Origin of the sequence: Sphingopyxis macrogoltabida (genome assembly GCF_001307295.1) — a bacterium.
GTDB classification, from domain to species: Bacteria; Pseudomonadota; Alphaproteobacteria; order Sphingomonadales; family Sphingomonadaceae; genus Sphingopyxis; species Sphingopyxis macrogoltabida_B.
Genome location: NZ_CP012700.1, coordinates 4375380 through 4757879, shown reverse-complemented (window position 1 = coordinate 4757879; position 382500 = coordinate 4375380). Strand labels below are relative to the sequence as shown.

Below are 382500 nucleotides of genomic sequence, written 5' to 3'. Positions count from 1 at the left end.
CAGGATCAGGCGATGGCGTTGACGCTCTTGGTCAGACGCGAATATTTGCGCGCCACGGTGTTCTTGTGGAGAACGCCCTTGGCCACGCCGCGCGCCATTTCGGGCTGCGCAGCCTTCAGCGCCGCAGCGGCGGCATCCTTGTCGCCCGCGGCGACGGCGTTTTCGACCTTCTTCACCAGCGTGCGAATGCGCGAAACGCGATTCTTGTTCACTACGGTGCGCGCGGTGTTGCGGCGGATGCGCTTTTTTGCCTGCGGCGTATTGGCCATAAATTCCTCGGTTTCCAAACGGTCTAAGTCAGTCGGAGCACAGCGTCACCGGAGCAGCCGAATCGCGCGAAACGAGCGAATCAATGTCCGGATACGGCCGGTTCCGGTACGACCGGACCCTGCTCGAAGGGTGCGCCCATAGCCAGCAAGGCGCCGAAGGTCAACGCTTTTGATGGGAAATTGCCCATATCAACGCTGGCATTTGGGACAATAGAAGGTCGACCGGCCGCTCTGGACGATCCGCGCGATCGTACCGCCGCATTCGCATGCCTCGCCCTCACGCCCATAGACACGCCAGTCCTTGGCGAAATAGCCGAGCTCGCCGTCGGGTTGCTTGTAATCGCGCAGGGTCGATCCTCCCGCCGCGATCGATGCTTCGAGCACCGCCTTGATCGCGGGGACGAGCAGCGCGATCCTGGCCTTCGGAACGTCGGCAGCGGCGCGCGTCGGCGCGATGCGCGCCATGTTGAGCGCCTCGCACACATAGATATTGCCGAGCCCCGCGACGACCGTCTGGTCGAGCAGCATCGCCTTGATCGGCGCGCGCCGCCCGGCGAGCGCCCTTGCGAGATAAGCGGCGTCGAAGGCTTCGGACAAGGGCTCGGGACCGAGCGTCACAAAGGCGGGAAAGGCGAGCAGCGGGTCGCCTGCGACGAGGTCGACCGAGCCGAAGCGGCGCGGGTCGTGGAGCATCAGCCGCTGCCCCGCCGCGGTGTCGATTACGAGATGGTCGTGCTTGCCAGGCTCCCCGGCCCCGATCCGCCAGCTTCCCGACATGCCGAGGTGGAAGATCATATGATCGTCGCGGTCGGTGCTGACGATGCCATATTTGGCGCGGCGCGACAGGCCGGTGACGGTCGCGCCGGTCAGCCGCTGCGCGAGGTCGACGGGAAAGGGGCGGCGGAGGTCGGGCCGCATCGTCGAAACGCGCAGCAGGCGCTGGCCGGTGAGGTGCGGGGTCAGGCCGCGGACGGTGGTTTCGACTTCGGGAAGCTCGGGCATATCGCCCATCGGGCTACGCGCCATTTGCTTGCACGACAAGGCCCCGCTAAAGGCCGGTCGAACGCAGCATCTCCCCGCAAAGGCGCAATATCATGGCCACCCCCGATACCGTCAGCTTCGGTTATGAAGAGGTCCCGGCGACCGCCAAGACCGCGATGGTCGGCGAAGTGTTCAGCCGCGTCGCGCGCAAATACGACATCATGAACGACGCAATGTCGGGCGGCATGCACCGGTTGTGGAAGGACCGTTTCGTGCGGCGGGTGAAGCCGCGTGCGGGCGAGGCGATCCTCGACATGGCGGGCGGCACCGGCGACATCGCCTTTCGCATGGAAAAGTCGGGCGCGAGCATCACCGTCGCCGACATCAACCCCGACATGCTGGGCGTCGGCATGGAACGCGCCGCCGAGCGCGGCATCGACACGCTCGTCTGGTCGGAGCAGAATGCCGAGAAGCTGAGCTTCCCGGGCCAGTTCTTCGACGCCTATACGATCGCGTTCGGCATCCGCAACGTCACCGACATTCCGGCGGCGCTCAGCGAAGCGCACCGCGTTCTCCGCTATGGCGGGCGATTCTTCTGCCTCGAATTCTCGACCAACGAATGGCCGGGCTTCGCGCAGGCCTATGATGCTTACTCGCACCATCTCGTCCCCAAGCTCGGCAAGCTGATCGCCGACGACGAGGATAGCTATCGTTACCTGATCGAATCGATCCGCCGCTTTCCGCCAATGCCGAAATTCGCGGCCATGATCCGCGAAGCGGGCTTCACGTCGGTGAAGGTCGAACCGATCCTCGGCGGGCTGGTCGCGATTCACAGCGGGTGGAAAGCGTGACGATCCGCACCGATTTCTCCCCTCCCGCTTGCGGGAGGGGGTGGTCAGAGTCACGTGCCTCTGACCACGGGAGGGCCTGCTTCGACAGCGCCAGCCTCGACATGCCCTCCCCTTACCCCTCCCGCCTGCGGGAGGGGAACTTCGAATGACCCGACCCGTCACCCATATCGTCCGCCTGCTGAAGTGGGGGCGCATCCTGGCGCGCCACGGCGCGCTGCGCGGGATCGAGTCGGCGCCGCAGACCCCGCCGGGGGTCAAACGCCTCTGCCGCATCGCGCGGTTGGGCACGATCCAGCCGAAGATCCCCGACTATGCCGCGGCCTTCCAGGCGATCGGCCCCGCCGCGGTCAAGCTCGGCCAGACGCTCGCGACGCGCCCCGACCTCGTCGGCGAGGAGGCGGCGCGCAACCTCTTGACCCTGCAGGACGCGCTGGCGCCGGTCGGCTTCGCGCGCATCAAACAGGAAATCGAGGCGACGTTCGAAGTGCCACTCGAGCGCCTCTATAGCGAATTCGATCCCGAGCCCGTCGGATCGGCGTCGATCGCGCAGGTCCACCGCGCGGTCACCACCGACGGGCGCCAGGTCGCGGTTAAGGTCCGCCGCCCGGGCATCGACAAGCAGTTCGCGCGCGACATCGAAACCTATGAGTGGGCAGCGGCGCATCTCGAAGCGCTCGGCGGCGAGGCGTCGCGGCTGCGGCCGCGGCAGGTGATCGCCAATTTCCGCCGCTGGACGCTGCGCGAGCTCGACCTGCGCCGCGAGGCCGCATCGGCGTCCGAGCTGCGCGACGCGATGGTCGGGGTGCCGACATACGAGGTTCCGGCGATCGACTGGGACCGCACTGCGAGCCGCGTGATGACGCTCGACTGGATCGACGGTATCAAGATTTCGCACCGCGACGCGCTGGTCGCCGCGGGGCACGACATGGAGGCGCTGTCGGCGAACCTCGTCAACGCCTTCCTGCGCCAGGCGATTGCCGAGGGCTTCTTCCACGCCGACATGCATCAGGGCAATCTGTTCGTGAAGGCCGACGGCACGATCGCCGCGGTCGATTTCGGCATCATGGGGCGGATCAACCGGCAGGCGCGCTACTGGCTCGCCGAGATCCTCTATGGCCTGACCACGGGCAATTACCGCCGCGTCGCCGAGATTCATTTCGAGGCGCAATATGTTCCCGATTATCACAGCGTCGAGGAATTCGCGACGGCGCTGCGCGCGGTCGGCGAACCGATGCGCGGCAAGCCGGTGAGCGAGCTCAGCGTCGGCCAGATGCTCGACGGGCTGTTCGCGATCACCCGCGACTTCGACATGCAGACGCAGCCGCACCTGCTGCTGCTCCAGAAGACGATGGTGATGGTCGAGGGCGTCGCGACGATGCTCAACCCGAAGATCAACATGTGGGACGTTTCGGGGCCCTTCGTCGGCGAATGGATCCGCGACGAACTCGGCCCCGAAGCCGCACTCGCCGATGGCCTGCGCGAACAGGGCAAGACGCTGGCGCTGATCCCCGACATCATCCGCCGTCTCGATGCGCAATTGCCCAAACCCGGCGGCGCCCCGCCCGCGCCGCCGCTCCCCGAGATTCCGCTGATGTGGGACCGGGGCGAGCGCCGCCGCTGGTGGCGCTATGCGCTGACCGCGCTGCTGGGTGCAGCGGCGGGCGCGGCGGCGCTGAACTGGTTGGGTTGAACGCAGAGCAACATGCGCATATCTTGTGCGCAAGGAGAATGGCGATGAACAGGCCGGCGGCGCGAGTCGATAGGGGCGGGAAGGCGGCACTCAAGAGGCCGACGAATGTGTCGCTGAGCGTTCCGCTAGTCGACGAAGCCAAGCGGCTGGGCCTCAATGTGAGCGAGGCCTGTCAAGCCGGTCTCGCCGCCGAGGTCAAAAAGGCACGCGAGAAAGCGTGGTTGGAAGAGAATCGCGCCGCGATCGAGTCCTCCAACGAATATGTTCGCAAGCACGGACTGCCACTGGCCAAATACCGGCTGTTCTGATGACACAGTTCGATGTCCGACGCACGTCGGAGGGCGCACTCGTCATCGATTGCCAGTCGAACCTGCTGAGGCATCTGAACACCCGGCTGGTCGTACCGCTGCTGCCCGTGGATCAATTCGAGGTGGTAGCTCGGCGGCTCAATCCGCTCTTCACCATCGGAGAAACGGATTATGTCATGTACACGCAATTCGCAGCCACCCTTACGGTGAATCAACTCGGTGAAGTGGTAATGAATCTGGATGACGACAGCTTGGCCATCATCGGCGCGCTCGACGTGCTGGTGACGGGGGTTTGACGATGGCCGCGAAACGCATCCTGCTCATCATCGGCGGCGGTATCGCCGCGTATAAGAGCATCGAGCTCGTCCGGCTGCTGCGCAAGGCGGGCTATGTCGTGCGTTGCGTGCTCACGCGCGCGGGCGAGCAGTTCGTGACGCCACTGACCCTCGCCGCGCTGAGCGAGAACAAGGTCTATACCAGCCTGTTCGACCTGAAGGACGAGGTCGAGATGGGGCATATCCAGCTCAGCCGCGAGGCCGACCTGGTCGTCGTCGCGCCGGCGACCGCCGACCTGCTCGCGAAGATGGCGGGGGGGCAGGCCGACGACCTCGCGACGACATTGCTGCTCGCGACCGACAAGCCCGTGCTTGCTGCGCCCGCGATGAATGTGCGGATGTGGCTGCACGCCGCAACGCAGCGCAATGTCGCTACCCTGCGCGGCGACGGGGTGACGGTGCTGGAGCCCGACGAGGGCGAGATGGCATGCGGCGAATATGGGCCGGGCCGGCTGCCCGAGCCCGAGGCGATTTTCGCGGCGATCGAGAAAGCGCTCACCGGCGCACCCGCCGCGTCGCTGCTCGATGGCCAGCCCGATTTTTCGGAAGCGAATCATCGCCCGCTGCACGGCCGCCGCATCCTGATCACCGCAGGCCCGACGCACGAGCCGATCGACCCGGTGCGCTATATCGCCAACCGGTCGAGCGGGAAGCAGGGCTTTGCGATCGCCGCGGCCGCCGCCGAAGCGGGTGCCGAGGTGCTGCTGATCGCGGGGCCCGTGCCGCTGCCGACACCGCCCGGCGTGATCCGCGTCGATGTCGAAACCGCACGCGAGATGGCGGCGGAGGTCGAGCAGGGCCTGCCCGTCGATGCCGCGATCATGGTCGCCGCGGTCGCCGACTGGCGCGCCGCCGACACCGCAGCGCAAAAGATCAAGAAGGACGGCAGCGGCGCCGTCCCGCCGCTCGCGCTAGCCGAGAATCCCGACATCCTCGCCGCCGTCGCCAGGAGCCCGCAGCGCCCGGCGCTGCTGATCGGCTTTGCCGCCGAGACCAATGACGTCATCGCGCATGCCGAGGCGAAGCTGGCGCGCAAGGGATGCGACTGGATCGTCGCCAACGACGTGTCCGCCGACCCGATGGGCGGCGAAACGAACCGCGTGCATATCGTGACGCCAGCGGGCGTCGATAGCTGGGACCGGCTGTCCAAGGACGCCGTCGCCCACAAATTGATGGAAAAGATTGCCGATGAACTCGACACCCGCGCACCATTTGACGCCGATTGAAATCGCCATCCAGCGGCTGCCCAACGGCGGCGGCCTGCCGCTGCCCGCCTATGCCTCCGACGGCGCCGCGGGGATGGACGTCGTCGCGGCCGAGACGCTGACCATCCGCCCCGGCACCCGCCACGCGGTCGCGACCGGCTTCGCGATGGCGATTCCGGCGGGTTACGAGGTGCAGGTGCGCCCGCGCTCGGGCCTCGCGCTCAAGCACGGCATCACCTGCCTCAACACGCCGGGGACGATCGACAGCGACTATCGCGGCGAGGTGAAGGTGATCCTCGCCAATTTGGGCGACGAGAATTTCGAGATCAGGCGCGGCGACCGCATCGCGCAACTGGTACCCGCTCCGGTACAGCGCGCCGCCTTCGCCGAAGTCGCGAGCCTCGACGAAACCGCGCGCGGTGCGGGCGGTTTCGGCTCGACCGGGGTGGCGAGCGATGCCGCCGAACCGGTCGAGGACGAGGCGGAGCCGGCGGGGGTCGCCTCGCTCTCTGCGATGCCGCTGCGGCGCGCGGGCGAGTAGGCTTGCTCAGCGACGCCGAACTCGACCGTTACGCGCGCCAGATCGTCCTGCCCGCCTTTGGCGGCGCCGGACAGGCGAAGCTGAAGGCAAGCCATGTCGCGATCATCGGGGCGGGCGGCATCGGTTGCCCGGCGATCACCTATCTCGCGGCAGCCGGGGTCGGGCGGCTGACGATCATCGACCACGATCATATCGAGCTCAGCAACCTGCAGCGCCAGCCGCTATTTACCGACGCCGATATCGGCAAGTCCAAAGCGGAGGTCGCGGCGGCAGCAGCGAAGCGGATCAACCCGCATGTCGATGCCGTCGCCGTGGTCCGGCGCCTCGACGACGGCAATGCCGAAACATTGCTCGCGAACGCCGGCCTGATCCTCGACGGCTGCGACAATTTTGCGACCCGGCTGGCCGTCAATCGCGCCGCCGTTTCCCTCGAAATCCCGCTGCTCTCGGCCGCGATCGGCGCGTTTGAGGGGCAGGTCGCGCTTTACGAAGGCTGGCGCGCGGACGCCCCCTGCTACGCCTGCCTTGTCGGCAACGACCCGGCGCAGGAAGGCGTCAATTGCGCCGAGACCGGCGTGATGGGCGCGCTGGCGGGGATGGTCGGAACGATGGCGGCGCTCGAGGCGGTGCGTGCGCTGAGCGGCTGGGGGCAACCGCTCGCCGGGCGGCTGGCGATCGTCGACATGCTCGAGCGGCGCTGGCGCGAGGTCGGCGTCGGCAAGGATCCCGAGTGCCCGATATGCCGCCGCTGAACATCATCGTCGCCTGCGCCGAGGGCGCGCGACTCTATGCCGCGCTCGAAACCGCGATGGCGGCAGCGGCGCTCGGCGCGCCGACCCGCCTCTTCCTGCAGGGCGAAGCGGTCGCATTGCTCCGGCCGCCGATCGGCTTTGCCGGCGACGCCGCACGAAATGCCGCCGGGCAACCCGACCTCGCCTCGATGATCGAAGAGGCGGCCGCGATGGACGTCGGCCTGTTCGCCTGCCAGTCGGGCATGGCGCTCGCCGGCCTCACCGCGCCCGAAATACCGCCGCATGTCCGCGCCGCGGGGCTTGTCGGCTTTCTGGCGGCGGTGGAGGCCAGCGACCGGTTGGTCGTCTATTAAAGGCCGTCGCCCCCGCGCAGGCGGGGGCCGCAGTCGGCCTTACTCTTCGTGGCTGCGTAAACCTCCAACGGCCCCCGCCTGCGCGGGGGCGACGATTGTCCAGATCGGAATCATTCTTCATTGGATCGTCATCCCGGCGAAAGCCGGGATCTCGCCGGGGCGTCAGGTCGTGAGGGTGAGATCGTGTTCAGAGTCACGTGCCTCTGAACACCCTTCGCCGGGATGACAATCATGAGAAGGCGGTGTTTCAGTCTATCCCCGCTCATCCTCTAAGGATTGGCGCAAACCGTGATCGCGTCGGGCGCCGGGCGTTTGCCGCTCGGCACGAAGCGCGCGAGATAACCGCCGGCATGTTGCTTGTCGTCGTACGACACCAGCTTATAACCCACCGCCTCGAACTCGCAGACGAGCAGGCGGAACGGGGTGCCGTGCTGGGCAATCGGGCGGTCGCCGTCGACGACGATCACCTGCCCGCCCTTGCGCAGCGCCGGCCGCAACCGCCACAGGAAGGCATAGGGTTCGCCGATCTCGTGATACATATGGACCATGAAGACGCGGTCGAAGCTGGCGGCGGGAAGCCGTGGGTCATCGACAGCGCCGAGCTTGATCGAGACATTGTCGAGCCGTTCGCGCGCGACGCGGTCGGCGAGCCGTTCGATCACTTCGGGCATGATGTCCTGCGCCAGCACGCGGCCGCCGACGCCGACCCGCTGCGCGAGTCGCACCGTGTAATAGCCGTCGCCCGCGCCGATGTCGGCGACGGTCATGTCGGGGCGGACGTCGGCCGAATCCATGACATCCTCGGCCTCGTTGACGCGGTCGCGCGCTTCCTCGGTCGACCATTTGGTCGACACGGTCGGCGCGACGGGCCGGTCGGCGGGCGGAAATTCGCGCGAGGTTTCGAGGCGGTCGCTGCCCGAATCCCACGGGGCATCACAGCCGCCGGCCAGCAGCAGGAGCGCGGCAAGTAGGGCCGCGCGCCGCATCAGTCGATGTCCTCGACGTCGACCTTTTCGCCGGTCACCTTCTGCGACAGCGCCGCCGCCATAAACGGGTCGAGCGCGCCGTCGAGCACGTCGCCCGGCGCCGTCGAGGTGACCCCGGTGCGCAGATCCTTCACGAGCTGATAGGGCTGGAGGACATAGGAGCGGATCTGGTGGCCCCAGCCGATTTCGGTCTTCGCCTGATATTCGCCCGACGCCGCGGCCTCGCGCTTCTGCAACTCGGCCTCGTACATCCGTGCCTTCAGCATCCCCATCGCGGTCGCGCGGTTCTTGTGCTGCGAACGGTCGTTCTGCGACGCGACGACAATGCCGGTCGGGATGTGCGTGATGCGGACCGCCGAATCGGTGGTGTTGACGTGCTGGCCGCCCGCGCCCGAGGCGCGATAGGTGTCGATCTTGAGGTCGCCTTCGTTGATTTCGATATCGATATTGTCGTCGATCACCGGATAAACCCAGACCGACGAAAAGCTCGTGTGGCGGCGCGCCGAGCTGTCGTAGGGCGAGATGCGGACAAGGCGGTGGACGCCGCTTTCGGTCTTCGCATAACCATAGGCGTTTTCGCCCTTCACCAGCATCGTCGCCGATTTGATGCCCGCCTGTTCGCCCGCCTGATATTCGACCAGTTCGACCTTGAACCCGCGCTTTTCGGCCCAGCGGCTGTACATGCGCTGGAGCATTTCGGCCCAGTCCTGGCTTTCGGTGCCGCCGGCACCGGCATGGACTTCGATATAGGCGTCGTTGGCGTCGGCCTCGCCCGCGAGCAGCGCCTTGATCTTGTCTTCCTCGGCGCGCGCGGCGAGCGTCGCCAGCGATGCGACTGCCTCGTCAACCATCGCCTCGTCGCCTTCCATTTCGGCGAGTTCGATCAGCTCGGCGGTGTCGGCGCATTCGGTCTCGATCGCGCGCGTCGCGGTGATCGCCTCGTCGAGCCGGCGGCGTTCGCGCATCACTTCCTGCGCGGCCTTGGCGTCGTTCCACAGCGTCGGGTCTTCGACCTTCGCGTTGAGTTCGTCGAGCCGCCGCACCGCGCGGTCCCAGTCGAGAAAGCGGCGCAGCAGCGCCAGCGCGGCGCCAATCTTGTCGATATGATCCTGCGCTTCGGCGCGCATGGTCTTGCTCCTGAAATAATAACGGTCACGCCCTTAGGACCTGCCGGCCCAAAGGGGAAGGCACGCGCGCGGGTCAGATGATGCCGCCGCGATCCTCCAGAAAATCGCTGTCGCTGCGCCGGCCATTGCCCTGCTGGACGGGGACGTCCTGCCGTTTGGGGGTCTTGACCGGCTTGATCTCTTCCTCGCGGATCGTCCGCCGCGGTTCGCTTTCGGGCTTGAACGCTTCCCAGATGATCGCCGCCTTGGGATCGCTGCCCGGCCAGCTGCCATAGACGCGGCGGCCCGACTGGCGGTCGATGCGCACCATGCGGACACCCTTCGGCGCGGTGAACGGCACCGGCTGGCGGTCGGCGAGCGATTCCTCGAAGAACTGCTTGAAGATCGGCGCGGCCATACTGCCGCCCTGGACATAGCCGCCCATGTTCCGCGGCTGGTCGAAGCCGATATAGACGCCAGCGACGACATCGGGCGTCCCGCCGACGAACCAGGCGTCCTTCGGGCCCGACGTCGTCCCGGTCTTGCCGAACAGCGGCACGCCGAGGTCGCGCAGCCGCACCGCGGTGCCGCGCTGGACGACGCCTTCGAGCATATGGACGACCTGATAGGAAGTCATCGGGTCCATCAGCTGCTTGCCCGACTTGGCGAAGCGCGGCATCGGCCGGCCGTCCCAGTCCCTCTTGTTGCAGCCTTCGCACGGCTTCCACTTTGCCGGGAACACCACCTTGCCGCGGCGATCCTGCGCATAGTCGATCACACGCGGTTTCAGCTCGCGGCCATGGTTTGCCAGCATCGCAAAGGCGTTGGTCATCTTCTCGACCGTCGTCGATCCGGCGCCGAGCGCGGTCGAAAGATAGGGTTCGTGGGTGCCGATGCCCATCGTCTTGATCGTGTCGACGATCGGCTCCATCCCGACTTGGCTCGCGGTGCGCACCGTCATCAGGTTGCGCGACTGTTCGAGGCCCCAGCGCATCGTATGTTCGCCCGACCCGCCACCGCCGCCGAAGTTGCGGAAGCATTTGTTGCCGAGGCTGGCGCCCTGATAGACGCAGAAGGGACCGTCGACGATCATCGTCGCGGGGGTCATGCCGTTGTCGAGCGCGGTGGCATAGACGAAGGGTTTGATCGTCGAGCCCGGCTGGCGTTCGGCCTGCGTCGCGCGGTTGAACGGCGACAGGCGGACATCGAAGCCGCCCTGCATCGCATAGATACGCCCCGAATGCGGGCTTTCGGCGACGAAGCCGCCCGACACTTCGGGAATGTTGCGGAGGGCATAGACGCCGCCGCCCGTCGCCTTGACCGCGATCAGGTCGCCGGGGCGCATCGCCGAAAAGGCGCTGCCGCCGGTCTTGCGATAGCCGAGCGTCGCGGCGCTCGCGGGCAGGCGCCCGGTGTCGCCATTGGCAAAGCCGATCTGCGCCTCGCCGCCCGATTTGGACAGCACCGCGGCGATCCGCCAATTGTCGTAATCGATGCCGATGAAGCTCGACGCAAGGCGGCTCTGCCACTGGTCGTCGGCCTCGATCGTCGCGATCGGCCCCGACCAGCCCTTGCCGGCATCATAGCGCATCAAGCCGCGGCGCAGCGCATTTGCGGCCGCGGCCTGCATCTTGCCGTCATAGGCGGTGCGGACCCAGAGGCCGCCGGCATAGACGCTGTGCGGGCCGTCGGCCGCGGTTTCGCCGAATTCGGCGATGAGCTGGCGCCGCACCTCTTCCATATAATAGCCGCCGACCTGCGCGATCGCCGTGTTGCCGCTGTTCGTGAGGCCGAGCGACATCGCCTGCGCGGCGTCGCGCTGCGCCGCGGTGATCCAGCCGTTGCGATACATTTCGCCGAGGACGAAATTGCGCCGCGCGATCGCCTTGTCGGCGTTGCGCGCCCGGCCATAGGTTTCGGGCGCCTTGGGCAGGATGGCGAGAAACGCCATTTCATGGAGCTTGAGCTGGTCGACGTCCTTGTCGAAATAGGCGCGGCTCGCCGCCTGCACGCCGAAGCTCCGCCGCCCGAGCGGGATTTCGTTGAGGTAGAGCTCGAGAATCTGTTCCTTGCTGAGCGCCCCCTCGATGCGGCGGGCGAGAATTAGCTCGCGGATCTTGCGGGTATAGCTGAGCTCGTTGGTCAGCAGCAGGTTTTTCGCGACCTGCTGGGTGATCGTCGAGGCGCCGACCGGGCGGCCGTCGTTGCTGATGTTGGTCAGGATCGCGCTGGCGATACCCGGATAGTCGATACCGCCATGTTCGAAGAAGGTGCGGTCCTCGGCGGCGAGATAGGCGCGAACAAGGAGCTGCGGATATTCGCTATATTCGAGCTGGACGCGCCGTTCGCGGGCATAGGTGTGAACCGGCTTGCCCTCGGCATCGCGGACCATCGTCGGCAGCGGCGGCTCATAATCGCGAAGCTGGTCGACCGACGGCAGATTGCGCGCGAAAATCAGCCAGATCAGCAAGATGCCGAGCAAGCCGGCGAGCGCGAGATAGCCGAGCCAGCGAAACCAGCGCCGCATCCACATGTCGCTAAACCACCCGATGACGGCGTTGCTGTCGCGGCGCAGGCGCAGGCGGAAATCGGGCGGACTGTCGGCGACCATATGGCCAGCCTCTATCGCCTGCTTCGCCGAAAGGGAAGCATGCTTGCGGCGATCGGCTATCCTAACTCGCGCAACACCCCTCTCAGCATCGCCGCGGCATCGGCGAGCACGGCGTCGGGCGCGACGCGCGTCTCTTCATAGAGCATTTCGTCGGCGGCAAAGCCGAGTTCGACCGCGAGCCGCAGCCGTCGCCAGAGCGTTTCGGGATCGGCGCCGGGGAGGTGGCGCGCGCAGGCGTCGGCAAGCCGCGCGGTGACATAGCGGTGCGATTCGAGCCGGACATGGACCAGCCGCGGCGTCGCGTGCAGCGCGCGCAAGATCCACACCGCGCCCGGTTCGGCGCGCGTCACCGCGGCGTTTTCGGCGAGAAGGTCGCCGATATGGTCCGCCATCGCGTCGAGGCCGCCGCCGGCATGGCGCGCGATCCACGCTTCGAGCACCGCATTCTGCCGCGCCATCAGCCGCCGCCCGAGCGCTTCGAGCACCGCATATTTGTCGCCGAAATAGCGATAGAGGGCGGGCGGGGTCAGCCCGGCGCGCGCCGCGATGAGGTTCGTCGACACGCGTTCGATCCCGACCTCGGCGAGCAGGCCGCCCGCGACGTCGAGCAGTCGTTCGCGGGTCTGCCGGGCGCGCGCCTGTTGCGGCGAGCGGCGGGCGCCCCCCATCATCGTGCGTGTCATCGCGCCCGCCCGCGCGCGCTCACCGGCCAGATATCGACCAAGGTCTCGCCGGCAACGACATGATAGCTGTCGTAGAGATTCACCGTCGGGTCGCAGTGCGGCACGGTCAGGCTGACCGGGTCGCCGGGCTGCATCGCGGTGCCGATGCCGGGGGCGATCAGCGCCGCATGCTCGTCGCCCATGAAGGCGAAGAAGGCGCCAGCCGGCGCGCCGCGTTGGACCACCGCGACGCCGCCGTCGGTCGACAGCGACTTGAACCCCGCGTCGATCGTCACCAGCCCCGAATGATTCGCGCTGACGACGCGCGCGTCGACGCCTAGCGCGGTCTCGAACGGCGGCTCGCCATCGCCGGTCAGGTCGCAATCGAGATATTGCTTGTCCATGAAGACATAGGAGCCGGTCTGGAGTTCGGTGAGGACGTCGAGGTCGAGATCGATGCGGTGCGTCCCAGTGCCGCCGCCGGTGACGATTTCAGGCGCGAAACCGGCGTCGCCGAGCGCCGCGATCACCTCCTGCAGATAGGCGGTGCGCTCGACGATCGCCGCGCGGCGCTCCTCATAATTTTCGATATGCTGCTGCGACCCGCAATAATATTGCACCCCCCGATAACGAAGGGTGGGCAGCCCGGCGATCGCCTGCGCCAGCGTCACGGCCGCCGCGGCCGAAGCGACGCCGGTGCGCGCGATGCCCGGGTCGATGTCGATGATCATATCGAGCGTCGCGCCGTTCGCCGCCAGCGCCGCGTCGATCCGCGCCGCGACGTCGGGATGGTCGACGACCGCCATCAGTCCCTCGGCCTGCCCCGCAAGCGCGGCCAGCCGGGCAATCGCGGCGGGCGCGGCGACCGGCGAGGTGATCAGCACGCCGGTTACCCCGCCGGCGGCAAGCACCTCGGCCTCGCCGATCTTGGCGCAGCAGACGCCCGCCGCGCCGGCGCCGATCTGGCGCATCGCGATATCGACGCTCTTGTGCGTCTTGGCATGCGGGCGCAGCGCGACGCCGTGCTGTGCCGCGAGCCCGGCCATGGCGGCGATATTGCGGTCGAGCGCCTCGACGTCGAGAACGAGCACCGGGGTGTTGAGGTCGGCGCGGCTCCCCTGCCGGCCGATCAGATGGGCGTGGAGGTCGCGGTCGGTGGTCATGCGAACAGGCTTTCGAGGTGCGGGTTGAGGAATTTTCCCGAGGGGTCGGCGGCGCGGCGGACGGCGCCGAAGCGGCCTGCCATCGGATAGAGCGCCTCGACATCGGCGCGGTTCAGCGTGTGGCGCTTCGCCCAGTGCGGACGCCCGCCGGCGCCGCGAAAGATCGCCTCGGCCTCGGCGAACAGCCGCTGCCAGGGTATTTTCGCATATTGGTGCATCGAAATCGCGGCGACCGGCCCGGCGTTCATCGGGCTCATCCAGATATCGTCGGCGGCGACGGTGCGATATTCGAACGGGAAGGTGACCGGCAGCCGCTTGCGGCGAATCCAGCCCACGACCTCGTCGAGCGCCGCCAGCCCGACGCCGCGCGGCAGTTCATATTCCATCTCCTCGAACCGCAAGGTCCGGTCGGACGGGAAGATATTGTGCGCCGGGCCGCGGCGGTGGCCGTCGAAGCGCGTCCGCATCATCGCGCGCTGGAGCCACGGGGTGAGGAAGGGAAAACGCGCCGCGATGTCGAGCACGCGGCGAAAGGCGCTTTCGTCCATGTCGGTCGTCGTCGGCGGCGGGTCGCACGGATCGCAGGGGGTGAGCGTCTTCAGGATCACATCGTCGCTGTGCGGAAAGAACCAGAATTCGATGTGCCGCTGCGCGCCCGCCCATTCGTCATAGGCCTCGCGCACCTCGGCCCAGCGGCGCTTCTCGATCCGCTCGGCGAGGTGATAGGCGGGCACCACCGCGACGTCGATTTCGGTCGCGATGCCGAACAGGCCGAGCGACAGCCGCTGCGCCTCGAACAGGTCGGGGTTGGCCGCGCGGTCGCACCAGCGCGCTTCGCCGTCGGCGCCGATCAGGCGGAAACCGCGCGCCATCGTCGATAGCGAACCCAGCGTGGCCCCGGTGCCGTGGGTGCCGGTCGCTATCGCGCCGGCGAGCGACTGCGGATTGACGTCGCCTTGGTTGGCAAGCGACAGCCCCTCCTCCCACAGTGCCGCGGTCAGGCGCCTGATAGACCAGCCGGCAGGAACGCGCGCGCTCAGCCGGTCGGCAGCGATGCGGATTTGGCCCGGCAGTTCTTCCAGGCTGACAATCAGCTCATCCGATTCGCAGAGCGGCATGAAACTGTGCCCCGCACCCACCGCGCGCACCTTGCGCGCGCTGCGGACCAGCGATGCGAGTTCATCGTCGCTTTGCGGACGCACCACCGCCGCGGGCGCCGAAACGCTGCCCGACCAGTTGCTCCAGCCCATGCGATCCTCCTCCAGTCCGTTTGGAGAGGCTGTCGGGCGGAATAAAGATAGTCAAGACTATATTTTATCGCTGATGTCGGGTTTTCGGCCGGAAGCTGCCGTCTCTTTCATCGTCATCCTGAACTTGTTTCAGGATCCATGGTCTGTCGTTTGCTTCGACGCTGCGCCAAATTCGAGTTCAGGCCATGGATGCTGAAACAAGTTCAGCATGACGAGATTTGAAGGGCAGCTCTCACCCAACCCAGACGTCAGCGCCCCAGCGACGCGATCTGGCGGGCGAAATGGATTTGCACCGCGTCGCGCACGCCGCGCGCGACCTTTTTCTGGCCCGCCGACGATGCCAGAAATTCCGAATCGTCCTTGTTCGAGATGAACCCCGTCTCGAACAGCACCGACGGCGTGTCGGGCGCCTTCAGCACCACGAAGGAGGCGAAGCGATGCGCGGTCGAGCGGAATTTGACGTCGTCCGCCGCCTCGCGCTGGAGCAGGCGGGCGAAGTCGGAGGCGACATTCATCGTCTCGCGCTGCGTCAGGTCGAGGAGGATCGACGACACGTCGCTGCTGTGCGCGCCGAGATCGACGCCGTTGATGATATTCGCCTTGTTCTCGCGCGCCGCAAGCCGCGCCGCCTCGCGGTCGGAGGCAACTTCGGACAAAGTATAGACCGACGCGCCGCGCGCTTCCTGATTCTCGGCCGCGTCGGCGTGGACCGAAATGAACAGATCGGCCTTCAGCCGCCGCGCGATGCCGTAACGTTCCTCGAGCACCAGATAACGGTCGTCCGAGCGTGTCAGCGCGACGCGGACGCGCCCGCTGGCGATCAGATCGTCGCGGATCGCACGCGCGAGCGCGAGAGTGATGTCCTTCTCGCGCTTGCCGCTGTGCGGGCTGATCGCACCCGGATCGTGCCCGCCGTGCCCGGCATCGATGACGACGAGCGGCAGGCGGCTGTTGTCGGGGCCCTGAATCGCGGGCAGCGGCAGCGCCGGCTTCGGCTGGCCGATCGGGACGGTGACGCTGTAGCGCTTTTCGGGCGGTTTGGCGCGGAACTGCGCGGGCGGTTGCAACTCGGTCCGCGGACCGCGCGCCGCGCGCTCGAACTCGCTCGCCGACACCGGGCGGAGATGAAAGGTCAGGCTGCGCCCGTCGGCGGCGAAGCGCGCGCCCGAAACAATTGCCGGCTGCGCGAGGTCGAGCACGACGCGCGTTCCCGCATCCTGCCGGCCCTGCCGCACCGCGCGGACAAGACCCGCGCCATCGCCGGCGCGGCCCGGTTGGGCGCCCGCGATATCAAGCGCGATGCGGTCGGGTCCGGCGAGGATGAAGGTCGATGCACCGGCGACAAGGTCGTCGAAACGCACCGTCACGTCCGAATCTCCGATCTCGACCGCGCCGATCGTTCCCGCAAGCGCGCTCGCGGGGTTCAGCAGCATGGTCAGAAGGACAATCGCGACGCCCATGGCACGGTTATGCCGCCGCGGGCGAGCTATGGTCCAGCGCTTATTAAACATAACGGGTCAGGCCCCTGGCCGCACAACAAGATGAAGCCTGCGTTAGCCAAGGCGCGTCAAACCGGCGTCAACCGGCAGGGTTAACAGCCAATTCAGCATGATCTGCCGCATGGGCATTATTGCAACAGTCGTCGGCGATACCATCTTTGTCGGGTGGTGGTGGTTGCGGCGCGGTGATGCCGATGCTAGCACGGCCACCACTGACGGTGCCCTTTCCGGTTCCGTCCGGCCTTTTGAGGGGAAAGGCGCCGATCCTGCGAACGTGCGGGAACGCTGCAGCCCTGGTGCCGGACAGACGGGGAATGGCAACCTGCCGCCAGTTCACCCGGGTGACCGGTCGGTGAAACGACAGATTCGCTTCGCTGCCTGCTCATCCCGCTAACCAGGTTGATGCCGCATGAGGCTTGCCATGCCCTCTTCATATCCCGACGCGGGCGCTTTCGCCCCGGCCGTCGCCGGATTTGAAGACCGCATGCGCGTCCAGGACCGGACGCAGGCTCCTTTCGGCAATAACGTCTTTTTTCTTTTCACCCGTATCCGCCGCGGCCTTCCCTCGGGGAGGTTTGCGGGATTTTTTGATGGCGCGCTGAAGCGCGCTTGGAGTGTTTATAATGACCACGCGCATGTTGATCGACGCGCGGCACCGGGAAGAAACCCGGGTCGCCGTCACCAAGGGAAACCGCATCGAGGAGTTTGATTTCGAGTCCGCCGAGCACAAGCAGCTCAAGGGCAATATCTATCTGGCCAAGGTCACCCGTGTCGAACCGTCGCTGCAGGCGGCGTTCGTCGAATATGGCGGCAATCGCCACGGCTTCCTCGCGTTCAGCGAAATCCACCCCGATTATTACCAGATTCCGAAGGAAGACCGCGACGCGCTGCTCCGCGAAGAGGCCGAGCACGCCGCCGCCGCCGCGCAGCGCGCCGAGGAAGACCTCGACGAGCTCGAAGGCGATGTCGCCGACGTCGAATATCATGACGACGACAATGGCGACAACCGCGCCGATCGCGATGACGACCGTGACGATCACGACGATGGGCACGACGACCATGATGATCGCGACGACAATGGCGATGCCGCAGAAGGCTCGGAAGAGGGCCGGGAAGGAAATGGCGAAGGCCGCAGCGACCGTCGGGGCCGTGGACGTGGCCGGGGTAACAACCGCAAGGGTGGCCGCGGACGCGGGCGCCGGGGCGACGACGAAGACGGCGAAAACCGCATGTCGCTGCGCCGCCGCTACAAGATCCAGGACGTCATCCGTCGCCGTCAGGTGATGCTGGTCCAGGTCGTCAAGGAAGAACGCGGCAACAAGGGCGCCGCGCTCACCACCTATCTGTCGCTCGCCGGCCGCTATTGCGTGCTGATGCCGAACACGATGCACGGCGGCGGGATCAGCCGCAAGATTTCGAACGGCGCCGATCGCCGCAAATTGAAGGCGATGATCGACGAACTCGCGCTGCCGCCGACAATGGGCTGCATCGTCCGCACCGCGGGGATGAGCCGCACCAAGGTCGAGATCAAGCGCGACTTCGACTATCTTGCCCGCCTGTGGGACGAGATTCGCGAGAATACGTTGGGCAGCTCGGCGCCGGCGCTGATCCATTCGGACAGCGACCTCGTCAAGCGCGCGATCCGCGATATCTATCACAAGGATATCGAAGAAGTGCTCGTCGAGGGCGACGAGGGCTATAAGGCCGCGAAGCAATTCATGAAATTGCTGATGCCGAGTCACGCGCGGCGCGTGAAGCAATATGCCGATCCGGTGTCGCTCTATCAGCGCTATGGCGTCGAGGACCAGCTCGCGGGGATGCTCAATCCCGTCGTCCAATTGAAATCGGGCGGTTATCTGGTAATCAACCCGACCGAGGCTTTGGTGTCGATCGACATCAACTCGGGCCGGTCGACGCGCGAGCATAATATCGAGCAGACCGCGCTCAGCACCAACCTTGAGGCGGCGCACGAAATCGCCCGCCAGCTTCGCCTCCGCGACATGGCCGGGCTCGTTGTGATCGACTTCATCGACATGGATCATGGCTCAAACGTCCGCAAGGTCGAGCGCGCGATGAAGGATGCGCTGAAGAACGACCGCGCGCGCATCCAGGTCGGCCGCATCTCGGGCTTCGGCCTGATGGAGATGAGCCGCCAGCGCCTGCGCACCGGCGTGCTCGAAGCTTCGACGCGTCCCTGCCCGCATTGCGAAGGCACCGGCCTCGTCCGCACCGCCTCGTCGGCGGGCCTCAGCGCGCTGCGCCTGATCGAGGAAGAAGCCGCGCGCGGCAAGGGCAGCAAGATCACCCTGCGCGCGAGCCAGGAAGCGACCTTCTACCTCCTCAACGAAAAGCGCCGCGAGCTGCGCGAGATCGAGGAACTTTACGGCGTCGACGTCGAAATCCTGCCCGACGGCGAGACCGAAGGCGCGCGGATGGCGATCGAGGTCGGCGGCCCGCCGCCGGTCGCCCGCCGCAGTTTCGCCCCGATCGCCCCGATCGAGGAAGAGGAAGACGAAGAGTTCGTCGAAGAGGACGAGGAAGACGAAGCCAGCGAGGAGCAGGCCGAGGCCCGTCCGGCGCGCCGCGAACGCCCCGAAGGCCAGGACGGCGACGAAGGCGATGGCCGCAAGCGCCGCCGCCGCCGCCGCCGTGGCCGTCGCGGCCGCCGCGACGACGAGGGCAGCGAAGCCGGTGAGCAAGGCGAGCAGGCTGACGAGGACGACGGCGAGACGCAGGACGACGCGGCCGACACCGATGCGCCGGCCGAGACCGAGGCAGAACCGGTCGCCGCCGAGGCCGAAGAGGCCGAGGCCAAGCCACGCCGGCGCCGTGGCGGACGCGGACGCAAGCCCAAGGGCGACGAGGCCGAGGCTGCCGAACCGGCCGCCGAAGCCGAGACGGCCGAGACGGTAGCCGAAATCGTCGAGCCGGTCGTCGAAGCGGCGCCGGCGCCCGAGGAAAAGCCGAAGCGCAAGCGCGCGCCGCGCAAGACCAAGGCCGAAACCGAGGCCACCAAGGCTGCGGCCGAAGCCGAAGCCGCCGCCCCGGCCCCTGAGGTGACGGCGGAAGCCGCCCCCGAGGCGGAAGCCGAAGCCGCCAAGCCCGCGCCGAAGAAGCGCGCCAGCCGCGCCAAGAAGGCGGTGGCCGCGGAGGCCGCACCCGAAGCGGCAGTGGAAGCGCCCGCGGCGCGCGAAGCCGAGCCGGTCGCCGCCAATGGCGACGAGCAAGGCGAAGGCAGCGACGGCGAACCGCGTCGCGGCTGGTGGCAACGCACCTTCGGCAACTAAGCATTAAAGAGCGCCGATTTCCGTTCTAATATAGTCATCCCGGCGTAGGCCGGGATCTCGACCTGGCGTTTAACGCACCGTTGAGATCCCGGCCTGCGCCGGGATGACTTCATATTGTTGGCCTTGCGCCCGCGCCCGCCCGCCGCCAATAATAGCGGCATGGCTTCAGTCGAGGTTCAGGCGCGCAGCGCAAGACAGGCGGGGATGACCGCTTTCCCGCCGCCCCTCGCGTATCGGGCGGACGCATGGCGTCCGCTTTTTCGTATCCTCCTGACCCTGCTCGCGATGTTCGCCGTCGCGATGCGCCCGGCGGCGGCGCAGTCGATCCTCCGCGACGCCGAGACCGAGGCGCTGTTCCAGGACATGATGGACCCGCTGCTGCTCGCCGCGGGATTGCAGCGCGGACAGGTGCGCGTCCACCTGCTCGGCGACCGCAGCATCAACGCCTTCGTCGCCGGCAGCCAGGACATCTATGTCTTCAGCGGCCTGATCGAAGCCGCCGACAGCGCCGAAGAGGTGCAAGGCGTGCTGGCGCACGAGCTCGGCCATGTGATGGGCGGCCACGCGATCCGGGTCAACGACGGCGCCAAGACGGCAACCGGCATCTCGCTCGTCAGCCTGTTGCTCGGCGCCGCCGCGATTGCCGCGGGCGCCGGCGAAGCGGGTATGGGGGTGATGATGGCGGGGCAGCAGGCCGCGCTCGGCAAGTTCCTCGCCTTCACCCGCGTCCAGGAATCGACCGCCGATGCGGCGGGCGCGCAATATCTGTCGAAAGCCGGGATCAGCGGGCGCGGCAGCCTCGCCTTTTTCAAGAAGCTCCAGAATCTCGAATTCCGTTACGGGGTCAAACAGGACGACGATCAGGCCTATGGCCGCACCCACCCGATGTCGGGCGACCGCATCCAGACGCTGCGCGAAGTCTATGTGATCGACCCCGCATGGGAGAAGCCCGCAGACCCGCGGATCGAGGCGCGCTTCCAGCGGATCAAAGCGAAGCTTTCGGGCTATATCGCCGACCCCGACCGGACGCTGCGCAAATTCCCCGAAACCAACACCAGCATCCCGGCGCGCTATGCCCGCGCCTATGCCTGGCACAAGAGCGCCTATCCGCAAAAGGCGCTCGGCGAGGTCGAGGGATTGCTCGCGACGAACCCCGAAGACCCCTATTTCCTCGAACTCGAAGGGCAGGTGCTGCTCGAATCGGGGCATCCCAAGGAAGCGATCCCGGCGCTGCGCAAGGCGGTCAAGAATTCGCGCTCGCAGCCGCTGATCAGCGCGACGCTCGGCCACGCGCTGATCGCGACCGAAGACCCCGCCAACTATGCCGAGGCCGAACAGGTGCTGAGGACCGCGGTCGCTCTCGACAACCAGAATCCCTTTGCCTGGTACCAACTCGGCATCGTCTATGCGAACAAGGGCGATCAGGCGCGCGCCGCGCTCGCCTCGGCGGAACGCTATCAGCTCGAGGGTGGACAGGCGGCGCTTGCGCTGCGTAATGCCGAGACCGCGTTGCAGGGCCTGCCCGAGGGTTCGTCCGACTGGATTCGTGCACAGGATATTTCGCTGGTCGCTCGCGCCGAGGTGGAACGCGAGCGCAAACGGCGTTAGATTCGCGTGAAGAATATGGGGAAGCATCGCGGATATCGATGCATAAGGGCGACAAGTGACTGACAAGAAGGACGATTATTACCAGCCGTGGCTGCGCGACCCGGCGCCGGGTGCCGCGCCGCACGGCGCGCCGCCCGAGCCCGACGCCGGCCTCGCGAAGCCGAAGGACGTGCCGCCGGTCGGCATCGACCTGACCCAATATCCGGCCCGCGAGCGTCCGGCGCGCGAGGCCGCGACCGCCGATCATCTGAAAGCCGGCGCCGCGAGCCTGTGGCAGGCGATCCGCACCGGCGCCGGCGCCTTTGCCGACTGGACGATCCGCGTCGGCGACCGCGCCGACATCCCGGCGCGCGTCGAGGCGATGGAAATCCCGCGACGCTCGCGCGAACTCGCCGAACGCAGCGGCCGCGCCGCCGGCCGCACCGCCCGCGCGATCGGCAAAGGCTCGGCGCGCGCCGCGCGGGCGACTGCCGATACCGGCAGCCAAGCGTGGCAGAAGATGGCGCTCGGCGAAAAGGTCGCCAAAATTTCGAGCGACGCCGGCCGCGGACTCGGCGAGGTCGCCGGGAAGACCAAGGCCGGGATCGAGCAGGCCGCGAAAGCGGGCAGCGAAAGCCTCATCGGCAGCATCGGCGAAGCCGCGACCAAGCTGCGCCCCGCCCCGCGCGAAGAGCCCGCGCCGCCGCCGTCGGGGCTCGAACAATTGCTCGCCCGCGAAGAAGCTGCGGCGCGCGCCGCCGAGCCTGCGGCGCCGGCCGCCCCCGACCTGCCGCTGTTCGCCAGCGAACCGGCGCTGGCGCCCGCGCCTGCACCGGCGAAGGACGTCAAAAGCGCGGCCGCGGCGCCCGACGCCGACGACCGCACGCCGCATGTGCGCCCCGCCGCGAAACCGGCCGCCAGCAAGGCGATGGCGGCATCGAAATTGCCGCAAGTCAGGGGGACGGGAATGGATGGAGTGTCCGGACGGACGGGGCTTGTCGCGCTGGCGGGCATCGTCCTCCTCGCCTTCGCCTTCTGGCTCGGCGGCCGCTTCGGCGGCGGACTGGGCAAGAGCGAGGTCGAAACGATCGTTGCCGACTATATCAAGGCGAACCCGCAGATCATTCCCGAAGCGCTCGAAGCGCAGCGCGGCCGCGAAGTGGCCAAGGCAGTCGACGCGATCCGCCCGGCGCTCGAAAAGCCTTATGCCGGCGCATGGGCGGGGAATGCCAATGGCGACGTCACCCTCGTCGTGTTCACCGACTATGCCTGCGGCTTCTGCCGCGCGAGTGTGCCCGACGTCGACCGGCTGATCCGCGAGGACAAGCGGCTGAAGGTCGTTTTCCGCGAACTGCCGATCATCGCCCCGCAAAGCCGCGATGCGGCGCTGATGGCGCTCGCCGCGGCGCGGCAGGGCAAATATGATGCCTTCCACCACGCGATGTTCGCCAGCCCGTCGCTCGACAAGGCGGCGATCGCGGCGGCCGCCGAAAAGGTCGGCGTGGTCACCGACGGCAGCGCCGACGCGACCGCGAACGAGGCGCTGTTCCAGCGCGAACTCGACAGCAACCTCGCGATCGCGACGCAGCTCCAGCTCAACGCCACCCCGACCTGGGTCGTCGGCGACCAGCTTTTCCAGGGCCAGGTCGGCTATGACGCGCTGCGGCAGGCGATCGCCAAGGCGCGCAAGGCGAAGGGCTGAGCTTGGCGACGCTCGATCCGGCGCAGCAAGCGATCGCGCGGGGGCAGGCCGATCCCGAGATGCTGGAGGCCGCGCTCGCGCTGTACGAGGGGCGGCTCCACGACGCCGAGCCGCTCCTGAAGGCGCGGCTGAAGCGCGACCCGTTTGACGTCGCCGCGATCCGCATGCTCGCCGAACTCGCAGGCCGGATCGAGCGCTATCGCGATGCCGAAAATCTGCTCAGGCGGGCGCTCGAAATCGCTCCCGATTTCCTCGCCGCGCGCTCGAACCTTGCTACGGTACTCCACCGCCAAGGCCGCTCCGCCGAAGCGGTCGCGGAGCTCGAGCATCTGCAACGCGTCGATCCCGGCAACCTCGGCAATGCCAATCTCAAGGCCGCGGCGCTGGGACGCGTCGGCGAATTCGACGAGGCGCTCGAGCTTTATGAGCAGATCCTCGCCACCGCGACCAGACAGCCGAAAATCTGGATGTCCTACGCGCATATGCTGAAGACGGTCGGTCGCCAAGCCGACGCGGTCGCCGCCTATCGCCGCGCGCTGTCGCTGGCGCCCGCGCTCGGCGAGGTCTGGTGGAGTCTCGCCAACCTCAAGACCGTCGCCTTCGACGATGCCGACGTCACGGCGATGCTGGCCGCGCTCGCCCGCGACGATCTCGCCGCCGAGGACCGCTTCCATCTCCATTTTGCGCTCGGCAAGGCCCATGAAGACCGCAAGCAGGCCGAGGCGGCGTTCGGCCACTATGCCGAGGGCAATGCACTCCGCAAGGCGCTGATCGACTATGACGCCGATCAGACGCGCGCCGCGGTCGACCATGCCAAGGAACTTTATTCCCTCGATTTCTTCGCGGCGCGCCGCGACTTCGGCGCCGAGGCGCCCGATCCGATCTTCATCGTCGGCATGCCGCGCGCCGGATCGACGCTGATCGAACAGATATTGGCGAGCCATTCGCTGGTCGAAGGCACGATGGAACTGCCCGACATCCCCAAGCTCGCGATGAAGGCGCGCAACGCCGGCGGGATCGCCAGGCTGTCGGCCGCCGACGCCCGCGCGCTCAGCGAGGAATATCTGCGCGACACGCAGGTCCAGCGCAAAAGCGGCAAGCCCTTCTATATCGACAAGCTGCCGAACAACTGGCTGCACATCGGCTTCATCCACCTGATCCTGCCGAACGCGAAGATCATCGACGCGCGCCGCCATCCGCTGGACTGCTGTTTTTCCAACTTCAAACAGCATTTCGCGCGCGGTCAGCTCTTCAGTTACAGCCTCACCGACATGGGGCGCTATTATGCCGACTATGTCGATCTGGCGGGTCATTTCGACGCCGTGCTGCCCGGCCGCATCCACCGCGTCATCCACGAACGGCTGATCGACGACCTTGAGGGCGAAGTGCGCGCGCTGCTCGCTTATCTCGGCCTGCCTTTCGAGGAAGCGTGCCTCGCCTTCCATACCAACGCGCGCGCGGTGCGCACCGCGAGCTCGGAACAGGTGCGGCGCCCGATCAACAGCGACGGCGTCGGCCAATGGCGAATGATGGAGCCGTGGCTCCAGCCGCTGAAAGATGCGCTGGGCCCCATTCTCGCGCAATATCCGGACGCACCCTAGCATCCTTGTGTGCGTCGGCGCGGGTATCGGCACCGATTGTGGCAATTTTGTCATAGTTGCACCGGAAACCGCCCGCGCCCTCCGTCCGAACCTTCAGCGTCGATTGACGACGGCCCGAAATAGTTGAAACCTCGCCCCTGTCGCGACGCTGGACCATCGGCGCGCGGTCAGCAGGGGGATATTATGTCGGTACGTTTTTCTTGCCGCGCTTTGCTCTTGACATCGCTGTCCAGCAGCGTCCTGTCGTCCACACCGCTCCTCGCGCAGGAAGCCGCCGATACCGGAAATGACGACGAAATCGTCGTCACCGCGCAAAAGCGCGAAGAGAATCTTCAGGATGTGCCGATCAGCATCCAGGCGCTGGGAACGCGCAAGCTCGACCAGCTCAACGTCGCCAATTTCCAGGACTTTTCGAAACTCCTGCCCAGCGTCTCCTTCCAGTCGAGCCAGCCGGGCGTCACCACCGTCTATATGCGCGGCGTCGCCAGCGGCGGCGACGGCAACCATTCGGGCTCGCTGCCCAGCGTCGGCGTCTATCTCGACGAACAGCCGGTGACGACGATCGGCGGCACGCTCGACGTCCATGTCTATGACATCGCCCGCATCGAATCGCTCGCGGGGCCGCAGGGCACGCTCTACGGCGCCTCGTCGCAGGCGGGGACGATCCGCATCATCACCAACAAGCCCGACACCTCGGGCTTCGAAGGCCGCGTCGACGGCGAACTCAACACGGTCAAGAGCGGCGGCATGGGCGGCCGGCTCGAAGGCATGATCAACGCACCGATCAGCGAGATGGCGGCGGTGCGTATCGTCGGCTGGTACCAGAAGGACGCCGGCTATATCGACAATGTCCCCGGCACCCGCTCGTTCCTGCCGAACCCCGGCGGGATCACGGTGGACAACGACGATTTCGTCAAAAAGAATTTCAACGACGCCGAAATCTATGGCGGCCGCGCCGCGCTGAAGGTCGATCTTGACGACAATTGGACCGTCACCCCGACCGTCCTCTATCAGAAGCAGAAGAGCAACGGCACCTTCTCGCAGGATCCGCGCGTCGGCGATTTGCAGACGCAGCGCTTCTATCCCGACAAGCGCACCGACAAATTCATCCAGGCGGCGCTGACGATCGAGGGCAAGATCGGCAATTTCGACCTCACCTACGCGGGCGCCTATCTCGACCGCAAAGCGTATCAGATCAACGATTACACCGACTATTCCGAAGCCTATGACGCACTCTATGCCGATTATGGCGGGCTGGCCGGCTATTTCTATATCCAGGACAATGCGGGCAACACCATCGACCCGCGCCAGTTCATCATCGGTACCGACCATTTCCGCAAGCTGAGCCAGGAATTGCGCATTTCGTCGCCGCAGGACGAGCGTTTCCGCGTCGTTGCCGGGCTGTTCTACCAGCGCCAGAGCAACCGGATTTTCCAGGATTACAAGATTCCCGGCCTTGCCGACGATCTGTCGGTCAACGGCCGCCCCGGCACGCTGTGGTTGACCCTGCAAAAGCGCGTCGACCGCGACTATGCCGCGTTCGGCGAGGCGAGTTTCGACATCACCCCGACGCTGACACTGACCGGCGGCGGCCGCTATTACAAGTTCGACAACAGTCTGATCGGTTTCTTCGGCTTCGGGCGCAATCCCGGCAACGGTTTCGAGGATTCGCCGCCCAACGCCGCGGGCAGCAACCGGACGGGCGTCGCGCAATGCTACACCACGGCAGGCGAGCGCCTCTACGACCGCGACACCGACACCTACAGCAGTTCGCGCGAGCTTTTGCCGGCCGTCGTTCCCGGCGGGCCGTGCACCAACCTTGCCGACTATGTGGATGGCAAGCTGGTCCCGAAGCGGACGAAGGACACGGGCTTCACCCACCGGCTCAATCTGACGTGGAAGCCCAACGACGACCTGATGGTCTATGGTACCTGGTCGCGCGGTTTCCGCCCCGGCGGGATCAACCGCCGCTCGACGATCGCGCCCTATGCCGCCGACTTCCTGACCAATTACGAGATCGGCTTCAAATCGACGCTCGCCGACGGGCTGGTGCGGTTCAACGCCGCCATCTATCAGCAGGAATGGAAGCGGTTCCAATTCTCCTTCCTCGGCGAAAACAGCTTCACCGAAATCCACAACGGACCGAATGCCCGCATTCGCGGCGTCGAGGCCGACGTCAACATCCGGCCGACCCAGGGCCTGACGATCACCGCTGCGGCCTCCTACACCGATGCCAAGACCAAAAATAATCTCTGCGACATCGACGATCCGACCTATCAATGTACCGATGCCGGCAATTCGATTGCCGCCCCGGCGGGTACACGATTGCCGGTGACGCCGAAATTCAACGGCAACGCAACGGTGCGCTATGCTTTCCCGGTGGGTCCGGGCGAATTGCACCTGCAATCGGTGATCGCGCATCGCAGTTCGGCGACTCCCGACATCCGCGTCGCGACGGCGAATGCGCTCGGGCGGATCAAGGGATCGACGACGGTCGACTTCGCGGTTGGCTTCGACTGGAGCATGTACAGCTTCGAGCTGTTCCTGCAGAACGCCTTCGACGAACGCGCCCAGCTGGCGCGCTATTCGAACTGCGGCCAGTGCGACGGCAGGCCGCAGGTGCTGGTGAGCACGCCCCAGACCTTCGGGGCGCGGCTGGGCGCCAAGTTCTGATCGGGTGAGTTCCACCGTCGCCAACAGCGAAAGGCCGGGCGAAAAGCTCGGCCTTTTGATGTGCGTTGCGCTGGTCATGGGCAACATGATCGGCTCGGGCGTGTTCCTCCTGCCCAGCTCGCTGGCACCGCTCGGCTGGAATGCCGCGCTCGGCTGGCTCGCGACCATCGGGGGCACGCTGTGCCTCGCGCTGGTCTTCGCACGCCTCGCGCGATATCTGCCGGGTGGCTGCGGTGCCTACACCTATGCGGCGGCGGCGTTCGGCCCCGCGACGGGTTTTGTCGTGGCCTGGAGCTTTTGGATCAGTTGTTGGGTGACCAACGCGACGCTGGCGGTCGCGGCCGTCCGCAATCTTGCGATCATCTATCCGTCGCTGAACGGCGGCGGGTCGGCAGCGGCGCTGCTCGCCATCGCCTTCGTATGGTTCTTCACCTTCGTCAACCTGCTCGGCGTCCGCAAGGCGGGCGGGATGCAAGTCGTGACGCTGATCCTGAAACTGCTGCTGCTGTTCGGCGCGATCGCCATCGCGCTGTGGTGGCTCGCGGCCGGAGACAGCGCATTGCCGTCGATGCAGGGCACCGAGCCGGTCAGTCTGGCAGGCATCGGCCATGCCGCGACCTTCACCCTGTTTGCGCTATTGGGTTTTGAAAGCGCGCTGGCAGCGGGCGACCGGGTATCGGATCCCGAGCGTACCGTGCCGCGCGCAACGATGATCGGCATGGTCGCGACGGGCCTGCTCTATCTGCTCGCCTGCACCGCGGTCACGATGCTGCTCCCGTCGGAGGTGGTCGCCGCGTCGATCGCGCCCTTCCCCACTTTTTTTAGCCATTTCATTGGCCCCGAGGCAGGCACCGCCGCAGCCGTCCTGGCGGCCGTAGCGGCGCTCGGCGCGCTCAACGGCTTTGTCCTGCTGGCCGGCGAGCTGCCGCGCGACCTCGCGCACCGCGGCCTGGTCCCACGCGCTTTCGGGACCGACAACCGGCACGGTGTCCCGCACTGGAGCCTGTTGCTCGCCGCAATGCTCGCGACGCTCATCGTCTATGCCAATTATAGCCGCGGCCTCGCCGAACTGTTCAATTTCATGATGCTGGTGACGACCTCGACGACGATCATCTTCTACCTGATCGGCGCGCTGGCGGCGCTGAAATTCCGGAACGAAGGGCGTTTCCACATGTCGCCGGCGTTCGTTCTGCTGACGCTGGCGGGGATCGCTTATGTCTGCTGGGCCTTTTACGGCGCAGGACTGGAGCCGACGCTGTACAGTCTGGCGATGACCGTCGCGGGCCTGCCGATCTATCTTGTGATGCGGCGCGCGCGGCCCGCCGCCACCTGAAACCTTGCTCCGCGAAGCAGAATCGCCTATCGGCGCGATCCCACTGGCCCGGGAGTCGGGCTTTTTTGGAGACGTGACGTGTCGGAACGCCGAATAATCCAGGGTTTGAATCCCTGCGGCATCCGTCCGCTGTCGTAGCGCGTTCGTCCTGACGCGGTGCGCGACGGGCGCTGCCGCAATTTCCAACCCGCCATCATCACTTCTGCCGCCGGGCGCCGTGCGTCCGCCGGCCGCAGGCAGGTATATATGTTGCACGACAGCCATTGGGCGCGCGCACTGGCGCGCGCCATCGCCACGGATCATCCGGGCAAGACCAAGACCGGCCGGGCGTTGCTCGGCTGGGCCCGCGCGCGAGCCGCCGCGCTCGGGTTCGACAACAAGACGATCGCGCGCGCCGCGCTGCTCGGGCCTCCGGTCCGGCCGCCCGATGCGCGCGCGGATGAAAGCCTGTTGCAGGCGAACCGGCTGGCCGACGCGCTCGACCTCGCCGCCGAAGAGCGTGCGCTGCTGTTGCTCGTCACCGCAATGGAGCGCGGGCCGCTGACGCGCAGCCTCGCCAAGCTCGTCGACGCCGAGGCGCTCGACATGGAGGCCCTCGTCGGAACGCTCACGCAGTTGGCTCCGCACGCCATTCGCACCGCCGAGGTGGTCCGGCTCGACCTCGTCGGGCGCTGGACGAGCAAGGAGGGCAAGGTCGAGTTCGGCCTCTGCTGGTCGTTCGAGCGCCTGCTCGACGCCAGGACCGGGCAGCATGAAAGCCTGATCGACGGGCTGCTCGGCCGGCGGCAGGCGGCGCGCCATGCGCTCGCCGATTTTCCGGCGCAGCGGCGCGAAGCCGACCTCGCGCTCGCGCTTCTGCGCGGGGCGCTGGATGGCGGCGCACGCGGGATCAATATCCTGATTCACGGCCCGCCGGGGACGGGCAAGACCGAACTCGCGCGGACGCTCGCCGCCGCGCTCGGCGAGCCGCTGCACGCGGTCGGCGAAGCCGACAGCGACGGGGACGAGCCGACCCGGTTCGACCGCGTCGCCGCGCTGCGGCTGGCGCTGCGCACGCTGGAGAAGCGCGGGCGCGCGCTGTTGCTGTTCGACGAAATGGAGGATCTGCTCGGCAACGCGCAGGCCGAACAGGACGGCCGCATTCGCAACCGGTCGGGATCGAAGCTGTTCGTCAACCGCTTGCTCGAGGAAAATGTCGTCCCGGTCATCTGGACCTCCAACGCCATCGTCGATGTCGATCCCGCGATCCTGCGCCGCTTCAGCCTGTCGATCCGCATGGACTTTCCCGGCGTCGCGCACAGCCCGGCGATGCTGGCACGGGTGAGCGCCGAAGAGGCGGTCGCGGTCGACCCGGCGTTGCAGGCGCTCGCGGCGCGCGCCCCCGAAGCGGCGTCGCTGTTCCGCGTCGCCGCGCGCGCGGCGGGGCTGGCGGGCGACCCGGCGAGCGCGAGCCGCTTTGCGGGATCGGTGCTTGGCGCGATGCACGGGCACGACATCGAACCGCGCGCGCCGCGCGACTTCGACGAAGGCCTGCTCACCGCCGATACCGACCTGCCGGCGCTGTTCGCCGAGCTCACGCGCGCGGGAGCCCCTGCCGACTTCTCGTTGCTGCTCACCGGCGCACCGGGGACGGGAAAGACCGAGGCGGTGCAGGCGTTGGCCCGGCGGCTGGGACGGCCGCTGCATATGAAGCGCGCGTCGGACCTGATGTCGAAATGGGTCGGCGAGACCGAAAAAGCGATCGCGCGCGCCTTTGCCGAGGCACGGCGGCAGGGGGCGATGCTGTTCTTCGACGAGGTCGATTCGCTGCTCGCCGACCGGCAGGGCGCAACGGCGAGCTGGGAGGTCAGTCAGGTCAACGAACTGCTGACCTGGATGGAGGATCATCCCCTGCCCTTCGCCGCGGCGACCAACCATGCGGCAAAGCTCGATCCCGCGTCGGCGCGGCGCTTCGTCTTCAAGGTCGAGATGCGCGCGCTCGATACCCCGCGCGCGCGGCGGGCGTTCGTCCATTTCTTCGGACGCCCGGCGCCCGCAGCGCTCGACCGGGTCGGCGGGCTGACGCTCGGCGACTTTGCGGTCGTCGCGCGGCAGGCGCGTTTTGCCCGAGCCCGCGACGATGGGACGCTCGTCGAGCGGTTGCGCCGCGAACGCGCGGCGCGCCCGGCGATGCCGCAACCGATCGGCTTCGGGTCAGACGCGCCATTTGGGGGCGAAGAGGCCCCGGTCGCGTAGGATCACCGTCGCCGCATTATGCCCCGGCGCGCCGGTCACGCCGCCGCCGGGGTGGGTGCCCGCGCCGCACATATAAAGGCCCTTCACCGGCCCGCGATAACCGCCGTTGCCGAGCACGGGGCGCGCGGCCCAGAGCTGGTCGAGGCTCATATTGCCGTGCATGATGTCGCCGCCGACGAGGCCGAACTTGCGTTCGAGACCTTTGGGCGACAGGCGCGTCTGCCCGACGATGCTGGCGCGGAAGCCCGGCGCATGTTTTTCGACGGTGTCGATGATCGCATCGGCGGCGGCTACTTCCTCATCGTCCCAGTCGCGCCCGTCCGGAAGTTCAGGTGCGAACTGCTGGCAGAAGAGACTCGCGACATGCTGCCCCGGAGGTGCGAGGCTGTCGTCGACGGTCGACGGGATCAGCATCTCGACGATCGGCGCCTTCGACCAGCCATATTGTTTCGCGTCGAGGAAAGCGCGGTCCATATAGTCGAGCGTCGGGGCGAGGATGATCCCCGACTGGTGATGCTCGCCGGGTTCGGGAAGGCAGGTGAACTTCGGCAGCTCGCTCAATGCGACGTTCATGCGGAAGGTGCCGCTGCCCGCCTTGAACCCCTTGATCCGGCGTTCGAAACCGGCGGGCAGGTCGCTTGCGTCCATCATCCGTTCGTAGAGCAATTTCGGGCCGACGTTGGCGATCACCCGCGCCGCGGCGATTTCCTCGCCGCCAACGAGCTTGACGCCGACCGCCTTGCCGCCGTCGACGAGCACCTTGGCGACCGGGCTTTCGAGGCTGATCTCGACCCCCATGTCGCGGCAGACCTTCGCCATGATCTCGGTGATCTTGCCCATGCCGCCAACGCTGTGGCCCCACGCGCCCTTCTTGCCGTTCACTTCGCCAAAGACGTGGTGAAGGAGGACATAGGCGCTGCCCGGGGTGTCGGGGCTAGCGTAATTGCCGACGACGGCGTCGAAGCCGAACGCCGCCTTGACCGCCTCGCTTTCGAACCAGCTGTCGAGCATCGTCCGCGCCGACTTGGTGAACAGGTCGAGCACGTCGCGCTGCTGTTCGAGACTGAGCGTCGCGAAACGCCGCCCCTGCCGGGCGCCGTCGAGCAGCGTCCGCATCCCCTCACCGACGTTCGGCGGCACGCGCAGCGCGAGGTCGCGGAGCAGCTCTGCAACATTTTCGAGCGCGTCATAATATTGCGGCAGCACCTCGGCGTCGCGGCTGCTGAACTTGCCGAACTCGGCCTGCGTGCGTTCGAGCCCGCCGCCTAGCTTGAGATAGCCGCCATCCTCCTGCGGCAGGAAATTGCTGATCGGCCGCTCGATGACGCGATAGCCATGATCGGCGAGCTTCATGTCGGCGATGACCTTCGGCTGGAGCAGGCTGACCGTGTAGCTGGCCACCGAATTGCGGAAGCCCGGCGCGAACTCCTCGGTCACCGCCGCGCCGCCGACGACGTCGCGCGCCTCGACGATGCGCACCTTCAGCCCCGCCCTGGCGAGATAGAAGGCACAGACGAGGCCGTTGTGGCCGGCGCCGATAATCAGGGCGTCATAGGCTTTGGTCATGAGAAGTCTTTCGCAAGCGGGGATTGGACATGCTGGCGGCCGAAACCGAGGCCGAGGACACGGCCCGGAATGCGGCGAAGCAGCGGGATGGAATCGAGGAGGCGGACGGCGAGCGGAACACGGGTGATTTCGCCGCGCAGCATCGGCTCGATCACCCGCCGGTGCGCGAAACGCTGGATCGCCTGCATGCACGTCGTCGGCGTCCAGCGGCGGTCCTGCACCTTGGCGAGCAGCGGATCGGGATCGGCGCCCGCCGCGAGCGGGGCGGCGAGAATGTTCGCGGCGGCGACGGCATCCTGCACCGCGAGGTTGATCCCGACGCCACCGACGGGCGACATCGCATGGGCGGCATCGCCGATCGCGAGCAGGCCCGGGCGCGACCAGCGGGTGAGCCGGTCGAGCGCGACCGACAGCAATTTCACATCATCGAAGCTCCGGATCGCATCGATCCCGGCGGCGAGGCCGGGCGCGATCGCGACGATCCGGTCGCGAAAGGCCACAATCCCCGCCGCCTCGATCGGCGCAAAACCGCCTTTTTCGATAATCTGCGCGCATTGCCAATAATCGCCGCGCGGGATCGCCACGACCATCCCGCCCTTGTCGATCGTGCCGAGCGCGACTTCGGACATGTCCATGCCCGCAGGCACCGGGATGCGGAACCAGAGCACGTCCATCGGCGCGCCAAGGTCCTCAAGCGGCAGTTCGGCGGCATCGCGCAGCACCGAGCGGCGCCCGTCGGCGGCGATAACCAGTCGCGCGGGCAGCGCTTCGCCGCTCGCCAGCGTCACCCCGCTGACGCGGTTCGCCGCGTCATAGGTCAGCCCGGTCGCCTCGGTCGACATGCGGAGATCGAAGGTCGGATAGCGTTTTCCCTGCCCCGCGATGAAATCGAGCAGATCCCATTGCGGCATCATCGCGACGAAGCGCGCCGCGACGGGCAGATGCTTCATCGTCGCGATGGTGTACCGCCCTCCGAGCAGGCCCAGCGTCATCGTGTCGATCGCGGCGTGCGGCTCTTTCAGCAGCTCTTCGAGCAGGCCGATCTCGTTGAACAGTTCGAGGGTCGAGGGATGCACCGTGTCGCCGCGGAAGTCGCGGAGGAAATCGGCATGCTTTTCGAGTAGCGTCACGCGCACCCCGGCGCGCGCGAGGAGCAGGCCCGCGACCATGCCGGCAGGCCCGCCGCCGACGATCACCACGGACGCGACGTCGTTCAAGCGCGGCTCCACCCCGCCTTGGGCGCGGTTTCGAGCCGCGCCTCGGGAATGATATCGCGCATCCGCGAACAGAAATGCTTGAGGCAGACTTCCTTGTCGCTGAGCGGCCCCATGGTGAAGCTTTTCGACTGCATCCCCTGCTGGACGCGGGTGATCAACTCGGTGTCCTCGGCATTGACCTGCCGGTTGATCCGCCAGTTGAGGTAGCGTGCAGCCTTCATCTCGCGGCGCGCGTCGGGCAGCACATAGGAAATTTCGCGGATCAGGCAGGTCGTCGGCCCGGTCGGCAGCCACTGCATGAAGTCGACCTGGTCGGGATAGATATCGAAGGCGACGTTCGGCCACAGCTTGAAATAGAGCCAGTGGCGCTGACGGTCCGCAGGCAGGTGCGGCACCGGCGGCAACAGCCGCTGGTACATGCGCTCGGACCAGCCCGCCGACGGGCGGTCGATCAGGTCGCCCCACATGCGGTCGACGCGGTCCTCGGCCTCGACGCCATAGCTTTTGCCGAAGAGGCGCGTGAGGCCGGGATGCGCGACGGGGATGTGGAGCCCGTCCGAATAATTGTCGCCGACATTCTTCCAGTTGACGTCGCGCGGGCGCAACGTGACGCGGCCCAGTGCGCCGAGTTCCTCGAAGCGATAGGGTTCGACCATCGCTTCATAAGGCGTCATCATCTCGGCGACCGACGGACCGCCGTCATCGTCGAGCCGCACGAACCAGAAGCCGCGCCATTGTTCGAGCCCGACCGGAACGAGCCCCGCCTTGCCCTTGTCGAGGGTCGGGTAGCTCGCCGAATCGGGCACCCCGGTCAGCCGGCCGTCGAGCTCGTAGGTCCAGGCATGATAGGGGCAGACGAGCTTCTTCGCGCAGCCGACGGCTCCGTCGACGAGCCGCGAGCCGCGGTGCCGGCAGACATTGGTGAAGGCGCGCACCGCACGGTCGGTGCCGCGCACGAGGATGACGCTTTCGCCGCAATAATCGATGCTGTGCCAGTCGCCGACGTTCGGGATATCGCTGTCGTGACAGACGACCTGCCAGCTCGGGCGGAAGATCCGTGCCATTTCGACTGCGTAAAAGTCGGGATCGCTGTATGTCCACGCGGGGAGCGACCAGCCGTCCTGCGGGTCGAAATTCGGTGCATGAAGGGGTGCAGTTGCCATGAGTCCGTCCTTGTTGTACGTACGTATAACAACATGACTGCCATTCGCCAAGCCTTTACGCGCGAAAGCGCCGACGCCCGCCGCGCCGACCTGATCGAAGCGACGGCGGCGTGCCTGGCCGAGCATGGCATTGCAGGGACGAATGTCCGCGCCATCTGCGCGAAGGCCGGCGTTTCGCCGGGACTGCTGCGCCATTATTTCGGCGGCATCGACGACCTCGTCGCCGCGACCTATCAAGCCACGAGCGACCGGATGGACGCGATTTTCATGGACGCGGTCGCCGACGCGGGCGGCGATCCGCGCGCGCGCCTCTCCGCCTATCTTACCGCCAGCTTCCGCCCGCCGGTGACCGATCCCGAACTGCTCGGCGCCTGGACCGCCTTTTGGGCGCTGGCGCGTAGCGATACGCGCATGGCGGCAATCCACACTGCAAGCTATGCGGGCTATCGCGAACGGCTGGGCGAGTTGCTCACCGCATGCGGCGCCGCCGATCCGGGACGGCTGGCGATCATGCTGACCGCGATGGTCGACGGGCTGTGGCTCGAACTGTCGCTCGACGCCGCCAGCTTCGGGGCGGAAGCGGCGGCGGCGATGGTCGAAAAGGCGGTGGCGTCGCTGCTCGACTAGCGGGCCGCCAGCCGGAAGCTTCAGAAGCTGCCCTTGACCGGGCGCACGATGATCTCGCTGACATCGACGTCATCAGGCTGCTCGACCGCGAAACGGATCGCGCGGGCGATCGCATCGGGAGTGATCGCGACGCTGCGGAATTCGGCCATGGCGGCGGCGCTGCCCGGATCGGTGATGTCATGGCCAAGCTCCGATTCGACGACGCCGGGCGAGATGATCGTCGCGCGCACGTCCCGATGCTCCTGCCGGATGCCGTCGGTGATCGCCCAGACCGCGAACTTGGTCGCGCAATAGACCGCACCGGTCGGCACGACATAATGGGCGCCGAGCGAGGCGACATTGACGAAATGACCCGAACCCTGCGTGGTAAAGCCGGGAAGCGCCGCCGCGATGCCGTTGAGGACGCCGCGGATATTGACGTCGATCATCGCGTCCCAATTCTGCGTTTCGAGCGCAGCGAGCGGCGACAGCGGCATGATGCCGGCATTGTTGACGAGCACGTCGATGCGGCCGAAACGCGCGACGGCGTGCTCGACGAACGCCTGCATGTTGTCGCGGCTGGTGACATCGAGCGCGCGATATTCGGCGGCACCACCCGCCGCGACGATTTCGGCGGCCAGCGCTTCGAGCCGGTCGGTGCGCCGGGCGCCGAGCAGCAGCTTCGCGCCGGCGGCGGCGAGCTCGCGCGCCGTTGCCGCGCCGATGCCGCTGCTGGCGCCGGTGATCAGGATGACTTTGTCGGTGGTGTTCATGATCGTCTCCATCGGGGCCGGACAGCCCAGCGCCGTCCGGTGACCTCCTTTTGCACCTGCCCGGACGGAAGGCGGTAGAACGCGCCTCCGCAATGATTATACGATCCTCCGAACATCGAACGTGGCGCTTGCGGCGGCGGTACAACGATGCGAGACCGGCATCATGACGACACTTGCTGAAATGCGTTCCATATTGCTTCGCCACCGCGCCACCGACGGGATCGACCCGTGCGCGCTACCGCGCGTATCGCTTGTCCGTAGCTCCGAACCGAGCCATCCGATGCCGGTCGTTTACGAACCGTCGCTGTGCCTCGCGGTCAGCGGCCGCAAGCGCGTGCTGCTGGGCGATGCCAGCTTCATCTATGACAGCGCGCAGTTTCTGGTCGTGTCGGTCGTCCTGCCGGTGAGCGGGATGGTCGTCGATGCGAGCACCGACGATCCCTATCTGTGCCTGAAGCTCGACCTCGACGTCGCGGTGCTCGGCGAGCTGCTGCTCGCGCACGATGCGCGGGTGCCGCGCAGCGACCATACCCCGTCGATCGCGGTCGGCGATACCGACGCGGGCCTCCTCGACGCGGCGCTCCGCCTGCTCCGCCTGCTCGATGCGCCGGACGACATTGCCGCGCTGGCGCCGCTCGCCGAGCGCGAGATCCTGTACCGGCTGCTGACCGGCCCGCAGGGCGCGATGCTCCGCCACATTGCGACCGCCGACACCCGGCTGCACCAGATCAGCCGCGCCGTGACGTGGATCAAGGACCATTATGCCGGCACGCTCAGTATCGACCATCTGGCGGGGCTAGCCGGAATGAGCCCGTCGTCCTTCCACGAGCATTTCAAGAAGGTAACGCGCTTCAGCCCGCTGCAATATCGCACGCGCCTGCGCCTGCTCGAGGCGCGACGGCTGATGGTGTCGGACGCCATGGACGCCGCGAGCGCGGGTTTCCAGGTCGGCTATGACAGCCCCTCGCAGTTCAACCGCGACTACAGCCGCGCCTTCGGCCTGCCGCCGCTGCGCGACGCCGCAAGGCTCCGCGCGGCGCCTGAGTTCGGCTTGTCGGCGTAGCGGCGCCCCCTGCTATTTCGACAGATCGCGCAGCAGGCTGTCCCAATGCGCCAGCGCCGGGGCGATCGCGTCGGCCGGCACGCGCTCGTCGAGACCGTGGGCGTAGCTGTCGGTCGCCTTCGAGAACAGGCCCGCGACGCCGTAGCTCGGCACGCCCTGCATGCGGAAATGATAACTGTCGGTCGCGCCCGCGCTCATCGACGGGATGATCGGCAGGCCGGGCGCGCGAGCATGCACCGCCTTCGTCACCGCCGCCATCACATCGGGACGCAGCGGCGACGCGTCGCTGGCGCTCGCCTCGGGATCGGGGTTCACCTTGACCGCCGGGTCGGCGATGACCTTTTCGAGCTCGGCACGCACCGCTTCGACGGGTACGCCGGGGAAGATGCGGCAGTTGATGTTCGCCGTCGCACGCTGCGGCAGCGCATTTTCGGCGTGGCCACCCTTGACCAGTGTGGGCACGCAGGTGGTGCCGATCTGGCCGATATATTCGGGGTCGGCGCGGATCGCGGCGATCGCTTTCGCATCGGCCGGATTGGCGGCAAAGGCTTTCAGTGCCGCGCCGATGTCGCCGCCGACCTGATCGGCGACGATCGGCATGCCGACCTTGGTCAACTCATTCTGCTGCGGCGTGAAGCGATAGGCGCCGACCTTAGCGAGCGCGGTCGAAAGCTGGACGATCGCATTGGTGTCCGACGGGCGCGAACTATGCCCGCCGGGGTTTGTCACTTCGAGCGTGAAGTCGGCATAGGTCTTCTCACCCGCCTGCAGCCCGTAATATTGGGGCTTGCCGTCCTCGCCGATCAGCCCGCCGCCGCCGTCGCCGTTCAAGGCAAATTCGGCATTCTTGTATTTGGCGGCGAGCGCGCGCGTCGTCAGCATCGAGGTTTCCTCGTCGCCCGACAGCAGCAGGATGATCGAGCGCTTCGGCTTGAAGCCCTCTTTCTTGAGCTGGGCCATCGCCGCGACCATCATCGACACGTCGAACTTGTTGTCCTCCGACCCGCGGCCGAAGATATAGCCCTTCTCCTCGACCGGCACGAAGGGGTCGCGCGCCCAGTCCTTGGGGTCGGCCTCGACAACGTCCATATGACCGAGCAGCACGATCGGCTTGCCTTTGCCCGTGCCCTGAAGCGTCGCGGCGAAGGTCGCGGTCTCGCCCATCGGCGTGATCTCGATATCGCTGTCGGCATAGCCCGCGGCTTTCAGCACGCTCGCATAATAGGCCGCGAGCTTGGGAACCTGACCGCGCCCCTCGACCGTCGGGATCGCGATGCTGTCCTTCAGGATCTTTTTCGCCGTCTCGGTATCGGCGGGCTTGGCATGGACGGGCGCGGCGGCCAGCAAGGCGGCGGCGAGGGCGATGGAGGCAGGAAGGTTGCGCATGGCAACGGGTTATGCCGCCTCCGCGCCGCTTCGCAAGAGGGCATCGGCGCTCAGCTTCCCCTCCCCCCGCCCGCTATTCGGGCAGGGTTTGCGCGAGGACGCTTCCGGCGAGGCGCGCGGTCGCAAGGAGCCGCGGCAAATCATGCCCGCTCCGCGCCTTTGCCGACAACCCGAGCATGATCGTGCCGACATAGTCGGTCACGCTTTCGGCCTCGCCGGGATGACGCGCGGCGACAAAGTCGCGGATCACCCTTTCCGCGGCGGCACCGCGCGCCCGCGCAGCCTCGCGCGCGCGCTCGTCGTTGCATCGGGTTCCCTCGAGCACGAGGCAGCCGCCCGCGTCCGGACCCGACGCGTAAAGACGCGCCGCTTCTTCCAGCATCGCGGCAAGCGCGCTTGCGACGGGAACATTCGGGCGCAGGATCCGATCGAGCGGGATGCCTGCCGTGACGGTCCAATGGTCGAGCACGCGCGCATAAAGTTCCGCCTTGCTGCCGAAGGCGGCATAGAAGCTCGGCGGATTGATCCCCAGCGCATCGGTGACGTCGGCGACGCTGACGGCGTCATAGCCGCGTTCGTGAAAAAGCTGCTGCGCCGTCACGACCGCCGCATCGGGATCGAAGCGGCGCGGGCGTCCGCGGGCACGGGATTTATTTGTAGTTACCATTACAAAATACCTTGACGAGAGCCTTTCCAGTTTTATGTAATCACCCCTACATTAATAAGCAAGGAATCTCCCCATGTCCGATTTCCAAGGAAAACCCGTTCTGGTCCTCGGCGGCAGCCGCGGCATCGGCGCGGCCATCGTTCGCCGCTTCGCATCCGACGGCGCCAGGGTCGTCTTTACCTATAACGGGTCGCGTGAGGCGGCGGAGCAGCTCGCAGCCGAAACCGGCAGCAGCGCGGTACCGACCGACAGCGGCGATCGCGACGCGGTGATCGCGCGCGTCCGCGACAGCGGGCCACTCGACATACTGGTCGTCAATGCAGGCTTCGCGCTGTTCGGCGACGCGCTCGACCTCGATCCCGACGAGGTCGACCGGCTGATCCGCGTCAATGTGACCGCCCCCTATCATGCGTCGGTCGAGGCGGCGCGGCAGATGCCCGAGGGCGGGCGGATCATCGTCATCGGATCGGTCAACGGCGACCGCATGCCGCTCCCCGGCATGGCGTCCTATGCGCTGAGCAAATCGGCGCTTCAGGGCATGGCGCGCGGACTGGCGCGCGATTTCGGGCCGCGCGGGATCACCATCAACATCGTCCAGCCCGGACCGATCGATACCGATGCGAATCCCGAGGACGGCCCGATGCGCGACCTGATGCACAGCTTCATGGCGATCAAGCGCCACGGCCGTCCCGAGGAAGTCGCCGGCATGGTCGCCTGGCTCGCGGGGCCCGAAGCGGGCTTCGTCACCGGCGCGATGCACACGATTGACGGCGCGTTCGGGGCGTGAGAGCGGTTGGGGGGCGGCTGTGCGGCCGTCCCCGATCGCGATGCCCGTGCTAGCAGTCGTTTGAACCCCTCACTTCGTCATCCCCGCGAAAGCGGGGACCCAGTAGCGACGCCGGCTCGCTGGGTCCCCGCTTTCGCGGGGATGACGATGATAGGGTGTCGCTCCCCACCTCAATCTCGTTGCCCCGTCAGGCCGCCTTCTTCGCTTTCGGCGCCGGCGTCTTCGGCTTGTAGCGGCAGAGGTCGTCCACGGGGCAGCGCCAGCATTCGGGCGTGCGCGCCTTGCAGATATAGCGGCCGTGCAGGATCAGCCAGTGATGCGCGCCGACGCGGAACGGCGCGGGGGTTTCCTTCTCGAGCTTCTTTTCGACCGCGAGCACCGTTTTGCCCGGCGCCAGGCCGGTGCGGTTGCCGACGCGGAAGATATGCGTGTCGACCGCGAAGGTCTCCGCCCCAAAGGCGCAGTTCATCACGACATTGGCGGTCTTGCGCCCGACGCCGGGAAGTTCGACGAGCGTGTCGCGGTCGGCGGGCACCTCGCCGCCGAAATCGCGGACGAGGATTTCGCTCAATGCGATGACGTTCTTCGCCTTGGCATTGAACAGCCCGATCGTCTTGATGTGCTGTTTGAGGCCCTCTTCGCCAAGGTCGACCATTTGCTGCGGCGTCTTCACCGCCTCGAACAGCAGCCTTGTCGCCTTGTTCACCCCGACGTCGGTCGCCTGCGCCGACAGCACCACCGCGACGAGCAATTGATAGGTGTTGCCGAACTGCAGCTCGGTCTCGGGACTCGGGTTGAGCTCGGCGAGGCGGCGGTAGAATTCGAAGATATCGGCCTTTTTCATCGCGCGGGCGTCGCCGCTCCGGCCGGATGCGCGGCTTTCCAGTCCATTCCGGCGCGCACCCGGCGCTCGACCGAGGGATGCGAATAAAAGAGAAACTCCTCGACCGCGTTCGGGCGCGGGTTACGATATTCGGCGGTCTTGACGAGCGCGCTCGCGAGCGCGTCGGGCAGGTTCACCGTCTTCAGCGAATAGGCATCGGCCGAACTCTCGTCGAGGCGCGACAGCGTGTTCTGTACGGGCTGCGCGAGGAAGGCGAAGAGCGAGAGGATGAACATCATCACCGGGAATCCGCGCGGGTCGCCGATCGCCGCATCGCTGCCGAACGCGCGCGCGATGCGCGGGAACAGCCGGTCGGCAAGGAAGAAGAGCAGGATCGCGAGCAGCGAGAAAACGATCACGATGATCCAGATGTGCCCGAGCACATAATGGCCGATCTCGTGCCCCGTCACCGCCCGCACCTCGTCGAGCGACGCGCCCTTGATCGCGACGTCCGAAATCGCGATGCGCGCCGAATGGCCAAGCCCTGACACGTTGGCGGTGAAATTGTTCGACTGGCGCGAGCCGTCGAACATATAGATGCGATCGGGCTCGATCCCGGCATCCTTCGCCTGCACGACAAGCGCGTCGCGCACCGGCCCCGCGGGCACCGGCTTGTAATCGTTGAACAGCGGCTCGATCATGATCGGCGACAGGAGCAGCATCGCCGAAATGGCGAAAGCGGCGAGACCGCCCGACCAGATCCACCAGCGTTTTCCGGCGCGGCGGATCAGCGCATAGATGCCGAGGAAGAACAGCCCCCCGAACAGCGCGGTGATTGCGATGCCGATCGCCCCTTGCCCGAGATAATCGCCGAGCGGCTGACTGGTCCGGCCATAGGCGGTTTCGCGCCACCAGCCCGTATAGATATCCCACGGCAGCGTGACGAGCGCCGAAAGCAGCATGAAGGCGGCGCAGAGCAGGAAGGTGCGCATCGCCCAGCCGCGCTTCGCGAGCCGCGCGTCGAGCCGGTCGAGAATGCGCAGGCGCACGAAGAGCAGGGTAACGAGCCCGGCAACGACGACGCCCCAGAAGCCCAGCCATTCGCTGCCGACGGTATAGGATGCGGCCTTCGCAAGCGCTTCGGGCCCGAGCCCGTCGATATAGGCCCTGGTTGCAGCGGCGGGGTCGAAACTCATGGCGGTCCTCCAACTGTATTGTTTTTATAATACACGGGGAGAGCGTGCAGGCAAGCGGGCAGTCAGAGTCCCAGCACTTCGGGCATCGTGTAGCGTCCCGATGGCTGCTGGATCAGCCACAGCGCCGCGCGCACCGCCCCGCGCGCGAAGATCATCCGGTTTTCGGCGCGGTGCGACAGGGTGATCATTTCCTCGGAGCCCGCGAAAATCACGTCATGGTCGCCCGCGACGGTGCCGCCGCGCAGGCTTGCGAAGCCGATCTTGCCATGCCCGCGCGCGCCGGTGAGACCATCGCGGCCGCGTTCGGAACATGTGTCGAGGCTGATCCCGCGCCCTTCGGCTGCCGCCTGCCCGAGCAGCAGCGCGGTGCCGCTCGGCGCGTCGACCTTCATCCGGTGATGCATTTCTAGCACTTCGATATCCCAGTCGGCGCCGAGCCGCGCCGCGGCCTCGCGCACCAGATGCGCGAGCAGGGTGACGCCGAGCGAGGTATTGCCCGTCTGAAGCACCGCGACATCCTTTGCCGCCTCGTCGATCAGCCAGTGATGGCGTTCCTCGAGCCCCGTCGTGCCGATGACGATCGGTGTCCCCGCCGCGATACACGCATCGAGCGTCGCTTCGAGCGCGGCGGGCGACGAGAAATCGACGAGCACCCCGGCGTCGGCAGCGAGCGCCGCGACGTCGCCGCCCTTGTCGATGCCCAGCCGCTGCTGCCCCGCTTCGGCGATCGCGGCGGCGAGCGCGACGCCCATCCGGCCTTCGCTGCCGATAATGCCGATGCTGGTCATGATGCGTCCCCTCTTCTGTCCGCTCCCCTTAGCCGTTCGCATCGAGCGAAGTCGAGATGTCGCGAACCCAGGCTCGTCATCCCGGACTTGATCCGGGATCCATGACGACAAACCTTGCCTGGACCCCGGATCAAGTCCGGGGTGACGAAAAAGGGGTGAAGACGGAGAGTCGGACGGATAGGGTGGGGCGATGAAGGACATCCACAATATCGTCATCCTGACCGGCGCCGGCGTGTCGGCCGAAAGCGGCATCGACACCTTCCGCGACGGCGGCGGTCTATGGGAGCAGCACCGCGTCGAGGATGTCGCGACGCCCGAGGCGTTCGCGCGCGATCCGGCGCTGGTCCAGCGCTTCTACGACATGCGGCGCGCGGCGATCCAGACGAAAGAGCCCAATGCCGCGCACGCGGCGCTCGCGCGGCTCGATGCCGAATGGCGGGGCGAATTGCTCATCGTGACGCAGAATGTCGACGACCTCCACGAGCGCGCGGGAGCAAAGCGGCTGCTCCATATGCACGGCGAGCATCTGAAGGCGTGGTGCACCGCCTGCGATGCGCGCAGCGACTGGCTGGGCCCGCTCGGCGAGGCCCCCGCCTGCCCGGCGTGCGGCACCTCCGGCCACCTCCGCCCCGACGTCGTCTGGTTCGGCGAGATGCCCTATCATATGGAGGATATCTACCGCGCCCTCAATCGCACCGACCTGTTCGTATCAATCGGCACCTCGGGCGCCGTCTATCCCGCCGCGGGCTTCGTCCGGGAAGCACGCGCGGCGGGCGCCCGGACGCTCGAACTCAATATGGAGCCGAGCCAGGGCAGCCACTGGTTCGACGAAGCCCACCACGGACCGGCGACCGCGCTGGTGCCGGGGTGGGTGGCAGAGATGCTAAGCTAATGCCGCGCGGCTGCTTTCGGCCGGTTGTGGACATAGCTGACGTACACCCCGGCGAAAGCCGGGGCCCAGAGCGCCATAGCGCAACCTTGGCTTTCCAACGCCCTGGGCCCCGGCTTTCGCCGGGGTACACTGTAAGTGGAATGTCCGCTTCCCACCCCAAAGCGGCCCTTCCCGCATCACCGCCGCGCTGCAAAAAAATCCCGCAGCAAAGTTGCTGCCTCCCCCGCGCCGAGCCCCTCATAAATCTCCGGCCGGTGATGAACCGTCGGCTGCGCAAAAATACGCGGGCCGTGGACGACCGCGCCGCCCTTCGGATCGTCGGCGCCATAATAGAGCCGCGCGATGCGGGCATGGGCGATCGCCCCGGCGCACATGGCGCAGGGTTCGAGCGTCACAAACAGATCGCAGCCGTCGAGTCGCTCGTTGCCGAGTTTTGCCGCCGCGGCACGAATCGCGACGATTTCGGCATGCGCGGTCGGATCGGCCGATTCGCGCGGGCGGTTATGCCCTTCGGCGATGATCGCGCCGTCCTTGACGATCACGGCGCCGACGGGCACTTCGCCCCAATCGGCGGCAATCCGAGCGAGATCGAGCGCGCGGCGCATCGGTTCGGGCAGCGGGAAACGGGACATGCTTCCCCGCTAATCCCTTGACGAATCCCCGGCAAGCCGATAAGCGCGCGCCTTTCCCGGCCCATCCGGACCTGTCCTTCCCCGTTTTGCGGGAAGCGCCCGGACGCCGACCCGAAATTTTTTTGACGAGGAAGAGCATCATGTCGCGCATCTGCGAACTGACCGGCAAGGGCCGCCAGGTTGGCCACAATGTCAGCCACGCCAACAACAAGACCAAGCGCACCTTCCTGCCCAACCTGCAGAATGTGACTTTGCTCTCGGACGCGCTCGGCAAGGGCGTGAAGCTGCGCGTGTCGACCCACGGCCTGCGCACGGTCGAGCATAATGGCGGTCTCGACAACTGGCTGCTCAAGGCCGGCGACGACCAGCTGTCGGCTTCGGCGCGCAAGCTGAAGAAGGAAGTTGCGAAGAAGCTGGCTGAAAAGGCCGCCTAAGCTTTTCTCGCATCGCCGATGCAATCAGGCCGCCGGATTACCGCGCGGCCTTTTTGCTGTCCGGCGTCTTTTTGGGCGGCAGGCCGACGAGTTCGAACTGCAGCAGCAGGCTGCGCTGCCACAGGTTGAAATTGTCGTCGGACACGAGCCAGAGCCAGGTGCGCCCCTGTTCGACCGCCACCGCCGCCCCTTCGTAATTTTCGGCCAGCAGCCGCGGCACGCGGCCGATCGCGCGCGCGCCGACCACGGCATCCTTGCCGATATCGGCGGGATCGAGAACCGCGAGGATCGTCGTGAACACTGGGTCGAAGCCGAGCCGGCGGTGGACGAGCAGGATTCGCCCGTCGGGCAGCGCCGCGGCATCGCTGACCAGCCCCCTGCCGCCCGAGCTATAGAAGAAGCGAACCGGTGCCGGTCCGGGCGCCGCCGGGTCGCCAATATAGAGCAAAGCTTCGCGCCCGCGCGGGTCGTCGTCGGCATCCTCTGAAAAAACCACCGTCCGCCCGTCGGCGAGCCGCGCCATCGCCTCGGGCCCGCGGTTGATCGGCCAGTTCGGCTGCCCCGGCAGTTTGCGGCGCGATTCGATTGCGCCAAGGCGGGCATCGAGACGCCAGACCTGATTGATCCCCTCGAGCGCGATCCAGCTCTTCCCGCTCGCCGGATCGAATACCATCGCCTCGGCATCGATCATCGACTTGCGGCGCGGGCGGCCGTCGGGGGTGGGGAGGGGCGCGATGCGAAACCGGCTCGGCTGCCCGCCGGGGGTCAGCGTCAGCCGCGTCCAATAGCCATTGTCGCCGACAAGCTGGAAGCGGCCGGGACCGATTCGCGCGACCGCGGAGAAGCCGCCGAAATAGCTGTGCGGGCTGGTCAGGTGCCAGCCGCGCACGAACCGCAGCGATCCATCCCCGCCTGCCGCAAAGCGCAGCGGACGCACTGCGACGCGCTCGGTAAGATCGGTTTCCGGGAAACGCAGATGCGTGCCGGGGACCGGCCCGAGCGCAAGGAAGATCAGGACGGCGGGAAGCAGGCGGCGCATCGCCGGGGGCGTAGAATGCCTGCCCGCGAAAGGGAAGCGCCGAGCCCCGCAAAGCTGAACGCCAGCCAACAGCCGTGTTCAGACTTGGCTCAAGACGAATCACCCATAACCCCTTCATCGACCACAGCCCTGAAGGGCCAAACGACGAAAGAAGGAGAACGACGATGAAAAAGATGGTGACTCTCTCGATCGCCGCCCTGATGTCCACCGCGACGCTGGGCTTGGCAACACCTGCCGCGGCGCAGAACGGCTATTACGACCGCAACGGCTATTCGAGCTATGACGTGCGCTATGACCGGAACGACCGCCGCTATGACCGTCGTTACGATCGCCGCGCCGACCGCCGCGATTATCGGAACGATCGTCGCTATTACAACAACCGCTACGACAACCGTCGCTATCGCCAGTGCGACAACGGCACCGGCGGCACGATCATCGGTGCGGTTGCGGGCGGCCTTGCCGGCCACGAAATCGCCGGCCGCGGCGACCGTACGGTCGGCACGATCATCGGCGGTGCCGTCGGCGCCCTCGCCGGCCGCGCCATCGACAAGGGCAATGACGGCTGCCGTTAAGGGCTGACCCTAGCTCCAATAACCTTATATCCTCCTTTGCCCCGTCCGGCCTGCGCCGGGCGGGGTTTTGCTTGCGCCCGCCCGAACGGGGGCCGGGCTTGCCATTAGGTGGCCGGAAGCCTAATCTCGCGCCCAAGTGCACGCCTGCGGTCTTGCAGGCGCGTGAGATTTGGACAGGTCATACTAGCCATGCGGCAAATGGCAGCGCCTTCGGGGCGATCGCCGCGGCCCGTGCCGGCGGCGAGAGGACAGAGCAAGGCAGGTGCCGAATCGCGGCCCGTGCCGATCCATCGGCCGCGCACCTATGCCGCCATCGATCTCGGGACCAACAATTGCCGGCTGCTGATCGCGCGCCCGCAGGGCGGCGAACTGGTCGTCATCGACGCCTTTTCGCGCATCGTCCGCCTTGGCGAGGGGCTGCACGGGAGCGGCCGGATCAGCCAGGCGGCGATGGACCGCACCGTCGCTGCACTGTCGGTCTGCGCCGACAAGCTGCGCCGCCGCCACGTCACCCTGTCGCGCGCGGTCGCCACCGAAGCGTGCCGCCGCGCCAGCAACGGCGAGGAACTCGCCGAACGGGTGAAGCGCGAGACCGGCATCGCGCTCGACATCATTTCCGCCGCCGAAGAAGCGAAGCTCGCGGTGCTCGGCTGCCACAATCTGATGGAGGCAGGCGACGGCCCGGCGCTGATCTTCGACATTGGCGGCGGCTCGACCGAGCTGATGCGCATCGACGCGTCGGACGACGACGTTATGATCCGCGACTGGATCAGCGTTCCGTGGGGCGTCGTGTCGCTCACCGAACATGCCCCCGCCGCCGAGGACAGCCTTGCCGCGCGGCAGGCCGCCTATGCGCAGATGCGCGAAGTGACGCGCGAGGCGTTCGCCGCCTTCGCCGGCCGCGCCGAACGTTTTGCAGGGCAACCACTGCGCCTGCTCGGCACCAGCGGCACGGTGACGACGCTCGCCAGCGTCTTCCTCGACCTGCCGCGCTACGACCGGCGCGCGGTCGACGGGCTGGTCGTGCCATCGGACGCGATGCGCGAGATCAGCCGCCGCCTCGCCGACGCGAGCATCGCCGACCGCTCCGAAATCGCCTGCATCGGCCGCGAGCGCGCCGACCTGGTGGTCGCGGGCTGCGCGATCCTCGAAAGCATCATCGACCTGTGGCCAGCGGCGCGCGTCGGCGTCGCCGACCGCGGCATCCGCGAGGGCATCCTCCGCACCCTGGCTCGGCAGGGGCGCGACGTTCCCGTCACCCGCCGCGAGTTTCGCAAATGAGCGGCGGCAGCGGACGCAGCGGCGGCGCCAAAGGATCGGGGGGCCGGGGCGGCCTGCATGTGCGCGTCAAGACCGCCCGCAAGCGCAGCGTGTCGTCGACGCGCTGGCTGCAACGCCAGCTCAACGACCCCTATGTCCGCCGCGCGCAGGCCGAAGGCTATCGCTCACGCGCCGCGTACAAGCTGATCGAGCTCGACGAGAAATTCGGCTTTTTGAAAAGAGCGCGCGCCGTCGTCGATCTCGGCATCACGCCCGGCGGCTGGTCGCAGGTGACGCGGAAGACCAACCCGCGCGCGCGCGTCGCGGGGATCGACCTGCTCGCCTGCGAGCCGATCGAAGGCGTCGCGATCCTCGAGATGGATTTCATGGACGACGCCGCCCCCGATGCGCTGATCGAGGCGCTCGGCAGCGCCCCCGACCTCGTCATTTCGGACATGGCGGCGAACACAGTCGGCCACCCGCAGACCGACCATTTGCGAACCATCGGCCTCGCCGAGACCGCCGCCGACTTTGCGGTGCAGAATCTGGTCCCCGGCGGCGCCTTTGTCGCGAAAGTCTTCGCCGGCGGCGCCGACCGCGAGCTCCTGACCCTGCTCAAGCGCCATTTCACGACGGTCAAGCACGCCAAGCCCCCCGCCAGCCGCAAGGGCTCGCCTGAGCTTTACGTCATCGCACAGGGGTTCAAGGGGCGGATGGACGGGGCAACCGGATAGGCGGCCTGCCGTCCAGGTGAAGGTCGGCTTAGGGGTGGGGAGCGGATGTTGCTTCACACATATTCGTCATCCCGGACTTGATCCGGGATCCACTGCGGCGCCGAAGTCATGGACCCCGGATCAAGTCCGGGGTGACGATATTGGTTAGGTCCGCTCCCGGCCCGTTTTCTGACGATCCTCCCTGTCGCGCAGCGATGGGGAGGTGGCAGCCCGCAGGGCTGACGGAGGGGCAAAATGCGCTAACGTCGCGGCCCCTCCGCCACCGCTTCGCGGCGGTCCCCTCCCCACGGCTTTGCCGCAGGGGGGATGTCAGCAATGCCTCAAAAACCCTGCCGCAATTCGACGCCGAAGGTCCGCGGGCGGATCGTCGAGAAGCGGTCGGCGCCGATCGACAGGTCGGTGTCGAGCTGCGGATGGACGTTGAACAGATTGTTGGCATAGAGCCTGACCGTCGTATTCTCACGGCTCAGCGACGCGAAGGCGTTGACGACCTGATAGCTTTTCCGTTCGAGGATCGGGTTCGGGATATAGTCGACCTCGCCGCCGGGGAAGGTGATCGGCACCTCGGTATCGAACGTATAGGGCGCCTTGCCCTGATACTGATATTCGCCGCGGACATCGAGTTCCCACAATCCCGACAATTCGGTCCGGTAACCGGCATATGCGGTCGCCATCCACTTCGGCACGTCGGGCAGCGCGTCGCCCTGCTTGGCCGAGGTGCCGGGTGCCGCTTCGGTGATCTTGCTGCTGGTATAGGCAGCGGTACCGCCGATCTGGAACCCGCGGAGTGGTTCGACGCGCGCCTCGAGCTCGAAGCCCTTTACCTCGGCGCTGCCGACATTGTCGGTGAAGCCGAAGCCGCAGCTCGGCAGCCCGATCGCCTGCTGGATCTCCTTCCATTCGGTGTAATATGCCGAAGCGTTGAGCATCACCTTGCCGCCGCCGAACATATTCTTGGTCCCGGCTTCATAGGTCCACAGATTGTCCGATCCGAAGCTGTCAGGCGCGTTTTCGATGCCGAGCTGATCGAGATCGGTGCGGCAGAGATCGGGGTCGATCCGGTCGCGGTTGATCCCGCCGGGGCGGAAGCCCTTGGCGGCCGAGGCGTAAAGGAGATTGTCGCGCGTCACCTTGTACGACAGGCCGAATTTGGGATTGATCCCGTCTTCCTTGTTGCGGCGGTCGGGGATCGCATTCGGGCCACCCGCGAACACCCCGTCGGTGCGCGCGTTGACGCGCTGCTCGACCTTGAACACGCGGACGCCGGCGGTGACGTCGAAGCCGTCGAACAGCGCGTAGCTCGCCTCGCCGAAGCCCGCATATTGCTTCGTGTTGGTGAAGATATTGCCGTAATAGGCCAGATCGGTGCCGAAGAAGGCGCTCATTCCGGGCGTATTGACCGCCTGGATCAGCCGGTCGTCCTGGCTCGAATAATAGCCGCCGATCACCCATTTGAATGGCGAGTCATTGTCCGATGCCAGCCGCACTTCCTGGCTGAACGTCTTGGTGAAGCTGTCGGACACGTTGGTGCTGGTGAACGGATACAGCACCGGGATCAGCCCGCCGATGTAAAAGCTGTAATCGCGGACATAGCGGAACGTGCGGTCAAAATAGGCGGTCAGCGACGTCGCCTTCACTCCGCCCAGTTCCTTTTCGACGCTGAGGCTGTAAATGCCGGCGCGGTCATAATTGGGCTGGGCGATGCGATAGGAGCCCGACCGGTCGGGGCGGCCGATGAACATGTCGCCGGTGTCGCCCTGCTTGTAATCCTGGTAGAAAAGCTGCGGCCGGATCGTCCAGCTCTCGTCGGGGCGCCATTCGAACGACAGCCGCCCGACATAGGTGTCGCCATAGTTGCGGTTCTTCTTGGTCCGGTTCGACAGGCTGTCCTGCACCACCGGCGTATAATCGGGGAAGGGCGTGCTCGACCGCAACAGGACACGGATATCGCCCGGACGGTTGTCGATGAAGCCGCCATCGTGGCGGTAATAGAAGCCCGCGCGCACCGCGAGCTTGTCCTCGACGATCGGCGCATTGACCACGACTTCGCCATTGTACGACGGCCCGCCGCCGTCGGTGATCGCGGCGCCGATCGCGGTATCGACGCTGAACCGCGTCGGATCGGGCCGTGCGCTGACATATTTGATCGCGCCGCCCATTGCGCTGCCGCCATAGAGCGTGCCCTGCGGTCCCTTCAGCACCTCGACGCGCTCCATGTCGAAGAACATCGGGTCATAGGCGCCGCTGAAGGTGGTCGACACCGTCACCAGCGAGATATCGTCGAGATAGATGCCGACCGTCGGCGACGAGGCATAGGTCGACAGGCCGCGGATGCTGTAGCGCGACAGCCCGCGTTCGGTGCCGTAATTGGCGAGCCCCGGGACGCTGCGCAGCACATCCTTGATGTCCGCCGCGCCCCGATCGCGCAGGGCGTCGGCGGTCACCGCGGTCAGCGACACCGGGACATCCTGAATGCGTTCGTCCGACTTGCGCGCCGTGACGACGATTTCGCCGTCATCCGCGCCGGCCATGGCCGCGTCCGCGCCCCGGTTCGGCGCCTGATAGGCGGCGCCCGGCTTGCGCGGCGCAGGGCGGATGACGAGCACGCCCGAACGCCCCCAGCTGGGCTCGAGACCCGAGCCGGCGAGCAGCCGCGCCACGCCGTCGCGGAGCGAGAAGGTACCGTTGAGCGCCGGCGCCCGCTTGCCCTGCAACGCCGCGCTGTCGAAGCCGATCTGCTGCCCCGAGGTCCGCGCCAGCGCGCGGAGGCTGGCCTTCATATCCTGCGCCGGGATGGCGAAGCGATAGGTGCGTTCTTCCGCCTGCGCCTGCGCGGGCGCGGCGAGCGCCGCCGCGGCCAATGCACTCGTCGCGATCGAAGCATGAAGGGCTAGTCTGAACAATTGCATGAATTATCGTCCCCCTTGGCGCCCGCTCTGCCGGGCTATCGGAAGGGAAAGACGCACAACGGCGGCCCGGGGACATCTGACCGGGCAAGAAATCTTGCAGGATTATGACGAACGGCCGCCGTCCGCTCAGTCGCGCCCGATGCCGCCGAACAAGCCCGCGGCCCGGTCGACCGCGAGGTCGGTCTCGTCGAGATGGAGATAATTGGCGTTGAACGCCGCAATGTCCGCCAGCTCGGCGAAGTCGGGAATGAACAGCCGGAGGTTGCGCAGTTCGACCGAACAGCGCCGCCGCAGTTCCTGCACCGTGCGGTTGACGTGCACCTGCGTCAGCCCGGTCGCCTCGGCGAGCTGCCATTGGGTGAGCAGGAAATCGCATTCGCCGCCGCCCGCCGCCGGGATGCCCTGCTGCCGCGCGAAGATTTCGCACATCAGTTGCGCAACGCGCTCGATCGCGTTGCGCTGCCCGATATTGATCGTCCATTCGCGCTGGATCGCCGCGGTGACGATCTCGCCCCAGCACAGCAATTGCGCGAGGTTCGGGCATTGGCGGAGCAACGCCGTCGCCTCCTGACGGCCGATTTCGGCCACGGTCAGCCGCCGCACCGCCGCCAGCGAATGGTCGGTGCGCGCGACGGTGAACAGGTCGAGATCGCACGCCTGGCCGGGCAGGACGAGCGCGAGGATCTGGCGGCGGCCGTCGGGTAGTTGCTTGTATTTCTGCGCCCAGCCCGACAGCACGATGCGTAGCGCGGCGGGACGCTCGCCCTCGCGCGCGATGTCGATGCCCTTGGCATAGTCGCGCGCATTGCGCGCGAGGCTGGCTTCCCAGACCATCCGTTCGGCGGGGCTGAGCAGTCGATTGAGAATGCGGCCGAATGTCACGCTGTACGCCCCCGTCATCGGCGCGTGATGTGCGGTATGTGACAGACTCACATTCACACAGGTTAAGTTTGCGACGGAGGCGAATTTTTTTGCCGACGGTCGGCCGCCGCCGCCCCGATCATCGCTCCGCAACCGGTGCGCCGTCGCTGCGTTCCTTTCCCATGACACAAACCGGAATATTTCGATGACACCCCGCTGGCCCTCGGTGCTCTGGGTCGTCCGCCACGGCCAGAGCGCGGGCAACGTCGCGCGCGACGCCGCCGATGCGGCCGGCGACCTGCGCATCGCGCTCGATCACCGCGACGTCGATGTGCCGCTGTCGGCGCTCGGCGAGGAGCAATCGCGCGCGCTCGGCGAATGGTTCGCGGCGGGCGAGGAAGACGGGCGCCCCGAAATCATGCTCGCCTCGCCCTATGTCCGCGCGATCCAGACCGCGGAGATTTTCCGCGCCGCCGGCGGCTGTGAGCCCGACGAGAAGATCTGCATCGACGAGCGCCTGCGCGAGAAGGAATTCGGCATTCTCGATGGCCTCACCCGGCACGGTATCGAGGCGACGCATCCCGAACAGGCCGAATTTCGCGCGACGCTCGGCAAATTCTATCATCGACCGCCGGGCGGCGAGAGCTGGTGCGACGTTATTCTGCGGCTGCGCTCGCTGCTCGACACCGTCTCGCTGCACTATGGCGGCCGCCGCGTAATGATCGTCGCGCATCAGGTCGTCGTCCTGTGCCTGCGCACCATCATCGAAAATCTCGGCGAGCGCGAAATTCTCGCCATCGACAAGGAGGGCGACGTGGCGAATTGCGCGATCACCGAATATCGCTTCGATCCGAAGATCGGTCGCGACGGCAACCTCGTCCTGTCGAGCTACAATGTGACGGCGCCGATGGCGGGCGAGGTTCCCGTCACCCGCGAACCCGATGCGATGGTCGCCGCGCGTGGCTGAGCCCGTCCCGCTCGACACCGCCTGGCTCAAGGCGAACCCGCTTCCCGATCACCACGACAATGTCGACAAGAACGGCCGCGGGCGGGTGCTCGTCATCGGCGGCTGCCGGCGCGTGCCCGGCGGCATGCTGCTGACCGCCGAGGCGGCGTTCCGGGCGGGCGCCGGCAAGGTGACGATCGCCACCATCGCCTCGGCCGCTACCCCCATCGGCGTCGCTTTTCCGGCGTGTGCCGTCGTCGCACTGCCCGAAACGCCCGGCGGCGAGATCGCGCCCGAGAGCGCCGAGCTGCTGCTCGCCGAAATCGCCAACCACGATGCGATCGTTTTCGGACCGGCGATGATCGACGAGGACGGCGTCCGGGCGCTGCTCGCTGCGCTGCTCCCCGCCCTGCCCGGCGACATGTTCCTGCTGCTCGACGCCTTTGCGCTTCGCGCCGCGACCGACCATGCCGATGCGCTCGCTGCCCGCGGTCGGCATACGGTACTGACTCCGCACGAGGGCGAACTCGCGGCGCTGCTCGACGCCGAAAGAGACGCGGTCGCGCGCGACCCGCTGGCGGCGCTCGCCCGGGCCGCCGAAATCTATCGCACCGCCGTCATGGTGAAGGGCGCGACGAGTCACCTGATGGCCGAGGGTACGTGCCTCTCCTACGCCGGAGGCGGTCTCGGCCTGGCGGTCAGCGGGTCGGGCGACGTGCTCGCGGGTCTGATCGCCGGGCTGGGCGCGCAAGGGCTCTCGCCGCTTCACGCCAGCGCCTGGGGGATATGGCTGCATGGCGAGGCGGGGCGGCGGCTGGCCGAAACCGTCGGGCCGATCGGCTATCTCGCCCGCGAACTGCTGCCGCTCGTGCCGGGGCTGATGCGCGGGGTCTGAGCGACGCTGTCGCGGCTCGCAAAAAAGGCCCCGCCTTGCGGCGGAGCCTTTCCGGCCTCGGATGCATATGGCTACGCGATCCGGCGGCGAGCCCAACAGTGTCCTTCCGCGATTGGTGACGGAAGGTCAGGTAGTGCGTGGGATGTTATCGGCGACCGGACGGGCGTCAACATGGCAAACCCCGCCGGCGCGGGCTTTTTTGCGGATATATGATCTGGATCAAGATTGTCGGTGGCCAGCGGCCGGCGACAACTGTTCGATCGCATAATGGATCGGTTTGAAGGCGCCGCCGCAGCTGTCATAGGCCGAACAGGCGGTCAGCCCGACCACCAGATCGGCGAGCGCGCGCAGGCGGATGAAATCGCCCGCGTGCGTCGCGGGGGCGATGACGCGAAGCTTCCCGTCGCCATCGACCGGCACGTTCATGAAGATGTTGAACGCGACCGGAATCGCGTCGGGGCCGATCCCGAAGGGCGCGAGCGCTGCGGCGAGATTGCCGAAGCAGCCGCGATGAACCGGCTTGTCGGGATAAAAGTGGCGAAAGGTCGCCTCGCTGCAAGGCGTCAGCAGGAAATCATGCGTCCCGGCGCTATCCTCGACGATCTCCAGCATCGGCTGCGAGCGGTTTGACCACAGCCGGTTGCCCGTCGTCAGCCGGATCGTCTCCTCACAGTCGAAGGTGCGCCCGTTAGACAGCGCCTCACCGACATCGGCCGCCATGAAGGCCAGCATGTCGCTGACCTGCCCGCCTTCGGGATCGATCACGCGCAGCACCTCGCCGGCGCGCAGGGGAAATGCGACGCCGCTGCGCGGCGGAATGACGCGAGCCGTCATGCCGACCGCGGATCGCGAAAGGGCGGCGTCCAGCCGGGACCGACCGCGCGGCCGCTATATTGCGCCGCCTCGCTCACCTCGCCGTGGCGCGCGAGCATCGGATTGACGCTCCCCGCCAGTTCGATGTCGCGCGCCAGAATGCGCTCGCGCATCCGCTCGTAGCGCCCATCGGTGCGCAACCGTTCGAACTGGTCGTGCAGGTTGAAAACGAGCGCCGGCCGGGCAAAGCGGCGCGCCGGGCGCGAGGCGCGCGGGTGCAGGCCGACGACGAAATAGGCCTCGCCGGCGAAGCTCAGCGAGAAATGGGGATTGCCGGGATCGGCGCAGACGCGCGGATCATAATCCATCCCCTTCCACGCATCCTTTTCGGCGAGCGACTGGAGGCGGTCCCAGAGCGCATCCTCGAACTGCTCCTCGTCGAGATCGTCCGGCCCTTCGAAAATGACGACAAGGCTGCGAAATCCGTCGGGATCGTGGCGATAGGCGTCCGCCCAGTCGATCAGCGCGCGATGGATTTCGAGGTCGTTCCACGCGCTCGTCAGGTCGCGCGCCGCGATCACCCGGATTCCGCCATTTGCGAGCGCCGACTTGGCGCCAAGGCATGGAAAATTTCGGTCGGCGACGAATTCCGCAAAGCAGGCGGACGGATTGTCGGTCTTTGGGTCAGGCATGTCGAACGAACGAATGGCGCATGCGTTGGCTCCCCGCAGCCGCCCGGCCGACGCCGGTATTTGCGGGAAACTTAACCCAGATTGCCTAGATTCCCAAGCTGCGCGCGCCGACGAGGGCAGGCTTCTATGTTTCCGGACGGAACGCCGCCGTTCAGGATCACGCTCGCAGCGAAATCGGTCCCTGATCCGTTCGTTGAAAAACGTCCCGGCCGAGACAGCGTTGCACAGCCCGTCGAACAGATGCTCGGGAACGTCGAAATAGAAATAGGTGCCGTTGTCCCGAAAACGGATGCACAAAATCGCAGCATCAGCATCGAACGCCGCGCCCTCGATCATCGATGAGCGCTCGATCGGGCAGTTACGCACGCCGGCAGGCCTAGTCTTCGATTGTCACCCGCACCGCGAAACAGCGGCTACCGGCTTCGTCGACCACATCGATGCGCAAACCATTATCCTGCATCACCATCTCGGGATCGTCGCTGAGCAGGCTGCCCCCATAGCGGATCGCCTCGCGCCGCGCTGCTGAGATGTCGGGAAGCTCCATACCGGCGTCGTCGATATGCGGCGATCCGTTCGACGTATTGAAGAAATATTGCGGCATCGGAAAACTCCCGGCCCGTATGAGGCTATTCGGTCAAACCCCCGAGACATTGTTTCGATGCAGGTAAGCCGACGAGAACTTGGATATTTTTGCCAACTCCGACAGATTGAGGATCGTCAGCGAGCGTGACGGCCGGCCGATCGCGCCCATTTTTTCGAGCTGGCGGACCATGCGGTTGATATGCACCGGGGTGAGCCCGAGCAGGTCGGCAAGCTGTTCCTGCGTCAGCGGTATTTCGAAATATTCGCTCGCCTCGCTCGCGATGTCGCTCACCCGGTCGTGCAACTCACACAGCAGGTGCGCGAGCCGTGCCAGCGCGTTGCGGCGGCCGATATTGAGCAGCCATTCGCGGCCGATCGACGCCTCGACCAATATGTCGATCAGGACCGCGCGCGCCACGGCAGGACGCTTGATCGTAAGCTGCTCCATCGCCGCCAGCGGCACCAGCGCCATTTCGGCAGTCGTCAGCATCCGGATGTCGTGATCGGCCTTTTCCAGATAGAGCGACTGCAGGTCGAGCGCATCGCCCGGCAATTTGAGCGCAACAATCTGCCGCCCGCCGTCCGAGGCGACCTTCTGGCGATAGGCGAAGCCGCTCAGCAGGACGGGGCAGATCTCGGCCTGGTCGCCTTCGCGCAGAATCGATTCGCCCGGCTGCAACCGCCGGAGCTTGTGCGGCAGTGCGGCGATCGCCTGCTGATCGTCAGTCGATAGCAGGCTGTGGCTGAGCAATTTCCTGATCAGTATGCTGAGCGGGCCGAGTTCCATCCGGGTGCGATGATGGTCCATCCATTGGGACAGACGCGTGACATCACTCGACATATCATCCTCGCGGTGGTCCCATATGCAGCGAACGACGACGTTCAACCGAGCGCGTGCAGTTTCCAGACATTCGCTTCGGTCTTCGTCATTCGGGCAAGCAATCGTTCGCCTTCCCACAGCGTAACGTTCACGCCGTCATTTTCGTTGCGCGCGATCTGGAACGCGTGGTCGGGGCCTTCGGCGTGAAAGTCTATGCGCCGGGTCTCGGTGTCGTCGATCAAAAGATGGAAAGCACGCATGGCGATGCTCCTCTCTGCGCGAGCAAGCGCTACCTGGCTCTCGGCTTGGGACGATCGGCTGGCCGTATGCATCGGGGACTGCGACATTAAGCCGAAACCACGAAAAGCCGATCTGGGTGGAATCGCAGTCGTTGGTCCCGTTTATACCACGCCGCGCGGCGGCGCGCTAACATGGATCATGATTATCGATGGGCGCGTCGGGTCACGGCACGCTCAAACCAGCCCCGCCATCCGCGCCCGCGCCTTCATCGCCGCGACGAACAGCCGCACTGCGGGCAGCGCGGCGCGTGACGGTTCGAACAGCAGATGGACCGGCAGTGCGGGCGGCTGTTCGGCGGGAAGCAGCGAAATCAGCCGCCCGTCGCCAAGCGCGCCGGCAAGCTGGTAGCTCAGGAGATTGGCGATCCCCAGCCCCGCCTCGGCCGCCGCGAGCGCCGCATCGACGGTATTGAGCACCAGCCGCGGCCGCGGTTCGAGCCGCCAGCGTGTCCCGGCGAACTGCCACTCGTTCACCGCGCGCGGCCCCATTGTGCCGATCAGATCGTGGTCGGCCAGATCGGCGACGCGCGCCGGCGCGCCGCGCCGCGCCAGATAGGCGGGGCTCGCCGCGAGCATCTGGCGCACCGCGCCGATCCGCACCGCCTTGAGGCTCGAATCGGCGAGCGGGCCGATCCGCACCGCGACGTCGATACCTTCTTCGACGATGCGGACGTTGCGGTCGATCAGCATCATCCGCACGCCGAGGTCGCGATGCTGTTCGAGCAGCGCACGCACCACGGGGAGCACATGGAGCCGTCCGAACATCACCGGCGCGGTCAGGTAAAGCTGCCCGCGCGGGTCGGCCTGTGCGCCGCGCACCTCGCGCTCGGCGCCCGCCAGGTCGGCCAGGATGCGCCGCGCCTCGCCCAGAAACGCCGCACCGGCGTCGGTCAGCGCGACCGCGCGCGTCGAGCGATGGAACATGCTGGTCCCCAACCGCGCTTCGAGCGCCGCGATCCCGCGTGTCACCGCCGGCGGCGAACTGCCGAGCTTGCGCGCCGCCGCAGCGAAGCCGCCTTCGCCCGCGACCGCGACGAACATTTCGAGCGTAAGCAGCCGGTCCACAGATTGTTCCATTTTATGAAATAGAGTTCTTCATTTTTCACAGATTATCGCACCAAACGCAACGACCTATCCGGTCTGGAAGGAAGGAAATCCCGCGATGGCCCGCAACTATCTCCACACGATCTTCACCGACGCGGCGCGCGCGATGCAGCAGCAGCAGGGGTCGCGCGCCGCCTATGCGCGGATGGAGCTTGGCGCCGACGGCACCCCCGATCCGATCGGGCCGCGCGAAGCGGAATTTATCACGGCGCGCGACAGCTTCTATATGGCGAGCGTCACCGCCGACGGCTGGCCCTATATGCAGCATCGCGGCGGCCCCGCTGGCTTCCTCCGCCATATCGAGGGCAATCGCATCGGCTTCGCCGATTATCGCGGCAACCGCCAATATATCAGCGCTGCCAATCTCGCGGGCGACGACCGCGTATCGCTATTCCTGATGGACTATCCGAACCGCGCGCGGCTGAAGCTGCTCGGCCATGCACGCACCGTCGAACTCGCCGACGATCCCGCGCTCGTCACCTCGCTGATGCCGGCGGGCTATCAGGCGACGCCCGAGCGCGCCTTTCTGATCGACGTGGTCGGCTGGGAATGGAATTGCTCGCAGCATATCACCCCGCGCTTCACCGAAGACCAGATTTCCGCCGCGGTGCGCCCGATGGCCGCGGAACTCAACCAGTTGCGCGCCGAAGTCGCGGCGCTGCGCGCCCAACTATCAGGAGAATGACGATGATCCGCCTTTACGGCTCGCCCTTGTCGGGGAACACGCACAAGGTCCGCATGGCGCTCGCCTTCCTCGGCCTGCCGTGGGTCGAAATTGCCACCGACGCGGCGGCGCGCCAGTCCGATGCCTTCGCCGCGCTCACCCCGATGCGGCAGATACCTTTGTTCGTCGACGGCGATCTCATCCTCCGCGACAGCCAGGCCATCCTCGCCTGCCTCGCCGCGCGTCACCGCCCCGGCGACTGGGACGGCGAAAGCCCCGAGGAACGCGGCGCAATCCATGTCTGGCTGTCGCACGCCGCCAACGAGATCGCGAACGGCCCCGCGACCCTCCGTCTCCAGCGCAAGTTCGGCGCCGCGATCGCTGAAGACCATGCCGCGGCGGTCACCGCGCGCATCCTGCCGGTGGTCGAGGCGCATCTCGAGCGCCGCGACTGGCTCACCGGCGGGCGGCTGACGATCGCCGACCTTGCGGCAAGCCCCTATCTGGCGCTTATGGGCGACGCGGGGATCGATATTGCGGGCTGGCCGGCGATCGGCGAGTGGACGCGCCGGATTGCCGCGCTGCCGGACTTTTCGGAAATGCCAGGGTGGCCCGCCGAAGGAGCTATATGATGCCATATGTGAATATCAGGATCACCCGCGAGAGGGCGACCGCCGAGCAGAAGCGCGAACTGATCGCCGGGGTCACCGACCTCCTCCAGCGCACGCTCGGCAAGAATCCGGCGACGACGGTCGTCACGATCGACGAGATCGATGTGGACAATTGGGGCATCGGCGGCCTGCCCGTCCTCGACTACCGCGCCCAGGCAGCGGGGAAAGCCAGGCCATGACCAGCAGCAACGCGCCCGCCTTCGCGACGATCATGCTGCTCACCGGGGTCGGCATCCCGATCCTCGCGGCGCTCAACGGCGGGCTCGGCGGACGCCTCGGCAGCCCGATGGCAGCGTCGGTGATCCTTTTCGGCCTCGCGCTGCTGATCGCGGGCACCGGGGCGCTCGTCACCGGATCGCTCGGCGACATCCGCTTTTCCGGCGACATCCCGTGGATATTCTATTTCGGCGGGCTGTTCGTCGCCTTCTACGTCATTTCGGTGACCTTCATCGCGCCGCGTTTTGGGGTTGGCAACGCGATCTTCTTCGTCCTCGTCGGCCAGATCGCCAGCGCCGCCGTCATCGATCATTTCGGACTGTTCGGCGCCGCGCAATTCCCCGTCGACACGAAGCGGATTGCCGGGATCGCGCTGATGGTCGCCGGCGTCTGGCTCGCACGGCGGACGGGTTAGCGCCGCCGGTAAACCCAGCTCCGCGCCTTCGACCCGTCGATCGCCGAAATCGTCGCGGTCAGCGTGTCGCCGCTCAGCACATAGCGGATGCGCTGCGGATAATCATGCGCGGCATTTTCGAAGGTCGCGCTCGCCGCGTCATGCGCCGCGAGCCGGAACGCCACCGGCCCCCCGCCGCCCGGCTGCGCGATATAGGCCGGGGCGCCCTCGACCACGACGATCCGCAGAAACTCGAACTCGCGCAGCGCCTCGCCGTGTCCCGACCGGCTGTGGCCGATCATCATCCCGCCGCGCGGGGCCGTCCAGCTTTCCTCGGTCCAGCGACCATCGACGTCGCTCGTCCATTCACCCGCGAGCCAGGCGAGATCGTCGACGCTGGCGGCCGGCGGCGTCGCGGCGAGCAGCAGCGTCGCGAGAACAGCGGCCACCCATCGCGGCCTCATCGCGCCGCGTCGTCCGCTTCGGCCAGCCGCGCTTTGTGATAGCGCGTGCGCCGGACGATGACCGCGATCCAGATAAGCCAGCCGCCGACCAGCGCGATCCAGCCCCATGTCTCGGTGCGCAGCGGCCCGAGCAGCCACGGCCCGCCGCTCTGCGGCCAGACGAACAGCGCGAACGCGATCACGACAAGGACAAAGCCCACGAGCCGCGACCAGCGTGCCACGCCGCGCAGTTCGCGGCGATAGGCGATATATTGCTCCCGGTCGCTGAGGTCGGGCGTGGCCATGCCGCAGTTTCGCACAAAATCCCGGCGCGGCCAATCCCGGCAGCAGGAACGGCGCCGCTCGGCCGGAAGCGGGCATCTCATTCTTCGTCACCCTGAACTTGTTTCAGGGTCCATGGCCTGCCGTATCCTTTGACGCGGCGTAAAATTCGAACTCTGGCCATGGATGCTGAAACAAGTTCAGCATGACGAAATTCAGGGGCAGGTCTCCACCCCGAGGCGGCCATCCCCGACAGACTTTCCCAAAAAAAAAAGCGGCGGACCGCATGGCCCGCCGCCCTTTCGCGTCATCAGCATCAAAAGCCGATCGTCACCCCGGCGCGCGCCGCGGTCTTGCCGCGGCGGTTGAAGCCCGACGCCACGCCGGCGTTCAACGCGACATGCGGGCTCAGCAACACGCCCATCTGGATCGACCCCGCCTGCGCGCCGTCGTAAGTGGCGACGTTCGCAGTGAGGTTGAACTTCATGTCGGGCAGGAAGGCGTTGCCCGACAGCGCCGACGCAACCGCGGTCGAGCTTGAGATGCGGTCGTCGAGGATCGCGATCTGCGAATCGATCTGGTCGAGCCGCGTCGACACCGCGTCGATCCGCTGCGACAGCGCATTGTCGGCGGCGATGCGCGCCGACATCTCGTTCGACAGCCCGGTGGTCAGCGCCGTGACCGACGCTTCCTGCACCGCAAGCCGCTGCGAGATCTGCAGATTGGCCTGCTGGCGCGCCGCGGTTTCGGCGCTGATCGCGGCGCCGAGTTCGACCCCCATCGTCTGCCGCGCCGCGATTTCGCTATCGAGCTGGCCCTTGTTCACCGCATCGGTCGCCGCCGTCCCCGCCGCGACATTGACGAGACGCCGTTCGGCCCCTGCCGCGCCGACCGAGACGGTGTTCGCCTCTTCCGCCACCGAACCGTTGCCGAGCGCGACGCTATTCGCGCCGCTCGCCGAGGTGCCCCCGCCGATCGCGACATTACCCACGCCCGCCGCCGCCGCGCCATCGCCCAGCGCAATCGCCGAAGCGCCGTTCGCGGTGCTGGCATTGCCCAGCGCCACCGCACCGGTGCCGGTCGCCGTGTTGTTCGCCCCGATCGCCACCGCGCCGGTACCGGTCGCGATATTCGGATCGCCGATCGCCACCGCACCATTGCCCGTCGCCCGGTTGTCGAGCCCGAACGACACCGCGCCCTCGCCCTCGGCAACCGTGCCCGAACCGCCAGCAACCGCGCCATTGCCCGTCGCACTCGGCGCCGCGCCGCGGTCGTTGTTGCCGACGACATTGCCCGCCTGTGCAATCACCTCGTCGACCCGCGCCAACGCCTGATTGGCGGTGGTGCTGGCCTGATTGGCGGTCGAGATCGCCGTCGCCGCATCGGCGAGCGCGGTGTCGGCGGTCGCCTGCGCGGCATCGGCGCTGCCCTGCGCCGAAGCCGCATCAGCCAGCGCCGTGTTAGCAGTCGATTGCGCAGTCGCGGCATTCGCCAGCGCATCGTCCGCCGTCGCCTGTGCGCTGTTCGCGACTGCCAGCGCCGCCCCGGCATCGCCCTGCGCCGAAGAGACCGCGGCCAGCGCGGCGTCTGCCGTCGACTGAGCGGCGGCCGCATCGGCCAGCGCCGTGTCGGCGGTGCCCTGTGCGGTCGCGGCATTGGCGAGCGCCGTCTCGGCGGCCCCCTGCGCCGTAGCGGCATCGGCGAGCGCGGTGTTCGCGGTCGATTGCACCGCCTTCAACTGGCCGAGGTTGACCGCATCGGTGCTCTGCGTGCCCGCTTCCACATTGGTCAACTGGCGTTGGTTGCTAGCGGAACCGAAGGACACGCTGTTTTCCCGGTCGGCAATAGCGCCGGAGCCAATGGCAACGGATCTTGAGACGCTAGCACTAGATCCGCGCCCGATAGCAATACTGAAAAAGCTAGCATCTGAAAAAGATCCAATAGCAATGCCATCATTCCCCATGACATTGGAATCGGCACCTAAAGCAATAGAATTATTCCCATTCGCACGAGACCTTGACCCGATCGATAAGGCATTGGTGCCAGTAGCCTCCGCTAGTCCACCATCCGGCATGATTGAAATAAATCGCACTAAGTTATTTGCCGGTGCGAGCGCCTCATTCAATTGGCTAACAATAACTGCGTCATCGTTATTCCTGCCTGGCGCTACGCCAACAATGCGGCGATTGCCAACAGCCACGACATTGGCTTCGAAAGCCGTTGTGCCGTAACCTAGGGCGACGGAGTTTCGTCCAATAACACGCGAGTTATAGCCTATAGCGACGCCGCGGGTTGCGTCTTCGAGGACTCCGGCAGAGGAGCCTATTGCTACCGCGCCTTCCGAACGTGCGAATGCACCCCAACCCAATGCAGTGGTATGGGGGCCGGTCGCTCCTGCTATGGTCCCGCACGCCAGCGTGTTGCCGGTCCGGTCCGACACCGCCCCGCCGTCGGTATCGGCGGCATCGACCACCCCGTCGTCATTGGTGTCGAGCAGGCATTCCGCCGCCCCCGCCGATCCCGAAAACCCCGCCACCAAAGCGGCAGCACAAAGCGAGCCGCGAAGCGCGGCGCGAATAGTCAGCTTCATAAATAAAATGCCCCCGAAACAAGCAGCTATGATTCGCCGCTACTTGGGAATTCGGCAAAGTCGCCGTCAAATATAAAATGGTCCGCGACCAGAGACTTAGCGGAGCTGATTCTTCGTCCGCCGCCCCGTATCCCCGCTCGACAGCCCGCCCCCCGCCGCCTATAACCCCGTCCATCCCCGGGGAGCCTGTCGTGCAAGCGCAGGTTGAGAGCGGAATAGACCGCGACCCGTTGAACCTGATCCGGGTAATACCGGCGGAGGGAGGGTCGGCGTTCCGCGAAACCGGACTCCCATTCTCGCTCCGAACAACTGGAGCGACTGCACATGGCCGACATCGATTCCCGCCTCGACAAGACGCAAGCCCAGCCGATCGGCGTCACCACCGGCCCGATCCGCGGCAGCCGCAAGATCCATGTCGCGGCGCAGACCGGCAGCGGCATCCGCGTCGCGATGCGCGAGATCGACCTCGACCCGCATTCGGGCGAGCCCCCCGTCCGCGTCTACGACACCAGCGGCCCCTACACCGACCCCAATGCGGTGATCGACATCGCCAGGGGCCTCCCCGAACTCCGCCGCGACTGGATCCGCGGCCGCGGCGACGTCGAGGAGGTGACCCAGCGCGAGGTCAAGCCCGAGGATAACGGCCAGCTCGGCCCGGATCGCTCGGGCGGCGTCCCCGCCTTCCCCGCCGTCCGCCGCAAGGTGCTCCGCGCCAAAGCCGGTGCGAACGTCAGCCAGATGCACTACGCCCGCCGCGGCATCATCACGCCCGAAATGGAATATGTCGCCGAGCGCGAGAACCTCGGCCGCGCCCGCCTGTCCGAATATAAGCGTGACGGCGAAAGCTGGGGCGCCAGCATCCCCGATTACGTCACCCCCGAATTCGTCCGCGACGAGGTGGCGCGCGGCCGCGCGATCATCCCCAGCAACATCAACCACCCCGAAAGCGAGCCGATGGCGATCGGCCGCAACTTCCTCGTCAAGATCAACGCCAATATCGGCAACAGCGCGGTCGCGTCGGACGTCGCGTCCGAGGTTGACAAGATGGTCTGGTCGATCCGCTGGGGCGCCGACACCGTCATGGACCTGTCGACCGGCCGCAACATCCACGACACGCGCGAATGGATCATCCGCAACGCGCCCGTCCCGATCGGCACCGTCCCCATCTATCAGGCGCTGGAGAAAGTCGGCGGCATCGCCGAGGACCTGACCTGGGAAATCTTTGCCGACACGCTGATCGAGCAGGCCGAACAGGGCGTCGACTATTTCACCATCCATGCAGGCGTCCGGCTTCCTTACGTGCCGCTCGCGGCGAAGCGGATGACCGGTATCGTGTCGCGCGGCGGCAGCATCATGGCGAAATGGTGCCTCGCGCATCACAAGGAAAGCTTCCTCTACGAACGCTTCGACGAGATTACCGAGATCATGAAGGCCTATGACGTCGCCTACAGCCTCGGCGACGGCCTCCGCCCCGGCAGCATCTATGACGCGAACGACGAGGCGCAGTTCGCCGAGCTCTACACGCTCGGCGAGCTCACCAAGCGCGCTTGGGCGCAGGATGTGCAGGTGATGATCGAGGGGCCGGGCCATGTCCCGATGCACAAGATCAAGGAGAATATGGACAAGCAGCTCGAAGCGTGCGGCGAGGCGCCCTTCTATACGCTCGGGCCGCTGACCACCGACATCGCGCCGGGTTACGACCATATCACCAGCGGCATCGGCGCGGCGCAGATCGGCTGGTACGGCACCGCCATGCTTTGCTACGTCACGCCCAAGGAGCATCTGGGCCTGCCCGACCGCGACGATGTGAAGGTCGGCGTCGTCACCTACAAGCTCGCCGCCCACGCCGCCGACCTCGCCAAGGGCCACCCCGCCGCGCAGGTCCGCGACGACGCGCTATCGAAAGCGCGCTTCGAATTCCGCTGGCGCGACCAGTTCAACCTGTCGCTCGACCCCGACACGGCGGAGCAGTACCACGACCAGACGCTTCCCGCCGAGGGCGCCAAATCGGCGCATTTCTGCAGCATGTGCGGCCCGAAATTCTGCTCGATGAAGATCAGCCAGGAAGTCCGCGACTTCGCGAAGCTGCAAAATCAGGACAGCGCCGGCTTCATCGCCGCCGAAGAGGCCGAAAAGGGCATGGCGAAAATGACCGAGGTTTATGAGAAAACCGGGCGCGAGTTGTATATGGGCGCGGGTGGGCGGGAGCATGATTGACACGCGCATAAGCTGATATTTATTTGCGGCATGTTTTCAGGGGGCAAGTGGCTTGAATCTTCGAGAACGAACTTTTGAACTGCTCAAGGCGCATCCTGACCAGCGCTTCAAAGCTCGACAAATTGCAGAGTGGATTCACGCAACTTATCGCACTGAAACGCTCGATAAGATCGAACGGAGTAGTTTCATAGATTCGGAAGCTGCTCTGCTAAATCAACTGGTTGCCGAGATCGGAGCCAATCGCCCGACTTGGCAGCTAAAATTTCCGAGCCTGAGAACGACAGAAGGCCGACCAAGAAAATATTATTGGACGGACAAGACAGAAGCAGAGGAAATCGACGAGGCGGAAGAGGCGGGAAACGATTTTGCCCAGCCTTCGACGGAGCAAACGAACGAGCAGCCTCGGGCGCTTGAGCGTGACCTTTACCCCATGCTTATAGAATTTGTCTCGTCTGAGGCAGGGGCGTCTGCGTCCCGCATAAACGAAGCTACAGCGTCAAACCGCCGTGGCCTTGGCGGGAATAAATGGCTTTATCCTGACATCGTGGCCATCGAATCTTTGACGGCAGGAATGAATAAGGAAGTTACGGGCGCTTTGCAGCATAGTGGAGAGCGTCGAGCTCGGCTTTGGTCTTTCGAAGTGAAGAGGCTGCTGAATCGTTCCAACGTCCGTGAAGCGTATTTCCAAGCCGTATCTAACTCTTCATGGGCAAGTTTCGGTTATCTAGCGGCTGCTGAAATCGAGGGGGCTGACACACTTCGAGAAATTCAGATGCTTTATGGCGTCCATGGGATTGGACTGATCGAAATTGATATGGAAAGTCCAACCGAAAGCGTGATCCGAATCCCGGCGCGCGAAAGATTGTCGGTGGAATGGTCGATGTGCAGTAGATTGGCTGATGAGAACCGCGACTTCGCAACGTTCATGAAAAAGGTTCGCCAATTTTATCAAACCGGCGATTTGTGATCATCACTCCACCCTGAGCGCCTCCAATATCTCATCAAACACGATCACCTTCGGATGGCTGCCGATCTCGCTCGCGACACCCGCCCCCACCAGCACCGCTACATTGTTCGCCGACGCCTGATAGGTCACGCCGATCTGCTGCGCGATGTCCGTGATCGTCATCGCGGGCTGCTGAAACGCCAGATCGATGATACGCGGCAGCAAGGCCGACTGCCGCGCTTGCTGGAACCGCTCGCGATACTGCGTCTGCAAATCCTGCAACCGCTCGACGACGCGGATCGTGCCGAGCGCGGATTCGGTCACCGCTTCCAGAAAGAAAGACAGCCACGGCAGCCATTCGCCCTTCCGCGATACCTCGTACATCAGGTCGATATAGCGGTCCTTATGCCGCTCCAGCCACGGCGACATATAGAGCAGCGGCTGACGTAGCGTGTCGCTCTGGATCAGGATCAGCGTGATCAGCATCCGGCCGACACGGCCGTTCCCGTCGGCGAACGGGTGGATCGTCTCGAACTGATAATGCGCCAGCGCCGCATCGATCAGCGGCGGCAGGTCGCCCCGATCCGCCCGATTGATGAACTTGGCCAGATCGTCCAGCGCATCGGCGGCCTCGCGCGGCGGCGGCGGGATGAAACGTGCCGTCTCGATCCGTCCAGTTCCGCCTATCCAGTTCTGATCCCGCTTGAGCTCGCCGGCATCGACAGCGGCGCCACGGTGCTTCGCCACGCCATCGAGCAGCAAGCGATGCGCATTGCGTAGCAGGCGACTCGATATCGGCAGTTCATCTAGCTGCTGAATGGCGGTTTCCAAGCCCCGCACATAATTATAGACCTCCCGATTATCCTCGCGCTTCCCGGCATCGCCCGCCCCGGCTTCAAACAAGAATAGATCGGACAGCGTCGTGTAGGTGCCCTCCATGCCCGACGACGAAACGGCTTCGCGCCTCTGCAGAGGGCGGATAAGAAGCATCGGGTTGGCCATGCCGCGGCCAATCCCGCGCAACTCGCCAATAGCCTGAGAGGCTGCGGAAAGCTGTGCCGCCAGCGGATTCAGGTCGAGCACAGGCGGCAGTTTGTGCGGCACAAAGGCTTTGCGCCCGCCAATCGTTGGAACGAGGGTGCCGGTAGCAGCTTCGCCAAACCCGTTCTGTTCCATTCTCGCTTCCTTGAAGATGGGTCGGGAGTTTTCTACAAAATCTTTGTTTCGTTGAAAACTACTTTCTCCTTTTCAACGAACGTTGGAAACCAAAACGGATCAGCTTCGATCCCGCTTCGTACAGTCTCGCACCACCCCCACACCATGCTACATTCCCACCCATGCGCGCCCGGAACCCCCTCTACGTCATGGCCAAGCCGCCGCCGGAGGTGCAGGCGGCGATCGCCGCGTTGCCCCGCAACGACCCCGGGCGCGGGCCCGAGCTGCTCCATGTCACGCTCATCTCGCTCTACGACCTGCACCGTGCGCCGCCCGAGTGGCTGCCCGCGACCATCGCCGCGCTGGGGAGCTTCGCCGCGGCGCCCTTCCCGCTCCGCTTCGACCGGATCGAGAATCGCAAGGCGGTGACGCTGCGCACGCGCGATCCGCTGGCGGAGGCGCGGGCGTTCCAGAAGGCGCTGGTCGACCATCTGCTGCGCGAAAAGGCACCGATCATGGACGGCACCACCCCCGAACCGCACATCACGATCAACTATCGCGGCGATCGCTTGAACGCACAGAAAATGCCGCCGATCGGCTGGACGGTCGACGAGATCATCCTGACCGAAAGCATCGTCGGCAAGACCACCCATGTCGAACATGGCCGGTGGAGGCTGCGCGGGGGGGGCGGGCTGACAGGGGCAGCTTTGGGGTGGAAAGCGGACGGCGCTTCTTTACAACGAGGCTATGTTCAAGAGAGCTAAACCAACTGGCAAAGGCACGGTGCCTAGCCACCTTAGAGATCGATTCCGGTATTTGGACGGGCTCGCGCCTGCCAGTGCTTTAGGGGTGTGGCGTAAATTGACAACAGTCGCCGTAGGCGGCCTTCAGCACATTGGGTTTGCGTCGAAATCTGACCTACTCTTGGTTGTCTCGGTTAGCGGACGTGGCGTCGTTGATTGCGCAACCGGCGGCAAAGTCGCAAGAGATGATGAAGAATATTACCCCGATTTCAGTTCTTTAGAGGCCGAAGGCATAGGCCCGTTGGTGGGGCAGCAGATTCGAGTAGCCGGGATCTCCGGCGGCGGCTTATCCCACGCCACCGAAGACGGATGGCTTATCGAACTGCATCCGCTTTCATGGCCAGAGGAAGAGTTTTTCCTGTGTCCACCGGGACAGACAATGCTGTGGAATCCTCCTGCAACCGAACCCGAGTTGTTTAAGCTAAGGCCGTTGTCGTCCTCATTGGTAGCATATGGTTTTTCCCCGACCGGTAGATCTCTGGTCATAGCTACATCTTCGGACTTGGAGATATACAGCCGCGCTTAACGTCTGCAATCGGTCGCGACCGGACGTCGAACCTGCCCCACCGCGGCCGCCCGATCCTATTTCGTATCCCCGACCCTCGCACCCCCTTTCCTACATTATCCCGCCATGCTTCATCCTGCCGGATGACAAACCAGACCCCGCCCGCTCGCCCCGCCCGGCCCGACGCTTTGCAAAGCCTCGCCGCCTCGCTCCCCTCCTTTGCGCCGGCACAGTTGCAGCGACAGCGCAGCGCCGGCTGGACGCCCGATCGCCAGCGCAAGTTCATCGAGGCGCTCGCGTCGTCGGCCTGCGTGACCGAGGCGGCGGCGAGTGTCGGGCTGTCGGCGACGTCCGCCTATAACCTCCGCCGCCGCCCCGATGCGCAGGCGTTTCGGCTGGCGTGGGATGCGGCGATCGATTTCGGGATGCGGCGCCTCGTCGATGCGGCGCTGGCGCGCGCGGTCCACGGCGTCGCCGTGCCGATCTTTTACAAAGGCGAACAGGTCGGCGAGCGGCGCGAATATCCCGAGCATCTCGCGATGTTCCTGATGCGCGCGCACGATCCCGCCCGCTTCGGGGCGCCGCACCCCGCCGCGCGCACGCGCTTGTGCAACAGCTCGGCCTGCTTCGGGTCGCGGGCGTAAATTCCGGCGAGCGTCGGCCAGCCGGTGGCGTCGGGCCTTTCCCATTCACTCTGCCACATCGCGACGAGCTCGCGGGCAAAGCTCTGCATCATCCCCGGCGGGGTCGTCACTGCGGTCTTGCTCGGTTTGTCGGGCTTGCCGTCGGTGCCGAGGCGGGTGAGCTGGATCACGCGGTCCTTGGGAAAGGCGAATTCCTCGAGCAGGTCGATCTCGCCCGCATCGAGTTTGCCGTCGCGGCGGAGATGGCGGATCACCAGCTTCGCTTCGTCTTCGCCGATATACTTGCGGTAAAGGCCGGGGTTCTTCGGGTCCTTCACCGGCGCCCATTCGGTCAGCAGCCGGAAGATCTCGGGCGCGGCGACCGCTGCATCGTCGAGCGGCTTGGCATAGGCCGCCTCCCACTCGGTCGCGGGCAGCCCCTCGACCTTAGCGGGCGTGGCGCCGGTCTGGGCGAGCAAGGGCGAGCAAAGGAAAAGCGACGCGGCAATCGCGGCGCCGGACGTCAGGGTCAATCGGAACATGCTTCCTCCCTCGACCCGCCGCCTGCCTATCACCCCCGCCGCGCCATGCAAGCGGAACCGGTGCGGTGGGAAGAGGGCAGGCGCACAGCAAGCCATTGACCGCGGCGCGCGAAAACGGCAAAGGCGGCGGCGATGCGGGTGTAGCTCAATGGTAGAGCAGAAGCTTCCCAAGCTTACGACGAGGGTTCGATTCCCTTCACCCGCTCCAGGCTTTCGCGGCGATTTAGCAGGGCTAAATCGCGACCGGCGAAAGCCCGGCCCGCCCGCGCAGCGGGACTGACGGCACGGCTTTGCCGTGCCGGCCCCTCGCTTCCGCTAAACCACTTCCACCGTCACCTGCTGCTCGATCAGCTCGATCTCGCCATAGGCGGTGAGGAAACTGATGTCGGCCGCGTCGCGGCCGACGCCGATCACGGCTATATCGCCGGCGTCGGCCATCCCGGTCGCATCGACGAGGTGCCAGCTGCCGCCCAGATACACCTCGACGACCGCATGGAAGTCCTGCGGGGCAACGTCAGGCGCATAGCCGCTCGCGACCCGCGCCGGGATCGCGGCGGCGCGCGCCAGCGTCACCATCACATGGGCATAGTCGCGACAGACCCCGCGCCGTTCGACGAAACTGTCGAGCGCGCCGGTGTCGGCATCGCTCGATCCCGCGGCATAGGTGAAATGCGTCTCGATCCAGTCGCGCATCGCCCCGATCTTTGCGCCGCCCTCGACGCCGCCGAACTCGTCGGTGACAAAGCTCAGAAACTTGTTCGACGGGCAATAGCGCGATTCGTTGAGATATTGGACGGTCTCGGCGGGCAGCCGGTGCATCGGCACCTGCGGCAGGCCGCGCCAGTCGTTCGCCGCGCGCACGATCTCGACCGTCGCCGAATATCGGGCATCGAGCCGATCGGCGCAGCTCAGCCAGATGCGTTCGCCGATCCCGTCCTGCGCCGCGATGCGCGCGAAATTGGTGCAGGTGCCGACGTCGAGCGTAGCCCCGCCTATCCGCTGGTCCGGCAGTGCCGCCGCCTCGATCTGCAGCATCAGGTCGACGGGATCGCGAAGGCGATAGGCAAGCGAGGCCGATATTTCGAGTTTCATCGCGCAACAATGCTCCACAAACGATCCGATGTCGCTAGAGGAACGCAAGAGGCCGCGCGGTGGCCGCATCCGCCCCGGCGAGAATGAAAAGATTTCCATGACCCCTGCGCGTACCATTCCGTTCATCGTCGCGACGATCTTCATGGATGCGGTCGGTTTCGGCATCATCATGCCGGTGCTGCCGCAGCTCGTGATGGAGGTCGGGCGGATCGACCTGCCGCATGCGATCGAGGTCGGGGCGTGGATCGGGCTTGTCATGGCGATCGCGACCTTCGTCGCTTCGCCGGTGCTCGGCAATCTGTCGGACCGCTTCGGGCGGCGGCGCGTGCTGCTGCTCGCGCTCGGCGGGCTTGCGGTCGACTATGCGTTGCTGACGGTGGTCGAAACCCTGCCCTGGCTGTTCATCGCGCGGGCGCTGTCGGGCATCTTCGGCGGCAGCTATGCCGCGGCGCAGGCGGCGATCGCCGACATCACCGCACCCGAACAGCGTGCGCGCAATTTCGGCTTCGTCGGCGCCGCCTTCGGCATCGGCTTCGTCGCCGGGCCGGCGCTCGGCGGCTTCCTCGGCGAGATCGGACCGCGCGCGCCGTTCGTCGCCGCCGCGATCCTCGCCGCCGCCAACATGCTCTATGGCCTCTTCATTTTTCCCGAAACGCTGCCGCCCGAGCGCCGCCGCGCCTTCGACTGGCGGCGCGCCAACCCGCTCGGCGCCTTCCGGACAATGCGCAAGCTGCCGGGGATGAACGGTGTCGCGGCGGTGCTGGTGCTGTGGCAGATCGCCAGCCTCGTCTACCCGATGACGTGGAGCTTCTATTGCATCGCCCAGCTCGGCTGGACGCCGGGGATGATCGGCGCCAGCCTCGCCGCCGTCGGGGTGATGATCGCGCTCGGGCAGGTCTTCGTCGTCGGCCCCGCGGTGGCACGCTTCGGCGAGCGCGACGCGGCGACGCTCGGCATCCTCGTCGCGACGCTCGTCTATATCGGCTATGCCTTCACCACCTCGACCGTCGGCGCCTTCCTGCTGCTGATCCCCGTCGCGCTGCAGGCACCGGTCCAGCCGGCGCTGATGGCGATGATGTCGCGCCGCGCAACCGCCGAGACGCAGGGCGAGGTACAGGGGATTTCGGCGATGGCGATGGGGCTGGGACAGCTTGTCGCGCCGCTACTGCTCACCGGGACGATGGCATATTTCACGGCCGACGCCGCGCCGGTGCATTTTCCGGGCGCAGCCTTCGTCGTAGCGGCGCTCTTCGGCTGGCTGGCGATCCTGATGCTGCGCCGCCTGCCGCGCGCGCAGGCGTCCGATCAGATGCCGCCGGCGGTCACCGGATAGCCGAGCGCCTCGAACCCGGCGGTCAGCATCGCCACGCAGGCGGCGACCGCAGCGCCATCGGTCGATCGAATGACGAAATTGGCACCGACCTTGCCCTCGCGGAAAAAGGGATAGCTGCCGATCGCGACGCCGGGGTGATCCTTTTCGCCTTGACGCAGCAGGTCGGCGACCTCGCTCTCGGGCGCCCATGCGCCGATCGTCTCCGCGACCAGCGGCGCGCCGCCCTCGAGCTCGCCGGTCAGCGCGTCGAGCATCCCCGCAGTGATGTGCGGCACCCCTGCCATCACGAACAGATTGCCGATCCGGATACCGGGCGCGCCCGACATGCGGTTCGGGATCAGCTCGGCGCCGTCGGGCGTGCGCGCCATGCGCAGCCGCGCTTCGGTCAGTTCGCCGCCCCGCGCGCTATAATAGCGTTCGAGGATCGCGCGGGCATCGGGATGGACGATCACGCCGACGCCGAGCGCTTTCGCCACCGCATCGACGGTGATGTCGTCGTGCGTCGGGCCGATGCCGCCGGTGGTGAACACATAATCATAACGGGCGCGGATGGCGTTGAGCGCATCGACGATCTCGTCCTCGACATCGGGAACGATGCGCACCTCGCGCAGCCTGATGCCCTGCACGTCGAGCCAGGTCGCGATCTGGGCGACATTCTTGTCCTGCGTGCGGCCGGAGAGGATTTCGTCGCCGATCACCAGCACGGCGGCGGTCCAGATGCGTTCGTCGCTCATGGCATCATGCTCTACCTGTCTATGGTGACAAAACAACCCCGCTGGCAGCCGGATCATGTTCCTGATATGTTCGCATCCGACTCGCAATCGGTGGGAGAAGCGCGATGGCCGAAGATTTGATTTTCTATACCAACCCTATGTCGCGCGGCCAGATCGTGCGCTGGATGCTCGAAGAGGTCGGCGCACCCTATGAGCCGCGCATTCTCGATTATGGCACGACCATGAAGGGCGCCGCCTATCTCGCGGTCAATCCGATGGGCAAGGTGCCGGCGATCGTCCACAACGGCAAGGCGATCACCGAATGCGCTGCAATCTGCGCCTATCTCGCCGACGCCTTCCCCGCTGCGGGGCTCGCGCCGGCGCCCGCCGACCGCGCCGACTATTATCGCTGGCTATTCTTCACCGCCGGGCCCGTCGAACAGGCGATCACCGCCAAGCATTTCGGGATCGAACCCGATGTCGACCAACAGCGGATGGCGGGCTTCGGCTCGCTCGCCGCGGCGCTCGACACGCTCGAAAGCGCGGTCGCGGACAAGGCCTTCGTCGCGGGCGACCGCTTCACCGCCGCCGACGTCTATGTCGGCAGCCAGATCGACTGGGGGCTGCAATTCGGCACCATCCCGTCACGCCCGGCGTTCGAGACCTATGTCGCGCCGCTGCGCGAACGCGCGGCCTACAAGCGCGCCAAGGAAATCGACAACGGCCTGATCGCCGAGATGCAGGCGGCGAACCCGGCGTGAGGCATGCGGAGGGCGGTCGCGTCGGCCGCCCGCCCCGCAACGATCAGAAAATCCCGGCCGCCAACCCTTCCGCCAGCGTGGCGCCGAGGTCGCGCGCTTCGGCGAGCCGCGCTGCCGCTATGGTCTTCGGCGCCATGATCGCCTCGGGCGTTTGCGCAGCGGTATGGACGATCACCGGGTCGGCGACGCGCCTAAGCCGCCAGCCGGTGGCGATCCGGTCGAGCTGGCGCTGGGCGTTTTCGCCGTCCGACCCCGCGCAGACGATCGTCGCATAGGGCCGCCCTTCGAGCCGGCCGAGGCACGGGTAATAGCAGCGGTCGAACATCTCCTTCATCGCTCCCGACAGTGCCGCGAGATTTTCGGGACCGACGAAGAGATAACCGGCGGCCGCCAGCAGATGCTCGGGCGTCACGTCCCCGGCCGCGATGCGCTCGGCCGTCTCCGCCCCTTCGGCGGCAGCGCGCGCGAGCGCTGCGCTGCCGCCGGTGCGGCTGTGCCAGATGACGAGCAGTTGCGGAGCGTCGGCCATGCGGCGATGCTTGCCAAGCTGGGAAGCGCGGCGCAAGCTGCTCGGAAATATGGGGGAGACATGCCATGCGCCGACTGACCGCCCTGCTGCTTGCCGGCAGCCTGCCCTTCACCGCCGCCGCACAGGACGCCGCGAGCGAGGCGACGCGCACCACGCAGGCCGAAATCGCCAAACGCCTGCCCCTCGACGACCCGCGCGACGAGGCCAATGCGACACGCGGCAAGCTCGCCGAAATCGCCGACGGCGTGATCGCCGGCAAGGACAGCAAGCCGGTGTGGGACCGGCGGCCCTATGCGTTTCTGGGCGATGCGAAGGCGCCCGACACGGTAAATCCGTCGCTGTGGCGGCAGGCGCGGCTCAACGCCGTGCACGGGTTGTTCGAGGTCGTCCCCGGCAAGATCTGGCAACTGCGCGGTTACGATATTTCGGTGATGACGATCATCCGCGGCAAAACGGGATGGATCGTCGTCGACCCCTTGCTGTCCGAAGAGGCGGCCGCCGCCGGCTGGAAACTGTTCGCCGACACCGTCGAGGCGAAATCGGGCAAGCTGCCGGTCAGGGCGGTCATCTTCAGCCACAGCCACAGCGACCATTTCGGCGGCGTCGGCGGCATCGTCACCCCCGAACAGGTCAGGAAGGAGAGGATCCGCATCATCGCCCCGCACGGCTTTTCGGAGGAAGCGACCTCCGAAAACGTCCTCGCCGGCGGCGCAATGGGACGGCGCGCGCTCTATATGTTCGGGTCGATCCTGCCGCCCGGCCCGGCGGGTCAGGTCGACACCGGGCTGGGACCGAAACTGTCGTCGGGCACGATCGGCTATATGGAGCCGACCGAGACCGTCGCCGCGACCGGCGGCACGCTGACGATCGACGGGCTCGCTTTCGAATTTCTCGATGCCGGCGGCACCGAAGCACCGTCGGAATTCGTCTTCTACATCCCCGCCTACAAGGCGCTGCATACGACCGAGGTCGTCACGCACAATCTCCACAATATCCTGACCCTGCGCGGCGCGCAGGTCCGCGACGCATTGCACTGGTCGAAGGTGATCGACGCGATGCTGCTGAGATGGGGCGGCAAAGCCGAGGTCGCGATGGCCTCGCATCACTGGCCGACGTGGGGCACGGGCGAGGTCGGCGCGCTGCTGACGAACCAGCGCGACGCCTATCGCTATGTCCACGACCGCACGCTCTTCCTCGCCAACCGCGGCGCCACCCTGCACGAGCTGGCCGACCAGACGCCCGAGGCACCGGTGCAGGCGGCCGATTTTTCGACGCGCGGCTATTATGGCACCCTCAACCACGACATGAAGGCGACCTATCAGCGCTATTTCGGCTGGTGGGACGGCAATCCCGCGAACTTCAACCCGCTGCCGCCCGAACAAAGCGCGGCGAAATATGTCGCACTCGCCGGCGGCGCCGACAAATTGCTCGCGGCGGGCAAGGCGGCGATCGCGGCGGGCGAATATCGCTGGGCGGCCGAGCTGCTGAACAAGCTCGTCTTTGCCGAACCCGACAACAAGGCGGCGCGCGGCGCGCTCGCCTCGGCCTATGACCAGCTCGGCTATCAGTCCGAATCTGGTGCGTGGCGCAACTATTATCTTGCGGCAGCAGCCAGCCTGCGCGGCACCGCGCTCGACAATCTGTCGGGCAACGGCCAGAGCCGCAGCTTCGTCAGCGCGATCCCGACCGCCGTCTTTTTCGACGCGCTCGCGACGCGCTTCGATGCCGCGAAGGGCGCGGCGCTGAAAGGAACATTCCAGTTCGTCCTGCCCGACAGCAAGGAAGCGGTGTCGGTGGTCGTCGGCGGCGGGGTCGAATTCCCGCGCTACGGCGTGACCGACGCGGCGCCGACCGCGACGATCACCATCGACCGCAAGACGCTCGACGACGTGATGCTCGGGCAAGCGCAATTTCCGGCGCTGCTCCAGTCGGGCGTGATCCGCATCGACGGCGACCGCATGGCGTTCCTGTCGTGGTTCGCGCTCCACCCGCCCGCCGATCCGCGCTTCAATGTGGTTGTGCCATAACTATTGCCCGCTCCGATCCGTTCGTGTCGAGCGAAGTCGAGACACCCATCGGGATGGCACCAAACCGAGCAGCATCTCGACTTCGCTCGATGCGAACGGGAATATTAGGTGTTTCAGTCTCCCGCGATGATTCTAAGAAAGGATCATGACCGAGCACCCCGCGCCGCCGACCGACCCCTTCGCCCCCGACGCTCTCAACGCCGCCGAAGGCCTCGACCCGGTCGACCCCGCCTATGGCCATGTCCTGCGTATCGCGACCGCGCTCAACATGGTGCCGCTGGCGATCGGCGCGAGCGTGCTCGACTATTTCGTCATGCCCGCGATCGGCGGCCCCTATGGCCTCGTCACCGCGCTCGCCTGGGTGCTGGCGGCTCTTGCGGTCGCGACCTTTCCGGCGCGGCGTGTCGCCCGCTGGGGCTTCAAGATCGGCGAGGGACAATTGCGCGTCGCGCGCGGCTGGCTGTTCCGCACCGATACGATCGTCCCCTTCGTCCGCGTCCAGCATATCGACGTCGGGCAGGGGCCGATCGAGCGCTGGTTCGGCCTGTCGCACCTTGTCGTCCATACGTCGGGCACCCACAACAGCACGGTGACGCTGCCCGGACTCCACGCCGACCTCGCCGCCGCGATGCGCGAGACGATCCGCCGCCATATCCAGACCGATTTCGCATGAGCGACGCGGCCGCCCTGCCCGCCGCCGCAGACGAGCCGCACTGGCAGCGGCTGCACCCAGCGACGCTCGCGCTGGCGATCGTCCGGCTTGGCCCGCGCAGCCTCAATTTCCTGCCCGCCGTTGCCGCACTCGGCTTCACCGGCAACTGGGTCTATATCATCCCGGCGATCCTTGCCTTCATCCTGCTGTCGCTCGTCGCCGCCTGGCTCCACTGGCTGCGCTTCCGTTTTGCCGTCGGCCCCGACGAGGTGGTGATCGAAAGCGGCGTCCTTGCGCGCCAGCACCGCACCATCCCCTTCGACCGCATCCAGGACGTCAGCATCGAACAAGGCCTCGCCGCGCGCGCGCTCGGCATCGCCAAGGTGGGGTTCGAGACCGGGGCCGGCGGCAAGGAGAATGACGCCGATCTCGACGCCATCGCCATCGACGCCGCGCAGGCGCTGCGCACGACGATCCGCGCCCACCGCAGCGACGCCGCCGCCACCGCTCCCGCCGCAGTGGGCGCCTCCGATGCGGTGCCGGCCGGCGCGGCCGAGGACCGGCTGCTCTTTGCAATGGGCCCGCGCCGGCTGCTGGTCGCCGGAACGTTCAACTTCTCGCTCGCCGCGCTCGCGGTCGTCGGCGCGGGCATGCAGCTGTTCGACAACCTCCTGCCCTTCGACTTCAACTTTTTAAACCCGCGCGACTGGATCGACATCGCCGAGGATTATGGCCTCGACCAGTGGGTCATCGCGCATCGCTGGATCGCCGGGATCGGCGCGCTGCTGTCTCTGCTGTTCATCGGCTTCGTCAGCGGCATCGCGACGATGTTTTTCGCCAACTGGGATTTCCGCCTGACGCGCGAGCCACGTGCGCTCCGCCGCACGCGCGGCCTGACGACGCGCACCGACGTCGCGGTGCCGGTGCGCCGGGTGCAGGCGGCGATCGTCACCACCGGCTGGCTGCGGCGGCGCTTCGGCTGGCGCGAACTGCGCCTGCAAAGCCTCGCTAGCGACGGCGCGACCGAAAGGGACCATCAGGTCGTCCCCTTCGGACAGTGGGACGACATCGACCCCGTCCTCGCCGAAGTCGCGATCGCACGCCCCGGCGAGGACCAGCCTTGGCAGCACAGCCACCGCGTCATCGCACTCGGCGGCCTTGTCGGCGCCGTCTTTGCCGCGACGGGCGGCGTCGTCGCGCTGTCGCTCGGCCAGCCCGCGGGCTGGCTCGGGCCGGCGGCGGGGCTGCTGATTGCCGCAGGTTCGCTGTTCGGGACGCGCTTCCACCGCTGGACCGACCTTGGCGACATGGTCGCGATCCGCCGCGGCTGGTGGAAACCTCGGATGACCCTGTTGCCGCACGCGTCGGTGCAGAGCGTCGACCTCAAGAGCGATTTCGTGCTGCGCCCGCTCGGCCTCGCGACCCTCGTGTTCGGTGTCCCCGGCGGCAGCGCGCTCGCGAGCCACGAAATCCCGGCGATCCCGCTCGACACCGCAAAGCACCTCCGCCTGCGCATCCTCGCGGCGCGCGCCCGGCAGGAGAGCCCGCGATGAGCGACGCCGCGCTCGGCATAACGCGCTCGATCACGGGGCAGCCCTGGCACTGGCGCCGGGCGAGCGCCGACATGACGTCGGAAAATCTGGCCCCCGACGACCTCGTCACGCAGCTCCTCCTCGCCCGCGGCGTGCCGCGCGACGACCTCGAGCGGCAACGCAGCCCGACGCTCCGCGGTTTCATGCCCGACCCGTCGCTGTTCCGCGACATGGACGCCGCGGCGGCACGACTGGCCGACGCGGTCGAGGCGCGCGAGGCGGTGACGATCTTCGGCGACTATGACGTCGACGGCGCGACCTCGGCGGCGTTGCTCGTGCGCCTGCTCCGCGCCCTCGACCTGCCCGTCGGCGCCTATATCCCCGACCGGCTGATGGAAGGTTATGGCCCGTCGGGCGCCGCGCTGGTCAGGATCGGCGAGGCGGGATCGAAGCTCGTCGTCACCGTCGATTGCGGCGCGCAGGCGTTCGACGCGATTTCGGAAGCGAAGGCGGCGGGGGTCGAGGTGATCGTCGTCGACCATCACCAATGCGCGACGACGCTTCCCGCAGCCCTCGCGCTGGTCAACCCGAACCGGCTCGACGAGGAACCTGACGCCGCGATCCACGGCAATCTCGCGGCGGTCGGCGTCGCTTTCCTGCTCGGCGCGGCGCTGCTCCGCACGCTGCGCGCGCGCGGCTATTTTGCGGGCCGAGACGAGCCGGCGCTCATCGACCTGCTCGACCTCGTCGCGCTCGGCACCGTCGCCGACGTCGCGCGCCTCACCGGCTTCAACCGCGCGCTGGTGACGCAGGGGCTGAAGGTGATGGCGCGCCGCGGCAATATCGGCATGGCGGCGCTGATGGACGCGGCGCGGCTCACCAAGCCGCCGACCGCCAGCGACATGGGTTTCGCGCTCGGCCCGCGCATCAACGCCGGCGGCCGCGTCGGCAAGTCCGACCTCGGCGTCCGCCTGCTCACCACCTCCGACCCACAGGAGGCGGCCGACATCGCGCAGGAACTGGGCCGCCTGAACGAGGAGCGCCGCGCGATCGAAGCCGCGGTGCTCGACGAAGCGGTCGCCGCGAGCGTCCAGTGCGGCAACGCCCCGGTCGCGATCGTCGCCGGGCAGGGCTGGCACCCCGGGGTGATCGGCATCGTCGCCGGACGGCTCAAGGAGAAATTGCACCGCCCGGCGATCGTCATTGCGATCGACGAGGATGGCGTCGGCAAAGGATCGGGACGCTCGATTTCGGGCGTCGACCTTGGCGCCGCCATATTGGCCGCGAAGGAGACGGGGCTGCTCGTCGCGGGCGGCGGCCATGCGATGGCGGCGGGACTGACCGTCGCCGCCGACCGGGTCGATGCGCTCGGTGCCTTCCTCAATGACCGGCTCGCCGCCGACGTCGAGCGCGCGAGCGGCGACAAGGTGTTGCTGATCGACGCCGTGCTCGCCCCGCGCGGCATCTCGCCGCTCTGGTGCGAAGCGATCGAAAGCGCCGGCCCCTATGGCGCCGGCTGGCCCGCGCCGCGCGTCGCGACCGGGCCGGTCCGCATCGTCGAGGCGGGAATCGTCGGGACCGACCATGTTCGCCTGATCGTGTCGGGCGAGGACGGCGCGCGATTCAAGGCGATCGCCTTCCGCAGCGCCGAAACCGAACTCGGCCAGGCGCTGCTCCATGCACGCGGGCGCAAATTGTGGCTCGCGGGGCGCGCGAAGCGCGACGATTGGGGCAGCCGCCCCGCCGCCGAACTGCATCTCGAGGATGCAGCCTGGGCGGACGGATGACAGCGTCAGAATATTTCGTGCCAAGAACGGCACCAGCGCGCTTGACCGCGCCGGAATGCCCGTCTAATGCGCCGCTTCACCGGTTGACGGCCCCTTCGTCTAGCGGTCTAGGACGTCGCCCTTTCACGGCGAAAACACGGGTTCGAGTCCCGTAGGGGTCACCACTGGCAGTTATCTGCCGATCTTCGCGCCAGCGCGAAACGATAGATCGGCGAGTTCCCCCAGCGGTTCCCCCACAAGTTCCCCCAGCGCCTCAATTGCGCCGTCCAGAAACTCTTTTGACCAAGGTCCGAAGAGCATGCCTGATCTCGGCGCCGGCATGCCCAATTCGAGGATCTGGAATTCGAAACGGTAGCGCATCCCGCGCAGGTCGTTCTCGACGATCGGGTCGCTCCGCCATAGACGGCAGCCTTCGCCGCGCTCAGCCGCCTGGCGGCACCACGCTTCAGTCTCGGCGTTAATCTGGCGCACAACGGCCGCGACAGGGTCGGCAAGGGGGCTCCTATCTCGAAACAACACTAGCTAGACCTTTACCGGCTTCGACGGGAGGGGCGCCCATCGAAACAGGAGCACGATGTGCGTGCCGTCTTTCGGCGCGGTTTTGATGGGCTGCCAACCGGCCATGATCAGCGACCCATCTTCGAGAAAGGCACCGCGTTCATCTTCGCCGCGGCGCCCTGGGCGATCGTCAGCGCGCGGGCTCGCTTGCCGTAGTGGCGCACCGTCTCGGGCGTCATGCCGAGGATCGCGCCGACGTCGGTGTCGCTAAGCCCGGTTTCGAGCAGATAACAGCAGGCGTTCTTGCGGAGGCCGTGGAAGGTGTAGAGCGCCTGCCCCTGCGAATCGACATGGCCCAGCTTCTTCATCATACGCCGGATCTGCGCCTGGATCGCTTCCTCGCTGCTAAAAGGCCGGCCGCTGCGGTCATAGAGCACCGTTACGGCCTTCTTCGGCAGCTTGTCGATCGCCTCGCGCCAGAACGGGTGCACCGGCACGCTGGCATCGACGTCGGTCTTGAACTGCGACAGCGACATGATGCCGGTCTTCAGCCAGCTGAGATGGATGCGGATGACGTCGCTGATGCGCTGGCCGCTGCAAAGGCCGGTGACGATCGCGAGCCACAGCATCGGGCTCGCCTCGACCTTCGCCTCCTCGAGGACGGTGGCCGGCCATGGTTCGTGCTCGCCGATCGGCAGCGGCGCGATGTCGGCCGCGGGATTGTCGGCGCGCCAGTCGCGCTCGGTGGCATAGGTGAGCATCAGCTTCAGGACGGTGAGCCAGACGTTCGCCTTGCCCGGCGTGCTCGCCAGCCCGTCGCGGAGCTCGTGGATATGGACCGGCCGGATGCCCTTCACGTCGAGGTCGCGAACAGCAGTGCGCTTCTTCGTCTTCTGATTCTCGTAGATGAATTCAGGATCTTCGAACATCTCAACATAACGCAGATAATTGGCGAGCGTGTTCGGCGAATAGGGCTTGATGCCCTTCTCCGGCTGGCCCTCGCGCTTCTTCCGCTTGCGCTGCTTCTTCGTCCAGCCGGCGGCGAGCGCGGTTCGGAAGGCAGTCGCCAGCGCCCAGAAGCTGCCGGGCTCGGGCGTGTCGCGCGATTCGGGTGCAGCGGCGTGCTCGGCGTTGACGCGCGCAAGCTCGACCGCAAAGCGCGGATCCGTCGGCGCCGGGAGTTTGACGTAGCGATCCTTCCGCTTCCCCGCCTCATCATAGTAGCGGAAGCGGCGATAGAAGCTGCCCTTCTTCTGGCAGACACCGGGGATATTCAAGCGTCCCATCCGTTCGAGGTGTCACCGAAACCGCTGCGGCCGTCAATATAGGCGTCGAGCAGCCGGATGTCCCACAGCTTCACATTGCCGTTCGTGTCGCTGTGCGAGGGCAGGAGGCGCTTGCCGACGTCTTCGCGGAATTTGGTCCGGCCACGGCCGACATAGGCCGCAGCCGTCTCCTCGTCGACCAGGCGGGGTGTTATTGCAGCGATGGTTGCGTGCTTACCCATCGGGCGGGCGCCCCCGCTGGATCGCGACCTTGACGCCCATCATGTCGCTTAGCGCCTTAACGACTGCCACGGCTGGGAAATAGGCGACGATATTCCACAATCCGTCATCGCGAGGTTTTCCGGTTGCTACGCGGCCAAAGGGGCCAGATTTTCCAAAGAGGCGGATGCGGTCGCCGCGGAGCGGCACTTTCCGCGGCAAGGTGAGCATGATGAAAGGTTCGGCGGCGGACACCTCGCCGCGGTTGAAGCGGTCGATCGCATCCATACAGAGGTCGAAAAGGTCGCCGGGCGTCATCAATCCCATCCCATCACGCGGTTGACCTCGGCCATGTCGAGCACGTCGATGTCGCCGGCGAGCGCGGCCTTGATCCCGCGCACGGCGCGCGACCATAGCTGCTCGTCGGCGGGGCGCCGGTTCCATGCGGCGATGGCCGCGCGGGCTCGCTCAATATGATCCTGTGCTTCCTCGCGCGAATTGACATCGTCGCCATAGCCGGGGGTGTAAAGGATATGCTGGATCAAGTCGGCGCATTCGCCAAGGATGCCGGAGAGGTCCGGTTTCATCTCACCCACGATCATTCTCCCCGATCCAGTCTTGGACCTCGCGGGCGACGGCGAGATATTCGGCGCTGGGGTCTTTCGTGATCTCCTGCCCCGGTCGATAGGTCGCCCAAATCTTGTTGCGGAGGCGAAGCGGCAGTTTGAACCAATGCCGCTTGCATCCCCACATCGCGGGCGGGACGCTCTTGTCGCAGCCAGGCCAGTGGCAATGATGATCGAACGTCGTGTTCCGTCGGGCTTCCGACCGCACATAGTCAGTCTTCGACACGATCATTCTCCCCGGTTGATTGAGCGCGGAGGGCGGCGGCGCGGAGGCGGCAACGGGCGACATCGAAGCATTTGCCGACCTCGAACGGGAAATCAGTCAGCGGTTTCGGATCGCGATCTTCGTCATTGCAAGCCGGATCGGCATCGGCGGAGGCCCAGAACCAGTCGTGCCACGCCTCGCAGTAGCTGCCGCCGACAGCGCATTGGCTTTCGACAAAGGGGGTGATCTCCCCCTCCACCCGTTCTATGAGCGCCTTCATGGCTGGGTCTCCGCGAGGGCGGCGCGGATTACTCCGAGCGCCCGGGTAACTGTTGCTTGGCAAGGCCCGGCGACAAATTCGCCGCCGACCGCTCCATACTCCACCAGCGCTTCCCTCCACGCCGCCTGAGCGCCCGACATGAGAGCGCCATATCCGATCTCATCTCCAAGCTCTGCGATGCGGTCGTGGTAATCAGGATCGGGCTCACTCGGCTTTTCAACGAGGCGCAGCACGGTTCCCGCTTCGCTAAGCGCCTCCACCAGCTTTCCGATAACATCGGAGTCGGCGGCAGACACTTTCGCCAGCATCTCATCCAACTCGGCAGGGTCGTCATATGCCTCTTGCGAGATAGCCCACTGGCGTTCGATTTCCGCGTCTGACAGCGCAAATGGAATCTTGTTACTGTTGCGGATAATCGCCTCGGCGTAACAGGCTCCGAATCCCATCTCGAAGAAAAATTGCGCAGTGCTGCGCTTCATCTCACCCACGATCATTCTCCCCGGTTGATTGAGCGCGGAGGGCGGACAGGCGGCGGAGTGCTTTTGCTGTATGGCCGGCGTAGACGCTAACGGCCTTCCAATAGGCTGCCATCGGCCCTTTATGCCGCCGCCAGCATTCCTGTGCGCGCTCGGCTGCGTCGGCTTTCAGGTCGAGCATCACGGCGATAACCGCGCCGCTCTCTTCCTCCGACAGTTCGGCCAGGCGATGCATCGCGGGCAGCGCTAGAACAGGGTTGCGGACCTCCGCGCGTGCCGACCGATCCTCCATGAGCGCCTTCATGGCCGGGTCTCCGAGAGGGCGGCGCGGAGAATATTCACCGCGTCGTCGCACTTTTCAGTCTGGCGATGCAGGTTGCGTTCAAGGATTTTCAGGGCATTGACGACCGCCTCCCGCAGCCGGTCAGTCTGTGACTGGTCGGTGAGGGCGGCGAGAGCGACAAGAGCTTTCTCCCGATAGGCCGGGTGATTGTCGGCCATCTGTTGCGTCCAGTAGAGCGGGTGTTCGACGCTTGCCGGATCGTCCCAAACCGCGCCGGGGTCTCTGACATATGCGCCTTTCTCGTGCACCCAAAGAGCCCGCGCGACACGTTCGACATCGCCCAGTTTGTGAGATGGAGCCACTTGCTCGATAGCTGCACCGGATGCAGAGAGAGAGGCGCGGGCAGGATCGCATTCGGAGAGGCGTTCTCGGTAGCAACTCTGGCACTCGGACGGCTCGCCATACTCGGCTAAATCGGCGTTGGTGTAGCAGCCGATCCAACCGCAAGAGCAGGACCAGCACCGCGCGTCGCTGTCTTCGGCGAGCGTCGCCTTGATACTCACATCCTGATTTCGCCGCTGGCACAAATCGCATAGGCAACTGGGGCAATACTCCTCCCCACTCTCCCGCTCGGCATTGCCTGAATGGGAGAGGCGGTGGCGGGTGAAGGCTTGGACGCGGCTGGCACGATCGCACTTGCCAGCACGAATCCGAAGCGTGAAATTGGTATCTTCACGCTTCGGATAGTCGGCGACATAGCTATCCGCCGCCGCGTCACGATCAGCCTGTGTCGGCTTTAGCTGGTCAGTCATTGATCGAGCCTCCGCAACGGACCCGCAGCCCATGAAGCGGGCAGGTCACAATGCCATCCGCGTCGGGCCGGAATGACGAAAGATCGACTTTGCGATGCGGACAAAGCAAACGACCGTCCGCCAAACGCCGCGGTTCCGCGACTTCACCGAAGCGTCGATCAAAGGCGTCCAGCCAGCGCGGTCGGGTAGGTGGCGAATAATTCCAACCATCTACGCGACAGCGGCGCTTCGCGAGATATGGCTTCAGAGGAACTTCTCGCCCGCGGTAGTTCAGCGGGGCGGCGGTAACGGCCGCCTCAGCGCTCCCCGGCCAATAACAGTTGCTGACTTGCTTCGCCTGCCGCGCGGTGAGGAAGCGCAGGTCGACATGAAAGTGAAGCGGCTCAAAACCGATCTCACCGCGATCGTGGTGCAGTGGCCCGAGCGTCGGCCATTGCCCTTCGCGGTTGCAATAGATGAAGTCGATGACCGGCACGATGTAGTAACGTCCGGGCACCGGCGGCTCGCGCAATGTCGACAGCAGCGGGATGGTCATGCTGCCACCTCGTCGCTCTTGATAGGCGTGACCCGGTCGAGCAGATAGCAGCCCCTCACGCCCTCCAGCCAGATCACGGCCGAGTGGCCCGACAGGATGGCGGCGCGGGCGCGCGTCCGGGTGTCGACATCGGTACCGTCGTCTTTGCGCAGGGTGACGCGCTGGCCAATCGGGTACCGGGCGTTGAAGGTGTCGACCTGATGCTGCAGGTCCTCGCGGGTCGGGCGGCCGGTCACTCTCCCGCCTCCCCGCCGCCGACCTCGGCGCGCGCGATCTCATTCAGCGCTTTCAGCCGTGCGCGCATCTGCGCGATGTGCGCCTCGATCACGGGAACAGCGAGATCATATTCTACGTGTAGCAGGCGGCGGCTATTGTCGCCGGAGGGGATCCCCATTTCGATACGCCGAACCGGGCGCCCGAATGCATCCCGAATGTCGACGGCGGCAACCTTCTCCATTGCGGCCTTGACGTCGGTGAGCAGCTGCTCACCGCTTTCGATTTCCTTATACGCGACGGCGATGCGATATGCGGTTTCACTGGTGAGCACCGGTGGCCTCCTCTTTAATTTCGGCGAATTCGGGATGCTGCCCGGCCATGTGGCGCGACAGGTTGGCGAAGTGGCGATTGCAGCACGGGCAGATGCCCGCGCCGACGCGCTTCTTGATTTTGGTAACCTGGCCTTTGTAGGCGGAGGCGCTCGCCTTGTGATGCGATGCCCTATCCTGCACCTCGGCAACCCGCTGCTCCGCGCGCTCGGCGCGCTGTCGCTGTGCTTCCAGTTCCTCGCGGAGCTTCTGCTCAGTCGACTTGCCCCGCGGATAATATTGATTATGGCCGTTCGTACAGAAGAATTGGTCGCCGTTGCGTTTGAGTTGGGCATGACGAGCAGCCTCGATCCCAAACGAAATGCGGCACTCTTTCCAACAACAGATTGCCTCGACGAATTCGGTCATGCTGCCCTCTCCTGATAAGGAAAGCTGACGCCTTCGAGCAGGGGCCCGAGAGGGGTTTCGGGGTCATACTGGCGCAGATATTTGGCGCGCTCCTGTAGCCAAGCCTGATAGGGCCAGAAACGCCGCTCGCCGAAAGGATAGCCGCGCTTGAGCGCGCTGACGCGCATGCTGAACGTCGCGTCGGCCGGAAGCGCTGCATGGATCTCGGCGATCTTGGCGCGGGCCCGCGCCGGATAGTCCATGTCGATCGTGCCGCCGTCGGGCTTGCCATCTTTGAGCGCCTGGTTGTCGGCTTGCAGGAGCGCGTTGGCCTGTCGGCTGGCGCGATAGGTCGCGGCGAGGCTGCGGATAATCTCCGCGTCGCGGTGGCGGCCTTCGCTGATCAGGCGGGCGCGCAAGTCCTCGGCCTCGCGCAGCTTCTGGTCGGCGCGGTCGGTCACGAAAGCCCCTCCGCCGCCATCTCCTTGGAGATCTGGGCGGCCCACATATTTAGGTACCCGCGGCAAAGGCGCATCTTGCGCGGGTTCTTGCCATCCTCGGGATAGGCGAAGCCATTCGCGTTCTTGATGTCGATCGGAACACCCTTGTGGCAGAAGAATTGGCCGCCCGCCTTCAGCGCGGCGATCGTCTTCTTCCACTCTTCCTTATCCTTCTGCTCGGGCGAACCGGTGCGGAAGGCGCAATTGTTGCACGGCTCGCTGAAGCTCGCGAGCCGGTCGGCCGGGTCGAACATGTCGGCCGGGTTGAACGGCTCCCATATGGTCTGGCAATTCCGACACACGCGGACATCGCGCGAATAGAAGCCCTTCGGGCTGGGCGCGTCGACGTCGATGGTCGCGCGGCTCGCGCATTTCGGGCACTGGTCGGCACCCTTCATGATGCCGGTTCCTCGGCGATCGCGTCATAGGTCACGGCGAAAATGTCAGGCTTGCACGGGTAGAGTTCGCCCTTGACGCCGCAGATGACCCAGTCGTTCGGACTCACGAGCATGATGCCTTCGAGGGTGCGGATGTGGAGCGAATTGAAGGTGTTGACCCACATCGCGCCTTCCTGCCACGACTGCTTGCACAGCGCTTCGACCAGCCAGGTCGGCCACGATGCGTCCAGGCTGTCATCCTCGGCGAAGAAGGGGTTGCCGCTCGCCGGCATGATGCGCAGGAACTGCACGGCTTCGATGCGGACGGGCTTTTTGGTGAAGAAAGGCATCAGTTCATGCTCGCTTCGAGCGCGGCCAATTGGCGGGCGGCGCGGAGCTTTCCGAAATTGATGCCGAGCGGGAAGTTCGTCTCCAGCATCTGCGACATCTGCTGATTGAGTTCGGGCGATTCGACATAGTCGCCCATCGCAATGAGGTGACCGGCCTGCATGCCGGCGAACATGATGCCCGCGGTCATGGCAATCGCGATGGTTTCGCGCGGCTCGGCCGGGTCGAGACGCGCAAAGACCGCCTGCCGGAATTCGTCACAGAGTTCCATCAGCAGCAGCATCTGGGCGTCCTCGACGGTCGCCATCGTTTCTGCATCGCGCTCGGCCGTCATCCATCAATCTCCAAAATGGCCGCCGCCCGCCGCGTGAACTGTTGCGGGGGCGGCGGCAGGTTGACCCGGCGTGGTCGGAGAGGCCGGGGGTTCGGAGTTGGGGCGGTGGCAGCCGGTGCCGATGCGTGCAGCGCACACGGCTTGCGCCGCGCTGATGCCCTCGCCGATCGGACGCTCGATCTCGGCGATCACATCGGCCTCGATGACCGGCAGGATCGAGGCGATCACGCTGATGTCGCGCGCGTCGTAGGCGGTGCCGGCGCGATGGAGCAGATCGAGGGCGTAGAGCCGGTTGTTCGGATCGATCATGGCTCGATCACCGAATGGCCGGCCACGTCGAATGTCGCGCCGCGGTTGAAATGGATCACGGTCCCGCAGCCGAAGCGCATCCGCCAGCCATCGCGATGCGGTTCGACGGCCGCGACCTCCATGCCGACAAGCAGCTTGAGATCGAGCGGGCGTTCGCCGAGCGGATCCTGTTCGGCATTCTGCTCGCGGCGCCACTCAGCTTCAAGCGCCGCCTCGGCGTCTGCGAGGCAGGCGGCGCTGGTGCGCAGCCGGGCCGGGGCAAAGCCCTCGAAGACGGAAGGGCCGGTCACCGCAACATCGCCAAGATCAGCGGCACACCGATGGTCAGAAAGGTAAAGGCAATAGCGAAATGCGCGAGCCTGATATCGACGACCGTCTGAGCGGTGTCCGGCTGCTCGTGGGCAGGCTGCATTGTTCGACCTCCGGTGCCGGGCACCTGATGTGCCCAGTCCCGGATTTAATGTGCCCTAATTGGGCATGTGTCAATGCCGAAAATGCCCTATGCGGGCATATATGTCCTACGCACCCCAATCGTCGGGATATTCCGGGTCGGGCTGGAAGTCGTCGGCGGTGCTTTGGTCGGCCGGATCCTTGGGCAGGACGGGCTTATCCCCGTCGAAGGCGATTCGGATGAACCCGCCGCGCTCGGTGCGCCCCTGAAAGATCGCCGCGGCCGAACTGCGCCGGATCTGCATCCCGACGTAGACCGCCCGGTTCGCCGGGATATAACCCATCATCATATCGCGCGAATTGCGGACCTCGATCGCATGTTCGTCATGCTTGTTGGCCGGGTCGAGGCGGAGCGTGACCTCTTCGCCTGGCTCGCACAGTTCGAGCGCGAATTGCCGCGTCGGTTCCTTTGGGTCCTTGTTCGGAAACCGGGTTCCGACGATGGGCAGAGTGATCTGGGCAGGCACGCCCTATAAATATGCCCATGCGGCAAGGAGCGCAACCAGACCTGCGATCCACAGCACCATGATCTTTTGAAAGCGCTTCTCGCGCGCGTCGTAGGACGCGACGTTAGATGATCCCGGCAGGCCTTGAGGGCGCTGCGCGGCGCCGTTGCCCATGCCCATGATCGGCAATGCGGCAAGAATATAGGCGGTAAAAATGATCCCCCAGACGGTGTCGGACATCAGTGCCTCCTCGCTGACCAGTTCACGCGGCCGATGATCTTGATCGCGCTGCGCGGAAATTTGCGGACCGGATCGGGATGGTTCCGGTTGTCCGATATCACCTGCACCATTCCTTCGCCAGCAGGCGCAAGGCGCTTGATGGCGCCCGCGCCCTCGATCGTCAAAGCGTAGATGCCATCGAACCGGCTGAGCTCGTTCTCGGCAAGATTGATCATCACGTCGTCGTGACTGCCGATCGTGGGCTCCATGCTGTCGCCGATGCCCTTTCCGATGAGCAGCATATGCGCCGGCGTCGAGGTGATCTCGCGAAGTTTGGTCGCATCGAAGTCGTAGGGCTCTTCCTCGATCCAGTCTTCAAGGACGGTGCCATTGCCCATGGCGAGTTCTAGATTGACGCGCCGCAGCTGCACCGGCCCGGCGTCGCGCCAGGCGCTTCGCGTCGGCAGCTGGTCGGGATGCGGACGGTATTCACGCTGCGGGCTCTCGACCCGGCGCTCGGTTGTTAGCGGCTTCGGCGACGTGAACAGTTCGTGAGGCTCGCATTGGAGCGCCGCCGAAATCTTGTCGATCCAATCCTGATTGAGGCGGCGCGCACCGCGCTCCAGCTTGCCGAGGTTGTTGATCGTCGTGCCGATCGCATCCGCAAGCTGCTCCTGCGTCATCCCCTTGGCTTTTCTGAGCTCAGCTATGCGGTTGTTCGCCATGCGCTTCTTGTGCCCTACGTGGGCACCTTTCGTATAGAGGACAGATTGGGCACATTTTGTGTTTGACGACGTGCCCAAATTGGGCATATTGGGCACATGACGTTGCTCGAACACATCAGGGACCGGGGGCTCACCGTGCCAGAAGCTGCGGCGGAGCTCAGCGTGTCCCATCACACGATCCACAAGCTTGCCTATCGGCAGCGCCAGCCCAGCCTCAAGCTGGCGCTCAAGATCGTGGCATGGTCGAACGGCGCTCTCACCGAGGCTGACCTCGTCCTCCCCGAGGCGGAGGTCGCGGCCTGATGTTTCAACAGTTTTGTCAGGGTGGCGCAGCGGTAGCGTGCCGGGTTCATACCCCGGAGGTCGCGGGTTCGAATCCCGCCCCTGCAACCAATCCCCGGAGTGTTTCGCCCCCCCGCCACTCCGGGCAGGCACGGCGGGGCTCCCTCCCCCCAACCCCTCGGCCCCGCCGTGCCGCTTATCGCTATCATCCCGTTCCATGGTCCATGAGATGCCGCGCGGCGGCGCCCCATCCAATGGAAATGACGCCCGAATTTTCCAACGAGGCTGTAAAAGCCCTTGTCCGCGACATCCTTCGGCACTTCGTCGGCCACGGCCGGGCGATCAGCTGGGCCGCGCTCGCTGATTCCACGTGGAACGGCGACGGCCATGTCGACACATGGGAGCGCCGGCTGCGCAGTTACGTCGAGGCCGATGGCCCGATGATGCCGCTCGACACCGCGATGCGCATCTTCTCGGCCCTGCCGCCCTCGGCGTTCCAGCGCATAGCGCGCCGGATGGGTTTCGTCACGGCGCCGCTGCGCGTCGAGCTCGGTACCACGGTGCGGCATGCCGTCGCGGCCTGCGCGCGCTTCGCAGCGAACGGCGCGGAGGCGCTCCAGGACGGGCACCTGTCGCACGTCAAGCTCGCCAGCCTTTCGCACGATGCCTTTGAGCTCGGGCCGATCATCAATTCCATCGCGGGGAGCGGTTCGGCCCTGCGCTGACAGGCCCATTTCCCCGCGATGGTCCCACGATGCTCCCGTCGAGGGGGGCGAACATTGGAGCATGAACCATGAGCGAAGCCACGGTTTCGGACCAGCAACTGCGCCTGTTCATCGAGCGCATCGAGCGGCTCGAAGAGGAAAAGAAGGGCGTCGGCGACGATATCCGCGACACCTATAACGAGGCGAAGTCGCAGGGCTATGACCCGAAGATCATGCGCCAGATCGTGCGGCTGCGCAAAATCCCGGTCCACGATCGCAAGGAAATGGAAGCGGTACTCGAAGTCTACAAGACGTCGCTGGGCATGCAGCCGAGCTTCGACTTCGACAAGGCGGCGTAACGTGACCGCCGAGAATTATCAGAGCTTCCTCGAAGCGAAGATGCCGGCCGCCCCGCTCGCGGGCCTGCCGTGCACGCTCGACGAGGTGCCGACGCACCTGATCGACGGCCGGCCGGTGAAAGACCATCAACGCCATATCGTGCGCTGGGCGGTCGAGGGCGGCCGGCGCGCGATCTTTGCCGCCTTCGGGCTCGGCAAGTCGATCATGCAGCTGCTGATCCTCCAGATCATCCTGCGCAAGGTCGGCTGCGGCGCGCTCGGGCTGATCGTGGCGCCGCTCGGCGTCCGCATGGAATTCATGAAGGATGCGGCCCTGCTCGGGCTGACACTGCATTTCGTGCGGACCGATGCGGAGATCGATGCGATCATTGCCGCGGCGGACCCCGCCGAGACGCATCTCTTCATCACCAATTACGAGAGCGTCCGCGAAGGGAAGATCAGCGTCGGCCGGTTCACCGTCGCCAGCCTGGACGAAGCATCGGTGCTGCGCAGTTACGGCAGCAAGACGTTTCAGGAGTTCCTGCCCCTGTTCGAGGCGGTGCCCTATCGCTTCGTCGCGACCGCCACGCCCTCGCCGAACCGCTACAAGGAATTGATCCATTATGCCGGGTTCCTCGGCATCATGGACACGGGACAGGCGCTGACGCGCTTTTTCCAGCGCAACAGCGAAAAGGCGAACGACCTCCAGCTCTACCCCCACAAGGAAGACGAATTCTTCCTGTGGCTCAACACATGGGGCGTGTTCGTCCAGACGCCGAGCGATCTGGGCTTCAGCGATGAGGGCTATGACCTGCCGCCGATCGAGGTGCGCTGGCATTGCGTCGAGACCGACATCAGCGACGCCGGCGCCGACACCAACGGGCAGGGCCGCCTGATCCGCGACAATGCCGTGGGCGTCGTCGAGGCAAGCCGGGAAAAGCGGCGCACCTTGGACGCCCGCATCGCCAAAGTCGCCGAGATCATGGCCGCCGACCCGGCCGATCATTTCCTGATCTGGCACGACCTCGAGGATGAGCGGCGCGCGATCGAAGCGCTCGACGTGCCCGGCCGGGACCGCATCGCGGCGGTGTACGGGTCGCAGGACCTCGACACGCGCGAGACGATTGTCGGCGATTTCAGCGACGGCCGGATCAAGGACCTCGCCGCGAAGCCGGTGATGCTCGGGTCCGGTACCAATCTGCAGCGCCACTGCCACCGCGAGATTTTCGCAGGGATAGGACACAAGTTCAACGATTTCATTCAGGCGATCTTCCGCGTCCAGCGCTTCGGGCAGACCGAACCCGTCATCGTCGACTGCATCTATGCCGAAACCGAAGAGGAGGTCCGCCGCGTCCTGCTCGAAAAATGGGCCCTGCACGAAGAGCTCACGGCAAAGATGAGCGCGATCATCCGGCGCTATGGCCTCAATCATGCCGCCGCGGCCGATCTCGCCAGCCGCAGCATTGGCGTCGAGCGCGCCGAGGCGTCGGGCGAAGGCTGGACGCTGGCGCATAACGACTGTGTCGAGGAGGCGCGGCTGCTCGCGGACGACAGTCTCGACCTGATCGTGACCTCGATCCCCTTCTCCAACCATTATGAATATACGCCGAGCTATAATGATTTCGGCCACACCGACGACGACGCGCATTTCTTTGCGCAGATGGACTATCTAACGCCGGAGCTCTTCCGCGCGCTCCGCCCCGGCCGTCTCGCCTGCATTCACGTCAAGGACCGGATCCTGTTCGGCGCCGTCACCGGCGAGGGCGTGCCGACGGTCAATCCCTTCCACGCCAAGACGCTGTTCCATTATCAGCGGCATGGCTTCCAGTTCATGGGCATGATCACCGTCATCACCGACGTCGTGCGCGAGAACAAGCAGACCTATCGCCTCAGCTATTCGGAGATGCTGAAGGACGGCACCAAGATGGGCGCCGGCAGCCCCGAATATATCCTGCTGATGCGCAAGCCGCAGACCGACCGCAGCCGCGGCTATGCCGATAATCGGGTCAACAAGGTGACGGCGGTAAAGCTCAAGGACGGCCGTCGATTCGAATTTGACGATCCGGAATTCGAGGAAGCGCTGAACGGCGCCTTTGGGGCGGTCGATACGGTCGCGTCCAACCATTACAGCCTGGCGCAGTGGCAGATCGACGCGCACGCCTTCTGGCGATCGTCGGGCAACCGGCCGCTTATGCCGTCCGAACTCGCCGATCATGCACCGCGTTTCGCCGAAATGGGTGTAGGTCCGCTGGTCAAGGCCTTCACGACCGAGAGCCGGGACATGGTCTATGACGCCGCGGCGCATGTCGCGATCGGCGAGACGATCGAAGCACGGGACAAGAATGACGGCCGGGGGCATCTGCCCCGCACGTTTATGTCGCTCGCGCCGGGCAGCCATCACCCCGATGTCTGGGACGATGTCATCCGGATGAAGACGCTCAACCAGCTTCAGGTGGCGGCGAACCGGGAAAAGCACGTCTGCCCGCTCCAGTTCGATATTGTCGACAGGCTGATCGACCGGTTCAGCATGAAGGGCGACCTCGTCTATGATCCCTTTTGCGGGCTCGGCACGGTCCCGATGCGCGCGATCCTGAAAGGGCGCCGCGGCGCGGGCAGCGAGCTCAACCCCGACTATTTCCGGGACAGCTGCTCTTATCTCAGCGCGACTGAGCGCGAGATCGGCGTGCCGTCGCTGTTCGACCTGCTCGACATGGAGCAGGCGGCGTGACGGCGGGCGCATCTCTGGCGCCCGAAAGGTTAGGTCCGTGGACCGGGGCGACTGTCGGCACGAAGTTCGACGACATCTCGATCATGGTTCAGCGCGATTATGTGCGGCGTGAGCTCGGCGAGCGTCTGCATCACATCTTCCTGGTCCGCGATGGCGGGGACCTCATTCCCTGCCGCGGCCCAGGCTTCTGCCGCGAGTGCAACAAAGGCGAGATGATGATTATCAGCCTACCCTGTTCGGCGGGAGGGCGCGCTTGAAGCTCCACCCCCTCTTCATCGACGGCTTCGCCGGCGGCGGCGGCGCCAGCACGGGCATCGGCCAGGCTCTTGGCCGCGACGTCGATATCGCCATCAACCACAGCCCGACTGCGATCGCGATCCATAAGGCGAACCATCCCGATACGGAGCATCACTGCACCGATATCCGCACGCCCTTTCTACCCCGCACTGCGACGCGCGGACGCCCGGTGGCTGGCGCCTGGTTCTCGCCGGACTGCAAGGAATACAGCAAGGCGAAGGGCGGGCCGGTCAAAGATCGGTCGATCCGCGCGCTTTGCTGGGAAGTGATCCACTGGCTGGAAGAGACGTTGCCAGACGTCGGCTACCTCGAAAACGTCGAAGAGTTCGAATATGCCGCGCCGCTCGACGGCAACGGCGTGCCGCTGCCGGATCACAAGGGCCGCGAATTCAAGAAGTTCAAGCGCAGCATCCGCCGCCTTGGCTATCGGGTGCAGCACCGCCTGCTGATTGCGTGCAAATATGGCACGCCGACCAGCCGCAAGCGGCTCTACATGATCTTTCGCCGCGACGGGAAGCCGATCGTCTGGCCGAAGCCGACGCACGCGCCGGCGAATGATCCGCGCGTCTTGGCCGGCAAGCTGCTGCCTTATCGCACCGCGGCCGAGTGCATCGACTGGTCGATCCGGTGCCCCAGCATTTTCGACAGAGCCAAAGAGCTTGTTGACGCCACGAAGCGCCGGATCGCCCACGGCGTCATGCGCTATGTCGTGGACGCGGCGCGCAACGGGCAACGCCCCTTCATCGTTCCGGTAACCCACACCGGCGACGTCCGGGTGCACGACAGCCTTGATCCTCTTCGCACCATCACGACGGCCAACGGCGGCGAACTGGCGGCGGTCGATGTCGGGCTTGCTCCCCACATCACAAAGTTTCGGCGGGGCGCCGTCGGTTCTGACGCTGCGAACCCCATGCCGACAGTTACCGCAAATGGAGAGCCTGAGCGGCCCGCCGGCGCTGTGCCCCTGGGGCTGGTTGCGGGCACTTTGGCTCGGCTTCAGAACGGCGAGCGACGACCTGGCGAAAGGCCGCGCGACCAACCGCTGAACGATACCTTCAGCACCATCGCAACGGGCGGCAAGTTCGCAGCCGTCGGAACAGAGATGGCGCCCCTGATCGACCGGCAGTTTGGCAACTCGACGCCAGATCCTGTTACGCAGCCGTTGGGAGCGACAACCGCTGGCGGCGGTGGAAAATCAGCCCAAGTCAGCGCTTTCCTGACGCGCTACTACGGCAGCGACAAGCGAGGTGCCGGCGGTGATATCGAGGGTCAAATTCCCGTTATCCGCGCTGGCGGGACGCATCACGGCGTTGTCGTCGCTCACATGGAGCAGGCGAATGGCGGGCCTCGCAATCTAAACAGCGCGGGACGTTCCGCGCTCCGCCCGTTGTCGACCGCGACGACAAAGGGTTCGCAGCAGCGCGTCGTCGAAACGACGCTGATTGAAGAAGGCTCGCTGCCTCCCGAAATGATGGAACGCGCGGTCAACGTCGCTGCTTTCCTCGTAAAATACTATGGGACCGACGGCGACGGCGAGACGGCGCAGATCCAGCCCGTCGACCGACCGATCGACACGGTCACCACGAAAGCACGCTTCGCCGTCGTGACGGTGACCATCGACGCGGTGACCTATGTCATCGTCGATATCGGCCTGCGGATGCTGAAGCCGCGCGAACTGGCCCGGGCACAGGGCTTTCCCGACACGTATGTCCTCGATCCTGTCGTGCGCAAATTCCTGCGCGGGAAATGGGTCGAGAAGCGCCTGACTATCGCCGAGCAGATCAGCGCGATCGGCAACAGCGTCTGCCCGCCCGTCGCCCGGGCGCTGGTGGCCGCCAATCAGCCCGACCTGTGCAACTGGCAGCCGGAGGCAATTGCGGCATGAAGCATCGGCCGCTCTCCGATTTGACCGTGCAGCGCATTGCACGCGGCATAGCGCTGTTGCTCGGCGTGAGGCCGACGCCGGCCGACCCTGAGCCGCGCGATGAGAGCGGCCGGTATATATCTCCTCATCGGCTCGCTGTGCGGGCCAAGTGCCGTGAACAGTGCGCGAAGATCGGCCGGGAAGTGCCGGAGGCGCTGCGATGAACCGGCCGGTCGACAATCTATTCGCGCAGGGCGCTCGCATGGTCAACGAGGAAGCAATCGAGCTCACGCTCGCGAGCCTTCGCGCCTATTGGAGCGACCATGAACATGTGGCTCTCGCATGGTCTGGCGGCAAGGACAGCACCGCAGCGCTGACGCTCATCATCCACTTGATCGAAGCGGGCGAGCTACCCCGGCCGAAAAAACTCTACGTTTTCTATGCCCAGACCCGCCAGGAGTTGTTGCCGATCGAGGTTTCGGCGCGGCTGATCATTGAAAAACTGCGTGAGCGCGAATGGATTGAATTTCAGGAGGTCATTGCGCCGCTCGACAAGCGCTTCTGGGTCTACATCCTCGGCCGCGGCGTACCTCCCCCGAACAATAACACGCTGCGCTGGTGCACGCGGCAGATCAAGGTCGACCCGATGACGGCCGCTCTGGAGGCTGCCCTCGCCGGGATTGACGGATCGGTGCTGATGATCACCGGCGTCCGCCAGGGAGAGAGTGCAGTGCGCGACGGCCGGATCGCCATGTCGTGCGGCAAGGATGGCGCGGAATGCGGACAGGGCTGGTATCAGAAGGTTCTGCCGGAGGCGAAGGGCATTCGCGGCCGGATCGCGACGCTTGCGCCGCTGCTGCACTGGCGCGTCTGTGTCGTATGGGATTGGCTCAAAATCTATGCCACGCAAGCCGCTTTTGGCGCGTGGCCGACGGCGATCCTCGCCGATGCCTATGGCGGTGATGACGCTGTCGAAAAGAACGCGCGGACAGGCTGCACCGGCTGTTCGCTCGCTGAAGACGACACTGCCCTGCAAAACATCGTCGCGATGCCTTATTGGTCATATGTCGCACCGCTGCGCGAGATCCGATCCTTGCACCGGTGGCTCCGGGAACCGGCGCAGCGCATTCGCAAGGCCGGTGCCGAAATCCTCAAGAGCGGCAAGATCGCCAAAAATCCGCAGCGCATGGGCCCGCTCACCTTCGAAGCACGCCTCCATGCGCTTCGCGTGATGCTCGACATACAGGCTCGGGTAAACTCCGAAGCCGATCGGCTCGGCCGGCCGCGTGTCGATATCATCAATGCCGAGGAAGAGGCGCGAATCCATGAACTGATCGCGGCCGAGACGTGGCCCGACGGGTGGACCGGCGATGAGCCGAGCGCGGCGGCGTGGCTCGATCGCGTCAATCAGGACGGCAGTGTCGAGCCCCTCCTGTTCCGGGATCTCGTTGGCACATGAGCAACCACCTCATCACCGAATGCTATAAGCGCAAGCTCGGCAGCGTCACGCGCCTGGCGATGATGGCCTATCTCGCGGACAAGGCGGCGGACTGCGGTGGCGGCATCTATGCGTCGAAGCAGACGATGGCCGACGAACTCGACCTGACCAAGAAGACGGTCATCACCACGATACAAGGATTGATCGCCGACGGGCTGCTGATCGCCGTCGGGACGAAGCCGTGCGCCAATGGCCACACCGTTGATTATGCGATCGTCGTCGACGCCTTGCTGTCGCTGCCGCTGGTCGGATGCTGGGAGCGGAAGGCGCGTTTCACCGGTGTAAATTCTTCACCGGTGAAACGGCCGGACCGGTCACGCTCCGACACGGGGACCGGTGTAGCAGCTACACCCAAACCCTCCTTGGAACCCTTTCCCCTATCATCAGCTGACGCTGATGATCCGCCCCACGAGGAAAAAGGCGCTCAGCATGGGAAGGAAGAGCGGCCGGCGCCGAAGCGAAAGGCACGCGAGCGCAAGCCGGGCCATCGCCTGCCGCCAGATTGGGAAGCGCCTGCCCCGGAAGACCTGCCGCCCGTCGCGGCGCGTCTCGTCGCGCAATGGCCTGACGGCGCATATGAGGCGGTCTGCGAGGCGTTCAAACTGAACTGGCTCGCGGAAACCCGCGCAATCGGGTGTAAATCGGATTGGACGGCGGCGCTCGGGAAGTGGGTCAACACCGACCATCCCCGTGTAATGCATGCAAAAATGCGCGGCGTCAGTTTCGCGCCACCGCCCGCCGCCCGCCCCGCGGTGGCGTCGGCCCTGCCGCCCGCCCCGGTCCGCGCCAAGTCCCGTGAGGATGGGCGCAGCGCGCGGGTGCATGCCGCGCTCGAACAGGAGCTCGGGCCGACGACGTACAGCAGCTGGGTCAAGGGCGCCGCGATCCTGTTCGGCGAGGATGCGGTGACCGTGGTGTGCGCGTCGCCGTTCGCCGCGGGCTGGGTCGAGAATAACCTTGCGATCCAGATCGGCGCGGCCGTCGCGGCGGCGAGCGGGTCCGTCGTCGGGCGCGTCGTCTTTCAGGCGGAGGCATCCACGCCCGCGCCGCGACAGGAAGCGGTCGGTGGATGATGCCCGCATTCCGATTGTCGTCACGCTGCACGGCATCCGGCGCTACCGCGAACGTGTTGCCAAAGTCCCGGCGCGGGTCGTTGTCGAGACGCTCAGCGGACCGGCGTTCGATGCCTGCAACAGGCTGGGCGGCGGCGCCGTCATCCTGCCGACCGGGCACCGCGCCGTCTGCGGCGATGGCGCAGTTATCACCGTTCTGCCGCGCGGCTGCAAATTCATGGGATTTATCGGGAAGCGTCGTCGATGAAAAAAGCTGAAGTGGCGGCGCTGATCTGCGACCTGCCGATCAAGGATCGTAAAATCTATGGCGCCATCGTCTCGGCCGCTGAAGCCGGGCGTCCGGCGCCGACCTGTGATGACCTGGTCGAGGTGTCGGGATATTCCGCCGTCAGCAGCACGGTTGGTGCGGTGCAGCGGCTCGAACAGCGCGGGCTGATCGAAGTGCGCCGGTACCAGCGCAGCCGGCAGATCATGATTGTCGAATCGGGGCTGTGGACGGCGCGCCCGCTCAACGAGGCGCCGCACTGGCGCGAACGGCCGCGCGAGATCCCGACGCCCTCGCCCGTCGCGGTGAAGTCGCGCGATGCCGATGTCAGCGCCGATATCCTGAAATGGGCGAGCAGCCGCGGCGTCAGCCTGTCGGAGGCGCTCGCCGACCTGGTCTATGTGGGTTGGAAGGTGGAGATGGAGCGTGGATAAGTTCGTAGCGCCCGCGCCGCTCGATGGCGAAATGCAGAACAATTACCTGCTCCGCGTCGTCGAGGCGTTCGTCGACCATGTGAACGCCCACCTACGCGAGCGCGAGGTTCAGCGGCAGGGTTGGTCCACTGATCGCGAATCGGCAATGCAGTGGCGGATAGACTTACTGGAAACCGCATTGGGCGATTTGCTGTCATGGTTCCCCGACAAGCCTTCTGACCCCGAGTGGAGGATCAAAGGCGGCAACTATGGCGCGGATGATGCGGTTGAGTTCGCGCGCGGGACGCTGTCTAAGTCCGGGGTAGCTGGTGGCTAAGGCCCCCGTCTCGAAGAAGGCTGCCCCGAAGAAAGCCAAACCGGCCGCGCCTGCCAAGAAGCGCGCGGCAACGCCGGCGCGCAAGCAGTCTGTTAACAATGAGGGCCCCGACCGTCGCCTGTTCGTCCAGGAGTATATTCGGACAAACAATGGCACGAAAGCCGCTATTTTGGCGGGTTACAGCGAAAAGACCGCCCGGCAGCAAGCGGCGCGGCTGTTAACAAATGTTGACATTAAGAATGAAATCGAAGCCGCGCGCGCGGAGCGTATTGCCGCGGCCAAGGTCGGTGCGCAGGATATTCTTTCGCGGCTGAAAGACGAGGTGGAGGCGGACGTTGCCGACATCTATGACGAGAATGGCGCGATCAAGCCGGTTCACGAATGGCCGCATATCTGGCGCTTGGGCCTCGTAGCCGGCATCGAGGTCGAAGAGCTCGTAGAGAAGGATGTCGACGGCAAGAAGATCGTCATCGGCAATGTGCGCAAGGTGAGGATATCTGATCGTCTCAAGCGCATCGAGCTCCTCGGCAAGCATATCGGCGTCCAGGCGTTCAAGGAGCGCGTCGAGGTCGATACGAGCGAGGATCTCGCGGTCCTGCTCAGTCGCGCGCGGGAGCGGGCCATTGGCGACGGCTAAGGCCGCATTGCTCAAGCAGCTGGCCGACGACATCGGCGGGTTCACGCACGATCCGCTCGGATATGCGCTGTACGCATTTCCGTGGGGCGAGGAAGGCACCGACCTCGCGAAGCATCCCGGCCCGCGCAAGTGGCAGCAAGATCGGCTGCGCGAGATCGGCGAGCATCTGCAGAATCCGACGTCGCGCTATTCGCCGTGCCGGATCGCCGTCGCCTCCGGGCATGGCATCGGCAAATCCGCGCTGATCGGCATGATCATCAAGTGGGCGCTCGATACCTGCGTCGACACGCGGATTGTCGTCACGGCCAATACCGAGGGCCAGCTGCTTACCAAGACGTCGCCCGAAATAGCGAAGTGGGCGCGCCTCGCGATCACGCGCGATTGGTTCAAGCCGAACGCGACGAGCCTGGTGAGCACGATGCCCGGCCGCGACAAGGCGTGGCGCGCCGACCTGGTTACCTGGTCGGACAATAATACTGAAGCGTTCGCCGGGCTTCACAACCAGGGCAAGCGCATCGTCGTCATCTATGACGAAGCCTCGGGCATTTCGGACAAGGTCTGGGAGGTGACGCTCGGCGCGCTCACCGACGAAGAAACCGAAATCATCTGGATCGCCTTCGGTAACCCGACGCTCAACACGGGCGCCTTCCGCGAATGCTTCGGGAAACAGCGCAACCTCTGGATCACGTCGCAAATCGATAGCCGCACGGTCGAGGGCACTAACAAGGCGTATCTCGACGAGCTCGTTGCGACGTACGGCGAGGATAGCGACATCGTAAAGGTGCGCGTGCGCGGTATGTTTCCGTCGGCGTCATCGATGCAGTTCATCTCGTCGGACGTCGTGGAAGCCGCGAAAGTGCGCGATGTTCAGGCGCTCGGCTCCGACCCGGTGATCTTCGGTCTCGATTGCGCGCGATTCGGCGACGACAAATCGGTGCTCGCCATCCGCTGCGGCCGTGATGCGAAGTCCCGGCCGTGGAAACGCTGGACGAAACAGGACGCGATGACGATCGCCTCTGAGGTCGCGCTTGAGGCGATGCGGTGGAAACCCGACGCAATATTCGTCGATGCGGGCAACATCGGCGCGGCCGTGATCGACCGGCTGCGGCAGCTGGGTGTCGAGAATGTTTATGAGGTGTGGTTCGGCGGTGAAGGCGGGATGGCCTATCTCGACAACGGCGTCACGGTCCACACCGGCAACAAGCGCACCCAGATGTGGACCAGAATGCGGGCGTGGCTGTCGGGAGGCGCCATTCCGGAAGAGCAGCAGCTGACAGACGATCTTGTCGGGCCGACCTATAGTTTCGGCGCTGATGAGGTGAGCATCGTCCTTGAACGGAAGAAGGACATGAAAAAGCGCGGCCTCGCGAGCACCGATGATGGCGACGCATTGGCCTGCACTTTCGCGGAGCCTGTACTGCCGCGCGCGGTACCCGGCTATCTCAACCCTGAAAACTACGGCCACCGGCCGGCCATGGATCGATATGATGAAATCTGACATCCCAGCGCCTGGCACCTTTGAAGACTGGTGCAAACTGTCCGGCCTCGACCGCCATTATGTACGGCGCAACTATTCGACGGTACGTCGTCGCTATGAAGCGGACCCGCTCACCCCGATGCCCGCGCTGCCGCCGCCGGAGGTCAAGGTCCGCGACCGCTATGACGAGCTATAGGCCCGATTCAAAGCCATAGGGGCGGCCCGTAACGCTCTCCCGACAAAGGAGAGCCGCTGGCATGTGCACCCCCAAAGCCCCCGATATGCCGACACAGCCGGAACGGCAGTCGATGAAGCTGCCGGATGAGGGGCTGGACCTTACCAAGGATTCGTCGAAGCGCCGCCGCGCCATCATGGCCGGCATCATCACCAGCCCGCAGGGCGCGCTCGGCAGTCCGAACGCGGCCAGCCCGACGCTCGGCTGAGATGGCATCGCTCCGTCAGGACTGCGAAACCCGCCTGGCGGGGATGAAGACCATCCGCCAGGACTATGAGGCGGAGGTCCGCGACATTGCGCGATTCGCGCAGCCCGCCCGCTCCCGCTTTCTCGCGACCGAGCGGAACAAGGGTATTCGGCGCCGGCAGGCCAATAATCGCCTGCTCGATCCGCACGGCATCATAGCGGCGCGCACCCTCACCCATGGCATGGCGTCGGGCCTGTCGTCTGCCTCAACCCCGTGGTTCACCCTCGCCGTCGCATCCGAGTTCATGGAAGCCGAGGGCGTCCGCGCGTGGCTCAGCGATGTCGAGGCGCGCATGTACGCGTTTCTTGCCTCGACCAACTTCTATGGCGCGGCAAAGACCGGTTATGGCGAAACCGGCCTGTTCGGGACCGAGGCGACGGTCATGGTCGAGCATCGCATCCATGGCGGTGTCTGCCACAGCCTGACCTTCGGCGAATATTGGATTGCGCTGTCCGACGCGATGCGGCCGGACACGCTCTATCGCCTGTGCCCGATGACGGTGCGCCAGGCGGTCACATCGTTCGGCGACGCGGTGCAGCCGTGGATACGCGAAGCGTTCGACCGCAGCGATTACGAGAAAGACGTCGAGATCTATCAGGCGATAGAGCCCGACACGGCCGGCCGCTTCAACTACCGCAGCGTCTATTGGGACGCGAGCGACGATCGCGACGCGACCTTGCGCGTCTCCGGCTATAGCGAGCAGCCGTTCTGGGCGCCGCGGTGGGACGTCGCCGGCGGCGATGTCTACGGCACCTCGCCCGGCATGGAGGCGCTGCCGGCGCTCCGCGAGCTCCAGCTACAGACGAAGCGCCGCAACGAGGCCATCGACCTCATGGTGCACCCCGAAAAGATCGTCCCGCCGCATGTCCGCCTGACCGGTCAGCCGCGCTCGATCGTCACGGGCAACGGCGTCCAGCGCGACAATATCGTGGTGCCCTATCAGATGCCGTATCAGGCGCCGGAGGCGATCCGGGCCGAGATCGACAAATGCAAGGAGCAGGTCGACACCCTGTTCTATGCCGACCTCTTCAACGCCATCACCAATATGCGCGGCATCCAGCCCCGCAACATGGAAGAGATCGCGAAGCGCAACGAAGAGAAGCTGACCCAGCTGGGTCCGGTGATCGAACGCGTCAGCGTCGAAAAGCTCACGATCGTTATCGAGCGCGTGTTCAGCCTGATGGAGCGCGGGCGCATGCTGCCGCCCGCCCCGCCCGCGCTCCGCGAGGCCGAAATCAAGGTCGAATTCGTCTCGATCCTGACGCAGATGCAGCGCCTGGTCGGCATCGGCCAGATCGAGCGCAGCGTCTCCTTCGTCGGCAATCTCTCCGGCACCTTCCCCGAAGCGGCCGACAAGATCGATATCGATCAGACGATCGACGAATATGCGCAGCGCGCCGGCACGCCGTCGAAGATCATCCGGTCGACCGCCGACGCGATGAAGCGCCGCCAGCAGCGCGCCACCGACGAAGCGCAGGCGAAAATGCTCGCGGCGGCGCCCGCCGTTAAGGACGGCGCCGATGCGGCGCGCCTGCTCAGCGAAACCGACGTCGGCGGCGACCCGCTGCTCGATACGCTGCTCGGTGCCTGATGCAGGACAAGGACCTCCAGCTTCTGCTCTCCATCCCCGAGTTCAGACAATTCCTCTTTGAAGCGATTCAACTGGCTGGCATCTGGGAGCCAGCCAATGGGCATGACAGCCGTGATCTCGCTCTGTTCGAGGGACGTCGAAGCCTGGGGCTGGATTTGCTGCAATTGGCCGATCGCGGCCAGCCGATGGCCCTGCGCACTCCCGAGGCGCTGGCAACCCTCAACGCAATCATCCTGACAGCCCTGAACCCCCCTTCGAAACCCAAGGAGACGAAACGTGCGGACCGCTACGACGATATTCCCGACTAGATCGACCGCCCTGCGCGCGGGGTTTCTCGCCTCCGCCGCGTTCATGTCGCCCGTGGAGCGCGCCATGGGCCGCTTCATGCGCTCGCCCGACGATCATGGCGGCGGCGATGGGGGTTCCGGCGGCAGCGAAGGAGACGCGGGTGCGGGCGATGCTGGTACCGGTGACGCCGGTGCAGGCGACGGAGATGCCGGGGCTGGTGATGCTGGCGATGGCGGTGACGCTGGCGCCGGTGACGATGACGGCTCGGGTGGCACTGCGCTAGGCGATGGCAGCGACGAAGACGGCGATGCCGATGATGGCGACGGATCCGGCGAGGGTGAAGGTGACGGCGACGCCAGCGAAGGCGCACCGGAAGCCTATGACCTGACGACCGAAGGTGTCGAGCTCGACGCCGAGGCGGTCGCCGAAGCCGAACCGGTGCTCCGCGAACTGGGCCTGACCAACGATCAGGCAAAGAAGTTTGTCCCGCTCGCGGCGAAGCTGATGGACCGAGCCGTCGACGCAACGGTCAGCGACATCGTCGCGAAGGGCAATGCCCAGCGCAAGGAGTGGCTCGATAGCGCGAAGGCGGCCGACGACATCGGCGGCGCGAAGTGGGACGCCACGATGCATATGGCCGCCAAGGGGCTCGACGCGCTCGGGTTCGTCAAGGCCGACAAGGAAAAGAACGTCGAGGCCCACCCCTTCCGGCTTGCGCTGGAAGCGACGGGCTTCGGCAACCATCCCGACATGATCCGTATCTGCGCCAAGCTCGGCGAGCTCGTGTCGGAGGATGGTGATTTCGTGCGAGCGGATGCTTCGGCCGCCTCGCGTGAACCTGTTTCGAAGCGCCTCTATCCCAACGACTAAAGGGGGAATTTCCCATGATCATTGGCAACACCTACCTCAACCTCATCGACGTGATGAAGCGTGACGGAACCGGCGACCCCGAGATCGTCGAAGCTCTGCACACGCTCAATCCGGTCATGCGCGATGCAAACGTCATCACTTGTAACCTCGGCACGAAGCACCTCGTCAATATCCGCACCGGCCTGCCCGAGGTCAGCTGGGGCGCGATCTATGAGGGTATCGCGCAGGGCAAATCGACCACGACGCAGGTCGAGGATGTCACTGGCTTTCTCGAAGGCCTGTCGACCGTCGACACTCGCCTTCTCAAGATCGCGAAGGATCCCGCGAAGGTCCGCCTCTCCGAAGCCGAGCCGTACTTCGAATCGATGGGGCAGGAATTCGAGGAAACCTTCTTCTATTCCGACGTTCGCGTCAGCCCGCGCAAGTTTCACGGCATTGCGCCGCGTTACAACACGCTCAACAACCCCAACGTCGTCAACGGCGGCGGAGCCGGATCGGACAATACCTCGATCTGGTTCGTCACTTGGGGCGACAACGCCACCTCGATCATCACGCCCGACGGTACCTCGGCGGGCATCGTCCGCGAGGACAAGGGTGAACAGCGCGCGACCGATGCTCAGGGCAATCCCTACTTCGTCAAGGAAGAGATGTTCACCCAGCATGCGGGCTGCTCGGTCAAAGACTGGCGCCGCAACAGCCGCGTGGCAAATCTCGACGTCTCTGAAGTCATCGCCGGTACCAAGGCCGTCAATCCTCTTATGCGCAGCGCATATTACAAGCTGCACGGCGCGCGGAAGTACACAACCAACTACGAGAATGGCGGTGAGATCATCGGTGCAACTCGCACGGTCATCTACATGAACAAGACGATCCTCGAAGCGCTCGACGCCGAAGGCTCCAATGCCGGCAGCGACGATAACTTTATCCGTCTCACGCCGAAGGAAATCCAGGGCGAAGAGGTGATGACCTGGCGCGGTATCCCGATCCGCGAATCGGACAACATCCTCAACACCGAAGGGCTGGTCCCGGCTTCGTAAGCCGGCGACCGAAAGGAGAAGCGCAATGATCTTCGACATCACCAACCTGTTCGGCGAAGCGCAGGCCATCACGGCCGACGCGGCTTCGACGAACGTCATCGACCTCGGCGCCACCGGCACCCCTGTCGGTGCTTCGACGCCGATCGTTCGCGACATCGGTCGCGGGAAGAAAATCCCGCTGTCGCTGACCGTCAACGAGACGTTCAACAATCTGACCTCGCTGACCGTATCGATCCAGTGCGACAACGACAGCGCGTTCGGTTCGCCGAAGACGGTTGCTACCGCGACCTATCTTCTCGCCGAGCTCACCGCCGGCAAGCAGCTGTCGTTCCCGGATGATATCCCGGAAGGCGTCAACGAGCGCTATCTGCGTATCTATTACGACGTCACCGGAACCAACCCGTCGACCGGCAAGATCACCGCGGGCGTCGTTGCCGGCCGCCCGAGCAACTTCGTGGGGGGCCAGTAATATGTCGGACGAATTCAAAACCTATCGCGCCCGTGAAAAGGGCTTTGACGGTGTGCGGGTCCGCAAGCCGGGCGAGGTCTTCACCACGAACATCCCCAAGGGGGAGTGGATGGAAGAGCTCGACAAGGACGGCAAGCCGATCGGGCGGCTGGATCATACGCCGTCGCCGGCCAAAGGCAGGTCGGATGCGGGGGCGATCGACAAGCTCAATAAGGTCGTGGCTGAAAAAGACGAGGTTATCTTGGAAAAGGACGCCCGCATTGCCGAGCTTGAGAAGCAGCTGGCAGCCGGCGCACTGACATCTACGGGTTCGAACCAGCAGGATCCGGGTCCGCTCGACAAGAGCATTCCCGACCTCACCACCTATCTTGAAGGCGTGAGCGACATCGGCGCGATCGATGCGCTGATCGAAGCCGAGAAAGCGGGCAATTCGCGTGTCGGAGCCCTGGCGGCGCTCGATGCGCGGAAGACGACGTTGCAGACCACCTAACGCTTACGCCTCCGGGCGGAAGGGGGAAGGGCCGGCCGAGCGATCGACCGGCCCTTTTTGCGTCCGATTCAAGCGGTGCGGGCACCGCCCTACCCACGGCGCATGACCTCCGTCGCGCTCTGCAATCAGGCGATGATCGAACTGGCGGCGCCGTCGATCGCCTCGCTCAACGAACCGTCAGCCGAAGCGCGCGCCTGCGCCGCTGTGGCCTTCGTCATCATGGAAGAGCTTGTCGATTGGACCGAATGGCATTGGACCGAAACCTATCAGGCGCTCGCACAGGTACCCAACGACCGGCCCGCCGAATGGCTTTTCGCCTATGCGCAGCCGTTCGACTGCGTCACGCCGCTTGCGATCCGCGGCGTCGAACCGGCCGCAACGGCGCTGCCGCTGGGCGGGCCATCGACGTTCCCGCGCCAGGCGGCCGTCCCGCTTGCCTTCACCATGGCAAATGGGAAAATCTATACGAACGTCGAGACCGCGACGCTTGTCTATAACCGCAAGGCGAACTTCCAGCTGCCCGCGCTCGTCTCGCGGGCTTACGTCATCGAGCTCGCCGCGAGGACCTGCTACGCGATCAAAAAGGACGCCAAGCGCGAAAATACGCTGATCCAGAAAGCAGCTTTCGCGAAGGCTGAGGCGATCAGCGACGAGCGGAACAAGGTGCCGCGCCAGTCGCCGCGCTATATCTCCGATGCCGAATATGCGCGCGCCGGCATCATGGAAGAGTTTTGATGTTCCGCGCGGGACAGCCAAACTTCAGCCGCGGCGTGCTTGCCGAGCATCTCCATGGCCGGTTCGACGTCGACGCCTATAATGCGGGCCTGAAAGAGGGGACGAACGTCATCGTCCTCAAATATGGCGGGGTCACGAAGCGGCCGGGCTGGCGGCTGGTCGCCGAGGTGATCAACGGCGAAGAGCCGACGCGGATCATCCCGTTTCAGTTTTCGCTGACCCAGACCTATGCGCTCGAAATGGGGCAGGGATATATGTCGCCCTGCGCGCTCGGCGGCCGGCTGGTCGAGGAAGAGCTGGAGATCGTCAACATCACCAATGCCGCGCAAGCGGAGATCGAGGCGGCCTTCCACGACTATGCCGTCGGCGAGAAGATCTATGTGACCGGCGTCGAAGGAGAGATCGGCGAGCTACTGAATGGCCGCTTCTGGGAGGTTGTGTCGGTTGTCGATGATGACAAGTTCATGATCGATGCCGACACGACGGGGCTTGACCCGTTCACCGCTGCCGATGGCGGCATTACCCGGGAAGAGACACCCGAACCGCCTCCCCCGCCGCCCGTCGTTCCCCCGGTCGTGCCGCCGCCCGATCCGCCGCAGACCGGCGGCGGCGGCGGCGGCCGCTTCCGCGGACAGCACGAATTCTGATGGGTGTCGCGCGCGCCTATATCGTCGGCAGCCCGTATAACGGGTCCGAACTGGTCGATGTCGATTTCGAGCAGACTGCCGATACGATGTTTCTGGCCCATATCGACCATCCGCCGCAGGAGCTTCTGCGCGCCGGGCACGTCGACTGGCTTTTCAAGCCGATCGAATTCGGTCCGTCGCTCGCAGCGCCCGCGGGCGTCGCCGCAGCCGCGACCAACCCCAATGTCGACGCGGATAATGACGGGGCCGCCTATTTCCCGCAGACCGACAGCTATGTCGTCACGGCCGTCAACGATGACACGGGGCAAGAGAGCCGCGCGAGCGCTGAGGATTCGGCGCTGAACGATTTGGGGCTGAAGAAGAATTATAACACCGTCACATGGTCCGCCGTGGCCGGCGCGACGCGGTATAAGGTCTACAAGGCGCACAACAGCCAGTTTTTCGGATATATCGGCACGACGGAAGAACTGACTTTTCGCGACGACAATATCGGCCCCGCGCTCGACCAGGCGCCGCCGCAAGGCTTCGACCCCTTCGACGGGCCCGGCAATTATCCCTCGACCGTAACGCTGTTCGAACAGCGCCTGTTGCTGGCGCGGACGAAGAATGCGCCGAACGCGGTCTGGGGAAGTCGGAGCGGGGGCAGCCAGTTCCGCAACTTCGATCGCTCGCGCCCGCTGCTCCCCGACGACAGCCTGTCGTTCAGCATCGTCGCGGGGCGGGTCAACAGCGTCGAGCAGCTGGCATCGACGACCAGCCTGCTCGCCTTGACCAGCGATGCGATCTTCAACGTCGATGGCGACGGTAACGGCGGCGTGCTGACGGCGACCAGCCAGGCGCCGCGGCGGCAGATCGGCCGCGGGTCCTCGCGACTGCCCCCGCTTGTCGTCGACAATGTCGTGTTTTACGCGCCATCGGTCGGCCGGAGCATCCGCACGATCAATTTCAGCTTCGAGATCGACGGGCTTAAGAGCGACGACGTCAGCATCTTCTGCGCCGATTTCTTCCCCAAGGACATGACGATCGTATCGTGGTGCTATTCACAGGAACCGCGATCCGTCATCTGGGCGGTGCGCAGCGACGGCAAGTTGCTGTGCTTCACATGGGAGCAGGAGCAGAATGTCTGGGGTTGGACGATCTGCGAAACCGACGGCGAGGTGCAATCGGTGTGCTCCATCACCGAGAATGGCGAGGACCGCGTCTATCTTATCGTCAAGCGCGTGATCGGGGGCGCGGACCGCTATTTCATCGAGCGCATGGCGTCGCACGATTGGACGGACCTCAAGGAATGTTGCTTCCTCGACTGCGCGGTCACCGGCGTGTTCGAGGAGGCGCGCAGCACGTTTTCGGGGTTGTGGCATCTCGACGGCCGGACCGATGTCGCTGCGCTGGTCGACGGTGTGCCGGTGACGGGCCTCACGGTGATCGACGGTACGGTCACGCTGCCGCCCGATGTTCCGCGTGGCAAGCATGTGACTTTCGGCCTGCCATACGAAGTCCATATAGAAACGCTGCCGGTGCGCGCCAATGTGCCCGGGTCTGGCTGGAATGTCGCGCGCAAGCAGCAGGCGGGCGAGATAGCGCTGACGCTCAACCGAAGCTCCGGCGTCTACGCCGGGTCTGATGTCTCCGATACCGTTTATGTGAAACAGCGCCTCGACGAAACCTATGGTAGCCCCGACAATCTGATGACGGGCGACTATTCGATCAATTCGGGGAATGTGCAGCAGGGCAAGGTCTGCGTTCACGTCCGTCAGGCCGCCCCGTTGCCGCTGACCGTGCTCGGCGTGTTCGTCGACCCCATCATCAATGAATAGCCGGATCCGGCTGGAGCTCGCCCGCACGAAGCACGTCGGATCGGTCGCCCGCCGCATGCGCGATATCGACGTGCGCGAGTGCGCCGCGTTCGGGCACACACCGAAAGCCGCGCTGCGCGAAGCGATCCTCAACAGCGACAAGGCGTGGACGGCGCTGGTCGACGACCGGCCCGAGGCGATCTTCGGCGTCGTCGTGAACAGTGCGCTCACCGGCCAGGGGGCGCCATGGTTCCTCGGCACCGATGTGGTCTGGCAGCACGCCCGGGCGCTGCTCGTGATCGGGCCTGCGATCGTCGCGCGGCTGCACGATTCAAGCGAATCGCTCGCCGGATATGTGTCTGTCGAGAATGCCGCGGCGATCCGCATGCTGAAACGCTGGGGCTTCGACGTAGGGCAGGATCGGCGCCGGATCGGCGGAGTCCCGTTCTACGGGTTTGAGCGAAGCGCATAGGAGGCGACGATTTGCGAGCCAATGACACTGGCGCTTGCCGCGACGGCGGTGACGATGGCCGGACAGGGCTATGCGGCGCTGCAAAGCGCGGCCGCGTCGCGATACGAGGCGCGCATTGCCGACCAGAATGCCAAGCTCGAAAATGAAGCGGGGTTCCGCGCGACGGAGAACACGAAGACCGAGGCGCTGGCGCACTATCGGCGCGTTGCCCAGCTGAAGGGAGAGCAGCGGGTCGCCCAGGCGGCAAACGGGGTGAGTCTGGATTTCGGTAGCGCCGCCGATGTTGCCGCCGACACCGATATGCTCGGGCGCGAAGATGTCAGCCGCATCTATGAGCAGGGAGCCGAGCGCGTGAGGGGTTTCGATATCAGTGCTTCGAATTACCGTTCAAGCGCAGCCGCTTCGCGCTTCGCGGCCAAGGGTGCGCTCATCAAGGGCGCGTTGGACATGGGGTCGACGGCGCTCAGCGGCGCGGCGCAGTATAGCAAGATGAAGAGAAACCCCCGCTGATGCCTCGGGTTCAGGTCTATCAGGCAAATCAGGTCGCGCCAGCCGAGACGACGGGCGCGCGGCATCGCGCCGCTGATATCGGCGCGGGCGGAATGGCCATCGGGGCAGGCGTCACCAATTTGGGACGCAGCGCAGCCGAGTTCGCGGATGCGCAGGAAGATATCAACCTCCGCTTCGACGACACAGAAGCTCAAAAGGCAGCCCAGCGCTACCAAGTTGCCGCCGCTAAGATCACGTCCGAGTTCCAGATGGAAACCGGCGCCAACGCTTATGGCAAGCGCACCGCGACCGAGGAGGCGCTTGCAAAGCTGCGCGAGGAAACGCTCGGCACCGCAACGAACGACCGCATGCGCCGCATGGCGTCGGACCGCATCGCCGGTCTTTACGGCGCCGACACAGTCAAGGTCGGCGAGCATGCGACGCGTCAGTTGCGTACCGAGCAGGATGCGACGCTCAAGGCCCAAATTGTGCTGTCCGGCGAGGATGCCGCCGCGAACTGGGATCGGCCGGATCTCATGACTGCCCACGTCGACACGATGAAGTCATCGGTCGAGAAGCTCGGCACGCTCAACGGCTGGTCGAATGACCGCGTCCGCCTTGAAACGTCGAGCGCGGTCAGCGCGGTCCACAAGGATGTCATCAACCGCATGCTGGCCGATGATGATATCGACACGGCACAGATCTATCTCGAGGCCAATGCCGACGAGATGAATGCCACCGACGAGCTCTCCGTGCGCGGCGCCATGAAAGAACCGCTGCTGACGCGCCAAGCGCAGGGGGATTTCGATCGCGCCGTTGGCACCATGCCGGTCCCCGAAGGCGCGGCGACCAAGGAAGCGGCGCCGGCCGGTACCAGCTTTGACGCCATGGTGGCGGTTACCGCGCAGAGCGAATCGGGCAATCGCGAGCGCGACGCCTCCGGCCGGCTGATCACCTCGCCCGCCGGCGCACAGGGCAAGATGCAGGTCATGCCCGGTACCAACCTCGATCCGGGTTTCGGCGTCAGGGCCGCCAAGGATAACAGCGACGCCGAACGCACTCGCGTCGGACGCGATTATCTCGCCGCGATGCTGAAACGCTATGGAGGCGATCCGGCAAAGGCGTGGGCCGCCTACAACGCGGGCCCAGGCCGGGTCGACGACGCGATAGCCGGGGGCGGCGACTGGCTATCCCGTCTGCCGAAGGAAACGCGCGACTATGTGAAGAAGAATGTCGCGGCGGTCGGCGGCGGCGCGGGCGCGCAGCAGTCGGCTCGCACATGGGACAAGGCCGCCGTGTATGCGCAGATCGACGCCCTCGCCGACAAGGAAGGCTGGTCGCCGGAGCGCCGCGAACGTTCGAAACTGTGGGCGGATAAGGAAATCGCGCGCGACGAGCAGTTGAAGGCGCGTGAAGAGGATGCCGCCGAGCGCGAAGCGTCGGCATGGGTGATGAAGAATTCGGGATTTACCGACCTGTCCCAGATGCCGGCGAGCATTCGCGACCGGCTGAGCCCAGAGGCGCAGCTGCGCTATATGGAGGCGGCCAAGCGGAACGCAGCGCCTAAAGAGGTGCCGGCGAACGGGCCGACCGCCTTGGCGCTTACGCTCAAGTCGATTTACGAACCCGAGGGCTTCAAGAGCGAAGCGCTCGGTGCCTATGCCGGATCGATGACGCGGGCCGAGCTCGAAAGCCTGGCCGTCCGCCAGGCGCGGATGCGCACCGAAAAGCCCAAGGATACGCGCATGCGCAGCGGCATCACCGGCGCGATCAGCTGGGGGGAGAAGTACGGCGGCCTCGGCAAGTTCAACGAAGATCAGCGCGTCGCTATTTATGGCCTCATGGAAAGCGATGCGCGACGGCTCAGCGCCGACGGCAAGAAGGAGCTCACCGAACAGGATTATCTAGCCCTGTTCAAGCGCGCGACGCGCGAGGTGCCGACGACGACCTGGTACGGCGGGAGCTCGACCCGCCCAATCTATGACATGGGAGCGAGCAACATTCCCGCCGCGACGCGCAAAAAGATCGCAGACGCTTATCGCAAAACCTATGGGACAGATCCGACCGACGAGCAGGTCGCGGACTATTGGCGCCGCGTTTACGCAAAATAAGACGCCCCCAGTGTGCGTGTCCGAGGACAGAGGCCGGGGGCGTGCGATGCCTGATCTTAAGCCGAAAATCGCCGCGATTCAAGCGCCGCGCAGCGCTCCCTAGCGTTCCGGGGCAACAGACGAGGTTTCCCCTTTGCCCCCCACCCTCCCCGGTCTTGACTATTACGACAAGCGCTATCGGCAGCGCACGCCCGCCAATCAACCGGTAGCGCGCATCGATCCCGTCGAAGTCGAGATGCGCCGCGACCGAGATCGTCAAACCCGCCTCGACCTGCTCCTGTCCGCTTCGCCCGACACCGTTGGCCGCGCTACCACGATCGGTAGGGAGATCGGGGTGCCGCCGCTCGACGTCGAGGATCGCCTCCCCGAAGCGCAGAAGGGCCGCGACGTTCGGCGCTTCATGGCGATGGCCGAGCGCTACCCCGCCATCGGCAAATGGGCCGTGGCGCAGCCGCGCGGCGCCGCGGCGGCATCCGACGATTGGGATAGCCTCTCGCTTCTCGGCAAAGCTTGGCGCAGTACGCGGGAAACCGTCACTGGCATTGGTCCGTCGCTCATTTCAGGCCTCTTTAGCATGAGCCAGAATATCGAAAGCGCGATCGGTGCGGCGTCGGATACGCTCGACGCTATCGATCCGCAGCCGGCCATTGCGGGATTTTTCAGCGACCTCATCTCCACCTACACCGGATATAATCCGCGTTGGGACAAGATGTTCGAGGAGAACCAGCGCATCCTGCGTGAAGCGCAGGCCAAGCGCCAAGCGTCCCTAGCCCGCGCCGCCGAAGACTGGCGGCCGAAGTCGTCGAGCTGGATCGCGCGCGAGCTCTTGGCCGGTACCGAATCGATCCCCATGTCGGCCGGCGCCTTGCTGACCCGCGATCCGAAAGCGGCGGCAGGCGTGTTCGGCACGCTGGTCGGCGCGGGCGAATATCAGAACGCCCGCGATGCGGGGCTCGATATCGGCTCCGCGCTCGCCTACGGCGCGCGGCAAGGCACGGTCGAGGCCCTGACCGAACGTATTCCGGCCGCGAAGTTGCTCGGCGATATTGCGGCGCGGTCCCCGCTCGGAAAAATGCTGCTCAATCAGCTGGTGACGGAAATTCCCGGGGAGCAGGTCGCGACCCTGCTGCAGGACTTCGACCAGTGGGTAACGCTCAATCCCGACAAGACGCTTTCGGAGTTCATCGCCGAACGGCCGGATGCTGCTCGTCAGACGCTGCTCGGCACGATCGGCGCCGTCGGTACCACGACGACGGTCGTCCGCACCGCACAAAAGGTGACCGAGGGCGCCGCGCTGCTTGCAGCCCAGCGCGGGGAAGCCGCGCGCGCCGCGCGCGAGGGCGCCATCCTCGCCGAGTTCGGCGACGCGGCGCAGAAATCCAAGCTGCGCGACCGCGATCCGGACGCCTTCGCTGCCCTGATGCGCGAGCTCGCCGAGGATAGCGGCGTCACCGACGTCTACATCCCGGCCGAAGCAATCCAGGAATATATGCAGTCCGGCGAATTCGACGCCGAAGCATGGTCGGAGATCGAACAGGAAGCGCTGGAGGCGATGGCGACGGGCGGCGATGTCGTCATGCCGGTCGAGCGCGTGCTCACCACCTTCCCGGGAACGCCGGCATGGGAAGCACTGCGCGATCACATGCGCCTGTCGCCGGGCGGGATGTCGCGCTTCGAAGCCGAAAGCTTCAATGCGGAGATCGCCGAACTCCGTCAGACCATGGAGGAGCAGGCAGCAGCGATCGACGAATTCGACCGCGAGATGATGGAAGCGCGCGAGCGGCTCGTCACCAATGTCGTCGAAAAGCTCCAGGCCGCTGGCTATACGCCGTCGGTCGCGCGGACGCAGGCCGAACTGGTCACCGCGCGATACGAGACGCGCGCAATGCGCAAGGGGCAAATGCTCTCCGGCCGGGAGTTCGACGACGTCGATGTCGTCCAGATCTTGCCAGAGCAGTTGGCGCTGCGCCAGAAGGACGATGGGCTGGATCGCGTTATCAACGCGATGCGGCGCGGGACGGCCGGAGCCAAGCAGGGACCGTCGCTCCTTGAATTTATAGCGCGGCGCGGCGGCGTCGATGATCCTGGCGGCGATATCGCGAGCATGGGCGGCGATGCGTGGCACCGCGGCGCGCCGTTCCGAAAGCGCCTGCTGCGCCGGGGAGATGCGGGACAGGCCAGTTTCGTCGGCGCCGAACAGCGCGAAACCGCGCCCGAAGATGTCTTGCGCGCGGCGATCGATGCCGGATATTTTCCCGAACTTGCCGGTCGCGATCTCGCGACCTCGGAAGACGCGCTCGACAACAATCTGTTGCTCGACGCGATCGGCGCCGAACTGCGCGGCGAGCTTCGCTATGCCAGCGAGGTCGACACGTCCCTCAGCGATGCTGCGCTCGAACTCGCGACGCTCATTGCCAACGAAGGGCTTGATCCGGCCACCGCCACGCGCCGCGAAATCCGCAATGCCGTGGCCGCCTTTTCCTCGCGCAACGCGGCGGAAGGGCGCGATTATCAGCAGGCGGGGCTGCGCGACGATATTCAGGCGGCATGGACCGGGACGCGCACGCGCGGATTTATTGATCTTGGACCGGTACCGAAGGCGCTGGTCGAATATGGCATTCCAGCCGGCAACTTCCAGATCGGTCGCGGCAAAATCCATGCCATCGCGAACAAGCATGACGTCGATGTCGGTATCATCACCGGCCTTGCCGCCGCGCTGGAGCGGCCATGGGCGATCTATCCGACAACGCTGAAGGATTCGAACCGTGTCGTTGTCGCCTTGCCGCTGCGCGACACGCGCGGCGATCCGATCCTTGCCGTCATCGAACCGAACGGGAAGACCGCGACGGTCACCAGCGTCTACGGCAAGAAGGGCCGCGGGAGCGTGGCAGGTGACGATACGATTCTGGCGGCGATTGCCAACGCCAAGGCGAAGGGCCTGCCGGTTTTCGAGGGTGCCCCTCCGGCACGTGATCCCGAACCAGTATCGGGCATTAGACCGGAGAAGCGGTCTCGACCTGTACTCTCGCTGGGGTCGAAAGGCAAACCTCAGGCCCTCGAACAAAGCGGCGACCCGGCGTCGCCGCGTGGCCGGATCATCTTCCCGAGCGGCGAATTCACCGGCGCCGCGCTCATCGAACTGTTCAAGTCGCGCAATCTGTCGACCTTTCTGCACGAAACGGGACACCTGTGGCTCGAAGAGCTCCGCTCCGACGCGCTGTCGGAAGATGCCACCAACCGGCTCCGCGACGATTGGGGGCAGGTGACGGACTGGTTTGCGGCCAACGGTCATCCGGTCGAGAATGGTATCATCCCGGTCGAGGCGCACGAGATGTGGGCCCGCGGCGTCGAGCAGTATCTGATGGAAGGCAAAGCGCCTGTCCCTGCCCTTCGCAGCATCTTCGAGCAGTTCCGCGCCTGGCTGGTCAGCATCTATCGCAGCGTCAAGGCGCTGCGCTCGCCGCTGACGCCGGAAATCCGGCGCGTGATGGACCGGCTCATCGCCACCGACGACGATATCGCGCTCGCAGGGCGGGAGCAGTCGGTGCATCCCCTGCTGACCGACGCATCCGATATGACGCAGGCCGAATTCGAGGCGTATCAGCGGCTTGTTGCCGACGCGCGGATCGAGGCGCGCGGGCAGCTGCTCGACCGTACCGTGCGCGACGTGCGCGCGCGCAACACGAAGCGGTACCGCGAAACCGCTGCCGAGCTTCGCGACGAGATCGATACGAGCGTCGCGGCCCGCCCTGCGTTCCGCGCGATCGACGCGATGAAGGCGCTGCCCATCGATCGGCGCTGGGTCGTATCGATGATGGGCGAAGAGGCTGCCGAGATGATGCCGCGCGGCGTGCCGCCGCTGATGCGTAACGGCGGTGTGCACCCCGACACAATTGCCGAGCAGTCCGGCTTTGCGACGGGCTATGAGATGGTCGAGGCGCTGATCGAACTGGAGATCGCGCATCGGACAGCGCGCGAGGAAGGCGACCAGCGCACGATGCGCAACCGCATCATCGAGGAAGAGCTCGATATCATGATGCGCGACCGGTATGGCGAGCCGCTCACCGACGGCAGCATCGAGCGCGAGGCCATCGCCGCTGTGCATAACGCGATGCAGGGCGAGGTCATCGCCGCTGAGGTCCGCGTGCTCGGCCGCAAGGCCGGCCAGCCGCCGACGCCCTATACCGCCGCGCAGGAATGGGCGCGTCAGAAGATCCGTTCCGGGCTGGTCAGCGTCGAAGCAATGCCCGGCGCGCTGCAACGCTATGCGCGTGCGAGCCGGAAGGCGGCGCGTACGGCCGAAGCGGCCTATCTGGATCGCGATATCGAGGGCGCCTTCCGCGCCAAACAGCAGCAGATGCTGAATAATGCCCTCTATTCCGAGGCGAAAAAGGCGCACGAAGAGGTCGATGCGGCGCGCAACCGGTTGCAGCGCATCGCCTCCAGGGCGGTCATGAAGTCGGTAGATCAGGACTATCTGGAACAGGCGCACGCTCTCCTTGAGGCGGTGGACATGCGTCGTCGGTCACAAAAGGGCATCAACCGGCAGGGGAAATGGGAGGAGTGGTCATCTCAGCGCCAGGCCGAGGGCTATGACATGGTCGTACCGGCGTCGTTCGAGGCGACGATCGGGCGGAACAACTGGACGCGGCTTACCGTCGAACAACTGCTCGGGCTCGACGAAGCGGTCCGGCAGATCATCCATCTCGGCCGGCTGAAGCGCGAGCTTCAGGATGGGCAGGAAAAGCGCGAATTCGAGGCGACGGTGACCGCGGCGGTGCAAGCGGTCGCGCAGCTGCCGCAGCGGGCGCCGAGCGACCTCATGGAACCGTCGCGCTGGGACGCGATCAAATCGAAGATGGCGGCCGCCGACGCGGCGCTGCTCAAGATGGAGACAGTATTCGACTGGCTCGACAGCGGCGACAGCAACGGCGTTTTCAACCGAATCGTCTTCCGCCCGCTCGTCGAGGCGCAGGAAAAGGAACGGATTCGCCTTGCCGAAATTCTGGGCCAGCTGAACGCCGCGCTCGCGAAGGTGCCGCGCGACACACTGCGCAACTGGTCGGACAAGATCACTGCCCCCGAACTGCTCAACATCGAGACCGGTAATCCGTTCGTGCTGACGCGCGAAATGGTCATCGCGATCGCGCTCAACACGGGTAACCGTGGGAACATTGACAAGCTGCTCGGCGGCTACCGCTGGTCCGAGGCGGGCGTGCAGGCGATGCTCGACCGCGTGATGACCGAAGCGGAATGGACCTATGTTCAAGAGGTCTGGGACATCATCAACAGCCTGTGGCCCGACATCGAGGCGATGGAAAAGCGGGTCAACGATATCGCACCCGAAAAGATCGACGCTTCGCCGGTGCAGACGAAATGGGGGGTGCTGCAGGGCGGTTATTATCCCGTCGTCTATGACCCGCGCCGCAATTACGAATCGGAAAGCTATGCAGCGCAGGCCGACAGCCTTTTCGAGACGATCTATACCCGCGCCACGACGCCGAAGGGCTTCACCAAGGAGCGGACCAACGTCGAGCGGCCGATCCACCTCAGCCTGGGCGTCATCCACCGCCATGTCGGCGAGGTGATCCATGACCTGACGCACCGCGAAGCGATCATGCAGGCCGATAAATTCCTGCAAGCCCGGCCGGTGATGAAGGCGGTCGACGACAGCCTTGGACCGGAAATCCGTAAGCAATTCCGGCCTTGGTTGCAGCGCATCGCCAACGAGTGGGCCTATGATCGCGCCGGACAGGCGGGTGTCGAAGGCTTCATCAAGAAAGCGCGCCTCAACGCGACGATCGTCGGCATGGGCTACCGTGTCACGACGATCATGCTTCAGGCGGCCGGCTATTCGAACAGCATCGAACGGGTCGGTGCGCGTTGGGTTCTTCCCCGGCTGAAGGACGTCGGCAATCCCGAGGCGTGGAATTTCGTGCTGTCGAAATCGCAGGAAGTCGCGGCGCGCATGGACACGCTGGACCGCGATATCCGCGACAATGTCCGAAAGGCGGCCGGGCAGCGTAACCTGAGCGCCGTCAAGAAATTCGCATTTCACGGCATCGGCTATCTCGATCGCATCGTCGTCATCCCGACCTGGCTCGGCGCCTATGACAAGGCCATCGCCGGCGGCATGGAAGAGGTCGATGCGATCTATGCCGCCGACAAGGCTGTGCGGCAGTCGCAGGGCGCCGGCGCCGCCAAGGACCTCGCGGCGATCCAGTCCGGCCGGGGGACCTTCGGCGAGGCGGCAAAGCTGCTGACCATGTTCTATTCCTATATGTCCGCCTTCTATCAGCGCATGCGGACTTATGGCCGCGACGTCCGGACCGCGAAGGTGCAGGACGTCCCGGGGCTGATCGCGCGCGCCTGGTGGCTCTTCGTCGTTCCGCCGCTCCTCTCCGAATTGCTCGCTGGCCGGACGCCCGACGACGACGATGACGAAAGCTGGGCGGAGTGGGCGATCACGAACATCATGTTCCAGATTTTCGGGCCGATCCCGGTCGCGCGCGACGCCGCGCCGCTGCTGTGGGCCAAGATGACCGATCGTCCGAGCTTCGGGTATCGCTTCACGCCGGCGCAGGGTAGCATCGAGAGCATGATCAACACTGGCTCCGATCTCGGTAAGATCGCGCGCGGCGAAGAAACGAAGCGTGCCACCCGCAACGCGATCGAGACGACGGGATATTTCACGGGTCTCACCACGGGTCAAATGGCGGTCGCTGCGCAGTTTCTTGTTGATGTGGGCCAAGGCGATGCCGACCCCGATGGCATCGGGGATTGGTGGCGCGGTTTGACGACGGGCAAGACCGAATAGGTCGCCCGATTCAAGCGGCATGGCCGTTCCCGTAGCCCATCCTGAACCTTCAGGATTTGGGTGCACGGGATGGCGATCGATACCACTGACAGCTTCAGCGGCCCGTTTCTGACCAACGGTGCCACGACAGTTTTTCCCTTTACCTTTACCGCACCGAGCTCGGCGGAAGTCGCGGTCGTCCTCGATGATGTCGAAGTTTCCGGCGGATTTATCGTCGCCGTGGCGCCGGGCGGCGGCGGCTCGGTCACCTTTGCCGAACCCCCAGCGACGGGGAAAACGCTGTTCGTTCTTCTGGAACCCGATTTCACACAGCCAATCCAGTTTGAAAATGGATCCCCTTGGCTGGCCGAACCGGTCAATGAGACGGCTGACAGGGCGGCGCTGCGGGACATCTGGTTGAAGGGAAGGGCTGATCGAGCCCTGTTGGTCCCATTCGGCGAAACCGGCCTCGATCTTCCCGATCTGGCCAGCCGTAAAGGCAAGCTGCTCGGCTTTGACGCCGCGACCGGCGCCCCAAGCCTGACCGTTGTTGCAGATACAATTGCTGCCGCCGTCGGTGCTGTTCAAGCTGAACTCGATGACGAGCTTGCGCAGAGCGAACAGAACAAGGAACTGAGTCAAGCCGCCGCCGCGGCGAGCGCGCTGTCCGCGGCGGCCGCCGAAGCGGCAGCCGGTCCCAGTTATCCCAACCCTGCAGCGGGTCTCGACAAGACATCGGACGGCGAGGCGTTCGCGGTCGATAACGGCGACGGAACAGTCACGGTCTACCTGAACAACGGAGGCGTTGCCGTGGCGCAGCGCACGCTTGCGACGACGGCGGCGCTGGCCTCAGCTGCAGGCGCTGACAAAGTAGGTATGCAGCAGGAAGGCAGCGGGGCCGTTCTTCGCACCGTCCGCGAGGAGTTGCGCGGCCTGTCCATAAGTCCCAAACAATTCGGCGCGCTTGCAACAGTTATCGCCAACGATCGCTTGCCGATTCAGCGCGCGGCAAATTTTGCAACGCTTACCGGGCGCCGGCTCGACCTTCAGGGTCTAACCTACCTGTGCTCCGATGCGCCGTTAGCGATCAGTTGTGATGTCGAAGGTGGCGGCGGTAAAATCATCGGCCAGTTCGACATTACTGGAAGCAATGTCGTCGTAAGAAATTTTACGGTCGAGTCGACGCAAGCCGTCTACGGGCTGTTCGTCCACGGTATGTCGAGCGGTTTCCTCTCAGACATAGTGATTGACGATGTCATCGTCGAGATGGGTAGCGGAACGACCGAAGCGTTCCGGCTGGGGTTGATCGCCACATATGTTGATCGGCTTACCATCAGGGGCGGGCTTATCCGCTACGGCGCCCAAATAACCGCCTGCGCAGACTATCAAATGGTTGGCGTTCGGTTGGACGGCGAGTGGAAAAATATGAACGAGCTGCTGCACGCCAGCGTCAAGAGCTGGGGCGTAGTGACCGGATGCACGTTCACGCGATCGAAAGATAATTTCGTCGACCTCTACTCCTCCGGTGCCAAGACCGTCATCACAGGCAACCGCTTTATTGGATGTCGCTGTGTTTTTGGCACAGCCTTCGAAATCAAGATCAGCTTCTCTGATAATCCTGACAATACGTCGGGAGACGCAAATGGTTACGCGGAACAAATAATCTTCGCTGACAACTATGTCGGCGGGGTCGAGTTCAGCAGTTCGGTTACGACATCCATTATCGCAATTTATCATAACGAGAGCCGGGCATCCCCACCGGCATTCACATGGGCGGATGCACCACGAAACATCAAGATTTCGAATAACATCTTCGATGGATTTGACGGCACCAACCAAGGCGCCGCCTTGATGCTCGGAATATATTGCTACCGGGTGACTGCGCTGGACATCCACGGCAACACCTTCCGAAACATGAGCAAAGGGGCGACTGGCGACGACTTTTCATCGTGCGTCTGGGTGCAGGATTGCAAGGATGTGACGCTGATCGGCAACCGGGGCGCGATGAAAGACGGATGCGGCGTGTCCTTCCATGGCGCCTGTGAGGACATTTCTTCGCATGCCAACCATTGGCTGACCGACCAGAGAACCGGATATTCCAACAAGTACGGCATCGTGCTCCAGAAATACGGATCGATCGCGGACCCGACCCTGACACGCGCTTCGTTTATCGGTGACAAAGTCTTCGGCACGGTCATGGCGTTCCGGCAAACTTATCATGCCGCATCGATGCTGACGGGAGTCACCTTTGCGAACTGTGATTTCCAAGAGGAAAGCCTGTTCTCGCGCTTTACGCGGTGCAAATGGTTCGGCAACGATTTTCGCGCCAGCGCCGGAAAGTCCGCTGCGGCCACCGTCGGATCGCTCAATGCGATCTCAAGCTTCGTCACCTTTTTGGGCAACACGACGCATAGCACTACCAATATCGGTGTAATATTCTACAGAACTCGGATCGGAAATATCAAGGACGGGCAGGCTTTCGGCGCATCGGCCGGTATATATCTGTTTGGGTCTGGGGTCGCCGGAGAGCTGGACTACCTGAATATCAGAGACAACTTCAGCTTTGCTCAGAGCCATGCCGATTTTCCGCGGCTGTCGAGTGTCCACGCGACCGACAGCGGCACCCATCAGTCTTCGAACAATCAAAAGGTTGCCGCGTGATGGCCCATCTTCCGTCGCGTCAGCAGTCTGACTCGTTCGCCACGGGTCACGCGCAAAATGTTCGCCGGGTTTTCGATCAGGTACCACGACAGCGCGCCCGCGATGCAGGCGGCGGGAACAGCAAGTTCCGGTCTCATATGGCCGTGCTCGATGAATGCATTGAACACCGGCATATGCCAAATATATATCCCGTAACTAAAATCCGCTTCGAGCGGGATCCTCGGCAGATCAAAGGCTACCCAAAGAATAAGGGCAGCGTAGCAGAGGAAGTAAGCCAGGCCGAGACTATTGCCCCGCGAACCGACAAACGGATCTGCGACGTTATCGATCATGGCCAGTGCAATCAGAGGGACGAGGGCCCAAGGCGCATAACGCAGCCACGGGCGCACATTGTCGAAATATTTATACGCCAGAATTCCGGCGCCGAACATCCATCCCCAAATGATTGGGGTGAGCGCCATTGCGCCATACAAGGAGCGAGTGCCCCCCAAGCTGACCCCTTCAAGCACTGGCCGAAAGGCGTAAAGAGCAAAGGAAACGGCGGTGAAAATGATCACGGCGTGGGGCAACCGTCGCTCGATGCGTGCCAGGATTGGCACGCATGCATAGAAGATAATCTCGACCGTAATAGTCCACAGCGCGCCGTTCATTTCGCCGATGCCAACGTCAGAGAAGATCGCGGGGTTGTAGGGTTGGGCTATGGTAACCTGGCTTACCAACCACGTCAGGTAGATAGAGGGGTTGAGCGCGAGATCGTCTACTCCTCTAACGCTCAGGACGAAAGCAAGCGTACCGATCGTCACTGCGGCAAGGCCCGGGAACAGGCGGAGGAAGCGGTTACGCGCATATGTCGCGGGCGACGAGCGGAGGTAGGCTGCGTAAATGAGGAAGCCGCTGACGAAGAAAAAGGCGGGGACTCCGGGGAAATTCCCGACGACGTGCGGCAGTGTCTTCCCGAAGTGGCCGAACGCGTGCGTGACCAGCACCTGCAGAGCGAAGCCGAGGCGCAGCCACTGAATATTGTTCGTGGGCAGTCGCTGGTCGCGGGGATGCATGGAAAACTTTCGTCAGCTAGGAAACGGGGCGATTGCATCAGCATAGCGACCGATCACAACGACAGCCAGTCAGTTCGCTTGCCCACCTTCAGAATCGCGATGGCGCTGCTGTGATGACCGAGCCCGTCACCTTCCTCGGCGTCGGCCTTGGCGCGATCGGCACCGGTGCCCTGACATGGCTCTGGCGCTTCTACATCCATCGCGACGCCCGCCGCGAGCGTGATGAGACGAAGGCCATCGAGGTCGAAAAGCACCGCGACGACCTGACTTTGCAGCTTCTGCGCGCGGCGAAGGATGAGGTCGCCGAAGCACGGCAGGAAGCGAAGGTCGCGCGCGAGGAGAACAACGCCCTCCGCGCGATCGAAGAGCATTTCTATCACTTCGACCAGGCGCTGAACCATCTGGAAGCCGTGCTGACGGCGACGGACGCCGACACGCGCGCAGTTGCCGAGAAGAACGCCAAGGCCTTCCTCGCCCGGATGCGCCGCCTTCAGAGGGCCAAGGGCAATATCCAGCAGGAAGTGCAGATCATCGAAAGCGCCAACCGATTGGAGGGTAAGGAATGAACCTGCGAGACCTTCAGCTATGGCTCAACGCCCACGGCGCCAGCCTCGTCGTCGACGGCCTTCCTGGTCCGGCAACGCGCTCGGCTATTCTCAACCTTTTTATCAATCGCAGCGCGCCGGCGGTCACGTCGCAAGATATTGCGCAGATTGCCGCACGCCTTGGCGGAACGCCCCGCCAGGTCGCAGCGGTCGCCAAGGTCGAAAGCGCTGGTGGTGGCTGGGACGATGCCGGGCGGTTGAAATGCCTCTACGAGCGCCACTATTTCTGGAAGCGACTGCGCATCCTGATTCCGGTCCTGTCGAACCCGACCCCGGGCGGCTATACGATCGACGCGGATCGCGACGGCATCAAAGATAGTTGGGAGAAAGTCGCGGACGCGGCTATGCGCTCGCCCATTGCCGCGTTTGAAAGCGCGAGTTGGGGCAAGTTCCAGATCATGGGCGCCCACGCCAGCGCCGATCCGAAGCGCCGCGATCAGGTCGTCTATCAGGGAAATGCGGTTGAGTTCGTCTGGTGGCTCACCCGCTCAGAGCGCAACCATTATGAGGCGCTGGCACGCTTCATCGAAGTGAACGGTCTGCGAGGGGCTTTTCAGCGCCTGTCGACGAACCCTGACGACTGCCGGGCCTTTGCGCGCGGTTACAATGGCGGGGGCTATGAGAAGGGCTATCACCGGAAACTGGCGGAGGCGATGGCATGACCAACAAGTTCGACAAGCTTCTGGAGTTCGTCGTTCTCGGCGGCTTCCTCGGCCTCTGCTTCGCGCTCATCCATTGGGTCGTTCCCGAGAAGAATGCCCAGCATTTCGGGCAGGCGCTAGGCGCCTTCACGGTTATCGCAACGCTGGTGGCTAAATCCCTATGGGAGCGCGGCTCGGCCACAGCGATCATCGACGAAAAGAAGACCGACAACACCGGCAAGGCTTTCGAGGCAATTGCGGCAGCCGCCGCTTCAACGCCTGCCGATCCGGCGCCAGCCGCCGCCGACGCCGCCGATCAGGTCGCGGATGCTGCTGCGGCCGAGGCGGACAAGATCAAGGGCAACGATTGAAGACCGGTCCGCGCGGCTCAGCGGAAAGCAGTACGAAAGGTGTAACTATGACTATCTCCATCAAGATCAGCGTGAACGGGAACTACAAGTGCCCGGTCAGTTTCAAGCAGGGCGAGCGCGAAGAATCGTTCGTCATGTCCGGGCGCGGCAAGGACGGCCCCGACGAGCGCCATATCGGCTTCTATCATGGCCCTGACGCCATGACCCTCAGCGTCGGCCCGGAAGTGCCGGACATCGGCGAGGAAGCCTGACCATGGGGGCCGAGCAGTTCGCCTATTGGCTGCAGGGCTTCGCTGAACTGAACGCGGAACCGCCGACGCCTGAGCAATGGCAGTCGATCCGCGAGCATTTAGCGGCGGTCTTCACGAAGGTGACGCCGGACGTCGGCGCTCGGCCCCTCATCCAAACCGGGCGGATCATCCGTGACCCGGCGTCCACGACACTCTGCTGACAGGAGGTCTCTGTGATCACCCTCATCGCATGGCTGAAAGCCAACAAGCTCATCGGCGTGCTGATCGTTGGCATCGCCGCCTTCGTCCTGATCGGCACGATATTTCATCTGATCGACGCGGCAACCGATGAAGCCCGCGACGCCGGTGCTGTCACCGAGCGCGCCGCAACCCAAGGAAAGGTGATCGAGAATGTCGCAAAGGCAAAAACTGCTGCTGAAACTGTGCGCCGCGATGGCGTTCCTCCTGCCGACTGCCTGCGCGACAGTCGCGTCCCCACCAATTGCTGACAGTTCCTGTCTGTCGTTCTCACCCCTAACCTATGCCAACGCCAAGTCGGGTCAGGAGATGGCAGATGACCCGGGAAACAAACTTGACACGGCAGAGACCGTGCTTGCGATAGCGGCGTTTAATCGGTCGTGGCGGGCGATTTGCGAAGTCGCTCGATAGCCGCCAGACTGATCACGCATCGGGTTTGCTCCATACCAGCCGCAGGTCGGCCGGCGGGCGGGGCGTCGTCTTCGGCTTTGCCGCCTTGCGCCTGGCGTAAGCTTCCGCAAGTCGCTGCGCCGCGCGTTCGGCTGTTGAGTCCGCCTTGCGCGCCTTCGCCGCCTCGCGAGAGCCAAAATAGATCGCTGCCACGAAATCGGTTGCCGTCATCGGGGGATAATAGGGCCGCGTCGCAGGGTAGAGGGCAACATGCGCGCTTGATCCGCATTCTCTACATCGGAATTGACGCGCCGCGGCATCCAGCCCCATCGGCCAATGCCTCTCGACGAAATGCCGCCAGACATTGCTATCGACCCGCTCTCCCCGCGCGCAGGCAAAGCACCATGCGCGCACGTCCTTGCCAGCATCGTCGAGGTCCTGAAGGGTCATGCCCTATGATGGACATGTTCTCATTCTGTTCGCAATGATTCGATCATGCCCAGCCTGTCCACGAAGTTCCCCCACCCTCTGGTAAGCGGCGGAAACCTGTGACCCTAAAACCGTGCCCTGTGGGGGAACAGTCATTGAAATCATTCATTATTGTGCTTTCACGGCGAAAACACGGGTTCGAGTCCCGTAGGGGTCACCACGGCAAACCGGCGCGCTTCGTCGCGCCGCCACGCCGAAAAACGGGTTTCGATCCATATCTGCAAATGACGCCGGTGGGACGTCGCGTCGCCCGCACATCGTCCGGCATACGGTCAGCTTTCGGGCTGGCCCACCGGGATGCTGAGCGCGCTGGGACGCGTCGAATCGTGGAACAGCCGCACCGTCACCGTCCGCGCATCGGCCATCGTCTCGTCGGCCACCGGCTTGCCGCTGTTGTAGTTCCTTTGCCAGGCGACGCTCTGGTTCGCGCGGATGACCAGCCGCAGCCGGTTACCCGCCTTGATCAGGCGCGAGACAAAGGTGAAACGGTCGAAATCATAGCGCAGCGGCGCCTTGGTATCGATCAGCTTCTCGGTCCGCAGCCCTTCGCGATAGCGCGCGCATCCTTGTGTGGGTCAGGAATATGCTGGTGCCGTCGGGCGCGATGTCGTGGATCGAAACGAGGAAGTCGGTGTCGGGCTGGTCGATCGCGATCCACGCCGCGAATTTGAACACGCCGCTGACCTCGGTGTCCTTCTCGAACGGCGCGCTCTGGTACACCAGCTTGTTCGCCGTGTCGGTGAGCAGCGCGGTCTGGTCGACGAGGTGCGACTGGGTCTGCGACAGCTCGAGCAACAGCGCACCCAGATCGCGCGCATCATGGACATAATGATCGGGTTCGTCCTTGCCCGCCGGCTTCGGCCCGAGTGTTCCGGCGCGATAGGCCCTCACCGGATTTTCGCCGGAGCCGGGATACAACACATCGTGGCGCGCGGTGACGGCGCCCAGCGTATCGGCATAGCGCCACTTGTCGGCGCCCATGACATAATAGGCGACCTTCTTCTGCAGGAATGCGGGCCGCGGGCCGTCCTCCATCGTGAAGGCGAACCACTCGGCGTGCAGCCCGAGCGCGTCGATGACGCTGCTCTCGCCGACCTTGATCCCGAAGAACTCGGTCTCGGGCTTGCGCACCTGATCGTGCCCCACGGGCCGAGCATCAGATAATGGTCAGCCTTGCCGCCAGAGAGCCGCTGATGCCGCCGATAGAATTCGAGCGCGCCGGGCTGATCGCCGTCGAAATGGCCGCACATCGTCAGCACCGGCATCGTCAGGCCGGCAAGCTGTTCGTCGGTCGGATTGCGGCGATCCCAATATTCGTCCTGCGACGGATGGCTGACCCATTCGCGGAACTGGTGCGATTCGATGCCGTAAAATTCATCCATTTTCCGGAACGGCAGGCGCGATTCGATGAAACGGAGCTGCTCGGCGACCTGAAAGGCGCCGTCCTTCATCATCGTGTTGCGCTGGGTATGCCCGTCGACATGGGTCAGCCAGGGCACGGCGAAAGCATAGAAGATGTTGTTGTCGATCGGGAAATCGAGCCCGACCCATGCCAACGACAGCGGCACGATGGTGGGGAGCTTTGCGCCGCTGTGCACCGCCGCCCATTGCGTATAGCCGACCCAGCCATGCCCATTCCCAGCGACCTTGCTGTTGCAGAAGGGCTGCTTCGCGATCCAGTCGACGATATCGTGCCCGTCGTTCACCTCGCTGCCGAATGGCGCGAACTCGCCCTCCGAATCGCCACGGCCGCGCATGTCGACCGCAAGATGGGGATAGCCCGGGTCGAGAAATAGGCGCCTTCTGGGTGATAGAGGTCGGCCGTATAGGGCATGTGCGAGAAGATCGTCGAGCGCGGCGTGTCGAGCCCGCGCGGCAAATATAGCGTCGCGCCCAGATGCACCCCGTCGCGCATCGGGATGCGGATGCGATAAATGATCTGCGGGCTGTAGACGGCCTTCCCCTCGCCCGTTACGGCGCGCGCGCCGGAGGCCGCTGCCAGCACGAGCGCCGATGCCGCGGACAGAAGATATTCACGCCGGTTCACTCTGGCTTCCCCCCAATTCCTCATTCAAGCCCGAATGCGAAATCGATCCCGCGCGCGAGCGCGGCCCAAGTCGCCAGCCGGTGGCCGACCTTGTCGAAGCGCGCATATTCGACCTTATATCCCGGCCGCCCGGGCAGTGCGCGCAGCCGCTCGGCGAGTTCGTGCGCGTTGCGGACCATGCCGACGCTGTCCCACGCCGCCTGCGCCTCGGGCGACCATTGCGGCGAAGACGGGTCCGGACCGGCTTCCTTGCTGCCGACGGTGATCAGGATGCGCGGCGCCGTCTTGCCCGCGCGCACCGCGGCGGCAAAGGCTGCCTCGTCCCGCAGCACCTGCGGTTGTTTCACCAGATCGACGGGTTCGACGCGATAAACACGTCATAGGCATCGGGATTGACGAACGCGGCATGGACAACCGCCATGCCGCCAAGCGAGTGCCCGAACAGCACTTCCTTGTCCGCATCGACCGGCACGATATCGCGCACCAGCGGCTTCACCTCCCGTTCGATGATCTGCAGCAGGTCATCGAGCCCGCCGGTATCGCCATCGCCCAGCGCCGGCAGCCCCATCGCATTCAGCGCATCGAGATCGGGCCCGGCCGCGGACCGGCAGCGAAAGGTCGTGGAGGCGCCGGTAACTTGGCGCGACGCGCCAGTCGGGGACGCCGTCATAAGTCGACGGCAGCGGACGCTTGGTCTTGAGGACGCTGTCGGTCCAGCTCTCGTCCTGCGGATAGCCGATGCCGACGACGACCACAGGCGTCGCCTCGGCGGCGGCGCGCACCGCCTCGGCGACGCTCGCGAACGAAATATGCCGTCGAAGGCATAAACCACCGCATAGCCCTTCGCGGGCCGGTCTGCGAAGGGCAGCGCAATGTCGATCGTATAGCGCCCACCGTTGATCTTCGATTTGAGCTCGATCTGACGGCTGTTGGGAACCGACACCTCTTCCGGAGGCCGATCGGAATCGCCCGGCCGGTCCTGCGCCGCGGCTACACTTGCCGGGAGTGCAGCGAGCAGGAGGGCGTGCGGGGCGGCCGCCCGAAGCAACGGCCGCCCCGCTCGCTCCAACCCGTCCGCCGCAAGCCGGACGGACGGGTGGTCGGCATCATCTCAGCTACCGGTCGCCACCGCGACGACATTGTCGTTCACGTTGCGATCGATGTAGGTCAGGTAGGAATCGACCCCGGCAAAAGCTGGCTTCTGCTTGGTGACGAACCGGACCTTCTGCTCGCCCGAACGGATCGGCACGCGCTTCATCGACAGAACATTCTCGCTTCCGAAGGCAAGGTCGGCCGGGTTCGCGCTGAACACCCCGATATCGAGCGGTTCGGCGAACGGCGCCGCCTTCTCGTTGCCCTTGCCGTCGGCATAGACTTTTCCGCCATAGACGGTGATTGTCGTTTCATACTGGCCGTTCGGCAATTTGCGAACGGTCGCGCTCTTGGCCCGGAGGTCATAGAGGGTGATGCGATAGAACAAATCCTTGACCAGTTCGCGCTCGGCCGGCGTGCGGGTGATGGCCATGATCGCATTCACATAATCGACCGACCTGGCAAACGGCGCAGGCTTGAAGCGATAGCGATCAATAACCGATCGCAGCGCAGCGTTGACGCGATCCTCGCCCAAACGATCCTGAAGCAAATACATCACCAGCGAACCCTTGTAATAGTGGATGTAATTTTGCTTCTTCACCAAGGCAAGCGGCCGCTCCTCGGCCGTTTCGCGGCGGCGACCCTGCAGATAATCGCTTTGCTCATACTGCAAGAAACGCCGCATCCCGTCTTGCCCATAGCGCTTTTTCATCACCATGATGCCGCCATATTGCGACGGTGTCTCGGTCAGCACCTCGGCGCCCTCGACATCCCCCGGCATCACTTGGTGGAACCAATACTGATGGCCGAATTCATGCGCGGTGACAAAGGCAAGATAATCGACATCCTTCGGATTGCGGAAGTCACCGGTAAAACCGAAGCGCTCCGAATAGCCGACTGTACCCGGCGCCGAGTTGGCAGTGCCTTGATAGTCAGGACGCTCGATGACCCGGAAATATTTATACTGATAAGGGCCCCAATTCTTCTGATAATATCGCAGCGTGTCTTTGGTAACGCTCAGCATGCGATCGACGTTCATCGGATGCTCGGGGTGGTAATAGACACTGAGCTTCACTCCATCGACGTCGATCGACTTGACCGCATAGCGGCCCGACTGGATCGTGATGAAGTTGAGCGTCGGGATCGGCGAGACGAAGCGCGCGATGCGGCGGTTCCCTACCACCTTGTTCGACACTTCCTCACCCGTCACGATCAGCGTCTGGTCGGCGTCGGTCGCGACCGTGACGTCGGTATTAACCCGGTCGACCCCGGCATAGCTGCGCATAACCGCGCGCTTGTCGTCGAGCGACGGCGTCGGCGTTTCGGGCGGCAGACCGTATTTCTTGCGCAGGTTGCTGCCCTGCAGGAAATTGCCGCGGCTCATCCCCAGCGCCGGCGCGAAGCCGAGGTTGGTGAGATAGGCACCGTTCTTCGCTGGCTGGACGTCGATTTCCCAATATTGCTTATTGCTCGGCAATGATTTCAGCCCGCGCTGCGCCATTACCGTACGGAAGGTCAGCGTGCCGCTCGCGCCCGGCTGCAACGGCCGGTCGAAACGGTAGATCTTGTGGAGATTGTTCACATCTTCCTTGATCAGCTTCGCACCCGGGACGTTCATCGTCTCGACGTGCGCCATCGAATCCGGCACGCCCATGCGGACATGAAGCAATTCGATCGGCTTGTCGGTTTCGTTGGCAAAGCGATACTCGCCGTCGAACTGCACCCAGCGCTTCGTCGGCCGGAGGTCGACGTTGAGCTTGACGTCCTTCAGCACAGGCTCGGGCTGGTCGAGATATTTGGCGTAATCCTTCTCATATTGCGCCGTATGCGCTTCCATCTCGTCCTCGTCGAACCGCGTGTTGACGATGTTCATGTTGTAGAAGAGCAACGCGCCGATGCCGACGGTGACGGCAAGCGCCACCGACAGATAGGCGAGCGGGGCGCCGCGCAGGCGCAGCGGCAACGTGCGCCACTGACCGCCGAGCGTCACCGCGGTGCCGCGGCGCCACATCAGATGGCCGATCACGACGAGGACCGCCGCAAACGCCGTCCAGTAGGCGCTCAGCCACCAGGCAGTCGCGCCCATATAGTCGTTGCCGTTCATTTCCGACAACGGCATCGGCGCCTCGGCATAGTTGATCAGCGGATGATCGAGTCCCAGCCCCGCGAAAACTACGGTCGAGATAAGGTAGAGGAGCATGATGCCCCAGCCGACGAACTTGTTCGGGCTGACCGCCTGCGCCACGATAGCCAGCACCGACAGGTGGACGACATAGAGCGCGCTCGGAATGACGAACCACATCAGCCATTGGCCGAGTTCAATATCGGTAACGCCGCGTACGAACTGATATGCGACCGCCTGCAACAGCACCGCCAGCACGCTGAGCGCGACCAGCACGCCGACCACGCCGGCAAGCTTGGAAACCAGGAAGACCCAGTTGGGCAGCGGCGTCGCATCGACGATCTCGCTGATCCGGCGTTCGCGTTCGCGCCACACCACTTCGCCCGAGAAATAGATCGCCATGAGGAGCGTGATCAGCGTCGAGCCGCCGCGCACCGTGTCGATGATCGCATAGGTCCGCGGCCAGATCGGCACGTCGTACATGCGGCCGGCGAGCATCAGCGTCAGCATCAGGTTGATCGACCCGACAAGCGCGAGCACCCAGAAGGCGGGGCTCTTGAACACCAGCTTCATCTCGAACCGCGTGCGCGTGACGAGCTGATGCCACGCCCCGCGCTCCGGGATATTGGCGGGCAGTCGGTCGACCAGCGCCGGCTTGACCGCGGACAGCTTCTGCTGATGCGCCGCATCGCGCTTGGCGCTGCGCTTGGAGGCGCCGCGCGCCGCGAAGCTGAAGCGCCAGACGACAAAGGCGACGATCGCGATCGAAATCGCGATCCACAGCAGCCGATGGCTGGCCAGCATGCCGGTCAGTTCAAGCGCCTGCGTATTCTGCTGGATCGGCGTCAGGTACCGCACGCCGAGACCATAAGCGACCGAACCGAACGGCTCGAAATAGGCCGCGAGCGACACGTCGGGCATTTTGCGCATCATCGCGGTGAGCGCAAAATAGGCGAACATCGAGACGATGACCGCGAGATAGCTGTAGGTCACCGACCGGGTCCAGCTCGCCACCGCGAAGAAGATCGCCGAGGTGATGAGGATGTTGGGCAGCGCGATGACGAAATAGGCGAACGCATAATCCTGAAGGCGGTTCGGCCCGATCAGTTCGGGATTGACCCACGGCATATAGGTGCCGAGCCACAGCGCCAGCGGCACCGCGAGGAAAGCGACCGCGGCGCCAAGGAAGGCGCCGGTGAAGCGGCCGAACAAATAGGGCAGCTTGCCGACCTTGGTCGACCGGATGATACTGCCGAAACCCGTCTCGTCGTCGCGCACGACGACATTGCCGACGAACGCAGTCGTCACGAACATGAAGAACATCGACATGGTCAGCATCACCTGCGCGATGCCGGTTGCTGCGTTCGTGTGGATGTTGCCGCCGACAGGACGAATCGACTCGACCGAGGTCCAACCGAGCGTCAGCAGGAAGAACATGATGGTCGCGACCCAGAAGACCGGGTTGCGAAACTGGTAGCGCAGTTCGAAGCGCGCGATCGTGGCAAACATCGGATTGGCCCCTTAAGCGGCTTGGGCGGCGGCGCGGCGCGAACGGTTGAGCGTCGAGAGATAGACATCCTCGAGCGCGCCCTCGACCGGCACGAAGCCATTGCCCGGGTCCTTGTCCGACAGGACATGGACGATGGTGCTGCCAGACAGCAGGCGCGTCGAGATAACCTCATACGCTGCCTGCACCTCGGCCAACCGGTCGCGTTCGATCGTCTTGGCCCAGATCGTGCCGCGGCTGCGTTCGATCAGGTCGAGCGGCGCACCCTCGACCTGGATGCGGCCGCCGGCGAGCACCGCCATGCGCGGGCAGAGGTCGGCGACGTCCTCGACGATATGCGTCGACAGGATGACAACGACATTCTCGCCGATCTCGACGAGCAGGTTATAGAAGCGGTTGCGCTCCTCGGGATCGAGGCCCGCGGTCGGTTCGTCGACGATGATCAGCTCGGGATTGCCGATCAGCGCCTGCGCGATGCCGAAGCGCTGGCGCATACCGCCCGAAAAGCCCGCGACCGCCTTGGTCCGGACATTCCACAAATTGGTCTGGTTGAGCAGGGTTTCGACGGTCGCCTTGCGGTCGGCGCTGTTCACCACGCCCTTCAGCGATGCCATGTGATCGAGCAGGTCATAGGCGGAGACGCGCGGGTAGACGCCGAAATCCTGCGGCAGATAACCGAGCGTCGCGCGTAGCCGGCTGGGCTCGGCGAGCACGTCGATGTCGCCGAAGCGGATCGCCCCGGCGGTCGGCGTCTGCAAGGTCGCGATCGTCCGCATCAGCGACGATTTGCCCGCACCATTGGGGCCGAGCAGTCCGAACATGCCCTTGCCGATCGACATCGTCACGCCGTCGAGCGCGCGCGTGCCATTGGGATATACATGCTCAACACCCTGTAGATTCAGCAAGGTCTGTCTCCTGAAATACGTTCAAAGACGGGTTGACGCCGCCATGGCGCCGGGCCTATCCATTATCCGACCAATATGGTCGGTTACCAACCAACTTGGACTGTTACAAGTTTTTTGTGAAACGGGACCGGGTCGGACGGCGATCGAAGATTGACCGGTGCGAACGCGGCCATGCTAGGAAGCGACCATGCGAAGACCGACCCGCGCCGAAATCGACGCCGAAATCCTGGATTGCGCCGCGGGCGTGTTCGGCCGCCACGGCTTCGCCCGCGCGTCGATCCAGCAGATTGCCGACGCGCTGAAATATTCCAAAGCCGGGCTGCTCCACCATTACCCTAGCAAGAAGGCGCTGTTCGACGCGGTCGTCGACCGCTACGAAAAGATGACGCGCGAGCGGATCGCCAAACTCGGCGATTTCGCGCCCGGCATCGACCGCGACCGCGCCCTCGTCGAGAATGTCGTCGACAGCACCTTCGAATTTCCCGGCATGTCGACCTTCGCCCAGCAACTGGCGCGCGAAGGCGAGCTGCTGGAAAGCGAAGGGGGGGAGCGCGATCCCCGCTTTACCGAGCTGGGCCTCGAAGTCGTGGCATCGCTGGGCGTCGATCTGGCCGATCCCGATCTCGATCGGCTGGCGCGCGCCTTCACCGCCTTGGCGGGTGCCAATTTCTCGGCGCGGCTTGCGGTGACGATGGGGCTGCAACGCGAATGGCGCGCGCCGATCATCGCCGCCGCCATGGCCGCGCTGGGCCACGGCAGCCACGACGCCGCGCCCTGATCGCGGCCCGGCCGGATCTGCGCGCCCCGCAGTCATTTCATTTCCGCTCCGGCATCGGCACTTCTTCGTGCGCGGGCTTGTAGATGCGGCCGTCCTGCAGCATCAGGCGGCCGTTGACGAAGGCGGTCTTGACCTTGCGCAGCGCCGCGAAATCCTCGTCGGGATTGCCGTCGACGACGATGATGTCGGCCAGCTTGCCGGGCTCGATCGTCCCCAGCCGGTCGCCCATGTGCATGATCTCGGCGCCCGTCTTGGTCGCCGCGACCAGCGCTTCGCTCTTGGTGAAACCGATACGCGTGAAGCTTTCGAGTTCGTCGATATAGGAACCGGGTAGGAAGTCCGTCCCGGCGAGGGCCACCACATCGAGGCCGATGCCCATCTTCACCCCGGCGCGGCGCATCTTGGCGACCATATTCTCGTTGACCTGCTCGTTAAGTTCGAAGCGGCGCGAGGTCGAACCGAAATAGCCGCCGCTGCCGCGCATGATGACGCGATAGGCAACCAGCGTCGGCACCGAAGCGATGCCGCGCTTCGCCATCAGCGCGACCGCCGCGTCGCTGCGCGGCAGCGGATGTTCGATCGAATCGACGCCAGCCTTGATCGCCATGTCGATGTACTGTGTTTCGCTGTCGACGGTCACCGGCAGGCCGAGCGAGTGCGCCTCGTCGACCGCAGCGGTGATTTCTTCCTGCGAATATTCGCTGGCCAGCTTGATCAGGTCGGCGCCCTTGGCGAACTGGATGCGCACCGCCTCGCGCCACTGGTCGGGACCCGACGCGACACGCACCATCGAATTGGGATTCTGGTCGTGGATTTCGGGATAGCCCGGCTGGAATGTGTGCAGCGCGCCATGACCGCCGGTCTGGGTGATGAGCTGCCCCGCCGCCATGATCCGCGGCCCGGGAAGCTCGCCGGTCGCCTGCAACCGCTTGAGCACGAATGGTGCGTCACCGTGCGACGCGACGTCGCGGACGCTGGTTACCCCCGCCTGCAGATAGACGCCCATGCGCTTGACGCCGCGCATCACCGATTCGGCGCCGCTCATGTTCGCCGACGAATAAACGCTCGCCGCGTCGGCGCCTTCCATGAAGGTCAAATGACTGTGCAGGTCGATGAGGCCAGGCATCACCGTCTTGCCGGTGACGTCGTAAACGACGGCATCGGCGGGCCAATTCTTGTCGTCGGGGCCGAGCACCGCGGTGATCGCCTTGCCCTGCACGACGATCGTCGCCGGGCGCGCCGCCTTGCCGGTGCCGTCGAACAGCCGGCCGCCGACCAGCACGAACGAACCCTTCGGCGCATTATAGTCGGCGGGGACCGGAATGCGCAGCACATCGTCCGACGTCGGCACCGATTTCGGCAGCCACTGGTCGCGGTTATAGATCGGCCGCGCTTCCGGACCATTGTCCTGCGCGATTGCGGACGGCGCGATCATGGCCGCACCCAGCAGCAACCCCGAAAGCAATGCAGCGATCTTCATCCTGGCCCCCTCTTTTCGTTCGCGTGACACCTCGCAACGCCGGCTGGCGCTTTGCGTCGATTTCAATTTGTCATCCCGGCTCTGCATGGATGTCCGCCTTTCTAAAATGAGTGACCGATGAAGCCCCAAGCAACGCAATAATGCTGGTCCAGAGGGCTAGGAAAACTAAGTGATACGCCTTGAAGAGGCGCCGCAGAGAACGCCGGGAATCGCTGTAATTAGAGGATATCCGCCAGATTTTGCAGCCTGCCCGGTCAATCGCCGACATAGACGGTCTTCATCTGCGTATAGAAGTCCACCGCCGCGAAACCCTGTTCGCGCGGGCCGTAACTCGACCCGCGCGTGCCGCCGAACGGCACATGATAATCGACCCCGGCGGTCGGCAGGTTGACCATCACCATGCCCGCCCGGACGTTGCGGCGGAAATGCCGCGCCCGCGCCAGGCTGGTGGTGACGATCCCCGCCGACAGCCCGAAGTCGCCCTGATTGGCGACCGCGAGGGCCTCGTCATAATCCTTAACCCGAACCGTCGAGACGAGCGGCCCGAATACCTCTTCGCGGTTGATCCGCATGTCGGGCGCGGTGTCGGCGATCAGCGCCGGACGCATATAATAGCCGGGGGTATCGAGGCGCAGCGCGTCGCCACCGGTGACCAGCCGGCCGCCGTCGGCCGTGGCGATGTCGACATAGCGCAGATTCTGTTCATACTGGCTCTCGTTCGATGCCGGCCCGACCTCGGTCGCCGGATCGAGCGCGGCACCGACGCGGAGCGCCGAGGCCCGTTCGGCGAGCGCCGCGACGAAGCGGTCGTGGATCGCATCCTCGACGATCACCCGGCTCGACGCAGTACAGCGCTGGCCAGTCTGGAAGAAGCCGCCGTCGAGCGCGATGGCGACGGCGCGGTCGAGATTGGCGTCGGCCAGCACGACCAACGGGTTTTTGCCGCCCATTTCGAGCTGGACGCGTGCGCCTCGGGCGACCGCCGCTTGCGCGACCTTGCCACCGACAGCCTGCGACCCGGTGAAGGATATCGCGTCGATATCGCCATGCGCTGCGATCGCCGCGCCGACTTGGCCCTGACCCAAGACGAGGTTGAAGACGCCCGCCGGGGCGCCGCACTCGGCGATGATCGCGGCGAGCGCATGTGCGACCGCCGGCGTGTGCTGCGCCGGTTTCAGGACCACCGTATTGCCGAAGGCGAGCGCCGGCGCCGCCTTCCATGCCGGGATCGCGATCGGGAAATTCCACGGCGTGATCAGCCCGACGACGCCGACCGCCTCGCGCCACACTTCGACGTCGAGCCCCGGCCGGGTCGATTCGAGCGTGCGGCCGTGGCGGCGCAGCGCCTCGCCGGCGAAATATTTGAAGATGCGCGCGGCGCGCATCACTTCGCCGGTCGCCTCGGCGCGCGTCTTGCCTTCCTCGCGCGCGAGCAGTTCGCCAAGCTCGGCGGCGCGCGCCATCACCGCCGACCCGACCCGGTCGAGCAGGTCGGAGCGCGCTTCGGGGGACGCAGCCGCCCAGCCGCCAAAGGCGCGCCGCGCCGCCGCGACCGCCGCATCGACCTCCGCAGCGCCCCCCAATGGATAATGCGCCACGACCTCTTCGGTATTCGACGGGTTGATGCTGGGCGCCGACGCATCGCCGGCTACCCATTCTCCGTCGATCAGATGCGATAGCTTCATGAAGTCTGCCCTTTCCCGATGGAAAAATTTCGTTCGCCGAGCCGCAGAAACCGGATTGGCAAGGTGTAGATTATATCGTATACGATCTTCATATGACAGGAGGTCCAGTGACAAATCAAGACAATTTGTGGCGCGGCGTTTACCCGGCCGCGACGACGCAATTTTCCGCCGACGGTTCGATCGATATCGACGCGACGCAGCGCGTGCTGACCGCGCTGGTCGACGACGGCGTCAACGGCCTCATCCTGCTCGGCACGTGCGGCGAGAATAATTCGCTCGACCCCGACGAGAAGCTTGCGGTGCTGCGCGCCGGCGTCGAGGCGGTCGGCGGACGCGTCCCGCTGGTCACCGGCGTTTCGGAATTCACGACGCACCGCGCAGTCGCCTATGCGAAAGAAGCCGAGAAGATCGGCCTCGACGCGCTGATGCTGCTTCCCGCGATGGTCTATGTCCCGACGAGCGACGAACTCGCGACCCATTTTCGCACCGTGGCCGGGGCGACCGGGCTGCCGATCATGCTCTACAACAACCCGCCCGCGTACCGGGTCAGCGTCGATTTCGCGACGCTCGACGGTCTTCGCGACGTCGAAACGATCGTCGCGATCAAGGAAAGCGCGCCCGATCCGCGCCGCTTTACCGACGTGATCAATCGCTATGGCGACCGCTACACGGTGATGGCCGGCCTCGACGATATCGCACTCGAAGGGCTGATGCTCGGCGCTTCGGGCTGGGTGTCGGGGCTGACCAGCGCCTTCCCGCAGGAATCGGTCGCGCTGATCGCTGCCGTCGACCGCGGCGACTGGGAAGAAGCGCGCCGCATCTACCGCTGGTTCATGCCGCTGCTCCACCTCGATGCCGATCACGACCTCGTCCAGTCGATCAAGCTCGCCGAAGAGATCATGGGGCGCGGTTCCGAACGCGTGCGCCTGCCGCGCCTGCCGCTGGCCGGCCAACGCCGCGCCGACGTGATCGCGATGGTCGAGGAAGCGGCCCGCACGCGTCCTGTCGCCAAGTCGTCCGTCGCGGCCTAAGCTGACGCCGATGCGGCACAGCTTCTTCTGTATCGACGGGCATACGGCCGGCAACCCGGTCCGGCTGGTCGCCGGCGGCGCGCCGCTGCTGCGCGGCGCGTCGATGGCGGAACGCCGGCTCGATTTCCTCGCCCGGTTCGACTGGATCCGGACCGGGCTGTGTTTCGAGCCGCGCGGGCACGACATGATGTCGGGCGGCTTCCTGTATCCGCCGTGCGGCGACGCCGACGCCGCAATCCTGTTCATCGAGACGAGCGGCTGCTTGCCGATGTGCGGACACGGCACCATTGGCATGATCACCTTCGGGCTCGAGCATGGGCTGATCACCCCGCGCGAACCCGGACGGCTGGTCGTCGAGGTTCCCGCGGGGACGATCGAGATCACCTACGAAGCCGAAGGCGATCGCGTCCGGTCGGTCCGCATCCGCAACGTCCCCGCCTATGTCGCGGCGCGCGGGATCGAGATCGACGTCCCGGATTTCGAGCCGCTGACCATCGATGTCGCCTATGGCGGCAACTATTATGCGATCGTCGAACCGCAGGGGGCCTATACCGGCCTCGACGACCTCGGCGCCGCACGCATCGTCGAACTCAGCCGCACGATCCGCGCGATGATCCGCGACATCTACGAACCCGTTCATCCGCTCGAGCCGAGCATCCGCGGCGTCACCCACCTGCTGTGGGCCGACCGGCCGAAAGGCGAGGGCGCCGACGGGCGCAATGCGGTCTTCTATGGCGAGCGGGCGATCGATCGCAGCCCGTGCGGCACCGGCACCTCGGCGCGGCTCGCGCATCTCGTCGCGACCGGACGGCTGAACGTCGGCGACCGCTTCGTCCACGAAAGCTATATCGGCAGCCGCTTCATCGGCCGCGTCGAGGCGGCGGCGAAGATCGGCGACATCGACGGCATCGTCCCCTCGATCGAGGGATCGGCGATCGCGACCGGCCTCAACACGATCTGGATCGACCGCGAGGACCCGTTCTGGGCCGGCTTCACCGTCGTGTGACACAGCGACCTGCCACCGCCATCGTTATCGGCAACGGCGTCGTCGGGCTCGCCAGCGCGATCGCGCTGCAGCGGCGCGGCGTCGCGACGACGCTCGTTGCGCCCAGCGGCCCCTGGCGCGGCGCGTCGTGGGGCAACGCCGGCCATATCGCGGTCGAACAGGTCGAACCGCTCGCCTCGCCCGCGACGCTGCGCAGCTTCCCGCGCCGGCTCTTTCTCAGCGGCGGTCCGGTCGGCCTGCCGCCACGCGCGATGGCAACATGGCTGCCGTTCGCGCACCGGCTCGCCCGCGCGAGCACGCCGGCCCGCTTTGCCCATGGCAAGGCGGCGCTTTCCGCCATCCTCGCCGACGCCTTGCCGGCGTGGCGGCGCTTGCTCGCCGATGCCGGGGCGCCCGCCCTGCTGCGCGAGGACGGGCATGTCGTGGTGTGGGAAAGCGCCGCGAGCGCCGCCGCCGGGCTCGCCCACTGGCAAGCGGCCGATACCGGCACCGCGCGGTTCGATAGCGTCCCGCCGCACGAGCTGGCCGAACTGCAACGGCTGACGCGTGCCCCGCTCGCCGGCGCGATCCGGTTCGCGGGCAGCGGACAGATCGCCGATCCGGCGGCGCTCGGCGAGACGCTTCATGCCCGCTTTCGCGCGCTCGGCGGACGCGAACGCCGCGCCCGCGCGGTCGGCGTTGCCGGCACTGCGGGTGCCAAAGTGACGCTCGACGACGGCACAACGCTGACCGCCAGCCTCGCGCTCGTCGCCGCCGGCGCCGCGTCCGCGCCGCTGCTCAAACCGCTCGGGTATAAGGTGCCGCTGATCGCCGAGCGCGGCTATCATATCGAAAGCGCCGCGACCGGCTGGCCGGTCGACATGCCGCCAATGGTGTTCGAGGACCGCTCGATGATCGTCACCCGCTTTGCGCACGGCCTCCGTGCCGCGAGCTTCGTCGAATTCGCACGCGAGGGCGATCCGCCCGACCCGCGCAAATGGGCACGGCTGCGCGCGCATGTCACGGCGCTCGGCCTCGATTTCGGCGAGCCCGCGAGCGAATGGATCGGCGCGCGCCCGACGCTGCCCGATTATCTTCCGGCGATCGGCCGTCTCGCCGAACAGCCTGCCGTCGCTTATGCCTTCGGTCATCAGCATCTGGGGCTGACGCTCGCGGCGGTGACCGGCGAAGCGGTTGCCGCGCTCGTCGATGGCGAACCTGCCCCTATCGATCTCGCGCCCTTCGACCTCGGACGCTTCACATGAGTTGCGCTCGCGCCCGCTGTAAGGCAGAGACTGAGGCCGTCTCATGCTGCGGGCAAGCGAAACTAAATCGATGACCAATCTTATCGTCCGCAACCTCGCCGACCAGCTCGTCGACCTCGTTCGCGACCGGATTCTCAACGGTACGATTCCGGCCGATCAGGCGATCCGGCAGGATACGCTCGCCGCCGAACTGGGGATCAGCAAGATCCCGCTGCGCGAGGCGCTGACCCGGCTCGAACAGGAAGGGCTGGTGCGCAGCCAGGCCAACCGCGGCTATTTCGTCCGCGCGCTCAGCGCTGCCGAGGCCGAGGAGGTCTATGCGCTTCGCCTCAAGCTCGAGCCCGAGCTGGTCGCACTGGCCGCGGCGCGCGCCAGCGATGCCGAACGGCAGCATGCGATCGCGGTCCACGACGAACTCGACAAGGTGACGGACGCGCATGGCGACGGCGTCGGGCGGTTCAATCGCGCCTTCCACCTCGCATTGATCCAGCCGGCGAACCAGCCGATCACCACCCACATGCTCGAACGGCTGCACGTGCTCGGCGAGCGTTATGTCCGCAAGCACCTCGAACCGCTCGGGCGCGACCAGCGGGCCAATGAGGAACATCAGGACATCCTCCGGCACTGGCTGGACCGCGACGGCGCAGCGGTCGCCAAGGCCATCGATGCCCATATCCGGGCGACGATCGACGACCTGCGGCGGCAGTTTTCCACCGACCGGATCGATTGACCGCGCGCAGCCGGCCGGCCTTTCAGGCCCCGGGTTCGAGGAGCGCCACGATATCGCGATAGAGTGCCGACGGCACCCGCACCCCCTCCTCCACGCTGATCTTCCGGTTGGCATGCCGCCGCGCGCCGGGCAATCGGGCGCCCTGCGCGGTCATCGCCTCGAACAATATTTCGGCACGCGCGAGATGCTCCGCGGCCGCCGGGCCCAGGAATCCGGCCGGATCGATCGCGACGATCAGCTCGCCGCCATAGGGCGATGCGCCGGCGCCGGCATCCCACGCCATCGACTCGGCGCTCGTCAGGTCGCCGATCAGCGGCCCGGCGATCAGTTCGACCATGATCGACAGCGCCGACCCCTTATGGCCGCCCCATGTCAGCATCGCGCCGTCGAGCGCCGCCTGCGCGTCGGTGGTCGGCTGTCCGTCGGCGTCGAGTCCCCAGCCGGCGGGGATCGGCTTGCCCGCGCGGCGATGCAGTTCGATCTCGCCGCGCGCCGCCGCGCTGGTCGCAAAGTCGAAGACGAAGGGCGACCCGCCGGGACGCGGCCAGCCAAAGGCGATCGGATTGGTCCCCAGCAGCGGACGATGACCTCCCGCGGGGGCGACCCAGGCGTGGCTCGGGGTCGTCGCCAGCGCGACCAGTCCCTCGGCGACCACCATCTCCACCTCGGGCCACAGCGCCGCGAAATGGATACAGCGATTGACCGCAAGCGCGGCAATACCGTTCGTCCGCGCGCTGTCGACCAGCACCGGCAGGGCGCGCTCGATCGCAAGCTGCGCGAAGGCGCCGCCGGCGTCGGCTTTCACGAGGGCGGGCGCCGGGCGGGTTATAACGGGCTCGATCGCCGGATCGACCTTGCCCGTGCGCAGCGTGTTCACCGCGACGAGCAGCCGGTACACGCCGTGACTGGCAGAGCCATCGCGTTCGCCCGCAACGATCGTCCGCGCCACCGCATCGACATGGTCGCCGCGCAACCCGTGCTGCGTCAGCACTCGCCGGGCCAGCCTGTCGACCTCGCCCAGCGTCATCGTCACCGTGCCGTTTTCCATCCTTGCGGTCCTTATTTTTGAACTTGCGCCATTTCGTATACTGTTTACAAGTTTGGAGGAAGCTAAGTTTTGCGCCAGTTTCCGATCGCAACCTTTGCGCCGCCCGGGCGCGAGGTCAGCCGGAAACCGCAGGAGAAGATGAATATGGCAGGGGGATGGCTGGGACCGCGCAAGCCGATCGGCGGTGCGCACGATGCGGCCCATGGATTGCGCAAGACGCTGAGTTGGCCGCATCTGGTCGCGCTCGGTGTCGGGGCGATCGTCGGCACCGGCATTTATACGCTAACCGGCGTCGGCGCCGACCGCGCGGGCCCGGCGGTGATCGTCGCTTTTGCGATCGCCGGCGCGGTATGCGCTTTTGCCGCGCTGGCCTATGCCGAAATGGCCACGCTGATCCCGACCGCCGGCGGCGCCTATGCCTATACCTATTCGGTGCTCGGCGAGACGCTGGCGTGGATCGTGGGGTGGAGCCTGATCCTCGAATATTCGCTTGCCTGCTCGACGGTGGCGGTCGGCTGGTCGGCCTATCTCGTCGGCTGGATCCAGTCGCTCGGGGTCGACCTGCCGGCGCAATTGCTAGCGGGACCGCATGCGGGCGGCATCATCAACCTGCCCGCGGTGCTCGTCGCGCTGGCGATCGCCGGCATGCTGATCGCCGGGACGCGCGAAAGCGCAACCTTCAACATCATCCTCGTCGCGATCAAGCTCACCGCGCTGACCGCTTTCGTCGTGCTGGCGTTGCCTTTCTTCGACGCGGACAAGATGACCCCGTTCATGCCCTACGGGTTCGGCAGCCAGGTCGAGGGTGGCACGACGCGCGGGGTGATGGCGGCGGCGGCCATCGTCTTCTTCGCCTTCTACGGCTTCGATGCCGTGGCGACCTCGGCCGAAGAGGCCAAGAACCCCGGGCGCGATCTCACCATCGGCATCCTCGGGTCGATGGCGATCTGCACGCTCATCTATATGCTCGTCGCGATTAGCGCGATCGGTTCGGTGTCGTACATCGATCTCGGCAAGTCGAGCGAGCCGCTCGCCTTCGTCCTCCGCACGCTCGGACATCCGGGTGCGGCCTGGGCCATCGGGCTCGCGGCGCTGATCGCGCTGCCGTCGGTGATCCTCGTGATGATGTACGGGCAAAGCCGCATCTTCTTCGTCATGGCGCGCGACGGCCTGCTGCCGCGCTTCCTCAGCAAGATTTCGCCGCGCAGCGGCGCGCCGACGACGATCACCCTCGTCACCGGCGTGTTCGTGGCGCTCGTCGCGGGCTTTTTCCGCCTCGACGAGATCGCCGAATTGGCCAATGCAGGGACGCTCGTCGCCTTCATCGCGGTCGCCGTGTGCATGATGGTGCTGCGCCGCCGCGATCCCGACCTGCCGCGCGTGTTCCGCTGTCCGAAACCCTATCTCGTCGGCACGCTCGCGGTGCTGGGCTGCCTCTACCTGCTGGCCAGCCTGCCCACCCACACGCTGACCCGCTTTGCGATGTGGAACGTCATCGGCGTGGTCTTCTACCTCGCCTACGGCCGCGCCCGCAGCGTCGCGGCGCGGAACGAGGCGGCGGCCGGGTAACGCCTCGCCCTTGCTTGCCGGGCGCAAGCGGGATAAAGGCGCTCTCCGGCCACGCCATGGCCCCTTCGTCTAGCGGTCAGGACGCGGCCCTCTCACGGCTGAAACACGGGTTCGATTCCCGTAGGGGTCACCAACACTCTTAAGAGTGTTTTCATTCTGCGGACTTAGCACGAAATCACTGATTTTCCGACCACCCGGGCGGCACATGCCGCCCTGCTCCGGCTGCAGCCGTCGGGGCCTCCACCACCGCTTCGACGGCGGCTCCGGCAGGCAGACTCCCTTCGGTAGACATCAGAGTCGCTCCGTACGATGCTGGCCGGGCACGCTGGAACCAGCATATCCGCGTGAAGGTGCGTCACGCTGTCTCTTGCAGAACCGAGCGAGTTTTCCCCACAGCAATGCGCCAGGCGGCTGAGCGAAGTGTCGTTGGGGCGGCGGGCCAGGCAGACATGCGGGAGGGCCGACCCGACCGTCGTCGCCAGATCTTCCTCGGCCACGCACCTGCGCAGGGCGCAGCCATCTGATTCAGGGCAGTCCCGTAATCAAAACTGGCTATATTTTGGCCGCATAGATCATCCGGCCGGGTCCAAGGCGTTCAAGCAGCAGCTTTATATCCGACTGCGCTACGGCGAAGCAGCCTTCGCTGCGGCCGAGCTTGCCGCGACGCGCAATCTCCGGCGAGACATAACGCCCGGCGTGAATAACGATCCGGCGAACTTCGACATTGCTGTTCTCGGGATCGAGGCCGATGAGACGCCGCGAGCGCCCGTGCCTTCCGATGTCATCCTCGCCCACCAGATACGCACCGCTTGACGAGGCAGCCGGTCCCGGCGTGTTTGACAAGCGACGCACCCAACCGCTGTGATCGGGATCCGATCCGCGGCCGTGCGCGACGAGATGGCTTTGGTGCCGCCCGGTCGTCAGATCGAGGATATGAAAGCGCGGTTCGTGCGACGCCCGGCTGAAATCGACGAAGCCGATGACGTCGCGATGACTTATCGCGCCGCGATGCTCTTCGAGTGCGCGCAATGCGAGCCGTACAAGACGCGGGTCCGGATCATCTCTCGGCGCGCGAAGCGCCGCGATTGCGCTGGAATTCGGCCCGAAGATGCTGAGGGCCAGCGCGCCGCCAACTCCGAGAAGGTGACGCCTGGAAATAGTCATGATGTTTCTGTCGACCCATCTTTTCTGGTGTTATCCACAAAATGAGCACGGACGAGGCCTAATTCCAGATAGGTACTAATCCTGATCGGGGGCGCTTCGCGGGCTGATTGGCTGTAAACCCGAAGCCAGCTACGGCTGCCCAAGGGCGGATCACTTACGCATCCGCTTGGCTCCGAGCATCATCTCGCCGATGTCACCCTGATGCTGATAGCTGAGGGTGAGCAGGTAGATCGACAGAAATAGCATTCCGCCCAACACTGCAATTAGGCCAAGCGCAAGGCCGCCGAGGCTGAAGTCGATGCGCCATGCGGTCCAGATTCCTGAGAGCAGAAGAAAGGTGAAAAAGTCGAAATTGAACTGGCCGGGCCACGCCATCGCGGCCATGTCGCCGAAGAATATCGGCAGCAGATTCCATCCATGCGCGCCGATCGTGACGCCGGTGTAGATGAGGATCGATAGCAGGCATGCCGCAAGAAAAACCCTGAACCAGATCATAGTCCCTCCCATGTTGAGCTTTGAGCTCGCCGGAAGATCATAGTCTGCTCCCGATGACAATTACCCGCAAATTCGCGCTTCTCCCAGTGGGGCAGCCTGCGATCCGCAAGCTGCTTCGCTCAGTAGGACTGGCTATGGCCGTTTGCTGCCGGGCCGCTTTTGGATCGAGATCTGCAGAAAAGGGCACAGAACACCTGCTGGCATGCCGAGCAGCTCGCCGACCGCTATTCCGAGCGCAAGGATCGAGAGGAGCCGGTCGTCACGCCGGCGCTTGCGGCACCGCAAAGCCTGTCCCAACTTTGTCAAAGGGCTCGTCGCTCAACATCAACTCCAAGCGAGGCCCGCACTCTGCCGACCTGCGCCGCGAACTGTGCCGAATATTCTGACGACGGACAGCCCCAAAATGAAGACAGTGTCCGCGTCCCACGACTACCGATGCTCGAAGCGATCGGCGGGAGGCAGGTTCGCGCCGAACCGGTCTAGGTCCGCGCGTGCAGCCGTGTCGTCGCGCAGCGTCGCGATCCAGAACAAGGTGGTTGCCGCGATCACGGTATCGCGGATGTGCGGCGTGGCGGTTGACGCGGGTCCGCGCAGTCCGTCCTGGGCGTTAGCGGCAATGGCGGCAAACGGCGACCGATTTAGGCAGCCGTTATGCTATTCCTGGCAAGGGATGGCCCGATGGCGCCGTGGATCCGGCCTACACCAACCCGCGCTGGATACCGCTCACCGCAGATGGGTCAGGCGGCCACATCGGTCTCGACCTCGATCCCTGGCCAGGGGGCCGAGTTGGGCAGATCATCCTCTTCGGGCGCGACGAGGACGTGAAAATCGTCCTCGCGGAGTCACTCGCTCATTTTTTGGAGTGGATCGCAACGCCGCTGGAGAACGGCAATTTCAGACTGGAAATCGCCGCCGACGAGGAAGCCTTGCGGCGGTTCAGATTGAAGCACCCGCCAACAAATGATTTTCACGAAGGCGCGCGTATACTGCTAGGTGCCCCCGGCCGATTTTTGTAAAGCGAGGCGTGAAACGCAATGTTCGATACCGGTCAGCCGCCCTCAAAGGCGCTCTTCCCTGAGGAGAGGGGTAAGGGTAGCTCACCATCCCAACAGCAGCCGTTTAGCAGGTTCCATTTTCACCAGGAAAGCGATCGCTGCACCTGGCCGATAGCGGTCAGGCCGCTCCTAAAAGAAATGGGGAGCAACCGACGTCGGATTCAACGATCCGCGCGTGCACTGGCCACCTCGCGCTCCGCCTGCATAAAGCCATAGGCGGGAACGATCGCCTCTTCCCGCGCGGTCACGCTTGACCATTGATCGGTCAGGCGATCTCCGGCATCGGCATCGCGTCCGATGAAGGCGCCACGAGACAGCGTGATTTCGGCACTCGCGAAATGCCCTGCCCCAGCGCAGAGGATGGCGCGCGTCGGCGCAGCATTACCGACCAAGGCCAGCAGCCCGGGACTGACGCATATCGGATCAAGCGCCGCGAGACTCTGTTCGGACAAAACCCCCTGCGTCATCTGCGTCGCGGCGGTCGGCGCGAGACTGTTGACGCGGATGCCATATTTCTCGCCCTCGATCGCCAGCGTCTGCATCAGCCCGACGAGCGCCATCTTGGCGGCGCCGTAATTCGCCTGCCCGAAATTGCCCCAGAGTCCCGACGATGAGGTCGTCATGACGATGCGGCCATATTGCTGCGCGCGCATCACCTCCCACACCGCCTTGCAGCAGATCGCGGCACCCATCAGGTGGACGTCGACGACCAGACGAAAATCGTCGATGCTCATCTTGGCGAAGCTCTTGTCGCGCAGGATGCCTGCGTTGTTGACGAGGATGTCGATGCGTCCCCACGCATCGATCGTGTGGCGAACCATCGCCTCGACCGTGGCTTCGTCGGTCACCGAAGCAGCGATCGCCAGCGCCTCTCCGCCATTCGCGACAATCTCCGACGCGACTTGCTCGGCAGCAGACAGTGCGAGGTCGTTCACCACGACACGTGCGCCCTGCCTTGCGAGGTAGAGCGCATGGGCGCGGCCCAATCCGCCACCGGCCCCGGTCACCATCGCTACCCGGTCCCGAAGCGGACGAATCTCGTCTTCCATATCAATCTCCATTCACTCTCTAGTGAGTTAATATATTGGACAGGCAAAAGACGAACGGGCGAACCAGCCCTGACGCCTAAGCCTTTTTGTTGCAGATTTGCCGGAAACCCGCCGCCATGAAGGCGGCCATGCGCGCCTTGATGGCTTCGAAATCCTCGGACTTGCAGACGCCGCCCGACAGCTTGTCGATGCGTCCGGTGCGTGCGAGCGTGACCATCAGTGCACCGGTGACGAAGTGATAGCCCCAGAAGATGTCCTCTTCAGCGCAATCGGGCATCGCCTTTTTCAGAAGTTCGATCAGGCGAAGAACCACCGGGTCAAAATGGCTGTCCATCAGCTCGGCGCCCCATTCGGGGGTGTTGGCGACCTGCGCGCCCAGCGCGCCGTAATTTTTCCAGCCGTCGCCGCCGTGGATGTAGAGATCGAGGTCGGTGTCGAGGAAGGCATGGAGCGCGCCCTCGATCGTCGGCTTGCCGCCGCTCGCGCGATCATATTCGTCGAGCGCCTGCATCCGCTTGGTGCTCGTCACAACTGCGCGCCGCGCAAAAACGGCGTCGAACAGCTTTTTCTTGTCCTCGAAATAATAGTTGAGCAGCGTGTGGTGGACGCCGACGCGCTTCGCGACATCCTTTAGCGTCACCCCGTGCAGACCGTGCCGTGAGAAGAGCAGTTCAGCCTCGTCGAGGATCTGCTCCATCGTTTCGGCGCGCTGTTCGGCCTTGGTCGATCGCCGACGCGTTTTCGCCTCTTCTGCCACTCGTCCGACTTTCAGTTCCTGTTCCGTCGCCGCCCCTGCCGCGACGCCCGCTTGCCGATCAACCCGCGCCATGGTCGTTCCGCAAGCGAATCTTATCGATTTTTCCCGTCGGCGCCAGCGGCATGGACGCGAGGCGCACGACCGCATCGGGAATCCACCAAGGTGCCACACGGCCCGCAAGCGGCGCCAGCAGATCGGCGTCGCTGATTTGGGCTCCCGAACCGAGTTCAACGAGCAGCACCGGCCGCTCGCCCCATTTGGGATCTTCGCGGCCGATGACCGCCGCAAGCGACACCTGCGGCAAGGCTCCGACGACGGCCTCGATCTCGGCGGGATTGATCCATTCGCCGCCCGATTTGATCAGATCCTTGGCGCGGCCGGTGATCGACAGATTGCCGCGCGCATCGAGCCGGGCGAGGTCGCCGGTCGCGAACCAGCCGTCATCGTCGGTGGCGGACTCCGTTTGCCCGAGATAGCGTTCGACCACTGCCGATCCGCGAACGCGCAAATGCCCCTCGACTCCGCGCTGTTCCGGCAGGGCCACGCCGGCGGCGTCGGTGAGCAGCAGGTCGACGCCGATCGCCGGACGTCCCGATACCGATGCGGTGCGCAGCGGGTCATCCGGCGGCGCAATCGTACCGAGCGGCGACAACTCGGTCATGCCCCAGCTCGTCTGCACGGTAACGCCAAGGCGCCGCTCGATGCGCTCCATCAGCGCGGGCGCCATCGGCGCGCCGCCGACGATGATGCGTTTGAGTGACGGCAGGTCGCCACCCGTCGCCTCGATATGTTCGACGACGCCGAGCCATACCGTCGGAACGCCGACGCCGACCGTAACGCCCTCGGCCGCGATCAGCCGCGCGAGGCTTGCACCGTCGGCCTGCCGACCGGGGAGCACGAGCTTTCCGCCCACCGCAGGCAGCGCGAAGGGCAAGCCCCAGGCATTGGCGTGGAACATCGGCACCACCGCGAGCACCGCATCACGGTGGGTGAAGGCCATTACGTCGGCCTGCAATGCGCGCAGCGTATGGAGGAAGCTTGCGCGGTGTGTGTAGGTTACGCCCTTCGGCGCACCCGTCGTTCCCGAAGTAAAGCAGAGCCCGGCAGGCGAGCGTTCGTCGAAACCGCCCCATAAGGTCCCACCCGGCGCGTCGGCCATCAGAGCTTCGAGTTCGTGAAGCGGCGGCGCCGCAGCCGGCCAATCTCCGGCGGGCCCGTCGATCACCAGCACCTGCGCGATCGCGGGCGCACGCTCGACGATCGACCGCGCAAGCGGCAGCAGGTCGGCGCTGACGATCAGCAGCCTGGCGCCCGACTGCACCGCCATCGCCGCGAGTTGCGGCGCGGTGAGGCGCGGATTGAGCGTATGGCAAACGGCGCCGATGCCCAGCGTCGCATACCAAGCCTCGACATGCGCCTGGCTATTCCATGCGAGCGTCGCGACGCGGTCGCTCTCGCCCACCCCCAAGCCGGCGAGCAGTGAGGAGATGGCGAGACTGCGGTCGCGGAGTGCGGCATAGCCGATCCGCGCAACGCTCCCATCTTCGCACGCAGTTACGACCTCGGCCTCGCCATGCCAGCGCGCGGCATGGTCGAGGAATTTGTCGAGGGTCAGCGGATAATCCTGCATCATGCCGTGGATCATGGACAATTTGCGTCCTTCGCAAGGACGGGCGAGACGATACCCGTGTTCCAGTTCCACGGCTGGTTGCCCGCCGCCCGGCGGCGGCAGACGGCGGCCTCGTGCAGCGCATACATGCCGGGCATCAGCCGCGCGCCGGGACGCGGCACATCGGCAAAGGCCATGAAGGCGGCGTCGGTGCCGTAAGGGCGCCATGCCGCCTGCCCCGCCGCCGCGGGCTTGCCCGTCTTCGCGAAGGAAACCCAATAGTCGCCCATCGCGGTTGCGAAGCGACGCTCGGAAACGGTATCGGGGATTTTGGGCCAATAGGGCGGCGTATCGCCGGCGGTGCCGAATATAAACGGAATTTCGGCGGCATGAAATCCGTGCAGTCCGGCTTCGCTCGCCGCGGGATAGCCATGGTCGAAGAGGTAGAGGTAGGCCGGTTGGCCGAGCGCGGTCTGTTTGATCGCGAGCCGTTCGGACGTCCAGCCATAGAGCGCGTCGCGCGGGGCCGCGAGGATCGTTTCGGCAAGATCCTTTGCCGGATAGAGTTTGAGCCAGGCATCGGCGAGGTCGCCATAGCGATCACGGATCGCGGCTTCATAGGCGGCGGCATTGGCGGGAACCGGAGGCGCAAGGATGCGCAGCGAACGAATCTCGCCGATGTTGAACCCGGCGATCATCGGCACCGGCGCCTGCTCGCCGCGGTCGAAGATGTCGACGAGCTGGTCGGGCAAAATCTTGCCGTCGACGGTGCCCCATGGGAAATAACCCGCCTTGGCCGCGCCATCGGTCAGCGCGACCGGATCGACCTTGCGCAGCGCCGCGATGTCGGCGGCGCCGAGCGCGGCGGCGACCCTTTCGCCCGTCGCTTCGGCGGCGGGCTCGCCATGGCGCACGTCCTTCAGCGACGGGGTCGAGATCATATAGGCGCTCTGCGCGATCGCCTTGTGAAACAGCCCGCGCGCCTTAGGCGAGGCCATCAGATACAGCACGCTGAGCGCGCCCGCGGACTCGCCGGCGATCGTGACATTGGCCGCATCGCCGCCGAACGCACCGATATTCGCCTTCACCCATTCGAGCGCGGCGATCTGGTCGAGCAGCCCATAATTGCCCGACACGCCGTCGGGCGATTCCGCGCTGAGCCCCGGATGCGCCATATAGCCGAGGACGCCGAGGCGGTAGTTGATCGACACAACAATGGCACCGCGCGCCGCCAGCTTCGCGCCGTCGTACATGCCCTCATGACTGTAGCCTGTGGCAAGCGCGCCACCGTGAATCCACACGATTACCGGAGCGCCCGTCACCTTTTCGGGCGCCCAGATATTGAGCGTCAGGCAATCCTCCGAAATCTTCGCGGGCGGATTGGCGTAGATGTGCACCGCGGTCGGGCGCGGCTGGATGCACGCGGCGCCGAAGCTCTGCGCCTTGCGCGCGCCCTGCCATGCCGGCAGAGGCAGTGGGGCTTTCCAGCGGAGCGGCCCGACCGGCGGCTGGGCGAAGGGGATGCCCTTGAACTCGCGGACCTTGCCGACGGTCTTGCCTTCGACGGCGCCCGCGGGAGCCTCGACCACCGGGCTCGCCGCGACGGCGGGTGTTGCCACGAGAAGCCCGGTTGCGGACAACAGGATGTGCAATTTCTTCATGCTGCCAACTCCTGACGGCCATCCTCTCGGCGGAGCCGCCGCGCGAGCCAGAGGAAGAGCCCGATCGCGATCAGATAAAAGGGCGTCAGCGTGTAGAGCGCCGTCTGCAACCCATGAAGGTCGCCCTGCGCCTTGAACCAGTCGCTGGCGAAACCGACCCATGTCGGCCCCAGCCCCAATCCGATGAAGTTCATGATGAGCAACAGCAAGGCGCCCGCCAGCACGCGCTGGTTCGGTTTCACTTCCTCCTGAACCAGCGCGACCGAGGCCGAGAGGTAGAAATAGTTGAAGATCATCACCACGGTGAGCAGCGCCAGCGCGAGCGGCCAGCCGGGCGCCCAGACGAAGGCGATATAAAAGGGCATCGCGACGACCAGCGAGAGCGCCGGAGCAATCGCATAGCCGGCGCGCGATTTGCGCACCATGCGGTCGATCACGCGGCCCGAGACGATCATTCCGCCGCCCATGCCGATGAGCAGCACCAGCGCATACCAGATCGCAACGTCGCCCAGCTCCATGCCCTTCTCGCGCATCAGGAACAGCGCCGCAAAATTGCCGAGACCATAGGTGACGAACTGCGTCGCGCCGCTGCCCAACGCCGCCAGCATCAGGATCGGATGCGACAGGAACATGCGCACTGTCGGCCAGAAGGCCGCCTTGTCGTCGGCGCCTGCGGGCGAAGCCGCGACATCGGTCGCGCCGCGCTTCGGCTCGCGCACCGTCAGCCATACCACCGCTGCGGTGACGATCCCGATCGCGCCCACCGCGATGAAGGGAATGCGCCAGCCAAAGCGCTCGGCGATCGCGGCGCCGAACGCCACGCCCGCCGCTGCGCCGATCGCCGGGCCGAGGTTGAAAATTCCGAGCGCCGCGGCGCGTTTGCCGGGCGGATAGGTGTCGGTGATGATCGCATAGGAGGGCGGTACACCGCCCGCCTCGCCGAAGCCGACGACCATGCGCGCCACGACGAGTTGGGTGTAGTTGGCGGCCATGCCGCACGCGACGGTCGCGCCGCTCCAGATCGCGCAGGCGGCGGACAGGACGCCGACGCGGCTCGTGCGATCGGCAAACCAGCCGACCGGGATCGCGATGAAGCAATAGAACATCGCGAAATAGAGCCCGCTGATCAGCCCGAGCTGGCCGTCGCTGATCCGGAGCGCATCCTGGATCGGCTTGGCGAGGATCGACAGCAGCTGCCGATCGAGGAAGTTCAGCACATAGACGAGGCAGAGCATACCCAGCACAAAGGTCGGATTGCTCCCCGGCCGCGTGCCCGAATCTTGGGACGCTGCGGCCGGGGAGAGGGCGGCTTCTGCGCCAGCCACCGCTTAGAGTCCGTAACCGAGACGAATGCCGAAGGTGCGTGGACGCATCGTCCCGAAGCGGCTGTTCAGGAAGGCCTCGGGATGGATGTAGGTGATCGAATGATCGTCGAAGAGATTTTCGACATAGAGCTGCGCCGAAATATCACCCTTCTTCAAACCGAAGCTCATGTTCACGTTGCTGTAGGCGTCGGTTTTCCCGAACGTCGCGAGCGGCACGTTCGGGGCGCCCGGCGTGTTCGGGAAGCTGCTGTTATATGCGCCGATATGCTGTGCGTTGACCGCCAGCATCGCGTCGACGTCGGTAGCGAGCTTGAAGCTGTACGACATATAGGCCGACCCCTGGATCCGCGGCGCCGACAGCCGGTGCCCGAGCACCGCGCCCGAAATCGCCGCCTCGGCGGGCGACAGCTTGGTGATCTTGCTATCATTGTAGGCGCCGTTGAAGCCGATCGATACCCCGGTCGCCGGGATCACATTGACCTCGAACTCGAACCCCTTACTGCGCGCCGCGCCGATGTTGGTCGCGAATTGCACCGAATCCGATACGCGGTTCGCCTGTGCCTGGATGTTGCTCCAGTCGATCAGGTAGAAGGCGGCATTGATGCTGACGCGCCCGCCCAGCCAGCGCCCCTTTGCGCCGACCTCATAGCTTTCGAGACTGTCGGAGGTTGCGCCGAAGGGAATGATGATGTCGTTGGCGTCGACGACGCTCGCCCGGCCGGCGAAGGCGTTGACGATCGGCGCGCGGAACCCCGTCGAGAAGGTCGCATAGGTGGTGAGCGTCTCGCTCGGCTTGAAGGTCGCGCTCGCCTTCCACGACGGCTTCGAGCCCTTTGCCTTGAGACCAGTCACGGCGGCATAGGGCGTGAAGGTGTCGAAATTGACCGGCAGATAGGCGCCCGTCGGTCCCCTCAGCCCGGCGAGCGCGGCCTGGAGATAATTCAGATTGAAGAAACCGGAGGCCGTCGCGAGATAACCGCCCGCCTCGGTAAAGCCCTGCGCCGACGTCTCGCCATAACGCAGGCCGCCCGTCAGCCAGAAATTGTCCGAGAAACGATAGGTCAGCTCGCCAAAGCCCGCGAGTTCCTTGCTGAGCGAATGGGTATATTGCTTCTGATAATATTGGTCGGGCAGCCCCGTCATGTTACGCGACGCGAGAAACGCCAGGTTCGACCGGTAGAAATAATCGACGTCGCGGCGGCGATCGAGATAGAAGCCGCCGACGACGAACTGGAACGGCCCGTTGAGCGTCGACGCGAGGCGCGTTTCCTGCACGAACACCTTGTCATAACCATCGGCGTCGAGACCGAAGGCGATCGGCGCGCCGGCGAAGGAGCCGGGCTGGAAGGTGCCGGCGAGGTCGACGTAGAAGCGCTGGTCGAAATCCGAATAGGTCGACGAACTGGTGAGTTTGGCGAAGTCGAATTCATAGTCGATCGTCGCATTGGCGATCAGCTGCTTGCCGGTGAAGCGATCGGGCTGGTCCGAGACGCGCTTGTTGCGCCCGAGCGACGGGCTGGTCAGCGACGAATCCTTGGGATTGCTATATTCGTACGAGCCGAGCAGCTTGATCGACAGGCGGTCGGTCGGGCGCCACAGCAAGGTCGCGCGGCCGCCATAATCGATCAGCGTGTTCGAATTTTTGACCCCCGTCCCGACATTGTCGAGATAGCCTTCCTCGTCGCGGTAGAAACCGACGACGCGCAGGGCCAGCTTGTCCTCGACCAGCGGCACATTGACCATCGCATTATAGCGCTGGCGGATCGAATCCGATCCGGTGAGCCCGATATCGACGAGCGCCGAAACATCGAAATCATTGAGGTCGGGGGTTTTCTGGAGGATGCGCATCGCACCCGACAGCGAGCCCGAGCCGAAGAGCGTGCCCTGCGGTCCGCGCAGGAATTCGACGCGTTCAACGTCGAACAAATTCGGGTCGACGACAGTGGTATTGCCGATCGTCGAAACGGGAAGCTCGTCGATATAGATCGCGACCGAGCTTTGCAGATTGGCGTTATAGCCGTTGGTTGCGATGCCGCGCGCGGTGAAATTACTGAAGTTCGCGGTCGGCTTATTGAGCACGACGCCGGGGGTCTCACGGCCGATGCCTTCGTAACCGACGATGCCCTTTTCGGTTAGCTCTTCCTGTGAGAAGGCCGAGATGCTGATCGGCACGTCCTGAATGCGTTCGGCGCGGCGCGTCGCGGTGACGATGATATCGTTGCCCTCGGGCGTTTCATCGGTCTGCGGTGCGGCGTCGGCGGCATCCTGTGCGGCAGCGCCCACCGGGATTGCGAAAAGTGCGCCCGCGCATACGGACGCAAACAGCTGAACCCTCATTTGCCCTCTCCCATTCATCGCCGCTCGATCGTCGGCATGACCCGTTAGTGGCAGCGTCCAGATCAAGAGTCAATATTCACTCTCTTGAGCGTGAATGAATCCATGATGCCGCGATTGCCTGGTCGATCAGGGTAAATGAAGCCGCGTCCGTTCGTGGCCGGTACGAGACGGTCCGCTTCTAGAGCCAGTTCGAAAAGCGGTCTTTACAGACCGAGCGCCATCTTTTCTATTTTATCGAATAGTCAGGATAATTTTATATGCCTGTTTCGCATAAATGCTCCAGCGTAAACCGACCTCGTCCCGAACGGATCGGGAATGCAGTTTAGCAAACAGGAGCTTCAGCCATGTCGATCAAAGCCACCCCGACCCCCGCCAAAGCGCTGCTGGATCCCAGCAACCATGCGCTGGTCCTTATCGATTTCCAATCGCAGATGGCCTTCGCCACCAAGTCGATCCCCGCCGAACTGCTTCGCAACAACGCTGCGCTCGTCGCCAATGGCGCCGCCGGCTTCAACGTCCCGACCATCCTGACCACGGTCGCCGAGAAGAGTTTCTCGGGTCCGATGTTCGACGAGATCACTGAAGCCTTCCCCAGCCAGAAGCTGCTCGATCGCACGAGCATGAATACATGGGAAGACGCCGCGGTCATCGAAGAGGTCAATCGGATCGGCAAGGAACGGCTCGTGTTCGCCGGCCTGTGGACCTCGGTCTGCATTGTTGGTCCCGTGCTCTCGGCGCTCGAACAGGGCTATGAAGCCTATGTCATCACCGATGCCAGCGGCGACATTTCGACCGAAGCGCATGAGCGCGCTGTCGAACGCATGGTGCAGGCCGGAGCGAAGCCCATCACCTCACTGCAGTATCTGCTCGAACTGCAGCGGGACTGGGCGCGCGCCGAAACCTACGACCTGACCACCGGCATCGCCCGCAAGTGGGGCGGCGCCTACGGCCTCGGCATCACCTATGCCAAGACGATGTTCGGCGCTTCCGAGGGCGGCCACTGATTTTGCCCACCAGGCCGGAGGGTATCACATCCGGCCTTTTTTCCTGCCAATCGAAAGGATTTTCATGATGAGCTATGTGACCACCAAGGACGGCGTCGAAATCTTCTACAAGGACTGGGGGCCCAAGGACGCCCAGCCGATCGTCTTCCACCACGGCTGGCCGCTGTCGTCGGACGACTGGGACATCCAGATGCTCTTCTTCCTCGCCAACGGCTACCGTGTCGTCGCACACGACCGCCGCGGCCATGGTCGTTCGGCACAGGTGAGCGGCGGCCACGACATGGACCATTATGCAGCAGACGCCGCGGCCGTCATGGAGCATCTCGACCTCAAGAATGCGATCCATATCGGTCACTCGACCGGCGGCGGCGAAGTCGCAGCCTATGTCGCCCGCTACGGCATTCCGCAGGGCCGCGTCGCCAAGGCGGTTCTCGTCTCGGCGGTGCCGCCGATCATGCTGAAGACCGACCGCTATCCCGGCGGCCTTCCGATCGAAGTGTTCGACGGCATCCGCGGCGACCTCGCCGCCAACCGCTCGAAATTCTTTCGCGACCTGCCCTCGGGCCCCTTCTACGGCTTCAATCGTGACGGAGCGAATGTCATTCCCGCAGTCATCGACAATTGGTGGCGCCAGGGCATGATGGGCAGCGCCAAGGCGCATTATGACGGGGTGAAAGCCTTTTCGGAAACCGACCAAACCGATGATTTGAAGGCGATCAGCGTGCCTACGCTCGTCCTGCACGGCGACGACGACCAGGTCGTGCCGTACAAGAATGCCGGCGTGCTGCAGGCCGAAATCCTGCCGAACGCGACGCTGAAGATCTACGAGGGCTTCAGCCATGGCATGCTGACCGTCAACGCCGACGTCATCAACCCCGACCTGCTCGCCTTCGTGCAGGCCTGAGGCATAAAGAGGGAGAACGGACCCATGAAAATCTACCTCGTCTCGCTGGGCGCCGGACTGCTCGCCGGCCTTGTCTACAGCCTGCTCGGCGTCCGTTCTCCCGCCCCTCCGGTCGTCGCGCTCGTCGGCCTCGCGGGGATCCTGCTCGGCGAGCAATTCATACCCCTCGCTAAGCGGTTTGCCGACCGCACCGAGCTTGTCCGCTTCGTCCGCGAGGATTGCGCCCCCCAAATTCTGGGCACGCCGTCCCCGCGCCAGGAGAATGACGCATGAACCCCATCACCCGCCGCCAGGCGCTTGCCGGCGCCGCCACCACCGCCCTTCTCACCGCCACGGAAAGCCTCGCCATGACCCAGCCCGATCTCGTCATCGTCAACGCCAAGGTGACCACGCTCGACAAGGCCAATCCGGTCGCGGAAGCGGTCGCGATCCGCGACGGCAAATTCCTGAGCGTCGGCAGCGAGCAGGCGGTCCGCGCCGCCGCCGGCCCCGATGCGGCGGTCATCGACGCGAAGGGCCGCCGCCTGATCCCGGGGCTGATCGACAGTCACATCCACGTTATCCGCGGCGGACTGAACTATAATATGGAGCTGCGCTGGGACGGTGTACCGAGCCTCGCCGACGCGATGGCTATGCTCAAACGCCAAGCCGCCAACACCCCTCCCCCGCAATGGGTACGCGTCGTGGGCGGCTTTACCGAGCATCAGTTCGCCGAAAAGCGCCTGCCGACGCTCGACGAGATCAACGCCGCCGCGCCCGATACGCCGGTGTTCATCCTCCACCTTTACGACCGCGCGCTGCTCAATGCCGCCGCGCTTCGCGCCGTCGGCTATACCAAGGACACGCCCAACCCGCCGGGTGGCGAAATCGTCCGCGACGCCGCGGGCAACCCGACGGGTCTGCTGCTGGCGCAGCCCAATGCGACGATCCTCTATGCGACGCTGGCCAAGGGCCCGAAGCTCCCCGAGGATTATCAGGTCAATTCGACGAAGCATTTCATGCGCGAGCTCAATTCGCTCGGCGTCACCAGCGTGATCGACGCCGGCGGCGGCTTCCAGAATTATCCCGACGATTATCAGATCATCGAGAAGCTCCATCAGGACGGCGAGATGACGCTGCGCATCGCGTACAACCTCTTTACGCAAAAACCTAAGGAGGAGCTCAAGGATTTCGCGACCTGGTCCAGCCAAGTAAAGCCCGGCGACGGCGACGACACCTATCGCCACAATGGCGCGGGCGAGATGCTCGTCTATTCGGCTGCGGACTTCGAGGATTTCCGCGTAGAACGCCCCGACATGCCGGCGAAAATGGAAAGTGACCTTGAACCCGTGGTGCGACTGCTCGCCGAACGGAAGTGGCCTTGGCGGCTCCACGCGACCTATGACCAGACGATCGGCCGCGCACTCGACGTGTTCGAGAAGGTGAACCGCGACATCCCGCTACAGGGCCTCAACTGGTTCTTCGACCATGCCGAGACGATCAGCGAGCGTAACATCGACCGCATCGCGGCATTGGGCGGCGGCATCGCGGTGCAGCACCGGATGATGTTTCAGGGCGAATATTTCATCGAACGCTATGGCGCCAAGGCCGCCGAGGCGACCCCGCCAATCAAGCAGATGATGGAGGCCGGCATCCCCGTCGGCGCGGGGACCGACGCGACGCGCGTCGCGAGCTACAACCCCTGGGTCTCCCTGTCGTGGCTCGTCACGGGCAAGACGCTGGGCGGCACGACGCTCTATCCGGTGCGCAATCGCCTCGACCGCGAAACTGCGTTGCGGCTGTGGACCGAAAAGAACACATGGTTCTCGAACGAGGTCGGCAAGAAGGGACAGATCGAGGCCGGCCAGCTTGCCGATCTGGCGTTGCTGTCGGGCGATTATTTCGGCGTTGCCGAAAGCGAGATCGTGCATCTGCGTTCGGTGCTGACCATCCTCGGCGGCAAGGTCGTATATGGCGAGGGCGATTATGGCCCCCTCGCCCCTGCACTGCCCAAGCCGATGCCCGACTGGTCGCCGGTCGCGACCTTTGGCGGCCATTATCGCCGGCCCGAAGGCGCGCAAAATATGGCGGCCGCCTGTGGCTGCGCTTCATCCTGCAACGTCCATGGCCACGACCATGCCGCGGCTCTCGGCGCCAACGTGCCGGCCGCCGACGTCCAGAGCTTCTGGGGCGCCTTCGGCTGCGGCTGCTGGGCGGTCTGAACGATGAAAACCCCTGCCCCTATCGCCCGCCTGCTCGGCAACAATGGTTTATTGACCCTCGCCGCGGCACTGCTCACTCTCCCCTATTGGAGCAGCGGCGTCGCCAAGCTGTTCGACATGGGCGGCGCGCTCGGCGAAGCGCGGCATTTCGGCCTTGAGCCCGCTGCGCTCGTCGTCACGCTGACCATCGCGGTTCAGATCGGCGGCTCGCTCCTCGTCATCCTCGGCCGTCAGGCGTGGCTCGGCGCGGGAGCGCTCGGCGTGTTCACCGCCGCGGCGACACTGGTCGCGCATCCCTTCTGGCAGGTCGCCGACCCGATGGCGCGCTTCCACGAACGCAACACTTTCCTCGAACATGTCGGGCTGATCGGCGGCCTGATGCTCGCGGCCGTACTGCAGGAGCGCAAGGCATGACCGCGTCAACCGTTGGGACCGCCGCTGCAGAACGCCCGCTCGCCAGCCCGATGTTCCGCGCCCTGTGGATCGCGACGATCGTATCGAACGTCGGCACCTGGATGCACGACGTCGGCGCGGGCTGGCTGATGACCTCGCTGTCGCCCGACCCGTTGATGGTCGCGCTGGTCCAGGCCGCGACGACCTTTCCGATGTTCGCGCTGGCGCTGCCCGCCGGTGCGCTGGCCGACATCGTCGACCGCCGCCGCCTGCTGATCGGTGCACAGCTTTTCGGCCTGATCGGCGCCGCCGGGCTGGCCGCGATCACGCTGGCCGGCCTGACAACCGCTTGGGTGCTGTTGGTCTTCACCGCGCTGATCGCGGTCGGGGCCGCCTTTTCCGCCCCCGCCTTTCAGGCGATCGTGCCCGAACTGGTACCGCCGAAAGCGCTGCAACAGGCGGTCGCGCTCAACTCGCTGGGCGTCAACATCGCCCGCGCAATCGGCCCCGCGCTGGGCGGCGTCATCATCGCCGCGTCGGGTCCGGCCGCTGTCTTCGCGGTCAACGCGCTGTCGGTAATCGGCGTCATCGCCGTGCTGGTCCGCTGGCGCCGGACCGCAACCGAACGCCATCTGCCCGCCGAGCATATGGTCGGTGCGATGCGCGCCGGGCTGCGCTATGCGATGCGCGCGCCCGAACTGCAGGTCGTGCTCATCCGCTCGGTGGGTTTCTTCCTCTTCGCCAGCGGGCTCTGGGCACTGCTGCCGATCATCGCGCGCCGCGACCTGGGACTGGGGCCGGCGGGCTATGGCGGCCTCCTGACCTTCATGGGGATCGGCGCGATCAGCGGCGCGATCCTGATGCCCCGTCTGCGCGGACGGATAAGCGCCAATATGATCACGCTCGCCGCGTCGATCCTGCTCGCCACAGCGATGGCGGCTCTTTCGCTGGCAAGCGGCTTCTGGACCGCATCCGCAGCCTTGTTCGTTGGCGGGCTTGCATGGATCGCGATGATGGCCTCGCTCAACGGCGGCGCGCAGGCGACCTCGCCCGGCTAGGTCAAGGCGCGCGCGCTCGCCATCTATCTGCTGGTCTTTCAGGGATCGATGGCCGGGGGATCGGCACTGTGGGGATCGGTCGCATCGCGCATCGGTGTTCCCTCGACGCTGCTCGCCGCCGCCGCTCTGCTCATCGTCGCCGCGATCGTCCTTGCATGGCGCTATCCGCTCGGCCGGGCGAGCACGCTCGACCTCGCCCCGTCGGCGCACTGGCCCGCCCCGCTGGTCGACGGCACGGTGGAGCATGACAGCGGGCCGGTGCTGGTGACGATCGAATATCGCATCGACCCCGCGAAGGTGCCCGACTTCTTTGCCGCAATGCAGGCGATGCGCCGCATCCGCCGCCGCGACGGCGCGATCCATTGGGGCGTCTATGAGGATACGTCGGTCCCCGGCACGGTGATTGAAAGCTTCACGGTCGAAAGCTGGCTCGAACATCTGCGTCAGCACGACCGCGTGACCAATGCGGATCGCGTGCAGCAGGAGGCGCTGCGCGCCTTCCAGACGGACGATAAGCCGCCGGTCGTGCGCCACTTCGTCACCCGCCGCTGACGATGCGTATCCTGGCCCTGCTTGCCACGCTGCTACCCCTCGCGGCGCAGGCGCAGGAGGTGGCGCAAACCAATTTGCGCTATGACGAGGATTGGTCGGTGGTGCGCGATGCGACACGCGAAGGATGGCGCCAGGCCAAATATATCCCGCTCACCAAGGACGGATCGGCCTATCTGACGCTGGGCGGCGAGGCGCGGGTGCGCTTTGAGGGGTTCGACGACAATCTCTGGGGCGATCCGCCGGCCCCCGACGACGGCTATCTGTGGCTGCGCGTCCTGCCGCACGCCGATCTGCACGCGGGTCCCGCGCGCGTCTTCGTGCAAGGCATCGCCGGCTATGCTCGCGGTGTCGGCGCGGGAAAGGGCCCCGCCGACGAAACGGGGATCGACCTGTTACAGGGCTTTGCCGATGTCCGTGTCCCGCTGAGCGGGGCCGACAGCCTGACGCTGCGCGGCGGGCGCGAACTCGTCGCGCTGGGGTCGGAGCGGCTCGTCGGCATTCGCTATGGTCCCAATATTCCGCAGGCATTCGACGGCGCGCGCGCGATCGCAGATATCGGCCCGGTGCGGGTCGACGCATTCCACCTGCGTCCCGTCGCGATCGGTACCGGCGATTTCGACGACCGCACGTCGAAGACGCGGCGGCTCGACGGGCTTTATGCGACCGTCACGCCGGTCGACGGCATCGGGATCGACGCCTATTGGCTGGGATATACGAATGAAAGGGCGCGCTTCGGCGGCCGCACCGGACATGAGGCGCGCGACACATTCGGGCTGCGCTTCTTCGGCAAGCGCGGCGACCTCGGCTGGAACTGGGAGGCGATGCTCCAGCGTGGCCATTTCCATGGCGATCCGATCCGCGCCTGGTCGCTCGCGACCGAGACCGCGTGGAGCTTCCCCGGGGCGCCGCTCAAGCCGCGCCTTCGCCTCCGTGCCAATATCGCGAGCGGCGACCGCGATCCCGGCGACAGCAAGCTCGGCACCTTCAACGCACTCTTTCCCAAGGGCAAATATTTCGGCGAACTCTCGCCGATCGGTCCGCGCAATATCGTGAACGTCCATCCCAGCGTCGATTTCGACCTCGGCAAGGGCGTGACGGTCGAACTCGTCGCCGCGCGCTTCTGGCGCGAAAGCCGCGGCGACGGCATCTACGACATCCCGGGCAGCCTCATCCGTGCCGCTGGAGGCAGCGGCGCGCGCCATATCGGCGACCAGATCGAGATTTCGGCGGGTTGGCAGGCCAGCGCGCTCCTGTCCTTCGCCGTCTCGCTCTCGGCCTTTCGTCCTGGTTCCTATATCCGCGACACCGGCCCAGCGTGCACGATCCATATGGTCGGCGCCGAGGCGATGCTCAAACTGTGATCGTCATTTGCGCGGCCGAAACAGTTGCAGCGTGACAGCAAGAGCGGCGAAGCTCGCCCCCAGGCACACGACGGCCGACCATCCCCATGGCGCCCAGAGCTGGCTGGAGAGCGCCGATCCCGCCGCGCCGCCGAAGAACATGGTCCCCATGAACAGAGTGTTGAGCCGGGCCCGCGCTTCGGGGGCGAGACCATAGACGATATGCTGGTTGGAAATCAGCGCGGCCTGCACCGCGAGGTCGAGCAGCAACACCCCTGCTACCAATCCCGCGAGCGAAGTCCACAATCCGAACACCGCCCAGGACAGGAGCACCAGAATTGCACTGACGACGATCGTTTTATGCGGCCCCTTCCGATCGGCCAGATGGCCCGCCGCTGGGGCCGCCAGAATTCCTGCCGCGCCGACGATACCGAACAGACCCGCTGCATCCGCACCGAGGCCGAATTGCGGCTGCGCCAGTCTGAACGCGAGGACCGTCCAGAATGCACTGAAGCTCGCAAACAGGAGGGCTTGCGTAATCGCCGCCTTTCGAAGCCGCGGGTGATCGCGCCAGAGATCGGCCAAGGAGGCAATCGCGCCCCTATAGTTGAGGTCCGACACGGGCTGGCTCTTTGGCAGACGTACCGCCATCCAGCCGCCAGCAGCGAGCGCGAGGGGAACTGCGAACCAGAACATGGCGCGCCAGCCACCATGGGTCGCGACCAGCCCGGCGACCGTCCGGCTCAGCAGAATACCGGACAGAAGCCCCGACATGACGGTCCCCACCATTTTCCCGCGCTGCTCGGGCGAAGCGATATGGGCGGCGAAGGGGATGATCTGCTGCGCCACCGTCGAGGCGAAGCCGAGTGCCAGCGAAGCGGCGATCAGCCAGAGCGGACCGGGCGCGATCGCCGCTGCGGCAAGCGTAACGGCGAGCCCGGCGAATTGAATCAGAATCAACCGCCGACGCTCGACCAGATCCCCGAGCGGAACAAGGAGGAACAAGCCAAGCGCGTAGCCAAGCTGCGTCGCGGTGGGCACCAAGCCGGTCAACCGATCGGGTATGTCGACCTCCATCAGGCCGAGCATGGGCTGGTTATAATAAATGTTGGCAACGGCGATGCCCGCCGCCACGGCCATGGAAAAGGCGAGGCCGCGCATCCGGGTGCCGCTAACGCCACTCGCTTCTACCTCGAGAATAGTCTGAGTCATCGATTATATCCTGCCGGGAAACGTCCGCAGGATATGGATAATGTCAAAATGGGTTATTATACCCCTGATATGATGAGGCAGTATATCGATTCGCGATATGATCAATCTTGCTGACACGCTCGTGCTCGTCGAAGCCGTCGATCACGGCAGCCTTGCTGCGGCGGGACGAAGGCTCGGCCTATCGCCCATGGCCGCGTCGCGCCGGCTCGCGACACTTGAAGCGGAGCTCGGCACGCGCCTGGCGCACCGCTCGACCCGGTCCTTTTCGCTCACGCCGGAGGGCGAAGCGTTCCTGCCCCACGCGCGCGCCATGATAGCACAGGAAGCCGAGGCGCGCGCCGCCGCCACGCCTGCCGGGCAAGGAGCAACGGGGATCCTCCGGGTCACCGCGTCACACGCCCTCGGCCGCAAGCTCGTGCTGCCGATGCTTGCGGAATTCCAGCACGCGAACCCTGACCTGCGCGTCGAGTTGATCCTCAGCGACGACCTTATCGATATCGTCGGCAACGGCATCGACCTTGCCCTGCGAACCGGGTCGCTCCGCGACAGCACCCTGATCGGCAGACGTATCGCGGACAATCCCAGATTTCTTTACGCGTCGCCGGAGTATCTTGGCCGCCATTCCGCGCCGCGCTTCCTTGCGGAGCTGGCTGGTCATGATTGCCTCGCGCACCCCGGGACGACACACTGGTTTTTCGAACGGGATAGAAAGCCGGTACAGCAGAAAGTCGCTGGGCACTTCAGCAGCAATAGCGTGGAGGCACTGCACCTCGCATGTCTCGGCGGCTTGGGAATTGCGCGCCTCTCGGAATGGAACGTGCGCGACGAAGTCAAATCGGGTCGACTCCTGCCGATCATGCTCAAAGATGCCGACATGCCGCGCGAGGCGATCTGGGCGGTCTACCCTTCCCTCGCTTTCACGCCGACAAGGGTGCGAATGTTCATCGAGGCCTTTCGCACGTACGTGCACTGACGCAGGAGGACGGGCGCCTCGCCGCCGGACGCGATCGTCAAAGGTCGATCATCCCCGCAAGTTCGGCATCATTTTGTCCTAGTTCGACAAATTGTTCGAGCAGCCAGGATGCTGCCGGCCCCGGCGGCGTGTCGCGGCGCCAGACCCCCGCGAAACGATAGGTCCCTCCCGGATGGTCGGGCATCGCAAGCTGGACGAGCGTACCCGCGACCAGATCGGGCTCGATCATCGGCAGCGGCATATTGCCCCACCCTATCCCCTCGCGCAGCAGCGCATGCTTGGCGCCCAGATCGGCGAGCCGCCAGGTCTTGGGGCTCATCACCGAATAGTCGCGCCCTTCGGTAAAGCGCGAACGGTCGGTCAGCACGAGCTGGATATGATCGCGCCCGGCGCCGGGCGGAATACGTTCCATCCGGCCGAGCGGGTGGTCGGGCGCAGCGACCGGGACCATCGGAATCGATCCCGCCGCGACGCATTCGACACCCTCGACCCCGGCCGCGAGCGGTCCCGATATGCCAAGGATCGCCTTGCCATCGAGCACCATCGCGGTGATTGCGCCAAGCGCTTCGACATGGAGCCGGAGCTGCACCGTCGGAAACTCGGCGGCGAAGGCGCGCAGCACCCGGCCCAGCCGTTCCGAAGGCAGCATCACATCGACCGCAAGATCGACCTCGGCCTCCAGACCGTCGAGCATCCCCTTCACCTTGGCACGCAGTCCATCGATACCGACGGAAATCGCGCGTGCTTCCGACAGGAGCGCCCGGCCCGCGACGGTGAGCTGCGGTTTGCGGGTGCCTTCGCGTTCGAAGAGCGTGAGGCCAAGCTGCGCCTCGAGATTCGAAATGCCGTAGCTGATAACCGACACGGCGCGATTGAGTTGGCGCCCGGCCGCCGCAAAGCTGCCAGTATCGACAATCGCGAGGAAGATGCGAAGCTGGTCCAGCGTCGGCGTGCCCGGGTTGTTCACTTTTCCATTTCATCGAACGTTTCGAAGCAATTTATCCCACTGAACCAAATGGGCTGCAATCCCTAAATTCTCTTCAGCGGCGCCCGACCCCGGGCCGCCACGGAGACAGAAAATGATCGAACTTCGCCCTTTCGACAGCCTCGGCGGCGCCAATCACGGCTGGCTCGACGCCAAGCATCACTTCTCGTTCGCTGGCTATCACGACCCCGCGCGTACCAGTTGGGGCAATCTGCGCGTCTGGAACGACGATACGATCGAGCCGCAGACCGGCTTTCCGCCGCATCCGCACCGCGACATGGAAATCATCACCTATGTCCGCGAAGGCGCGATCACGCATCAGGACAACCTCGGCAACAAGGGCCGCACCGAAGCGGGCGACGTGCAGGTCATGAGCGCCGGCACCGGAATCCGCCATTCGGAATATAATCTGGAGGACGTCACGACGAAGATCTTCCAGATCTGGATCATCCCGACCCGCGACGGCGAAGCGCCGCAGTGGGGCGCGAAACCCTTTCCCAAGGGCGAACGTTCGGGCAAGTTCGTGACCCTCGCGTCGGGTTATGACAATGACAATGACGCGCTGCCGATCCGTACCGACGCCCGCGTGGTCGGTGCGACGCTCCGTGCCGGCGAGACCGCCGAATATCCGCTGGGCAAGGACCGCAAGGCCTATCTTGTCCCGGCAAAGGGTGCGGTGCAGATCGACGACGTCCGCGTCAATGCCCGTGACGGCGCCGCGATCAGCGACATGGACGTGCTGCGCGTTACCGCGATCGAGGACAGCGAGATCGTCCTCGTCGACGCCGCGTGAAGACAGACCGGAGCGCCGCCTCAATGGCGGCGCTCCATCATGGGATAGCAGACATGATCCGGTTCAGAGACCGCGGTGCCCGCGGCCGTCATCAAGGGGCGCAGATCGACGCCCGTCACAGCTTCTCCTTCGCCGACTATAACGACCCCAAGCATATGGGCTTCCGGGCGCTCCGTGTGCTCAACGAAGACCGCGTCGTTCCCGGCGCAGGCCTGCCCGAACATGGCCATGAGGATATGGAGATCGTGACGATCGTGCTGAAGGGTGCGATCGAGCATCGCGACAATCTCGGTAACAGCGCGATCATCCGCGCGGGCGAGGTCCAGCGAATGAGTGCCGGCACCGGCATCCGTCACAGCGAGCGCAATCCGAGCGCCGACGAACGCACCCATCTGCTTCAGATATGGATCATCCCTTCAGAAACCGGTGGACCGCCCTCCTATGAGCAAAAGTCGTTCGCCAACGACGGCGCAAACAATCGCTGGATCACCATCGCCAGCGGCGATGGACGCGACGGATCGCTAACGCTTCGGCAGGACGCAGTGATGGACGTCGCGCGCGTCGACGACGGCGAAACCCTCACACGCTCGCTCGACCCGGCACGTGGCTATTGGGTCCACGTCGTCGCGGGAATCGTCAGCCTCAACGGAACCGAAATGCGCGAAGGCGACGGCGCCGCGATCACTTCGGAAGACAGGCTATGGATCGAAGCGGAAACCGACGCCGAGGTGCTGCTCATCGACCTACCCTGACGCGCGCGACGCGTCGACACCCCAAGCACAGCAAGGAGAATAGCCCTGTCCTCAAGCATCGATCCCGCCGACCAAGCGCTCCAGTCGACTTCGACCGGCTCCTCCAAGCAAATCTTCGGCGCGTATTCAACGAGCGTGACGCGGGCCTGCGGGCCGCTGCAATTGCAGAACTCTATGTCGCGGACCCGATCATGTACGAGCCCGATGCCGTTATCGAGGGGCGTGAGGCAATCTCGGCCGTCGCCGGCAAGCTGCTCGAACAGTTCGGTCCTGACTTCCGGTTTACCCCCCAAACGGACGGCGTCGGCCACCACGGCATAGGGGCACTGCGCTGGCATGCGGGCGCCCCATCCACTCCCCATATGGTCACTGGAACGGATGTCGCTGAGATTGTCGATGGCAGAATAGCTCGCCTCTGGGTGCTGCTGAACCCAACCGGCTAATTCCTCAGTCTGCCCGATGCTCCATAATCGTCGCGCTCTGGCCGACAGCGGACTGGCAGCTTTGTGGTCCCGATCTGGAAAAGCCGACAATCAGGTCGTTTGCGGCTCACGAACCGCGAGCATTCCTGCCCAGCCGGTAGCCAAGAGAGCGACCAAAGCTACGAACCCCGCCTGCTGGCTGCCCAATGTGCTTGTCGCGACGCTGATGAGGGCTGACCCCAGCCAGATCGTTACGGTGCCGGAAAGCGCATAGAGACCAAACCAGCTACCGATCGTCTCTGACGTCGCCAAGGATGTCAGCATCGAACGACTTGAGGCGTAGCAGCCACAAATTCCGACTGCGTTGATGCAGGCAACGAAGACGAAGGCCAGTTCGGGAAGGTGCGTGAACATGGGGCCGTTCCAAATCGGTGATCCGGTATAATCGAAATAGAAAAGGCGGTCCGGCGCGATACCGATCAGGGTAAGCTGCCCGATGATGACTATGGCCAATTCGATCTGGATTGCGCGGCGCGGTCCAAAAAAGCGATCGAGCCGAGCGCCAAGGAGTCCTCCGATTGCGAGGAAGCAGCTGACGACGATCGCGAGCGCGGTCAATTCCATTGCCCCCCAACGCATCACCCCAGCGGCATATATGCCGGTGAAAAGCAGGATGGCAGTCAGCCCGTCGGTATATATCATGCGCGAGACGAGAAAGATCGCCATGGGTCGATTGGAACGCAAGCTTTTCAAAGTGAGCTTCAACTGGCCAAGACTCCCGCCGATTCCGCCTCCTGTACCGCGCGGGGCGTCGCGTCCTCGAAGAAGCAGAGGAGCCGCGCCCAGTGCGAAGACGATCGCAACCAACGGCCCGACGATCCGATCTGTCTCATGTGTAGCAGCTGACAGGCCGAACAGCGGCGAAGCCGGCAGCCACGGCGCCGAAATCTTGGCCGGAAGTGCAAACGCCCAGAGCACGAAAGCCAGAAGCACCACCGATACCGCACTCCCGAGAGCAAGGCCGAGGCCCGACGTCGCCGAAGTCTGGCCCGGCGGCGCGGCGGATGGCAGCAGTGAATTATGCAGCACCTCACTATATGCGAAGAGCACGCCTGCCAGAAATATGATCGCGCAAGTAAGGCCCAGCCCGAGGCCGGTGGGCGTCGCCGTTGGTTCATTGCGCCGTCGCGGCTGCCAAGCAAAATATGATAGTCAATGAATTCCAGCTTCTCAGCTTCTCAGCTTCCGCATAGAGCTTGTGCCAGCGGTTCAACGCGATGATCTGCGGCGCGGGCTTCAAATCTGGTCTCCACGCAAATTGTCCGACCGGTGGGATCGAGCCGAGGATCGGTTTGATCCCATTCGCCTTCGCAGCGTCACCATGGCCTTGATATTATTCTTATACTGGTCGACGCTGTTGGGGCGGTGTTGCCGGCGATATCGTTGGTTCCGACGAGAATATGGACGCTCTCCGGCTGCAGCGCGACGACATCCGACTGGAAACGAAGTAATATTTGCGGGCTGGTTTGGCCGCTGATCCCGCGATTTATGACGCCGTTGCTGAAAAGACCCGCGTCGTCGAGCCCCAGAGTTCGGTGATTGAATCCCCGATAAACACGAACCGCCGGTCCAACGCCGGCCCCGCACGCAATCGTTCGTTGTTAGCGCGATACCGGCAGAGGTCGGCCCAATCACTCTTTCGCGCTTCGGCATTTGTTTGACGATAGGCCGCAAGTTCTGGCGGCGGAGCCGGCAGTGTTGCGGTTTGCGGCAGCGCCGCGAGGGTTCGGAAATAGGCCTTTACCGAATCCGGAACCGCAATGGTCAATTCTTTGCAAGGGTCGGAAACCATGCCCACGGGCAGCGTCGGCTGCGCGACAACATTCGCAGCGGCGAATGAAACGAGCAGCGCGATGGACCGGACCATAGAACCCCTTTCTATACCAACCTCAATCCGGATGGCGCACCTTCCAGCTCGCGACGCGGTCGATCGCGTTGGCGCGGATGCTCGCATAGAACAGTCCGTAATCGTTGCGGTGATAGCTGCCGTAAAGCCAGCTCAGCGTATCGCGGAACGGCGACCGCCAGGCGACGTCGACGTCGAGCAGCATGTCGTTGCACCGCGCGCCGGTCAGTCCTTTCTCGAGCGGCGCGAGCGCGGCTGCTTGCTCGGGATAGGGTGCTTCGGGAAAGGGCAGGCTGCCCTTGTTCGCAGACGCGTTTGCGGTGCCTTTTTCGGTCCATGTCAGCGGGTTGACGCAGATCGCCGGAGCGGTGCTTTTCACGCGCTTGCCCTGCCACCAGAAATCGACGTCCTTGGTTAGCATCGACGCGGCGGTGCGGTCTTCCTGACTGGCGTTCCACGACATCACACAGCCCGTCTGGCGTGCATCGTTGCAGGTCGGCAGGCCGATCGAGGCGAAGCTCGCGGGCGTATAGGCGCCGATAGTGTAGGCCGCGACGAGCCGGTCCTGCAGCGGCGTGCCGACAATGGCTTCCTGCAACAGGCGCACGGCGTGCCCCGTACCCTGGCTATGCGATGCGATGATGAACGGCCGGCCGCGATTATAATGCTCGATATAATAGCGAAATGCACGCGCCACATCGGCGTAGGCGAAGGCGACGGCATCGCCGTTGGCAAGCCCGGCGAGCGATGCCTGCCGGTAATGCGGCGCGTAAAGCAGGCAGCAGCCGTTGAAGGCCGACAACTGCGCGAGCAGCACCGGGCCGTTATAGGCGCCCTCGACGTCGTAAGGCGCGTTCCACACGTCATTCTTCAGATACATCGTCGGGTGGATGAAAAAGACGTCGGCGGGCGCCACACGCTCGTCGATCGCCGTAAAGCCCGGCGGCGCCGAGCGTTCGAGCCCGTTGGCGCCGGGCAGCGCGAACCACGCCCCCATTTGCGCATAGTCGGGCGCCGGTGGAGCTTTCGTCTGCGCGAATGGCGCATCAGGCTTGCGGCTGCTTTCGATCAGGCTCTTCGTGATCGAACATTGCGACAGCAGCGCAAGCAGGACGACGACCGTGAGCAGGATTTTCCAGCGCTTGCGGATTTTGCCGGCCTTGCTGCGCAGCCAGTCGGATTTGCGCTCGGCCGGCGAGATCACTTGCCGCCCTCACGCGCCGCGCGGCGCGCCTCGCAGGTCGCAATGAAGCCCGCCGCCATGAAGCGCGCCATACGTTCCTTCACGGCTTCGAAATCGTCGGATCGGCACAGCCCTCCCGACAGTTTGTCGATGCGACCGGTGCGGCCAAGCGTCAGCATCAGTCCCGCCGACACGAAGTGATAGCCCCAGAAAATATCTTCTTCGGGGCAGTCCGGCATCGCCTGTTTGAGGATGCCGATCAGGCGCAGCACGACGGCGTCGAAATGGGTGTCCATCAATTCGGCGCCCCATTCGGCGGTGTTGCTCATCTGCGCGCCGAGCTGGCCATAGTGACGCCAGCCGACGCCGCCTTCGCCATGCGTTTCGAGATCGGTGTCGAGATAGGCGCGCAACGCGCCCTCGACCGTCGGCCTGCCCTCGACCGCGCGCTCATAGGCGTCGAGCGCCTTCATTCGCCGTTCGATCGTCACCGGCGCACGGCGTGCGATCACGGCGTCGAACAGCTCCTTCTTGTCCTTGAAATAATAGTGAAGCAGCGACTGGTGCACGCCGACCTGCGCGGCGACTTCCTTCAAGGTCACGCCATAGAGGCCACGCTTGGAGAACAATTCTTCGGCGGCGTCGTAGATTTGCTCCATCGTCGCGGCGCGCTGGTCGGCTTTCGTCGGCCGCCTCCGGTTCGCCTGTTTCACCGTCTTGGTCATTGTCTTTCCTTCGCCCCGCGCGGCAGGAGCCCTTGTCGCAAGCGCTGTCATTGGTTCAGCCATGGTCGGCCCGCAAGCGCATTTTGTCGATCTTTCCGGTCAGCGCCAGCGGCATGGCGGCGCGCCGGACGATGGCGTCGGGGAGCCACCAGTTCGCCACCCGCCCGCGCAATGCATTTAGCAACGCCTCGTCGCTGACCTCTGCCCCGGTGCGAGGCTCGACGATCAGGACCGGCCGTTCGCCCCACTTCTCGTGCGCGCGGCCGACGACGGCGACGAGGGCAATTTCGGGCAGGTTACCGATGATCGCCTCGATCTCGGCGGGATTGATCCATTCGCCGCCCGATTTGATCAGATCCTTGGCACGCCCGGTGATCGACAGATTGCCGTCGGCGTCGATCGTCGCGAGGTCGCCGGTGTCGAACCATCCGTCCGCATCGGTCGCCTTTTCGTCATCGCCGAAATAGCGCTCGACGACGCTGCCGCCCTTGACCCACAGCCGCCCCTCGCCGCTGCGCTGATCGGGCAGCGGTGTGCCCTCGGCGTCGGTGAGCTGCAAATCGACGCCCATCGGCGGACGGCCCGATCGGGCCGCCACGCGCGTCTTGGCGGTCGCCGGCGTCATCGCGCCGAGCGGCGACAATTCGGTCATGCCCCAACTCGTCTGGACGACGACGCCCAGCCGCTGCTCTAGCCGGTCCATCAACGCCTGCGGAACCGCCGATCCGCCGAGCAGCAGGCGTTTGAGCGAAGGCAATTCGCCGCCAACCGCATCGAGATGATCGACGAGCCCAAGCCACACCGTGGCGACTCCCGCCGCAACCGTAACCTCCTCCTCGGCGATCAGTTTCGCAAGGCTCGCGCCATCCTGATCGCGGCCGGGAAGCACAAGCTTCGCGCCGACCGCGGGCGCCGCGAACGGAAAGCCCCACCCGTTGGCGTGGAACATCGGCACCGCGACGAGCACCGAATCCTCGCACGTCAGTCCCATCACATCGGCCTGAAGCAGATGCGTCGTGTGAAGATAGTTCGAACGGTGGGTGTATGTAACGCCCTTCGGATCGCCCGTCGTACCCGAAGTGAAGCAGAGCCCTGCGGGCGCATTTTCGTCGAACCCGCCCCAGAGGGCGGGCGCGCCATGTTCGGCGAGCAGGTCGGCCAGATGCCAGAGCCGCGCACCGGTCACGACCGGCACCGCGTCGCTCGCGGGACCGTCGTCGATCATCACGACATGCTCGATCGCCGGGCATTGCGCGACCAGATCCTGCACGAGCGGCGCGAGCCCGCTGCTCACGGCGAGCACGCGGTTGCCCGCGCGGTGCATCATCCTCGCCAGATGATCAGCGGTCAGCCGCGGGTTGAGTGTGTGGCAGACGATGCCGACGCCCATCGCGGCGTACCAGCATTCCATATGCGCCTGCGTATTCCATGCGAGCGTCGCCAGATGGTCGCCTTCGCGCAGCCCCAGCGCCCAGAAAGCCCCCGACAGACGATTGCTGCGCTCGGCGAGCGTGGCGTAGTCGGTGCGCGCCGGCGCAGAGCCGGTCACAACCTCGCGGCTGCCATGCCATTTCGCGGCATGGCGGAGAAACTTGTCGAGCGTCAGCGCATAGGGTTGCGGATTACCGGAAATCACAGGGCATTTCTCGTTTTCGTTTGAGCACGCGCGCGAGCGCGAGGTGCAGCGCGATCGCGATGAAGTAGAAGGGAACGAGGCTGTAGAAGGCAAGCTGGAGCGAATTGTCGGGATGCGCCGGTTTCAGCCAGTCGCTGACCGCACCCAGCCAGGTCGGGCCGAGCCCGAGGCCGATGAGGTTCATGATCAAGAGCAGCACCGCGCCGGCGAGCGTGCGCTGGCGCGCCGGCACCGCATTCTGGACCAGCGTCACCGCCGGGGTCAGATAGAAATAGTTGAGGAAGGTCGGGCCAAGCAGGAAGAGCATCGCGAGCGGCCACGCCGGCGTATGCACGAAGCCGATGAAGAAGGGCACAGCGAGCAGGAGCGCGATCGCGGGGATCAGCCCGTAAGCCTCCGGCCGTCGAGCCGCATAACGATCGACGAGGCGGCCCGAGAGATAGATGCCCGCGCTGACCCCGATGCCGAGGACGAGCGCGTACCAGATCGCGATTTCGTCGAGCGTCATGCCCTTTTCGCGCATCAGGAACAGCGTCGTGAAGCCGAGCGTCGCATAAGTGACGAATTGCGTCGCGCCCGCGGCGAGCGAGACGAGCGTGAGGTCGGATCGCGAGAAGAACATCTTCATCGTCGCGCCAAAGGTCGCCGCCTCATCGGCGGATTCGACCGCCGCTACGACATCGGTCGCGCCGCGACGCGGTTCGCGGACAAAGGCCCAGACGCCCGCGGCGGCGATCAGCCCGGCGACGCCGAGCAGCAGGAAGGCAAGCCGCCAGTCGTACGCCGCGGCGATCTTTGCCCCGAATGCGACACCGAGCGCCTGCCCGAGTGGCGGGCCGAGGTTGAATAGCCCGAGCGCCAGCCCGCGCCGTTCGGGCGGAAAATAGTCGGAGATGATCGAATAGGAGGGCGGCACGCCGCCGGCCTCGCCGATCCCCACGCCCATGCGCGCGGCGGCGAGCTGAACATAGGTCGTCGACATACCGCACGCGATCGTCGCCGCGCTCCACAGCGCGCAGGCGACCGATAGCACGCGTATACGGTTGGTGCGATCGGCGAGCCACGCGACCGGAATGCCGAGGATGCAATAGAACATCGCGAAGTAGAGCCCGCCGAGCAGCCCGAGCTCGCCATCGCTAATCCTGAGATCGTCTTGGATCGGCTTCGCGAGGATCGACAGCAGCTGGCGATCGAGGAAATTGAGGACGTAGACGAAGCAGAGCGCGGCGAGGACGAACCAGCGATAGCGATTGCTCTGCCTGTCGGAAGAAAGTGTCGGGGACGAAGCAGCCGGCATCGCGCGAATTTCCCTGAAAAGAAGCGGGCATGGCGGGACTGGCCATGCCCGCGAGGGAGGATCAGAAGTTGCGGCTGACGCGCAGTCCATATTGGCGCGGTGCCCCGGCAAGACGGCGGGCGCCATTGATCGCCGCGACATAATGCTGGTTGGTCAGGTTGGTGCCATAGGCAGCGATCGTCCAGTCGCCGCTCTCCAGCGTCAGTTGTGCATTGAGGATGTTGCGCGCCTCGAGCCGGTCGCCGAATAACGGATTCTGGAACAGACTACCCCAACTCGCGGCGATATGCGCGAAGTCGACGCGCGGTGTCAGCGTTGCTTCGTTGCCCAGCGGGATGGCATATTGCGCGCCAGCGCTGAGCGTCAGCTTCGGCGCATAGGCCTGTTCGTTGCCGGTCAGGTCAAGACAGCGGGCGGTCGCCGGCCCGCTTTCGGGGTTGCACACGGCCGGAGCGCCACCGAGCCGGGGATCGGCCGCAAAGAAGCTGCCGAGTTTCGAGTTGGAAACCGAAGCTGCAAGATCGAAAGACATGGCGTCGAAATTGCCCTGCGCCGAAAATTCAAGGCCATAGAGCTTGGTTTTGCCAGGGACGTTAAAGATCGAGGAAATGCTCGGCGAGATCGGGTCGACGATGCTGACCTGGAAATTCTTGTAGAGGTTATAGTAGCCGCCAAGCTGCGTACGCAGGTGGCCGTCGAACCAGGTCCCTTTCCAGCCCGCCTCAAAATCGGTGACGTCCTCCGCATCAAAGGCCAACGGCGTCCGGCCAAGGATGTTCGGGCCGTTAAGACCGCCCGCCTTGCTGCCGGTGGCGACGAAGGCATAGAGGAAATGGTTCGGATCGACAGTCCAGTTCAGCGCGATCTTGCCGTTGACCTTCGTGTTGACCGTCCGATCGACCTGCGGGAGCACAAGGATTGGGCCGGGAATGCCGGTGAAATAGGCGCGGGCTTCGGCGTCGTTGGCCGAAGTGGTGCGCGACCAACGGCCGCCAACCGTGATCTGCAGCCCGTCGGTCAGTTCGTATCCGAACTGACCGAAAGCGGCGAGCGCGGTCTTGGGATTGGTACCGACGATTTCGATGTCGAGCGCGGTCGGCGTGTTCGGCGTCGCATCCGAATAATAGCCGCCGTTTTCCGGGATGGTGATCTTGTCGTGCTGGTAATAGCCGCCGAGCACCCAGGTAAAGGGCCCGGTATCCGGCGAGACGATGTTGAATTCCTGCGACCAGATTTCCTCGGTGATGTTGTCGCGGAACGACAGTGCGGGGATAATCGTCGCGGTACCGTCGGAGTCATAGGATATCTGCGTCGTACCGCGCTGGAAGCCGCTGATCGAACGCAGCGTCAGGCCATTGTCGAACTTGTAGGCGACGTTGAGCACGACGCGGCCGAATTCGTCGCGGCCGCTAAGATGGGCGTCGTTGGCGACCTTGAGCGGGTCGCCGGTTTCGGTGCCACGGCTCGCGGGCAGGCCGCCATATTCGATATTGTTGTAATCGCCCTTCAGCAGGACGGTGAGTTCGGGCGTCGGCTCCCACGCGATGCTGACGCGCGCGCTGTAATCGCGGCGGTTGCCAGGATTGCCGGTCCACGGGCCCGACACGTCATAGAAAGTATCGCGGCGTTCCATATTGCCGGCAAAGCGGATCGCGAGCGTATCGCTGTGCGGAATGTTGAGCGCACCCTGCAGCTTCATATGATCGTAATTGCCATATTGGGCAAGGAAATAGCCGCCAACGCGGTCGAAGGTCGGGTTTTGCTGGGTGATGAACACCGCACCGCCGGTCGCGTTGCCACCCGCGAAGGTCCCTTGCGGACCGCGCAGCACTTCGACGCTGGCGATATCGTAATAGGGCTCGCTCTGGAAATAGCCGGGCAGGGTTGCGACACCGTCGCGATAGGTGATGACGCCGACGCCGATCGCACTCGTCTGTTCGGTCTTGCCGATACCGCGGATGTTGAAGGCATTGCCCTGCCCCGTCGTGTTAACTGTCAGTGACGGCGAGGCGAACTGAAGTCCCTCGACGCTGTTGACGCTCTTGCGCACCAGATCCTCGCCGCTGAGCACGGTCGCGGCGACACTGCTCCGCTGCAGGCTAGTCGTGCGGCGCTCGGCGGTGACGACGATCTCGTCACCCGACGGCGCGGCAGCGGCTTCATCGACCGGTGCGGTCGTCGTCTGAGCAAAAACCGGCACGGGCCCCAGCAGGGCTACGGCCGACACGGAAAGCATCAGCTTGCTCATCATATCTTCTCCCAATGGCAAAACGCTCTGCGGCGTTCTCGATGGGAGACTTGTGCCCAAAAATGCGCGTTGTCAACATACATTCATACATGATTGAACATCTTTCAATTCGAAAAAACGCTACGTAACAAAACAAATTATCGACATAATTCGCAAACTCTTTCGGAAAAACATACGCTCATTAATATTGTAGTGAATTTCCGAAATCGATGATAAGCCATCGCTCGATTCGCAAAATAGCGGGATGGGAGAGGCAGATGCCCGATCACGGCACCATGGCGTGCGGACGCTTGTGCGCGCGCCCTTCGATCCACGGCCGAATGCTGCAGGGCGGTCGCTCGACCCTTGGCAATGTCATCATGACCGCTGCGCGCTTGCCCAATGCGGCTCTGCTGCTGCCGGCTTTTCTCGCCGGCTGCGACAATGGCCCGTCCACCGACCCCGCGTCGCGTCCGGTGGTCGTCATCGTGGCCGCGCCGCAAGCGGATCGCGCTCCGTCCCGGCCGTCGCGCATTCTCGAACCCCCTGCCTCGCCGACGTTCGAAAACCGCCCCCCGCTCACAGAAATGGCGCCGCGAAAGCCATTCACCGACCCGCCGCTGCCGCCCGAGCTGCTCGACGACGGCGACCTCACACCGCTGCCCTCCCCGCCCCACAGCAGATGAAGAAGGAGAGGATATGACATATTCGCTTTTCGGGGCGCTGCGCGCTTTCATGGTCGCCCTACTCGCCGCATTGGCGGCCTCATCGGCGCCCGCCTCGGCCGCACCGTGCGCGAGCAATTGCCTCCAGCCGGGCGACCACCGTATCGCCATATGGTCGGGCGGGCTGCTCCGCTCCTTTCTCGTGCATGTTCCCGAGAGCTATAGCGGCCGCGACGACGTCCCGCTGTTACTCGACCTGCATGGTTTCAGCAGCAATGCCGCCGACGAGCGCCAATGGTCGGGACAGCTTCGCGAATCCGATCGCCGCGGCTTCATCGCGGTCTGGCCCGATGGCGTAGCGCTGAGCTGGAACGCTTACGGCTGCTGCTTTCTCGGCAACGCGTTGCTCGTCGACGATGTCGCCTTCCTGCGTTCCGTCGTGGGTGAAATGAAGCGCCGAGCGAATATCGACGACAGCCGCGTATATGTGACGGGTATCTCGAACGGCGGCGGCATGGCGCAGCGAATGGCGTGCGAGGCAGCCGACGTCGTCACCGCGGTAGTGTCGATATCCTTCCCGCTCAACACCGATCAGTGCCGCCCCGCACGGCCGATCAGCGTCACGGCGATCGCGGCGACCGACGACGGCACGATCAACTATTTCGGCAACCCCCCGCCGTGGCCGCTGCCTGCCAACCTGCTCGGTGTGCCACTAGGGATTCAAGGCGCCCGCGAAAGCCTGGCGGCGTGGAAACGCCTCGACGGGTGCAGCGACGAACTCACGCGTATCCAGCTGAAGGCCGATGTCCGCGTCGAGGAATATCGCGATTGCCGCGCCGGCACGCGCGCCGGCCTCGTGACGATCGTCGGGGGCACGCATGTCCTCTACAGCGGTTATGTCGGCCTCGGCTACTCGGGCGACTATGTGGCGCCCATCGACGTTGCCGAATATATGTGGACCAACGTTTTCGACCGATAGTGGAAGTGCGGGCCGCCCGTCAGATCCGGTTGGCCCGCGCCCGCATGCCGAGATAGCGTGCACTCGGTTTCAGCGTGCGCTTGAAGGTCTTGCGGTCGACTTCGACCAGCCCGAACTTCTTCGCATAGCCCGACGTCCATTCGAAGTTGTCGAGCAGCGACCAATAGAGATAGCCCTTCACATCGATCCCGTCGTCGATGCACTTGCTGACCTCGTCCATCGTCGCCTTGATGAAAGCGATCCGCACGGCGTCGTCGGTGGTGCCGATCCCGGTTTCGGTCAGATAGAGCGGCTTGCCGATATGTTTGGCGGCATAACGGATCGTGTGCCCGACCGCAGCCGGATAATTCTCGTACCCCATGTCGGTGAGCGGCGCGCCGGGCGCAGGCGGCAGCAGCCCCTTCGGCCCGATGCGCAGCCGCGAATAGGTCTGGACGCCGATGAAATCGGACTGGCGTGCCGCCTCGATCCAGCCGCCGTACATGGTTTGCTCGGCCTCCCTGCCGCGATGACCTTCGCCGACGCCCTGGATTTCCTGCATCGACAAGGTCACGCCGACGGGCAGGTCGGCCCGCGCCGCCTTGATCGCCGCATAGCCCTTGGCATGCGCGTCGAGCATGACCCTGTCGATCTTGTCGGGATTGCCGAACAGCATCGACGAAAAATCGGGCGAATTTGTGCGTTTCGCCGCCGCCGCGATCATCGCGCGGGCATTTTCAGCCGCGGCGTCGCTCGCGAAACGCGGGATCACCTTGCGCAGCCCCAGAATATTCGCCTCGTTGAACGTCGTCGCCATGCCGATCAGCGGCCCCAGCCGCTCGGTCGCGCGGCCACAGAAGCGCGCGAACAGGTCGGCGCCGTCGGCGACTTCGAACCCGCCGCGCATCGCGAACCACAAGGGCACGGTGAAATGATTATAGGTCACCATCGGCATCAGCCCGCGCGCGCGGCACGCCTTCAACACGCGGGCATAATGGTCGAGCGCGGCTTCGGAAAACATGCCCTCGGCGGGTTCGATCCGCGCCCATTCGATGCCGAAGCGATAGCAGTTGAGACCAAGGCTCGCCGCAATGTCGAGGTCTTCTTCATATCGATGATAGCTGTCGCAGGCGTCACCCGACGGGTCGGTAAAGGCAGTCGGCTTGTTCGTCTCGAGCAGCCAGCTATCCGACGCGGTGTTGCCGCCCTCGCTCTGATGCGCCGAGATCGCGGTGCCCCACAGAAAGCCTTCGGGCGCCTTGCGTCCGGCGGCGAGCGCCCCCGCCGGCGTCGCACCGACCGCGGCAACGAGGCCGGCCGCGCCGGCGAAGACTTCCCGCCGGGTCGGCCGGTTCGATGCGATAGTCATAATCTCTCCTGAAGATGTGCCGCGTGCCGCCTGTTCAGGGTGCGGTCGGCGCCGTCCACGTCTTGATCGCCCCCGCCATCGCGGCCGCCTTCGCCTTTTCCTCGATGGGCGTAAGCCGCGCAGCATGGGGTTTGGCACTGATGACCAGATAGTCGGTCGGCGGCGTCGTCACCGCGGGCCAGCGCACCGCGCCCTTGCCATTGGGGTCGCCCGTCGTAGCGAAGCGCACCCAATAGTCGCCCATCTGCTTCGACACCTTCACATCCTCGGCATCCCAGCGATGTTCCGCCGCCTTGTTGCCGAACAAATACTCGAGCTCGCCGCCATGGTCGGTTCCCGCGGCCGTGGCGCGCTGATCGACCGGCACCTGATCGAAATAATAGGCGAAGGCCTTGTTGCCGGTTGCCGCATGCTGGTCGGCGACCGCGATCGAGGGCAGGACGAAGCCGAGCCCCTCGGCGAGATCGACCGCGGCCGCATCGGGCTTCTTGCCCGTCAATGCGACATAGCCCGCATGGAGTTCGGGAAAGGCGCTCCCCAGCACCATCTTCGCCGTCGCCTCGGTCATGCCGCCGAGGCTCGATTCATTCGAGTTCGAGCCGATGATCAACGGAACGCGCACCTGTCTGTTCTTGTAGAAGGCCTCGCCAGGGCTCATCGTCACGACCTTGCCGTCGATGAAGGGAAACGCGCGTGCCTTGATGATCTCGGCGACCGGGATCGCGCGAAGCTGCTCGGCGGTGGGATCCTTGAGTCCAAGCTCGTCGGTGAACTTCTGGCCAAGCATCTCGGCATTGATCGCACCGCCGCGGATCGGCGCCAGCACGGTGCTTCCCGACCCCGACTGCGACGCCGCCTTGTGGAACAACCCCGCCGCTGCCGGCGATCCCATCAGTATCTGTACTGCCCCCGCGCCTGCGGATTCGCCGAATATCATCACATTGCCGGGGTCGCCGCCGAAGCCGGCGATGTTGCGCTTCACCCACTCGAGCGACGCGATCTGGTCCATCACGCCGAAATTGCCGAGCTTTCCGTCAGGATCTTCGCGGGTCAGCGCGGGATGCGCAAAATAGCCGAGCCGGCCGAGCCGATAGTTCATCGTGACAACCACCGCGCCGCGCGCGGCGAGAGCCGATCCCTCGTACAGCGGCACGCCCGCCGCGCCAAAGACAAAGCCGCCGCCGTGCATGAAGACCATCACCGGATATTTTCCGGGCTTTTTCGGCCGCCAGACGTTGAGGAAGAGGCAATCCTCGCTCTGCGCGCCTACCTGTGCCCAGGCTTCAGGGCGGACGGGCTGCGGACAGGCGTTGCCATAGGCCTTCGCCTCGCGCACGCCGGTCCAGGCAGGGGCGCGCTCGGGCGCCTTCCACCGCAGCGGCCCGATCGGCGGTGCGGCGTAGGGAATCCCCTTGAATGAAATGACCTGGGCATCCGCCGCGCCGGCCACCGTACCGGCATCGGTCGCGACCGCCGTCTGCGCCAAAGCGGGCGTCGCCAACGACGCGCCAAGCAGCAACCCGAAAAGCATGCGCCTCATCATCAATCTCCCATCGTCGGATCTGGTCCGCGCATTCTTGCGCGGCCGTCCCTTGGCCGATCTTCCGATAGATACGCTCGCTGAACGACTTCTTCCGGAAAAGCGAAGCCATCCTGCAACAGGCAACACCCTCCGTCAACATGTTCATTCATAGTTTAATGAGTGTTCAATCCGATTCCGGTATTGGGAAATCCATAACGCGCACCGGATCGTCATTAAGTTATTGATTTCATCTGGCTAAGATTTGCATGGACCCCTCCCGTAGGGGTCACCAGATATTCTCGCCGCGGCGGCGACATGCCGCCCGCTCCTTGCTCCGAACTGGCGCCGAAGCCGACCGGATCGCGCTGGGCTTGCCGCGCCCGGCGCGGCAGCAGGGCGGGGTGAGCGATCATGGGGGCCATATCCATCTCGTCCTGCCGGACCCGACCGAGCGTGCGGCCTGCTTTCGCGCGCTCGCGGCGGGCAGCCGCCGCGTCGTACGCAGCTTTGCGAATGCCGATGCCTGGCTAGAGGCCGGGGCCGAGCATGAAGGCGGCCTGTTGCTGTTCCACTGGCGTCAACCCGGCCCGACGAGCGGCGCCGCGCTGCTCGACCGGATCGCGGGGCGCGCCAACACGACGATTTTCGTCGCCGCCGACCGGCTGAGTATCGCCGAATCGCGCGCGATCCTGCGCGGCGGAGTGCAGGATCTGCTCCCCGCCCCGCTCGACCCGCGGCTTGTCCGCCGCGCCGTCGACCGCTCGCTCGGCGACTGGCACCTCCGGCAGGACGCGCTGACCCGGCATCGCGACGCGGAAATGCGGCTCGCCGCGCTGACGCCGCGCGAACGCGACATCGTCGGCGCGATCGCCGCGGGGCTCGGCAACAAGGCGATCGCCCGCCGCCTCGACCTCAGCCCGCGGACGGTCGAGGTGCACCGCGCCAACATCATGCGGCGCGCCCAGGTCGGCAGCGTCGCCGAACTGCTGCGATTGCAATTCATCGCCGAATCGGCCGGCGAACCGCCGAAGCCCATCCGTTTCGGCGCATAAGGCGGGGCCGAACCGGCCGGATCGGTCGCGAGGCGCCTATAAGGAGATTGAACGGCGTACCGCCCTTGAGTTGGTCCCCATCGGCGCAGCCGTTCGCCCGCACGTGCCAACCCCACCTGGCACGCGCAATCGAGCAGGGCTGGCGGCGGCTTCCCACCACCGCCGGCCCTGCTTCGTAAGAATCTTTTTCCACTGACGTGGAGCGGCACCGGCCCGCTCCCCCACCCAACCTCCCATAGGATACTATGTTCGAGAGGTTGGGTGGGGGAGCGGGCCGGTGCCGTCTCGTTTCGGCGTTGCCGAAACGAAAGCTAACTTCCCGCGACCAGCCCGCGCTGTTCGGCGCGGCCCATCGACAACAGGATCGGATCGGCAGCCTGCCGCGCCATGAAGTCGGCCTTGCTGCGGATGCCCTGCCATTCGATGCCGATCAGCGACTGCGCGATCGCGCCGCCAAGCGTGTCGCCCGGACCGGGCAGGATGATCACGTCAGGCGCATATTCCTTGACCGCAACCTGCACCGAGAGCGCAAAATCATAGGGCGCTAGGATCTGGTGGCCGAAGGTGTAATTCCAGACGGCGTCCGGATCGCTCGCGAAGCGGCGCCAGATATGACCGCGGCCATCGACCATCGGGATCGCGGGGGCGCCGAACAGCGAGGCGGGCAATTCGGCCTTCGCCTTGTCCGAACTGCCGAACATCAGCGGAGTGTGGAAGGGGCCATGACCGGCGAGGCGCAGCGGATCGCGTCCCGGGGTCGGCGGCCCTTCGGCGAGCAGCGCGGCAAGACCGTCTTCATTGCCCGCGAAGACCAGCATGCCGGCCAGATTGATCGACAGCGCGAGCGCGCAGCCGGGGCGCGAACCGATGTCGGCGACAAGATCGAAGAGCCTCTCGCGCAGCCCGGAGACGGGGCGCCAATCCTCGTCGACGACCTGCAGCAAAATCTGCCCGCCGGGGCCGTGCGTCTGGCTGTTGAGGCCCATGGCATTGCTGATACGGAAACCGTCCTCGACCGATACCGCGCCGCCCAAGGCGAGCGCACTGTACCAGCCCATCGAATTGCCCGCGACCGCGACGACATCATATTTGTCGCGATCGATGCTCAGATAATCGAGTGCGGTCGCGGTGTAGATCAGCGGCGCCGCGACATCGCCGCGCATATGCGTCGCGACGCTGAAACGACCGGCGCCGTCGAGTTCGGTGACCGTCGGCTGGCCGCGGTCGCGGCGCTGCGCATCGAAACCGGCAATCAACCCGGCAAAGCGCCGCCCGTGCAGCCGCGCGATGCTGCCGAGTTCGCCCTTGCCATAGGTGCCGCGGCCGGGGGCGACGACGAGCGCACTCCTGCGCGCGCTCATGCCAGCAGCTCCTTGGCGGCAGCGTAGATGCTGTCACGGCTCGGCAGGGTCAGCGTCGCCGCGCGCCCCAGCGGAATGAAGCTGTCGTCGGCGGCAATCCGCGCCAGCTTCTTATCCGGGGTGCGCTCGACGAAAGTCGCCATCAGCGCCTCGCTCTGCGATCCGGTGATGCGGCATTCGTCGACGATCAGGATCCGCTTGGCATCGCCGACCGCGGCGACGAGCTTCTCCTCGTCGACGGGGCCGAGCCAGCGCAGGTCGATCACGCGCGCCTTGACGCCATCGGCGGCGAGCAATTTCTCGGCCTGCCGAGACAAATAAGTGCCGTTGCCATAGGTAACGATCGCAAGGTCGGTACCCTGCCCGTGCACCCCGACGTCGCCAAGGCGGATCGGCGTGCCTTCGCCCGGGGCTTCATAGACGCTGGTCCACAAGCCGTCGCCTTCCGCGTGCAGGTCACGCGTCATATAGAGCGCGATCGGTTCGACGAAGACGACGACGCGCTGTTCCTCGCGCGCCAGCCTTACGCATTCGCGCAGCATCTGCACCGCATCGCGGCCGTTCGACGGCACCGCGAGGATGACCCCCGGGATGTCGCGAAACACCGCAAGGCTGTTGTCGTTGTGGAAATGGCCGCCGAAACCCTTCTGGTAACCGAGCCCGGCGATGCGGATGACCATCGGATTGGTATATTGGCCGTCCGAGAAGAAGCTGAGCGTCGCCGCCTCGCCGCGGATCTGGTCCTCGGCATTGTGGACATAGGCGAGGAACTGGATCTCGGGCATCGGGACGAACCCATTGTGGGCCATGCCGATCGCCAGCCCGAGGATCGCCTGTTCGTCGAGCAGGGTGTTGATGACGCGCGCCGAACCGAAGCGCTGGTGGAGCTTTGCGGTAACGTTATAGACGCCGCCTTTCGGCCCGACGTCCTCGCCCATCACCGCGATTTCCTTGTGCGCCAGCATCAGGTCGGCGAGCGCCCAGCTCAAGAGCCGCGCCATATGCATCGGCTTGTCCATCTGCCCGGCATCGCTGCCGAACATCGCCTTGCGATCCTCGGCCGCAGGGCTGTTGGCGCGAACAACCTCGCGCTTCGGCGGCACGAGGCTGGCCATCACATGCGCAGGGGTGGTGATCTTGGGACGCTTTATCGCGGCTTCGGCCTGCCGGGCCAGCGTCGCCCCGATCTCCTCATAGGCGTCGGCGACCTCGGCGGGCGACATCCAGCCCTGCTCCGCCATCAGCGCCGCGCCCTTGAGCAGCGGATCGCGCGCCTCGTCGGATTCGATCAGCGCCTTGGGCAGATAGGCGCCCTGCACGTCCGAACCGGCATGGCCATAGAGGCGCACCGTCGCCATGTGGAGGAACACCGGCTTGCGCGTGCGACGCGCATAATCCGCAGCTTCCTTCGCACCGGCATAGGCCGACGCCAGATCGGTGCCGTCGCACTGGATATAGTGGAGCCCGGCGCGATGGCGGAACTGCGCCTCGATCCATCCTGTGGGCGTCCGCGTCGAAATCCCGATACCATTATCCTCGCACAGGAAGATCAGCGGCATCGGCGAGCCCTGGAACGCCGTCCAGCCCGCGGTATTGAAAGCGCCCTGCGCGGTCGAATGGTTGGCCGAGGCATCGCCGAAGCTGGTCAGCACGATAGCGTCGTCGGGAAGCGGCAGGTCCTTCATACCGAGCCGCCGCGCAATCCCGATCGAAAAGGCGGCGCCGACCGCCTTCGGCAGGTGCGAGGCGATCGTCGAGGTCTGCGGCGGGATCGCGAGCGGCTTCGACCCGATCACCTTGTGCCGTCCGCCCGAAATCGGGTCTTCGGACGAGGCCGCAAAGCTCAGCAGCATGTCCCATGTCGGCGTCCCGCCGGGAAGCTGGCGCGCGCGGTGGAGCTGGAAGGCGTTCGAACGATAGTGGAGGAATGCCATATCGGTGACGCGCAGCGCTGCGGCGACCGCGGCATTGCCCTCGTGCCCCGACGATCCGATCGTATAGAAACCCTCGCCGCGCGCCTGCAGATGGCGCGACAGCCGGTCCATCTGGCGGCTGGTGAGCTGCGACAGGAAGATGTCGGTGGCGCCGCTGCGCGACAGGCCGATGGCGGCGGGATCTGGCGCATCGGGGCGACCCGGGAGATTTCTTCCTGCCAGCGCGGCCAGAAATTTCTCATGCACTGCCTGCGCCGCATCCAATGCCCGTCTCCCACCGCGTCAACATGGTTGCGCCGGCAACCACCCGTCGATCTTCGCGCGCTAGAACGGGGCCGTTCGCCGCGCAAGCCTCTCTTGCCTTCCCGCGCCGCATCGCGCTACCACTCCTCCGATGAACGACCGGGGCCGGGCCAGCATTTCAATATGATATCCTTGTGGATCGCCCAGGCTTCGGCCGCCGCCGAGTCCGCCGGCCCTGTAGACGGTCAGGGATGGCTGATCGATCCCGAACTTGTCGACCCCGGCTATGGCCAGACCGTCGCGGGGGGCGAAATCCAGACGGGCTTTCCGCCCCCGCCGCCGCAGCCCGAAACACCCGAATGGCTGAAATCGCTGTTCAATGCGATCGGCGACTTCTTCCAGTGGAGCGCGCCGGCGGTGAAGCCCATATTGTGGGTCGGCGCCGCGCTGCTTCTGCTGTTCATCCTCTATCATTTCGTTCCGGCCTTCGCCGAATGGGTCGACCGGCTGCGTTTCGGGCGGCGGCGCGCTGCGGCCGAGGAGGATCAGGTCGGACAGGCCGAAGCCGGCGCCGCGCGCGCGCTGCTCGCCGAAGCCGACGCGCTCGCCGCCGAGGGCCGCTTCGCCGAAGCAATCCATCTGCTGCTCTATCGCAGCGTCGAGGATATCGAAGGGCGGCGCCCGGGGCTTGTCCGCCCGGCGATGACTTCGCGCGAACTCGCCGAAGCGCACGACCTGCCCGGCGTCGCCCGCGACGCGTTCAGCCGCATCGCGCGCGCGGTCGAGATCAGCCTGTTCGGCGGGCGATCGATCGACGCAGGGGCGTGGGACCAGTGCCGCAGCGCCTATGCCGAACTGACGGTACCGCGTAACTGGGCGCGGACATGAGCGCCGCCGCCGCCAGCGACCATGGTTTCAACCCGCGCCTGATCGCGGGCGTCGTCGCGATCGGCGTCATCGCCTTCATCGCGCTCTGGGCGCTGATCGCGCTCGGCCCGCAATTGTCGAGCGGCAACAACGGCGGCGGCCATGCGCTGGCGAAGGGGGCGCCGGGCTATGCGGGGATCGTCGACCTGCTCGAACGCGCCGGTGCCGAGGTCGAACTGCGCCGCACGGTCGAAAGCCAAAGCTATGAAGAATATCACCCGCTGCTCATCCTGACCCCGACGCATCGCAGCCGGCCCGAGGAGATTAGCGAGCTGATCGATGCGCAAAGCGGCGGCAAAGTCCTGATCGTGCTGCCGAAATGGGAGGTGATGACCGTCCCCGGACAGGCGGCCAAACCCGGCTGGGTCGGCGCGGGCATCCCCGTGACCCCGTCCGCACGGCTGCTTCCCGAAGCGCTGTTCGGCAAGGTGACGGTCGCCGCAACGCCGGGCAAGGCCGCGGCGGTGCCGGTCGACCTCGCGAACCGCGCATTTTCGGTGACGCTGCCCGCCAATGTGCAGACGGTGAAGGGCGAGCAGCTCGACGTGCTGATCGCGGGGCCCGACGGCGGCGCGGTGCTGGCGCGGTCGCGCGAGCACGACCGCTATATCCTCGCCGACCCCGACCTCATCAACAATCTCGCCTTTGCCTCGCGCGACAAGGCGCGGGGCGCGGCGATGCTGATCGACGCGATCGGCGAAGATGCCGATGCGAACGCGCTCGCCTTCGACGTCACGCTGAACGGCCTCGGCGGCGGGCGCTCGCTGCTCCGTTTCGCCTTCGTCCCGCCGTTTATCGGCATCACCCTGTGCCTGATCGCGGCGGGGCTGCTCGCGCTGTGGCAGGCCTGGGCGCGCTTCGGCCCGGCGCTGAAGCCCGCCCGCGCGATTCCGGTCTCGAAAGCGGCGCTGATCGCCAACAGCGCCGATCTGATCAAGCAGGCACGGCGCGAACTCGACGGTGCCGACGCTTTTGTAAAAAGCCAGCGCGGTGCCATCGCGCGCCGGCTCCACGCGCCGTCGGGGCTCGACGACGACGCGACCGACGCGTGGATCGACAAGCATCTGCCGGCCGGCAGCGACCTCTTCTCCGCGCTCGCCCGGCGGCTGCCGCTGGCGCGCAACACCCACGAATTTCTGGCAGACGCGCAGGCGCTGCACGACATCAGGAAGGATTTACTCCGTGACAGCCAATAATATCGCCGAAGGGATCGCGGGCGTGCAGGCGCTCGGCGCCGCGATCGAGGGCGAAGTCGCCAAGGTCGTGTTCGGGCAGGCGCCGCTGACCCGGATGGTGACGATCGCGCTGCTCGCGGGCGGCCATGTCCTGCTCGAAGGCCCGCCGGGAACTGCCAAGACGCTGCTGGCGCAAGCCTTCGCGCGCGCCACGGGTCTCGATTTCGGGCGCATCCAGTTCACCCCCGACCTGATGCCCGGCGACATATTGGGGTCGAACCTGTTCAACTTCCAGACGTCGAGCTTCACCCTCACCAAGGGGCCGATCTTCACCGAACTGCTGCTCGCCGACGAAATCAATCGCACCCCGCCGAAGACGCAGGCCGCGCTGCTCGAGGCGATGCAGGAACGCCGCGTCACGATCAACGGCGAACCCCATACGATGAGCCCGCGCTTCACCGTGCTCGCGACGCAGAACCCGATCGAACAGCAGGGCGTCTATCCGCTGCCCGAGGCGCAGCTCGACCGCTTCCTGTTCAAGCTCGTCGTCGATTATCCCGACGCTGCGGAGGAACGCCGCATCGTCGCCGACCATGGCGGACGCTTCAAAAGCCCCGCGGTCGCCGATTTCGGCGTGACCAAGGTCGCCGATGCCAAGGCGATCGGCGCCGCGATCGACACGATCGCGACCGTCCGCCTCGCCGAGGAGATCGTCGACTATATCGTCCGCCTCGTCCGCGCGACGCGCGAGAGCGCCGATCTCGAGTGCGGCGCCAGCCCACGCGCCGCGACCCTGCTGGCGCGCGCCGCCTGCGCCGCGGCGGCGCTCGACGGCCGCGACTATGTAATCCCCGACGATATCCAGCGCCTCGCCGCCGGCGTGCTGCGCCACCGCGTCATCCTGTCGGCCGCCGCCGAGATCGAGGGTCGCAATGTCGAACAGGTCGTCGCGGCGCTGCTCGAACGCGAGGAAGTGCCCCGGTGAGCGAGCGCTTCACACAATCCTCCCTGTCGCGTAGCGATGGGGAGGTGGCAGCCCGCAGGGCTGACGGAGGGGCCGTTGGCGCACCCCCGCAGCCCCTCCACCGCCTTCGGCGGTCCCCCTCCCCACGGCTGCGCCGCAGGGAGGGATACTCAAGATGATATACCCCACCCGCCGCGCCATCTATCTGCTGCTGCTCGGCGCCCCGCTCGCGCTGGCGCTCGGGCTGGTCCGGCCCGAACTGTGGCTGATCGCGCCCGGGTGGATCGCGGTGATTCTCGCCTGCCTGCTTCTCGACACGATTGCCGGGGCCAGCCCGCGCCGCCTCGCGCTCGACACCCGCTTTCCGCATCAGGTCGGCGTCGGCGACGCGTTCGACCTGTCGGTCACCGCCAGCGGGGTCGCGGTGCCGCGGCGCGCCGAACTCGCGCTCGCGCTCGACGACCGGCTCGCCGCCGGCGGACGCCTCGCCGGCACGCTGCGCGCGGTCGACACTGGCGATGGCAGATCGCAAACGCTCGCCCAGACGCTGTCGCTCGCCGCGACCCGGCGCGGACAGGCGCTGGTCGAGGCGCTGTGGATCCGCTGGGCGGGGCCGCTCGGGCTCGTCTGGAAACAGCGCCGCTTCGCGATCGACCGCCCGATCAGCGTCGTCCCCAGCCTGCGCGCGGTGACCGAGGAGGGCAGCCGGCTGTTCCAGCGCAACAGCTGGTTCGGCCTTCGCCAGCAGCGCTTCCGCGGCGAAGGCACCGAGTATGAGGCGCTCGCCGAATATCAGCCGGGGATGGACCGGCGCGCGATCGACTGGAACGCCACGGCGCGCCACGTCAAACTGCTCGCCAAGGAATATCGCGTCGAGCGCGACAATCGCGTCGTCCTCGCCATCGACGGCGGGCGGACGATGGCCGAGCCGGTCGGCGGCATGCCGCGCGTCGACCGCGCGGTGTCGGCGGCGCTGCTCCTCGCCTATGTCGGGCTCAAACTCAACGACCGGATCAGCCTCTTTTCCTTCGCCGCCAAGCCGCACACGCTGACCCCAGCCTATATGCACACGCAGGATTTTCCGGCGCTGCAACGCGCCGCGAGCCTGATCGACTATGCGCATGTCGAAAGCAATTTCACCCTCGCGCTCACCACGCTGAGCGCCCAGCTCAACCGCCGCTCGCTGATCATATTGTTCACCGAATTCACCGACGCCACGAGCGCCGACCTGATGATCCGCGCCGCCGGGCGGCTGGTGCAGAAGCACCGCCTGCTGTTCGTCGTCATCAAGGACGAGGAGGTCGAAAGCGAGGAAAGGCGCCGCCCCGAAAGCGGCGCCGACGTCACGCGCTCGAACGTCGCGGCGGCGATGCTGCGCGACCGGCAACTCGTCATCGCGCGGCTCCAACGGCTCGGCGCCGACGTGATCGAGGTTCCCGCCGACGCGATGGGCGCGAGCGCGGTCGACGCCTATCTCGGCATCAAGCGGGCCGGCAGCCTGTGACCACGCCCGCTGCCCCCGCCATCACCGCCCCGGCCTTTTCGACCGGCCGCTTTCGCGCCGAGCGCGAGGCCGACTGGATCGCCTTCGACCTGCTGCTCACCAAGCTCGAAAAAAAGGGCGCCAAGGCGCTGACCAGCGACGAATTGCTGCAACTGCCCCTGCTCTATCGCGCCACCCTCTCCTCGCTGTCGATCGCGCGCGCGACCAGCCTCGACAAGGCGCTGCTCGATCATCTCGAGGCACTGTCGATCCGCGGCTATTTCCTGGTCTATGGCGTGCGCGAAACGCGCTGGAGCCGGGTGCGGCGTTTCTTCCTCTACGACTGGCCCGCCGCGGTGCGATCGGTGTGGAAAGAAACGATCGTCATTGCGCTGATCATCATCCTCGGCGCGCTGACCAGTTACTCGCTCGTCGCGCACCAGCCCGAATGGTATTTCAATTTCATCGACGAGGGGATGTCGGGCGGCCGCGATCCGCGCGCGACGGCCGAGTTTCTCCAGTCGACGATCGGCCATGGCAAGGCCGCGAGCGAACAGGAAAGCGGGCTCCACGTTTTCGCCACCTTCCTGTTCACCCACAACAGCCAGGTGTCGATCCTGTCCTTCGCGCTCGGCTTCGCCTTCGGCGTGCCGACGATGATGCTCGAATATTATCAGGGCATCGGGCTCGGCGCGATGCTCGCGGTGTTCGCGAACAAGGGCCTCGGTTTCGATTTCGGCGGCTGGCTGTTCATCCACGGCACGACCGAGCTGTTCGCCGCCGCGCTGTCGGGCGCCGCGGGGCTCCGGATCGGTACCGCGGTCGTCTTTCCCGGCGCGCGCGGCCGGCTGGAGGCGGCTTCGGCGGCGGGGCGCACCGCGGGCAAGGTGATGGTCGGGGTGATATTGATGCTGCTCGTCGCCGGGCTGCTCGAAGGCTTCGGGCGCCAACTCATCACCGACACGCTACTGCGCTATGGCATCGGAACGCTGATGCTGCTGTTCTGGCTCGCTTATTATTATGTCCCGCGGCGCGAGGATGTCACATGACCGCCGCGAGCAACCTCAAGCTGCGCGAGGCGCGGGCGAAGAAAATCCGCCAGTTCATCACGCCCGAGGGCGTCGACCTCGAACTGAAGATCGCGAGTGCGGGGCTGCGCCTCGGCGCGCTGGTCGTCGACCTGACGCTGATCGTCGTCGCCCTCTTCGTCTTTTCCTTCTTCATCGCGTGGGTCGGCGTCGGGTCGAAATCCGACATTGCCTATGTCGTCTGGATGCTCGGCTTCTTCGCGCTCAGGACCTTCTGGTTCATCGGCTTCGAACTCGGCCAGCGCGCCGCGACGCCGGGCAAACGGCTGATGGGCGTTCGTGTCGTCGCGCGCGACGGCGGGCGACTGACGGCCGACGCGGTGGTCGCGCGCAACCTGATCCGCGAACTCGAACTCTTCCTGCCGCTGATGATGCTCGGCAACGGCATTTCGGAGGATGCCATATCGGGCTGGACCGTGCTCGCGGGCGTGCTCTGGTCGCTGACGCTCAGCCTGTTCCTGCTGTTCAACCGCGACCGGATGCGGATGGGCGACCTGATCGCGGGGACGTGGGTGGTGATGGCGCAGCGCGTCAAGCTCGACGCCGATATCGGGGTTGCCGGCGACCAGACGGGCGCCATCGCCTTCACCGAAGCCGAACTGTCCGTCTACGGAATTTTCGAGCTGCAGGAGCTCGAACGCGTGCTGCGTGCCCGCGACGCGCGCGCGATGCGCGAGGTCGCCGACACGATCCGCGCTAAAATCGGGCGTCCCGTCGCCGAAGAGGATGACGTCTTCCTGTTGAACTACTATCGCCAGTTGAAGGCCCGGCTCGAACGCAAGCTGCTGTTCGGCAAGCGCCGCGAGGATAAATATGCCAGTGACTGATACGCTTTCCCCGCCCGCCACCACCGCTTCGGTAACCGATGCGCTGCATCGCCGCCGCTCGGTGCGCGCCTTTACCGACCGGCCGGTCGACCCCGCACTGCTCCGCGACATCTTCGCCGCCGCCCAGCGCGCGCCGTCGGGCGGCAACCTCCAGCCGTGGCAGGCGACGGTGCTGACCGGCGCGCCGTGGCAGGCGGTGCAGGACGCGGTCGCGGCGCGGATCGCGATGGGGCGCGAGGGTTATGAGCCCGAATATGACATCTATCCCAAGGGGCTGACCGATCCGTGGGAAAGCCGCCGTTACGGCGTCGGCGAGGCGCTTTATGCATCGCTCGGCATCCCGCGCGAGGACAAGCCGGCGCGGCTCGACCAGTTCCGCCACAATTACCGCGGCTTCGGCGCGCCGGTGATGCTGTTCCTCCATTGCTCGCGGATCATGGGTCCGCCGCAATGGTCCGACATGGGAATGTGGCTGCAATCGGTGATGCTGCTGCTCGTCGAACATGGCCTCGCGAGCTGCCCGCAGGAATGCTGGGCGATGTACGGCGCGACGGTGCGCCGCACGCTGGGGCTCGGCGACGACCAGATCCTGTTTTCGGGGCTCGCGATCGGCTATGCCGACGAAGATGCCGCGGTGAACCGGTGGCCGGTGCCGCGCGTAGAGCTGGAAGACGTGATCGATTGGCAAGGATTTGGCGAATGAGCTGGCAGCGCGCCTGGTTTCGGTACGGCACCGCCGTGCCGCTGATGCTCGCCGTCGCGAGCTGTACCGCCATCCCGACCCCCGAAGCCCCGCCGCCCGCCCCCGCGCCGCTGCCGGCCCCGGCCCCCGCGCCGGCGCCCGCGCCGCCGACGAGCGGGTCGTGGGAAAGCCGCGCGGTCAACAATGGCGCGTGGCGCTATGACGCAGGCAGCCGCACCGCCGCCTTTGTGCCGACCGGCAGCGCCGCGCCGTTGCTGACCATGGCATGCACCGGCAGCGCGATTCGACTGACCTCGGGCCTCGCGGGCGATGTCAGCCTGCGCACCAGCGCCGGCACCGACCAGCTCCGTTTCGAGGACGGCAACGCGACGGTCCCGAACCGCGACATCCGCCTTGACCGCATCGCCTTCAGCCGCGGCCGCTTTGCGCTGGAAACCCCCGGCGGCAGCGGGCTGACGCTGCCCGTCCAGTCCGAAATCGGCCGCGTGATCGAAGACTGCCGCTAGCCGGGATTCCGCCCCATATCAGCCTAGAGTCTGTCCTGAAGAGATTGAGGCGTCGTGATTGCCCCGGGAGTTCGCCGGCAAGGAGCGACGCGCCGCAGGGGCTGGTGGCCCCTGCCAGCGACGTGACGATGTCCGGCGGGCTTCCCGGGGCAACCCCTTCGGGGCGGGCCGATTTTGGTCCAGGGCCGCGTCGCTCGTCGGTCACTATGCTGCAGCATGGCTCCCTCCTCGCTTCTCGCCCTGAGCCAAAATCGGCTCCGTCACGACGCCTCAATCTCTTCAGGACAGACTCTAGTCGGGCCGCATCGCTTCCTCCGCCAGCGCATCGGCGAGCTCGCCGAGCAGCGCGTCGTCGATATCGGCGGCGGCGACATTCTCGCGCCCGATCAGCACCAGCACGGGGATCGCCAGCGGGCTGATCCGTTCGAGCCGCCGGTGCACCATCGTCCCCGCGGCGCGATCGAGCAGGTCGCCAAGCCGCGCAACGTCGGTCAGCCGCTCGCGCGCATCGGCCCAGGCGGCTTCGAGCAGCAGGTGGTCGGGTTCGTATTTGCGCAGCACGTCGAAGATCAGGTCGGTTGAAAAGGTCACCTGCTTGCCGGTCTTGCGTTTGCCCGGATGCTGGCGCTCGATCAGCCCGCCGATCACCGCGACCTCGCGAAACGCCCGCTTCAGCAGGTGCGACCGCTCGACCCATTCGACGAACTCGTCCTCGAGAATCGCCGCATCGAACAGCGTCGCGGGGTCGGCCACCGGCCGCAGCGACCAGATGGCGAGCGCATAGTCGGAGGCGACGAAGCCCAATGGCTGCAACCCCGCGCGCTCCATCCTTTTGGTGATCAGCATGCCGAGCGACTGGTGCGCGTTCCACCCCTCGAACGGATAGGCGACCATATAATGCGCGCCTTCGTGGGGAAAGGTCTCGACCAGCAGTTCGCCGGGACGCGGCAGAACCGAGCGCAGCGCCTGCATCTCCAGCCAGAAGCGCACATCCTCGGGAAAGCGCTGCCAGCTTGCCGGATCGGCGAGGAAGCCGCGCACCCGGTCGGCGAGCCGCGTCGAAATCGCCATGCGCGCGCCCATATAGCTCGGGATGCGCGCCGGCCGCGTCGTCGCGCGGACGATCAGGTCGGTGTCGCGGATCGATTCGACCTCGAGGCTGAGCCCGGCAAAGGCAAAGGTGTCGCCCGGCGACAGCGTGCTGGCGAAATATTCCTCGACCTTGCCAAGCCGCCGGCCGTTCTTGAAGCGCACCTCGGCCATCGGCGCCTCGACGATGATCCCCGCATTGAGCCGGTGCTGTGCGGCGAGTCGCGGGTGCGCGATCCGCCAACCACCCTGCCCGTCAGGGGCAAGCCGACGAAACCGGTCGTAGCTTTTGAGCGCATAGCCGCCGTCGCGCACGAAGCCAAGCAGGCGCGCGAACAAGTCGGCGTCGAGCCAGCGGTACGGCGCCGCGCTCCGCACCTCGGCGAGCAGTTCCTCCTCACCGAACGGTGCCGCGCAGGCGAGCGCCATCACATGCTGCGCGAGCACGTCGAGCGCGCCGGGGCGGAAGCGGTCGGCGTCGCGCTCGCCCGCCTCGACGGCGTCCAGCGCCGCGCGCGCTTCGAGATATTCGAAGCGGTTGCCCGGCACGATCAGCGCCCGGCTCGGCTCGTCGAGCCGGTGGTTGGCGCGGCCGATGCGCTGGAGCAGCCGCGACGAGCCCTTCGGCGCGCCCATCTGGATCACGCAGTCGACATCGCCCCAGTCGAGCCCGAGGTCGAGGCTGGCGGTCGCGACGAGCGCGCGCAGCCGCCCTTCGGCCATCGCCGCTTCGGCGCGCTGGCGCGCCTCGCGGTCGAGGCTGCCGTGGTGGATGGCGATCGGCAGGCTGAGGTCGTTGACCTTCCACAGCTCCTGAAAGATCAGTTCGGCGAGCCCGCGGGTGTTGCAGAAGATGATCGTCGTACGGTTCGCCGCGATCACTTCCATCACCTGATGGACCGCATAGCGCCCCGAATGCCCGGCCCAGGGCACCGCCCCTTCGGGGAGCAGGATCGCAATATCGGGCTCGGCGCCCGGCTCGCCCTCGACGATCGTCACCGTATCGCCGCGGCTGTCGGGCGCAAGCCAGGCGGCATATTGCGGCGGGTCGGCGATCGTCGCCGACAGGCCGACACGGCGCAGCGCGGGCGAGATTTGCTGCAACCGGGCGAGCGAGAGGCTGAGCAGGTCGCCGCGCTTGCCGGGAGCGAAGGCGTGGATTTCGTCGATCACCACCGTCTTGAGCTCGGCGAACATCGCGAAACTGTCGGGATAGGATAGTAGCAGCGACAGCGATTCGGGGGTGGTCAGCAGGATGTTCGGCGGCCGGCTCCGCTGCCGTGCCTTCTTGTCGGACGAGGTATCGCCGCTGCGGCTTTCGACGCTGATATCGAGCCCCATTTCGGCGATCGGGGCGGTGAGGTTGCGCTCGACGTCCGCCGCCAGCGCTTTCAGCGGCGAGACATAAAGCGTGTGCAGCCGGTCGGAAGGGTTTTCCACCAGGTCGACGAGCGTCGGCAGGAAGCCCGACAGCGTCTTGCCCGCACCGGTCGCCGCGACAAGCAGCGCATGCTCGCCGCGCGCCGCCGCCGCAAGCATGTCGGCCTGATGCCGCCTGAGCCGCCACCCGCGCGCGGCGAACCAGTCGGTGAAGGGGGCGGGGAGGAGCATGATATTGATGTGGCGTTGCGAAGAGCGGCGGGCAAGCCCTTCGCCGCGATGTCCGGTTCCGGCCGGAAGCGGACGGCTCATTCTTTCTTGTTTCGTCATCCCCGCGAAAGCGGGGACCCAAGGCGTGCGTAGGCTTACCCCACACTGGGTTCCCGCTTTCGCGGGAATGACAAAGGTTTGGAACCTCCGCTCCCCACCCCAATCCCGCCATCGGCTACGCTCGTTCCGCCATCGCCTTCAGCAACGCCCGCCAATGCTCGCCCAGCCGCCGCTGGAACAGCATCAGTTCGAAGCCGTGGCGCGCGACATGCTGCTGCGGGATCGCGCCCCAGCCGCGATGCTCGACGGTCACGCGCGTCTCCGCGCCGACCGCCTCGAAGCGGACGTCGACCTCGGTTCCTTGATCGGCGGCGAAGCTCGGCAGGCGCCAGCCGAAAGCGAGCCTTTCGCCCGGCAGCCAGTGGCGCACCGGTCCGATCTCCCACTCCTCGCCGTCGGCGAAGCGCGTGACGAGGCGGCCGCCCGGCCCGGCGGGATCGAAGCGCAGCGCGCCGTCGCCCTTGCGCGAAAGCTGGAACAACGGATGGCTTTTCCACCAGGTCCCGATGTCGCGCGTGAAGGCGGTGAACGCGGCTTGCGGAGTCGCCGCGACGCGCAGCGCGACAATCACCGCTGCGCCGTTCATTCGCCGCTCTCGACATGGGCCTTGAACGCCGCGAGCTGGTGCGTCCACAGCGCCTCGGTCTCGGCGAGCCATTGTTTGAGCCCGTCGGTCGCGCCGTGCTTGAGGCTGTAGATGCGCACGCGCGCGTCGAAATGGGGATGCCCGTCCTCGACCAGCCCGCCCTGCTTCAGCGCGCGCAAATGCCGGCTCATCGCGGGCGGCGCGAGCCCGAGGTCGCTCGCCAGCTCGCCGGCGCTGCGCGGCCGCTGGCCGAGCAGTTCGACCGCGCGGCGCCGCACGGGGTCGGCAAGCGCGGCCAGCGTGCGGTCGACCGCCGCGCTCAACCGTCGAGCCGCGTCTTCGTCGTGAAGCCGCCCTCGGCGTCCCACTCGTCGGCGCTCTTGTCCTCCACCGTCACGCCGAAGGTCCAGATATGCCCCTCGGGATCCTTCGCCCGATAGGTGCGGTCGCCATAGAATTGCGTTTCGGGTTCGGCGATGATGTCGGCGCCCGCCGCGCGCGCCGCTTCGCAATGCGCGTCGATATCCTCGCCGCGGGCAAGCTGGACATGCACCGTCTGCGTATTCTTGCCGCCGAGGTTCGCGGGGCTGCGGTGATCGTCGGACCATTCGTTGCCGATCATGATCGTCGAATTGCCATATTCCATCTCGCTGTGCGCAAGATTGCCGTCGGCATCGAGCAGCACGAACAAAGGTTCGAACCCGAAGGCCGCCTCGAGCCAGCGAAACGCCGCCTTGCTGTCGCGATAACAGATGGCGCTCGACAGCCCCTTTGCGCGATGTTCGGCCATGATAAATCTCCCGAGTCGGTGAATTAGTTTCGCTTATATATAATATTTTCGGAAAATTGAAAATACATGCAATTGCGTGTGAAGTTGCTAGGAAAAGCGCATGACTCCCGATCTCGCCCGCTGCGTCGCCGAAGCCTATCAGATCGCCCTGCCGCACCGCGGTCAGGGCAGGGTCGCCGACTATATCCCGGCGCTGGCCAAGGTCGACCCGAACCGCTTCGGCTTCGCGCTCGCGCTTCCCGACGGGACGGTGCACGCGGCCGGCGACGCCGACATCGCCTTTTCGATCCAGTCGGTGTCGAAGGTCTTCACGCTGGCGCTCGCGCTCCGCCGCGTCGGCAGTTCGCTATGGGACAGCGTCGGCCGCGAGCCGTCGGGGTCGGCGTTCAACTCTATCGTCCAGCTCGAAAGCGAACAGGGCATTCCGCGCAACCCGCTGATCAACGCCGGCGCGATCGCGACGACCGACCGGCTGATCGACGGCCGCGGCGGCGACGCGGTGGTCGACGAGATACTCGATTTCATCCGGGCCCGCGCCGGCGACGACGGCGTCGATATCGACCGCGACGTGGCCGCTTCCGAATCCGAAACCGGCGCCCGCAATCGCAGCCTCGGCTATTTCATGCAGGCGTTCGACAATCTGCGCCATCCGGTCGAGGCGGTGACGGGGGTCTATTTCCGCCAGTGCGCGATCGCGATGAGTTGCCGCCAACTCGCCAAGGCCGGGCTGTTCCTCGCGATGGAAGGGCGCGACCCGCTGACCGGCGAGCAACTGATCGACCCGCACCGCGCGCGCCGCATCAATGCGATCATGATGCTGTGCGGCCATTACGACAACAGCGGCGAATTCGCCTTTCGCGTCGGCCTGCCGGGCAAGAGCGGGGTCGGCGGCGGCATCCTGTGCATCGCGCCGGGACAGGGATCGATCGCGGTCTGGTCGCCGGGGCTCAACGAGGCGGGAACGTCGCTCGTCGGCGCGCTCGCGCTCGAACATTTTGCCTATGCGGCGGGCTGGTCGGTGTTCGACTGACGCCCGCAGCAGCCCTTCAGGCGCCGCTCAGTCGGCCGCGGCTTCGCCGTCTTCGGCCGCCGTATCCTCGAACCACGCCTCGACCTCGCCCGACAATTTGATCGTCATCGCCTGGCCGAAGCGGTCTTTCGACTTGCCTGCCGCGACGCGAATCCAGCCTTCGGAAATCGAATATTCCTCGACGTCGGTGCGCTCCTTGCCCTTGAAGCGGATGCCGATACCGCGCTGCAGCACTTCCATGTCGAAATGGGGCGAGCGCGGGTTGGTCGACAGGCGATCGGGCGGGGTGTCGGTCATCTTGAAAATCTCCAATGCTTGCCCGGGCGGCTAGGCGAGGCGGCCCCGCAAATCAAGCACCGACACCGCAGCAACACCTCCCGTCAGCGCATCGATCCGCCGCCGCAATCCTGTGCCATTACAGGACATGCCGCCCCGCCCGCCGCATAGGCCAAGCGCTCCGGCGCGAAAAAGAGGGTTAAGCGCGGCGAATCGCCGGACGGTCGTCCTGTGGCGGGATCGCTGCCGCGCGATGGCTACCAATCACAATGAACGATATTTAACCATATGAAAATTCGGAACTAAATATTCCGGCACGACGCTTTTTCGTCGGGGGGCAGACCGTGCCAAGGAGGAAGTTATGCCTTTTTCCCGACTTGCTATCCACCCGTCCCATCTTGTCCTGATCCCGGCATGCCTCGCGCTCGCCGCGTGCGAATCCTCGGGTCATTACCGCGTCGGCAGCGTCGGCCCGGCGGGTCCGGCCGGCGCCGCCGGTGCGCGCGGCCCGGCTGGTCCCGAAGGGCCTGCCGGCCCGGCCGGTCCCGCAGGCCCCGCCGGAAACGGTGTCGGGCTCGGTAACGCCGGCGCCCTCGCGGTTGGCGGCCTTGTCGGCCCCGGCGGCGTTGCCGGCACCGGACTGCTCGCCAATACCGGAGATCCGACCCACACCAACCCGGTGATCGCGGGCGTACTCGTCAAATCGGGTACGCTGGTCAATGTCGTCGCCGACAAGGGGTTGTTGCTGGCGAACGCGGTCGATGCCAAGCTGCCCGGCGGCACGCCGCTCGTCGGCACCGTCATCGGCGTCGTCAAAGCGACCGGCGTCGCGCTCGTCCAGACCGGCAATGGCAAGCAGTTCCTGGTCGATGGCCTTACCGCGGCGCCCGGACAGTTGATCACCGCGACGATCGGCAAAGCGACCGCGCTCGGCTCGCCCGGCGCATCGCCGCTGATCGGTGCCAGCATATTGTCGCCGGGGCAGAAAACCGGATCGCTGCTCACCGTCGGGGTCGGCTCGGCGGGCCAGCTCGTGACGTTGCAACCCGGCCGCGGCGGCAACCTGCTCGGCAGCGTCGCCGCGCCCGGTACGGGAAATGCCGGCAACCCGGCCGCCCTCGCCGGCGGGGTGGTCGGCACCGTCACCAATACGCTCGGCCAGGTGACCGGTGGGACGGCAAGTGGCGGCGGCACGGCGACGCCGGCCGGCGGGCTCGTCTCGGGGGTCACCGGAACGGTCGGCACGCTCCTCGGCGGGCCGAAGCCGAAGGGCGGCAACTGATACCGCCGTTGCGCAGCCTGCGCAGCTTCGGGGTCGCGGCGGCGGGAGGCTTGCTCCTGCCCGCTGCGGCCTCGGCAGCGCAGCCGGCCGCCACGCCGATCGACGGCCGGCCGCCGCTCGCCCCGACACAGGGCCGCGACAATCCGCTCCCCGACCCCGAAACGTCCAAAATTGCGCTCGGCAAGGTCGAACTCGGCGCGCGGCCCGACGTCACCATCCGCGAGATCCGCTTCATCGGCGCCGGGGTTCCGCGCAATGTCGCGCGCGCGGCGCAACGCTTCGTCGGCAAGCCCGCCTCGGCGGACAATCTGACCAGGCTCGCCGCCGCCATGACGCGCGCCTATAACCGGTCGAGCGTCGCCCTCTTCACCCTCGTCATCCCCGAACAGGATTTGTCCGACGGCGTGATCGACGTCGCATCCGCCGAAGGCCATGTTTCGAACGTGACGCTGAGCGGTGAAAGCGACGGCGGCCCGGCGCCGCTGATCGCCCGGATGGCGGCCCGCCTCCCCGGTGACCGGTCGCTGTCGCGCGCGCGTTTCGAGCGCGTGCTCGGCAATATCGGCGATGTGCCGGGGGTGACCGTCACCCCCGCACTCGCGCTCGGCGGCGAGCCCGGGGCGGTTGCGCTCGACCTCGCACTCGACGCCAAGAAGCCGACCGTCGGCCTCGGTTTCACGACCCGGACCAGCCAGTTCGTCGAGGACGGCATGGTCGAGGCGAATGCCCGCAGCAGCAGCCTGCTGCGAAGCGGCGACGAAACCCGGCTGACGGGCGCCGCGGCGCTCAATTTCAAATCGCTCCTCTATGTCGCAGCGAGCCATGCGACGCCGATCGGTGCCGACGGCACGCGCGCCGAGCTGTCGCTCGCGGCGCTCCGCACCCGGCCGCGGAATCTCGCCATCGACGGCGACGCGTGGAGCGCCGGGCTCGGCGTTTCGCACCCGCTTATCCGGGCAACGCGGCGCAACCTGACGCTAGCGGCGCGGATCGATTATCTCGATTCCGAAAATGCGCTGTTCGGATCGACGATCGCCGCCGAAACGACCTGGACGGCCAGCACCAGCCTCGCCTTTCGGCTCAGCGAGGACCGCACCGTGGTCGGCGCCCGGATCGGCGCCGCGAAGGGCCTCGATATCGCGGGCGCGCGCGTCGATCCCGGCACCGGCGAGGCGGGTTTCCTCTATGCCGACGCGGGGATCGAGGCGAACCAGGCGATCGGCAAGATCGCCGTCGCGCGGGTCGCGGCGACCGGCCGCTGGACGCGCGACCGCCTGCCCGCCGCACAGCGATTCAGCGTCGGCGGCGCCACATTCGGCCGTGCCTTCGACGACGGTCTTGTGAACGGCGACCGCGGTATCGCGACCTTCGGCGAACTCGCGCTGCGCCCGCTCGCCGCCGGCAAATTCTCGAAGAGCGAGATCTACGGCTTTATCGATTATGCCGATGTCACGTTGCTCGCGCGGCCGACAAACCCCGACACGGATTTCCGGCTTGGCAGTTGGGGCGGCGGCATTCGCCTTTCCTATGCCGAAAATGCCACCGTCGGGGTGGAAGTTGCCGACGCCTGGAAGCAGCCGGTTCCCGGCTTCGATCAGGGTTGGCGGGTCGCGTTCAGCTGGAAATTGTCGATCCGGCCCTGAACGGCGACCGCCGCGATCGCGCCGCGAGCCGGGCCGAGATTTTCGGCGAGGGGATAAAGGTCGGCTTCCTCGCGCTCGATCCGGACCGCCAGCATATCGAGCATGATCGCCGTTGCGCGGCAGAAGTCGGGCCATGCCGCCGCGACCTTCGCTTCGCTCCATTCGGCATCATAGGCGACGAAATCGTCGGCGAGGTCGCCCATTTCCAGTTCGAACTCGCGCGTGACCCGGACCAGTTCGGGATCGCCGCTGGCCTTGAGTCGCGGGTAGAGGATCCAGTCCTCGCATTTGAGATGGCGGAGCAGCGTGTCGCGGAGCAGGCCGCGCGCCGCGACCAGTTCGGTCATCCGCGGCGGCTGCGGCGCGCGAACAATCCCGGTCAGGATCCGCGAAAGCGTCACCAGCGCTGCATGCTCGTCGCGCAGTCGCTGCATTTCATGGGCCAGGGGCATAGCGGTTCCAGCGATGCGAGTGGTCCCTCAAGCCCCGCGATAATGGCCCGCCGTGAAAAGAAGGTAAAGGCCCGGCCCGCTCCCTGTTCCGCCGCTGCAAATGACGGCACCGGCGAGCGCCTTGTCGGGCGCAAGTGGTCCCCGGTGCCGTCCTCCCCACAAGCAGACGTTGAACGTCAAAGATAATTCAGGGTGATCGTGAAACTGCCGCTATAGTCGCCGGGCGCCTGATTGGCGCCGACCTCCAGCGTCGCGCCGACCGGAAAGTTGTAATTGCCGAGCACGCTGTCGATCCGGAAGCGCGTCGGCGAGGTCGACAGGATCGCGGTCGGCGTGCTGCCGATCTCGAAATCGCGCACCCGCATCCGCGTGCCCGGGCCCGTGATCCAGATCGTGTTCGACCCCAGCGAAATATTGACCTGCCGCTGCGGCGTGCCGAGCCCGGCGAAGCGCGCGGGTTCGCCGCCATTGCCCGCCAGCGTCACGCCGCCGGTCTTCGTCCGCGATCCGTCGGGATAGAGGCGCACCGTTCCAGCGCTCCCCGACGCGATGATATCGCCGAAATCGAGGTCGTTGACCTTGAAGAAGGAAAGCGGCCGCAGAACGATGGCTTCGGCTTCGGTCTGCGCATTGTTCTGCGCCAGCGCCGGCGAAGCGGCGGGCGCGAGCAAAAGCGCAAAGGCGGCTAGGCCGCGCTGCGCAGGCAGCGGGCGGATGGTGTTTCTGGTCCTCACACCCCGGCTTCTATCAGCGACCTTCCAATTTACCGTTAACGCGGCGCTGACCAGAAAATCGGGCGCGCGATGAAGCCTTTCCCCGCCGCGAGAGCGCAGCTATGGAAACGCGCATGAGTGAAGCCGCGATCCGTATCGACGCCGTCTCCAAAACCTATGCCGGCGGCAAGCGGGCGCTCGACAACGTCAGCTTCGACGTTCCGCGCGGGCAAATCTTCGGGCTCTTGGGCCCGAACGGCGCGGGCAAGTCGACGCTGATCAATATCCTCGCCGGGCTGGTCAACAAGACGGGCGGGAGCGCGAGCATCTGGGGCTTCGACATCGACGCCGATCCGCGCAACGCCAAATATTCGATCGGCATCGTTCCGCAGGAAATCGTCTTCGACCCCTTCTTCACGCCGTTCGAGACGCTCGAGAACCAGGCCGGGCTGTACGGTGTACCCAAGGGCAAGCGCATTTCGGACGAACTGCTCGCGGCAGTCCACCTGTCGGACAAGCGCGATGCCTATGCGCGCACGTTGTCGGGCGGCATGAAGCGCCGCCTGCTCGTCGCCAAGGCGATGGTCCATTCGCCGCCGATCATCGTCCTCGACGAACCGACCGCGGGGGTCGATATCGAACTGCGCCAGCAGCTCTGGTCTTATGTCCAGTCGCTCAACGACCGCGGCGTCACCGTCGTGCTGACGACGCACTATCTCGAAGAAGCCGAGGAGCTCTGCGACCGCATCGCGATCATCAACCATGGCCGGCTGATCGCCAACAAGCCGACGCGCGAGCTGGTCGACATGGCGCGCGAGAAGATCGTCGTCGTGACGCTCGATGCCGATGTCACCGACCTGCCGAGCCACCCCGCGTTCGACAAGGTCGAGCGCGAGGGCGAGCGCGGGCTCGCGATCAGCTACAACAAGGACCGCGCCAACGCCGGCGAAGTGCTCGCCGCGGTCAACGCGATGGGGCACGGCATCGTCGACGTCTCGACGCGCGAAGCCGACCTCGAAGACGTGTTCCTCAACCTGACGCGGGCCGCCAATGGCTGAGGCGCTCGCCCACGACGTCATCATCGTCGGCTCGGGCGCCGCAGGCCTCACCGCCGCGATCGCGCTCGCCGATCATTGCCGCGTCCTCGTGCTCGCCAAGGGCGAACTCACCGGCGGGTCGACTGCGTGGGCGCAAGGCGGGATCGCCGCGGTGCTCGATGCCGGCGACACGTTCGAAAATCATATCGAGGACACGATGGTTGCGGGCGCCGGATTGAACCGGCGGCAGACGGTCGAGTTCGTCGTCGAAAACGCCCCGCACGCGATCGAGCGGCTGATCGAGATGGGCGTGCCGTTCAACAAGGAAGCCGAAGCGCTCCATCTGACGCGCGAGGGCGGCCATTCGCACCGCCGCATCGTTCATGTCGACGACGCGACCGGCTGGGCGGTGCAGGCGGCGCTGCTCAAGACAGCCGAGGCGCATCCGAACGTCACGCTGCTGCCCGGTCAGGCGTGCATCGACCTGATCACCGGCCGCCACGAGGAACGCTATTCGGGCTCGGGCCGCGTCTGGGGCGTCTATGCGCTCGACGAAAAGACGGGGAAGGTTCGCGCGCATGTCGGCCGGGCGACGATCCTCGCCAGCGGCGGCGCGGGACGCGTCTATCAATTCTCCACTGCCCCCAGAGGCGCGACCGGCGACGGCATCGCGATGGCGTGGCGCGCGGGCGCGCGGGTCAGCAACATGGAAATGATGCAGTTCCATCCGACCTGCCTCTATAATCTCGACGTCAAGAATTTCCTGATCACCGAGGCGGTGCGCGGCGAGGGCGGCATCTTGAAGCATCCGGTGACCGGCCATCGCTACATGCCCGACTATGACGCACGTGCCGAACTGGCGCCACGCGACGTCGTCGCGCGCGCCAACGACGACCAGATCAAGCGCTTCGGGCTCGACTATGTCCATCTCGACATCAGCGACAAGGACCCCGATTTCGTCGCGGGTCATTTCCCGAACATCTACGAGAAACTGCTGACGCTCGGCATCGACATGACGAAGCAGCCGATCCCGGTGGTGCCCGCGCAGCATTATACCTGCGGCGGTATATTGATCGACCTCGACGGGCGCACCGACCTGCCGGGGCTCCATGCCGCGGGCGAATGCACCGAAAGCGGGCTCCATGGCGCGAACCGCCTCGCATCGAACAGCCTGCTCGAATGCTTCGTCTTCGGCGAGGCGGCGGCGAAGGACATTATCGGGCGCTGGGACGAACTCGATGCGCCGCCGGCGATCCGCCCGTGGGACGAAAGCCGCGTCACCGATTCCGATGAAGAAGTCGTGATCAAGCAGAACTGGACCGAGATCCGCCGCTTCATGTGGAACTATGTCGGCATTGTCCGCACCACCAAAAGGCTCGAACGCGCGCAACACAGGATCAAGATGCTGACCGACGAGGTCGGCGACTATTACGGCCATTTCCGCGTCACCACCGACCTGATCGAGCTCCGCAACCTGCTCCAGTGCGCCGAACTCATCGTCCGCAGCGCGCTGCACCGCAAGGAAAGCCGCGGGCTGCACTATACGCTCGATTATCCGGACCTGTTGCCGCAAGCGGTCGATACGGTGCTGGTTCCCTAACCGCCGACCCCCAGCAACCGTCCGACGAGGATCAGCACGATCGCGCCGATCACCGAGGCGAGGCAGCCCGCGCGGTGAAAGTCGCCGCGGCCGCGCGAGGTGGCAAGGCCCGCGAGCAGCGAACCGCCGACCCCGAGCAGGATCGTCGCAACCCACCCCATCTCGACCGCACCGGGATAGAAAAAGCGCGCGAGCGCGCCGATGATCAGGCCCGAGACAATCGCGCCGATGATATTGATCATGCGCCGAATCCTTCGTTCAGAAACCGCTCGGCCAGCGCCGCGTGCAGCGCCGCGCCGCGCGCCATCACGCTTTCGTCGAGCACCATATGGTTGCTGTGCAGCCCGCAGCATTGCCGCCAGTCGCTGCCCGCCTCGCTCGCCCCGAGCCAGAACATCGCGCCGGGCACCTTTTCGAGCACATAAGAAAAATCCTCGGCGCCCATCACCGGATTGTCCATGGTGAGCCAGGCTTCCTCGCCGAAGGTCTGTTCGACCACCGACTGGCCGAATGCGACCGCGCGGGCGTCGCAGGCGGTGACGGGGAAGCCTTCGTCGATCCGCACCTCGGCGGTGCAGCCATGTGCTTCGGCGATTGCGGGCGCGAGGCGCTTCAGTTCGCGCGCGACCATCGCCCGGCGTTCGGGCGACAGGGTGCGGATCGTGCCGAGCATCTCGGCACTTTCGGGGATGATATTGTTCGTCGTCCCGGCCGCGATCTTCGCGACGGTGATCACCGCCGGGTCGAAGACCGAAATGCGGCGCGTCACCATCGTCTGGATCGCGGTGACAATGGAACAAGCGACCGGGATCGGGTCAACCGCATCGTGCGGCATCGAGGCATGGCCGCCCGCGCCCTTGACGGTGATCGCCAGGACATCGGACGACGCAAGCAGCGGCCCGGCGCGCCCGGCGAAAATGCCGTGCGGCGCGTTGGGCATGATGTGGAGCGCAAAGGCGGCGTCGGGCAGCGGATCGATGATACCGTCCTCCAGCATGAAGCGTGCGCCATGATGGCCTTCCTCGCCCGGCTGGAACATGAACATCACCGTCCCGGGCAGCCGGTCGCGTGCCGCGCACAGCAGCTTCGCCGCGCCGACGAGCATCGCGACATGCGTGTCGTGCCCGCACGCATGCATCGCGCCGCTGATCTCCGAGGAAAAGTCGAGCCCGGTGTCCTCGAGCAGCGGCAACGCATCCATGTCGCCGCGCAGCAGCACGGTGCGGCCGTTCGCGGGGCCGCGCAGGATCGCGACGAGCCCGGTCGTCGACGGCCCCTCGCGAAATTCGAGCGGCAGGCCGGCAAGCGCCGCCTTGATCTTCGCCAGCGTCTTCGGATTCTGCAAACCCAGTTCGGGCTCGCGGTGGATAGCGCGGCGGAGGTCGACAAGATCGTCGAGGAGGGTTTCGGCCTCGGCGGGCCAGCTTCGGGCGATCTCGTTCACTTCTTTCCTCCAAACAACTGCCGCCCCGCGAGGTCGAGCATGATTTCTTCGCTGCCGCCGCCGATCGCGTTGACGCGGACCTCGCGGTAGATGCGTTCGACCTTGCTGCCGGTGATGTACGACGCGCCGCCGAGGACCTGTGCGGCCTCACGCGCCACGCTTTCGAGCATGCGCGTCGCCTGCACCTTGAGCATCGCGAAGTCGGCGGGGCGATCCCTGCCCTCCTTCACCTGCCAGGCGCAAAGGTCGACCCACGCCTGCGTCGCCTCGATCTGGCGTTCCATGTCGGCGAGCTTGATGCGGATCGACTGGTGGCCGACGAGCGGCTTGCCGAAGGTCTCTCGGTTCTGCGCCCATTCGGCGGCCTCGGCCAGCGCGACGCGGGCAAAAGCGCAGCAGCCCATCGCCATGCCGAGCCGCTCGCTGTTGAAATTGCGCATGATGCCGATAAAGCCGCCATTCTCCGGCCCGATCAGGTTGGTCGCGGGGACGCGGACGCCATCGAAATGGATCGCGGCGGTGTCGCTGCACCGCCAGCCCATCTTGTCGAGCCGCGTCCGCTCGATGCCGGGACTCGCCATGTCGATCAGCAGCAGCGAAATGCCTGCCGCCCCCGGCCCGCCGGTGCGCACCGCGCAGGTCAGCCAGTCGGCGCGCATGCCGCTGGTGATGAACATCTTGCCGCCGTTCACGATAAAATCGTCGCCATCCCGGACCGCGCTCGTCTTCAGATTCGCGACGTCGCTGCCGCCGCCCGCTTCGGTGATACCGAGCGCGATGATCTTTTCGCCCGCCAGCACCGGCGGTGCGACACGCTGTTTCAGCTCTTCGGATCCCAGCGCGAGGATCGGCGGCAGACCGATACCGTGCGTCATCAGCGACGCACCGAGCCCGCCCGCGCCGACCGCGGCGAGTTCCTCGGTCAGCACGAGGCTGTGGAAATTGTCGAAGCCCTCCGAATGCCCGCCATATTCTTCGGGATAACGCAGCCCGAGAATGCCCGCTTCGGCGGCTTTGCGGTGCAGGTCGCGCGGCAATTCGCCCTCGGCTTCCCAGCGGTCGATGTGCGGTGCGATCTCGCGCGCGACGAAGCGGCGGACGCTTTGCGCCAGCGCCTCGTGGGTTTCGTCATAATAGGGCGAGCGCGCGCGCCAGTCGTCGAAGGCCGTCATGACACGCAGGCTGAGCGGAGAGCGGCGCGGGGTCAAGGGGGCGCCGTCCATCTATCGCTCGCCGCGAGCAAATCTCGGGCTCGATTTTCATGCGCGAGCCCCTAAGGTTGCGCGCCATGAACAAGCCCACCCTGCTCGCCGGCTTCGCCGCCCTCGCCCTCCTGTCCTCTCCTGCCGCCGCGCAACAATCGCCCGAGGCGGTCGCCGAGGCGGCGCTCAAGCGCGCGCCGGTATTCGACGGCCACAACGACGTGCCGTGGGCGCTGCGCCTGCGCGTCGGCAATGTGATCAACGACTTCGATTTCCAGGACACCACCGACACCGCGCGGCCCGATGCGACGCCGCCCGAACTCGCGATGCACACCGACCTGGCGCGGCTGCGCAAGGGCCATGTCGGCGCGCAATTTTGGTCGGTCTATGTCCCGTCGAACGACGACGAGTCGGAAGCGGTGCAGCAGACGCTCGAACAGATCGACGTCATGAAGCGGCTGGTCGCGCGCTACCCGAACGACCTTGTGCTCGTGCCCGACGCGGCGGGGCTCGAAAAGGCGATGAAGGCCGGCAAGATCGGCGGCATGCTCGGCATGGAGGGCGGCCAGTCGATCGGCTCGTCGCTTGGCGTGCTGCGCCAGATGTACGACCTCGGCGCGCGTTACATGACGCTGACCCATGGCAAGACCACGCCGTGGGGCGACAGCGCGACCGACGCGCCGAAGCATGACGGGCTCACCGATTTCGGGCGCCAGGTGGTGCGCGAGATGAACCGCATCGGGATGATCGTCGACCTCAGCCACGTCAGCGAAGCGACGATGAAGGACGCGCTCGAAACCGCGAAAGCCCCGGTGATGTTCAGCCATTCGGGCGTGCGCGCGGTCAACGACCATCCGCGCAACGTGCCCGACAGCGTGCTGCCGGCGGTCAAGGCGAACGGCGGCGTGATCATGGTCGTCTTCTATCCGCTCTTCCTCGATCCGGCCGTGCGCGCCCGCGATCTTGCCCGCACCGCCGAAAAGGCGCGTATCGACGCGCAATATCTCGGCAATCCCGCGGGCGCCGAAGCGGCGCTGAAGGCATGGGACGACGCCAATCCGGTGCCGCCGACGCCGATCGCGAAAGCGGCCGACCATATCGACCATATCCGCAAGACGATCGGGGTCGACCATATCGGGCTCGGCAGCGACTATGACGGGATCGAGATCACCCCGACGGGCATGGAGGATGTGACGGGCTACCCCGCGCTGCTCACCGAACTCGCGCGGCGCGGCTACAGCCAGGCCGATCTCGAAAAGATCGCAAGCGGCAATATGCTGCGCGTGCTGAAGGCGGTCGAAGCCTATGCGGCGAGCCAGAAGGGCCAGCCGCCGGTCGAAACGCCGGTCGCGAAATAGGGATCAGCGGCGGCGGAACGGCCAGTCCACCGCACCGCTGGCCCACAGCGCCCACCAGATGATCAGCGGCTGCGCGGCCAGCCGCGGGCCATGATACCACCAGCCAAGCGTTTCGCCGCCGATCGCGACCTGCGCAAAGGCATGGTGGAAGTTCGCCGGCCACACGCACAGCGCATAGAGCGCAAGGCCCCACCCGGCGGCCTTGCGCACCCGCGGGATCATCAACCCGATGGCACCGGCGATTTCGGCCACGCCGGTCGCCGCGACGACGAACCCCGGCTCGGGCACCCACGGCGGGGTGATCGCGAGGAAGGGCGCCGGTCGGGCGAGATGAAGATAGCCCGCCGCGCCATAGGCCAGCGCAAGCAGCCAGCGAAGCGCGGTACGGACCCAGTCCTTCAACGCGCGCCCTTCGCCGGGCGTCACCGCCCGATGGCTTCGAGCATCGCTTCGATGGTGACGAATTTCTCGCGCGGATTGCCGTCGAGCGCCGCCTTGATCTCGGCTTCCTCGATCCGCCGCCAGTCGCGGAAGGTCACCGGCGTCACGCCGCGGCTGGCGAGCAGCGCATCGAGCCCCGGGCGCCCCGCCTTGCCCGCCCCGCGCCCGATATCACCCAATACCATCTCGCCGATCCGCGCCCCGTCGGGCTTGTTCGTGCCGATCGTCCCCGACGGGCCGCGCCGTGCCCAGCCGACGCAATAAAGGCCCGGGAGGATGCGCCCGTCGTCGTTGGCGAAGCGGCCGCGGCCGTGCTCATAGGGCACGCCGGGGATCGGCGGCGTCTGATAACCGATACAACTGATCACCAGCCCGGCGTCGATCGCATAGGTCTCGCCCGTCCCGTGGCTGCGCAGCTCGCCGTCGAGCGTCGTACGCTCGACGATGACGCGCTGCACCTTGCCGTCTCCCTCGATCGCGACCGGCATGGCGAAGAAATCGAAATCGATCGTCACCGGCTTCGCGACCGGATTGGCGGCAAAGCTGCGGAGGTGGGTGACCGACTTGCGCATCCCGGGTTCGAGCAGCGCGTCGTCGCCCTCGGGCGGCAGGTCGGCGGGGTCGACACGCGGGCTCGCGCGGTCGAGGTGGCCCAGCTCGCCCAGCTCCTTCGGCGTCATCGCGATCTGGTGCGGCCCGCGGCGGCCGAGGATATGGATATGGCGCACCGCGCTTTCCGACAGCGCCGCGCGCGCATGCGCGACGATATCGCTGCCGGCGAATTCGGCCGGCGCCTTGGCGAGGATGCGCGCGACGTCGAGCGCGACATTGCCGTTGCCGATCACCGCGACCCCGGCAGCGCCGAGCGGCGGGTTCAGGCCGGCGAAGTCGGGATGGCCGTTGTACCAGCCGACGAACGCCGCGCTGCCGATCACCCCGGGCAGATCGGCGCCGGGGATGTCGAGCGGCCGGTCGTTCGGCGCCCCCGTCGCCAGCACGACGGCGTCGTACAGGCCGACCAGCTCGTCGATCGTCACATCGCTGCCGACCGCGACATGGCCGACGAAACGGACATTGTCGGTGAGCGCGACGCCTTCGTAACGCCGCGACACCGCCTTGATCGACTGGTGATCGGGCGCGACGCCGGTGCGAATGAGGCCATAGGGCACCGGCAGCCGGTCGATGACGTCGACCGCGATATCGTCGGCCTTCTGCAAGGTTTCGGCGGTGTAATAGCCCGCGGGACCCGACCCGACGATCGCGACATGACGCATCAGCCCACTCCTTCGAGGGTGTCCGCGCGGGCGCGGCCCCGTCTCTTGTTATCGAGGGCGATGCTAGCGGCGAAATACGGCAGGGCAAGCGCACTGTTTGCCGACAGGCCACGCCCCGGCGCAGCGGCCTTGACAGGCGGCCCACGCAATCATATTGCGCCCGCCTCATTGCCCCGTCGTCTAATGGTAAGACTACGGATTCTGATTCCGTCTATTGAGGTTCGAATCCTCACGGGGCATCCATCTTCCCTTCCTGCCAGCCATTTTTTCGATGCTGCCGAGCACTTGCCCTGCTTCCGCGCCACGACCCGATTTATCTGTCCGCAATCCCCGAGCTTGCAATTGGCCGAATCGGAGGCGATCGGGCGATGCCACGACGCTTTCCTGAAAGACGGCGAGATTCAGGCCTTCACCCCTCGCCCTGATTTACGCTATTGCTAATTAGTCGCAAGATTGCGACAGGGGCCGCGATGGCGAAGGCGGCGGAAAAATTGCGAGGGGCGAATCGGCGCGACGTGATGCTGCGGATATTGGCCGCGGTGCCGCTGAACTATGCGCTGACCGCGCTGCTTACGGTTTGGCTCGCGCGCATCCTGCCCGGCGGCCCGGCGCAGGCGTCGGTCGGCGCGACCCTGATGTCCTTCGCGATCTTCGCGCTGATCGCGATGCTGTGCTTTGCGGTGCGCTCGACCGCAAAGCTGTGGCTGGTCATGGTCGGTGCGGGCGCCGCGCTCGCACTCGCCGACTGGCTGCTCATCCTGTGGGGCGGGCGGCTGTGAAGGGCGGGTTGCGGCAATCGATGGCGTGGCTCCACACCTGGACGGGGCTGGTGCTCGGCTGGCTGCTCTATGCCATTTTCGTCACCGGCACCTCGGCCTATTTCCAGGAAGAGACCACCCAGTGGATGACGCCCGAGATCGGCAGCATCGCGGTCGACAGCGACAAAAGCTATGCCGCGGCGGCCGACTGGCTCGCGCGCAAGGCGCCGGGTGCGACCGAATGGTCGATCTATCGCGCCGGCCAGCGCGCGCCGGGCCTGCAACTCTATTGGGCGAACGGCCCCGACGCCCCCGCCGACGCACCGACCGAGGCGCGGCTCGACCGGCAGGGCCGCGAAGTGACGGCGCGCGATACGCGCGGCGGCTATTTCCTGTACCGCTTCCATTACGACCTGCACTACATCAACTGGTATTGGGCGCGGTGGCTGGTCGGGATTGCCGCGATTGCGATGCTGGTGGCGATCCTTTCGGGCATCGTCACGCACAAGAAGATCATCGCCGACTATTTCATGCTGCGGCTGGGCAAGGGGCAGCGGAGCTGGCTCGACGTCCATAATGCGTCGAGCGTATTGTTCCTGCCTTTCATCCTGATGATCACCTATACCGGCCTCGTATCGCTGGCGACGCACTATATGCCATGGGGGATCGCGGCCAATTACGCCGACACCGACAAATTCTATGCCGCCGCCTTCCCCTATCCCGATCCGCCCGAAAAGAGCGGTCCCGCTCCCCTCGCGCCGATCGGACCGATGGTCGCGGCGGCCGAACACCAGTGGGGCACCGCGGCGGGCGGTGTCCGCATCCTCAACCCCGGCGACCGCAGCGCGCAGGTGATCGTATCGAGCGGCGTCGACAACAGCCTGTCGGCGCGGCCGCGTTCGCTGACTTTCGACGGCGTCACCGGGCGGGTGGTCGGCCGGCACGACCCGTCGGGTGCCGCGACGACCACCGAAGGGGTGATGATCGGCCTCCACGCCGGCCGCTATGCCCGGCCGGTGCTGCGCTGGCTTTACCTGCTGTCGGGCCTTGCCGGCTGCGTGATGGTCGCATCGGGGCTGATATTGTGGACGGTCAAGCGGCGCACCCGGCTGGCCGATCCCGACAAGCCGCATTTCGGCTTCCGGCTGGTCGAGAAACTCAACATCGGCGCGATCGTCGGACTGCCGCTCGGCATCGCCGTCTATTTCCTTGCCAACCGCCTGCTTCCCGTCGCGCTCGCCGGCCGCGCCGACCACGAGATCGACAGCCTTTTCCTCGCCTGGCTCGCCGTCTTCGTCTGGGCCGCGGTGCGCCCGCCGCAGCGCGCCTGGGCCGAAACGACGGCGGCAACCGCGGCGCTGTTCGCCGCCGTCCCCGTCGTCAACGCGCTGACCACCGACCGCGGCCTGTTCGCCAGCCTCGCGGCGGGCGAGTGGATATTCGCCGGTTTCGACCTCGCAATGCTCGTCCTCGCCGCGGGCTTCTGGGCCGCACATCGCCGCATCGTCCGGCGCGCCGCGGAAGAAACGCCACGCCGCCGCCGCCGGGACGCCGCCCCGGCATGATCCACCTCGCGCTCCTCCTGCTCACCGCGGCCAGCCTCGTCTGCCTGTGCGCCGGCATCGCGCGGCATCAATCGGCGCTGTTCGGGCGCGCGTTGCCGGCGGGGCAAAGCCGGCTGCTCAAACGGGCCGGATGGGCAATGCTGGTCATCGCGACCGTCCTCGCCTGCGCCGTCCTCGGTTCGGGCTACGGGCTGGTCGAGGCGCTCGGCTTCGCCAGCCTCGGCGGCTTCGCCGCGATGGCGCTGCTCGCGCGCGCGAACCGGCAGCGCGGACGGCGCTGACCCGCCCCGGCCGAACCGGCGAGCTCAGTGCGGCGGCAGGATATCGAAAGCCGCGCGGGCCATCGTCTCGCCATTGACGATCAGTTCGACCTCGTGCCGGCCCGGATAGTGGCGGCGGGTGCTGAAATCGCGAATGACCTGCCGGATCGCCAGCGCAGCATCGGCACCAGTGGCAAGGTCGAACGTCCTGAGCTTGAAGACCTTCGCGCCGACCTTGCCGCCGGCGCGGGCGTAATGGATGCGGTAATCGACGACCAGCCGCTGCGCCTCGCCCGCGGTCGAGCGCAGTTCGGCACCGATCGACAGCGTATCGCCAAGCCGCACCGCCTGCGGTTCGACAGCAAAGCGGCGCACCGCAACGGCGGCCCCATGCCGCACCCCGATCAGCGCCAGCGCGCGCGGATCGCCCTGCTTGATCAGCGTGCGCAGCGCGTGGCGGACGATCCAGAGCGTATGCACATTGTCCACGGGCCAGCCTGCAAGGCGGGCCAGCAGCCAGTCGGGCCGATCCTTCGCGATATCGTTGAGATGGTTCGCGACCGATTTGCGGACATAAAGGCTGGGGTCGGCCTTCAGCATCTCGAGGATCGGCGCCGCCAGCGTCGGATCGGCCTTGAGCACCGGAACGCGCGCCGCCCACGGCAGCCGCGGCCGGCAACCTTCGCTGGCAAGGCGGCGGACATGCTCGTCGTCGCTGGCCGCCCAACCGGCCATGACGGCGAGCGTCCGGCCGGCGTCTTGCGCAAGGAAGGGCCGGACCGCAAACTCGGCGGTGCCGAAACGCGTCAGGTCGGCGAGCGCTTCCATCGACGCGGCGAAATGATCGAGGCCGTATCGCCCGACATATTCGGCAAGAGCGACCGCCTGAAAACCATGCGTCAACCGCGGCGCCATCGCGCGCAGCACATCCAGCGCCGCGTCATAGTCGCCGGGAAGCGCGGCATGGAGCGCATCGGCGATATGCCGCACCCGCTCCATGATCGACAGCTCGCCCAGCCCGTCCGACGCGGCGGCAAGGAAGGCCGCGCGATCGAAAAGCGGCGAAACGTCCGCCCCCGCATCGGCGATGATCGTCAAAGCCTGCGGGCCGAGGATGTCCTTCAGCAGCGGGGCGGGGGTGTCGTCGGCCATGGCGCCTGCATGGCCGAGATATGGGTATGGCGCCAGCCATCGATGGCGTCGATGGCGGGTTTCGGCCGGTTTTTGCCGTTTGGGCCAACCTTACCCGTTCGCATCGAGCGAAGTCGAGATGCCCCTCAGGCTGGGCGTAAGGCCGACGGGTGTCTCGACTTCGCTCGACACGAACGGAAATAGAGGACGGTCAGGAATCCACCCCAAAGCCGCCTTGCCTGCGGAACGCAGCCAGCCGCACATCCGGCGCATCTTATCGCGATAGACTTGTCAATTAAATTAGTTGAATTATGTTCCGGTCCGATCGGGACGTGATCCGAGTCGACCGAGCGCGCCCGTTATCGACCGAAAGGAGCCCCATGGCCACCCAGCTTGATACCCCCGACCTGTTCGAGGCCGCCCGCTCGCTTGGCATCGCCATCCTGCCCGCGACCCCGACGATCGGCGCCGAAATCGGCGGCCTCGACCTCGACCGGCCGCTGTCGTCCGAAGAGGCCGACCTGCTGCGCGCCGCCTGGCTGCGGTTCAAAGTCGTCTTTTTCCGCGATCAGGACATCAGCCATGAAAGCCATGTCCGGCTCGGCCGGCTGTTCGGCGAACTGGAGGGGCACCCGGTGATCCCGTCGGTGGCGGGTTATCCCGAGATCCTGCGCATCGAGGGTGTCGAAGGCGTCCAGCTCACCGCCGCGACGCTGGCACCCTTTCAGGCCTATAACAAATGGCACACCGACGTGACCTTTCGCGAGCGGCCTTCGATCGCGTCGATCCTGCGTGCCCGCATCCTGCCGCCGCTGGGCGGTGATACGATGTGGGCGGACACAGTGGCCGCATATGCCGGACTGCCGCAACCGGTGAAGGACCGGATCGAGGGGCTGGAGGCCGAACACGACATCGTCCGCAGCTTCGGCGGCCGCGTCAGCGAGGAAAAACGGGCCCAGCTTGCGCAGGATTTTCCGCCGGTGCAGCATCCGGTGGTGCGCACGCATCCCGAAACCGGCGAAAAGATTCTCTACGTCAACTACACCTTCACCAGCCGCATCGTCGGCCTGCCCGAAGAGGAAAGCGACAGCCTGCTCCGCCTGCTGTTCGACCGGATCAAGGTGCCCGAATATCAGGTGCGCTTTCGCTGGACGGCGAACGCGATCGGCATCTGGGACAACCGGTCGACCCAGCATTATGCGGTCGGCGACTATTGGCCCGAGCATCGCGTGCTCGAGCGCGTGACCGTTTCCGGCGACGTGGTCACCCGGTGAATCTGGTCACCACCGAACTGCACGCGCCGCGCCCGCGTTTCCGCACCGCGACGCGCGTCGCGATCGTCGGCGCCGGTTTTTCGGGGACGATGCTCGCGCTGAACCTGCTCGAACAGGCCGATGTCGAGGTGTTGCTGATCGAACGCGACCGGCACCGGATGGGCGCCGGGGTCGCCTATAGCAGCAGCGAGAGCGCCCACCTCCTCAACGTCCGCGCCGGCAATATGAGCGCCTTTGCCGACCGGCCCGACCATTTCTGCGACTGGCTGGCCGCGCGCGGGCTGGGCTGCGACACCGCCTTCGTCACCCGCGCAACCTATGGCCGCTATTTGCGCGAGGCGCTGGCCATGGCGATGGAGCGCTATGGCCGGCGGTTGAAGCTCGTCGACGACGAGGTGCTCGATATCGAGGAGCGCGGCGGACAGGTCACGCTGGGGTTGGTCAACGGCGGGCTGATCGAAGCCGACCGCGCCGTGCTCGCGATCGGCAACCTGCCGCCGCACGACCCGCCCGCGGTCGCCGGCGCCGGACTGCCCGCGCACCGCTATATCGGCGATCCCTGGGCGGGCGATTTCACCGAGGGGCTGGCAAACGACGATCCGGTGCTGATCATCGGCACCGGGCTGACCGCGGTCGACGTCATCCTGCGCTTGACCGCGCAGGGCTTTTCCGGCCCGATCGTCGCGCTGTCGCGGCGCGGGCTGCGGCCCCATCGCCACCTCGACGGGCTGCCGCGTCCGCGGCCGGTGCTGGCAAAGCCCGCTCCCGAACTCTCCGAACTGGTGCACTGGGCGCGCGATGAAGCGGACCGGCACGACTGGCGGCTCGCCGTCGATTCGATCCGGCCGATCACCCAGATGATGTGGGCCTCGGCCGATGCCGAAAAGCGCGCGCGGTTCCTCCGCCATCTCCGCCCCTTCTGGGACGTCCATCGCCACCGCCTCGCGCCCGCGGTTGCCGACCGCATCGACGCGCTCGTCCAGTCGGGGCAGCTCGTCTTCCGCGCCGGCAAGATCGCCGCCGTGCGCGCCAACCCCGACGCGCTGGCCGTCGACTGGCGGCCGCGCGGGTCCGATGCAATCGAAACCCTTTACGCCGCGCGAATGATCAATTGCACCGGGCCGCAGGGCGACCTCCTGCGCTCGTCCGATCCGCTCGTCCGCCGCATGCTCGCCGCCGGTCGCATCCGTCCCGATGCGCTGCGGCTCGGGCTCGACATCGACCGCGACGGGCATGTCGTCGATGCGAAGGGCCACGCCTCCGAACATATCCTTGCGATCGGGCCGATGACCCGCGGCGATCTGTGGGAAGTGGTCGCCGTCCCCGATATCCGCATCCAGGTCGGCGCGCTCGCGCGCCGGCTGGTCAACGCGCACTGGGTCGCGGGCGAAGGGCTCTAAACGGCGCCGCCGCCCGGCGCGTCTTCGCCCTCCAGCCCCTGATATTTGAGCTGGAGATAGCGCTCGCGCGTCGCGAGCTTGTCGAGTTCGCCCGCCGCAAGGCTCCGCGCCGCATGGCCGATCTCGCTTTCGAGCGTCTTCAGCCCGCCGATGAGCGTCTCGTCGGGTGTCCGCCCGGCATGCGCCTCGCCGCGCAGGCCCGCCGGGATGCGCTGATAACCCGCAACGAGTTCGGGCAGGTCTTCGCCGACGAGCTTGCGAATATTCGCCGCCGCCGGGCTCGCCGCATCGAGCGTCTGGAGCTGCGGCGCAAGCAGGTCGAGCTGGACGCCGATGCCGTCGACGAGCTGGCGCGCCGGCGCCGGGAGCGCCGGCCGCTGCGCCTCGAGCCAGATTTCGGTACGCCCCGCGAGTTGCTTCAGATCGGCCTTGGGTAAATCGGCTTGGCGCGGTTCGGGAAAGGGCGGCCATTTGCCGAACAGCACCGCGACCCCGATCAACAGCACGAACAGCGCGAGCAGGCCGACGAAGCCAAGCGGCTGGATCAGCGCCCCGAACAGCGCCGCGCCGATCAGCACGATACCGCCCGCGACGAGCACCCGGCCGAGCTTCTTGTACAAATGCTGGCGGCGCAGCGCGACGCTCTTGGTGCCGATCGGGCGTCGCCGCTCGCGCGACCGCTCGATCGCCGATGCCGCCGACAACCGGACCTTGTCGACTTCGCTCATGCTCATGGTCCGCCTAGCCTTCGAGTGCGGCGAGCGGACTGTCGGCGCCGCCGACGCTCGCCTGCGCCTGGCTCGCGCCCTCGGCGCGCGCGATATAGCCCTTCGACTTCGCGACCTCGCCCTCCAGCGTCGTCACCGTCGTCTTCATGCTGTCGAGCGCCTTCAGCTTGAAGGTGTCGATCGCGTCCATCGTGTCATAGATATTCTGGAAGGCGCGCTGCAGCGTTTCCATCGGGATCGTGCTCGACGCCGCCTGCTCGTGGATGCGCGCCGTATTGTCCTTGAGCATTTTCGACGTCCCATCGATGATGTTCGCGGTCGTCGTGTTCAGCGCGGTGATCTGTTCGAGCACCAGCTTCTGGTTCGTCATCGCCTGCGCGACGGTGATCGCGGTCTTGAGCGCGCCGACGGTGGTGGTCGAGGCGCGGTCGACGCCCTTCACCAGCTCGACATTGTTCTTCTTGACGAGGTCGAGCGCCAGATAGCCCTGCACCGTCACCGCCATTTGCGTCAGCAGATCCTGCGTCCGCTGGCGGGCATAGAACAGCGCATTCTCGCGGATCACCTTGGCCTTGGCGGGGTCGACGCCGTCGAGTTCGTTCGCTTTCGCTTCCAGTTTTTCGTCAAGCGTCTGGGCGATGTGGACCATCTGCTCGAGCTTGCCCATCACTTCCCACAGCTTGCGGCGTTCGACGTCGATGGCGGCATTGTCCATCAACAGCTCGTCCTTGCCGTTGGCCAGCGCGGTCAGGATGCCGCCGATATGCGTCTGCGCGCTGCGATATTGCGCGAAATAATTGCCGACCTTGCCGCCGAAGAGCTTGTCGAAAAATCCCCGCTTGGTCAGGAACTTGCCGTTCGCCGACGGATCGAGCCGCTCGACGGTGTTCCGCAGCTCGATCAGATTCTGGCCGATGTCGGTGTCGCGGTCCATCGCCTTGATCGGGCGGTCGAGGAAACGGTTCGACTGGTTCGCCGCCTCCAGCATTTCCTTGCGGCCCATGTTGGTGATCTGGTCGACCTTTTGCCCGAAGGCGGGCGAATTGACGTCCTGCGCGACGAGGTCGTCGATGAAGCCGTCGACGCGTTCCTCGAGCTTCGATTTCTGCTCGGTCGACAGCGGGACAAGACCGGCGGCCTTTTCGGGCGCGACCACAGGCACGGGATCGGGCGGGGTCAGCTTCAGTTCGTCGGTCGCGGTGGCCGTTGCGGTCGCTTCGCTCATTCGTCTTCCTTCCAAGCACCCAAGTCTGCCAAGGCGCCGCATCCCTATATGGCACGCGGACCTGTGTTATTCAAGCACTACACCAACGATGGTCGCGGTGCCGGCCCGCTGCCCCACCCAGCCTCCCATAGCATAGTCTGTCGGGAGGCTGGGTGGGGGAGCGGGCCGGCACCGCTAATTCTGCTTCATCACCGGCGCGATCCATGCCGACAGGATCAGCTGCGCCATATGATAGACGAGGATCGGAACCAGCACCATGCCGGCGACGGCGGGCGGGAACAGCGTCGCGGCGAGCGGCGCGCCGACCGCGATGCTTTTCTGGGCGCCCGAAAAGAGCAAAGTGATGCGGTCGGCGCGCGCGAGCTTCAGCAGCCCGCCGGACAGCCAGGCGCCGCCGAAGGACAGCGCGAGCAATATGGCGACCGCGGCGCCGACGATCGCGACCTCGCGTCCGTCGAGCAATTGCCAGATCCCCGCGACGACCGCCGCCGAAAAGGCGACATAGACCGCGATCGCGATCGCGCTGCGGTCCATGAAGGTGGCCAGACCGCGATGCGCGAGCACCCGCGGCCGCAGCCAGCGCTGCACGAGCTGCCCGGCGACGAACGGCAGCAGCAGGATCGACACGATGCGCAGCACCGCCTCGCCGTGAATCTCGCCCGCGCTGCCGGCGAGCGCAGCGAAGAGCAAGGGCGACAGCGCGACGCCGGTGAGATTGAGCAGCGCCGCCGCGACGACGCTCGCCGCGACATTGCCCCCGGCAAGGCTGCTCGCTGCGGTCGCCGACTGGACGGTCGAGGGCAATATGCCGAGGAACAGGAAGCCGAGCGCGAGCGTCGCGGGGAGCAGCGGCGCGGTCGCCGCCTGCGCTGCGAGACCGAGCAAGGCCATGACGCCGAAGCAGAAAGCGAGCGCCGCGCCCTGCAATTTCCAGTTTCGGATGCCGTGCAGCACCTCCTCGCGCGGCAAGCGGACGCCGTTCAGGAAAAACAGAAAGACGATCGCCGCGGTGGAAACGCCCTGCGCGACGGGCACCGCCGCGCCGCGCACCGGCAGCAGGCTGGCGAGCAGGACCGTCGCAAACAGCACGGGGACGAAACGGTCGGGGAAGATACGCGAAATCATCGGCACGAGCGATGGCGGCGCGATGCGCGCTTGGCAAGGCCGCACGGCGCGATAGACCGGCACGATGGCTCGCATCCTGATTCTCGCCGCGCTGCCCGAAGAGGCCGACGCCCTGTTTCCCGCCAGCGGACAGCACGAAGCAGGCCCGTTTGCCATCCGCCGCCTCGTCGCGCACGGCCACGATCTTTCCATCGCCACCTGCGGGCTCGGCAAGGTCAACGCCGCGCTGGCTGCGGGCCTGCTCGGTGCCGAGGCCGATCTGCTGATGATGAGCGGCACCTGCGGCGCGCTCGGCGCGGCACCCGGCGCCTACTGGCTTGCCGAGGCGCTCCAGCATGATTATGGCGCGACGCATCCCGGGCTGTTTCACCGCTACCGCGCCGGCGAATGGCCGATGGGCGAGCCCGCAGAGGCACATTTTTCGGCGATGCCCGATCCCGGCCTCGGCCTGCCGCACGCCCGCATCGCCAGCGGCGACAGTTTCGTCGCCTGCCCCGACGCCGCCGCCGACCTCAGGTCGCTCGGCGCGACGCTCGTCGACATGGAGGTCGGCGCGGTCGCGCAGGCCGCCGCGCGGCTGGGCAAGCCCTGGGCGGCGATCAAGGCGGTCACCGACGAGGCGAACGGCGACAGCGGCGGCGATTTTCAGGCGAACCTGATCCGCGCGGCCCGACTGGCGGCGACCGAGGTCGAGCGGCTGGTCATGATGCTGTGAAGCGGGCGCTGGCCGCCGCGCTGTTGCTGATCGTCGCGGCTGCCGCAATCTGGCTGCTGCTGACCCGCTCGGGTGCCCCCATCGCGCGCACGGTGCCGCAGCAGGATGCCGACCTGTTCGCCGTCTGGCGCCTCGGCGCGGCGAAGGACGAGGTGGTCGCCATCGAGGCCTATCTGCAACGCGAAGGCGTCGCCGATATCCTCCCGCTCGCCGATATCCTGCGCAGCGACGCGCGCTGGCGGACGTGCAAGGCGGCCCAGCCTTTCGCCGTCCCGCCGCGCCGGCTTTGGCCGGCGATCGTGCCGACCTTGCGTTACATCCGCGACGAACTGGTCCCCGTCACCGGCCCGCTCCGTGTCGTCTCGGGCTACCGCGACCCCGCCGCCAATAGCTGTTTCAGGGGCGCCAGGGCGAGTCGCCACCTCCGCTTCGCCGCGCTCGACCTGATGCCGGTGCGCGCGCTTTCGCGCGCCGACCTGATCGCCAGGCTCTGCCCGCTCCATGCCCGTACCGGCGCGCGCGACAAGGTCGGGCTGGGCATCTACACGATCACGCGCTTTCATATCGACACGGCGGGCTATCGCCGCTGGGGCGCCGATTACAGCAGCGCAACCTCGCCCTGCCTCATTCGTAGCTGAGATGCGTCGCCTTGCCCCGGAAAATCCAGTGCGCGAGGATCGAATAGCCGAGGATCACCGGCAGCACGAACAGCGCGCCGATCAGGATGATGCTCAGCGATTCCGGGCTCGCGGCGGCCTGCCAGATGTCGAGCCGGTCGGCGATCAGATAGGGGTAGAAGCTGTAGGCGATGCCGACGAAGCCGAGCGCGAACAACAGGCCTGCCGCGGCGAGCGGCACCCATGACAGTTCGTCGTTGGGACGCAGCGGACGGCGAAGGAAGATCGCAAGGCCGATAAACAGCGTCGCAGCGGCAATCGGGATCGGCAGCAGCGCGATAATCTCGGGCAGGCCGAACCACCGCTCGAAAATCCGTTCCGACATCAGCGGGGTCGCGACCGAAATCACCGCCATCGCAAGCGCGGTCAGCCACAGCGTGACCTGCGCCCAGCGCACCGCACGCTGTTGCAGCTCGCCCTCGACCTTGTAGATCAGCCAGCAGGCGCCGATGAACAGATAACCGGCGACGAGACCGAGCGCCGCGAGCAGGCAGAACGCAACCGCAGCCACGCTCTGGTCGAAACCCAGCACATAGGCGCCGAGCATATAGCCCTGGCAAAGCGCGGTGAGCAGCGAGCCGCCGAAAAACGCCTTGTCCCACCAATGCTTGTGATAGGCGGGCACCTTGGCGCGGAATTCGAAGGCGACCCCGCGCAGGATCAGCCCGACGAGCATCAGGACGACCGGCAGGTAAAGCTGGGTCAGGATGAGCCCGTGCGCGACCGGAAAGGCGACGAGCAGCAGCCCGATGCCGAGCACCAGCCAGGTCTCGTTGGCGTCCCAGAAGGGGCCGATCGACGCGACCATCAGATCGCGTTCCTTGTCCTTTTCGAGCGGCGTCAGCATGCCGACGCCGAGGTCGTAACCGTCGAGGATGACATAGAGCAGGATCGAGAGGCCCATCAGCCCGGCGAAGATGATGGCCAGATAGGGGGCTGCGAGGAAGGGCGTCATGGCTTCATCTCCAGCGCTTTCGCGGCGCCTTCGCCGCCGCCCGGCATCGGGAACATCGGCTTGGCATCGGGGGCCGCATTGCCCATCCGGGCCAGACGATAGAGCACGAGGATATAGGCGGCGAGCAGCACCGCATAGACCGCGAGATAGAGCGTCAGCGAGCTCGCGACCATCGTCGATCCGACCGGCCCGACCGCGTCGGCGGTCTTCAGCACGCCCGAGACCAGCCATGGCTGGCGCCCGATCTCGGTCACATACCAGCCCGCGAGCGTCGCGCCCCACCCGGCGAAGGTCATCGCCACGAGCACCCATGCCAGCCAGCGCGGCAAGCCGTCGACGCCGCGGCGGGCGATGCGGAACGCCGCCAGCCACGAAACGGCGAGCATCAGCACGCCGATGCCGACCATGATGCGAAAGCCCCAGAACAGCGGTGCCACGGGCGGGTGATTGCCGCGGTAATCGTCGAGCCCCGGAACGACGCCGCTGCGGCTATGCTTGAGGATCAGGCTGGCGCCAGACGGAATCGCGATTTCCATATGATTGGTGCGCGCCTCGCTGTCGGGGATGGCAAAGAGGACGAGCGGAACATGGCTGCGCGTTTCCCAATTGGCCTCCATCGCCGCCACCTTCTGCGGCTGATGTTCCAGCGTGTTGAGCCCGTGCTGGTCGCCGATGAAAATCTGCACCGGGATCAACAGCGCCGCGGCATAGATGGCGGCCTTCAATGTCCGCCGCACGCCTTCGCCGCCGCCGTCCTTCAACCAGCGCCATGCGCTCATCCCCGCGATCAGGAAGGATACGGTGAGCGCCGAGGCAAGCAGCATGTGCGTGAGGCGATAGGGCATCGACGGATTGAAGACGATCGCCCACCAGTCGGTCGCGTGGACGACGCCGTCGCGGATCTCGTAACCCACCGGCGTCTGCATCCAGCTATTGAGCACGATGATCCAGAAGGCCGACAGCGTCGTGCCGCCCGCGACCAGCAGCGTCGCCATCGTGTGCACCCAATTGGGGACGCGGCTGAAACCGAACAGCATGATGCCGAGGAACACCGCCTCGAGGAAAAAGGCGGTGAGCACCTCATAAGCGAGCAGCGGCCCCGCGACATTGCCGACCTTTTCCATATAGCCCGGCCAGTTGGTGCCGAACTGGAAGCTCATCGTGATGCCCGAGACGACGCCCATCGCAAAGCTCAGCGCGAAGACCTTCACCCACAGGCGATAGGCGTTCATCCACGCGCCGTCTTTCGTGCGATTATAGGCGAGCTTGAAGCCGAGCAGCGCCCAGCCGAGCGCGATGGTGATCGTCGGGAAGAGGATGTGGAAACTGATGTTCGCGGCAAACTGGATGCGGGCGAGGATCAGCGGGTCAATCGCGTCCATCGTCGATCTCCTTCAAACCCTGGCCTTTCCCGCGGCCGAGCATCCGGTCCTTGAACTCCAGCGCCTTTACCACACGCGACCCCAACCGCAAAAGCTGCAGCAGCCGCTCGTTGTCGAGCCGCTGCATTTCGGCATACCAGTCGGTGAGCAGCTCGATCTGTTCGTGCATCGCCGCCATCCGTTCCTGCGCGAAGCGGTCGGCGGGGTCGGTCGCGGGCTCCAGCATCAGCCCGCGCAGCGTCGTCAGCGTCGGGTCGATCTCGCGCTTCTTGCGCTCCTCGACCAGCGTGCGGAAAATCGCCCAGACGTCGCGCGGCGTCTCATAATAGTCGCGCCGGTCGCCGGGCAGGTGGCGGAGCTGGACGAGCTTCCAGCTTGCGAGCTCTTTCAATCCCATCGACACGCTGCCGCGCGACAGGCTCAGCGCCTCGCTGATCTCCTCGGCATGGCGCGGCACCTCGGCGAGGAAGAGCATCGCATAGATTTGCCCCACGGTGCGGTTGATCCCCCAGCGACTCCCCATCTCGCCGAAATGCAGGACGAACGCCTGCGCTAGCGGGGAGAGCCGGCACGGCGGAGACAGAGAGTCGGGGGCGGACGACGGTTCCACGCGACTCAAATACGGGATAATTTCTGAAGTTTCAATAATTATTGAAACTTTGCTTCGCCGCGTCACGCTGTGCGGCACCTTCGCCAACTTCGGCAATTTCGTTGCGCCGCAGCATCGCTTCTGTTAGGGGCGCGGCGTTTCGCGGCGCCTCGGGCGCTGCCTCCTTCCATCAAGGCTTTTTCCGCATGTCTTTGCGCAATATTGCGATCATCGCACACGTCGATCATGGCAAGACGACCCTCGTCGACCAGCTGTTCCGCCAGTCGGGCACCTTCCGCGACAACCAGCGCGTCGAAGAGCGTGCGATGGATTCGAACGACCTCGAAAAGGAACGCGGGATCACCATTCTCGCGAAGTGCACCAGCGTCGAGTGGGGCGAAGGCGCCGACCAGACGCGCATCAACATCGTCGACACGCCGGGCCACGCCGACTTCGGCGGCGAGGTCGAGCGCATCCTCAGCATGGTCGACGGCGTGATCCTGCTCGTCGACGCGGCGGAAGGCCCGATGCCGCAGACCAAGTTCGTGACCGGCAAGGCGCTCGCGCTCGGCCTTAAGCCGATCGTCGTCGTCAACAAGATCGACCGCAGCGACGCGCGCGCCGCCGAAGTGCTCGACGAAGTGTTCGAACTCTTCCTCGCGCTCGAAGCCAATGACGAACAGCTCGACTTCCCGATCCTCTATGCCTCGGGCCGCGGCGGCTATGCCTCCGAAAGCCCCGACGCACGCGAAGGCACGCTCGAGCCGCTGTTCAAGACGATCGTGTCGCACGTGCCCACGCCTGGCCTCGACGAGGATGCGCCCTTCACCTTCCTTGCGACGCTGCTCGACCGCGACAATTTCATCGGCCGCATCCTGACCGGGCGCGTCCAGTCGGGCACGGTCAAGGTCAACCAGCCGATCCACGCGCTCGACATGGACGGCAAGGTGATCGAAACCGGCCGCGCGTCGAAGCTGCTCGCGTTCCGCGGGCTCGAGCGCGTCCCCGTCGAGGAAGCGAAAGCGGGCGACATCGTGGCGATCGCGGGCCTGACCAACGCGACCGTCGCGAACACGATCGCCGACACCAGCGTCAGCGAGCCGATCGCCGCGCAGCCGATCGATCCGCCGACGCTGTCGATGCGCTTCGCCGTCAACGACTCGCCGATGGCGGGCCGCGAGGGCAGCAAGGTCACGAGCCGCATGATCCGCGACCGCCTGCTCCGCGAAGCCGAAACCAATGTCGCGATCCGCATCACCGAAAGCGCCGACAAGGACAGCTTCGACGTCGCGGGCCGCGGCGAGCTCCAGCTCGGCGTGCTCATCGAAACGATGCGCCGCGAAGGCTTCGAACTTGGCATCAGCCGCCCGAAGGTGCTGTACGGCGAGGACGAGGCCGGCAAGCGCACCGAACCCTATGAAACCGTCGTCATCGACGTCGACGACGAACATTCGGGCACGGTCGTCGAGAAGATGCAGATCCGCAAGGCCGACCTCACCGACATGCGCCCGTCGGGCGGCGGCAAGACGCGCATCACCTTCTCGGGGCCCTCGCGCGGCCTGATCGGCTATCATGGCGAATTCCTGTCCGACACGCGCGGCACCGGGATCATGAACCGCCTGTTCGAGAAATATGGCCCGCACAAGGGCAACATCGAAGGCCGCAAGAATGGCGTCCTGATCTCGAACGGCAATGGCGAGGCCGTCGCCTACGCGCTCGGCCCGCTCGAAGAGCGCGGCATCCTGTTCGTCTCGCCCGGCGAGGCGCTCTATGAGGGCATGATCATCGGCGAGAACGCCAAGCCCGAGGATCTCGAGGTCAACCCGATGAAGTCGAAGCAGCTCACGAACTTCCGTTCGACGGGCAAGGACGACGCGATCCGCCTCACCCCGCCGAAGCGCATGACGCTCGAACAGGCGATCGCCTATATCGACGACGACGAGATGGTCGAAGTGACCCCGAAGAACATCCGCATCCGCAAGGCGCTGCTCGATCCGCACGAGCGCAAGAAAGCGTCGCGCAAGAAGGAAGCGGCATAAGGATCAGGAGGCGGTCAGCGATGGCCGCCCCTTTTCTTTTCGAACGGCGTTTCCCCCGGCCGGGTTCAGCATTACAGGCGGACGATGCTTCGCCTGACCGAACTGACCTTGCCGCTGCACCATGCGCCGGAGGATTTGCCCGCCGCGATCTGCAGGCGGCTGCGCATTTCCCCGCGCGAGCTGATCCGCCACGTCGTCGCGCGCCGCGCCAACGATGCGCGCGACAAGACGAACATCAAGCTGATCTATTCGGTCGACGTCAATGTGAAGGACGAGGGTGCGGTGCTCGCGCGCTTTCGCAAGGACCGCAACGTCCAGCAGACCCCGAACACCGCGTATAAATTCATCACGCAGGCGCCGAAGGGGATCAAGCGGCCGGTCGTCGTCGGCGCGGGGCCGTGCGGGCTGTTCGTCGGACTGATCCTCGCGCAAATGGGCTTCCGCCCGATCATCCTCGACCGCGGCAAGATCGTGCGCGAGCGCACGAAGGATACATGGGATTTGTGGCGGCGCGGCGTGCTCCACCCCGAATCGAACGTCCAGTTCGGCGAGGGCGGCGCGGGCACCTTTTCCGACGGCAAACTCTACAGCCGGATCAAGGACCCGCGGCATCTCGACCGCAAGGTGCTGACCGAGTTCGTCAAGGCGGGCGCGCCGCCCGAAATATTGACCGAGGCGCACCCGCATATCGGCACCTTCCGGCTGGTGACGATGGTCGAAAGCCTGCGCGAGACGATCGAGGGGCTGGGCGGCGAATATCGCTGGCAGCACAAGGTCGACGGGCTCGATATCGCCAGTGACGGCGCGGGCGAACGCCGCGTCCAGGGCGTGCACCTGAGCAATGGCACCCATATCGAGGCCGACCGCGTCGTCATGGCGATCGGCCACAGCGCGCGCGACACCTTCGCGATGCTGCAGGCGGCGGGGGTGCATGTCGAGGCGAAGCCCTTTTCGATCGGCGTCCGCATCGAGCATCCGCAATCGTGGATCGACGCCTCGCGCTTCGACGCCGACGCGGGCAATCCGATCCTCGGCGCCGCCGAATATCATATCTCGCACCACTGCAAGAACGGCCGCACCGTCTACAGCTTCTGCATGTGCCCCGGCGGCACCGTTGTCGCCGCGACGTCCGAGGAGCGCCGCGTCGCCACGAACGGCATGAGCCAATATTCGCGCAACGAACGCAACGCCAATTCGGGCTTCGTTGTCGCGATCGACCCCGCGCGCGACTATCCCGGCGACCCGCTCGCGGGCATCGCCTTCCAGCGGCACTGGGAATCGCTCGCCTTCGTCGCGGGCGGATCGAACTATCGCGCGCCCGCGCAGCGCGTCGGCGACTTTCTGAAGGGGCGCCCGTCGACCGCGCTCGGCAGCGTCGTCCCCTCCTATCGCCCCGGCGTCACCCCGACCGACCTCGCGCAATGCCTGCCCGCCTTCGCGGTCGAGGCGATGCGCGAGGCGATCCCGGTGTTCGGGCGCCAGATCGCGGGATACGACCATCCCGATGTGGTGATGACGGGGGTCGAGACGCGCACCTCCTCGCCCGTGCGCTTCACCCGCGGCGAGGATTTTCAGAGCCTGAACACCGCGGGGCTGTTTCCGGCGGGCGAGGGCGCGGGCTATGCCGGGGGCATATTGTCGGCGGCGGTCGACGGCATCAAGGTCGCCGAGGCGGTGGCGCGGAGCCTGATGCTGTGACGACGATCCTGTTCAACAAGCCGTGGGGCGTGCTGTCGCAATTCACCGACAAGAGCATGACCGCGAGCGCGGATGGGCCGCGCGCGACGCTGTCCGACTATATCGACGTGCCCGGCGTCTATCCGGCGGGGCGGCTCGATCGGGATAGTGAAGGCCTGCTGATCCTGACCGACGACGGCGCGCTGCAGGCGCGGATTTCGTCGCCGAAGCACAAGACGCCCAAAACCTATCTCGCGCAGGTCGAGGGCGAGCCCGACGACGCCGCGCTCGAAGCGCTGCGCCGCGGCGTCACGCTCAACGACGGCCCGACGCGCCCCGCGACCGTCCGCCGCATCGACCCGCCGATGCTGTGGGATCGCGACCCGCCGGTGCGATACCGCAAGAGCGTGCCCGATGCGTGGATCGAACTGACGATCACCGAAGGCCGCAACCGCCAGGTCCGCCGCATGACCGCCGCGGTCGGCTATCCGACGCTGCGGCTGGTGCGGTGGCGGATCGGGGCGTGGGAGATTGGGGAGCTGGCGTTGGGGGAATGGCGGGAGGTTGGATGAAAGTTTGGTCTGGCAGTGATTGGTCGTCCGGGGATGGCCTGCTTCGACGGGGCGACCCTAAGCTTCGATAGCTTGCGCTAGAGGAGTTACGAGCTTTGACACAAATTCATCCGCGTGCGTCGTATCCGGACCAATGCCACTCAAAACCTGATCGGACAGGTCAATCTTTCTTAAAGTCATATTCCCGATAGTGAGATTGTCACCGTCTATCGTCATATCCTCAATGTTACTTACGCCGCACGAGAACGCTTGGGCGACTAACTGAGGAGGATATACATATTCGATGCCGTTCTTATTCCACACTATAACGTTGGCTGCTTTCGCACCCATGGCGACAAGATCGGCTGCCGTTCCTGCTGTATGAACTGAGTCCAGCACGATAAAGGTCCGCTCTTGGAAAGGACTTTTGCGAATGTCTCCGAGCGAAGTGCACAGATTTCGAAATATGCGCTTCACGTCACCCTGCCCCTCAATGACGAGTATGCGCCTACCGGGAAATTGGTGCTGAAAAGATCGCTCAATGAACGGCCTGTCGGTCTTTCCTTCGCAAATTACGATTGCGGCCGGTAGGAACAAATCCTCTAAGCTGTTGCCGAGCATATTGAACTGAAGGCTGTGCAGCCGAGGCACCGTCGTCACCTGCTCGATGCCGATTTTGGCTCCATTTTTTGTAACAATGAAGTTGTTAGAGATGTTCCGCTTGTCGAGCATAAGATGAGAGTGGGTTGCGACGTATATCCCCTTCAAGTGAGGGAAAAACTCTTGCCGCTTGGCGGCGTCCGCAAAAAACCTAGCGAGCTCCCCTTGTAGTCTAGGCGATAGGCCAAGCTCCGGCTCGTCTATAAGAAGATATTGAAATTGCTCATCCAAGCACAGGCCCAGCAGGGTCATCAATAGGCGCGTTCCAGTGCTACCCGTTGCCAAATTTTGGCCATCCATGTCAACGTACCTAGGAGACAACTCATTGTCGGGATCACGCCGTTTCAGTGCAAAGGGAACCCCGATCATTTCAGCGCACAGCTTAAACAGCTTGGCCCGCTTTACATCCTTTAGACCGCCTATGATTCGCCCGAGATCGATGTAGTTATGTTCATAGTTATGTTCGGCGTTGTTGGCCTCATTAACAAAACTGCTGTGCCAACTGTCATAGTCGTTAGGATTAAAGCGCTGAGTTGCAATTTCAGTAACGTGATAAAAGCGATGTGGACCGGCCATGTAAGCACCCCGCCCTAATCGCATTTTTACATTTTTCAATATTAGAGACTTGCCACTATTGTTGCTGCCAGAAAATGTTGTGTAAAATGCTTCGCTTCTGGATTCAACAAATTCCGCAATCGGCGGTTCAAAAATAAGCTGATCGTTTGCTCGTATCATAAATGTCGCTCCAGATTTCCTTTTAATTGCGATCCTGTCTGAGAAAATCAATGCCCCAGTATCCCAGGAAAATTCGGGACCTAGGGTCAGGACCCATTAATTCCACGTTCGAGGCGTCGAAATGGCGAAGATATCCAGCTTGGGCGGATGCAGCGGGTAGCATCGCTACCCGCAAGGCCGCGCAGGCTGGAGATCGAAGCCATTTCGACGTCCCTTCGGGATTTGACCGATTTTGCCCATGGCTTCGTCGGAAAGGTTCGAAATATATCCATATTCCCTCACCTTTCCTCCTCGCCCTGAGCAAAATCGCCTCAAACCTCGAACGCGGAATTAATGGGTCCTGACCCTACAAACTAGATCTTCGCGCTTCTTAGAGGGTGCCCACCTTAATCAGACAGACACTGGCTAAAGTCGCGCGAAAAATCGCTAGCGATCAATGAAGAACAAACCATAAACAAACCCCTTTCCTACATTCCTCCACCCCGTCATATCCTGTCCGGTTTGACCAACAGGAGGGCGTATCATGCAGAATCGGACACCGATTGCGGCCGAAGCCCGGCCGCCGCTTCCCGAGTTCACGCCGGTGCCGCGCAAATATCGGCACGACGGGTGGACGCCCGAGCGGCAGAAGGCGTTTATCGGGGCGCTCGCCGATACCGGGTCGGTCAGCCGCGCCGCCGCGATGGTCAATATGGCGCAGACGAACTGCTATACGCTGCGGCGTGCGCCGGGCGCGGAGAGCTTTCGGCGGGCGTGGGAGGCGGCGCTCGATTTCGGGGTCGCGCGGCTGAAGGATATCGCGTTCGAACGCGCGATCGACGGCTATCTGGTGCCTGTCTTTGTCGGCGAGAAGCTGATGGGGTTCCGGCGGCGGTACAATGACGCGCTGCTGATGTTCTGCCTGCGCCATTACGGACAGGATGCAGGCGGCAAGCGGACGGTGATCAACTATTTCTCGACGCGCGCCAGTGCCGGGTCCTTCGAGACGCCGCTGCGCGGCTCCGCAGGACAAACGGAGGTTGGCGTCGGAGACGCCGCGGCGGCGGGCGCGGTGGCCGAGGCGTCGACGACGACGGTGCGGACGGTGATCCACGGGGGCGCGGCGGGGACGGGCGATCCGGCGGCGGGGCAAGATGCGGCGGCGGCGCTGCTGGACGGTTTCGGCGGGGTGGCGCTCGACGCGCAGGCGACGGCGGAGATCGACGCGGCATTGCTCGCGCTCGCCGCACGGCAGCGGGCGCTGATCGCCGCCGTCGATGCGGGCGGACCCGACGCGATCGCGATGCAGCTCGGCGATCCGGGCGTCGAACTGGTGCGGATGGATGACAAGGCCATGCCCTATTACGGGCCGTTGCAGGTGCATGAGGGGCCGGCCGATGCCGAGCCGGTGCAGCGCTTTGCGGGCGAGGCCGACTGGGTTTCGGCGGGGGGCGATATTCCCGACGCCTATCTGGCGTGGATCGAGGCGGCCGAGGCGCGCGGCGAGCGGGTGCCGGCGGTGCCGCTGACGCCGCCGGTCGCAGACGGGGTAGCCGAAGTGAAGAAGACGCCTTCGTGGCGGCAGCGGCGAAAGGCGGCGCAGGCCACGGATCGCGACCCGATTTGACGCTGGCGGCGGTAAAGCGCATGATGGCGGCGAGAGGATCGATGACCGAGGCATCCCATCAGCACGCCGAACAGGTGTTCGACACGGTGCGCTCGCCGCGCCGCGCGGCGGTGTCGCCGGTCGCGGCGTCGTGGTGCCGCTCGGCGCTGCACCACCGGCTCGACCCCGCATCCGAAGGCAAGCGCGAGCTGCTCGATGCGCGCGCGATCGCCGAGCGGCGCGAGGCGCACGAACCGCTGCTGGCGGTGGCTATCCCGGTGCTCGACCAGATGTTCCGCGCGGTCGGGCGGTCGGGCTGCGGCGTCTTTCTGAGCGACGCGAGCGGCGCGATCCTCGACCACCGGATCGGCGACGGCGACGAGGGCGGCTTTGCCGAGGCGGGGCTGGTCACCGGCGGCCGCTGGGGCGAGGCCGAGGAGGGCACCAACGGCATCGGGACCTGTCTGTTCGAGGACAAGCCGGTGATCATCCACCGCGACCAGCATTTCGCGAGCCGCAACATCGACATCAGTTGCATGGATGCGCCGGTGCACGACCCGCACGGGCGGCTGATCGCGGCGCTCGACGTGTCGAGCTGCCGCGACGACCATGGCCCGGCGATGGCCGAGGCAGTCGGCGCGCTAGTCCGCGACGCGGCGCGGCGGATCGAGCGCGACTATTTCTGCCGCCATTTCGAGGGGGCGCGGATCATCTTCCTCGGCGATGCACCCGCCGGCTGGGAATTGCTGGCCGCCGACCGCGACGACCTGGTGATCGGCGCCAGCCGCGCGGCGCGCCAGCGGCTGGGTGTCACCGACGCGATGCTCGAACGCCCGCGCCCGGTCGCGCAACTGATGGGCGGCGATGCGGCGCCGTCGTTCGAACAGGCCGACCGGACGATCCTGCGCCAGGCGCTGGCGCAGGCGGGCGGCAATGCCAGCGAGGCGGCGCGGCTGCTCGGTATCGGGCGCGCGACGCTCTATCGCCGCATGGCGCGCGCGGGGCTGCGCGGCTGACCGGCGCGACCTGTCTCGGCAGCGAGACAGGTTGGCTTGCCCCGCGATCCCGGCGGCTTTCGTTTGCGCGGCGCGGGTGAAATGCTCGCCCCCGACAACGCCGGTCCCGATTCGGCGCTGCATTTGGGAAGAGGACAGAGATATGGACGCCTTGGTTCAGGACCGCGCCGCGACGCTGCGGGCACCGTTTGCGGATCGTTACGACAATTTCATCGGCGGCAAGTTCGTCGCCCCCCGTTCGGGCCGCTATTTCGACAATATCTCGCCGGTCACCGGCAAGCCGGTCGGCCAGATCGCGCGCTCGGACGCCGCCGATATCGAGGCGGCGCTCGATGCCGCGCATGCCGCGAAGGACGCGTGGGGCCGCACCTCGGTCGCCGAACGCGCGCTGATCCTCAATCGCATCGCCGACCGCATGGAAGCGAATCTGGAGAAGCTCGCGACCGCCGAGACGTGGGACAACGGCAAGCCGATCCGCGAGACGATGGCCGCCGACCTGCCGCTGGCGATCGACCATTTCCGCTATTTCGCCGGTGCGATCCGCGCGCAGGAAGGCTCGCTGGGCGAGATCGACGACGACACCGTCGCCTATCATTTCCACGAACCGCTGGGCGTCGTCGGGCAGATCATCCCGTGGAACTTCCCGCTGCTGATGGCGTGCTGGAAGCTCGCGCCGGCGCTCGCCGCGGGCAATTGCGTCGTGCTGAAGCCCGCCGAGCAGACCCCGGCGTCGATCATGGTCTGGGCCGAGCTGGTCGCCGACCTGCTGCCGCCGGGCGTGCTCAACATCGTCAACGGCTTCGGGCTGGAGGCGGGCAAGCCGCTCGCCTCGTCGAACCGCATCGCCAAGATCGCCTTCACCGGGGAGACCACCACGGGCCGGCTGATCATGCAATATGCCAGCGAGAATCTGATTCCGGTGACGCTCGAACTCGGCGGCAAGTCGCCGAACATCTTCTTCGAGGATGTGCTGCGCGAGGACGACGATTATTTCGACAAGGCGATCGAGGGTTTCGTGATGTTCGCGCTCAACCAGGGCGAGGTCTGCACCTGCCCAAGCCGCGCGCTGATCCACGAGAAAATCTATGACCGCTTCATGGAGCGGGCGCTGAAACGCGTCGAGGCGATCGTGCAGGGCAACCCGCTCGACCCCGCGACGATGATCGGCGCGCAGGCCTCGTCCGAACAGCGCGAGAAGATCCTCTCCTATTTCGACATCGGCCGGCAGGAAGGCGCCGAAGTGCTGATCGGCGGCGCGGCGGCCGAGCTCGGCGGCGAATTTGCCGACGGCTATTATATCAAGCCGACCGTGCTCAAGGGCCACAACAAGATGCGGATCTTCCAGGAGGAGATTTTCGGGCCCGTCGTTTCGGTGACGACCTTCAGGGACGATGCCGAAGCGCTCGAAATCGCCAACGACACCCTCTATGGCCTCGGCGCCGGGGTGTGGAGCCGCGATGCCAACACCTGCTACCGTTTCGGCCGCGCGATCAAGGCCGGGCGCGTGTGGACCAACTGCTATCACGCCTATCCCGCGCATGCGGCGTTCGGCGGCTACAAGCAGTCGGGCATCGGGCGCGAGAATCACAAGATGATGCTCGACCATTATCAGCAGACGAAAAATCTGCTGGTAAGCTACAGCCCTAAAAAGCTCGGCTTTTTCTGACCTCCCCGGCCCGCGCGCAGCCGCGCGCGGGCCATCCTGTCGAAAGGCGCCGCATGACCGCCCGCGTTGTCGCCACCGATCCGGCCCTTGCCCTGATCGCCGAGCTTCAGGCCGAATATGGCGACATATTGTTCCACCAGTCGGGCGGCTGCTGCGACGGGTCGTCGCCGATGTGCTACCCGGCCGGCGATTTCCGCCTCGGCGCGGGCGATATCCATCTTGGCGATGTCGGCGGCGCGCCCGTCTATATCGGCCGCGCGCAGGGCGATGCGTGGGCGCATACCCAGCTCATCCTCGACGTCGTGCCCGGCCGCGGCGGAATGTTCAGCCTCGACAACGGCCGCGAACAGCGGTTCCTGACCCGCGGGCGGGTGTTCGACGAGGCGGAGCGGCGGGAATTGGGGATCGACCGGTAACGGCCGGTAGCGGACCTAACCATCGTGATCCCCGGCGAAAGCCGGGGCCCAGATCACGATCGCGCAAACGTCGGCTTTCTATCGCCCTGGGCCCCGGCTTTCGCCGGGGTACAGATTAGGGGTAACGACAGCTCACCACCCCAATGCCGTCCTTCCTCGCGCAGCCTGCTACAGCGCCGGCAGTTTCTGGCTCGCAAACCCCCAGCCCTTGAGTTCGGCGCTGCCCGCGCGTTCGAGCAGTGCGGCGGCATCCTTGATCGTCCACGCCCCGGCGCTTTCGATATCGGCGAGCGCATCCCAGCCGACCGGCACCGCGACCGGCGCGCCCTCGCGGGCGCGGGCCGAGTAAGGCATGATCGCGGTGCTGCCGCGCTGGTTGCGGAGGTAATCGATGAAGATCTTGCCCTTGCGCTTCGCCTTGCTCATCGTCGCGACATAGCGGTCGGGCTCGGCGAGGCTCAGCGCTTCGGCAAAGCGTTTCGAGAAATCCTTGTGCGCGTCCCAGTCATGCCCCGGATCGAGCGGCACGACGACATGCACCCCCTTGCCGCCCGAGAGCATCGCGAAGCTGACGAGGCCGATATCGGCGAGCTGGCGGCGGATGTCGGCGGCCGCCTTTTTCACATCGGCGAACGCGAGCCCTTCGTCGGGGTCGAGGTCGAAAACCATGCGGTCGGGCTTTTCGAGCGCGTCGACATGGCTGCCCCAGCCGTGGAACTCGATCGTCCCCATCTGGACGCAGGCAAGAATGCCGTCGGCGTCGTCGACATAAAGATAATCCTCGTGCCCGCCGTCCTTCTCGCGGATCGGGATGTGGTGGACATGGTCGCCGAACGAACCGCTGTCGTGTTTCTGGAAGAAGCATTTTTTCGCGCGCCCCTGCGGGCAGCGGACGAGGCTGATCGGGCGGCGCGCCATGTGCGGCAGCATCACCGGTGCGATCGCGGCGTAATAGTCCGCGAGATCGCCCTTGGTCGCCTTGGCCTCGGGAAAGATCACGCGGTCGCGGCTGCTGATCGTCACGTCGCTCGCCGGTTCGGGCGCCGGCTGCTGCTTTTCGGGGGTCACCTCTTTCGCCTCCTTGTCGCGGCGCAGGCCGAGAAAACTGGCATGGCGCACCGAGCCGCCCGCCGTGAATTCGGCAAAGGCGATTTCGGCGACCAGATCGGGCTTCAGCCAATGGACCTTGCGCGCGACCGTCGCATCGACGTCGAGCGGCGCCGTCTTGCGTTCGCGCGCCGCAAATTTCTTCGCGAGGTCGGCCATCGTCGCGGCGTCGAAACCGGTGCCGACATTGCCCTTGTAGACGAGCTTGCCTTTCTCGCGCTGGGCGAGGAGGAGCGAGGCAAAGGCGCGGCCCTTGGCCGATGACGGGTTCCAGCCGACGAGGATGAACTCCTGACGGCGGGTACATTTGACCTTCACCCAGTTTTTCGAGCGGCGGCCCGAATAAGCGGCGTCGGCGCGCTTCGAGATGATGCCCTCCTGCCCGGCGCCGCACATCGCGGCATAGAGCGTCTCGCCGGCGCCGATGACATGATCGGCGACCGCGATCGGGGGCTGCGCGTGGCGGAGTAGCGCTTCGAGCCGTTCCTTGCGTTCGAGATTGCCGAGTTTGGCAAGCGATTTGCCGCTTTCTTCGAGCAGGTCGAAGGCAAAAAAACTAAGGTCATTATCCTCACCCTGTTCGCCGTGACCGCGTTTCAGCACCGCCTGCAAGGCCGAGAAGTCGGGATTGCCGTCCTTGCCATAAGCGACGATCTCTCCATCGATCAGGCACGGCGGCAGATCGAGCGCCGCGATGTGGCGGACGAGCGGGGCGAACTTGTCGGTCCAGTCGAGGCCGTTGCGCGTGAAGACTCGGACGTCGGAGCCTGCCGCAGCGATTTCGGCGCGATAGCCGTCATATTTGATCTCGTGGAACCAGCCGTTGCCGCCGGGCACCGCGTCAACGAGCGTCGCGAGCTGGAGCGGGCGGAATTTCGGCGGCTTGCCGCGTGCCTTCGGTTTGGCGACGGGTTTGGCGACCTGTTTGTTATGTGCCGTGGCGGCGGCCATCTTCTTCGCGAAAGCCGCGCCCTTCGCGCCCTGCAGCGACTGCTCGCCGCCCTTGTCGGCGGCAATGTCGGCCATCGTCCGGTCGGTGAGGACGCTGGTGAGCTGACGCCCCACCAGGTCGTCGGCACCCCCGGCAAAAGCATCGTCGACCTTGCGCAGCAGCCAGTTCTCGCGCTTCTCGCCCGGGCGCGGCTTCATGCGGACGAGCAGCCATTCGCCCTTCATCCGTTCGCCGTCGAGGGTGAAATGGAGATGACCCTTTTCGATATCCTTGGCGCTCTTGCCCGCGATGGGCGCCCAGGTGCCGCGATCCCACAGCATCACCGTGCCGCCGCCATATTCGCCCTTGGGGATCACGCCTTCGAAATCGGCATAGCTCATCGGATGGTCTTCGGTGCGCACCGCGAGGCGCTTGTCGGCCGGATCGGCGCTCGGGCCTTTGGTGACCGCCCAGCTTTTGAGCACACCGTCGATTTCGAGGCGGAAATCATAGTGGAGCCGCGTCGCGTCATGCTTCTGGACGATGAAGCGGTTGCCGGCTCCCTTTTCGACCTTCCCTGCCGGTTCGGGGGTCAGCTTGAAGTCGCGCTTGGCATTATATCGGGCAAGGGGATCGGCGCGCGCCATGTCACGCGCGCTTGCGTTCCGGCGCCTTTCGCGCGGGTGCCTTCTTCGCCGCGGCTTTCTTCGCCGGTGCCTTCTTTTCGGCGGCGGCGGGCGGCTTTTTCTTGCCGTCGACCGACGCCTTCAGCGCCGCCATCAGGTCGATGACGTTCGAGCCGCGATCGATTGCGGCAGGCTCCTCGACATCCTCGAGGATCTTCCTGCCCTTGGCCTTCGCCTTCTTGGCGATCACGCGCTTCAGCGCGTCGACATAATGATTATGATAGTCCGACGCGTCGAACTTGCCGCTTTTCTTGCCGATCAGCGTTTCGGCGAGATCGAGCAGGTCGGCGTCGGGCTTGCCGCTGCCGACGTCGCGGAAATAATTCGCCGCCTTGTTCACCTCGTCGGCGTAGCGCAGCACTTCGAGCACCAGCCCGCGCCCGCACGGCCGGAGCGCGACGAGCTGCTCCTGCCCGCGCAGCGACAGCTGGCCAAGCCCGACCTTCTTCGTGCGTTTGAGCGCCTCGCGCAGCACGATATAGGCCTCTTCGGCGAGCTCGTCGGCGGGGACGACATAATAGGGCTTGGTATAATAGAGGACGTCGATCTCGTCGGTGCCGACAAACTGAACGAGTTCGAGCGTGCGCTTGCTTTCGAGCTTCACCGCCTCGATCTCGTCCTCTTCGAGCAGGACATAATTGCCCTTCGACATCTCGTAACCCTTGACGATGTCGTCGGTGTCGATCGGCCCAATGCCGGGAACGATCTTTTCATATTTGACCGGCTTGCCGCTCGGTTCGTGGATCTGGCGAAAGCTGATCGCCGCGCCCGATTTGGTCGCCGGATAGATTTCGACCGGGATCGACACCAGCGCGAGCCGGATCTGTCCTTTCCAATAAGCGCGTGCCGCCATGATTCACCTCTGCTTCGGGCCGGGGCTCCCACCCGAGTCCCAATGCATGGCGGCGCGCGGCGTTCCCGGCGCACCGGAATCGACTTTCAACCGATTGCGGGGGGGCGCACCGCTTGCTATGGGCGCGTTCGATGAGCAACGCCGCCCCCGCCCCCGAAACGATCCGCACGCCCAAGACCCGCATCGCCTGCGACGGGACCGGCGACGGGCTTGCCGACGCCGCGCTCGGCCACCCGCGCGTCTGGCTCGAGATCGATACCGACGAAGGCTTTGCCGACTGCGGCTATTGCGACCGGCGCTTCATCCTCATCGGCGGGATCGCCGATAAAGGTTAGGCGCCGGCGGGATCGCCGATAAGGGCTAGGCGCCGACGGGCGAATCCCGGCCCGGCTTCATCCCCCATGCTGATCGGACGGCATCTGCCGTCTCCAGCCTTGGTTTGTCGGCCGCTGGGACGGGCAAAGCCGCCACTCCTGCGAACCTGTCAAACGCCCCGTATTTTTTTGGTGGGGGTGTCTCCATGCGCCGGTGTCTTACCGCCGGAAGGAGAAATGCTTTCTCCTGCACCGATCAGAATGGAGAAAAACGTGGCATTCCTTTGTCGTCGTCTGGCTTTGTCCGCCGGAGCCTTGGCCTATATCGTGGCGTTGGTGCCGGTGAGTGCGCCGGCGGCCGCCCAGAGCTGGGAGAGCGTCCGCACCTGCCGCGGTCTCGACGGCAGAAGCCGGGTGAATTGCGAGCGCGAGCAGGAACGCGAGCGCGAACGTGAGCGCGTGCGTTGGGACAAGGACCGCTACGACCGCAAGGATCGCCACGCCCGTGACCGCGAACGCGACCGCCGCGAATGGGAGCGCAAGAAGCGGAAGGACGCCAAGAAGGACGGCGTCGTGGCGGGCGCGGTCGGCGCGGTTGTGGTCGGCGGCATCGTCGCGGCGATCGCCAGCAGCGAAAACAAGAAGAAGAAGGAACGCCAGCGCCGCGAATATTGCGAGGACCGCTATGGCACCTATGACGTCAAGAGCGACAGCTATCGCGCGTCCGATGGCCGCTGGTATCCGTGCGAGTGAGGGTAAACGCAGTTTTTACCACACCCGTGCATCCTCGATGAAGGTCGCCCTGGCATGGTCTGTGCCAGACAGGAGCAGAATCGTGGGGATTCGAGGGACCAGAAACTGTCGGGGCGCCGCGCGCGCCCTGACCATCGGCATGGCGGCGGCGGGTGCCGCGCTGTGCGGGCCGGCCAGCGCGGCCGATACCAGTGTCACGGCCAATGCGGCGATCGTCCGCCCGAACACGCTGATCAAGACCGACGATCTCGATTTCGGGACGCTGGTCAGCGGCGCGACGGGCGGCACGGTTACCGTCAATGCGCTGACCGGCGCGCGTACGACGAGCGGCGGCGTGTCGCCGGTCGGCAACGACGCGCAGCGCGCGGTCTTTCAGGGCACCGGCGGCATCCTGCTGATCACCGTTTCGGGCAGCACCTCGGTGACGCTGGCGCGCGCCGGCGGCGGCGCGCCGACGATGACCGCCAGCCTCGTCCGCGCCGCGAGCACCAGCGGCGGCGGCATCGCGCTGCTCGGCTCGACGCTGCTGCCGAGCGGCGTGCAAACCTATTATATCGGCGGCACGCTGACCGTTCCAGCGAACCAGCCCGACGGCGATTATAGCGGGACGTTCACGCTGACCGTAAACTATCTCTAGATTAGCGTCTGCTTTCAACCGAACGCGGACATTCCCCTCTTCGTCACCCCGGACTTGATCCGGGGTCCATGACTTGGTGCCGCAGTGGACCCCGGATCAAGTCCGGGATGACGAAAATGCGGGAAGCAACGTCCGCTCTCCAACCCAAGACCGACACCCCGGCTCGCGCGTGCTATCAACTCGCTGCGAACGGGCCTTTGCGTCGATGGCTCGCGCCCCTATATCGGCGTGATGACAAGCCCGACCGACCCCCGCCGCTTTCTCTACCGCGCCGACGCGCTCGACCCCGATCTGGCGCAGAAGCTGGCGCGCGAAGCGCTCGCCAAGGCGGACGACGGCGAGCTGTACCTGCAATATCGCGCGACCGAGAGCTTCGGTTTCGACGACGGGCGGCTGAAGACCGCCGATTATTCGACCGACGCCGGTTTCGGTCTGCGCGCGGTGTCGGGCGAGATGACGGGCTTTGCGCATGCGAGCGACGTCAGTGCCGGGGCGATCCGCCGCGCCGCCGAGACGCTGGCCTTGCTCGACCCGGCGACGCAGGCCCCCGCCGGCCCGCCGCCGCGCACCAACCGCCATCTTTATGACGAGGCGAACCCGCTCGACCTTATTCCCTTCGCGAAGAAGGTCGAGCTGTGCCAGCAGGTCGATGCCGCCGCGCGGGCGCGCGATCCGCGCGTCGTGCAGGTCTCGGTGGCGCTCGCGGGAAGCTGGTCGGTGGTCGAGATCGTCCGCGCCGACGGTTTCCTCGCCACCGACATCCGCCCGCTCGTCCGGCTCAACGTCTCGATCGTCGTCGAGGAGAATGGGCGGCGCGAGAGCGGCTATTTCGGCCTCGGTGGCCGGTACATGTACGATCACCTGTTCGAGGAAGCGCAGTGGAACCGCGCGATCGACGAGGCGCTGAGCCAGGCGCTCGTCAACCTTCGCGCGGTCGATGCGCCGGCGGGCGAATTCACCGTGCTGCTCGGCCCCGGCTGGCCCGGCGTGCTGCTCCACGAAGCGGTCGGCCACGGGCTCGAGGGCGATTTCAACCGCAAGGGCACCAGCGCCTTTTCGGGAAGAATTGGGGAACGTGTCGCGGCGCCCGGCGTGACGGTCGTCGACGACGGCGCAATGGAAAGCCCGGTCGGCGGCGGCCGCCGCGGCTCGCTCAGCATCGACGACGAAGGCACGCCGACCGGCGAGACGGTGCTGATCGAGGACGGCATCCTCAAGGGCTATATGCAGGACCGCCTCAACGCGCGGCTGATGGGCGTCGAGCCGACCGGCAACGGACGGCGAGAAAGCTTCGCCCACGCGCCGATGCCGCGGATGACCAACACCTTCATGCGCGGCGGAGGCGACGATCCCGCCGAACTGCTGAGCCGCGTCAAGAACGGCATTTTCGCGAAAAGCTTCGGCGGCGGACAGGTCGATATCGTGTCGGGCAAGTTCGTCTTTTCCTGCACCGAGGCGTACAAGATCGAGAACGGCAAATTGGGCGACTCGATCAAGGGGGCGACCCTGATCGGCGACGGGCCGAGCGTGCTGACCAAGGTCACCGGCATCGGCAACGACATGGCGATCGACGAGGGCATCGGCATCTGCGGCAAGGGTGGCCAGAGCGTCCCCGCCGGGGTCGGCCAGCCGACGCTGCTGGTCAGCGGGCTGACGGTGGGCGGGACGGCCTGACATGAGCGAGTGGCCCGCTGCTGCCGATTTCTATAATCGCCAGCGTGCCGCCGACCCGGCGTTCGATGTCATCGAGGATATGTACCGAAGCCGCAGGCCATGGAACGACCTGTCGGACCGGCCTGCCAGCTGGTTCGAACTGGTCAAGATCGTCCGGTCGGTCTTCGGCGTTTCGATCGATGAGGCGCATCGCCTGATCCTCGCGCACGCCGGCTTCCGTCGGCTGACCCAGGCCGCAATCGACACCGATCCGGGCTGTGCCCGCTATGTCCGCCGGGGCATCGTCCGCGGACGGATGGCAGAGATCGCCGAGCTACAGGGTGAGCGGCCTGTGATCCGCCTCACTTGGCCTTCGCCCGCGCCGCGTCTATAGCTCGTTCAAACATACCGAAGAATCGGGTCGCATCATCCGCGGGGCCATGCCCCTGCAAGAGGGGGGTTATCATGCGTTCGAGTCTGCGTTTCGTTTCCGTCGCCGCGATTGCCGCGATGCTCGCCGCCGTTCCGGGGTCGGCGCAAAAGTCGACCGGACCCAAGGAACGTTACGAGATGGACGTCGCGACGATGTCGGGGTTCGCCGCGATGGGCGGCGGCAAGGGCGGCATCGGCGGTGCGATGGGGATGATGTTCGGCGGCGATCCGGCGAGCAAGGTCGCCTATACGCTCGACCTCCGCCTCGGTTCGAACGACGCGCCGACCGCGCCGCCGCCGAAGGGCGACCATTTCTTTCAGCCGCAGGCCAAGGTCGGCAAGTCGCTGCCGCTGATCGCGCCCGAACGCGGGACGCCCGACCTGCCCGGCGATTTCGAACGGCCGAAGGGCCGCCTGCTCCTCTATTGGGGCTGCGGCGCCAAAGCGGGCCCGGGGCAGCCGGTGATCATCGACTTCGCCAAGGTCGCCGCGGGCCAGATGCCGCCGGGGCTGATGTCGACCGCGGTGCCGATCATCCGCGAAGTGTCGGCGGCGAACAGCCGTTCCTATACCCACTGGCCGAACGGCAAGGGCAAGCAGCCCTCGTCGGGATCGTCGCTGCTCGGGGCGCACCGCATCGCGAGCAATTATGGCTCCGACATCAATTTCACCCTCGCGCAGGATTATATGCCCGGCCTGCAGGCGTCGACCGCGATCCAGCCCGACGGGTCGGTGATGATCCGCTGGGGCGCGCTCCAGCCCGCCACGGGTTACGCGGCCTGGGCCTTCGGCGGCATGGACCGCGCCGGCAGCGGTGGCGACGTCGTGTGGTGGACGAGCAGCGCGACGAAGGAATTCGGCGGCGGGCTGTGGGACTGGTTGCCGCCGGCGACCGTCGCGAACCTGATCACCAAGAAGATCGTGATGCCGCCGAGCCAGACGAGCTGCCAGATCCCGGCCGAGGTCAAGAAGGCCTCGGGTGACATGCTGGTCGGCAATCTCAACGCCTTCGGGCCCGAGGCCAATTTCTCCTATCCGCCGAAGCCCTCGGGCAATGCGGTGTGGAACATCGACTGGACCGCGAAGGTGCGCTTCCGTTCGCACACGATGCTGCTGATCGGCGCCGATTTCGGCGGCATGGGTGCCATGGGCGGCGCGGCGAGCGGCGGCAGCGATGACGGCGCGCCCGCCGAAAAGCCCAAGAAGAAGAAATGCAAGGGTCCGCTCGGCATCCCGCTTCCCGACGGCGCCTGCTGAGCTCCGCGGAGGGAATGGCGGGTTTCGGCCGATAGTTGCCATCAATGCTGTGTACCCCGGCGAAAGCCGGGGCCCAGAGCGCCATAGCGCAATCTTTGCTTTCCGACGCCCTGGGCCCCGGCTTTCGCCGGGGTACACGGTAAGGGCAACGTCCGCTCCCCACCCCAAAGCCGACCTCTTGCTGGCTTTTCAGTCAGGCGCCGTTCACACGATGAGGCGTAAGAAAACCGCGGGGAGCTGAGTCATGAAGTACAGGAGTCGTATCATGCGTCCGCTCATATTCACCATCCTTGCCGCGGCTGCCATCGCGGCCGCGCCCGGCGTCGCCGCGGCGAAAGACAAGCTCGCCCCCGAAGCGAAGCTCGAGAAATTGCTCGACGGCCGCATCGCGGGCGCGCCGCAGGATTGCATCCCGCTTTCCTCGGTCAGCAGCAGCCAGATCATCGACAAGACCGCGATCGTCTATCGCGTCGGCAGCACCCTGTGGGTCAACCGCCCGAAGGGCGGCGCGCAGACGCTGAACGACGACGATATTCTTGTGACCAAGCTGACCGGCAGCCAGCTGTGCAGCATCGACACCGTCGAACTGCGCGACCGGACGAGCCATATGTACAGCGGTTTCGTCTCGCTCGGCGAGTTCGTGCCCTATCGCCGCGCCAAGGCGGAGTAGAAGCCCGCTCCAAACTATCTGCCGTCATCCCGGCGGAGGCCGGGATCTCTTCGTGGCGAAAAATCGTTAGGTTGAGATCCCGGCCTTCGCCGGGATGACGATGTATACGAAGGATCGGCCTTGCCTTACGAAAATATCGCTCCCCCCGCCGACTGGGCGCGGCAATTGCTCGCCTTCTGGTTCGACGCGCACGGCATGGACGACTGGTTCGGTGGCGGTCCCGGTTTCGATGCCGACCTCGGCGCGCTGGTACAGGACTGGCGCGCCGCGCTGCGCTCGCTGCCCGCCGCGAGTTTCCTGACCGATCCCGAGACCGCGCTCGCGGCGATCCTGCTGTTCGATCAGGTGCCGCGCAACCTGCACCGCGGCGACGCCGAAGCCTTTGCCACCGACAGCCTCGCCGTCGCGATCGCGCGCGGCGTCGTCGAGCGCGGCTGGGACCGCGACTGGCCCGACGAGCGCCGCGTCTTCGCCTATCTGCCCTTCGAACATAGCGAGGATATCGCCGACCAGCGCGAATCGCTGCGCCTCATGGCGCAGCTCGCCGATCCCTCGTTCCTCGAATATGCGCAGCAGCATTTCGATATCATCGACCGCTTCGGCCGTTTCCCGCATCGCAACGCCGCTCTCGGCCGTGCATCGCGCCCCGGCGAGGAAGCCGCGATAGAAGAGGGCAAGAATTGGTGATAGAGCCGTTGCGAACCCTTGCGGAGCCCCGACGATGGCCGAATTCACCGAGACGCTGACCGACAAGCATATCGCCTTCATCGCGAAGCAGCCGGTCTTCTTCACCGCGACCGCCGCGGCCGACGGACGCATCAACCTGTCGCCGAAAGGCTATGCCGACACGTTTCGCACGCTGTCCGAAACGCAGGTCGCCTATCTCGACTTCGGCGGATCGGGGAACGAGACGCACGCGCATCTGGCGGCGGATGGGCGGATCACGATCATGTTCTGCGCCTTCGACCGCAGCGCGCTGATCCTGCGCATCTACGGCCGCGGGCGCGCGGTGTTGCCGCAGGATGCCGATTGGGCGGCGGTCGCGGCACATTTCACGCTGCTCCCCGGCACCCGCCAGATCTTCGTCATCGATGTGACAAGCGTCCAGACGAGCTGCGGCTGGGGCGTGCCGATGATGGAACTCAGCCACGAACGCGACACGCTGCAGAAATATCACCGGCAGGCCGACCCGGTATTGTGGGTCGAAAAATTCAAGGAACGCGACCGCAGCATCGACGGGTTGCCTACGCGGCCGACCGATCGCTTCATTACGGGCGATGCCTGATGCCGCTCGTCGAGCTGGTCCGCCTGCCGAACGGTGCCGAAGCCGAATTGCTGCGCGGCCGCCTCGAAAGCGCCGGGGTGCACGCCGTATGTTTCGACGCGGGGATGAACATCGCCGAAAGCGTCGGGCTGCTCATCCCGGTGCGGCTGATGGTGCTGGACGAGGATCTGGACGAGGCGAAGGCGTTGCTCGCCGCGTTCGACGCGCGATGAACGCAACCGAATCGGCGGCCCGTTCGTCCTGATCAAGAGACAAGCCAAGGAAAGCAGCCCCTCTCCCCCATGATCAAGGTCGCCAGTTACAATATGCGCAAGGGCATCGGGCTCGACCGCCGCCGCGATCCGGGGCGCGTGCTGTCGGTGCTCGGCGAGCTCGACGCCGACATCGTCGCGCTGCAGGAAGCCGACCGGCGTTTCGGCACCCGCGCGAGCGCGATCCCGCCGCACATGTTCGCCGAGCATAGCGATTATGTCCCGGTCGACCTGCTCGATGGTCGCCCCTATGCCATCGGCTGGCACGGCAATGCGCTGCTCGTCCGCAAGGGCGCCGAAGTCGAGGAGAGCCACGCCCTCCACCTGCCGACGCTCGAACCCAGAGGGGCCGTCGCCGCGACGATCCGCCTCGGCGATACCCGATTGCGGGTGGTCGGCATGCACCTCGACATTTCGGGACTCCGCCGCCGCCAGCAGGCGCGCGCGATCCTGAACCATGTCGCCGAGGGCGAAGAATTGCCGACGATCCTGATGGGCGATTGCAACGAATGGCGCGCGTCGGGCGGCTGCCTGGCCGATTTCGGCGCCCGGCACCGGCTGGTCGATACCGGACACAGCTTTCACAGCCGCCGCCCGGTGGCGAAACTCGACCGTATCTTCGCCTCGCCCGACCTCGAGGCAATCGAGGCCGGGGTTCACCGCAGCCCGCTCGCGGCGCGCGCGTCGGACCATCTGCCGATCTGGGCCCGCTTCGCGAAGGCCGACGGATAGCCGCAAGCGGCACTATCCGGATGCCATGACCGCCATGGGTGGGGAGCGGACGTTGCCCCATCCACTCTCGTCCCGGGCTTGATCCGGGATCCACGGCGGCGCCGTGTCATGGACCCCGGATCAAGTCCGGGGTGACGGGACGAAATGTCCGCCTCCGCGGCTCCAGCTGCACAAAAAATAGGCATAGCGTTGCTCAGCCTGCCCATTTGACGACCGTTTCCATCGTGGTTGCGCCGCAAATCTTCACAAAATGTCAATTCTTCCCGCCCGTGCGCAATTTGGCACGGCTGTTGCACCGCAACATTTGGCAGCAAGCAGAAGGGGGCATCATGAAGCTGATCCTGGCTATCATCAAACCGTTCAAGCTCGACGAGGTGCGCGAAGCGCTCACCGGGCTGGGTATCGCCGGCATGACCGTGACCGAGGTCAAGGGGTTCGGCCGGCAAAAGGGGCAGACTGAAATCTATCGCGGCGCCGAATATGCGACCAATATGGTCCCGAAGGTGAAGATCGAACTCGTCTGCGACGACGCGCTCGCATCGCGGGTGGTCGAAACGCTCCAGCAAAGCGCCGGCACCGGCTCGATCGGCGACGGCAAGATCTTCGTCCTCGATGTGGGTCAGGCGGTGCGCATCCGCACCGGCGAGACCGGCGAGGCGGCTCTCTAATGACGAAGGGGGAAAATATGACGTTCGCAAAGAAGATTGCGGCCGGCGCCGGGGCCACGGGCCTCGCGCTGTTCGCCGCGCTGCCCGTATGGGCGCAGGAAGCCGCCGCCGCGGCGCCCGAACCCGTCGTCGACAAGGGCGACACCGCGTGGATGATGATGTCCACCGTGCTCGTGCTGGCGATGATCCTGCCCGGCCTCGCGCTGTTTTACGGCGGCCTGACGCGCACCAAGAACATGCTCTCGACGATGACGCAGATCGGCGCGCTCGCCTGTCTCGCGATGATCGTCTGGGTCTGCTACGGCTACGGCCTCGCTTTCGGGCCCGAAGGCAATGCCTTCATCGCGTGGGGCAAATTCTTCCTTGCCGGCGTGACCCCCGACAGCCTTGCCGACACGTTCAGCGACGGCTTCAAGCTGCCCGAATATGTGTTCATCAGCTTCCAGATGACCTTTGCCGCGATCACCCTCGCGCTCGTCATCGGCGCGACGGTCGAACGCATGAAATTCTCGGCGGCGCTCGTCTTCGGCCTGATCTGGCTGACGATCGTCTATTTCCCGATCGCGCATATGGTGTGGGCGGCCGGCGGCTTCCTCTTCGAAGGCGGAATGTTCGGCACTGAATTGCCGGCAGCGCTCGACTTCGCGGGCGGCACGGTGGTGCACATCAACGCCGGCGTCTCGGCGCTCGTCGCTTCGCTGATCCTCGGCAAGCGCATCGGCTACCAGAAGGAAATCATGGCACCGCACTCGCTGACGCTGACCATGGTCGGCACCGGCCTCCTCTGGGTGGGCTGGTTCGGCTTCAACGCCGGTTCGGCGCTCGAGGCCAACGGTTCGGCGGCGCTGGCGATGATCAACACCTTCGTCGCCACCGCATCGGCCGGCCTGTTCTGGATGATCGCCGAGAAGGTCGCCGGCCACAAGCCTTCGGCGCTCGGCTTCTGCTCGGGCATCATCGCGGGCCTCGTCGCCGTGACGCCGGCTGCGGGCAATTCGGGGCCGTTCGGCGCCATCGTCCTCGGCGCGGTCGCTTCGCTGATCTGCTTCTATGCGGTGACCGTCCTCAAGCCGAAGCTCGGCTATGACGACGCGCTCGACGCCTTCGGCATCCACGGCATCGGCGGCATCGTCGGCGCGATCGGCACCGGCATCGTCTATGCGCCGAGCCTCGGCGGCCCCGGCGGCGACGATTTCGCCATGGGTCCGCAGATCGCAACCCAGATCATCGCGGTTATCGTCGCGATCGTCTGGGCCGTCATCGGCACGACGATCGCGGTCTACATCGCCAAGGCGCTCACCGGCCTCCGGGTTTCGGAAGAGGTCGAACGCGAAGGGCTCGACCTCGGCGAACATGGCGAGCGTGCCTATAATATCTGACGAGACAGGATACCCGCCGCCGCGCTCTCTCCTCTTTCAAAAGGGCGGCGGGATCCTACCGGGGTTCCTCCTGCGAACCACTGGCCGGGGCTTGTCCCCGGCCTCTTTTTTGATCGCCAGCGGCCAGGTTCGCGATGGCTATCCCGCCTCATTTTTGCCCGGTTTTTTTGTGCACACAAAGGGCATTCGGCAAAGCGAAATTACCCCTTTCCAACATGACATTAATGTGGCATTCATTGCGTCAACAGTTTCAGGAGGGGAGAGCCTGAAAGGCTGGGCCGGGACGCAAGTCCCGGCCCTCTTTTTTTGTGCGCAGCATGTGCATCACAAAGAAACGGCGGTTTTCAGCCCTTGTTGCGGCGATAGTGCAGCACGGCAAAGACGCGCCAACCGCCGTCGGCCTGCAGGACCGAATCGCTGACGGTCAGCGTTCCGTCCGTATCGAGCGCATAGGTCGAGCGGCCGATCTCGACATCGGCGCTGCCCCAATGAGTCCACCAGACCGGCCCTTCGATGCCCCCCGAAACGGGGCGCGTACGGCCATAGCTGTCGGTCCATTTTCCACTGACCCGGCCCTTCGTATCCAGCCCGTAATCCGCCTCCGCCGAATAGTGCACCGGCGGCGTTCCATCGATGCTCAGGCGATAGGCAAGCGACGTCGCGCCGCCTTCGCCGGGTGCAATCTCCAGCGTCGCGGTCGCCGGCTTGCCGAACGCTTCGCCCGCCCCGCTCCAACTGCCGTGCCAGGCGGCGAGCGATGGCGATTCGGCAGGCGTCGCCGGCGCGATCAGGCCACCACCGCCCACCAGAGCGGCGTCACGCCGCCATCTCGGACTGCGAGAACATGAAGGCGTTGCCGTCGGGGTCGTAGAAGGTGATCAGCTTCACCAGTCCGGGGATATGCTGGATGTCGCCATCCTGCCGCACGCCTTCGGCATCGAGATGCGCCTTCGCCGCGTCGATGTCGGCCACCTCGAACACATTGGTCGCGCCGCCGCCCTGCGTCACGCTTTCGACCTCGCTGAGCCCGATGTTGACCCCCGCCATCGGCGTCGCGAGTTCGCACCAGCCGATTTCGTCGGCGCGGTAGAGCAGCTTGCACAGCATCACCCGCTCATACCATGCGATCGACGCGGTCATGTCGCGGACCCCCATCGAACAGGTGAGTTCGGATCCGATCTGAAGCGCCATGTCTGTCCTCCCGTTGTCAGAGGGAAATCGACCATCGCAGGAATCATCCGGCCCAAGTCGCTTGCCCCTATGGTCCGGTTTGTATAGTTAGTTGCAAATGCGGTCAACCACAGCCGATCCCTTGCTTGTCCAGCTTGGCAGCCATCGCTGGCTGGTGCCGCTGCTCGCCGATCTGGCGGCCCACCGCGGCGCGCGCTTCGTCGAGCTGGTGCACCGGCTGGGCCTGCCGCGCGACAGCCTGACGCGCACCCTCGACGCCGCCGCGGCGCTCGGCTGGGTGCAGCGCAACCCCGGGCACGGCCACCCGCTGCGCCCCGAATATATCCTCACCGAGGCGGGCCAGTTCGCCGCCACGCGCGCCGCGACGATTGCCGAAGCGCAACGCGCGATCGGCCTGCCCCCCGGGGCCGCGACGCGCTGGGGCCTGCCGCTCGTCGCCGGGATCGGCGCCGGGCATGGCCGCTTCAACGCGCTGTCGCGCCTGCTCGCCCCCGCGACGCCGCGCGCGCTGTCGCAGGGGTTGACCGCGCTCGGCAGGCATGGGCTGGTGACGCGCGAAATCCTCGACCTGCGCCCGCCGGCGAGCTGCTATGAACTGACGGAGAATGGGCAGCGGCTGGCCGCCGCCTGCACTTAATGTACCCCGGCGAAAGCCGGGGCCCAGAGGCTTGGCGTGAACTCTCGTGGGCCCCGGCTTTCGCCGGGGTACAGTTTAATTCAGCGCCGCCTTCACGAAATCGGCGGCGCGTTCGCCGATCATGATGCTCGGCGCGTTGGTGTTGCCGCTGACCAGTCGCGGCATGATGCTCGCGTCGGCGACCCACAGCCCCTCGATGCCGTTCAGCTTCAGCGCCGGATCGACCACCGCATCGGCGTCGCTGCCCATCCGGCACGTGCCGGCGGGGTGATAGACGGTATCGGCGCGGCTGCGGATCAGCGCGTCGAGCGCGGCATCGTCGCCCAGATCGACCGGATGGCGGTCGACCCCGGCATAGTCCGACAGCGGCGGCGCCGCAGCGATGCGGTGCATCATCCGCACCCCCGCGCGCAAGGTCGCCATGTCGCGGTCGTCGGTCAGGAAGCCCGGATCGATCAGCGGCGCCGCGGCGGCATCGGGGGAGGCAAGCGTTACCGACCCGCGGCTTTCGGGACGCAGGACGCAGGCGTGGCAGGAAAAACCATGTCCCTTCACCTTCGTCCGTCCATGGTCCTCTAGCATCGCGGGAACGAAATGATACTGGATGTCGGGCGCGGGCAGGTCGGGGTGCGATTTCCAGAAGCCGCCCGCCTCGGCGAAGCAGGTCGTCATGATCCCGGTCCGTTTCGTCCGATGCTCGAAGATCGCCTTGACCATCCGCCAGGTGCCGCCGGCGCTGTCGCCGAACGGGTCGGTCGAGCGCGTCTCCCAGCTCGACACATAGTCGATATGGTCCTGCAGGTTCGCGCCGACGCCGGCCCGGTCGAGCGCGACGTCGATGCCCTTGTCCTTCAGATGCGCGCCCGGCCCGATCCCCGACAGCATCAGGATTTGCGGGCTGTTGAACGCGCCCGCCGACAGGATCACGCCGCCCCGCGCGCGCAGCGTCTCGCGCTTCGATCCGCGGCGGATGACGACGCCGGTCGCGCGGCCATCCTCGACGACGATCCTTTCGACCAGCGCGCCGGTGCGGACCGCGAAATTGCCATGCGCGCGCAGCGGCTCGACATAGGCGCGCGCCGCCGACCAGCGCTCGCCCGCCTTCTGCGTCACCTGATAGAGGCCGAAGCCTTCCTGATGGGCGCCGTTGAAATCGGCGGTGCGCGGCAGTTGCAGCGCCGCGGCGCTTTCGACGAACCGCCGGCTGGTCACATTGGTCCAGCGCTGGTCCATGACATGGAGCGGGCCGTCGGCGCCGTGCCATTCGTCGGCGCCGCGCTCATTGCCCTCGCTGCGCTTGAAGAAGGGCAGCACGTCGGCGTAGCTCCACCCCGTCGCGCCGAGTGACGCCCACTGGTCGTAATCGAAGGCAGCCCCGCGGATATAGACCATCGCGTTGATCGCGCTCGACCCGCCGAGCCCGCGGCCGCGCGGCTGGTAGCCGACCCGGCCGTTCAGCCCGCGCTGCGGCACCGTCTCGTAGCGATAGTTGGACGCATCGGGGATGAAAGGCATGAAACCCGGCGTCTTGACCCGGATCGTGTCGTTGCGGCCGCCCGCCTCGATCAGGCAGACCGTCCGCCTCCCGTCCTCGGCGAGCCGCCCCGCCGCCGCACTCCCCGCGCTGCCGCCGCCGATAACGATGATGTCGAACTGATCCATAAGCCGCTCCCCTCGCCACCCGTGCGGTGGTCATTGGGATGCTTACATGAATGTCATTAGGGAGCGAAGCAAGAGCGAGATCGCATAGTTCAACGTCACCCCGGACTTGATCCGGGGCCTGCCTTGTTTTGAAAAAAGAAAAGGCGGGTGCCGGGTCAAGCCCGGCATGACGGCAAAGGGAGAATTACTCCGCCGGTTCCTCGACCCGCCGTCCCGCCGCCCAGCGTTCCTTGATCATCGCGCTCGTCGCGCGGCTGCCGTCGTGGCTCCAGCCGGGCTCGCGCCACATATAGCCGAGCTTGTGCCGCCACGGCGCGTGCCAGACGTCCTTCGCGATGCCGACCCATTCGTGGACCGCGGCCCACAGGATGTTGAAGCTGCCGAGCTGCTTCACGATGCCATAGCGCACCGGCTCGTCGTCGCGTTCGGCGACGAAGCTGCCGAACATTTTGTCCCAGATGATGAAAACGCCGGCATAGTTGGCGTCGAGGTAGCGCGGATTGACGCCGTGATGGACGCGGTGATGCGACGGGGTGTTCATCACCGCCTCGAACCATTTCGGCATCCGCCTGATCGCCTCGGTATGGATCCAGAACTGGTAGATCAGGTTGAGCCCGGCGCAGAAAAAGACCATCGCGGGCGGAAAGCCGATCAGGAACAAGGGCATGCGGAAGAGGAAGGTCAGGCTGAAAAAGCCGGTCCACGTCTGCCGCAGCGCGGTCGAGAGATTATAATGCTGCGAGCTGTGGTGGATGACATGGCTCGCCCAGAACCAGCGCACGCGGTGCGCGCTGCGATGGAAGGCGTAATAGGCCAGGTCGTCGAGGAAGAAGCAGAGGATCCACGCCCACCACCAGCTTTTGAATTCGATCCCGATGTCGACCAGCCGATATTGATAGACCCAGACCGACATGCCGATCACCGCCGCGCCGACGAGCGCCCCCGCGACCTGACTGACCGTTCCGAGCATCAGCGACGTCAGCGTGTCGCGCGCCTCGTAACGGCTCCTGTCGCGCCGCAGCGAGAGGATCATCTCGGCGATCAGCAGCAGGATGAAAGCGGGGACCGCATAGACGACGGGATCGGGAAGCTCAGGCACGGTTGGTTGTCCCTTCTGACGAAGGGGCAGCGGCACCGGCCCGCTCCCCCACCCGGCCTCCCATTTCAGGATACTCAGTGGGAGGCCGGGTGGGGGAGCGGGCCGGTGCCGCTGCGTTCGGCTCCGCCGAACGCCCCGAAAGCGTTCGCATCCGGCTCGCCCACATCCCCGCATCCTTTCCCAGTTGCAGCGTCACCGCGCCGAAGGTCTTCTCCGGCATCGTCAGCGTCAGGAAATCCTTGTCGAGCCGCCCCACGACGCTGGCGTCGACCGGCCGCGCCGCAAAGAAATTGCCGTGCGCGCGCACCAGCATCATCCGCCCCTCGGCATTGCGGACGATCGCCGCGAAACCGGCGCGGTCGCGCGCGACCTCGACGCCATGAAACCCGGCCTCGGCCTCTTCGGCAAGGCGGATCGCATGATCGGCATCGGCGATACGCGGGTCGGCGCCAAGCCCCATCCGCTTGACCAGCCAGGCGACGAAGATCACCGCGACGAGCGATGCGCCGAGCTGGATCAAAGCGGCCTGATTCATTTTTCCCCCGCGAGCGCGTCCAGCATCGGCCGCAGCCCCGACAGATCGTAACCCGCCTTCGCCGCCGCATCGACGATGCCGCCGACATCGTCGCCGGCGCGGGCGCGGGTCAGCGCCCAGAGGTGCGTCGAGCGTGTCCCCGAGCGGCAGTAAGCGAGGATCGGCCCCGTCGCGTGCGACAATATCTTGTCGAGCGCGTCGATCTGCGCATGGCTGAACCCCGCATGGCCGACCGGGATCGCGGCATAGGCGAGCCCCTCGGCCGCGGCCGCGTGGGCGATGTCGTCGCCCTGCGGCGCCGACGGTTCCTCGCCATCGGGACGGTTGTTGAGCACCATCGCAAAACCTTGCGCCTTGGCCTCCGCGACATCTTCGATGCCGATTTGCGGCGCGACGCTGAACTGGGCGGACAGGGGACGAAAATCGCTCATGACCGCGATCTACTCCTGCGACCCGCGTGCTGACAAGCGTGAAGGTGCGAAGCCAATCCAAGGAGGGCCGCTTCGGGGTGGGAAGCGGACGTTCCAAATCTTTGTCATTCCCGCGAAAGCGGGAACCCAGTGTGGGGTAAGCGCACGCACGCCCTGGGTCCCCGCTTTCGCGGGGATGACAAAACAGGAAAGAATGAGCCGTCCGACTTCGGCCGCAAGCCGCCAATCAATATTGCCGGATCACGTTCAGAAACGCATCGCCCCATGCCTCGAGCTTCTTGCCGCCGACGCCGGGGATATCCGCCAGCGCGCTGCGCGTCGCGGGGCGCTCGCTCGCCATCGCGCGCAGCACCGCGTCGTGGAAGATCACATAGGGCGGCACCCCCGCCTCGGCGGCGAGTTCGCGGCGCATCGCCCGCAGCGCATCGAACAGCGGATCGCCGACGGGGTTTGCCGCGGCGCGATCGGCCCGCCCCGCGCGCTGCATCCGCTTCGCGGGCGGTTCGGCGATCAGCACCGGCAGTTCGCCCTTCATCGCGGCGCGGCCGACAGGACCGAACATCAGCCCGCCATGCTCGGTGGTCGCGAGGACCTCGCGCGCGACGAGCGTCCGGACGAGCGGCTTGATCAGCCGCGCCTCCTCGCCCGCAACGATGCCGAACACCGACAGCTTGTCGTGTCCGCGCCCCACGATGCGTTCGTCGCTCTTCCCCGTCAGCACTGCCTCAACATGCCCGGCGCCGAAGCTCTGCCCGGTGCGATAGACGGCCGACAGCAATTTCTGCGCGAGCACCGTCGCATCGACCTGGCGCGGCGGATCGAGGCAATTGTCGCAATTGCCGCAACGTTCGGGCGGGGTTTCGCCGAAATGGCGAAGCAGCAGCGCGCGGCGGCATTCGACCGTCTCGACGAGCGCGCCGAGCGCATTCAGCCGGGCCCGCTCGCCCGCGATGCGCGCCTCGGGCAGCTCGCCGAGCCGCATCCGCGCGCGCGCGAAATCCTCGGCGCCCCACAGCATCAGCGCCTCGGCGGGGTCACCGTCGCGGCCGGCACGGCCGGTCTCCTGATAATAGCTTTCGATCGACTTCGGCAGGCCCGCGTGCGCGACGAAGCGCACGTCGGGCTTGTCGATCCCCATGCCGAAGGCGACCGTCGCGGTGACGATGCCGTCCTCCGACGCGACGAAATCATGCTGGACCTGCGCGCGCCGTTCGGGGTCGAGCCCGGCGTGATAGGCCGCGACGCTGCGCCCCGTCGCCGCAGCGAGCTTTGCCGCCATGCGCTCGGTCCCGTCGCGCGTCGGGCAATAGACGATCCCCGGCCCCGGATTGGCGGCGATGAAGTCGGTGAGCTGCTTTGCCGGACTGACCCGCGGGGTGACGCGATAGCGGATATTCGGCCGGTCGAACCCGGCGAGCACCAGCCCCTCGCCCGGGATGCCGAGCTGGACCAGGATATCCTCGCGCGTGTGCCGGTCCGCCGTCGCGGTCAGCGCGAGCCGCGGCACGTCGGGGAAGGCGTCGAGCAGCGGGCGAAGCAGGCGGTAATCGGGGCGGAAATCATGCCCCCATTCCGACACGCAATGCGCCTCGTCGATCGCGAACAGCGCCGGGCGCCGCGCGTCCATCAGTGACCGGAACCCCTCGCCCGTCGCGCGTTCGGGCGCAATATAAAGGAGGTCGAGCTGGCCGTCGCGATACGCCTGCCGCGTGTCGGCGAAATCGGCATCGACGCTGGTCAGCGACGCGGCGCGAATCCCCGCCGCGCGCGCGCCGCGGAGCTGGTCGTGCATCAGCGCGATCAGCGGCGACACCACGACGACGCAGCCGTCGAGCGCGACGGCGGGAAGCTGGTAGGTCAGCGACTTGCCCGCCCCGGTCGGCATCACCGCTAGCGTCCGTTCGCCGGCCATCACCCGCCCGACGACCTCCGCCTGCTTGCCGCGGAAGGCATCGAAACCGAAGGTCGATTTAAGCAGCGGGAGGAGCGCGTCGACGGGCATTGGACGGGGCGATAGGGCGGAAGCGCCAAGGGGGGAAGCCCCGATCTCGTCAATATCGGGAGCAAACACCCAACCTTGTCATCCCCGCGAAAGCGGGGACCCAGAGCAGGCATCAGCTGACCCCGCTCCTGGGTCCCCGCTTTCGCGGGGATGACGAAGGGGACGTAATAGCGTTAGCCCCGCGCCAGCAGCGCCCGTTCGGCCATTCGCGCCGCGGTTTCGCGTTCGGCCATCACGACATGGTCGGCGCCGCGGCGGACGAGGTCGTTCACCTCCTCGTCCGAATGCGCGCGCGCGACGATCACCAGCTTCGGATTGATCGCGCGCGCGCGGCGGACGATCGCGCCGGCCTCGACCCCCTCGGGGATCGCGATCAGCAAGGTCGAGGCGGTGTCGAGCCCGGCCTGGCGCAGCACGCTCTCGCTCGCGGCGTTGCCGACGATCACCGTTGCGCCCGCCGCCCCTGCGGCGGCGGCCATGTCCTTCTGGTCCTCGATCACCGTCAGCGTCTCGCCGCGCCCGCACAAAAGCTCGCCGATATGGCTGCCGACGCGGCCAAAGCCGATCAGCACGGTGCGCGCGGGTTCGGCCGCCACCGCCTCGACATCGGCGTCGCCGTCGGCCGCGGGGGCCTCCTCCGACCGGATCCGCCGCACCGCGAGCGTGAAGAAAAGCGGGTTGAACAGGATCGACAGGATCGATCCGGCAAGGATCAGGTCGCGCGCCTCGGCGGGCATCACCTTCAATCCGACGCCGAGCCCGGCGAGAATGAAGGAAAATTCGCCGATCTGGGCGAGGCTGACCGACACCGTCAGCGCGGTCTGATTGGGGTGGCCGAAGGCGCGGACGATCGCCCATGCCGCGAGCGATTTGCCGAACACGATGATCGCGACCGTCGCGATCACCGGCCCCGGCTGCTCGACGAGCACCTTGGGATCGAAGAGCATGCCGACCGAAACGAAGAACAGCACCGCAAAGGCGTCGCGCAGCGGCAGCGTCTCCTCGGCGGCGCGGCGGCTCAATTGCGTCTCGCCGAGGATCATCCCCGCGAAGAAGGCACCGAGCGCAAAGCTGACGTCGAACACCACCGCCGCGCCGAACGCGACGCCGAGCGCGATCGCAAGTACGGCAAGGCGGAACAGCTCGCGCGAACCGGTGTGCGCCACCCAGTGCAGCACCCACGGCAGGATGCGCCGCGCGACGACCAGCATGAAGGCGACGAAGCCGACGACCTTCAGCGCGACGATCCCCGCCGACTCGAGCAAGCCCGCCGAACCCCCTTCGTCCCCGCCGCCGCCGAACAGCGCGGGGAGGAGGACGAGCGCCAGCACCATCGCCAGATCCTCGACGATCAGCCAGCCGACCGCGATGCGGCCCTTTTCGGTCTCGACCATATCGCGCGCCTGCAGCGCGCGCAGCAGCACAACGGTGCTCGCGACCGACAGCGCCAGCCCGAACACCGCGCTGCCCGCGAGCGACCAGCCGAGCCACAGCCCGAGCCCGATGCCAAGGCCCGTCGCGACCGCCATCTGGACGATCGCCCCCGGCACCGCGATCTTGCGCACCGAGAGCAGGTCTTTCAGCGAAAAGTGCAGCCCGACGCCGAACATCAGCAGGATGACGCCGATCTCGGCCAGCTGCATCGCCAGCCCGGTGTCGGCGACGAAGCCGGGCGTGAACGGCCCGACCATCACCCCCGCGAGGAGATAGCCCGCGATCGGCGAAATTTTCAGCCGATGCGCGAGCGCGCCCATCAAAAAGGCGACGCCGAGGCCAGCGACCACGGTGCCGATGAGGGTGGTGTCATGCGGCATATTTCCTGCCTAGGGGGCGCAGGCGCGGGGGGTCAACCCAACCCGGCCAATTTAGCTGCGATCGATGGCGACAAAGGCGCCGCGTGCAACCGCCAGCACCGTCGCCCGTTGATCGACCGTCCCGGAAAGGCCCGCCCGATGCTCCGCTCCCTGCTCCTCGCCCCATTCGCCACCCTCCTCGCCGCCGCGGATCGCGCCCCGCTGCCTGAGGTTCCGGCGCGCGCCGAGACTGCGCCGGTCACCGACAGCAAGGGCGACCGCGCCGACGACCCCGCAATCTGGCGTAACCCCGACGATCCCACGAAAAGCCTCGTCATCTCGACCGACAAGAAGGCGGGCATCGCGATCCATGACCTCGCTGGCCGACTACTCAGCTTTCAGCCACTCGGCGACCTCAACAATGTCAACCTGCGCAACAATGTAAGGATCGCCGGCCGCAAGGCGACGCTGGTCGCAGCGTCGGACCGCAGCGACAAGGACGTGCCGCTGCTTCACCTCTTTCGTCTCGACCCCGCCGGTCCGACCCTATCCCGATCGGCACCATCGCCTCGCCCGAGGGGCAGGCCTATGGCCTCTGCCTCCATCGCCGCGGCGGCGGGATCGACGCCTTCATGGTGCATAAGGAAGGCGTGATCGAACAGATCGCGCTCGACCTGTCGGGTCCGCGGGCGACCGGCAAGGTCGTCCGCCGCTTTGATCTCAAGAGCCGCAGCGAGGGCTGCGTCGCCGACGACCGAACCGGCCTGCTCTATGTCGCCGAAGACAAGGTCGCGCTGTGGCGGTTCGACACCGCGCCCGGCCGCGCGATGACCCCAGTGAAGATCGCCGACGTCGACGGAGTGCAGCTACACAAGGACGCCGAAGGCCTCGCGATCCTGCCGCACGGTAAGGATGGCGGCCTGCTCTTCGCCTCCAGCCAAGGGGATGACAGCATCGCGGTCTTCCGCCTGCCGGGCGCCGAATATGCCGGTGCCTTCCGCATCGCTGGCGGGAGCATCGACGGCACCGAGGACACCGACGGCATCGCGCTGCACGCGGGTGATTTCGGCAAGGACTGGCCTGCCGGGCTGTTCGTCGCGCATGACGGCGAGAACCGCGATGCGACGGGCGGGAAGGCGCCGCAGAATTTCAAGCTGGTGCCGCTGGGTGAGATATTGGCGGCGCTGGGCGAAACTGCGGAGCGCGAGCCGGAATAACGGCTACGGGGGTGGAGAGCGGACGTAGTTCCGCCCATTGCGTCACCCCGGACTTGATCCGGGGTCCATGACTTCGGCGCCGCAGTGGATCCCGGATCAAGTCCGGGATGACGATGAACGAAATGTCCGCTTCGGCCGACCGCGGACCAGGCCGCCGCCGCCCTAAACCGTCCCTTCTTCCTTCTCCGCCTGCTGCCGCGCCCACATGTCGGCGTAGAGCCCGCGCATGGCGAGGAGCTGGTCGTGCGTGCCGGTTTCGGCGACGCGGCCCTTCTCGAGCACGATGATCCGATCGGCGCCTGTCACCGTCGACAGGCGGTGCGCGATCACCAAGGTCGTGCGGCGCTCGGCAATCCGTTCCAGCGTGTCCTGGATCGCCGCCTCGGTGCGGCTGTCGAGCGCGCTCGTCGCTTCGTCGAGGATCAGCAGCGGCGGATTCTTGAGCAGCGTGCGCGCGATCGCGACGCGCTGTTTCTCGCCGCCCGACAGCTTGAGCCCGCGCTCGCCGACCTCGGTGTCATAGCCCTGCGGCAACAGCGCGATGAAGCTGTCGATCGCCGCGCCCTTGGCCGCCGCCGCGATGTCGTCGGCGCTCGCGTCCTCGCGGCCATAGGCTATATTATAGCCGATGGTGTCGTTGAACAGCACCGTGTCCTGCGGGACGATGCCGATCTCGGCGCGCAGGCTCGCCTGCGTCACCTGCGAAATATCCTGGTCGTCGATCGTGATCCGCCCGCCCTGCGGATCGTAGAAGCGGAAGAGCAGCCGCGCGATCGTCGACTTGCCTGCCCCCGATGGCCCGACGATCGCCAGCGTTTCGCCGGCGCCGACCGCGAAGCTGACTCCGTTCAGGATCGTCCGGTCGGGCTCGTAACCGAAGACGACATTCTCGAACGCCACCGCGCCGCCGCCCACGAGGAGCGGCCAGGCGCCGTCGACGTCGCGGATTTCGGGCGGCGTGTCGATCAGGCGGAACATCGCCTCCATATCGATGAGGCCCTGCCGGATCACGCGATACACCATGCCGAGCATGTCGAGCGGGCGGAAGAGTTGCGCGAGCAAGGTGTTCACCAGCACCACATCGCCGACCTTATACTCGCCGGTCGACCAGCCCCACACCGTATAGCCCATCGCGCCCGCCATCGCGGCGTTGGTGATGAAGCTCTGCCCGACGTTGAGCCACGCGAGGCTGTTCTCGCTCTTCACCGCGGCGCGCGCATATTGGTCGGCGACGTCGCGATAGCGCGCCGCCTCGCGTTCCTCGGCGCCGAAATATTTGACCGTCTCGTAATTGAGCAGGCTGTCGACGCTGCGCCCGACGGTCAGCGTGTCGAGGTCGTTCATGCGGACGCGCAGGGCATTGCGCCAGTCGGTGACCTTGCGCGTGAAGATGATGTAGAGGATCACCATCAGCGCCGTCGCGCTGGCGAGGCCGAAGCTGAACTTGCTCCAGAAGATGACGAGCACCGCGACGAGTTCGATCACCGTCGGCGCGATGTTGAAGAGCAGGAAATAGAGCATCGTGTCGATGCTCTTGGTCCCGCGCTCGATCACCTTGGTCACTTCGCCGGTTCGCCGCGCGAGGTGGAAGCGCAAGGACAGCGCATGGAGGTGGGTGAAGGTCGCGATCGCGAGTTCGCGCGTCGCATCCTGCCCGACGCGTTCGAACACGACGTTGCGCAGATTGTCGAAGAGCACCCCGGCAAAGCGCGCGCCGGCATAGGCGAGGACAAGGCCGATCGCGAGCGCGACGCCCTCCTCCATCCCCGGCGCCATCCGATCGATCGCGGCGCCGTAGAGGAAACCCATCGACAGTTGCACGCCCTTCGACGCCAGCACGATGAGCGCCGCGACGACGATGCGCAGCTTGTGTTCGGTATGCCCCGCCGGCCACAGATAGGGCAGGAAACGCTTCAGCGTTGCCAGAACGGGCGGTTCGCGGCTGGCGTTGGCGCTGGTGGAGGTATCGGGCGGCATGCGCGCCCCAATGTAGGGACGCGCGGCGCTTACGCCAAGCGCCGAACGGTCAGCGCGATTCGCGGTATCCCGATCGCTGCATGATACGGTCGATCAGCCGGCGTTCGGCGGGCGTCGGACCGGGAATCACCGGCGCGCCGGAATTGTCGCGATGGCGGGGCAGGGGACGCCGCGGCGGGGCGATCGGCGGGATGCGCATGACCTTGATGCCTTTTCAGCGCGGCATCGCCCCCTTGGCACCGCGGGTGGTTGGTCCCCCGCATCCTGCCTGTCGCGGCGATGCTTTCCGCCCTGCAAAAAGGCGTGGTTACTGCTTTCTTTCCGGTACCGTGAAGGTGCCCGTCACGCGCCCGCCGGTACCACCCTGCACCGGATTGCCGTCGGGACCGCGCGCGGCGCCGCGGCCGTCGACCGTCGCGCGGCCGCTATTCAGGTCGATCACCAGCCGCCCGCCGTTCAGGCGGTTGCCGCGCTGGGTCAGCTGGACATTGCCGACCATCGTGATCAGCCGCCGGTCGAGATCGTAGATCGCGACATTGCCCGATGCGCGTTCGTCGCCCTTGACCACGGTCACCCCGCCGGTCGCGTCGAGCCGGTTGACGTCGGTGCCGCCCGAGCGCGTGTAGGCGACCGTCATCCGCGGCGCGGTGACCGTCAGCCCGGCCTGCGTTACCCGGACATCGCCCGCGAGCACGACGCGGTCGGCGCGGTCCTGCACCTCGATGCTGCCAGCGGCGAAATCGACCGGGGCGCTGCTGTTATGATTCGCGAGCGCCTGCGCCTGCGCCGTGTCACCTGATCCCGTCGATACGAGCGCGAGGGCGGTGAGCGCGAAGGAGGCGCCAGCAAGTGCCATGCTCTTCATGGTCCAGAGGCGGTTCATTTGAGCACTCCCTGATTGATCCTGAGCCGCGCATTGCCCGACAGGCGGACGATCCGCTGGTCGAGGTCGGCCGACAGCTGATTGGCCGAAAACGGCCCGATATTCAACGCCCCGCTGACCCCGCCGCGCCCGACGAGGCTGCGGCTCTTGAGGTCGATCGCGACATTGCTGGCATCGATGCGGTACCCGCCGGCGCTGCGCACCTTCACCGTTCCCGGCACGTCGACCTTTTCGGTGTCCATATTATAGGCGCCGTTCGCCGCAGCGATCGTCGCGGGGCCGTCGGCGAGCTTGATCGCGCCCGACAGCTCGTTCATCTGCACGACCGGCTCGGCGCTCGACTGCTGGACCGCGCTGCCCGCGAGCAGGGCGAAGGGCTGTCCCTTCGAATCCTGGCCGCGATATTCGGCGCGCGTCACCTTCATCCGCTCCTTCGCCACCTCGACCTTGTCCTTGGCGAGCAGGAAGCTGATCTCGGTGCGCTGGGTAAAGGGCGAGAAGATCAGGATTGCGGCGACGACGCCGATGACCAAAGGCAGGCCATAGCGCAAGATGCGCACGACCTTGTCGTGGCTCGACCCGCTGGCCGCCCACATCCGGCGCATCGTGCGATCAAGGTCGGCGCGTTCGGACATCCGCGAATCGCTTCCTTACGTGTGCGCGAAAATGTCGACCTCGGGCCAGCCCGCAAGGTCGAGCGCCGCGCGCGTCGGCAGGAAATCGAAACAGGCCTGCGCCAGCTCGGTGCGTCCCTCGCGCGCCAGCCGGGCGTCGAGCACCTCCTTCATCGCGTGCAGGAAGCGGACGTCGCTCGCCGCATAATCGCGCTGCGCCTCGCTGAGTTCGGCGGCGCCCCAGTCGCTCGACTGCTGCTGTTTCGACACGTCCTGTCCGAGCAGTTCGCGCACCAGTTCCTTGAGCCCGTGGCGGTCGGTGTAGGTGCGCACCAGCTTCGAGGCGATCTTTGTGCAATAGACGGGCGCGGTCACCACGCCGAGCGCCTGCTGCAGCGCCGCGATGTCGAACCGGGCAAAATGGAACAGTTTCAGACGGTTGGGATCGGTCAATATCGCCTTCAGCACCGGCGCGTCATAGGCGCTGCCGGGGCCGAAGCGGACCAGATGCTCGTCGCCCGTCCCGTCGCTGATCTGGACGAGGCACAGCCGGTCGCGCAGCGGGTTGAGCCCCATGGTCTCGGTATCGATGGCGACGGCGCCGGGGCCCAGCACCCCTTCGGGCAGATCTTCTTCGTGGAAATAGACGCTCATCCGCCCGCCTTAGGCCAAGCGGCCGCGCCGCTCAATGACTGGTTTGCGCCGGCCTGCGCGACCCGCCCGAAGGCCACGGCAAAGCGTGGTAATCGCGCAACAGCGGCTTGAATTTTCTGTTCGCAGGAGCCTCGCAAATAGGTTATATATTGCGTTCTTGGCGGCACGGGGCGAGTCTGTGCCCGTGGTGAACTGCGTCCCCGTCCGGCGCAAAGAGCCGGCTGAATGGGTGATGGACGAACCGAAAGCGACTATTAGACTATGAGTTTCAACAAGGATCGCCGCGGCCAGCGGGGGCGCGGCAAGCGCGATGATTTCGGCAATTTCGACAGCTTCGAACCTGCACCCTATGGCGGCGATAGCTATGGCGGTGGGCGCGGCGGCTTCGGCGACCGCGATCGCGGTGGTTTCGGCGGCGGCGACCGTGGCGGCGGCTTCGGTGGCGGCGATCGCGGCGGCTTCGGCGGCGGCGGTGGTGGCGGCTTCGGCGGCGGACGCGGCGGCGGCATGCCGGCGCAGGTCGTCGGCGAAGGCAATGGCACGGTGAAATTCTTCAACCCGTCGAAGGGCTTCGGCTTCGTCGCCCGCGACGACGGCGGCGAGGACGTGTTCGTGCACATCAGCGCGGTCGAGCAGGCGGGCCTGCAGGGTCTCGCCTCGGGCCAGCCGCTCGGCTTCACGCTCGTCGAACGCAACGGCAAGGTGTCGGCGATCGATCTCAAGATCGAAGGCGAGCCGCTGCCGGTCGAGGAATTCGCTCCGCGTCGCGACGATCGCGGCGGCCCCGGCGGCGACCGTCCGGGCGGCGCCCGCGGCCGGCGCCAGCTGACCGGCGAACGCACCTCGGGCACGGTGAAGTTCTTCAACACCACCAAGGGCTTCGGCTTTATCGCGCGCGATGACGGACAGGCCGATGCCTTCGTCCACATCAGCGCCGTCCAGCGCGCCGGCATGGCGGGCCTCGAAGAGGGCGACCGCGTCGCTTTCGACATCGAGGTCGACGATCGCGGCAAGTTCGCCGCGGTGAACCTGCAGCCGCATCAGGACTGACCGCGGCACAAGCAAAACGGAAAGGGCGGCCTCGGGCCGCCCTTTTTGTTTTAGGCGGTGAGCGGACGTTCGCCTGTTTTGTGTACCCCGGCGAAGGCCGGGGTCCAGAGCGTTGGAAAGCCAGCGCCGCATACTAACGCCCTGGACCCCGGCCTTCGCCGGGGTACATGCCAGTTACGGCAGCACCCGGCCGAAACCGGTCCCTCGCACCCTCTGCGCAATCGCTTGCCGCAAACGCCGCGGGGGCGTAGATTGGCGAAAAATACAGAGGATGCCGCCATGACCCGTCTTGCCGCGCCTTCGCCGCTTTGGGCCCTGCTGCTCGCCACGCCGCTGCTGCTGGGTTCGACCCAGCCCACCGCCGCCCCGCCGGCGTCTGCGTCGGCCCCGGTGCCGCACCCTGCCGACATGGTCGCGAACCCCGCCACGACCGGCGAGGTCGTGCCGTTCATCCAGCCTTTCGACCTCGACGCGACGCGGCGGATGGCGGTGCCGGTGATGGTCGGCGGACAGGGGCCCTTTTCCTTTCTGGTCGATACCGGCGCCGAACGGACGGTGATCGCCCGCGAACTCGCCGACCGCCTCGGCCTCGCCGAGGGCGCGAAGCTCCGCCTCGCGACGATCGGCAGCTCGGCGATCGTCCAAAGCTATCGCGTCGCGGCGCTGCAGATGACCGATCTCAGCCTGTCGCCGTTCGAGGCGCCTGCCTTCTCGGGGCGGCATATCGGGGCCGCGGGGCTGATCGGGGTCGACATGCTCGAGAAGCGCCGCGTGCTGATCGACTTTCGTGCCGAGACGATGGAGATTCTCGATTCGCGGCCGCGCGCGAAGCCGATCATCCACGACGACGACGCGATCGTCGTCACCGCGCGCAACATGGCGGGGCGGCTGATCCTGTCGGATGCGCGGATCGACGGCAAGCGCGTCGACGTGATCGTCGACACGGGGGCGCAGACCAGCGTCGGCAATCTGGCGCTCCAGCGGCTGGTCGCCGCGCGGCGCCAGAACCGCGTGCCCTTTTTCCCGACCGTGCTCAATGCGGTATCGGGCGAGGCGGTTCCGGCGATGCGGACGGCGATCAAGCGGATCACGATCAACGGCGCCGAGGTGAGCGACCTGCCGGTCAGTTTCGCCGATTCACAGGCGTTTCGCGCGCTGAACATCGAAAACCGGCCGGCGCTCCTGCTCGGCATGGACAGCCTGGCCTTGTTCGACCGGGTCGAGATCGATTTCCCGAACAAGCGCGTCGTCTTCGACCTGCCGAGCCGGGCCGACCGCCAAACGCGGCAGCGCTTTGCCGCGGCTACCCCGACGAGGATGCTTGTGGCGAGCCGGTGAGCTTGCCATAGCGGCGCCATGCCGCCGCCGCCCGTCCTCGATTTTGCCGGCCACCAGTTCGTCGCTTTCGCCGATCGCGCGCTGTTCTGGCCGCGCCACGGCGCGCTGATCGTCGCCGACCTGCATCTCGAAAAGGCGAGTTGGTACGCGGCGCACGGCCAGCCGCTGCCGCCCTATGACAGCCACGACACGCTCGACCGGCTGGCGCGGCTCGCGGCCGAGACCGGTGCACGCGCAATCTGGTGCCTCGGCGACAGCTTTCACGACCGCCACGCCGCGAGCCGGATCGTACCGGCGGTCGCCGGGCGGCTGCACGGCCAGGCGGCGACGACGCGGCTGCTGTGGATCGCGGGCAATCACGACGGGCTTTCGGGCGGCGCGTGGGGCGGCGAGGTCGCCGACGAGCTGGCGATCGACGGTATCGTCCTGCGCCATCAATGCGACCCTGCCGAAACGCGGCCTGAACTCAGCGGCCATTTCCACCCCAAGGTGCGGCTGACGATTCGCGGGCGCAGCGTCGCCCGCGCCTGCTTCGCGGGCGACGCGCGGCGGCTGATTCTGCCCGCTTTCGGCAGCCTGACCGGCGGGCTCGACGTGCAACACCCGGCGATCGCCGCAAATTTTTCTGGCAGCTACCGCGCGATGCTCGTCGCGCAGGGTCGGTTGGTCGCCTTTCCCTGCCGCGGCGGGGCGAGCGATGACGCTACGGCAAGCCGCATCGCAATCGGCGGATGAGCCGCCGGCGACCTGCGGGCGGGATGTCACCGCGTGTGACCAAAAAGCATCACCGGGGCAAAAATGACGTAAAAGCGCGGGGTTGCGCTGGATCGGCATCGGTCTTCGGTTAAGATCGCCCTCCAACAAAAATAATTAAATGTTGAGAGGAGTGCCCACCATGAAATCATCTTCCCTTCTTGCTGCCCGATTGCTGCGTAGCAGCGCGCTCGGGCTTTCGATTGCCATCGCCGCGACCGCCGTCCCCGCCTTCGCGCAGGATGCCGCACCGCAGGACGAAGCCACCGACGACAGCGGCGACGCGCCGATCGTCGTCACCGCGCAGGGCCGCTCGCAGCTCCTGTCCGACGTGCCCGTCGCGATTTCGGCGGTCAGCGCCGAAACGCTGCAGAACAGCGGCGCCAACGACATCCGCCAATTGAACCAGGTCGCGCCGTCGCTGCTCGTCTCCTCGACCGGCAGTGAAGCCAATGGCTCGGCGCGTATCCGCGGCATCGGCACCGTCGGCGACAACCCCGGCCTCGAAAGCTCGGTCCCCGTCTTCATCGACGGCGTCTATCGCTCGCGTTCGGGCATCGGGCTCAACGAACTCGGCGAAATCGACCGCGTCGAGGTTCAGCGCGGCCCGCAGGGCACGCTCGGCGGCCGCAACTCGTCGGCGGGCCTGATCAGCATCTATTCGAAAAAGCCGAGCTTCGAATTTGGCGCCTCGGGCGAAGTGACCTATGGCAATTACGACTATTGGCGCCTCGGCGGCAGCGTCACCGGCCCGATCACCGACACGATCGCCGCGCGCCTCGACGGCGTGTGGGTGAAGCGCGACGGCTTTTACAAGGACACGACGAACAACACCGACGTCAACGACCGCGACCGTTATTTCCTGCGCGGCCAGTTGCTGTTCGAACCGACCGACGCGCTGTCGATCCGGCTGATCGCCGACTATACCTATCGCAACGAGAAATGCTGCGCCGCGACCTATATCGACAACAGCGTCAATCCCTATATCGGCAACCTCAACAACCCGGGCGTTCCGGCCGATGACATGACGAACAACATCACCCAGGTGCTGATCGACCTCGGCCAGCCGGCGGGTGCGTTCAACCAGGGCTACAGCCGCAACATCTCGGTCAGCGACGGACGCAGCTTCGCCGGCAAGACCAAGGATTACGGCTTTTCGGGCCAGATCGACTGGGATCTCGGCGGCGCGACGCTGACCTCGATCACCGGTTACCGCGAATATCGCTCGGGGCAGGCCGGCGATCTCGACTATGGCGCGGTCGACATCCTCTATCGCGCGCCGAGCGACGACGCCTATCGCCAGTTCCACACCTTCACGCAGGAACTGCGCCTGCAGGGCGAAGCGTTCGACGGCAAGCTCGACTGGCTCGTCGGCGGTTTCTACGCCAACGAAAAGCTGACGGTGCGCGACAATCTCCGCTTCGGCAGCGAATATGGCAAGTTTGCGGCGTGCCGCCTCGTCACCGGCTCGACGCTGGTGCCGCTCTATGACCCGACCTCGGCCAACTGCATCAGCCCGGCGGGCCAGTTCGCGCTGACCAACAACCTGCTGCCGCTTCCCCCCGGCGTCGGCGGGCTCATCCTTGCCGGCGTCAACAATCTGGCGTCGATTTCGGACAAGGGCAGCATCGACGACGTCTATCGCCAGAACGATCGCAACTGGGCGCTGTTCACCCACAATATCTTCCACATCACCGACAAGCTCGATTTCACTTTTGGCGTCCGCTACACGAACGATCGCAAGAAATTCAACGCGAGCTTCACCAACGACAACACCGCCTGCGTCGCGAACCAAGCGCTGTTCGAACCGCTGCTCAGCGGCCCGCTGGCCGCTACCGCCGCCGGGATCCTGGGCCTGAGCTGTCAGGGCAATTCGACCTCCGAACTCGATGGCGTGTCGATCAACGACAAGCGCAGCGAGGACGAATGGACCGGCACCGCGATCCTGTCGTACAAGCCGGTCGACGACCTGATGCTCTACGCCAGCTTCTCGCGCGGCTATAAAGCGGGCGGCTTCAACCTCGACCGCTCGGCGCTGAAAAACCCGGTGATCCTCGCCGGCGCCGATTCGAGTTCGAGCTTCGCCGCGGTCGGTGGCGCGCAGGCGCTGGTCGGCAATCTCCAGTTCGATCCCGAACTGGTGAACAGCTATGAAGTCGGGGCCAAATATTCGACGGGGCCGTTCGGCGTCGGGCTGACTCTGTTCCGGTCGGACTTCAAGAATTTCCAGCTCAACACGTTCAACGGCAGCGTCTTCATCGTCCAGACGGTCAACGGCTGCTCGGCCGACCTGAACGGCGGCGACCGCGACCAGAGCAAGTTCCCCGGGGCGCCGAACTACAATCCCGGCGCGTCGGCGAGCGGCGCCTGCAACCCCGACGACGTGAGCTGGGGCGTGCGCACCGAGGGCTTCGAACTCGAAGCCTCGCTGGTTCCGGCGCGCAGCTTCCGCATGACCGCGGGCCTCACCTATGCGAACACCAAATATCGCAGCAATCTGGTGGGCAACAAGTCGGGCGCCCCGCTCGATCAGGCGCTGCGCCTGCTGCCGGGCAACAATCTGTCGAACGCGCCCGAGCTGGTCGCGACCGGCAGCATCACCTGGACCCCCGAACTGGGCGGCAGCGGGCTGACCGGGCTTGTCTATATCGATGGCCGCATGACCAGCGATTACAACACCGGGTCCGACCTGTTCCCGCAGAAGGCGCAGGACGGTTATGCGATCTTCAACGCCCGCGTCGGGCTTCGCGGTCCCGACGAGAAATGGGGCGTCGAACTCTGGGCGCAGAATATGTTCAACAAGAAATATGCCCAGGTCGCCTTCAACTCGCCGTTCCAGGAAGGCGCGACGTCGACCACCGCCGCGTTCGCCGACCCGCAATATCCGGGTGGCCGCCAGATCTTCTCGCAGTTCCTCGCCGAACCGCGGACCTATGGCGTGACGCTGCGCGGCAAGTTCTGATCGCGTAGGACGAAACAGGAGCCGCCCGCTCATTCCGGTGAGCGGGCGGTTTCTTTTTGGGCGGTGCCCTTTGGCCGCTCCCGTCGGAATGGCCGGTTTCGGCCGGAAGCTGCCGTTTGGGCCAACCTACCCGTTCGCATCGAGCGAAGTCGAGATGCCCCTCAGGCTGGGCGCAAGGCCGACGGGTGTCTCGACTTCGCTCGACACGAAGGGGAATAGAGGGCGGTCAGGAAACCACCCCAACGCCGACATTCTCACTTCCGTTCGCAATCGACATATGCGCCTTCTTTTTTGGAACCTTTCCCGCAGCATGGCATAGGCTGATCGCATGTTCGCGATCGACTCCCTGCTCGTCAAAATCGCCCTGATCGGCGTCATCGGCATCGGCGCCCAATGGGCCGCCTGGCGCACCGGCAAGCCGGCGATCGCGCTGATGCTCGTCGCCGGCATCCTCGCCGGACCGGTGCTAGGCCTGATCGATCCCGAGCGCGATTTCGGCGCCTTGCGCGAACCGATCATCAAGCTCGCGGTCGCGGTCATCCTGTTCGAGGGCGGGCTCAGCCTCAAGTTCCGCGAGCTTCGCCATGCGGGGATCGCGGTGTTCATGCTCGTCGTCGTCGGCGTGCCAGTTGGCTGGGCGCTCGGTACCGCGGCCGCTTATTATGGCGCCGGCCTGCCGTTCGAGCTGGCGGCGCTGTTCGGCGGCATCATGGTCGTCACCGGGCCGACCGTGATCATCCCGATGCTCCGCTCGCTGAACATCACGCCGCGCGTCAAGCATATGCTGAAATGGGAAGCGATCGTGAACGATCCGATCGGCGCGCTACTCGCCGTCGGCATCTTTGCCTATATCACCCATGGCGGGGCAGAGGCGAACACGATCGGCATCGCCACCGACGTGGTCGCGGCAAGCCTGCTCGCGGTGATCATCGGCAGCGCCGCCGGTTTCGCGCTGACCTTTGCCTTCCCGCGTGGCTGGGTGCCCGAATATCTGAAAGCGCCGGTGCTGCTGACGACGGTGATCGCGGTCTTCGTGCTTTCCGACCTCATCATGCACGAAACCGGCCTGATCACCGTCACCGTGATGGGGGTGGTGATGGCGAACCGCGAAACCTATTCGAGCCACATGCTGATGCGCTTCAAGGAGGACCTCACCGTCCTCCTCGTCTCAGGCGTGTTCATCATCCTGTCGGCGACCCTCGACTGGAGCGTCGTGCAGAATTTCCAGTTCCGCTTCCTGCTGTTCCTCGTCCTGCTGTTGTTCGTCGTCCGGCCGCTGACGATCATGACCGCGCTCCTGTTCACGCGCATTCCATTCAAGGAGCGGCTGTTCGTCGCGTGGATCGCGCCGCGCGGCATCGTCGCCGCGGCGGTCACCGGCCTCTTCGCGCTGCGCCTCTCCGACTATGGCGTGCCCGGGGCCGAGGCGCTGGTGCCGCTGTCCTTCGCGGTCGTCATCGCGACGATCTTTGCGCACGGTTTCACCGCCGCACCCTTTGCGCGCTGGCTGGGGCTCGATCGCGGCAAGGGCGACGGGGTGCTGCTCGTCGGCGCCAACAGTTGGACGATCGCCTTCGCCGAATTCATCAAGGCGCAGGATCGCAAGGTCCTCGTCGCCGACCCCAGCCAGCTCGCGCTCCGCCGCGCCCGGCGCGCCGATCTGCCGGTCTATCATGGCGACATATTGGACGAAGTGCGCGAGGATCATCTCGACCTCGGCGAATATCAGCAACTGATCGCGGCGACCGACAACGACGCCTATAACGCGCTGATCTGCAGCGAGCTGGCGGCGGAAATCGGCCACGACCGCGTCAGCCGGACGGTCGGAGAATCGCGCGCCGGCCATGTCCGGCGCGGGCGCGTCTTCACGCTGGCGGGAACGCCGATCGAGGAACAGCTCGACCGGCTGCAGGCGGGCTGGACGTTCAGCCGCACCCGGATCACCGAGGTGTTCACCTACGCCGATTATGCGCAGCGGATGAAGGCGTCGGGCGGCGACAGCCTCGCGGTGGTCAAGCCGTCGGGCGACCTCATGATCTTCTCGGCCGGGCATCGCCCCAGCGTCGAGGCGGGCGATACCATCTGGACCTTCGTCCCGCCCGACGCGCCGAAACGGCGCAAGGCGGAAAGCGATTCGGCCTAGGCCCCTGCCGCAGGCGGGAGGGGAAGAAAGTGCGGATCAGCGCGCCCGCGCCGCCTGGTGCGCGATGTCGGTCATCAGCTTGCGGAACAGCACCGCGCCCGCGGTCCCCGACGCTTTCAGCGCCCGCTCGCAATCGAGCAGCCGGCTCATCAACCGCGCGACGCGCACCGAATCCCAGATGTGGAGCTGCGCCGTCACCGCGTCGCGTTCTTTCCAGAAGACGCCGCTGCTCTTCGCGGCCACGACGGTCGCGGGATGCGCGCCGGCATCGACCTCTGCCCTCAGCCGGGCGAGCTCCATCGCGCGGATCGCCAGCGCGCGGATGATGCGGATTTCGGCGACGCCGACCGCCGCCGCGGTCGCCAGCATGACGGGCAGTTCGCGCACCTTGCCGCCGAGCGCGACATTGATGCACTCGCTGACATCTTCTTCGTGCGTCGCGGCGCCCAGCGCGGCGATGTCGGCGGCGGTCACCTGCCGCTGCCGGTCGCGCCCCGCGTCGAGATAGAGCGCGATCTTCTCGATCTCGCGCCGCATCAGCGCCTGATCGCCCGACACGAGGTCGACGAGCAATTGCGCCTCCGAATTGGCGATGCGCAGCCCCTGTTCCTCGGCGGCACCCATCGCGATGCCGACCAGCGCGCGCCGGTCGGGCTGGTAACAGATGGCGGCGACCGCGCTGTCCGACCCCTCGACCAGCTTGACCAGTTTCGACTTGGCGGTGACCGACGCGCCGGTCGCGACCACCGGGTTAATCGCATTGTCGGCGGCGAGCAAAGCCTCGACCGCCGCGACGCTGTCGTCGCCGCTGCCGGAGATTTCGAGCCGGATCACCCGCGCGGGGGAAAACAGCGACATCGACGCGGCTTCGGCGGCGAGCAGCGACGGATCCTGCGCGAGCTGGGTGCCCGTCAGGTCGAGCCGTTCGGCATCCTTGCCGGCGAGGCCAATCAGATGCCCGGCGACGGCCGCCATCGTTGCTTCGTCAGGGCCGGTGAGCAGCGTGAAGCGCACCGCGGGATCGAGGCGCGAGAGGCGTTCGAGTTCGGCGGGTTTGACGGTTTTCATCGCCAGCTAGGGCGATGGCGGCGTCGTTGCAGGCGCCGCAGCCGGGGCCGCGCCGCCGCGATCGGCGAAGACCGCAAGGCGCGCGACGATCTGGTCGGCAATCCCCGAGGCGAGCCGTTCGAGCGCCGAGCTTTCGGCGGCGATCGTCGCATATTCGCTGCCGACGACGTCGATCCCTGCGTCGGCGGCGGCGGTCGCATCGAGCAGCACTTCGCCGCTCGCCGCATCGACGAGCTGGTAGCGCGCGCGCAGGGTGCGGCGTTCGCGCGTCACCGCATCGTCGGCGCGGACGCCGAAGCCGGTGATCGAGTCCTCGAGCCGGACGTCGAGCCGCAGCCGTTTGCCCTGCCCGCGCCCGCCCTCGGTCGCGACGAAGCGGTCGCGCAGCGCGTTGCGGACGAGCCAGCCCGAATGTCCCTCGATCGGCGCGACGTCGATATCGGCGAGCACCGTCGCGACCGCCCCCTTGCTGCCGTTCGCGTATAAGGGACGCAGGCCGCAACCGCCGATAGTCAGCGAGGCGGCAACGAGAGAGGAGATCAGAAGGCTGCGCATCTTGGACACTATGAACCCTTATTCCCGTTCGTGTCGAGCGAAGTCGAGACACCCCGAGAGCACGCTTGAACGATGGGCATCTCGACTTCGCTCGATGCGAACGGAAGTGAAAGATGCCCTAGTTACGGTACGATATTGACCAAACGGTCGGGGACCACAATCACCTTCTTCGGCGCCGCGCCCGCGAGCAACTCGACGATGCGCGGACGCGCGAGCGCCGCGGCTTCCACCGCATCCTTGTCGAGGCCTTTGGCGAGCGTCATCGTATCGCGCAGCTTACCCGCCATCTGGATGGCGATTGTCACCTCGTCATCGACGAGCAGTGCCGGATCGGCGGCGGGCCACGCCGCATCGGCGATCATCGCCGTCGTCCGCTGACCAGCGGGCAGCGCCGCCCATGCCTCTTCGGCAAGGTGCGGCATCATCGGCGCGACGAGCAGGACGAGCGTGCGGCAGGCCTCGGCGCGGGTCGCCGACGGCTTTGCCTTTTCGATCTCGTTCGCGAGCGCATGGATTTTCGCCACCGCCTTGTTGAAGCCCAAAGCCTCGACGTCGGCGGCAACGCCGGCGATCGTCTGGTGCAGTTTGCGCGCGAGGCTCATATCCTCGCCGCCGTCGCCGCTATTGTCGGTATCGCCGAACAGCCGCCATAGCCGCTGGACGAAGCGCCACGCGCCCTCGATGCCCGCCTCGCTCCACGGCAGGTCGCGTTCGGGCGGGCTGTCGGAGAGCATGAACCAGCGCACCGCGTCGGCGCCATATTGGTCGAGGATGGCGTCGGGATCGACGACATTCTTCTTCGACTTCGACATCTTGATCACGCGGCCGACATCGACCGGCGCGCCATCGGCTTCGAGCGTCGCGCCATCGGCGGTGCGGGCGATCTCGTCGGGAGTGAAGAACAGCGGCGGCAGGCCTTCGCCCTGCGCGCGGCTGTAGGTTTCGTGCGTCACCATGCCCTGTGTGAACAAGCTGGCGAACGGCTCCTTGATGTCGATCATCCCGAGCTTGTTGAGCGCGCGCGTCCAGAAGCGCGCATAGAGCAGGTGGAGGATCGCATGTTCGATACCGCCGATATACTGGTCGACGGGCAGCCAGCGGCGGATCACCTCGAGATCGAAGGGCTTGTCCGCGGGGGCCGACGCGAAACGCAGGAAATACCAGCTCGAATCGACGAAAGTGTCGAGCGTGTCGGTCTCGCGCACCGCGTCGCCGCCGCACGACGGGCAGGCGACATGCTTCCAGGTCGGATGGCGGTCGAGCGGATTGCCGGGGACCGAGAAATCGGCGTCCTCGGGCAGCACGACGGGGAGCTGGCTCTTCGGCACCGGTACCAGCCCGCAGGCATCGCAATGGATGAACGGGATCGGCGTGCCCCAATAGCGCTGGCGTGAGACGCCCCAGTCGCGGAGGCGCCACACTGTCGTGCCCTTGCCCCAGCCCTCATGCTCGGCGCGCGCGATCACGGTGGCCTTCGCTTCGTCGATCGTCATCCCGTCGAGGAAATGGCTGTTCACCAGCTTGCCGGGGCCGACATAGGCCTCGTCGCCGTGGAAAACCTGCCCCGTCTCGTCGCCGTCGGCGATGACGCGATGGACGGGCAGGCCATATTTGCGCGAGAAATCGAGGTCGCGCTGGTCGTGCGCCGGGCAGCCGAAGATCGCGCCGGTGCCGTAATCCATCAGCACATAGTTCACGACCCAGACGGGCAGGTGCCAGTTGGGATCGAGCGGATGCTCGACCGAAATGCCGGTGTCGAAACCCAGCTTCTCGGCGGTGTCGATCTGTTCGGCCGCGGTGCCCTGACGCCGGCATTCCTCGATGAACGCCGTCAGCTCGGGCGAATCCTTCGCGAGTTTTTCAGCGAGCGGATGGTCGGGCGAGATCGCCGCGAAGCTCGCGCCATAGAGCGTGTCGGGACGCGTCGTGAACACGTCGAAACCGACCGCGCCGCCGGCCAGCTTGAAGCTGAACTCCAGCCCTTGCGACTTGCCGATCCAGTTTTCCTGCATCAGGCGGACCTTGTCGGGCCAGCTATCGAGGCCGCCCAGCCCTTCGAGCAGTTCGTCGGCAAAGTCGGTGATCTTCAAAAACCACTGCGACAATTTCTTCTTCTCGACCAGCGCCCCCGAGCGCCAGCCGCGGCCGTCGATCACCTGCTCGTTGGCGAGCACGGTCATGTCGACCGGGTCCCAGTTGACGTAGCTTTCCTTGCGCGTGACCAGTCCTGCCGCAAACAGGTCGAGGAACAGCGCCTGCTCCTGCCCGTAATAATCGGGTTCGCAGGTCGCGAGCTCGCGGCTCCAGTCGATCGCGAGGCCGAGGCGTTTCAACTGGCCGCGCATCGCCGCGATATTGTCGCGCGTCCAGCCGCCGGGATGGACGCCCTTTTCCATCGCCGCATTTTCGGCGGGCATGCCGAACGCGTCCCAGCCCATCGGGTGCAGGACGTCGTGCCCGGTCATGCGCTTGAAGCGCGCCAGCACATCGCCCATCGCATAGTTGCGGACATGCCCCATATGGATGCGCCCCGACGGATAGGGGAACATCTCGAGGATATAGGCCTTCGGCTTGTCGCCCGATTCATTGGTCGCAAAGCTGTTTGCGGCGTCCCATGCCGCCTGCCAGCGGGCATCGGCAGCCAAAGCGCCAAAGCGCGTTTCGCGGGTCATTTTTCTGCTACCCCGTTTTGTCTAGTCTGGCGCGATCCGCGCCTCTGGATCAGCCTTCGATGGCGCCGCGGCGCAGGTCGCGGGCGCGGGTGAGGATGATTTCCTCGAGCTTCTGCACCGTTGCCGCCTGCACCGGCGCATCGACCCATACGCCGCCCTGCGACACCTGACGCGACGCGGCGACGCGCAGTGCGTCGGCGCGCAGGTCGCGATCGAGGATCGACACCGTCACCTTCAGCCGCTCGCCCGGATTCTGGGGATTGGCGTACCAGTCGGTGATGATGACGCCGCCCGACGAATCGGACGAAAGCAGGGGCATGAACGACAGGGCATCGAGCGAGGCGCGCCACAGATAGGCGTTGACGCCGATCGTCGTCACCTGGCTCGCGGCCAGATCGGCACGCGGCCGTTCCTTGCCGCCGCCGCAGCCCGCAAGGCCGAGCGCCGCGACGCCGAGCAGCGCGAGCGTGGCCGGACCGCGACCGGACGTGGCAAGAACCGAAAGCTTGAACATGCCGAAATACCTTATCTTGGGCGCCGCCGGGCAGAAGAAAATCCGGCCGCGCATACGGGAATTTCCAGCGTCTCTATCGCTCTTGCCGCCGTCCGGCAAGCGCGGCAATTTTGCGCTCGCGGCCATTCATGCACCGCTCATGCGGGCGCGAAACTGTGATCATCGCGCAACAACTCGGTGAAAAGCTGGCCTTGTGCGATTAATCGGTATGGAATCACTGGAAATATCGCCGGACTCGTCCTATCTCCGACTCGATTGGGGATGGAGTCGCAGAGCAATGGCGCGGAAACCGCGACATTTTTGGAAAGCCGGTCTCGTCGCTGCGGCGGCGATTTCGCTTGCGTTGCCGCCGGCACTGGCGGCGATGACGCGTGCCGACCGCATCCGTGACACCGCCCTTTCCGAAACATTGCTCGGCCAGTTCACCCCGGCTTCGGGCGACCCGCGCCTGATCGCGCGTTATTCCAAGATGTCGGCGGAAGCGCGCCGCAGCTTCATCTTCACCCCCGCGATCACCGACGACAGCCGCAAGAACCGCGCGATCACCGTCGTGATTCGCTCGCGCGACGACAGCTCGAGCGCGGCGCGCACCGCGGCCATCGCCAGCGGCCGCACCACCCCGGTCGCGATCGCGCCGGTCGCGTATAACCTCGGCGCTTCGGTCGGGTTCGAGAAATTCGTCACGCCGCAGCTCCCGCGCGGAACCGACCTCAGGAACCTGCCGGTCGCACGCGCGCCCGAACAGGCCGAGAAGAAGTCGCGCTTCGCGACGAAGATGCTGACGCGGCCGAGCGATCCCGCCGGCGCGACCGACCGCCTCACCGCGCCGGGCAACGACCAGACGGTCGATGTCGTCAGCAGCTATCGCCTGACCAAGAATATCGATGTCACCGCCGGCGTTCGCTATCGCAGCGACGACCGCGTCGAGCCGCTGACCGATTCGCGGCGCGACAGCCAGGCGGTCTACGTCGGAACCGCGTTCCGCTTCTAAGGTAAAGCAAGGTCATTCTGATATAATTCGTCATCCCGGACTTGATCCGGGATCCACTACAGCGCCGAAGTCATGGACCCCGGATCAAGTCCGGGGTGACGATGGAGAGAGTGGCCGCTTCCGCCCGCAATCTTTCTTCGCCCCTTTTTCCACCCATGCATCGATCGCGGCCCAGCCCGGCATCCCGCCCGCGCGTTTGAGTTGGCGCGCGCGTCCCGGGGTCATTCCGCCCAACGCAACCGGCTGGGCCCCCGCCGTCCGCGCGAGCCGCAGCCACGCCGCCACGCCGAGCGCGGGGGCACCCGGATGCGAGCGTGTCGGGTGGAGCGGCGAGATGAAGACCGCATCTGCCCCGGCGCGGCGCGCGCGGCGCGCCTCGCGCGCGTCGTGGACCGGCATGGTGAGGATCAGGCCGAGCCGGCGCGCGCGCGCTGCGTCGCGGGCCAAGTGCTGGCGCAGGTGGACGCCGTCCATGCCCCAGCGCCTAGCTTCGGCAGGCGATCCGGCGAACAGCAGCACCAGCCGCCGCGCCCGCGCGAGGCGCATCAGCCGCCGTGCGAGGCGCCAGCGCGGCCCCTTCGCGAGGCCGTCGTGGCGCAGCACGATACCGCTGCCGGGCGGCAATCGCGCCGCCAGCGCCGCCATATCTTCCGCGATCCGTTCGTCGCTGAACAGCCATTGGCTCGGCAGGGGGTGGCGCCCGGTCATCGCGCTTTCTATAGGCGCGTCGCGGGCGCACGCAACGCGCCGCCGAGGCAGGATGATTTATGAGCGAAGCGGCAGACAGGCTGGCCGGTGTCGAGGCGGCCATCGCGGGCGCGGCAAGCCGCGCGCAGCGGCGCGCAGGCGACGTCACCTTGATCGCCGTGTCCAAGACCCACGACGCGGACGCGATCCGTCCGCTGATCGCGGCGGGCCAGCGCCACTTCGGTGAGAACCGGGTGCAGGAAGCCGCGGCGAAATGGCCCGCGCTGCAGCGCGAAACGCCCGGCATCGCGCTCCACCTGATCGGCCAGCTCCAGTCGAACAAGGCCGAGGAAGCGGCGCTGCTGTTCGACGCGATCCATTCGGTCGACCGCTCCTCGCTGGTACAGGCGCTCGGCAAGGCCTGTGCTAAGGTCGGGCGGCAGCCGCTATTGTTCGTCCAGGTCAATATCGGCGACGAGGAGCAGAAGGGCGGCTGCGCGGTCGCCGATCTTCCGGGGTTGCTGGCGGAAGCAACAGAAGCCGGGCTGAAGATCGAAGGGCTGATGGCGATCCCGCCCGCCGAACTCGAACCCGCGCCCTATTTCGCGCTGCTCGACGAACTCGCCGAGCGCCACGGCCTGCCGCTGCGCTCGATGGGGATGAGCGGCGATTACGAAACCGCGGTCATGCTCGGCGCGACGCATGTCCGTGTCGGGACGGCGCTGTTCGGATCGCGGGACTAGGGTCCGTACTCAATTACAGCTGCGTCGAGGCGCCCAAATGGCGAACAACTCGGGCCGAAAGACGCGCCGGGAAGGCTGGTGGCCTTTCCAAGCGGCTTTCGGACCGAGATGGAAGCCATTTGGGCGTCCCGCAGGGATTTGATCAAAATGGCCCATTGCTTCGTCGAGAAGGCTTGAAATATCGACATATTACTTCGCCCTCTCTCCTCGCACTGGGCCATTTTGCTTCAAACCTCGACGCCGCCGTAATTGAGTACGGACCCTAGACATCTACAGGAGCAGCCAGCCGGCAACGGCCCCGCCCGCGACGACAGCCGGGGTGACCCACGCCCCCTTCAACCGCCAGACGGCCGCCAGCGCCAGAGCGAAGAGCAGCACGGCAAGGAGAGTGTCGGGGACGCGCGCGCCGGTCGCCGCGCCGAGCTGGAAGAAGGTCGCGGCGATGATGCCGACGACCGCCGCCGCGACACCCGCCAATATCCGGTGGAGCGCCGGATTTTCGACCATCGCCTCCAGCCGCTCGAACAGGATCAGCGAAAAGGCGAAGGCGGGCAGGAACATCCCCGCGGTGATCGCGAGCGCGCCGCCGACCCCGCCGGCGACATAACCGACGAAGGTCGCGAAGATGACGAGCGGCGCCGGCAGCACGCCGGCCAGCGCGATCCCGTCGAGAAAGGTCGCATCGCCGATCCAGCCGCGCCCCACCGTGTCGGCGCGAACATAGGGAATCGCCGTATAGGCGCCGCCGAAGGTCAGTAGCCCGCCCTTCAGGCCAGCGACGAACAGCGCGGCGAGCGTCACCGGCGCTCCCGTCGCGATCGCGGCGTCCGCACCGGGCATGGCGATCAGGCGCGCGGCGAAGGCGACCGCGACCGCCGCAGCCAAGGTTATCGCCGCCAGCATCGGCCGATGCGAGCTGGCATAGACCAGCCCGCCGGCGACGAGCGGGATCCAGAACGGTACGCCCGCCAGCGTCGCGAGCAGGCAGGCGGCTGCGATCGCCCCGAGCAGCCAGTCCTCGACGATATGCTGGCCGATCCTGACGACGGCGCGCAGAATGATCGCCAGCACGGCGACCTGCACCCCCAGCAGCACGCCCGATAGCCCCGCGTGACCAGTGACCCATGTCGTATAGAGCCATCCCGCCAGCAGCATCAGTACGAGGCCGGGCAGCATGAAGCCCAGCCCCGCGAGCAAACCGCCGATCCGGCCCCGCGCCACCATGCCAAGGTGCACGCACAGTTCATGCGCTTCGGGTCCGGGCAGGACTTGCAGCACTGCAAGCAGGCGGTTGAAGCGTGCCGGGTCGATCCAGCGCTCCTCCTCGACCAGCGCCTGCCGGATCATCGCGATCTGCGCGACCGGGCCGCCGAAAGCGAGAGCGCCGAAGCGGAGGAATTTCAGGAACAGCGCCGCGAGGCCGAGCTGCGATGGACGAGATTCGGGAAATTGGTCGGTGGCCATAAACGCTCCGTGCGCCGCAGATGCGGCGGGATGGAGCGGACTTGGACGGACACCGTCTGAACGGGCGTCCGCGTCGGCCCGTTACGGTCCCTATCAGCGAAAATATGGGCCGGTGTCAACGCCCGGCTGGCGCGCTATTGATATTCGACCGTCACCGGAATCCGCCCGCGATAATCTCCGTCGTCGAGCGCCGCGACCTGCAGCCGGCCGCCGAAACGGAATTGCAGGCGCCCGTCGGGACCGAGCCGCGGTGCCGCCGCAAGGTCGGTGGCAAGGCCGGTGACGCGCGCGCGGCGGCCATTGCCCCCTTCGAGTTCGATCGTCGCGGGCAGGATCACGCGCACCTCGGCGCCCGGCTCGCCTCGCACCGTGACGGTGCCGGTCAGCGCAAAGCCGCCGAGGTCGACGACATCGCCGCCGAGGCGGCGCACGCCCGACACCGGATCGACCTCGATCGTACCGCCCGTCGCGCCGACCGCGACGCGGCCCATGTCGAGCTGGGTTTCGACATCGATGCGCAGCGGCGTTTCGGCCTTGCGAGTCGATGCCGCGCCCTTCGCCGCGTCCGGGGCGCAGAGCAGGCACTGCGCCGTCGCCGCGGACGGCAGGGCGAACAGGGCGAACAGGGCCAGACAAAGGAAAAGGCGCATTTTCACAGACCTGCGCCTATCATTTCATGGTTAAGCTTGCGTAAAGCCGGCGCGGCGCCAATTCGCTGGCCAGCCCCCTGCTTTTGGGTCACACCCGCGCGATGAACAGCTCCCCGCCGCCCGTCCGGCTGAACGCCCTCGCCACCGCTGTCCCGGATCACGACATCCACCGGCCGTTCATCGACTGGGCGACGCCGCGCCTTGCCGATACGCGCCTGCGCGCCCTCTTCGCGCGGATGGCGGCGCGGTCGGGGATCGAGCATCGCTGGTCGGTGCTACCGCCGACGCCCGACGGCGGCTCGCCGGTTGCGCCCGGCGGCTTTTACGACGTTCCCGGCCTGCCGCCGACCTCGGCGCGGATGGCGGCCTATGCGCGGCACGCGCCCGATCTTGCGATGCAGGCGATTGCGGCGCTCGGCGACACCTTCGATCCGGGGCGCATCACCCATATTGTCGCGGCGAGTTGCACCGGCTTCGTCGCGCCGGGGATCGACCAGATCCTTGCCCGGCGGCTCGGCCTGTCCGCCACCGTCGAGCGCGTGCTGATCGGCTTCATGGGCTGTTACGCCGGGATCACCGCGCTGCGCACCGCGCGCCATATCGTGCGATCCGACCGCGAGGCGGTCGTGCTCGTCGTCAGCGTCGAACTGTCGACGCTCCACCTCAGCCTCGCCGACCAGCCCGAACCGCTGCTCGCGATGCTGCAATTCAGCGACGGCGCCGCCGCAGGGATCGTGTCGGCCGCCCCGGGCGGCATGGAGCTCGGCGAAGGGACGAGCCTCGCGCTGGACGAGAGCGCGGATCTCATTCGCTGGGACATCGGCGACAAGGGGTTCGAAATGGTCCTGTCGGGCGAGGTGCCGGCGCGGCTGCGCGACGCGCTCGCGGCCCCCGGCGCGCAGCAGCTGCTGTTCGGCGACACGGGACCGCCGCCGCTGCTCGCGGTGCATGCCGGCGGCCGGTCGGTGCTCGACGCGGTCGAACATGCGCTTGCGGTTCGCCCCGAAGCGCTCGCCGACAGCCGTTCAGTGCTGTCGCGCTTCGGCAATATGTCGTCGGCGACGATCCTCTTCGTCCTTGCCGACATGATGGCGCGCGGCGCGACGGGGCAGGGGATTGCGATCGCTTTCGGCCCCGGCCTTGCCGCCGAAGCGATCCGTTTCGCCGCGTCATGAACCCGTTCGCGAGCCTTGGCGCGCCAATTGAACGCGAGGAGGAAATGGATGCGGTCGAACTGCCGCCCGAACGTTATGCCAGGGTTCTTGCCGACCTGTCGCGGATCAACGCGCTGACCATGGCGCCGCGCCCGACGCTGGGCTTTCTGGAGCGGGTCCGGGCGCGCGGGACCGGCGGCCGGCCGTGGCGCATCCTCGACGTCGGCTTCGGTGCCGGGGACATGCTCGCCCGCATCGCGCGTTGGGGCGATCGGCGCGGCGTCGCGCTCGAGCTTGCCGGGGTCGACCTCAACCCCAAAAGCGCGCCGGTCGCCGAGGCGCGGCTCGGCGGGCGCGCGCGGCTGGTGACCGGTGATTATCGCGATCTGGCGGGGCAGGGGTGGGACATCATCCTCTCCAGCCTCGTCACCCATCATATGACGCCGACGCAGCGCACCGGGTTTCTGCGCTTCATGGAGGCCGAAAGCGCGCGCGGCTGGCTGGTCAACGACCTCCACCGCCAGCGCCTGCCCTTCATGGGCTTTCCGCTGCTCGCGGTGCTGGCGCTCGCCGACCCGATCGTGCGGCGCGACGGGCAATTGTCGGTCGGGCGCAGCTTCCGCCGCGCCGAATGGCAGGCGATGCTCGCGGCGGCGCTGCCCGAAAGCGCCGGCGCGTGCCGGATCTTCCGCAGCTTTCCCTACCGGCTCTGCGTCGAGCGGATCCGGTGAGCGAGGCGATCGTGATCGGCGCCGGGCCCGCGGGGTCGGCGGCGGCGATCGGATTGGCGCGCGCGGGTGCAAAGCCGCTGCTGCTCGAACGGTCGCGCGAAACCGGCGATGCACTGTGCGGCGGCTTCCTGAGCTGGCAATCGCTCGCGCGCCTGGAGGGTCTCGGCATCGACCCCGCTTTGCTCGGGGGCCAGCCGGTCGCGCGGGTGCGCCTATTCGCGGGCACACGCCGCAGCGAAACGATGCTGCCCGCGCCCGCGCTCGGGGTTTCGCGCCGCCGGCTCGACACCGCGCTGCAGGCGGCGGCCGAGCGCGCCGGCGCCGGCCTCGAACGCGGCGTCCATGCCACCGCGATCGGTGACGGCGCCGTGCAGACGCGCGACGGCGCCAGCCTCGCCGCGCCGTCGCTGTTCCTCGCCGCGGGCAAGCATGGCTTTCGGGGATTCCCCCGCGATCCCGCCGCATGGCAACGCCGCGACCCGGTGATCGGCCTGCGCCTCCGGCTCCCCGCCCACCCGGCGCTCGACCGGCTGGTCGGCGACGCGGTCGAGCTTCACCTGTTCGATCGCGGCTATGCCGGGCTGGTGCGGCAGGAGGACGGCAGCGGCAATCTTTGCCTCGCCGCGCATAAATCGCGGCTCGACGCGGCGGGAGGCGATCCCGCCGCGCTGCTCCGTGCGCTCGGTGACGCGCATCCGGCGCTCGGCGCGCGGCTGGCGCACGCCGACTGGACGCACAATGTCGATGCGATCGGCCATGTCCCCTATGGCTGGCGCGCGCAGAGCGGCGAAGCCGGCCTCTTCCGCCTCGGCGATCAGGCGGGGGTCATCCCCAGCCTTGCGGGCGAGGGCATGGGCCTTGCCTTTGCCAGCGCCGCTGCGGCGGTGGCGGCATGGCGTCGCGGCGGCCCCTGTGCCGCGCCCGCTTTCCAGCGGCGGTTGGCAAGCCGCATGGCGCGCCCCTTCGCGCTCGCGAATATCGTCTGGCGCGCGGGTGAAAATCCGTATCTCGCTGGCGGTGTGATCTCGCTCGCAGCCTTGCTGCCGCGGCTCGTGCAATGGGTATCGCACGCAACGCGCATCCGGGGCGCTTGAGCGGCTTCCCCTTGCCGCCGGGCGCTTTCGGTCCGATATTATCGGCAACGACGGCGGTCCCGGGATCGGGACGCCTGAAAAGGAGTTTTTTCCGCATGACCGATCCGAACCCCGAAAAGACCCTCGACCCGATGGCGCACCATGTGCTGCGCGAGGGCGGCACCGAACGCGCCTTCACGGGCAAATATACCGACCACAAGGGTGACGGCATGTACCGCTGCGCCGGCTGCGGCGCGCCGTTGTTCGACAGCCGCACCAAATATGACAGCGGTTCGGGCTGGCCGAGCTATACCGCACCGGCCGAGGGTGCGGCGGTCAGGGAACTCAGCGATACCAGCCACGGCATGGTGCGCACCGAAGTGCGCTGCGCGACGTGCGAAGGCCATCTCGGCCACGTCTTCCCCGACGGCCCCGGGCCGACCGGGCTGCGCTATTGCATCAACAGCGCGGCGCTTGACTTCGCGGACCGCGGGCAGGATGACGCAAGCACCGGCAAGGACTGAACCCCTTCGCCGGGGGGCTGACGATGAAGGGCCGCAGACAGGGCGCGGCGAGGGAAGGAAAATAACGCTTTGCGCCGCGAACGACAGCAGGCATCGTCGGGTAAATCATCATCTGCGGGCAAAGGCAGCGGCGCGTCCCCGAATGGCGAGCCGCCGCGCTGGCGCGTCTGGCTGCGCCGCCTGTTCCGCTGGGGACTCGGCCTCGCGCTCGTCGGCGCGGTCGCGGTCGCGGTCGCGGTCGGCATCGCGGTGCAGCGTATCCCGAGCTTCGAGGAGCTCAAGAAATCGCCCGCCGGCCAGACGATCCGCATCCACGCCGCCGACGGGACGGTCTTCCTGTCGCTCGGGCCGAATTACGGCCGCTGGCTGACCCTGCGCGAGACGCCGCAGGTGATGCAGGACGCGATGGTCGCGGTCGAGGACCGGCGCTTCCGCTATCATCCCGGGGTCGATCCCGTCGGGATGGCACGCGCTGCGGCGGTCGCGGTGAAGAATCGCGGCAGCGGCCGCCGCCTGCAGGGCGCCTCGACGATCACCCAGCAGCTCGCGCGCAACATCTTCCTGTCGAACAGCTACACCTGGACGCGCAAGATGCGCGAAATGGTCCTCGCGCTGGCGCTCGAATGGAAATTCTCGAAGGACGAACTGCTCGAACTCTATCTCAACAAGGTTTATTTCGGCGGCGGCAGCTATGGCATCGACGCCGCCTCGCGGCGCTTCTTCGGGCATAGCGCGACCGAAATGTCTCTCTCGGAGGCGGCGGTGGTAGCGGGGCTGGTCAAGGCGCCGTCGCGCTATTCGCCGACCGCCGACGCGCAAGCGGCGCTGGGCCGCGCCGGGGTCGTGCTGGACGTCATGGTCGACGCGGGGGTAATCACGCAGGCACAGGCGGATAGCGCCGAACCTGCCAACGTCCAGCTGGCGGCGGAAACGGGTCAGAACAGCGCGCGCTATTTCACCGACTGGGCGCTGCCGCAGCTCGACATGCTGATCGACGAGGGCAGCGAGGCGCTCGACGTCTATACGACAATCGATTTGGGCATGCAGCGCGCGGCGACCGCGTCGATCCAAGCCAATGTGCCGAAGGGCGTGCAGGGCGCGCTGGTCGCGCTCGACCGTGACGGCGCGGTGCGCGCGATGATCGGTGGCACCGACTATGTCACCTCGAACTACAACCGCGCGACGCAGGCGCTGCGCCAGCCGGGGTCGGCGTGGAAATTGTTCGTCTATATGGCGGCGCTCGAATCGGGCTATAAGGTCGACGACGAAGTGGTCGACGAACCGGTGACGATCAACGGCTGGAGCCCACGCAACTCGTCGGGGCGCTTTTCGGGTGCGATGACGCTGCGCACCGCTTTCGCCTATTCGGTCAACACCGTCGCGGCGAAACTGGGCGACGAGGTCGGCTTTTCGGCGGTCGCCAACATGGCGCGCCGCTTCGGGATCACGACGCCGGTCAACACCCACCCGTCGATGGTGCTCGGCAGCGCCGAGGTGCGCGCGATCGACATGACCGCCGCCTTCGCCGCGGTGGCGCGCAAGGGCGTGTCGGTGCAGCCCTATGGCATCACCAAGGTCACCACTGCCGACGGCCGCCTGCTCTACCAGCGCCCGGCGGAGCGCGGGCAGGTGCTGGTCGACAATTGGGTCGCCGCGGGCATCACCGACCTCCTGCAGACCGCGGTTGCGACCGGTACCGGTAGGGCGGCGCAGATCGGGCGCCCCGTCGCGGGCAAGACCGGCACGACGTCGAGCAACAAGGACGGCTGGTTCCTCGGTTTTTCGAGCGGCATCACCACCGGCGTCTGGATGGGCCGCGACGATGCGAAACCCGTCGGCGGGCTGCAGGGCGGCCGTGCGCCGGCCAAGGCCTTTGCCGACTTCATGCGCGTCGCGGTCGCGCGGCGCCCGGTCGAGGCCTTCGATACCGAGGTCAAGCTGCCCGAATGGCAGCTCGAGGAAGAGGATGACGCCTATTTCGGCGCCCCCGAAGAAGGCGGCGGCGGACTGACCGACGAGAATGGCATGCCGATCGAGCTTCCCTATGACAGCCGCCCGCCGCAGGGCGATGCCCCGCCGGCGGCGCCGCCGCAGGACGACGGGCCGGTGCTCAACCAGCAGTGGATCGAGGAGCAGACGGGCCGGCGACCGCCCGAAAACGGCGCTGCGCCCAAGGCGCCACCGCAGACGAAAGCGCCCGCACAGCCCAAGGTCGTGGTGCCCCCCGTGGTGAAAGCACCCCCGCGCGAACCGGCGCGGACCGACGGCAACTAACGCGACCGGCCGGTATGGGGTGGGGAGCGGACCGTCCTCTATTCCCGTTCGTGTCGAGCGAAGTCGAGACACTCATCGAGGTTGCGCCTAGCCCGAGGGGCATCTCGACTTCGCTCGATGCGAACGGGTGGGGTTGGCCTAAACAGCAGCAACCAGCCGAAAGCCGCCAATTCGCAATGATCAGTTAGGCCGTAAACCGGTAGCGGTGGAGCCCGCGGCCTTCGCGGCGCAGCCAGCCGCGCGCCGCGGCGACGTCGCCGTCGTGGAGTTCGTCGACCAGCGCGTGGAAATCAGGGCCATGGTCCATGTGCCGCAGATGCGCGACTTCGTGCGCGACGGTCGCGCGGCGGACGTGCGCGGGCGCCATCACCAGCCGCCAGCTATAGCGAAGGTCGCCGGTCGCGGTGCAGCTGCCCCAGCGGCTGCGCGGATCGCCGACGCCGACGCGGCCGACCGCCAGCCCGGCGCGCGCGGCAATGTCGCGGCTTTCGCGCTCCATCAGCGCCAGCGCCTCGCCCTTCAGCCAGCGCTCGACGCGCCGCCCGACGGTTTCGCGCGGCCCGCCAAGCGTCAGCGCCTCGTCGCTCAGCCGCACCGCGCGCGGCGCCGCTGCCGACCAGTCGATGCGGCGGAGGGCACCGAAAACGGGGACCGCCGCACCGGGTCCGACAAGCACCGGCAGCGCCGCCTTGCCGACCTGTTCGGCGAGCCACTCCTGTTGCTCGCTCGCCCATTTGAGCGCGCGCGCGGCATTAGCGCGGCGCGGCAGGGTCAGGCGCAGCTCGCCGCGCGGCGCGTCGAACACCAGCCGGTAACGGCGCGACTGCGCGTGATGGACAAGCCGCACCGGCCAGGCTTCGTCGCCGACCAGGATATGTGGGCCCTCTGCCCGGAAATCAGACGATGCGTTCGACAAGGTGATTCTCGAGCGGCCCGGCCATATCCTCGCTGACCGTCCAGCCGACGATAGATTCGCCGGCGCGGTGGACGGCATCGCGGTCGCCGCAGACCAGATAATGCCAGTCGGGCAAGGGCTCGCCCTCGGCGCGCAGGCGATAGGCGCAGGTCTGGGGCAGCCATTCGATGCCGTCGACCTTGGCCTTGGTTAGCGTCAGGCAATCGGGGACGTGGAGGCGGCGATGCTTGTAATCGCCGCAGCGCGCGGTTTTGAGGTCGAGCAGCCGGCACGCGACATTGGTCGGATAGATGCGGCCGGTGTCTTCATCCTCCAGCTTGTGCAGGCAGCATTTGCCGCAGCCGTCGCACAGCGCCTCCCACTGACCCGCGTCGAGGCTGGCGAGCGGCGCTTCCCAAAAGGGGCGCTGCGATGTCGCCCCCGCCATCGTCATTTCACCCATTTCGCCAGCTCGGCGGCAACCTTGTCGGGCGCGCCCTCGTCGGGATCGGTCGACGGGTCGTCGAGCGGCACGAGCGCCAGCGGCTTGCCGTCGGGGTCCATCAGGAAGGCGAGCTGGCTGTGCGCCATCAGATAGCGGTCGGGCGCCGAGCCCTCGACCTTGTGATAGGTGACGACATAGGCCTTCGCCACCGCCGCGATCTGCTCGGGCGTGCCGGTCAGTCCGAGCAGACGCGGGTGATAGCGTGCCACGAAGGGCTTCAGCGCTTCGGGCGTGTCGCGCGCCGGATCGACGGTGATGAAGAGCGGCGCGACCTTGGCGCCGCGCGCGGCATCGGCCTTTTCGAATTGCGACAGGCCGCGCATCAGCTTTTGCAGGTCGACGGGGCAAATGTCGGGGCAGAAGCTGTAGCCGAAATAGACGAGACGATATTTTCCGGCGAAATCGCTGTCCTTGACCGTCTTGCCATTCTGATCGGTCAGCGTGAACGGGCCGCCGATCCGCGCCCCTTCGAGCGGCGGCTTTGCGGCGGGCGGCGACGCCGCGGGACCGCCGCATCCGGCAAGCGCCGCGGTAAAGAACAGCAGCAGGCTTGAACGGACAAGCTTTTGTCCCATAATTGCGATATTCATCATGCGGCCAGCCTTGGTCGGCTAGCCGCCGAAAATCAACCTTTGCGTCGCATCACGGCGCACACCGCCAGGGGTCGCCCGAATATGTTCCGACGCGTGAAATTCCGTTTCATCGCACCCTTGCTCGCCGTGGCCATCGGCGCCGGGGCGTTTACCGCGTCGCCGGCGCTCGCGCAGTTCCGCGGCGGCTTTGCGTTCCTGCAGGCGGTCGAGAACCGCGACGGCACCAAGGCGACCGACGCGCTGAAGGACGACGCCACGCTCGTCAACACCCGCCACCCCGACCGCGGCGAGACCGCGCTGGCGATCGTCACCAAACGCCGCGATACGAGCTGGCTGCGCTTCCTGATCAGCAAGGGCGCCGATCCCTCGATTGCCGACCGACAGGGGGTGACGCCGCTGATGCACGCGGCGCTGCTCAACTATGTCGATGGCGCGCAGGAATTGCTCGATGACAAGGCACCGGTCGACCAGGTCAACCGCCGCGGTGAAACCGCGCTGATCCTTGCCGTGCAGGCAAAAAATGCGGCGATGGTCCGCCTGCTCGTCAAGAACGGTGCCAACGCCGACAAGGCCGACCATATCGCCGGCATGTCGGCGCGCGACTATGCCAAGCGCGACGATCGGACCGGCCAATTGCTGGCCCTGATCGAGGCGAAGCCCGATGGCGCGCCGCGCGACAATAGCGCGGTGTTCGGACCGAAATGATAGGCCCAATGTGATTGCCTGATTGACAATCACATTTCAGTGTGAAACATCCTCGGCATGTCTACACAGCTCATCGACCGCATTCGCGGCATCGTCGACGACGGGACCATGTCCCGTTCGGGTCTCGCGCGCGCCGCCGGCCTGCACGCCAACAGCCTGCGCGACCTCGATTCGCCCGGCTGGAACCCGACCGCGGAGACGCTGCGCAAGCTCGAAAACTGGCTCGCGAACGGCAGCGACCTGTCGCCGATGGCGACCCCCGAGGAAATCATCGCCGAGGCGCGCAATGGCCGCATGTTCATCCTCGTCGACGACGAGGATCGCGAGAATGAAGGCGATCTGGTCATTCCGGCGCAGATGGCGACTCCCGATGCGGTCAATTTCATGGCGACGCACGGCCGCGGGCTGATCTGCCTGACGCTGACGAAAGCGCGCGTCGACCTGCTCGGGCTCGAACTCATGAGCCGCGCCAACGGCACGCGCCACGAAACGGCGTTCACCACCTCGATCGAGGCGCGCGAGGGCGTCACCACCGGCATTTCGGCGGCCGACCGCGCCCGCACCGTCTCGGTCGCGATCGACGGCGCCAAGGGCCGCGACGATATCGTCACCCCCGGCCATGTCTTTCCGCTGATCGCCCGCGACGGCGGCGTGCTCGTCCGCGCCGGCCATACCGAGGCGTCGGTCGACATCGCGCGGTTGGCAGGGCTCAACCCGTCGGGCGTGATCTGCGAGATCATGAACGACGACGGGTCGATGGCGCGGCTCGACGACCTCATCCCCTTCGCGCGGCGCCACGGGCTGAAGATCGGGACGATCGCCGACCTGATCGCCTATCGCCATCGCAACGACCGGCTGGTCGAATGCGTCGCCGACGAACCGTTCGAATCGGATTACGGCGGCGACTGGCGGCTCAAATCCTACCGCAACAAGATCGACGGCAGCATCAACATGGTGCTCCAGAAGGGCGCGGTCGATCCCGACAGCGTGACGCTGGTGCGCATGCACCCGGTGTCGCTGCTCGACGACCTGATGGGCCGTCCGGGCGCGCGTAAGCGCCGCCTGCAGCGCTCGATGGACGCGATCGGCGAAGCGGGATCGGGGGTCATCGTCCTGCTGATGCGCCCGCTGCCCGGGTCGGCCGAGGCCGAAGCGACACCGCCGCCGAGCGGCGGCATGGACCTCAGGACCTATGGTATCGGCGCCCAGATCCTCGCCGACCTTGGCGTCCATGCGATGGAACTGCTCACCCCCTCGCACAACAATCTCGTCGGCCTCGAAGGCTATGGCCTGTCGGTCGTCGGCGAACGCTCGATCCCCGGGGAGGCCGCATAATGGCGCATGTGCTGATCGTCGAAGCCCGCTTTTACAGCCACCTGAACGACATGCTGATCGACGGCGTCAAGAGCGCGCTCGAGGCCGAAGGGCATAGCCACGAGACGGTGACCGTCCCCGGCGCGCTCGAAGTGCCGGCCGCGATCTCGCTTGCCGCCGACAGCGGCCGCTATGATGCCTATGTCGCCCTGGGGGTCGTGATCCGCGGCGAAACCTATCATTTCGAGGTGGTCTCGAACGAAAGCGCGCGCGGCATCATGGCGCTGACCCTCGACGGCCTTGCGATCGGCAACGGCATCCTCACGGTCGAAAATGAGGAACAGGCGCTTGCGCGCGCCGACAAGACGCGCAAGGATAAGGGCGGCGAAGCGGCGAAGGCCGCGCTCGCGATGCTGTCCCTGAAGGAACAATTCGGCATTGGCTGATCGACTACCCCCCAGCCGCTATTCCGTCGTCGAGCGCGGCGGACGGCTGGTGGTCATCGACCGGGAGACGGGGCTGACCCCGCTCAGCGCCGCCGAGCGCATGGACCTCTACGATCGCAAGATGGGCATCGAGCCGATGCGGCCCGTCGCGCGCGAACCTGCTCCCGAAGCGGCGCCCGCCGCGAAAACCCCGCCGACCCGCACGCCGCCGCCGACCGCGCGCCCCGGCAACCGGATGGAGGCCGCCGTCGCGGCGATGAACCGCAAGCAGCCGTGGGAGGACAAGCCCAAAGCAGCCGCCGCTCCGCCGCCGCCCCGGATTCCGGCGCGTTCGCCCTCTTCTACCGCCGCCGCGGCTGGCGGCCGCAAGACGATCGTCACCGGCAAATGGTGGGATGCGAAGGGCCCGCGCACGATCGAGCTCGGCGAAAAGGGCCAGCAAGCGCTGACCGGCGGCTTCGTGACGATCGCCGTCGTCTTCATCATCGCGTCGATCGTCGCGCTGTTCAACGCGCCGGTGATCTTCTTCGTCGGGGTCTTTCTGTTGTTCCGCTTCGGCAGCAATATCCTCGGCCCGATCGGCGCAGGAATCATCGACAAGGCGATCGCCGAAAAGGGATAGGAAAAGGCGCCGCTCCTTTGCGGGAACGGCGCCTTTCGGAACCTCAGGCCGCGACCAGCGCGGGATAGTCAGTATAGCCCTCGGGGCCCGGCGAATACCAGGTCTGCGGGTTGTCGGCGGCCCATTCGGCGCCGGCGCGGATACGCTCGACAAGGTCGGGGTTGCCGATGAACGGCCGGCCGAACGCGATAGCATCCGCCGCACCGCTCGCCAGCGCCTCTTCGGCCAGCGCGACGTCATAGTCGCTGTTCAGGATCAGCGGCCCCTTGAACGCCTGCCGGATCGCCGGCGACTGCTTCGGCACGTCCGTGCGCCCGAAGGTGCCGTCGGGGCCGGGCTCGCGCAGCTCGAGGAAGGCGATGCCGAGCGCATCGAGCGCCGCCGCAGCGGCCGGAAACAGCTTTTCGGGCGCACTGTCGTCGACGCCCTGCGTTTCGCCATTGGGCGAGAGGCGCACCGCGACGCGGTCCTTGCCCCACACGTCGATCAGCGCTTCGCTCACCTCGCGGAGCAGCCGGATGCGGTTCTCGACCGGGCCGCCATAATCGTCGTCGCGCAGGTTCGATCCGTCGCGCAGGAACTGGTCGATCAGATAGCCGTTGGCGCCATGGAGCTGGACGCCGTCGAACCCGGCGCGCTTCGCATTCTCGGCCGCCTTCGCATAATCGCCGATCAGCCGGGGAATCTCGTCGAGGCGCAGCGGGCGCGCTTCCTCAAGGTCTCGGCGCCCGACCGGCGTGTGGGCGCGGCCGGTGCCCGTCGTGGCCGACGCCGAGACCGGCTGTTTGCCGTCGTTGAACACCGAATGGACGAGCCGCCCCATGTGCCAGAGCTGCGCGACGATACGCCCGCCCGCTTCGTGCACCGCGTCGGTCACCGGCTTCCAGCCCTCGACCTGCGCGTCGGTCCACAGCCCCGGGGCGCTGGGCCAGCCAAGGCCCTCTTGCGAAATGCCCGTTGCTTCCGAAATGATCAGGCCCGCCGAGGCCCGCTGGCGGTAATAGTCGCGCGCGAGTTCGTTCGGGACGAAACCCGGCCCCGCGCGTCCGCGTGTCAGCGGAGCCATGATGATGCGGTTTGGCGCCGCGATGGCGCCCAGCTCGATCGGATCGAACAGCGATACAGTCATAGTACCTCCCTATTTGCCACTTTTTCCGCGACGGCCCGCCGGGCTGCCGCTATGCGCCCGAAGCTATGGACGCCCGGGCGCCAAGGCAATGGTGGGTAGCAAAAGAAAATCTAAATGACAGCGAAGATCGAAGGCATCGTTGGCGCGAACGACGCGCCGCTCCGTGCAGGCCGCTGGGGTTTCGCGGCGCTGTTATTCGGCAACATTGCGCTGTCGCTTGGCGCGATGCTTGTACGGCTCGCCGATACCGGCCCCGTCGCCTCGGCCTTCTGGCGCCTGCTCCTGGCGCTGCCCCTGCTGGCGCTGTTCGCGTGGCGCGAAGCGGGCGGACGGGTGCCGCCGCGCGGCGCGGTCATCGTTGCAGCAGGCGCAGGGGTATTCTTCGCGCTCGACCTCGCCGCTTGGCACGTCGGAATAGTCCAGACCAAGGTCGCGAACGCAACGCTGTTCGGCAACAGCGCCAGCCTTTTCCTCATTCTGTGGAGCATTTTCCTGACGCGTACCCTGCCCCGCGGCTGGCAGGCGCTGGCAATCCTGCTCGCCTTTGCAGGCTCGGCGCTGCTGATGGGGCAAAGCTATGAACTGTCGCCCGACTATCTGGTCGGCGACCTGCTCAGCCTGCTCGCCGGGGTGCTCTATACCGTCTATGTCATCCTGATGCAGCGCGTGCGCGGCACGCTCGCGCCGTGGACCGCGCTTGGCATCTCCTCCTTCTTCAGCGCTCCTATCCTGCTCGGCGTTGCGCTCGCGCTCGGCGAATCGGTCATGCCGCATGACTGGACGCCGCTGATCCTGCTCGCGCTGACCAGTCAGGTCATCGGGCAGGGGCTGATCATCTGGTCGCTGCCGCGCTTCTCGCCGCTCGTCCTCGGGCTGACCCTGCTCGTCCAGCCCGCCGTCGCGGCTTTGGCCGGCTGGTGGGCGTTCGGAGAAACTCTGGGTCCGATCGACCTGTTCGGCGGGATGATGGTCGGGGCGGCGCTGGTATTGATCCGGTTGCCGAGCCGCACCGCGCGGCCTATCTGATGGTTATGGCTTCAATTCTGCCCGCCGATCCCACCCTCGACGAGATTCGCGCCACGCTCGCGCCGCTGATCGCCCGGAACGCCGCGTTCGACGGGTTCGGCGACGCCGCACTCATCGGAGCCGCCGCGCGTGCCGGCGTCGATCCCGACGTCGCACGGCTCGCCTTTCCCGGCGGCGGCCGCGATATGGTCGACGCATGGTTCGCCGATATCGACTTGGCGATGGCGGCGAAATGGCCTGCGGAAAAGCTCGCGACGCTGAAGATTCGCGAGCGCATCACGACACTCGTCGAAACGCGCATCGACCTGTTGGCTCCCGATCGCGAACCGCTGCGCCGCGCGCTGGCGCTCCTCGCGCTACCGAACAATGCGCCGCACGCCGCAAGGCTCGGCTGGCGCGCCGCCGACCTGATGTGGCGCCTCGCGGGCGATACCGCGACCGACTATAACCACTACAGCAAGCGGGCGATCCTCGGCGCCGTCTACGCCTCGACGATGGCGGTGTTCCTGAGCGACGACAGCGAGGACTTCGCCGATACGCGCGCTTTCCTTGCGCGGCGCATTGATGCGGTGATGCGCTTCGAAAGCTGGAAACACCGCCGCGCCGCGAACCGCATCGAACGACCGAGCCTCGCCCGCTTCGTCGGCCGTCTCCGCTACCCGGGACGCTGATCGGCCCACGATAAAGAACTGGCGTCGGGCGATTGTTATTGATAATCGCTCGCAATGACTGCTGCACTTGAACATCTGCTGGACCGGGCGCCGCTGGGCGTTGCGGTGCGGATCGCGCGTATCGACTGGAATGCCATGTCCGCCGACGAGGGACGCCGCCTGCGCGAATTCGGCCTGATGGAGGGCGTCGAAATCACCCCGCTGCATCGCGGCAGCATCTTTTCGCGCGACCCGCTCGCGCTCGCGGTCGGGCGGATGCGCGTCATCATTCGCGCGCGGCAGGCGGCAATGATCACCGTCGAAGCGGCCGCCGGGGACGAAAGGCGAAGCGCATGACCGGCGCCATCCCGTCGATCGCGCTCGTCGGCAATCCCAACGCCGGCAAGTCGAGCCTGTTCAACGCATTGACCGGCGCGCGGCAAAAAATCGCCAATTACCCGGGCGTCACGGTCGAACGAAAGGCGGGGCATGCCAGCTTCGCCGACGGCCGCCCGATCTCGCTGATCGACCTGCCCGGCAGCTACAGCCTGACCCCGGCGAGCCCCGACGAGGCAGTGACGCGCGACGTCATCATGGGCCGCCAGCATGGCGAGCAGCGCCCCGACGCGCTGGTCGTCGTGCTCGACGCCGCGAACCTCGACAACCATCTCTGCTTTGCGCTCGAACTGATCGCGCTCGGCCTGCCGACGGTCGTCGCGCTCAACATGCTCGACCTTGCCGAGCGCGACGGGCTGACGCTCGACCCGGCACGGCTCTCGGCCGAACTCGGCGTGCCCGTCGTCCCGACCGTCGCGGTGCGGCGGCGCGGCCTGACCGAGCTGCTCGCCGCGCTCGACGAGGCGATGCGGACGCAGGTGCCCCGCACCGACGCCGCCGCCGCGGCGCCGGCCGCCGACAAGTCGCTGCACCAGCGCGCCCGCGCGATTTCGCGCGCCGCGACGCTTGCCGAAACCCCGGTGCGCCGCTGGACGCAGCGCGTTGATGCCGTCGTCCTGCACCCGGTCGCGGGCTTCGTGATCCTGCTCGCGCTGATGTTCGTGATGTTCCAGGCGGTCTATGCCTGGGCCGGCCCGCCTGCCGACGCGCTCGAAGCCGGAGTCGGCGTGCTCCAGCAATGGGTCGTCGCCAACCTCCCCGAAAACTTCCTCCGCGACCTTGTCGTCGAGGGGCTGCTCGCGGGCGTCGGCGCGGTCGTCGTCTTCCTGCCGCAGATCCTGATCCTCTTCCTCTTCATCCTCCTCCTCGAAGCGTCGGGCTATATGACGCGCGCCGCTTTCCTGATGGACGGGCTGATGGCCAAGGTCGGATTATCGGGACGCGGTTTCATCCCGCTGCTCTCCAGCTTTGCCTGCGCCGTCCCCGGCATCATGGCGACGCGCGCGATTCCCGATGCGAAGGACCGGCTGACGACGATCCTGATCGCGCCGCTGATGACCTGTTCGGCGCGATTGCCGGTCTATGCGCTGATCATCGCCGCCTTCATCCCCGACCGCGGCGTCGGCGGCACGAGCATCGGGTTGCAGGGGCTGGTGCTGTTCGGCCTCTATCTTGCCGGCATCGTCGGCGCGCTCGCCGTCGCTTTCGCGCTCCGCCGCACGGTGGCAAAGGGCGATGCGGCGGGCTTCATGATGGAAATGCCGCGCTACCAGATGCCGCAGTGGCGCGACATCGCGATCGGGCTGTGGCAGCGTGCGTGGATCTTCCTCCGCCGCGCCGGGACGATCATCGCGATGACCACCGTCATCCTGTGGCTGCTCCTGAGCTTTCCCAAGGCGCCCGAAGGCGAAAGCCAGGTCGAATATAGCGTCGCCGGGCGCATCGCGAGCGGGCTGGAGGTCGCGGTCGCGCCGATCGGCTTCAACCACGATATCGCGCTCGCGCTGATCCCCGCGATGGCGGCGCGCGAAGTCGCTGTGTCGGCGATGGCCACAGCCAATGCCATCGACGCCGATGGCGACGAGGAGGCAATGGCCGAGTCGCTCGGCGAACGGCTACAGGGCAAATGGAGCCTCGCCACCGCGCTCGCTTTCCTCGCCTGGTTCGTCTTCGCGCCGCAATGCATTTCGACGATCGCGATTACCAGACGCGAGACCAACGGGTGGAAATGGCCCATGTTCATGGTTGGCTATTTGTTCCTGCTCGCCTATGCCGCTGCTGGTATCACTTACTGGACAGCCGTCGCCTTTGGCCTAGGCTGATCCTTCCAACTTTTGAGCGGAGCGGAGCGGCGATGGCTGGCAGCGTCAACAAGGTAATTTTGATCGGCAACCTCGGCGCCGATCCCGAAATCAAGTCGTTCCAAAACGGCGGCAAGATTGCCAATATCCGCATCGCGACCTCCGAACAGTGGAAGGATCGCATGACCGGCGAGCGCAAGGAGCGCACCGAATGGCATAATGTCGTCATCAACGGCGACGGGCTGGTCGGCGTCGTCGAGCGTTACCTCAAAAAGGGCTCGAAGGTTTACATCGAAGGCAGCTTGCGCACCCGCAAGTGGCAGGATCGCGACGGCAACGACAAATATACGACCGAGATCGTGATTGCGGGCATGGGCGGCACGCTGACCATGCTCGACGGCGCCCCCGGCGGCGGCGGCTCGCGCGGCGGCGACAGTTGGTCGCAGGGCGGCGGCTCGTCGGGCGGCTGGGATCAGGGCGGCGGATCGGGCGGAAGCGCTGGCGGCGGCAGCTCGGGTGGCGGCTGGAACCAGGGCGGCGGTGGCGGCTCGGGCGGCGGACGCCCGCCGTTCGACGACGATCTGGACGACGACGTCCCCTTCTGAGGATTTCCGGGCGATGGCGAGTGACCTGCTGACCGCCGCGGACGTCGCGCGCGGTGTATGCCGGCTGTTCGCGCAGCAGGGGCTGGTTGCGATCCCCGAGGTGCCGCTGCCCAACGGAAGGCGCACCGACCTCACCGCGATCGACGCGAGGGGCAATATCACCATCGTCGAGATCAAGGTCAGCCGCGCCGACCTGCACGGCGACGGCAAATGGCCCGACTATTGCGACTGGTGCGACCGTTTCTACTGGGCGCTCGCGGCGGGGCTCGACCCCGCGATCCTCGAAACCGAGGGCTACCGGCCCGAAAGCTCGGGGCTGATCGTCGCCGACCGCTATGGCGCCGCAGTGGTCCGCGAAGCCGCGAACTGCAACCTCGCCCCGGCGCGGCGCAAGGCCGAATTGCTCCGTATCGGCCGCCTCGCGATGCGGCGATCGATGCTCGCGGCCGATCCCGAACTGGCGGCGGGGTGGGGCGAAGGGCTTTAGAGCATGATCATCCTTGAGTGGAACCAACAGGGCTAAACCCACTCATCGTCACCCCGGACTTGATCCGGGGTCCATGACTTCGGCGCGGCTGTGGATCCCGGATCAAGTCCGGGATGACGATACATCAAAAGATGATCTTGATTTTAGGAGTTTCGCACGAAGATACGAAGGCACGAAGGTGTCGCGCTTGCCGCGAAGCGACCTTCGTCCTTACCGGTGCATTGAGGCGCAATATCGAGAAGAAGGGGCCCGTTGGCCAAAGTGATCGTCTTTGTGTCTTCGTGCGAACCCAATTATCCCCGCACTTGCTGCATCCGCGCCAGATAACGGGCAAGCACATCGATCTCCAGATTGACCGGCCGCCCCGCCGCCGCTTCGTCGAGCGTCGTCATCGCCTGCGTGTGCGGGATGATGTTGAGCGTGAAATGCGCCTCGCCGTTCGGCTGGTCGGTCACTTCGTTGACCGTCAGCGAAACGCCGTCGACGGTGATCGAGCCCTTGGGGGCGATATGCGGCGCCAGCGCGGCGGGGGCGGCGACGGTAACCGTCACGCTGTCGCCGATCGGTTCGACCGACACGATGCGGCCGATATCGTCGACATGGCCGGTGACGATATGCCCGCCGAGTTCGTCGCCGATCTTCAGCGCGCGTTCGAGGTTGAGCCGGCGCCCCTCATCCCACATGCCCGGCGCGGTGCACGCGAGCGTCTCGGCGCTCGCGTCGATCGCGAACCAGCCTGCCGGTCCGTTGCTGCCCTGATCGACGCCCTTTTCGACGACGGTCAGGCAAGCGCCCGAACAGGCGATCGACGCGCCAAGGTCGATGCTGTCCACATCATAGGCGGTTTCGATGACGAGCCGCGTGTCGCCGCGGTCCTCGCGGCTGCGGATGGTGCCGATGTCGGTGATGATTCCGGTGAACATATAGGTCCTCAAATTGTCCTGATGCGCTCGTAGACGTCGAGCCGGTCGCTGCCAAGCAGGCGGCTGTCGGCAAGCCGCCAGCGGCCGTGAGCATCGGCAAGGTCGGTCAGCCCGATGTCGCCGAGCGCCGGCCGGCCGCCGCCGATCAGCACCGGCGCGCGATAGAGGAGCAGCCGGTCGACGCGGTCGGCGGCGAGAAAGGCCGATGCCGCCCCCGCGCCGCCCTCGACGAGCAGCGAATCGACGCCCTCGACCGATTCGGGCGATGCGACGGCGGTCCACCCCGCAGGCGCGCTTCCCGACGTCAGCAGCAATTTTTGCGGGCTGCGGTGCTCGATCCCCGGCAGGCGCACGTCGAGCCTCGGCGCATCGGCGTCGAACGTCCCGCGGCCGACGAGGATCGCCTGATGCTGTGCGCGTTCGAGGTGGCCGTGCGCCCGGGCGCGGTCGCCGGTGATCCAGCGACTCGTCCCGTCGGCGAGCGCGATACAGCCGTCGAGCGAGGTCGCCAGCTTGAGCGTCACGAACGGCCGCCCTTCGGCCCGCCGCGCCCACCATGGCGCCATCGCGCGGCGTGCCTCGGCCGGCAGGACATTGAACAGGACGTCGATCCCCGCATCCTGCAGCCGCGCGATCCCGGCGCCGTCGGTGCGCGGATCGGGGTCCTGCGCCGCGATCACGACGCGCGCGACGCCCGCTGCGATCAGCAGGTCGCTGCACGCCGGACCGCGGCCGCCGGCATGGGCGCAAGGTTCGAGGCTGACATAGGCGGTTGCGCCGCATGCGGCGTCGCCCGCCGCCGCGAGCGCCACCGCCTCGGCGTGCGGGCGCCCGCCGGCCGCCGTCCAGCCGCGGCCGACGACCCGCCCCGCCTGCACCAGCACACATCCGACATTGGGGTTGGGCGCCGACTCCGGCCGGCCGCGCGACGACAGCGCGATGGCGGCCGCCATCCAGTCGGCGTCGGCGGGCGGACGCTGCATCAGCGCCGGGGTTGATCCGCGGGAGCGGGCGGCGCGCCGCGCGCGGCGCGTTCGGCCAGCGTCGAGCGCGCTTGCGACGGCGCAGGCTTTTTCTTCGCCGCCGCCGCTTCTTCCGCACCGAGCGTTTCGCGCGTCACCTTGTCGGCCTCGCTCGAATCATATTCGATCCCCATGCTGTCGGCGAAACGCTGGTATTCGGCGCGCTTTTCGGCGTTGCGGCGGGTCGTTTCCTTGGCGCGCGCGACCCAGTCGGCGCGAATTTCGGCCTCCCCGCGCGTCGCCTTCCAATTTTCGAAATAGATGATCTGCGGCTTGGGCTTTTCATACGGGATCAGATATTCGGACACGCCGTGGAACACGACCCACGTCAACGCCACCGCGACCCCCCATATCGCCCAGCGGTGCGGGCGCGGTTCGCGGATATAGCTCCAGAAATCGGCGACGCCGCCGCCGACATCCATGTTGTTGAACATTCCCATGGCGCCAATTTAGGCGATGTCGCGGCGATTTGCGAGAGGGGCCGCGATTGCACAAATCGATGGCCGCGGCGCGATACGATTGCAAAAAATGCAACTACAGATGTCTTTTTCGCAGTTGCGAAATTCATTGTGCACTGCAATATCACACTTGCCTTTTAGGCATCCTCTCCCAAAACTTTCACGGGCCACCCACGGGTGGCCCTTTTTTTTCGACTTTTTTGGTTGAGAGGGTCGATCCGGCTCGTCCGAATCAATCTTGCGACGGGGTTCGCGTTTCGAATCGCCTAACTTCGGCGATGAAGCTTCCCGGCAGCGGGGTTGGCTGGCCGCTGTCGGTATCGAGATGCGCATAGCTGATCTCAATGTCGGTCAGCCGTTCGGTCCCGCGGAAAATCCCGCAATGCAAGGTGAAGCTCGTCCTTCCGAAGCGGCTGACCCGCGCCGCGATGGTAATCAGTTCGTCGAGCCGCGCCGGCGCGTGATAGTCGATCTCGCAATGTGTCTCGCGAATATCCGTACCATATTGGTTAAAGTACGGCCCGGGCTGCCCTTCGCCGAGCGCGCGGAAATATTCGGTCACGCCGATATCGGCATAGACGAGATAATTGGCGTTGAAGACGATGCTCTGCCCGTCGATCTCGTTGAACCGCACCCGCACGCGTTCCTGCACGCGGAAGTCGGCGAGCGGTACGTCGCTGCGAAGGCCGGTCATGCCGCGCCTCAGGCCGCAAGCGCGGTCGGGGCGCGATCGATCGGCGCGCACGCGGCGGCAAGCCATTCGCGGTCGGCACCGTCCATCGCCGCGCCCAGCTTGTCGAGCACTTCGGCGTGATAGGCGTCGAGCCAGTCGGCCTCGGCCGGCGACAGCAGCGCCCCATCGACGAGGTCGCGCGCGATCGGTGCGAAGGTGATCGTCTCGAACGCCAGCATATCCTCCTCGGCCCCATCGATGCGCGCCGGGACCACGATGACGAGATTCTCGATACGGATGCCGAAGCTGCCCGCCTTATAATAGCCGGGCTCGTTCGAAAGGATCATGCCGGCGTGGAGCGCCTCCTCGGTGCCCGCCTGCCCGCCGGCGGGCTTGGCGATCCGCTGCGGCCCCTCGTGCACCGCCAGATAGGTGCCGACGCCGTGCCCGGTGCCGTGGGCATAATCGACCCCGTCGGCCCACAGATATTGCCGCGCGAGGATGTCGAGCTGGCTGCCGCGCGTCCCCTTGGGGAAACGCGCCGTCGCCAGCGCGATATGGCCTTTCAGCACCTGCGTGAAGCGGCGGCGCATTTCGGCGGTCGGCGTGCCGATCGCGATCGTGCGCGTGATGTCGGTGGTGCCGTCGTCATATTGCCCGCCCGAATCGACGAGGTAGAGCGTGCCGGTTTCGACCGCGCGGTTCGTCGTTTCGTCGACCTTGTAATGCGGCAGGGCGCCGTTGGGGCCGGCGGCCGAGATGGTGTCGAACGACAGGTCGCGGAGCGCGCCGCTCGCGTCGCGAAATTCGCGCAGCTTCGCCGCCGCGCCGAGCTCGTCGAGCCCGCCCTGCGGTGCGACCTCCGCCATCCATTTCAGGAAACGCGACACCGCGACGCCGTCGCGCACATGCGCAGCGCGGGTGCCGTCGAGCTCGACGTCGTTCTTGATCGCTTTCGGCAGCACCGCCGGGTCGCGGTGGCGTTCGATCGTCGCACCCGCGGCTTCGAGCGCAGTGAAGATCGCCGCGACCGCGCGGTCGGGATCGACCGCGACCTTCTTGCCGGCGAGATCGGCGAGCGCCGCCTCGAACGCATCGCGATCATGGATCCGCACGCTGTTGCCGAGGTGCGCACGCACCGCGTCGGTGATCTTTTCGGGGGCGATGAACAGGTCGGCGGTCGCATCGGCATGGAGCAGGGCAAAGGCGAGCCCGACCGGCGTGTGGCTGACGTCGGTCCCGCGGATGTTGAAGGTCCAGGCGACCGAATCGAGCGCGGTCATCACCGCCGTCTCGAGCCCTTTGCCCTTCAGCCAGTCGGCAATGACCGCGCGCTTGTCGGCGGCCGCCTGCCCGGCGAGTTTCGTGTCGTACACCGTGACCACCGCATCGCTCGGCGCCGGCTGGTCGTCCCACGCCGCGTCGAGCGGATTCGCGTCGACCGCGACGAGGGTCGCGCCCTTCGCCGCCAGTGCCTTTTCCAGCCCGCGCGCCCAGTCGATGCTGTGGAGCCACGGGTCGTAACCGACCTTCTGCCCCGCACTCACATTGGCGCCCAGCCATGCGGCGACGCTCGACTGCGGCACACCGACATAGTCGAACAGCGTGCCGTCGACCTGATCGCGCACCTGCACCGTGTAGCGCCCGTCGACGAACACCGCCGCCTTTTCGGGGAGCACCGCCGCGGTCCCCGCCGAGCCGCCGAAGCCGGTCAGCCACGCCATGCGCTGCGCATATTCGCCGACATATTCGCTCATATGCTCGTCGCTGATCGGCACGACGAAACCGTCGAGGCCGCGCGCTGCCAGTTCGGCGCGCAGGCGGGCGAGGCGCTCGGCGTGGATAGTGCCGGGGACGGGGCTGGACATGAGCTGTTCCTTGTTTCTACATCGCGGCAATCCCGCCCATCGGGGCGACACCGCGGGAGTTTTGTGATGCGCGCTATTTGGATGTTTCTGGCCGCAATTGCCACCCCGCTTGTCGCGGCCCCGGGCGCTTTCGCCGAAGAGAAAGAGACTGCATTGACCAGCACCACCCCTGCCCTGCCCGCCGCGCCGGTCGCGGAAAAGCGTCCGCACGAGATGACGTTGCACGGCAAGACCCTGTCCGATCCGTATCACTGGCTGCGCGACGAAAGCTATCCGACCGTCGATGACAAGGATGTCCTCGACTATGTGAAGGCCGAAAATGCCTATTTCGACGCCGCGATGAACCCGCATGCCGCGCTCGTCGAAACGCTGTTCCAGGAGATGAAGGGCCGGATCAAGGAGGCCGATTCGAGCGTGCCGCAGAAGGACGGCGACTGGGTCTATTGGGTCGAATATGAGGAAGGCGCCGAGTACAAGAAATGGTACCGGCGGCCCGTCGTCGGCGGCGAGACACAGCTGATCCTCGACGAGGTCGCGATGTCCGCGGGCAAGGACTATTTCCGCCTCGCCGAAGTGTCGATCAGCCCGAACGGCAAGCTGATGGCCTATTCGTTCGACGACAATGGTTCGGAGCGGTTCGAGGCGCGCATCCGCAATCTCGAGACGGGCGAACTGCTGCCCGATACGATTCCCGGCACGCTGTCGTCGCTCGTCTGGACTTCGGGCAACGACGCGCTGCTCTATGGCCTCGCGAACGAGAACTGGCGCACCGACAATGTCCGGCTGCACAGGCTCGGCACGCCAGTCGCCGACGACAAATTGCTCTATAAGGAGCCCGACATCGGTTTCGGGGTTGGGATCGGCAAGACCGCCGCCGACAATTATATCGTCATCGCGACGGGGGATAACGAGACGAGCGAGGTCTACCTGCTCCCCGCCGACAATCCCGAAGCGAAGATGCAGCTCGTCTCGGCGCGCCAGAAGGGCCGCGAGTACAGCGTCGACGAGCGCGACGGCACGCTCTACATCCACACCAACGACGAGCATCCGAACTTCCGCGTCGCGACCGCGAGCGTCAAGGATCCGGGCAAGTGGACGACGCTGATCCCCGGATCCGATCACAGCTACATCACCGGCGTGTCGGTGTTCCGCGACTATTTCGTCCTCGAATCGCGCGAGGACGGGCTCGACCAGGTCGATGTCCGCAAATATGATGCGCCGCTGACCCCCGGACGGATCCAGTTCCCCGAGGCCACCTATGTGGCGGGGCTCGGCGACAATCCCGAATATCATCAGGACAAGCTCCGGCTCGACTATGAATCGATGGTCACCCCCGACACCGTCTATGACTATGACCTCGCGAGCGGCAAGCTCGAGACGCTGAAGGTGCAGGAAATCCCTTCGGGTTATGATGCGACACAATATGTAACCGAACGGGTTAACCTGCCCAGCCGCGACGGTAGGACGATGATCCCCGCTTCGCTCGTCTACAAGAAGGGAACGAAGCTCGACGGCAGCGCGCCGATGCATCTTTATGCCTATGGTTCGTACGGCTATCGCGTCCCGCCGGGCTTCTCGACGACGCGGCTCAGCCTTGTCGATCGCGGGATGATCTACGCGATCGCGCATGTCCGCGGCGGCGACGACCTCGGCCGCGGCTGGTATCTCGCCGGCAAGACGACCGAGCGCAAGAACAGCTTCAACGACTTCATCGACGTCGCCAAAGGCCTGATCGCCAAGAAATATACCAGCGCGGGCAAGATTTCGGTCGAGGGCCGCTCGGCCGGCGGGCAGGTGATGGGCGTGATCTACAACGAGGCGCCCGAACTATGGGGCGCGGTGCTCGCGGGCGTGCCCTTCGTCGACGTCATCAATACCATGGTCGACGAAACGCTGCCGCTGACCCCCGGCGAATGGCCCGAATGGGGCGATCCGATCACCGACAAGGCGGCGTTCGACTATATGCTGAGCTACAGCCCCTACGACAATGTGACCGCGAAGGCCTATCCGCCGATGCTGGTGTCGGCGGGGCTCAACGACCCGCGCGTGACCTACTGGGAACCCGCCAAATGGGTCGCGAAACTCCGCGCGACGCGGACGAACGATTCGACGCTGCTGCTGCGCACCAACATGGGCGCGGGCCACGGCGGCAAGTCGGGCCGCTGGGGCGCGCTGCGCGAGGACGCCGAGGAGTTCGCCTTCGTGCTGACGCAGTTGGGGGTGGAGAAGTAGCGCGCTCAGTTCCGGGCGGGCCGGCCAATATCCTTGCCCAGTCGATCGAGCCACGCCCTCGCCTGCTTGGGCTCTCCGGGGGCGTTTGACGGAACCGATCCGCGAGACGCCTCGAACTCCTCGTGCAAGGCGAAGCGTTGCAGCTCCAGTTGATCGCGCATCCGGTCTATTTCTTCGCCCATGTCGTACAAGTCGGTTACGGCAGGCTCCCATTTGGCGCGCGCCGCGCGATCCCGATTATGACCGAACAGTCCCCAAGACCCGGCCGCAACCTTGCGCAAGGCATCGACGAGCGCGTCTTCATATTCGGCTTCCAGTTCGATGCGACGGGCGTCGAGGCGCGACAGACGATCTGCCTTGCTCATCGGGTCAAATATCCAAGCGCGAGCAACTGGTCCTCCAGCGTCGCTGCATCGACGAACCGATGCCCGGCAATCCCGACCGATTCGGCGCCCGTGATATTATGCGCAACATCGTCGATGAAGATCGCCCCCGCCGGATCGATGCCGAATCGCTCGATCGCGAGGCGGTAGATGGCGGGGTCGGGTTTCAGCAGCTTTTCGGTGCCCGAGACGATGATATCGCGGAAGCGGTCGAAGATGGGCTGGGTCGGGCGGAAGGCTTCCCAGAATTCATGGCCGAAATTGGTGATCGCGAACAAGGGTACGCCCGCCGCGTCGAGCCGCTCCACGAGTTCGAGGCTGCCGGGCACCGGCCCCGGAATCGTCTCGTTGAAGCGCGTCGCATAGGCGTCGATCAGCGCCGCATGCCCCGGAAATTCGGCCTTGAGTTCGGGCAGCATCGCGGCGAGCGGCCGCCCCGCATCGTGCTGGAAATGCCACTCGGGCGTCACGACATGCGTCACGAACCATTCGAGTTCATCGCGGTCGGCGATCAGCTTCGCGAACAGATGGCGCAGATCCCAGTCGAAGAGGACGCGGCCGACGTCGAAGATCACAGATCGGCGGATCATGGCTGCTCCGGACACGCGAAAGCGCCGCCGGAAGCATCCGACGGCGTCACGCTGGCTCGCAAATGCGCGCGGGGCGGGAAACGCCCCGGCAGGGTCATCAGCCCTGGCGCGCCTTGAAGCGGCGGTTGGTCTTGTTGATCACATAGGTGCGGCCACGACGACGGATAACGCGGTTATCCCGGTGGCGGTCCTTCAGCGACTTCAGGCTGTTGCGAATCTTCATGGTTCTTGTCCGTAAATCTTGGCGTGTTGACGCGAAGCGGCGCAACTATGGGGAAGGGCGGAAAAAGTCAACCGGCTACCGCGCCAAATTCCTCACTTTCCGTTCGCATCGAGCGAAGTCGAGATGCCCCTCAGTATGGCGCCATCCCGATGGGTGTCTCGACTTCGCTCGACACGAGCGGGATTGGGGGGATGAACTACCCCGCCAACGCTTTCTGCCGCCGCCGCTGCACCGACGAGCCATAGCCCATCGCCTCGCGATATTTGACCACGGTGCGCCGCGCGATGTCGTGGCCCTCGGCCGACAGCTTCTGGGCGATCGTCTCGTCGGAGAGAATCGCGCGCGCATCCTCGGCCTCGATCATCGCCTTGATCCGGCTCTTCACCGCCTCGGCCGACACCGCGCCGTCGCCTTGCGTGTCCGAAATCCCCGACGAGAAGAAATATTTGAGCTCGAACAGCCCGCGCGCGCACGACAGATATTTGTTGCTGGTGACGCGGCTGACGGTCGATTCGTGCATGCCGATTTCCTCGGCCACCTGGCGCAGCGTCAGCGGGCGCATATGCGCGACGCCGTGGAGAAAGAAGCCCTCCTGCTGCTTGACGATCTCGCTCGCGACCTTGACGATCGTGCGCTGGCGCTGGTCGAGCGCGCGCACCAGCCAGTTGGCGCCGGCAAGCTGTTCGGACAGCCACGCCTTGCTCTTTGCCGCCGCGCCATCAGCCAATTCGCTGTAATAGCGGCGGTTGACGAGCAGGCGCGGCAAGGTGCCGCTGTTGACCTCGACCGCCCAGCCCTTCGCGGTCTGGCGGATATAGAGGTCGGGCACGACCGCCTGCGCTGCATCGCCGCCGAAACGCAGCCCCGGTTTCGGATCATAGCTCCTCAGTTCGCGGATCATGTCGGCGAGATCCTCGTCATCGACGCCGCAAATCCGTTTCAGCTGGGGGAAGGCGCCCTTGGCGACGAGGTCGAGATGCGCGATCATCGTCGCCATCGCGGGGTCGTAACGGTCGGCCTCGCGCGCCTGGATCGCGATGCATTCGGCAAGGTCGCGGCCGCCGACCCCCGACGGGTCGAAGCCCTGTACGCCCGCCAGCACCGCCTCGACGAGCGCGAGCGGGACGCCGAGCCGCTGGGCAAGCTCGCCAAGGTCGGCGCGCAGATAGCCCGCTTCGTCGATCAGCGCGACGATCTGTTCGGCGATCATCGCCTCGATCCCGCCAAAGCGCTCGCCGACCTGCGCCAGCAGGTGGCCGTGCAGCGTCGCGTCCTCGCCCGCAAAGCTGTCGAAGTCGATGGCTTCGCTATCGGCGCCCGACAGGCCGACACTGTCGCTGGCGCTGTCGTGGTGAAAGCGTTCCTCGGCGAAATCGACGTCGAGGTCGTCGCTCGTACCGCTGTCCGACGCCAGCGCCTGATCGGCATCGAGCGCCGCTGCCTCAGTCGGGGGCGCATCTTCGCCCGGCCCCGATTCGGGATCGCCCGCGGCCCCGTCGCTATCGGCCGACGCCGTGTCGAGCAGCGGATTGCCCTCGAGCGCCTCGGCCAGATAGGCTTCGAGTTCGAGGTTCGACAGCGCCAGCAGCTTGATCGCCTGCTGGAGCTGCGGCGTCATCACCAGCGACTGCGACTGGCGGAGATCGAGGCGCGGACCCAACGCCATCGTGAATTAGCGTCCTTCGTTTCCGTTCGTGTCGAGCGAAGTCGAGACACCCATCAGGATAGCGTAATGCCGAGGGGCATCTCGACTTCGCTCGATGCGAGCGGAAAGGGAAACGAGCTTAATCTGCACGGGAATGAACCCGGAATATCACAGCGAAAAGCCCTCGCCGAGGTAGAGGCGGCGCACCTCGGGGTCGGCGACGAGCTCTTCGGGCGAGCCGGCAAGCAGCACCTTACCGTCGTAGATGATGCAGGCGCGGTCGACGAGGTCGAGCGTCTCGCGGACATTATGGTCGGTGATCAGCACCCCGATGCCGCGCGTCTTGAGGTCCGCGACGAGGTCGCGGATGTCGCTGATCGACAAGGGGTCGATGCCCGCGAAGGGTTCGTCGAGCAGCATGATTGATGGGTTGGCTGCCAGCGCGCGGGCGATTTCGGCGCGGCGCCGTTCGCCTCCCGACAGCGCCATCGCCGCCGAATCCCTGAGACGCGTCAATCCGAATTCGTCGAGCAGTTCCTCGAGCCGCCGCTCGCGCGACACCTTGTCGGGCTCGCTGAGTTCGAGCACCGCGCCGATATTCTGTTCGACCGTCATGCCGCGAAAGATCGAGGTTTCCTGCGGCAGATAACCGAGCCCGAGGATCGCGCGGCGGTACATCGGCAGCGCGGTGATGTCGGCGCCGTCGAGCATGATGCGCCCGGCATCGGGCTTCACCAGCCCCATGATCGAATAGAAGCAGGTCGTCTTGCCGGCGCCGTTCGGGCCAAGCAGGCCGACGACCTCGCCCTTGCCGACCGACAGCGACACGTCGGACAGCACGACGCGCTTGTCGTAGCTTTTGGCGATCGAGATGACTGCGAGCCCGTTGCCCGCCGCAGCATCCTCGCGGACGTGCGCGGTGTGCTCGGCAACGCCATGATCGCCTTCGGAAAGCGTCGTCGCAGCGGATTCATCGGTCATAGGCTGGTGGTTTCCATGGCTACCCTCGAGCGGGCGTTACCCCAGCGACGCCGCCAAGGTCAATCTGGCAAGATTTTTGCAGGGACGAATTGCCCCCTCCCGCGGGCGGACAGGATTCAGTGCCCGGCTTGCGGCCCGCGCGCGATCCCCGACTGCGCAAGCTGGTCGTCGATCGCCGCGAGCAACCGCGCCAGCGCCGCATCATCCTTTGCCTCGGCACGCGCAACGAGCACGTCCTGCGTGTTCGACGCGCGGAGCAGCCACCAGCCGTCGTCGGTCAGCACGCGCGCGCCGTCGGTGCGGTCGACCTTTGCTCCCGATGCCGCGAGCCGGTCCAGAACTTCGTCCACAATGGCGAATTTGCGCGCCTCGTCGACCTGAAAGCGCAGCTCGGGCGTGTTAACCATCGGCGCCATTTCGCCGCGCAGCGCCGTGACGCTCTTGCCGAGCTTGGTCGCCGCCTCGATCAGCCGCATCGCCGCGTACGGTGCATCGTCATAGCCGTAATAACGGTCGGCGAAGAAGATATGCCCGCTCATCTCGCCCGCCAGCGGGCTGCCGGTTTCCTTCATCTTGGCCTTGATCAGGCTGTGCCCGGTCTTCCACATCAACGGCGTGCCGCCGAGCTCGGCGATGCGGTCGAACAGCGCCTGACTGGCCTTCACGTCGGCGATTACCGTCGCGCCGGGCATCTCGCGCAGCACCGCCGCGGCATAGATTTGCAGCAGCTGGTCGCCCCAGATCACCCGGCCCTCGCCGTCGATCGCGCCGATGCGGTCGCCGTCTCCATCGAAAGCGACGCCGAAATCGAGGCTCTTCTCGGCGACCAGCTTGCGCAGGTCGGCCAGATTCTTCTCCTCGGTGGGATCGGGGTGGTGGTTCGGAAAATGGCCGTCGATGTCGGTAAACAGAAGGTGATGCTCGCCCGGCAGGCGCGCGGTGAGCTTTTCGATGACGGTGCCGGCGGCGCCGTTGCCGGCGTCCCAGCCGATGCGGAAGGCGCCGCCGGCGAACCCCTCGACCAGCCGGTCGACATAGGCATCGACGATGTCGATGCCTTGCGACGTGCCCTCGCCGGACTCCCAGTCGCCGGCGGCGGCCATCGCACCGATTTTCTGGATGTCGGCGCCGAAGAACGGACGCCCCTGAAACACCATCTTGAAGCCGTTATAGTCGGGGGGATTATGGCTGCCGGTTATCTGTACACCGCCATCCACCTCCTCGGTTGACGCGGCATAATAGAGCATCGGCGTCGGCCCGAGCCCGACGTTCAGCGCGTCGATCCCCGCCGCGTTGATCCCGGCGATCAGCGCATCGGCGAGCATCGGCGACGACAGCCGCCCGTCGTACCCGACCGCGATCCGCTTGCCGCCCTCGCGCGCGATCAGAGTCGCGAAGCTGCGGCCGATCGCATAGGCATCGCCGTCCGACAGCGTGTCGCCGACGACGCCGCGGATGTCATATTCGCGGAGCATCGTCGGGTGGAAGATGTGAGCCATGCGACGATGCTCCTAAAAATCAGGCGGCGGCGAACAGGTCACCGTCGGGATGCAGGCGCTCGCGCGCCGGAAGGTTCAAGCCGCCCATCGCCTCGCGCAGTTCCTGCCGCGCGACGACATGGCCGATCCCCATCCCGCCAAGATGCGCCTTGTCGAGCAGGGTCAGCCCGGCGGGGAAGAGTTCGCGATAGATGACGCGCTCGCCCAGCCCCGGGATGACGCGAAAGCCGACGCGGCGCGACAATTGGGTCAGCGCCTCGCCGACGCGGCGCATATTGTGCGCGTCGACATGCTGGAGGCGGTTGCGCAGGATGATCCAGTCGATCGTCCGCCCGTCGGTCTTGGCGCGTGTCTTGCGCGTGTCCCAGATCAATTCGGAATAAAAGCTGGGGCGGACGACCTGAAAACTTTCGGGATCGACCTGTCCGATCAGGTCGAAGTCGATGAAGCTGTCGTTGATCGGCGTCACCAGCGTGTCGGCGCTCGTCGCGAGATGGCGCGCGAAGACATCGTCGCGGCCGGGGGTATCGGCGATGACATAATCGGCGTCCTCCGAAAGCCGCGCGACCTGCGCGTCGAGTTCCTCGATCGTCGTCCCTTCGAACACCTCGAAGCGCGGGGTCGGCAGGTCGATGCCGCGGCGCTTCGCGGTCTGTTCGCGATTCTCCAGATAGCGGTGAAAGGTGCGCTGGCGCGGATCGAGGTCGAGCCCGGCGACGCGCCAGCCCTGACTCGCCAGCGCGACCGCGAAATGCACGGCGCAGGTCGACTTGCCGGTACCGCCCTTTTCATTGGCAAAGATGATGCGATGCGGGGCGGGGGGCGACACTTGGGTCGTCATGGGCGTTGCGATTTTCCTGTTGGCGGCGCATGGGAGCCGCATGGGGTGGCGTGTTCAGCGCCGCCAATATCGGAGGGCGGGCAAGGGTGCAAATCATCCGTGATATCGCCACGCTTCATCGTGCCGTAACGGCACTGAAGCAGGGCAGAAAGAGCGTCGCGCTGGTGCCGACGATGGGCGCGCTGCACGCGGGGCATCTGTCGCTGGTCCGCGCGGGCCGGCGCGTCGCCGACCATGTCGTCGTGTCGATCTTCGTCAATCCGACGCAGTTCGGGCCGAACGAGGATTATGCCTCCTACCCGCGCGACGAGGCACGCGATGCCGCGCTGCTGGTCGAGGAGGGGGTCGGCCTACTCTGGGCGCCCGAGGTCGGCACCATGTACCCTGCCGGGCATAACACGCATATCGAGGTCGCCGAACTCGGTGCCGATTATTGCGGCGCCGCGCGCCCCGGCCATTTCGACGGCGTCGCGACCGTCGTCGCCAAATTGTTCAATCAGGTGCGCCCCGACGTCGCGATCTTCGGCGAAAAGGACTGGCAGCAGCTCGCGATCATCCGCCGCATGGCGCGCGACCTCGATTTCGCGCTCGACATATTGGGGGCGCCGATCGCGCGCGATCCCGACGGGCTCGCGCTGTCGTCGCGCAACGCCTATCTGTCGACGGAACAGCGCGCGGCGGCGATCGCCTTTCCCGACGCGCTGAAGGCCGCGGCAAAGGCGATCGCCGGCGGCGCCGATGTCGCCGCGAGCCTCGCCGCGGCCGAGACCGCAATCGTCGCAGGGGGCTTCGACAGCGTCGATTATGTCGCGCTCGCCGACGCCGCCAGCCTCGAACGGCTCACGACATTTCGCGAACCCGCCCGGCTCCTCGCCGCGGCGCGGATCGGAAAAACGCGGCTGATCGACAATTACCCGGTCGGGGGTTAACGGAAGAAAACCTCAGAATTCCGACGGTTTCGGTACTTATCACCGAAAAAGTCACGCCATCGTTAACGCTTTGTTGACCATAAGCCGCAAGGTTGGACTCCGAGGTCTCCATGTGGGGTGGAGGCAAAGGGGGTTATCATGGCAAACAGTCTGAAGTCTGCCCAGTATCTGATCGAAAGCCGGCTGCTCGACGCGGCGCGCGGCGACGCCAATGCCTATTTCGATCTTGGTATCGCTTTCTCGACCGGCACCGGCGGGGTCGATGTCGACCTCATCCAGGCGCATAAATGGTTCAACCTCGCGGCGCTCGGCGGCAACAAGGAAGGCCAGCAATGCCGCGCCGACCTGTCCGACGAAATGAGCCGCGACGAAATCGCCGAAGCGCAGCGCCAGGCGCGCGCCTGGCTCGACGAGACGGCCCGCCGTCCCGCCGCCCGCCGCTTCGCGGCCTGAGATTTCAGGTCTCTTCTCCCGCTCGCATCGAGCGAAGTCGAGATGCCCATCGGGTCAACGCCTATTATCGTGGGGTGTCTCGACTTCGCTCGACACGAACGGGATTGAGCAGAGTCCCTAACCCTTCCGCCTGAAGGGCATATGCCCTTCGAGCCATTCCATCTCCGTTTCTTCGGCGCGGCGTTCCTGTTCGAGGAAATCCGCGACCGCGCGGCGAAATCCCGGGTCGGCGATAAAATGCGCCGACCAGGTCGCGACAGGGCCGTAACCGCGGGCGAGCTTGTGCCCGCCCTGCGCGCCCGCCTCGACCCGGCTGAGGCCGCGCGCGATCGCCATGTCGATCGCCCGGTAATAGCATAGCTCGAAATGCAGATAGGGGATGTCGACGAGGCAGCCCCAGTAGCGGCCGTACAGCGTGTCGGCGCCGACGAAATGCATCGCCCCCGCCACGGGTTTGGCCTCGTCATAGGCGAGGACGAGGACGATCCGGTCGGCCATGCGCGCGCCCATCAGGTCGAACGCTTCGCGCGTCAGGTAGGGATGCCCCCATTTGCGCGCGCCGGTGTCCTGATAAAATTGCCACATCGCGTCCCAATGTTCGGGGCGGAGCGCGTCGCCGGTGAGCTCCTCGACGCGCAGGCCTTCGACTGCGCGGGCGCGTTCCTTGCGAAGCTGCTTGCGCTTCGCCGAGGTCAGCGTCGCGAGAAAATCGTCGAAGCTCGCATAGCCCGCGTTGGCGAAATGAAACTGGATGTCGCGGCGGACCAGCCAGCCCGCCGTCTCGAACAGCGGCATCTGTTCGGGCGCCACGAAAGTGGCGTGCGCCGACGACAGGCCGTTCTGCCGCACCACCGCCTCGGCAGCGCGGATCAGCAGCGCCGCGTCGCCGTCGTCCGACGCCAGCAGCCGCGGCCCTGGCACCGGCGTGAACGGCGCCGCGATCTGCAGCTTCGGATAATAATCGCCGCCGGCGCGTGCCCAGGCATCGGCCCAGCCCTGATCGAAGACATATTCGCCCTGGCTGTGCGCCTTCAGATAGGCGGGCGCCGCGGCGACCAGCACCCCTGCCTCATCCTCGACGAGCAGCGGCGCCGCTTGCCAACCGGTGCCCGGCCCGACGCTGCCCGATTCTTCGAGCAGCGACAGGAAATCATGCCCGACGAAGGGATTGCCGCCGCCCGCCAGCGCGTCCCACGCCGCCGCGTCGAGCGCGGCGACACCGCTGCCGAGCGAGATCGTCCGGGCGGGCGGGTCGGCTTCGGCCACCGGCGTCCTTAGGCGGACTTCACCGCGACGATCGCGTCGACCTCGACCGCGGCACCGAGCGGAAGCACCGCGACGCCGACCGCGCTGCGCGCATGGCGGCCCGCTTCGCCGAACAAAGATTCCATCAGTTCCGACGCGCCGTTCGCGACCTTCGGCTGCGCGGTGAAGGCGGGGTCGCTGTTCACATAGACGCCCAGTTTCACGATTTTTTCGACCCGCGACCAGTCGCCGTCGACCGCGCGGCCGATCTGCGCGACGAGCATCAGCGCGCAGCGGCGCGCGGCGTCATAGCCCGTTGCCTCGTCCATGTCGGTGCCGAGCCGCCCGGTGACGACCTGTCCGTCGCGGAACGGCAATTGCCCGCTGATGTGCAATAGCCCGCCCAGCTCGACGGCGGGCACATAGGCAGCGACCGGCGCCGCGGGCTTGGGAAGTTCGAGGCCGAGTTCGGCAAGCTTGGCGGCGATATCCATCATCTTTTCCTTCTTAAACCGGTTCGGGGGCCGGGGCGGGGATGTTTTCGGCAAGCCGCGCCAATATCCAGCCCTGCGCCTCTTTCCAATCGTCGATTCGCGCATGCGCGTGTTTCGCCGGCGCGATCTTGTCGGCAATCGCGGGTTCGCCGACCAGATGCAGCCGCCACACACCGGGTGCCTCGATCGCGACCGAGTGATGATGGCCGGCGAGGTCGTCGATGAACACCGCGACCGAAGGCTGATACTCGTCGATTAGCCGGCGCACGGGCTCGCCCTTGCCGCCGCGGCTGCCGATCACCGGCGCGTGAAAGCCGTGCGCGGCAAGCTGGTCGATCCGCCCCTGCTGATGCTCGGGGCCGACGTTGGTCAGCACGACGAGATCGGCGTGCTCGGCGATCGCCGCCATCGCCGCGAGCGCACCGGGGATCGGGTGCTGGCGGCCCATCTCGGCGCGGAAAAACCCGTCGAGCAGCGGCCACACCTCGGCTGCCTCCAGCGGCGTACCGCATTCCTTGCGCTTCAGCGCATTCGCGAAGCTCGCATCCTCCATCCGGAACAGCACGCCATGTTCGGCGTCGACCCATTCGGCGAAGGGCACGACCATGTGCATCAGCACCTCGTCGCAGTCGGTGATCACCAGAGGGCGGGTCATGCATCTATCCTTTCATCGCCTTCCAGGCGGCGCGCGGCGGCGGCCAGCGCTTCGGGTTCGATATCGAGCGCGTCGGCGCACGCGACAAGGTCGGGCTCGTGCGCCGTCAGAAAGCCGAGGATCGCCGCCAGCGTCGCCCGCTGCCCGAGCGATTCGCGAAGCACCGCTGGGGTAAGTCCCGTCATGCCGAGCAGCCGTTCGGCGCGCGGTTCGTCGGTCAAGATCCAGCCCAGCACCTGCAGCGCCAGTGCTTCATCGGCTTCCTGCACCAAGGGTCAGAACCCTCCCATAGCGCGTTCGAGGCGTCGAAATGGCGAAGATATCGGCTTCGCGTGGCCGCCGCCGATGGCGGTTCCATCTGCAAGGCCGCGCGGAGACGAGATCGAAGCCATTTCGACGTCCCTTCGGGATTTGACCGATTTTGTCCATGGCTGCGTCAGCGAGCCTTGTAATATCGACATATTCCGGCGCCTCGCTTCCTTGCCCTGAACAAAATCGCTTCAAACCTCGATCGCGCTATGGGAGGGTTCTGACCCCATATCCTTCACTCGGCGAGGCGATTGTTTCCGCGGCCCGATTCGCCTAAACGGTCCGCGGACGCAAGGTGGGGAAGCGAATAATCATGGGCAAGACCATCCTGGTCGTCGAAGATAATGAGCTCAACCTCCGCCTCTTCTGCGACCTCCTGAATGCCCATGGCTATAGCGCCCACCCCGTGCGCGACGGCCGCGACGCGCTGGCCCGGGCGCGCGAGATTTCGCCCGACCTCATCATCATGGACATTCAGCTCCCGCATGTCAGCGGGCTCGAACTGATCGGCCAGATGAAGGCCGACCTGACGCTGCGCGCCGTCCCGATCATGGCGGTCACCGCCTATGCCGGCAAGGGCGACGAGGACCAGATCCGCGCCGCGGGCGCGGAGGCCTATGTCTCGAAACCGATTTCGGTGATCATGTTCATCGAAAGCGTCGGCGCCTTCGCCTGAATCCGACGTCGTTCGCCGGAACAGACTCTCCACCCGAAATCCTGTAGACTGCATCCGTCATCGAAGGAGAGCGGACATGGCAGGCGGTCTCGCAATCGTGCTCAGCGGCGGCGGCGCCAAGGGCGCGTTCCAGGTCGGCGTCGTCCACGAACTCGTCGTCAACCGCGGCGTCCGGATCGACATCGTCGCCGGCGTCTCGACCGGCGCGATTCAGGCGCTGGGGGTCGCACAGGACGATGTGCCGCGCCTGCTCGACACCTGGCTCGGGCTTCGCGGCAATGCCTCGATCTACAAGGAGCGCCCGCTCGGTGTCGTCGGCGGCATCCTCGGCGAGAATGCGATCTACGACGCCGCGCCGCTGAAACGCCTGCTCAAGGATTTCGCCGACGAGGAAAAATTGCGCGTCGCCGGTCGCAAGCTGCTGCTCGGCGTCGTCAACCTCGGGGCCGGCACCTATCGCAGCATCGACGAAAGCGTGCCCGGCATCCACAACTGGGTCTATGCGAGCTGCGCGATGCCGCTCTTCTTCGATCCCTTGAAGACGCGCGCCAGCGACGGCACCGAGGAACAATGGGTCGACGGCGGGGTACGCGACGTGACGCCGCTCAGCGCCGCGCTCGAGATGAACCCGCGCGGCGTCATCGCGGTCCGCGCCTCGCCCGCGCCGCAGCCGGGGCCGGTCCGCACCTACAAGAATCTGATCAAGATCGGCCTGCGCGCGGTCGATATCCTGCAATCGGAAGTATCGGCGAACGATCTCGCCGGCGCGGCGCTGATCAACGACCTGATCGCAGCGCGCGAGGCGCAGCTTCGCGCGCTCCAGTCCGAAGGCGTCGGCGGCGCGCAGGCGGCGCGCATCCTCCGCCCACTCGACGTCCAGATATCGCGCTATCGCTTTGCGCCGATCCGGATTATCGAGCCCGAGGCGGAATTTTCCGAAACGCTCGAATTCGATCCGGCGAAGATTCGCACCGCGATCGACGCCGGACGCCGCGCCGTCGAGCGCGAATGGGAGGCGCTGGAGCCGTTGCTGAGTTGAAAGGCGGGGTACGATCGAAAGCGGACCTTTTCATTCGTCATCCCGGATCCGGTCCGGGATAACGACGGCGCGGCTATGGATCCCGGATCAAGTCCGGGATGACGAAAGCGGGGGAGGTAACAGCCGCTTCCCACCCCCCAATTCCCTCATTCGCCACGCACGAAAAAGGGCGGCGCAATCGCCGCCCTTCTGGATCCCCGCCTTCGCGGGGATGACGCATCGCCAAACCGTTCAGCGTTGCTGAACGGGTCGATACGTCACTTGATCTTGGCTTCCTTGAACTCGACGTGCTTGCGCGCACGCGGGTCGTACTTCCGCACCGACATTTTTTCGGTCATCGTGCGGGGGTTCTTTTTCGTCACATAGAAAAAGCCCGTGTCGGCGGTGCTCACCAGCTTGATCTTGACGGTCGTCGGCTTGGCCATGGCCCTGTTCCTCGAAAAATCTTCGCACCTGCCGCCGGGGCGGACGATGCGGCGGGACGCGGGCCCCGGCTGCTGCTCTGAAAAAACATAGAGGGCCGCGCGCAGGCGCCGCCCCCGATATCCGCGCGCCTCTGACTGGATTCGGCGCTCCTGTCAAGCAAAAGGAGCGGGCGGACGGCACCCGGCCGCCCGCCCGGGAGGGGTCCCGAAGACGGGGTCAGCCGTTCCGGATCTCGAAGCGCACGGTCATTTCCTTCCAGCTTTCCTCGGCGACCCCGCCGCGCGTCGCGGGTTTGAACCGCCATTTCGCCAGCGCGCGCCGCTTCGTCGCTTCGAAGAAGGCAGGATTGCCGCCGCTCACCTGTTCGACCGTCTTCACGCGCCCGTCGGTGCCGATCAGCACGCGCACCGTCACCACGCCCTCGATCCCGCCACGCTGCTCGCGCGCCGGATATTCGGGCTGGAACGATCCGGCATAGCGCGAGTCGAGCTGTGCGAGCACCAGCTTCGGCGGGGCCGGGGGATCGACCGAAACGGGAGGGCCCGGCGGCAAGGGCCGCGGATCGATCACGACCGGTCCCTTATCGACGAAGACATCGCGGATCGGCGTCGTATCGACGAGGGGGTCGACCGTTTCGATCGGCTGCGAAGTCCTCGGCTGCGCCTGCGGCTCGGCTCTGGGCTTCGGCGGCTCGGGCTTGTCGGGCTTCGGTAGGAAAATGGTCGTCCAAGGCTTGTCCGCCGTGCGCGGCGGTTCCTTGATGATCATCGGCGACAGCGCCACCGCGACGACCAGCGCGGCGGGCAGGCCGATCGCGAGTAGCGCGGCGACAGGACGGTGTCGGTTACCGGCGCCATAGCTGTCGCGCGGCGAAAGCATCAATGGGCCAGCGGGCGCCGGCGCCGTGCGGGGCGTCGCGGCGATCGCCGAAAGCATGGGTATCAGGGTCATGGCATCTCTCCTTGCCTTGGGTGACCCGGCCCCGCTGCGTATCGACCGCCGCTATCGGCCAAGCCATGGTGATGAGATAATATAACGTTACAGATATTGTCAAGCGGCCTGATCGGCAAAGTCCGCCACGGTCAAGCGCGATGGATCAGCCGGCGGAAAGCCGCGCCACCGCCTGATCCTTGTCGATCAACGGCAGCAGCTCGCCCATATCGGGACCATGATCGCGCCCGGTCAGCGCGCGGCGCAGCGGCAGGAACAACGCGCGGCCCTTGGCGCCGGTCGCCTCTTTCGCTGCGCCGGTCAGCGCGTGCCAAGGGTCGGCGCCCCAGTCAATGCCGGGCGCCGCGGCGGCTGCGGCGGCGAGCACCGGCCGGTCGGCCGCCTCCGCCGCTAGGGGCGTAAAGGGCCCGTCGAACACCGCGACCCACTCGGCCGCTTCGGCGACCGTCGCCAGATTCGGCCGGATCGCCTCCCAGCGCGCCGGCGTGATCGCGGCGGGCAGCCGGCCGGCAACCGCGGCATGGCCGGTGTGGTGCAATATCTTCTGATTGAGCAGCGCGAGTTCGGCCTCGTCGAAGCGCGCGGGGGCGCGGCCGAAGCGCGCGAAATCGATGCTCTCGACCAGCGGGGCGACATCGGTCACCGGCTCGACCGAGTCGCTTGTTCCCAGCCGCGCGAGCAGCGCGACGAGCGCGATCGGCTCGATGCCTTCCTCGCGCAGGCTCGCCATGCCGAGCGAGCCGAGCCGCTTCGACAATTTGCCTTCGGTACCGACGAGCAGCGCCTCGTGCGCAAAGGCGGGCGGTGTCGCGCCAAGCGCGTCGAACATCTGGATCTGCGCAGCGGTGTTCGACACATGATCCTCGCCGCGCACCACATGGCTGATCCCCATCGCGATATCGTCGATCACGCTCGGCAGCAGGTAAAGCCAGCTTCCGTCGGCGCGGCGGACGACCGGATCGGACATGGTCTTTGGATCGAAATGCTGCGGCCCACGAACCATATCGGCCCATTCGATCGGCGCGTCATGGTCGAGCCGGAAGCGCCAGTGCGGTGCAATACCGTCGGGCACCGGCGCCCCGTCGGGCTTGCGTTCGTAAACCGGCGGCAATCCGCGCGACAGCAATATCTTGCGCCGGATGTCGAGTTCCTTGGGCGTCTCGTAACAGGCATAGACGCGCCCCGCCGCCTGCAGCTTCGCAAATTCGGCCTCATACAGGTCGAAGCGCGCCGACTGGCGCTCCTCGCCGTCGACGTCGAGCCCCAGCCAGCCCAGGTCGGCGCGGATGCCCTCGACATATTCCTCTTTCGAGCGTTCGAGGTCGGTGTCGTCGATGCGCAGCAGGAACCGGCCGCCATGCTTGCGCGCCCACAGCCAGTTGTGGAGCGCGGTGCGGACGTTGCCGACATGCAGGCTGCCGGTCGGCGAGGGGGCGAAGCGGGTGGTGACGGTCATGGCGCGCCTATAGCCTTTTTCGCGCTGATGGCGAATCAGGCGGTGCGGAACCCATGCGTGATCGGATAGCGCCGGTCGCGTCCGAAATTGCGCGTCGACAGCTTGACCCCCGGCGGTGCCTGCCGACGCTTATATTCGGCGAGCATCAGCAAGCGCTCGATCCGCACCACCGCGTCGCGGTCGAAGCCATATTTTGCCACGACATCGTCGACACTCGCTTCCTCCTCGACGAGCATGTGGAGCATGCGGTCGAGATCGGGGTAAGGCGGCAGGCTGTCCTCGTCCTTCTGGTCGGGACGCAGCTCGGCGCTCGGCGGCTTGGTGACGATATTCGCCGGCATCACCGGCGTCACGCGGTTGCGCGACAGGCGCGGGATATTCGCGTTGCGCCATTCGGCGAGCGCGAACACGGTCATCTTGTACGCGTCCTTGAGCGGATTATAGCCGCCCGCCATGTCGCCATAGATGGTCGCATAGCCGACGCTCATCTCGCTCTTGTTGCCGGTCGTCAGCAGCATCGGGCCGAATTTGTTGCTGAGTGCCATCAACGTGACACCGCGGATCCGCGACTGGACATTTTCCTCGGTGATATCGACGTCGCGGTCGGCAAAGCTGCCCGCGAGCATGGCGTCGAACGCCTCGACCGCGGGAACGATCGGAATGGTGTCGAGCCGGCAGCCGATCATCGCCGCGCAGCCCGCCGCATCGTCGAGGCTTTCCTGGCTGGTAAAGCGGCTCGGCAGCATCACGCACCACACCTTGTCGGGACCGAGCGCATCGGCGGCGATCGCCGCGCAGATCGCCGAATCGATACCGCCCGACAGGCCGAGCACGACGCCGGGGAAGCGGTTGCGTTCGACATAGTCGCGCAGGCTGACGATCATGGCACTATAGATGTCGGCGGGATGCGCCTCCCAGTCGGCGATCGCGCCCGCGTCGCAGGTCCAGCCGCCAGCGCCTTTCGTCCAGCGCGTCACGCGCTCCTCGGACTCCCAATCGATCAGCCGGTGCGCCGCCTGACCATCGGCGTTGAGGATGAACGAACAGCCGTCGAACACCAGCTCGTCCTGCCCGCCGATGCGGTTGAGGAAAATGAGCGGCAGGTTCGTCTCGTCGACGCGGCTGCGGAACACCTGCGTCAGGCGGCGGTCGTCCTTGTCGATCTCGTACGGGCTGCCGTTGACCGAGATCAGCAGTTCGGCCCCTTGATCGGCCAGATGCTTGCACACCGTCGGCAGCCAACCGTCCTCGCAGATCGGCAGCCCCAGCTTGACCCCGCGCCATTCGACGACGTCGGGCAGCGGCCCCGGTACGAAGACGCGCTTTTCGTCGAAGGTGCCGTAATTGGGCAGCTCGTGCTTGCGCCGCGTCGCGACGATCTTTCCGCCGTCGAGCAGCGCGACGATATTATAGAGACTGCCTCCGTCCCGCTCGACCGACCCGACGAGCATCGCCGGACCGCCATCGGCGGTATCGGCGGCGAGTTCGGCGAGCAGCTTTGCCGCGCGCTCGGCCAGCGCGGGTTTGAGCACCAGATCCTCGGGCGGATAACCGATCAGTTGCAGCTCGGGATAGAGGATCAGGTCGGCTTGCCTGTGCCGCGCCCGGACGCTGCGCATCGCGTCGGCATTGGCGGCAAGATCGCCGACCGCCTGCGTCATTTGGGCCAGAACGATGGTGAGCGTATCGGCAGCAGTCATGGCGCGAGCCATACGCCCGTGGGCGGCGATTGCAACGACCGGCGTGACGGACGGACAATCAGGCTGAAGATTGGCCTTCCCCTATCGGCGCCCGCTGGCTAAGGGGGCCCGCAATCCCACCCCGCGCGAAAGGGCTTCGCACCCCATGAAACTCATCTCCGGCAACAGCAACCTGCCGCTGGCCCGCGCGATCGCGGACTATCTCGAACTGCCGCTCACCGACACCAGCGTGCGTCGCTTCGCCGACGAGGAAGTCTTCGTCGAAATTCACGAAAACGTCCGCGGTCAGGACGTCTTCATCGTCCAGCCGACGAATTTCCCCGCGAACGACAATCTGATGGAGCTCTTGATCCTCACCGACGCGCTGCGCCGCGCCTCGGCGAAGCGTATCACCGCAGTCATCCCCTATTTCGGTTACGCCCGCCAGGACCGCAAACCCGGCCCGCGCACCCCGATCTCGGCCAAGCTCGTCGCCAATCTGATCACCACCTCGGGCGCCGACCGCGTCCTCGCGATCGACCTCCACGCCGGGCAGATTCAGGGCTTCTTCGATATCCCGACCGACAATCTCTATGCGGCGCCGGTGATGAGCGCCGACATCCAGGCGCGGTTCGGCGACAAGAATCTGATGGTCGTGTCGCCCGACGTCGGCGGCGTGGTGCGCGCCCGCGCGCTGGCCAAGCGCCTCGACAACGCCCCGCTCGCGATCGTCGACAAACGCCGCGAGCGCGCCGGCGAATCCGAGGTGATGAACATCATCGGCGACGTGTCGGGCCGCTTCTGCATCCTGATCGACGATATCGTCGATTCGGCGGGCACGTTGTGCAACGCCGCCGCCGCACTGAAGGCCGCGGGCGCCGAGGGCGTCGTCGCTTATTGTACCCATGGCGTCCTGTCGGGCGGCGCGGTCGCTCGCGTCGACGCGAGCGAGCTCACCGAACTGGTGATCACCGATTCGATCCAGCCGACCGACGCGGTCAACGACAGCAACAAGGTGCGCGCGCTGACCGTCGCGCCGCTGCTCGGCGAGGCGATCAAGCGCATCGCCGACGAATCGAGCGTTTCGTCGCTGTTCGACTGATCGCATGACGCTCGAATCCGACATCGCCCTCGCCCATCGCCTCGCCGATGCGGCGGGCGCCGCGATCCGTCCGCTGTTCCGCTCGGCCTGGGCCCACGAAGCCAAGGCCGACGCCTCGCCGGTGACCGAGGCCGACCGCGCCGCCGAAGCCGCGATGCGCCGCCTGCTCGACGCCGAAGCGCCGCGCGACGGCATCATCGGCGAGGAATATGGCGCCGAGCGCGCCGAGGCGAGCCGCCAATGGGTGCTCGACCCGATCGACGGCACCGTCAGCTTCATGGCCGGGCGCCCGATCTTCGGCACGCTGATCGCGCTGCTCCAGGACGGCTGGCCGGTGCTCGGCATCATCGACCAGCCGATCGCCGGCGAACGCTGGGTCGGCGCCGTCGGGCAGCCGACCTTGTTCAACGGCCGGCCGGTCCGCACGCGAAGCTGCCGGACGCTCGGCGAGGCGGTGCTCGCGACCACCGGGCCGCAATATTTCAGCGATCACGACGGCGAGCATTTCATGGCGCTCGCCGCGAAGACCTCGCACAAGCGCATGGTCTTTGGCGGCGACTGCTACAATTACGGGCTGCTCGCCAGCGGCCATATCGACATCGTCGTCGAGGCGGGGCTGAAACTTCATGATTTCGCCGCGCTGGTGCCGGTCGTCGAGGGGGCGGGCGGAACGATGTGCGACTGGAATGGCGATCCGCTCAATGCCGACAGTGCGGGCCATGTCATCGCACTCGGGGATCCCGCGCGGCTCGAGGACGTTATCGAAGGACTCGCCTGCAACCACTGATCGCAAGGAAGGACGACGCCATGGCTTATGAGGGAAGCTGTCACTGCGGCGCGGTGAGCTATACGGTCGAGGGCGACATTCCGGGCGAGGCGATGAGCTGCAACTGCTCGCACTGCCGCCGCAAGGGTTTCCTTCTGACCTTCGTTCCGATCGACCATTTCCGGCTCGACAGCGGCGCCGACAGCCTCGCGTCGTACACGTTCAACAAGCACAACATCGACCATCAATTCTGCACCACCTGCGGCTGCCAGAGCTTTTCGGTCGGCACCGGCCCCGACGGCGCGAAGATGGCGGCGGTCAATCTGCGCTGCGTCCCCGCCGCCGATCTCGACGCGCTGAATATCCAGAAGGTCGACGGGGCGAGCTTTTAAGCCTCCCGCGCTTGCAATTCCGGGCGAATCCGTCTAGGCGCGCCGCTTCCGATTGTACCGGCTGGCTGAAAGGGCTGCCAGGCCGATACGCAAACGGACTTCAAAAGGAGACCAAAATGCCCAAGATGAAGACCAAGAGCGGTGTGAAGAAACGCTTCAAATTCACCGCCTCGGGCAAGGTGAAGCACGGCGTCGCCGGCAAGCGCCACCGCCTGATTTCGCATAACTCGAAATATATCCGCACCAACCGCGGCACCAGCGTGCTCAGCGATTCGGACGCGGCCCATGTGCGCCTCTGGGCGCCCTACGGCCTGAAGTAAGGAGCGCTAGACCATGTCACGCATCAAACGCGGCGTCACCACGCACGCCAAGCACAAGCGGATTTTGGACCAGGCGAAGGGCTATTATGGCCGTCGCAAGAACACCATCCGCGTCGCCAAGCAGGCGGTCGAAAAGGCCGGCCAATATGCTTACCGCGACCGCAAAGTAAAGAAGCGGAGCTTCCGCGCGCTCTGGATCCAGCGCATCAACGCCGCGGTTCGCGCCGAAGGCCTGACCTATTCGCAGTTCATGCACGGGGTGAAGCTGGCCGGGATCGAGCTCGACCGGAAGGTCATGGCCGACCTCGCGATGAACGAAGGCGGCGTGTTCACCGCGATCATCGCCCAGGCGAAGGCGGCGCTGCCCAAGGCAGCCTGACGCTTTCCGGCCGAAGCAAAGAAACAAGGGCGGTCCTGCGGGGCCGCCCTTTTTCGTTGACGGTCCCGCGCGCGAGGCGTCTCATCTTCCCTGCGCGAGCCGCCCTGACCCCGTCGACGAACTGCTTCTCGTTCACCTTCACCGCCAAGCCTTTTTTCGACAGGAAAAATGCGGCGCGCGGCATCGTGATATTGCCGTCCTTGGTGGCCAGCACTGCCCCCTGCGGCGCTATCGACTTGACCGTCGCAAGCACGGCGGCTCCATCGGCGCTGCGAACCTCTGCCCCTGGTTTCAACGCCCCGTCGACCGCCGCCGCATCGGCCTCGGCCTGCTTCAGCACCGCGACAATTTTGTCTTTGGACGCTTTCAGCGCCGGACCTTTCGGGGTCGTCACAAAAGCGCCCTTCGGTACCACGAGGCCGCTGGCGCCGATCCCGACCGCGATCCTGTCGCCGACCACTTTGACAATCTGGCCGACCTCTTCGCCATTCTGGTCGTAAACTTTGGTACCGGCAGTCCACGAAGCAGCCGGGGCCTGCGCCTGTACGGCAGGGACGGCAGACACGGCTGCACAGCCAAGGAACAGCGCGGCGGGCAAGCCGGAAAGCTTGGACATGAAAGGCTCCTGTCGAACAGCAAGCCACCCGTGCCGCATCCGACGGCGCCGCACCAAATAGCATGCTGCCGGTCCGTGCAACGGACGCGGCGAGCCGAACGCCGGCGGGAGTGAAAAACAGGAACGGCGCGAGAGCCGAACCCTCGCGCCGTTCCGACGATGCGAACATCGCCCCCCTCCCTCCGAACCGGTTGCCGTGGGTCGCAGAAAGCTTGCGGCCGGCGGAAGTTTCCCTGACGCTCTACACGGGGCAGCGCGCCGATGGGGTGACATATGCCGTCGCAATCATGACAAGAATTGTAAGAACCCGACACCAAGGTGCCTTAGGTTATTGTTTTTTTGCGTGAGGCGCCGCAAGCATGGACGTCATGAAGGACGCAATCCAGAATCCGGGAGAGGACGCCGGCGCGCGGATCGTGACGCGTTTCTTCCCGCTGTCTGAAGCACTGAAGCCCTATGTCAGCACCATCTATCTGACCGAGATCACCCTTCCCGCCGGAACGCGGGTCGAGGATTATCTGCATCCCGAATGGGCGAACATGCGCTTCATCGATGGCGAGGCGCCGCTCGCCGGGGTCGGTGGCGCCCCGGCAGTGCCCGCGCCGCCCTTCGTCGCGACGGGTCCGACGAGCAAGGCGAGCTATTTCGCGGCGGGCAACATGCGCGCGTGGGGGGTCGGTATCCTGCCCGCCGGCTGGGCGAAATATTTCGCGCTCCCGGCCGCCGAACTTGCCGACCGGTTTTGCGACGGCGCGGCGCACCCCGCCTTCGCCGCCTTCGCGCCGCTGACCGACGCGCTACCGCGGATCAACGATGTCGCCGCCGCCGCGCTGATCGACGGCCATCTTGTCGGCCTGCTCGCGGGAGCGCCGCGCGACGACCCCGCGATCGTCGCGGCGCATCGCGCGCTCGTCGACGACGACCTCGCCAGCGTCGCCGATCTCGCAGCGAAGCTCGCGCTCTCCGAACGGACGGTCGAGCGCCTCAGCCATCGCGCGTTCGGCTTTCCTCCCAAATTGCTGTTGCGACGCCAGCGTTTCCTGCGGTCGCTCGGGCGCTTCATGCTCGATCCGTCGATGGCGTGGATCGATACGCTTGACCACCAATATTATGATCAGGCGCAATTCACCCGCGACTTCCGCCGTTTCATGGGCATGAGCCCGCGCGCCTATGCGGCGCGCCCCAAACCGATCCTCGGCGCCGCCGCTTTCGCACGCGCCGCGGCGGCCGGAGCGGCCGTGCAGGGGCTGCATAAGCCGGCGGACTAGCCCTCAGGCCAGCTTGGAGGCTTGACCGGCGCCGCGTCTTCGGTGCAAGCGGCGGGCGGGCGCGCGCGGGCAGCCGCCGTATCCGACAATGACGAAACAGACAGGCCGGCAGCTACAGGCGCGCCGGAGCAGGACGAACGACGATGAGCGAACTTCAGGCGATGCAGGCCCGGCTCGTGGCCGATATAGCGGCCGCCGCCGACCTCGACGCGATCGAGGCGCTGCGCGTCGGCGCGCTCGGGAAAGCCGGCAGCATCACCGCGCTCTTGAAGACGCTCGGCGGCATGAGCCCCGAAGAACGCCAGGCGCAGGGTCCCGCGATCCACGGCCTGCGCGAGGCGGTGACCGCCGCGCTGGCGACGCGCAAGGCAGCGCTCGAAGGCGCCGCGCTCGAGGCGAAGCTCGCGGCCGAACGGCTCGACATGACGCTGCCCGCCGACGCAAGGCCGCTCGGCAGCGTCCATCCAGTGAGCCAGGTGATGGACGAGCTCGCCGAAATCTTCGCCGACATGGGCTTCGCGGTCGCGACCGGTCCCGAGATCGAGGACGACTGGCGCAACTTCACCGCGCTCAACATCCCCGAAACGCATCCGGCGCGCGCGATGCACGACACTTTCTATTTCCCGGCGCAGATGAACGATGCCGAAGGCCGCGCGATGCTGCTGCGCACCCACACCTCGCCGGTGCAGATCCGCACGATGATGGCGCAGGAGCCGCCGATCCGCATCATCGCGCCGGGCCGCGTCTATCGCAGCGACAGCGACGCGACGCACACGCCGATGTTCCATCAAATCGAAGGCCTCGTCATCGATCGCGGCATCCATATGGGCCACCTCAAATGGACGCTCGAAACCTTCCTCAAGGCATTTTTCGAGCGCGACGACATCGTGCTGCGCCTGCGCCCCTCCTATTTCCCCTTCACCGAACCGTCGGCGGAGGTCGACGTCGGCTATAAACAGGAAAAGGGCCGCCGCATTGTCGGCGGCAACGGCGACGACGAAGGCCATGCGTGGATGGAACTGCTCGGCAGCGGCATGGTCAATCGCCGGGTCATCGCCAATTGCGGCCTCGACCCCGACGAATGGCAGGGCTTTGCTTTCGGCGCCGGCATCGACCGGCTGGCGATGCTCAAATATGGCATGGACGACCTGCGCGCCTTCTTCGACGGCGACCTTAGGTGGCTGTCGCACTACGGGTTCGGCGCGCTGAGCGTGCCGACGCTGAGCGGGGGAATTTCGGCATGAAGATCACCCTCGACTGGCTCCGCGAACATCTCGACGGCGATTTCGCCGTCAAGGACGTCGTCGCGACCCTCAACCGCATCGGTCACGAGGTCGAAGGCGTCGAAAATCCGGCCGAGAAGCTTGCGGGCTTCCGCGTCGCCAAGGTGCTGACCGCCGAGAAGCACCCGCAGGCCGACAAGCTGCAGGTGCTGACCGTCGACAGCGGCCCAGAGGTGAATGGGGGTACCCCGCTCACCGTCGTCTGCGGGGCCCCGAACGCGCGCGCCGGCCTGATCGGCGTGCTCGGACTGCCCGGCGCTGTGGTGCCGGCGAACGGCATGGAGCTGAAGGTCGCAGCGGTGCGCGGCGTCGAATCGAACGGCATGATGTGTTCGACGCGCGAGCTCGAACTCGGCGACGATCATGACGGGATCATCGAATTGACGTTTGACGATTCCGGCGACGCACCGATCGGCATGGCCTTTGCCGACTATGCCGGATTGGGCGATCCGGTGATCGACATTTCGATCACCCCGAACCGGCAGGACTGCATGGGGGTGCGTGGGCTGGCGCGCGATCTCGCCGCCGCCGGGCTCGGCACCTTGAAGCCGCTCGACGTCCCGACGATCACCGGGGAAGGCGCGCCTGCAACCGAAATCCGGACCGACGATCCCGAGGGCTGTCCCGCCTTCTACGGCCGCACGATCGGCGGCATCACCAACGGCACCGCCCCCGAATGGATGCGCCGCCGGCTGGAAGCGGTCGGCCAGCGTTCGATCTCGGCGCTGGTCGATATCAGCAACTATGTGATGTTCGACCTCGGCCGCCCGAGCCATATCTATGACCGAGCCAAGCTAAATGGCGCGCTCGTCGCACGGCGCGCGAAGGATGGCGAGACGGTCACCGCGCTCAACGGCAAGGAATATAACCTCACCGACACGATGACGGTGATCGCCGACGACAGCGGCGTCCACGACATCGCGGGCATCATGGGCGACGAGCACAGCGGGTGCAGCGAGACGACGACCGACGTCCTGATCGAAATCGCTTATTTTACGCCCGAACGCATCGCGCTCACCGGGCAGGCGCTCGGCCTGACCAGCGACGCGCGCAGCCGCTTCGAACGCGGCGTCGATCCCGCCTTCCTCGACGATGCGACGGCGATCGTCACCGGCCATGTCCTCGCGATCTGCGGCGGCACGCCTTCGGCGATCACCCGCGCCGGAACGCCGCCGGTCGCGACGCACCATATCGATTATGATCCGGCCCGCGCCGAAACGCTCGGCGGCATCGCCATCGATGCCGAGCGCCAGCGCGACATTCTCGCCGCGCTCGGCTTCGGCATCATCGAACAGGGCACGCATTGGCAGGTCGCGGTGCCGAGCTGGCGCCGCGACATGGACGGCGCCCCCGACGTGGTCGAGGAAGTCACCCGCATCCACGGCTTCGACGCGATCCCTTCGACCCCGCTGCCACGCACCGATGGCGTTGCCAAACCGACCGCAACCGCCGACCAGCTGCTCGAACGCCGCCTGCGCCGCGCCGCTGCCGCTGCCGGCTTCCACGAAGCGGTCACTTGGTCGTTCGTCAGCGAACGCGACGCCGCACCCTTCGGCGGCGGCGCATGGACGCTCGCCAATCCGATCAGCGAAGACCTGAAGGTCATGCGCCCGTCGCTGCTCCCCGGGCTGCTTGCCGCAGCGCAGCGCAACCAGCATCGCGGTGCGAACAGCATCCGGCTGTTCGAGATCGGCCGCCGCTACCTCGCGGACGCCGAACATCCGACGCTCGCCGTGCTGATGGCGGGCGACAAGCAAGCCCGCGTCTGGCGGGCGGGTAAGGCCGCTTCGTTCGACGCATTTGACGCGAAGGCGGAAGCGCTGGCGCTGCTCGAGGCGGCCGGCGCGCCCGCCGACCGGCTGCAGGTGATGGAACCCGTCACGGCCGGACAGATCTGGCATCCGGGGCAGTCGGCAACGCTGCGCCTTGGCCCCAAGGCGGTGCTCGCCGAATTTGGCGCGCTCCATCCGGCGCTGACCCGCGGCTTCGACGTCGACGGGCCGGTGATGGCGGTGCAAATCTTCCTCGATGCGATCCCGGCGAAGCGTGCCAGCGGCCCGGCCCGGGCCCCCTTCACGCCGTCCGCCCTGCAATCGGTGCGCCGCGACTTCGCTTTCCTCGCCCCCGCGACGCTGGCCGCCGCCGATCTGGTACGTGCGATCCGCGGTGCCGACAAGGCGAGCATCGTCGAGGCGCGGCTGTTCGACCGCTTTGCCGGTCAGGGCGTGCCCGCAGGCCAGGTCAGCCTCGCGGTCGAGGTCGAATTGCAGCCGGCGGATAAAAGCTTTGCCGACGCGGAGCTGAAGGCGATCGCAGACAAGGTGGTCGCCGCGGCGGCAAAACTAGGGGCGGTGCTGCGAGGGTAGGGCACCTTCCACGCCATTCCATTTCGTCATCCCGGCGCAGGCCGGGATCTCGACCATGGCTCATGATGCGCCGTTGAGATCCCGGCCTGCGCCGGGATGACGATAATATAGAGGCGCTTGGCTCCTACCCGCCCCAGGTGGCGGTCAGCAGGCGCTGGAAATTGCCGCCGAGGATCGCCTTGATATTATCGTTCGAATAGCGGCGGCGCATCAGTTCCTCGGTCAGATCGTAAATCCGCCGCGGATGGTCGAAGCCGTCGGTGTCGATCTTGTCGCGCCAGGCGTAGCTCGACTTCAGCATGCCCTTCATCGCCTTTTGCAACTCGGGCGGCATGTCGTCATAGCCATGATTGTCGAGGTCGCTGCCGATCCCGACATGCTCGATCCCGACCAGCTTCACCGCATGGTCGATATGATCGACGATATTCGGCAGGGTCGTCGGTTCCTGCGCGGTCACGAAGTTGCGCACCCCGGCAATGCCCATCACGCCGCCCTTCGCGGCGAGCGCTTTGATCGCCTCGTCGGTCTTGAGCCGCGGATGGTTGTTGAGCGCCCGGCAATTGCTGTGGGTGATCGCGATCGGTTTTGGCGATAGCTCGATCGCATCGAGCGTCGTCTTGTCGCCGCAATGCGACACGTCAATCAGCATGCCGACCTTGTTCATCGCCTCGATAATCGACACGCCATAATCGCTGACCCCGCCGTCGACCCGCTCGGTCGAGCCAGAGCCGATGCGGCTCTGCCAATTATAGGTCAGCTGCGAAACGCGCTGGCCGCGCTTGTAGAAAAATTCGACGTCCTCGACCTTCTGGAAATGGTCCGAATTCTGCATCCCCATGATCACCGCGACCTTGCCGTCGCGCTTGGCGCGGAGGATGTCGGACATCTTGTCGACGCCGGTGAAGACATGGCTGTTGACCTGCACATAATGGCCCCACAGCGTAAAATAGGACAGCACCTGGTCACGCGCGTCCGGATCGCGGATACCGATCCCCTGCAGCATTGCGTTGACGCCGCTGGTGCGGAATTCCTTGGCAAGCTTGTCGGTCATCGGCGCCGGACCCTCGTCGATCAGGATCGGGTGCAGCATGTCGATCACCAGCGCCTCGTTCACCAGATCGACGACGCGCTTCGGATAGGTGCGTGGCGGATAGGCAGCGCTTTCGGCCCGGACCGGGCGGCTGATGAAGGGCGCTGCGACCGTGGCGGCCAAGGCGCTGCCGACCAATTGGCGACGTGAGAAATTCGGCATCGGACCCTCCTCGGCTTTTCTGATTGCCAGCGTGGCTAAATCTCTCGCTGGGGAAGGTCAACGCGCAGAAAAACTCGCCTCAATGGCTAGAAAAACTAATCCTTTGGACGGGGTCTATGCGGCGACCGCATCCTCGCTCTGGCTCGTCGCGGCTTCGAGGAGGCGTTTTTCGAGCGACTTCACCCGCGCTGCGCCGTCGATCTTGTCGCCGATCAGATCGGTGACATAGAAAGTATCGACCGCGCGCTCGCCATAGGTCGCGACATGCGCCGAATGCACCGTGACCTTCGACTGGAACAGCGCATAGGCAAGCTGGTTGAGCAGCGCCGGGCGGTCCTGTGCATTGACCTCGATCACCGTGAAACGGTTCGACGCCTTGTTGTCGATGAAGACGTTGGGAACGACGCGAAACGCCTCGGCACGCGTCCGCGGCAACGCCCGTGCTTCGAGCTTGGGCAACAGCCGGTGCCTGTTGGCCAGCGCATCCTCGATCGCCCGGGTCAGCCGGACGATCTGCTCGGCCTCGGCAAACGGGCGGCCGAGCGGATCCTGGACGAGGAAATTATCGAGCGCGAGCCCGTCACGCGTCGTGTGAATGCGCGCGTCGATGATGTTGCCGCCGGCCAGGTGAATACCGCCCGCGATGCGATAGAAAAGCCCCGGATGGTCGGCGGCGAGCACCATCACCAAGGTTGCACCGCGATCGTCGTCGGGCACCGCAGCGATGTGCAGCGGCGCGTTTCCGGCCTGCTGGATATGGATCAGATTGGCGGCGATGACCTCGACCGATTCGGCGATCCAATAGCTTTCGGGCAGACGCCGTGCGAGCTTGGCGAAGCCCTTTTCGTCGAGGCGGAGCAGCGCAGCGACGGCCTCCTTCTTCCCCGCGATCCGCGATTCGCGGCCCTTCTGCTTATGGCCGAGCCGGAGCACCTCCTCGGCGGCGTCGAACAGTTCGGTGAGCAGCTGGCGTTTCCAGCTGTTCCAGACGCCGGGGCCGACGGCGCGGATATCGACCACGGTGAGCACGAGCAGCAGGCGGAGCCGCTCGGGCGACTGCACCTGCCCCGCGAAATCGAGGATCGTCTTGAAATCGGCGAGGTCGCGCTTGAACGCGGTCGCCGACATCAGCAGATGATAGCGGACGAGCCACGATACGGTTTCGGTTTCTGCCGGAGTGAGGCCCAGCCGCGGACACACCCGGAGCGCGAGTTCGGCGCCCAGCACACTATGGTCGCCGCCGCGGCCCTTGGCAATATCGTGGAGCAGCACCGCGACATAGATGACGCGCCGCGACTGGACCTGTTTCATGATCGCGCTCGACAGCGGGTGGTCGTCTTTCAGGCGGTCCTGCTCAATGTCCGCGAGAAGGCCGATGGCGCGGATGGTATGCTCGTCGACCGTATAATGATGATACATGTCGAACTGCATCTGCGCGACGACGCGGCCGAAATCGGGAACGAAACGGCCGAACACCCCCGCCTCGTTCATCCAGCGCAGCACCGTTTCGGGATCGCGCGGACTGGTCAGCACGTCGAGGAACAGTTCGTTGGCGCGCGCATTGCGGCGCACCCCTTGCGTTTCGATCAGCTTGGCATCGTGGCGCGCCTGCCGCATCGCCTGCGGATGGATTTCGAGCCCGTGCTTGTCGGCGAGCGCGAAGATCTCGACGAGCCGCACCGGATCCTGCTGGAAGAAATCGTCCGATGGCAAGGCAAGCCGGCCGCGGTCGAGGACGAAGCCATTGAGCTTTCCCGGCCGCCGCCGGATCGTCGGCAGGAAACGCCGGCCGCGCGCAGCAAGCTGGTCGTCGAGATGCGCGAGGAAGGTGCCGGTGACGTCGCCGACGCTTTTGGCGTGGAGAAAATAGAGCTGCATGAAGCGCTCGACCGCGCTCTTGCCGGGGCGGTCGGCGAACTGCATCCGCCGCGCGATCTCGGGCTGGAAATCGAAGGTCAGCCGGTCCTCGGCGCGCCCGGCGAGGACGTGGAGGTGGCAGCGCACCGCGAGCAGGAAATTCTCGGCGCGCGCGAACTGGCGAAGTTCGCGCGCCGAGAGCAGGCCCGCATCGACAAGCTCGGGAACGGTGCGTACGCGGTGGATGAACTTGCCGATCCAGAACAAAGTGTGGAGGTCGCGCAGACCGCCCTTCCCTTCCTTCACATTGGGTTCGACGACGTAACGCGAATCTCCCATGCGCTTGTGCCGCTCGTCGCGTTCGGCAAGCTTGTCGGCAACGAAGGCGCGCGCATTGCCCGCGACGACTTCGGCATCGAAACGCGCTGAAGCCTGGTCGTAGAGGTCGCGGTCGCCCCAGATGAAGCGTCCTTCGAGCAGCGCGGTGCGAATGGTCAGATCGTCCTTCGCGGCGCGCACCATCTCGTCGATCGAGCGGCTCGAATGGCCGACCTTCAGCCCGAGATCCCAGAGCGTGTAAAGCTGCGCCTCGATCACCTGCTCGGTCCAGCTCGTCTGCTTGAACGGGGTCAGGAAGCCGATATCGATGTCGCTGTGCGGCGCCATTTCACCGCGGCCATAGCCGCCGACCGCGATCAGCGTGATCCGCTCGCCCGCCGAGCGGTTGCCCGCGGGATAGAGGTGGCCGACGGTGAAATCGTGGCTGAGGCGGACGATCTGGTCGATCAGGAAGGCGGTGGCGCTCGCCGCAAGCCGCCCCGACGAGGGATGGGCGAGCAGCCGGTGTTCGATTTCGCTCCGCCCCTTGTCGAGCGCGTCCCTGAGCAGCGCGACCATCGCGCGGCGGCGAACGCCGGAATCGCTGTTCTCGGCGGCGATCGCGTCGAGCCGGCCGGCCAACTCGCGCCGGTCGATAATCGCGCGGCGCTGGTCGAGATTGTCGAACAGGTCGCTCATGCCTCGTCCGCCATCAGCCGTTTGAGCGCATAAAGCGTGTCGAGCGCTTCGCGGGGGGCGAGCGCGTCGGGATCGATCGCACCGAGCGCCTCGCGCAGCGCATCTTTGGCCGCCGCCGGCGCTGCGGCGAGCGTCGCCGCGAACAACGGCAGGTCGTCGAGCCCGGCGGCGAGTCCGCCGGTTGCTTCGCGCCCCGCCTCGAGCTTCGCGAGCACCGCTTCGGCGCGTTTGACGACACCCGCGGGCACCCCGGCGAGGCGCGCGACCGCAAGACCATAGCTGCGGTCGGCGGGCCCCTCGGCAACCTCGTGGAGCAGCACCAGATCGCCCTGCCATTCGCGCGCGCGGACGTGGTGGAGCGAGAGAGCGTTCAGCGTTTCGGCGAGGCGGGTCAGCTCGTGATAATGGGTCGCGAACAGGCAGCGGCAGCGATTGACCTCGTGCACCGCCTCGACCACCGACCAGGCGAGCGCGAGCCCGTCGTAGGTCGAGGTGCCGCGCCCGACCTCGTCGAGGATGACGAAGCTTTGCGGAGTGGCCTGCGCAAGGATCGCGGCGGTTTCGACCATTTCGACCATGAAGGTCGAGCGCCCGCGCGCGAGATTGTCGCTGGCGCCGACGCGGCTGAACAGCCGGTCCACGAGCCCGAGCTTCGCCGACGCCGCGGGGACGAAGCCCCCCGCCTGCGCGAGCACGACGATCAGCGCATTCTGGCGCAGGAAGGTCGATTTACCGCCCATATTGGGGCCGGTGACGAGCCAGAGCCGGTCGGCTTCGGACAGGGAGACGTCATTCGGCACGAAGCGCTCGCCCGATTTCGCCAGCGTCGCCTCGACCACCGGGTGGCGGCCGCCGCTCACGTCGAGGCAAGGCTCATCGGCAAGGTCGGGGCGGCACCAGTTGTGGCTCATCGCATGGTCGGCGAGCGCCGCGGCGACATCGATCCGCGCGAGCACGTCGCACGATGCGGCAATCGCCTCGCGCCGCTGCGTCGCCTGCTCGGTCAGCGTTTCGAGATGCGCCGCCTCGGCGGCGAGCGCGTGGACGCCCGCCTGCGTCACCCGGCTCGCCGCTTCATGGAGATCCGCCGAGTTGAAGCGGACGACCCCCGCGAGCGTCTGGCGATGGGTGAAGCCCGAGTCGGGAGCCATCAGCGTATCGGCATGCTTCGCCGGCACCTCGACATGATAGCCGAGCACGCCATTGTGGCGGATCTTGAGCGAGGCGATGCCGGTGCGGTCGCGATAGCCCGCCTCGAGCACCGCGATCGCCTTGCGCCCATCGCGCGCCGTTTCGCGCAGCGCATCAAGGCCATGATCATAGCCCTCGGCGATATAGCCGCCCTGCGCAGCGTCGACCGGCGGCGTCTCGATCAGCGCGCGCGTGAGCTCATCGACGAGCGCGCCATGGCCGTCGAGCCCCGGCAGCAGCCGCGCGAGGAGCGGCGGCAGGTCGGCACGGCGCGCGAGATGTTCGCGGAGCAGCCGCGCCCCGCCGAGCGCATCGCGCAGCTGCGCAAGGTCGCGCGGACCGCCGCGCCCCGCCACGAGACGCCCGAGCGCCCGTCCGGCATCGGGCAGCGCACGCAGCGTCGCGCGCAGCTCGCCGCGCCACAGCGCATCGCGCGCGAGGCTGTCGACCAGATCGAGCCGTTCGAGGATCGCGCCCTTGTCGGTCAGCGGGCTCGCGAGATCGTCGGCGAGCAGCCGCGCCCCCGCCGCGGTCACGGTGCGGTCGATCGTCGCGAGCAGGCTGCCGTCGCGAGCGCCCGCCATGGTGCGCACGAGTTCGAGGCTCTCGCGCGTCGCCGCGTCGATCGCCATGCGATCCGACGCCGAGACGCGCAGCGGCGGCTGGAGAAAGACCGCCGAACCGGTCCCGACATGATCGAGATAGGCGGCAATCGCCCCCATTGCGGCGATTTCACCGCGCGAAAAGCTACCGAAGCCATCGAGCGTCTGGACGCCGAACAAGGCTTCGAGCCGTTTCTGCCCGGCGGTGCTGGCAAATTCGCCCGCCGGCCGCCGCACGATCTGCCGCGCCCCTGCTACCGGTGCCTCTGCGCCCTCGCTCACCAGCAATTCGGACGGCGCCAGCCGCGCGAGTTCGGCATCGACGGCCTCACGGCGCACCGCGACGACCTCGAACCGTCCGGTCGAGATATCGGCGGCAGCAATCGAGACCTCGCCTTCGCTGCCGACCTCGGCGAGGGCGGCGAGGCGATTGGCGCTGCGTCCTTCGAGCAATGCCTCTTCGGTCAGCGTTCCGGCGGTGACGAAACGAACGATCGCCCGCGCCACAAGCGCTTTCGACCCGCCGCGCGCCTTGGCTTCGGCAGGGCTTTCGACCTGTTCGGCGATCGCGACGCGGTGGCCGGCGCGGATCAGCCGCGCGAGATAGGATTCGGCGGCGTGGACGGGCACGCCGCACATCGGCACGGGTTCGCCGCCATGTTCGCCGCGCGACGTCAGCGCGATGTCGAGCGTCGCCGCCGCTGCCTTGGCATCGTCGAAAAACAGTTCGAAGAAATCGCCCATGCGATAGAAGAGCAGGCAGTCGCCGGCCTTGTCCTTCAGCGACCAATATTGCGCCATCATCGGCGTTGCGGCGGGATGGGCGGCGGGTGCGGCGTTGCTGTTGGCAGGTTTCGGGGCGGTCGCGGGCATTCGCCCTGCTTAGTGATTGGGGGCGACATGGCAAGGCATGCGCCTGCAACATTCGCGGTTACAATCCGCCCGGGTGACGCTAGGGGATTAATGTTCCTGGGGGTAAGCCATAGCGAGTGGACCGGTGTGGATTATGGTTTCGGCAATGCCGGAACCAGGTCTAGGAAAGAGATCGGGCGCGCGGCTTGTGGATCAGAGGAGAGGATAGACGATGGATAGTGGCAGCAAGGTGCAGTTTTCCGACCGCGAGGCCCTGCTCTACCACGAATATGGCCGGCCCGGGAAAATCGAGATCGTCGCGTCAAAGCCGATGGCGACGCAGCGCGACCTCAGCCTTGCCTATTCGCCCGGCGTCGCCGTCCCGGTCAACGCGATCGCCGCGGACCCGGCCAAGGCTTACGACTACACAATCAAAGGCAATCTGGTCGCGGTGATCTCGAACGGAACCGCAATCCTCGGTCTCGGCAACCTCGGCGCGCTCGCCTCGAAGCCGGTGATGGAAGGCAAGGCGGTGCTGTTCAAGCGCTTCGCCGACGTCGATTCGATCGACCTCGAGGTCGATACCGAAGATCCGCAGGCGTTCATCGACGCCGTCGCGCTGCTCGAACCGAGCTTCGGCGGCATCAACCTCGAGGATATCGCGGCGCCGAACTGCTTCATCATCGAACAGGCGCTGAAGGAAAAGATGAACATCCCGGTGTTCCATGACGACCAGCATGGCACCGCGATCATCACCGCCGCGGGCCTGATCAACGCCTGTCACCTGACCGGGCGCGACCTTTCGACCGTCAAGGTCGTCGTCAACGGCGCGGGCGCGGCCGCGATCGCCTGCACCGCGCTCATCAAGGCGATGGGCGTGCGGCACGAAAATGTCATCATGTGCGATCGCAAGGGCACGATCTGGCAGGGCCGGACCGAAGGCATGGACCAGTGGAAGTCGGCGCATGCCGTGCCGACCGAAGCGCGCAACCTGACCGAAGCGCTGATCGGTGCCGACGTCTTCCTCGGCCTCTCGGCCGCGGGGGCGCTCAAGCCCGAAATGGTCAAGGACATGGCACCGGCGCCGATCATTTTCGCGATGGCGAACCCCGATCCCGAAATCTCGCCGCCGGATGCTCGTGCCGCAAGACCCGACGCAATCATCGCGACCGGGCGCTCGGACTATCCGAACCAGGTCAACAATGTTCTCTGCTTCCCCTTCATCTTCCGCGGCGCGCTCGATGTCCATGCGACCGCGATCAACGAAGAGATGAAGATCGCCGCGGCCTATGCGATCGCCGACCTCGCGCGCCAGCAGGTGCCCGAGGAAGTCGCCGCGGCCTATGGCGGACGTGCGTCGAGCTTTGGTCCCGAATATATCATCCCGTCGCCCTTCGACCCGCGTTTGATGGAAATCGTTCCCGCCGCGGTCGCCGAAGCGGCGATGCAGACGGGCGTCGCGCAGCGGCCGATTGCGGATCTCGACGAATATCGCACCCGCCTCCGTGCGCGCCTCAACCCGACGACGTCGGTACTGACGCTCGCCTATGAAGCCGCGCGGTCGAACCCGAAGCGCGTCGTTTTTGCTGAGGGCGAAGAGGAGGTCGTGCTGCGCGCCGCGATCCAGTTCCGCGACGGCGGCTACGGCATTCCGGTGCTCGTCGGGCGCGAAGGGCTGCACGACAAATTGCGCGCGATGGGCGTCGCCGACGCCGAGTCGTTCGAGGTGCACAACAGCGTCAATTCGCCGCATGTGCCAGAGATGGTCGACATGCTCTACGAACGGCTGCAGCGGCGCGGTTATCTCCGCCGCGATGCCGAACGCATGGTCAACCGCGATCGCAACATCTTCGGCTCACTGCTGCTCAAGCTCGGCCTTGCCGATGCGATGATCACCGGCACGACGCGCACCTATTCGCAGACGATGCGCGAAGTGCGGCGGGTGATCGACCATGCCGAGGGCAAGACGCCCTTCGGCATCCACGTCCTTGTCGACCAGCATCACACCATCTTCATGGCCGACACGACGGTGAACGAACGGCCGTCGGCCGTCATGCTCGCCGATATCGCCGAACGTACCGCACAGGTCGCGCGGCGGATGGGGCACGAGCCGCGAGTCGCCTTTCTCTCCTATTCGACCTTCGGCAACCCGCCGGGCGAATGGCTCGACAATATCCGCGATGCGGTTTCGATCCTCGACCAGCGGAACCCGGGCTTCGAATATGAAGGCGAAATGGCGCCCGACGTCGCGCTGAACGAGAAGGTGATGAAGAACTATCCCTTCTGCCGCCTGTCGGGCCCGGCGAACGTGCTGGTGATGCCGGGACTGCAATCGGCCAATCTGTCGGCGAAGCTGCTCCGCGAACTCGGCGGCGGTGCGGTGATCGGACCGATGCTCGTCGGCATGGAAAAGCCGGTGCAGGTCGCGACGATGGCATCGACCGCATCCGATCTGGTCACGCTCGCCGTGCTCGCGGCTGGCGGGATCGCGCAATAGAGCTTTGATCTTCCGGCTGACGCCGGAAGCGGCACCGGCCCGCTCCCCCGCCCGGCCTCCCACAGAATAAACTGGATTGGGAGGCCGGGTGGGGAGCGGGCCGGTGCCGCGCGCTTCAGCAAAGCTGAAGCGATAACTTACTGTCCCGGAGGCGCCCCGGCGCCCGGCGCACCAACCGCGCCGATATTGCCGAAGATATCCTCGAAGAAGCTGCGGTGGCGGCCCAGCGTCGGGGTCTTGTCGCCTTCGGGATTGAGCTTGCTCACCAGTTCGAGGCCGGTCTTGTCGACCGCCGCGACGTTGCCGGCGGGGTCGAAGCGGACGCGCAGCACCTGCTGCGCGATCGGGCGCGGATTGGCGAAGGCGAGCTGCCGCGTTTCGCGCGACACATAATAATATTCATTGTTGCTGAACTGGCCGACGAAAGTCGGGCGTCCGAGCGTCTTTTCGACCGACTCGCGATTGTCGACGCCGGGCGTGATCGCCTGCGTCAGCACCGGATCGACGACATAGCCCTGCCGCCCCTTCATCTGCGTACAGCCGCCCGCGGTCAGCGCGACCATCAGTCCGACGACGATCAGGCGCGGGCGCGAGGCAGGAAGCTTGGGCATGAAATTCGGCATTCGACAATCTCCGTTGCGCGTGCCCCCGTCTTTCCCGGCGGCCGCGCATGCTCTCGCGCCTCTTAACCGCAAGCGGACGCCGCGCACAAGCCGCTTGTGGCGCGGCAAAGCTTGCCAGAAGCTGACCAGCCCCCCTTTTCGGCCGCGCCGATTGGGCCTAAGCGACTCCACATGTTCTCGCTCCGCAAACTCTTCAAACCCGATCCCGACCCGCGCGAGGCGCGCCGCCCGCTCTGGAACGCCGTCGTCGCCACCGCGCGCCAACCGCACTGGTATGAGGAGGGCGGCGTTCCCGACACACTGGACGGCCGTTTCGACATGGTCAGCCTGATCCTCGCGCTTGTCCTCCACCGTATCGACGAGGATCCCGATGTCGTTCGCGCCGGCGTCGAACTCACCGAACTCTTCGTGTCGGATATGGACGGACAGATGCGCCAGATCGGTTTCGGTGACATGGTCGTCGGCAAGCAGATCGGACGGATGGTCGGCGCGCTCGGCGGCCGCCTCGGCGCCTATAAGGCGGCCGACGGGTCGGACGAGCTGCGTGCCGCGCTGGTCCGCAACCTGTGGCGGGGGGGGGAAGCGCCCGGAGAGGAACGGCTGGCCTATGTCGCGGCGCAGGTTGCTACGCAACGTGCGGCGCTGGCAGCAACACCCGTTGCCGAACTGATCGTCGCCGACCGCCTGCCCGGGGGCTCCGCTTGAACGCCGATCCCGAATTTTCGCACATCGTCACGCTGGCCGACGCCGCGCACGGCAAGACGATTGCGATCGAAGCCGACGCCGAAGCCCGCGAACGGATCGCAAAACGGCTCGATCTCGTTAAACTCGCCTCCTTCGCCGTGACCGCCGAGGTGCGTGCCGTCGCCGGCGGCATCGCAGCGCGCGGCGAGGTGCGCGCCGAACTCGTCCAGCGCTGCGCCGCGACCGACCTGCCGGTGCCGGCGAACCTGACCGAAACGTTCGACCTGAAATTCCTGCGCGACGTCGACGCAGCGGCGAGCGAAGAGGAAATCGAGATCAGCGACGCGGATTGCGACATATTGCCGCTCGAAGGCGACCGGATCGATCTGGGCGAGGCCGCCGTGCAAACGCTTTCGCTCGGGCTCGATCCCTTTCCGCGCCACCCCGACGCCGACCGCATCCTCGCCGAGAAGGGCGTGCTGAGCGAAGAGGCTGCGGGACCGCTCGCAGCGCTTGCCAAGCTGCGCGGCAAACCCACATCCTGACCGGCGCCTAGCGGGGAGCCACGACCTCGTCGTCTTTCGCCAGATCGGCCGCGACATCGTCGAGGCCGGGCCCTTCGTCGGCCGGAGCTTCGTTGGCATCGGTCCCAGACTTTTGCTTGTCGGCGTCGGCCGCGGCCTTTTCGTCGCGCGATGGCGGCAGCGCGCCGCCGAGCGCTTTCGCGAGCCCCGCAAGCTGTTCGCCGATCACGCCGTCGACCGCGGGCGCGATGTCGCCGACCTTGAAGCGCATATAGCCGCCGACGACATAATCGAAGCGGATCGCCGATCCGGTCGGCGTTTGCTTGATCTGCACCGTCAGCGTGCCGTTCAGCGCCTCGCCCTGCAGCGGACCGAACGCGCCCGACAAGCGCAGCATCTGGTTCGGCTTGGCAAAAACGATCCGCGCGTGCTGGACGCTGCCAAGACCCGATCCCGTATCTGGCAATTTCTCGCAGAAGCAGCCGCCGGCCTGCGAATCGAGCCAGAAATTGGCGGCATCGCCCGACCAGCTATGCTCTTTCGACCACCATTTGTCGGGCGTCCGGAGCATCTTCCACACATCGGCGGGCGTCGCTGCAACCTGCGCGGTATGCGCGACGGTAAAACCGATTTCGCTCTGGTCGATCACCTTGGCGGCCGCCGGCGTGGTGGGAAGCATGGCCGTGGCAATGAAGCCGGCAAGAATTCGCTTCGATCTCATAACGTCCCCCTTGCAGCCCAAAGCTCCGTCATTGCGAGCGTAGCGAAGCAACCCAGGGGCGTTCTACACCGCTCTGGATTGCTTCGCTACGCTCGCAATGACGATTATCGTTGAGGGGAGGGCCTCAGCCCGCGGTCGCCAGAATCGTTTCGATCGCGTCGTTGACTTCGTCGATCGGCGCCATGCCGTCGACATGGGTCACGATGCCGCGCGCTTCGTAGATCGGCAGGATCGGCGCCGTCTTGGCGCGATATTCGGCCATGCGGGTGCGCACCGTTTCCTCATTATCGTCGGGGCGGCGTTTGAATTCGCTGCTCCCGCAAGCGTCGCAAACATTGTCCACCTTCGGCAGCTTGTAACGGTCGTGATACCCCTCGCCACATTTGGCGCACGAGAAGCGTCCGGTGATGCGATCGACGAGCGCGTCTTCTTCGACCCGAAGCTCGATAACATGATCGAGCTTGCGGCCGCGCGCGCTGAGGATTTCGTCGAGCGATTCGGCCTGCGCGGCGGTGCGCGGATAGCCGTCGAAGATCACCGACGTATCGCTGCCCAGTTCGTCGAGCCTTTCGCCGATCAGGCCCGAGACGATTTCGTCCGAGACGAGTTCACCCGCATCCATCACCGCCTTGGCCTGCAGGCCGATCGGCGTGCCCGCCTTGACCGCGGCGCGCAGCATATCGCCGGTCGAGAGCTGGACCATGCCATGCTCGTCCTCGAGGCGCGATGCCTGCGTACCCTTGCCCGCCCCCGGCGGACCAAGCAAAATGATGTTGAGCGTCATGGAAGCCCCTGTTGTTGCCCTGTCGCAGGATGCCGTAGCGAGGCGATCAGCGCCGCGCAACGCCGCCCTTCAATTTGGCCTTCTTGATGAGGTCGCCATATTGATGCGCGAGCATGTGGCTCTGGATCTGGCTGATCGTGTCGATCGTCACGTTGACGATGATCAGCAAGCTGGTGCCGCCGAGCTGGAACGGCAGGCCCGATCCGGCGATGAAATATTCCGGCACCAGACAGATCGCCGCGAGATAGGCCGCACCGATCACGGTGATGCGGGTCAGCACATGGTCGAGATAGGCGGCGGTGTTCTTGCCTGGGCGGATACCGGGGATGAAGCCGTTCTGACGCTTCAGATTGTCGGCGGTTTCTTCGGGGTTGAAGACAACCGCGACGTAGAAGAAGCAGAAGAAGATGATGCCCGCGGCATAGAGCGCCATATAGAGCGGCTGGCCGTGCGCGAGATACTGGTTGAGGGTGATCAGGAAATCGCCCCAGGCGGTATCGCCCTTCACATTATTGCCCATCATCTGGGTGACGGTGAGCGGCATCAGCAGCAGCGACGAGGCGAAGATCGGCGGGATGACGCCCGCGGTGTTGACCTTGAGCGGCAGATGGCTGCGGTCGGCCTGCATCACACCGCGCTGCGTCGCGCGTTTCGGATACTGGACGAGGACGCGGCGCTGGGCGCGTTCCATGAAGCTGATGAAGGCGATGATCGCGATCGCGCCGCCGATGACGGCGACGATCGTGCCGCCCCCCATCGAGCCTTCGCGGACCTGCGTGAACATCTGCGCGAAGCTGCGCGGAAGCTGGGCAAGAATGCCCGCCATGATGATCAGCGACACGCCGTTGCCGATCCCGCGGCTGGTGATCTGTTCGCCGAGCCACATCAGGAACAGCGTACCGCCGACGATCGAGATGACGGCGCCGATGCGGAACATCATCCCCGGGTCGACGACCGCGGCGATGCCCTGGCTCTGGCCGAGGTTTTCGAGGCCGACGGCGATGAAATAGCCCTGGATCGCGGTCAGCGCGACGGTGCCGTAGCGCGTATATTGGTTGAGCTTCTTGCGCCCGCTCTCGCCCTCTTTCTTGAGAGCGGCGAGGCTCGGCGACAGCGCCGAGGCGAGCTGGACGACGATCGACGCCGTGATGTAGGGCATGACGCCGAGCGCGATGATGCTCATGCGCTCGAGGCTGCCGCCCGAGAAGGTGTTGAAGATGTCGAGGATGCCGCCCGACGCCGCCTGATCGTAAAGCCGCGACAGCGCGACCGGGTCGACGCCCGGCAGCGGCACGAACGACAGGAAACGGAAAACGATCAGCGCGCCGATCGTGAACCAGATTCGCCGCTTGAGTTCGGTCGCCTGGCCGAACTTCGAAAAGTTCAGGTTGGATGCAAGCTGGTCGGCGCGAGAGGCCATGGGTATCTTCCTCGGATATTCCGGACCGCGCCCCCCGCGACCCAGCGCCTATGTGCGTTCGGAGGGCCCGAAGCGCAAGGGGAAAGGCCTATTTTACGACGCAGCTCGTCGATACAGGCCGCGCCCGCCTTCGCATCGAGCCTTGCGAGCGAAGGGCGGATCAACTGTCGCCATGTGGCAAGGGGCGGTCCTTTCGAACCGCCCCTCGCGAAATCTTACTCGGCCTTGGCTTTGGCGCGACGCTGGGCCTTCTTGCCTTCGGGCGCTGCTTCCTTGACTTCAGGAAGCTCGACCTTGCCGCCGGCCTTTTCGACCGCCTCGATCGCGCCCTTCGACGCGCCGGCAACCGCGAAATTCAGCTTGGCGCTATATTCGCCCTTGGCGAGGAGGCGAACGCCGTCCTTGCCGCCGCGTGCAACGCCAGCCGCCTTGAGCGCGGCGTGATCGATCACGGCCTTGGCATCGAGCTTCTTCGCATCGACCAGCTTCTGGATCATGCCCAGATTGACGATGGCAAAGTCCTTGCCGAAGATATTGTTGAAGCCGCGCTTCGGGATGCGCATGTGAAGCGGCATCTGGCCGCCCTCGAAGCCGTTGATCGCGACGCCGCTGCGGGCCTTCTGACCCTTCTGGCCGCGGCCGGCGGTCTTGCCCTTGCCCGAGCCGATGCCGCGTCCGACGCGCATCCGGCCCTTGCGGGCGCCGGCGTTGTCACGAAGTTCGTTAAGCTTGATCGTCATGTCTTTGCACTCGCTTTCGCTGTGGTCGCGCTATGGATCGAAAATTTCAATCCGGTTCGATTTCACTCGATGGCTGAAAGCCGGGATAGTCGCCGGCCTTTTCCATCACGATGGCCTGGGCGACATAGCCGCGGCCATCGACACTGGTGATCGAGGGGCTGCCGTGAAGCTGCCACCCCCGGTTGAGCAGTCCCTCGACCCGCGCGCAGAAGGCGCTGTCGTCGGGACCGGTCAACAGGCGATAGAGCTTCATCGCGGGTTTAGCCCTCGACGACTTCCACCATGTGCGGAAGCTTGCGGATCATGCCGCGCACTTCCGGGGTGTCGACCAGTTCGACCTCGCGGCGCATCTTGCCCAGGCCGAGGCCGGTCAGGATGGCGCGCTGGCTCTTCGGACGACGGATCGGCGAACCGATCTGGCGGATCTTGATCTTCTTGTCGGCCATTGTCTTACTCCGTCACCGCCGCGGCTTCGGCCTCGGCTGCGCGGTCGGACGCGCCGCCACGCTTGATCAGGTCCGAAACCTTCTTGCCGCGACGCTGCGCGACCGACTTCGGGCTGGTCTGTTCGCCGAGCGCCTCGAAGGTCGCGCGGATCATGTTATAGGGGTTCGAGGTGCCGACCGACTTGGTCACCACATCGGCAACGCCCAGCGATTCGAACACGGCGCGCATCGGGCCACCGGCGATGATGCCGGTACCGGCGGGCGCCGAACGCAGCGTCACATTGCCGGCGCCGAACACACCGCGGCCGTCATGGTGCAGCGTGCGGCCGTCGCGCAGCGGAACGCGGATCATCGCCTTCTTCGCGGCAGCGGTCGCCTTCGAAATGGCTTCGGGCACTTCGCGCGCCTTGCCATGGCCGAAACCGGCGCGGCCCTTGCCGTCGCCGACGACGACGAGCGCGGCGAAACCGAAGCGCTTGCCGCCCTTCACGGTCTTCGACACGCGGTTGATATGGACGAGCTTTTCGATCAGCTCTTCGCCACCATCTTCGTCGCGCGGGCGGCGATCGTCGCGGCGGCCACGGCCACCTTCACGACCGCCACGGCCGCCATCGCGGCCGCCGCCACGGCCGCGGCGCGGGGCCTGGCCTTCAGTGGGGGCAGCTTCGGGAGCGCCTTCGACGTTCTGTACTTCGTCTGCCATAATCAGAACTCCAATCCGCCTTCGCGAGCCGCGTCGGCCAGCGCCTTGATGCGCCCGTGGAACAGGAAGCCGCCGCGGTCGAACACGACCTGCGTCACGCCCGCCTTCTTGGCGGCGTCGGCGAGCCGCTTGCCGACATCGGCCGCGGCTGCGGTGGTGGCGCCGGTCTTGCCGCGGACATCCTTGTCCAGCGTCGAAGCAGCGGCCAGCGTCTTGCCGGCGGCGTCATCGATGAGCTGCGCATAGATGTGACGGCCCGACCGGTGCACCGACAAACGCGGGCGGCCGGCGGCGCGCTGGCGGAGGGCGGTACGAACGCGCTGACGGCGCTTCTGGAAAGAGGTGAGATGTGCCATGGCTTACTTCTTCTTGCCTTCTTTGCGGAAGATGTACTCGCCGCGATATTTGATGCCCTTGCCCTTATAGGGTTCGGGCTTGCGCCAGCGGCGGATTTCCGCCGCGACCTGGCCGACTTTCTGCTTGTCGATACCGCTGATCTCGATCGTCGTGTTGTCCGGCGTCTTGATCTCGATGCCTTCGGGCACCGCGAAATCGACATCGTGGCTGTAGCCGAGCTGCAGCTTCAGCGTCTTGCCCTGCGAGTTGGCGCGATAGCCGACACCGGTGATTTCGAGGACCTTGGTGAAGCCTTCGGTCACGCCGGTGATCAGATTCTGGACCAGCGTGCGCTGCATGCCCCAGAACGCCCGTGCTTCGCGGGTGCTGTTCGCGGGCTGCACCGAGATGCTGCCTTCGCCGACTTCATAGTTGATGAGGTCGGACAGCGGCATCGCCAGCGTGCCCTTGGGACCCTTGACCGACAGCTGGCCGCCGTCGATCGCGGCGGTGACGCCGCCCGGGATTGCCACTGCCTTTTTACCAATGCGGGACATCAGAACACCTCCGCCAGCACTTCGCCGCCGACATTATGCTCGCGAGCTTCGGCGTCCGAGAGAACGCCACGCGGGGTCGACACGATGGTGATGCCAAGGCCGTTGCGCACGATCGGCAGTTCCTTCGAACCCGAATAGACGCGGCGACCCGGCTTCGAGACGCGGGCCACGTGGCGGATCGCCGGCTGGCCTTCGAAATATTTGAGCTCGATGCGGATGCCCTTATGCTGGCCCTTCGCGCCCAGCGCTTCTTCGCTATAGCCGCGGATATAGCCTTCGCGCTGGAGAACATCGAGAACGCGGACGCGCAGCGTCGAAGCCGGCGTCAGGACGCTGTCCTTCTTCGCCTGCTGGCCGTTGCGGATGCGGGTGAGCATATCACCCAGGGGATCGGTCATTGCCATCTTGTCAGTCCCTTACCAGCTCGACTTCACAACACCGGGGATCAGGCCCTTGTTGGCCAGATCGCGGAGCTGGATACGGCACAGCCGGAATTTGCGATAATAAGCGCGCGGGCGCCCGGTCAGCTCGCACCGGTTGCGGATGCGGGTCGGGTTACCATTGCGCGGGATTTCCGCCATCTTGAGGCGCGCGATCAGACGCTCGCCATCATCGAGCGACGTGTCCGCCGCAATCGCCTTCAGCTTCGCATAACGGCCGGCATATTTCTTCACCAGCTTCTTGCGACGCTCGTTCTTGTTCATCGAACTCAGTTTCGCCATGACTTAAGTTCTCTTTCCTTCTTGAAAGAGCCTGCCCGGTCCCGAAGGATCAGGCGGCTTCCTTTTCCTGCGCTTCGATCGGGAAGGGGAAGCCGAACAGCTTGAGCAGTTCGCGGGCTTCGTCGTCCGTACGGGCGGTGGTGGTGACGATCACGTCCATGCCGCGCACCGTGTCGATGCGGTCATAGTTGATCTCGGGGAAGATGATCTGCTCTTTCAGGCCCATGGCATAGTTGCCACGGCCGTCGAAGCTCGTCGCCGACACGCCGCGAAAGTCGCGGATGCGCGGCATGGCGATCGTGATCAGGCGATCGAGGAACTCGTACATGCGTTCGCGGCGCAGGGTGACCTTGCAACCGATCGGCATGCCTTCACGCAGCTTGAACTGCGCGATCGACTTCTTCGCCTTGGTCACGACGGGCTTCTGACCCGCGATCAGCTCCATTTCCGAAGCGGCGATCTCGACCTTCTTCTTGTCCTGGACCGCGTCGCCCACGCCCATGTTGAGCGTGATCTTCTCGATCTTCGGCACTTCCATCGCATTCTTGTAACCGAACTTCTCGGTCATCGCCTTGACGATCACATCGTCATAGCGCTTGCGCATGCGCGGGGTGTAATTGTCAGCCATTGATCGTCTCCCCGGACTTCACGGCCACGCGGACCTTCTTGCCGTCCTTGGTTTCAAAACGAACGCGCGTCGGCTTGCCGGTCTTGGGATCGGCCAGCGCGACCTTGCTCGCGAACAGCGGCGCTTCCTTGCGCTCGAGGCCGCCCTGCGGATTTTGCTGGTTCGGCTTGCGGTGGCGGGTGATGACATTGACGCCAGCGACGACGACCTTGCCATCCTTCGGCAGGCTCTGCGTCACTTCGCCGGTCTTGCCCTTGTCCTTGCCGGACAGGACGACGACCGTGTCACCCTTCTTGATCTTGTTCGCCATGGTCAGAGCACCTCCGGCGCCAGGCTGATGATCTTCATATAGCCCTTGCCGCGGAGTTCGCGGACGACGGGGCCGAAGATACGGGTGCCGATCGGTTCCTCGTTCTTGTTGACGAGCACGGCGGCGTTGCTGTCGAAACGGATCACCGAACCGTCGGCGCGGCGCACATCCTTCGCGGTGCGGACGATGACGGCGCGATGCACGTCGCCCTTCTTCACCTTGCCGCGCGGCTGCGCTTCCTTGATCGACACGACGATAACGTCGCCGACGCCGGCCGTACGACGCTTCGAGCCGCCAAGCACCTTGATGCACTGGACGCGCTTCGCGCCGCTGTTGTCGGCGACTTCCAATTGTGACTGCATCTGGATCATCGATGCATTTCCTTCTTCCTTGGCCTACCGGGGCACCCCGGCGGTTCCGTGAAACTCTTTAGCCTTCGGCCGCGGCGGGAGCAGCCGGGGCAGCGCCCTTGGGCTTGCTGTGGGTGTCGACCTTGTCGAGCACCTTCCAGGTCTTCAGCTTCGAAATCGGCTTCGTTTCCTCGATGCGGACGGTTTCGCCAGCCTTGATGGCGTTGTCTTCATCGTGGGCGTGATATTTTTTCGAGCGGCGGATGATCTTGCCGTACAGAGGGTGCTTCACCTTCCGTTCGACCTTCACCACGACGGTCTTGTCGCCCTTGTCGGACACCACCGTGCCGGTCAGAATGCGCTTCGGCATCGATAGTCTCCTTACTTCGCGGCCGAGCGCGAACGCTCGGTCTGCTGCGTCTTGATGCGGGCGATCGAGCGCCGCACTTCCTTGACGCGCGAGGCCTTTTCAAGCTGGCCGGTGGCCGCCTGGAAGCGGAGGTTGAACGCCTCGCGCTTCAGTTCGCCAAGCTGTTCGGCGAGCTGGTCGTCGGTCTTGGCCTTGAAATCTTCGGTCTTGGCCATGTCCTTAACCCTCCAGGTGCGAGGTATCGCCGAGGCGGGCGATAACCTTCGTCTTGATCGGCAGCTTCATCGCGGCGCGTTCGAACGCCAGCGCGGCCACGGGGCCCGGAACGCCGTCGAGTTCGAACAGGATGCGACCCGGCTTCACGCGCGCGGCCCAGAATTCCGGCGAACCCTTGCCCTTACCCATGCGGACTTCGGCAGGCTTCGACGACACGGGAACGTCGGGGAAAACACGGATCCAGAGGCGACCCTGACGCTTGATCGCACGGCTGATCGCGCGGCGGGCCGCTTCGATCTGGCGCGCGGTGATGCGCTCGGGTTCCATCGCCTTCAGCCCGTAGGAGCCGAAGTTCAGGCTGGTACCGCCCTTGGCATTGCCATGGATGCGGCCCTTGAAAGCCTTGCGGAACTTGGTTTTTTTCGGTTGCAGCATCTCAGCAGTCCTTAGCGGCGATCTTCACGGGCCGGACGGACACCGGTCGTCTGCGCATCGAGCATCAGACGGTCGGTCGCCATCGGGTCGTGACCAAGGATTTCACCCTTGAAGATCCAGACCTTGATCCCGCACACGCCATAGGCGGTGTGGGCTTCGGCCTCGGCATAGTCGACATTGGCGCGCAGCGTGTGCAGCGGCACCCGGCCTTCGCGATACCATTCGGTGCGCGCGATTTCCGCGCCGCCGAGACGGCCGGCGCAGTTGATGCGGATGCCCTCGGCACCGAGGCGCATCGCCGACTGGACGGCGCGCTTCATGGCGCGGCGGAACGCGACGCGGCGCTCGAGCTGGTCGGCAATACCCTGGCCGACGAGCTTGGCGTCGACTTCGGGCTTGCGGATCTCGACGATGTTCAGCGACACGTCGCTGCCCGTCATCGCACCGAGCTGCTTGCGCAGCTTTTCGATGTCGGCGCCCTTCTTGCCGATGATGACGCCCGGACGGGCGGCATAGATCGACACGCGGCACAGCTTCGCCGGACGTTCTATCACGACCTTCGAGATCGCGGCCTGCGGCAGGTGCTTGAACACGAACTTGCGGATCTTCAGATCCTCGACAAGCATGCGGCCATAGTCCTGGCCTTCGGCGAACCAGCGGCTGTCCCAGGTGCGGTTGACCTGCAGGCGCAGGCCGATCGGATTGCTCTTCTGGCCCATCTTACGCCTCTTCTTCCTGTTCGCGCACGACAATGCGGATGCGGCTGAACGGCTTGACGATCCGGGTCGACTTGCCGCGGCCGCGAGCGTGCCAGCGCTTCATCGAGATCGACTTGCCCACGCTCGCTTCCTTGACGACCAGCGCGTCAACGTCGAGGTTGTGGTTGTTTTCCGCATTGGCGACGGCGCTGGCGAGAACCTTGCGCACGTCGACGGCCATCGCCTTCTTCGAGAAAGCGAGGACGTTCATCGCGTCTTCGACCTTGCGGCCGCGGATCAGCGCGGCGACGAGGTTCAGCTTCTGCGCCGAGCCGCGAATCTGCGTGCCGACCGAGAGAGCCTCGTTATCGGCAACGCGACGGGGGGACTTTTCCTTGCCCATTAGCGTTTGCCCTTCTTGTCGGCCGCGTGACCGGGGAAGAAGCGCGTCGGCGCAAATTCACCCAGCTTCATGCCGACCATGTCTTCATTGACCGACACCGGCACGAACTTGCGGCCGTTGTAGACGTTGAAGGTCAGCCCGACGAACTGCGGCAGGATGGTGGACCGACGCGACCAGGTCTTGATCGGGGCAGAGCTGCCGCCGTCCTGGGCCGTTTCGGCTTTCTTGAGGAGATGAAGGTCGACGAACGGACCCTTCCAGACCGAGCGAGCCATGGCTTACCTCTTCTTCTTCGCGTGACGCGACCGGATGATCATATTGTCGGTCGACTTGTTGTGGCGCGTGCGGGCACCCTTGGTCGGCTTGCCCCACGGGGTAACCGGATGACGGCCACCCGAGGTGCGGCCTTCACCACCGCCGTGCGGGTGGTCGACCGGGTTCTTGGCGACGCCGCGGGTCAGCGGACGCTTGCCGAGCCAGCGATTGCGGCCGGCCTTGCCCAGGTTGGTGTTCTGGTTGTCGGGGTTCGACACCGCACCGACCGTGCCCATGCACTCGCCGCGGATGTAACGCTGCTCGCCCGAACCGAGACGCACGATGACGAGACCGCGATCACGACCGACGACCTGCGCATAGGTGCCGGCCGAACGGGCGATCTGGCCGCCCTTGCCCGGCTTCATCTCGATGTTGTGGACGATCGTGCCGACCGGCATCTGCGACAGTTCCATAGCATTGCCCGGCTTCACGTCGGTCTTCTTGCCGGCGACGACGGTGTCGCCGACGGCCAGACGCTGCGGCGCGAGGATGTAGGTCTGCTCACCGTCTTCGTACTTGACGAGAGCGATGAATGCCGTGCGGTTGGGGTCATATTCCAGACGCTCGACGGTGGCCGGCATGTCCCACTTGCGACGCTTGAAGTCGATGAAGCGGTACTTCTGCTTGTGGCCGCCGGCGATACCGCGCGAGGTCACATGACCCTTGTTGTTGCGGCCACCGGTCTTGCGCTTGCCTTCGGTCAGCGCCTTGACGGGCTTGCCCTTCCACAGCGACGACTTGTCGACGAGGATCAGGCCGCGCTGCGCGGGGCTGGTCGGATTATAGGATTTAAGTGCCATTTTCTCTGCCTCTTCCTACAATCAGACGCCGGTCGTGACGTCGATCGACTGGCCGGCGGCCAGGCGAACGATCGCCTTCTTCACGTCGCTGCGGGTGTAGGGCTTGCCCTTCCAGCGCTTGGTCTTGCCCTTGGTGACGAGCGTGTTGACGCTGACCACCTTGACATCGAACAGCGCCTCGACGGCGGCCTTGATCGCGGGCTTGGTCGCGTCGTTCGCGACCTTGAACACCACCGCGTCGTTTTCGCTGAGCAGCGTCGACTTTTCGGTGATCACCGGCGCGAGGATCACGTCATAGTGACGCGCGTCGACTGTTTTTGCCTTAGCCATTGCAGCGGGCCTCCAGCTTTTCGACCGCCGCGCGGGTCAGGACCAGCGTGTCGGCACGGATGATGTCATAGACGTTGGCGCCGATGGCCGGCAGTGCGTCGACACCGATGAGGTTGGCCGAGGCCATGGCGAAGCTTGCGTGCACCGCGTCACCGTCGATGAAGAGCGCACGGTTGCCGAGTTCCATCTTGCCGAGCTTGCCGGCAAGCGCCTTGGTCTTCGCGTCCTTGAGCTCGAGCGTGTCGAGAACGACGAGCTTGCCGCCCTTCGCCTTGTCGCTCAGCGCCATCTTCAGGCCGAGGGTGCGGATCTTCTTGTTCAGCGAGTGGCCGAAGGTGCGGGCCCGCGGGCCGTGCGCCTTGCCGCCGCCGATGAAGATCGGCGCCTTGCGGTCACCGTGACGAGCCGTACCGCCGCCCTTCTGGCGACCGAACTTCTTGCCGGTGCGCGACACATCGCTGCGTTCGCGGGCGGCGCGAGCCGGACCGCGGCGCTTTTCGAGCTGCCAGGCCACGACGCGGTGCAGGATGTCTGCGCGCGCATCGACGCCGAAGACGTCGTCGTTAAGGTCGATGTCGGCGCCAGCCTTGCCATCGAGGGTCTGTACCTTGACCTTCATGATCAGGACTCCTGTGCGCCGTCGGTGGCCGCGGTGTCGACGACGGTCTCTTCGACCGGCGTTTCGACCGGCGCGTCAGCCGGGGCTTCGTTGCTGTTGGCCGCGCTCTTGATGCCCGCCGGATAGGGGGCTTCGGGGTGGCGCGGCAGCTTCACCGCATCGCGAACGAGCAGCCAGCCGCCCTTCGAGCCAGGGACCGAGCCCTTGACGAAGAGAAGGCCGCGCTCGACGTCGGTGCGGACGATTTCGAGATTCTGCTGGGTGCGGTTGCGGGCGCCCATGTGGCCGGCCATCTTCTTGTTCTTGAAGACGCGGCCCGGATCCTGACGGTTACCGGTTGAACCATGCGCACGGTGGCTGATCGAAACACCGTGGGTCGCGCGCATACCACCGAAACCCCAACGCTTCATCGCACCGGCAAAGCCCTTGCCCTGGGTCACGCCCTGGATGTCGACGATCTGGCCGGCAACGAAGTGGTCGGCCGACAGTTCGGCGCCGACGTCGAGCGTCGCGTCGTCGGCGACGCGGAATTCGACGAGCTTCGCCTTGGGCTCGACTTCGGCCTTGCCATAGGCACCGCGCTGCGGCTTGGCGACGTTCTTCGCCTTGGCCGAGCCAGCACCGAGCTGAACGGCCACATAGCCGTCACGTTCTTTATCGCGCACGGAGACGACCTGGCAGCCTTCGAGGCTCAGGACGGTGACGGGCACGTGGCGGCCGTCGTCCTGAAACAGGCGGGTCATCCCCATTTTCTTCGCGATCACGCCAGTACGCATGATCATACTCCTCAACAGAGGCCGGGCGGACCATTCCGCACGGCTTGCGGGACCCATCGAGACACGTCTCGACGGAACCCTCCCAGCCCGAAATTTCGATGCATCGCCCCGTCCGGGCTGAGGTGCCGCCATCCCGAAGGAGAAGCGGCGAGACGGGGGACGCAGCCCGGACCATGATGCCTCCGAAGAGGCGGTCCGGCGGTATCCACCCTATCGTGATGCAGGCGGCGAACCGTCCTGCCGATAGAGGCCCCGCTCTCGCGGGGCATGCTGGCTTACGCCAGCTTGATTTCGACGTTCACGCCGGCAGCAAGGTCGAGCTTCATCAGCGCGTCGACCGTCTGCGGGGTGGGCTGCACGATGTCGAGCAGCCGCTTGTGGGTACGCACCTCGAACTGCTCGCGCGACTTTTTGTCGACATGCGGACCGCGGTTCACGGTGAATTTTTCAATACGCGTCGGAAGCGGGATCGGGCCGCGAATAAGCGCTCCGGTACGGCGAGCCGTATCGGCAATGTCGGTGGTGGCCTGATCGAGCACGCGGTGATCAAAGGCCTTCAGGCGAATGCGAATATTCTGCGTTTCCATGACTGTTCCAGTCGAATCCCGTCTAACGATGCGAAAGAGCCGAAATGGCCTGTACCGGCCCCCATCAGGAAGCCGGTCCGGCCATCAAAAACCTTTAAGCTACGAGCCGCGCGAATCAGTCCGAATCGCGCGGCTCGCGGCCCTATATTACTTTGTGATCGTTGCGACAACCCCTGCGCCGACCGTGCGGCCGCCTTCGCGAATTGCGAAGCGCAGACCCGGGTCCATGGCGATCGGGGCGATCAGCTTGACCGACAGCTGGACGTTGTCGCCCGGCATGACCATCTCGGTGCCCTCGGGGAGGATGACCTCGCCGGTGACGTCGGTGGTGCGGAAGTAGAACTGCGGACGATAGTTCGCGAAGAACGGCGTGTGACGGCCGCCTTCGTCCTTCGACAGGACGTACACTTCCGAGGTGAACTCGGTGTGCGGCGTGATCGAGCCGGGCTTCGCCAGAACCTGGCCACGCTCGACTTCTTCACGGCCGACGCCGCGGATCAGCGCACCGATGTTGTCGCCGGCCTGGCCCTGGTCGAGCAGCTTGCGGAACATTTCGACGCCGGTGACGACGGTCTTCTTGGTGTCCTTGATGCCGACGATCTCGACTTCTTCACCAACCTTGACGATCCCGGTTTCGACGCGACCGGTGACAACCGTACCACGGCCCGAGATCGAGAACACGTCTTCGATCGGCATGAGGAAGGGCTTGTCGAGCGGACGTTCCGGCTGCGGGATCCACTCGTCGACGGCCGCCATCAGCTTCAGGATCGCGTCCTTGCCGATGTTGTCGTCGCGGCTTTCCAGCGCGGCGAGCGCCGAACCGGCGATGATCGGAATGTTATCGCCGTCGAAGTCGCGCTTCGAAAGTTCTTCGCGGATTTCGAGTTCGACGAGCTCGAGCAGTTCGGGATCGTCGAGCTGGTCGACCTTGTTGAGGAACACGACCATCGTCGGAACGCCGACCTGCTTCGCGAGCAGGATGTGCTCCTTGGTCTGCGGCATCGGGCCGTCAGCGGCCGACACGACGAGGATCGCGCCGTCCATCTGGGCGGCACCGGTGATCATGTTCTTCACATAGTCGGCGTGACCCGGGCAGTCGACGTGCGCATAGTGGCGGCCTTCGGTTTCATATTCGACGTGGGCGGTCGAAATGGTGATGCCGCGCTCGCGCTCTTCGGGAGCCTTGTCGATGTTCGCGAAATCGACAGCCGCGTTGCCGGCGACGTTTTCGGCGAGCACCTTGGTGATCGCCGCGGTCAGCGAGGTCTTGCCATGGTCGACGTGACCGATGGTGCCGATGTTGCAGTGCGGCTTCGTCCGCTCAAATTTAGCCTTGGCCATGATGGTATAACCTTCTTGTTCAGTGTTTGCGTTGATCAGTCGTGGACGAGCCTGCTGAATCAGGCGCCGCCCTTAGAGGGTCTTGCCGCGCGGCGCAAGTCCGCGCGGCTGCAACCCGTCAGGCCATCTTGGCCTTCACTTCTTCGGCCACGTTGTTCGGCACTTCTTCATAGTGCGAGAACTGCATGGAGTATTGCGCGCGGCCCTGGGTGAAGGAACGCAGCTGGTTGACGTACCCGAACATATTGGCAAGCGGGACCATCGCTTCAACCACCTGGGCATTACCACGGCTGTCGGTGCCCTGGATCTGGCCGCGGCGGCTGTTGAGATCGCCGATCACGTCGCCCATGAACTCCTCGGGAGTCACGACTTCGACCTTCATCACCGGTTCGAGGAGCTTGATGCCGGCCTTCGCCGCCACTTCGCGCATCGCCGCACGGCCCGCGATTTCGAACGCCAGCGCCGACGAGTCGACGTCGTGGTAGGCGCCGTCCGTGAGCTTGATTTCGAAGTCGATGATCGGGAAGCCGATCATGTGACCGTTTTCGGCCGACTCGCGCATGCCCTTTTCGACCGACGGGATATATTCGCGCGGGATGTTACCGCCCTTGATCTCGTCGATGAAGGTGATGCCCGAGCCGCGTTCGCCGGGAGCGACGCTGACCTTGACGCGGCCGAACTGGCCCGAGCCGCCCGACTGCTTCTTGTGGGTGTAGTCGACGTCGACCGGCTTCGCGAGCGATTCGCGGTACGCCACCTGCGGCGCGCCGACGTTCGCTTCGACCTTGAACTCGCGCTTCATGCGATCGACGAGGATGTCGAGGTGAAGCTCGCCCATGCCCTTGATGATCGTCTGGCCCGATTCATGGTCGGTCGACACGCGGAACGAGGGATCCTCGGCGGCGAGGCGATTGAGCGCGATGCCCATCTTTTCCTGGTCGGCCTTGGTCTTCGGTTCCACCGACAGCTCGATGACCGGCTCGGGGAATTCCATCCGCTCGAGGATGATCGGCGCGTTGGCGGCGCAGAGCGTGTCCCCGGTGGTGGTTTCCTTGAGGCCCGCCAGCGCGACGATGTCGCCCGCGAACGCTTCCTCGATGTCCTCACGCGAGTTCGCGTGCATCAGGAGCATACGGCCGATCTTTTCCTTCTTGTCCTTGACCGAGTTCAGGTAGCTGCCCTTGGTCAGAGTACCCGAATAGATGCGGGCGAAGGTGAGCGAACCGACGAACGGGTCGTTCATGATCTTGAACGCGAGCATCGACAGCGGCGCCGAGTCGGCGGTCGCGCGCGAATCGGGTTCGTTCGTGTCGGGGTTCACGCCCTGCACGTCTTCGATGTCGAGCGGCGAGGGCAAATAGTCGACGACCGCGTCGAGCAGCGTCTGGACGCCCTTGTTCTTGAACGCCGAGCCGCAGAGCACGGGCACGAACGCCTGACCGAGCGTACCCTTGCGGATCAGCGCCTTCAGCGTCGCGACGTCGGGCAGGTTGCCTTCGAGATAGGCTTCCATCGCATCGTCGTCCTGTTCGACGGCGAGTTCGACGAGCTTTTCGCGATATTCGGCAGCCTTGTCGACGAGATCGGCGGGGATTTCTTCATAGAAGAATTCGGCGCCGAGGCTTTCGTCCTTCCAGATGATCGCGCGTTCGTTGACGAGGTCGACGAGGCCCTTGAAGTCCGATTCCGCACCGATGGGCAGATAAAGGACGGCCGGGACCGCACCGAGACGATCGATGATCGTCTGGACGCAATAATAGAAGTTCGCGCCGGTGCGATCGAGCTTGTTGATGAAGCACATGCGCGGCACCCGATATTTGTCGGCCTGGCGCCACACGGTTTCCGACTGCGGCTCGACGCCGGCGACGCCGTCGAACGCGGCAACCGCGCCGTCGAGGACGCGCAAGCTACGCTCGACCTCGATGGTGAAGTCGACGTGGCCGGGGGTGTCGATGATGTTCAGGCGATGCTCGGGACCATTGCCCTCTTCGGCCTTCCACAGGCACGTGGTGGCAGCCGACGTGATCGTGATGCCGCGTTCCTGTTCCTGTTCCATCCAGTCCATGGTGGCGGCGCCGTCATGGACTTCGCCGATCTTGTAGGACTTGCCGGTGTAATAGAGAATTCGCTCGGTCGTCGTGGTCTTGCCGGCGTCGATGTGCGCCATGATACCGAAATTGCGATAGCGTTCGAGCGGATGGCTGCGTGCCATGATCTTTTCCTTGGATTTGGGGGGAGGCCTTTGGAGCCGCCCCCGATATAGGAAGTTTTGTTGCGATTGCGAGACGCCGAAGCGTCGCGCCGATTACCAGCGGTAGTGGCTGAAAGCGCGGTTCGCTTCCGCCATGCGGTGCGTGTCTTCGCGCTTCTTCACCGCATTGCCACGGTTGTTCGACGCGTCGAGCAACTCGCCCGACAGACGTGCGGCCATCGTGGTTTCGCTGCGGTTGCGCGCCGCCGTGATCAGCCAGCGGATCGCGAGCGCCTGCGCGCGGTCCGGACGGACCTCGACCGGAACCTGATAGGTCGCACCGCCGACGCGGCGGCTGCGGACTTCGATGTTCGGGCGAATGTTCGCCAGCGCTTCGTGGAACACGCCGAGCGGTTCCTTCTTAGCACGGGCTTCGACCGACTCGAGCGCACCGTAAACGATGCTTTCGGCGACCGACTTTTTCCCGTCCAGCATGACGCTGTTCATGAATTTCGACAGCACGACATCCCCAAAACGGGGATCGGGCAGGATTTCGCGGCGTTCGGGACGACGACGACGAGCCATAGGTAATTCCTTTTACAACAGCATCCCGGCGCCAAGGCAGCCAGGGATGATCAAATAGCCGAAAAAGCGGTCCTTACTTCGGACGCTTCGCGCCGTACTTCGAACGGCTCTGTTTGCGGTCCTTCACACCCTGCGTATCGAGCACGCCGCGCAGGACGTGGTAACGCACACCGGGAAGATCGCGGACACGACCGCCGCGGATCAGCACGACGCTGTGTTCCTGGAGGTTGTGGCCTTCGCCGGGGATGTAGGTGATGACTTCGCGCTGGTTGGTCAGGCGGACCTTCGCAACCTTACGGAGCGCCGAGTTCGGCTTTTTCGGGGTCGTCGTGTAGACACGGGTGCAAACGCCGCGCTTTTGCGGGTTTGCGTCCATCGCCGGGACCTTGGACTTCACCTTCTGGGGAGTCCGGCCCTTGCGGACCAGCTGGTTGATCGTGGGCATGAATGCTTCACCTTTAAATGTCCGCCCATCGGAGCGAACGGTTACTGTACCGCGGTGGATGAAGCTCCGGCCGATACCCGCCAAAAACGGCGGAAAACGACCGACCTGATAACAGCAAAAGACCCCGGCGGATCGCAATGATCTTCCGGAGGCTCCATCCGCGCCAGCAATGTTCAAGCGCTGTTGTAACTGAAAGGGACGGCAAACCGCCCTTTTCGGTCGAGCGGGCCCCTAGACCCGATTCCCTCCGCGGTCAAGGGGCGGGCAATATTGTTGCGCCGACCCGGGCGGGCTATCGGGGGCCATGCCCGCCCTCCGCCACGCCAGCTTCGCACCGCATGTGTATCCCGACACAAGGCTGCTGATCCTCGGCAGCTTGCCCGGCGCGCGGTCGCTCGCCGAGCGGCAATATTATGCGCATCCGACGAACCAGTTCTGGCGGCTGGTGGGCGAGGTCGTGGGCCAGCCGCTCGCCGGCTTGCCTTATGAGGAGCGGCTGGCCGCGCTCCGCGCGGCGAAGATCGGGTTGTGGGATGTGATCCGCAGCGCCGAACGGCAGACGAGCAGCGATTCGCTGATCCGCGAAGCCGAGGCGCATGATCTCGCTGCACTGATCGCCACCCTGCCCGACCTCCGCATGATCGCTTTCAACGGCGGCAAGGCGGCGGCGATCGGGCGGCGCCAGTTCATACCGCCCGAAGGTGTCGCCGTCGTAGATCTGCCGTCGAGCAGTGCCGCCAATACTATCGGCTTCGCGGCGAAGCTGGAGCGGTGGTTATCGCTGAAAGCCGCGCTCGACTATTAAACTCCTAAACTCCGTCATTGCGAGCGGAGCGAAGCAATCCAGGGCGGCTTACGCAGGCTCTGGATTGCCGCGTCGCCTCCGGCTCCTCGCAATGACGGGACTGTGAAGTCAATCGACCACCTCGCCGCGCGCCATCACGAAATCGACCTGCTTGAGCACGCGCACGTCGGCGACCGGGTCGCTTGCGACCGCGATGATGTCGGCGATCTTGCCCGGCGCGATGGTGCCGATCTGGTCCGACAGGCCGAGCAGGTCGGCCGCGTTCACCGTTGCGGCCTTCAAGGCCTCGACCGGGGTCATGCCGTGCTGGACCATCAGTTCGAATTCGTCGCCATTGCGGCCGTGCTTCGACACGCCAGCATCGGTACCGAAGGCGATGCGCACACCCTTGGGGACGAGTTGCTGCAGGCTCTTGCCGGTGATCGAGATACGCCACTGAATCTTCGCAAGCACGTCGGGTTCATAGGCGCCCGGATTGGCGGCGAGGCGTTCCTTGTAACCGTTCACCGTCGACAGCGTCGGGACATAATAGGCCTTCGACTTGGCCCAGGCCGCGATCGTCGCCTCATCGAGGATCGTGCCATGCTCGATCGAATCGGCGCCGGCCGCGAGCGCGAGGCGGATGCCGTCGGCGCCGTGCGCGTGGACCGCGACCTTCTTGCCGAACAGATGCGCGGTATCGACGATCGCCTGCGCCTCGTCGTCGAACATCTGTTTGCCGAGCCCGGCGCCGATCCGGCTGTTGACCCCACCGGTCGAAGCGAATTTGATCACGTCGGCGCCGCGTCCGATCTGGAGCCGCACCGCGCGGCGGCAATCGTCGGCGCCGTTGCAGGTGTTGCCGGCACCGGCAAAGAATGGGCGGAGTTCGTCGCGATAGCCGAGCGACCCGTCCATATGCCCCGCGCTGCCCGAGATCGAGGCGCCCGCATCGACGATCCGCGGTCCCCGCACCTTGCCGGCGAGGATCGCGTCGCGCAGCGCCAGCGTCGCACCGTCGCCATCGCCGAGGTTGCGGACGGTGGTGAAACCCGCACGCAGCGTCTTCATCCCGTTGACCTCGGCATTGAAGGCCTGCGCCGCAGGGCTGAGCGTCACATCCTCGAGCTGCCCGGCGATACCGCCGGCGTCGCTGGTCAGATGGACATGGCTGTCGATCAGCCCGGGAAGGACATATTTGTCGCTGAGGTCGATCAGCGTGGCGCCAGCTTCGGCGGGTTGGTGGCCGTCGGCGATCGACACGATCTTTCCGCCTTCGACGACGATCGTCGAGGCGCCGCGTGCCGGCTTGCCCGGTTCGGCGAGCAGGTGGCCGGCGTGGATGACGGTGCGGGCGGTTTGCGCGGTGGCGGGGCAGGCGAGGGCGATGCCGAGCAGCAGCGTGAGGAGTGTCTTGGTCATGCGGCATCCCCTGTCGTCTGTATATCGTCACCCCGGACTTGATCCGGGGTCCCGCTATTTGAAGGTCAAGCGGGATCCCGGGTCAAGCCCTGGGTGACGAGAGTTGGCAATGCGGTGCCCGCGCTTGCCGATCAACCGCTCTGCCGGTAAGCGCCGCGCCATGGCGCCGCGCATCGACCACATCGAAAGCTGGATCTTCGATCTCGACAACACGCTCTATCCGCCGTCGGCGAAGCTGTTCGACCTGATCGACGAGCGCATGGGCGCCTTCATCATGCGCCTGCTGGACGTCGACGCGGTCGAGGCACGGCGGGTGCAGAAGCAATATTTCCACGATCATGGCACGACGATGGCCGGGCTGATGCGCCACCACGGGGTCGATCCCGAAGATTTCCTCGTCGACGTCCATGACATCGCGCTCGACCGGATTGCGCCCGACACGCGGCTGCGCGCCGGGCTCGCGCGCCTGCCGGGCCGCAAGCTGATCTTCACCAACGCCGATGCCGATTATGCAGCGCGCGTGCTGGAGGCGCGCGGGATCGCCGACCTGTTCGACGGCATCTGCGACATCCGCATCACGCAATATACGCCCAAGCCCGATCCGGCCGCTTATTCAACGATGATCGCGCACCTTGGCGTCGATCCGGCGAACAGCCTGTTCGTCGAGGATATGGCGCGCAACCTGACCCCGGCCAAGCTGCTGGGGATGACCACCGTGTGGCTGGACAATGGCAGCGAAAGCGGCCATCGCGACCACCTGCCAGACCATGTCGATTTCCACGCGACCGACATTGCCGACTGGCTCGACAATTTGCCGCAACCTTGGGGAAATTCATGAGCACCGACCTGCAGACGACGATCGAAGCCGCTTGGGAGGACCGCGACACGCTGGGCCTGACAACCCAGGGCACCGTGCGCGATGCGGTCGAAACCGCGCTCGCCGGCCTCGACGACGGCAGCTTCCGCGTCGCCGAACGCGATGCGGGCAGCACCTGGCAGGTCAATCAGTGGCTGAAAAAGGCCGTGCTGCTGTCCTTCCGGCTCAACGACATGGAACTGATCGAGGGCAGCGCGGGCGGCGGCCACTGGTGGGACAAGGTGCCGTCGAAATTCGCCGGATGGGGCGAGAATCGCTTTCGCGACGCCGGTTTCCGCGCCGTCCCCGGATCGATCGTCCGCCGCGGCGCCTTTATCAGCAAGGGCGCGGTATTGATGCCGAGCTTCGTCAACATCGGCGCTTATGTCGGCGAGGGGTCGATGGTCGACGCCTGGGCGACGGTCGGCAGCTGTGCGCAGATCGGCGCCAACGTCCATCTGTCGGGCGGCGCGGGGATTGGCGGCGTGCTCGAACCGCTGCAGGCCGGCCCGGTGGTGATCGAGGACGGCGCCTTCATTGGCGCGCGCGCCGAGGTGGCCGAGGGCGTGATCGTGCGCGAGGGTGCCGTGCTGTCGATGGGCGTCTATCTCGGTGCCTCGACCAAGATCGTCGACCGTGCGACCGGCGAAGTGTTCATCGGCGAAGTGCCCGCCTATTCGGTGGTCGTCCCCGGCGCGATGCCCGGCAAGCCGCTGCCCGACGGCAGCCCCGGCCCGTCGCTCTATTGCGCGGTGATCGTCAAGCGCGTCGATGCCAGGACGCGCGCCAAGACCGGTATCAACGAGCTGCTGAGGGACTGACCCCGGCGCCGCCGGTCAGGGTTTGGCGGCCTCCGAAACACAGGGCACGATATCGGCGGCCCAGTCGATGTCGTAGGTTGCGGGCACCATCTTCCGTTGGGGATCGGGCGTGCCGCCGCCTTCCGGATTGTAGAAGACCCACGCCATGCTGTTGTCGAAGCCGGCAATCCGGGCATTGTCCCGCCGCGCGCTGACCGCGTCGATTTCCTGGCGTTCGACGCGCAGTCCGCGGACCATCCGGATCGCCCCGTCGCGCACGTCGAACGCCCGGTAATAATTTCTGCCGAAAATATGCGTGTCGTATCCCGACTTGAACGTCCAGTCCGACGCGCCGGTCGTCGATGGCAGCCGCAGCGTCGTCACCCGGCAATCATAGTCGGGCGCGTTATAATAGGGCAGGTCCTGATTCTGGTCCGCCGGCCGCACGCGCCGTTCGGGCGGGCTGAAACCGCCGCCGGGCAGCGCCAGCGATTTGCCCCCGTCCCCGTCGTCGTCCCAGTCGACCTCCCACGTTCCGCGGATCGTCATGACGCTTGCTTCGGCTTTCTGGTCATAGCGCCATTTGACGTCGTCGACCGTCTGCCATGTCTCGCCGACGAGTTGCTGGCGCATGATATTGCGGAGTTGGTCAGGAGTCAGACCCGACATCTGCACCTGCTGCTGCAGCCCGGTCAGGCCGCGAACGATGGTGGTGTTCGTGACTTGCGCCGGCTGGTCGAAACCCGCCCGCGCGTCGATTTCGACAAGCGTGATTTCGTCGGGCCTCGATGCCGGACGCCATGGCAGATTCTGGATCGCCGCACCTTGCGCGGTCAACGGCAGGACCCAGCGATAGGGCAGGGCAGGGGAAAGAGCGGGCGGAACGACCGGCGGCAGCGTGCCGTCGAGCCAGTAGACCTTGCCATCGATGCGGGCCCGCACGAGGACATGATCGAACATGCCCGCGTTCGGCAGCCGCTCGTCGAGGCCGTCGTCCGCACCGCTGTTGTTGACGAGCACGGCTTCGGCTTCGATCCCGAGCCGTGCGAGCAGACCCAGCAAAAGCACGGTCTTGCCCTTGCAGTCGCCGTAGCGGCGCTGCCATGTCTCCTCGGCGGTGGCGGGGGTGAGATTGCCGTTGCCGAGCCCGACGTAGATATAGCGGACATCCTGCTGGACCAGCTTGAGCGCGGCGGCCGCGCGGTCCAACGGACGCGGATGTGCCGCGGCGATACGCCCGGCTTCGGCAACCAGCACCGAACCGTCGGGAATCGCCGCAGCCTTTGTGTACAGCGGGGCGAAGTGCCGCGATATTGCGGCCCAGTCGGCAAAATCGGTGAACTCGACGATCCGCTGCCATTGATAGCGGGCCGGCGCATCCTTCGGCGGGGCCAGCATCGGGGGATTGTCGAAGGAGAAATCGACGCCGCTGTCGCTCGTCCGCGCGGCGGCCGCCATATCGGGCGTCATCCTGATCCCGGGTTTCAGCCCTTTGTCCCAGCTCAGACCCAGACGATAGCGGCCGGGCGCCGGGCTTGGCCCCAGAAACAGCAGCCCCGCATCGTTATGGCCCAGCGTCGGATCGCTGACGCGGGTGGTCAACCCCACCTCCAGCTCGTCGCCGACGCGCAGGTCGGGAACGCGGAGCACCGCGGTCAAGATGCCGTCGAGTTTCGCGGCTTCGAGCTGATCCTCGCGGCGGAGGATTTCGAACGAGGCCTTTTCGAGCACGTCGATCGTCTCGCCCGCGCGGTGGACCTTGACCAGATGCACGATCGGCGGGCCCGAGGCCGGATTCCATGCGATGGATATATTGCCGGTCTGCAACGCATTCGGATGGAGAAGCCGCATCCGGTAGCCAAGATATTGCGCCTGCCCCTCGCCATCGAGATGGATCAGCGCGTCCTGGCGCCGCACGAAAACCAGCCCGTCGGCATCGTCGGGAACCGGCATCAGTTCCGACGGAACGACCCACCCCGGCGCGGGTCCGCGCTGAATTTGCCCATCCTCTGCCATCGCTGCCCCGTGCGTCAGCACGGCGGCAAGCAGTATCGAACCCGAAATGCGCATGATAACCCCCATTGCTGGGGCAATAATGTCGGGAATTCCGCACGATGCAAGAAAAGACCGGACGCGGCGCGTCCATTCCGGACCGACGTTCGTCGGGCGAACGCCATGCGCTCGTCCCACTCGTCGAAGACTGCGGCGCGTTGGTAGACATTGGGGCGTGCCGGGGTTTATTGCGAATTATTCGCGATTGTGGCGCTGTCTTGTTTCGGCAGCCGTCACGAGGGGGGAAGCATGCCGGCCGGTATCGGGAGAACATCGTTTGCCATTGCGGCGCTGTGGCCGTTCGCCCCCGCGGCTGCGCAGGAAGCGACGGGCGACGCCGCACCGGCCGTCGCGACCGACGCCAGGCGCGCGCAGCGTTATACCCCCGACGATTTCATGCGCTTCGCTCCGCGCACCGCGCTCGATATGGTCGAAAAGATACCGGGCTTCCTGATCGTCACCGGGACCAACGGCGGCGACCGTGGGCTTGGCGCGGCAACCGAGAATGTGCTGATCGGCGGTGAACGGATCGCCAACAAGACGACCGACGCCCGCGCCGCGCTGTCGCGCATCGCCGCCAGCGACGTCGCCTATATCGATATCGTCGATGGCGCGAGCCTGAGCGTCCCGGGGCTCAGCGGGCAGGTTGCCAATATCGTCCTCGTTGCGGGAAAACGCGCGGGCGGTTTCAAGACGACGGTCCGTTGGCAACCCGAACTGCGGCCGCGCATCCGCGACAACTGGTTCAATGGCGAAATTTCGACCAGCGGCAAGCTCGGCGGCACCGACCTGACGCTCAGCCTGAAAAACGAGGCGACGCGCGCGGGCGGCTGGGGGCCCGAACGCGTTTACGACGGCGACGGCGTGCTGCTTTTCACGCGCGACGAGCATATGCACAGCTATTTCGACAGCCCGCGGCTGTCGGCGGCGCTGGCCCGCACCACCGCCAACGGCAACAAGTGGAATGTCAATCTCGGCGGCCAGTTGCAGATTCTCGACGATGCGGTGCGCGGCACCTCGGTCCAGCCCGGCGCCGGCCGGGTCGACGAGGATTTCCGGTTCAGCGAGGACGAGCATAATTTCGACATCGGCGGCGATTATGAATTCGCCCTCGGCAAGGGCCGGCTCAAGCTGATCAGCCTCTATCGTTTCGAACATAGCCCCTTCGCCGATACCTTCATCGTCGATCGCGAAATCGGCAGGCGGAGCGGCGAACGTTTCAAGCAGACCGCCGACGAAAGCGAAGCGATCCTGCGCGGCGAATATGGCTGGCGCACCGCGGGCGGCACCGACTGGCAGATCGCACTCGAAGGCGCGTACAACACGCTCGACGTCGACGCCGAATATGCAACGCTCCGCCCCGATGGCAGCTTCCAGCCGGTCATCTTCGGCGGCGAGCAGACCAAGGTCGAGGAGAAACGCGGCGAGGCTTCGCTGACCTGGGGGCGCTCGCTCGCGCCGAACCTCACCGCGCAGGTCAACCTCGGTGCCGAATATAGCGAGCTCACCTCGTCGGGGCCCGACGGCCTGACGCGCCGCTTCGTCCGGCCGAAAGGCAAGATCGCGCTCGCATGGAAACTGTCGCCGAAAACGACGGTCAACTGGCACGTCCAGCGCCGCGTCGACCAGCTCAATTTTTTCGATTTCGCAAGTTCGGTCGACGTCGCGAACGGGCAGGGCAATGGCGGCAACGGCCGGCTCGTGCCGCCGATCCTCAACCGTACCGAGCTGGAGGTCGTGCAGGACATGGGGGCGTGGGGCAACGCCTCACTCGCCGTCGCTTATGCCTATGCCGAGGATATCGTCGACCAGATCCCGCTGTCGCCGACGACCGAAGGCCGCGGCAATTTGCCGCCCGCGCATCTCTATCGCGTCAGTTCGAAGGCGACCCTGCTGCTCGACCGGCTGGGGTGGAAGGGCGCGCGGCTCAACAGCGATATCACTTGGCGTCGCAACCGCGTTCGCGACCCGCTGAACGGCCGGTGGCGCGACCAGAGCTTCGGGCAGGAGCATGTCATCGACCTCAGCCTGCGCCACGATGTCCCGGGCACCGACCTGGCATGGGGCGCCGGATATTTCCGCGAGCGCTACAGCCCGAACCTGCGGCTCGATTCGATCGAGGACGAGTATCGGCGCCACCATTTCGTGACCGCCTATATCGAGCACAAGAATGTCGCCGGATTCACGGTCCGCGCATCGTTCCGCAACCTCGCCGACCAGATCGACGCCCTCGACCGCACGATATTCGTCGATCGCCGCGACGGGCCGGTCGCCTTCGTCGAAAACCGCCGGCGCAAATTCGGGCAGGGGCTTCAGGTCACGGTGAGCGGGGCGCTTTGATTTTCGTTTCGACATAGCCGAAACGAGGCGGCGCCGGCCCGCTCCCCCGCCCAACCTCCCATAGGGTACTATGGTCGGGAGGTTGGGCGGGGGAGCGGGCCGGCGCCGCCTTCCACGTAAGTGGACGAAACGCTCAGCGCTCGCTGAGATAATAACGTTCGCGCGCGCTCAGATCGTCGGCGAGGTCATAGACGATCGGCTGGCCGGTCGGGATTTCGAGCCCGGTGATGTCGGCGTCCGAAATCCCCGACAGATGCTTGACGAGCGCGCGCAGGCTGTTGCCGTGCGCCGAGATCAGCACCGTCTTGCCCGCCGCAAGCTGCGGCACGATCGCCGCTTCATAATAGGGCAGCACGCGCGCGATCGTGTCTTTCAGGCTCTCGGTCGAAGGGATCGCGATGCCGGCGTAACGCGGGTCGCTGGCGAGTTCATAGGGCGAGCCGGCATCGAGCGGCGGCGGCGGGATGTCGAAGCTGCGGCGCCAGATCTTCACCTGCTCGTCGCCATGCTTCGCCGCCGTCTCCGCCTTGTTGAGGCCCGTGAGGCCGCCGTAATGGCGTTCGTTGAGGCGCCAGTCCTTAGTCACCGGCAGCCACAGACGTCCCATCGCCTCGAGCGCGAGATTGAGCGTCTTGATCGCACGCGTCTGCACCGAGGTGAAGGCGAGGTCGGGGGCGATGCCCTTTTCCTTCATCAGTTCGCCCGCCGCCCATGCCTCGGCCGCACCCTTTTCGGTGACGTCGACATCCCACCAGCCGGTGAAGCGGTTTTCGAGATTCCACTGCGACTGGCCGTGACGGATGAGGATGAGCTGAGGCATTTCGGGTCCTTCTGATCGAGGAAAGTCGCCGCCCTTTAGCGCGGCTTTTCGCCGAACGCCAACGCCCCTCTTGAAATGGTTTCAGGGGCTACCAGATTGATCGCATCCGGCCGCCGCAACGGGGCCGGGTGGCGATCGCGGCACGTCTCCGCGGTCCCTGGCTTCGCTTTTAAAAAGGAAGAAAGACCATGCGTAACAGCTTCGACTGGACCCCCTATCGCCGTTCGACCGTCGGCTTCGACCGGTTGTTCGATTTCCTCGAGACCGGTGGGTCGGGCGCCGAAAATTATCCGCCCTTCGATATCGAAAAGGTCGCCGACGACCATTTCCGGATCACCGTCGCGGTCGCCGGCTTCAAGGCCGACGAAATCGACATCACCGCGCAGCAGAACATGCTGAGCGTCAGCGGCCGCAAGGCGCCGGCAGCGGAAGGCGAGGAACGCAAGCTGCTCTATAGCGGCATCGCGACTCGCGCGTTCGAGCGCCGCTTCCAGCTCGCCGATTTCGTGCGCGTCGGCAGCGCCGACCTCGCCGACGGGCTGCTCACCATCGACCTCGTGCGCGAGGTGCCCGAGGCGATGAAGCCGCACAAGATCGCGATCGGCGGCGGCACCGCCACGCTGATCGAGCCCGGCAAGAAGGCCGCGTAACGCGCCGTTGGCCGCCACGTCCCGCGGGACGTTCGAACGGGGTCCGGAGTCCCTTCCGGGCCCCGTTTTGCCGTCTAGAGCGCGCGCGTCATGAAGCGGCTGAACGGATCGGGTTTATAATCGGCAAAGGGTCCGCATTCTTCGAAGCCATGGCGCGCATAGAGCGCCAGCGCAGGCGCGAACGCCGGGCCCGATCCGGTTTCGAGGCTGAGGCGTGCAAGTCCCCGCGACCGCGCTGTTGCGACGACATGTTCCAGCATCCGCGCCGCGACCCCCTGCCGCAAAAAGGCGTCGGCGGTGCGCATCGACTTGATTTCGCCATGACCGGGATCGAGTTGCTTGAGTGCGCCGCACCCGGCAAGCGCATCGCCCTTGTGGATCGACCAGAAGGTCACGCCGCCGGCGCGCAGCCCCTCGAAATCGAGGAAATGACAGCTCCCCGCCGGCGAATTGGCGAGCATGCCCGCGAAATGCTGTTCGAGCAGCGCGCGGATCGGGGCGCCCGACAGATCGTCTTCGACGATCCGCCACGCCCCGTCCGCTTGCCCGCTCACAGCATCTGATCCAGCGTCGCGAGACAGGCATGCGCGAGCAGCTTCGAGCGCTCGGGCGACCAGCCGGCGACCGGGTCGGGCAGGTCGCGATTGTCCTTGAACGGCATTTCGAGCGTCATCGTCACCGCGCCGAAGCGTTCGGCGAGCTGCGTCGTCGACATCGTGAGATTCGCCTGGCCGGGTGCCGATTCGACATAGCCGAGCTCGACCTGAAAATCGGGCGTATTCGCCGCGAGCGCGGTCTGGAACGCCTTGTATTTTTCCATCTGCCCGGGCTTCAGCGACGGGATGCCCTCGAACCCCGCGAGGAATACCGCGGGAATCGCTTCGTCGCCATGGACGTCCATCGCCCAGTCGACGCCGCTTTCGTCCATCGCGTTGCGCACGCACAAGACCTCCGGACTGCGTTCGGCAGTCGGATTATCCCATTCGCGGTTGAGGTTCACGCCCGCATAATTGGTGCGCAAATGCCCGCGGCGCGAGCCGTCGGGATTCATGTTCGGGACGATGTGGAAGCGGCATTTCTGCCGCAGCGAACGCGCCTGCGGATCGGCAGGATCGGTGAGCTTTTCGAGCGCGCCCTCCATCCACCATTCGGCCATGCTCTCACCCGGGTGCTGGCGCGCATAGAGCCAAACCTGCGTGTCGCCTGTGCCGAGTTCGAGACAGTCGATCGGCTGGCCTTCGAGGCTGGTACCGAGGCAGCGATAGGTCACGCCTTCGCATTCGGCGACCGAAGCCACAAGGTCGTGGTGCCGCTCCATCGAATAGGGCGCGAAATAGGCGATCCAGAGAATCTGGCTTTCGGCGGTGTGGCGGATCGTCAACGTTCCCGCATCGTAGCCGGTATCGAGGCGGAACCAGTTTTCGCGATCATAGCTGGCGCAGGCGGCATAGCCCGGCCAGCCGTCGGGATAGGCCGAGTCGGCGAGCCCGGCGATCGCCAGTTCGAGGGCATCGCCGACCGCGCAGCCGACGCGGAAGTGAAACCACTGGAAGAAATCCGAATCGCGGTCCTTGCGGATCGACAGGCGGGCGGACGTGCCGTCGATGGCATCCACGACGATGTTGCCGCTGTCGAAAGCGGCGTTGATGGTGATGGTCATTTGACCGTGATAGTGCGTCCCGATTCGCCGGGGAAGCCCGTGAATAACGCATCGGCCAATTTCGCCGCCGCGAGCGACGGCTGCGCCGCCGGCGCCTTCGCCGAAACCGCGGTCAGCGCGCGGCCTTCCCACAGCGCCTGCCCGGTCGCGGCATCGTCGATGCGCACCGCGAGCTGCAGGTCGAGCATCCATTTCGAGCCGCCGCCGCCGAGGTTGATTCCGATGCCGAGCCCGACCCCCGAACCGTAGCTGCCGGTCGACCCGCCGACGCCGACCGACACCGGCGAGCGTTTGCCGACCCCGGCGTTGCGGTCGGCGCGGTCGAAACCGATCCGCACCTTGAGCGGCGCGCGGGCGCCATTTTCGGCGGGAACGAAGCCCTGAAGCTGTAACTGACGTTCGACCGCGGCACGGTAGCTGTCCCATTCGAGCGACTGCCCGCTCGCGCCGACCCCAACTCCATCTGGCGCCGCCGGATCGCCGAGCGGTACGGTATCGACGACATAACGCGTCCCCGCCGCCCAGCCCGTCGGAGCAGCCGCATGGAATCGGGTGACTTCGACCGGCGGCACGGCCGTCGCGCAGCCGCCGAGCGTGAGCGCCATGGCCGAAAGCATGGCGGCAGAAAGATGAAGCTTCATCCCGCTATCATGCGCCCGAATAGATGGCTTGGCAATGAACGGGATGCAGCGCATCCTCCCCGCGGCATCGCCGCAGGGAGGAGCGAATCGCCTCAGCGATAGAAGATGTGGTTGTCGATCTGCGCGATGCGCGTCTTGCGCCAACCCGGCGAGACGTGGCGGGCGTGGAAGAAGAGCGCGCCCGGCGCGTTGTTCTTCCAGCTGCCGTCGCGGGCGATCTGGGCGATCGCGACCGCATTGTCCCACTGCGCGGCATTGCGGACGGCGGGCATCTTGCCGCCGCGCACGAAGCTGAACTGGCTTTTCTGATGGACGACGCCGCACAGGCTGGTGGGGAAGCGACCGGATTTGGCGCGGTTGATCACGACATGCGCGACCGCGAGCTGGCCGACGAGCGATTCGCCGCGCGATTCGAAATAGACCGCGCCGGCAAGGCAGCGCAGTTCGGAATCGATGGTGGCGGGATGCGATGTCGCGTCGACGAGCGCGGCGAGCGATTCGGCGGTTACCGGCGCCGGCTTCGGCGTGGCAATCGACTGATCGTCCTCGTGATCGCTATCTTGGTCGGCCAGCTCTTCGCCTGCGGCCGACAGATCCGCCGTTTCGGCCGTGGCCGGCACATCGATGCCCGGCAGGGTGATCGCGGGGAGATTGGCCTCTGCGGCCAGGTCGCTGGCGAAACCGGGTTCCGCCAGAAGCAGCATGGTGGCGGCAGTCATGCCGACGGCAGCCACGCTGGCTACGTTCAATATGCGACTCATAGTGTCCGTCAAAAGTGCGGCCGATGAACCGAACCTCTCAACACAGGCGGGGGACTATGGTCCGCATATCGCCTGTCGGTCATCGTCCGACTGCGTGTCCGAACCGTTTTGCCGGGCGTTTGCCGAAGCAATGCAACCCGCGGAACGACCTACGCGTTATCGATTGCGCGCCACCTATGTTGCGGCGCAACGGAGTCAAGTTAACGCCGCCCACTCCGCGACGAGCTGTGGCGCATCTGCGATATCCAGTTCGACCAGCCACAGATCGGGATCAGCCTTTCGCCGCCGGTTTTGATAGTTTTCGCGCGATTCACCATCGCTGTCATCGGCCGGTCCGACCGCTTCCCAGACATAGCCAGCCGGTGAAAAACGCCGTTCGAGCAAGGGTCCGGCTTGCCCGCGATCGCTGCACTGGACGAGGATGACGCCCGAGGTTTCGTCGCCGCGCGCGAGAATCGCGGCGAAGCCACCGGCGGCTTCGGTCCGGCGCAAGAGCAGGTCGACGAGAAAGCGGCTGGTGAGGCGGGTCATAGGAGTCTGTGCTCCGTTTCAGCTTCGCTGAAACGAGACGGCACCGGCCCGCTCCCCCACCCGGCCTCCCTATCGTAGTATCCTAGGGGAGGCCGGGTGGGGGAGCGGGCCGGTGCCGTATCCACGTTAGTGGATCAATCTACGCCGCGTCACGCGTTTCGCCGTCGGCGAGCAAGGCATACAGCGCCTCGTCGCTCTTCGCGCCGCGCAGCCGGTCGGCGATGCTGTCGTTGCGGAGCATCCGCGACACGCCCGCCAGCGCCTTCAGATGGTCGGCGCCGGCATCAAGCGGCGACAACAGGACGAACAGCAGGTCGACGGGCAAGCCGTCGACCGCCTGGAAATCGATCGGGCGCGCGAGTTGCAGGAACAGGCCGCGGACGCCCGACAGGTCGGCCATCTTGGCGTGCGGCAGCGCAATGCCGCGACCGAAGCCGGTCGAGCCGAGTCGTTCGCGTTCGAGGAGCGCTTCGCTGACTTCGCCGGCATCGAGGCCGAGCGAGCGGCTCGCGAGATCGCCGAGAAAGGGGAAAAGCGCCTTTTTCGAATCGAGCTGTACATGCGCACGCACGGTCGCGGGGTAAAGAAGGGAAGACAGGTTCATCGCTCTGGTCAAATCTATATTGCCGCCGGGATTGCCGCCCGGATTCAGCTTGGGGGCAATCTATCGCGGATCGGTCGTGCCGGAACCCAGCCAAAGCGGCATAGGGCGTTGATGGGCGCGGCCCTTATGCCGGTTGGCAGAGAAAATCCAGCCCTATTGCGGTTCGACCCATCCGATCGTTCCGTCGCGGCGGCGATAGACCATGTTGTGCGAGCCCGTCTTGCTGTTGACGAAGAGCAGCGCATTGGTGTCGCGAAGGTCGAGCATCATCACCGCATCGGACACGCTGCTGGTCGGGATGTCGACGCGCGTTTCGGCGATGATCGCGGGCGCGTCGCCGGCATCGTCTTCCTCACCGCCGCCGTCGAAAACGATATAGCTCGCATTATCCTCGATCTCGTCGATCGTCGGCGACGGATGGCCCGCGCCATTATGATCCTTCAAACGTCGCATATAGCGGCGGAGCTGCTTTTCGATGCGCTCGGCGGCACCCTCGAACGCGACGTGCGCGTCCTGCGCCTGGCCGTGGCCCTTGAGAACCAGCCCCTGCATCACATGCGCGACGATATCGCACTGAAAACTGTCGTGCGGCCCTTTCCCGAACGTCGCGTGCGCCCCGATCGCGCGCGAGAAATATTTGTCGGCAATCGCGTTCATCCGGTCCGACACATGCGCCTGGAGCGCTTCGCCGGTTTCGATCTGGTGGCCAGAGACGCGGATTTCCATTTTTCTTCTCCTTCTATGGCCGGCGCGATGACATCAGGGAGAAGTCATCACACCGTATCGAGCCACAGCGGCTGGTTCAGCCCTGCGACAAATTCGGCATGGCGCGCGAGTTCGGCGGCCGATGCGACATGGGGGCGGGGTTCGCGAAACGGACGCGCGCCGATGCGCGGGGCGGCGGCGGCAGTCGCAGCGACCGGGACAGCGGCAGGCGAGGTGGCCAATCCGAGCCCGATCTGCCGCCCGCCGGTCATTTCGATGTAAAGATGCGCGAGCAGTTCGGCGTCGAGCAAGGCGCCGTGCTTGACGCGATGGCTGCGATCGATGCCGTAGCGCGTACAGAGCGCATCGAGGCTGTGTTTCGCTCCCGGATGCAGCTTGCGCGCCATCTGGACGGTGCAGCACATGCGCGCCATGTCGAGCGCCGGCCGGCCGGCGCGCGCGAGTTCGGCGTTGACGAAGCCGAAGTCGAACACGGCGTTGTGCGCGATCAGCGGCGCGTCGCCGAGAAATTCGAGCAATTCGTCGACCCGCGCCGCAAACAGCGGCTTGTCGGACAGGAACTGGATCGACAGGCCGTGCACCGCTTCGGCGGCGGCGGGCATGTCGCGTTCGGGGTTGAAATAGGCGTGAAAGCTCTGGCCCGTTTCACGGCGGTCGACCAGTTCGATGCACCCGATTTCGACCAGCCTGTCCCCGGTTTTGGGATCGAACCCCGTGGTTTCGGTATCGAAGATAATCTCTCGCATCGAAGGCTCAATCTGGACCCTATCGGGCGCGGAAACAAGAGGCGATGAAGCGAATCTGGCGGTGTGTCTCGCTTTTGGGACGGCCCGTTTCGATGATGAAATCGGCGCGCGACCGTTTGACGCGGTCGGGCACCTGCAGGCGGCGAATCGCCTTGAGCTTCGCCGCGGTCATGCCCGGACGGCGCATGACGCGCTTTCTTTGCATCCACGCCGGCGCCGACACGACCGCGATCGCACCGACCCTACGCCAGCCACCCTTTTCGAACAGCAGCGGGATGTCGAGCACGACGACGTCGCGCGCGCGGTGCTTCGTCAGGAATCGCCGCTGCGCCTTGCCGACCGCCGGATGGACGATCGCCTCGAGCGCCGCGAGTTCGTGGGTGTTGCCGAGGACCCGGCCGCCGAGCTTTTGCCGGTCGACGCCGCCCGGCCCGGTGGTGCCCGGAAAGCGCGCCTCGATCGCCGCGACGAGATCGCCGCCGGGCCCCTGCAACCGGTGCACCTCGGCATCGGCGTCGAACACCGGCACGCCTTCGCGTTCGAACATCGCCGCCGCGGTCGACTTGCCCATGCCGATCGAGCCGGTGAGACCGAGGACGAAAGGACGGCGGAGCCGCGAACCGGGGCGCGGGCGATGCGTCATGCCGCGACCAGCAAGGCGCGAAGCTCGTCGTCGCGGCCCTCGGGCGGCGACGCGCCGAAGAACAGTTCGAACGCCAGCGCCGCCTGGCCAATCAGCATGTCGAGCCCGTCGACGGTGTCGAGCCCGCGCGCGCCAGCCGCCTTGAGCAGCCCCGTTTGCAGGGGCGAATAGACTAGGTCGTAGACGATCGCTTCTTCGGGAAGCGGCGACAGGGCGAGGTCGAGCGGCGGCTGTCCGGTCATGCCGAGGCTGCTCGAATTGACGAGCAACGAGACCGGGGGGAGCGCGGCATCGAGACCAACGACATCGCCCTTCAAGCCGAAGGTCGCGAGCAGGCCCATGGCTTTCAGCGGGCTGCGATTGAGGATCGTGACATGACCGACATTCGCGCGGGCGAGCGCGAAAAGCACCGCGCGCGCCGCCCCACCGGCGCCGACGACGGCCACCGGCGCGCCTTCGAGGTCGAGTTCGGCGAGCGGCGCATAGAAACCCGCCGCGTCGGTGTTGGTGCCGATCAGCGTCCCGTCCTTCTGCCGCACCACCGTATTCATCGCGCCGATCGTGCCGCGAATGTTGCCGGGATCGTCGACCAGATCCATCACCGCAACCTTGTGCGGGATGGTCACGTTGCACCCGCGCCAGTCGGGATCGTCGCGGCGTTCGGCAATAAAGGCCGCAAGCGCGTCGGGTACGACATGCGCGCGCCGGTAATCGCCGGCGAGACCAAGCGCCTTGAGCCAAAACCCGTGGATCAACGGCGATTTGCTGTGCGCGATCGGATCGCCGATCACTTCGGCATAAGCGATTCCGCTCATGACGGCGCCAGTCCCGTCGCGCGCAGCCATGCAAGCAATGGCAGCATCGGCATGCCGATGATGGTCCAGGGATCGCCCTCGACCCGATCGAACAATTGCACGCCCGCCCCCTCGATTTCGTAACAGCCGACGGTCCAGCGGATGCTGTCCCATTCGCGCGCGACATAGTCGGCGATGAAGGCATCGGACAAGGGGCGCATCCACAGCTTCGCTTCGCCGATCGCCCGCCACACCGGCGTCCCGTCGCGTGCAGCAACCGCGGCGCTGAACAGCCGGTGACGCGCACCCGCCATGCTACGGAGGTGATCAGCGGCGTCTTCGGGGCTCTCGGGCTTGGTCAGCATCGCACCGTCGTCGAGCGCGAGGGTCGAATCGGCCCCGATCACGGTCACCCCGGGGAGGCGCGACGAGATCTTGACCGCCTTTGCCTCAGCAAGCGCGTCGGCGATGTTGCGCGGCGTCTGGCCGGACGCGAGCAACGATGCAGTGAGCGCTTCCTCGTCGACATGCGCCGCGGTGGTTTCGAAGTCGAGCCCGGCGGCGCGGAGCATCGCGGCGCGGCCGCTGCTTTGCGAGGCGAGAAGAAGCTGCGTCATGCGGCGCCGCGATCTTCGACCAGCTTGATCACCGCGGCCGCCGTCTCCTCGATCGAGCGGCGCGTCACGTCGATCACTGGCCAGCCATTATCGGCGAACATCCGCCGTGCGTAAGCGAGTTCGGCCTTGACCCGCTCGTCGTCGACATAGCTCGTCTCGGGCGCCTGATTGAGCGAGAGCAGCCGGTTGCGGCGCACCTGCACCAGCCGGTCGAGTCCGGTCGTCAGCCCGACGACCATCGGCCGCTTGAGGTGATAGAGCGCTTGCGGCGGCGGCGATTCGGGGACGATCGGGATATTCGCGGTCTTGTATCCGCGGTTGGCGAGATAGATGCTCGTCGGCGTCTTCGAGGTGCGCGAGACCCCGGCAAGGACGATGTCGGCCTGCTCCCAATTCTCCCAGCCGATGCCGTCGTCATGCGCAACGGTAAATTGAATGGCCTCGACGCGCGCGAAATAGGCGGCGTCGAGCGCATGCTGGCGTCCGGGGCGCGCTTTCGCTTCCTGCCCGAGCATCCGCGACAAGGCGTCGGTCACCGCATCGAGCGCGGCGACGGTCGGCAGGTTAAGTGCGCTAGCGCGGCGTTCGAGGCTGACCCGCAGCTCACCGTTGACAAGCGTGAAGAGGATCATCCCCGGGCTGGCCTGCACTTCGGCCATGATCCGGTCGAGATGCGATTCCGAGCGCACCATCGGCCAGAAATGCCGCACCACCTCGACATCGTCGAACTGCGCGATCGCTGCCTTGGCGATATTTTCGAGCGTCTCGCCCGTGGAATCGGATATGAGGTGCAGATGAAGTCGGCCCATCGCGCCACCATGGCGGGAATCCGCGGAAAAAGGCAATCCCGGATCGGGTCTGCAACGACGAATATCCCCCTGTGGATAAGTTTCGGTATAAGCGCAGGGATGAATTGGGCAGCCGGGATTCATCCCCCGCCTTGTCGATTCCGCTCTGTCGCTTATCCACAAGCGACGACTCTTACCCACAGGCTGTGAATTAGGAGGATAGCGGCCGGCGACTCCGTAACGTTACCCATGAAGGGCAGAGTCAAGCTGTTGGCAAAAGGGACGCCCCCGCCTAAAGCCGCGTTGTCCGCCGACCTACAAACCACCACAATTATATTAAAATATATATGAAGAGAGAAAGAGGGGCCGCGTGAAGGCGTCACCGAAGAGCTTGCTGGCAGTGCTGCGCGGGACGCGGCAGGAGCGTCCGCCCCTGTGGCTGATGCGTCAGGCCGGACGCTACCTTCCCGAATATCGCGCCCTTCGCGAAACCAAGGGCGGCTTCCTCGAGCTCTGCTACGACCCCGAGGCGGCGGCCGAAGTGACGTTGCAGCCGATCCGCCGCTTCGGTTTCGACGGGTCGATCCTCTTTTCTGACATTCTCGTCATTCCGCATGCGCTCGGCCAGAATTTGTGGTTCGAGGCCGGCGAGGGGCCGCGGCTCGCGCCGCCGCTTGTCGACAGCGCCCTGACGTCGCTTGCGGCGGCACCCGGGCGGCTTGACCCCGTCTATGCCACTGTGGCCCGCGTTGCGGCCGCGCTGCCGCCCGAGACGACCTTCCTGGGCTTCGCAGGAAGCCCCTGGACGGTCGCGACCTATATGGTGGCGGGGCAGGGGTCGAAGGATCAGGCGGCAGCGCGGCGCATGGCGTTCGGCGATCCCGAAGCGTTTCAAGCGATCGTCGATGCGATCGTCGATTTGTCGGTCACCTATCTTTCAGGACAGATCGAGAATGGCGTCGATGCGGTGCAATTGTTCGACAGCTGGGCAGGCAGCCTGTCGCCGGCGCAATATGAGCGCTGGGTGATCGCACCCAATTCCGAGATCGTCCGCCGCCTCAAGGCGCTGCATCCCGATACGCCGGTGATCGGTTTTCCGAAGGGCGCCGGCGGCAAACTCGCCGCCTATGCGCGCGAGACCGGGGTCGATGCGGTGGGCCTCGACGAAACCGTCGATCCGGACTGGGCCGATGCCGCCTTGCCGTCCCATCTGCCGGTGCAGGGCAACCTCGACCCGCTGGCGCTCGTCGCGGGCGGTGCGGCGCTCGATAGCGCGATCGACCGCATCCTTGCGGCCTTCCCCGATCGTCCCCATATCTTCAATCTCGGCCATGGCATCGTGCCCGACACGCCGATCGCCCATGTCGAACATCTGATCAAACGCGTTCGCGGCGGATAATCTATGGAACTGGCAGGCTTTCTGGGGGCGACGATGCTTTGGGTCAAAGCCGCGCATATCATTTTCGTGATCTTTCTGATGGCCGGCCTGTTCATGATGCCGCGCTTCTTCGTCTATCATCATCAGGCGCCGGTCGGCTCCGACGAGGACAAGAAGTGGATCGAGCGCGAGGACCGGCTGCGGCGGATCATCCTCGGCCCGTCGCTGGTGATCGTCTGGATCCTCGGATTGCTGCTCGCGTTCAACGGCAATTACTGGCGTGAGGGCTGGTTCATCGCCAAGCTGCTGCTCGTGATCGCCCTGTCGGGCTATCACGGCTGGATGATCGGCTATTTCAAGAAATTGAAAAAGGGCGAGCGGCCGCTGACCGAGAAGCAATTGAGGATGCTCAACGAAGTGCCCGGCGTTGCCGCGGCGATCATCGTCATCCTCGTCGTCGTGCGTCCCTGACCGATATTCGCCCCGGCTCAGCCCGATTGACTTGAACCCGGGCCGGTTATAGGGGCGATTCAACCCCGTTCCATGCGGGCGGCGCGCTTGCCGCGCCGATGCTATCGAAACGGTCGTCCCACGGCCGGATAGGCACCCCAGCGGTGCAAAAAAGATTACGTCTGATTTTCTCCCGAATACCTATCTGGAATCCATCCAATGCATCTTAAAGAACTCAAAACCAAAGCGCCCGCCCAGCTCGTCGAAATGGCGGAAGAACTGGGCGTCGAGGGCGCATCGACGCTGCGCAAGCAGGACCTGATGTTCTCGATCCTGAAAGAACTCGCCGAAGAGGGCGAGGAAATCATCGGGTCGGGCACGATCGAGGTCCTCCCGGACTCGTTCGGTTTCCTGCGCTCGTCGGACGCCAATTATCTCGCGGGCCCCGACGACATTTATGTCTCGCCGAACCAGGTTCGCAAATATGGCCTGCGCACCGGCGACACGGTCGAAGGCGAGATTCGCGCCCCGCGCGACGGCGAGCGCTATTTCGCGCTGACCAAATTGATCAAGGTCAATTTCGACGACCCCGAAGCGGTCCGCCACCGCGTCAATTTCGACAATCTCACCCCGCTCTATCCGAACCAGAAGCTGTCGCTCGACACCGTCGACCCGACGGTCAAGGACAAGTCGGCGCGTGTCATCGATCTCGTCAGCCCGCAGGGCAAGGGCCAGCGCGCGCTGATCGTCG

391 protein-coding genes, 5 tRNA genes, 4 pseudogenes and 1 riboswitch (1 of these 401 cut by a window edge) are annotated in these 382500 nt (G+C 65.8%); of the genes and pseudogenes, 191 read left to right on the top strand and 209 right to left on the bottom strand.

Features of this window, described 5'->3' with window-relative positions; all coding sequences use genetic code 11:
- Positions 1-5 precede the first annotated feature (5 nt).
- Both rpsT and mutM read right to left on the bottom strand, forming a co-directional pair.
- Positions 6-269 carry a 30S ribosomal protein S20 gene (gene rpsT, locus AN936_RS22255; RefSeq protein WP_054590504.1) on the bottom strand — a complete coding sequence of 88 codons (264 nt, stop codon included), beginning with the start codon at positions 267-269 and terminating at the stop codon, positions 6-8.
- 189 nt (positions 270-458) lie between these two features.
- Positions 459-1271 (bottom strand): bifunctional DNA-formamidopyrimidine glycosylase/DNA-(apurinic or apyrimidinic site) lyase, encoded by an 813-nt coding sequence (mutM, locus tag AN936_RS22250; protein ID WP_054590503.1) that lies wholly within the window; start codon positions 1269-1271, stop codon positions 459-461.
- Between the two features lie 92 nt (positions 1272-1363).
- On the opposite strand from mutM, the gene AN936_RS22245 reads away from it, so the two are divergent.
- The 8 genes and pseudogenes from AN936_RS22245 (at position 1364) to AN936_RS22210 (ending at position 7285) form a co-directional block, all read left to right on the top strand.
- Entirely contained in the window at positions 1364-2101 is a 738-nt protein-coding gene (locus tag AN936_RS22245) for a class I SAM-dependent methyltransferase (protein WP_054589988.1), read from the top strand.
- Positions 2102-2246: 145 nt separating this feature from the next.
- On the top strand, positions 2247-3791 hold the full coding sequence (ubiB, locus tag AN936_RS22240) for a 2-polyprenylphenol 6-hydroxylase (RefSeq protein WP_054589987.1): 1545 nt from the start codon (positions 2247-2249) through the stop codon (positions 3789-3791).
- A gap of 44 nt (positions 3792-3835) precedes the next feature.
- Positions 3836-4099 (top strand): type II toxin-antitoxin system CcdA family antitoxin, encoded by a 264-nt coding sequence (locus tag AN936_RS22235; RefSeq protein ID WP_054589986.1) that lies wholly within the window; start codon positions 3836-3838, stop codon positions 4097-4099.
- A complete protein-coding gene (locus AN936_RS22230) occupies positions 4099-4395 on the top strand; it encodes a CcdB family protein (protein ID WP_054589985.1) in 297 nt (98 codons plus the stop codon). Before AN936_RS22235 ends, AN936_RS22230 begins: the two co-directional genes overlap by 1 nt.
- A gap of 2 nt (positions 4396-4397) precedes the next feature.
- On the top strand, positions 4398-5660 hold the full coding sequence (gene coaBC, locus AN936_RS22225) for a bifunctional phosphopantothenoylcysteine decarboxylase/phosphopantothenate--cysteine ligase CoaBC (RefSeq protein WP_054589984.1): 1263 nt from the start codon (positions 4398-4400) through the stop codon (positions 5658-5660).
- A pseudogene (gene dut, locus AN936_RS22220) lies at positions 5623-6084 on the top strand (dUTP diphosphatase); the annotation flags it as partial. The gene coaBC and the pseudogene dut, both read left to right, overlap by 38 nt.
- A gap of 98 nt (positions 6085-6182) precedes the next feature.
- Positions 6183-6932 carry a HesA/MoeB/ThiF family protein gene (locus AN936_RS22215; protein WP_054589982.1) on the top strand — a complete coding sequence of 250 codons (750 nt, stop codon included), beginning with the start codon at positions 6183-6185 and terminating at the stop codon, positions 6930-6932.
- Positions 6920-7285, top strand: coding sequence for a DsrE family protein (locus AN936_RS22210; protein WP_054589981.1), 366 nt, complete (start codon positions 6920-6922; stop codon positions 7283-7285). The genes AN936_RS22215 and AN936_RS22210 overlap by 13 nt, the downstream gene beginning before the upstream one ends.
- 269 nt (positions 7286-7554) lie before the next feature.
- Here the strand turns inward: AN936_RS22210 and AN936_RS22205 are convergent, their stop codons facing one another.
- From AN936_RS22205 to AN936_RS22175, 7 genes are all read right to left on the bottom strand, one after another.
- Complete coding sequence (locus AN936_RS22205; RefSeq protein WP_054589980.1) at positions 7555-8271, bottom strand: class I SAM-dependent methyltransferase; 717 nt, start codon at positions 8269-8271, stop codon at positions 7555-7557.
- On the bottom strand, positions 8271-9398 hold the full coding sequence (gene prfB, locus AN936_RS22200; RefSeq protein WP_054589979.1) for a peptide chain release factor 2: 1128 nt from the start codon (positions 9396-9398) through the stop codon (positions 8271-8273). The genes AN936_RS22205 and prfB overlap by 1 nt, the downstream gene beginning before the upstream one ends.
- A gap of 73 nt (positions 9399-9471) precedes the next feature.
- Positions 9472-11988: a penicillin-binding protein 1A gene (locus AN936_RS22195; RefSeq protein WP_054589978.1), complete on the bottom strand. Its 2517-nt coding sequence runs from the start codon at positions 11986-11988 to the stop codon at positions 9472-9474.
- 56 nt (positions 11989-12044) lie between these two features.
- Positions 12045-12671 (bottom strand): TetR/AcrR family transcriptional regulator, encoded by a 627-nt coding sequence (locus AN936_RS22190; RefSeq protein ID WP_149037752.1) that lies wholly within the window; start codon positions 12669-12671, stop codon positions 12045-12047.
- Positions 12668-13813 (bottom strand): DSD1 family PLP-dependent enzyme, encoded by a 1146-nt coding sequence (locus AN936_RS22185; RefSeq protein WP_054589977.1) that lies wholly within the window; start codon positions 13811-13813, stop codon positions 12668-12670. The genes AN936_RS22190 and AN936_RS22185 overlap by 4 nt, the downstream gene beginning before the upstream one ends.
- Positions 13810-15063 (bottom strand): D-arabinono-1,4-lactone oxidase, encoded by a 1254-nt coding sequence (locus tag AN936_RS22180; protein ID WP_054589976.1) that lies wholly within the window; start codon positions 15061-15063, stop codon positions 13810-13812. Before AN936_RS22180 ends, AN936_RS22185 begins: the two co-directional genes overlap by 4 nt.
- Before the next feature lie 248 nt (positions 15064-15311).
- On the bottom strand, positions 15312-16523 hold the full coding sequence (locus AN936_RS22175; protein ID WP_234715686.1) for an N-acetylmuramoyl-L-alanine amidase: 1212 nt from the start codon (positions 16521-16523) through the stop codon (positions 15312-15314).
- A 662-nt stretch (positions 16524-17185) separates the two neighbouring features.
- Between AN936_RS22175 and AN936_RS22170 the strand changes: the two genes are divergently transcribed.
- The 7 genes from AN936_RS22170 to AN936_RS22140 all read left to right on the top strand — a co-directional run bounded on the left by AN936_RS22170 (position 17186) and on the right by AN936_RS22140 (position 30980).
- Complete coding sequence (locus AN936_RS22170; RefSeq protein ID WP_173585679.1) at positions 17186-19849, top strand: Rne/Rng family ribonuclease; 2664 nt, start codon at positions 17186-17188, stop codon at positions 19847-19849.
- 204 nt (positions 19850-20053) lie between these two features.
- Positions 20054-21457 (top strand): M48 family metalloprotease, encoded by a 1404-nt coding sequence (locus AN936_RS22165; RefSeq protein ID WP_054590500.1) that lies wholly within the window; start codon positions 20054-20056, stop codon positions 21455-21457.
- Positions 21458-21512: 55 nt separating this feature from the next.
- Positions 21513-23138: a DsbA family protein gene (locus tag AN936_RS22160; RefSeq protein WP_054589974.1), complete on the top strand. Its 1626-nt coding sequence runs from the start codon at positions 21513-21515 to the stop codon at positions 23136-23138.
- A 59-nt stretch (positions 23139-23197) separates the two neighbouring features.
- Entirely contained in the window at positions 23198-24739 is a 1542-nt protein-coding gene (locus tag AN936_RS22155; protein ID WP_084758677.1) for a tetratricopeptide repeat-containing sulfotransferase family protein, read from the top strand.
- 183 nt (positions 24740-24922) lie between these two features.
- The gene (locus AN936_RS22150) at positions 24923-27412 is read left to right on the top strand and encodes a TonB-dependent receptor (protein ID WP_054589973.1); all 2490 of its coding nucleotides are present in this window, start codon (positions 24923-24925) and stop codon (positions 27410-27412) included.
- Between the two features lie 4 nt (positions 27413-27416).
- On the top strand, positions 27417-28745 hold the full coding sequence (locus AN936_RS22145; RefSeq protein ID WP_084758595.1) for an amino acid permease: 1329 nt from the start codon (positions 27417-27419) through the stop codon (positions 28743-28745).
- Between the two features lie 246 nt (positions 28746-28991).
- Complete coding sequence (locus tag AN936_RS22140; RefSeq protein WP_149037751.1) at positions 28992-30980, top strand: AAA family ATPase; 1989 nt, start codon at positions 28992-28994, stop codon at positions 30978-30980.
- On the opposite strand, the gene AN936_RS22135 is transcribed toward AN936_RS22140, so the two are convergent.
- From AN936_RS22135 to AN936_RS22125, 3 genes are read right to left on the bottom strand one after another with little or no spacing between them, the layout of a single operon-like run.
- Entirely contained in the window at positions 30939-32546 is a 1608-nt protein-coding gene (locus tag AN936_RS22135) for a phytoene desaturase family protein (RefSeq protein ID WP_054589971.1), read from the bottom strand. The genes AN936_RS22140 and AN936_RS22135 overlap by 42 nt on opposite strands.
- Complete coding sequence (locus AN936_RS22130) at positions 32543-33763, bottom strand: FAD-dependent oxidoreductase (RefSeq protein WP_234715685.1); 1221 nt, start codon at positions 33761-33763, stop codon at positions 32543-32545. Before AN936_RS22130 ends, AN936_RS22135 begins: the two co-directional genes overlap by 4 nt.
- Entirely contained in the window at positions 33760-34926 is a 1167-nt protein-coding gene (locus AN936_RS22125; protein WP_054589970.1) for an aromatic ring-hydroxylating oxygenase subunit alpha, read from the bottom strand. Before AN936_RS22125 ends, AN936_RS22130 begins: the two co-directional genes overlap by 4 nt.
- Positions 34927-34959: 33 nt before the next feature.
- On the opposite strand from AN936_RS22125, the gene AN936_RS22120 reads away from it, so the two are divergent.
- Positions 34960-35553, top strand: a complete 594-nt coding sequence (locus AN936_RS22120) for a TetR/AcrR family transcriptional regulator (protein WP_054589969.1) — start codon at positions 34960-34962, stop codon at positions 35551-35553.
- A 20-nt stretch (positions 35554-35573) separates the two neighbouring features.
- Here AN936_RS22120 and AN936_RS22115 read toward each other — a convergent pair whose 3' ends face one another.
- On the bottom strand, positions 35574-36305 hold the full coding sequence (locus AN936_RS22115; RefSeq protein WP_054590496.1) for an SDR family oxidoreductase: 732 nt from the start codon (positions 36303-36305) through the stop codon (positions 35574-35576).
- Positions 36306-36468: 163 nt separating this feature from the next.
- Here AN936_RS22115 and AN936_RS22110 point away from each other — a divergent pair, with 163 nt between their 5' ends.
- Positions 36469-37368 (top strand): AraC family transcriptional regulator, encoded by a 900-nt coding sequence (locus AN936_RS22110; RefSeq protein WP_054590495.1) that lies wholly within the window; start codon positions 36469-36471, stop codon positions 37366-37368.
- Between the two features lie 12 nt (positions 37369-37380).
- On the opposite strand, the gene AN936_RS22105 is transcribed toward AN936_RS22110, so the two are convergent.
- Together AN936_RS22105 and AN936_RS22100 are read right to left on the bottom strand one after the other, a co-directional pair.
- Positions 37381-38754, bottom strand: coding sequence for a M20/M25/M40 family metallo-hydrolase (locus AN936_RS22105; protein WP_054589968.1), 1374 nt, complete (start codon positions 38752-38754; stop codon positions 37381-37383).
- 73 nt (positions 38755-38827) lie between these two features.
- Positions 38828-39421: a TetR/AcrR family transcriptional regulator gene (locus tag AN936_RS22100; RefSeq protein ID WP_054589967.1), complete on the bottom strand. Its 594-nt coding sequence runs from the start codon at positions 39419-39421 to the stop codon at positions 38828-38830.
- 73 nt (positions 39422-39494) lie between these two features.
- On the opposite strand from AN936_RS22100, the gene bdcA reads away from it, so the two are divergent.
- Positions 39495-40208, top strand: coding sequence for an SDR family oxidoreductase (bdcA, locus tag AN936_RS22095; protein ID WP_054589966.1), 714 nt, complete (start codon positions 39495-39497; stop codon positions 40206-40208).
- Positions 40209-40395: 187 nt separating this feature from the next.
- Here the strand turns inward: bdcA and nth are convergent, their stop codons facing one another.
- The 3 genes from nth to dapB form a co-directional block, all read right to left on the bottom strand.
- Positions 40396-41052, bottom strand: a complete 657-nt coding sequence (gene nth / locus AN936_RS22090) for an endonuclease III (protein ID WP_054589965.1) — start codon at positions 41050-41052, stop codon at positions 40396-40398.
- Complete coding sequence (locus tag AN936_RS22085; protein ID WP_054589964.1) at positions 41049-42227, bottom strand: M48 family metallopeptidase; 1179 nt, start codon at positions 42225-42227, stop codon at positions 41049-41051. The genes nth and AN936_RS22085 overlap by 4 nt, the downstream gene beginning before the upstream one ends.
- Before the next feature lie 62 nt (positions 42228-42289).
- The gene (dapB, locus tag AN936_RS22080; RefSeq protein ID WP_054589963.1) at positions 42290-43015 is read right to left on the bottom strand and encodes a 4-hydroxy-tetrahydrodipicolinate reductase; all 726 of its coding nucleotides are present in this window, start codon (positions 43013-43015) and stop codon (positions 42290-42292) included.
- Positions 43016-43205: 190 nt separating this feature from the next.
- On the opposite strand from dapB, the gene AN936_RS22075 reads away from it, so the two are divergent.
- Positions 43206-43907, top strand: a complete 702-nt coding sequence (locus tag AN936_RS22075; RefSeq protein ID WP_054589962.1) for an NAD-dependent deacylase — start codon at positions 43206-43208, stop codon at positions 43905-43907.
- A gap of 176 nt (positions 43908-44083) precedes the next feature.
- Here AN936_RS22075 and tadA read toward each other — a convergent pair whose 3' ends face one another.
- Positions 44084-44539: a tRNA adenosine(34) deaminase TadA gene (tadA, locus tag AN936_RS22070; RefSeq protein WP_054589961.1), complete on the bottom strand. Its 456-nt coding sequence runs from the start codon at positions 44537-44539 to the stop codon at positions 44084-44086.
- 140 nt (positions 44540-44679) lie between these two features.
- Here tadA and rpmB point away from each other — a divergent pair, with 140 nt between their 5' ends.
- On the top strand, positions 44680-44973 hold the full coding sequence (gene rpmB / locus AN936_RS22065; RefSeq protein WP_054589960.1) for a 50S ribosomal protein L28: 294 nt from the start codon (positions 44680-44682) through the stop codon (positions 44971-44973).
- Positions 44974-45010: 37 nt separating this feature from the next.
- Here rpmB and AN936_RS22060 read toward each other — a convergent pair whose 3' ends face one another.
- A complete protein-coding gene (locus AN936_RS22060; RefSeq protein WP_054589959.1) occupies positions 45011-46012 on the bottom strand; it encodes an esterase-like activity of phytase family protein in 1002 nt (333 codons plus the stop codon).
- Between the two features lie 164 nt (positions 46013-46176).
- Between AN936_RS22060 and AN936_RS22055 the strand changes: the two genes are divergently transcribed.
- The 3 genes from AN936_RS22055 (at position 46177) to AN936_RS22045 (ending at position 48578) form a co-directional block, all read left to right on the top strand.
- The gene (locus AN936_RS22055) at positions 46177-46584 is read left to right on the top strand and encodes a glycine zipper 2TM domain-containing protein (RefSeq protein ID WP_054589958.1); all 408 of its coding nucleotides are present in this window, start codon (positions 46177-46179) and stop codon (positions 46582-46584) included.
- 189 nt (positions 46585-46773) lie between these two features.
- Positions 46774-47865 (top strand): Ppx/GppA phosphatase family protein, encoded by a 1092-nt coding sequence (locus AN936_RS22050; RefSeq protein ID WP_054589957.1) that lies wholly within the window; start codon positions 46774-46776, stop codon positions 47863-47865.
- A complete protein-coding gene (locus AN936_RS22045; protein ID WP_234715684.1) occupies positions 47862-48578 on the top strand; it encodes an RlmE family RNA methyltransferase in 717 nt (238 codons plus the stop codon). The genes AN936_RS22050 and AN936_RS22045 overlap by 4 nt, the downstream gene beginning before the upstream one ends.
- 320 nt (positions 48579-48898) lie before the next feature.
- Here the strand turns inward: AN936_RS22045 and AN936_RS22040 are convergent, their stop codons facing one another.
- Positions 48899-51487: a TonB-dependent receptor domain-containing protein gene (locus AN936_RS22040; RefSeq protein ID WP_084758593.1), complete on the bottom strand. Its 2589-nt coding sequence runs from the start codon at positions 51485-51487 to the stop codon at positions 48899-48901.
- Positions 51488-51613: 126 nt separating this feature from the next.
- Positions 51614-52420: a Crp/Fnr family transcriptional regulator gene (locus AN936_RS22035; protein ID WP_149037750.1), complete on the bottom strand. Its 807-nt coding sequence runs from the start codon at positions 52418-52420 to the stop codon at positions 51614-51616.
- 133 nt (positions 52421-52553) lie between these two features.
- On the opposite strand from AN936_RS22035, the gene AN936_RS22030 reads away from it, so the two are divergent.
- Positions 52554-53315, top strand: coding sequence for a histidine phosphatase family protein (locus AN936_RS22030; protein ID WP_054589954.1), 762 nt, complete (start codon positions 52554-52556; stop codon positions 53313-53315).
- Positions 53308-54189, top strand: coding sequence for an NAD(P)H-hydrate dehydratase (locus AN936_RS22025; RefSeq protein WP_234715683.1), 882 nt, complete (start codon positions 53308-53310; stop codon positions 54187-54189). The genes AN936_RS22030 and AN936_RS22025 overlap by 8 nt, the downstream gene beginning before the upstream one ends.
- Positions 54190-54408: 219 nt before the next feature.
- Here AN936_RS22025 and AN936_RS22020 read toward each other — a convergent pair whose 3' ends face one another.
- The 7 genes and pseudogenes from AN936_RS22020 to AN936_RS21990 form a co-directional block, all read right to left on the bottom strand.
- The gene (locus AN936_RS22020; protein WP_054589952.1) at positions 54409-55023 is read right to left on the bottom strand and encodes a DUF1989 domain-containing protein; all 615 of its coding nucleotides are present in this window, start codon (positions 55021-55023) and stop codon (positions 54409-54411) included.
- Positions 55020-55694, bottom strand: coding sequence for a guanitoxin biosynthesis heme-dependent pre-guanitoxin N-hydroxylase GntA (gene gntA / locus AN936_RS22015; protein ID WP_054589951.1), 675 nt, complete (start codon positions 55692-55694; stop codon positions 55020-55022). The genes AN936_RS22020 and gntA overlap by 4 nt, the downstream gene beginning before the upstream one ends.
- A gap of 183 nt (positions 55695-55877) precedes the next feature.
- A pseudogene (locus AN936_RS25660) lies at positions 55878-56030 on the bottom strand (KTSC domain-containing protein); the annotation flags it as partial.
- 40 nt (positions 56031-56070) lie between these two features.
- Positions 56071-56295, bottom strand: coding sequence for a DUF6894 family protein (locus AN936_RS22005; RefSeq protein ID WP_054589949.1), 225 nt, complete (start codon positions 56293-56295; stop codon positions 56071-56073).
- Between the two features lie 33 nt (positions 56296-56328).
- Complete coding sequence (locus AN936_RS22000; protein ID WP_084758591.1) at positions 56329-57117, bottom strand: Crp/Fnr family transcriptional regulator; 789 nt, start codon at positions 57115-57117, stop codon at positions 56329-56331.
- 41 nt (positions 57118-57158) lie between these two features.
- Positions 57159-57356, bottom strand: a complete 198-nt coding sequence (locus AN936_RS21995) for a hypothetical protein (RefSeq protein ID WP_054589947.1) — start codon at positions 57354-57356, stop codon at positions 57159-57161.
- Between the two features lie 213 nt (positions 57357-57569).
- Entirely contained in the window at positions 57570-58460 is an 891-nt protein-coding gene (locus AN936_RS21990) for a LysR substrate-binding domain-containing protein (protein ID WP_054590493.1), read from the bottom strand.
- A gap of 97 nt (positions 58461-58557) precedes the next feature.
- Here AN936_RS21990 and AN936_RS21985 point away from each other — a divergent pair, with 97 nt between their 5' ends.
- The 4 genes from AN936_RS21985 to AN936_RS21970 are packed head-to-tail and all read left to right on the top strand — an operon-like array spanning position 58558 to position 60465.
- Positions 58558-59184 carry a pyridoxamine 5'-phosphate oxidase family protein gene (locus AN936_RS21985; protein ID WP_054589946.1) on the top strand — a complete coding sequence of 209 codons (627 nt, stop codon included), beginning with the start codon at positions 58558-58560 and terminating at the stop codon, positions 59182-59184.
- Between the two features lie 2 nt (positions 59185-59186).
- Positions 59187-59795, top strand: coding sequence for a glutathione S-transferase family protein (locus AN936_RS21980; RefSeq protein WP_054589945.1), 609 nt, complete (start codon positions 59187-59189; stop codon positions 59793-59795).
- Positions 59795-60013 carry a tautomerase family protein gene (locus AN936_RS21975; protein ID WP_054590492.1) on the top strand — a complete coding sequence of 73 codons (219 nt, stop codon included), beginning with the start codon at positions 59795-59797 and terminating at the stop codon, positions 60011-60013. The genes AN936_RS21980 and AN936_RS21975 overlap by 1 nt, the downstream gene beginning before the upstream one ends.
- A complete protein-coding gene (locus AN936_RS21970; protein ID WP_054589944.1) occupies positions 60010-60465 on the top strand; it encodes a DMT family transporter in 456 nt (151 codons plus the stop codon). Before AN936_RS21975 ends, AN936_RS21970 begins: the two co-directional genes overlap by 4 nt.
- Here the strand turns inward: AN936_RS21970 and AN936_RS21965 are convergent.
- From AN936_RS21965 to AN936_RS21955, 3 genes are all read right to left on the bottom strand, one after another.
- On the bottom strand, positions 60462-60893 hold the full coding sequence (locus tag AN936_RS21965; RefSeq protein ID WP_234715682.1) for a DUF6265 family protein: 432 nt from the start codon (positions 60891-60893) through the stop codon (positions 60462-60464). The two genes, AN936_RS21970 and AN936_RS21965, sit on opposite strands and share 4 nt — an antisense overlap.
- 11 nt (positions 60894-60904) lie before the next feature.
- On the bottom strand, positions 60905-61192 hold the full coding sequence (locus AN936_RS21960) for a hypothetical protein (protein ID WP_054589942.1): 288 nt from the start codon (positions 61190-61192) through the stop codon (positions 60905-60907).
- A 293-nt stretch (positions 61193-61485) separates the two neighbouring features.
- Positions 61486-63759 (bottom strand): YadA-like family protein, encoded by a 2274-nt coding sequence (locus tag AN936_RS21955; protein WP_084758588.1) that lies wholly within the window; start codon positions 63757-63759, stop codon positions 61486-61488.
- A gap of 168 nt (positions 63760-63927) precedes the next feature.
- Positions 63928-64039: riboswitch (TPP riboswitch) on the top strand.
- A 44-nt stretch (positions 64040-64083) separates the two neighbouring features.
- On the opposite strand from AN936_RS21955, the gene thiC reads away from it, so the two are divergent.
- Together thiC and AN936_RS21945 are read left to right on the top strand one after the other, a co-directional pair.
- Positions 64084-65976: a phosphomethylpyrimidine synthase ThiC gene (gene thiC, locus AN936_RS21950; protein ID WP_054589940.1), complete on the top strand. Its 1893-nt coding sequence runs from the start codon at positions 64084-64086 to the stop codon at positions 65974-65976.
- 52 nt (positions 65977-66028) lie between these two features.
- Entirely contained in the window at positions 66029-66943 is a 915-nt protein-coding gene (locus tag AN936_RS21945) for a hypothetical protein (RefSeq protein WP_054589939.1), read from the top strand.
- A gap of 3 nt (positions 66944-66946) precedes the next feature.
- On the opposite strand, the gene AN936_RS21940 is transcribed toward AN936_RS21945, so the two are convergent.
- Positions 66947-68098 (bottom strand): Fic family protein, encoded by a 1152-nt coding sequence (locus AN936_RS21940; protein ID WP_054589938.1) that lies wholly within the window; start codon positions 68096-68098, stop codon positions 66947-66949.
- A 161-nt stretch (positions 68099-68259) separates the two neighbouring features.
- Here AN936_RS21940 and AN936_RS21935 point away from each other — a divergent pair, with 161 nt between their 5' ends.
- On the top strand, positions 68260-68841 hold the full coding sequence (locus AN936_RS21935) for a 2'-5' RNA ligase family protein (RefSeq protein ID WP_149037749.1): 582 nt from the start codon (positions 68260-68262) through the stop codon (positions 68839-68841).
- A 1031-nt stretch (positions 68842-69872) separates the two neighbouring features.
- Here the strand turns inward: AN936_RS21935 and AN936_RS21925 are convergent.
- Complete coding sequence (locus AN936_RS21925; RefSeq protein WP_054589935.1) at positions 69873-70550, bottom strand: hypothetical protein; 678 nt, start codon at positions 70548-70550, stop codon at positions 69873-69875.
- 134 nt (positions 70551-70684) lie between these two features.
- Between AN936_RS21925 and AN936_RS21920 the strand changes: the two genes are divergently transcribed.
- Positions 70685-70758, top strand: a tRNA-Gly gene (locus AN936_RS21920).
- 107 nt (positions 70759-70865) lie between these two features.
- Here the strand turns inward: AN936_RS21920 and AN936_RS21915 are convergent.
- A complete protein-coding gene (locus AN936_RS21915) occupies positions 70866-71642 on the bottom strand; it encodes a transglutaminase-like domain-containing protein (RefSeq protein WP_054589934.1) in 777 nt (258 codons plus the stop codon).
- Positions 71643-71739: 97 nt separating this feature from the next.
- Between AN936_RS21915 and AN936_RS21910 the strand changes: the two genes are divergently transcribed.
- Positions 71740-72975 carry an MFS transporter gene (locus AN936_RS21910; RefSeq protein WP_054590491.1) on the top strand — a complete coding sequence of 412 codons (1236 nt, stop codon included), beginning with the start codon at positions 71740-71742 and terminating at the stop codon, positions 72973-72975.
- On the opposite strand, the gene AN936_RS21905 is transcribed toward AN936_RS21910, so the two are convergent.
- The gene (locus AN936_RS21905; protein WP_054589933.1) at positions 72948-73709 is read right to left on the bottom strand and encodes a competence/damage-inducible protein A; all 762 of its coding nucleotides are present in this window, start codon (positions 73707-73709) and stop codon (positions 72948-72950) included. The two genes, AN936_RS21910 and AN936_RS21905, sit on opposite strands and share 28 nt — an antisense overlap.
- Positions 73710-73813: 104 nt before the next feature.
- Here AN936_RS21905 and AN936_RS21900 point away from each other — a divergent pair, with 104 nt between their 5' ends.
- Complete coding sequence (locus AN936_RS21900) at positions 73814-74449, top strand: glutathione S-transferase family protein (protein WP_054589932.1); 636 nt, start codon at positions 73814-73816, stop codon at positions 74447-74449.
- A gap of 43 nt (positions 74450-74492) precedes the next feature.
- Here the strand turns inward: AN936_RS21900 and AN936_RS21895 are convergent, their stop codons facing one another.
- Positions 74493-74978, bottom strand: a complete 486-nt coding sequence (locus AN936_RS21895) for a flavodoxin family protein (RefSeq protein ID WP_054589931.1) — start codon at positions 74976-74978, stop codon at positions 74493-74495.
- A gap of 65 nt (positions 74979-75043) precedes the next feature.
- Between AN936_RS21895 and AN936_RS21890 the strand changes: the two genes are divergently transcribed.
- The 5 genes from AN936_RS21890 (at position 75044) to AN936_RS21875 (ending at position 81140) form a co-directional block, all read left to right on the top strand.
- Positions 75044-77005: an alkyl/aryl-sulfatase gene (locus tag AN936_RS21890; RefSeq protein ID WP_054589930.1), complete on the top strand. Its 1962-nt coding sequence runs from the start codon at positions 75044-75046 to the stop codon at positions 77003-77005.
- A gap of 145 nt (positions 77006-77150) precedes the next feature.
- Positions 77151-77678, top strand: a complete 528-nt coding sequence (locus AN936_RS25655; protein WP_234715681.1) for a PH domain-containing protein — start codon at positions 77151-77153, stop codon at positions 77676-77678.
- Positions 77675-79210 (top strand): PH domain-containing protein, encoded by a 1536-nt coding sequence (locus AN936_RS21885; protein ID WP_234715680.1) that lies wholly within the window; start codon positions 77675-77677, stop codon positions 79208-79210. Before AN936_RS25655 ends, AN936_RS21885 begins: the two co-directional genes overlap by 4 nt.
- Positions 79207-80976, top strand: coding sequence for a single-stranded-DNA-specific exonuclease RecJ (gene recJ / locus AN936_RS21880; protein WP_054589929.1), 1770 nt, complete (start codon positions 79207-79209; stop codon positions 80974-80976). Before AN936_RS21885 ends, recJ begins: the two co-directional genes overlap by 4 nt.
- A gap of 88 nt (positions 80977-81064) precedes the next feature.
- Positions 81065-81140: transfer RNA gene (locus tag AN936_RS21875), tRNA-Glu, on the top strand.
- A gap of 7 nt (positions 81141-81147) precedes the next feature.
- On the opposite strand, the gene AN936_RS21870 is transcribed toward AN936_RS21875, so the two are convergent.
- The 24 genes from AN936_RS21870 to AN936_RS21760 form a co-directional block, all read right to left on the bottom strand.
- Positions 81148-81447, bottom strand: coding sequence for a hypothetical protein (locus AN936_RS21870; protein WP_054589928.1), 300 nt, complete (start codon positions 81445-81447; stop codon positions 81148-81150).
- A gap of 155 nt (positions 81448-81602) precedes the next feature.
- A complete protein-coding gene (locus AN936_RS21865; RefSeq protein WP_054589927.1) occupies positions 81603-82760 on the bottom strand; it encodes a tyrosine-type recombinase/integrase in 1158 nt (385 codons plus the stop codon).
- Positions 82748-82981: a hypothetical protein gene (locus tag AN936_RS21860; protein ID WP_054589926.1), complete on the bottom strand. Its 234-nt coding sequence runs from the start codon at positions 82979-82981 to the stop codon at positions 82748-82750. The genes AN936_RS21865 and AN936_RS21860 overlap by 13 nt, the downstream gene beginning before the upstream one ends.
- Positions 82974-83276 carry a hypothetical protein gene (locus AN936_RS21855; RefSeq protein WP_054589925.1) on the bottom strand — a complete coding sequence of 101 codons (303 nt, stop codon included), beginning with the start codon at positions 83274-83276 and terminating at the stop codon, positions 82974-82976. The genes AN936_RS21860 and AN936_RS21855 overlap by 8 nt, the downstream gene beginning before the upstream one ends.
- Positions 83276-83554 carry a hypothetical protein gene (locus tag AN936_RS21850; protein ID WP_149037748.1) on the bottom strand — a complete coding sequence of 93 codons (279 nt, stop codon included), beginning with the start codon at positions 83552-83554 and terminating at the stop codon, positions 83276-83278. Before AN936_RS21850 ends, AN936_RS21855 begins: the two co-directional genes overlap by 1 nt.
- Entirely contained in the window at positions 83547-83816 is a 270-nt protein-coding gene (locus tag AN936_RS21845; protein WP_054589923.1) for a hypothetical protein, read from the bottom strand. Before AN936_RS21845 ends, AN936_RS21850 begins: the two co-directional genes overlap by 8 nt.
- Positions 83797-84069, bottom strand: coding sequence for a hypothetical protein (locus tag AN936_RS21840; RefSeq protein WP_054589922.1), 273 nt, complete (start codon positions 84067-84069; stop codon positions 83797-83799). The genes AN936_RS21845 and AN936_RS21840 overlap by 20 nt, the downstream gene beginning before the upstream one ends.
- Complete coding sequence (locus AN936_RS21835; RefSeq protein ID WP_149037747.1) at positions 84066-84557, bottom strand: hypothetical protein; 492 nt, start codon at positions 84555-84557, stop codon at positions 84066-84068. The genes AN936_RS21840 and AN936_RS21835 overlap by 4 nt, the downstream gene beginning before the upstream one ends.
- Positions 84550-84849, bottom strand: a complete 300-nt coding sequence (locus tag AN936_RS21830; protein WP_201782949.1) for a hypothetical protein — start codon at positions 84847-84849, stop codon at positions 84550-84552. The genes AN936_RS21835 and AN936_RS21830 overlap by 8 nt, the downstream gene beginning before the upstream one ends.
- Positions 84846-85640 carry a hypothetical protein gene (locus AN936_RS24875; RefSeq protein ID WP_149037746.1) on the bottom strand — a complete coding sequence of 265 codons (795 nt, stop codon included), beginning with the start codon at positions 85638-85640 and terminating at the stop codon, positions 84846-84848. Before AN936_RS24875 ends, AN936_RS21830 begins: the two co-directional genes overlap by 4 nt.
- Entirely contained in the window at positions 85633-86175 is a 543-nt protein-coding gene (locus AN936_RS21820) for a Rieske 2Fe-2S domain-containing protein (RefSeq protein ID WP_054589919.1), read from the bottom strand. The genes AN936_RS24875 and AN936_RS21820 overlap by 8 nt, the downstream gene beginning before the upstream one ends.
- On the bottom strand, positions 86172-86411 hold the full coding sequence (locus AN936_RS21815; RefSeq protein ID WP_054589918.1) for a hypothetical protein: 240 nt from the start codon (positions 86409-86411) through the stop codon (positions 86172-86174). Before AN936_RS21815 ends, AN936_RS21820 begins: the two co-directional genes overlap by 4 nt.
- Positions 86408-86722, bottom strand: a complete 315-nt coding sequence (locus tag AN936_RS21810) for a hypothetical protein (RefSeq protein WP_054589917.1) — start codon at positions 86720-86722, stop codon at positions 86408-86410. The genes AN936_RS21815 and AN936_RS21810 overlap by 4 nt, the downstream gene beginning before the upstream one ends.
- Positions 86709-87128, bottom strand: a complete 420-nt coding sequence (locus AN936_RS21805; protein WP_054589916.1) for a hypothetical protein — start codon at positions 87126-87128, stop codon at positions 86709-86711. Before AN936_RS21805 ends, AN936_RS21810 begins: the two co-directional genes overlap by 14 nt.
- Positions 87125-87568 (bottom strand): hypothetical protein, encoded by a 444-nt coding sequence (locus tag AN936_RS21800; protein WP_054589915.1) that lies wholly within the window; start codon positions 87566-87568, stop codon positions 87125-87127. The genes AN936_RS21805 and AN936_RS21800 overlap by 4 nt, the downstream gene beginning before the upstream one ends.
- Positions 87565-88005 carry a hypothetical protein gene (locus AN936_RS21795; RefSeq protein ID WP_054589914.1) on the bottom strand — a complete coding sequence of 147 codons (441 nt, stop codon included), beginning with the start codon at positions 88003-88005 and terminating at the stop codon, positions 87565-87567. The genes AN936_RS21800 and AN936_RS21795 overlap by 4 nt, the downstream gene beginning before the upstream one ends.
- The gene (locus tag AN936_RS21790; protein ID WP_054589913.1) at positions 88002-88334 is read right to left on the bottom strand and encodes a hypothetical protein; all 333 of its coding nucleotides are present in this window, start codon (positions 88332-88334) and stop codon (positions 88002-88004) included. The genes AN936_RS21795 and AN936_RS21790 overlap by 4 nt, the downstream gene beginning before the upstream one ends.
- On the bottom strand, positions 88334-88666 hold the full coding sequence (locus tag AN936_RS21785; protein WP_054589912.1) for a hypothetical protein: 333 nt from the start codon (positions 88664-88666) through the stop codon (positions 88334-88336). Before AN936_RS21785 ends, AN936_RS21790 begins: the two co-directional genes overlap by 1 nt.
- A 3-nt stretch (positions 88667-88669) precedes the next feature.
- Positions 88670-88975, bottom strand: a complete 306-nt coding sequence (locus AN936_RS21780) for a hypothetical protein (RefSeq protein ID WP_054589911.1) — start codon at positions 88973-88975, stop codon at positions 88670-88672.
- Entirely contained in the window at positions 88972-89265 is a 294-nt protein-coding gene (locus AN936_RS21775) for a hypothetical protein (RefSeq protein ID WP_054589910.1), read from the bottom strand. Before AN936_RS21775 ends, AN936_RS21780 begins: the two co-directional genes overlap by 4 nt.
- The gene (locus AN936_RS25815; RefSeq protein WP_257719791.1) at positions 89262-89387 is read right to left on the bottom strand and encodes a hypothetical protein; all 126 of its coding nucleotides are present in this window, start codon (positions 89385-89387) and stop codon (positions 89262-89264) included. Before AN936_RS25815 ends, AN936_RS21775 begins: the two co-directional genes overlap by 4 nt.
- Before the next feature lie 106 nt (positions 89388-89493).
- Entirely contained in the window at positions 89494-89892 is a 399-nt protein-coding gene (locus AN936_RS21770; protein WP_054589909.1) for an HIRAN domain-containing protein, read from the bottom strand.
- 3 nt (positions 89893-89895) lie between these two features.
- A complete protein-coding gene (locus tag AN936_RS21765) occupies positions 89896-90111 on the bottom strand; it encodes a hypothetical protein (protein WP_054589908.1) in 216 nt (71 codons plus the stop codon).
- Positions 90111-90902 (bottom strand): XRE family transcriptional regulator, encoded by a 792-nt coding sequence (locus AN936_RS21760; protein ID WP_234715679.1) that lies wholly within the window; start codon positions 90900-90902, stop codon positions 90111-90113. The genes AN936_RS21765 and AN936_RS21760 overlap by 1 nt, the downstream gene beginning before the upstream one ends.
- A gap of 9 nt (positions 90903-90911) precedes the next feature.
- Between AN936_RS21760 and AN936_RS25180 the strand changes: the two genes are divergently transcribed.
- The 31 genes from AN936_RS25180 to AN936_RS21605 all read left to right on the top strand — a co-directional run bounded on the left by AN936_RS25180 (position 90912) and on the right by AN936_RS21605 (position 123662).
- Entirely contained in the window at positions 90912-91118 is a 207-nt protein-coding gene (locus AN936_RS25180) for a hypothetical protein (RefSeq protein WP_054589906.1), read from the top strand.
- A gap of 14 nt (positions 91119-91132) precedes the next feature.
- Positions 91133-91208 (top strand) — tRNA-Met (locus AN936_RS21750).
- Positions 91209-91357: 149 nt separating this feature from the next.
- Entirely contained in the window at positions 91358-91822 is a 465-nt protein-coding gene (locus tag AN936_RS21745) for a hypothetical protein (protein WP_149037745.1), read from the top strand.
- A gap of 68 nt (positions 91823-91890) precedes the next feature.
- Positions 91891-92160, top strand: coding sequence for a DUF2312 domain-containing protein (locus AN936_RS21740; RefSeq protein ID WP_054589904.1), 270 nt, complete (start codon positions 91891-91893; stop codon positions 92158-92160).
- A gap of 1 nt (position 92161) precedes the next feature.
- Positions 92162-94867, top strand: coding sequence for a DNA methyltransferase (locus tag AN936_RS21735; RefSeq protein WP_054589903.1), 2706 nt, complete (start codon positions 92162-92164; stop codon positions 94865-94867).
- A complete protein-coding gene (locus AN936_RS21730; RefSeq protein WP_054589902.1) occupies positions 94864-95124 on the top strand; it encodes a hypothetical protein in 261 nt (86 codons plus the stop codon). The genes AN936_RS21735 and AN936_RS21730 overlap by 4 nt, the downstream gene beginning before the upstream one ends.
- Positions 95064-97049: a DNA cytosine methyltransferase gene (locus AN936_RS21725; protein ID WP_420496823.1), complete on the top strand. Its 1986-nt coding sequence runs from the start codon at positions 95064-95066 to the stop codon at positions 97047-97049. Before AN936_RS21730 ends, AN936_RS21725 begins: the two co-directional genes overlap by 61 nt.
- The gene (locus AN936_RS21720; protein WP_054589900.1) at positions 97046-97252 is read left to right on the top strand and encodes a hypothetical protein; all 207 of its coding nucleotides are present in this window, start codon (positions 97046-97048) and stop codon (positions 97250-97252) included. Before AN936_RS21725 ends, AN936_RS21720 begins: the two co-directional genes overlap by 4 nt.
- Positions 97249-98487 carry a phosphoadenosine phosphosulfate reductase family protein gene (locus AN936_RS21715; RefSeq protein ID WP_054589899.1) on the top strand — a complete coding sequence of 413 codons (1239 nt, stop codon included), beginning with the start codon at positions 97249-97251 and terminating at the stop codon, positions 98485-98487. Before AN936_RS21720 ends, AN936_RS21715 begins: the two co-directional genes overlap by 4 nt.
- A complete protein-coding gene (locus tag AN936_RS21710; RefSeq protein WP_054589898.1) occupies positions 98484-99599 on the top strand; it encodes a DnaA N-terminal domain-containing protein in 1116 nt (371 codons plus the stop codon). Before AN936_RS21715 ends, AN936_RS21710 begins: the two co-directional genes overlap by 4 nt.
- On the top strand, positions 99592-99846 hold the full coding sequence (locus AN936_RS21705; protein WP_054589897.1) for a hypothetical protein: 255 nt from the start codon (positions 99592-99594) through the stop codon (positions 99844-99846). Before AN936_RS21710 ends, AN936_RS21705 begins: the two co-directional genes overlap by 8 nt.
- A complete protein-coding gene (locus tag AN936_RS21700; protein WP_054589896.1) occupies positions 99843-100298 on the top strand; it encodes a hypothetical protein in 456 nt (151 codons plus the stop codon). The genes AN936_RS21705 and AN936_RS21700 overlap by 4 nt, the downstream gene beginning before the upstream one ends.
- Positions 100291-100614 carry a hypothetical protein gene (locus AN936_RS21695; RefSeq protein WP_054589895.1) on the top strand — a complete coding sequence of 108 codons (324 nt, stop codon included), beginning with the start codon at positions 100291-100293 and terminating at the stop codon, positions 100612-100614. Before AN936_RS21700 ends, AN936_RS21695 begins: the two co-directional genes overlap by 8 nt.
- Complete coding sequence (locus tag AN936_RS21690; RefSeq protein ID WP_054589894.1) at positions 100607-101251, top strand: terminase small subunit; 645 nt, start codon at positions 100607-100609, stop codon at positions 101249-101251. The genes AN936_RS21695 and AN936_RS21690 overlap by 8 nt, the downstream gene beginning before the upstream one ends.
- Entirely contained in the window at positions 101238-102749 is a 1512-nt protein-coding gene (locus AN936_RS21685; protein WP_054589893.1) for a hypothetical protein, read from the top strand. The genes AN936_RS21690 and AN936_RS21685 overlap by 14 nt, the downstream gene beginning before the upstream one ends.
- Positions 102739-102924: a hypothetical protein gene (locus AN936_RS21680; protein WP_149037744.1), complete on the top strand. Its 186-nt coding sequence runs from the start codon at positions 102739-102741 to the stop codon at positions 102922-102924. The genes AN936_RS21685 and AN936_RS21680 overlap by 11 nt, the downstream gene beginning before the upstream one ends.
- An 85-nt stretch (positions 102925-103009) precedes the next feature.
- Entirely contained in the window at positions 103010-103171 is a 162-nt protein-coding gene (locus AN936_RS25175; protein ID WP_158500127.1) for a hypothetical protein, read from the top strand.
- A 1-nt stretch (position 103172) separates the two neighbouring features.
- Positions 103173-104801 carry a portal protein gene (locus AN936_RS21670; protein ID WP_420496822.1) on the top strand — a complete coding sequence of 543 codons (1629 nt, stop codon included), beginning with the start codon at positions 103173-103175 and terminating at the stop codon, positions 104799-104801.
- A complete protein-coding gene (locus AN936_RS21665; protein WP_054589890.1) occupies positions 104801-105109 on the top strand; it encodes a hypothetical protein in 309 nt (102 codons plus the stop codon). The genes AN936_RS21670 and AN936_RS21665 overlap by 1 nt, the downstream gene beginning before the upstream one ends.
- Entirely contained in the window at positions 105078-105959 is an 882-nt protein-coding gene (locus AN936_RS21660; protein ID WP_149037743.1) for a hypothetical protein, read from the top strand. The genes AN936_RS21665 and AN936_RS21660 overlap by 32 nt, the downstream gene beginning before the upstream one ends.
- Before the next feature lie 14 nt (positions 105960-105973).
- On the top strand, positions 105974-106996 hold the full coding sequence (locus AN936_RS21655; protein ID WP_054589888.1) for a major capsid protein: 1023 nt from the start codon (positions 105974-105976) through the stop codon (positions 106994-106996).
- Between the two features lie 25 nt (positions 106997-107021).
- Positions 107022-107465 carry a Bbp16 family capsid cement protein gene (locus AN936_RS21650; protein ID WP_054589887.1) on the top strand — a complete coding sequence of 148 codons (444 nt, stop codon included), beginning with the start codon at positions 107022-107024 and terminating at the stop codon, positions 107463-107465.
- A gap of 1 nt (position 107466) precedes the next feature.
- Positions 107467-107955, top strand: coding sequence for a hypothetical protein (locus AN936_RS21645; RefSeq protein WP_054589886.1), 489 nt, complete (start codon positions 107467-107469; stop codon positions 107953-107955).
- Between the two features lie 102 nt (positions 107956-108057).
- The gene (locus tag AN936_RS21640; RefSeq protein WP_054589885.1) at positions 108058-108690 is read left to right on the top strand and encodes a hypothetical protein; all 633 of its coding nucleotides are present in this window, start codon (positions 108058-108060) and stop codon (positions 108688-108690) included.
- The gene (locus tag AN936_RS21635; RefSeq protein WP_054589884.1) at positions 108690-109337 is read left to right on the top strand and encodes a hypothetical protein; all 648 of its coding nucleotides are present in this window, start codon (positions 108690-108692) and stop codon (positions 109335-109337) included. The genes AN936_RS21640 and AN936_RS21635 overlap by 1 nt, the downstream gene beginning before the upstream one ends.
- Positions 109337-111154: a hypothetical protein gene (locus tag AN936_RS21630; protein WP_054589883.1), complete on the top strand. Its 1818-nt coding sequence runs from the start codon at positions 109337-109339 to the stop codon at positions 111152-111154. The genes AN936_RS21635 and AN936_RS21630 overlap by 1 nt, the downstream gene beginning before the upstream one ends.
- A gap of 55 nt (positions 111155-111209) precedes the next feature.
- Positions 111210-111605, top strand: a complete 396-nt coding sequence (locus AN936_RS21625) for a hypothetical protein (RefSeq protein WP_234715678.1) — start codon at positions 111210-111212, stop codon at positions 111603-111605.
- 21 nt (positions 111606-111626) lie between these two features.
- Positions 111627-112115 carry a hypothetical protein gene (locus tag AN936_RS21620; RefSeq protein ID WP_234715677.1) on the top strand — a complete coding sequence of 163 codons (489 nt, stop codon included), beginning with the start codon at positions 111627-111629 and terminating at the stop codon, positions 112113-112115.
- Complete coding sequence (locus AN936_RS21615) at positions 112115-114205, top strand: transglycosylase SLT domain-containing protein (RefSeq protein ID WP_054589880.1); 2091 nt, start codon at positions 112115-112117, stop codon at positions 114203-114205. Before AN936_RS21620 ends, AN936_RS21615 begins: the two co-directional genes overlap by 1 nt.
- 133 nt (positions 114206-114338) lie before the next feature.
- Positions 114339-121022 (top strand): hypothetical protein, encoded by a 6684-nt coding sequence (locus AN936_RS21610; protein WP_054589879.1) that lies wholly within the window; start codon positions 114339-114341, stop codon positions 121020-121022.
- 69 nt (positions 121023-121091) lie between these two features.
- Positions 121092-123662, top strand: a complete 2571-nt coding sequence (locus AN936_RS21605) for a hypothetical protein (protein WP_054589878.1) — start codon at positions 121092-121094, stop codon at positions 123660-123662.
- On the opposite strand, the gene AN936_RS21600 is transcribed toward AN936_RS21605, so the two are convergent.
- Positions 123644-124717, bottom strand: coding sequence for an acyltransferase family protein (locus AN936_RS21600; protein WP_054589877.1), 1074 nt, complete (start codon positions 124715-124717; stop codon positions 123644-123646). The genes AN936_RS21605 and AN936_RS21600 overlap by 19 nt on opposite strands.
- A gap of 113 nt (positions 124718-124830) precedes the next feature.
- Here AN936_RS21600 and AN936_RS21595 point away from each other — a divergent pair, with 113 nt between their 5' ends.
- The 6 genes from AN936_RS21595 to AN936_RS21570 are packed head-to-tail and all read left to right on the top strand — an operon-like array spanning position 124831 to position 127073.
- Entirely contained in the window at positions 124831-125283 is a 453-nt protein-coding gene (locus AN936_RS21595) for a hypothetical protein (protein ID WP_054589876.1), read from the top strand.
- A complete protein-coding gene (locus tag AN936_RS21590) occupies positions 125280-125984 on the top strand; it encodes an N-acetylmuramidase domain-containing protein (protein ID WP_054589875.1) in 705 nt (234 codons plus the stop codon). Before AN936_RS21595 ends, AN936_RS21590 begins: the two co-directional genes overlap by 4 nt.
- Positions 125981-126334, top strand: coding sequence for a hypothetical protein (locus AN936_RS21585; RefSeq protein WP_054589874.1), 354 nt, complete (start codon positions 125981-125983; stop codon positions 126332-126334). Before AN936_RS21590 ends, AN936_RS21585 begins: the two co-directional genes overlap by 4 nt.
- 47 nt (positions 126335-126381) lie before the next feature.
- Entirely contained in the window at positions 126382-126585 is a 204-nt protein-coding gene (locus AN936_RS21580) for a hypothetical protein (protein WP_054589873.1), read from the top strand.
- Positions 126586-126587: 2 nt separating this feature from the next.
- The gene (locus AN936_RS21575) at positions 126588-126785 is read left to right on the top strand and encodes a hypothetical protein (RefSeq protein ID WP_054589872.1); all 198 of its coding nucleotides are present in this window, start codon (positions 126588-126590) and stop codon (positions 126783-126785) included.
- Positions 126786-126797: 12 nt separating this feature from the next.
- Complete coding sequence (locus AN936_RS21570; protein ID WP_054589871.1) at positions 126798-127073, top strand: hypothetical protein; 276 nt, start codon at positions 126798-126800, stop codon at positions 127071-127073.
- A gap of 172 nt (positions 127074-127245) precedes the next feature.
- Here the strand turns inward: AN936_RS21570 and AN936_RS21565 are convergent, their stop codons facing one another.
- From AN936_RS21565 to AN936_RS21535, 7 genes and pseudogenes are all read right to left on the bottom strand, one after another.
- Positions 127246-127662: a hypothetical protein gene (locus AN936_RS21565; RefSeq protein WP_054589870.1), complete on the bottom strand. Its 417-nt coding sequence runs from the start codon at positions 127660-127662 to the stop codon at positions 127246-127248.
- Positions 127663-128196: 534 nt separating this feature from the next.
- Positions 128197-128847: a CocE/NonD family hydrolase gene (locus AN936_RS21560; RefSeq protein ID WP_054589869.1), complete on the bottom strand. Its 651-nt coding sequence runs from the start codon at positions 128845-128847 to the stop codon at positions 128197-128199.
- 53 nt (positions 128848-128900) lie between these two features.
- Positions 128901-129584, bottom strand: a pseudogene (locus AN936_RS25940) (CocE/NonD family hydrolase); the annotation flags it as partial.
- Positions 129585-129768: 184 nt separating this feature from the next.
- A complete protein-coding gene (locus AN936_RS21550) occupies positions 129769-130095 on the bottom strand; it encodes a hypothetical protein (protein ID WP_054589867.1) in 327 nt (108 codons plus the stop codon).
- Positions 130092-130418 carry an alpha/beta hydrolase-fold protein gene (locus AN936_RS21545; RefSeq protein ID WP_054589866.1) on the bottom strand — a complete coding sequence of 109 codons (327 nt, stop codon included), beginning with the start codon at positions 130416-130418 and terminating at the stop codon, positions 130092-130094. Before AN936_RS21545 ends, AN936_RS21550 begins: the two co-directional genes overlap by 4 nt.
- Positions 130419-130859: 441 nt before the next feature.
- Positions 130860-134471: an ABC transporter permease/M1 family aminopeptidase gene (locus tag AN936_RS21540; protein WP_054589865.1), complete on the bottom strand. Its 3612-nt coding sequence runs from the start codon at positions 134469-134471 to the stop codon at positions 130860-130862.
- Positions 134472-134483: 12 nt separating this feature from the next.
- Positions 134484-135374: an ABC transporter ATP-binding protein gene (locus tag AN936_RS21535; RefSeq protein ID WP_054589864.1), complete on the bottom strand. Its 891-nt coding sequence runs from the start codon at positions 135372-135374 to the stop codon at positions 134484-134486.
- Between the two features lie 187 nt (positions 135375-135561).
- Here AN936_RS21535 and AN936_RS21530 point away from each other — a divergent pair, with 187 nt between their 5' ends.
- Complete coding sequence (locus AN936_RS21530) at positions 135562-136152, top strand: TetR/AcrR family transcriptional regulator (RefSeq protein WP_054589863.1); 591 nt, start codon at positions 135562-135564, stop codon at positions 136150-136152.
- Between the two features lie 37 nt (positions 136153-136189).
- Here the strand turns inward: AN936_RS21530 and AN936_RS21525 are convergent, their stop codons facing one another.
- Both AN936_RS21525 and AN936_RS21520 read right to left on the bottom strand, forming a co-directional pair.
- Positions 136190-137632, bottom strand: a complete 1443-nt coding sequence (locus tag AN936_RS21525; RefSeq protein WP_054589862.1) for an amidohydrolase family protein — start codon at positions 137630-137632, stop codon at positions 136190-136192.
- A gap of 254 nt (positions 137633-137886) precedes the next feature.
- The gene (locus AN936_RS21520; protein ID WP_054589861.1) at positions 137887-139317 is read right to left on the bottom strand and encodes an aldehyde dehydrogenase family protein; all 1431 of its coding nucleotides are present in this window, start codon (positions 139315-139317) and stop codon (positions 137887-137889) included.
- Between the two features lie 107 nt (positions 139318-139424).
- On the opposite strand from AN936_RS21520, the gene AN936_RS21515 reads away from it, so the two are divergent.
- The 4 genes from AN936_RS21515 (at position 139425) to AN936_RS21500 (ending at position 143328) form a co-directional block, all read left to right on the top strand.
- A complete protein-coding gene (locus AN936_RS21515; RefSeq protein WP_234715676.1) occupies positions 139425-140348 on the top strand; it encodes a dihydrodipicolinate synthase family protein in 924 nt (307 codons plus the stop codon).
- A gap of 10 nt (positions 140349-140358) precedes the next feature.
- Complete coding sequence (locus tag AN936_RS21510; RefSeq protein WP_054589859.1) at positions 140359-141354, top strand: 4-hydroxyproline epimerase; 996 nt, start codon at positions 140359-140361, stop codon at positions 141352-141354.
- On the top strand, positions 141351-142598 hold the full coding sequence (locus tag AN936_RS21505; protein ID WP_054589858.1) for an NAD(P)/FAD-dependent oxidoreductase: 1248 nt from the start codon (positions 141351-141353) through the stop codon (positions 142596-142598). Before AN936_RS21510 ends, AN936_RS21505 begins: the two co-directional genes overlap by 4 nt.
- A 70-nt stretch (positions 142599-142668) precedes the next feature.
- Positions 142669-143328: a GntR family transcriptional regulator gene (locus AN936_RS21500; protein ID WP_054589857.1), complete on the top strand. Its 660-nt coding sequence runs from the start codon at positions 142669-142671 to the stop codon at positions 143326-143328.
- Positions 143329-143350: 22 nt separating this feature from the next.
- Here AN936_RS21500 and AN936_RS21495 read toward each other — a convergent pair whose 3' ends face one another.
- The gene (locus AN936_RS21495) at positions 143351-144376 is read right to left on the bottom strand and encodes an Ldh family oxidoreductase (RefSeq protein ID WP_054589856.1); all 1026 of its coding nucleotides are present in this window, start codon (positions 144374-144376) and stop codon (positions 143351-143353) included.
- Positions 144377-144520: 144 nt separating this feature from the next.
- On the opposite strand from AN936_RS21495, the gene AN936_RS21490 reads away from it, so the two are divergent.
- On the top strand, positions 144521-145945 hold the full coding sequence (locus tag AN936_RS21490) for an amino acid permease (protein WP_054590487.1): 1425 nt from the start codon (positions 144521-144523) through the stop codon (positions 145943-145945).
- Between the two features lie 58 nt (positions 145946-146003).
- Positions 146004-146078: transfer RNA gene (locus AN936_RS21485), tRNA-Glu, on the top strand.
- Positions 146079-146497: 419 nt separating this feature from the next.
- Here AN936_RS21485 and AN936_RS21480 read toward each other — a convergent pair.
- Positions 146498-146944, bottom strand: coding sequence for a murein L,D-transpeptidase catalytic domain-containing protein (locus AN936_RS21480; RefSeq protein ID WP_234715854.1), 447 nt, complete (start codon positions 146942-146944; stop codon positions 146498-146500).
- Between AN936_RS21480 and AN936_RS25645 the strand changes: the two genes are divergently transcribed.
- Positions 146831-147154 (top strand): hypothetical protein, encoded by a 324-nt coding sequence (locus AN936_RS25645; protein ID WP_234715857.1) that lies wholly within the window; start codon positions 146831-146833, stop codon positions 147152-147154. The genes AN936_RS21480 and AN936_RS25645 overlap by 114 nt on opposite strands.
- Positions 147155-147259: 105 nt before the next feature.
- On the opposite strand, the gene AN936_RS21475 is transcribed toward AN936_RS25645, so the two are convergent.
- The gene (locus AN936_RS21475) at positions 147260-147604 is read right to left on the bottom strand and encodes a hypothetical protein (RefSeq protein ID WP_054589854.1); all 345 of its coding nucleotides are present in this window, start codon (positions 147602-147604) and stop codon (positions 147260-147262) included.
- Positions 147605-148290: 686 nt separating this feature from the next.
- Here AN936_RS21475 and AN936_RS21470 point away from each other — a divergent pair.
- A complete protein-coding gene (locus tag AN936_RS21470; RefSeq protein ID WP_054589853.1) occupies positions 148291-148620 on the top strand; it encodes an SMI1/KNR4 family protein in 330 nt (109 codons plus the stop codon).
- Between the two features lie 200 nt (positions 148621-148820).
- Here the strand turns inward: AN936_RS21470 and AN936_RS21465 are convergent, their stop codons facing one another.
- From AN936_RS21465 to AN936_RS21440, 6 genes are all read right to left on the bottom strand, one after another.
- Complete coding sequence (locus AN936_RS21465) at positions 148821-149708, bottom strand: SDR family NAD(P)-dependent oxidoreductase (RefSeq protein ID WP_054589852.1); 888 nt, start codon at positions 149706-149708, stop codon at positions 148821-148823.
- A 76-nt stretch (positions 149709-149784) separates the two neighbouring features.
- On the bottom strand, positions 149785-150537 hold the full coding sequence (locus tag AN936_RS21460; RefSeq protein WP_234715675.1) for a TetR/AcrR family transcriptional regulator: 753 nt from the start codon (positions 150535-150537) through the stop codon (positions 149785-149787).
- Positions 150524-152110, bottom strand: a complete 1587-nt coding sequence (locus tag AN936_RS21455) for an AMP-binding protein (RefSeq protein WP_054589851.1) — start codon at positions 152108-152110, stop codon at positions 150524-150526. The genes AN936_RS21460 and AN936_RS21455 overlap by 14 nt, the downstream gene beginning before the upstream one ends.
- Entirely contained in the window at positions 152107-153735 is a 1629-nt protein-coding gene (locus AN936_RS21450) for a carboxylesterase/lipase family protein (protein ID WP_054589850.1), read from the bottom strand. The genes AN936_RS21455 and AN936_RS21450 overlap by 4 nt, the downstream gene beginning before the upstream one ends.
- Positions 153732-155060, bottom strand: coding sequence for a spinster family MFS transporter (locus AN936_RS21445; RefSeq protein ID WP_054589849.1), 1329 nt, complete (start codon positions 155058-155060; stop codon positions 153732-153734). Before AN936_RS21445 ends, AN936_RS21450 begins: the two co-directional genes overlap by 4 nt.
- A gap of 3 nt (positions 155061-155063) precedes the next feature.
- A complete protein-coding gene (locus tag AN936_RS21440) occupies positions 155064-157343 on the bottom strand; it encodes a TonB-dependent receptor (protein ID WP_234715674.1) in 2280 nt (759 codons plus the stop codon).
- A 398-nt stretch (positions 157344-157741) separates the two neighbouring features.
- Between AN936_RS21440 and AN936_RS21435 the strand changes: the two genes are divergently transcribed.
- From AN936_RS21435 to AN936_RS21405, 7 genes and pseudogenes are all read left to right on the top strand, one after another.
- Positions 157742-158401 (top strand): hydrolase, encoded by a 660-nt coding sequence (locus AN936_RS21435; protein ID WP_054589847.1) that lies wholly within the window; start codon positions 157742-157744, stop codon positions 158399-158401.
- Between the two features lie 67 nt (positions 158402-158468).
- Complete coding sequence (locus AN936_RS21430) at positions 158469-159305, top strand: alpha/beta fold hydrolase (protein WP_054590485.1); 837 nt, start codon at positions 158469-158471, stop codon at positions 159303-159305.
- Between the two features lie 24 nt (positions 159306-159329).
- Positions 159330-159578 (top strand): XapX domain-containing protein, encoded by a 249-nt coding sequence (locus AN936_RS21425; RefSeq protein WP_054589846.1) that lies wholly within the window; start codon positions 159330-159332, stop codon positions 159576-159578.
- Positions 159575-161506 (top strand): amidohydrolase, encoded by a 1932-nt coding sequence (locus AN936_RS21420; protein WP_054589845.1) that lies wholly within the window; start codon positions 159575-159577, stop codon positions 161504-161506. Before AN936_RS21425 ends, AN936_RS21420 begins: the two co-directional genes overlap by 4 nt.
- Before the next feature lie 3 nt (positions 161507-161509).
- Positions 161510-161920, top strand: a complete 411-nt coding sequence (locus AN936_RS21415) for a DoxX family protein (protein ID WP_054589844.1) — start codon at positions 161510-161512, stop codon at positions 161918-161920.
- Positions 161917-163509: pseudogene (locus AN936_RS21410) on the top strand (MFS transporter). The gene AN936_RS21415 and the pseudogene AN936_RS21410 overlap by 4 nt, the downstream one beginning before the upstream one ends.
- Positions 163510-163511: 2 nt before the next feature.
- Positions 163512-164870 carry an alginate export family protein gene (locus AN936_RS21405; RefSeq protein WP_054589843.1) on the top strand — a complete coding sequence of 453 codons (1359 nt, stop codon included), beginning with the start codon at positions 163512-163514 and terminating at the stop codon, positions 164868-164870.
- A gap of 3 nt (positions 164871-164873) precedes the next feature.
- On the opposite strand, the gene AN936_RS21400 is transcribed toward AN936_RS21405, so the two are convergent.
- Positions 164874-166010 (bottom strand): MFS transporter, encoded by a 1137-nt coding sequence (locus tag AN936_RS21400; protein ID WP_054589842.1) that lies wholly within the window; start codon positions 166008-166010, stop codon positions 164874-164876.
- Between the two features lie 148 nt (positions 166011-166158).
- Between AN936_RS21400 and AN936_RS21395 the strand changes: the two genes are divergently transcribed.
- Positions 166159-167034, top strand: a complete 876-nt coding sequence (locus AN936_RS21395; protein WP_054589841.1) for a LysR family transcriptional regulator — start codon at positions 166159-166161, stop codon at positions 167032-167034.
- Between the two features lie 37 nt (positions 167035-167071).
- Here the strand turns inward: AN936_RS21395 and AN936_RS21390 are convergent, their stop codons facing one another.
- Entirely contained in the window at positions 167072-168001 is a 930-nt protein-coding gene (locus AN936_RS21390) for a LysR family transcriptional regulator (protein WP_054589840.1), read from the bottom strand.
- Between the two features lie 112 nt (positions 168002-168113).
- Between AN936_RS21390 and AN936_RS21385 the strand changes: the two genes are divergently transcribed.
- Genes AN936_RS21385 through AN936_RS21375 form a run of 3 tightly spaced genes read left to right on the top strand, consistent with a single transcriptional unit; the run spans position 168114 to position 170007 of the window.
- A complete protein-coding gene (locus tag AN936_RS21385) occupies positions 168114-168812 on the top strand; it encodes a pirin family protein (protein ID WP_054589839.1) in 699 nt (232 codons plus the stop codon).
- 53 nt (positions 168813-168865) lie between these two features.
- The gene (locus tag AN936_RS21380) at positions 168866-169564 is read left to right on the top strand and encodes a pirin family protein (RefSeq protein ID WP_054589838.1); all 699 of its coding nucleotides are present in this window, start codon (positions 168866-168868) and stop codon (positions 169562-169564) included.
- Positions 169513-170007, top strand: coding sequence for a nuclear transport factor 2 family protein (locus tag AN936_RS21375; RefSeq protein WP_084758579.1), 495 nt, complete (start codon positions 169513-169515; stop codon positions 170005-170007). Before AN936_RS21380 ends, AN936_RS21375 begins: the two co-directional genes overlap by 52 nt.
- Before the next feature lie 90 nt (positions 170008-170097).
- On the opposite strand, the gene AN936_RS24355 is transcribed toward AN936_RS21375, so the two are convergent.
- The 8 genes from AN936_RS24355 to AN936_RS21340 all read right to left on the bottom strand — a co-directional run bounded on the left by AN936_RS24355 (position 170098) and on the right by AN936_RS21340 (position 178981).
- The gene (locus AN936_RS24355) at positions 170098-171096 is read right to left on the bottom strand and encodes an MFS transporter (RefSeq protein ID WP_158500126.1); all 999 of its coding nucleotides are present in this window, start codon (positions 171094-171096) and stop codon (positions 170098-170100) included.
- 266 nt (positions 171097-171362) lie between these two features.
- On the bottom strand, positions 171363-171575 hold the full coding sequence (locus AN936_RS25860; RefSeq protein WP_335337316.1) for a GDSL-type esterase/lipase family protein: 213 nt from the start codon (positions 171573-171575) through the stop codon (positions 171363-171365).
- A complete protein-coding gene (locus AN936_RS21365) occupies positions 171533-171913 on the bottom strand; it encodes a hypothetical protein (protein WP_054589836.1) in 381 nt (126 codons plus the stop codon). Before AN936_RS21365 ends, AN936_RS25860 begins: the two co-directional genes overlap by 43 nt.
- Positions 171914-171935: 22 nt before the next feature.
- On the bottom strand, positions 171936-173096 hold the full coding sequence (locus AN936_RS21360; RefSeq protein WP_054589835.1) for a DUF3089 domain-containing protein: 1161 nt from the start codon (positions 173094-173096) through the stop codon (positions 171936-171938).
- Complete coding sequence (locus tag AN936_RS21355; protein WP_054589834.1) at positions 173093-173800, bottom strand: TetR/AcrR family transcriptional regulator; 708 nt, start codon at positions 173798-173800, stop codon at positions 173093-173095. The genes AN936_RS21360 and AN936_RS21355 overlap by 4 nt, the downstream gene beginning before the upstream one ends.
- A gap of 55 nt (positions 173801-173855) precedes the next feature.
- A complete protein-coding gene (locus tag AN936_RS21350) occupies positions 173856-175436 on the bottom strand; it encodes an AMP-binding protein (RefSeq protein WP_054589833.1) in 1581 nt (526 codons plus the stop codon).
- Complete coding sequence (locus tag AN936_RS21345) at positions 175423-176733, bottom strand: spinster family MFS transporter (protein ID WP_054589832.1); 1311 nt, start codon at positions 176731-176733, stop codon at positions 175423-175425. Before AN936_RS21345 ends, AN936_RS21350 begins: the two co-directional genes overlap by 14 nt.
- Positions 176734-176794: 61 nt before the next feature.
- Complete coding sequence (locus AN936_RS21340; protein WP_158500125.1) at positions 176795-178981, bottom strand: TonB-dependent receptor; 2187 nt, start codon at positions 178979-178981, stop codon at positions 176795-176797.
- Between the two features lie 257 nt (positions 178982-179238).
- Here AN936_RS21340 and AN936_RS25170 point away from each other — a divergent pair, with 257 nt between their 5' ends.
- Complete coding sequence (locus tag AN936_RS25170) at positions 179239-179646, top strand: hypothetical protein (RefSeq protein ID WP_054589830.1); 408 nt, start codon at positions 179239-179241, stop codon at positions 179644-179646.
- 13 nt (positions 179647-179659) lie between these two features.
- Positions 179660-180604, top strand: a complete 945-nt coding sequence (locus AN936_RS21330) for an alpha/beta hydrolase family esterase (RefSeq protein WP_054589829.1) — start codon at positions 179660-179662, stop codon at positions 180602-180604.
- A gap of 19 nt (positions 180605-180623) precedes the next feature.
- Here the strand turns inward: AN936_RS21330 and AN936_RS21325 are convergent, their stop codons facing one another.
- Positions 180624-181952, bottom strand: a complete 1329-nt coding sequence (locus AN936_RS21325; protein ID WP_054589828.1) for a glycoside hydrolase family 1 protein — start codon at positions 181950-181952, stop codon at positions 180624-180626.
- Between the two features lie 34 nt (positions 181953-181986).
- A complete protein-coding gene (locus tag AN936_RS21320; protein ID WP_158500124.1) occupies positions 181987-183492 on the bottom strand; it encodes a carboxylesterase/lipase family protein in 1506 nt (501 codons plus the stop codon).
- A 311-nt stretch (positions 183493-183803) separates the two neighbouring features.
- Here AN936_RS21320 and AN936_RS21315 point away from each other — a divergent pair, with 311 nt between their 5' ends.
- The gene (locus tag AN936_RS21315; RefSeq protein WP_234715673.1) at positions 183804-184526 is read left to right on the top strand and encodes a response regulator transcription factor; all 723 of its coding nucleotides are present in this window, start codon (positions 183804-183806) and stop codon (positions 184524-184526) included.
- A 311-nt stretch (positions 184527-184837) separates the two neighbouring features.
- Here AN936_RS21315 and AN936_RS21310 read toward each other — a convergent pair whose 3' ends face one another.
- Both AN936_RS21310 and AN936_RS21305 read right to left on the bottom strand, forming a co-directional pair.
- Positions 184838-185887, bottom strand: a complete 1050-nt coding sequence (locus AN936_RS21310) for an ACP S-malonyltransferase (protein ID WP_054589826.1) — start codon at positions 185885-185887, stop codon at positions 184838-184840.
- Positions 185884-188067, bottom strand: coding sequence for a dehydrogenase E1 component subunit alpha/beta (locus AN936_RS21305; protein ID WP_234715672.1), 2184 nt, complete (start codon positions 188065-188067; stop codon positions 185884-185886). Before AN936_RS21305 ends, AN936_RS21310 begins: the two co-directional genes overlap by 4 nt.
- A 180-nt stretch (positions 188068-188247) precedes the next feature.
- Between AN936_RS21305 and AN936_RS21300 the strand changes: the two genes are divergently transcribed.
- The 8 genes from AN936_RS21300 to AN936_RS25165 all read left to right on the top strand — a co-directional run bounded on the left by AN936_RS21300 (position 188248) and on the right by AN936_RS25165 (position 195737).
- A complete protein-coding gene (locus tag AN936_RS21300; protein ID WP_054589824.1) occupies positions 188248-188952 on the top strand; it encodes a DUF4129 domain-containing protein in 705 nt (234 codons plus the stop codon).
- Positions 188949-190187 carry a DUF4350 domain-containing protein gene (locus tag AN936_RS21295; RefSeq protein WP_054589823.1) on the top strand — a complete coding sequence of 413 codons (1239 nt, stop codon included), beginning with the start codon at positions 188949-188951 and terminating at the stop codon, positions 190185-190187. Before AN936_RS21300 ends, AN936_RS21295 begins: the two co-directional genes overlap by 4 nt.
- Position 190188: 1 nt before the next feature.
- On the top strand, positions 190189-191151 hold the full coding sequence (locus AN936_RS21290) for an AAA family ATPase (RefSeq protein ID WP_173585694.1): 963 nt from the start codon (positions 190189-190191) through the stop codon (positions 191149-191151).
- A 154-nt stretch (positions 191152-191305) separates the two neighbouring features.
- Positions 191306-192634: a DUF58 domain-containing protein gene (locus AN936_RS21285; RefSeq protein WP_054589822.1), complete on the top strand. Its 1329-nt coding sequence runs from the start codon at positions 191306-191308 to the stop codon at positions 192632-192634.
- Positions 192631-193662 (top strand): stage II sporulation protein M, encoded by a 1032-nt coding sequence (locus AN936_RS21280; RefSeq protein WP_084758574.1) that lies wholly within the window; start codon positions 192631-192633, stop codon positions 193660-193662. The genes AN936_RS21285 and AN936_RS21280 overlap by 4 nt, the downstream gene beginning before the upstream one ends.
- On the top strand, positions 193659-194528 hold the full coding sequence (locus AN936_RS21275; protein WP_054589821.1) for an RDD family protein: 870 nt from the start codon (positions 193659-193661) through the stop codon (positions 194526-194528). The genes AN936_RS21280 and AN936_RS21275 overlap by 4 nt, the downstream gene beginning before the upstream one ends.
- Positions 194515-195231 (top strand): nitroreductase, encoded by a 717-nt coding sequence (locus tag AN936_RS21270; protein ID WP_054589820.1) that lies wholly within the window; start codon positions 194515-194517, stop codon positions 195229-195231. Before AN936_RS21275 ends, AN936_RS21270 begins: the two co-directional genes overlap by 14 nt.
- Positions 195228-195737 (top strand): hypothetical protein, encoded by a 510-nt coding sequence (locus AN936_RS25165; RefSeq protein WP_054589819.1) that lies wholly within the window; start codon positions 195228-195230, stop codon positions 195735-195737. Before AN936_RS21270 ends, AN936_RS25165 begins: the two co-directional genes overlap by 4 nt.
- 291 nt (positions 195738-196028) lie before the next feature.
- Here AN936_RS25165 and AN936_RS21260 read toward each other — a convergent pair whose 3' ends face one another.
- The 4 genes from AN936_RS21260 to AN936_RS21245 all read right to left on the bottom strand — a co-directional run bounded on the left by AN936_RS21260 (position 196029) and on the right by AN936_RS21245 (position 199912).
- Positions 196029-198437 carry a ligase-associated DNA damage response DEXH box helicase gene (locus AN936_RS21260; protein WP_054590481.1) on the bottom strand — a complete coding sequence of 803 codons (2409 nt, stop codon included), beginning with the start codon at positions 198435-198437 and terminating at the stop codon, positions 196029-196031.
- Positions 198438-198651: 214 nt separating this feature from the next.
- Positions 198652-199122, bottom strand: coding sequence for an SRPBCC domain-containing protein (locus tag AN936_RS21255; RefSeq protein ID WP_054589818.1), 471 nt, complete (start codon positions 199120-199122; stop codon positions 198652-198654).
- Positions 199119-199445, bottom strand: a complete 327-nt coding sequence (locus AN936_RS21250; RefSeq protein ID WP_054589817.1) for an ArsR/SmtB family transcription factor — start codon at positions 199443-199445, stop codon at positions 199119-199121. The genes AN936_RS21255 and AN936_RS21250 overlap by 4 nt, the downstream gene beginning before the upstream one ends.
- On the bottom strand, positions 199442-199912 hold the full coding sequence (locus tag AN936_RS21245; RefSeq protein ID WP_054589816.1) for a VOC family protein: 471 nt from the start codon (positions 199910-199912) through the stop codon (positions 199442-199444). Before AN936_RS21245 ends, AN936_RS21250 begins: the two co-directional genes overlap by 4 nt.
- Before the next feature lie 100 nt (positions 199913-200012).
- Between AN936_RS21245 and AN936_RS21240 the strand changes: the two genes are divergently transcribed.
- Complete coding sequence (locus AN936_RS21240) at positions 200013-200942, top strand: glutaminase (protein WP_054589815.1); 930 nt, start codon at positions 200013-200015, stop codon at positions 200940-200942.
- Between the two features lie 27 nt (positions 200943-200969).
- Here the strand turns inward: AN936_RS21240 and AN936_RS21235 are convergent, their stop codons facing one another.
- Positions 200970-201239: a DUF3297 family protein gene (locus tag AN936_RS21235; protein ID WP_054590480.1), complete on the bottom strand. Its 270-nt coding sequence runs from the start codon at positions 201237-201239 to the stop codon at positions 200970-200972.
- 340 nt (positions 201240-201579) lie between these two features.
- Between AN936_RS21235 and AN936_RS25160 the strand changes: the two genes are divergently transcribed.
- A complete protein-coding gene (locus AN936_RS25160; protein WP_054589814.1) occupies positions 201580-202500 on the top strand; it encodes a hypothetical protein in 921 nt (306 codons plus the stop codon).
- 8 nt (positions 202501-202508) lie between these two features.
- On the top strand, positions 202509-204143 hold the full coding sequence (locus AN936_RS21225; protein ID WP_054589813.1) for a ShlB/FhaC/HecB family hemolysin secretion/activation protein: 1635 nt from the start codon (positions 202509-202511) through the stop codon (positions 204141-204143).
- Here AN936_RS21225 and AN936_RS21220 read toward each other — a convergent pair.
- A complete protein-coding gene (locus AN936_RS21220; RefSeq protein WP_054589812.1) occupies positions 204095-204595 on the bottom strand; it encodes a hemerythrin domain-containing protein in 501 nt (166 codons plus the stop codon). The two genes, AN936_RS21225 and AN936_RS21220, sit on opposite strands and share 49 nt — an antisense overlap.
- A 176-nt stretch (positions 204596-204771) precedes the next feature.
- Positions 204772-205329: a DUF4402 domain-containing protein gene (locus AN936_RS21215; protein WP_054589811.1), complete on the bottom strand. Its 558-nt coding sequence runs from the start codon at positions 205327-205329 to the stop codon at positions 204772-204774.
- A gap of 113 nt (positions 205330-205442) precedes the next feature.
- Here AN936_RS21215 and AN936_RS21210 point away from each other — a divergent pair, with 113 nt between their 5' ends.
- Together AN936_RS21210 and nadB are read left to right on the top strand one after the other, a co-directional pair.
- Complete coding sequence (locus AN936_RS21210) at positions 205443-206366, top strand: ABC transporter ATP-binding protein (RefSeq protein ID WP_054590479.1); 924 nt, start codon at positions 205443-205445, stop codon at positions 206364-206366.
- Positions 206359-207945 (top strand): L-aspartate oxidase, encoded by a 1587-nt coding sequence (gene nadB, locus AN936_RS21205; protein ID WP_054589810.1) that lies wholly within the window; start codon positions 206359-206361, stop codon positions 207943-207945. Before AN936_RS21210 ends, nadB begins: the two co-directional genes overlap by 8 nt.
- Here the strand turns inward: nadB and AN936_RS21200 are convergent.
- The 3 genes from AN936_RS21200 to AN936_RS21190 are packed head-to-tail and all read right to left on the bottom strand — an operon-like array spanning position 207942 to position 210561.
- Positions 207942-208187, bottom strand: a complete 246-nt coding sequence (locus tag AN936_RS21200) for a GlsB/YeaQ/YmgE family stress response membrane protein (protein WP_054589809.1) — start codon at positions 208185-208187, stop codon at positions 207942-207944. The genes nadB and AN936_RS21200 overlap by 4 nt on opposite strands.
- Positions 208184-209380 carry a M20 family metallopeptidase gene (locus AN936_RS21195; RefSeq protein ID WP_054590478.1) on the bottom strand — a complete coding sequence of 399 codons (1197 nt, stop codon included), beginning with the start codon at positions 209378-209380 and terminating at the stop codon, positions 208184-208186. The genes AN936_RS21200 and AN936_RS21195 overlap by 4 nt, the downstream gene beginning before the upstream one ends.
- Positions 209381-209385: 5 nt before the next feature.
- The gene (locus tag AN936_RS21190) at positions 209386-210561 is read right to left on the bottom strand and encodes an acyl-CoA dehydrogenase family protein (protein ID WP_054590477.1); all 1176 of its coding nucleotides are present in this window, start codon (positions 210559-210561) and stop codon (positions 209386-209388) included.
- 116 nt (positions 210562-210677) lie between these two features.
- Here AN936_RS21190 and AN936_RS21185 point away from each other — a divergent pair, with 116 nt between their 5' ends.
- Entirely contained in the window at positions 210678-211949 is a 1272-nt protein-coding gene (locus AN936_RS21185; RefSeq protein ID WP_054589808.1) for a dipeptidase, read from the top strand.
- A gap of 3 nt (positions 211950-211952) precedes the next feature.
- Here AN936_RS21185 and AN936_RS21180 read toward each other — a convergent pair whose 3' ends face one another.
- Both AN936_RS21180 and AN936_RS21175 read right to left on the bottom strand, forming a co-directional pair.
- Positions 211953-212375 (bottom strand): DoxX family protein, encoded by a 423-nt coding sequence (locus AN936_RS21180; RefSeq protein WP_335337290.1) that lies wholly within the window; start codon positions 212373-212375, stop codon positions 211953-211955.
- On the bottom strand, positions 212372-213664 hold the full coding sequence (locus AN936_RS21175) for an FAD-dependent oxidoreductase (RefSeq protein WP_054589807.1): 1293 nt from the start codon (positions 213662-213664) through the stop codon (positions 212372-212374). Before AN936_RS21175 ends, AN936_RS21180 begins: the two co-directional genes overlap by 4 nt.
- Before the next feature lie 169 nt (positions 213665-213833).
- Between AN936_RS21175 and AN936_RS21170 the strand changes: the two genes are divergently transcribed.
- From AN936_RS21170 to AN936_RS21155, 4 genes are all read left to right on the top strand, one after another.
- Positions 213834-213907 (top strand) — tRNA-Gln (locus AN936_RS21170).
- A gap of 227 nt (positions 213908-214134) precedes the next feature.
- Entirely contained in the window at positions 214135-214443 is a 309-nt protein-coding gene (locus AN936_RS21165; RefSeq protein WP_054589806.1) for a hypothetical protein, read from the top strand.
- Positions 214444-214463: 20 nt separating this feature from the next.
- Positions 214464-215987, top strand: a complete 1524-nt coding sequence (locus tag AN936_RS21160) for a PepSY-associated TM helix domain-containing protein (protein WP_234715670.1) — start codon at positions 214464-214466, stop codon at positions 215985-215987.
- Positions 215984-216268: a DUF3325 domain-containing protein gene (locus AN936_RS21155; RefSeq protein WP_054589804.1), complete on the top strand. Its 285-nt coding sequence runs from the start codon at positions 215984-215986 to the stop codon at positions 216266-216268. The genes AN936_RS21160 and AN936_RS21155 overlap by 4 nt, the downstream gene beginning before the upstream one ends.
- Positions 216269-216292: 24 nt before the next feature.
- Here AN936_RS21155 and AN936_RS21150 read toward each other — a convergent pair whose 3' ends face one another.
- On the bottom strand, positions 216293-217399 hold the full coding sequence (locus AN936_RS21150) for a DNA alkylation repair protein (protein ID WP_054589803.1): 1107 nt from the start codon (positions 217397-217399) through the stop codon (positions 216293-216295).
- Positions 217400-217758: 359 nt separating this feature from the next.
- On the opposite strand from AN936_RS21150, the gene AN936_RS21145 reads away from it, so the two are divergent.
- Together AN936_RS21145 and AN936_RS21140 are read left to right on the top strand one after the other, a co-directional pair.
- Entirely contained in the window at positions 217759-218652 is an 894-nt protein-coding gene (locus tag AN936_RS21145) for a TauD/TfdA dioxygenase family protein (RefSeq protein WP_054589802.1), read from the top strand.
- A complete protein-coding gene (locus AN936_RS21140; protein WP_234715669.1) occupies positions 218649-220052 on the top strand; it encodes an FAD/NAD(P)-binding protein in 1404 nt (467 codons plus the stop codon). The genes AN936_RS21145 and AN936_RS21140 overlap by 4 nt, the downstream gene beginning before the upstream one ends.
- Here the strand turns inward: AN936_RS21140 and AN936_RS21135 are convergent.
- From AN936_RS21135 to AN936_RS21125, 3 genes are all read right to left on the bottom strand, one after another.
- Positions 220049-220780, bottom strand: coding sequence for a hypothetical protein (locus AN936_RS21135; protein WP_234715668.1), 732 nt, complete (start codon positions 220778-220780; stop codon positions 220049-220051). The two genes, AN936_RS21140 and AN936_RS21135, sit on opposite strands and share 4 nt — an antisense overlap.
- Before the next feature lie 13 nt (positions 220781-220793).
- Positions 220794-222005: a toxic anion resistance protein gene (locus tag AN936_RS21130; protein ID WP_054589800.1), complete on the bottom strand. Its 1212-nt coding sequence runs from the start codon at positions 222003-222005 to the stop codon at positions 220794-220796.
- A 174-nt stretch (positions 222006-222179) separates the two neighbouring features.
- Entirely contained in the window at positions 222180-223130 is a 951-nt protein-coding gene (locus AN936_RS21125; RefSeq protein ID WP_054590474.1) for a bile acid:sodium symporter family protein, read from the bottom strand.
- A gap of 64 nt (positions 223131-223194) precedes the next feature.
- On the opposite strand from AN936_RS21125, the gene AN936_RS21120 reads away from it, so the two are divergent.
- Both AN936_RS21120 and AN936_RS21115 read left to right on the top strand, forming a co-directional pair.
- Positions 223195-223845, top strand: coding sequence for a 5'-methylthioadenosine/S-adenosylhomocysteine nucleosidase (locus AN936_RS21120; protein ID WP_054589799.1), 651 nt, complete (start codon positions 223195-223197; stop codon positions 223843-223845).
- Positions 223842-224483: a D-Ala-D-Ala carboxypeptidase family metallohydrolase gene (locus AN936_RS21115; RefSeq protein WP_054589798.1), complete on the top strand. Its 642-nt coding sequence runs from the start codon at positions 223842-223844 to the stop codon at positions 224481-224483. Before AN936_RS21120 ends, AN936_RS21115 begins: the two co-directional genes overlap by 4 nt.
- Here the strand turns inward: AN936_RS21115 and AN936_RS21110 are convergent.
- The 3 genes from AN936_RS21110 to AN936_RS21100 are packed head-to-tail and all read right to left on the bottom strand — an operon-like array spanning position 224470 to position 227382.
- On the bottom strand, positions 224470-225477 hold the full coding sequence (locus tag AN936_RS21110; protein ID WP_054589797.1) for a cytochrome d ubiquinol oxidase subunit II: 1008 nt from the start codon (positions 225475-225477) through the stop codon (positions 224470-224472). The genes AN936_RS21115 and AN936_RS21110 overlap by 14 nt on opposite strands.
- Positions 225474-226859, bottom strand: coding sequence for a cytochrome ubiquinol oxidase subunit I (locus AN936_RS21105; RefSeq protein ID WP_201782948.1), 1386 nt, complete (start codon positions 226857-226859; stop codon positions 225474-225476). The genes AN936_RS21110 and AN936_RS21105 overlap by 4 nt, the downstream gene beginning before the upstream one ends.
- Entirely contained in the window at positions 226846-227382 is a 537-nt protein-coding gene (locus AN936_RS21100) for a GbsR/MarR family transcriptional regulator (protein ID WP_054589796.1), read from the bottom strand. Before AN936_RS21100 ends, AN936_RS21105 begins: the two co-directional genes overlap by 14 nt.
- A 272-nt stretch (positions 227383-227654) precedes the next feature.
- Here AN936_RS21100 and typA point away from each other — a divergent pair, with 272 nt between their 5' ends.
- The 3 genes from typA (at position 227655) to AN936_RS21085 (ending at position 231736) form a co-directional block, all read left to right on the top strand.
- Positions 227655-229487, top strand: coding sequence for a translational GTPase TypA (typA, locus tag AN936_RS21095; RefSeq protein ID WP_054589795.1), 1833 nt, complete (start codon positions 227655-227657; stop codon positions 229485-229487).
- Between the two features lie 84 nt (positions 229488-229571).
- Entirely contained in the window at positions 229572-231185 is a 1614-nt protein-coding gene (locus tag AN936_RS21090) for an NAD(P)/FAD-dependent oxidoreductase (RefSeq protein WP_054589794.1), read from the top strand.
- The gene (locus AN936_RS21085) at positions 231182-231736 is read left to right on the top strand and encodes a pseudouridine synthase (protein WP_054589793.1); all 555 of its coding nucleotides are present in this window, start codon (positions 231182-231184) and stop codon (positions 231734-231736) included. Before AN936_RS21090 ends, AN936_RS21085 begins: the two co-directional genes overlap by 4 nt.
- A gap of 57 nt (positions 231737-231793) precedes the next feature.
- On the opposite strand, the gene AN936_RS21080 is transcribed toward AN936_RS21085, so the two are convergent.
- Entirely contained in the window at positions 231794-233110 is a 1317-nt protein-coding gene (locus AN936_RS21080) for an AAA family ATPase (RefSeq protein WP_084758571.1), read from the bottom strand.
- A gap of 523 nt (positions 233111-233633) precedes the next feature.
- On the opposite strand from AN936_RS21080, the gene AN936_RS21075 reads away from it, so the two are divergent.
- The 4 genes from AN936_RS21075 (at position 233634) to AN936_RS21060 (ending at position 237793) form a co-directional block, all read left to right on the top strand.
- On the top strand, positions 233634-234716 hold the full coding sequence (locus AN936_RS21075; protein WP_054589791.1) for a hypothetical protein: 1083 nt from the start codon (positions 233634-233636) through the stop codon (positions 234714-234716).
- Positions 234717-234757: 41 nt separating this feature from the next.
- Positions 234758-235711, top strand: a complete 954-nt coding sequence (locus tag AN936_RS21070; RefSeq protein WP_054590473.1) for a GAF domain-containing protein — start codon at positions 234758-234760, stop codon at positions 235709-235711.
- A 142-nt stretch (positions 235712-235853) separates the two neighbouring features.
- Positions 235854-237377, top strand: coding sequence for an aldehyde dehydrogenase (gene adh / locus AN936_RS21065; protein WP_054589790.1), 1524 nt, complete (start codon positions 235854-235856; stop codon positions 237375-237377).
- Positions 237378-237430: 53 nt separating this feature from the next.
- Entirely contained in the window at positions 237431-237793 is a 363-nt protein-coding gene (locus tag AN936_RS21060; protein ID WP_054589789.1) for a DUF779 domain-containing protein, read from the top strand.
- Positions 237794-237961: 168 nt separating this feature from the next.
- Here the strand turns inward: AN936_RS21060 and ligD are convergent, their stop codons facing one another.
- Positions 237962-240478, bottom strand: coding sequence for a DNA ligase D (ligD, locus tag AN936_RS21055; RefSeq protein WP_054589788.1), 2517 nt, complete (start codon positions 240476-240478; stop codon positions 237962-237964).
- A 1-nt stretch (position 240479) separates the two neighbouring features.
- Positions 240480-241370: a Ku protein gene (locus AN936_RS21050; protein ID WP_054589787.1), complete on the bottom strand. Its 891-nt coding sequence runs from the start codon at positions 241368-241370 to the stop codon at positions 240480-240482.
- A gap of 131 nt (positions 241371-241501) precedes the next feature.
- Here AN936_RS21050 and AN936_RS21045 point away from each other — a divergent pair, with 131 nt between their 5' ends.
- From AN936_RS21045 to AN936_RS20985, 13 genes are all read left to right on the top strand, one after another.
- Positions 241502-241705 carry a zinc-finger domain-containing protein gene (locus tag AN936_RS21045; RefSeq protein WP_054589786.1) on the top strand — a complete coding sequence of 68 codons (204 nt, stop codon included), beginning with the start codon at positions 241502-241504 and terminating at the stop codon, positions 241703-241705.
- A gap of 252 nt (positions 241706-241957) precedes the next feature.
- On the top strand, positions 241958-242437 hold the full coding sequence (locus AN936_RS21040) for a hypothetical protein (RefSeq protein WP_201782947.1): 480 nt from the start codon (positions 241958-241960) through the stop codon (positions 242435-242437).
- 82 nt (positions 242438-242519) lie between these two features.
- Positions 242520-243074, top strand: coding sequence for a DUF4402 domain-containing protein (locus AN936_RS21035; protein WP_158500123.1), 555 nt, complete (start codon positions 242520-242522; stop codon positions 243072-243074).
- A gap of 231 nt (positions 243075-243305) precedes the next feature.
- Positions 243306-244748: a metalloprotease TldD gene (gene tldD / locus AN936_RS21030; RefSeq protein ID WP_054589784.1), complete on the top strand. Its 1443-nt coding sequence runs from the start codon at positions 243306-243308 to the stop codon at positions 244746-244748.
- 1 nt (position 244749) lies between these two features.
- Positions 244750-245121: a hypothetical protein gene (locus tag AN936_RS21025; protein ID WP_054589783.1), complete on the top strand. Its 372-nt coding sequence runs from the start codon at positions 244750-244752 to the stop codon at positions 245119-245121.
- Between the two features lie 71 nt (positions 245122-245192).
- Complete coding sequence (locus tag AN936_RS21020; RefSeq protein WP_054589782.1) at positions 245193-246416, top strand: hypothetical protein; 1224 nt, start codon at positions 245193-245195, stop codon at positions 246414-246416.
- Between the two features lie 265 nt (positions 246417-246681).
- Positions 246682-247086, top strand: a complete 405-nt coding sequence (locus AN936_RS21015; RefSeq protein WP_054589781.1) for a hypothetical protein — start codon at positions 246682-246684, stop codon at positions 247084-247086.
- A gap of 120 nt (positions 247087-247206) precedes the next feature.
- Positions 247207-247773 (top strand): DUF924 family protein, encoded by a 567-nt coding sequence (locus AN936_RS21010; protein WP_054589780.1) that lies wholly within the window; start codon positions 247207-247209, stop codon positions 247771-247773.
- 34 nt (positions 247774-247807) lie between these two features.
- Positions 247808-248371, top strand: coding sequence for a pyridoxamine 5'-phosphate oxidase family protein (locus tag AN936_RS21005; RefSeq protein ID WP_054589779.1), 564 nt, complete (start codon positions 247808-247810; stop codon positions 248369-248371).
- A complete protein-coding gene (locus AN936_RS21000; RefSeq protein WP_054589778.1) occupies positions 248371-248583 on the top strand; it encodes a DUF2007 domain-containing protein in 213 nt (70 codons plus the stop codon). Before AN936_RS21005 ends, AN936_RS21000 begins: the two co-directional genes overlap by 1 nt.
- A gap of 69 nt (positions 248584-248652) precedes the next feature.
- Positions 248653-249354, top strand: a complete 702-nt coding sequence (locus tag AN936_RS20995; protein WP_054589777.1) for an endonuclease/exonuclease/phosphatase family protein — start codon at positions 248653-248655, stop codon at positions 249352-249354.
- Between the two features lie 329 nt (positions 249355-249683).
- Positions 249684-250022: a P-II family nitrogen regulator gene (locus AN936_RS20990; RefSeq protein ID WP_054590471.1), complete on the top strand. Its 339-nt coding sequence runs from the start codon at positions 249684-249686 to the stop codon at positions 250020-250022.
- Positions 250023-250039: 17 nt separating this feature from the next.
- Positions 250040-251401: an ammonium transporter gene (locus tag AN936_RS20985; protein WP_054590470.1), complete on the top strand. Its 1362-nt coding sequence runs from the start codon at positions 250040-250042 to the stop codon at positions 251399-251401.
- A gap of 344 nt (positions 251402-251745) precedes the next feature.
- Here AN936_RS20985 and AN936_RS20980 read toward each other — a convergent pair whose 3' ends face one another.
- On the bottom strand, positions 251746-252207 hold the full coding sequence (locus AN936_RS20980; RefSeq protein ID WP_054589776.1) for a hypothetical protein: 462 nt from the start codon (positions 252205-252207) through the stop codon (positions 251746-251748).
- Between the two features lie 10 nt (positions 252208-252217).
- The gene (locus AN936_RS20975) at positions 252218-252592 is read right to left on the bottom strand and encodes a VOC family protein (RefSeq protein WP_054589775.1); all 375 of its coding nucleotides are present in this window, start codon (positions 252590-252592) and stop codon (positions 252218-252220) included.
- A 97-nt stretch (positions 252593-252689) separates the two neighbouring features.
- Between AN936_RS20975 and AN936_RS20970 the strand changes: the two genes are divergently transcribed.
- Positions 252690-253229, top strand: coding sequence for a winged helix-turn-helix transcriptional regulator (locus AN936_RS20970; RefSeq protein WP_149037739.1), 540 nt, complete (start codon positions 252690-252692; stop codon positions 253227-253229).
- Positions 253230-253304: 75 nt separating this feature from the next.
- On the opposite strand, the gene AN936_RS20965 is transcribed toward AN936_RS20970, so the two are convergent.
- The 6 genes from AN936_RS20965 to ybaL form a co-directional block, all read right to left on the bottom strand.
- Positions 253305-254891, bottom strand: a complete 1587-nt coding sequence (locus tag AN936_RS20965) for a GMC family oxidoreductase (protein ID WP_054589773.1) — start codon at positions 254889-254891, stop codon at positions 253305-253307.
- A 184-nt stretch (positions 254892-255075) separates the two neighbouring features.
- Positions 255076-255990, bottom strand: coding sequence for a sterol desaturase family protein (locus AN936_RS20960; RefSeq protein WP_054589772.1), 915 nt, complete (start codon positions 255988-255990; stop codon positions 255076-255078).
- Positions 255983-256525: a hypothetical protein gene (locus AN936_RS20955; protein ID WP_234715667.1), complete on the bottom strand. Its 543-nt coding sequence runs from the start codon at positions 256523-256525 to the stop codon at positions 255983-255985. Before AN936_RS20955 ends, AN936_RS20960 begins: the two co-directional genes overlap by 8 nt.
- Positions 256522-256956, bottom strand: a complete 435-nt coding sequence (locus AN936_RS20950) for a TIGR01244 family sulfur transferase (protein WP_054589771.1) — start codon at positions 256954-256956, stop codon at positions 256522-256524. The genes AN936_RS20955 and AN936_RS20950 overlap by 4 nt, the downstream gene beginning before the upstream one ends.
- Before the next feature lie 226 nt (positions 256957-257182).
- A complete protein-coding gene (gene recQ / locus AN936_RS20945; RefSeq protein ID WP_054589770.1) occupies positions 257183-258958 on the bottom strand; it encodes a DNA helicase RecQ in 1776 nt (591 codons plus the stop codon).
- A 173-nt stretch (positions 258959-259131) separates the two neighbouring features.
- Positions 259132-260772, bottom strand: coding sequence for a YbaL family putative K(+) efflux transporter (gene ybaL / locus AN936_RS20940; protein ID WP_054589769.1), 1641 nt, complete (start codon positions 260770-260772; stop codon positions 259132-259134).
- Between the two features lie 138 nt (positions 260773-260910).
- Here ybaL and AN936_RS25720 point away from each other — a divergent pair, with 138 nt between their 5' ends.
- Complete coding sequence (locus tag AN936_RS25720; RefSeq protein WP_250635739.1) at positions 260911-261405, top strand: phytase; 495 nt, start codon at positions 260911-260913, stop codon at positions 261403-261405.
- A complete protein-coding gene (locus AN936_RS25715) occupies positions 261384-261968 on the top strand; it encodes a phytase (protein WP_054589767.1) in 585 nt (194 codons plus the stop codon). Before AN936_RS25720 ends, AN936_RS25715 begins: the two co-directional genes overlap by 22 nt.
- A 162-nt stretch (positions 261969-262130) precedes the next feature.
- Here the strand turns inward: AN936_RS25715 and AN936_RS20925 are convergent, their stop codons facing one another.
- The 5 genes from AN936_RS20925 to AN936_RS20910 form a co-directional block, all read right to left on the bottom strand.
- Complete coding sequence (locus tag AN936_RS20925) at positions 262131-263945, bottom strand: ABCB family ABC transporter ATP-binding protein/permease (RefSeq protein ID WP_054589766.1); 1815 nt, start codon at positions 263943-263945, stop codon at positions 262131-262133.
- A gap of 49 nt (positions 263946-263994) precedes the next feature.
- The gene (locus AN936_RS25155; protein ID WP_158500122.1) at positions 263995-264144 is read right to left on the bottom strand and encodes a hypothetical protein; all 150 of its coding nucleotides are present in this window, start codon (positions 264142-264144) and stop codon (positions 263995-263997) included.
- A 108-nt stretch (positions 264145-264252) separates the two neighbouring features.
- Positions 264253-264828 (bottom strand): LptA/OstA family protein, encoded by a 576-nt coding sequence (locus AN936_RS20920; RefSeq protein ID WP_149037738.1) that lies wholly within the window; start codon positions 264826-264828, stop codon positions 264253-264255.
- Complete coding sequence (gene lptC, locus AN936_RS20915; protein WP_054589765.1) at positions 264825-265463, bottom strand: LPS export ABC transporter periplasmic protein LptC; 639 nt, start codon at positions 265461-265463, stop codon at positions 264825-264827. Before lptC ends, AN936_RS20920 begins: the two co-directional genes overlap by 4 nt.
- A gap of 15 nt (positions 265464-265478) precedes the next feature.
- Positions 265479-266096 (bottom strand): ribonuclease D, encoded by a 618-nt coding sequence (locus tag AN936_RS20910; protein WP_054589764.1) that lies wholly within the window; start codon positions 266094-266096, stop codon positions 265479-265481.
- Between the two features lie 261 nt (positions 266097-266357).
- On the opposite strand from AN936_RS20910, the gene AN936_RS25835 reads away from it, so the two are divergent.
- From AN936_RS25835 to AN936_RS20885, 5 genes are all read left to right on the top strand, one after another.
- The gene (locus tag AN936_RS25835) at positions 266358-267146 is read left to right on the top strand and encodes a cold-shock protein (protein WP_054589763.1); all 789 of its coding nucleotides are present in this window, start codon (positions 266358-266360) and stop codon (positions 267144-267146) included.
- Positions 267147-267425: 279 nt separating this feature from the next.
- Positions 267426-268484 carry a retroviral-like aspartic protease family protein gene (locus AN936_RS20900; RefSeq protein WP_054589762.1) on the top strand — a complete coding sequence of 353 codons (1059 nt, stop codon included), beginning with the start codon at positions 267426-267428 and terminating at the stop codon, positions 268482-268484.
- 18 nt (positions 268485-268502) lie between these two features.
- Complete coding sequence (gene pdeM, locus AN936_RS20895) at positions 268503-269219, top strand: ligase-associated DNA damage response endonuclease PdeM (RefSeq protein WP_054589761.1); 717 nt, start codon at positions 268503-268505, stop codon at positions 269217-269219.
- A 160-nt stretch (positions 269220-269379) separates the two neighbouring features.
- A complete protein-coding gene (locus tag AN936_RS20890; protein WP_054589760.1) occupies positions 269380-272199 on the top strand; it encodes a TonB-dependent receptor in 2820 nt (939 codons plus the stop codon).
- Between the two features lie 328 nt (positions 272200-272527).
- Positions 272528-274342, top strand: coding sequence for a cation:proton antiporter (locus AN936_RS20885; protein WP_054589759.1), 1815 nt, complete (start codon positions 272528-272530; stop codon positions 274340-274342).
- Between the two features lie 36 nt (positions 274343-274378).
- Here AN936_RS20885 and holA read toward each other — a convergent pair whose 3' ends face one another.
- The 4 genes from holA to AN936_RS20865 form a co-directional block, all read right to left on the bottom strand.
- Positions 274379-275410 (bottom strand): DNA polymerase III subunit delta, encoded by a 1032-nt coding sequence (gene holA / locus AN936_RS20880; protein WP_054589758.1) that lies wholly within the window; start codon positions 275408-275410, stop codon positions 274379-274381.
- Between the two features lie 6 nt (positions 275411-275416).
- Positions 275417-275965, bottom strand: a complete 549-nt coding sequence (gene lptE, locus AN936_RS20875) for an LPS assembly lipoprotein LptE (protein ID WP_054589757.1) — start codon at positions 275963-275965, stop codon at positions 275417-275419.
- Positions 275966-276087: 122 nt separating this feature from the next.
- Positions 276088-278637: a leucine--tRNA ligase gene (gene leuS / locus AN936_RS20870; protein ID WP_054589756.1), complete on the bottom strand. Its 2550-nt coding sequence runs from the start codon at positions 278635-278637 to the stop codon at positions 276088-276090.
- A gap of 49 nt (positions 278638-278686) precedes the next feature.
- Positions 278687-279151, bottom strand: a complete 465-nt coding sequence (locus tag AN936_RS20865; protein ID WP_054590468.1) for a DUF3576 domain-containing protein — start codon at positions 279149-279151, stop codon at positions 278687-278689.
- Positions 279152-279428: 277 nt separating this feature from the next.
- Between AN936_RS20865 and AN936_RS20860 the strand changes: the two genes are divergently transcribed.
- Positions 279429-280142 carry a hypothetical protein gene (locus tag AN936_RS20860; RefSeq protein ID WP_054589755.1) on the top strand — a complete coding sequence of 238 codons (714 nt, stop codon included), beginning with the start codon at positions 279429-279431 and terminating at the stop codon, positions 280140-280142.
- Between the two features lie 84 nt (positions 280143-280226).
- Here AN936_RS20860 and AN936_RS20855 read toward each other — a convergent pair whose 3' ends face one another.
- Positions 280227-280850 carry a thiamine phosphate synthase gene (locus AN936_RS20855; RefSeq protein WP_054589754.1) on the bottom strand — a complete coding sequence of 208 codons (624 nt, stop codon included), beginning with the start codon at positions 280848-280850 and terminating at the stop codon, positions 280227-280229.
- A 59-nt stretch (positions 280851-280909) separates the two neighbouring features.
- On the opposite strand from AN936_RS20855, the gene AN936_RS20850 reads away from it, so the two are divergent.
- A complete protein-coding gene (locus tag AN936_RS20850; RefSeq protein WP_054589753.1) occupies positions 280910-281572 on the top strand; it encodes a YggS family pyridoxal phosphate-dependent enzyme in 663 nt (220 codons plus the stop codon).
- 270 nt (positions 281573-281842) lie between these two features.
- Here AN936_RS20850 and chrA read toward each other — a convergent pair whose 3' ends face one another.
- Together chrA and AN936_RS20835 are read right to left on the bottom strand one after the other, a co-directional pair.
- Positions 281843-283036, bottom strand: coding sequence for a chromate efflux transporter (gene chrA / locus AN936_RS20840; protein ID WP_054589751.1), 1194 nt, complete (start codon positions 283034-283036; stop codon positions 281843-281845).
- Between the two features lie 134 nt (positions 283037-283170).
- The gene (locus tag AN936_RS20835; RefSeq protein WP_054589750.1) at positions 283171-283686 is read right to left on the bottom strand and encodes a DUF4402 domain-containing protein; all 516 of its coding nucleotides are present in this window, start codon (positions 283684-283686) and stop codon (positions 283171-283173) included.
- A 101-nt stretch (positions 283687-283787) separates the two neighbouring features.
- Here AN936_RS20835 and AN936_RS20830 point away from each other — a divergent pair, with 101 nt between their 5' ends.
- From AN936_RS20830 to AN936_RS20810, 5 genes are all read left to right on the top strand, one after another.
- Positions 283788-284861 carry a type III polyketide synthase gene (locus AN936_RS20830; RefSeq protein WP_054590467.1) on the top strand — a complete coding sequence of 358 codons (1074 nt, stop codon included), beginning with the start codon at positions 283788-283790 and terminating at the stop codon, positions 284859-284861.
- Positions 284858-285571 (top strand): methyltransferase domain-containing protein, encoded by a 714-nt coding sequence (locus tag AN936_RS20825; RefSeq protein WP_054589749.1) that lies wholly within the window; start codon positions 284858-284860, stop codon positions 285569-285571. The genes AN936_RS20830 and AN936_RS20825 overlap by 4 nt, the downstream gene beginning before the upstream one ends.
- The gene (locus AN936_RS20820) at positions 285568-286665 is read left to right on the top strand and encodes an NAD(P)/FAD-dependent oxidoreductase (protein WP_234715666.1); all 1098 of its coding nucleotides are present in this window, start codon (positions 285568-285570) and stop codon (positions 286663-286665) included. Before AN936_RS20825 ends, AN936_RS20820 begins: the two co-directional genes overlap by 4 nt.
- Positions 286666-286760: 95 nt before the next feature.
- On the top strand, positions 286761-287168 hold the full coding sequence (gene msrB, locus AN936_RS20815; RefSeq protein ID WP_054589748.1) for a peptide-methionine (R)-S-oxide reductase MsrB: 408 nt from the start codon (positions 286761-286763) through the stop codon (positions 287166-287168).
- 69 nt (positions 287169-287237) lie between these two features.
- A complete protein-coding gene (locus AN936_RS20810) occupies positions 287238-289442 on the top strand; it encodes a transglycosylase domain-containing protein (RefSeq protein ID WP_054589747.1) in 2205 nt (734 codons plus the stop codon).
- 184 nt (positions 289443-289626) lie between these two features.
- On the opposite strand, the gene AN936_RS20805 is transcribed toward AN936_RS20810, so the two are convergent.
- Genes AN936_RS20805 through AN936_RS20795 form a run of 3 tightly spaced genes read right to left on the bottom strand, consistent with a single transcriptional unit; the run spans position 289627 to position 291435 of the window.
- Complete coding sequence (locus AN936_RS20805; RefSeq protein WP_234715665.1) at positions 289627-290358, bottom strand: M48 family metallopeptidase; 732 nt, start codon at positions 290356-290358, stop codon at positions 289627-289629.
- Complete coding sequence (locus tag AN936_RS20800; protein ID WP_054590464.1) at positions 290339-290785, bottom strand: YcgN family cysteine cluster protein; 447 nt, start codon at positions 290783-290785, stop codon at positions 290339-290341. The genes AN936_RS20805 and AN936_RS20800 overlap by 20 nt, the downstream gene beginning before the upstream one ends.
- Positions 290786-290787: 2 nt before the next feature.
- The gene (locus tag AN936_RS20795) at positions 290788-291435 is read right to left on the bottom strand and encodes an SCO family protein (RefSeq protein WP_054589746.1); all 648 of its coding nucleotides are present in this window, start codon (positions 291433-291435) and stop codon (positions 290788-290790) included.
- Between the two features lie 81 nt (positions 291436-291516).
- On the opposite strand from AN936_RS20795, the gene AN936_RS20790 reads away from it, so the two are divergent.
- The 4 genes from AN936_RS20790 to AN936_RS20775 are packed head-to-tail and all read left to right on the top strand — an operon-like array spanning position 291517 to position 294522.
- On the top strand, positions 291517-292140 hold the full coding sequence (locus AN936_RS20790) for an ankyrin repeat domain-containing protein (protein WP_054589745.1): 624 nt from the start codon (positions 291517-291519) through the stop codon (positions 292138-292140).
- 57 nt (positions 292141-292197) lie between these two features.
- Positions 292198-293475: a 3,4-dihydroxy-2-butanone-4-phosphate synthase gene (ribB, locus tag AN936_RS20785; RefSeq protein WP_054589744.1), complete on the top strand. Its 1278-nt coding sequence runs from the start codon at positions 292198-292200 to the stop codon at positions 293473-293475.
- Positions 293475-293900 (top strand): 6,7-dimethyl-8-ribityllumazine synthase, encoded by a 426-nt coding sequence (gene ribH / locus AN936_RS20780; RefSeq protein WP_054589743.1) that lies wholly within the window; start codon positions 293475-293477, stop codon positions 293898-293900. Before ribB ends, ribH begins: the two co-directional genes overlap by 1 nt.
- Positions 293893-294522, top strand: a complete 630-nt coding sequence (locus tag AN936_RS20775) for a hypothetical protein (protein ID WP_054589742.1) — start codon at positions 293893-293895, stop codon at positions 294520-294522. The genes ribH and AN936_RS20775 overlap by 8 nt, the downstream gene beginning before the upstream one ends.
- A gap of 43 nt (positions 294523-294565) precedes the next feature.
- Here the strand turns inward: AN936_RS20775 and AN936_RS20770 are convergent, their stop codons facing one another.
- Positions 294566-295651 (bottom strand): alkene reductase, encoded by a 1086-nt coding sequence (locus AN936_RS20770; protein ID WP_054589741.1) that lies wholly within the window; start codon positions 295649-295651, stop codon positions 294566-294568.
- A 114-nt stretch (positions 295652-295765) separates the two neighbouring features.
- On the opposite strand from AN936_RS20770, the gene AN936_RS20765 reads away from it, so the two are divergent.
- From AN936_RS20765 to AN936_RS20740, 6 genes are read left to right on the top strand one after another with little or no spacing between them, the layout of a single operon-like run.
- The gene (locus AN936_RS20765; protein ID WP_084758565.1) at positions 295766-296677 is read left to right on the top strand and encodes a DMT family transporter; all 912 of its coding nucleotides are present in this window, start codon (positions 295766-295768) and stop codon (positions 296675-296677) included.
- Positions 296678-296682: 5 nt separating this feature from the next.
- Positions 296683-297348, top strand: coding sequence for a COQ9 family protein (locus AN936_RS20760; RefSeq protein WP_420496821.1), 666 nt, complete (start codon positions 296683-296685; stop codon positions 297346-297348).
- Positions 297349-297402: 54 nt separating this feature from the next.
- Complete coding sequence (locus AN936_RS20755) at positions 297403-297684, top strand: FeoA family protein (RefSeq protein ID WP_082396114.1); 282 nt, start codon at positions 297403-297405, stop codon at positions 297682-297684.
- On the top strand, positions 297681-299546 hold the full coding sequence (feoB, locus tag AN936_RS20750) for a ferrous iron transporter B (RefSeq protein ID WP_054589739.1): 1866 nt from the start codon (positions 297681-297683) through the stop codon (positions 299544-299546). The genes AN936_RS20755 and feoB overlap by 4 nt, the downstream gene beginning before the upstream one ends.
- 32 nt (positions 299547-299578) lie before the next feature.
- Positions 299579-300130, top strand: a complete 552-nt coding sequence (gene ssb, locus AN936_RS20745) for a single-stranded DNA-binding protein (protein ID WP_054589738.1) — start codon at positions 299579-299581, stop codon at positions 300128-300130.
- A gap of 13 nt (positions 300131-300143) precedes the next feature.
- The gene (locus tag AN936_RS20740; protein ID WP_054589737.1) at positions 300144-300617 is read left to right on the top strand and encodes an MmcB family DNA repair protein; all 474 of its coding nucleotides are present in this window, start codon (positions 300144-300146) and stop codon (positions 300615-300617) included.
- 293 nt (positions 300618-300910) lie between these two features.
- Here AN936_RS20740 and AN936_RS20735 read toward each other — a convergent pair whose 3' ends face one another.
- The 5 genes from AN936_RS20735 to AN936_RS20715 form a co-directional block, all read right to left on the bottom strand.
- Positions 300911-301540 (bottom strand): riboflavin synthase, encoded by a 630-nt coding sequence (locus AN936_RS20735; RefSeq protein ID WP_054589736.1) that lies wholly within the window; start codon positions 301538-301540, stop codon positions 300911-300913.
- Between the two features lie 8 nt (positions 301541-301548).
- Complete coding sequence (ribD, locus tag AN936_RS20730) at positions 301549-302493, bottom strand: bifunctional diaminohydroxyphosphoribosylaminopyrimidine deaminase/5-amino-6-(5-phosphoribosylamino)uracil reductase RibD (RefSeq protein ID WP_054590461.1); 945 nt, start codon at positions 302491-302493, stop codon at positions 301549-301551.
- A 29-nt stretch (positions 302494-302522) separates the two neighbouring features.
- Positions 302523-303002, bottom strand: coding sequence for a hypothetical protein (locus tag AN936_RS20725; protein WP_054589735.1), 480 nt, complete (start codon positions 303000-303002; stop codon positions 302523-302525).
- Positions 303003-303252: 250 nt separating this feature from the next.
- On the bottom strand, positions 303253-303714 hold the full coding sequence (locus AN936_RS20720; protein ID WP_054590460.1) for an acyl-CoA thioesterase: 462 nt from the start codon (positions 303712-303714) through the stop codon (positions 303253-303255).
- A gap of 8 nt (positions 303715-303722) precedes the next feature.
- Positions 303723-305561: an aminopeptidase P family protein gene (locus AN936_RS20715; RefSeq protein ID WP_054589734.1), complete on the bottom strand. Its 1839-nt coding sequence runs from the start codon at positions 305559-305561 to the stop codon at positions 303723-303725.
- A gap of 81 nt (positions 305562-305642) precedes the next feature.
- Here AN936_RS20715 and AN936_RS20710 point away from each other — a divergent pair, with 81 nt between their 5' ends.
- Positions 305643-307793, top strand: a complete 2151-nt coding sequence (locus AN936_RS20710; protein WP_084758665.1) for a S9 family peptidase — start codon at positions 305643-305645, stop codon at positions 307791-307793.
- Positions 307794-307798: 5 nt separating this feature from the next.
- On the opposite strand, the gene AN936_RS20705 is transcribed toward AN936_RS20710, so the two are convergent.
- From AN936_RS20705 to AN936_RS20675, 7 genes are all read right to left on the bottom strand, one after another.
- On the bottom strand, positions 307799-308158 hold the full coding sequence (locus AN936_RS20705) for a hypothetical protein (RefSeq protein ID WP_054589733.1): 360 nt from the start codon (positions 308156-308158) through the stop codon (positions 307799-307801).
- Entirely contained in the window at positions 308155-308766 is a 612-nt protein-coding gene (locus AN936_RS20700) for an HAD family hydrolase (protein WP_054589732.1), read from the bottom strand. Before AN936_RS20700 ends, AN936_RS20705 begins: the two co-directional genes overlap by 4 nt.
- A 97-nt stretch (positions 308767-308863) precedes the next feature.
- On the bottom strand, positions 308864-308989 hold the full coding sequence (ykgO, locus tag AN936_RS20695) for a type B 50S ribosomal protein L36 (RefSeq protein ID WP_003046794.1): 126 nt from the start codon (positions 308987-308989) through the stop codon (positions 308864-308866).
- Between the two features lie 196 nt (positions 308990-309185).
- Positions 309186-310655, bottom strand: coding sequence for an RNA polymerase factor sigma-54 (gene rpoN, locus AN936_RS20690; protein ID WP_054589731.1), 1470 nt, complete (start codon positions 310653-310655; stop codon positions 309186-309188).
- Between the two features lie 147 nt (positions 310656-310802).
- Positions 310803-311615, bottom strand: coding sequence for an LPS export ABC transporter ATP-binding protein (lptB, locus tag AN936_RS20685; RefSeq protein WP_054589730.1), 813 nt, complete (start codon positions 311613-311615; stop codon positions 310803-310805).
- A gap of 116 nt (positions 311616-311731) precedes the next feature.
- A complete protein-coding gene (gene pgmG, locus AN936_RS20680) occupies positions 311732-313114 on the bottom strand; it encodes a phosphoglucomutase/phosphomannomutase PgmG (protein ID WP_054589729.1) in 1383 nt (460 codons plus the stop codon).
- A gap of 19 nt (positions 313115-313133) precedes the next feature.
- Complete coding sequence (locus AN936_RS20675; protein WP_420496846.1) at positions 313134-313943, bottom strand: division plane positioning ATPase MipZ; 810 nt, start codon at positions 313941-313943, stop codon at positions 313134-313136.
- A 98-nt stretch (positions 313944-314041) separates the two neighbouring features.
- Between AN936_RS20675 and panC the strand changes: the two genes are divergently transcribed.
- Positions 314042-314884 (top strand): pantoate--beta-alanine ligase, encoded by an 843-nt coding sequence (panC, locus tag AN936_RS20670; protein WP_054589727.1) that lies wholly within the window; start codon positions 314042-314044, stop codon positions 314882-314884.
- A 138-nt stretch (positions 314885-315022) separates the two neighbouring features.
- On the top strand, positions 315023-315337 hold the full coding sequence (locus AN936_RS20665; RefSeq protein ID WP_054589726.1) for a sel1 repeat family protein: 315 nt from the start codon (positions 315023-315025) through the stop codon (positions 315335-315337).
- 117 nt (positions 315338-315454) lie between these two features.
- Here the strand turns inward: AN936_RS20665 and AN936_RS20660 are convergent, their stop codons facing one another.
- From AN936_RS20660 to AN936_RS20645, 4 genes are read right to left on the bottom strand one after another with little or no spacing between them, the layout of a single operon-like run.
- On the bottom strand, positions 315455-316603 hold the full coding sequence (locus AN936_RS20660; RefSeq protein ID WP_054589725.1) for a GNAT family N-acetyltransferase: 1149 nt from the start codon (positions 316601-316603) through the stop codon (positions 315455-315457).
- An 8-nt stretch (positions 316604-316611) separates the two neighbouring features.
- The gene (locus AN936_RS20655) at positions 316612-317076 is read right to left on the bottom strand and encodes a RidA family protein (protein ID WP_054589724.1); all 465 of its coding nucleotides are present in this window, start codon (positions 317074-317076) and stop codon (positions 316612-316614) included.
- A gap of 13 nt (positions 317077-317089) precedes the next feature.
- Positions 317090-317731, bottom strand: a complete 642-nt coding sequence (locus tag AN936_RS20650) for a hypothetical protein (protein ID WP_054589723.1) — start codon at positions 317729-317731, stop codon at positions 317090-317092.
- The gene (locus AN936_RS20645) at positions 317728-318000 is read right to left on the bottom strand and encodes a DUF3572 family protein (protein ID WP_054590458.1); all 273 of its coding nucleotides are present in this window, start codon (positions 317998-318000) and stop codon (positions 317728-317730) included. Before AN936_RS20645 ends, AN936_RS20650 begins: the two co-directional genes overlap by 4 nt.
- Before the next feature lie 353 nt (positions 318001-318353).
- Between AN936_RS20645 and AN936_RS20640 the strand changes: the two genes are divergently transcribed.
- Both AN936_RS20640 and AN936_RS20635 read left to right on the top strand, forming a co-directional pair.
- The gene (locus tag AN936_RS20640) at positions 318354-318716 is read left to right on the top strand and encodes a response regulator (RefSeq protein ID WP_054589722.1); all 363 of its coding nucleotides are present in this window, start codon (positions 318354-318356) and stop codon (positions 318714-318716) included.
- A 76-nt stretch (positions 318717-318792) separates the two neighbouring features.
- The gene (locus AN936_RS20635; RefSeq protein ID WP_054589721.1) at positions 318793-319755 is read left to right on the top strand and encodes a patatin-like phospholipase family protein; all 963 of its coding nucleotides are present in this window, start codon (positions 318793-318795) and stop codon (positions 319753-319755) included.
- Positions 319756-320012: 257 nt separating this feature from the next.
- On the opposite strand, the gene rpmG is transcribed toward AN936_RS20635, so the two are convergent.
- From rpmG to AN936_RS20615, 4 genes are all read right to left on the bottom strand, one after another.
- Positions 320013-320180, bottom strand: a complete 168-nt coding sequence (gene rpmG / locus AN936_RS20630; RefSeq protein WP_003042331.1) for a 50S ribosomal protein L33 — start codon at positions 320178-320180, stop codon at positions 320013-320015.
- Positions 320181-320397: 217 nt separating this feature from the next.
- Complete coding sequence (locus tag AN936_RS20625) at positions 320398-321132, bottom strand: energy transducer TonB (protein ID WP_054589720.1); 735 nt, start codon at positions 321130-321132, stop codon at positions 320398-320400.
- A 145-nt stretch (positions 321133-321277) separates the two neighbouring features.
- Positions 321278-322588 (bottom strand): glutamate--tRNA ligase, encoded by a 1311-nt coding sequence (locus tag AN936_RS20620; protein WP_054589719.1) that lies wholly within the window; start codon positions 322586-322588, stop codon positions 321278-321280.
- Between the two features lie 35 nt (positions 322589-322623).
- Positions 322624-324288, bottom strand: a complete 1665-nt coding sequence (locus AN936_RS20615) for an NAD+ synthase (protein WP_054589718.1) — start codon at positions 324286-324288, stop codon at positions 322624-322626.
- A 145-nt stretch (positions 324289-324433) separates the two neighbouring features.
- On the opposite strand from AN936_RS20615, the gene AN936_RS20610 reads away from it, so the two are divergent.
- The 5 genes from AN936_RS20610 to rplT all read left to right on the top strand — a co-directional run bounded on the left by AN936_RS20610 (position 324434) and on the right by rplT (position 327226).
- Positions 324434-325369 (top strand): ribose-phosphate pyrophosphokinase, encoded by a 936-nt coding sequence (locus tag AN936_RS20610; protein WP_054589717.1) that lies wholly within the window; start codon positions 324434-324436, stop codon positions 325367-325369.
- Positions 325370-325373: 4 nt separating this feature from the next.
- Positions 325374-326156, top strand: a complete 783-nt coding sequence (hisN, locus tag AN936_RS20605; RefSeq protein ID WP_054589716.1) for a histidinol-phosphatase — start codon at positions 325374-325376, stop codon at positions 326154-326156.
- 20 nt (positions 326157-326176) lie between these two features.
- A complete protein-coding gene (locus AN936_RS20600; protein WP_054589715.1) occupies positions 326177-326527 on the top strand; it encodes a GFA family protein in 351 nt (116 codons plus the stop codon).
- Positions 326528-326643: 116 nt separating this feature from the next.
- Entirely contained in the window at positions 326644-326847 is a 204-nt protein-coding gene (gene rpmI, locus AN936_RS20595) for a 50S ribosomal protein L35 (RefSeq protein WP_037555449.1), read from the top strand.
- 13 nt (positions 326848-326860) lie between these two features.
- Positions 326861-327226: a 50S ribosomal protein L20 gene (gene rplT, locus AN936_RS20590; RefSeq protein ID WP_054589714.1), complete on the top strand. Its 366-nt coding sequence runs from the start codon at positions 326861-326863 to the stop codon at positions 327224-327226.
- Here rplT and AN936_RS20585 read toward each other — a convergent pair.
- Complete coding sequence (locus AN936_RS20585; protein WP_054589713.1) at positions 327186-327842, bottom strand: hypothetical protein; 657 nt, start codon at positions 327840-327842, stop codon at positions 327186-327188. The genes rplT and AN936_RS20585 overlap by 41 nt on opposite strands.
- Before the next feature lie 359 nt (positions 327843-328201).
- Here AN936_RS20585 and AN936_RS20580 point away from each other — a divergent pair, with 359 nt between their 5' ends.
- From AN936_RS20580 to pheT, 3 genes are all read left to right on the top strand, one after another.
- Entirely contained in the window at positions 328202-329110 is a 909-nt protein-coding gene (locus AN936_RS20580; protein ID WP_234715664.1) for a helix-turn-helix domain-containing protein, read from the top strand.
- 143 nt (positions 329111-329253) lie between these two features.
- Positions 329254-330354, top strand: coding sequence for a phenylalanine--tRNA ligase subunit alpha (gene pheS, locus AN936_RS20575; RefSeq protein WP_054589712.1), 1101 nt, complete (start codon positions 329254-329256; stop codon positions 330352-330354).
- Positions 330351-332759 carry a phenylalanine--tRNA ligase subunit beta gene (gene pheT, locus AN936_RS20570; protein ID WP_054589711.1) on the top strand — a complete coding sequence of 803 codons (2409 nt, stop codon included), beginning with the start codon at positions 330351-330353 and terminating at the stop codon, positions 332757-332759. The genes pheS and pheT overlap by 4 nt, the downstream gene beginning before the upstream one ends.
- 124 nt (positions 332760-332883) lie before the next feature.
- On the opposite strand, the gene AN936_RS20565 is transcribed toward pheT, so the two are convergent.
- The 3 genes from AN936_RS20565 to mutS form a co-directional block, all read right to left on the bottom strand.
- Complete coding sequence (locus tag AN936_RS20565; protein WP_054589710.1) at positions 332884-334011, bottom strand: dipeptidase; 1128 nt, start codon at positions 334009-334011, stop codon at positions 332884-332886.
- 114 nt (positions 334012-334125) lie between these two features.
- The gene (locus tag AN936_RS20560; protein WP_054589709.1) at positions 334126-336885 is read right to left on the bottom strand and encodes a [protein-PII] uridylyltransferase; all 2760 of its coding nucleotides are present in this window, start codon (positions 336883-336885) and stop codon (positions 334126-334128) included.
- Positions 336882-339482 (bottom strand): DNA mismatch repair protein MutS, encoded by a 2601-nt coding sequence (gene mutS, locus AN936_RS20555; RefSeq protein WP_054590456.1) that lies wholly within the window; start codon positions 339480-339482, stop codon positions 336882-336884. Before mutS ends, AN936_RS20560 begins: the two co-directional genes overlap by 4 nt.
- 280 nt (positions 339483-339762) lie before the next feature.
- Between mutS and AN936_RS20550 the strand changes: the two genes are divergently transcribed.
- On the top strand, positions 339763-342027 hold the full coding sequence (locus tag AN936_RS20550) for an NADP-dependent malic enzyme (RefSeq protein WP_054589708.1): 2265 nt from the start codon (positions 339763-339765) through the stop codon (positions 342025-342027).
- A 137-nt stretch (positions 342028-342164) separates the two neighbouring features.
- Here the strand turns inward: AN936_RS20550 and AN936_RS20545 are convergent, their stop codons facing one another.
- A complete protein-coding gene (locus tag AN936_RS20545; RefSeq protein ID WP_234715663.1) occupies positions 342165-342638 on the bottom strand; it encodes an outer membrane protein assembly factor BamE in 474 nt (157 codons plus the stop codon).
- A 183-nt stretch (positions 342639-342821) separates the two neighbouring features.
- Between AN936_RS20545 and AN936_RS20540 the strand changes: the two genes are divergently transcribed.
- Both AN936_RS20540 and AN936_RS20535 read left to right on the top strand, forming a co-directional pair.
- Positions 342822-343355, top strand: a complete 534-nt coding sequence (locus AN936_RS20540) for a ubiquinol-cytochrome C chaperone family protein (RefSeq protein WP_054589706.1) — start codon at positions 342822-342824, stop codon at positions 343353-343355.
- The gene (locus tag AN936_RS20535; protein WP_054589705.1) at positions 343352-343879 is read left to right on the top strand and encodes a YceD family protein; all 528 of its coding nucleotides are present in this window, start codon (positions 343352-343354) and stop codon (positions 343877-343879) included. The genes AN936_RS20540 and AN936_RS20535 overlap by 4 nt, the downstream gene beginning before the upstream one ends.
- A gap of 7 nt (positions 343880-343886) precedes the next feature.
- On the opposite strand, the gene AN936_RS20530 is transcribed toward AN936_RS20535, so the two are convergent.
- From AN936_RS20530 to rpsL, 29 genes are all read right to left on the bottom strand, one after another.
- Positions 343887-344537, bottom strand: coding sequence for an SRPBCC family protein (locus AN936_RS20530; protein ID WP_234715662.1), 651 nt, complete (start codon positions 344535-344537; stop codon positions 343887-343889).
- Between the two features lie 166 nt (positions 344538-344703).
- A complete protein-coding gene (locus tag AN936_RS20525) occupies positions 344704-345363 on the bottom strand; it encodes an adenylate kinase (protein ID WP_054589703.1) in 660 nt (219 codons plus the stop codon).
- A gap of 46 nt (positions 345364-345409) precedes the next feature.
- Entirely contained in the window at positions 345410-346783 is a 1374-nt protein-coding gene (secY, locus tag AN936_RS20520; protein ID WP_054589702.1) for a preprotein translocase subunit SecY, read from the bottom strand.
- A gap of 215 nt (positions 346784-346998) precedes the next feature.
- Positions 346999-347523 (bottom strand): 50S ribosomal protein L15, encoded by a 525-nt coding sequence (rplO, locus tag AN936_RS20515; RefSeq protein WP_084758564.1) that lies wholly within the window; start codon positions 347521-347523, stop codon positions 346999-347001.
- Positions 347524-347569: 46 nt separating this feature from the next.
- The gene (locus AN936_RS20510; RefSeq protein ID WP_054589701.1) at positions 347570-347776 is read right to left on the bottom strand and encodes a DUF1737 domain-containing protein; all 207 of its coding nucleotides are present in this window, start codon (positions 347774-347776) and stop codon (positions 347570-347572) included.
- Between the two features lie 7 nt (positions 347777-347783).
- Complete coding sequence (gene rpmD / locus AN936_RS20505) at positions 347784-347969, bottom strand: 50S ribosomal protein L30 (protein WP_054589700.1); 186 nt, start codon at positions 347967-347969, stop codon at positions 347784-347786.
- Between the two features lie 4 nt (positions 347970-347973).
- Positions 347974-348672, bottom strand: a complete 699-nt coding sequence (gene rpsE, locus AN936_RS20500; protein ID WP_084758563.1) for a 30S ribosomal protein S5 — start codon at positions 348670-348672, stop codon at positions 347974-347976.
- A 2-nt stretch (positions 348673-348674) separates the two neighbouring features.
- Positions 348675-349028: a 50S ribosomal protein L18 gene (gene rplR / locus AN936_RS20495; RefSeq protein ID WP_054589699.1), complete on the bottom strand. Its 354-nt coding sequence runs from the start codon at positions 349026-349028 to the stop codon at positions 348675-348677.
- Between the two features lie 3 nt (positions 349029-349031).
- Positions 349032-349565, bottom strand: coding sequence for a 50S ribosomal protein L6 (gene rplF, locus AN936_RS20490; protein WP_054589698.1), 534 nt, complete (start codon positions 349563-349565; stop codon positions 349032-349034).
- Positions 349565-349969 carry a 30S ribosomal protein S8 gene (gene rpsH / locus AN936_RS20485; RefSeq protein WP_054589697.1) on the bottom strand — a complete coding sequence of 135 codons (405 nt, stop codon included), beginning with the start codon at positions 349967-349969 and terminating at the stop codon, positions 349565-349567. Before rpsH ends, rplF begins: the two co-directional genes overlap by 1 nt.
- Before the next feature lie 12 nt (positions 349970-349981).
- Complete coding sequence (rpsN, locus tag AN936_RS20480; protein WP_054589696.1) at positions 349982-350287, bottom strand: 30S ribosomal protein S14; 306 nt, start codon at positions 350285-350287, stop codon at positions 349982-349984.
- Between the two features lie 49 nt (positions 350288-350336).
- The gene (gene rplE, locus AN936_RS20475) at positions 350337-350915 is read right to left on the bottom strand and encodes a 50S ribosomal protein L5 (RefSeq protein ID WP_054589695.1); all 579 of its coding nucleotides are present in this window, start codon (positions 350913-350915) and stop codon (positions 350337-350339) included.
- Positions 350908-351225 carry a 50S ribosomal protein L24 gene (rplX, locus tag AN936_RS20470; RefSeq protein ID WP_054589694.1) on the bottom strand — a complete coding sequence of 106 codons (318 nt, stop codon included), beginning with the start codon at positions 351223-351225 and terminating at the stop codon, positions 350908-350910. Before rplX ends, rplE begins: the two co-directional genes overlap by 8 nt.
- 2 nt (positions 351226-351227) lie before the next feature.
- Complete coding sequence (rplN, locus tag AN936_RS20465) at positions 351228-351596, bottom strand: 50S ribosomal protein L14 (RefSeq protein ID WP_053555865.1); 369 nt, start codon at positions 351594-351596, stop codon at positions 351228-351230.
- 58 nt (positions 351597-351654) lie between these two features.
- Positions 351655-351945, bottom strand: a complete 291-nt coding sequence (gene rpsQ, locus AN936_RS20460; protein ID WP_037556374.1) for a 30S ribosomal protein S17 — start codon at positions 351943-351945, stop codon at positions 351655-351657.
- A gap of 11 nt (positions 351946-351956) precedes the next feature.
- Entirely contained in the window at positions 351957-352160 is a 204-nt protein-coding gene (gene rpmC, locus AN936_RS20455; protein ID WP_054589693.1) for a 50S ribosomal protein L29, read from the bottom strand.
- A gap of 4 nt (positions 352161-352164) precedes the next feature.
- Positions 352165-352596: a 50S ribosomal protein L16 gene (gene rplP, locus AN936_RS20450; RefSeq protein ID WP_054589692.1), complete on the bottom strand. Its 432-nt coding sequence runs from the start codon at positions 352594-352596 to the stop codon at positions 352165-352167.
- 11 nt (positions 352597-352607) lie between these two features.
- Positions 352608-353315 (bottom strand): 30S ribosomal protein S3, encoded by a 708-nt coding sequence (rpsC, locus tag AN936_RS20445; protein WP_054589691.1) that lies wholly within the window; start codon positions 353313-353315, stop codon positions 352608-352610.
- Between the two features lies 1 nt (position 353316).
- On the bottom strand, positions 353317-353697 hold the full coding sequence (rplV, locus tag AN936_RS20440; protein WP_054589690.1) for a 50S ribosomal protein L22: 381 nt from the start codon (positions 353695-353697) through the stop codon (positions 353317-353319).
- Entirely contained in the window at positions 353697-353972 is a 276-nt protein-coding gene (gene rpsS / locus AN936_RS20435; protein ID WP_037556370.1) for a 30S ribosomal protein S19, read from the bottom strand. The genes rplV and rpsS overlap by 1 nt, the downstream gene beginning before the upstream one ends.
- 3 nt (positions 353973-353975) lie before the next feature.
- A complete protein-coding gene (rplB, locus tag AN936_RS20430; RefSeq protein ID WP_054589689.1) occupies positions 353976-354812 on the bottom strand; it encodes a 50S ribosomal protein L2 in 837 nt (278 codons plus the stop codon).
- Between the two features lie 21 nt (positions 354813-354833).
- On the bottom strand, positions 354834-355142 hold the full coding sequence (locus AN936_RS20425) for a 50S ribosomal protein L23 (RefSeq protein WP_054589688.1): 309 nt from the start codon (positions 355140-355142) through the stop codon (positions 354834-354836).
- Complete coding sequence (rplD, locus tag AN936_RS20420; RefSeq protein ID WP_054589687.1) at positions 355135-355761, bottom strand: 50S ribosomal protein L4; 627 nt, start codon at positions 355759-355761, stop codon at positions 355135-355137. Before rplD ends, AN936_RS20425 begins: the two co-directional genes overlap by 8 nt.
- 2 nt (positions 355762-355763) lie before the next feature.
- The gene (gene rplC / locus AN936_RS20415) at positions 355764-356537 is read right to left on the bottom strand and encodes a 50S ribosomal protein L3 (RefSeq protein WP_054590453.1); all 774 of its coding nucleotides are present in this window, start codon (positions 356535-356537) and stop codon (positions 355764-355766) included.
- A gap of 275 nt (positions 356538-356812) precedes the next feature.
- On the bottom strand, positions 356813-357124 hold the full coding sequence (rpsJ, locus tag AN936_RS20410) for a 30S ribosomal protein S10 (RefSeq protein ID WP_003042199.1): 312 nt from the start codon (positions 357122-357124) through the stop codon (positions 356813-356815).
- Between the two features lie 147 nt (positions 357125-357271).
- Complete coding sequence (gene tuf, locus AN936_RS20405) at positions 357272-358465, bottom strand: elongation factor Tu (protein WP_054589686.1); 1194 nt, start codon at positions 358463-358465, stop codon at positions 357272-357274.
- A gap of 118 nt (positions 358466-358583) precedes the next feature.
- Positions 358584-360677, bottom strand: a complete 2094-nt coding sequence (gene fusA / locus AN936_RS20400; protein ID WP_054589685.1) for an elongation factor G — start codon at positions 360675-360677, stop codon at positions 358584-358586.
- Positions 360678-360770: 93 nt separating this feature from the next.
- A complete protein-coding gene (rpsG, locus tag AN936_RS20395) occupies positions 360771-361241 on the bottom strand; it encodes a 30S ribosomal protein S7 (protein WP_033074359.1) in 471 nt (156 codons plus the stop codon).
- A gap of 73 nt (positions 361242-361314) precedes the next feature.
- Complete coding sequence (gene rpsL, locus AN936_RS20390) at positions 361315-361686, bottom strand: 30S ribosomal protein S12 (protein ID WP_037515637.1); 372 nt, start codon at positions 361684-361686, stop codon at positions 361315-361317.
- A gap of 304 nt (positions 361687-361990) precedes the next feature.
- Here rpsL and AN936_RS20385 point away from each other — a divergent pair, with 304 nt between their 5' ends.
- On the top strand, positions 361991-362491 hold the full coding sequence (locus tag AN936_RS20385) for a DNA-deoxyinosine glycosylase (RefSeq protein WP_054589684.1): 501 nt from the start codon (positions 361991-361993) through the stop codon (positions 362489-362491).
- Positions 362492-362599: 108 nt separating this feature from the next.
- On the opposite strand, the gene AN936_RS20380 is transcribed toward AN936_RS20385, so the two are convergent.
- The gene (locus tag AN936_RS20380; protein ID WP_054589683.1) at positions 362600-363892 is read right to left on the bottom strand and encodes a metal-dependent hydrolase family protein; all 1293 of its coding nucleotides are present in this window, start codon (positions 363890-363892) and stop codon (positions 362600-362602) included.
- Between the two features lie 160 nt (positions 363893-364052).
- Here AN936_RS20380 and AN936_RS20375 point away from each other — a divergent pair, with 160 nt between their 5' ends.
- Together AN936_RS20375 and dapD are read left to right on the top strand one after the other, a co-directional pair.
- Positions 364053-364730, top strand: a complete 678-nt coding sequence (locus AN936_RS20375) for a pyrimidine 5'-nucleotidase (RefSeq protein WP_054590452.1) — start codon at positions 364053-364055, stop codon at positions 364728-364730.
- On the top strand, positions 364727-365569 hold the full coding sequence (gene dapD / locus AN936_RS20370; RefSeq protein ID WP_054589682.1) for a 2,3,4,5-tetrahydropyridine-2,6-dicarboxylate N-succinyltransferase: 843 nt from the start codon (positions 364727-364729) through the stop codon (positions 365567-365569). The genes AN936_RS20375 and dapD overlap by 4 nt, the downstream gene beginning before the upstream one ends.
- 15 nt (positions 365570-365584) lie before the next feature.
- Here the strand turns inward: dapD and AN936_RS20365 are convergent, their stop codons facing one another.
- On the bottom strand, positions 365585-367630 hold the full coding sequence (locus AN936_RS20365) for a DUF3857 domain-containing protein (protein ID WP_234715661.1): 2046 nt from the start codon (positions 367628-367630) through the stop codon (positions 365585-365587).
- Between the two features lie 219 nt (positions 367631-367849).
- Between AN936_RS20365 and AN936_RS20360 the strand changes: the two genes are divergently transcribed.
- Positions 367850-369940 (top strand): hypothetical protein, encoded by a 2091-nt coding sequence (locus AN936_RS20360; RefSeq protein WP_054589681.1) that lies wholly within the window; start codon positions 367850-367852, stop codon positions 369938-369940.
- Positions 369941-370073: 133 nt separating this feature from the next.
- On the opposite strand, the gene gpmA is transcribed toward AN936_RS20360, so the two are convergent.
- Positions 370074-370760 carry a 2,3-diphosphoglycerate-dependent phosphoglycerate mutase gene (gene gpmA / locus AN936_RS20355; RefSeq protein WP_054589680.1) on the bottom strand — a complete coding sequence of 229 codons (687 nt, stop codon included), beginning with the start codon at positions 370758-370760 and terminating at the stop codon, positions 370074-370076.
- A gap of 188 nt (positions 370761-370948) precedes the next feature.
- Here gpmA and AN936_RS20350 point away from each other — a divergent pair, with 188 nt between their 5' ends.
- Positions 370949-371410: an Hsp20 family protein gene (locus AN936_RS20350; protein ID WP_054589679.1), complete on the top strand. Its 462-nt coding sequence runs from the start codon at positions 370949-370951 to the stop codon at positions 371408-371410.
- A gap of 74 nt (positions 371411-371484) precedes the next feature.
- Here AN936_RS20350 and AN936_RS20345 read toward each other — a convergent pair whose 3' ends face one another.
- The 12 genes from AN936_RS20345 to AN936_RS20290 all read right to left on the bottom strand — a co-directional run bounded on the left by AN936_RS20345 (position 371485) and on the right by AN936_RS20290 (position 379942).
- Positions 371485-371964, bottom strand: a complete 480-nt coding sequence (locus AN936_RS20345) for a GNAT family N-acetyltransferase (RefSeq protein ID WP_054589678.1) — start codon at positions 371962-371964, stop codon at positions 371485-371487.
- The gene (locus tag AN936_RS20340) at positions 371961-373070 is read right to left on the bottom strand and encodes a M14 family metallopeptidase (RefSeq protein WP_054589677.1); all 1110 of its coding nucleotides are present in this window, start codon (positions 373068-373070) and stop codon (positions 371961-371963) included. The genes AN936_RS20345 and AN936_RS20340 overlap by 4 nt, the downstream gene beginning before the upstream one ends.
- Positions 373067-373711 (bottom strand): DUF4136 domain-containing protein, encoded by a 645-nt coding sequence (locus AN936_RS20335; RefSeq protein ID WP_054589676.1) that lies wholly within the window; start codon positions 373709-373711, stop codon positions 373067-373069. Before AN936_RS20335 ends, AN936_RS20340 begins: the two co-directional genes overlap by 4 nt.
- 92 nt (positions 373712-373803) lie before the next feature.
- The gene (locus AN936_RS20330; protein ID WP_054589675.1) at positions 373804-374472 is read right to left on the bottom strand and encodes a cell wall hydrolase; all 669 of its coding nucleotides are present in this window, start codon (positions 374470-374472) and stop codon (positions 373804-373806) included.
- A gap of 195 nt (positions 374473-374667) precedes the next feature.
- On the bottom strand, positions 374668-375003 hold the full coding sequence (locus AN936_RS20325) for a DUF1491 family protein (RefSeq protein WP_054589674.1): 336 nt from the start codon (positions 375001-375003) through the stop codon (positions 374668-374670).
- 139 nt (positions 375004-375142) lie between these two features.
- Positions 375143-375607 (bottom strand): PTS sugar transporter subunit IIA, encoded by a 465-nt coding sequence (locus tag AN936_RS20320; RefSeq protein WP_054589673.1) that lies wholly within the window; start codon positions 375605-375607, stop codon positions 375143-375145.
- A 153-nt stretch (positions 375608-375760) separates the two neighbouring features.
- Positions 375761-376333: a ribosome hibernation-promoting factor, HPF/YfiA family gene (gene hpf, locus AN936_RS20315; RefSeq protein WP_054589672.1), complete on the bottom strand. Its 573-nt coding sequence runs from the start codon at positions 376331-376333 to the stop codon at positions 375761-375763.
- 47 nt (positions 376334-376380) lie between these two features.
- Complete coding sequence (gene dnaQ / locus AN936_RS20310; protein WP_054589671.1) at positions 376381-377079, bottom strand: DNA polymerase III subunit epsilon; 699 nt, start codon at positions 377077-377079, stop codon at positions 376381-376383.
- A gap of 19 nt (positions 377080-377098) precedes the next feature.
- Entirely contained in the window at positions 377099-377722 is a 624-nt protein-coding gene (gene coaE, locus AN936_RS20305) for a dephospho-CoA kinase (protein WP_054589670.1), read from the bottom strand.
- The gene (aroE, locus tag AN936_RS20300; protein ID WP_234715660.1) at positions 377719-378537 is read right to left on the bottom strand and encodes a shikimate dehydrogenase; all 819 of its coding nucleotides are present in this window, start codon (positions 378535-378537) and stop codon (positions 377719-377721) included. Before aroE ends, coaE begins: the two co-directional genes overlap by 4 nt.
- The gene (locus AN936_RS20295) at positions 378534-379133 is read right to left on the bottom strand and encodes a Maf family protein (RefSeq protein WP_084758562.1); all 600 of its coding nucleotides are present in this window, start codon (positions 379131-379133) and stop codon (positions 378534-378536) included. The genes aroE and AN936_RS20295 overlap by 4 nt, the downstream gene beginning before the upstream one ends.
- The gene (locus tag AN936_RS20290) at positions 379130-379942 is read right to left on the bottom strand and encodes a pyruvate, water dikinase regulatory protein (protein ID WP_054589669.1); all 813 of its coding nucleotides are present in this window, start codon (positions 379940-379942) and stop codon (positions 379130-379132) included. Before AN936_RS20290 ends, AN936_RS20295 begins: the two co-directional genes overlap by 4 nt.
- Before the next feature lie 349 nt (positions 379943-380291).
- On the opposite strand from AN936_RS20290, the gene hemE reads away from it, so the two are divergent.
- The 3 genes from hemE to rho form a co-directional block, all read left to right on the top strand.
- On the top strand, positions 380292-381320 hold the full coding sequence (gene hemE, locus AN936_RS20285; RefSeq protein ID WP_084758561.1) for a uroporphyrinogen decarboxylase: 1029 nt from the start codon (positions 380292-380294) through the stop codon (positions 381318-381320).
- Positions 381321-381323: 3 nt separating this feature from the next.
- Complete coding sequence (locus AN936_RS20280) at positions 381324-381770, top strand: CopD family protein (protein WP_054589667.1); 447 nt, start codon at positions 381324-381326, stop codon at positions 381768-381770.
- Positions 381771-381968: 198 nt separating this feature from the next.
- Positions 381969-382500 carry the start of a transcription termination factor Rho gene (gene rho, locus AN936_RS20275; protein ID WP_037557490.1) on the top strand. It continues 725 nt past the right edge of the window, so only the first 532 of its 1257 coding nucleotides appear in the window; the start codon lies at positions 381969-381971; its stop codon lies beyond the right edge, outside the window.

Coding starts and splice junctions, on each gene's coding strand:
- rpsT (WP_054590504.1), bottom strand. CDS start 269: ATGGCCAATACGCCGCAGGCAAAAAAGCGCATCCGCCGCAACACCGCG.
- mutM (WP_054590503.1), bottom strand. CDS start 1,271: ATGCCCGAGCTTCCCGAAGTCGAAACCACCGTCCGCGGCCTGACCCCG.
- AN936_RS22245 (WP_054589988.1), top strand. CDS start 1,364: ATGGCCACCCCCGATACCGTCAGCTTCGGTTATGAAGAGGTCCCGGCG.
- ubiB (WP_054589987.1), top strand. CDS start 2,247: ATGACCCGACCCGTCACCCATATCGTCCGCCTGCTGAAGTGGGGGCGC.
- AN936_RS22235 (WP_054589986.1), top strand. CDS start 3,836: ATGAACAGGCCGGCGGCGCGAGTCGATAGGGGCGGGAAGGCGGCACTC.
- AN936_RS22230 (WP_054589985.1), top strand. CDS start 4,099: ATGACACAGTTCGATGTCCGACGCACGTCGGAGGGCGCACTCGTCATC.
- coaBC (WP_054589984.1), top strand. CDS start 4,398: ATGGCCGCGAAACGCATCCTGCTCATCATCGGCGGCGGTATCGCCGCG.
- AN936_RS22210 (WP_054589981.1), top strand. CDS start 6,920: ATGCCGCCGCTGAACATCATCGTCGCCTGCGCCGAGGGCGCGCGACTC.
- AN936_RS22205 (WP_054589980.1), bottom strand. CDS start 8,271: ATGCGGCGCGCGGCCCTACTTGCCGCGCTCCTGCTGCTGGCCGGCGGC.
- prfB (WP_054589979.1), bottom strand. CDS start 9,398: ATGCGCGCCGAAGCGCAGGATCATATCGACAAGATTGGCGCCGCGCTG.
- AN936_RS22195 (WP_054589978.1), bottom strand. CDS start 11,988: ATGGTCGCCGACAGTCCGCCCGATTTCCGCCTGCGCCTGCGCCGCGAC.
- AN936_RS22190 (WP_149037752.1), bottom strand. CDS start 12,671: ATGACACGCACGATGATGGGGGGCGCCCGCCGCTCGCCGCAACAGGCG.
- AN936_RS22185 (WP_054589977.1), bottom strand. CDS start 13,813: ATGACCACCGACCGCGACCTCCACGCCCATCTGATCGGCCGGCAGGGG.
- AN936_RS22180 (WP_054589976.1), bottom strand. CDS start 15,063: ATGGGCTGGAGCAACTGGTCGGGCAGCGTTTCGGCGCCCGCGGCGGTG.
- AN936_RS22175 (WP_234715686.1), bottom strand. CDS start 16,523: ATGGGCGTCGCGATTGTCCTTCTGACCATGCTGCTGAACCCCGCGAGC.
- AN936_RS22170 (WP_173585679.1), top strand. CDS start 17,186: ATGACCACGCGCATGTTGATCGACGCGCGGCACCGGGAAGAAACCCGG.
- AN936_RS22165 (WP_054590500.1), top strand. CDS start 20,054: ATGACCGCTTTCCCGCCGCCCCTCGCGTATCGGGCGGACGCATGGCGT.
- AN936_RS22155 (WP_084758677.1), top strand. CDS start 23,198: ATGCTGGAGGCCGCGCTCGCGCTGTACGAGGGGCGGCTCCACGACGCC.
- AN936_RS22150 (WP_054589973.1), top strand. CDS start 24,923: ATGTCGGTACGTTTTTCTTGCCGCGCTTTGCTCTTGACATCGCTGTCC.
- AN936_RS22140 (WP_149037751.1), top strand. CDS start 28,992: ATGTTGCACGACAGCCATTGGGCGCGCGCACTGGCGCGCGCCATCGCC.
- AN936_RS22135 (WP_054589971.1), bottom strand. CDS start 32,546: ATGACCAAAGCCTATGACGCCCTGATTATCGGCGCCGGCCACAACGGC.
- AN936_RS22125 (WP_054589970.1), bottom strand. CDS start 34,926: ATGGCAACTGCACCCCTTCATGCACCGAATTTCGACCCGCAGGACGGC.
- AN936_RS22120 (WP_054589969.1), top strand. CDS start 34,960: ATGACTGCCATTCGCCAAGCCTTTACGCGCGAAAGCGCCGACGCCCGC.
- AN936_RS22115 (WP_054590496.1), bottom strand. CDS start 36,305: ATGAACACCACCGACAAAGTCATCCTGATCACCGGCGCCAGCAGCGGC.
- AN936_RS22110 (WP_054590495.1), top strand. CDS start 36,469: ATGACGACACTTGCTGAAATGCGTTCCATATTGCTTCGCCACCGCGCC.
- AN936_RS22105 (WP_054589968.1), bottom strand. CDS start 38,754: ATGCGCAACCTTCCTGCCTCCATCGCCCTCGCCGCCGCCTTGCTGGCC.
- AN936_RS22100 (WP_054589967.1), bottom strand. CDS start 39,421: ATGGTAACTACAAATAAATCCCGTGCCCGCGGACGCCCGCGCCGCTTC.
- bdcA (WP_054589966.1), top strand. CDS start 39,495: ATGTCCGATTTCCAAGGAAAACCCGTTCTGGTCCTCGGCGGCAGCCGC.
- nth (WP_054589965.1), bottom strand. CDS start 41,052: ATGAAAAAGGCCGATATCTTCGAATTCTACCGCCGCCTCGCCGAGCTC.
- AN936_RS22085 (WP_054589964.1), bottom strand. CDS start 42,227: ATGAGTTTCGACCCCGCCGCTGCAACCAGGGCCTATATCGACGGGCTC.
- dapB (WP_054589963.1), bottom strand. CDS start 43,015: ATGACCAGCATCGGCATTATCGGCAGCGAAGGCCGGATGGGCGTCGCG.
- AN936_RS22075 (WP_054589962.1), top strand. CDS start 43,206: ATGAAGGACATCCACAATATCGTCATCCTGACCGGCGCCGGCGTGTCG.
- tadA (WP_054589961.1), bottom strand. CDS start 44,539: ATGTCCCGTTTCCCGCTGCCCGAACCGATGCGCCGCGCGCTCGATCTC.
- rpmB (WP_054589960.1), top strand. CDS start 44,680: ATGTCGCGCATCTGCGAACTGACCGGCAAGGGCCGCCAGGTTGGCCAC.
- AN936_RS22060 (WP_054589959.1), bottom strand. CDS start 46,012: ATGCGCCGCCTGCTTCCCGCCGTCCTGATCTTCCTTGCGCTCGGGCCG.
- AN936_RS22055 (WP_054589958.1), top strand. CDS start 46,177: ATGAAAAAGATGGTGACTCTCTCGATCGCCGCCCTGATGTCCACCGCG.
- AN936_RS22050 (WP_054589957.1), top strand. CDS start 46,774: ATGCGGCAAATGGCAGCGCCTTCGGGGCGATCGCCGCGGCCCGTGCCG.
- AN936_RS22045 (WP_234715684.1), top strand. CDS start 47,862: ATGAGCGGCGGCAGCGGACGCAGCGGCGGCGCCAAAGGATCGGGGGGC.
- AN936_RS22040 (WP_084758593.1), bottom strand. CDS start 51,487: ATGCAATTGTTCAGACTAGCCCTTCATGCTTCGATCGCGACGAGTGCA.
- AN936_RS22030 (WP_054589954.1), top strand. CDS start 52,554: ATGACACCCCGCTGGCCCTCGGTGCTCTGGGTCGTCCGCCACGGCCAG.
- AN936_RS22020 (WP_054589952.1), bottom strand. CDS start 55,023: ATGACGGCTCGCGTCATTCCGCCGCGCAGCGGCGTCGCATTTCCCCTG.
- gntA (WP_054589951.1), bottom strand. CDS start 55,694: ATGCCTGACCCAAAGACCGACAATCCGTCCGCCTGCTTTGCGGAATTC.
- AN936_RS22005 (WP_054589949.1), bottom strand. CDS start 56,295: ATGCCGCAATATTTCTTCAATACGTCGAACGGATCGCCGCATATCGAC.
- AN936_RS22000 (WP_084758591.1), bottom strand. CDS start 57,117: ATGTCGAGTGATGTCACGCGTCTGTCCCAATGGATGGACCATCATCGC.
- AN936_RS21995 (WP_054589947.1), bottom strand. CDS start 57,356: ATGCGTGCTTTCCATCTTTTGATCGACGACACCGAGACCCGGCGCATA.
- AN936_RS21985 (WP_054589946.1), top strand. CDS start 58,558: ATGGCCCGCAACTATCTCCACACGATCTTCACCGACGCGGCGCGCGCG.
- AN936_RS21980 (WP_054589945.1), top strand. CDS start 59,187: ATGATCCGCCTTTACGGCTCGCCCTTGTCGGGGAACACGCACAAGGTC.
- AN936_RS21975 (WP_054590492.1), top strand. CDS start 59,795: ATGCCATATGTGAATATCAGGATCACCCGCGAGAGGGCGACCGCCGAG.
- AN936_RS21970 (WP_054589944.1), top strand. CDS start 60,010: ATGACCAGCAGCAACGCGCCCGCCTTCGCGACGATCATGCTGCTCACC.
- AN936_RS21960 (WP_054589942.1), bottom strand. CDS start 61,192: ATGGCCACGCCCGACCTCAGCGACCGGGAGCAATATATCGCCTATCGC.
- AN936_RS21955 (WP_084758588.1), bottom strand. CDS start 63,759: ATGAAGCTGACTATTCGCGCCGCGCTTCGCGGCTCGCTTTGTGCTGCC.
- thiC (WP_054589940.1), top strand. CDS start 64,084: ATGGCCGACATCGATTCCCGCCTCGACAAGACGCAAGCCCAGCCGATC.
- AN936_RS21940 (WP_054589938.1), bottom strand. CDS start 68,098: ATGGAACAGAACGGGTTTGGCGAAGCTGCTACCGGCACCCTCGTTCCA.
- AN936_RS21935 (WP_149037749.1), top strand. CDS start 68,260: ATGCGCGCCCGGAACCCCCTCTACGTCATGGCCAAGCCGCCGCCGGAG.
- AN936_RS21925 (WP_054589935.1), bottom strand. CDS start 70,550: ATGTTCCGATTGACCCTGACGTCCGGCGCCGCGATTGCCGCGTCGCTT.
- AN936_RS21915 (WP_054589934.1), bottom strand. CDS start 71,642: ATGAAACTCGAAATATCGGCCTCGCTTGCCTATCGCCTTCGCGATCCC.
- AN936_RS21910 (WP_054590491.1), top strand. CDS start 71,740: ATGACCCCTGCGCGTACCATTCCGTTCATCGTCGCGACGATCTTCATG.
- AN936_RS21905 (WP_054589933.1), bottom strand. CDS start 73,709: ATGAGCGACGAACGCATCTGGACCGCCGCCGTGCTGGTGATCGGCGAC.
- AN936_RS21900 (WP_054589932.1), top strand. CDS start 73,814: ATGGCCGAAGATTTGATTTTCTATACCAACCCTATGTCGCGCGGCCAG.
- AN936_RS21895 (WP_054589931.1), bottom strand. CDS start 74,978: ATGGCCGACGCTCCGCAACTGCTCGTCATCTGGCACAGCCGCACCGGC.
- AN936_RS21890 (WP_054589930.1), top strand. CDS start 75,044: ATGCGCCGACTGACCGCCCTGCTGCTTGCCGGCAGCCTGCCCTTCACC.
- AN936_RS25655 (WP_234715681.1), top strand. CDS start 77,151: ATGACCGAGCACCCCGCGCCGCCGACCGACCCCTTCGCCCCCGACGCT.
- AN936_RS21885 (WP_234715680.1), top strand. CDS start 77,675: ATGAGCGACGCGGCCGCCCTGCCCGCCGCCGCAGACGAGCCGCACTGG.
- recJ (WP_054589929.1), top strand. CDS start 79,207: ATGAGCGACGCCGCGCTCGGCATAACGCGCTCGATCACGGGGCAGCCC.
- AN936_RS21865 (WP_054589927.1), bottom strand. CDS start 82,760: ATGGGACGCTTGAATATCCCCGGTGTCTGCCAGAAGAAGGGCAGCTTC.
- AN936_RS21860 (WP_054589926.1), bottom strand. CDS start 82,981: ATGGGTAAGCACGCAACCATCGCTGCAATAACACCCCGCCTGGTCGAC.
- AN936_RS21855 (WP_054589925.1), bottom strand. CDS start 83,276: ATGACGCCCGGCGACCTTTTCGACCTCTGTATGGATGCGATCGACCGC.
- AN936_RS21845 (WP_054589923.1), bottom strand. CDS start 83,816: ATGATCGTGTCGAAGACTGACTATGTGCGGTCGGAAGCCCGACGGAAC.
- AN936_RS21840 (WP_054589922.1), bottom strand. CDS start 84,069: ATGAAGGCGCTCATAGAACGGGTGGAGGGGGAGATCACCCCCTTTGTC.
- AN936_RS21830 (WP_201782949.1), bottom strand. CDS start 84,849: ATGAAGGCGCTCATGGAGGATCGGTCGGCACGCGCGGAGGTCCGCAAC.
- AN936_RS24875 (WP_149037746.1), bottom strand. CDS start 85,640: ATGACTGACCAGCTAAAGCCGACACAGGCTGATCGTGACGCGGCGGCG.
- AN936_RS21820 (WP_054589919.1), bottom strand. CDS start 86,175: ATGACCATCCCGCTGCTGTCGACATTGCGCGAGCCGCCGGTGCCCGGA.
- AN936_RS21805 (WP_054589916.1), bottom strand. CDS start 87,128: ATGACCGAATTCGTCGAGGCAATCTGTTGTTGGAAAGAGTGCCGCATT.
- AN936_RS21795 (WP_054589914.1), bottom strand. CDS start 88,005: ATGAAGGGTGCCGACCAGTGCCCGAAATGCGCGAGCCGCGCGACCATC.
- AN936_RS21790 (WP_054589913.1), bottom strand. CDS start 88,334: ATGCCTTTCTTCACCAAAAAGCCCGTCCGCATCGAAGCCGTGCAGTTC.
- AN936_RS21785 (WP_054589912.1), bottom strand. CDS start 88,666: ATGACGGCCGAGCGCGATGCAGAAACGATGGCGACCGTCGAGGACGCC.
- AN936_RS21780 (WP_054589911.1), bottom strand. CDS start 88,975: ATGATCGATCCGAACAACCGGCTCTACGCCCTCGATCTGCTCCATCGC.
- AN936_RS25815 (WP_257719791.1), bottom strand. CDS start 89,387: ATGCAGCCTGCCCACGAGCAGCCGGACACCGCTCAGACGGTCGTCGAT.
- AN936_RS21765 (WP_054589908.1), bottom strand. CDS start 90,111: ATGTCCGACACCGTCTGGGGGATCATTTTTACCGCCTATATTCTTGCC.
- AN936_RS21760 (WP_234715679.1), bottom strand. CDS start 90,902: ATGCCCAATTTGGGCACGTCGTCAAACACAAAATGTGCCCAATCTGTC.
- AN936_RS25180 (WP_054589906.1), top strand. CDS start 90,912: ATGACGTTGCTCGAACACATCAGGGACCGGGGGCTCACCGTGCCAGAA.
- AN936_RS21745 (WP_149037745.1), top strand. CDS start 91,358: ATGACGCCCGAATTTTCCAACGAGGCTGTAAAAGCCCTTGTCCGCGAC.
- AN936_RS21740 (WP_054589904.1), top strand. CDS start 91,891: ATGAGCGAAGCCACGGTTTCGGACCAGCAACTGCGCCTGTTCATCGAG.
- AN936_RS21720 (WP_054589900.1), top strand. CDS start 97,046: ATGAAGCATCGGCCGCTCTCCGATTTGACCGTGCAGCGCATTGCACGC.
- AN936_RS21715 (WP_054589899.1), top strand. CDS start 97,249: ATGAACCGGCCGGTCGACAATCTATTCGCGCAGGGCGCTCGCATGGTC.
- AN936_RS21710 (WP_054589898.1), top strand. CDS start 98,484: ATGAGCAACCACCTCATCACCGAATGCTATAAGCGCAAGCTCGGCAGC.
- AN936_RS21700 (WP_054589896.1), top strand. CDS start 99,843: ATGAAAAAAGCTGAAGTGGCGGCGCTGATCTGCGACCTGCCGATCAAG.
- AN936_RS21680 (WP_149037744.1), top strand. CDS start 102,739: ATGAAATCTGACATCCCAGCGCCTGGCACCTTTGAAGACTGGTGCAAA.
- AN936_RS25175 (WP_158500127.1), top strand. CDS start 103,010: ATGCCGACACAGCCGGAACGGCAGTCGATGAAGCTGCCGGATGAGGGG.
- AN936_RS21670 (WP_420496822.1), top strand. CDS start 103,173: ATGGCATCGCTCCGTCAGGACTGCGAAACCCGCCTGGCGGGGATGAAG.
- AN936_RS21665 (WP_054589890.1), top strand. CDS start 104,801: ATGCAGGACAAGGACCTCCAGCTTCTGCTCTCCATCCCCGAGTTCAGA.
- AN936_RS21655 (WP_054589888.1), top strand. CDS start 105,974: ATGATCATTGGCAACACCTACCTCAACCTCATCGACGTGATGAAGCGT.
- AN936_RS21650 (WP_054589887.1), top strand. CDS start 107,022: ATGATCTTCGACATCACCAACCTGTTCGGCGAAGCGCAGGCCATCACG.
- AN936_RS21645 (WP_054589886.1), top strand. CDS start 107,467: ATGTCGGACGAATTCAAAACCTATCGCGCCCGTGAAAAGGGCTTTGAC.
- AN936_RS21640 (WP_054589885.1), top strand. CDS start 108,058: ATGACCTCCGTCGCGCTCTGCAATCAGGCGATGATCGAACTGGCGGCG.
- AN936_RS21635 (WP_054589884.1), top strand. CDS start 108,690: ATGTTCCGCGCGGGACAGCCAAACTTCAGCCGCGGCGTGCTTGCCGAG.
- AN936_RS21630 (WP_054589883.1), top strand. CDS start 109,337: ATGGGTGTCGCGCGCGCCTATATCGTCGGCAGCCCGTATAACGGGTCC.
- AN936_RS21625 (WP_234715678.1), top strand. CDS start 111,210: ATGCGCGATATCGACGTGCGCGAGTGCGCCGCGTTCGGGCACACACCG.
- AN936_RS21620 (WP_234715677.1), top strand. CDS start 111,627: ATGACACTGGCGCTTGCCGCGACGGCGGTGACGATGGCCGGACAGGGC.
- AN936_RS21615 (WP_054589880.1), top strand. CDS start 112,115: ATGCCTCGGGTTCAGGTCTATCAGGCAAATCAGGTCGCGCCAGCCGAG.
- AN936_RS21605 (WP_054589878.1), top strand. CDS start 121,092: ATGGCGATCGATACCACTGACAGCTTCAGCGGCCCGTTTCTGACCAAC.
- AN936_RS21600 (WP_054589877.1), bottom strand. CDS start 124,717: ATGCATCCCCGCGACCAGCGACTGCCCACGAACAATATTCAGTGGCTG.
- AN936_RS21595 (WP_054589876.1), top strand. CDS start 124,831: ATGACCGAGCCCGTCACCTTCCTCGGCGTCGGCCTTGGCGCGATCGGC.
- AN936_RS21590 (WP_054589875.1), top strand. CDS start 125,280: ATGAACCTGCGAGACCTTCAGCTATGGCTCAACGCCCACGGCGCCAGC.
- AN936_RS21585 (WP_054589874.1), top strand. CDS start 125,981: ATGACCAACAAGTTCGACAAGCTTCTGGAGTTCGTCGTTCTCGGCGGC.
- AN936_RS21580 (WP_054589873.1), top strand. CDS start 126,382: ATGACTATCTCCATCAAGATCAGCGTGAACGGGAACTACAAGTGCCCG.
- AN936_RS21575 (WP_054589872.1), top strand. CDS start 126,588: ATGGGGGCCGAGCAGTTCGCCTATTGGCTGCAGGGCTTCGCTGAACTG.
- AN936_RS21565 (WP_054589870.1), bottom strand. CDS start 127,662: ATGACCCTTCAGGACCTCGACGATGCTGGCAAGGACGTGCGCGCATGG.
- AN936_RS21545 (WP_054589866.1), bottom strand. CDS start 130,418: ATGACGGCGTCCCCGACTGGCGCGTCGCGCCAAGTTACCGGCGCCTCC.
- AN936_RS21540 (WP_054589865.1), bottom strand. CDS start 134,471: ATGTTTGCCACGATCGCGCGCTTCGAACTGCGCTACCAGTTTCGCAAC.
- AN936_RS21530 (WP_054589863.1), top strand. CDS start 135,562: ATGCGAAGACCGACCCGCGCCGAAATCGACGCCGAAATCCTGGATTGC.
- AN936_RS21525 (WP_054589862.1), bottom strand. CDS start 137,632: ATGAAGATCGCTGCATTGCTTTCGGGGTTGCTGCTGGGTGCGGCCATG.
- AN936_RS21520 (WP_054589861.1), bottom strand. CDS start 139,317: ATGAAGCTATCGCATCTGATCGACGGAGAATGGGTAGCCGGCGATGCG.
- AN936_RS21510 (WP_054589859.1), top strand. CDS start 140,359: ATGCGGCACAGCTTCTTCTGTATCGACGGGCATACGGCCGGCAACCCG.
- AN936_RS21500 (WP_054589857.1), top strand. CDS start 142,669: ATGACCAATCTTATCGTCCGCAACCTCGCCGACCAGCTCGTCGACCTC.
- AN936_RS21495 (WP_054589856.1), bottom strand. CDS start 144,376: ATGGAAAACGGCACGGTGACGATGACGCTGGGCGAGGTCGACAGGCTG.
- AN936_RS21490 (WP_054590487.1), top strand. CDS start 144,521: ATGGCAGGGGGATGGCTGGGACCGCGCAAGCCGATCGGCGGTGCGCAC.
- AN936_RS21475 (WP_054589854.1), bottom strand. CDS start 147,604: ATGATCTGGTTCAGGGTTTTTCTTGCGGCATGCCTGCTATCGATCCTC.
- AN936_RS21465 (WP_054589852.1), bottom strand. CDS start 149,708: ATGGAAGACGAGATTCGTCCGCTTCGGGACCGGGTAGCGATGGTGACC.
- AN936_RS21460 (WP_234715675.1), bottom strand. CDS start 150,537: ATGGCGCGGGTTGATCGGCAAGCGGGCGTCGCGGCAGGGGCGGCGACG.
- AN936_RS21455 (WP_054589851.1), bottom strand. CDS start 152,110: ATGATCCACGGCATGATGCAGGATTATCCGCTGACCCTCGACAAATTC.
- AN936_RS21450 (WP_054589850.1), bottom strand. CDS start 153,735: ATGAAGAAATTGCACATCCTGTTGTCCGCAACCGGGCTTCTCGTGGCA.
- AN936_RS21435 (WP_054589847.1), top strand. CDS start 157,742: ATGTCGATCAAAGCCACCCCGACCCCCGCCAAAGCGCTGCTGGATCCC.
- AN936_RS21430 (WP_054590485.1), top strand. CDS start 158,469: ATGAGCTATGTGACCACCAAGGACGGCGTCGAAATCTTCTACAAGGAC.
- AN936_RS21425 (WP_054589846.1), top strand. CDS start 159,330: ATGAAAATCTACCTCGTCTCGCTGGGCGCCGGACTGCTCGCCGGCCTT.
- AN936_RS21420 (WP_054589845.1), top strand. CDS start 159,575: ATGAACCCCATCACCCGCCGCCAGGCGCTTGCCGGCGCCGCCACCACC.
- AN936_RS21415 (WP_054589844.1), top strand. CDS start 161,510: ATGAAAACCCCTGCCCCTATCGCCCGCCTGCTCGGCAACAATGGTTTA.
- AN936_RS21405 (WP_054589843.1), top strand. CDS start 163,512: ATGCGTATCCTGGCCCTGCTTGCCACGCTGCTACCCCTCGCGGCGCAG.
- AN936_RS21400 (WP_054589842.1), bottom strand. CDS start 166,010: ATGCGCGGCCTCGCCTTTTCCATGGCCGTGGCGGCGGGCATCGCCGTT.
- AN936_RS21395 (WP_054589841.1), top strand. CDS start 166,159: ATGATCAATCTTGCTGACACGCTCGTGCTCGTCGAAGCCGTCGATCAC.
- AN936_RS21385 (WP_054589839.1), top strand. CDS start 168,114: ATGATCGAACTTCGCCCTTTCGACAGCCTCGGCGGCGCCAATCACGGC.
- AN936_RS21380 (WP_054589838.1), top strand. CDS start 168,866: ATGATCCGGTTCAGAGACCGCGGTGCCCGCGGCCGTCATCAAGGGGCG.
- AN936_RS21375 (WP_084758579.1), top strand. CDS start 169,513: ATGGATCGAAGCGGAAACCGACGCCGAGGTGCTGCTCATCGACCTACC.
- AN936_RS21365 (WP_054589836.1), bottom strand. CDS start 171,913: ATGGTCCGGTCCATCGCGCTGCTCGTTTCATTCGCCGCTGCGAATGTT.
- AN936_RS21355 (WP_054589834.1), bottom strand. CDS start 173,800: ATGACCAAGACGGTGAAACAGGCGAACCGGAGGCGGCCGACGAAAGCC.
- AN936_RS21345 (WP_054589832.1), bottom strand. CDS start 176,733: ATGCCGGCTGCTTCGTCCCCGACACTTTCTTCCGACAGGCAGAGCAAT.
- AN936_RS21340 (WP_158500125.1), bottom strand. CDS start 178,981: ATGAGCAAGCTGATGCTTTCCGTGTCGGCCGTAGCCCTGCTGGGGCCC.
- AN936_RS25170 (WP_054589830.1), top strand. CDS start 179,239: ATGCCCGATCACGGCACCATGGCGTGCGGACGCTTGTGCGCGCGCCCT.
- AN936_RS21330 (WP_054589829.1), top strand. CDS start 179,660: ATGACATATTCGCTTTTCGGGGCGCTGCGCGCTTTCATGGTCGCCCTA.
- AN936_RS21325 (WP_054589828.1), bottom strand. CDS start 181,952: ATGACTATCGCATCGAACCGGCCGACCCGGCGGGAAGTCTTCGCCGGC.
- AN936_RS21320 (WP_158500124.1), bottom strand. CDS start 183,492: ATGAGGCGCATGCTTTTCGGGTTGCTGCTTGGCGCGTCGTTGGCGACG.
- AN936_RS21310 (WP_054589826.1), bottom strand. CDS start 185,887: ATGAGCGCGCGCAGGAGTGCGCTCGTCGTCGCCCCCGGCCGCGGCACC.
- AN936_RS21300 (WP_054589824.1), top strand. CDS start 188,248: ATGATATCCTTGTGGATCGCCCAGGCTTCGGCCGCCGCCGAGTCCGCC.
- AN936_RS21295 (WP_054589823.1), top strand. CDS start 188,949: ATGAGCGCCGCCGCCGCCAGCGACCATGGTTTCAACCCGCGCCTGATC.
- AN936_RS21285 (WP_054589822.1), top strand. CDS start 191,306: ATGATATACCCCACCCGCCGCGCCATCTATCTGCTGCTGCTCGGCGCC.
- AN936_RS21275 (WP_054589821.1), top strand. CDS start 193,659: ATGACCGCCGCGAGCAACCTCAAGCTGCGCGAGGCGCGGGCGAAGAAA.
- AN936_RS21270 (WP_054589820.1), top strand. CDS start 194,515: ATGCCAGTGACTGATACGCTTTCCCCGCCCGCCACCACCGCTTCGGTA.
- AN936_RS25165 (WP_054589819.1), top strand. CDS start 195,228: ATGAGCTGGCAGCGCGCCTGGTTTCGGTACGGCACCGCCGTGCCGCTG.
- AN936_RS21260 (WP_054590481.1), bottom strand. CDS start 198,437: ATGCTCCTCCCCGCCCCCTTCACCGACTGGTTCGCCGCGCGCGGGTGG.
- AN936_RS21255 (WP_054589818.1), bottom strand. CDS start 199,122: ATGAACGGCGCAGCGGTGATTGTCGCGCTGCGCGTCGCGGCGACTCCG.
- AN936_RS21245 (WP_054589816.1), bottom strand. CDS start 199,912: ATGGCCGAACATCGCGCAAAGGGGCTGTCGAGCGCCATCTGTTATCGC.
- AN936_RS21240 (WP_054589815.1), top strand. CDS start 200,013: ATGACTCCCGATCTCGCCCGCTGCGTCGCCGAAGCCTATCAGATCGCC.
- AN936_RS21235 (WP_054590480.1), bottom strand. CDS start 201,239: ATGACCGACACCCCGCCCGATCGCCTGTCGACCAACCCGCGCTCGCCC.
- AN936_RS25160 (WP_054589814.1), top strand. CDS start 201,580: ATGCCTTTTTCCCGACTTGCTATCCACCCGTCCCATCTTGTCCTGATC.
- AN936_RS21220 (WP_054589812.1), bottom strand. CDS start 204,595: ATGCCCCTGGCCCATGAAATGCAGCGACTGCGCGACGAGCATGCAGCG.
- AN936_RS21210 (WP_054590479.1), top strand. CDS start 205,443: ATGAGTGAAGCCGCGATCCGTATCGACGCCGTCTCCAAAACCTATGCC.
- nadB (WP_054589810.1), top strand. CDS start 206,359: ATGGCTGAGGCGCTCGCCCACGACGTCATCATCGTCGGCTCGGGCGCC.
- AN936_RS21200 (WP_054589809.1), bottom strand. CDS start 208,187: ATGATCAATATCATCGGCGCGATTGTCTCGGGCCTGATCATCGGCGCG.
- AN936_RS21190 (WP_054590477.1), bottom strand. CDS start 210,561: ATGACGGCCTTCGACGACTGGCGCGCGCGCTCGCCCTATTATGACGAA.
- AN936_RS21185 (WP_054589808.1), top strand. CDS start 210,678: ATGAACAAGCCCACCCTGCTCGCCGGCTTCGCCGCCCTCGCCCTCCTG.
- AN936_RS21175 (WP_054589807.1), bottom strand. CDS start 213,664: ATGCGTCATGTCGCGATCGTCGGGTCGGGTCCCGCGGGCTATTACACC.
- AN936_RS21165 (WP_054589806.1), top strand. CDS start 214,135: ATGGCGAAGGCGGCGGAAAAATTGCGAGGGGCGAATCGGCGCGACGTG.
- AN936_RS21160 (WP_234715670.1), top strand. CDS start 214,464: ATGGCGTGGCTCCACACCTGGACGGGGCTGGTGCTCGGCTGGCTGCTC.
- AN936_RS21155 (WP_054589804.1), top strand. CDS start 215,984: ATGATCCACCTCGCGCTCCTCCTGCTCACCGCGGCCAGCCTCGTCTGC.
- AN936_RS21150 (WP_054589803.1), bottom strand. CDS start 217,399: ATGGCCGACGACACCCCCGCCCCGCTGCTGAAGGACATCCTCGGCCCG.
- AN936_RS21145 (WP_054589802.1), top strand. CDS start 217,759: ATGGCCACCCAGCTTGATACCCCCGACCTGTTCGAGGCCGCCCGCTCG.
- AN936_RS21135 (WP_234715668.1), bottom strand. CDS start 220,780: ATGAGCGAAGTCGACAAGGTCCGGTTGTCGGCGGCATCGGCGATCGAG.
- AN936_RS21130 (WP_054589800.1), bottom strand. CDS start 222,005: ATGAGCGAAGCGACCGCAACGGCCACCGCGACCGACGAACTGAAGCTG.
- AN936_RS21125 (WP_054590474.1), bottom strand. CDS start 223,130: ATGATTTCGCGTATCTTCCCCGACCGTTTCGTCCCCGTGCTGTTTGCG.
- AN936_RS21120 (WP_054589799.1), top strand. CDS start 223,195: ATGGCTCGCATCCTGATTCTCGCCGCGCTGCCCGAAGAGGCCGACGCC.
- AN936_RS21110 (WP_054589797.1), bottom strand. CDS start 225,477: ATGACGCCCTTCCTCGCAGCCCCCTATCTGGCCATCATCTTCGCCGGG.
- AN936_RS21105 (WP_201782948.1), bottom strand. CDS start 226,859: ATGGACGCGATTGACCCGCTGATCCTCGCCCGCATCCAGTTTGCCGCG.
- AN936_RS21100 (WP_054589796.1), bottom strand. CDS start 227,382: ATGGGGAGTCGCTGGGGGATCAACCGCACCGTGGGGCAAATCTATGCG.
- typA (WP_054589795.1), top strand. CDS start 227,655: ATGTCTTTGCGCAATATTGCGATCATCGCACACGTCGATCATGGCAAG.
- AN936_RS21090 (WP_054589794.1), top strand. CDS start 229,572: ATGCTTCGCCTGACCGAACTGACCTTGCCGCTGCACCATGCGCCGGAG.
- AN936_RS21080 (WP_084758571.1), bottom strand. CDS start 233,110: ATGATACGAGCAAACGATCAGCTTATTTTTGAACCGCCGATTGCGGAA.
- AN936_RS21075 (WP_054589791.1), top strand. CDS start 233,634: ATGCAGAATCGGACACCGATTGCGGCCGAAGCCCGGCCGCCGCTTCCC.
- AN936_RS21070 (WP_054590473.1), top strand. CDS start 234,758: ATGACCGAGGCATCCCATCAGCACGCCGAACAGGTGTTCGACACGGTG.
- adh (WP_054589790.1), top strand. CDS start 235,854: ATGGACGCCTTGGTTCAGGACCGCGCCGCGACGCTGCGGGCACCGTTT.
- AN936_RS21060 (WP_054589789.1), top strand. CDS start 237,431: ATGACCGCCCGCGTTGTCGCCACCGATCCGGCCCTTGCCCTGATCGCC.
- ligD (WP_054589788.1), bottom strand. CDS start 240,478: ATGGCGCGCGCCGATCCCCTTGCCCGATATAATGCCAAGCGCGACTTC.
- AN936_RS21050 (WP_054589787.1), bottom strand. CDS start 241,370: ATGGCGGCACGCGCTTATTGGAAAGGACAGATCCGGCTCGCGCTGGTG.
- AN936_RS21045 (WP_054589786.1), top strand. CDS start 241,502: ATGAGCAACGCCGCCCCCGCCCCCGAAACGATCCGCACGCCCAAGACC.
- tldD (WP_054589784.1), top strand. CDS start 243,306: ATGACAAGCCCGACCGACCCCCGCCGCTTTCTCTACCGCGCCGACGCG.
- AN936_RS21025 (WP_054589783.1), top strand. CDS start 244,750: ATGAGCGAGTGGCCCGCTGCTGCCGATTTCTATAATCGCCAGCGTGCC.
- AN936_RS21020 (WP_054589782.1), top strand. CDS start 245,193: ATGCGTTCGAGTCTGCGTTTCGTTTCCGTCGCCGCGATTGCCGCGATG.
- AN936_RS21015 (WP_054589781.1), top strand. CDS start 246,682: ATGCGTCCGCTCATATTCACCATCCTTGCCGCGGCTGCCATCGCGGCC.
- AN936_RS21005 (WP_054589779.1), top strand. CDS start 247,808: ATGGCCGAATTCACCGAGACGCTGACCGACAAGCATATCGCCTTCATC.
- AN936_RS21000 (WP_054589778.1), top strand. CDS start 248,371: ATGCCGCTCGTCGAGCTGGTCCGCCTGCCGAACGGTGCCGAAGCCGAA.
- AN936_RS20995 (WP_054589777.1), top strand. CDS start 248,653: ATGATCAAGGTCGCCAGTTACAATATGCGCAAGGGCATCGGGCTCGAC.
- AN936_RS20990 (WP_054590471.1), top strand. CDS start 249,684: ATGAAGCTGATCCTGGCTATCATCAAACCGTTCAAGCTCGACGAGGTG.
- AN936_RS20985 (WP_054590470.1), top strand. CDS start 250,040: ATGACGTTCGCAAAGAAGATTGCGGCCGGCGCCGGGGCCACGGGCCTC.
- AN936_RS20975 (WP_054589775.1), bottom strand. CDS start 252,592: ATGGCGCTTCAGATCGGATCCGAACTCACCTGTTCGATGGGGGTCCGC.
- AN936_RS20970 (WP_149037739.1), top strand. CDS start 252,690: ATGCGGTCAACCACAGCCGATCCCTTGCTTGTCCAGCTTGGCAGCCAT.
- AN936_RS20965 (WP_054589773.1), bottom strand. CDS start 254,891: ATGGATCAGTTCGACATCATCGTTATCGGCGGCGGCAGCGCGGGGAGT.
- AN936_RS20955 (WP_234715667.1), bottom strand. CDS start 256,525: ATGAATCAGGCCGCTTTGATCCAGCTCGGCGCATCGCTCGTCGCGGTG.
- AN936_RS20950 (WP_054589771.1), bottom strand. CDS start 256,956: ATGAGCGATTTTCGTCCCCTGTCCGCCCAGTTCAGCGTCGCGCCGCAA.
- recQ (WP_054589770.1), bottom strand. CDS start 258,958: ATGCCCGTCGACGCGCTCCTCCCGCTGCTTAAATCGACCTTCGGTTTC.
- ybaL (WP_054589769.1), bottom strand. CDS start 260,772: ATGCCGCATGACACCACCCTCATCGGCACCGTGGTCGCTGGCCTCGGC.
- AN936_RS25720 (WP_250635739.1), top strand. CDS start 260,911: ATGCTCCGCTCCCTGCTCCTCGCCCCATTCGCCACCCTCCTCGCCGCC.
- AN936_RS25715 (WP_054589767.1), top strand. CDS start 261,384: ATGGTGCATAAGGAAGGCGTGATCGAACAGATCGCGCTCGACCTGTCG.
- AN936_RS20925 (WP_054589766.1), bottom strand. CDS start 263,945: ATGCCGCCCGATACCTCCACCAGCGCCAACGCCAGCCGCGAACCGCCC.
- AN936_RS25155 (WP_158500122.1), bottom strand. CDS start 264,144: ATGCGCATCCCGCCGATCGCCCCGCCGCGGCGTCCCCTGCCCCGCCAT.
- AN936_RS20920 (WP_149037738.1), bottom strand. CDS start 264,828: ATGAACCGCCTCTGGACCATGAAGAGCATGGCACTTGCTGGCGCCTCC.
- lptC (WP_054589765.1), bottom strand. CDS start 265,463: ATGTCCGAACGCGCCGACCTTGATCGCACGATGCGCCGGATGTGGGCG.
- AN936_RS20910 (WP_054589764.1), bottom strand. CDS start 266,096: ATGAGCGTCTATTTCCACGAAGAAGATCTGCCCGAAGGGGTGCTGGGC.
- AN936_RS25835 (WP_054589763.1), top strand. CDS start 266,358: ATGAGTTTCAACAAGGATCGCCGCGGCCAGCGGGGGCGCGGCAAGCGC.
- AN936_RS20900 (WP_054589762.1), top strand. CDS start 267,426: ATGACCCGTCTTGCCGCGCCTTCGCCGCTTTGGGCCCTGCTGCTCGCC.
- pdeM (WP_054589761.1), top strand. CDS start 268,503: ATGCCGCCGCCGCCCGTCCTCGATTTTGCCGGCCACCAGTTCGTCGCT.
- AN936_RS20890 (WP_054589760.1), top strand. CDS start 269,380: ATGAAATCATCTTCCCTTCTTGCTGCCCGATTGCTGCGTAGCAGCGCG.
- AN936_RS20885 (WP_054589759.1), top strand. CDS start 272,528: ATGTTCGCGATCGACTCCCTGCTCGTCAAAATCGCCCTGATCGGCGTC.
- holA (WP_054589758.1), bottom strand. CDS start 275,410: ATGAAAACCGTCAAACCCGCCGAACTCGAACGCCTCTCGCGCCTCGAT.
- lptE (WP_054589757.1), bottom strand. CDS start 275,965: ATGCGCAGCCTTCTGATCTCCTCTCTCGTTGCCGCCTCGCTGACTATC.
- leuS (WP_054589756.1), bottom strand. CDS start 278,637: ATGACCCGCGAAACGCGCTTTGGCGCTTTGGCTGCCGATGCCCGCTGG.
- AN936_RS20865 (WP_054590468.1), bottom strand. CDS start 279,151: ATGTTCAAGCTTTCGGTTCTTGCCACGTCCGGTCGCGGTCCGGCCACG.
- AN936_RS20860 (WP_054589755.1), top strand. CDS start 279,429: ATGGCGCGGAAACCGCGACATTTTTGGAAAGCCGGTCTCGTCGCTGCG.
- AN936_RS20855 (WP_054589754.1), bottom strand. CDS start 280,850: ATGACCGGGCGCCACCCCCTGCCGAGCCAATGGCTGTTCAGCGACGAA.
- AN936_RS20850 (WP_054589753.1), top strand. CDS start 280,910: ATGAGCGAAGCGGCAGACAGGCTGGCCGGTGTCGAGGCGGCCATCGCG.
- chrA (WP_054589751.1), bottom strand. CDS start 283,036: ATGGCCACCGACCAATTTCCCGAATCTCGTCCATCGCAGCTCGGCCTC.
- AN936_RS20835 (WP_054589750.1), bottom strand. CDS start 283,686: ATGCGCCTTTTCCTTTGTCTGGCCCTGTTCGCCCTGTTCGCCCTGCCG.
- AN936_RS20830 (WP_054590467.1), top strand. CDS start 283,788: ATGAACAGCTCCCCGCCGCCCGTCCGGCTGAACGCCCTCGCCACCGCT.
- AN936_RS20825 (WP_054589749.1), top strand. CDS start 284,858: ATGAACCCGTTCGCGAGCCTTGGCGCGCCAATTGAACGCGAGGAGGAA.
- msrB (WP_054589748.1), top strand. CDS start 286,761: ATGACCGATCCGAACCCCGAAAAGACCCTCGACCCGATGGCGCACCAT.
- AN936_RS20800 (WP_054590464.1), bottom strand. CDS start 290,785: ATGGCGGGGGCGACATCGCAGCGCCCCTTTTGGGAAGCGCCGCTCGCC.
- AN936_RS20795 (WP_054589746.1), bottom strand. CDS start 291,435: ATGATGAATATCGCAATTATGGGACAAAAGCTTGTCCGTTCAAGCCTG.
- AN936_RS20790 (WP_054589745.1), top strand. CDS start 291,517: ATGTTCCGACGCGTGAAATTCCGTTTCATCGCACCCTTGCTCGCCGTG.
- ribB (WP_054589744.1), top strand. CDS start 292,198: ATGTCTACACAGCTCATCGACCGCATTCGCGGCATCGTCGACGACGGG.
- ribH (WP_054589743.1), top strand. CDS start 293,475: ATGGCGCATGTGCTGATCGTCGAAGCCCGCTTTTACAGCCACCTGAAC.
- AN936_RS20770 (WP_054589741.1), bottom strand. CDS start 295,651: ATGACTGTATCGCTGTTCGATCCGATCGAGCTGGGCGCCATCGCGGCG.
- AN936_RS20765 (WP_084758565.1), top strand. CDS start 295,766: ATGACAGCGAAGATCGAAGGCATCGTTGGCGCGAACGACGCGCCGCTC.
- AN936_RS20760 (WP_420496821.1), top strand. CDS start 296,683: ATGGCTTCAATTCTGCCCGCCGATCCCACCCTCGACGAGATTCGCGCC.
- AN936_RS20755 (WP_082396114.1), top strand. CDS start 297,403: ATGACTGCTGCACTTGAACATCTGCTGGACCGGGCGCCGCTGGGCGTT.
- feoB (WP_054589739.1), top strand. CDS start 297,681: ATGACCGGCGCCATCCCGTCGATCGCGCTCGTCGGCAATCCCAACGCC.
- ssb (WP_054589738.1), top strand. CDS start 299,579: ATGGCTGGCAGCGTCAACAAGGTAATTTTGATCGGCAACCTCGGCGCC.
- AN936_RS20740 (WP_054589737.1), top strand. CDS start 300,144: ATGGCGAGTGACCTGCTGACCGCCGCGGACGTCGCGCGCGGTGTATGC.
- AN936_RS20735 (WP_054589736.1), bottom strand. CDS start 301,540: ATGTTCACCGGAATCATCACCGACATCGGCACCATCCGCAGCCGCGAG.
- ribD (WP_054590461.1), bottom strand. CDS start 302,493: ATGGCGGCCGCCATCGCGCTGTCGTCGCGCGGCCGGCCGGAGTCGGCG.
- AN936_RS20725 (WP_054589735.1), bottom strand. CDS start 303,002: ATGGGAATGTTCAACAACATGGATGTCGGCGGCGGCGTCGCCGATTTC.
- AN936_RS20720 (WP_054590460.1), bottom strand. CDS start 303,714: ATGACCGGCCTTCGCAGCGACGTACCGCTCGCCGACTTCCGCGTGCAG.
- AN936_RS20715 (WP_054589734.1), bottom strand. CDS start 305,561: ATGTCCAGCCCCGTCCCCGGCACTATCCACGCCGAGCGCCTCGCCCGC.
- AN936_RS20710 (WP_084758665.1), top strand. CDS start 305,643: ATGTTTCTGGCCGCAATTGCCACCCCGCTTGTCGCGGCCCCGGGCGCT.
- AN936_RS20705 (WP_054589733.1), bottom strand. CDS start 308,158: ATGAGCAAGGCAGATCGTCTGTCGCGCCTCGACGCCCGTCGCATCGAA.
- AN936_RS20700 (WP_054589732.1), bottom strand. CDS start 308,766: ATGATCCGCCGATCTGTGATCTTCGACGTCGGCCGCGTCCTCTTCGAC.
- ykgO (WP_003046794.1), bottom strand. CDS start 308,989: ATGAAGATTCGCAACAGCCTGAAGTCGCTGAAGGACCGCCACCGGGAT.
- rpoN (WP_054589731.1), bottom strand. CDS start 310,655: ATGGCGTTGGGTCCGCGCCTCGATCTCCGCCAGTCGCAGTCGCTGGTG.
- lptB (WP_054589730.1), bottom strand. CDS start 311,615: ATGACCGATGAATCCGCTGCGACGACGCTTTCCGAAGGCGATCATGGC.
- pgmG (WP_054589729.1), bottom strand. CDS start 313,114: ATGGCTCACATCTTCCACCCGACGATGCTCCGCGAATATGACATCCGC.
- AN936_RS20665 (WP_054589726.1), top strand. CDS start 315,023: ATGGCAAACAGTCTGAAGTCTGCCCAGTATCTGATCGAAAGCCGGCTG.
- AN936_RS20655 (WP_054589724.1), bottom strand. CDS start 317,076: ATGGATATCGCCGCCAAGCTTGCCGAACTCGGCCTCGAACTTCCCAAG.
- AN936_RS20650 (WP_054589723.1), bottom strand. CDS start 317,731: ATGACCCGCCCTCTGGTGATCACCGACTGCGACGAGGTGCTGATGCAC.
- AN936_RS20640 (WP_054589722.1), top strand. CDS start 318,354: ATGGGCAAGACCATCCTGGTCGTCGAAGATAATGAGCTCAACCTCCGC.
- AN936_RS20635 (WP_054589721.1), top strand. CDS start 318,793: ATGGCAGGCGGTCTCGCAATCGTGCTCAGCGGCGGCGGCGCCAAGGGC.
- rpmG (WP_003042331.1), bottom strand. CDS start 320,180: ATGGCCAAGCCGACGACCGTCAAGATCAAGCTGGTGAGCACCGCCGAC.
- AN936_RS20625 (WP_054589720.1), bottom strand. CDS start 321,132: ATGACCCTGATACCCATGCTTTCGGCGATCGCCGCGACGCCCCGCACG.
- AN936_RS20620 (WP_054589719.1), bottom strand. CDS start 322,588: ATGACCGTCACCACCCGCTTCGCCCCCTCGCCGACCGGCAGCCTGCAT.
- AN936_RS20615 (WP_054589718.1), bottom strand. CDS start 324,288: ATGACTGCTGCCGATACGCTCACCATCGTTCTGGCCCAAATGACGCAG.
- AN936_RS20610 (WP_054589717.1), top strand. CDS start 324,434: ATGAAACTCATCTCCGGCAACAGCAACCTGCCGCTGGCCCGCGCGATC.
- hisN (WP_054589716.1), top strand. CDS start 325,374: ATGACGCTCGAATCCGACATCGCCCTCGCCCATCGCCTCGCCGATGCG.
- AN936_RS20600 (WP_054589715.1), top strand. CDS start 326,177: ATGGCTTATGAGGGAAGCTGTCACTGCGGCGCGGTGAGCTATACGGTC.
- rpmI (WP_037555449.1), top strand. CDS start 326,644: ATGCCCAAGATGAAGACCAAGAGCGGTGTGAAGAAACGCTTCAAATTC.
- rplT (WP_054589714.1), top strand. CDS start 326,861: ATGTCACGCATCAAACGCGGCGTCACCACGCACGCCAAGCACAAGCGG.
- AN936_RS20585 (WP_054589713.1), bottom strand. CDS start 327,842: ATGTCCAAGCTTTCCGGCTTGCCCGCCGCGCTGTTCCTTGGCTGTGCA.
- AN936_RS20580 (WP_234715664.1), top strand. CDS start 328,202: ATGGACGTCATGAAGGACGCAATCCAGAATCCGGGAGAGGACGCCGGC.
- pheS (WP_054589712.1), top strand. CDS start 329,254: ATGAGCGAACTTCAGGCGATGCAGGCCCGGCTCGTGGCCGATATAGCG.
- pheT (WP_054589711.1), top strand. CDS start 330,351: ATGAAGATCACCCTCGACTGGCTCCGCGAACATCTCGACGGCGATTTC.
- AN936_RS20565 (WP_054589710.1), bottom strand. CDS start 334,011: ATGCCGAATTTCTCACGTCGCCAATTGGTCGGCAGCGCCTTGGCCGCC.
- AN936_RS20560 (WP_054589709.1), bottom strand. CDS start 336,885: ATGAGCGACCTGTTCGACAATCTCGACCAGCGCCGCGCGATTATCGAC.
- mutS (WP_054590456.1), bottom strand. CDS start 339,482: ATGATGGCGCAATATTGGTCGCTGAAGGACAAGGCCGGCGACTGCCTG.
- AN936_RS20550 (WP_054589708.1), top strand. CDS start 339,763: ATGGATAGTGGCAGCAAGGTGCAGTTTTCCGACCGCGAGGCCCTGCTC.
- AN936_RS20545 (WP_234715663.1), bottom strand. CDS start 342,638: ATGCCCAAGCTTCCTGCCTCGCGCCCGCGCCTGATCGTCGTCGGACTG.
- AN936_RS20540 (WP_054589706.1), top strand. CDS start 342,822: ATGTTCTCGCTCCGCAAACTCTTCAAACCCGATCCCGACCCGCGCGAG.
- AN936_RS20530 (WP_234715662.1), bottom strand. CDS start 344,537: ATGCTTCCCACCACGCCGGCGGCCGCCAAGGTGATCGACCAGAGCGAA.
- AN936_RS20525 (WP_054589703.1), bottom strand. CDS start 345,363: ATGACGCTCAACATCATTTTGCTTGGTCCGCCGGGGGCGGGCAAGGGT.
- secY (WP_054589702.1), bottom strand. CDS start 346,783: ATGGCCTCTCGCGCCGACCAGCTTGCATCCAACCTGAACTTTTCGAAG.
- rplO (WP_084758564.1), bottom strand. CDS start 347,523: ATGACGATCAAGCTTAACGAACTTCGTGACAACGCCGGCGCCCGCAAG.
- AN936_RS20510 (WP_054589701.1), bottom strand. CDS start 347,776: ATGAAGCTCTATCGCCTGTTGACCGGTCCCGACGACAGCGCCTTCTGC.
- rpmD (WP_054589700.1), bottom strand. CDS start 347,969: ATGGCCGACAAGAAGATCAAGATCCGCCAGATCGGTTCGCCGATCCGT.
- rpsE (WP_084758563.1), bottom strand. CDS start 348,672: ATGGCAGACGAAGTACAGAACGTCGAAGGCGCTCCCGAAGCTGCCCCC.
- rplR (WP_054589699.1), bottom strand. CDS start 349,028: ATGGCACATCTCACCTCTTTCCAGAAGCGCCGTCAGCGCGTTCGTACC.
- rplF (WP_054589698.1), bottom strand. CDS start 349,565: ATGTCCCGCATTGGTAAAAAGGCAGTGGCAATCCCGGGCGGCGTCACC.
- rpsH (WP_054589697.1), bottom strand. CDS start 349,969: ATGGCAATGACCGATCCCCTGGGTGATATGCTCACCCGCATCCGCAAC.
- rpsN (WP_054589696.1), bottom strand. CDS start 350,287: ATGGCGAAACTGAGTTCGATGAACAAGAACGAGCGTCGCAAGAAGCTG.
- rplE (WP_054589695.1), bottom strand. CDS start 350,915: ATGGCTGACAATTACACCCCGCGCATGCGCAAGCGCTATGACGATGTG.
- rplX (WP_054589694.1), bottom strand. CDS start 351,225: ATGGCGAACAAGATCAAGAAGGGTGACACGGTCGTCGTCCTGTCCGGC.
- rplN (WP_053555865.1), bottom strand. CDS start 351,596: ATGATCCAGATGCAGTCACAATTGGAAGTCGCCGACAACAGCGGCGCG.
- rpsQ (WP_037556374.1), bottom strand. CDS start 351,945: ATGCCGAAGCGCATTCTGACCGGCACGGTGGTGTCCGACAAGGGCGAC.
- rpmC (WP_054589693.1), bottom strand. CDS start 352,160: ATGGCCAAGACCGAAGATTTCAAGGCCAAGACCGACGACCAGCTCGCC.
- rplP (WP_054589692.1), bottom strand. CDS start 352,596: ATGCTGCAACCGAAAAAAACCAAGTTCCGCAAGGCTTTCAAGGGCCGC.
- rpsC (WP_054589691.1), bottom strand. CDS start 353,315: ATGGGCCAGAAGAGCAATCCGATCGGCCTGCGCCTGCAGGTCAACCGC.
- rplV (WP_054589690.1), bottom strand. CDS start 353,697: ATGGGCAAGGAAAAGTCCCCCCGTCGCGTTGCCGATAACGAGGCTCTC.
- rpsS (WP_037556370.1), bottom strand. CDS start 353,972: ATGGCTCGCTCGGTCTGGAAGGGTCCGTTCGTCGACCTTCATCTCCTC.
- rplB (WP_054589689.1), bottom strand. CDS start 354,812: ATGGCACTTAAATCCTATAATCCGACCAGCCCCGCGCAGCGCGGCCTG.
- AN936_RS20425 (WP_054589688.1), bottom strand. CDS start 355,142: ATGGCTAAGGCAAAAACAGTCGACGCGCGTCACTATGACGTGATCCTC.
- rplD (WP_054589687.1), bottom strand. CDS start 355,761: ATGAAGGTCAAGGTACAGACCCTCGATGGCAAGGCTGGCGCCGACATC.
- rplC (WP_054590453.1), bottom strand. CDS start 356,537: ATGCGTACTGGCGTGATCGCGAAGAAAATGGGGATGACCCGCCTGTTT.
- rpsJ (WP_003042199.1), bottom strand. CDS start 357,124: ATGGAAACGCAGAATATTCGCATTCGCCTGAAGGCCTTTGATCACCGC.
- tuf (WP_054589686.1), bottom strand. CDS start 358,465: ATGGCCAAGGCTAAATTTGAGCGGACGAAGCCGCACTGCAACATCGGC.
- fusA (WP_054589685.1), bottom strand. CDS start 360,677: ATGGCACGCAGCCATCCGCTCGAACGCTATCGCAATTTCGGTATCATG.
- rpsG (WP_033074359.1), bottom strand. CDS start 361,241: ATGGCTCGTCGTCGTCGTCCCGAACGCCGCGAAATCCTGCCCGATCCC.
- rpsL (WP_037515637.1), bottom strand. CDS start 361,686: ATGCCCACGATCAACCAGCTGGTCCGCAAGGGCCGGACTCCCCAGAAG.
- AN936_RS20385 (WP_054589684.1), top strand. CDS start 361,991: ATGCCCGCCCTCCGCCACGCCAGCTTCGCACCGCATGTGTATCCCGAC.
- AN936_RS20380 (WP_054589683.1), bottom strand. CDS start 363,892: ATGACCAAGACACTCCTCACGCTGCTGCTCGGCATCGCCCTCGCCTGC.
- AN936_RS20375 (WP_054590452.1), top strand. CDS start 364,053: ATGGCGCCGCGCATCGACCACATCGAAAGCTGGATCTTCGATCTCGAC.
- dapD (WP_054589682.1), top strand. CDS start 364,727: ATGAGCACCGACCTGCAGACGACGATCGAAGCCGCTTGGGAGGACCGC.
- AN936_RS20365 (WP_234715661.1), bottom strand. CDS start 367,630: ATGGGGGTTATCATGCGCATTTCGGGTTCGATACTGCTTGCCGCCGTG.
- AN936_RS20360 (WP_054589681.1), top strand. CDS start 367,850: ATGCCGGCCGGTATCGGGAGAACATCGTTTGCCATTGCGGCGCTGTGG.
- gpmA (WP_054589680.1), bottom strand. CDS start 370,760: ATGCCTCAGCTCATCCTCATCCGTCACGGCCAGTCGCAGTGGAATCTC.
- AN936_RS20350 (WP_054589679.1), top strand. CDS start 370,949: ATGCGTAACAGCTTCGACTGGACCCCCTATCGCCGTTCGACCGTCGGC.
- AN936_RS20340 (WP_054589677.1), bottom strand. CDS start 373,070: ATGACCATCACCATCAACGCCGCTTTCGACAGCGGCAACATCGTCGTG.
- AN936_RS20335 (WP_054589676.1), bottom strand. CDS start 373,711: ATGAAGCTTCATCTTTCTGCCGCCATGCTTTCGGCCATGGCGCTCACG.
- AN936_RS20330 (WP_054589675.1), bottom strand. CDS start 374,472: ATGAGTCGCATATTGAACGTAGCCAGCGTGGCTGCCGTCGGCATGACT.
- AN936_RS20325 (WP_054589674.1), bottom strand. CDS start 375,003: ATGACCCGCCTCACCAGCCGCTTTCTCGTCGACCTGCTCTTGCGCCGG.
- AN936_RS20320 (WP_054589673.1), bottom strand. CDS start 375,607: ATGAACCTGTCTTCCCTTCTTTACCCCGCGACCGTGCGTGCGCATGTA.
- hpf (WP_054589672.1), bottom strand. CDS start 376,333: ATGGAAATCCGCGTCTCTGGCCACCAGATCGAAACCGGCGAAGCGCTC.
- dnaQ (WP_054589671.1), bottom strand. CDS start 377,079: ATGCGAGAGATTATCTTCGATACCGAAACCACGGGGTTCGATCCCAAA.
- coaE (WP_054589670.1), bottom strand. CDS start 377,722: ATGACGCATCGCCCGCGCCCCGGTTCGCGGCTCCGCCGTCCTTTCGTC.
- aroE (WP_234715660.1), bottom strand. CDS start 378,537: ATGAGCGGAATCGCTTATGCCGAAGTGATCGGCGATCCGATCGCGCAC.
- AN936_RS20295 (WP_084758562.1), bottom strand. CDS start 379,133: ATGACGCAGCTTCTTCTCGCCTCGCAAAGCAGCGGCCGCGCCGCGATG.
- AN936_RS20290 (WP_054589669.1), bottom strand. CDS start 379,942: ATGGGCCGACTTCATCTGCACCTCATATCCGATTCCACGGGCGAGACG.
- AN936_RS20280 (WP_054589667.1), top strand. CDS start 381,324: ATGGAACTGGCAGGCTTTCTGGGGGCGACGATGCTTTGGGTCAAAGCC.